The organism is [Clostridium] saccharolyticum WM1 (assembly GCF_000144625.1).
GTDB classification, from domain to species: Bacteria; Bacillota; Clostridia; order Lachnospirales; family Lachnospiraceae; genus Lacrimispora; species Lacrimispora saccharolytica.
Genome location: NC_014376.1, coordinates 230,686 through 692,058, shown reverse-complemented (window position 1 = coordinate 692,058; position 461,373 = coordinate 230,686). Strand labels below are relative to the sequence as shown.

At 45.0% G+C, this 461,373-nt stretch carries 397 protein-coding genes, 3 rRNA genes, 5 pseudogenes and 2 other annotated features (2 of these 407 cut by a window edge); of the genes and pseudogenes, 105 read left to right on the top strand and 300 right to left on the bottom strand.

What is annotated here, in order from left to right; genetic code table 11:
* The 4 genes from CLOSA_RS03165 to secA all read right to left on the bottom strand — a co-directional run.
* A protein-coding gene (locus CLOSA_RS03165; protein ID WP_013271340.1) for a homoserine dehydrogenase crosses the window boundary here: on the bottom strand, nucleotides 1–751 show its 5' portion. Its footprint begins 473 nt before the window's first position; the window shows 751 of its 1,224 coding nt (coding positions 1–751); it begins with the start codon at nucleotides 749–751; its stop codon lies beyond the left edge, outside the window.
* Between the two features lie 39 nt (nucleotides 752–790).
* Nucleotides 791–1,234 carry an ACT domain-containing protein gene (locus CLOSA_RS03160; RefSeq protein ID WP_013271339.1) on the bottom strand — a complete coding sequence of 148 codons (444 nt, stop codon included), beginning with the start codon at nucleotides 1,232–1,234 and terminating at the stop codon, nucleotides 791–793.
* A 139-nt stretch (nucleotides 1,235–1,373) separates the two neighbouring features.
* A protein-coding gene (prfB, locus tag CLOSA_RS03155; protein WP_013271338.1) for a peptide chain release factor 2 occupies nucleotides 1,374–2,508 on the bottom strand; the annotation gives its coding sequence in 2 pieces (ribosomal slippage) (nucleotides 1,374–2,432 and nucleotides 2,434–2,508; 1,134 coding nt in all).
* An 88-nt stretch (nucleotides 2,509–2,596) separates the two neighbouring features.
* The gene (gene secA, locus CLOSA_RS03150) at nucleotides 2,597–5,167 is read right to left on the bottom strand and encodes a preprotein translocase subunit SecA (protein WP_013271337.1); all 2,571 of its coding nucleotides are present in this window, start codon (nucleotides 5,165–5,167) and stop codon (nucleotides 2,597–2,599) included.
* A 614-nt stretch (nucleotides 5,168–5,781) separates the two neighbouring features.
* Between secA and hpf the strand changes: the two genes are divergently transcribed.
* On the top strand, nucleotides 5,782–6,309 hold the full coding sequence (gene hpf, locus CLOSA_RS03145) for a ribosome hibernation-promoting factor, HPF/YfiA family (RefSeq protein ID WP_013271336.1): 528 nt from the start codon (nucleotides 5,782–5,784) through the stop codon (nucleotides 6,307–6,309).
* A 141-nt stretch (nucleotides 6,310–6,450) separates the two neighbouring features.
* Here hpf and trxB read toward each other — a convergent pair whose 3' ends face one another.
* Complete coding sequence (trxB, locus tag CLOSA_RS03140) at nucleotides 6,451–7,368, bottom strand: thioredoxin-disulfide reductase (RefSeq protein WP_013271335.1); 918 nt, start codon at nucleotides 7,366–7,368, stop codon at nucleotides 6,451–6,453.
* A gap of 196 nt (nucleotides 7,369–7,564) precedes the next feature.
* Here trxB and ymfI point away from each other — a divergent pair, with 196 nt between their 5' ends.
* Nucleotides 7,565–8,296 (top strand): elongation factor P 5-aminopentanone reductase, encoded by a 732-nt coding sequence (gene ymfI / locus CLOSA_RS03135; protein WP_013271334.1) that lies wholly within the window; start codon nucleotides 7,565–7,567, stop codon nucleotides 8,294–8,296.
* A gap of 257 nt (nucleotides 8,297–8,553) precedes the next feature.
* On the opposite strand, the gene CLOSA_RS03130 is transcribed toward ymfI, so the two are convergent.
* The 12 genes from CLOSA_RS03130 to scfA form a co-directional block, all read right to left on the bottom strand.
* Entirely contained in the window at nucleotides 8,554–9,246 is a 693-nt protein-coding gene (locus CLOSA_RS03130) for a D-lyxose/D-mannose family sugar isomerase (protein ID WP_013271333.1), read from the bottom strand.
* Between the two features lie 50 nt (nucleotides 9,247–9,296).
* Nucleotides 9,297–10,136, bottom strand: coding sequence for a MurR/RpiR family transcriptional regulator (locus tag CLOSA_RS03125; protein ID WP_330362178.1), 840 nt, complete (start codon nucleotides 10,134–10,136; stop codon nucleotides 9,297–9,299).
* A 56-nt stretch (nucleotides 10,137–10,192) separates the two neighbouring features.
* Nucleotides 10,193–11,551 carry an ADP-dependent glucokinase/phosphofructokinase gene (locus CLOSA_RS03120; protein ID WP_013271331.1) on the bottom strand — a complete coding sequence of 453 codons (1,359 nt, stop codon included), beginning with the start codon at nucleotides 11,549–11,551 and terminating at the stop codon, nucleotides 10,193–10,195.
* Between the two features lie 147 nt (nucleotides 11,552–11,698).
* Nucleotides 11,699–12,556 carry a ketose-bisphosphate aldolase gene (locus CLOSA_RS03115; RefSeq protein WP_013271330.1) on the bottom strand — a complete coding sequence of 286 codons (858 nt, stop codon included), beginning with the start codon at nucleotides 12,554–12,556 and terminating at the stop codon, nucleotides 11,699–11,701.
* A gap of 54 nt (nucleotides 12,557–12,610) precedes the next feature.
* Nucleotides 12,611–13,447 (bottom strand): carbohydrate ABC transporter permease, encoded by an 837-nt coding sequence (locus tag CLOSA_RS03110; RefSeq protein ID WP_013271329.1) that lies wholly within the window; start codon nucleotides 13,445–13,447, stop codon nucleotides 12,611–12,613.
* Nucleotides 13,448–13,449: 2 nt separating this feature from the next.
* Nucleotides 13,450–14,385, bottom strand: a complete 936-nt coding sequence (locus tag CLOSA_RS03105; protein ID WP_081442999.1) for a carbohydrate ABC transporter permease — start codon at nucleotides 14,383–14,385, stop codon at nucleotides 13,450–13,452.
* Between the two features lie 54 nt (nucleotides 14,386–14,439).
* Nucleotides 14,440–15,786: an ABC transporter substrate-binding protein gene (locus CLOSA_RS03100; RefSeq protein WP_013271327.1), complete on the bottom strand. Its 1,347-nt coding sequence runs from the start codon at nucleotides 15,784–15,786 to the stop codon at nucleotides 14,440–14,442.
* Nucleotides 15,787–16,253: 467 nt separating this feature from the next.
* Nucleotides 16,254–16,550: a preprotein translocase subunit YajC gene (gene yajC / locus CLOSA_RS03095; RefSeq protein WP_013271326.1), complete on the bottom strand. Its 297-nt coding sequence runs from the start codon at nucleotides 16,548–16,550 to the stop codon at nucleotides 16,254–16,256.
* A gap of 49 nt (nucleotides 16,551–16,599) precedes the next feature.
* Complete coding sequence (gene tgt / locus CLOSA_RS03090) at nucleotides 16,600–17,739, bottom strand: tRNA guanosine(34) transglycosylase Tgt (protein ID WP_041708839.1); 1,140 nt, start codon at nucleotides 17,737–17,739, stop codon at nucleotides 16,600–16,602.
* Nucleotides 17,740–17,802: 63 nt separating this feature from the next.
* Complete coding sequence (locus CLOSA_RS03085) at nucleotides 17,803–19,959, bottom strand: protein translocase subunit SecDF (RefSeq protein WP_041708837.1); 2,157 nt, start codon at nucleotides 19,957–19,959, stop codon at nucleotides 17,803–17,805.
* Between the two features lie 110 nt (nucleotides 19,960–20,069).
* On the bottom strand, nucleotides 20,070–21,464 hold the full coding sequence (gene scfB, locus CLOSA_RS03080; RefSeq protein WP_013271323.1) for a thioether cross-link-forming SCIFF peptide maturase: 1,395 nt from the start codon (nucleotides 21,462–21,464) through the stop codon (nucleotides 20,070–20,072).
* Nucleotides 21,465–21,596: 132 nt separating this feature from the next.
* Nucleotides 21,597–21,743: a six-cysteine ranthipeptide SCIFF gene (gene scfA / locus CLOSA_RS03075; protein WP_002601553.1), complete on the bottom strand. Its 147-nt coding sequence runs from the start codon at nucleotides 21,741–21,743 to the stop codon at nucleotides 21,597–21,599.
* 181 nt (nucleotides 21,744–21,924) lie between these two features.
* Here scfA and CLOSA_RS03070 point away from each other — a divergent pair, with 181 nt between their 5' ends.
* Entirely contained in the window at nucleotides 21,925–22,284 is a 360-nt protein-coding gene (locus tag CLOSA_RS03070; RefSeq protein ID WP_013271322.1) for a TIGR04086 family membrane protein, read from the top strand.
* Nucleotides 22,285–22,391: 107 nt separating this feature from the next.
* On the opposite strand, the gene CLOSA_RS03065 is transcribed toward CLOSA_RS03070, so the two are convergent.
* From CLOSA_RS03065 to CLOSA_RS02990, 15 genes are all read right to left on the bottom strand, one after another.
* Complete coding sequence (locus CLOSA_RS03065) at nucleotides 22,392–23,642, bottom strand: HlyC/CorC family transporter (RefSeq protein ID WP_013271321.1); 1,251 nt, start codon at nucleotides 23,640–23,642, stop codon at nucleotides 22,392–22,394.
* A 186-nt stretch (nucleotides 23,643–23,828) separates the two neighbouring features.
* Nucleotides 23,829–24,296: a signal peptidase II gene (locus CLOSA_RS03060; protein WP_013271320.1), complete on the bottom strand. Its 468-nt coding sequence runs from the start codon at nucleotides 24,294–24,296 to the stop codon at nucleotides 23,829–23,831.
* Nucleotides 24,297–24,371: 75 nt separating this feature from the next.
* Nucleotides 24,372–25,775, bottom strand: coding sequence for an ATP-dependent Clp protease ATP-binding subunit ClpX (gene clpX, locus CLOSA_RS03055; RefSeq protein ID WP_408643005.1), 1,404 nt, complete (start codon nucleotides 25,773–25,775; stop codon nucleotides 24,372–24,374).
* 268 nt (nucleotides 25,776–26,043) lie between these two features.
* Complete coding sequence (locus CLOSA_RS03050) at nucleotides 26,044–26,469, bottom strand: flavodoxin (RefSeq protein WP_013271318.1); 426 nt, start codon at nucleotides 26,467–26,469, stop codon at nucleotides 26,044–26,046.
* Between the two features lie 37 nt (nucleotides 26,470–26,506).
* Nucleotides 26,507–27,058 (bottom strand): DUF3793 family protein, encoded by a 552-nt coding sequence (locus tag CLOSA_RS03045; protein ID WP_013271317.1) that lies wholly within the window; start codon nucleotides 27,056–27,058, stop codon nucleotides 26,507–26,509.
* Between the two features lie 11 nt (nucleotides 27,059–27,069).
* Nucleotides 27,070–27,351: a DUF2325 domain-containing protein gene (locus tag CLOSA_RS03040; RefSeq protein ID WP_013271316.1), complete on the bottom strand. Its 282-nt coding sequence runs from the start codon at nucleotides 27,349–27,351 to the stop codon at nucleotides 27,070–27,072.
* 193 nt (nucleotides 27,352–27,544) lie between these two features.
* Nucleotides 27,545–28,516 (bottom strand): helix-turn-helix transcriptional regulator, encoded by a 972-nt coding sequence (locus CLOSA_RS03035; protein WP_013271315.1) that lies wholly within the window; start codon nucleotides 28,514–28,516, stop codon nucleotides 27,545–27,547.
* 319 nt (nucleotides 28,517–28,835) lie between these two features.
* The gene (locus CLOSA_RS03025) at nucleotides 28,836–30,539 is read right to left on the bottom strand and encodes an alpha-amylase family protein (protein ID WP_013271313.1); all 1,704 of its coding nucleotides are present in this window, start codon (nucleotides 30,537–30,539) and stop codon (nucleotides 28,836–28,838) included.
* A complete protein-coding gene (locus CLOSA_RS03020) occupies nucleotides 30,529–31,503 on the bottom strand; it encodes a nucleoside/nucleotide kinase family protein (RefSeq protein ID WP_013271312.1) in 975 nt (324 codons plus the stop codon). The genes CLOSA_RS03025 and CLOSA_RS03020 overlap by 11 nt, the downstream gene beginning before the upstream one ends.
* Nucleotides 31,504–31,539: 36 nt before the next feature.
* Nucleotides 31,540–32,241 (bottom strand): tyrosine-protein phosphatase, encoded by a 702-nt coding sequence (locus tag CLOSA_RS03015; protein ID WP_013271311.1) that lies wholly within the window; start codon nucleotides 32,239–32,241, stop codon nucleotides 31,540–31,542.
* Between the two features lie 23 nt (nucleotides 32,242–32,264).
* Nucleotides 32,265–33,035: a metallophosphoesterase family protein gene (locus CLOSA_RS03010; protein WP_013271310.1), complete on the bottom strand. Its 771-nt coding sequence runs from the start codon at nucleotides 33,033–33,035 to the stop codon at nucleotides 32,265–32,267.
* Nucleotides 33,036–33,048: 13 nt separating this feature from the next.
* The gene (locus tag CLOSA_RS03005; protein ID WP_013271309.1) at nucleotides 33,049–33,894 is read right to left on the bottom strand and encodes an MBL fold metallo-hydrolase; all 846 of its coding nucleotides are present in this window, start codon (nucleotides 33,892–33,894) and stop codon (nucleotides 33,049–33,051) included.
* 9 nt (nucleotides 33,895–33,903) lie between these two features.
* Nucleotides 33,904–34,758 carry a carbohydrate ABC transporter permease gene (locus tag CLOSA_RS03000; RefSeq protein ID WP_013271308.1) on the bottom strand — a complete coding sequence of 285 codons (855 nt, stop codon included), beginning with the start codon at nucleotides 34,756–34,758 and terminating at the stop codon, nucleotides 33,904–33,906.
* Complete coding sequence (locus CLOSA_RS02995; RefSeq protein WP_013271307.1) at nucleotides 34,758–35,669, bottom strand: carbohydrate ABC transporter permease; 912 nt, start codon at nucleotides 35,667–35,669, stop codon at nucleotides 34,758–34,760. Before CLOSA_RS02995 ends, CLOSA_RS03000 begins: the two co-directional genes overlap by 1 nt.
* 146 nt (nucleotides 35,670–35,815) lie before the next feature.
* Nucleotides 35,816–37,171, bottom strand: a complete 1,356-nt coding sequence (locus tag CLOSA_RS02990) for a sugar ABC transporter substrate-binding protein (protein WP_013271306.1) — start codon at nucleotides 37,169–37,171, stop codon at nucleotides 35,816–35,818.
* A 315-nt stretch (nucleotides 37,172–37,486) separates the two neighbouring features.
* On the opposite strand from CLOSA_RS02990, the gene CLOSA_RS02985 reads away from it, so the two are divergent.
* On the top strand, nucleotides 37,487–38,470 hold the full coding sequence (locus CLOSA_RS02985; protein ID WP_013271305.1) for a LacI family DNA-binding transcriptional regulator: 984 nt from the start codon (nucleotides 37,487–37,489) through the stop codon (nucleotides 38,468–38,470).
* A gap of 49 nt (nucleotides 38,471–38,519) precedes the next feature.
* Here the strand turns inward: CLOSA_RS02985 and CLOSA_RS02980 are convergent, their stop codons facing one another.
* From CLOSA_RS02980 to CLOSA_RS02935, 10 genes are all read right to left on the bottom strand, one after another.
* Complete coding sequence (locus tag CLOSA_RS02980; protein WP_013271304.1) at nucleotides 38,520–39,992, bottom strand: S1C family serine protease; 1,473 nt, start codon at nucleotides 39,990–39,992, stop codon at nucleotides 38,520–38,522.
* A gap of 178 nt (nucleotides 39,993–40,170) precedes the next feature.
* Nucleotides 40,171–42,597: an LCP family glycopolymer transferase gene (locus tag CLOSA_RS21630; protein ID WP_013271303.1), complete on the bottom strand. Its 2,427-nt coding sequence runs from the start codon at nucleotides 42,595–42,597 to the stop codon at nucleotides 40,171–40,173.
* A gap of 36 nt (nucleotides 42,598–42,633) precedes the next feature.
* Nucleotides 42,634–44,052, bottom strand: coding sequence for an undecaprenyl-phosphate glucose phosphotransferase (locus CLOSA_RS02970; protein WP_013271302.1), 1,419 nt, complete (start codon nucleotides 44,050–44,052; stop codon nucleotides 42,634–42,636).
* A gap of 98 nt (nucleotides 44,053–44,150) precedes the next feature.
* Nucleotides 44,151–45,140 (bottom strand): glycosyltransferase family 2 protein, encoded by a 990-nt coding sequence (locus tag CLOSA_RS02965; protein ID WP_013271301.1) that lies wholly within the window; start codon nucleotides 45,138–45,140, stop codon nucleotides 44,151–44,153.
* Between the two features lies 1 nt (nucleotide 45,141).
* Nucleotides 45,142–47,334: a glycosyltransferase family 2 protein gene (locus CLOSA_RS02960; RefSeq protein ID WP_013271300.1), complete on the bottom strand. Its 2,193-nt coding sequence runs from the start codon at nucleotides 47,332–47,334 to the stop codon at nucleotides 45,142–45,144.
* Nucleotides 47,331–48,338 (bottom strand): glycosyltransferase family 2 protein, encoded by a 1,008-nt coding sequence (locus CLOSA_RS02955; RefSeq protein ID WP_013271299.1) that lies wholly within the window; start codon nucleotides 48,336–48,338, stop codon nucleotides 47,331–47,333. Before CLOSA_RS02955 ends, CLOSA_RS02960 begins: the two co-directional genes overlap by 4 nt.
* Before the next feature lie 4 nt (nucleotides 48,339–48,342).
* A complete protein-coding gene (locus CLOSA_RS02950; protein WP_013271298.1) occupies nucleotides 48,343–49,410 on the bottom strand; it encodes a zinc-binding dehydrogenase in 1,068 nt (355 codons plus the stop codon).
* Nucleotides 49,411–49,419: 9 nt separating this feature from the next.
* A complete protein-coding gene (locus tag CLOSA_RS02945; RefSeq protein WP_013271297.1) occupies nucleotides 49,420–50,613 on the bottom strand; it encodes a class I SAM-dependent methyltransferase in 1,194 nt (397 codons plus the stop codon).
* A 63-nt stretch (nucleotides 50,614–50,676) separates the two neighbouring features.
* Nucleotides 50,677–51,615: an NAD-dependent epimerase/dehydratase family protein gene (locus tag CLOSA_RS02940; protein WP_013271296.1), complete on the bottom strand. Its 939-nt coding sequence runs from the start codon at nucleotides 51,613–51,615 to the stop codon at nucleotides 50,677–50,679.
* A 28-nt stretch (nucleotides 51,616–51,643) separates the two neighbouring features.
* A complete protein-coding gene (locus CLOSA_RS02935; protein WP_013271295.1) occupies nucleotides 51,644–53,578 on the bottom strand; it encodes a thiamine pyrophosphate-binding protein in 1,935 nt (644 codons plus the stop codon).
* Between the two features lie 133 nt (nucleotides 53,579–53,711).
* Here CLOSA_RS02935 and CLOSA_RS02930 point away from each other — a divergent pair, with 133 nt between their 5' ends.
* The 4 genes from CLOSA_RS02930 (at nucleotide 53,712) to CLOSA_RS02915 (ending at nucleotide 56,923) form a co-directional block, all read left to right on the top strand.
* Nucleotides 53,712–53,930 (top strand): hypothetical protein, encoded by a 219-nt coding sequence (locus CLOSA_RS02930; RefSeq protein ID WP_041708420.1) that lies wholly within the window; start codon nucleotides 53,712–53,714, stop codon nucleotides 53,928–53,930.
* A gap of 154 nt (nucleotides 53,931–54,084) precedes the next feature.
* A complete protein-coding gene (locus CLOSA_RS02925) occupies nucleotides 54,085–54,573 on the top strand; it encodes a hypothetical protein (protein WP_041708418.1) in 489 nt (162 codons plus the stop codon).
* A 367-nt stretch (nucleotides 54,574–54,940) separates the two neighbouring features.
* Nucleotides 54,941–56,281 (top strand): N-acetylmuramoyl-L-alanine amidase family protein, encoded by a 1,341-nt coding sequence (locus CLOSA_RS02920; protein WP_013271294.1) that lies wholly within the window; start codon nucleotides 54,941–54,943, stop codon nucleotides 56,279–56,281.
* Between the two features lie 234 nt (nucleotides 56,282–56,515).
* Entirely contained in the window at nucleotides 56,516–56,923 is a 408-nt protein-coding gene (locus tag CLOSA_RS02915; protein ID WP_013271293.1) for a hypothetical protein, read from the top strand.
* 46 nt (nucleotides 56,924–56,969) lie between these two features.
* Here the strand turns inward: CLOSA_RS02915 and CLOSA_RS22820 are convergent, their stop codons facing one another.
* From CLOSA_RS22820 to tnpA (CLOSA_RS21625), 6 genes are all read right to left on the bottom strand, one after another.
* Complete coding sequence (locus CLOSA_RS22820) at nucleotides 56,970–57,119, bottom strand: hypothetical protein (RefSeq protein WP_166431294.1); 150 nt, start codon at nucleotides 57,117–57,119, stop codon at nucleotides 56,970–56,972.
* 1,326 nt (nucleotides 57,120–58,445) lie between these two features.
* Nucleotides 58,446–59,018, bottom strand: a complete 573-nt coding sequence (locus CLOSA_RS02910; protein WP_013271292.1) for a nitroreductase family protein — start codon at nucleotides 59,016–59,018, stop codon at nucleotides 58,446–58,448.
* 32 nt (nucleotides 59,019–59,050) lie between these two features.
* On the bottom strand, nucleotides 59,051–59,899 hold the full coding sequence (locus CLOSA_RS02905; protein ID WP_013271291.1) for a pirin family protein: 849 nt from the start codon (nucleotides 59,897–59,899) through the stop codon (nucleotides 59,051–59,053).
* The gene (locus CLOSA_RS02900) at nucleotides 59,883–60,317 is read right to left on the bottom strand and encodes a MarR family winged helix-turn-helix transcriptional regulator (RefSeq protein ID WP_013271290.1); all 435 of its coding nucleotides are present in this window, start codon (nucleotides 60,315–60,317) and stop codon (nucleotides 59,883–59,885) included. Before CLOSA_RS02900 ends, CLOSA_RS02905 begins: the two co-directional genes overlap by 17 nt.
* A gap of 546 nt (nucleotides 60,318–60,863) precedes the next feature.
* On the bottom strand, nucleotides 60,864–61,220 hold the full coding sequence (tnpB, locus tag CLOSA_RS02890; protein ID WP_013271285.1) for an IS66 family insertion sequence element accessory protein TnpB: 357 nt from the start codon (nucleotides 61,218–61,220) through the stop codon (nucleotides 60,864–60,866).
* The gene (gene tnpA / locus CLOSA_RS21625) at nucleotides 61,213–61,557 is read right to left on the bottom strand and encodes an IS66 family insertion sequence element accessory protein TnpA (protein WP_013271286.1); all 345 of its coding nucleotides are present in this window, start codon (nucleotides 61,555–61,557) and stop codon (nucleotides 61,213–61,215) included. Before tnpA (CLOSA_RS21625) ends, tnpB (CLOSA_RS02890) begins: the two co-directional genes overlap by 8 nt.
* A 210-nt stretch (nucleotides 61,558–61,767) precedes the next feature.
* On the opposite strand from tnpA (CLOSA_RS21625), the gene tnpA (CLOSA_RS02880) reads away from it, so the two are divergent.
* From tnpA (CLOSA_RS02880) to CLOSA_RS23375, 7 genes are all read left to right on the top strand, one after another.
* Nucleotides 61,768–62,127: an IS66 family insertion sequence element accessory protein TnpA gene (tnpA, locus tag CLOSA_RS02880; protein WP_013271289.1), complete on the top strand. Its 360-nt coding sequence runs from the start codon at nucleotides 61,768–61,770 to the stop codon at nucleotides 62,125–62,127.
* Complete coding sequence (gene tnpB, locus CLOSA_RS02875; RefSeq protein ID WP_013271288.1) at nucleotides 62,121–62,477, top strand: IS66 family insertion sequence element accessory protein TnpB; 357 nt, start codon at nucleotides 62,121–62,123, stop codon at nucleotides 62,475–62,477. Before tnpA (CLOSA_RS02880) ends, tnpB (CLOSA_RS02875) begins: the two co-directional genes overlap by 7 nt.
* 91 nt (nucleotides 62,478–62,568) lie before the next feature.
* Nucleotides 62,569–64,110 carry an IS66 family transposase gene (tnpC, locus tag CLOSA_RS02870; protein ID WP_013271287.1) on the top strand — a complete coding sequence of 514 codons (1,542 nt, stop codon included), beginning with the start codon at nucleotides 62,569–62,571 and terminating at the stop codon, nucleotides 64,108–64,110.
* Nucleotides 64,111–64,301: 191 nt separating this feature from the next.
* Nucleotides 64,302–64,646: an IS66 family insertion sequence element accessory protein TnpA gene (gene tnpA, locus CLOSA_RS21620; RefSeq protein WP_013271286.1), complete on the top strand. Its 345-nt coding sequence runs from the start codon at nucleotides 64,302–64,304 to the stop codon at nucleotides 64,644–64,646.
* Entirely contained in the window at nucleotides 64,639–64,995 is a 357-nt protein-coding gene (gene tnpB, locus CLOSA_RS02860; protein ID WP_013271285.1) for an IS66 family insertion sequence element accessory protein TnpB, read from the top strand. The genes tnpA (CLOSA_RS21620) and tnpB (CLOSA_RS02860) overlap by 8 nt, the downstream gene beginning before the upstream one ends.
* Nucleotides 64,996–65,098: 103 nt before the next feature.
* Nucleotides 65,099–66,289 carry an IS66 family transposase gene (gene tnpC, locus CLOSA_RS02855; RefSeq protein ID WP_278145467.1) on the top strand — a complete coding sequence of 397 codons (1,191 nt, stop codon included), beginning with the start codon at nucleotides 65,099–65,101 and terminating at the stop codon, nucleotides 66,287–66,289.
* Nucleotides 66,282–66,767: an IS66 family transposase gene (locus CLOSA_RS23375; RefSeq protein ID WP_278145464.1), complete on the top strand. Its 486-nt coding sequence runs from the start codon at nucleotides 66,282–66,284 to the stop codon at nucleotides 66,765–66,767. Before tnpC (CLOSA_RS02855) ends, CLOSA_RS23375 begins: the two co-directional genes overlap by 8 nt.
* Nucleotides 66,768–66,893: 126 nt before the next feature.
* Here CLOSA_RS23375 and CLOSA_RS02850 read toward each other — a convergent pair whose 3' ends face one another.
* From CLOSA_RS02850 to CLOSA_RS02760, 18 genes and pseudogenes are all read right to left on the bottom strand, one after another.
* Entirely contained in the window at nucleotides 66,894–67,382 is a 489-nt protein-coding gene (locus tag CLOSA_RS02850; RefSeq protein WP_013271284.1) for a GtrA family protein, read from the bottom strand.
* On the bottom strand, nucleotides 67,379–68,482 hold the full coding sequence (locus CLOSA_RS02845) for a DegT/DnrJ/EryC1/StrS family aminotransferase (protein ID WP_013271283.1): 1,104 nt from the start codon (nucleotides 68,480–68,482) through the stop codon (nucleotides 67,379–67,381). Before CLOSA_RS02845 ends, CLOSA_RS02850 begins: the two co-directional genes overlap by 4 nt.
* Before the next feature lie 34 nt (nucleotides 68,483–68,516).
* Nucleotides 68,517–69,056, bottom strand: coding sequence for a GNAT family N-acetyltransferase (locus tag CLOSA_RS02840; protein WP_013271282.1), 540 nt, complete (start codon nucleotides 69,054–69,056; stop codon nucleotides 68,517–68,519).
* Between the two features lie 13 nt (nucleotides 69,057–69,069).
* Nucleotides 69,070–69,996 carry a glycosyltransferase family 2 protein gene (locus CLOSA_RS02835; protein ID WP_013271281.1) on the bottom strand — a complete coding sequence of 309 codons (927 nt, stop codon included), beginning with the start codon at nucleotides 69,994–69,996 and terminating at the stop codon, nucleotides 69,070–69,072.
* Nucleotides 69,993–70,415, bottom strand: coding sequence for a sugar 3,4-ketoisomerase (locus tag CLOSA_RS02830; protein WP_013271280.1), 423 nt, complete (start codon nucleotides 70,413–70,415; stop codon nucleotides 69,993–69,995). The genes CLOSA_RS02835 and CLOSA_RS02830 overlap by 4 nt, the downstream gene beginning before the upstream one ends.
* Before the next feature lie 21 nt (nucleotides 70,416–70,436).
* Nucleotides 70,437–71,861: a hypothetical protein gene (locus CLOSA_RS02825; RefSeq protein ID WP_013271279.1), complete on the bottom strand. Its 1,425-nt coding sequence runs from the start codon at nucleotides 71,859–71,861 to the stop codon at nucleotides 70,437–70,439.
* Between the two features lie 32 nt (nucleotides 71,862–71,893).
* Entirely contained in the window at nucleotides 71,894–74,869 is a 2,976-nt protein-coding gene (locus tag CLOSA_RS02820) for a hypothetical protein (RefSeq protein ID WP_013271278.1), read from the bottom strand.
* 301 nt (nucleotides 74,870–75,170) lie between these two features.
* Entirely contained in the window at nucleotides 75,171–75,422 is a 252-nt protein-coding gene (locus tag CLOSA_RS23650; RefSeq protein WP_408643004.1) for a class I SAM-dependent methyltransferase, read from the bottom strand.
* Nucleotides 75,423–76,027: 605 nt separating this feature from the next.
* A complete protein-coding gene (locus CLOSA_RS02810) occupies nucleotides 76,028–78,367 on the bottom strand; it encodes a glycosyltransferase (RefSeq protein ID WP_013271276.1) in 2,340 nt (779 codons plus the stop codon).
* Nucleotides 78,368–78,465: 98 nt separating this feature from the next.
* The gene (locus CLOSA_RS02805) at nucleotides 78,466–79,635 is read right to left on the bottom strand and encodes a glycosyltransferase (RefSeq protein ID WP_013271275.1); all 1,170 of its coding nucleotides are present in this window, start codon (nucleotides 79,633–79,635) and stop codon (nucleotides 78,466–78,468) included.
* Nucleotides 79,636–79,639: 4 nt separating this feature from the next.
* A complete protein-coding gene (locus CLOSA_RS02800) occupies nucleotides 79,640–80,776 on the bottom strand; it encodes a glycosyltransferase (RefSeq protein WP_013271274.1) in 1,137 nt (378 codons plus the stop codon).
* 14 nt (nucleotides 80,777–80,790) lie between these two features.
* Complete coding sequence (locus CLOSA_RS02795) at nucleotides 80,791–81,513, bottom strand: ABC transporter ATP-binding protein (protein ID WP_041708413.1); 723 nt, start codon at nucleotides 81,511–81,513, stop codon at nucleotides 80,791–80,793.
* Between the two features lie 21 nt (nucleotides 81,514–81,534).
* The gene (locus CLOSA_RS02790) at nucleotides 81,535–82,323 is read right to left on the bottom strand and encodes an ABC transporter permease (protein ID WP_013271272.1); all 789 of its coding nucleotides are present in this window, start codon (nucleotides 82,321–82,323) and stop codon (nucleotides 81,535–81,537) included.
* A complete protein-coding gene (locus CLOSA_RS02785; RefSeq protein WP_013271271.1) occupies nucleotides 82,317–83,459 on the bottom strand; it encodes a glycosyltransferase family 4 protein in 1,143 nt (380 codons plus the stop codon). The genes CLOSA_RS02790 and CLOSA_RS02785 overlap by 7 nt, the downstream gene beginning before the upstream one ends.
* Nucleotides 83,456–84,796: a sugar transferase gene (locus CLOSA_RS02780; protein WP_013271270.1), complete on the bottom strand. Its 1,341-nt coding sequence runs from the start codon at nucleotides 84,794–84,796 to the stop codon at nucleotides 83,456–83,458. The genes CLOSA_RS02785 and CLOSA_RS02780 overlap by 4 nt, the downstream gene beginning before the upstream one ends.
* Nucleotides 84,797–85,659: 863 nt before the next feature.
* Nucleotides 85,660–87,204: an O-antigen ligase family protein gene (locus tag CLOSA_RS02770; protein WP_013271269.1), complete on the bottom strand. Its 1,545-nt coding sequence runs from the start codon at nucleotides 87,202–87,204 to the stop codon at nucleotides 85,660–85,662.
* 856 nt (nucleotides 87,205–88,060) lie between these two features.
* Nucleotides 88,061–88,534: pseudogene (gene tnpA / locus CLOSA_RS02765) on the bottom strand (IS200/IS605 family transposase).
* A gap of 193 nt (nucleotides 88,535–88,727) precedes the next feature.
* Entirely contained in the window at nucleotides 88,728–90,440 is a 1,713-nt protein-coding gene (locus CLOSA_RS02760; RefSeq protein WP_013271268.1) for a cell wall-binding protein, read from the bottom strand.
* Nucleotides 90,441–90,669: 229 nt separating this feature from the next.
* Here CLOSA_RS02760 and CLOSA_RS02755 point away from each other — a divergent pair, with 229 nt between their 5' ends.
* The 3 genes from CLOSA_RS02755 (at nucleotide 90,670) to CLOSA_RS02745 (ending at nucleotide 93,676) form a co-directional block, all read left to right on the top strand.
* The gene (locus CLOSA_RS02755) at nucleotides 90,670–91,530 is read left to right on the top strand and encodes a tyrosine-type recombinase/integrase (protein ID WP_013271267.1); all 861 of its coding nucleotides are present in this window, start codon (nucleotides 90,670–90,672) and stop codon (nucleotides 91,528–91,530) included.
* Between the two features lie 6 nt (nucleotides 91,531–91,536).
* On the top strand, nucleotides 91,537–92,382 hold the full coding sequence (locus CLOSA_RS02750; protein WP_013271266.1) for a tyrosine-type recombinase/integrase: 846 nt from the start codon (nucleotides 91,537–91,539) through the stop codon (nucleotides 92,380–92,382).
* Nucleotides 92,383–92,455: 73 nt separating this feature from the next.
* On the top strand, nucleotides 92,456–93,676 hold the full coding sequence (locus CLOSA_RS02745) for an AAA family ATPase (protein WP_013271265.1): 1,221 nt from the start codon (nucleotides 92,456–92,458) through the stop codon (nucleotides 93,674–93,676).
* Between the two features lie 42 nt (nucleotides 93,677–93,718).
* Here CLOSA_RS02745 and CLOSA_RS02740 read toward each other — a convergent pair whose 3' ends face one another.
* The 3 genes from CLOSA_RS02740 to CLOSA_RS02730 form a co-directional block, all read right to left on the bottom strand.
* Nucleotides 93,719–94,165 carry a DUF1934 domain-containing protein gene (locus CLOSA_RS02740; protein ID WP_013271264.1) on the bottom strand — a complete coding sequence of 149 codons (447 nt, stop codon included), beginning with the start codon at nucleotides 94,163–94,165 and terminating at the stop codon, nucleotides 93,719–93,721.
* 13 nt (nucleotides 94,166–94,178) lie between these two features.
* Nucleotides 94,179–94,997, bottom strand: a complete 819-nt coding sequence (gene murI, locus CLOSA_RS02735; RefSeq protein ID WP_013271263.1) for a glutamate racemase — start codon at nucleotides 94,995–94,997, stop codon at nucleotides 94,179–94,181.
* A 125-nt stretch (nucleotides 94,998–95,122) separates the two neighbouring features.
* Complete coding sequence (locus CLOSA_RS02730; protein ID WP_013271262.1) at nucleotides 95,123–96,187, bottom strand: D-alanine--D-alanine ligase family protein; 1,065 nt, start codon at nucleotides 96,185–96,187, stop codon at nucleotides 95,123–95,125.
* A 97-nt stretch (nucleotides 96,188–96,284) separates the two neighbouring features.
* Here CLOSA_RS02730 and spoIIR point away from each other — a divergent pair, with 97 nt between their 5' ends.
* Nucleotides 96,285–96,932 carry a stage II sporulation protein R gene (gene spoIIR / locus CLOSA_RS02725; RefSeq protein WP_013271261.1) on the top strand — a complete coding sequence of 216 codons (648 nt, stop codon included), beginning with the start codon at nucleotides 96,285–96,287 and terminating at the stop codon, nucleotides 96,930–96,932.
* On the opposite strand, the gene CLOSA_RS21610 is transcribed toward spoIIR, so the two are convergent.
* The 8 genes from CLOSA_RS21610 to ispE form a co-directional block, all read right to left on the bottom strand.
* Nucleotides 96,913–98,109: a TolC family protein gene (locus tag CLOSA_RS21610; protein ID WP_013271260.1), complete on the bottom strand. Its 1,197-nt coding sequence runs from the start codon at nucleotides 98,107–98,109 to the stop codon at nucleotides 96,913–96,915. The genes spoIIR and CLOSA_RS21610 overlap by 20 nt on opposite strands.
* Before the next feature lie 3 nt (nucleotides 98,110–98,112).
* Nucleotides 98,113–99,264: a TolC family protein gene (locus CLOSA_RS02715; RefSeq protein ID WP_013271259.1), complete on the bottom strand. Its 1,152-nt coding sequence runs from the start codon at nucleotides 99,262–99,264 to the stop codon at nucleotides 98,113–98,115.
* Between the two features lie 133 nt (nucleotides 99,265–99,397).
* Nucleotides 99,398–102,457 carry an efflux RND transporter permease subunit gene (locus CLOSA_RS02710; protein WP_013271258.1) on the bottom strand — a complete coding sequence of 1,020 codons (3,060 nt, stop codon included), beginning with the start codon at nucleotides 102,455–102,457 and terminating at the stop codon, nucleotides 99,398–99,400.
* Between the two features lie 12 nt (nucleotides 102,458–102,469).
* Entirely contained in the window at nucleotides 102,470–103,612 is a 1,143-nt protein-coding gene (locus CLOSA_RS02705; protein WP_013271257.1) for an efflux RND transporter periplasmic adaptor subunit, read from the bottom strand.
* Nucleotides 103,613–103,635: 23 nt separating this feature from the next.
* Entirely contained in the window at nucleotides 103,636–104,259 is a 624-nt protein-coding gene (locus CLOSA_RS02700; RefSeq protein WP_013271256.1) for a TetR/AcrR family transcriptional regulator, read from the bottom strand.
* A 162-nt stretch (nucleotides 104,260–104,421) separates the two neighbouring features.
* On the bottom strand, nucleotides 104,422–104,637 hold the full coding sequence (locus CLOSA_RS02695) for a hypothetical protein (protein WP_013271255.1): 216 nt from the start codon (nucleotides 104,635–104,637) through the stop codon (nucleotides 104,422–104,424).
* Between the two features lie 16 nt (nucleotides 104,638–104,653).
* The gene (locus CLOSA_RS02690; protein ID WP_013271254.1) at nucleotides 104,654–105,328 is read right to left on the bottom strand and encodes a GntR family transcriptional regulator; all 675 of its coding nucleotides are present in this window, start codon (nucleotides 105,326–105,328) and stop codon (nucleotides 104,654–104,656) included.
* On the bottom strand, nucleotides 105,318–106,223 hold the full coding sequence (ispE, locus tag CLOSA_RS02685; protein WP_013271253.1) for a 4-(cytidine 5'-diphospho)-2-C-methyl-D-erythritol kinase: 906 nt from the start codon (nucleotides 106,221–106,223) through the stop codon (nucleotides 105,318–105,320). The genes CLOSA_RS02690 and ispE overlap by 11 nt, the downstream gene beginning before the upstream one ends.
* Nucleotides 106,224–106,503: 280 nt before the next feature.
* Here ispE and CLOSA_RS02680 point away from each other — a divergent pair, with 280 nt between their 5' ends.
* Nucleotides 106,504–106,842 (top strand): P-II family nitrogen regulator, encoded by a 339-nt coding sequence (locus CLOSA_RS02680; RefSeq protein WP_013271252.1) that lies wholly within the window; start codon nucleotides 106,504–106,506, stop codon nucleotides 106,840–106,842.
* 236 nt (nucleotides 106,843–107,078) lie between these two features.
* Nucleotides 107,079–108,290 carry an ammonium transporter gene (locus CLOSA_RS02675; RefSeq protein WP_013271251.1) on the top strand — a complete coding sequence of 404 codons (1,212 nt, stop codon included), beginning with the start codon at nucleotides 107,079–107,081 and terminating at the stop codon, nucleotides 108,288–108,290.
* A gap of 120 nt (nucleotides 108,291–108,410) precedes the next feature.
* Here the strand turns inward: CLOSA_RS02675 and CLOSA_RS02670 are convergent, their stop codons facing one another.
* Together CLOSA_RS02670 and CLOSA_RS02665 are read right to left on the bottom strand one after the other, a co-directional pair.
* Nucleotides 108,411–108,989 (bottom strand): GTP pyrophosphokinase, encoded by a 579-nt coding sequence (locus CLOSA_RS02670; protein ID WP_013271250.1) that lies wholly within the window; start codon nucleotides 108,987–108,989, stop codon nucleotides 108,411–108,413.
* Between the two features lie 162 nt (nucleotides 108,990–109,151).
* A complete protein-coding gene (locus tag CLOSA_RS02665) occupies nucleotides 109,152–109,934 on the bottom strand; it encodes a YesL family protein (protein ID WP_013271249.1) in 783 nt (260 codons plus the stop codon).
* Between the two features lie 249 nt (nucleotides 109,935–110,183).
* Here CLOSA_RS02665 and CLOSA_RS02660 point away from each other — a divergent pair, with 249 nt between their 5' ends.
* Nucleotides 110,184–110,885, top strand: coding sequence for a hypothetical protein (locus CLOSA_RS02660; protein ID WP_013271248.1), 702 nt, complete (start codon nucleotides 110,184–110,186; stop codon nucleotides 110,883–110,885).
* On the opposite strand, the gene CLOSA_RS02655 is transcribed toward CLOSA_RS02660, so the two are convergent.
* Both CLOSA_RS02655 and CLOSA_RS02650 read right to left on the bottom strand, forming a co-directional pair.
* The gene (locus tag CLOSA_RS02655; RefSeq protein WP_242647776.1) at nucleotides 110,821–111,609 is read right to left on the bottom strand and encodes a GNAT family N-acetyltransferase; all 789 of its coding nucleotides are present in this window, start codon (nucleotides 111,607–111,609) and stop codon (nucleotides 110,821–110,823) included. The genes CLOSA_RS02660 and CLOSA_RS02655 overlap by 65 nt on opposite strands.
* Nucleotides 111,575–112,093 (bottom strand): peptidylprolyl isomerase, encoded by a 519-nt coding sequence (locus tag CLOSA_RS02650; protein WP_013271246.1) that lies wholly within the window; start codon nucleotides 112,091–112,093, stop codon nucleotides 111,575–111,577. Before CLOSA_RS02650 ends, CLOSA_RS02655 begins: the two co-directional genes overlap by 35 nt.
* A 278-nt stretch (nucleotides 112,094–112,371) precedes the next feature.
* Here CLOSA_RS02650 and CLOSA_RS02645 point away from each other — a divergent pair, with 278 nt between their 5' ends.
* Nucleotides 112,372–113,685, top strand: a complete 1,314-nt coding sequence (locus CLOSA_RS02645) for an IS30 family transposase (RefSeq protein ID WP_013271245.1) — start codon at nucleotides 112,372–112,374, stop codon at nucleotides 113,683–113,685.
* A gap of 543 nt (nucleotides 113,686–114,228) precedes the next feature.
* Here the strand turns inward: CLOSA_RS02645 and CLOSA_RS02640 are convergent.
* The 7 genes and pseudogenes from CLOSA_RS02640 to CLOSA_RS02610 all read right to left on the bottom strand — a co-directional run bounded on the left by CLOSA_RS02640 (nucleotide 114,229) and on the right by CLOSA_RS02610 (nucleotide 120,945).
* Nucleotides 114,229–115,194, bottom strand: coding sequence for a linear amide C-N hydrolase (locus CLOSA_RS02640; protein ID WP_013271244.1), 966 nt, complete (start codon nucleotides 115,192–115,194; stop codon nucleotides 114,229–114,231).
* Between the two features lie 187 nt (nucleotides 115,195–115,381).
* Nucleotides 115,382–117,445: pseudogene (locus tag CLOSA_RS02635) on the bottom strand (thioredoxin domain-containing protein).
* A 257-nt stretch (nucleotides 117,446–117,702) separates the two neighbouring features.
* Nucleotides 117,703–118,863: an MFS transporter gene (locus CLOSA_RS02630; protein ID WP_013271243.1), complete on the bottom strand. Its 1,161-nt coding sequence runs from the start codon at nucleotides 118,861–118,863 to the stop codon at nucleotides 117,703–117,705.
* 50 nt (nucleotides 118,864–118,913) lie between these two features.
* Nucleotides 118,914–119,369 (bottom strand): peptide deformylase, encoded by a 456-nt coding sequence (gene def / locus CLOSA_RS02625; RefSeq protein ID WP_013271242.1) that lies wholly within the window; start codon nucleotides 119,367–119,369, stop codon nucleotides 118,914–118,916.
* Nucleotides 119,341–119,604, bottom strand: a complete 264-nt coding sequence (locus tag CLOSA_RS02620) for a helix-turn-helix transcriptional regulator (RefSeq protein WP_013271241.1) — start codon at nucleotides 119,602–119,604, stop codon at nucleotides 119,341–119,343. The genes def and CLOSA_RS02620 overlap by 29 nt, the downstream gene beginning before the upstream one ends.
* Nucleotides 119,605–119,942: 338 nt before the next feature.
* A complete protein-coding gene (locus CLOSA_RS02615) occupies nucleotides 119,943–120,536 on the bottom strand; it encodes an ATP-dependent Clp protease proteolytic subunit (RefSeq protein WP_013271240.1) in 594 nt (197 codons plus the stop codon).
* A 19-nt stretch (nucleotides 120,537–120,555) separates the two neighbouring features.
* The gene (locus tag CLOSA_RS02610; protein WP_013271239.1) at nucleotides 120,556–120,945 is read right to left on the bottom strand and encodes a helix-turn-helix transcriptional regulator; all 390 of its coding nucleotides are present in this window, start codon (nucleotides 120,943–120,945) and stop codon (nucleotides 120,556–120,558) included.
* Nucleotides 120,946–121,148: 203 nt separating this feature from the next.
* Here CLOSA_RS02610 and CLOSA_RS02605 point away from each other — a divergent pair, with 203 nt between their 5' ends.
* A complete protein-coding gene (locus CLOSA_RS02605; RefSeq protein WP_013271238.1) occupies nucleotides 121,149–122,060 on the top strand; it encodes an AraC family transcriptional regulator in 912 nt (303 codons plus the stop codon).
* A 132-nt stretch (nucleotides 122,061–122,192) separates the two neighbouring features.
* On the top strand, nucleotides 122,193–122,432 hold the full coding sequence (locus CLOSA_RS02600) for a hypothetical protein (RefSeq protein WP_013271237.1): 240 nt from the start codon (nucleotides 122,193–122,195) through the stop codon (nucleotides 122,430–122,432).
* Nucleotides 122,433–122,499: 67 nt separating this feature from the next.
* Here CLOSA_RS02600 and CLOSA_RS02595 read toward each other — a convergent pair whose 3' ends face one another.
* Complete coding sequence (locus CLOSA_RS02595; protein WP_013271236.1) at nucleotides 122,500–123,885, bottom strand: alanine/glycine:cation symporter family protein; 1,386 nt, start codon at nucleotides 123,883–123,885, stop codon at nucleotides 122,500–122,502.
* A 284-nt stretch (nucleotides 123,886–124,169) separates the two neighbouring features.
* Here CLOSA_RS02595 and CLOSA_RS02590 point away from each other — a divergent pair, with 284 nt between their 5' ends.
* Entirely contained in the window at nucleotides 124,170–125,150 is a 981-nt protein-coding gene (locus CLOSA_RS02590; RefSeq protein ID WP_013271235.1) for a zinc dependent phospholipase C family protein, read from the top strand.
* 87 nt (nucleotides 125,151–125,237) lie between these two features.
* Here the strand turns inward: CLOSA_RS02590 and CLOSA_RS02585 are convergent, their stop codons facing one another.
* Complete coding sequence (locus CLOSA_RS02585; protein ID WP_013271234.1) at nucleotides 125,238–125,813, bottom strand: hypothetical protein; 576 nt, start codon at nucleotides 125,811–125,813, stop codon at nucleotides 125,238–125,240.
* Between the two features lie 272 nt (nucleotides 125,814–126,085).
* On the opposite strand from CLOSA_RS02585, the gene CLOSA_RS02580 reads away from it, so the two are divergent.
* Nucleotides 126,086–127,621 (top strand): BCCT family transporter, encoded by a 1,536-nt coding sequence (locus CLOSA_RS02580; RefSeq protein WP_013271233.1) that lies wholly within the window; start codon nucleotides 126,086–126,088, stop codon nucleotides 127,619–127,621.
* Between the two features lie 105 nt (nucleotides 127,622–127,726).
* Here CLOSA_RS02580 and CLOSA_RS02575 read toward each other — a convergent pair whose 3' ends face one another.
* The 14 genes from CLOSA_RS02575 to CLOSA_RS02510 form a co-directional block, all read right to left on the bottom strand.
* Nucleotides 127,727–128,566, bottom strand: coding sequence for a LicD family protein (locus tag CLOSA_RS02575; protein WP_013271232.1), 840 nt, complete (start codon nucleotides 128,564–128,566; stop codon nucleotides 127,727–127,729).
* Nucleotides 128,567–128,593: 27 nt separating this feature from the next.
* Nucleotides 128,594–129,934: a lipopolysaccharide biosynthesis protein RfbH gene (gene rfbH / locus CLOSA_RS02570; protein WP_013271231.1), complete on the bottom strand. Its 1,341-nt coding sequence runs from the start codon at nucleotides 129,932–129,934 to the stop codon at nucleotides 128,594–128,596.
* 76 nt (nucleotides 129,935–130,010) lie between these two features.
* Entirely contained in the window at nucleotides 130,011–131,087 is a 1,077-nt protein-coding gene (gene rfbG / locus CLOSA_RS02565; protein WP_013271230.1) for a CDP-glucose 4,6-dehydratase, read from the bottom strand.
* A gap of 1 nt (nucleotide 131,088) precedes the next feature.
* Entirely contained in the window at nucleotides 131,089–131,865 is a 777-nt protein-coding gene (gene rfbF, locus CLOSA_RS02560; RefSeq protein WP_013271229.1) for a glucose-1-phosphate cytidylyltransferase, read from the bottom strand.
* Nucleotides 131,866–131,889: 24 nt separating this feature from the next.
* Nucleotides 131,890–132,672 carry a glycosyltransferase family A protein gene (locus CLOSA_RS02555; protein WP_013271228.1) on the bottom strand — a complete coding sequence of 261 codons (783 nt, stop codon included), beginning with the start codon at nucleotides 132,670–132,672 and terminating at the stop codon, nucleotides 131,890–131,892.
* A 322-nt stretch (nucleotides 132,673–132,994) separates the two neighbouring features.
* Nucleotides 132,995–133,939, bottom strand: a complete 945-nt coding sequence (locus CLOSA_RS02550; protein WP_013271227.1) for a nucleoside hydrolase — start codon at nucleotides 133,937–133,939, stop codon at nucleotides 132,995–132,997.
* Nucleotides 133,940–134,018: 79 nt separating this feature from the next.
* Entirely contained in the window at nucleotides 134,019–134,798 is a 780-nt protein-coding gene (locus CLOSA_RS02545; protein WP_013271226.1) for a nucleoside phosphorylase, read from the bottom strand.
* A 78-nt stretch (nucleotides 134,799–134,876) separates the two neighbouring features.
* Nucleotides 134,877–135,647 carry a nucleoside phosphorylase gene (locus CLOSA_RS02540; RefSeq protein WP_013271225.1) on the bottom strand — a complete coding sequence of 257 codons (771 nt, stop codon included), beginning with the start codon at nucleotides 135,645–135,647 and terminating at the stop codon, nucleotides 134,877–134,879.
* Nucleotides 135,634–136,572, bottom strand: a complete 939-nt coding sequence (locus CLOSA_RS02535) for an ABC transporter permease (protein ID WP_013271224.1) — start codon at nucleotides 136,570–136,572, stop codon at nucleotides 135,634–135,636. Before CLOSA_RS02535 ends, CLOSA_RS02540 begins: the two co-directional genes overlap by 14 nt.
* Entirely contained in the window at nucleotides 136,569–137,651 is a 1,083-nt protein-coding gene (locus CLOSA_RS02530; protein WP_013271223.1) for an ABC transporter permease, read from the bottom strand. The genes CLOSA_RS02535 and CLOSA_RS02530 overlap by 4 nt, the downstream gene beginning before the upstream one ends.
* On the bottom strand, nucleotides 137,641–139,203 hold the full coding sequence (locus CLOSA_RS02525) for an ABC transporter ATP-binding protein (RefSeq protein ID WP_013271222.1): 1,563 nt from the start codon (nucleotides 139,201–139,203) through the stop codon (nucleotides 137,641–137,643). Before CLOSA_RS02525 ends, CLOSA_RS02530 begins: the two co-directional genes overlap by 11 nt.
* 92 nt (nucleotides 139,204–139,295) lie before the next feature.
* Entirely contained in the window at nucleotides 139,296–140,459 is a 1,164-nt protein-coding gene (locus CLOSA_RS02520; RefSeq protein ID WP_013271221.1) for a BMP family ABC transporter substrate-binding protein, read from the bottom strand.
* Between the two features lie 97 nt (nucleotides 140,460–140,556).
* The gene (locus CLOSA_RS21605; RefSeq protein ID WP_013271220.1) at nucleotides 140,557–141,324 is read right to left on the bottom strand and encodes a GntR family transcriptional regulator; all 768 of its coding nucleotides are present in this window, start codon (nucleotides 141,322–141,324) and stop codon (nucleotides 140,557–140,559) included.
* Between the two features lie 5 nt (nucleotides 141,325–141,329).
* Nucleotides 141,330–142,094, bottom strand: a complete 765-nt coding sequence (locus CLOSA_RS02510) for a nucleoside phosphorylase (RefSeq protein ID WP_013271219.1) — start codon at nucleotides 142,092–142,094, stop codon at nucleotides 141,330–141,332.
* 546 nt (nucleotides 142,095–142,640) lie between these two features.
* Between CLOSA_RS02510 and CLOSA_RS02505 the strand changes: the two genes are divergently transcribed.
* On the top strand, nucleotides 142,641–143,519 hold the full coding sequence (locus tag CLOSA_RS02505; RefSeq protein WP_013271218.1) for a Cof-type HAD-IIB family hydrolase: 879 nt from the start codon (nucleotides 142,641–142,643) through the stop codon (nucleotides 143,517–143,519).
* 60 nt (nucleotides 143,520–143,579) lie between these two features.
* Here the strand turns inward: CLOSA_RS02505 and CLOSA_RS02500 are convergent, their stop codons facing one another.
* The 16 genes from CLOSA_RS02500 to CLOSA_RS02430 form a co-directional block, all read right to left on the bottom strand.
* Complete coding sequence (locus CLOSA_RS02500; protein ID WP_013271217.1) at nucleotides 143,580–144,674, bottom strand: DUF871 domain-containing protein; 1,095 nt, start codon at nucleotides 144,672–144,674, stop codon at nucleotides 143,580–143,582.
* A 120-nt stretch (nucleotides 144,675–144,794) separates the two neighbouring features.
* Nucleotides 144,795–145,532: an amino acid ABC transporter ATP-binding protein gene (locus tag CLOSA_RS02495; RefSeq protein WP_013271216.1), complete on the bottom strand. Its 738-nt coding sequence runs from the start codon at nucleotides 145,530–145,532 to the stop codon at nucleotides 144,795–144,797.
* Nucleotides 145,533–145,554: 22 nt separating this feature from the next.
* On the bottom strand, nucleotides 145,555–146,427 hold the full coding sequence (locus tag CLOSA_RS02490; protein WP_013271215.1) for a transporter substrate-binding domain-containing protein: 873 nt from the start codon (nucleotides 146,425–146,427) through the stop codon (nucleotides 145,555–145,557).
* Between the two features lie 28 nt (nucleotides 146,428–146,455).
* Nucleotides 146,456–147,118, bottom strand: coding sequence for an amino acid ABC transporter permease (locus CLOSA_RS02485; RefSeq protein WP_013271214.1), 663 nt, complete (start codon nucleotides 147,116–147,118; stop codon nucleotides 146,456–146,458).
* A gap of 262 nt (nucleotides 147,119–147,380) precedes the next feature.
* Nucleotides 147,381–148,136: an acyl-CoA dehydratase activase gene (locus CLOSA_RS02480; RefSeq protein ID WP_013271213.1), complete on the bottom strand. Its 756-nt coding sequence runs from the start codon at nucleotides 148,134–148,136 to the stop codon at nucleotides 147,381–147,383.
* A 1-nt stretch (nucleotide 148,137) separates the two neighbouring features.
* On the bottom strand, nucleotides 148,138–149,295 hold the full coding sequence (locus tag CLOSA_RS02475) for a double-cubane-cluster-containing anaerobic reductase (RefSeq protein WP_041708402.1): 1,158 nt from the start codon (nucleotides 149,293–149,295) through the stop codon (nucleotides 148,138–148,140).
* Between the two features lie 201 nt (nucleotides 149,296–149,496).
* Nucleotides 149,497–150,189, bottom strand: coding sequence for a GntR family transcriptional regulator (locus tag CLOSA_RS02470; protein ID WP_242647775.1), 693 nt, complete (start codon nucleotides 150,187–150,189; stop codon nucleotides 149,497–149,499).
* A gap of 2 nt (nucleotides 150,190–150,191) precedes the next feature.
* Complete coding sequence (locus tag CLOSA_RS02465) at nucleotides 150,192–150,695, bottom strand: DUF3284 domain-containing protein (protein WP_013271210.1); 504 nt, start codon at nucleotides 150,693–150,695, stop codon at nucleotides 150,192–150,194.
* A gap of 9 nt (nucleotides 150,696–150,704) precedes the next feature.
* Entirely contained in the window at nucleotides 150,705–152,096 is a 1,392-nt protein-coding gene (locus CLOSA_RS02460) for a glycoside hydrolase family 1 protein (RefSeq protein ID WP_330362176.1), read from the bottom strand.
* Between the two features lie 11 nt (nucleotides 152,097–152,107).
* Nucleotides 152,108–152,254, bottom strand: a complete 147-nt coding sequence (locus tag CLOSA_RS22520; RefSeq protein ID WP_157668984.1) for an LPXTG cell wall anchor domain-containing protein — start codon at nucleotides 152,252–152,254, stop codon at nucleotides 152,108–152,110.
* Nucleotides 152,255–152,358: 104 nt separating this feature from the next.
* Nucleotides 152,359–153,747, bottom strand: coding sequence for a PTS sugar transporter subunit IIC (locus CLOSA_RS02455; protein ID WP_013271208.1), 1,389 nt, complete (start codon nucleotides 153,745–153,747; stop codon nucleotides 152,359–152,361).
* Between the two features lie 60 nt (nucleotides 153,748–153,807).
* Nucleotides 153,808–154,113, bottom strand: a complete 306-nt coding sequence (locus tag CLOSA_RS02450) for a PTS sugar transporter subunit IIB (RefSeq protein ID WP_013271207.1) — start codon at nucleotides 154,111–154,113, stop codon at nucleotides 153,808–153,810.
* 206 nt (nucleotides 154,114–154,319) lie between these two features.
* Nucleotides 154,320–155,654, bottom strand: a complete 1,335-nt coding sequence (locus CLOSA_RS02445; RefSeq protein ID WP_013271206.1) for a 6-phospho-beta-glucosidase — start codon at nucleotides 155,652–155,654, stop codon at nucleotides 154,320–154,322.
* 90 nt (nucleotides 155,655–155,744) lie between these two features.
* Nucleotides 155,745–156,077: a PTS lactose/cellobiose transporter subunit IIA gene (locus tag CLOSA_RS02440; protein ID WP_013271205.1), complete on the bottom strand. Its 333-nt coding sequence runs from the start codon at nucleotides 156,075–156,077 to the stop codon at nucleotides 155,745–155,747.
* Nucleotides 156,078–156,173: 96 nt separating this feature from the next.
* Complete coding sequence (locus CLOSA_RS02435) at nucleotides 156,174–157,211, bottom strand: M42 family metallopeptidase (protein ID WP_013271204.1); 1,038 nt, start codon at nucleotides 157,209–157,211, stop codon at nucleotides 156,174–156,176.
* 109 nt (nucleotides 157,212–157,320) lie between these two features.
* Nucleotides 157,321–158,211, bottom strand: coding sequence for an AraC family transcriptional regulator (locus CLOSA_RS02430; protein ID WP_013271203.1), 891 nt, complete (start codon nucleotides 158,209–158,211; stop codon nucleotides 157,321–157,323).
* A gap of 231 nt (nucleotides 158,212–158,442) precedes the next feature.
* Between CLOSA_RS02430 and CLOSA_RS02425 the strand changes: the two genes are divergently transcribed.
* The gene (locus CLOSA_RS02425; RefSeq protein WP_013271202.1) at nucleotides 158,443–159,228 is read left to right on the top strand and encodes a histidinol-phosphatase HisJ family protein; all 786 of its coding nucleotides are present in this window, start codon (nucleotides 158,443–158,445) and stop codon (nucleotides 159,226–159,228) included.
* 53 nt (nucleotides 159,229–159,281) lie between these two features.
* On the opposite strand, the gene CLOSA_RS02420 is transcribed toward CLOSA_RS02425, so the two are convergent.
* Nucleotides 159,282–161,399, bottom strand: coding sequence for a glutamine synthetase III family protein (locus CLOSA_RS02420; RefSeq protein ID WP_013271201.1), 2,118 nt, complete (start codon nucleotides 161,397–161,399; stop codon nucleotides 159,282–159,284).
* A gap of 176 nt (nucleotides 161,400–161,575) precedes the next feature.
* Nucleotides 161,576–162,439 (bottom strand): class II fructose-1,6-bisphosphate aldolase, encoded by an 864-nt coding sequence (gene fba, locus CLOSA_RS02415; protein ID WP_013271200.1) that lies wholly within the window; start codon nucleotides 162,437–162,439, stop codon nucleotides 161,576–161,578.
* 179 nt (nucleotides 162,440–162,618) lie between these two features.
* Here fba and CLOSA_RS02410 point away from each other — a divergent pair, with 179 nt between their 5' ends.
* On the top strand, nucleotides 162,619–164,028 hold the full coding sequence (locus CLOSA_RS02410) for an MATE family efflux transporter (protein ID WP_013271199.1): 1,410 nt from the start codon (nucleotides 162,619–162,621) through the stop codon (nucleotides 164,026–164,028).
* Here CLOSA_RS02410 and thrC read toward each other — a convergent pair.
* On the bottom strand, nucleotides 164,025–165,509 hold the full coding sequence (gene thrC / locus CLOSA_RS02405) for a threonine synthase (protein ID WP_013271198.1): 1,485 nt from the start codon (nucleotides 165,507–165,509) through the stop codon (nucleotides 164,025–164,027). The two genes, CLOSA_RS02410 and thrC, sit on opposite strands and share 4 nt — an antisense overlap.
* A 331-nt stretch (nucleotides 165,510–165,840) precedes the next feature.
* On the opposite strand from thrC, the gene CLOSA_RS02400 reads away from it, so the two are divergent.
* Nucleotides 165,841–166,641 carry a DNA/RNA nuclease SfsA gene (locus tag CLOSA_RS02400; protein ID WP_013271197.1) on the top strand — a complete coding sequence of 267 codons (801 nt, stop codon included), beginning with the start codon at nucleotides 165,841–165,843 and terminating at the stop codon, nucleotides 166,639–166,641.
* A 91-nt stretch (nucleotides 166,642–166,732) separates the two neighbouring features.
* On the opposite strand, the gene CLOSA_RS02395 is transcribed toward CLOSA_RS02400, so the two are convergent.
* The 17 genes from CLOSA_RS02395 to CLOSA_RS02315 form a co-directional block, all read right to left on the bottom strand.
* Complete coding sequence (locus CLOSA_RS02395) at nucleotides 166,733–167,644, bottom strand: TPM domain-containing protein (protein ID WP_013271196.1); 912 nt, start codon at nucleotides 167,642–167,644, stop codon at nucleotides 166,733–166,735.
* On the bottom strand, nucleotides 167,641–168,711 hold the full coding sequence (locus CLOSA_RS02390; RefSeq protein ID WP_013271195.1) for a hypothetical protein: 1,071 nt from the start codon (nucleotides 168,709–168,711) through the stop codon (nucleotides 167,641–167,643). Before CLOSA_RS02390 ends, CLOSA_RS02395 begins: the two co-directional genes overlap by 4 nt.
* On the bottom strand, nucleotides 168,708–169,922 hold the full coding sequence (locus tag CLOSA_RS02385) for an SPFH domain-containing protein (RefSeq protein ID WP_013271194.1): 1,215 nt from the start codon (nucleotides 169,920–169,922) through the stop codon (nucleotides 168,708–168,710). The genes CLOSA_RS02390 and CLOSA_RS02385 overlap by 4 nt, the downstream gene beginning before the upstream one ends.
* Nucleotides 169,923–170,108: 186 nt before the next feature.
* A complete protein-coding gene (locus CLOSA_RS02380; RefSeq protein WP_013271193.1) occupies nucleotides 170,109–170,933 on the bottom strand; it encodes a deoxyribonuclease IV in 825 nt (274 codons plus the stop codon).
* A 17-nt stretch (nucleotides 170,934–170,950) separates the two neighbouring features.
* Complete coding sequence (locus CLOSA_RS02375; RefSeq protein WP_013271192.1) at nucleotides 170,951–171,859, bottom strand: ABC transporter permease; 909 nt, start codon at nucleotides 171,857–171,859, stop codon at nucleotides 170,951–170,953.
* A complete protein-coding gene (locus CLOSA_RS02370; RefSeq protein WP_013271191.1) occupies nucleotides 171,837–172,799 on the bottom strand; it encodes an ABC transporter ATP-binding protein in 963 nt (320 codons plus the stop codon). Before CLOSA_RS02370 ends, CLOSA_RS02375 begins: the two co-directional genes overlap by 23 nt.
* A complete protein-coding gene (locus CLOSA_RS02365; protein ID WP_013271190.1) occupies nucleotides 172,799–175,288 on the bottom strand; it encodes a hypothetical protein in 2,490 nt (829 codons plus the stop codon). Before CLOSA_RS02365 ends, CLOSA_RS02370 begins: the two co-directional genes overlap by 1 nt.
* 6 nt (nucleotides 175,289–175,294) lie before the next feature.
* Nucleotides 175,295–176,431 (bottom strand): sensor histidine kinase, encoded by a 1,137-nt coding sequence (locus CLOSA_RS02360; protein WP_013271189.1) that lies wholly within the window; start codon nucleotides 176,429–176,431, stop codon nucleotides 175,295–175,297.
* Nucleotides 176,421–177,128 carry a response regulator transcription factor gene (locus CLOSA_RS02355; protein ID WP_013271188.1) on the bottom strand — a complete coding sequence of 236 codons (708 nt, stop codon included), beginning with the start codon at nucleotides 177,126–177,128 and terminating at the stop codon, nucleotides 176,421–176,423. Before CLOSA_RS02355 ends, CLOSA_RS02360 begins: the two co-directional genes overlap by 11 nt.
* 246 nt (nucleotides 177,129–177,374) lie before the next feature.
* Nucleotides 177,375–179,537, bottom strand: a complete 2,163-nt coding sequence (locus CLOSA_RS02350) for an RNA degradosome polyphosphate kinase (protein ID WP_013271187.1) — start codon at nucleotides 179,535–179,537, stop codon at nucleotides 177,375–177,377.
* Nucleotides 179,537–181,105, bottom strand: a complete 1,569-nt coding sequence (locus tag CLOSA_RS02345) for a Ppx/GppA phosphatase family protein (RefSeq protein WP_013271186.1) — start codon at nucleotides 181,103–181,105, stop codon at nucleotides 179,537–179,539. The genes CLOSA_RS02350 and CLOSA_RS02345 overlap by 1 nt, the downstream gene beginning before the upstream one ends.
* A gap of 36 nt (nucleotides 181,106–181,141) precedes the next feature.
* Entirely contained in the window at nucleotides 181,142–182,449 is a 1,308-nt protein-coding gene (locus tag CLOSA_RS02340; RefSeq protein ID WP_013271185.1) for an ATP-binding protein, read from the bottom strand.
* Between the two features lie 69 nt (nucleotides 182,450–182,518).
* On the bottom strand, nucleotides 182,519–183,655 hold the full coding sequence (gene pheA / locus CLOSA_RS02335; protein ID WP_013271184.1) for a prephenate dehydratase: 1,137 nt from the start codon (nucleotides 183,653–183,655) through the stop codon (nucleotides 182,519–182,521).
* Nucleotides 183,656–183,692: 37 nt separating this feature from the next.
* Nucleotides 183,693–184,454: a lysophospholipid acyltransferase family protein gene (locus CLOSA_RS02330; protein ID WP_013271183.1), complete on the bottom strand. Its 762-nt coding sequence runs from the start codon at nucleotides 184,452–184,454 to the stop codon at nucleotides 183,693–183,695.
* Between the two features lie 54 nt (nucleotides 184,455–184,508).
* Nucleotides 184,509–184,979: a putative ABC transporter permease gene (locus CLOSA_RS02325; protein WP_013271182.1), complete on the bottom strand. Its 471-nt coding sequence runs from the start codon at nucleotides 184,977–184,979 to the stop codon at nucleotides 184,509–184,511.
* 81 nt (nucleotides 184,980–185,060) lie between these two features.
* A complete protein-coding gene (gene cls / locus CLOSA_RS02320) occupies nucleotides 185,061–186,572 on the bottom strand; it encodes a cardiolipin synthase (protein ID WP_013271181.1) in 1,512 nt (503 codons plus the stop codon).
* Between the two features lie 111 nt (nucleotides 186,573–186,683).
* Nucleotides 186,684–186,863 carry a DUF4250 domain-containing protein gene (locus CLOSA_RS02315; RefSeq protein ID WP_013271180.1) on the bottom strand — a complete coding sequence of 60 codons (180 nt, stop codon included), beginning with the start codon at nucleotides 186,861–186,863 and terminating at the stop codon, nucleotides 186,684–186,686.
* 230 nt (nucleotides 186,864–187,093) lie between these two features.
* On the opposite strand from CLOSA_RS02315, the gene CLOSA_RS02310 reads away from it, so the two are divergent.
* Nucleotides 187,094–188,098, top strand: coding sequence for an asparaginase (locus CLOSA_RS02310; RefSeq protein WP_013271179.1), 1,005 nt, complete (start codon nucleotides 187,094–187,096; stop codon nucleotides 188,096–188,098).
* Between the two features lie 74 nt (nucleotides 188,099–188,172).
* Here CLOSA_RS02310 and clpB read toward each other — a convergent pair whose 3' ends face one another.
* Complete coding sequence (gene clpB / locus CLOSA_RS02305) at nucleotides 188,173–190,761, bottom strand: ATP-dependent chaperone ClpB (protein ID WP_013271178.1); 2,589 nt, start codon at nucleotides 190,759–190,761, stop codon at nucleotides 188,173–188,175.
* Nucleotides 190,762–190,981: 220 nt separating this feature from the next.
* Here clpB and CLOSA_RS02300 point away from each other — a divergent pair, with 220 nt between their 5' ends.
* Nucleotides 190,982–191,518 carry a glucan-binding protein gene (locus tag CLOSA_RS02300; protein WP_013271177.1) on the top strand — a complete coding sequence of 179 codons (537 nt, stop codon included), beginning with the start codon at nucleotides 190,982–190,984 and terminating at the stop codon, nucleotides 191,516–191,518.
* Nucleotides 191,519–191,641: 123 nt separating this feature from the next.
* Here CLOSA_RS02300 and CLOSA_RS02295 read toward each other — a convergent pair whose 3' ends face one another.
* Nucleotides 191,642–192,622: a Gfo/Idh/MocA family protein gene (locus tag CLOSA_RS02295; protein WP_013271176.1), complete on the bottom strand. Its 981-nt coding sequence runs from the start codon at nucleotides 192,620–192,622 to the stop codon at nucleotides 191,642–191,644.
* 94 nt (nucleotides 192,623–192,716) lie between these two features.
* The gene (locus tag CLOSA_RS02290; RefSeq protein WP_013271175.1) at nucleotides 192,717–193,610 is read right to left on the bottom strand and encodes a LysR family transcriptional regulator; all 894 of its coding nucleotides are present in this window, start codon (nucleotides 193,608–193,610) and stop codon (nucleotides 192,717–192,719) included.
* 172 nt (nucleotides 193,611–193,782) lie between these two features.
* Between CLOSA_RS02290 and CLOSA_RS02285 the strand changes: the two genes are divergently transcribed.
* Nucleotides 193,783–195,054, top strand: a complete 1,272-nt coding sequence (locus CLOSA_RS02285) for an L-cysteine desulfidase family protein (RefSeq protein WP_013271174.1) — start codon at nucleotides 193,783–193,785, stop codon at nucleotides 195,052–195,054.
* A gap of 95 nt (nucleotides 195,055–195,149) precedes the next feature.
* Here CLOSA_RS02285 and CLOSA_RS02280 read toward each other — a convergent pair whose 3' ends face one another.
* From CLOSA_RS02280 to CLOSA_RS22815, 18 genes are all read right to left on the bottom strand, one after another.
* Nucleotides 195,150–195,986 carry a chitosanase gene (locus CLOSA_RS02280; protein ID WP_013271173.1) on the bottom strand — a complete coding sequence of 279 codons (837 nt, stop codon included), beginning with the start codon at nucleotides 195,984–195,986 and terminating at the stop codon, nucleotides 195,150–195,152.
* Nucleotides 195,987–196,027: 41 nt separating this feature from the next.
* Nucleotides 196,028–197,347 (bottom strand): 6-phospho-beta-glucosidase, encoded by a 1,320-nt coding sequence (locus CLOSA_RS02275; RefSeq protein WP_013271172.1) that lies wholly within the window; start codon nucleotides 197,345–197,347, stop codon nucleotides 196,028–196,030.
* A 17-nt stretch (nucleotides 197,348–197,364) separates the two neighbouring features.
* Nucleotides 197,365–198,639, bottom strand: a complete 1,275-nt coding sequence (locus CLOSA_RS02270; protein ID WP_013271171.1) for a PTS sugar transporter subunit IIC — start codon at nucleotides 198,637–198,639, stop codon at nucleotides 197,365–197,367.
* A gap of 30 nt (nucleotides 198,640–198,669) precedes the next feature.
* Nucleotides 198,670–198,972: a PTS sugar transporter subunit IIB gene (locus CLOSA_RS02265; protein ID WP_013271170.1), complete on the bottom strand. Its 303-nt coding sequence runs from the start codon at nucleotides 198,970–198,972 to the stop codon at nucleotides 198,670–198,672.
* 14 nt (nucleotides 198,973–198,986) lie between these two features.
* Nucleotides 198,987–199,298 (bottom strand): PTS lactose/cellobiose transporter subunit IIA, encoded by a 312-nt coding sequence (locus CLOSA_RS02260; RefSeq protein WP_013271169.1) that lies wholly within the window; start codon nucleotides 199,296–199,298, stop codon nucleotides 198,987–198,989.
* A gap of 431 nt (nucleotides 199,299–199,729) precedes the next feature.
* Nucleotides 199,730–201,643 carry a BglG family transcription antiterminator gene (locus tag CLOSA_RS02250; RefSeq protein WP_013271168.1) on the bottom strand — a complete coding sequence of 638 codons (1,914 nt, stop codon included), beginning with the start codon at nucleotides 201,641–201,643 and terminating at the stop codon, nucleotides 199,730–199,732.
* A 427-nt stretch (nucleotides 201,644–202,070) separates the two neighbouring features.
* Entirely contained in the window at nucleotides 202,071–203,147 is a 1,077-nt protein-coding gene (gene prfA / locus CLOSA_RS02245; RefSeq protein WP_013271167.1) for a peptide chain release factor 1, read from the bottom strand.
* Nucleotides 203,148–203,209: 62 nt separating this feature from the next.
* Complete coding sequence (prmC, locus tag CLOSA_RS02240) at nucleotides 203,210–204,076, bottom strand: peptide chain release factor N(5)-glutamine methyltransferase (RefSeq protein ID WP_013271166.1); 867 nt, start codon at nucleotides 204,074–204,076, stop codon at nucleotides 203,210–203,212.
* Entirely contained in the window at nucleotides 204,073–205,017 is a 945-nt protein-coding gene (locus CLOSA_RS02235) for a DUF1385 domain-containing protein (protein ID WP_013271165.1), read from the bottom strand. The genes prmC and CLOSA_RS02235 overlap by 4 nt, the downstream gene beginning before the upstream one ends.
* 199 nt (nucleotides 205,018–205,216) lie before the next feature.
* Nucleotides 205,217–205,426: a 50S ribosomal protein L31 gene (gene rpmE / locus CLOSA_RS02230; protein ID WP_013271164.1), complete on the bottom strand. Its 210-nt coding sequence runs from the start codon at nucleotides 205,424–205,426 to the stop codon at nucleotides 205,217–205,219.
* Nucleotides 205,427–205,561: 135 nt separating this feature from the next.
* On the bottom strand, nucleotides 205,562–207,178 hold the full coding sequence (gene rho, locus CLOSA_RS02225) for a transcription termination factor Rho (RefSeq protein ID WP_013271163.1): 1,617 nt from the start codon (nucleotides 207,176–207,178) through the stop codon (nucleotides 205,562–205,564).
* 164 nt (nucleotides 207,179–207,342) lie between these two features.
* Nucleotides 207,343–208,662 carry a replication-associated recombination protein A gene (locus CLOSA_RS02220; RefSeq protein ID WP_013271162.1) on the bottom strand — a complete coding sequence of 440 codons (1,320 nt, stop codon included), beginning with the start codon at nucleotides 208,660–208,662 and terminating at the stop codon, nucleotides 207,343–207,345.
* A gap of 146 nt (nucleotides 208,663–208,808) precedes the next feature.
* Nucleotides 208,809–209,783, bottom strand: a complete 975-nt coding sequence (locus CLOSA_RS02215) for a Gfo/Idh/MocA family protein (protein WP_013271161.1) — start codon at nucleotides 209,781–209,783, stop codon at nucleotides 208,809–208,811.
* A 294-nt stretch (nucleotides 209,784–210,077) separates the two neighbouring features.
* Nucleotides 210,078–211,163 carry a hypothetical protein gene (locus CLOSA_RS02210; protein WP_013271160.1) on the bottom strand — a complete coding sequence of 362 codons (1,086 nt, stop codon included), beginning with the start codon at nucleotides 211,161–211,163 and terminating at the stop codon, nucleotides 210,078–210,080.
* On the bottom strand, nucleotides 211,153–225,255 hold the full coding sequence (locus CLOSA_RS02205; protein ID WP_013271159.1) for a SpaA isopeptide-forming pilin-related protein: 14,103 nt from the start codon (nucleotides 225,253–225,255) through the stop codon (nucleotides 211,153–211,155). Before CLOSA_RS02205 ends, CLOSA_RS02210 begins: the two co-directional genes overlap by 11 nt.
* 101 nt (nucleotides 225,256–225,356) lie before the next feature.
* Nucleotides 225,357–226,190, bottom strand: a complete 834-nt coding sequence (locus CLOSA_RS02200; protein WP_013271158.1) for a transglutaminase-like domain-containing protein — start codon at nucleotides 226,188–226,190, stop codon at nucleotides 225,357–225,359.
* A gap of 109 nt (nucleotides 226,191–226,299) precedes the next feature.
* A complete protein-coding gene (locus tag CLOSA_RS02195) occupies nucleotides 226,300–226,482 on the bottom strand; it encodes a hypothetical protein (RefSeq protein WP_013271157.1) in 183 nt (60 codons plus the stop codon).
* A gap of 90 nt (nucleotides 226,483–226,572) precedes the next feature.
* Nucleotides 226,573–226,746: a hypothetical protein gene (locus CLOSA_RS22815; protein ID WP_013271156.1), complete on the bottom strand. Its 174-nt coding sequence runs from the start codon at nucleotides 226,744–226,746 to the stop codon at nucleotides 226,573–226,575.
* 108 nt (nucleotides 226,747–226,854) lie between these two features.
* Between CLOSA_RS22815 and CLOSA_RS02190 the strand changes: the two genes are divergently transcribed.
* On the top strand, nucleotides 226,855–227,043 hold the full coding sequence (locus CLOSA_RS02190; protein WP_013271155.1) for a hypothetical protein: 189 nt from the start codon (nucleotides 226,855–226,857) through the stop codon (nucleotides 227,041–227,043).
* A gap of 87 nt (nucleotides 227,044–227,130) precedes the next feature.
* Here CLOSA_RS02190 and CLOSA_RS02185 read toward each other — a convergent pair whose 3' ends face one another.
* From CLOSA_RS02185 to CLOSA_RS02060, 27 genes are all read right to left on the bottom strand, one after another.
* Nucleotides 227,131–231,372: a hypothetical protein gene (locus CLOSA_RS02185; RefSeq protein WP_013271154.1), complete on the bottom strand. Its 4,242-nt coding sequence runs from the start codon at nucleotides 231,370–231,372 to the stop codon at nucleotides 227,131–227,133.
* A gap of 12 nt (nucleotides 231,373–231,384) precedes the next feature.
* A complete protein-coding gene (locus CLOSA_RS02180) occupies nucleotides 231,385–237,711 on the bottom strand; it encodes an InlB B-repeat-containing protein (protein WP_013271153.1) in 6,327 nt (2,108 codons plus the stop codon).
* Nucleotides 237,712–237,764: 53 nt separating this feature from the next.
* On the bottom strand, nucleotides 237,765–237,887 hold the full coding sequence (locus tag CLOSA_RS23370) for a hypothetical protein (RefSeq protein WP_013271152.1): 123 nt from the start codon (nucleotides 237,885–237,887) through the stop codon (nucleotides 237,765–237,767).
* 9 nt (nucleotides 237,888–237,896) lie between these two features.
* A complete protein-coding gene (locus CLOSA_RS02175) occupies nucleotides 237,897–240,188 on the bottom strand; it encodes a DUF6273 domain-containing protein (RefSeq protein WP_013271151.1) in 2,292 nt (763 codons plus the stop codon).
* 1,327 nt (nucleotides 240,189–241,515) lie between these two features.
* Nucleotides 241,516–242,235 carry a polysaccharide deacetylase family protein gene (locus tag CLOSA_RS02170; RefSeq protein WP_013271150.1) on the bottom strand — a complete coding sequence of 240 codons (720 nt, stop codon included), beginning with the start codon at nucleotides 242,233–242,235 and terminating at the stop codon, nucleotides 241,516–241,518.
* A gap of 320 nt (nucleotides 242,236–242,555) precedes the next feature.
* Complete coding sequence (locus tag CLOSA_RS02165) at nucleotides 242,556–242,759, bottom strand: cold-shock protein (RefSeq protein ID WP_013271149.1); 204 nt, start codon at nucleotides 242,757–242,759, stop codon at nucleotides 242,556–242,558.
* A 257-nt stretch (nucleotides 242,760–243,016) separates the two neighbouring features.
* A complete protein-coding gene (rplL, locus tag CLOSA_RS02160) occupies nucleotides 243,017–243,388 on the bottom strand; it encodes a 50S ribosomal protein L7/L12 (protein ID WP_013271148.1) in 372 nt (123 codons plus the stop codon).
* A gap of 118 nt (nucleotides 243,389–243,506) precedes the next feature.
* The gene (gene rplJ, locus CLOSA_RS02155) at nucleotides 243,507–244,010 is read right to left on the bottom strand and encodes a 50S ribosomal protein L10 (protein ID WP_013271147.1); all 504 of its coding nucleotides are present in this window, start codon (nucleotides 244,008–244,010) and stop codon (nucleotides 243,507–243,509) included.
* 60 nt (nucleotides 244,011–244,070) lie between these two features.
* Nucleotides 244,071–244,214, bottom strand: a sequence feature (ribosomal protein L10 leader region).
* A gap of 40 nt (nucleotides 244,215–244,254) precedes the next feature.
* Entirely contained in the window at nucleotides 244,255–244,950 is a 696-nt protein-coding gene (gene rplA / locus CLOSA_RS02150) for a 50S ribosomal protein L1 (protein ID WP_013271146.1), read from the bottom strand.
* A gap of 159 nt (nucleotides 244,951–245,109) precedes the next feature.
* Nucleotides 245,110–245,538, bottom strand: coding sequence for a 50S ribosomal protein L11 (rplK, locus tag CLOSA_RS02145; protein WP_013271145.1), 429 nt, complete (start codon nucleotides 245,536–245,538; stop codon nucleotides 245,110–245,112).
* Nucleotides 245,539–245,622: 84 nt separating this feature from the next.
* Nucleotides 245,623–246,138: a transcription termination/antitermination protein NusG gene (gene nusG / locus CLOSA_RS02140; RefSeq protein ID WP_013271144.1), complete on the bottom strand. Its 516-nt coding sequence runs from the start codon at nucleotides 246,136–246,138 to the stop codon at nucleotides 245,623–245,625.
* 23 nt (nucleotides 246,139–246,161) lie between these two features.
* Nucleotides 246,162–246,365: a preprotein translocase subunit SecE gene (gene secE, locus CLOSA_RS02135; RefSeq protein ID WP_013271143.1), complete on the bottom strand. Its 204-nt coding sequence runs from the start codon at nucleotides 246,363–246,365 to the stop codon at nucleotides 246,162–246,164.
* A gap of 108 nt (nucleotides 246,366–246,473) precedes the next feature.
* Nucleotides 246,474–246,623, bottom strand: a complete 150-nt coding sequence (gene rpmG / locus CLOSA_RS02130; RefSeq protein ID WP_013271142.1) for a 50S ribosomal protein L33 — start codon at nucleotides 246,621–246,623, stop codon at nucleotides 246,474–246,476.
* A 290-nt stretch (nucleotides 246,624–246,913) separates the two neighbouring features.
* On the bottom strand, nucleotides 246,914–248,128 hold the full coding sequence (locus CLOSA_RS02125; protein ID WP_013271141.1) for an enolase C-terminal domain-like protein: 1,215 nt from the start codon (nucleotides 248,126–248,128) through the stop codon (nucleotides 246,914–246,916).
* Nucleotides 248,129–248,162: 34 nt separating this feature from the next.
* Nucleotides 248,163–249,002, bottom strand: coding sequence for a carbohydrate ABC transporter permease (locus tag CLOSA_RS02120; RefSeq protein WP_013271140.1), 840 nt, complete (start codon nucleotides 249,000–249,002; stop codon nucleotides 248,163–248,165).
* Complete coding sequence (locus CLOSA_RS02115) at nucleotides 248,995–249,885, bottom strand: carbohydrate ABC transporter permease (protein WP_408643003.1); 891 nt, start codon at nucleotides 249,883–249,885, stop codon at nucleotides 248,995–248,997. Before CLOSA_RS02115 ends, CLOSA_RS02120 begins: the two co-directional genes overlap by 8 nt.
* Before the next feature lie 62 nt (nucleotides 249,886–249,947).
* Complete coding sequence (locus CLOSA_RS02110; protein WP_013271138.1) at nucleotides 249,948–251,309, bottom strand: ABC transporter substrate-binding protein; 1,362 nt, start codon at nucleotides 251,307–251,309, stop codon at nucleotides 249,948–249,950.
* 249 nt (nucleotides 251,310–251,558) lie between these two features.
* Nucleotides 251,559–252,464, bottom strand: coding sequence for an AraC family transcriptional regulator (locus CLOSA_RS02105; protein WP_013271137.1), 906 nt, complete (start codon nucleotides 252,462–252,464; stop codon nucleotides 251,559–251,561).
* 15 nt (nucleotides 252,465–252,479) lie between these two features.
* Nucleotides 252,480–253,328 (bottom strand): dTDP-4-dehydrorhamnose reductase, encoded by an 849-nt coding sequence (rfbD, locus tag CLOSA_RS02100; protein ID WP_013271136.1) that lies wholly within the window; start codon nucleotides 253,326–253,328, stop codon nucleotides 252,480–252,482.
* A 111-nt stretch (nucleotides 253,329–253,439) separates the two neighbouring features.
* Nucleotides 253,440–254,462, bottom strand: a complete 1,023-nt coding sequence (gene rfbB, locus CLOSA_RS02095; RefSeq protein WP_013271135.1) for a dTDP-glucose 4,6-dehydratase — start codon at nucleotides 254,460–254,462, stop codon at nucleotides 253,440–253,442.
* A gap of 61 nt (nucleotides 254,463–254,523) precedes the next feature.
* Nucleotides 254,524–255,414 carry a glucose-1-phosphate thymidylyltransferase RfbA gene (rfbA, locus tag CLOSA_RS02090; RefSeq protein WP_013271134.1) on the bottom strand — a complete coding sequence of 297 codons (891 nt, stop codon included), beginning with the start codon at nucleotides 255,412–255,414 and terminating at the stop codon, nucleotides 254,524–254,526.
* 84 nt (nucleotides 255,415–255,498) lie between these two features.
* Entirely contained in the window at nucleotides 255,499–256,686 is a 1,188-nt protein-coding gene (locus tag CLOSA_RS02085; protein WP_041708396.1) for a MerR family transcriptional regulator, read from the bottom strand.
* A 193-nt stretch (nucleotides 256,687–256,879) separates the two neighbouring features.
* Entirely contained in the window at nucleotides 256,880–257,371 is a 492-nt protein-coding gene (locus CLOSA_RS02080) for a GNAT family N-acetyltransferase (RefSeq protein WP_013271132.1), read from the bottom strand.
* Nucleotides 257,372–257,422: 51 nt separating this feature from the next.
* Nucleotides 257,423–258,133, bottom strand: a complete 711-nt coding sequence (locus CLOSA_RS02075) for a ComF family protein (protein WP_013271131.1) — start codon at nucleotides 258,131–258,133, stop codon at nucleotides 257,423–257,425.
* Nucleotides 258,134–258,309: 176 nt separating this feature from the next.
* A complete protein-coding gene (gene recD2, locus CLOSA_RS02070) occupies nucleotides 258,310–260,535 on the bottom strand; it encodes an SF1B family DNA helicase RecD2 (RefSeq protein WP_013271130.1) in 2,226 nt (741 codons plus the stop codon).
* A gap of 226 nt (nucleotides 260,536–260,761) precedes the next feature.
* Complete coding sequence (mreB, locus tag CLOSA_RS02065) at nucleotides 260,762–261,766, bottom strand: rod shape-determining protein (protein ID WP_013271129.1); 1,005 nt, start codon at nucleotides 261,764–261,766, stop codon at nucleotides 260,762–260,764.
* A 532-nt stretch (nucleotides 261,767–262,298) separates the two neighbouring features.
* Nucleotides 262,299–263,855: an ABC-F family ATP-binding cassette domain-containing protein gene (locus CLOSA_RS02060; protein WP_013271128.1), complete on the bottom strand. Its 1,557-nt coding sequence runs from the start codon at nucleotides 263,853–263,855 to the stop codon at nucleotides 262,299–262,301.
* Nucleotides 263,856–264,057: 202 nt separating this feature from the next.
* On the opposite strand from CLOSA_RS02060, the gene CLOSA_RS02055 reads away from it, so the two are divergent.
* Nucleotides 264,058–264,978, top strand: a complete 921-nt coding sequence (locus tag CLOSA_RS02055; protein ID WP_013271127.1) for a putative ABC transporter permease — start codon at nucleotides 264,058–264,060, stop codon at nucleotides 264,976–264,978.
* Nucleotides 264,979–265,037: 59 nt separating this feature from the next.
* On the opposite strand, the gene CLOSA_RS02050 is transcribed toward CLOSA_RS02055, so the two are convergent.
* From CLOSA_RS02050 to CLOSA_RS02020, 7 genes are all read right to left on the bottom strand, one after another.
* A complete protein-coding gene (locus CLOSA_RS02050; RefSeq protein ID WP_041708807.1) occupies nucleotides 265,038–266,774 on the bottom strand; it encodes a phospho-sugar mutase in 1,737 nt (578 codons plus the stop codon).
* 116 nt (nucleotides 266,775–266,890) lie between these two features.
* Entirely contained in the window at nucleotides 266,891–267,871 is a 981-nt protein-coding gene (locus CLOSA_RS02045) for a protein kinase family protein (protein WP_013271125.1), read from the bottom strand.
* Nucleotides 267,872–267,964: 93 nt separating this feature from the next.
* The gene (locus tag CLOSA_RS02040; protein ID WP_041708806.1) at nucleotides 267,965–269,182 is read right to left on the bottom strand and encodes a CCA tRNA nucleotidyltransferase; all 1,218 of its coding nucleotides are present in this window, start codon (nucleotides 269,180–269,182) and stop codon (nucleotides 267,965–267,967) included.
* 36 nt (nucleotides 269,183–269,218) lie between these two features.
* Nucleotides 269,219–270,652 carry a proline--tRNA ligase gene (gene proS / locus CLOSA_RS02035; RefSeq protein WP_013271123.1) on the bottom strand — a complete coding sequence of 478 codons (1,434 nt, stop codon included), beginning with the start codon at nucleotides 270,650–270,652 and terminating at the stop codon, nucleotides 269,219–269,221.
* 138 nt (nucleotides 270,653–270,790) lie between these two features.
* Nucleotides 270,791–270,995 (bottom strand) — a binding site (T-box leader).
* 101 nt (nucleotides 270,996–271,096) lie between these two features.
* Complete coding sequence (locus CLOSA_RS02030; protein WP_013271122.1) at nucleotides 271,097–272,200, bottom strand: AI-2E family transporter; 1,104 nt, start codon at nucleotides 272,198–272,200, stop codon at nucleotides 271,097–271,099.
* Between the two features lie 100 nt (nucleotides 272,201–272,300).
* Complete coding sequence (locus CLOSA_RS02025) at nucleotides 272,301–273,029, bottom strand: RluA family pseudouridine synthase (protein WP_013271121.1); 729 nt, start codon at nucleotides 273,027–273,029, stop codon at nucleotides 272,301–272,303.
* On the bottom strand, nucleotides 273,011–273,748 hold the full coding sequence (locus CLOSA_RS02020; protein WP_013271120.1) for a nitroreductase family protein: 738 nt from the start codon (nucleotides 273,746–273,748) through the stop codon (nucleotides 273,011–273,013). The genes CLOSA_RS02025 and CLOSA_RS02020 overlap by 19 nt, the downstream gene beginning before the upstream one ends.
* A gap of 204 nt (nucleotides 273,749–273,952) precedes the next feature.
* Between CLOSA_RS02020 and trhA the strand changes: the two genes are divergently transcribed.
* On the top strand, nucleotides 273,953–274,600 hold the full coding sequence (trhA, locus tag CLOSA_RS02015) for a PAQR family membrane homeostasis protein TrhA (protein ID WP_013271119.1): 648 nt from the start codon (nucleotides 273,953–273,955) through the stop codon (nucleotides 274,598–274,600).
* A gap of 49 nt (nucleotides 274,601–274,649) precedes the next feature.
* On the opposite strand, the gene CLOSA_RS02010 is transcribed toward trhA, so the two are convergent.
* The 11 genes from CLOSA_RS02010 to spoIIID all read right to left on the bottom strand — a co-directional run bounded on the left by CLOSA_RS02010 (nucleotide 274,650) and on the right by spoIIID (nucleotide 285,854).
* Complete coding sequence (locus CLOSA_RS02010; protein WP_013271118.1) at nucleotides 274,650–274,895, bottom strand: GIY-YIG nuclease family protein; 246 nt, start codon at nucleotides 274,893–274,895, stop codon at nucleotides 274,650–274,652.
* A 285-nt stretch (nucleotides 274,896–275,180) separates the two neighbouring features.
* Entirely contained in the window at nucleotides 275,181–276,752 is a 1,572-nt protein-coding gene (locus CLOSA_RS02005; protein WP_013271117.1) for a DUF3794 and LysM peptidoglycan-binding domain-containing protein, read from the bottom strand.
* Nucleotides 276,753–276,872: 120 nt separating this feature from the next.
* The gene (gene cysE, locus CLOSA_RS02000; protein ID WP_013271116.1) at nucleotides 276,873–277,586 is read right to left on the bottom strand and encodes a serine O-acetyltransferase; all 714 of its coding nucleotides are present in this window, start codon (nucleotides 277,584–277,586) and stop codon (nucleotides 276,873–276,875) included.
* A gap of 171 nt (nucleotides 277,587–277,757) precedes the next feature.
* Nucleotides 277,758–278,189, bottom strand: a complete 432-nt coding sequence (locus tag CLOSA_RS01995; protein WP_013271115.1) for a protease complex subunit PrcB family protein — start codon at nucleotides 278,187–278,189, stop codon at nucleotides 277,758–277,760.
* A 66-nt stretch (nucleotides 278,190–278,255) separates the two neighbouring features.
* Entirely contained in the window at nucleotides 278,256–279,137 is an 882-nt protein-coding gene (gene aguB, locus CLOSA_RS01990; protein ID WP_013271114.1) for an N-carbamoylputrescine amidase, read from the bottom strand.
* 55 nt (nucleotides 279,138–279,192) lie between these two features.
* On the bottom strand, nucleotides 279,193–280,287 hold the full coding sequence (aguA, locus tag CLOSA_RS01985; protein ID WP_013271113.1) for an agmatine deiminase: 1,095 nt from the start codon (nucleotides 280,285–280,287) through the stop codon (nucleotides 279,193–279,195).
* A 29-nt stretch (nucleotides 280,288–280,316) separates the two neighbouring features.
* Nucleotides 280,317–281,438, bottom strand: coding sequence for a carboxynorspermidine decarboxylase (nspC, locus tag CLOSA_RS01980; protein ID WP_013271112.1), 1,122 nt, complete (start codon nucleotides 281,436–281,438; stop codon nucleotides 280,317–280,319).
* A 7-nt stretch (nucleotides 281,439–281,445) separates the two neighbouring features.
* On the bottom strand, nucleotides 281,446–282,714 hold the full coding sequence (locus CLOSA_RS01975) for a saccharopine dehydrogenase family protein (RefSeq protein ID WP_013271111.1): 1,269 nt from the start codon (nucleotides 282,712–282,714) through the stop codon (nucleotides 281,446–281,448).
* A complete protein-coding gene (gene speE / locus CLOSA_RS01970; RefSeq protein WP_013271110.1) occupies nucleotides 282,711–283,568 on the bottom strand; it encodes a polyamine aminopropyltransferase in 858 nt (285 codons plus the stop codon). The genes CLOSA_RS01975 and speE overlap by 4 nt, the downstream gene beginning before the upstream one ends.
* A 6-nt stretch (nucleotides 283,569–283,574) precedes the next feature.
* Nucleotides 283,575–285,047 carry an aminotransferase class I/II-fold pyridoxal phosphate-dependent enzyme gene (locus CLOSA_RS01965; RefSeq protein ID WP_013271109.1) on the bottom strand — a complete coding sequence of 491 codons (1,473 nt, stop codon included), beginning with the start codon at nucleotides 285,045–285,047 and terminating at the stop codon, nucleotides 283,575–283,577.
* A gap of 534 nt (nucleotides 285,048–285,581) precedes the next feature.
* On the bottom strand, nucleotides 285,582–285,854 hold the full coding sequence (spoIIID, locus tag CLOSA_RS01960) for a sporulation transcriptional regulator SpoIIID (protein WP_013271108.1): 273 nt from the start codon (nucleotides 285,852–285,854) through the stop codon (nucleotides 285,582–285,584).
* Between the two features lie 446 nt (nucleotides 285,855–286,300).
* Between spoIIID and CLOSA_RS01955 the strand changes: the two genes are divergently transcribed.
* On the top strand, nucleotides 286,301–287,338 hold the full coding sequence (locus tag CLOSA_RS01955) for an HD-GYP domain-containing protein (protein WP_166431293.1): 1,038 nt from the start codon (nucleotides 286,301–286,303) through the stop codon (nucleotides 287,336–287,338).
* A gap of 69 nt (nucleotides 287,339–287,407) precedes the next feature.
* On the opposite strand, the gene CLOSA_RS01950 is transcribed toward CLOSA_RS01955, so the two are convergent.
* The 6 genes from CLOSA_RS01950 to CLOSA_RS01925 all read right to left on the bottom strand — a co-directional run bounded on the left by CLOSA_RS01950 (nucleotide 287,408) and on the right by CLOSA_RS01925 (nucleotide 296,941).
* Nucleotides 287,408–288,478 (bottom strand): Gfo/Idh/MocA family protein, encoded by a 1,071-nt coding sequence (locus tag CLOSA_RS01950; RefSeq protein ID WP_013271106.1) that lies wholly within the window; start codon nucleotides 288,476–288,478, stop codon nucleotides 287,408–287,410.
* Nucleotides 288,479–288,498: 20 nt separating this feature from the next.
* Nucleotides 288,499–288,987: a low molecular weight protein-tyrosine-phosphatase gene (locus tag CLOSA_RS01945; protein ID WP_013271105.1), complete on the bottom strand. Its 489-nt coding sequence runs from the start codon at nucleotides 288,985–288,987 to the stop codon at nucleotides 288,499–288,501.
* A 284-nt stretch (nucleotides 288,988–289,271) separates the two neighbouring features.
* Nucleotides 289,272–292,162, bottom strand: a 23S ribosomal RNA gene (locus CLOSA_RS01940).
* Between the two features lie 478 nt (nucleotides 292,163–292,640).
* A 5S ribosomal RNA gene (rrf, locus tag CLOSA_RS01935) occupies nucleotides 292,641–292,758 on the bottom strand.
* Nucleotides 292,759–292,986: 228 nt separating this feature from the next.
* A 16S ribosomal RNA gene (locus tag CLOSA_RS01930) occupies nucleotides 292,987–294,517 on the bottom strand.
* The 16S, 23S and 5S rRNA genes sit together here, the layout of an rRNA operon.
* Before the next feature lie 855 nt (nucleotides 294,518–295,372).
* Nucleotides 295,373–296,941, bottom strand: a complete 1,569-nt coding sequence (locus tag CLOSA_RS01925; RefSeq protein WP_013271104.1) for a plasmid pRiA4b ORF-3 family protein — start codon at nucleotides 296,939–296,941, stop codon at nucleotides 295,373–295,375.
* Nucleotides 296,942–297,328: 387 nt separating this feature from the next.
* Here CLOSA_RS01925 and CLOSA_RS01920 point away from each other — a divergent pair, with 387 nt between their 5' ends.
* The 5 genes from CLOSA_RS01920 to phoU all read left to right on the top strand — a co-directional run bounded on the left by CLOSA_RS01920 (nucleotide 297,329) and on the right by phoU (nucleotide 301,647).
* Nucleotides 297,329–298,252, top strand: coding sequence for a phosphate ABC transporter substrate-binding protein (locus CLOSA_RS01920; RefSeq protein ID WP_013271103.1), 924 nt, complete (start codon nucleotides 297,329–297,331; stop codon nucleotides 298,250–298,252).
* A gap of 97 nt (nucleotides 298,253–298,349) precedes the next feature.
* On the top strand, nucleotides 298,350–299,288 hold the full coding sequence (gene pstC / locus CLOSA_RS01915; protein ID WP_013271102.1) for a phosphate ABC transporter permease subunit PstC: 939 nt from the start codon (nucleotides 298,350–298,352) through the stop codon (nucleotides 299,286–299,288).
* Entirely contained in the window at nucleotides 299,278–300,186 is a 909-nt protein-coding gene (pstA, locus tag CLOSA_RS01910; protein WP_013271101.1) for a phosphate ABC transporter permease PstA, read from the top strand. Before pstC ends, pstA begins: the two co-directional genes overlap by 11 nt.
* Entirely contained in the window at nucleotides 300,183–300,947 is a 765-nt protein-coding gene (gene pstB, locus CLOSA_RS01905; protein ID WP_013271100.1) for a phosphate ABC transporter ATP-binding protein PstB, read from the top strand. Before pstA ends, pstB begins: the two co-directional genes overlap by 4 nt.
* A 37-nt stretch (nucleotides 300,948–300,984) precedes the next feature.
* The gene (gene phoU, locus CLOSA_RS01900) at nucleotides 300,985–301,647 is read left to right on the top strand and encodes a phosphate signaling complex protein PhoU (RefSeq protein WP_013271099.1); all 663 of its coding nucleotides are present in this window, start codon (nucleotides 300,985–300,987) and stop codon (nucleotides 301,645–301,647) included.
* 144 nt (nucleotides 301,648–301,791) lie between these two features.
* Here the strand turns inward: phoU and nagA are convergent, their stop codons facing one another.
* The 5 genes from nagA to CLOSA_RS01875 all read right to left on the bottom strand — a co-directional run bounded on the left by nagA (nucleotide 301,792) and on the right by CLOSA_RS01875 (nucleotide 308,692).
* Nucleotides 301,792–302,931, bottom strand: a complete 1,140-nt coding sequence (gene nagA, locus CLOSA_RS01895; protein WP_013271098.1) for an N-acetylglucosamine-6-phosphate deacetylase — start codon at nucleotides 302,929–302,931, stop codon at nucleotides 301,792–301,794.
* Nucleotides 302,932–303,144: 213 nt separating this feature from the next.
* Nucleotides 303,145–305,409: a sensor histidine kinase gene (locus CLOSA_RS01890; protein WP_013271097.1), complete on the bottom strand. Its 2,265-nt coding sequence runs from the start codon at nucleotides 305,407–305,409 to the stop codon at nucleotides 303,145–303,147.
* On the bottom strand, nucleotides 305,381–306,094 hold the full coding sequence (locus CLOSA_RS01885; RefSeq protein WP_013271096.1) for a response regulator transcription factor: 714 nt from the start codon (nucleotides 306,092–306,094) through the stop codon (nucleotides 305,381–305,383). Before CLOSA_RS01885 ends, CLOSA_RS01890 begins: the two co-directional genes overlap by 29 nt.
* Before the next feature lie 282 nt (nucleotides 306,095–306,376).
* On the bottom strand, nucleotides 306,377–307,321 hold the full coding sequence (locus CLOSA_RS01880) for a 3'-5' exoribonuclease YhaM family protein (protein WP_013271095.1): 945 nt from the start codon (nucleotides 307,319–307,321) through the stop codon (nucleotides 306,377–306,379).
* A 60-nt stretch (nucleotides 307,322–307,381) separates the two neighbouring features.
* The gene (locus tag CLOSA_RS01875; protein ID WP_013271094.1) at nucleotides 307,382–308,692 is read right to left on the bottom strand and encodes a S1C family serine protease; all 1,311 of its coding nucleotides are present in this window, start codon (nucleotides 308,690–308,692) and stop codon (nucleotides 307,382–307,384) included.
* Nucleotides 308,693–309,144: 452 nt separating this feature from the next.
* Between CLOSA_RS01875 and CLOSA_RS01870 the strand changes: the two genes are divergently transcribed.
* The 3 genes from CLOSA_RS01870 to CLOSA_RS01860 all read left to right on the top strand — a co-directional run bounded on the left by CLOSA_RS01870 (nucleotide 309,145) and on the right by CLOSA_RS01860 (nucleotide 313,769).
* Nucleotides 309,145–311,535: an endonuclease MutS2 gene (locus CLOSA_RS01870; RefSeq protein WP_013271093.1), complete on the top strand. Its 2,391-nt coding sequence runs from the start codon at nucleotides 309,145–309,147 to the stop codon at nucleotides 311,533–311,535.
* A 116-nt stretch (nucleotides 311,536–311,651) separates the two neighbouring features.
* Nucleotides 311,652–312,362 carry a response regulator transcription factor gene (locus CLOSA_RS01865; protein ID WP_013271092.1) on the top strand — a complete coding sequence of 237 codons (711 nt, stop codon included), beginning with the start codon at nucleotides 311,652–311,654 and terminating at the stop codon, nucleotides 312,360–312,362.
* A complete protein-coding gene (locus tag CLOSA_RS01860; protein ID WP_013271091.1) occupies nucleotides 312,363–313,769 on the top strand; it encodes a HAMP domain-containing sensor histidine kinase in 1,407 nt (468 codons plus the stop codon). It begins immediately after the preceding gene.
* Between the two features lie 97 nt (nucleotides 313,770–313,866).
* Here the strand turns inward: CLOSA_RS01860 and CLOSA_RS01855 are convergent, their stop codons facing one another.
* From CLOSA_RS01855 to CLOSA_RS01805, 11 genes are all read right to left on the bottom strand, one after another.
* The gene (locus CLOSA_RS01855; protein WP_013271090.1) at nucleotides 313,867–314,361 is read right to left on the bottom strand and encodes a tRNA (cytidine(34)-2'-O)-methyltransferase; all 495 of its coding nucleotides are present in this window, start codon (nucleotides 314,359–314,361) and stop codon (nucleotides 313,867–313,869) included.
* Nucleotides 314,362–314,365: 4 nt separating this feature from the next.
* Nucleotides 314,366–315,535, bottom strand: coding sequence for an aminotransferase class I/II-fold pyridoxal phosphate-dependent enzyme (locus tag CLOSA_RS01850; RefSeq protein WP_013271089.1), 1,170 nt, complete (start codon nucleotides 315,533–315,535; stop codon nucleotides 314,366–314,368).
* Complete coding sequence (locus CLOSA_RS01845; RefSeq protein ID WP_013271088.1) at nucleotides 315,532–316,014, bottom strand: Lrp/AsnC family transcriptional regulator; 483 nt, start codon at nucleotides 316,012–316,014, stop codon at nucleotides 315,532–315,534. The genes CLOSA_RS01850 and CLOSA_RS01845 overlap by 4 nt, the downstream gene beginning before the upstream one ends.
* A gap of 167 nt (nucleotides 316,015–316,181) precedes the next feature.
* Nucleotides 316,182–316,760, bottom strand: a complete 579-nt coding sequence (locus CLOSA_RS01840) for an AIR synthase-related protein (RefSeq protein ID WP_013271087.1) — start codon at nucleotides 316,758–316,760, stop codon at nucleotides 316,182–316,184.
* A gap of 12 nt (nucleotides 316,761–316,772) precedes the next feature.
* A complete protein-coding gene (locus tag CLOSA_RS01835) occupies nucleotides 316,773–318,269 on the bottom strand; it encodes a VanW family protein (RefSeq protein WP_013271086.1) in 1,497 nt (498 codons plus the stop codon).
* Between the two features lie 59 nt (nucleotides 318,270–318,328).
* Complete coding sequence (locus CLOSA_RS23545; RefSeq protein WP_013271085.1) at nucleotides 318,329–318,442, bottom strand: hypothetical protein; 114 nt, start codon at nucleotides 318,440–318,442, stop codon at nucleotides 318,329–318,331.
* Between the two features lie 15 nt (nucleotides 318,443–318,457).
* Nucleotides 318,458–319,165: a 3'-5' exonuclease gene (locus tag CLOSA_RS01825; RefSeq protein WP_013271084.1), complete on the bottom strand. Its 708-nt coding sequence runs from the start codon at nucleotides 319,163–319,165 to the stop codon at nucleotides 318,458–318,460.
* A gap of 1 nt (nucleotide 319,166) precedes the next feature.
* Complete coding sequence (gene nth / locus CLOSA_RS01820) at nucleotides 319,167–319,844, bottom strand: endonuclease III (protein WP_013271083.1); 678 nt, start codon at nucleotides 319,842–319,844, stop codon at nucleotides 319,167–319,169.
* Entirely contained in the window at nucleotides 319,844–321,604 is a 1,761-nt protein-coding gene (locus CLOSA_RS01815) for a B12-binding domain-containing radical SAM protein (protein WP_013271082.1), read from the bottom strand. Before CLOSA_RS01815 ends, nth begins: the two co-directional genes overlap by 1 nt.
* A 1-nt stretch (nucleotide 321,605) precedes the next feature.
* Nucleotides 321,606–322,100 (bottom strand): deoxycytidylate deaminase, encoded by a 495-nt coding sequence (locus tag CLOSA_RS01810; RefSeq protein ID WP_013271081.1) that lies wholly within the window; start codon nucleotides 322,098–322,100, stop codon nucleotides 321,606–321,608.
* Between the two features lie 120 nt (nucleotides 322,101–322,220).
* Nucleotides 322,221–323,282 (bottom strand): L-threonylcarbamoyladenylate synthase, encoded by a 1,062-nt coding sequence (locus CLOSA_RS01805; RefSeq protein WP_013271080.1) that lies wholly within the window; start codon nucleotides 323,280–323,282, stop codon nucleotides 322,221–322,223.
* Nucleotides 323,283–323,456: 174 nt separating this feature from the next.
* On the opposite strand from CLOSA_RS01805, the gene asnA reads away from it, so the two are divergent.
* Nucleotides 323,457–324,464, top strand: coding sequence for an aspartate--ammonia ligase (gene asnA, locus CLOSA_RS01800; RefSeq protein ID WP_013271079.1), 1,008 nt, complete (start codon nucleotides 323,457–323,459; stop codon nucleotides 324,462–324,464).
* Between the two features lie 129 nt (nucleotides 324,465–324,593).
* Here asnA and CLOSA_RS01795 read toward each other — a convergent pair whose 3' ends face one another.
* The 3 genes from CLOSA_RS01795 to CLOSA_RS01785 form a co-directional block, all read right to left on the bottom strand.
* The gene (locus CLOSA_RS01795; RefSeq protein ID WP_013271078.1) at nucleotides 324,594–325,895 is read right to left on the bottom strand and encodes a methyl-accepting chemotaxis protein; all 1,302 of its coding nucleotides are present in this window, start codon (nucleotides 325,893–325,895) and stop codon (nucleotides 324,594–324,596) included.
* A 180-nt stretch (nucleotides 325,896–326,075) separates the two neighbouring features.
* Complete coding sequence (locus CLOSA_RS01790) at nucleotides 326,076–327,173, bottom strand: Gfo/Idh/MocA family protein (RefSeq protein ID WP_013271077.1); 1,098 nt, start codon at nucleotides 327,171–327,173, stop codon at nucleotides 326,076–326,078.
* Nucleotides 327,174–327,208: 35 nt separating this feature from the next.
* Nucleotides 327,209–328,405, bottom strand: coding sequence for an ROK family transcriptional regulator (locus CLOSA_RS01785; RefSeq protein ID WP_013271076.1), 1,197 nt, complete (start codon nucleotides 328,403–328,405; stop codon nucleotides 327,209–327,211).
* A 595-nt stretch (nucleotides 328,406–329,000) separates the two neighbouring features.
* On the opposite strand from CLOSA_RS01785, the gene CLOSA_RS01780 reads away from it, so the two are divergent.
* From CLOSA_RS01780 to CLOSA_RS01760, 5 genes are read left to right on the top strand one after another with little or no spacing between them, the layout of a single operon-like run.
* Nucleotides 329,001–330,032 (top strand): Gfo/Idh/MocA family protein, encoded by a 1,032-nt coding sequence (locus CLOSA_RS01780; protein WP_013271075.1) that lies wholly within the window; start codon nucleotides 329,001–329,003, stop codon nucleotides 330,030–330,032.
* Nucleotides 330,033–330,059: 27 nt separating this feature from the next.
* Nucleotides 330,060–331,328 (top strand): ABC transporter substrate-binding protein, encoded by a 1,269-nt coding sequence (locus CLOSA_RS01775; protein ID WP_013271074.1) that lies wholly within the window; start codon nucleotides 330,060–330,062, stop codon nucleotides 331,326–331,328.
* A 53-nt stretch (nucleotides 331,329–331,381) separates the two neighbouring features.
* Entirely contained in the window at nucleotides 331,382–332,266 is an 885-nt protein-coding gene (locus tag CLOSA_RS01770; RefSeq protein WP_013271073.1) for a carbohydrate ABC transporter permease, read from the top strand.
* On the top strand, nucleotides 332,266–333,093 hold the full coding sequence (locus CLOSA_RS01765; RefSeq protein WP_013271072.1) for a carbohydrate ABC transporter permease: 828 nt from the start codon (nucleotides 332,266–332,268) through the stop codon (nucleotides 333,091–333,093). The genes CLOSA_RS01770 and CLOSA_RS01765 overlap by 1 nt, the downstream gene beginning before the upstream one ends.
* Before the next feature lie 25 nt (nucleotides 333,094–333,118).
* Nucleotides 333,119–333,958: a sugar phosphate isomerase/epimerase family protein gene (locus tag CLOSA_RS01760; RefSeq protein ID WP_013271071.1), complete on the top strand. Its 840-nt coding sequence runs from the start codon at nucleotides 333,119–333,121 to the stop codon at nucleotides 333,956–333,958.
* Between the two features lie 176 nt (nucleotides 333,959–334,134).
* Here the strand turns inward: CLOSA_RS01760 and CLOSA_RS01755 are convergent, their stop codons facing one another.
* The 6 genes from CLOSA_RS01755 to CLOSA_RS01730 form a co-directional block, all read right to left on the bottom strand.
* A complete protein-coding gene (locus CLOSA_RS01755) occupies nucleotides 334,135–334,830 on the bottom strand; it encodes an N-acetylmuramoyl-L-alanine amidase (protein WP_041708792.1) in 696 nt (231 codons plus the stop codon).
* 79 nt (nucleotides 334,831–334,909) lie between these two features.
* Nucleotides 334,910–336,337 (bottom strand): metallophosphoesterase, encoded by a 1,428-nt coding sequence (locus CLOSA_RS01750; RefSeq protein WP_013271069.1) that lies wholly within the window; start codon nucleotides 336,335–336,337, stop codon nucleotides 334,910–334,912.
* A gap of 33 nt (nucleotides 336,338–336,370) precedes the next feature.
* Nucleotides 336,371–338,032 (bottom strand): glycosyl hydrolase family 18 protein, encoded by a 1,662-nt coding sequence (locus CLOSA_RS01745; protein ID WP_013271068.1) that lies wholly within the window; start codon nucleotides 338,030–338,032, stop codon nucleotides 336,371–336,373.
* Nucleotides 338,033–338,295: 263 nt separating this feature from the next.
* Nucleotides 338,296–338,541, bottom strand: a complete 246-nt coding sequence (locus CLOSA_RS01740; RefSeq protein ID WP_013271067.1) for a hypothetical protein — start codon at nucleotides 338,539–338,541, stop codon at nucleotides 338,296–338,298.
* 91 nt (nucleotides 338,542–338,632) lie between these two features.
* A complete protein-coding gene (locus tag CLOSA_RS01735) occupies nucleotides 338,633–339,250 on the bottom strand; it encodes a hypothetical protein (protein WP_013271066.1) in 618 nt (205 codons plus the stop codon).
* A 7-nt stretch (nucleotides 339,251–339,257) separates the two neighbouring features.
* Nucleotides 339,258–340,733: a serine/threonine protein kinase gene (locus CLOSA_RS01730; RefSeq protein ID WP_243429445.1), complete on the bottom strand. Its 1,476-nt coding sequence runs from the start codon at nucleotides 340,731–340,733 to the stop codon at nucleotides 339,258–339,260.
* A gap of 183 nt (nucleotides 340,734–340,916) precedes the next feature.
* On the opposite strand from CLOSA_RS01730, the gene CLOSA_RS01725 reads away from it, so the two are divergent.
* Both CLOSA_RS01725 and CLOSA_RS01720 read left to right on the top strand, forming a co-directional pair.
* Nucleotides 340,917–341,396, top strand: a complete 480-nt coding sequence (locus CLOSA_RS01725; RefSeq protein ID WP_013271064.1) for a GNAT family N-acetyltransferase — start codon at nucleotides 340,917–340,919, stop codon at nucleotides 341,394–341,396.
* Nucleotides 341,397–341,788: 392 nt separating this feature from the next.
* The gene (locus CLOSA_RS01720; protein ID WP_013271063.1) at nucleotides 341,789–342,508 is read left to right on the top strand and encodes an adaptor protein MecA; all 720 of its coding nucleotides are present in this window, start codon (nucleotides 341,789–341,791) and stop codon (nucleotides 342,506–342,508) included.
* A gap of 75 nt (nucleotides 342,509–342,583) precedes the next feature.
* Here the strand turns inward: CLOSA_RS01720 and CLOSA_RS01715 are convergent, their stop codons facing one another.
* The 8 genes from CLOSA_RS01715 to CLOSA_RS01680 form a co-directional block, all read right to left on the bottom strand.
* Nucleotides 342,584–343,474 (bottom strand): alpha/beta hydrolase fold domain-containing protein, encoded by an 891-nt coding sequence (locus CLOSA_RS01715; RefSeq protein WP_013271062.1) that lies wholly within the window; start codon nucleotides 343,472–343,474, stop codon nucleotides 342,584–342,586.
* 69 nt (nucleotides 343,475–343,543) lie between these two features.
* Nucleotides 343,544–344,932 carry an MATE family efflux transporter gene (locus CLOSA_RS01710; protein WP_013271061.1) on the bottom strand — a complete coding sequence of 463 codons (1,389 nt, stop codon included), beginning with the start codon at nucleotides 344,930–344,932 and terminating at the stop codon, nucleotides 343,544–343,546.
* Nucleotides 344,933–344,940: 8 nt separating this feature from the next.
* On the bottom strand, nucleotides 344,941–345,390 hold the full coding sequence (locus tag CLOSA_RS01705; protein ID WP_013271060.1) for a MarR family winged helix-turn-helix transcriptional regulator: 450 nt from the start codon (nucleotides 345,388–345,390) through the stop codon (nucleotides 344,941–344,943).
* Between the two features lie 148 nt (nucleotides 345,391–345,538).
* Nucleotides 345,539–346,417 (bottom strand): L-serine ammonia-lyase, iron-sulfur-dependent, subunit alpha, encoded by an 879-nt coding sequence (gene sdaAA, locus CLOSA_RS01700; RefSeq protein ID WP_013271059.1) that lies wholly within the window; start codon nucleotides 346,415–346,417, stop codon nucleotides 345,539–345,541.
* A 9-nt stretch (nucleotides 346,418–346,426) separates the two neighbouring features.
* Nucleotides 346,427–347,095 carry an L-serine ammonia-lyase, iron-sulfur-dependent subunit beta gene (gene sdaAB, locus CLOSA_RS01695; protein WP_013271058.1) on the bottom strand — a complete coding sequence of 223 codons (669 nt, stop codon included), beginning with the start codon at nucleotides 347,093–347,095 and terminating at the stop codon, nucleotides 346,427–346,429.
* 27 nt (nucleotides 347,096–347,122) lie between these two features.
* Entirely contained in the window at nucleotides 347,123–348,337 is a 1,215-nt protein-coding gene (locus CLOSA_RS01690; protein WP_013271057.1) for a dicarboxylate/amino acid:cation symporter, read from the bottom strand.
* A 201-nt stretch (nucleotides 348,338–348,538) separates the two neighbouring features.
* Nucleotides 348,539–349,117, bottom strand: a complete 579-nt coding sequence (locus CLOSA_RS23540) for a helix-turn-helix transcriptional regulator (protein WP_334290386.1) — start codon at nucleotides 349,115–349,117, stop codon at nucleotides 348,539–348,541.
* A 379-nt stretch (nucleotides 349,118–349,496) separates the two neighbouring features.
* Nucleotides 349,497–350,294 (bottom strand): AraC family transcriptional regulator, encoded by a 798-nt coding sequence (locus CLOSA_RS01680; protein ID WP_013271056.1) that lies wholly within the window; start codon nucleotides 350,292–350,294, stop codon nucleotides 349,497–349,499.
* Nucleotides 350,295–350,411: 117 nt separating this feature from the next.
* Between CLOSA_RS01680 and melA the strand changes: the two genes are divergently transcribed.
* On the top strand, nucleotides 350,412–351,734 hold the full coding sequence (gene melA / locus CLOSA_RS01675) for an alpha-glucosidase/alpha-galactosidase (protein WP_013271055.1): 1,323 nt from the start codon (nucleotides 350,412–350,414) through the stop codon (nucleotides 351,732–351,734).
* A 212-nt stretch (nucleotides 351,735–351,946) separates the two neighbouring features.
* On the opposite strand, the gene CLOSA_RS01665 is transcribed toward melA, so the two are convergent.
* On the bottom strand, nucleotides 351,947–352,147 hold the full coding sequence (locus CLOSA_RS01665; RefSeq protein WP_013271054.1) for a DUF1858 domain-containing protein: 201 nt from the start codon (nucleotides 352,145–352,147) through the stop codon (nucleotides 351,947–351,949).
* 252 nt (nucleotides 352,148–352,399) lie between these two features.
* Between CLOSA_RS01665 and pflB the strand changes: the two genes are divergently transcribed.
* From pflB to CLOSA_RS01635, 6 genes are all read left to right on the top strand, one after another.
* On the top strand, nucleotides 352,400–354,460 hold the full coding sequence (gene pflB / locus CLOSA_RS01660) for a formate C-acetyltransferase (protein WP_013271053.1): 2,061 nt from the start codon (nucleotides 352,400–352,402) through the stop codon (nucleotides 354,458–354,460).
* A 58-nt stretch (nucleotides 354,461–354,518) separates the two neighbouring features.
* Complete coding sequence (locus tag CLOSA_RS01655) at nucleotides 354,519–354,788, top strand: hypothetical protein (RefSeq protein WP_013271052.1); 270 nt, start codon at nucleotides 354,519–354,521, stop codon at nucleotides 354,786–354,788.
* 28 nt (nucleotides 354,789–354,816) lie between these two features.
* Nucleotides 354,817–355,062 carry an autonomous glycyl radical cofactor GrcA3 gene (grcA3, locus tag CLOSA_RS01650; protein WP_013271051.1) on the top strand — a complete coding sequence of 82 codons (246 nt, stop codon included), beginning with the start codon at nucleotides 354,817–354,819 and terminating at the stop codon, nucleotides 355,060–355,062.
* A gap of 23 nt (nucleotides 355,063–355,085) precedes the next feature.
* Entirely contained in the window at nucleotides 355,086–355,859 is a 774-nt protein-coding gene (pflA, locus tag CLOSA_RS01645; RefSeq protein ID WP_013271050.1) for a pyruvate formate-lyase-activating protein, read from the top strand.
* Nucleotides 355,860–355,948: 89 nt separating this feature from the next.
* Nucleotides 355,949–356,119 (top strand): DUF362 domain-containing protein, encoded by a 171-nt coding sequence (locus tag CLOSA_RS01640; RefSeq protein WP_013271049.1) that lies wholly within the window; start codon nucleotides 355,949–355,951, stop codon nucleotides 356,117–356,119.
* Nucleotides 356,120–356,296: 177 nt separating this feature from the next.
* Nucleotides 356,297–357,010, top strand: coding sequence for a gamma-glutamyl-gamma-aminobutyrate hydrolase family protein (locus CLOSA_RS01635; protein WP_013271048.1), 714 nt, complete (start codon nucleotides 356,297–356,299; stop codon nucleotides 357,008–357,010).
* Between the two features lie 102 nt (nucleotides 357,011–357,112).
* Here the strand turns inward: CLOSA_RS01635 and CLOSA_RS01630 are convergent, their stop codons facing one another.
* The 5 genes from CLOSA_RS01630 to CLOSA_RS01610 form a co-directional block, all read right to left on the bottom strand.
* Nucleotides 357,113–357,772 (bottom strand): helix-turn-helix domain-containing protein, encoded by a 660-nt coding sequence (locus tag CLOSA_RS01630; protein ID WP_013271047.1) that lies wholly within the window; start codon nucleotides 357,770–357,772, stop codon nucleotides 357,113–357,115.
* A gap of 338 nt (nucleotides 357,773–358,110) precedes the next feature.
* Nucleotides 358,111–359,445 carry a replicative DNA helicase gene (dnaB, locus tag CLOSA_RS01625; RefSeq protein WP_013271046.1) on the bottom strand — a complete coding sequence of 445 codons (1,335 nt, stop codon included), beginning with the start codon at nucleotides 359,443–359,445 and terminating at the stop codon, nucleotides 358,111–358,113.
* A gap of 11 nt (nucleotides 359,446–359,456) precedes the next feature.
* Nucleotides 359,457–359,903, bottom strand: a complete 447-nt coding sequence (rplI, locus tag CLOSA_RS01620) for a 50S ribosomal protein L9 (RefSeq protein WP_013271045.1) — start codon at nucleotides 359,901–359,903, stop codon at nucleotides 359,457–359,459.
* On the bottom strand, nucleotides 359,903–361,963 hold the full coding sequence (locus CLOSA_RS01615) for a DHH family phosphoesterase (RefSeq protein WP_013271044.1): 2,061 nt from the start codon (nucleotides 361,961–361,963) through the stop codon (nucleotides 359,903–359,905). Before CLOSA_RS01615 ends, rplI begins: the two co-directional genes overlap by 1 nt.
* Before the next feature lie 228 nt (nucleotides 361,964–362,191).
* A complete protein-coding gene (locus tag CLOSA_RS01610) occupies nucleotides 362,192–362,569 on the bottom strand; it encodes a LytR/AlgR family response regulator transcription factor (RefSeq protein ID WP_013271042.1) in 378 nt (125 codons plus the stop codon).
* A gap of 413 nt (nucleotides 362,570–362,982) precedes the next feature.
* Here CLOSA_RS01610 and CLOSA_RS01605 point away from each other — a divergent pair, with 413 nt between their 5' ends.
* On the top strand, nucleotides 362,983–364,134 hold the full coding sequence (locus CLOSA_RS01605) for a collagen-like domain-containing protein (protein ID WP_013271041.1): 1,152 nt from the start codon (nucleotides 362,983–362,985) through the stop codon (nucleotides 364,132–364,134).
* 179 nt (nucleotides 364,135–364,313) lie between these two features.
* Here the strand turns inward: CLOSA_RS01605 and CLOSA_RS01600 are convergent, their stop codons facing one another.
* Nucleotides 364,314–366,590: an ATP-binding protein gene (locus CLOSA_RS01600; protein WP_013271040.1), complete on the bottom strand. Its 2,277-nt coding sequence runs from the start codon at nucleotides 366,588–366,590 to the stop codon at nucleotides 364,314–364,316.
* A 1-nt stretch (nucleotide 366,591) separates the two neighbouring features.
* Complete coding sequence (locus CLOSA_RS01595) at nucleotides 366,592–367,854, bottom strand: DNA adenine methylase (RefSeq protein WP_013271039.1); 1,263 nt, start codon at nucleotides 367,852–367,854, stop codon at nucleotides 366,592–366,594.
* A 314-nt stretch (nucleotides 367,855–368,168) separates the two neighbouring features.
* Here CLOSA_RS01595 and CLOSA_RS01590 point away from each other — a divergent pair, with 314 nt between their 5' ends.
* The 8 genes and pseudogenes from CLOSA_RS01590 to CLOSA_RS01555 all read left to right on the top strand — a co-directional run bounded on the left by CLOSA_RS01590 (nucleotide 368,169) and on the right by CLOSA_RS01555 (nucleotide 375,257).
* On the top strand, nucleotides 368,169–369,650 hold the full coding sequence (locus CLOSA_RS01590; protein ID WP_013271038.1) for a ParB/RepB/Spo0J family partition protein: 1,482 nt from the start codon (nucleotides 368,169–368,171) through the stop codon (nucleotides 369,648–369,650).
* A 302-nt stretch (nucleotides 369,651–369,952) separates the two neighbouring features.
* On the top strand, nucleotides 369,953–370,336 hold the full coding sequence (locus CLOSA_RS01585) for a DUF7768 domain-containing protein (protein ID WP_013271037.1): 384 nt from the start codon (nucleotides 369,953–369,955) through the stop codon (nucleotides 370,334–370,336).
* 59 nt (nucleotides 370,337–370,395) lie between these two features.
* The gene (locus tag CLOSA_RS01580) at nucleotides 370,396–371,193 is read left to right on the top strand and encodes a DUF6674 family protein (RefSeq protein WP_013271036.1); all 798 of its coding nucleotides are present in this window, start codon (nucleotides 370,396–370,398) and stop codon (nucleotides 371,191–371,193) included.
* Between the two features lie 75 nt (nucleotides 371,194–371,268).
* On the top strand, nucleotides 371,269–371,742 hold the full coding sequence (locus tag CLOSA_RS01575) for a PcfB family protein (protein ID WP_013271035.1): 474 nt from the start codon (nucleotides 371,269–371,271) through the stop codon (nucleotides 371,740–371,742).
* Nucleotides 371,732–373,564, top strand: a pseudogene (locus tag CLOSA_RS01570) (VirD4-like conjugal transfer protein, CD1115 family). The gene CLOSA_RS01575 and the pseudogene CLOSA_RS01570 overlap by 11 nt, the downstream one beginning before the upstream one ends.
* Nucleotides 373,565–373,656: 92 nt before the next feature.
* Nucleotides 373,657–373,869, top strand: coding sequence for a Maff2 family mobile element protein (locus CLOSA_RS01565; protein ID WP_011988858.1), 213 nt, complete (start codon nucleotides 373,657–373,659; stop codon nucleotides 373,867–373,869).
* A gap of 11 nt (nucleotides 373,870–373,880) precedes the next feature.
* Nucleotides 373,881–374,747 (top strand): VirB6/TrbL-like conjugal transfer protein, CD1112 family, encoded by an 867-nt coding sequence (locus tag CLOSA_RS01560; protein ID WP_013271034.1) that lies wholly within the window; start codon nucleotides 373,881–373,883, stop codon nucleotides 374,745–374,747.
* Between the two features lie 48 nt (nucleotides 374,748–374,795).
* Nucleotides 374,796–375,257, top strand: a complete 462-nt coding sequence (locus CLOSA_RS01555; protein WP_013271033.1) for a SpoVG family protein — start codon at nucleotides 374,796–374,798, stop codon at nucleotides 375,255–375,257.
* Nucleotides 375,258–375,294: 37 nt separating this feature from the next.
* Here CLOSA_RS01555 and CLOSA_RS23535 read toward each other — a convergent pair.
* Nucleotides 375,295–375,713 (bottom strand): annotated as a pseudogene (locus tag CLOSA_RS23535) (YjdF family protein).
* Nucleotides 375,714–375,890: 177 nt separating this feature from the next.
* Here CLOSA_RS23535 and CLOSA_RS01550 point away from each other — a divergent pair.
* The 10 genes and pseudogenes from CLOSA_RS01550 (at nucleotide 375,891) to CLOSA_RS01500 (ending at nucleotide 383,693) form a co-directional block, all read left to right on the top strand.
* Nucleotides 375,891–376,289 (top strand): DUF7007 domain-containing protein, encoded by a 399-nt coding sequence (locus CLOSA_RS01550; protein ID WP_013271032.1) that lies wholly within the window; start codon nucleotides 375,891–375,893, stop codon nucleotides 376,287–376,289.
* A gap of 47 nt (nucleotides 376,290–376,336) precedes the next feature.
* Entirely contained in the window at nucleotides 376,337–376,732 is a 396-nt protein-coding gene (locus tag CLOSA_RS01545) for a PrgI family protein (RefSeq protein ID WP_013271031.1), read from the top strand.
* Nucleotides 376,680–379,043 (top strand): VirB4-like conjugal transfer ATPase, CD1110 family, encoded by a 2,364-nt coding sequence (locus CLOSA_RS01540; protein ID WP_013271030.1) that lies wholly within the window; start codon nucleotides 376,680–376,682, stop codon nucleotides 379,041–379,043. Before CLOSA_RS01545 ends, CLOSA_RS01540 begins: the two co-directional genes overlap by 53 nt.
* Nucleotides 379,036–380,847 (top strand): C40 family peptidase, encoded by a 1,812-nt coding sequence (locus CLOSA_RS01535; RefSeq protein ID WP_013271029.1) that lies wholly within the window; start codon nucleotides 379,036–379,038, stop codon nucleotides 380,845–380,847. Before CLOSA_RS01540 ends, CLOSA_RS01535 begins: the two co-directional genes overlap by 8 nt.
* Nucleotides 380,848–380,864: 17 nt before the next feature.
* Nucleotides 380,865–381,134 carry a DUF4315 family protein gene (locus CLOSA_RS01530; RefSeq protein ID WP_013271028.1) on the top strand — a complete coding sequence of 90 codons (270 nt, stop codon included), beginning with the start codon at nucleotides 380,865–380,867 and terminating at the stop codon, nucleotides 381,132–381,134.
* Nucleotides 381,131–381,808, top strand: coding sequence for a DUF4366 domain-containing protein (locus tag CLOSA_RS01525; RefSeq protein WP_013271027.1), 678 nt, complete (start codon nucleotides 381,131–381,133; stop codon nucleotides 381,806–381,808). The genes CLOSA_RS01530 and CLOSA_RS01525 overlap by 4 nt, the downstream gene beginning before the upstream one ends.
* Nucleotides 381,809–382,013: 205 nt before the next feature.
* Nucleotides 382,014–382,385: pseudogene (locus CLOSA_RS01515) on the top strand (cysteine-rich VLP protein); the annotation flags it as partial.
* 143 nt (nucleotides 382,386–382,528) lie between these two features.
* On the top strand, nucleotides 382,529–383,116 hold the full coding sequence (locus CLOSA_RS01510; RefSeq protein ID WP_013271024.1) for a defense against restriction DarA-related protein: 588 nt from the start codon (nucleotides 382,529–382,531) through the stop codon (nucleotides 383,114–383,116).
* Between the two features lie 50 nt (nucleotides 383,117–383,166).
* The gene (locus CLOSA_RS01505) at nucleotides 383,167–383,349 is read left to right on the top strand and encodes a DUF4316 domain-containing protein (RefSeq protein WP_013271023.1); all 183 of its coding nucleotides are present in this window, start codon (nucleotides 383,167–383,169) and stop codon (nucleotides 383,347–383,349) included.
* A complete protein-coding gene (locus CLOSA_RS01500) occupies nucleotides 383,346–383,693 on the top strand; it encodes a plasmid mobilization protein (protein WP_013271022.1) in 348 nt (115 codons plus the stop codon). The genes CLOSA_RS01505 and CLOSA_RS01500 overlap by 4 nt, the downstream gene beginning before the upstream one ends.
* Before the next feature lie 57 nt (nucleotides 383,694–383,750).
* Here CLOSA_RS01500 and CLOSA_RS01495 read toward each other — a convergent pair whose 3' ends face one another.
* A complete protein-coding gene (locus CLOSA_RS01495; protein WP_013271021.1) occupies nucleotides 383,751–383,969 on the bottom strand; it encodes a hypothetical protein in 219 nt (72 codons plus the stop codon).
* A 131-nt stretch (nucleotides 383,970–384,100) separates the two neighbouring features.
* Between CLOSA_RS01495 and CLOSA_RS01490 the strand changes: the two genes are divergently transcribed.
* From CLOSA_RS01490 to CLOSA_RS01480, 3 genes are all read left to right on the top strand, one after another.
* Nucleotides 384,101–384,328, top strand: coding sequence for a helix-turn-helix domain-containing protein (locus CLOSA_RS01490; RefSeq protein WP_013271020.1), 228 nt, complete (start codon nucleotides 384,101–384,103; stop codon nucleotides 384,326–384,328).
* 192 nt (nucleotides 384,329–384,520) lie between these two features.
* Complete coding sequence (locus CLOSA_RS01485) at nucleotides 384,521–384,820, top strand: CD1845 family protein (RefSeq protein ID WP_013271019.1); 300 nt, start codon at nucleotides 384,521–384,523, stop codon at nucleotides 384,818–384,820.
* A gap of 80 nt (nucleotides 384,821–384,900) precedes the next feature.
* Nucleotides 384,901–386,301 (top strand): relaxase/mobilization nuclease domain-containing protein, encoded by a 1,401-nt coding sequence (locus CLOSA_RS01480; protein WP_013271018.1) that lies wholly within the window; start codon nucleotides 384,901–384,903, stop codon nucleotides 386,299–386,301.
* A gap of 133 nt (nucleotides 386,302–386,434) precedes the next feature.
* On the opposite strand, the gene CLOSA_RS01475 is transcribed toward CLOSA_RS01480, so the two are convergent.
* Entirely contained in the window at nucleotides 386,435–387,274 is an 840-nt protein-coding gene (locus CLOSA_RS01475; protein WP_013271017.1) for a LysR family transcriptional regulator, read from the bottom strand.
* Nucleotides 387,275–387,388: 114 nt separating this feature from the next.
* Here CLOSA_RS01475 and CLOSA_RS01470 point away from each other — a divergent pair, with 114 nt between their 5' ends.
* The 9 genes from CLOSA_RS01470 (at nucleotide 387,389) to CLOSA_RS22510 (ending at nucleotide 395,941) form a co-directional block, all read left to right on the top strand.
* The gene (locus tag CLOSA_RS01470) at nucleotides 387,389–388,132 is read left to right on the top strand and encodes an SDR family NAD(P)-dependent oxidoreductase (protein WP_013271016.1); all 744 of its coding nucleotides are present in this window, start codon (nucleotides 387,389–387,391) and stop codon (nucleotides 388,130–388,132) included.
* Between the two features lie 458 nt (nucleotides 388,133–388,590).
* The gene (locus CLOSA_RS01465) at nucleotides 388,591–389,163 is read left to right on the top strand and encodes a TetR/AcrR family transcriptional regulator (protein WP_013271015.1); all 573 of its coding nucleotides are present in this window, start codon (nucleotides 388,591–388,593) and stop codon (nucleotides 389,161–389,163) included.
* A 77-nt stretch (nucleotides 389,164–389,240) separates the two neighbouring features.
* Nucleotides 389,241–389,966 carry a class I SAM-dependent methyltransferase gene (locus CLOSA_RS01460; RefSeq protein ID WP_013271014.1) on the top strand — a complete coding sequence of 242 codons (726 nt, stop codon included), beginning with the start codon at nucleotides 389,241–389,243 and terminating at the stop codon, nucleotides 389,964–389,966.
* Nucleotides 389,967–389,995: 29 nt separating this feature from the next.
* The gene (locus tag CLOSA_RS01455; RefSeq protein ID WP_013271013.1) at nucleotides 389,996–390,184 is read left to right on the top strand and encodes a cysteine-rich KTR domain-containing protein; all 189 of its coding nucleotides are present in this window, start codon (nucleotides 389,996–389,998) and stop codon (nucleotides 390,182–390,184) included.
* Between the two features lie 489 nt (nucleotides 390,185–390,673).
* Nucleotides 390,674–391,093 carry an RNA polymerase sigma factor gene (locus CLOSA_RS01450; protein WP_013271012.1) on the top strand — a complete coding sequence of 140 codons (420 nt, stop codon included), beginning with the start codon at nucleotides 390,674–390,676 and terminating at the stop codon, nucleotides 391,091–391,093.
* Nucleotides 391,094–391,544: 451 nt separating this feature from the next.
* The gene (locus CLOSA_RS01445; RefSeq protein ID WP_013271011.1) at nucleotides 391,545–391,739 is read left to right on the top strand and encodes a hypothetical protein; all 195 of its coding nucleotides are present in this window, start codon (nucleotides 391,545–391,547) and stop codon (nucleotides 391,737–391,739) included.
* A 137-nt stretch (nucleotides 391,740–391,876) separates the two neighbouring features.
* Nucleotides 391,877–392,140 (top strand): DUF6870 family protein, encoded by a 264-nt coding sequence (locus CLOSA_RS01440; protein ID WP_010723032.1) that lies wholly within the window; start codon nucleotides 391,877–391,879, stop codon nucleotides 392,138–392,140.
* Nucleotides 392,141–392,224: 84 nt separating this feature from the next.
* Nucleotides 392,225–393,904 carry a recombinase family protein gene (locus tag CLOSA_RS01435; RefSeq protein WP_013271010.1) on the top strand — a complete coding sequence of 560 codons (1,680 nt, stop codon included), beginning with the start codon at nucleotides 392,225–392,227 and terminating at the stop codon, nucleotides 393,902–393,904.
* 1,695 nt (nucleotides 393,905–395,599) lie between these two features.
* Nucleotides 395,600–395,941: a hypothetical protein gene (locus CLOSA_RS22510; RefSeq protein WP_013271008.1), complete on the top strand. Its 342-nt coding sequence runs from the start codon at nucleotides 395,600–395,602 to the stop codon at nucleotides 395,939–395,941.
* A 172-nt stretch (nucleotides 395,942–396,113) separates the two neighbouring features.
* Here the strand turns inward: CLOSA_RS22510 and CLOSA_RS01420 are convergent, their stop codons facing one another.
* The 17 genes from CLOSA_RS01420 to CLOSA_RS01340 form a co-directional block, all read right to left on the bottom strand.
* The gene (locus CLOSA_RS01420; RefSeq protein ID WP_013271007.1) at nucleotides 396,114–397,832 is read right to left on the bottom strand and encodes a carbon starvation CstA family protein; all 1,719 of its coding nucleotides are present in this window, start codon (nucleotides 397,830–397,832) and stop codon (nucleotides 396,114–396,116) included.
* Nucleotides 397,833–398,255: 423 nt separating this feature from the next.
* Nucleotides 398,256–399,824: a bifunctional metallophosphatase/5'-nucleotidase gene (locus CLOSA_RS01415; RefSeq protein WP_013271006.1), complete on the bottom strand. Its 1,569-nt coding sequence runs from the start codon at nucleotides 399,822–399,824 to the stop codon at nucleotides 398,256–398,258.
* A 4-nt stretch (nucleotides 399,825–399,828) separates the two neighbouring features.
* Entirely contained in the window at nucleotides 399,829–400,638 is an 810-nt protein-coding gene (gene phnE, locus CLOSA_RS01410; RefSeq protein ID WP_013271005.1) for a phosphonate ABC transporter, permease protein PhnE, read from the bottom strand.
* Nucleotides 400,639–400,650: 12 nt separating this feature from the next.
* Entirely contained in the window at nucleotides 400,651–401,472 is an 822-nt protein-coding gene (gene phnE / locus CLOSA_RS01405) for a phosphonate ABC transporter, permease protein PhnE (protein ID WP_013271004.1), read from the bottom strand.
* Entirely contained in the window at nucleotides 401,469–402,224 is a 756-nt protein-coding gene (gene phnC / locus CLOSA_RS01400) for a phosphonate ABC transporter ATP-binding protein (RefSeq protein WP_041708783.1), read from the bottom strand. The genes phnE (CLOSA_RS01405) and phnC overlap by 4 nt, the downstream gene beginning before the upstream one ends.
* An 82-nt stretch (nucleotides 402,225–402,306) precedes the next feature.
* Nucleotides 402,307–403,413 (bottom strand): phosphate/phosphite/phosphonate ABC transporter substrate-binding protein, encoded by a 1,107-nt coding sequence (locus CLOSA_RS01395; RefSeq protein ID WP_013271002.1) that lies wholly within the window; start codon nucleotides 403,411–403,413, stop codon nucleotides 402,307–402,309.
* Between the two features lie 48 nt (nucleotides 403,414–403,461).
* The gene (locus CLOSA_RS01390) at nucleotides 403,462–404,436 is read right to left on the bottom strand and encodes a LacI family DNA-binding transcriptional regulator (protein WP_013271001.1); all 975 of its coding nucleotides are present in this window, start codon (nucleotides 404,434–404,436) and stop codon (nucleotides 403,462–403,464) included.
* A gap of 216 nt (nucleotides 404,437–404,652) precedes the next feature.
* Complete coding sequence (locus CLOSA_RS01385; protein WP_013271000.1) at nucleotides 404,653–406,857, bottom strand: DNA topoisomerase III; 2,205 nt, start codon at nucleotides 406,855–406,857, stop codon at nucleotides 404,653–404,655.
* Between the two features lie 229 nt (nucleotides 406,858–407,086).
* Nucleotides 407,087–408,463: an MATE family efflux transporter gene (locus tag CLOSA_RS01380; RefSeq protein WP_013270999.1), complete on the bottom strand. Its 1,377-nt coding sequence runs from the start codon at nucleotides 408,461–408,463 to the stop codon at nucleotides 407,087–407,089.
* Nucleotides 408,464–408,747: 284 nt separating this feature from the next.
* Complete coding sequence (locus CLOSA_RS01375) at nucleotides 408,748–409,761, bottom strand: ABC transporter permease subunit (RefSeq protein ID WP_013270998.1); 1,014 nt, start codon at nucleotides 409,759–409,761, stop codon at nucleotides 408,748–408,750.
* Nucleotides 409,762–410,817: an ABC transporter permease gene (locus tag CLOSA_RS01370; protein ID WP_013270997.1), complete on the bottom strand. Its 1,056-nt coding sequence runs from the start codon at nucleotides 410,815–410,817 to the stop codon at nucleotides 409,762–409,764.
* Nucleotides 410,810–412,330, bottom strand: a complete 1,521-nt coding sequence (locus tag CLOSA_RS01365) for a sugar ABC transporter ATP-binding protein (RefSeq protein WP_013270996.1) — start codon at nucleotides 412,328–412,330, stop codon at nucleotides 410,810–410,812. The genes CLOSA_RS01370 and CLOSA_RS01365 overlap by 8 nt, the downstream gene beginning before the upstream one ends.
* Nucleotides 412,331–412,483: 153 nt before the next feature.
* Entirely contained in the window at nucleotides 412,484–413,563 is a 1,080-nt protein-coding gene (locus CLOSA_RS01360) for an ABC transporter substrate-binding protein (protein WP_013270995.1), read from the bottom strand.
* 169 nt (nucleotides 413,564–413,732) lie between these two features.
* A complete protein-coding gene (locus CLOSA_RS01355) occupies nucleotides 413,733–415,172 on the bottom strand; it encodes a sensor histidine kinase (protein WP_013270994.1) in 1,440 nt (479 codons plus the stop codon).
* A complete protein-coding gene (locus CLOSA_RS01350) occupies nucleotides 415,156–416,784 on the bottom strand; it encodes a response regulator transcription factor (RefSeq protein ID WP_013270993.1) in 1,629 nt (542 codons plus the stop codon). Before CLOSA_RS01350 ends, CLOSA_RS01355 begins: the two co-directional genes overlap by 17 nt.
* Before the next feature lie 254 nt (nucleotides 416,785–417,038).
* The gene (locus CLOSA_RS01345; RefSeq protein ID WP_013270992.1) at nucleotides 417,039–418,445 is read right to left on the bottom strand and encodes a tyrosine phenol-lyase; all 1,407 of its coding nucleotides are present in this window, start codon (nucleotides 418,443–418,445) and stop codon (nucleotides 417,039–417,041) included.
* Between the two features lie 2 nt (nucleotides 418,446–418,447).
* A complete protein-coding gene (locus tag CLOSA_RS01340; RefSeq protein WP_013270991.1) occupies nucleotides 418,448–419,977 on the bottom strand; it encodes an alanine/glycine:cation symporter family protein in 1,530 nt (509 codons plus the stop codon).
* Nucleotides 419,978–420,247: 270 nt separating this feature from the next.
* Between CLOSA_RS01340 and CLOSA_RS01335 the strand changes: the two genes are divergently transcribed.
* Nucleotides 420,248–420,892 carry a GntR family transcriptional regulator gene (locus CLOSA_RS01335; RefSeq protein WP_013270990.1) on the top strand — a complete coding sequence of 215 codons (645 nt, stop codon included), beginning with the start codon at nucleotides 420,248–420,250 and terminating at the stop codon, nucleotides 420,890–420,892.
* A gap of 215 nt (nucleotides 420,893–421,107) precedes the next feature.
* Here CLOSA_RS01335 and CLOSA_RS01330 read toward each other — a convergent pair whose 3' ends face one another.
* Entirely contained in the window at nucleotides 421,108–422,565 is a 1,458-nt protein-coding gene (locus CLOSA_RS01330) for a sodium:solute symporter family protein (RefSeq protein ID WP_013270989.1), read from the bottom strand.
* A 179-nt stretch (nucleotides 422,566–422,744) separates the two neighbouring features.
* On the opposite strand from CLOSA_RS01330, the gene CLOSA_RS01325 reads away from it, so the two are divergent.
* Both CLOSA_RS01325 and CLOSA_RS01320 read left to right on the top strand, forming a co-directional pair.
* Nucleotides 422,745–423,452, top strand: a complete 708-nt coding sequence (locus CLOSA_RS01325) for a LytR/AlgR family response regulator transcription factor (protein ID WP_013270988.1) — start codon at nucleotides 422,745–422,747, stop codon at nucleotides 423,450–423,452.
* A gap of 7 nt (nucleotides 423,453–423,459) precedes the next feature.
* The gene (locus tag CLOSA_RS01320; protein WP_013270987.1) at nucleotides 423,460–424,764 is read left to right on the top strand and encodes a GHKL domain-containing protein; all 1,305 of its coding nucleotides are present in this window, start codon (nucleotides 423,460–423,462) and stop codon (nucleotides 424,762–424,764) included.
* Nucleotides 424,765–425,009: 245 nt separating this feature from the next.
* Here CLOSA_RS01320 and CLOSA_RS01315 read toward each other — a convergent pair whose 3' ends face one another.
* The 10 genes from CLOSA_RS01315 to CLOSA_RS01270 all read right to left on the bottom strand — a co-directional run bounded on the left by CLOSA_RS01315 (nucleotide 425,010) and on the right by CLOSA_RS01270 (nucleotide 435,926).
* A complete protein-coding gene (locus CLOSA_RS01315; RefSeq protein WP_013270986.1) occupies nucleotides 425,010–425,270 on the bottom strand; it encodes a GlsB/YeaQ/YmgE family stress response membrane protein in 261 nt (86 codons plus the stop codon).
* A 144-nt stretch (nucleotides 425,271–425,414) separates the two neighbouring features.
* A complete protein-coding gene (locus CLOSA_RS01310) occupies nucleotides 425,415–426,773 on the bottom strand; it encodes an anti-sigma-I factor RsgI family protein (RefSeq protein ID WP_013270985.1) in 1,359 nt (452 codons plus the stop codon).
* Entirely contained in the window at nucleotides 426,770–427,465 is a 696-nt protein-coding gene (sigI, locus tag CLOSA_RS01305; protein WP_278146304.1) for an RNA polymerase sigma-I factor, read from the bottom strand. Before sigI ends, CLOSA_RS01310 begins: the two co-directional genes overlap by 4 nt.
* A gap of 369 nt (nucleotides 427,466–427,834) precedes the next feature.
* Nucleotides 427,835–428,611, bottom strand: a complete 777-nt coding sequence (locus CLOSA_RS01300; RefSeq protein ID WP_013270983.1) for a hypothetical protein — start codon at nucleotides 428,609–428,611, stop codon at nucleotides 427,835–427,837.
* A 71-nt stretch (nucleotides 428,612–428,682) separates the two neighbouring features.
* On the bottom strand, nucleotides 428,683–429,231 hold the full coding sequence (locus tag CLOSA_RS01295; protein WP_013270982.1) for a hypothetical protein: 549 nt from the start codon (nucleotides 429,229–429,231) through the stop codon (nucleotides 428,683–428,685).
* Complete coding sequence (locus CLOSA_RS01290) at nucleotides 429,215–430,633, bottom strand: sensor histidine kinase (RefSeq protein WP_013270981.1); 1,419 nt, start codon at nucleotides 430,631–430,633, stop codon at nucleotides 429,215–429,217. The genes CLOSA_RS01295 and CLOSA_RS01290 overlap by 17 nt, the downstream gene beginning before the upstream one ends.
* Nucleotides 430,634–431,287: a response regulator transcription factor gene (locus tag CLOSA_RS01285; protein ID WP_041708779.1), complete on the bottom strand. Its 654-nt coding sequence runs from the start codon at nucleotides 431,285–431,287 to the stop codon at nucleotides 430,634–430,636. It lies immediately after the preceding gene.
* 191 nt (nucleotides 431,288–431,478) lie between these two features.
* Nucleotides 431,479–432,255: a sugar phosphate isomerase/epimerase family protein gene (locus tag CLOSA_RS01280; protein ID WP_013270979.1), complete on the bottom strand. Its 777-nt coding sequence runs from the start codon at nucleotides 432,253–432,255 to the stop codon at nucleotides 431,479–431,481.
* 192 nt (nucleotides 432,256–432,447) lie between these two features.
* A complete protein-coding gene (locus CLOSA_RS01275) occupies nucleotides 432,448–434,202 on the bottom strand; it encodes an ABC transporter ATP-binding protein (RefSeq protein WP_013270978.1) in 1,755 nt (584 codons plus the stop codon).
* A complete protein-coding gene (locus CLOSA_RS01270) occupies nucleotides 434,199–435,926 on the bottom strand; it encodes an ABC transporter ATP-binding protein (RefSeq protein WP_013270977.1) in 1,728 nt (575 codons plus the stop codon). Before CLOSA_RS01270 ends, CLOSA_RS01275 begins: the two co-directional genes overlap by 4 nt.
* A 202-nt stretch (nucleotides 435,927–436,128) precedes the next feature.
* Here CLOSA_RS01270 and CLOSA_RS01265 point away from each other — a divergent pair, with 202 nt between their 5' ends.
* Nucleotides 436,129–436,971: a MerR family transcriptional regulator gene (locus tag CLOSA_RS01265; RefSeq protein ID WP_013270976.1), complete on the top strand. Its 843-nt coding sequence runs from the start codon at nucleotides 436,129–436,131 to the stop codon at nucleotides 436,969–436,971.
* A gap of 149 nt (nucleotides 436,972–437,120) precedes the next feature.
* Here CLOSA_RS01265 and CLOSA_RS01260 read toward each other — a convergent pair whose 3' ends face one another.
* Nucleotides 437,121–437,774, bottom strand: a complete 654-nt coding sequence (locus CLOSA_RS01260) for a Crp/Fnr family transcriptional regulator (RefSeq protein WP_013270975.1) — start codon at nucleotides 437,772–437,774, stop codon at nucleotides 437,121–437,123.
* A 440-nt stretch (nucleotides 437,775–438,214) separates the two neighbouring features.
* Between CLOSA_RS01260 and CLOSA_RS01255 the strand changes: the two genes are divergently transcribed.
* On the top strand, nucleotides 438,215–440,284 hold the full coding sequence (locus CLOSA_RS01255; RefSeq protein ID WP_013270974.1) for a methyl-accepting chemotaxis protein: 2,070 nt from the start codon (nucleotides 438,215–438,217) through the stop codon (nucleotides 440,282–440,284).
* A 309-nt stretch (nucleotides 440,285–440,593) separates the two neighbouring features.
* On the opposite strand, the gene rpsR is transcribed toward CLOSA_RS01255, so the two are convergent.
* The 9 genes from rpsR to CLOSA_RS01210 form a co-directional block, all read right to left on the bottom strand.
* Entirely contained in the window at nucleotides 440,594–440,860 is a 267-nt protein-coding gene (gene rpsR / locus CLOSA_RS01250) for a 30S ribosomal protein S18 (RefSeq protein ID WP_013270973.1), read from the bottom strand.
* 21 nt (nucleotides 440,861–440,881) lie between these two features.
* Nucleotides 440,882–441,334: a single-stranded DNA-binding protein gene (locus tag CLOSA_RS01245; RefSeq protein ID WP_013270972.1), complete on the bottom strand. Its 453-nt coding sequence runs from the start codon at nucleotides 441,332–441,334 to the stop codon at nucleotides 440,882–440,884.
* Between the two features lie 22 nt (nucleotides 441,335–441,356).
* Nucleotides 441,357–441,644 carry a 30S ribosomal protein S6 gene (gene rpsF / locus CLOSA_RS01240; RefSeq protein ID WP_013270971.1) on the bottom strand — a complete coding sequence of 96 codons (288 nt, stop codon included), beginning with the start codon at nucleotides 441,642–441,644 and terminating at the stop codon, nucleotides 441,357–441,359.
* 151 nt (nucleotides 441,645–441,795) lie between these two features.
* Complete coding sequence (locus tag CLOSA_RS01235) at nucleotides 441,796–441,993, bottom strand: DUF951 domain-containing protein (protein WP_013270970.1); 198 nt, start codon at nucleotides 441,991–441,993, stop codon at nucleotides 441,796–441,798.
* 49 nt (nucleotides 441,994–442,042) lie between these two features.
* Nucleotides 442,043–443,032, bottom strand: a complete 990-nt coding sequence (locus tag CLOSA_RS01230) for an aldo/keto reductase (protein ID WP_013270969.1) — start codon at nucleotides 443,030–443,032, stop codon at nucleotides 442,043–442,045.
* 151 nt (nucleotides 443,033–443,183) lie between these two features.
* Nucleotides 443,184–444,233: a GNAT family N-acetyltransferase gene (locus tag CLOSA_RS01225; protein ID WP_013270968.1), complete on the bottom strand. Its 1,050-nt coding sequence runs from the start codon at nucleotides 444,231–444,233 to the stop codon at nucleotides 443,184–443,186.
* The gene (locus tag CLOSA_RS01220) at nucleotides 444,230–445,156 is read right to left on the bottom strand and encodes a DUF2156 domain-containing protein (protein WP_013270967.1); all 927 of its coding nucleotides are present in this window, start codon (nucleotides 445,154–445,156) and stop codon (nucleotides 444,230–444,232) included. The genes CLOSA_RS01225 and CLOSA_RS01220 overlap by 4 nt, the downstream gene beginning before the upstream one ends.
* Nucleotides 445,157–445,179: 23 nt before the next feature.
* Nucleotides 445,180–445,584, bottom strand: a complete 405-nt coding sequence (locus CLOSA_RS01215) for a hypothetical protein (protein WP_013270966.1) — start codon at nucleotides 445,582–445,584, stop codon at nucleotides 445,180–445,182.
* Between the two features lie 97 nt (nucleotides 445,585–445,681).
* Entirely contained in the window at nucleotides 445,682–446,650 is a 969-nt protein-coding gene (locus CLOSA_RS01210) for a helix-turn-helix domain-containing protein (RefSeq protein WP_013270965.1), read from the bottom strand.
* A 180-nt stretch (nucleotides 446,651–446,830) separates the two neighbouring features.
* Between CLOSA_RS01210 and CLOSA_RS01205 the strand changes: the two genes are divergently transcribed.
* Entirely contained in the window at nucleotides 446,831–447,073 is a 243-nt protein-coding gene (locus CLOSA_RS01205) for an HPr family phosphocarrier protein (RefSeq protein WP_013270964.1), read from the top strand.
* 71 nt (nucleotides 447,074–447,144) lie between these two features.
* On the opposite strand, the gene CLOSA_RS01200 is transcribed toward CLOSA_RS01205, so the two are convergent.
* Together CLOSA_RS01200 and dapA are read right to left on the bottom strand one after the other, a co-directional pair.
* Nucleotides 447,145–449,160 carry a methyl-accepting chemotaxis protein gene (locus CLOSA_RS01200; protein ID WP_013270963.1) on the bottom strand — a complete coding sequence of 672 codons (2,016 nt, stop codon included), beginning with the start codon at nucleotides 449,158–449,160 and terminating at the stop codon, nucleotides 447,145–447,147.
* Between the two features lie 78 nt (nucleotides 449,161–449,238).
* Nucleotides 449,239–450,153: a 4-hydroxy-tetrahydrodipicolinate synthase gene (gene dapA / locus CLOSA_RS01195; protein WP_013270962.1), complete on the bottom strand. Its 915-nt coding sequence runs from the start codon at nucleotides 450,151–450,153 to the stop codon at nucleotides 449,239–449,241.
* Between the two features lie 120 nt (nucleotides 450,154–450,273).
* Here dapA and dpsA point away from each other — a divergent pair, with 120 nt between their 5' ends.
* Together dpsA and CLOSA_RS01185 are read left to right on the top strand one after the other, a co-directional pair.
* Complete coding sequence (gene dpsA, locus CLOSA_RS01190) at nucleotides 450,274–451,107, top strand: dipicolinate synthase subunit DpsA (protein ID WP_013270961.1); 834 nt, start codon at nucleotides 450,274–450,276, stop codon at nucleotides 451,105–451,107.
* Between the two features lie 11 nt (nucleotides 451,108–451,118).
* Nucleotides 451,119–451,697 carry a dipicolinate synthase subunit B gene (locus CLOSA_RS01185; protein ID WP_013270960.1) on the top strand — a complete coding sequence of 193 codons (579 nt, stop codon included), beginning with the start codon at nucleotides 451,119–451,121 and terminating at the stop codon, nucleotides 451,695–451,697.
* Nucleotides 451,698–451,839: 142 nt separating this feature from the next.
* Here the strand turns inward: CLOSA_RS01185 and CLOSA_RS01180 are convergent, their stop codons facing one another.
* Nucleotides 451,840–452,553: a hypothetical protein gene (locus CLOSA_RS01180; RefSeq protein ID WP_157668980.1), complete on the bottom strand. Its 714-nt coding sequence runs from the start codon at nucleotides 452,551–452,553 to the stop codon at nucleotides 451,840–451,842.
* A 132-nt stretch (nucleotides 452,554–452,685) separates the two neighbouring features.
* Here CLOSA_RS01180 and CLOSA_RS21600 point away from each other — a divergent pair, with 132 nt between their 5' ends.
* Together CLOSA_RS21600 and CLOSA_RS01170 are read left to right on the top strand one after the other, a co-directional pair.
* Nucleotides 452,686–453,981, top strand: a complete 1,296-nt coding sequence (locus CLOSA_RS21600; protein ID WP_013270958.1) for a LysM peptidoglycan-binding domain-containing protein — start codon at nucleotides 452,686–452,688, stop codon at nucleotides 453,979–453,981.
* A gap of 343 nt (nucleotides 453,982–454,324) precedes the next feature.
* Nucleotides 454,325–455,428: a glycerol dehydrogenase gene (locus CLOSA_RS01170; protein ID WP_013270957.1), complete on the top strand. Its 1,104-nt coding sequence runs from the start codon at nucleotides 454,325–454,327 to the stop codon at nucleotides 455,426–455,428.
* A gap of 206 nt (nucleotides 455,429–455,634) precedes the next feature.
* Here the strand turns inward: CLOSA_RS01170 and CLOSA_RS01165 are convergent, their stop codons facing one another.
* From CLOSA_RS01165 to CLOSA_RS01155, 3 genes are all read right to left on the bottom strand, one after another.
* A complete protein-coding gene (locus tag CLOSA_RS01165; RefSeq protein ID WP_013270956.1) occupies nucleotides 455,635–456,237 on the bottom strand; it encodes an HD-GYP domain-containing protein in 603 nt (200 codons plus the stop codon).
* A 109-nt stretch (nucleotides 456,238–456,346) separates the two neighbouring features.
* Nucleotides 456,347–458,095, bottom strand: coding sequence for a methyl-accepting chemotaxis protein (locus CLOSA_RS01160; RefSeq protein WP_013270955.1), 1,749 nt, complete (start codon nucleotides 458,093–458,095; stop codon nucleotides 456,347–456,349).
* A 172-nt stretch (nucleotides 458,096–458,267) separates the two neighbouring features.
* Complete coding sequence (locus tag CLOSA_RS01155; RefSeq protein ID WP_013270954.1) at nucleotides 458,268–459,428, bottom strand: tyrosine-type recombinase/integrase; 1,161 nt, start codon at nucleotides 459,426–459,428, stop codon at nucleotides 458,268–458,270.
* A gap of 716 nt (nucleotides 459,429–460,144) precedes the next feature.
* On the opposite strand from CLOSA_RS01155, the gene CLOSA_RS22805 reads away from it, so the two are divergent.
* The 3 genes from CLOSA_RS22805 to CLOSA_RS01145 form a co-directional block, all read left to right on the top strand.
* Complete coding sequence (locus CLOSA_RS22805; protein WP_166431292.1) at nucleotides 460,145–460,306, top strand: hypothetical protein; 162 nt, start codon at nucleotides 460,145–460,147, stop codon at nucleotides 460,304–460,306.
* Nucleotides 460,307–460,761: 455 nt separating this feature from the next.
* On the top strand, nucleotides 460,762–461,094 hold the full coding sequence (locus CLOSA_RS01150; protein WP_013270953.1) for a PadR family transcriptional regulator: 333 nt from the start codon (nucleotides 460,762–460,764) through the stop codon (nucleotides 461,092–461,094).
* Nucleotides 461,087–461,373, top strand: partial view of a permease prefix domain 1-containing protein gene (locus tag CLOSA_RS01145; protein ID WP_013270952.1) — the beginning only. It continues 1,237 nt past the right edge of the window; only the first 287 of its 1,524 coding nucleotides appear in the window; its start codon is at nucleotides 461,087–461,089; its stop codon lies off the right edge, out of view. The genes CLOSA_RS01150 and CLOSA_RS01145 overlap by 8 nt, the downstream gene beginning before the upstream one ends.

The following is a 461,373-nucleotide window of genomic DNA, read 5'->3' as shown; positions in this document are numbered from 1 at the left end:
CCTGGATCCGGCTTGATCCAAACAGCTTTACAGAGGTTCCCATGGCTTCGGCATAGCGGAAATCCACATCCGTTATTCTTGTAATCCCTTCTGTATAAATATGCTCATAACTGACCTCGTGTCCCGTTGCCATGGCCGTCAGGATGGCAATTTTCCGACAGGTATCGTGTCCCTCCACATCGGCTTCCGGATTCCTCTCTGCATATCCTAGGGCCTGTGCCTCTCTTAAGGCCGACTCAAAGGACTCTCCTGCTTTTGCCATTTTTGTCAAGATAAAGTTAGTAGTCCCATTTAAAATACCGGTGATCTCTTCGATCTCCTCACCAGCAAGGGAAGTGTAGATCGGACGTATAATGGGAATGCCTCCCCCTACGCTGGCTTCGAAAAAGAAATTCACATGGTGTTCTCTGGCAATTTCTAACAGCTCGGTGCCATATGCCGCAACCAGTGCCTTGTTGGAGGTAGCCACATGTTTTCCTGCCTTCAGACTTGCCTTTACAAAGGGATAAGCCGGATTTAAGCCTCCCATGGTCTCAATCACCATGGAGACCTCAGGATCTTTCTCAATGATGGAAAAATCATGAACAATCTTATCCTCCATGGGATCTCCTGGAAATTCCCTTAAATCCAGAACATACTTTACACCAACCATGTCGCCTGCTTTTTTTGCAATCACCTCTTTGTTTCTTTCCAATACCTCTGCCACACCTGATCCAATGGTACCATAGCCCATAATTGCAATATTTTTCATAATTTGTCTCCTATTTCCTTTGTAAAGAAAATCATAACTCTACTCCCTGGCTAAAATTTTAACGTAGTGGACCCCATTTTTTTCTTCCATATCTTCAACCATTTTTGAAACATTACCGGTGGTCTCAAGGACTTCCACACTTAATGTCAGGGTTGCCACTCCGTTGACCGGAATGCTCTGGTGAATGGTAAGAATATTGGCGCGGTACACAGCTACCACATGAAGCAGGTCAGACAACAGCCCGGGTTCATCATCCATCTGCATCACAAGCGTAATGGTTTTCCCTTTCGTATTATCATAAAAAGGAAAGATATCATCCTTATACTTATAAAAAGAACTGCGGCTGATCCCCACCCGGTCAGTCGCCTCCTGAACTGTGATGACACGCTCCGATTCCAACAGCTTCTTTGCCTCAACTACTTTCAGCAATACTTCAGGTACAGCCTTTTGCTTTACCACAAAATATTTACTTTTTTCTTCCATAAAAAAATATCTTCCCTTCTGTGTCCGCAACCGAAATACATCTGTGCTCATAGGGAAGATATTATCATATTTGTGCAGGGTATGCAACTATTTTTCTATTTATTTTCTTCAGTTTTAAAAAAAATACAGGGAAAAGACCTTATTCCCCGCTGTTGTCACCGGCCTTTGCCCCGGTGCTTATCCAGCGTAAATAGGCGTACATGAACTGATCCAGGGAACCATCCAGAACGCTTCCTACATTGCCTGTTTCCGCATTGGTCCTGTGATCCTTGACCATGGTATATGGCTGTAGGACATAAGAACGGATCTGGTTTCCCCAGCCGATCTCTGTCACATCACCCCTGATTCCGGACAGCTTTTCCGCATTTTCCTGCTGCTTCAGCATATAAAGCTTTGCCTTTAACATCTGCATGGCCTTGTCCTTGTTCTGGAACTGGGAGCGTTCATTCTGGCACTGAACCACAATTCCCGTAGGAAGGTGGGTAATGCGGATGGCGGATGAAGTCTTGTTGATATGCTGGCCGCCGGCACCGCTGGAACGGTAGGTATCAATACGAAGGTCCTCTTCGTTGATCTCCACATCCAAGTCCTCTTCAATGTCCGGCATAACATCGCAGGATACAAAGGAGGTCTGGCGTTTGCCTGCAGCGTTAAAGGGAGAGATGCGCACCAGACGGTGAACGCCCTTTTCCGACTTTAAATATCCATAGGCATTGGGACCGTTGATCTGCACCGTAACGGACTTGATGCCCGCTTCTTCCCCATCAAGATAATCCAGGACCTCCAGCGAAAAGCCCTTTTTCTCCGCCCACCGGCAGAACATGCGGTAAAGCATGCCGCACCAGTCACAGGACTCGGTTCCTCCTGCTCCGGCATTAAGCCTTAATATGGCATTGTCACTGTCATACTCTCCTGACAGAAGGGTATTGATTCGCATGGATTCCAGACTTTCCTTGAATTCCCTCAGCATCTCTTCCACTTCCGGCACCAGGGAAGGATCATTTTCTTCATTCCCCATTTCAATCATCACACCGATGTCTTCATACTGCCGCTCCAGCTCCTGATAGCTCTGGACGGTATCCTTTAAATTTTTCGCAAGCTGTACGATCTTGGCCGACTTTTCAGGATCCTCCCAAAAGCCCGGCTCTTCCATAGACTTGTCCAGCTCATCGATCCTCTTTAACTTATTATCTAAGTCAAAGTGAATCCCTCACTTCCACTAATGGTTTTTCAAACGTAGATAATTCGTATTTGTACTGGTCTAACTCTACCACTGTGTCACCTGCTTTCTGATTATAATTTATCAATACAAAATTGGAGTTCCATCCTTAAAAGGGTGCGAACTCCAATTTTATAAAAATACTATACTAATTTACGTCCGCAGCACTGCTTATATTTCTTACCGGAACCGCATGGACACGGATCATTGGGGTAAACCTTGGATTCCACCTTTTTCACCGGCGCCTTCGGAGCGCTTTCATCCTTATTGGTTCCTGTTACCTTGGCAGCCGGTTCTCTCTCCACCTTCTGCTCCACACGGATGTGGAACAGGATCCTTACGGTATCCTCCCGGATGGCCGCTGCCATCTCATCAAACATCTGATAGCCGCTCATCTTGTATTCCACCAGCGGATCTCTCTGTCCGTAAGCCTGCAGTCCGATGCCCTGGCGAAGCTGATCCATGTCGTCAATATGGGACATCCATTTATTATCAATCACCTTTAAGAGAATGACACGCTCGATCTCACGGATCTGTTCTCCCTCCGGAAATTCTGCTTCCTTTGATTCATAAAGCTTAATGGCTTCTTCCTTCAGCATATGCTTCAGTTCATTCTTCCTGATCTTCTTATCCTCGGGAAGAGTGACGGGCTGCAGGGGAATGATGGGAAGAAGGAGATTGTTAAGCTCGGTTAAATCCCAATCCTCCGGTGCCTGGTCGTCGCTGACGGAAAGATCCACTGCGTTTTCCACAATGTCGGTCACCATCTTTAAGATGAAATCCCTCATATTGTCTCCATCCAGAACCTTTCTTCTCTCCCCATAGATCACTTCACGCTGTTCGTTCATGACCTCATCATATTTCAGAAGATTTTCACGGATGCCGTAGTTGTTTGTCTCAATCTTCATCTGAGCCTTTTCAATGGCATTGGAAAGCATCTTGTGTTCGATCTGCTCTCCTTCCGGCACGCCCAGGGCATTGAACATGCCTACCAGACGCTCGGAACCAAACAAACGCATGAGATCATCTTCAAGGGAGATATAAAATCTGGATTCTCCCGGGTCACCCTGACGGCCGGAACGGCCCCGCAGCTGGTTATCAATACGGCGTGATTCATGGCGCTCCGTACCGATGATCTTTAAACCGCCTGCTGCCTTTGACTCGTCGTCAAGCTTAATATCCGTACCACGGCCTGCCATGTTGGTGGCAATGGTCACCGCCTTATGGACTCCTGCATCTGCCACGATTTCAGCTTCCAGCTCATGATATTTCGCATTGAGTACCTTATGGGGAATGCCCCTACGGCGTAACATACTGCTTAACATTTCAGAAGTTTCAATGGTAATGGTACCTACCAGGACAGGCTGTCCCTTCTCGTAAGCCATTTCCACCTCATTGCACACCGCTTCAAATTTTTCCTTTTTGGTTTTATAAACAGCATCCTCCTGATCAATACGGGCAATGGCACGGTTGGTTGGAATCGAAATGGCATCCATGCCGTAGGTGTTACGGAATTCTTTTTCCTCTGTAAGAGCAGTTCCGGTCATACCTGCCTTCTTATTGTACTTATTAAAAAAGTTCTGGAAGGTGATGGTGGCAAGGGTCTTGCTCTCTCTTCGCACATTCACGTGCTCCTTGGCCTCAATGGCCTGATGGAGTCCATCAGAATAACGTCTGCCCGGCATAATACGACCCGTAAACTCATCAACGATCAGGACCTCGTCATCCTTTACCACGTAATCCTTATCCCGGAACATGAGATAATTGGCACGAAGAGCCAGGATGATGTTATGCTGGATCTCTAAGTTCTGGGGATCGGATAAGTTCTCAATGTGGAAGAACTGCTCCACCTTTTCCACACCCTGTTCCGTCAGGTTGACAACTTTGTCCTTTTCATCCACCACAAAATCACCGGTTTCCGTGATTTCCTCTCCCATAATGGCGGCCATCTTGGAGAACTCGGCAGAGGCCTCACCACGTTCCAGCTGACGGGCCAGAATGTCACAGACCTCATACAGCTTTGTTGATTTTCCGCTTTGTCCGGAAATAATAAGAGGTGTTCTTGCCTCATCGATCAATACAGAGTCCACCTCATCAATAATACAAAAATCTAAATTTCTTAAAACCATCTGTTCTTTATAGATGGCCATGTTATCCCTCAGATAATCGAAACCAAGCTCATTGTTGGTCACATAGGTAATATCACAGTTGTATGCGGCACGTCTTTCGTCAGAATTCATGGAGTTAAGGACGACTCCAACGGTCATACCCAGAAACTCATGGACTCTGCCCATCCACTCCGCATCCCGCTTTGCCAGGTAATCGTTAACCGTTACGATCTGGACTCCATTGCCTGCAAGTGCATTCAGATAAGCAGGGCAGGTAGATACCAGAGTCTTGCCTTCACCTGTCTTCATTTCAGCGATACGCCCCTGGTGAAGTACGATTCCTCCGATGAGCTGTACACGGAAATGCTCCATATTAAGAACTCTTCGTGCAGCCTCTCTCACCGATGCAAATGCTTCCGGTAATATATCATCAAGAGTCTCACCGGCGGAAAGTCTTTCTTTAAAAAGCTTTGTATTGTTTCTCAGCTCCTCATCCGTAAGTGCTACCATGGACGGGCGCAAAGCTTCTATCTTATCCACAATGGGCTCTATTAATTTTAATTCTCTTTCACTATGAGTTCCAAATATTTTTTGAACGAGGTTCATGATTCATTCTCCTACTCTTCTTAACGATATACACGGTACAATCTCGTATATTGTAGCACTAACTCCTCTTTAATTCAACGAATTCATAAAAAATTAACATTCTGGTAATAATCCGGCTTCATTTTTGCCAGGACTTTCCTTTTTCCACAGCAAACAACGGCAAAACCGGAAAAAATTATGTCGATCTGACAGATTGCACAAAAAACATGTTCGATTCTCCGCTTTTCCACATTATCCACATCCCATTGTGTATTTTTCCCCCAGTTTTATCCCCACTATGAAATCCCATAATTTGGCGGAAAAACAGTTATACACCGAGTTATCCACATTATCCACATTTTTTCTCCACATATTCCCATATTTCCCATCCTGGCACCAGGCTCTCCGCTTTTTGTATATATGTCATAAACTTTCCTTTTTCGACGAAAATTTCTCTTTTTCCCTTGACTTTTTATCAAGCCTATCTATAGTTTTTCAATAATCCGAATAAAATATAAGTAGAGACATTTTACAAAAAATTACCAGTAATTATCTTATAATTTTACAATGTAATTGAACTGTTCTCAAAAATATGCTATACTATAACCATCTCAAGAAAAAGGAGCTGATGACTTATGCGTTTTACAATTACAGGGAGAAATATTGAGGTAACACCAGGATTACGCGAGGCAGTCGAGGACAAGCTTGGAAAGCTGGACCGTTTCTTTGCTCCTGCCACAGAAGCAACAGTAAGACTCAGCGTGCAGAAAGAAATGCAAAAAATTGAAGTGACTATTCCAGTGAAAGGACATATAATCAGAGCAGAAGAATCCAGTACAGATATGTACGTTTCCATTGATCTTGTAGAAGAGATCCTGGAACGCCAGTTGAAAAAATATAAGAACAAATTAATCGATAAAAAACTGAATACCCCTTCCTTCTCCGCAGCCTTTATAGAAGAAGAAACCCAGACCGACGATTATATAGAGATCGTTAAGACAAAGAAATTTGCGGTAAAGCCCATGGACCCGGAAGAAGCCTGTGTCCAGATGGAGCTTCTCGGTCACAGTTTCTACGTATTCTTAAATGCCGATACGGACGAGGTCAATGTGGTTTATAAAAGAAAGGGCGGTTCCTACGGCCTTATTGAACCGGAATTCTAAACCTGCAAAAAGCAGCCTGGACAATTGTCCGGCTGCTTTTTTTATGCAGGCTGCCGGCCGGGCGAACATGCAGTCATGTTCGCCCGGCCGGCTGCAGCGGTAACCATAAGAATCTCGAATCGCCTGTTCCTTATCCTGTCGTTAAATCCGAGTTAAATACCGCTCTACGCTGGTAATGGCATTGGCGCCATCGGATACTGCTGTAGAAACCTGACGCAGCTGCTTGGTACGGACATCTCCTGCGGCAAAAATCCCGGGAACATTGGTTTCACAGTCTTCGGCGGCTTTAATATAGCCATGATCCATTTCCACCAGATTGTTGAAGGCTTCACTTTGGGGATTGATTCCTACAGCAATAAATACTCCATCCACTGCAAGCTTCTGGGTTTCTTCGGTTTTGGAATTCTTTATGGTCAAGGATTCCACCTGGTCTCCGCCTTCTATCTCCTCTACCACAGTATCCCAGATGACTTCTACATTTTTCTGGTGAAAGAGCTGGGTCTGCAGGGTCTTTGCCCCCCTCAGCTTGTTCCTCCTATGAATTAAGTATACCTTTTTGCACATTCTTGCCAGGAATATGGCATCCTCAATGGCAACGTCGCCGCCGCCCACAACTGCCGCCACCTTATTACGGAAAAAAGCCCCGTCACAAGTCGCGCAGTAGGAAACTCCCATGCCCGTAAGCTCCTCCTCACCAATTACGCTCAGCTTCCGGTGCTGTGCTCCGGTAGCAATGATAACGGTCTTTGTCGCATAGGTCTTCTCTTCTCCAACCACGGTAAACTCTCCGTTAGACGCTTCGATCCGAAGCACTTCATCTGTCGAAAACTCTGCTCCCAGCTTTTCCGCATGTTCCCGGAACTTCATTCCAAGGTCATAGCCGTTGATTCCGGGCAGTCCCGGATAGTTATCTACTTCATAGGTATTAAGGACCTGCCCGCCGCTGGCCATTTCCTTTTCTATGACAACCATCTTAAGCTCAGCTCTTTTACCATAAACTGCGGCCGAAAGCCCTGCCGGCCCCGACCCGATGATCACCACATCATAAATCTCATTCATATTTATCTACCTGCTTTCTCTATTCTATCTGATATTCAATTATCTTTCTTCATTATATCTCACCAGCCCTTAAGTATGCAATGCCTGGTCCGTAACAAAATCACAAATTATCAACAGCCCCTATCCGTCCACGTTGCATTCTGCCTGATGATTTGATAAAATATAAGTATCATAAACTGACAGAAAGGGTGATTTTATGGCTAAAAAAACAGTACTCATAACCGGAGCTTCCCGGGGAATCGGAAAAGCCGTTGCCGTTAAGTTTGCAAAAAAGGGTTACAACGTGGTCATCAACTGTCTTCACAGCGAAGACCGTCTTTTGCAGGTAAAAAAGGAGCTGGAAAGCTATCAGGTATCCTGTCTTTCCTGCATGGGGGACATGGGAGACATGTACCAGTGCCAGGCACTCTTTGAACAGGTGCGCAGACAGTTCGGAACACTGGATGTCCTAGTCAATAACGCAGGCATCTCCTACATTGGCCTGCTGCAGGATATGAGTCAAGATGCCTGGGACCGGATGATCCGCACCAACCTAACCTCCGTATTCAACTGCTGCAAGCTGTCCATTCCAGGAATGGTGGAAAAAAAACAAGGAAAAATCATTAATATCTCTTCTGTATGGGGAATATCCGGTGCCTCCTGCGAAGTCGCTTATTCCGCCACAAAAGGCGGTATCAACGCTTTTACAAAAGCATTGGCTAAGGAGCTGGCTCCAAGCAATATCCAGGTCAACGCCGTTGCCTGCGGCGCCATTGATACGGAAATGAATCAGTTTCTGGAGGAGGATGAATTAATCGCTCTCATCGACGAGATTCCTGCCGGACGTTTGGGAAAGGCAGAGGAAGTCGCCGACCTGGTATACCACCTGGGCTACAAAAATTCCTATTTAACCGGACAGGTTATCGGTCTTGACGGAGGCTGGATTTAAGATATAATACCCCTTACTAAATCATATGTTGAAAACCCCATGGTGTATACTGACGCCGGAATACAGGCCGGAGAGAGCCTCCACGTACGTACTGTTCGGTACACGGCGCTTTCAATAGTTGATGTGCACGGGCGGATTCGGGACTTGCACCCGTTGGAACTTGCGTCCGCCGGGCGCACTCAAGAAGTCCTTATCAGTATTTCAGCACTGATAAGGACTTCTAATATATTTACGATTCTGTTTTTGATCATTCCTTCTTAATACGTTTGCCCTGCTTCCGGATATTCATTGCAAAGCAGGCGGTACGGCGGCTCGTCTTCTTCTATTTCCGGGAACCTTCCTACCGCTGCATCATAAAACCGGTTGTCATTGTCATCATCATTGCACATGGAGACCTCTCCCAGCAGTACGCTTCCGCCTGTATCCGGGACCGCAAAATCGTGGTACATATAGGGAGTAATGGTTATACTTTCTCCCGGAGATAATTTTACTTTTGTTCCGGCAGAGACGATGCTCAGCTTCCCATCCATGCGGACAGTCACATCCGTATCCAGAATCCTTCCATCTTCCGATCCGTTATACACAGTGATATACACATCATTCCCGCCTCTGTTAATAATATCTTCCATCTTATTCCAGTGAAAATGCATGGCAGCTGTTTGCCCTTCATAAAGCATCAGCAGCTTCTCTGCATAGGTTTTTTTATATTGATCCATGTTTAAATTGCCATTGCGGATGGTGAGCAGGGAAAAACCGGTCTGGCTGAATTTTCCCAGACCAAAGTCCGTAATATCCCAGCCCAGCTTATTATCCCTGATTTCATCATATTCATGTCCCTTATCTGACCATTCCCCGGCAGTCCATTTTGTAAAAGGGGGGATTTCAAATTTGTGTTCCATGATAAGCTGCTCCATATCTTTTATTCCCTTATTAATTTCTGACCGTTTCATCAGACCGCTCCTTTCCTGTGCAGCGCCAGACTCTCCCGGGTCCATACGGGTCAATATTTATATTCAGATAAAATGACCTCAGGCTTATCTGCGTCCGTTTCCTCAATTTTTTTCCAGTTTGTCAGCAATTCCAACAATGCATCAATTAATGCCGTTTCTTTTAAGTGAGCGTAATTTTTATAATAATCAAAGGATTCCTTTCTTCCATTGGAGATCAATACGTAATCAGCCAGCTCCGATACCGGTGACTGCCTGTATCCGGTGATGGCCATCATCTTAAGACCTTTTTCCCTGGCTAATTCCATGCCTTGTATAATCTGTCTGGAACTTCCGGATTGGGAAATGGCTATAATAATATCTTCTTTATCAGCAAGATTTACATGATTCAAAAAATATTCCGGCGAGATGCCATAGGTGCATTTCACTCCCAGTCTTCCTAATCTGAAACCCATATAAAGTGCCAGAGGCATTGTATTTCCTACCGCTAAAACATGAGCCTGCCTGCATTCCTTTATCAAATTCACACAGGACCGCATATCTTCTTCATCAATGCATTCCGCTATGGCTGTTAATGAATTCACATACTTTTGGAAAATCTTCATGACAGGATTGGGGGTGTTCTGCAATTCTTCAATTTCTTCTCCCTCTTCTCTTCCCACATCCTTTGCCAGCATCAGCCGGAATTGATAATATCCCTTATATCCCAGATGATGGCACATGCGCACAACCGTTGCATCACTCACACCGCTGGCCTTTGCCAATTCAGAAACATTGGCATCCACCGCTTCCTGTGGATGTTCCAAAACAAAATCCGCTACTTTCTTCTCCGCTGAGAATATTTTTGCATAATTATCCTTGATCACTTCCAATACGGGTTTGTCTAACATCATGTCCCTCCCTTCATACCTTATTATATTGCCGTAAATCACGCCCTTTTTCAAGCTTTTTATTCAAAACACAGCTGCACGCCGGCTACAAAGGAATCTCCTAATCCAATGGTATACCTTGGTTTGTCAATGTATTTCGACGGCACGAAAACCACCTCCCAGGGAAAATGCTCTTTTGCTGTCAATTCCCTGTTTCTCATTCCTTTTTCACTTAAGGGCAGCTTTATGACTTCACGGATCTGTTCTTTTGTACCATACCACCCATTGACCGCCTTTGCAGTGGCCAGCATATTGCCCAGCATTAATCCTTTTTCAATATCCCCGCTTAATGTTTCTCCAAGATACATGGAATAATCCTTGGTGTGTACAATGATTCCTTTTTTTACAGAAAACCGTTCTTTGATATAGTCTGCTCCCTTTATGCAGGAATGGATATCATTGATTTCTATGGGGAAATCATACATGCTGAGGGTGTACTCTAATTCTTCTTCATTTAAACTCAAAATATCAACATAGGGATAAAGCGTCTCCAGGCATACCTGCCGGATTTCCTTATTATGATAATGTGCATCTTCAAAATATACGATGCCAGCCTCATTGTTTGCCTTATATTTTTTGATATGTTCCTTTACATAAGCCAGCCTTTGTTCCAAGATCCCTTTATCCTGAATGGCATTAAAGCTGGAAAGGACATTGCTCTTAATATTTGCGGCATGAGTTTCTACGTAGGTGAAGAAGGAATCCGAGAAAGGAAGCGCTTCATTGACTGTAATTTTGGTTATGATCAGTCTGTTTGAGGCTGGAATTGTGATCTTCTGGCTGCCAAGGCAAATCACATCTCCCTTTTTAAACTGAATGATATAATGTATTTCCTGCTCTGCTGTTTGTGTAATCTGATCTGTATGGATTAATTCTCCTTTGTTGGAAACCGTATAAATATATGGTGAATTTAAAATATCGCATACTTCTTTGGAATCATCTGTCAAATGAATGATGGAAGGGCATGTGACTGCTGCCAAAGCCATAGCCCCCTGGGTCGCAGTCCCGCCCATGCCTTTTTTTACTTCAAACGTATCCCTGATTATACCGAAATCCGAGATATCAACTTCTCCGCCGATTCCATGGGTGCAGAAATACACAATGGTTTCCAAAAACCCCTCCATATCCGTGATCTCTTTTGAGGCTTTCATTCCGGCTAGATCCCCATTGGGAAGAGATCTGCTTAAAAGCTCATTGAATACTTCTATTTGAAAATCACACAATACATCCAGATTACTGGTGTAACCCAGTGCCGTGAAAGCATTCTTTTCAATTCTTCTTCTGATCAATGGTTCTATTTGTTCAAATGTTTCAATATATTTTTCCTCTGCCTTCATTCTATCCGCCCGCCCTCTCATGCTATATATGCCATTTCCCATAAAAAGATCTGCTCCAGTCTGCACGTCTCACTTTGGGGCATATTTGCTCCAAATTTGGTTGGCCTAATCCGCTGTGCACCTTCAGCCGGAACAAATCTCCTACAAAGTGTAACGCACATCTTGGAACATGCAGTCTTCAGCCACACCCTAGTAACGTGCAGCCTTTCCGTCCGCCTTAAAAAGCCGGATCTTGTGATATGCCACTTCCTTCATGGCTTCTATGCACGGCGGTTCAATCATATTGGGTTCCCGAAGGCTGCCGTCTTTTAAAACCTCTCTCATTTTCATGTAATATGCCGCTTTAATATCGCTGGAAATATTGATCTTATTGACCCCTAATGCTACTGATTCCCCGATCTCTTTATCCGGATTATTGGATCCTCCATGGAGTACCAGGGGAATGGATACTTTGGATTTGATCTCTTTTAATAAATCCAGCTTTAATTCCGGCTTCATTCCGGCAGGGTATAATCCGTGGCAGGTTCCGATCGCGATTGCCAGTGTATCAACCCCTGTCTCCTCTACAAATTTAGCGGCATCATCCGGTTTTGTATAAATAATCACCTGATTTTCTGTTTCTGCGGAATCGGTGGTTCCGATTGTGCCCAGTTCGCCCTCTACCGATACATCTGCCCCATGTGCCGCTTCACATACCTTTTTGCAAACAGCAATATTTTCTTCAAAAGGAAGGCTGGAGCCGTCTATCATAACAGAGGTATATCCTGCCTGAATGGCAATCATGATCTGTTCAAAGGATGAGCCATGATCCAGATGGATGCATACCGGTATCTTTGTTTTATAAGCCCTCTGCCTGATTGCCTGAATGATATCTGTTCCAATATGGCTCAATTCATCGGGATGGATCGAAATAATAACCGGTGCATGTTCCTCTTCTGAGGCCTCCATAATTCCATTGAACATCGCATAGGAGCTGATGTTAAATGCAGGCACAGCAAAATTGTTTTCATTTGCAGCCGCCAGCAGTTCTTTCATGTTTAATAGCATAGTTTTTTCCTCCAACTTTTTTATTAGATTTCCGTTTCCGGATAATCATACGTATTAATTTTTTACAGCTCCTGCTGTCATTCCGGCAATAAAGTACCGCTGGAAAAACAAAAAGAGCATCAATACCGGCAAGGAGCCCAAAACGCTCATGGACATCATTTGATTCCACTCATACGCATGCTGCCCCATGAGTAAACTGATGCCCACCGGTACCGTCCGCATTTCATTTGTTTTGGTCAATGCCAATGCAAACAAATATTCATTCCATGCCTGCATGAAGGTATACATTCCCACGGAAACCAGTCCGGGAACTGATACCGGGACCAGCACAGTCCAAAGAGCCACAAACCTGGAACCGCCGTCAATCATTACCGCTTCATCTAAATCCTTTGGCAGAGTATTCATGTATCCCGTAATCATCAAAATGGCATAGGGCAATGTAAACAGCATATACGTAAGGATCAGCGCTCCAAAAGTATTATATAATTTCAAGCTGACAATCAGGCTTAAATATGGGATCAGAAGGGTGATGGGAGGTACTGCCTGCACGCTGACGATGAGGGTATTGATAACGCTTTTTCCCGGAAAATTAAAACGGCTGAAACTGTACGATGCAAGTATCCCAATAATCAGGGTCAAAATTACCACAAGCATTGCAATGCAATAGCTGTTGATAAAAAATCTCACCTTTTCAGGATTGTGAAAGATGGAACTATATGCTTTCAAACTGAAATTCTCTGATATCCATATAGGCGGCCATGCAAAGATTTCCCCATTGGGTTTCAAGGAGCTGAGGAGCATCCATAATATGGGGAACCCCGAAAACAGCGCTCCGGCTCCCAGAAGGATCATAATCAATAGTTTTATGTACCACTTTTTCTTTCCTACCATAATCAGTCCCTCTCTCTCTGATGCCGCACATAAAAAACTGCTATGACGGAACAAACAACCAGTAAGATCACTGCCGATGCAGAGGCCTGGGAATATTGATACTTACTGAATCCCCTTTTATAAATAAATGTACTTATCATTTCTGTGGCATTGATCGGTCCCCCGCCTGTGGTCATCCAGATCAGGGCAAACTGCTGTATGGTCCACACAAAATCCAGCATGAACAAGCTGATAATAATGGGCTTTAACTGGGGAATGGTAATGCGGATAAACTGCTGTACTGCATTGGCCCCGTCAATGGCCGATGCCTCATAAAGATCCGTGGGTATCCCCTGAAGTCCTGCCAGGATGCTGACCATATAAAATGGATATCCAGCCCATATATTGATCAGCGTTACTGAAAATAATGCGAAATTCCGGGAACCCAGCCATTCGATATGGGAAGATGTGAGATTCGTGATTTGCAGTAAGTAGTTTATAATTCCATTGGGATTCATCATCATTTTCCATAAGATGGCGATAACTGATGCCGTAAACATCCAGGGCAATACATAAATCACCCGGAAAAATGCTTTCAAATTTATTCCTATATACCTTGTATTGAGAAGTATGGCAAACAGCATTCCTAAAAACATATGAACAATTACGCTGGCCCCCACAAAAAACAAGGTGTTTTTCACTGCAACAAAAAAAGTTTTGTCTGACAGGATCATGGCATAGTTCTTTAGCCCGGCAAATACAGGATCTTTCTTGACAATTACATTATCAAAAAACGAATACCGGACCACCATGCAGATGGGGATAATCAGCAATAAAAGCATCAGCACAATCGTTGGAAGGAGATAAAGGTAAGGTTCACGCTTTCTTTTCATTGCCTGTAACGTCTTACCGCTGCTTTCCTTTTTCGTTGTTTCTCTTTCCTTAGCCAACTCACTCATTCCCTCCTTTTTAAGATCAGGCTGCACTTTTCTATCATGCAGCCTGACTGGTTGTTATTGGAATGCTCCCTGCCAAATTTCCTGTGTTGCGGACAGCATATCAGCGGTTGAAGCCGTATCCCCGTCAATGGATAACTGTAATTGCTCATCAAACTGTCTCATTAATTCTTCTGATGTGGGAAGCCCGGTAAATTCATTGATTGCGTAGCACTGCTGGTATAATTCATATGCTTTTACAAATAACTCATCCGCTTTGGAATAGTCTGGTTTGGCATTTATATTTCCAGGGAAGGCATTTGCATACACTGCAAGCCTGGCATTTACTTCAGGACTCATTAGGTATTCCACAAACTTCATGGCTTCTGCTTTATGCTCGCAGTTTTCTGCAATCCCAATGCCCCAGTTGGCCACATCCATCCCGCTCTTTCCTGTATAACCTTCTTTTACCGGAACAGGCATGAATTCAAATTTTAAGTCAGGCGCTTCTTTCTTGATCGTTGTCAAATGGGCAAGTGAATCCGTCATAAATGCAACGCGGCCGTTTGTAAACTCCTCCACCATATCTGCTTCTTTCATGGAATAAGCACCCGGTGCAACCACACCTGCATCGAATAAACCTTTTACAAAATCAACGGTATCTGCCATAAGCGGATTATCTGTCAAAGCCGGTTTCCCATCCTTTAGCATGATTCCGCCTGAAGCCCATAACCAGCTCATGAAATTGTTCTGGATCCCGCTGGGTGATTCTGTTGATAAGGGAATGGCCCAGCCTGCAGCTCCTTTATTTGCTGCTGAAACTTTTTTACAGGCTTCCGTAAATTCCCCCCATGTCTTGGGAATTTCTGAAATACCCGCTGATTCTAACAGCGTTTTATTGACATACATGGGATAAGCAAAGTTGACCACCGGGATCATATATGTTTTTCCCTCTACTTTTATCTGATCAGATAATTGTCCGTCATCATAACCATCTGCTGACATCAGCTCCGTCATATTGGTAATGGAACCCTGTTTTGCAAAATCATAAACCCATGATCCGTCAAGACCTACTACATCTGCCATGGTTCCTGCCGCCGCTCCGGCTGCAATCTGTGTCTTGGTATCTGCATACGGATTGCTTAATAATTCGATTTTCACCCCTGATTGTTCTGTGAATCCATCGCAGATTTCCTTAAGGACACCATCTGGTAATTCTACCCCCCACCATTGCTGAAATTCCAGTGTGACCTCTCCTCCGCTTGTTTCGCTTCCTGCTGACGACCCTTGCGCAGTTGTCGTTTGCTGCGCTGTTTCTGTCTGTGCAGATTCTGTTGTCTGGCCTCCGCATCCCATCAGACTGACCGTCATACCTGCTGCCAGCAAAGCAGCCAGACTTTTTTCCATAAACATGCTCATTTTCATCTATGTAGCCCTCCAATACATGATTCGTATTCATTGCTGAATACGGTTTGTGTTTACATCTCGAATTGTAAATGAATTTTTATTTCATGTCAATATCATAATGTAATAATATTTCTTTTCGGAATTATTGCTAATTATTACTGTAAAATCTGGTTTTTGGCTCATACTTTTTGTGGTAATTATATATAATTCTTTGTGAATGCCTTATCATATATTTTTTCTAAGAAATTTCATTTCATCATAGCCAAAAAAGATCCCATGCTGACGGGAGAATCTGGAGCGCTTACGTATGAAGAGCAGGAAGTCTGCTTTTGTAGAATCTCCCGCCGGAGGACTTTTAAATTACAAGACACACGTTTCTATGATATAAAAAAATCCGCCACTACCGTGACGGTTAAAAACAATCGGCCCCCCCAAAAAAAAAGCACCCGGAAAAAGTAAACCTCTTTCCGGGTACCCTGTTTTTTTTAAGCCTGTGCCTTTTCAACTTGTACAATCGCAGTCTTCTGCATAGGAATCCTGCAGTTCTTATTATTGCCAAATTCTACGATCACTGTATCATCGGTCATATCAATGATGACACCATAAAAACCACTTGAAGTCAAAACACTGTCGCCGATTGCAATGTTTGCAAACATCTCCTGCTGTTTCTTTTTTTCTCTCTTCTGCGGTCTGATTGCGATAAAATACATGAAACCAAAGATTACTGCGATGTAAATAACCCAGAAACCAATGCCCATAGTACCGCCCGTTGCTGATAACATAACCATTTCCTCCTTATATAACGATCCGCCGCCTGCTTGTCCCCCCTTTTCAGGAAGTCTGCCCCGCCATCATGCGGTCAAGCTTCTGTTCCTTGTACTCCCCATAACGGTGATTCTCGATTGCGTCGCGGATCTCTTCCATCATTGTATTATAAAAATACAAATTATGCAAGACACATAATCTCATGCCAAGCATTTCTTTTGCCTTTAGAAGATGCCTGATATAGGCTCTGCTGTAGGAACGGCAGGCCGGACATCCGCAGCCTTCTTCAATGGGCTTATGATCCAGTTCATATTTGATATTGAATAAATTCATTTTTCCATGATTGGTGTACACATGACCGTGACGTCCGTTTCTTGACGGATAAACGCAGTCGAAAAAGTCCACTCCCCTGTCCACAGACTCTAAAATGTTGGCAGGGGTTCCCACACCCATCAGATAGGTGGGCTTATTCTCCGGGAGATACGGAACCGTCTCCTCTAAGATCCGGTACATTTCCTCATGACTTTCTCCCACAGCAAGGCCGCCTAAGGCATAACCGTCTAAGTCCATGGCAGAAATGGTTTTGGCATGGGCGATCCGGATGTCCTCAAAGGTTCCGCCCTGATTAATGCCGAACAGAAGCTGCTCCTTATTTAAGGTATCCGGCAGTGAATTGAGCCTTGCCATCTCGTTCCGGCACCGTTCCAGCCATCTGGTGGTACGGTCTACACTGTTCTGCATATATTCCCTGGTGGCCGGATGAGGAGGGCATTCGTCAAAGGCCATGGCTATGGTAGATGCCAGATTGGACTGGATCTGCATACTCTCCTCCGGACCCATGAAGATTCTGTGCCCGTCAATATGGGACTGGAAGTAAACCCCTTCCTCCTTTATTTTCCGTAAGCCGGTCAGGGAAAACACCTGAAATCCTCCGGAGTCAGTGAGAATGGGGCGGTCCCAATTCATAAACCGGTGGAGACCGCCAAATTCCTTAATTAATTTATCGCCGGTTCGGACATGAAGATGATAGGTGTTTGACAGCTCCACCTGGGTTTTGATCTCACGAAGGTCATCCGTAGAAACAGCCCCCTTAATGGCTCCCACCGTACCCACATTCATGAACACCGGGGTCTGGACCGTACCGTGGACGGTGGTCACCGATCCCCGTTTTGCACGTCCATCCCTTGCAATAATCTTATAATTCATTTGCATTTCCTTTTCCTGCCCAGGTCTTCCGGGCATGAGGGATACCCCCAGGGCGTCCCTTTCTTAAGATTTCTTTCCGTGGTTAGCAGTTACTTTTGCCGTTTCCTTTTTCCCCTTTTTTTGAACCGTCATCACATACCACAGAGAACCTGTTATGCATACGGAAGAATACGTACCGCATACGATACCAACCATCAGCGGCAAAGCAAATTCACGTATGGAGGACACTCCCAGGATATACAGAACAAACACCATGATAAAGGTCGTCAGGGAGGTATTGATGCTTCTTGTAAGGGTCTGGCTGATACTTAAGTTCACAACTTCTTCCAGCCCAAGCTTTACCTGGGTCTTTAAATACTCCCGGATACGGTCAAAGATCACAATGGTGGCATTGATGGAATAACCTACAATGGTCAGCATGCATGCAATAAAGGTAGAGCCAACGGACCACTTTAACAGGGCATAAAAGGTCAGCACGATGAGAACGTCATGCACCAGGGCAAGGACAGCGCTTCCAGCAAACCGGATATCCTTGAAGCGGAACCAGATATAAAGAAGCATGCAGATGGTAGCGATGATTACGGCAATCATGGCATCCCGCTTCATTTCCTGGCTGATGGCTCCGGATATGCTTTCCGCAGTGATCTTTTCCGACTCTACGCCGAAATGATCCACCATGGCCTTATTCAGGGCTTCACGCTCATCCACGGTCAAGGTTCTGGTCTTAATGATCACTTCATTGGTACCTGCAACCTTCTGGGTCTGAACATCCGCATCCTTTGTTATGCCTTCTACTACAGGCACTACTTCCGATGATATCTTTTCCAGGGACATGTCCTCATTAAAGGTCACGTTGGTGGAAGTACCGCCCTTAAACTCCATGCTGTAATTTAAAATGCTTCCTGTCTGGGATTTATTGACTCCCAAAAATGCAAGACCTACAACTATCACAAGCAGAGAACCCGCAAACCACAGCTTCTTTTTGGAGAGGAAACGGATCACCTTTCCTGCTTTCTTGATTCCATAATACTTGGGATCCTCAAAGCCTAAGTGGAACAGCATGTTTAAAACGAATTTCGTAATAAAGAGAGCCGTTATCATGGATAAAACAATACCGATCGCCAGGGTGGAGGCAAAGCCCTTTACCGTACCGGAGCCTCTCCAGAACAGAACGCCTGCCGCGATCAGGGTGGTTACGTTTCCGTCAATGATTGCGGACAGCGCTTTATTGAATCCTGCCTGAATGGCAGACTTAACCGTCTTGCCATAACCGATTTCTTCTTTGATACGTGTGAAAATAATAACATTTGCATCCACCGCCATCCCCACAGATAGAATAATACCTGCGACACCCGGAAGGGTCAGAGTCACTTCAAATGCAGACAGAAGGACTAAAATAATACCCACATAAATGGATAATGCAATCACGGAAGCAATTCCTGGGATTAAATATACCACTACCATAAATACTGCCAGAATGGCAAAACCAATGGCGCCAGCCTTTAAACTGGTGGTAATGGCCTCCTGTCCCAGCTTGGCTCCTACTACATTGGAGCGAAGCTCTTCCAGTTCCAGAGAAAGGGAACCGATGCGGATGGTGGAAGCCAGTGTTTCCGCTTCCTCATAAGAGGTCATGCCGCTGATCTGGCATTGTCCCTGGGTAATGGCCTCTCTGACCACAGGATTGGAATACATTTTGCCGTCATAGATAATGGCAATCCGTTTTCCCACATTCTTGGTGGTAACATCTGCGAATAGATTCTTTCCTTCCTCTGTAAAGGTCAGATCCACCATATATTCCTTGATGCCGTTATTCTCGGTGATTACCGGCTTTGCCGTTGCCACCTGATTTCCGTTTAATATGGTTTTACCGGTTTCATCTGCAAAAATCAGAGAACCTGGCTTTCCAAGCTCTTCCAATATTGTATTGGCATCTGAGACACCTGGAATATCAACATTAATCCGGTTGTTTCCTTCCTGGTAGACCTCAGCCTCTGTGCTGTAATTCTGAACCCTTTGCTGCAGCTTATAAATGGTATCTTTCATATCTTCAGCGCTGGGATTTTCTTCTTTTGCCTGGTAAGTAATGCTGACCCCCCCTGCCAGATCCAGACCTAGCTTAATGTCGCTCATCGTGGTATAGCCAAAATAAGCAAATAATCCAACCAATGCCAGTGAAACAATCAGCCCTAACAGGCCCTTGCCTTTGTTACTTTTCATCACTCTTCTCCTTTCCTGTTCCTTGCCATGCTTTTGGGTCATGAAGAAGAATACCCGCCGGATAGTTCCCCTTCCTTGCCCATGGCTTTTGGCCATAATGCGGCTCCTTCTTACTCTTTGGCCAAAGCTGCCTTGATCATAATGGCGCATTCAATCCGTTTCTTCTGCATTTCACAACCGATTTCATAAACATCCGTGATGCTTCCATGAAAGTTATTGGAATTGGCCGCACAGCCTCCGCTGCAGTAAAATCTTGCAAAGCAATCCCTGCACTTCTCCTTGGCATAGACATTGCAAAGCTTAAACTCATCACGGATCTGTAAATTTGTCACACCTGTATCTACATTGCCGAGAAGGAATTTTTCCTCACCGACAAACTGGTGGCATGGATAAAGATCTCCCCAGGGAGTTACTGCCAGATACTCCGTCCCCGAACCGCAGCCGGACAGGCGCTTTGCCACGCAGGGCCCCTGATTCAAATCAATATTAAAATGGAAGAAATGAAACCCTTTTCCTTCCTTTTGCCTGCTGATGTATTCCACTGCAAGCTTATCATATTCCTCTAGGATCTGAGGAAGATCTTCTTCCCTGATGGCATATTCCTCTGACGGCTGGGCTACCACAGGCTCTATGGACATGCTTGAAAAGCCAAGATCCGCAAATTCCAGGACATCCTTTGCAAAATCCATATTCTGGCGGGTAAAAGTGCCCCTGATATAATAATCCTTAGTCCCTCTAAGCTGAGCAAACTTCTGGAATTTGGGAACGATCAGGTCATAGCTGCCCTTTCCGCTGCGGAAAGGACGCATCCTGTCATTGACCTCTTTACGGCCATCAAGACTTAAGACCACATTGCTCATTTCCCGGTTACAGAATTCCATGATCTCATCGTTTAACAGAACGCCGTTGGTGGTCATGGTAAAGCGGAAGTTCTTATTATATTCTTTCTCTTTTTTCCGGCCGTATTCAACAAGCTGTTTTACTACATCCCAGTTCATCAGCGGCTCGCCGCCAAAGAAATCCACTTCCAGATTCCTTCGGTTGCCGGAATTGGCAATGAGAAAGTCCAGGGCCTTTTTCCCCACTTCAAAGGACATCAGCGCCCTCCGGCCATGGTATTCCCCCTCTTCCGCAAAGCAATATTTGCAGGCCAGGTTGCAGTCATGAGCAATATGTAAGCAAAGTGCTTTTACCACTGTGCTCCGCTTTTTAAAATCGACTACGTAATCGTGATACAGATCCTTTGTAAACAGCTCTCCCCTGTCGATAAGATACTGGATTTCCTCCAGGGCTTCCTTTACCTCTGTTTCTCCGTATGGTTCAGAAAGACGGCGGATGACTTCTTGTCCAACCTCTTCTCCCAGGTTCTGAGGCTCTTCCATCTCCGGCACCATGCCTGCTGCAATCTTCACCGCGTCATACATGACCGGATCCACCGAATGAACGGAACCGCTGTTGACATCCATAATAATATGGAAGCCGTTGTTAATATATTGATGAATCACTTGTATTCTCCTTAATTGAATAAATTAACCTATAATCGGTTTTGGGCAGACAAGCGAAGGAACCCCTACCGTCGTAACGACCGTAGGGGCATCTGCTTATCTGCCTTATGGCTGTTCTATACAGTTAAAAAATTAACGGTTGCTGTTCTCGCAGCTCTGGTTTCCTACTGTACAGGATGTTTTGCAGGCTGACTGGCAGGAAGTCTGGCACTCGCCGCAGCCGCCTTTTTTCATGGACTCTTTTAATGTACTGGAATTTAATGTCTTCACGTGTTTCATATACTTACACCTCCTGTATTTGCCTAATTCTTTGAGATTATACCACATGTTTTCAGTGAGTGCAAGATGATTTACCCCAGGGAGAACGGGCCGAAAGGATTTTATTATGGGGACATCCAAGAATATCCGCCATACCCATAGAATATACTGAACCATAAGACAAGACATAAGGAGTAGTCAAATGGAAAAATCAAAGCTTCAGGTCACACTGAGAAACCTTCTTATCACCTACATACTGACCGGAATCCTGCTGGTGGTCCTGGCCTTAGCACTTTATAAATTCCGGCTGAAAGAAGGACAGATACGCCTGGGTGTCAATGCGGTTTATATTATCGCATGTCTCTTTGGGGGAGTCTTAATGGGAAAAAGCATACGGAACAGAAGATTCTTCTGGGGCCTTTTGCTGGGGCTTCTATATTTCCTGGTGCTGTTAGCCGTATCCTTTTTCTTAAACAAAGGATTAAACGGCTCCTTGAACCAGCTCCTCACCACCATGGCCATTTGCGCAGTCAGCGGAACTGCAGGGGGGATGCTCAGTTAACGGGCGGGGCTTTAAAAAGAGCAATAGGGAGAGAAAAGCCATATGCTTTTCTCTCCCTATCTTCCCGCCTTCCGTTTAAGGAGCGGAAGGCGCCGCCGGGAAAAGGCCTAGTGCGGCAAATACATCCGCACCTTATCAATCCTGTTCTTGTCCAGCTCATCTACAACAAGACGGATTCCGCAATAGACAACCTCCTCCCCCTGTTCCGGGAGCCGGTCAAGCTGTCCGATGATCAGGCCGCCGATGGAATCATAATCCTCGGATTCCAGCTCCAGCTCCAGCCGGTCATTTAAGTCATCAAGCTTCATAGAGCCCTCCACCAGATATTCATAGGGCGCCACCTCAATCAGCTCATTTTCTTCATCCTCATCATACTCATCCCTGATCTCTCCAACGATTTCTTCCAGTAAGTCCTCCAGGGTAATCATTCCTGCTGTTGCTCCGTATTCATCCAGAACAATGACAACATTATTACAGGTCTGGCGCATCTCCAACATAAGCTCCGCAGTCTTTTTATACTCGTATGTATAGAGAGGCTCTCTTAAAAAATTCCTGATGTGAAAGTCATCGCTCCTGTCAACCAGAAGCAGATCCTTCATGTTAATAATGCCGATTACATTGTCATTGGTTTCCTCATATACCGGAATCCTGGTGTACATTTCCTGCCGGAAAATATCGATCAGTTCATCATAAGCGGCATTAACCTCCACCAGGGTCATGTCAATGCGGGGGATCATAATGTCCCGTGCCACGGAATCACCAAAGTCAAACACGTTGTTGATGATTTTTCTTTCTTCCGACTCAATCACGCCTTCCTCATGGCTTACATCCACGATTGTCCGCAGTTCATCCTCTGTGATCGCATCCAGCTTCCGGTTAGGATTCACATGGACAAAGCGCAAAAAGCCTGAAGAAAGTATCTGAATCAGATAAATGACCGGCGTCATGACGGTCATAAAACCATAAATTACTTTCGCATATTTTAAAGATATTGATTCGGAATACAAAGTAGAGATGGTTTTCGGGGAAATCTCGCCGAACACCAGAATGACCAGAGTAAGGATACCGGTTCCAATGCCTATGGCCTTACTGCCCCAAATGCTCATGACCAGGGTGGTGGACATGGAAGAAGCAGTTAAGTTTACCACATTGTTACCGACCAGAATCGCACTGAGCATCTTACCCTGGTTTTCTAAAATCTTAATCAGCGTTGCTGCATTCTTATTGCCTGCTTCCGCTAAATTCCTGATTCTGATCTTGTTCACCGTAGTAAGGGCAGTCTCAGCCGATGAGAAAAATGCCGACACTCCAACTAAAAAAATCAACGTAAGCAACTGTATATAGTCACTCGAATCCAAAAATATCAACTCCTGTTTTTTAAATTTTTTATATCTGTGATCCTAGGGCATCCGCCTGCATATCCCCATGCCCGGTGAAGCAGGGCACGATGTTCACAAATCCAAGGCTGAACGATGCTTCAACTTTGTCATTGATTCTACAATAGAAAAGCGGCCATGTCAAGAAGACAGCCGCTTTTTTCCGTGTCACTGTTCTTTAAAAGCCTTAATTATTTCTATAATAAGCATAATTCCGGCTCCCAGAAAGATAAACATATCTCCCAGATTGAATACTACCTTTTTAAGTCTTCCATACTGAATGCTGAAATAATCCACCACATAATGGCGGACCAGCCTGTCATATAAATTGCTGACCGCGCCTCCCAGGGCAACGGACAAGGCCAGTTTTTCCCAGACGTTCCCCTTTTTTTGAAGAAGGCATGCCAGCATTCCGCCGATAAAGGACGCCACCGCAAGGGGAATCATCTGTACCAGGGACCGGTGATCCTTAAAGCAGCCAAAGGAAAAACCGGCATTATGATTCTTTTGCAGCAAGATCTTTCCGCCGCTTCCCTCCAGTTCCTTTGGAAAGCCGGCTTCATCCTGATCCTCAATGGCACTTTTTATGAGAAGATCCAGGGAAGCCAGTAATACGATGATACTGATAAATACCATGACCCACACTCCTTCCGTCCTTATTATCTCCACTTCTTTGAGTTTTTTATCCTTTGTCCGGGAATTCCCGCATCATCAGCACCTCATCTGGATGAGGGGGCCGCCGTTTTTATCCAGGTAAGCTCTTGTAATGACAACGGATCCGATGTTGGGATCCTTGGGAACCTCATACATAATATCGAGCATGAAATTTTCTATGATGGCTCTTAGCGCTCTTGCTCCGGTCTTTTTCTTCAGAGCTTCTTCTGCGATCCATTCCAATGCCTCATCTTCAAAGACAAGATTCACCTCATCAAGCTCCAGAAGCCTTTTATATTGCTTTAATATAGCGTTCTTAGGTTCTTTCAGCACCCGGACCAGCAGGTCCTTATCCAGGGATTCCAGGGTTACCGTAATAGGCAGACGTCCTAAAAATTCCGGTATCATGCCAAATTTGCGCAGATCTTCATTTGTTACATGAGACAGGATATTAGGATCCTTCTCATAACGATCCTTTAATTCTGCGGAAAAACCAATGGACGATTTTTCCTTCAGCCGTTCCTTGATTATATCCTCCAGATCAGGAAACGCTCCGCCGCAGATAAAAAGAATGTTCTCAGTGCTGACTGCAGTCATTGGGGTAAGTGCATTTTTCTGGTTGGAGCCTACCGGTACTTCCACCGTACTTCCCTCTAAAAGCTTCAAAAGCTCCTGCTGTACAGACTCCCCGCTTACATCCCTGCTGCTTGTGCTCTTCTTTTTTGCAATTTTATCGATCTCATCAATGAAAATAATACCACGTTCCGCCTTGTCCACATCATTGTCAGCCGCCGTCAGCAGCTTAGAAACCACACTTTCTATGTCATCGCCGATATATCCGGCTTCTGTAAGAGAGGTGGCGTCGGCAATAGCCAGCGGAACATCAAGAAGCCTTGCCAGTGTTTTTACCAGGTAAGTCTTTCCGCTTCCCGTAGGTCCGATCATTAATATGTTGGACTTTTCGATCTGCACATTTTCTTCTTCATCCTTTTTCCTGGAATCCGTTAAGTATACTCTTTTGTAATGATTATAAACGGCTACGGAAATCACCTTTTTGGCCTGTTCCTGACCGATTACATAATCATCCAGCTTCCTTCTGATGACATGAGGCGCCGGAATATCCTTTCGTTTCAGTTCCTGTCCAGGCTCTTTTTCGGATCGTTTTTTCACCCTCTGCTTATTGGGTATCTCCAGATCCTTTTTATTTATACTGCCAAGATCACTTAAATTCAGGTTCATATAAGGCATATTCTGAATCTTTGTTATATCAAATCCGCCCTGAGATACAGAATCAAATGCCTTCTGCATACAGTCATGGCATAGATTCATTCCGCCCGGCATGGAAACCATAGGCCCGGTTACATTCTCCGGCCTGCGGCACACATAGCAGATTTTTTCATACTCATCTTCTTCCTTTTTCTTGTTGCCGGCCAGAGAGCTGCCGGCAGCTGTATCTTCCATCTTTTCTTCCGGAAAATCCTTCTCGTTCAAGCTGTAATCTCCTTCTATCTGTAATTATGCACCGATACCAGATTATTATAAAGCATTTAAAAGGCTCTTACAAGTGCGGACCTGCAATTTAGTTTTTTTTAATTCTTTCTTTTAATACCAGTCAGCGACCGCAAAACCATGCACGAAAAAACAGCATGGAAAATTGAATAGATAAATTTTCCATGCTGTCAGATCATATCTCCCTTATTTCACAATCAAGGAACCGGAATCTGTTTTGCTATTCTGCCAGAGCTGCCCCAAGTGCTTTGCAGGCTGCAGCCGCCTCATGGTCTGGTGCTTCATTGCAGATCACGCTGTCACAAACAAGCTCCACACCTGCTTCTTTGCAGGTCTCTTCCCAGGAACGCATCCATTCACCATCTCCCCAGCCATAGGATCCGAACAGTGCCGCCTTTTTCCCGGTAAGCTTTGACAGGCAGGCAGAGAACATGGGTTCAAATTCACTTTCCTCCAAAACCTCTGCACCCATGGCAGGACAGCCAAAAGCAATGGCATCCAGGGCTTCCATCATAGAAGCATCAAATTCAGAAGGGGTGAAAATTTCGGCATCTGCGCCCCTTTCCTTTGCACCTTCCAGGACGGCTGCTGCCATTGCCTCGGTATTTCCGGTTCCGCTCCAATAAACTACTGCAATTTTACTCATAATGTATAACCAACCTTTCCTGCTCAATCATTCTATATCAAACGGCTACGGTAAGCCGTTCAACAGCTATTCCCTTTGACCACTGGTCAAAATAAACCTCTGTACACTTTTTATACCGGTTAAAGGTCTGCCTTGCCTTTTCTTCATTGCCGTAAACTTTCCAGCATCCAATGCATTTGCAGTGGCAGGCCCTGTTTTCGATGAAGCCCTGAACATCCTCCGGCGGATAGCCAAGAAACAAGCCAATCTCGTGAGGAAATCCGGGGCAGGTGCGCAGCCTGTGAACTAACTGGACCACACAGCGCTGAGGGTTTTCTAAAGAATACCCATATTGTTTCAGCAAATCAGAGGCATATCCGTCAGCCAGATCCCGGCTTAAGCTGCTTGGACGATAAAGATAGATCAAAGCCCTCTGCTTAAAGTAGCGCAACGGTAAAACCCTGACCCCTTTCGGTGCAAGAACGCGGTTCAGCCGTCTTACCTCATCATGGATCTCTTCTCTGGACCGGTAGGGACAGGAAAACATATTTCCGGTTTTAATTCCGGCCAATGTGGGAGCACAGTGCCGGATCAGCATTTCTTCTGACATATTGTTTCCTCCTATACGGCATGTTCTCTCAGGATATTTTTCAGGGCGGACATGGAACTGGAGTGAGACCGGGCAATTACGGTATCCAGCCCTTTTGTTTCACTCAAAGCGCAGCGCACCATTTTATGGGACATGGTGCTGGTAAAAAGCACCAGCAAATCCGGTTTGCCGATTTTATTTTTCAGCCCGCCCTTTATCTCCGTAAAGACTTTTGCACAGCAGCTATATTCCTGGCACAGCTCTTTGTATTGCCGAACCATGCATTCATTACCTCCAACGATCACTACGCTCATGGGATTACCTCCAATCCTTAAGTTAGTTTTAGCTAACTAAATATTAAAGTATATGCGCCTCCGAGGCGCTGTTAATGATTGTTTTATATTTTACCCAAAAAGCCAGGTCCTTTCCACTCCAAAAAGAAAGAAGAAGGCTCCAAACGGACATATTCCCCCAACGGGTCACTGCCTTTTGCCCATTCCCGGACAGTCATGCTTCTTGTATCTCTTTTTTTGTATTTCTATATTCATTGGGCGTCACGCCCATGACATTGCGGAATGCTCCTGCAAATTTACTGCCGTTGTCATAGCCGCACATCCCTGCGATTTCCAGTACGGACCGGTCTGTCCGGCGCAGCATCAGGGCTGCTGCCTGCATTTTCTGTTCCCTGATGTAAGAGTAAACAGATACGCCATACACTCCCTTAAAACTGTTCTTAAGGGCCGTCTGGGAAACGTGAAAACTATCCGCCAGTTCAGAAATCGTCACCCGGCGGTCCATGCGCTCTGTAAGATACTGGCACACGTCCTTGGCAAGGCCGACCTGGGATTTTGTAAAGCAGCGCTGTTCCATCTGGTCATCCCTTAGATCCATGCCGCTTAAAAACAACAGAAGTTCCAGTATCTTGACTTTATAGTAGCCCTTTTTTATGCTGTCAGGCACGGCATAAAGCTCTGAAAAAATGTGTTCAAGGCAGGGTTTTGACCGTGCGACAAAGCATTTGTCATTGCTGCAGAATTTTTCCATAAGGGCGCAGGGGCGCACGTTTACATCATCCAGAAAGCAGGACATGCACCCAGGTACCCTGTCCATTTCAATGACAATGGCAATCCCATCATAGTGGTTGAGAGGAAAACAGGAGTCGTGACCTGCGGCACCCTTTTTGCTGACTGCTAGATCGCCCTGGGTGAGATAAAAAAATTCATCCCGGTATCCGCACTCTATGCGCCCTTCCCGGCAATGATTGATCTCCATCACATTTCCGAGAACCCCATAGTCTATGGAACATTTTCCCATATGTACATCGTAATAGACCAACTGGATTCCGGGGAACACGAAATAACTGGTGATCATCATATCTCCGCTTCCATCGGCAATACGGTAAACGACGCAGCCGTCTGAACGGGAAACAATCTGTACCTGTTCGCCGTATATCTCTTTTTCCTGCTTTGTAGCGCTCATAATACCATCTCCCGGGACATACTTCCTTTTTTAATATTGCCTTCCATTTTCATTTGGGTATGCCTTGGATTCAATTTTGCAGGAAATCGGACATTAAGTATCCCACAATTTACATACCAATGGCAGGAAGGAATCAACTGGCCAAAGCGTATAGTTAGCACAAACTAACTCAATGTTACAATACCTGTCATTCCCATGTTTGTCAAGTACTTTTTTTAACATATAAAGCCTGATGAAACCCACAGCGTCTGTGTTGGTTTCATCAGGCTTTATAAATCCAAGGGTGTCAAAAAAGCCTGATTGATCCGTAACGAAATAATTAAAGCGGATAAACAAATCCATTCTGCCCATATCCGGTTATTTCATATTCGCAGGTCTTTAAATCTGCCTTTAGCCTGGCTTCATACCCTTCTTTCTTCCATGTAATATCAATTTCAGAGCCAACGGCCTGAATATCCATATCAGAATCAAAACCAAATGCAGGAAAGTTATTTCGGAACCGCAGCATCTCAATCTGCTTTTTGACCACATCAAGTCCCATTTTCTCTTCTATCTGCACCAGAGACAGATTGGTACGGTTCACCTCCTTATGTCCTGCTGCCCCTGCCTTTTTCACAGCCTCATAATCATTTTTACCTGCAAAAAGATCCAGATACCAAACCTGGGGTTTTCCAGGCATAAAAAGCTGCAGAGCTCTTGACAGCAGCATCTTTTTATCATCTTCCCCAAGAGCGCTGTAGTATGTGGCGTTTACCTGGTAATAAACATTTTTCTGTCCATGGAGATTTTTGACAAACCCGCCCCGTCCCACAATGGTCTTAATTAATCCTTCAATTTCTTCATCAGGGATCAGTCCCTTTAAGTCTAAAAGGGGAATTCCATCATGACATCCCAGCATATTTACCACTTTGATCTTTTTTACCTTCAGTTCCTTTGCCCAGCCCGTCAGATATTCCCCGCTGCCGCTTTCCAATGCGTGGATAATAAGGCCCGGAAGGAAAAAGTCATAGGTCATATAGCCTTTTCCAGCCAACAGCTCATAGGTTTTTTCTCCGTAGCCGGAATGTATTTCCGGCAGCAGCTGCAAATGATATTGATCCGCCAGGTCCTGCACCTTCTGCAGCAGATCCCAGGTTCCCGGATCATTTAAAAAATTCCTTTCTCCCGGAGCCTTGGGGGCATAGGCAAATGCATCCAGGCGAACGATTTTGGCACCGTATTCAGAAAGGGTTTTTAACGTATTGTCATAATATTCCCAGACCAGCGGGGAACGGATATTCAAGTCCATTTGTCCCAAATACCTCCGTCCTGATTCCAGCAGTTCCACCACACAGTCCCTGTATTTTTCGTAACTTTCAAACTCTATCTCAGAAGGTTTTTTCCCCTCCTGTAATTCCTGGTTTACGATACGGGCCAGATCCTCTGCCGCTGCATACTGTATTTCTGCTGCCTGCATCAGATCCCATTGATCCAACCTTTTGTACTGTACTTCCTGATAAAAAGTATTCCAGTAAGGTACATTTTTTCCATCAGGCAGGCGCACCATTAAAATCGGAAGACCCGGCTTCCGAAAAAACATATCTTTAATAAGTGCTTCATCCGGCTGAATATAGCCTTCCTCTGTCATGGTTCCATAACCTTCCCAAAACTTGTTCCAGTCAATAAAGAAATCCCTGTACCTGGATTTCTCTCCGTTTTTTAAAATATCCTGGAACTCTTTGGATAACACAGAAGAATGGTTCAGAATAAAATCCAGCTTTAAGTCAATCCCCAGGTCTTTGAACGCTTCAAGATCCTTTCTGTCCGCCATCCGTTCATTTAACCCATAATCAATTACTGAAAATCCCCGGTCCAGATCGGTGTTGAAAATACTTGGCAAAATATAAAACGAACGAAATACCTCCGCTAATTCAGGCCTTTTTAAAAAATCCGTAATTTGAGACAAAGTACCGCCCATGCTGTCAGGATAGGCATTGAGCATCACTCCATAATCAACAGAAAATTTGTCTTCCTTACTGTTCATGGCCGCCTCCTCTGCTCTCTTCCATCTGCCTGCAATACTGTTCATAAGTTAATATTTCTCCGCTTTTCGAAAGGATGATCCGGGCTTTTGGGGCCTGAGCCTCCAGCATTTCCTGTTCCAGTTCAAGAACCATAGCCGTAAAGGGGCTGTCAGTGGCTCCATCCCGGTTTCTTGCTCTTCGATGGGCCAAAGTCTCCTGCGGGGTGCTGTTAAGAAGAATGGGAATGTCTACTCCCTGATAATTATCACTGTTTCCATGGGTCCATTCAATGATCATAACATGGATCCCGGAAAAATCCACCTTACCATACCAAAGTTCTGTATCATCTCTGCCCATGCGCTTTAACCAGATCTCTTCTTTTCCATTCTTAAACTGGGTAAGAATCTCCTCAATCTCACCGAAAGCAATTTCTTTTTCTGTTCCAAGGTAATTCTTTAAACCTTCCCTTCCTCCAAGAAGATAAGATTTATACCATGAGTATTTCTTTGTATGTACAGCATTTGCATCATCCTGAACCTGCTGAAGCCGGTGAATTATTTTAAATCGCTCCTCGTTAAATGTCCCGTCTTTTACCATGGCTTTGATTGCTGATTCCCGGAATATATGAAGGCGTTCCCCATCGTTGTACTTTGGGATTCTGTGAGGATAATTGTCTCCGGATAGGGTATAGCTTCCGATTCCCAGGTGATTAAAATAATAGGACAGCAAAGAAGCGATCTCTGATTTACCAACGCCGGAACCACCGCATACTGTCACAACAACTTTCTCAGATTCACATTCCTTTAAAACCTCTGACAACTTGAAAAGCAGTTGCGGAAAAATGATATTTGCCTTTTTTCTATGTACTTCCCCGATTTCAACCTTATCCCCAGGCATGTCTCCGTGGGGAATCCCATCCGGTATTTCAGGTGCTTCCCATATCCCGTCTTTGATTATACGTTCAACCTTATGTTTCAATTCCATATTTCACAGCCTCGCTTTCCATTTAAACCTTTTCATTTACCCATTAAATTCACAGGGCATTACAAACTTTTCAATCAGGAGAGACAGCTCATCCATGGAAATCCCGCATTCCATCAAAAATCCGGCAACAGATCCCCATTGTTCAGAAATTTCATTAAGCAGCTTATACATATTGCTGCCATGGGAACCGGAGATATCAGAAGTAAAGCTTCTGATATAATGGTGGCTTATTTCATAATCAGCAATGATGTCCTCCTGACTTACTCCCACTGCCCCCAATAGCAGCATGGCTAAAATTCCAGTTCTGTCTTTTCCGGCTGCACAATGAAACAGGGCAGGACCTTTGGCATCGATCATGGCCTTGACCGAATCCCTTATTTCAGTTCTGGAACTGGCAATGATCTGGCGATACATGTTAATCAGGGTCCTGGTATCCTCCTCTTTATCATTGACCTGAAGTTTCTCAACAGGTATGGTACCCAGCAAAGAAATCCCCAGCCATTCGGCCCCCTTAACCGGTACGTCCGGCATTTCTTTCCTTTCCTGGGGATAGCGCAGATCTAATATTCTGGATATACCCACCTGTTCCATGATTGCCAAATCCTCTTTCACCGCTTTGTGAAGGCTGGTACTGCGGAAAAACACCCCCCATTTTGTCACACCGCCTTTGCAAAAATATCCCCCTAAGTCTCTGAAATTAGCAATTCCCTTCATAGGATAACGCCGGCAAGCCATCATATGCTTTTCCTCTTTTCTAAATTTTATTTCTCTGGTTCCAATGGCAGCGGATCTCTGGATGTTTCGGCGTCTCCAAAAAAGAAAAAGAAATCCTGAAGCTCAGTTTTCATCATTCCATGAACCTGATTCAGCTTTATCGCCTCCTCCAGACAGTGGCTTCTGTCATAAGAAACCCTGCGTAATTGTATTTCCCCGTTTTCGACCACTGCATAATGTGCGGTCTTATCCGGATCATCAGGTCTCCGGTAAGAAGCGCTTCCAGGATTAAGCCATAACATATCCTGATCCAGAACATGAATGCACTGGCGGTGGGTATGGCCGAAAATCATACGCCTTTTTTTGCTGTTTTTGTATTCCGGTTCCGCATGCTGTTTCCAGAATTCATCAAATTGATGCCTGCTTTCAACCAAACCATAAGCATTGTCAAATTGATGCTGTATCATATAAACATATCCGTCTGCTTCAAAGGTTACGCGGAGGGGGAGCTGTTCCAGATAATGGATCCTGTCTTCATCAAGCCTCTGGCAGTTATGATGCACCCACTTGAATTTTTCAGGAACTACATCCCGGTACTGGTCCTGCTTCCAGATCTCCACTGCGTGCAGGTCATGATTTCCCTGAACCAACACGTTAGAAGAATACTGTCTCATGCAATCCACCACTTGTCCAGGAGCCGTCCCATAGTCCACCAGATCCCCGGCACAGCATAATAAATCAAAGTTCTTCTCCGTATCTAAAATTTTATCCAATGCCCAGATATTGCTGTGTATATCGGATATTACCAGTAATTTCATATCATATTCTCCCTCAGCCAATCAAAACCGCCATACCATCATATGCCACGGTAAAGCCTTCTGCTCTCATCATCCTTTGAAGATCATCATGAATCACTCCGCTCATATGGGACAAATGATTCAGATAATACCGGGTGTTTGGACCGGTACACCCCATTTGCTCCAAACACTTCTTTAAATCAAGGTTTTCCTTTATCCCCATATGCCCATCCCCCGGCAGGGTTCCTCTTGCACAATCCATACTGACCACATCAAAAACAAGGCCCAGGCTGCCAACCATATCCAGGGTTTCTTCTGAAAGAGCCCCTGTATCATTGGCATAAAGCAGACTGCCGGATCCGTCTGTCACAGCGTAAATATGACAGAGCTCATCCTTTTTATGATTGGCCTTCAGAGGACAGAATTTTAATCTTCCCGCCTGAAACCATATCCCTGTTTCCACCGGAATAAACCGGATCCTGGAATCATTGGAATAAGATTCCTCCTCCAATGCCCTGTGAACTGCTGTTTCCACAAAGCTGCTTCCATATACGGACAGGTAATTTTCTTCCTCCATTATCTTTGGCAGCTTGGTCGCCCCATCCCTTGCCCTCAGTCCCAGGAAAAAGGAATCCAGATGGTCCTTATGAGTATGGGTCACAACCAGGTCTTTCACTTTTCCGAGCTCCAGCCCCAGAAGCAGGGACTGGACATAGAGATCGGGAGATAAATCAATCAATACCTGATCATCTATAATTGCACAGCTTCTGGTTTTCAAATTATGTCCGCCGGCCTTTCTGGCCCTCTCACAGGCTTCACACTGGCAGAACATCCCCGGAAATCCCTCTGCTGCGCCGGTGCCGATATACTGCAGCTTCATTAGCTTCTCCTATCCTTTGATTCCTGACATTGTCAAGGATTGAATGAACTGTTTCTGAAACATGAGAAATATAAGAAAAACAGGAATGGTCATTAGCGTGGCAAATGCAAAAATCTGTCCCCAGAAAATATATACATCTGTAGAAAGAGCACGCAGAGCCAAAGGCAGGGTCCGGTATGTCTCATCTCTGGTTACCAGTGTCGGCCACAGCAAATCCCCCCACGAACGGATAAACGCCATAATTGTAACAGTGGCACAAATGGGTTTTGACAGGGGAAGCATTATCCGCCAGAAAATCCCGGCATATGATTCCCCATCCACAATAGCCGCTTCCATCAGCTCCTTTGGCATCCCTTTAAAGTGATTGTAATACAGGAAGATATACATAGGATAGCCAATGGTAGGCAGGGCCAGTCCTATATAGCTGTTCAGCATCCGAAGCTGGTTTGCAACCATGAACCGGTTGATCACTACAGCTTCCGTAGGAATGATGGATAAAGCAATGATCAGGGAAATCATGAAGTTTTTCCCTCTAAAGTCCAGAAGTCCCAAAGCATATCCGATCATGGCATTCACAATTACCACCAGGGAAACGTTGATGACCGCAACTACCGCCGAATTTTTAAAGAATTTCATAAAATCAACACGTTCTATCACCTTGGTAAAATTGTCAAAGGAAAGGGTTCCTACCGGAAGAAAAGCCTTAATTGTGGACATATCCGCCACGATCTGGGTATCTGTCTTCAGGGAAGAAACCGTCATATATACAATGGGAGCCACAAACACGAATGCAACCAGCAGATATGCTGCGTACATCAAAAACAAATACATCATTTTCTTTTGTTTTGACATTGCTGATCTCATCAGTTATCCCTCCCTAAAATCCGATTCTGTATCAAGGATATTAAAAGGACAATCAGGAAAAACACAACAGCGATTGCAGAAGAATATCCTAACTGGTTATTTACGAAACCAGATTTGTAAAGCAGGTAAATTACCGATGTGGTGGAACCTTTGGGGCCTCCGTTAGTCAATACATATACCTGAGTAAATAATTTCAATGTATTAATGGTGGTTGATATCAGAACATACACCAGGGTGTTTTTCAGCATGGGAACCGTTATATACCAGAATCTCTGAAAAGAACTGCAGCCATCCATTCGCCCGGCCTCATATAAATCTTCTGAAATAAACTGAAGACCCCCCAGAATAATTAGCATCTCCATACCAAGAGACTGCCAGATATACATTACTGCAATACAAAACAAAGCCCACCTGGAATCCTGGAGCCAGGCCTGAGGCTGCACACCCAGCAGTCTTAATGCTGAGTTCATAAGCCCATCCGGTCCTGGAGAAAAAATAAAGGACCATACAATCGCCACAACAGTCATGGTTATGATCTGAGGGCTGAAATAAATGGTCCGGAATAATTTTACACCTTTTAGGGAATTATTTACCAGAACTGCCAGCATGATTCCCAGAACCACAATAACAGGAACTACAAGCAAAGCGTAAACCGCCGTATTAAGAAAAGCCTGCTGGGCCGTTCCGTTCGTAAACAGCTTGAGAAAGTTCTTCAAGCCAACAAATTCAACTGTCTTTCCGGCTTTCTGCACCAGCATTCTGTTTGTAAACGAATAAATGATGGACATGCAGAAAGGCAATATGATAAACAGGGTAATGGGAACCAGTGCCGGAGTGCAGAACATCCAGGCTGTCCGTGTCTGCCCGCCTCGTAGTCCTCCTTTGGTTCCTGTTTTCAACTGTACTTTCATCTATTTTTCCTCCTATTTGATAAAGCTTACAAATGGCGGCCTTTTGTTACTTCCATTCAGAAAACCGCCTCCGCCTGGATTAAAGCTGCCGGCGGAGGGGATTGTCTGTCCCTGGATTCTTTGGCGTTTGATAAAAATTCAGGGTATTATTTCAGATTCCATTCATTCTCAACGATAATCTCATCAATGGATTTTGACGCTTCTTTCAGTGTCTCTGCGGCATCAGCACCGCCGATGATATCAGAAGTGGCAGCTTCCATTGCACTGTATATAGTCATATGAGCGGGAGTTAAAGGCCTAAGTACAGAAATTCCTGCTTCCAGCTGTTCCCGATATAAGTACATGCGTCCGCCTTTTTTTAACTCTTCCTTACTGTCCAGTATCGACTTTCTGGAAGGAATCGCTCCGTTAAAGTCTGTCATCTGATTGATATAATCCGGCTGAAGCGATGCTTCCATTACAGACCATACAGCATCGGCAGTTCCATTTTCCTTTGCAGCGGTTGTCATAGCCCAGACAACAGAACCGGAGCAGGTAAATACTCCCTTGCCAAAATCAGGAACAGGTACAAGAATGGCATCATCCCCAAGGTTGGTTACGTGATCTGTGTACTTCCAGTGTCCCAGCAAAGCAAGGGCACTTTCTTTTCTCCCGTAAAATGCATCTTCATAATCACAGGCACCATTGATGTAGCCCTGATTCACCAGCCAGGTGATGTAGGAATAGGCGGCTATGGTTTCTTCGCTGTCCAAGGCTCCCTCTGTCAACATGGTTTCCCGGTTCACATAATCTCCCCCAAAGCTTGCAAGTACCGGCATAAAGGTAAAGTACAAGGATGAAGGCTTATTCTGGCGGATATAAAGAGGATATTCCACTCCGCTTGCTTTTAATTTGGCAAGGGCATCTTCAAATTCAGCCTTGTCCCATGCCTCCTTATAGCTGACCGGAATACGCACACCCGCCGCCTCAAGCATGGACTTGTTGGCCCACAGAGCCATTCCCGCATCAAACTGGGCCGTTGTGACTAAGTGCCCGTTATAAGTGGACTCATCTATAATAGACTGAAGCAGATCCTCTTTTATATTGGATGTCATACGGTCATCCAGATTTTCAATCATACCTGCTTCATAATAAGACGGGATCTGCAGATAATCGGCAATAATCATATCAGGAGCATCCCCAACCACAGGGGCTACCTGCATCTTACTGTCCAGCTCATCTTTTGGATAATACTCATCATTGATATCCAAATTCAGTTCCGTCTCCATCTTCTTAAACATATCCCGGTATATATCGTCCTCAGCACCTGAGCTTACCCAAACTTTAATGCTTCCCGCGCCTTTTGCACCTTCCGCCTGACTCTGGTTTTCAGCCCCACTCTCAGCGGCTGTCGTAACAGCCGTTGTAGCAGTGTCCGTTACTTTCTCTCCACAGCCCGCTGCTGTCACCGCAAATGCAAGTACCGATATGGCAACCGCCGCTTTTTTCCATAATTGTTTCATAGTCTCTATCCACGACAGCTTTCCCGCTGTCGTGTTTCCTCCTCCTTATTTGATAGGCTCATTATATATCCCCTTGCAAAATATGTCAAGCGGTTGATATAAATTTTGTCTAAGTGATTATTGAATTTCTCTTATTTTTAATGCGTTTTTCACAGACTATTATTAGAATTCTTTTTATATTTTTTTACTTTAGAAACTTTTAATTGAATTTTTTATTATTTTTGTTCTTAGTTTGCACATCTTAGTCCTTTGTGGTATACTACTTATAAGTTAAGTGATTAACATGTTATGGATATAGGCGTTCAGGAGGAAATTATGTCAACACTAAAAGATGTGGCTGAAATGGCCGGAGTTACCGTCACCACAGTATCTCGTGTAATCAATAACCGAGGCTATCTCAGTGAAGAGACAAAACAAAAAGTAAAACAGGCCATGAGGGAACTTCATTACCAGCCTAACGAGCTGGCCCGCTCTCTTTCCAAGCAGGTTACCAACACCATAGGGATTATAACCCCTCATATTACCCATCCTTATTTTGCCCAGCTAATCAGCCAGTTAGAGAATGCAGCTTCTAAACGAGGATTCAAAATCCTTCTTTGCAACTCCAAGGAAGACCTTTCCCGGGAGGCAGAATACATTGACTTGTGCAAAAGCAACCGGGTGACAGGGATTATTTTCTGCGGGATGATTCTGGCTTCTGAACAATATACCCAACAGGGAATCCCTTTTGTAGCCATCGAATGCAATAGCCCGTTGTGCGCTACCACCATTTTATGTGACAACTATGTGGGGGGCCGCCTGGCCGCGGAACATCTGATCGCCTGCGGCTGTAAAAACCTGATTCATTTCAGCGGTATTATTGATCAGGAAATGCCTGGAGACAGCCGTGCACAGGCATTTAAGGAGGTCTGCCTGAAACACCAGGTTGCTTTTGAAAGTATATGGACAAAGGACAATACTTATTATTCTATGGATTACCACGATTCTATCAGGCAGACACTGGCCAAGTACCCGGATACCGACGGAATCTTTGCCAGCAGTGATTTGATTGCTGCCCAGGTGATCCAGGTTTGTACGGAGATGGGAAAGCGGATTCCCAATGATATAAAGCTAGTGGGCTTTGATGACGTTGCCCTCTCCACTCTGACCACCCCTCAGATATCAACCATACATCAGCCAACAAAGGAAATGGCCGAAATGGCCGTAGACTCATTAATCAAAAACAGCGGCAAGGAAACAGCACCCAGTAAAATCGTTCTGCCTGTATCTCTCATCAAGCGGCAGTCTACCGGCCAGTAAAAATGATATTCACGCAAAAAAACACCCCGGATCCGGGGTGTTTTTTCATTTAACCCTTCTGAGCGGCATCTGCCGGCTTCTTGCCAAGGGTAATATCTACATTTCTTTCCACGTACTGTCCGTTTTCAAGAGACTGGACCGTAAGTGTTACGGTGGTTCCTCCTTCATAATATTTAAGCATGTTGGTCAGATCATCATAGGTCTTAATGCCCTGGCCGTCGAACTTGGTGATAATATCTTTTTCCCGCAAATCAGACTTGGAAGCAGCTCCGCCTTCCACAATCTTATAGATAAAAACGCCCTGAGGCATACCAAGCTGCTGGCTTGTAACTCCATCAATGTTCTTGCACTGGATCCCCAAATATCCCTGGTTTTCATCGGTCACCTGGGTTCTGGTCTTTCTGGTCATCAGGGTATCAATGATATTCTGAGCCTTGGAAATCGGAATGGCATAACCCATGCCCTCTACCTCTGTGGAAGAATACTTGGCGGAATTAATGCCCACCACCTCGCCTCGCATATTTAACAAAGCGCCGCCGCTGTTGCCTGGGTTGATGGCCGCATCGGTCTGTAGAAGATCACGGCTGGTTCCATCCTCCGTCTGGACGGAGCGGTCAAGAGCACTGACATAACCAACGGTAACAGACTGTCCATAGCCAAGAGCATTTCCTATGGCAACCACTCCCTGGCCAACCTTCAGACTATCGGAATTTCCAAGGGAAGCAATGGCAATTTTTGATAAAGTATCGGAGGAAATATTCTTTAAGGGAACTGCAATCACTGCTAAGTCGCTGTCCGCATCCGTCCCCTTAATGGAGGCATCTACGGCTGCCTGATCGATGAATGTAACCTTCAGTTCCTCCGCCCCCTGTACTACATGGTTATTGGTCACAATCAAAAGTTCATCGTCGTTTTTTCCCACAACGATACCGGAACCGCTTCCCACTCCTTCCCTTTGCATGGGGCCGAACCAGGTCTGGCTTTCATATATCACCTTACTGGTAATGGCGACTACGGAGGGCATGGCTCTGTCCACAATGGTCGAAACATCGTTGGAGGTGGTAATGTTAGATGTGTTGGCCGCCTGAACCCCTTCTGCGTTGGCAGAAGAAGGAATGGTTTCCGCCTTGCTGATCTCCAGGTTGTTGTTGTTGTTTCCGTAAGCTCCCGCCGCCCAGTTGATTCCAACCATGGTGCTTCCGGCAACCACTCCAAAGACAAGGGCGGCTCCTACAAGGCCGGCTGCCTTTTTTACAAAGCCTCCTTTCTTCTTAGTCTTTGGTTCTTCCTGGAACATGCTTTGCTCTGCTGCCCTATGATACTGATATTCCTGGTAATGGGGAATATTCTGCTGCTCTTCATAAGTGTGGTAAGTCTGGGGCCGGATATTTCTTTCAGAATCCCGGGGTCCGGGTTTTTCTGAATCAGGATCCCTCATAATAAAATTTGTTGTTACAGCTTCTTCTTTATGCTCTTCAGGATTCATACGGCCTGTGTCTTTGTTTTCATTCTCGTCATACATAAGATCTATCTCCTTTCAGGTATCTTACTATTTCTTTTGATAATCAGAGTCTATCAATGAAATGTGACCATTTTGTGATAAAATTATATTGAATATGTGAAAAGAAAAAAATACCCGCAGACAGGGCCTTTTGATAAAAAAGGCTGCTGCTGCGGGTATTTATGATTCCTGTCACGAATTAATTGCCGGTTGGCGGCGCAGAAACCACCGGCACTTCTGTGCCTGGGCTGGCCCCTCCATTGGAAGGCTGGGATGAGGCTGTCTCTCCCGGGCCGCCTGGGCCTGCCGAGGTGGTCTGGGGAGCGGTTGTCTCCTCAGCCGCCGTTGTCTGTCCGGTTCCAGGCCCATGGGAGCCTGTAGTCGTCTCCGCCGCACTGGTGGTATGCGAAGGCTTGGTTTCCCCTGGCTTAGTTGACCCGGACGTTGATTCTGAAGGTCTGGTCTCTCCCGGCCTGGTTTCCTTTGTCTCGCCCGTACTGCCGTCCGGGGAATCCGTAGGCTTTCCTGGCTTTCCGTTTTCATCCGTAGCACCTGTTGCACCATCCTGAGAGGAAGATTCCACTGCTCCTGTGGTTTTGTCCGGTTTCGTTTCCTCTGTAGTCTTCTTGGTATCATCTTCATCGTCTTTGGATGCCTTGCCGCCGCCAGACCCCTGTTTATACATGCCGGAATCTGCAGCTATTTTAGCGCTTATTTTTTTAACCATGGCTGAAGGTTCATAGTCTTCCTTATCGAAAAGGAGCTTATGGAGCTGGGAGACATTGGTTTCCAGAGTCTGAGGAATTACGCAGTCCCCCCGTTTCCCGATTGTCATATCACCGCGTGTAAATGGAAAGCCCCCTGTCTGGCCAATATGGTACTTGCTGATATCAAGAAGCAGCTCTGTAAAATCACTAAAGGTCAGGTTTGATCCGATCTGATCCACTTCCATCAATAAGATTCTGTTAAGCAATCCAAGGTCCGCTTTCTTTGCTTTTTCAAAGGTTTTTTGAATCACAAGACGCTGACGCTCTGTTCTTGCAAAGTCGGTATCCATTTTTCTCAGTCTGGCATAAGCTACCGCCTGTACACCATCCAGATGATTCATGCCGGAAGATTTTAAATGAACAGACGGCACTCCTGTTTTTTCCACTGTTTCTGTAATAAAAGAGTTAATGTAACGGAATTCCGCTTTGGTGACATCAATATCCACTCCACCCAGCATATTAATTCCGTCAGCAACCGATTTCCAGTTAAAGGTAACGTATTCACTGATATCCAGATCCAGATTCTTATTAAGGGCAGCCAGAGCCTGGGCGGCTCCTCCGGTAGCATAGGCTGCGTTTATTTTGTTGTAGGCATTTCCATTTCCCGTATTTAAATATGTATCACGGAACACGGATACCAGTCTGATTTCACCGGTGTCCCTGTTAATATTACAGATCATAATAACATCTGCATTGGTTCCCTTGTTCACATTGCCATCCCGGCTGTCAACACCGAAAATGGCTATGTTACGGTAACCAGTCATATGCTTTTTCTGTTCCGGAGACATGATCTCATTGCGTACCTGGTTCTCATTAAAATCATCCGGTCTTTGTATGGAACCCATGAGCCTGGCCACATAAGCATAGGCAAAAATGCCTGCCAGTGTAAAGAGTTCCAAAATTACCATAATCACGATGCGGCGGACTTTTCTTTTCTTTTCCGCCTGGGCAGCAGACCGGCTGGCGGCCACACTTTTTTCCGGCCCCGGCATTCTCTGCTGCTGCCTGATGCCTCCGTCACCTATGACAATCTGGCCTTTTGAAGTGCCCTGGCGGCTGCTGTTTCCTGCGGCACTGCGGCTTCCCGGTATTCCCTGGCCATTGCTGTTTCCTGCGGCACTGCGGCTTCCTGTTGCTCCCTGGCCATTGCTGTTTCCTGCGGCACTGCGACCTCCCAGAGTTCCCTGGCCATTGCTGTTTCCTGCGGCACTGCGGCTTCCTGTTGCTCCCTGGCCATTGCTGTTTCCTGCGGCACTGCGGCTTCCCGGTATTCCCTGGCCATTGCTGCTTCCTGCGGCACTGCGGCCTCCCAGAGTTCCCTGGCCATTGCTGTTTCCTGCGGCACTGCGGCTTCCTGTTGCTCCCTGGCTGCTGCTGTTTCCTGAAGTACTGCGGCTTCCTGTTGGTCCCTGGCTGCTGCTGTTTCCTGAAGCACTGCGGCTTCCTGATGTTCTCTGGCTATTGCTGTTTCCTGAAGTACTGCGGCTTCCCGCATTCCCCTGGCTATCTCCTGAACCAGATCGTCCAGCGGCTGTTCCCCGACTGTTATTTGGACCAACTCCCGATGAGGTCTGACCCTTAAAAGCGATGTGGCTGCTTCCGGATGCAGTTTGGGGACGGTCAGTGCTTCTGGCCCTTTCTCCGCTCCTGCTTTGCCCTCCGGCCGTATCACCAGCCTTTTTTATGGTATCATTCCGGATTTCCGTTTGATTTGTTCTGCTGTATTGCCTTTCCTGATAATCATCATAATCATCATCCAGGTAGTAATCATCATCAGACGGATCTGGTTCTGATTCGAAACCGCGCTTTCTTATTCTAATATCCTCGCGGCCTGCTTCGTCGTCAAATTCATTTCTCATTTAATTAACCTCATCCTAATCGTGTCGTATCCAAAATCAGTACGCATTTTTATTAATAAACCCTTTAAACATGGTAAGGAACAAGATCTTAAAATCAAATCCCAGGGTCCAGTTTTCGATGTAATACAAATCGTGTTCAATTCTTTTCGTAATGGAAGTGTCACCCCGGTATCCGTTCACCTGGGCCCAGCCGGTGATTCCGGGACGGACCTGGTGCTTGATCATATAGCGGGGAATCTCTTCTTTAAATTTCTCAACAAAGAGAGGCCTTTCCGGCCTTGGCCCCACCAGACTCATGTCTCCCCGAAGGACATTGACAAACTGAGGCATTTCATCAATGCTTGTTTTTCTGATAAATCGCCCTACAGGCGTTACACGGGAATCATGAGGAGTCGTCCATTTTGTCTTTTCCTCAGAGGCTGTCTGAACCACCATGGAACGGAATTTATACATAGGAAACGGCCTGTTATGAAGGCCCACCCTCTCCTGCTTGTAAATAAGCGGTCCCGGAGCCGTCAGCTTGATAAGAACTGCAGTTATGAGCATGACAGGGGAAAATAAAATCAGAGCAACGGAGGCTCCTAAAATATCCACCAGCCGTTTTACCAGAGCATTCACCGTATCCGTAAGAGGAACACGTCGGATGTTGACTACCGGCAGGCCCTGGAGATCCTCGATAAAGGGTCTTGTTGGAATCATATTATTATAGTCAGGAATAAACTTGGTGTGGACACCGGATTTTTCACAGGAAGCCACGATTCCTTCCAGGTTCGCATATTCGTTGATACTTAAGGTAATAGCAATTTCATCAAGGGAATTTAACCCGAGAATCTCATCTAAGTCATGAATCTTACCGATGACATTGATCCCCTTGTATCCGGTTCCCCATTCTTTTGTGTCATCAAGGATCCCCTTAACCTGATAGCCCCATTCAGGATTCAACCGAACCCTGTCAATAAAGCCTTCCGCCGCACGGCTGTAACCGATCAGAAGAATGTGCTTCTGATTGTAGCCCTTGGAGCGCATGGAGCGGAGGATCGAACGGAGCATATTCCGAACGGCCGCCTCCAGGGTAATGTTGATAGCGCAAAAATAAAATACCAACCTTCTAGAGAACTCATTAAAATAAGGGTTCTTTTTAGCCAGAAGCAGGATCAGAGCAAAAAGCAGAACTCCCAGGAGATTGGCCTTGCAGATATTGGCAAACTCATACCGCCTCTCCTGGACTCTCTTTGGGGCATACAAATGGAAGATGCCATAAAGCAGCAGATAGACCGGCAATATAATAAGAAGTGCCGCAAAATAGTACTGTGGCCTTAAAACCTGTTTATAAGGGCTGAACAACCGGTTTCCCAGTAAAAGAAGCAACCAGGCAATTACATAGGATAATACAATGACCAGTCCATCCAGTACTACATGAAACCCATTTAATTTTTTCTGATTATCCTTAATCATAGCAGTAAAACCTTCCATCCGTGCATTGCACCATACTTCTCCACCATAATTCCCGTATATTATACATGATATGTCAATATGATGCCATTAAAATATTCTTAATATGACCTGAAAATTTTTAACTTTCTTCGTAAAAATTCCCATATATAGAGGAACGTGCCAAGAATCAGCTCCCCTTCAATGCGAAAATAATTGCCAAGATGGGCCATCCGGAACCGAACCTTCCTGGTCTTCTTCGCCGTCCTAAGCCCCTCTTTCAGCCCCTCGGCATAATCGGAAGCAAAACCGATCTTCCGGAAAAACAGGTATTTTACAAAGATTCCTGCTAAAATGGGAAGGAAATTCACCAGAAGCTGAAAAACGGGCATATTCTTATAATTTAAATAAATATTATTCCTGGCTGCCAGACGGACCTTAAAGGAATTGTACTTTGAGCCGCTGGTTCCGCTGCCCACGTGATAAACAACAGCCGCCGGGCAGTACAGGTTTTCATATCCATAGATCTTTGCCCTGTATCCCACATCAATATCTTCCAGATAAGCGAAATGGGCCTCATCAAACCCGCCGATCTCTTCAAATACTTCCCGCCGGTATATAGCAGCACCTGCACAGGCCGCAAATACCCTGCGGGCTTTTCCATAGCCCTTGCTGCTTTGACCCACGCCCCTTTGATATGCCCAGCCTAAAATGCTGTACATATCTCCTGCGTCATCCATAAGCTCCTTATGGTATCGCTGGATCATTTTGCTGCTGGCGGAAAATATCTTCGGGGACCGGTCCATGGCACGAACCAGCTCCTTTACGTAATCAGGCTCCGGCTCCGTATCATTGTTTAGTAAAATGACGTAAGGCGTTTTTGCCTGGCGGATCCCCACATTTACCGCCCCGGAAAATCCTGTGTTCTCTCCCAGAAAGACAGAAGGAATGTTTTTCTCCTTCAGCCATTCCACGCTTCCGTCTGTGGAGCCGTTATCCACCACAAGAAGCTCAAAGTTCTTATCACTTTGAGCTTCCAGGGCCTTAAAACAAGGTTCCATAAATTTCAATCCGTTATAATTCGGAATAACAACCGTTACTTTTTTCTCCATTTCACACCTCAAGCTCATAGGGTTCCCCGATTTTTTCCTTTCTAAGGTCCCGCAAGGCAAAATTGGATTTGCGCAGGGTTAGGTTGGGGTTGTAATAAGGGTCCCCATCTCTTAGGATTTCCGGCCACTTCTGGGAGAATTTTTTGATTTCCTGGTTAAAACGGGCCACTTTTTCCGGCGTATCCTCAAGCCCTCTTGATTTTGATTCGTAATGATAGAACAGGGCATAGGGAGCGTAAACCACCAGCTTATTTAAGGAACGTATTTTCATGCAGTAATCAATATCGTTAAAGGCAACGGCAAGATCTTCAGAAAAGCCTCCTGCCTTTTCAAACAGGGACTTTTTGCTCATCATACAAGCAGCCGTTACAGCACTGTAATTCCGGGCGCACATGGCCTGGTTAAAATAACTGCTCTCAGCCTTGTGAAGTCCGATAAAGGTATGTCCGGCAATGCCGCCGAAGCCGACTACCACGCCGGCATGCTGAATGGTATCATCGGAATATAAAAGCCTTACCCCCACGATTCCCACATCATCCCTCTGGCAGAAGCCTAACATCTCATGGATGCTTTCCGGATTTATTATTTCCGTATCATTATTTAAAAACAGGAGATATTCTCCCTTTGCATGAGCAACACCAAAATTATTGATGGCGGAATAGTTGAATTCCCGTTCCCACTTAACTACGCGGATAAAGCCGAACTCGTTCTGGATCCTCTCATAATACCCGAAGGTTTCCGGGTCTGTGCTGTTATTTTCCACCACAACAAATTCCAGGTTTTTATAGGTGGACTTCTCTATGATGGAGCGAATGCAAAGATCCAAATCAGCGCTGTGGTCCTTGTTGGGGATGATAATGGATACCAAAGGCTCTCCGTTTATTTTAAAAATGGTATGATAGATACCGTAATCGATGCCCTTTTCCACGGACAGGGCTTCCATGCCCATCCGTTCATAATGGGCCTTTATCGCCCTTGCCCCTGCCTCAAAGGCATATAATTTACTTTCCGGATTGCTTGCGGTGGAATTCTGATGGCAGCGCCAGTGGTACAGGGCCTTGGGAATATGGTATATCCTTCTGGCCTTTTCCGTACAGCGGAAAATGAAGTCATAATCCTGGGCCCCGTCGTATTCCTCCCGGAAGCCCCCTACCTCTGTAAGCAACTCCTGGTTCACAACAAACAAATGGCAGATATAATTAACACTTGTTAAAAGATCCGGGTTAAAGTCCGGCTTAAAATGAGGTTCAAATAATTCTCCCCCGTCAATATCAAGCTTGTCCTCATCAGTATAAACCACATCAATTTCCGGGTCAGAATTAATCACTTTCACACACTCAAACAAAGCGTCGGGGGCAAGGGTGTCATCGTGATCCGCCAGTACAATAAAATCCCCCTTAGCCATTTCCATGGCAGCGTTGGTATTACCTGCGATTCCTTTATTTTCTCCCAGGATCACATAACGGATCCGTTCATCCTTTATGGCATAGCGCTTTAATACCCGCTCCACGCCCTCTCCCTTTGGGCTTCCGTCTGCAATGCATACTTCCCAGTTTCCATAGGTCTGGGCCAGAAGGGAATCCAGCATGGCTGACAGATAGCGCTCAGGGGTTTTATAAGCAGGGATTACCACAGACATTTTGGGCATATAGTCAAATGCAGTTTTTCTCTGGACATCCAGTTCTTCATCGGTGGTTTTTGTAAGTGCGTACCACTCCGGATAATCATAATCACTGTCAATTCCCTGAAGCTTGTGCCGGGATTTTAATACAAAAGCCTTAAATCCGTTTTCCCTCCAGAAATCAACGGCTGACTGGAAAGTCTGAACATTCATCATGCTTTTCAGCTTCGCGCTTTTCTTATGGGCAGAGCTGTTCTGTTTTTCTATGATCCGGGCGTTTAGCTTTACTCTGGCTGTTTTCCCGTCACACCGGATCACCAGGATTCTGTCCTCATTTTTTTCCCGGATATATGGGATCCGGATGTCAAATCCCAGATCCCGGTCAGCCGCCTTTTTAAAGTATATCTGGCAAACATCATCTCTGCGGACCGGAACATACTTGAATTCCACACTTTTTTCCTGTCCGTCCAAAACCTGGAACTCGGCTTCCGACTGGAGGCTTTTTCCAATGACCCAGCCATTTAATACGATTGAATTTTCACGGATTCTTGCTACGTCTATCTTATATTTCATCTCTGATCCCCAGCCTCCATGGATGCCGTCATTAAAAGTATCCCTTCTTCTGATTTGTTGTCTGTCTTTTCCGTAAAATTGATTCTCTCTTCCTCAATCACAAGAGGGCGTTTCATGACACGTGCATTAATGGAGAGAACATATTCTCCCACAAGACCAATAAAAAAGATCTGTACGGACCCCAGAAAGCACATGCCGATCAAAAGGGGAGCCATGCCGGCCGGAAAGCGGTCCCAGTATACCAGCTTCATCACCAGGTAGATCAGGGCCACCATCATGCTGGCAAAGGAACAGATGCTCCCGAATATGGTGGCAAGCCGAAGTCCTACCTTCGTATAAGAAGTAACACTTAACATGGCGGCATCATACAGGCGGTAAAAATTATTGCTGGTCTTCCCTGCCCGTCTTTTCGGCTGCTCATAGGGGATCTCCCTGCGCCTAAAGCCAAGCTCTGCCACTATTCCCCGAAGGAAAGGCGTCGGATCGTCCAACTCCCTAAGAACCTTAATAAACGTTTCATCATACAGGCCAAAACCGGTAAAATGCTCAATCTGCTCCACATCGGAAAGCTTTTTAATGGTCTTATAATAGCAGGTTCTCAGCCAGTACATGAGCTTATTCTCTTTGCTGGATTTCTTGATTCCAATGACGATCTTATAGCCCTTTTCCCATTCCTTCACATATTTCGGTATCATTTCCACCGGGTCCTGGAAATCCGCAGCCATGAGAATGGTGCAGTCTCCCCCAGACTGGAGCATGCCATAATATGGAGAATTAAACTGACCAAAATTCTTGGCGTTAAAAATTCCTTTTACCTTCTTATCCTGAGAGCATAAGCTCCGGACAATTTCCCTGGTCCGGTCCCTGGAATCATTATCAATAAAAATCAATTCATAGCTGTAATCTGGCAAATCACTTTTAAATATACGGTCGATCGCCTGGTACATGGCATTGACATTCTCTTCCTCATTGTAACAGGGGATCACGATGCTAATTGTTTTCATATGTTCACTTCCAATCTATCCGAACCATTACTTTAATTAAATCTTCCGGCTTTTCTTTCATAAGCTGCAGGGCTGTCTCCACCTGATCCAGACCATAAAGACAGTGAGTCACCAGCTTTTCAGGATTAATCCTTCCATACTGGACCATTTTTAATAAGCGCTCCATTCTCACTCTGCCGCCCTTTGCCAGCTCTGTGTGGATGGTCTTTCCCGCCATGCCGCGGCCCCCGGAAAACTTGGGGAAGGGCAGGCTACCGGTACCGCCATAGTAATTCACATTGGATATGGTTCCGATCCCATATCTTGCCATATCTACTGCCTGGGCAAAGACCTCATCCCCGCCTCCGCAGATGATGACGCCGTCAGCCCCTAAGCCGCCTGTCCGTTCCATGACCTGGTCCGTCACATTTCCATCCTTATAGCTTAAGACTTCTGTCGCTCCGAATTCCCTGGCAAGCTTTACACAGACAGGCCTGCTGCCAACTGCAAGGATCCTTGCCGCCCCTAAATGGCGGGCTCCTTCCACAGCCATAAGCCCTATGGGTCCTATTCCTAAGACCACTAAGGTATCTCCGATTTTAATATCCGCAGATTCCGCTCCGGTAAAGCCAGTGGTAACTACATCCACACACATAAGGGCCTGCTCTAAGGTGATCCCTTCAGGGATTTTTGCCAAAGTAGTGTCTGCATCCGGAATTAAAAATTTCTCTGCAAACACTCCCGGCACCGATCTTCCCAGCTGATGGCCGGAAAAAGGAGCGGATGCATGCTTAAAATTCCCCTCCTGAATACCTAAGGCTCTCCAGTCCGGGGTTATGGCAGGAACCACTACCAGATCCCCGGGCGCAAAGTCGCAGACCAGCTCTCCGGTCTCCAGGACCTCTGCCACGCATTCATGCCCAAGAATCAGGTTAGGGGCCTTCCGCGAGCCTCCGCCATATACCGTATGGACATCGGAAGAACAGGGGGTCACCGCGATTGGACGGAGTATGGCCCCGTAAGGAGTTACGGTCGGTTCCGGTGCATCATACCAGCCGGCCTTACCAGGTTCGATCAACACAAAAGCTTTCATAGGTTTTTCTTATATCCTTTCCAAATGATTGGATTTTAACGCCAGAATTTCCACATTCCGGCCAAATTTTTCCTTTATGATACCCGCAATCTCATCCGTATAGCCGGGAGCCACAATTAAAATGGCATCCACCGGATCCGCAGGAAAATGATCCGGGGAGACTATGGGAAGATGAGAAGACGGTGCGAATTTGCCCTGCTTAAAGGGAGCAGAATCTATTATATACCTTGCGAACCGGCCTATGGCCGTGGTAGACGCCAGGGTAAAGCCCTGATGGCTGGCTCCCCATATGGCCAGTTTTTTCCCCCGGCCGTGAAGTTCCTCTGCCAGCTCCTCCATCTCCCGGCCAATGGTATCCAGGCTTTCTTTAAGGCCGGATATATCAACGGCTGTCTGCGGACCGGCAGCTTTCGCCGGCCGGCTGGTTTGCTTTCTTTTCCTGACAATGACTGAAAGGGTATCCCGGTTTACCATTTCCTTTTCCAGTACCTCAAAGCCGGCCTTTTCCACCGCATAACCAAGGGTATCAAAGGTATAATAGGCAAGATGGTCCCGGATCAGTTCATAATACCCATCATACTGAAGGATATATTCCAGGCTAGGTACCGTAATTAAGCCCACGCCATCCACTGATAAATTATCCGCAATACACCGGAGCATTCCCACCGGATCCGGTTGGTGCTCCAAAAAATTAAAGGACAAAAATCCGTCATAGGGTCCGCTTGCACTGCCGTCATCCGGTGCCAGGACTTCTCCTTCTTTTGCAAACTGCTTCCAGACCGTAAGGCCCTTTTCCCTGGCAAGCCGGACCAGGCTTTCTCTGTTTTCAATTCCGTATGCTTTAACCGGAAATTCTGACAGCACGGAAAGAAACTCTCCCTGGCCGCATCCGGCTTCGATCAGCTTCTTCCCCTCCAGATGATATGTTTCAATAAAATGCCGATACTGGCCTCTTCTTAAATTTACCATGGTGGTGGTAAATCCGCCGGACCGGATCACATCCTTGTAGTATGCCACAGGTTCACAGTCAAACTGCACCAGGCCGCAAGACTTACACTGATGGAGAGAAAGGGTGATTCCATGCTCCTCCTCCAGCTCATCCCTGACCGGGATATCCTGTGCCGAAGCAGGCATATCCCCAAGAAACATCAACGGTTTCTCCCCAAGAGGCCGGCCGCACACAATACAAATCTTATCTCTCATACCACAAAAATTCCTCCAAGTCAATAATTTTGAATGCTAATGAATCAGTAGATATATCTTCCTTCAACCTTCTGCCTCATAAGTCTTCCGGATCCCCTCCTGAAAACTCACAAAGGGCTGCCATCCGGTTGTCTTTTCCAGTTTTTTTATGTCAGGAATAAGATTTGCCGGTCCCTCTGCATTAGGCTTCCTTCTGCCGAAGCTGTAGCTTCCGTGAGAACCTAAAACCTCATACATGGTCCGGATATAATCCTTTAACGGACGGTTCTCCCCTTCCGGAGCTGCCACATTATAAACTCCGGAAACTGATCCTTTCTCCTGTTCCATCAAAAGAATCAGCGCCCGGATGCAGTCATCGAGATATAAAAAATTCCATATTTGCGTACACTCTCCCAGGGAAATATACTCACCAGCACCAAATGCCTTAAGGCAGCTTTCCACCAGAGACCAGGGATGATCTCCTGGCCCGTATATGCTGAATATCCTGGAATGAATGTATTCCATCTCTGATATGCCTGTTTTTCTCCAGCTCTCTGTCATTGACCTTGCTCTTTCTAAAAAATCCAGCTTTGCCCTGCCATATTCGGAAACAGGCCTGCACTCAGATCCTTCTGTCATGGCTTCTTTATGAATTCCGTATTCCGCCTGAGATCCGCTGAAAAGAAATCGCCGGCAGCCAAGGCGTCTGGCGCCTTCCAAAGCCTTTAAGGAATCCTCCACGTTCTTTTGCTGCACCTCTCGCTTCATCCGGTTCTCACTCCCCGAGCCATCCCAGCCAAAATGATAAAATGACTGACATGGCTCATGGATCACCTGGACAAGCTCATGAAGATCTTCTAAATTCCGCTCAATCCGTATAAGACCCGGCCGCTTAAGCCCAAGGCTTTCCACATTCCTGGATCCGGGCCGTACCACGGCAAATACCTGATGTTTCTCCTTTAAAAGCCGGTCTACCAATGCTCTCCCAAGAAAGCTGGTGGCCCCTGTTACAACAACATTCAACGTTTTTCTCTCCTCGTTGGTTTTTATGTTACTCCCTGATCCGGGAGATGATCATGTTCCGGTCCATTTCTTCATCGGAAAGGAAGGGAGACAGATCCTCTAAAGGCGGAGAAATAAGAGTTCCGTCAGGCAGGCGCTTTGCAGAAGATTTTGGTTCAAAATTCTGGTCCCTGCTTACAAAAATTTCACAGATCACAGGCCCTTTTTCTTTCAGAGCTGACTCAATGGCATTTTCCAGCTGGCTGTTATGATGGGCACAGACATAGGGATACCCGTAAGCGGCAGAAAGCTTTTCCATATCCGGGAAGCTTAGATCCCGGCTGTCCTCCCCGATTCCCACCAAAGGCTCTCCGAAGAAATTCTTCTGTGTCTGGCGGATGGAATGATATCCGCCGTTATTGATCAGGAAAATCTTCACAGGCATACGGTGATGTATGATCGTCTGCAGCTCCTGTAAATTCATCTGGATGCTGCCGTCACCTGTAACCAGGATGATATCTTCTCCCTGGGCTGCCATGCAGGCTCCTATGGCCGCCGGAAGATCATAGCCCATGGAAGCGACTGCGGAATTGGACAGGAACCGCTGTCCCTTCTTAATGATATAAGCATGACCTCCAACCACACAGGCAGAGCCATTTCCCACCACAGTGATCCTGTTTTCAGGAAGCCGCCTGCTTAACTCCTTGACCAAGGCATAAACATTGGCTTGCCCATCTTCTCCATCGTTATAATGCTTTGGAAGAACGACCGGATAGGTTTCTTTCCACATCCGGCAGGTCTCGTTCCAGGTCATGGAATCAAGGCCCTTTCCGCGGTCAAACAAGGGAGCATCTGCAGTGGCCTTGTATTCTGAATCCAGAAGCGCCTCCAAAGCCGTCAGCAGATCCTTTACATGGGCATGAACCCGCATATCTGCATGAATGGAGGGCTTTTTTAACTCCTCCGGGTCAATATCATTGACGATCACATAGGCCTCCCTGGCCCATGTGGTATAATTGTATCCCACCTGGCGGATGCTTAAGCGGCTGCCAAGGGAAAGGACCAAATCGCTGTTTTGAATGGCAAAATTTCCTGCACGGTCTCCCATTCCGCCGCCCCGTCCTGTGTAAAGAGGATGCTCATCGGGAATGCAGTCCTGGCTGTTCCAGCCGGTGACAACGGGAATCCCCAGCTTGTCCACTATCCGCAGGAACACCTCATGAGCCTGTCCGATCCGGATCCCATTGCCTGCATTGATTACCGGTCGGGAAGAAGATTTTATTTTTTCCAAAATGGCTCTGGCAGTTTCCGCCGTCACCTTTTCCGGAAGAATCTGGCGTTTTTCTCCATAGCCCGCCTTATCCTCTTTTATTTTTGCTTCATGATCACCGGCCCATCCGTCTCCGCCCTTTTCATAGTCTTCTGCCGAAAAACCGGCCAATTCTTCCGTCTCTATATAAGCTCCCTGGACATCTAAGGGAATGTCCAGCCAAGCAGGACCTGGACGGCCGGAAAAAGCGAGGTAAATGGCTTTTTCCAATGTGTAGCGGATCCTCATGGGATCAACTACCATTTCGCTGTATTTTGTCATACAGTCAACAGCCTTTGTGATATCAAACTCCTGGTCTCCCATGGCTCTGATTCCCACTCCCGACCATCTTGCTGTTGTGTCATAGCGCACCTGACCGGATAAAATCAGCATGGGAATGGAATCAAGATAACCTCCAAGCACTCCTGTAATGGCATTGGTCCCTCCGGGGCCTGTGGTCACGCAGACGGCGGCTATGCGGCCCTGGATTCTGGCATAGGCTTCCGCAGCAATGGCACAGGCCTGCTCGTGATGGTTATACAAGCAATGCATTCCCTCCTGATGCCCCAGGGCATCGTTTAAATGCATGGCTCCTCCGCCTGTAACGGTAAACACCTGGGTAATCCCGGAATCCACCAGTTTCTGGGAGATATAGTTGGATACTTTCATTCTCATGGATCTTCTTCTCCTTTCCTCTTCCTTGCCCATGTTTGCTGGACATAAAGGGATACCTGCAGGGATTTTCTACTAGCAGGACCATGTTTGGGATCATAATGGTATCCCTGTATAGTTTTTTGAGGATTTTTTATTGTTTGCATTGATGCTTGTGTGGGCTGCGGAGCCTGCGGCTTCTGGTACGCTGTGCAGATTGTATGTCACGTTGTTTCTGCTCCGCAGTGCAGCCTGCAAATCCTGCGGCTTTAATACGCTGTATGGCTGCAGGGACCGCGGCTTCTGGTACGCTGTGCAGATTGTATGTCACGTTGTTTCTGCTCCGCAGTGCAGCCTGCAAATCCTGCGGCTTTAATACGCTGTATGGCTGCAGGGACCGCGGCTTCTGGTACGCTGTGCAGATTGTATGTCACGTTGTTTCTGCTCCGCAGTGCAGCCTGCAAATCCTGCGGCTTTAATACGCTGTATGGCTGCAGGGACCGCGGCTTCTGGTACGCTGTGCAGATTGTATGTCACGTTGTTTCTGCTCCGCAGTGCAGCCTGCAAATCCTGCGGCTTTAATACGCTGTATGGCTGCAGGGACCGCGGCTTCTGGTACGCTGTGCAGATTGTATGTCACGTTGTTTCTGCTCCGCAGTGCAGCCTGCAAATCCTACGGCTTTAATACGCTGTATGGCTGCAGGGACCGCGGCTTCTGGTACGCTTTGCAGATTGTATGTCACGTTGTTTCTGCTCCGCAGTGCAGCCTGCAAATCCTGCGGCTTTGGTACGCTGTATGGCTGCAGGGACCGCGGCTTCTGGTACGCTGTGCAGATTGTATGTCACATTGTTTCTGCTCCGCAGTGCAGCCTGCAAATCCTACGGCTTTAATACGCTGTATGGCTGTAGGGACCGCGGCTTCTGGTACGCTGTGCAGATTGTATGTCACGTTGTTTCTGCTCCGCAGTGCAGCCTGCAAATCCTGCGGCTTTGCAGGCTCACAGGCATTCGCCTTATGAATTAGAACACAAAAAAATTTTCTTACGTGCAAGGCACGACAAAAATTTTTCCGCGTCCTAATTCGCACTGCTCATTGCTTTTGTGAAGATTATACCACACCGTCTCTTATTTTCCTATTAAAGTTTTCTTACTTTCTAAAAGCTTCCATTTTTCGTCAGCAATTCCTTGTTAAGGAAGATTTCTCCTGGGTTTATGGGGGGACCCCTGGCTTTTCTCATCTTTTTTCTTGTTATGTTAGCTCCTTCCATATCTGCCAGCAAACCACACTATTAAAGTACCTTCTAAGTACGTTATAATCGCAGAGTAATGCAACTATGGATTTTCGGCCACGATAAAACTTATTGCAAAAAAGGAGAGAACATATTTATGAAAAAGCATTTAAAATTGATGGCTGTATTATCCGCTGCCGGTGTATTAACCGTTGCAGCTCCAGAGCTGGGCTTAATTAGTACAGCAGCAACCGCCTATGCAAAGGTAGTCGGCTGGGTTGAGGAAAACGGAAGCTGGAAATTTTATGATGATAATGACAGTTACGTAACCGATGCCTGGAAAAAGCGCGGGGAAGACTGGTACTACTTAAACGAAGATGGCGAAGTCGCCACCAATGCACAGATCGATGAATATTATGTAGACGAAAGTGGGAAAAGGGTTTCTGACAAATGGATTTCCATGGCAAACGAAGAATTCTGGGACTCTGCTGATGCCCCTGAAACTTTATGGCATTACTATGGAAAAAACGGTAAAGAAGTTATTTCCAAGTGGCAGAAAATCAACGATAATCTGTATTACTTCAATGACCAGGGTGAAATGATGACCGGAAAAGTTGAGATTGAAGGAAGTACTTATTATTTGGGAGAAGTGAATGACGGTGTCATGAAAACAGGCTGGATCAAGCTTGAGAATGATTCTGAAGATCTTGATGAAACCCACTCCTGGTACTATTTTGATAAGAGCGGCCATATGGTAAACAATCAGGTCGACAAAAAAATCGATGGTAACTATTATACCTTTGTAAACGGAATCATGCAGACCGGTTGGTACAAGCTTCCTGAAACCGCCACTGCTTCCGAAGCAGCTTCTGATACTCAGACCGCAGCCGGATACCAGTATTATGATCTGGAAAGCGGTGCACGGGTTGAGGGTTGGAAGGAAATCGAAGGTATTGCCGGACTCAGCGAGGAAGGCGAGATCAATACCTTCTATTTCAAGAACGGCGCTCCTTACTCCGCAACAAAGGGTCTTGAATTATTTACCATTGATTCTAAAAAATATGCATTCAATACTAAGGGAGAAATGCAGACCGGACTGGAAGTCGTTAATCTGGAAGGCGGCGGAATTGCCAACTTCTACTTCGGAACAGACGGCGCTATGGTTACCGGAAAGCAGACAATTTACGATGAAGATCTTGGTGAGGACCAGGTATGGTTCTTCCAGACAGAAGGTACAAACAAAGGCCAGGGTGTTCACGGTGTGCGTGACAACGTCCTGTACGAATATGGCTTAAGAAAAGAAGCTGATGCCGATTTAAAGGTTGCTCCTATTTCCTTTGAAGGCAAGCAGTACCTTGTAAATGCCAGCGGTTCCCTCCAGAAAGCTACTTCCTCTTCCAAATCAGCTACAAAGCCGGAGCTGGGAGCAGGATATAAGGATTATAAGGATTCCAATGACAAAGTATGGATTGTCGATGTAAACGGCATTATCCAGTAAAACAATAACAAATTACAAAAGAATCATCCGTTCAAATAGAAAGAGGTCCACACGTTAATAGCGTGGGGATCTCTTTTATGCATTCTGCACGAATAGTACAGGGGTTTTTGTGTAGCTTCCATAAATTTGGAATTTTTTTATATATTTTGTATCTTTTTGCGTTATAAATTGAAATATTTTACGTTATATATTATAGAGGTAGATTGTTTTCAATCTAAAAAAAGGAGGAGACCGATGAGAGAACTGTCCGTGTACTATTGTCCTAAATGCGGCTACTATGGATATTATCAGCTTCAGCGGAACGCAGTTTGCCCCAAGTGCAGGGAGGATATGGTGACCTTATCCATCAGTTATCAGGATTTTATGGATCTCTCCTGCGAAGCAAGGGACGAATTGCTATCCGCCCATATAATAGCAGCTGCTTCTCCCTATGTCCGGCGCCTTTTGGCGCCACACAAGACCAATAACAACCGGGAGATCATCGCCCGCATGGGGGATCGCATTACCGAATTAGAAATAGAAAATGAAAAGCTGAATAAAACTATTGAATGGATGCACCAGACCATCTGGGAACTGATGCGCAAAACCAAAGGGTTAGATCCCGGCAACAAAGAAAGTTCTGAAACCGGGATTGATCCCTGACAGGGATTTTCCCGGGAGTGCCCCCGCACTCCCCGGCCATCCCTGGTCAGGCAACTCCGTCAACACTTATGTAACGACCAATCAATCTGTTAATCGTTTGATTTAACCTTTTAATCACTTTATGGAGTTTCTCATTTTCTTCCATAAGCCTCTCATTCTCCATCTCTATAATCCTTAGCCTCTCAGCGTCTGTCATATAGAAAACCCTCCTTTTTTCGCTTTTCTTGTAATCACTATAAGCCGTTTCCAACTGTTTGAAAAGCGAAACAAATCGCAATATTCGACAATATTTTGTCATTCATTAATAATTAAGCCATATTTTTTTCTAAAAAGAGACCAAAATACTACATCTATTTATCCTAATGGAATAAGGTACAATATGTGCCATGGTATATTGTCGATAAAATTGACACAAAAATTAATACTTTTATATATTTTTAAAGGGATTCGGGAAAGAATTTATCATATTTATTCATTATCATGGACGTTGGAATTGGCAGGGAAGGCAGCTGATTGGATTTATTCGGAGGATGTATACCCTTTGTTTAGCGTTTGTTTTTATCATTGTGAGTCATTGATTAACAGAATAAATTGCAGGATGAATGACTGAATGATTTGGTTCTATCGATATGGTTCTGTGGCTATTTTGATATGAACGGGTTGATATGGACGGGTTCATGCTGCCGGATTGATATTGCTGTGGCGAGAATGTTGGATTGATATAGCTGAGGGCATAATGCTGGGGCTATAATGCTGGTTTGATATAGCTGGGGGCATAATGCTGGATTGATATGGCTGGGGGCATAATACTGGATTGATATGGCTGGGGGCATAATGCTGGATTGATATGGCTGGGGGCATAATGCTGGATTGATATGGCTGGGGGCATAATGCTGGATTGATATGGCTGGGGGCATAATGCTGGATTGATATGGCTGGGGGCATAATGCTGGATTGATATGGCTGGGGGCATAATGCTGGATTGATATGGCTGGGATCACATCTGACGAGTCGTAATTCTTGGTCATAATACCAGAGTCATAATACTGAGGTCATAATATTATGTTCATTTTACCAGCCTTATGGTGCAATTATTGCTCATATTCATACAATCATTTTTATTTCTATTACCATATCGCTGACTGCACATATTAATACTTCATATACAATCAACGGGCCCGTGAGTATCTTTCAAGTATACAACTCATATATCAAATTATAAAACGATTTTTTACTTAAAAATATGTAACTTATCCGTCTTTGTTCCACGATAACATCCTACAGTTCTTTAATAAGAATATCTTTATTTTCTGGATCTCTAAGCTTTCTGCACATATAATTGAAGGATCCCAGGATACCCCCAGAGCCTGATGTTCTTGCTATCGCTATATGCAGTATAAAAATGACGGCAGGAACTATTAACATTCAAGACCATTTTTTCCATGTCTGATTATCGCAATAAGAAAAGCAAGCGTATGAATCCTTCCTACCGTACGCTTACTTTTCCTTAAATTGTTTTAATTTATCTTTCGATCCTGACCCGTTTGGAAATGTCTTCTTTCTCTTTTGGATCAGGTTCATTTCCAATGCCACCGAAAGGCATTTGAGCGATCAATAAATAGCTCTCCGGCAAATCAAACAATTCACGTACTTTTTGGTCTATTACCGGGTTATAGTGTTGTAAGGAAGCACCAATCCCTAATTCCCGAAGCCCGCTCCAAATGCTGATCTGAAGCATTGCACTGGATTGCATCGCCCAGGCTGGAAAGTTATCCGCATACAGAGGAAATTGCTTTTGAAGTCCTTTTACTACCTCCTGGTCGTAGAAGTAAAGAATCGTCCCTGCTCCGGCTTTAAAGCTGTCGATTTTTTCTCTTGGAACCTGGCCTCCAAAAACGTCATAAATGGAGTCCCATAACACTTCCTGCTTATCTTCCAACGCCACCAAAATACGGGAGCTTTTCATATTAAATGCATCAGGCACCAGTTCCGTTAATTTCTCAATCTGCTGAATGACCTGACTAATCTCTACAGGCAGTTCCTTGTTAATGTTGTAATAGCTTCTTCTTTTTTCTAATGATTGAATAATGCTCATTTTATACCTCCTAGTTTCATTTAAAAACACTTTTATTTGTTATCATATGACATTTCTTTTTGTAAAAAAGTTCCTTTGTCTAGATCTGCAAAAGCTTTTTGCAACTCAGCTTTTGTATTCATTACAATTGGCCCTCCCCAGGCTATAGGCTCTCCTAACGGCGTTGAACTTATAAATAGTACCTGGGCATTTTTTTCATTACATTTTATCTCAACTCTGTCGCCGGAAGTAAGCTTTGCTGCTGTCTTTTCTTTCACCAGTTCGCCATCAATAGAAACCTCTCCTGTCAGGGTGAAAATCATAACTAAGCGATCTGGATCCGTATCTAAAAGAACAGAAGAATTGGAATCAAGATGGATATCGTAATAGTCCAGAGGAAGATATTTACTCCTGTATCCCTTTTTGTCTTTGTATTGGCCGGCAAGCAACCTCAGCATTCCATTCCCAAGGTCAATCTCTTCAATCTCAGCATTTTTTATGCTGTGGTAGGATGGGGCGGTCATTTTATCTTTTGCCGGTAAATTCAGCCATAGCTGCACTCCCAGCATTCGTTCCGATGCCGGCAGCTTCTCTTCATGCAAGATGCCAGAACCAGCCGTCATCCACTGGACCTCACCGTCAGAAATCGAATCTTCATTGCCTAAACTGTCCCTGTGTATCATCTGCCCGCGGTATACATAACTGATAGTTTCAATGCCTCTATGGGGGTGCATGGGAAAACCATCTGTGTAATCATCTGGATTTGTGCTGTCAAAGGAATCCAGCATCAAAATGGGATCATATTCTTCCATTGTTTCATACCCTAATACCCTGACCAGCTTCACTCCTGCCCCATCCTGAGTTCCGAAACCTCTGACCTGTCTTTTAACCTTTCTCTCCATTGATCTCATCTCCAAACTTTTTTAATAAGATAGCCAGCTGATCTTTTTCTTCATCAGTCCAAAGGGACATTAACTCAATGATTCTGGCTTCATTTCTTGGGTAGACCTGGCCAATCAGCTCCTGTCCCTGGGCAGTGATATGCAGAATGCAACGCCTCTTATCCTTGGTATCTGTTTCCCTTATAAGATAACCTCTTTTTTCAAGATTATTTATAATTAGTGGCATGGTCCCACTGGAGCTTAGTATTTTTTCCTGGACCTGGCCAATGGTCATGTCACCTTTGTGATACAAAGCTTCCAATACAGCAAATTGTCCCAGGGTAAGTTGGTAATCTGAAAATATCTTCGTTGACTGGCGGTCAATATAGTTTACGGCCCGATGGAGGCCGATTAGGATTTTTAACTCTGTTTTTGCCATTGCTTCTCCTATATTATCTCTATGTAGTTATATATTACTCTATGTAGAGATAATTTGCAAGAGGATTTTAAAATTATAATTGGGAGAATTCGATTCTTTTTGAGTAAGTGTCAAATAAGTTGGTGTATAGAAAAACAGACAGCCTCTGTTTATAATTGGAGGTTGTCTGTTAACGGCAAAGTTATTGAATCATCGGATCCCATGGCACATCCTTCTGTCGGCAGAGTCTTCTCAGATTTCCTGCCAAACCGATTCTGTGTAAGAATAGAGATTTGTTCCTTTAGACTTTCAACTTGATGGAGCATCTGCTCATTCTGCTTTTGAATGGTAGTATTCTGCTCCGAAATAAGCTGGAAACTTTCATGCAGCTGCAAGTAAAGCATAACAATCATATCTTTAGAGAGATTATTCAGTTCATCCTTAGTAATAGTAGTCTTTTCCATAGGATCATTATACCATGAAAAGCTCTGAAATTCATCGTATTTCTGGTGTTTTTTAGCTTTAGGATAAAGGATTTAACTGTCAAGGTACTTATGTAATTCGCAGTTAATAGAGTTCCGGTTTTACCTTGGATATGATTCTTTTTTGTTCGATGGAAAGACCCTCCATCAGCCATCGGAATTGCTGTTCGGTAATTGATTGTGCTTCCTGCCTACTGCGTGGCCACTTTAGATGACCGCTAGTCAGCCTCTTATATAAAAGTAGCCAGCCATCGCCCTCATACAAAAGTGCTTTTAACCGGTCTGTTTTTCTTCCACAAAACAGATAAATACTTCCGGGTTCCGTTGGATCGAGCCCAAAAGAGCCACTGATAATAGCTACCAGTCCATCCACTCCTCGGCGCAGATCCACATATCCAGTACAGATATAAATGTGCTTAAAGCCGACAGCATCATTAAGCATTACGAACCACCTCCAGCACTTTGGAGAGAAGTTCCATTGGAGTTGATTCGCTAACTCCCAATATAGTATTTCCAATAGCAATAGTCATTTGATAAGTAAAAAGATTTTCACTTGTTGTTGCAGGAACAGTTTTTTCCGGGAGAGCCGGCAGTTCAACAAAGCTGTTATGAATCAGAGCAGCTTCTTTCACTTTTCTTAGCCAGTAGTAATAGGCGTGGCGTGATAACTGGTGTCGTTCACAGTATTCATCGACCTTTATACCACTTTGACAACGGTCTTTAATGATCCTGGTCCACTCACTGAGTCGGATCTGGTTGGTTGCAAGTCGTGTGTTCATGTGGAGTTTCTCCTTGAGTTCTGAGCGAAAAGTTTGTTAGAAACTTTTTCAACTTTACACCATTATCTCAATTTTGCGAGGAACCGTAAGCGCTTAATAAAACAGTGCCTTATATAATGATTAAGATCCATGTCATAATTAATTCCATATAATTGAGCTTTTTGAGTTATAGTTTTTCAAGTTTTTCAAGCTCTAGGAATGGAGGCATTTATGGATCAAGTTACTCAAACAAAAGTTTTATTCCGCAGAGAACAATGGAAAAAGATCATTGCGGAATGCCAAGCTAGTGGCCTTCCCGTTAAGACCTGGTGTGACCAGAATGGTTTCAAAGAACAGTCCTATTATTATTACCTTAAGAAGATTCGTGAACAGGAAATCGAAAAGATTTCTGTAGCATTACCTGATCCAATGGAGAAACCGGTTCTATTTAAAAAGTTGGAGGTTCAGACACCTATTCATACACAAGCTGCTGTAATCATACATCTTCCGGTTGCAACACTTGAAATAAACAATGGTGCCACGCAGCAGACCATTGAAATGGTGCTCCTTGCACTGAACTGCTTATGTTAGGAGATATTACCATTGCAAAGGACATTTACATTGCCTGCGGTTATACCGATATGCGTAAGTCGATTGACGGACTTGCCGCTGTCGTACAGGAGCAGTTTAACCTCAATCCGTTTACCCCATCACTTTACCTATTTTGTGGAAAACGCCGTGACAGGATCAAATGCCTGCTGTGGGAAGGAGATGGATTCTGCCTTTTATACAAGCGTCTGGAGAATGGAAGCTTCCGCTGGCCGCACTCAGAGGAAGACGTAAAGCCTATCACATGGCAACAGTTCCGCTGGTTGATGGAAGGTCTTGAACTGGAACAGAAAACGGTTATTCTGCCAGCAAAACCGGCTTCGTTCTGTTAGCATTCAGTGCCAGAAAAGCCCGTATTTACTGGTTTTTTAGCCATTTTTATGGTATAATTATCTTATCAAAAATATAAGGAATGAAACCATAATGGACAATAAAGATGCTTATATCATGCACCTTGAAAACACAATACAAGACCTACAGAATCAGATAAGCAACTTAAATGAAATAGTCCTGCTTCTCCGTAAAGAGAAGTTTGGTTCTTCCAGTGAAAAAACTACAAAGGAAGAAATCGATGGTCAGCTTTCTTTATTCAACGAAGCGGAAATGGAAGCAGATGCTTCTCTTCCTGAGCCTATAGTAAAGGACGTCAAAGGTTATAAACGTAAAAATACAAAAACCAAACGCGAAGAACTGATCAAAGATCTTCCTATAAGAGAAGTTCCATGTACACTACCAGAAGATGAGCAGTTCTGTGATCAGTGCGGTACACCATTAAAAGTACTTGGTACACAGGTTGTACGTGAAGAGCTGGAATACATTCCGGCAAAACTTCGGATCGTTAAGTACATAAAGACTGTTTATGAATGTTCGAAATGTAAGCACTCTGAGCATCCATATATTGTGAAGGCAGAAACTCCAACATCACTTATGAATCATTCCCTTGCATCTGCGAGTTCCGTGGCAAATGTCATGTACCAAAAGTATGTCAATAGCATCCCTCTTTACCGACAGGAAAAGGATTGGGAACAGCTGGGGATTGCTCTAAGCAGAGCAACTATGGCGAACTGGATTATTCGATGCTCGGATGACTACTTTAAACCAATCATCGACCACCTTCAGCAAAAGCTGTTGGAACGCGATGTTCTCCATTGCGACGAAACGCCTGTCCAAGTCCTTAAGGAGGAGGGTAAGAAACCACAGACGAAATCTTATATGTGGTTATACTGTACCGGTAATGATGGAAAAGAACCAATTATTCTTTATGATTACCAGCCTTCCCGAAATGGGGACAATGCAGTAAATTTCCTGAAGAACTTCAAAGGGTATGTCCATTCAGATGGATACTCCGGATACAACAAACTTTCCGGAATAACCCGTTGCGGCTGTTGGGCTCACCTACGAAGAAAATTTGTAGAAGCCATCCCCACAAAGAAAGCCGAGGGTGCTTCATTGACTCAAGCAGAAATTGGAAGGGATTACTGCAATCAGCTTTTTAAAATTGAAGAAGGATTAAAAGATCTTTCCTCAGAAGAACGATTAAGCAAGCGTCATGAACTAGAAAAACCAGTTCTTGAGGTCTTTTGGTGCTGGCTTAATAACCTTAATTATCTCAAAGGCTCGGCCCTTGGAAAGGCAGTTGTCTATGCAAAGAACCAGAAGCCTTACATGGAGAATTATCTTCTTGATGGGAGATGTTCTATTTCAAACAATGCCGCTGAAAATGCCATTCGTCCATTTACCGTGGGGCGGAAAAACTGGCTGTTCGCAGACACTCCAAAAGGAGCAAATGCGTCTGCTACTGTATACAGCATCGTCGAGACCGCAAAAGCAAATGGTCTTAATGTATATACCTACTTAGAGTATTTATTACTTTACATGCCTGACACTGATTGGAGAAACCATCCAGAATTACTTGATGATCTGATGCCGTGGTCAGCGGATGTACAAAGTGAATGTAAGAGGTAAGGCTCAGGATTGGTTATTATAACTGATCCTGTTTTTAATTTTAAAGGCACTCTTTTATTAAGCGCTTACAAACAATCGTAAATGGTAAATAACGCGTCTACTTTCTGGTTCCTCGCAAAATTGAGATAATGGTGTAAAGTTGAAAAAGTTTCTAACAAACTTTTCGCTCAGAACTCAAGGAGAAACTCCACATGAACACACGACTTGCAACCAACCAGATCCGACTCAGTGAGTGGACCAGGATCATTAAAGACCGTTGTCAAAGTGGTATAAAGGTCGATGAATACTGTGAACGACACCAGTTATCACGCCACGCCTATTACTACTGGCTAAGAAAAGTGAAAGAAGCTGCTCTGATTCATAACAGCTTTGTTGAACTGCCGGCTCTCCCGGAAAAAACTGTTCCTGCAACAACAAGTGAAAATCTTTTTACTTATCAAATGACTATTGCTATTGGAAATACTATATTGGGAGTTAGCGAATCAACTCCAATGGAACTTCTCTCCAAAGTGCTGGAGGTGGTTCGTAATGCTTAATGATGCTGTCGGCTTTAAGCACATTTATATCTGTACTGGATATGTGGATCTGCGCCGAGGAGTGGATGGACTGGTAGCTATTATCAGTGGCTCTTTTGGGCTCGATCCAACGGAACCCGGAAGTATTTATCTGTTTTGTGGAAGAAAAACAGACCGGTTAAAAGCACTTTTGTATGAGGGCGATGGCTGGCTACTTTTATATAAGAGGCTGACTAGCGGTCATCTAAAGTGGCCACGCAGTAGGCAGGAAGCACAATCAATTACCGAACAGCAATTCCGATGGCTGATGGAGGGTCTTTCCATCGAACAAAAAAGAATCATATCCAAGGTAAAACCGGAACTCTATTAACTGCGAATTACATAAGTACCTTGACAGTTAAATCCTTTATCCTAAAGCTAAAAAACACCAGAAATACGATGAATTTCAGAGCTTTTCATGGTATAATGATCCTATGGAAAAGACTACTATTACTAAGGATGAACTGAATAATCTCTCTAAAGATATGATTGTTATGCTTTACTTGCAGCTGCATGAAAGTTTCCAGCTTATTTCGGAGCAGAATACTACCATTCAAAAGCAGAATGAGCAGATGCTCCATCAAGTTGAAAGTCTAAAGGAACAAATCTCTATTCTTACACAGAATCGGTTTGGCAGGAAATCTGAGAAGACTCTGCCGACAGAAGGACAATTATCTTTCGATCTTGAAAACCTGTGTATCCTCAATGAGGCTGAGTCACTGACTGAGAATGGAATTCCCGAAGAACTAGATATGGAAACAGTCCTTGTTCGTAAGCGCAAGCCTCGTTCCAAGGGAAAGCGTGATATCAACCTGAAGGATATCGAGACCATCGTCGTATCGCATGAACGTACTGAAAAAGAGCTCTCAGAACACTTCCCAAAGGGCTGGCATTATCTGCCGGATGAAATATACAAAGAGCTAAAGTATGTACCGGCTCACTTCGAAGTACTGGAGCATCACATCAAAGTATATGCCGGAAATCATGATACCGGTGGGATTCTTCGCGCAGAGGTTCCTCTGCGTCTATTAAGTCACAGCATCCTTACCCCGGAACTGGCAGGAGCCATCATTAACGCCAAGTATGTCAATGCGGTACCATTAAACCGGCTTTCTGAAGAGTTTTTAAGGAATGACGTTAACATTCCAAGACAGGATATGGCAGGGTGGATGATCCGTATTCACCAATACTATCTTGGCCCGATACATGACATGATGAAGGCAGAGATTATGAAAAGCCATCATATACACTGTGACGAAACCCCTTTTGTAATGCCAGAAAAAAGTAAGCAGTACATGTGGGTCTACCATTCACCTGGCAGTTCGGAAAAACCACCGGTCTTCCTTTACGAGTATCCAGGAACGAGAGGGACTGCCGCCCCAAGAGAATTCCTAAAAGGATACAAAGGGACTCTTGTGACAGATGGTTATCAGGTATATCACACCCTGGCGAAGGGACGGTCTGATGATCTGAAGGTTGCTGGCTGCTGGTCTCATGCCAGAAGACGGTTCGCTGAGATTGTAAAAGCCAGTGGAAAAAACGGTCCTTCCACACCTGGACAGAAAATAGCAGCTGAAGCAGTAAAAAGGAATCGCTGCTATCTATCATGTGGATCATATGTATGAAAAATCATCCGATGAAGAAAGACTGGATCATAGAAAAAACTCAGTCAAACCTCTGATGGATGCCTATTTTGAGTGGATAAAAGAGAATGCAGGTAAAACGGGACTGGATAAAAGTTCAAAACTGGCAGGTGCTCTTGATTATTCCATTCATCAGGAACAGTTTTTAAGAGTATTTCTTGAAGATCCGAAAATACCTCTTGATAACAATGATGCAGAAAGAAGTATCCGTTCATTCTGTGTTGGTAAACACAGCTGGCACATCATCGATTCGAAGAACGGTGCAGAGGCTAGCGCTGCCTTATATAGCATTGCTGAAACAGCAAAAGCGAATGATCTTAAGCCGTATGAGTACTTCTCTTATCTGCTTGAGCAGTTAATGCATTATCCAAGAAATAATGTTCCGGATGATGAACTGGTAAAACTAATGCCGTGGTCAGAGGAATTGCCAGATCGTTGTAGAAAACTAAAAACACGGTAAATATACCGCCGCCCCAATCGGGCGGCGAACTTGTTGGCCGGGACTGGTTATTTACCATTTACCATCCGGAAGCTAAACCTATATGCAGATACCAGTTTGAGGTAAATACTATAGCTCAACACCAAATCACTTCACCTTATAAGCCCAAAACTTATTAATCACAAAGTTCAAAGGTATTGTTATTAAAAGATTGGCTATCGGTGCAATCAATTGATTTATCCCTAAGGTGCCAACTTCTATGTGCAAAAGAACACTATTTAGCAATATTCCTGTTAATCCATAAGAGATATAAGTTTTTAAAAAAGTTAACAGCCAAAAACGTTTACTTTCTCCATTATCCTTAAATACATATCTATTATTCCAATAAAAAGAATTTGCCACACCGATCGTAAATCCTATAAAATTAGCAAGCATGTATTGGATCCCTAACAGGAGGCATACCAGATAAATAAAGTAGTGAAGCATTGTATTAGAAATTCCTACAAAGCAAAATCGTATGAACTGCATAATATTAACTAATTTCTTTTCATCAAGCGACATACGAAAAACCTTCTTAAAAAAAAATCTTACTAGAGTTGCCAGAATTCTCTCTATTTTATGCATCAATCTATTCATGTCTCATTTCCATAAGCATTAATATTTTGTATGACATACTCCTGTTCCTCTGTAGTCATCCCATTATACAATGGAATGGATAATACCTCTTCAGCATATGCTTCAGTTATAGGTAACGTCCCCTTTTGTTGCCCTAAATAAGAATATGCTTCCGACAGATGTGGTGGAATAGGATAGTGAATAATCGTACCTATCCCTCTCTCATTCAAATAATCAATGAGCTTCTGCCTATTACGACAACGTATCACGAACTGATGCCATACTGTTGTAGCACCCTTACGAATAGTGGGCAAAACGATATTATCATTACAAAGAGAAGTCAAATATGTGTTACATAACCTGACTCTTTCTTCCGTTAATTCATTCATATGTTGTAGTCGCACTCTTAATAACCCTGCCTGTATTTCATCTAACCTAGAATTGGCACCAACCACCTTATTATAATACCTTTTTTCGCTTCCATAATTTCTAAACACTCTGAATTCATCTGCCAGCTTATCATCATTAGTTATAATTGCCCCTGCATCCCCGAATGCACCCAGATTTTTGGAGGGATAGAAAGAAAAACACCCTATATCTCCAAACGTTCCTGTCATTTTTCCATCGAAACATGCTCCATGGGATTGAGCACAATCCTCCACAAGACGAAGATCATATTTTTTAACTAACCGCATAATTGGTTCCATATTAGATGCTTGTCCATAAAGATGAACTACAAGAATTGCTTTTGTTTTTGTAGTAATTCTCTCTTCAATTTTAGATGCGTCTATGTTATTATACTCGTCCGGCTCCACAAAAATAGGGGTAGCACCATTTATGGTAATTCCCATTACACTTGCTATATATGTATTTCCCTGTACAATTACTTCATCTCCAACACCAATTCCAAGGATTCGAAATGCAATCCAGAGAGCATCCAATCCATTAGCAAGACCTACGCAATGTTTTACCCCTGCATACTTAGCAAACTCTTCTTCAAACTTCTTTACCTCGTTTCCAAGTACATACCAGCCCGAACGTAAAACCTCCAGTACTTTTTGTTCAAATTCTTCCTTGTATACCTCAAATCCTCTGTCTAAACGATTTGGCATTATCTTCATAACTTCTTGTCTCCTTACTTTGCAATTTATGCTTCTAAATATTAAAGCCATTCTTACAAAGGGCTTGATACTCACAGCTTAATATAGAGTACCATTTTAATGATCTATACTCATCTTCTACCAACAAATGGTTTCTAAATTCACCCTCAAATGTAAAACCACATTTTTCATATAATTTAATCGCTCTGAAATTATTAGAAAAAACATTTAAATATATTCTTTCAAATTTAAATTCTTCAAATGCAAGTCTAAGTATTTCCTTTGTCGCTTTAGATGCAATTCCTTTTCCTTGCGCTTTCTTTCGAAGACTTATAGCATATTCCGCATTTTTATTAACAGTGCTTACCTCTTTCAAGCTAATTGTTCCAAGATACTCATCACTCTCTTTATCAGCAATGGCATAATGAACACTATTTCCTTCTATTGGCATTATCTCTGCATTCTCAATAAACTGCAAAATTTTTTTTTCATCTAACCTATCCGTACCAAAACGAAAATTCTGACGAATATCAGAATCGCTCATCCACTCAAGCATACCCTCCATATCTTCTTTTTGAAGCTTTCGTAACTTCACTATCCTTCCCCCCTTACTCGATTTCATTCTCTTCTTCTACAATGAAAGGCGGCCTATTTCGAGAAGCATCAAAAGTTCTCCACAAATAACTGCCTAAAATTGCCAAAGTCAACATTATTATTCCAAAACTGAATAAATTAAATATAAACAAAGTTGTCCAGCCACTGACTTCTATTAATCCAAGTATCTTAAAAATCAATACCAATACAGCCCAGACCAAAGCCCCAGTAAAAGATAAAGTTCCAATTCCTGCTACCAATGTAATTGGCAATGTTGAAAAGCTAAATAAAGAATCAGAAACCAACTTCAACTTTTTTTTAAGTGTCCATCGGCTTGTTCCGATCTCTCTTGCTAAACGGGTATAATAAACTTTGCCAGTTCTAAAACCACTCCATAATATCTGCCCTGTCAAAGCACTGTTTTTTTCATCCAATTCCATTAAAACATCTATTACCTTTCGATCAAGTAAATAAACATCAAATCCACCCTTCGGCATAGAGGGCAGTGCTGCCTTACGCACTAAGGCATAATATAAATTGGCAAATAACGACTGACTCAGTTTTTCATCTCGCCCATTTCTTACTGCAAGAACCACATTATTTCCCTGTTTCCAAGATTCTGTCATTTCAAGAATTAATTCTGTTGGTTCTTGTAAATCCGCAGCTTTAACAACAGCACAGTCACCTGTACATCTAGAAAGCCCACATAAAATAGCGGAATGAGAACCAAAGTTTCTGGATAAACTAATGATTTTGATATGAGAATCCCTTTCTGATAGACTCTTCATCACCTCATAACTTTTATCTTTTGAACCATCATTTACAAGGACAATCTCATAATCATAATTAATTACATCAATCACTTTTTTCTTGATATCATCATACAACGGATACAGGTTATTTTCATTATAATATACCGGTATCACTATGGACAGTTTCATTCTACAAAACCTCCATTTACAATCTCTTCGAATTCATCATAATTCCTTATGTATTCCTCCGTATCATAATGCTCACTAGCAAGGCAAAGCAATACTGAATCTTCACTAAATTCATACATATCCTTCCATACCATCTTTGGTAGATAAATACCTGTATGTGGACGATTCAAAACAAAAATTGCCTCATTCCCTTTTCCATCTTTTACCCTTACCTTACTTTGTCCAGAAACATTTATTAATATAAACTCAGTCTTTTTATTTGCATGTTGTCCCCTAACCACCTCAGCATCTGAACCATATATGTAAAATATTCGTTTAATATCAAAGGGAATGTCTACACCTCCCTCTACAACAACCAGATGTCCTCTTGCATCTCCGTTTTGCGGAAACTCTAACATTTGCACAGTTTGTTCTTTCATTGTATTCTCCTCATAAGTAATTTAATTCCCTATTAGTATTGTAGCATTTTCAAGCATTAAGTTCGTGTTAGCCGATAAAGTAAAGCATAGCACTATAAACACAATAAATGATATCCACTCCAGTAATGTACTCTTTTTCAATCTATTCAATACATCACTGATATTCAGTGTATAGCAATTGGCAGCATAACACAATATAAAAATAGGAATAAAAAATCTAGGTTCAATTGCACCCATTATAGACAACAACGCAGGTAGCACTATTATAATATAAGTTATGCCTTTAACTAAATGCCCTGATTCAATCTTTTTTACTTTTTTCACCTTTGCCAAAAAGAAAAACCAAAGAGTGTAATTTACCATAGAGAATATAATTCTATTTTCATATGCATTTTCTACATAAGGCGTATTATAATTAATATCAATTCCATTAAAAATATGTCTGAAATAAATACAAATAAAGTCTACGGGGTACTTGAACAGTAACTTAATATATTGCCCTATTGAACTTATAGTTGAAATATTTTCTTTTTGTAAAATACCTTGCCCCTGAAAATCAATATATCTCATCGCTGGTTCAAGTCCATTTCCGATATAAGTCTCATATTTTTGCATGAATATGCCCCATTCAATTTGTTGTATAAGCAAACTTTTTCCATAAGAAGATAAGGAGGTCTGAATAAAGGGGCTCAAAACCTGAAAATTAAAGTAATTGATATAAATTTGTGGAATGAAACAAATTAATAACCCTACCACAGTGCAGATAATATATACTGCAGCAGTTTTCCTGCTAACCCTTTTATAAAAACAAATAAATAATAGGAAAAAAAACGGAATTATTATAATTTGATACGAAGGTCTTATATTCACTGAAGCAGCAATACAAACACCTGCCAATATATATTTAATAGCTTGTGTTATCTGTACTCTCTCTATTCGTTTATAATAGTTTTGTAACACTATATATATTCCTGCCAGTAAAGCAAATAATGCCGGAAAATCTGATAAAGGATACAAAAAATATCCTCTCCAAAAAATAGTAGTTATTACACAAAACGCAAGGTTCTGAAAAGCAGTTATCTCTTTATTAAGTATCAAAGAAAATAACTTTGGTATCAATACAGCTATTAAAAACGCAACGATAACTGCATTCACGCTCCTAAATAAAAATATTTCATTTAGATGCAATGCCTGCGCCAAAAGGTAGAACATTGAATTAATTAATGGATACAAATATCCCCTCAATGCTTCTTTATAATTGAGTATATTAAACCTCCCTTGTCCAAAAAATGTTTTCCCTAATTCCCAATATCCTGATGCATCGTAGTAAAAACTCAAATGACTACTATGTAGATTAGATAATAAAATTATTAAAAATACGATTAAAAAGCACATAAGATATTTATACTTCTTATACTTTTCATATAAATAATAAATCTGTTCCATAGTTTTCAATCCCTCTTATAATAAAATACAATCTAAACTCTAACCTGCTTTTTACTCTTATGCTTCCTTTCAAAAACCATATTTGTTTGTTCATCAGCCTCATCGGGCATAACTGCAAATAATATAGCAATCAACAGATAGGGTACAATGTTATGAGTAAAGCGATAACTTTGCTCCACAAGAGCGATGAATAGCGTAAGAAAGTTAATAATCATTGGTAAAAATATAATGTTTCGCGTCCACCTTTTTTGCGTAAAATTGAAATAAATCACCCATGCAGCGACACAAATCATAACTCCATTTCGCCATAAAAAACTATCCCAAAAGGGGTTTTGCCAGGAGGTGGCAGATAAAAATTTATCCAGCAAAGTCTTTAGCGTCGTGTCCTTATGTGCAAAGCCGAAATCATTTTCATAAATATCTTTCTGATATCGCGAATTTAGTGATCCCTGTGCCTCAGACTGATTGATAAAAAGGTTAGTATCATTCATTGCCATACGTTCATAAAATATGATGTCGGGATTGCGCAAAAACAGACGCAAAATGATGCCAATTTGTTCAGCGCTACTTTTGCCCGCATAAATACTTGATAGGTTATGTTCCCCATTATAAATATAGTCAAACGCAAGGAACGGTGCAAACTGAGCTTTCCAAAAATCTACAGTAGCAGTCTGTGTGGCCTCTTCCAAAATATCTTCCGGAATCTCTCCATCGTAATAAATTGTATAACCAACGCAGTCTGTTACTGTTCCAGCTAAGCCAATTCCGTAATGCTTCACATTTAGCGCTTTATAAATCGGTCCGTTGAATAGAAAAACAAAAGTCGCTGCCAATATTATACTGACAACACTATAAAACAAACGCTTTTTTAATGCTACAATGAGTAGAATCAAACCACAAATCAGTGCTATCAAAAAACCATTGTGCCTTAGCAACGACACTCCACTCAATGCGATAACCAATGCAATATTCTCTAAAGCCCCAATTTTTTTGTCCATAAAAATCTTTTGCATGAGGTAAGCCAAAACTAAAAGAGCTAACAGGAATACCACATCTTTCCATTGCGTCACCACATAAATAGATGAGTTGGGAAGAAGAGCAACTGCACAACCAAGTACTAACAGTACTTTTTTGTTAAAGTTCCATAAGGAAAAGTAATTAAGAATATAAGCCAATATAACTGCAGTTGAAATTATTTGTACTAATATCACCATTGCAGGTGATTGCCACAGGAGACTGCACATACGAATCCATAGCGTAGAAAAAATTGGATGAGCATCAAGCAGCGGACTTACCCCTATTGCCTGCCCCCATTGATCCACACTATCTGGACTCATATTGGCTGGATAATATGCAACTAACCAAATAAGCCAATATAAAATCATAAAAATCAGTAATATCGGAAACACTTTCAGTTCGTTTTTTTGAATTCGAATAGTTCTTGTCGTTATCCATTTTTTAGATATTTTGTTTTTAAACAGTTGTAAAAGTGTCAATATACTGATGCCAAAAGCTGCAGCATACACCATAGATATACCCAAGAAACCAATAATGGATATACCTCCCTGTATTTTGTTCGGGGAAAGTACAATTTTATTATAACTCCACAAGAATACAGTGAAGAAAGTAATGCATACAAAGAAAAGGATTTTTACTCTGCTAACTGCTTTCTCAATTTTACTATATTTAAAATCGAACTTTTGACGCAATACATATATTGCAAAAAATAGGATAAAAAACAAAAACGATGTTACCAAAAAAAGTGATCCTGTTGTCCAACTCCTCAGCCAACCACTAAGAGGTAAAACAATACTTAGAAGAAAAGGTGGAACCATTACGCCTAAAAGACTTGATGGCATAATATGAAATGAAAGGTATAAGGTTAATGTACATAACGAAAACAATAGGGAGGACTGTAAATAAAAAATCGCTGTAAATGTAGGATGAAATTCTAAATTGTAAAGATTATTTACTAATAGGAACACAACAAATACTGATAATATGATTGCGATAACAAAGGCTCGCATATTGTATCGCTGTACATTATGTTCTTTTAGAACAGCAAAATATGCTACACCCGTTAATATTAATAAAACGGAAAATGCACCGCATAAGAGAGCAAAATATGCCTTTGAATATAGTTCTATACTTGTATGTCGGAAAATAAGGAAAGCTATTCCCATACATACTGCCAATATATAAAGCAACTGATAATTACGGGGGGGACTCAGAGAAGACGTGGAACTATTTTCCGTCTTAATTGATTTACGCCATATCAAAAAACAGATAGCAGTATTGATAATATCTAGTAAAAGTATAAAACAGCCTATTCTAGCTATCCAATCCCAAATGAAAGAGACTCCCCTTTCTCCTGGCAGAGAGAATGTAACATTACTGCTTTCTTTATCTTCCGTACGATACAAATCAATCTTTTGATTTTTTTGATTGCTCTTTACAAGTACTTCACCACTCCATGGATGCGACAAAAAATCAATTTCTGTATTTCGTGCGCCTGGCAGTTCAAAAGCTATAGTTGAAGGTTGGTTTTGATAAGAAAGAAGATTAGCATTATCTCGATATTCCCATTCGGGTGCAAGTGGTACTTTTGATAGATCATACTTCTGACCATCTATTTTAATCTCGGTAATCCAAACCTCGGTACCCTTCTGTCCTACATGAATTTCTCCAGTTTTCCCCAACGCTGTAATGGATATACTTATTGGATCATATCGCCATCCAACAAAAGCATCAAAACCAACCGTTACAAAAACTACTGTTATTAAGATTGACACCAGATTTTTCGCAACTTTTTCTTGAATAGTAATTGGGGGCAGCTTCAGATACCGATGCCTTAACAACCAAAAAAAAAGAAGAATAAGTAAAAAGTAAATGAACACAAATATTTTTTGAAACCAGGTATCTAAAGTGATTTCGTCAATGCGCCATGTCAAATAGTAAGAACCTAAAATGCAAAGAAGGCCCATCCTAATATAGTTTAATGTTTTCAAATGTACTACCTCCCTCGTATAATAGAGCTAAGCTACAAAACTACTTTTTCTGTCCAACCTTTGAACTGGGCAAGTAGCATCATATTTCTCTATTAACTTTTTCAAAAATATAAAAATCTGATGCTGATGTGCTTTCCTCTAACCCTATAGCATAGGGATATTTGTTCGGTATGAAGGACACTAGTTTCCACCCACTAATATGCTCTTGAAAGTACTTCATAAATTTTCTATGCCTATATTCAGGCCAAATCGTATACTCCTCGTGGTTAGATGAATATATGATTATATATCTACTTGATAATTAAAACAAACCTTCCATATATTTCTCGAAAACAGACTCTTCAAGTAAATGAAAAATGACATCCATAGAAATAGCTAGTTCATATCTGTTGTCTATATATAATGCCCTTTCCGTTAATGCACAAAAGAGTTGCTTAGAATTATCATCTTTAAACTTAACTCTATTCTGTTCAATAATAGTTTGAGAAACATCCACTCCTACGTACCGCTTGTATTTAATCTGCGAAAGTTGATTTCCATCTCCACACCCTATTTCAATCGCAGAGCATATGTGTTTATTGCTTAAAACTCATTTACAATATCAGCCAAAACTCTGCTAATTTATTATAGGATCCTGTCCCAGAATTCCCTCCCTCCGAATAATTATTGTCCCAAAATTCAGAAGAATCATTTATCTGATGCATATAATTTTGTACAGAAAGTTCTTTTTTAAAATATCATTTAAATGCTGTAATTCTTGCCTCTCCGAGTATGAAGCTTCTTTTTGTTCTTCCAAATATTTCAATCGATATGCCATCTCATCTAAATTAGATTTGAAATCGCTTACTTTGGTTAATGCATCTTGTAGTTTCTCCCTCTCTACTCTTATTTCATCAGATCTTCGCTAAAGTAACGCATTTAAATTCTGCAACTCTGTTTTTAATTCTAATACTCTTGACTTCTCATTTTCTAATTCATCTAATCTTTTTATAGTAGTCTCTAAGCCATGTAACCTCGGAATATAAATAATCTAGTCTTGATATAAATTTACTGAAAGGCCAAATATACGAAAGTATAGTTCGAATCAAACTTCTCATTTCCATATTATGCTCCTAGATAATTCCTTTCTTTTCACCAAATGTACTTAACAGAACATAATTATATATGGAATATTTTTTTGTTAATCTCAATAACTTTATCATTATCATATATATATGACTTTAGATTTTCTTTTAATGCATCTATCCTCTCTTGATTCATCAGAATAGTTTCCAGCATACTCTCAATCTTTCTTTCATTGTTTTCTACAAGCCATCCATTTTCTCCATCGGTTATCTGCGTTGAAATACCTCCTACATTTGTAGCTAGGACAGGTACCCCTAAAACCAATGCTTCATAAATAGTATTCGGTAACCCTTCATAGTCAGATAATAATGCAAACACATCTGATTCCTTTAATATGCGGAAAGGGTTAGATAATGGCCCAGTCATAGTAACCTCATCTTGTAAACCAGATGTTGAGATAAGAAGTTTTACACGTTCAAAATCTTCTCCTCCACCAACTATTGTCCAAGTAAAAAGATATCCTTCCCCTTTTAATCGCGATAAAATCTTAATTAGCCTAGGATATGATTTCTCAAAACTTATCCTTCCTATAGTTACAAAATGTACTGGTTTTCTGTTTTTAGGGCTGAGTGGTTTTGATTTTTCTTTAATTTCATCAACAGGTATTAAGTTTTTATTCACAATTATTTTAGACTCCAAATGCGGATACAATTTCACAAACTTCGCCTTGATATTGTCTGTCAAAACTACGATAGTGGTAAACTTTTGATATAGCTTTGCATCATTTAATGTGATTTTTTTTGTCCAATCATTTTTATCTTTCCATTCGCAATAGTCTGTATGAATCCACTGAATTTTAATTTCACAATTAGATTCTGCTATAGCCTTTCTATATAAGGAGGCTTCAGATATTACACAAATCGTTGGATATTTTGAAAACAGAATTGTTATTTTTGGTAATACCATCTCATTATAATTGAATTTTTTTAAATAAGAACTAACTGTATATCTCAACTTTCTCATTCTCTCCTCTTTCGTCAATTTAGGACTAAAAAGGCAATAAGTAAGACGAGAGGTGAATATAGTATTTTCCTTAAAATTCTTTAACCCCAAAAAATTTACCCCTAGCAATTTTTCACGTATTTCTAAATTGGGAACATTGGAGGAATAGATTGCAACTTTTTTTCCAATTTTTACAAATTCCCTTATTTGTAATTCAGTTGCTATATGAGCACCGCCCATATAGTTAATATCATCTATGACATAAAGAATATCTACATTCTCTTTGCTTGAAACTCCCTCACAGATAAGTTCATCAAAGGAATCTATAATTTCTTTGGTGTTATCAAAACCATTGATATTATTTTTGATTTGCTCTCTAACTTTTTCATTATTAAGCAGAGCTTCTAAACAATCCGTAATATCACTTACACTAAAGTCTGTTAAAATCCCCGTTCTCTTATCTTCAATTTGTTCAACAGCACCGGAGGTCTTAGTTGCGATGATTGGTTTACCTAAAATCTTAGCTTCTGTGATGACCATTGACCAAGACTCATAATCCGAGAGTACAGCTACTATATCAGCTTGTTTCATATAACTGTATGGATTTTCTTTCGGACCAAAAATCAGGAATTGATCTGTTAATTGATTTTCATCGCGAATTTCCTTTACTCTTGAAACCAGTCCCTCGTCAGAAGTGGCACCTATATTCACCCACACAAATTCAACACCTCTTTTTTTCAATTCAACCATAACCTCTATCTGACGTAAGTGATTCTTCTGTGGTCGAAAATTTGCGCATGTGAGAACCATTAGCTTATTATTTTCTATTTTATAATCACTCTGCTCTTCTGCTCTTTTTCTAATATAATCAATGTCATTAATATTATAAATAGTGACCGCTTTCTTTTTCAAAAATGGAAATGCGGCTACACTTGAATCAAGGGAGTGTTTCGACACAAAGATAAAGTAATCAAACATATCCGCAAAATAAAAATAATGCTCCGCATCAAAATATTCTGCCTCAGATAAATCATTATGCATCCAAGCCGCTTTAATATTAGCTTCTACCTCATATGCAACAAAAGAGGGAGAACACCATTCTCCCACAAAAAATGCCCAGTCGTAATATTTATCCTTTATAAAATCAAGAGCAGTGAAGTAATAAGCACCTTTTTGTTCTATTGTATATAATGCTTTTGCTCGTATACGATCAAATATAGTTATTTTTTGATATTCCATATACGCATCACAAACCGTTACACTCTTATTAATACGATTAATTAATGACACGGCATCCTTTACTGGACACTGATTTAAGATTAGTAATTCAACAGAATACTTAGAATAGTCCAGATGATTAAGTAAATTGACTAATGAGGTTTCGGCTCCCCCTTTATATAACTGGTTAATCACAAACAGCAATTTTTTCATATTGTCCTCTCCCATATTCATTATCTTTGACGTAAAACCTAAACATTCTCTAGATTTTATCACAAAATCACTTTCTTGACCAGTGTTTTGTCTGAAATTTATCCTTCAACGATTTTGATCATCTTCTCAAAAATTGTCCTATTAATTATATCTATTGATACCACTTTTTTTTCATCAATACCATCAATAGCCAGAGTAAACTCCTTATATAAATTTCTCGTTCCTTCCAATAACTTACCACAACCATACCGCCTCAACTGTTCTGGAATTCCTCCTACAGGTGTTGATATTACAGGCAAATCTAACACAACCGCCTCATCAATAGTAACAGGAGTTCCTTCATAATCTGACAACAGAACAAAAATATCACATTGTTTCATCACGGGATATGGATTTTCTAAACGTCCCAATAAAATAACATTCTCCTGCAAATCCAATCTTTTGATCTGTTTCTGTATAGATTCTCTTAATGGTCCATCTCCAATCACGTACCATGTATAATCAATCTTATCAGCGGATAAGCATTTACAAATATCAAGTATTCTACCAAAATTCTTCTCTTTGTCTAATCTCCCAACTGTAACAAAATTATATGCTTTATCGGTTATGAATACTTCCGCTTCCTCCAACGATTTTCTCTGTATATCTGTAATATTTACCATATTAGGAATTACAACAATTTTTTCACTTAATTGGGGTATTCTTCTGATCATTCCCTGTCGGCACGATTCTGAAAGAACAACAATACAATCATACTTTTTATAAAGGCACGAATCATTTTTTGTAACAGCCCTTGTCCATTCAGAATACTGACACCAACGTTCATAATCCGTATGAATCCATTGGACTTTACGGGGTTTGGCCAAACCTCCAACCACATTTCTTAACTTTGAGGCCTCACTTACGACGACTACAACATCAAACTTTTCCAATTCTTCTATAAGTTTCTTATATAAAAAAAAGGTTAGAAACAGCTCTCCTATTCCCAGTCGCATTGATATGGCATAGAATATTCTTCCAGCTTTTTCCGAAAAGCCCTTATTACTTATGAGCATTTCCTTAAAGCTTTTCGTATAAGCATCTGCCTTTTCCCACAACGTTTCTTGCCTTATGATTGTTGCTGTAATCTCCAATTCTTCATCAGGCTTGCTAAGTGACATAGCATATACGTCATATTTATCTGATAAACACTGCATCTGATAAAAAGCTGCTTTTTGAGCACCGCTCTGATAATTAATATCATCAAAAACATATACAATTTTTTTCAAATTCTCAATCCTCTAAAATTGCTAAAAATTCTTCTAAAGTTTTTTGCTGCGTGGAAAATCCTCCTAGATTTATGCGAATCTTTTCCTGGATTTCTTGGTTTTCTAGTAGTTCTTTTACAGAATTTGCTATGTCTTTTGGCTCAAAAGAAACCAAAATCCCACTTTCCCTGTCCTGGATCTGTTCCAAAGCACCAGAGGTCTTGGTTGCAACCACAGGAATTCCTAAAAGCTTCGCTTCAGTAATCACCAATGACCACGACTCAAAATCTGACAATACAAGAACCGCCTTACTCCTGCTCATATATTTATATGGATTTTCGCAAGCACCAAGCAAAATAAATCTGTCCTCTAGTTGATACTGGGCCAGCAAAGATTTTACCTTATTCAGGATAAATACATTTGCTGTGGAACCAATACACAACCATCTTGCTTCAACTCCCATGTCACATAAACATTTCATGGTTTCTATCATGCGGGGATAATTTTTCTCTTCTCGTAGATTCGCTACGCTAAGAAGGTATGAATCAAAGGCTTCATCGTCAACGCTTAACGGTTCTTTGGCAAGACGATAAATTTCTTGATCATCACACATGTTATGTACCACAGAACATTTGCCTTTTAAAAATAAAAAAGCCTGTTCCGCTGCCTTACGTGACTGTTCTGATACAAAAAGATAACGGTCATAAGCCCTGTCATAACCAAATAATATTCTTTCGTCAACATAAGCCGCTTTATCAATATCTGCATGAATCCAGACCATCTTTTTTTTAGCTTTTACTTTCTGGGCTACAAATTCCGGTGACATCCATTCCCCATAAGAAAACGCCGCATCATACTCTTTTCCTTTTATAAAATTATATGCCCGTTTTCGATAAAGTTGGTGTTTAGTAACCCTGCGATAAATTTTAAACCATATTTTCTTAACAACTGCCAAATGCCCCTCTGGTTCAGCAGCATTGCATACATTCACCCATTCCGGAATTTGAGGAATCAAAGACGTGGCTTCCTTTAATATCATCTGATCAAATATTAAAAAGTCAATTTCATATTCCTCTGGCGAAAGACGGTGAAACAGATTTAACAGGGCTACCTCTGCTCCCCCCTTATAAAACTGAGTGATAACAAATAACAGCTTTTTCATAAAATCCCTTTCGTTTATACCATGTTTTCATAAGCAGTACAAACCTTATCGGCAGTGTCATACATTTTCACTGTTCCATTATCCAACCATAATGCTTTATTGCATACCTTACGCACCTGAGAAACGGAATGGGATACAAATAGAACGGTTGCTCCTGAATTTAATATCTTTTGAGTTCGTTCAAAACTTTTCTCCTGGAATTTATAGTCTCCAACAGATAAGACTTCATCTAAAATCAAAATATCTGGCACATTCATGGTAGCCACAGCAAATCCCAGACGTGCCTTCATACCAGAAGAATAGTTTTTCAAAGGAACTTGCGTAAAGTTTTTTAATTCCGCAAAGTCAATGATTTCTTCATAGCGTTCTTTCATGTAATTTCTGGAATATCCAAGAATCGCGCCGTTCAAATAAATATTTTCTTCCGCCGACAAGTCCTCATCAAATCCTGCGCCTAACTCTATCAATGGAGCTATGCTGCCAATAGTATAGACTGTTCCTTCTGTCGGCTTCATAACTCCTGCAATCAGCTTTAGCAAAGTACTCTTTCCGGCTCCATTCAGTCCTACAACTCCAAGGGAGTCTCCCTTCTCCAGTTCAAACGATATGTTTTTTAACGCCCAAAACTGTTGAAACATCAATTCTTTCTTTACCAGACGTATCACATATTCTTTGATATTATCAATTCTCTCATTGCTCATATTAAACATCATTGATACATTATCCAAGCGTATCATCGTACCCAAACCAACAACCTCCTAAATAAATAGTACAAAGCGATCTTGCTTTTTATAAAAAACAACCACACCGATAACTAGAGACACAACTCCAAACATAAAGCAGACTAAATTCTCTTTCAGTCCAGGAAACCGCCCAAATAAAATCAGGTCTCGCATATAGTTAACATAATGATACATTGGATTCCAATATATCAACTTCATGGCGGCAGCAGGCAAAATGCTTACTGGAAAAAATATCGGCGTGAAATATGTCCATGCCATTACAAACACACCGTAAAAATTTGCTACATCTCTGAAAAAAACAGTAATCGCTGCCAAAAATAAACCTGAACCTACCGAAAATAAAAACACGTAAAAAATAGGAATTGGAAGTAATAGTAAAGTAGGGCGAAATTCTACACCCAAGATAATCATCACAATAAACATAGCAATCATGGAAAATCCAAGATTAACCAATCCGGATACAGTCTTGGAAACTGGAAAAAGGTATTTGGGAATGTAGACCTTTTTCATCAATGGTGCATTTCCGATAATTGAGTAAAGCGCATTGCTAGTGGTTTCAGAGTTAAAAGAAAATACCAGCGTTCCTGCAAGGTAGTAAATTGGAAAATGCTCAATATTCTGCTTAAATAACGTTGAGAACACAACAGTAATAACCGTCATCATCAAAAGCGGGTTAAGTACGGTCCATAACATACCTAAAACAGAGCGACGATAACGTACCTTTATATCCCTAGCTACTAACTCACGAAGTAAATTTTTATATTTTAAAAAAACATCTATTCTTATCTTTGTCTTTTCTAACATAAATCCTCCTGAAGCATATTGCAATAAATATCACGCATTGCAAGAGCTACCATCTTCTTATCATAATTTTGTATTTTATTAAAATTATATTTCCCCATAGAATATATATCTGCATTTTCAATCTGTATCATTCTTTCAGCCATAGTTTCCACATCATTCGAAGGAATAAGCCAACCTCCTTTTCCTTCATCAATCAATTCATTGTTTCCACGTATGTCGGTTGCAATAATCGGCAAGCCTGTAGCCATTGCTTCCTGAAGCGCTACTGACAAGCCTTCCCGAAAAGATGGCATAATAAATACATCTGCTTGTCTCAAAACTGATTTCACATCCTTCTTATAACCAATGAGACGAACCTGTCTTTCTAAATTGTATTTTTTCACCAGCTTTTTTAAATTTTGTTTCTCACTTCCTTCTCCACATATGATATAAAGAGCTTTTTCAAAGGTACTCTTATGCAACGCTTCTATAACCAATCTGTGATTTTTATTAGAATTTAGTTCCCCCACTGATAAGAAAGTGATTTTTTTATCTGAACCAAAATCACGACTTAAATATCTTTGTTCAAAAATATCCTTAAATTTATCTACTTCAATTCCGACGCCGTTGATTTTTTTAACTTCTCCATGCCTCTTTAATTTGAAACCGCAAGCCAGTTTATAGTCTTCATCGTTAATAGTTATAAGTATGTCCGTTAATCTTGCCAAAATCCTCTCAATGGGATAGTAAATCAACCAATTTCTAAGAGGGGACCCATGAAAAAAATGAAAACCGTGAACTGTATAAATTACTTTCATTTCTTTATTTTTACATTTCGTTGAAGCAAGTCTGGCTATCGCACCTCCAACTGGTGTATGACAATGCAATATGGAATATTTCTCCTCATTCAAAAGACGGCGCATCTGCTTATAAGCTTTCATATTCTGTATCACTCGAAAAGGAGACCGCGCAAAATCAATTTGGTGACACAGCACATCACTATTCTTTAATCTGCTATTATCATTGCCATATTGTGGATTTTTAAAATTTGCCGCATAATGAACTTCATATCCTAACCCCTGTAGAATTTTCACATTTTCCATTTCAAATTGAGGCAAAAAACCACTTACGTGTGATACTATCAAAACCTTTTTCAACGTTTCACACCTTCTGAGCTTTCTTTCATAAATAAGACTTTTGGTGTCATAATGATCAGTTTAAAGTCTAATAAGAGTGAATACCCCCGGATATATGTTAGGTCCAATTTCAACTTATCATAAGAAGTTGTATTATACTTACCATAAACCTGAGCGTATCCTGTCAAACCAGCCTTTACCTTTAAACGATATTCAAATTCTGGGATTTCTTTTATAATTTGTTCTGCTAACTCCGGGCGTTCTGGTCTAGGTCCAACTACAGACATATCGCCTTTTATAATATTAAAAAGTTGGGGAAGTTCATCCATACGTGTAGCTCTTAGGAATGCCCCCAGTGGGAAAATTCTATCGTCCTCTTCTTTTGCAAGTCTCGGCCCACTTAAAGCTTCAGCATCTTGGATCATTGTACGAAACTTATAAATTTTAAACTTATTCCCATTTAAAGTTAGTCTCGTTTGTGTGTAGAATACCGGACCTCGATCCGAAATTTTTATTCCTAATGCAATAAACAAAAAAATAGGACTACAAAGAATAATTCCAACCAGTGCTATACTAATATCAAGGCAGCGTTTTAAAAACTGCTGTTCAATTGTCAATCCAAAATTTCTTGATAAAAGCAGAGGGGAATCAAAAAGGTTCATTTCATCCGAGCTTCTTAATAAAATGTCTGATATTTTCGGAACACTATATGAGCGAATTGCCTCTTGAAAACAATATTTTAATATCCAGTTTCTATCATTAGAAGGCATGTCACCAATGATAACTCCATCGTATTTTACGATCTCAGCCTGTATTTTTTCAACTCCTTCACGGTAATTAATTAATTTACATATTTGATATTTATCATCCCTTGCGTTCATTTTCTCTAGCAAATGGTAATCAGATTTATCTCCTGATATGAGTAACATCTTCCTTGGCGGAAATATACTCTTATAAAATGCATGAAATAATATTGTCCAAGTAATCATAAATGCTATATCGCATACTGTCATTATAAACATATAAGCAGGATTCACAAATCTCTTATCTATCAATGCTATTTGAAAATATGTAAATACATTGGCAAAAATAGTGGATAAAATTTGAGAATATAACAAATTACCAAATCTCAATTGTCCTACCTTAAACCCACCATATGTATTAAAAAAGAACATTAGCAATATACAATAAAGCAATACAATCATCCAATTACCGCGTCGGTAAAATCCCAGTTGAATCACGTGTTTATTATAATATTCAATCCAGACATATGCATATATACTACCTAATCCCATTACCATAACAGTAGAAAAAAGAAGCTTTATAATACGTTTATATTTTTCTTTAGATTCTTTCAATATAACCTACTCCCTATTTATAAAATATGCATTTTACATTTTATGTTTTATAGAAATATTCAAGTATACTTCCATAGTATAGCATCTTGAATAAAATACCGCAACTCCTTCGGCTATTATAAGATAATAATATTTCTTTACATTTTTTCTAATATTTTCATATATTACTTAATATTTACTTAATGACTTGCTTCATTAATATTAGCAATGGAGAGGCTGCCAAAAGCTTCCTTTCCATTAATATTATAATTCTTCTATAGATTTTGCACTTCCCTTTCCCAATAACAACCAGAAAATTGGTGTAACTATAGGAAAGTTAAAATTTACAAATGCTTGAACACTATAACAAATTATACCAAAGGCTTAAGCTATCATAAGCGGATTTTCAACTTTATGTCTAATACAATTTTTTATGCAAGCCAATATAAATGCTACATAGGAAATAAGACCAGCAATTCCAATAGTAAGCAGATATTGCGAATATTCATTATGTGCGCTATCAAATATCTCGTTATAAATATTGCCCTTTGTTTGATGCATCAATAAAATTCCAAATGTTTCCTGACCAAATCCTACCAACTTTTTCCACAGTGGAAATCCAGAAAAACATACCATAGCATTTCTCCATATATAACCTATGTGGGTACCCCATTCATCATTAAAAAAATAGCTCTAAGCAAAGAATGGAGCGAGATTCAAACGAATCCCACCCCAACTATTGACAAAGAGCCTTAATAAATAAGCTCTAAATGCAAGAGCGGAGCGAGATTCAGATGAATCTCACCCCAACTGTTGACAAAGAGCCAAAAAACTCCCAAAAGTTATAATCATCAGAATCTTAAGTTTTTATTTTTATCTCACCATTACTCTTCCATTGATTTTACAGCTCCCATACCTAACAGAAGCCAGAATATAGGCGTAACAATCGGAAGGTTGAGATTTACAAACGCTTGAACACTATAACAAATAACACCAAACATAATAGCCACAATATACGGTGTTCTATTTATATAATGAAGGCATCTCCTTATATATCCAAATATAAAAACAAAATAAGCTGTCAATCCCGCGAATCCAACCGTAGTTAGCAAATGAAGATATTCGTTGTGTGCACTATCATACAATTGGTTATATGGATTATTTACAGTTTTTTGCATTACTAAAATTCCAAAAGTTTCAGGCCCAAATCCGACGATTTTTTTCCACAAAGGCAAACTCTGATAACATTCCATACCTTTTCTCCAGATATATCCTCTGCTAGTTCCCCAATCATCATTAAAGAGAAAATATGAGCTTAAATTTCCATATCTATTCGCATTGCCAGATACATTGCAATCATAAAGTACATATAATACTGACAATATAATAAGTAAAAGAATTGCAATCCAAAGGTATCTGAATATTTTTCCAAGCTTATCAGAATCAAGTTTGCTCTTATATGCAATTATATGAGATAATATGGCAATTCCCCATAATAACATTACTAAATATAATAATCCACGAAATCTTATAAACACATCAAATGCGCTTTGGATTCCAAGAACACTTTCTCCAAAATAATTATTTATCCAATCAATGCATTGAATTACTGAAAAGAAAGTTGCTAATATAATGATATATCTTTGAATACCTTTTACATTTTTAAATAAATATAATGGTAAAAATCCAAATAATACACCTAGAGAAAGATATGCATTGTCACTCACTCCCATAATAATTGCAAAAAAACTGATCACCATACAGAAATAGTGCCACATCATGTTTTTAATTTTTCTATCTGTCGCAAACAATACTGTGGAAATAGCTACCAGTATCCCAACATATGCGGTATAGGTATTAATGTTTCCAATCGTTGATGTAAAAATTGACCTCTGTTCTTCAATCATAGCAATTTTAAAATGAAAAATGTCTAATTTAAAATAATCGGTAATCCCAAACAGACAAACAAGCATTCCTGCCGCTAGAATAACATCAATATACCAATTTTTAAACTTCCAATATCTGCTTACACAAAAATAACTAATCACATACCATATTGTTAAAAATAGGCCTGTATATCTTCCCTCGTTACCCCAGAATGACTCATATAGATAGTCTGATGAAAAAGTCGATATAATAGCAACCAATAGATATATTAATACAGCATAATCCGCGATAGTACAACTTTTTAGACTATTCAAAAAAAAACTTTTAATATTGAATATTCTCTGCCTCGCACCCGTCACGATAAAATGCCCCGCTACCAATATTGTCATCAATATCGTACAAGCACAATAAAAGTAATACTTAACTATAAGTATATCAAAATACCTATCCCTAACAACAATAGGAATCCCAACACCTATTAATAAGACATATATACTAATAACCAATGATAAAAAAGGGCTTTTTCCTTCTTGTTTCTCCATCCTTATTCTCCCTTTCAAATTAATTCTTTTTTTAGTATATCATTTAATTCTTGTATCTGCAAGATAGTATTATCCTAGGATTCTCCTAGGATTGTAGGATTACAATACAAGAGTACAACTGAATAATCAAAAAACAGAAATACCATTTCTGTGTTATATACTAATCGCGGTCCCAAAAGAACAAACTGAAAGAGATATTTCCACAAGGTCAGTATACACAGGATATGATGCATCGTCTATACTTTTAAATATGCCCAAAATACGGGGTCTTTAAGGCTGTCATCAAGTCCAAAACCAATTGAGACTGTTCAATTGGGTCTCTGAGTGGTACAGGCAAGCTCTTCACCCTCCCAATCAACATTCCTCTGAGGATATCAAGCAATTCTGGATATTCGTAAGTGCAATCCTCATACTGGCCCCATAGTATTCTGGGTGAGTTTTATGCAGTTGGGATATTCACGCTTCCAGGCTTATACTGATTTCTTAAAAAGAAAGGGATTATGTCTGTTAAGCCTCCTTAGCCTAAATATATCCCAAAGCTGTACAATCAATAATTATCCCAGCCAGAGGATAAGTAGATGTAAATTTGACCCTCTTCAATTTTAAAAACAGCCAGAGAGACATTTTTCAGTATATTATCATAGTTAACAAAACAGTTACAAATGCATGAATGAGGTAGAATTCAAATAAATTCCACTCCGAACATTGAAATTGAATCCATAAGTCAAGACCACCGGCTTAGCCGGTGGCTTGCTCTACCCCTATAAGGGGTTATTACCGACATTGGAGCCTAAAGGCTCATCGAAAAAGTTCTACAGCCGCACAAACTTTTTTCTACAGAGCCCTTAAGGGCTCACTATTTCTTGTTTTGTTTTACCGGCTCACCCGTGAACGGGTCTATATATTCTTTTAATGTCATTTGATCATATTCTAAATCCTCTTTTAATTGATTTTGAATATACTCTTGTATTTTCTTTGCATTCTTCCCTACTGTATCAACATAATATCCACGACACCAAAAATGTCTGTTTCCATACTTGTTTTTTAAATTTGCATGTCGTTCGAAAATCATTAGCGTACTTTTTCCTTTTAGATACCCCATAAAGCTTGAAACACTAATATTCGGTGGTATTCTCACTTACATATGCACATGATCTGGACATATTTCTGCTTCTATTATTTCTACACCTTTTCTCTTACACAGCATACTCAAAATATTTGCAATATCTTGTTTTAATTCTCCGTATACTACTTTTCTTCGGTATTTTGGCGCAAATACAATATGGTACTTACATTCCCATTTCGAATGTGATAAACTATTCATATCCATTTGGATAACCTCCTTTGATTAATTTGTGCGGTTGCGAACCCACACTTATTATATCACTGGAGGTTTTTTACTTGAAGTTGAAGCCGACTGTGGTCACACCTGCATAGCAGGTGGTTTATTAAAAGACCGCCATACAATAATGGAGCGGGATTAATAATAATCCCGCTCCGTATATTAGCATAAGTCTAATTTATTAGTTTTCTACGAAAACTCTTACGATGTTACCATTGCTTGCTACTTCATAGCAACGATCATTACCATCTTTGGCTTTGCTCTTGCTCTTCTGAACAGTACCAGAAGTATTAACTACTCTGTATTCAACAGTAGCACTGTCTGTTACTGCAGCCGGAATAGTATATTCTTCAGAATACTTGTTAGTATCTGTTACAACAGATACTACATTAAAGTTATCTTCCATGTCTTTTAAGAACTCATCAGTTGTCATGATCTGAACATAGTTAACATTTGAACCAGTCTTGTTAACTTTAACAACAGCATACTTGTCATCTTTGTCGGCTGCCATTAACATACCAGACTGATAATATTTCTTATTGTCGATACCAGTCTTACCAGCACCCTTGAAGCTTCCGGACTTGTTGAATAAGAAGCTGTGAGAATCGCCATCGATGTCTACATTCTGCTTATTGATCTTCATAGAACCGTCATCGCCAGATCCGAAGTAATAAAGCTTGTAGTCAGAAGCTTCCCAAGAAGAAGCATGCTTCTTAAAGCCGTCGGTTGTATCAAACTTGTAGTCACTATCAGATACTAACTTAACTGTAGGTTCGTCTTTAGTATCCTTATTTGCAATAGCGGAAATAGTTTTATTATCAGAAGCAAGTTTAATGAATCTAAATCCATCAAGCATAACGCCGCTGTTATTAAAAGCATACTTCTTGCCGTTGATTGTCTTCATTTCACCAGCAACTAATTTACCATCTTTGTCAGAATAGTACCAGTTCTCAGAATCGTCATTATAGTCGTCTTCACTTAAGTATGAATCCGGCACTACCTGGAACCAACCTTTGGTTACTCTTGCGCCATCTTCTGGACTTCCATAATATCTGAAACCTTTCGTGTATGCAGCAGTGCCCTGTGTTGCAGTAGCTGTTGTTGGAGTTGCATCCCAGTTAACCCACTCAGCATTCATACGGCCATCTTCATCAAAGCTGTACTTTTTGCCATTAATGGTCTCACCTTTTTTGTCAACCATTTTCTTACCATTACCCTTGAAGTAGAACCAACGATCCTGTTCTTCATCATCAAAAGTATTTTTGCTAGAAACGCCTATGTCCTCAGTGGATTCCCACTGATTATCAGTGATGTGAAGGAATACCCATCCATTTGCCTGAGCACCATCGTTCTCATCGCCACAGTAATATAAGCTATTATCTGTTCTCCAAGCATCATCACCAGTTTCTCTCTGTCCAGACTCATTAATCCAGCCATATAACATCTTAGCTTCATCATCAAAGATATATTTCTTGCCGTTAATTGTCTTAAAAGAAGCTGTGTTGCTGCTGCTGGAGCTCTTATAAGCCTTACCATTAGCTCCGAAATAGTACCAGTGATTTACCGGCTCATTATCATCATCGCCATCATAATTGTCATTTTCAATGGAAACCCACTTATTAGCTACCATGGAACCGTTCTCATCAACATAGTAGTAATTGTCATTGTACTCAACAAGAGCATCGGTAGCCATCTCGCCATCTTCGTTAAGGTAGAACCAGTTATCACCGGATTTTGCCCATTTCTCTGTTACTGTGTCGCCGTTCTTGTCATAGTACACCCATGTACCATTTTCTTCCTGCCAGCCAGTTGCTGCGAAAGAGGACATGGAAGCGCCTAATGCAAGCAGTGCTGCTGTAGATAAAACAGCAACTAATTTTGTCTGCTTTCTCATAATTAATGCACTCTCCTTTTTTCTTTTTGAAATACTTTTCGAAATTCCTAATTGCATTACGAGGTAATTATACTTCCTATAATGGAAATTATCGAAAGCAGAAGGTATTTTATATGTGTTTAACCAATATTTTTTACTATTTTTTCGAAATTTTCTTGATTTATTTGCACTTTACTTATATACTTGTGGTAAACTATTTTTGCATCATGATACAAGGAGGAGAAATAATATGACAACAAACGCTGTAACTTGTTCAGAAGCAGAGAATAAAAGCCCCGTAGAACAGAGCCTCGATGATTTCCATGACTACCTGGAATTTAACAACATGTCCTCCAACACCATTCACGTGTATCTATACGCAGTAAAACAATTTCTCGGATTATATCATGTGATCAGCCATGATAACCTGATGCTTTATAAATGTTACCTTATGGAGCATTATAAGCCCCAAACCGTTAACTTAAGAATCAGAGCTCTCAACTGCTATATGGAGTCATTAAAGCTGTCATCTTCTAAAATGCTGATGATACGGATCCAGCAGAAGACCTTCCTGGAAAACGTCATCAGTCAGGCAGATTACGAATATTTAAAAAAATGTCTCATACGGTCCGGAAACATGCTGTATTACTTTGTCATACGCTTTATGGCCGCCACCGGCGTCCGTGTCAGTGAACTGGTACAGATCAAGGTAGAGCATGTGAAATGCGGCCATATGGATATTTACTCCAAGGATAATAAAATAAGAAGGATTTACATCCCAAAAAGCCTTCGTGTGGATGCATTGAAATGGCTGAACCAGATTGACCGGGTAAGCGGTTACGTATTTCTAAACCGTTATGGGGATCCTATTACGCCTGCCGGGATCCGCGGGCAGCTGAAAAAATTTACCGTTCTCTATGACCTGGATCCCAACGTGGTTTACCCCCATTCCTTCCGCCACCGTTTTGCAAAAAACTTTATTGAAAACTGCGGGGACATATCCATGCTTTCTGATATTTTAGGGCATGAAAGCATCGAAACCACAAGAATCTATCTTCACCGCAGCAGCACAGAACAAAAACAGATTGTAAATCAGATTGTAAATTGGTAGAAAACTATGGAAAATGAAGAATTACTTAATGATTATAAGAAATTTCTGAAGAAAAAGAATTTGTCTAACAATACGATTACCGCCTACGAGGGCAGTGTCCGCCTTTTTTTCAGCCTGAATAAGGAAATTACACCGGAAAGCCTCCAGCGGTACAAGAACTACTTAATCAGCCACTATCGTCCGGCAACCGTCAATCAGCGGATCCATGCCATGAACCATTATTCACGGTTTCTGACCGAAACCAGCGGAGAAGAATACACATTCATTGCCTCATACCATTTGCCTTCCGTGAAAGTCCAGCAAAAAACCTTTATGGACTCCGTTATTTCAAATGAAGACTATGAGCTATTAAAAGGAAAGTTAAAAGAAGAAAAAAATTACTTCTGGTATTTTATCGTCCGATTTCTGGCAGCGACCGGCGCAAGGGTCAGTGTGCTGGTGCAGATCAAGGTGGAACATTTAAACCTGGGGTATCTGGACCTCTATTCCAAAGGCGGAAAGGTGCGACGCATTTATTTTCCGGATTCTTTATGCCAGGAAGCCCTGGAATGGTGCCATGATAAGGACAAGCGAAGCGGCTTTCTCTTTCTAAATAAAGACGGACGTCTGATCACTCCCAGAGGCATTAATTCTCAGCTAAAGCATCTGGCGAAGCGGTATGGGATCGATCCTGACACGGTTTACCCCCATTCCTTCCGTCACCGTTTTGCAAAAAACTTTTTAGCCTGTTTTAATGATATCTCTCTTTTAGCCGATTTAATGGGGCATGAAAGCATTGAGACTACAAGAATCTATCTTACCCGTTCCAGCCAGGAACAACAGCAGCTTCTTGACGAAATTATCACATGGTAATCAACTTTTTTTGCATTCTTGTTTATTTTTACATAATTTTACAGTATAATTTCGAAAAGGAGGATAATATACCATGATAATTTCTTTTCGCTTTAAAAACTTCCGTTCCTTTCTGGATGAAACTTATATTGATATGAAGGCGGTTAATTACAAGGAACACCCAGACCATCTGGTAAAGGCAGGCAATAAAAAACTGATTAAAACACTAGCCGTATATGGGGCTAACTCCAGCGGGAAAACCAATCTTTTTCTCGCCTTTACCAGCTTCCATTCGTTTATTTTCTGGCAGCTTTTTTCAATGGAAGACATTCCTAGAAAACATTTTATGTCCCTCCTTCAGATCAGTTCTTTGGACAAGATCCTTCCGTTCCTGGATGAGGAAACCAATACTCAGCCCACGGAAATGGAACTTTCCTTTATCAGCGGACAGCGGGTCTATGAATACGGCTTTTCTGTCCTCAACAGGAAAATTCTCACGGAAAATATGGCTGTGGACAATCATGTGGTATTTACGCGGAATGAGGATGAGATTACCATTGGACGACAATATGAAAAGGTCCTGCGCCAGAAGGCAGGGATCCACCCTCATCAGGACCGTTTATTCTGTTCGATCTTATCTTGCCTTGATATTCCTGAAATCACGGCCTTTATGGAACCTTTTGAAACCTTTTTTTCCAAGCAGATCGCTTATTACTGCGATTTCCTTGAACCATTTCAGCTTGCAGGTCATTTGATTATGGATGGAAGGGTATACAAGGCCCTTGAAAATCCGGACGCCCTTAATTATGCATTGGCCCAGCTAAGAAAACTGGGAATCCCCGCAGAAGAATTTATTGTTGATAAGGGGGTCCCGAAACTTGGATACCTGGTGAAATCCCGGGACACCGGCCAGTACCGGATGCAGTATATGGATTATACAAAAGTGTCCCTGGGCACAATGAAATATCTTCAATTATTCATACAGGTATACCATCTGTCCCAAAGGGGAGGCGTTCTGATCATTGATAATATATCAAACGAATTCCATCCAGCTGTAATAAAATTTTTTATTGACACCTTTCAGCAGGATAAAAATATAAACATACAGATCCTGTTTACAACCTATGATATTTCCATATTAAATAACCAGCAGTTCCGCCGTGATGAAGTCGCTTTCGTAGATATGAATGAGTATCATGAATCCAGACTCTACACCCTGGCAGACATAAAGGTCCGGTCTGACGCCAGTTTTTCCAAGGACTATCTTTTAGGAAAATACGGAGCGATCCCTTTACTAAAAGAATGCTTTCCCTAAAGGATTAAAAAAGGCATAATGCCAAAATGGCATATGTCTTTTTTAGTTCAGAAGTCGGAAATCCGCTGTGGCCTTGGAGTGAATATCCAGCACAATGTTGCATTCCGACACATGCTGGTAATTTATATCAAGAGAATAGGCCACCCTTACCTTTAAACGGTCTTCTTCTTCATCAATCAGAATATCCTTTGTGCTGATCCCGATCATCAGCTCACCAAAGGGGGTTGCATAACAGGACATATTTTTTTTATCTTTTTCAAAGGTCATATGAACGCTGGAGGTACCGCGTTTTATAATGTCAAGCCCAGATTGGCGGATTTTAATGGTGTTCCTTGTCACTCCCCCTGTATCTTCCTGGATCTCGTCATACAGGATGTAGTGATTGCCGTTTTTCAGGAAATAATCACCGGCCGTTATCATCTCAACGGAATTGCTGTCATCCTCTGCGATCTGCATTCCGCTGATGCTGATGAGAACATCTCTTGTCATAGTCAAAACTCCTTTAGTACTCCTCAATGTTTATTTGCTTTGTCTCTTTTACCTGTCCCGGAAGAATGGAAGCGGCAAAGCTGGTGAATTTCTCTGCCAGGTCGCTGACATAAAAGTGGTATTTTTCCACATCATTGCTTTCCTGCCCGCACAGAAGGTCTTTTCCTTCTAGAATCTGTTTTAATTCCAGGGCAGTTTCATAGGCAGGGTTCACCAAAGTCACCTCTGGCCCCATAAGCCTTCCAACCGTAGAACGCAGCAGGGGATAATGGGTGCAGCCCAATACCAGTGTGTCTATATATTTTCCCTTTAATTCACTTAAATATCTGGAAGCGATTTCATCCGTAACGGAATCATGCAAAAGCCCTTCCTCCACCAGGGGAACCAAAAGAGGACACGGCTTTCCTGTCACATCGATATCCTCTCTCATTTCTTTCATTACTCTGGTGTAGACCCCGCTCCGTATGGTCCCTTCCGTTCCAATGATGCCGATCTTCCCGTTTTTTGTGGAGTCTACGGCGGTCCTTGCCCCTGCATGGATTACACCAACAATGGGAATTTCCACTTCTTTTTCCACCGCTTCCAAAGCGCAGGCGGTAGCGGTATTGCAGGCGATCACAATCGCCTTTACATCCTGGGTCAGCAAAAAACGGATGATCTGCCTGGTAAAGCGGATCACTGTGCTGCAGGATTTGCTGCCATAGGGTACTCTTGCCGTATCTCCGAAATATACAATCCTTTCATCCGGCATCTGCCGCATAATCTCCCTGGCGACCGTAAGGCCGCCTACACCGGAATCAAACACCCCTATGGGCGAATTTCTGTCTGCCATTCCATTTCCTCTTTTCCGCCCTGCTTGTTAGGCATAAAGGTATGCCGCAGGCATTTCTCTTTTCCGCCCTGCTTCTGGGCATAAAGGTATGCCGCAGGCCGGTCCTTTCCCGCATATAAAATATCTTATAACCGGTAACGGTCCATCGCATGCTCCATAAGACGGCCCACCAACTCATCCTTATTCATTCCGGCCGCTTCCCAAAGCATGGGATACATGCTGATGGCCGTAAATCCGGGCATGGTATTGATCTCGTTGAATACCACACTGCCGTCCTCTTTTACAAAAAAGTCCACTCTGGCCAGGCCGTAACCATCCACTGCCTGGAAAATCGCCTTGGCAGCTTCTTTCACCCGTTCTGCAGCCCCCTCAGGCAGCACCGGGTCCACTACTGTTCTGGAATCAGAGTTGTAATATTTGGCATCAAAGTCATAAAATTCCGCTGCAGCAAGGATCTCTCCTACCCCGGAAGCTTCCGCCGGCAGATTTCCCCCTCCAAACACAGCGCATTCGATCTCCCGGCCTACGATCATCTCTTCCACCAGAATCTTGCGGTCGTGGACCGCTGCCTCCGTCAAGGCTTCCATAAGCTCTTTCCGATCCTCTGCCCGGCTCACACCCTTTGATGAGCCTGCATTGGAGGGCTTTACAAACACAGGGTAAGAGAACCTTTCCTCCACCTTACCTACCACCAAATCCATATCCTTTAAGTCATGGCGCATCACCGGTACATAGGCCGCCTGAGTGACTCCCAGGTCATCTACAATAATCTTCGTATATAGTTTATCCATGGAAACAGCAGAAGACAGTACTCCGCAGCCCACATAAGGAATTCTTGCCAGTTCTAAAAGCCCCTGTACGGTTCCATCCTCTCCCAGAAGTCCATGAAGCACAGGGAATACCACATCAGCCTTAAGTACTTCTGTTTTTTCCCCATCCAGTAAGATTATGCCTCCCATAGTGGCATCAGGAGAAATGACAGCAGAAACGGTCCCGTTTTTCCATGTGCCCGTTTCAATATCTTCTACAGAATCTGTCTTGATCCACCGGCCCTCTTCTGTGATTCCAATCAAAGCAACCTCATACTTTTCTCTATCTATATGGTTAATCACATTGACTACCGACATGCAGGATACAATATGCTCTGATGACTGGCCGCCAAATAATACAACCGCAGTTTTTCTACCCATTTTGATCTCCTTACAAATTTCTCAATTTTACAGTGTTTATATTATAGCACATATGGTAACAATTACAAATAGATTCCAGAAAAAAGGAGGAACACCAATGAAACAGAAACGTGATTTATGCTTATGTATTACCTGTTTTCTGATTGCATTTTTACTGACCCTGTCAGGGGGAAGGCGGGAAGAGGAAGCCCTGGCCGCAAGGATCGCTCCGGAAATCCTGCGCTTTCACGTATTGGCAAACAGCGACCGTTCTGATGACCAGAACCTGAAATTAAAAGTGCGCACCATGCTGCTCAATTCAATTTATGAGGAACTGGGAGAAAAAGCATCCCTGGAGGAAACAAAAAGCTATGTCCTTTCCCACAAGGACAGCCTGGAAAAAAAGGCAGAACACTACATGAAAAAACTGGGATATGATTATCCTGCACATATGGAACTGACCAATTGTTATTTTCCTACCAAAACCTATGGTGACATGGTATTTCCCTGCGGTAATTATGAGGCTGTCCGTGTAAAAATAGGCGAAGGAAAAGGACGCAACTGGTGGTGCGTCCTTTATCCTCCTCTTTGTTTTACAGATTCTTCCTATGCAGTTGTACCGGATACTTCCAAAGAAATCTTAAGAAGCTCCATGGATGAATCTGATTATAAGAGGATCAGCCGGGAAAGCCCGAAGATCCATATCCGTTTTAAGCTGGCGGAGCTGCTTTCCAGCAAGCCAAAGCCTACTGTTCCGAAGAATTAATGATCCCCTCCACCGCCCAGCGGTACGTATCATAGGCCTGATACAGGGTGTTATAAGCGCTCTCCTTTGCACCCTCGGCCTGTAAAAATGCCATCTGGGACTGGAGATAGCCCAACTTGCTCACCATGCCCAGCCGATAGGAACGGTCTGCCTTATTCTTTTCCAGGACCGCTTTCTCATAAGAGGTACAGGCAGCATCATAAGCGGACTTCGCCTGAAGGATTCCCTGGTAATAGGACTGCATGGCAACCGTAACATTCTGCTCTTCCTCAGAAAGACTGGCTTCCTTGTTTTTCACGCCTGTGGTCGTCCGGCCGGACCCTCCGTGGCGCTTCTCAATCAAAGTGTAATTATTTCCCAGAGCCATTGCCGTGTCCGCCTCCAGGTTCAGGGAAGAAATATGGGAAAGATCCAGCTGAGGAATCCCTCCGATCTGAATCTCTGCATCTGCCGGATATCCGGTCATCAGGCACAGGGAACGTTTCAGGCCGTCAATGGTGTTATCAAGCTGTTCCAGTGAGGCCTGCGCCGCCAGCACTCCTTTATTGGCTTCCAGGACATCTGCTTCCGTGGCCATGCCCTGCTGAAAGCTTAAGGTCTGGGCTTCATAGCCTGCCTTGCTGACGTCCAGCACCTTCTGGACCATTGCCCGGTTAGCCAGGGCGCTGTTATAGCCTATCATGATCTGGCCTACGGCAGAAGAGAAGGTTTTGGAATAGCGGTCTACGTTTTTATTGACCCCTTTATCAATCCGTTTGATCACTTTGTCCAGAGTCTCAGCACCGTTATTCAGTTTCTTAACCGCATCTTTTAAAGCCTGATATGCCTGCTTTCCGGCGTCGGTATCTGCGGCACCTGAATCTTTCAGGGATTTGGCATTGTCATTGAGATCCCGGATATATATTTTCATCTCGTCATAGACGTACTGCTGGTTGCTCTTCTCATTTCCTGCGGAATCAACAATGTTCTGTAAGTCTGGGTTAAAATACCTTACCCTGTCTGAGAGCTCTTCAAATTCTATGGTCTGATCCTGGAGTTTGTTCCATTGTTCCTCCGTCATCCCGGCTGGAATGGATATTACCGTCTGTCCGGGTCCTGCTGCCCCATAAACCGGCAAAGCGGAGGAGAGAGCAAGGGTCACTGCCATACAGGCAGGTAAATAGCCTTTCTTTCTCATCTTTTATAAACCTCCTGCCGAAGCCAGTCCGTTTACTGCATTATCATAATTCTGAACCGCCTGGAACAAAGTAAGCTCTGCTGTCTTCATGGCAATGTTCTTTGTATCATAGGCATTTTTCTGCTTTACATAATCCAGTCTGCTCAAAGAGCCCAAGTCGAATTTCCTCTGTGCTGTATCCATATTTTTAGTTTCCAGGGCAAGTTCTGCTCCTGCCTGGTCGTAAGCCGCCTTTGCCTGAAGAACAGCCCGGTAACATTTTGTCACATCGGAACCGATATTCTGTTCATTGCTGGCAATGGTCCTGTTCAAGGTCTGCTTCGTCACATCCCCCACGGCATTTTCCAGCTTTCTTTTATTGATCTTTAAGGTATAGTTGTTGCTTAAAGCAGCTTCCTTATCTGTGTCGGGATTCATGGCCGCAATGCGTTCCATGTTCACAGCAGGTATTTCCCTGATCTCCGGCATATCGTTGTATTTCCAGCCCAGCATGACGCAAAGCTTCTGTCTGGTCTCTTCGATAGAGGAAGTCAGCTTGTCGATGGAAGTCTGAGTACTCTGAACACTCTCCAGGGCCCCCAGCACATCCGCCTGGGTAGCCATGCCCGCACTCTGTCTTACCAGCGTAGACTGGTACACAGCCGCCAAAAGCTCCAGGCTGCTTTTTGTACTCTCCAGCTCATACTTCTGCTGAAAATATGTGACCATCGCGGATTGAGCCGATGCCACTAGATTGGCTTCCTCCTGGTCATAGGTAAGCTGGTATACCTTTATATCCTCCACATTGGAATCTGCCGCAGCTTCCGCCCGGTTGGCATTTGCCGCATTGCTTGCATCGCTGTAGGGATCTTCTCCTGAGATGTTGCTTCTGTAATCATAGGCCGCATCCCGGTAATACTGGGCATTCTGATCACTGGTGATCCGGTCATCCTTTTTCTTGTCATTCATATCCAACTGGTTTTTCTGGACTGACACATTATATTCACGGATCAGGCCAGCCAGTTCTTCGTATTCCATCACATTATCCCTGAGCCTTGCCCATTCTTCAGGAGTTCTTGCAAACTCCGGGCTTCCGGCCCAGGCTGTGGATGCCGGGCCCATGACAGCAAGCACTGCCGCAAGACAACATGCACCTATCTGTTTCCATTTTCTCATCCTTAATCCTCCTTAACTGGGATTTTTATGCTGTATTCCTGCCAATATATTAACATATCATGCTTAGAAGATGAAATCCACTTTCTTCCAGCAGGGAACCGGATTTATAAAAGACCCGGTTCCCTGCAGCCTTTTAATCCGGCAATAAGTTCTTATCCGTTTTACCGCTCATAAGGGAATAATAAATCGGAAGCATGAGCAGCGACAGTATGGTGGAAGCTGTCAAACCGCCTACGTTTACCAGAGCAAGACCCTGCATGGTTTCCCCGTTCTTTCCGATGGCCATAGCCATAGGAATCATGGCTACCACTGTGGTAAGGGTCGTCATAAGGATGGGGCGGAGTCTGGTTGCCCCTGCTTCGATCAGAGCGGTCCGCTTATCCATGGTAGCCCGGTACTGGTTCACCGTATCCACATATAGGATACCGGAGTTTACCACCGTACCGATGAGCATCAGAAATCCAAGGAGAGACGGCATGCTGATGGCAACTCCCGCAGCCGCCAGAAATCCAAAGGAACCAATTAAGCTGAAAGGTATGGTCGTCATAACCATCAGAGAGAATTTGGGCGATTCAAACTGTGCTGCCATTACGATGAAGATCAGGAATATGGCAGTCGCAATTGCCTTAAACAGACTGGAAAATTCCTCCTGCATGGATTCATCCTCACTGTTTTTTGCCCTTGTAACCATGTCATTTAAATACTTATTAACAATCGTTTCATCAATATTCTTTTTTGCTGCCTCTTTATCCTTTGCTGTTTTGACCACATCGGTAAAGGATCCTGTTATGGTAACCAGATATTGTTTGTTCTTTCTGTTGATAGCGGTAGGACTGTCTTCATAACCGATATCTGCTATGTCCGTAAGTGCCACAGACCCTCCTGAGCTGTTGGGAATCATGATTCCCTCTACTTTATCAAGAGTATCATAGGAATCCTCCGGATATTCCACTTTAATATCAACTTCCTGACCTGCCACATCCATGGTGGAGGCCTTGGTACCGCTCAGCATACCGTTTAACAAACTGCCTATGCTGGAAGGGGCAATGCCTTCAGCCGCCGCTTTTATGGGGTCAACACGTACCTTGACAACAGGTGCCGCATTTTCCAAGTCCGAATGAACCTTGATCAGCTGGGGGTTTTGAGTCAGTTCATCCACCATCTGCTTTGAAACGCTTTTCAGTTTATCCAGCTGGGAGCTTTGAAGGATTACCTCAAAATCCTTCTTACTGCTCATTCTGCTCATTCTGCTCATTCTGCTCATACTGGAAGTGGACTCCACAGTGACGTTGCAGTCGGGCAGCTGGTTCATTGCCTTTTTCCACTTATTGACCATCTGGTTTGTGGACAGCTTCCGGTCGCTTTTTAAGTATGCCGTCAGGGTTCCATTTTTTGCACCGCTGAAGCTTAGGCCGCTTCCGCCATAGCTGACCATATAGGATTTTAAATCTTCTTCGCTGGTTACGATGTCTTCCAGCTTCTTTAAGATTTTATCTGCTTCTTCCACTTTAAGTCCCGGCTTGATTTCCGCAGTAACGGTGATCGTTCCCTGATCCACCTCCGGCATCAGCTCAAAGCCCAGCCTGGTAGCCAGGACAAAAGAGGAGATCAAAAGCAGAACCGACACGATCATAACCGCAGCCCGCCTGTTTAACAGCTTATCCACGATCCTTCGGTACCCGTTTTGCAAAGCCTTTACAAGTCCGCCCATTGGAGAATTCTGTTTTTCAACAGGGCGGAACCGGCTGTAGCACAGCGGTACAATGGTGATGGCTGAAAGCAGGGACGCCAGCATACAGAATACAATGGTATAGCCTAAGGGCTTAAACATCTGACCTGTCAGACCCTCCAGGAGGGCAAGAGGAATGAATACGACACAGGTCGTAATGGTTCCTCCAAGAATAGACTGCAGTACAACTCCAGTGCCCTCCAGTGCTGCCTGCATATATTCCCGGAATCCGGTGCCCTTTTGGGAACGGAAACAGCTCTCCATCACAACGATGGAGTTATCCACCATCATTCCCACACCAAGAACAATACTGCTCATGGTGATAACGTTCAGGGAAAATCCCATGGCCGCCATTAAGATCAGAGACACCAGAATGGATACTGGAATGGAACTTCCTACAATGAGAGAGGCCTTTATATCTCCAAAGAACAGGAAAATAATGATCATGGATATGACAACAGCCATGACCATGGTATTCTTAACACTGTTTAGTGCGGAAGTGATCTGATCGCTGGTATCGTCAATAACTACAATATCCAGGTTCGGGAACTCCCTTTTTAAGGTTTCAATGGTCCTGGTCACAGATTTTGACACATCCACCGCACTGTTCTTCTGCTGCTTATTGATGGATAAGGTAATGGTATCTTCCCCATTATACCGTCCGATTGCTTCCTGGCTTTCAGAGGTTGACGTAATATCGGCAATATCCTCCATATAAATGGTTTTTCCGTCACCAGCTACTACCGGAACCTTTTTTAGACTCTCAACGCTTCCTACCTCGACTCCCGTGCTGACTGACAGATCTCTTTTACCTACTCCCGTATTTCCTGCCGGATAAGTAAAATCAGCCGCCTTGATTGCCTGGCTGATGGAGTTCATGGTAAGATGATACTGGTTCATCTTTTCCGGGATCAGGCGGACGCTCACATAGCCCTTCTGTCCTCCGCTCATGCCTACGCTGGCAACGGAAGAAATCTTCTCAAATTCCGGTACGATCTTATCGTTTACATAATTGTATAGATTGTTCTGGGATGGATCCTTTACTGCCAGAGTCACCACAGGCATTTCATTGATGTTGAATTCCATAACGCTGGGCGTTTCCACGTCATCGGGCAAATCAAGGTTATCCATTTTCTTTTTTAAATCCGAATATGCTTTATTCATATCCGAACCATACTCATACTCTAACACCACAATGGAAACATTTTCCTGGGAACTGGACTGTACATTCTTAATTCCGGAAAGGGTTCCCACCGCCTCTTCCACCGGTCTGGTAACCAGGTCATTCACGTCCTCAGGATTGGCTCCCGGATAAACGCTGCTGATCAGCAGCATTGGAAAATTCATTTCCGGCGTCAGCTCCATTTTCGAGGATAAAACAGAGGATAAACCGAATACAAACAAGCATAATACCACTAAGATGGTGGTTACGGGCCTCTTTAAAACGCCTTTGGTAATTCCCATAATACCGCCCCCTTACTGTGCAGGACCGGAAGCTTCCGTCTCGGTTCCTTCTGCTTCTGCCGTGCCTTCTGCTGCCTCTGGTTTATTTCCGCTATTTTCAACAAGGGTTACCTTGGAACCATCATACAACTCACTGGTCCATGTGGTCACTACCTGATCATCCGCGGAGATGCCGCTTTGGACTTCTATGAACTCATTGTCTGATAATCCTACGGTCACTGCATTTTTCTTTAGAACTCCATCAGCATATGTATAGATGAAGGGATTGCCGCCCTCATAATAAACGCTGTCAACCGGAACCGTCAGGACACTTTCCGCCCTTTGGGAAACAACGTATAGCTTCACGGAAGTTCCCGTTGCCAGAGAATCTCCGTTGGGAATGGATGCCTTTACCTTGAATAAACCGCTTGCCGGGTCAATCATAGTGCTCACTTCCGTAATGGACGCTTCATGATTGGTTCCGTTCTTTTCTACTTTGATGGTATCTCCAGCCTTCAATCCTCCTACGATTCGTTCTGAAACATAGAAGGTCAGGGATTTCCCCCCTTCTCCTGATATGACGCAAAGGGTGGTCTGGGGAGACACCATATCATGTACGCTGATATTAAAGCTTTCCACCCGTCCAGATATAGGAGCCGTTACCTGACTGCTATCCGTCTGAATCTTATACGCAATTTTGGCATTCTCATATTGGAGCCTTGCCATTTCCACCTTATCAACCAGAGACTGATAATCCGCCTCCGCCACATCTCCGGCTGCGTGTAAAACCGTCATCCGGTCTAAATTCTTTTTCGCGTCTTCATAGGTGATTCTGGTGGTCTCCATGGTAATTCCGGAGCTTTCCACCTGCTTTGTGTCGATGACACAGAGAAGCTGGCCCGCAGATACCAAATCGCCGGTTTTCACCCCAACACTTGTGACCTCACCGGCCCCAAGGGGCATAACATGGACAATGCTGTCCGGCTCTATGGTCCCGACCAGCTCACTGCTTAATTCAATGGTCCTGACCTGAGGTTTTTCAGCGGTCACGGCAGGCGGAACCTCTGCCACAAGCTCTTTCTTTTTTCCTTCCATCAGCTTTGGAAAAGTCAGTCCTGCCACTGCCGCCACAATGACAACTGCCCCTGCAATAATGAATGTTTTCTTCTTTATCATGTTGAACTCCTTATTTAGCCATATTAAGATTGTAACGGTTGTTTACGAATTCCATATTGCAGAATTTCTAATTTTTCCCGGAAAAGTTTCTTAATTTTTTCTTCATCTTCCGGATGATGATAGTACCAGCCCATGCAATGGGCAAGTTCAAAGAAAATCATGGTTACCAGCTTTCCAAAGGTTTCTATGCTTTGGTCTTTAAAATCAGATGTATCGATGGAATGATACATCATCTCCTGCATTTCCTTCTGGCCCTGGGTGTTTTCCTTACATAAGCGGTTGGTCACGCCGAACATCTTTTCACTGTCAACAATGTTCTTAACCAGCTGCAGTACATTTTCCTCCGTATGAACTATGCTGTAATACAAAAATGATTCCGCCGTCTTCCAAAGATCGCCGCCGTTTCTTTCTGCGCAGCGCACCCAGCCATTCTGAAATTTTTCAGCGGCATCTTCAAAAATGTAACCAAGGACATCACGCTTATCTTCAAAATAAGTATAAAAGCTCCCTCTAGATATTCCTGCGGCCTGGATTATCTTATTGATAGAAGCCTTTTCAAACGGCACCCGTGTGAACTCTCCCAACGCGGCGTCGCGGATTGTTTTCTTTTTTGCTGCCGGAAGATGATAAAACCGCTCCGTTGGCATTTTTTCACCTCTCCTTTCCGTTACTTCATGTGAATCCTTAGAATCACATCAAGGTGACAATATGCCACTTATTATAATGATACGTTGTCACCTTGTCAAGAAAGGTTATATTTATTTTATAATTTTTCCAATTCTGTTTATGTTTTCCTATTACAACCCAAGTTATCCGGGCATAGAAGTATGACCCTGGGCCTTCCTGTCTATAAGCTCCTTTAAGGCTTCATCACTTTCCTCAATCCATACATCCTCTTCCTCTTCATTAAGGCCGAGAAACCGGGCAAGGGTTTCAGGGGTGCTGCCGTTATTCCATTCTTCAATAAAATCATCAATCGCTTCAAATTCTATCTCACCGGCCAGATACTTCTCCTTAAATGACATAAGATACCTCTCCTTCTTATTCCTGTTCCTTGATATTCTTTGATACGGTAATCTCCTGATTATCAATATGCTCCCGCATGGCTTCCTTTGCTTCCTGGACCTTCCGCTGTCTGACCGCCTTTAATATGTTGTCGTGCTCCAGAAGAAGAATCTGGCGCTTGTCCTCATCCTTAATGTATTCCAAACGGTAACGGTACATCTGCTCCCTTAAATTATTGATCATCTGCACCAGACGGTCATTGCAGGTCCCTTTATATATCACATCATGATAGGCCTCATCTGTCTCTGCAATTTCCATAGCATTTCCGTTTTCAACGGCGTTCTTAAACTCCTCCTGCTTCTTTTCAAGCTCATCCACTGCCTCCCGGTTCATGCGCTGGCAGGCCAGTTCTATGGCCAGCTCCTCTAAGGATCTGCGGACCTCCAAAACATCCCTTAAGCTTTTTTCTGAGATCTTAGCGACTTCCGCTCCCTTCCTTGGTACCATTAGCACCAGACCTTCCAGTTCCAGCTTTCTGATGGCTTCCCGGATGGGGGTGCGGCTGACTCCAAGGCGTTCCGCAAGCTGGATCTCCATAAGCCGCTCTCCCGGCGCCAGCTCTCCTTTTAAAATCGCCTGCCGCAGTGTGTTAAAAACCACGTCCCGAAGCGGCAGATATTCATTCATATTAACCTTTAAATCATTGCTCATTGGTAACCTCCCTGGTATTGTAAAAATTCGTCAGATAAACCTGCTTTGCCAGGTTTTTTGCTTCGCCGTATCTCAATTCCTCATAAGCCTGCTGTGCGGCCCTGGGGCTGGTAAATATGCCAAATACTGTGGGACCGCTTCCGCTCATCATGGCATTCACCGCTCCCAATTCTTTTATTTTATCCTTAATCCGGGCGATCACCGGATATTCCGGAATAGTAACCGTCTCAAGCACATTTCCAAGGCGTTCCGATACCTGGTAAATGTTATGATTCCCAATCGCCTGGATCATGCCGTCAATGTCCGGATGGTCCTCTTTCCTTAAGACAGATAAATCCAGATGTTCATAGACAAACTTTGTTGATACGCTGATCCCTGGCTTTGCTATGAGGATCTGGCACTGGGGCATATCCGGCAAAGGGGTCAGGATTTCTCCGATTCCTTCACTAAGGGCAGTCCCTCTCATGAGACAGTAGGGCACATCTGCCCCGATTTTTACCCCCCGTTCCATCAATTCTTCTCTTGTCAGGCCAAGCTGAAACATCTTGTTGACTCCAAACAGAACGGCTGCCGCATCGCTGCTCCCCCCGGCCATGCCGGCAGAAACCGGAATAAATTTATTTAAGTGAATGCGGACACCGTGAAGGACATGAAATTCATCCATAAGCAGCCGGGCCGCTTTATAAACCAGATTATTTTCATTCACCGGCAGATAATATAGGTTTGTAACCACCTCGATTCCCGGTGTCTCTTTTAAATAAATATCAATTTTATCATAAAGGCCTACGGTCTGCATGATCATCCGTACCTCATGGTATCCGTCTTCCCGTTTTCTTAAAACATCAAGCCCCAGATTCACCTTTCCGTATGCTTTTAATCCCAGATGTCTTATCATAGGCAAACGTCCCTCACTTTAATTCCTTCAGATTGTACTTTTTTATTTTTTTGTATACAGTATATAGTATATATCAAAACGCCAAAAAGTACAAGTCCTTTATTCCCACATGTATTTTTTATTCTTGTGAATTTTTTACAAAATTTTCGTTTAAGCCTTTCAAAAAATGTATTTGACAGGAGACATCAGTCGTGTATAATGTTGGTATACCGAACAAGGGCGTTCCATCACTGGAACCGCCCTTTTTTTCTGTAAACAAATATAGAGGAGGATGCGCTGTATGAAAAAGCTGGAAATTATCATCAGATCAGAAAAGCTTGAAAGCCTGAAGGCTATTCTGGAAGGCTGCAAGGTCAATGGACTTATGATCAGCAACGTAATGGGGTATGGCAATCAAAAAGGTTACACCCAGATGTACCGCGGTACCAAGTATCATGTGAACCTGCTGCCTAAGGTCAAAGTGGAAACCGTTGTACCAAAGGAACTGGCCGACCCGATCATTGATGCCGTGGTAGAGGAAATCAACACGGGCAGCTACGGAGACGGTAAGATTTTCGTTTACGATGTGGAGGATGCGGTGCGGATCCGGACCGGGGAACATGGCCGGGAGGCACTGTAGTTTTCGAAAAGAGCACGATTTTAATTTCATACAGAATGGACATAAACTATCAACGGGGATAATTGCTTTTTAAGCGGTTATCCCTGATTTTTATTCCCGGTAAGGAAATGAAGCACAGCCAGGCCCGGTTGACTTAGTCTCTGCCCTCGGGATCGGGTATTCCCAGGCTGATGCGGGTGATGTGATTTATGATTCTGTAATGATACCATTAAAAAATTATTGGAGGAGCTAAAATTATGGAAAATACAACCTTGTTACTGAATATCATATGGACCATGCTGGCTGCAATTCTGGTCTATTTTATGCAGGCCGGCTTTGCCCTGGTGGAAACCGGTTTTACTAGGGCAAAAAATGCGGGAAACATCTGCATGAAGAATATGATGGACTTTGTTCTTGGTTCTCTCTTTTATTTTATACTGGGCTTCCCTCTCATGTTCGGGTACAATGTAGCAGGGCTTTTCGGCGGTTCCGGATTCTTTGATCCTTATTCTCTGGCCGACGCAAACGGCTTGTTCAATGGCCTTCCCATAGCCGTATACATGATATTCCAAACCGTATTCTGTGCCACTTCCGCCACCATCGTCTCCGGAGCTATGGCAGAGCGCACAAAATTTTCCACTTACTTAATCTACTCAGCCGCCATAAGCGTAGTCATTTATCCCATAACCGGACACTGGATCTGGGGAGGCGGCTGGCTGGCGGACATGGGCTTTCATGATTTTGCAGGCTCTGCTGCAGTCCATATGGTGGGCGGTGTCTGTGCCCTGGTAGGAGCTAAAATTGTGGGGCCCCGTATTGGAAAATACAATGAAGACGGAACTGCAAATGCCATACCCGGCCACAACATTCCCCTTGGCGTTCTGGGTGTCTTCATTCTCTGGTTCTGCTGGTTTGGATTCAACTGCGGCTCTACAACTGCCGCTACAGCCACACTGGGCGATATAGCCATGACCACCAACCTGGCAGCGGCGGCTTCTACTCTTGTCACACTTTTGTTTACCTGGGTGCGTTACGGCAAGCCCGACGTATCCATGACATTGAATGGCTCCCTGGCCGGTCTGGTGGCAATTACTGCCGGCTGTGATGTGGTAACTCCTTATGAATCCATTATCATAGGGGCGATTGCAGGTTTTGTGGTGGTTCTTGCTATCGAATTCATTGATAAAACCGCCAGAATTGATGACCCGGTTGGCGCTGTGGGAGTCCACGGCTGCTGCGGACTTTTGGGTACCCTGCTGGCAGGGATCTTTGGAGAGGGATGCAATTTTCTGACACAGCTTCTGGGCGTTGCTTCTGTTCTTGTTTATACAGCCATTGCTGCCTTTATTATCTTTACCCTTCTTAAAAAAACCATTGGCTTAAGAGTCTCCGATCAGGAACAGACAGACGGCCTGGATCTGCACGAACATGGCATGACCGCCTATTCAGGCTTCCGGATGGATAGATAATCTGCTTTCCCCATAAAGCTAACCCATGCGAAAGCCTGTATGCAGCATTATAAAAGCACGCTCCAAAGCCATGGATCCTACATCTCATGGCTTTGGAGCGTGCCTTTTCTTAATATAATCTCAGAGAAACTTCTCCATTTCCTCTTCCATCTTCCTTAAGGCTAAGGCATATTCCTTCAATTCCTCTGCTGCCGGTTCCTTTTGTTCCCCCTTATAACAGATGCGGTGCTCCATGCTGGCCCATAAGTCCATGGACATGGTACGAAGCTGAATTTCCACCGGATAATATTCCATGCCGTCGGTATGATAGACCGGAACCCCAAAAACCAGGTGATAGCTTCGGTATCCATTTGGCTTTGGTTCGGCAATATAATCGCTTTCCTTTATGATCACAATATCTGACTGCTTCTTTAACAGGCCCACAATGGCATAGATATCCCTTACAAAATAGCAGATGACCCGGATTCCGGCTATATCCGTCAGATAGTTTCTGGCTGAATCCATGCTGGCATCATATCCGTTCTCCTCCAGCTTATTCTCAATGCTTTCCTTTTGCTTGATTCTGTGCTGGACATAATGGATGGGGTAATTCTGATACTTCCTTCTGTAATCGTTATTCAGTACCTCCACTCTGACACGGATGTTTTTAAGCGCATCCTCATAGGGCTGAATAAAACAGAGATACTCTTCTTCAGTCATATTCCACCTCCCAGGCATTTCCTTGTCCAGTTATCAAGTATATCTTTTTTTTGTGAACATATGGTGTCCATACTATAAAATCCCCATAAAATACCAGATGCCGGAGAACTAAAAAGCAGCCGGACAGGGGCCACAGGCGCCCCTGCCGGCTGCCGGCAGAAATTATTCCTGTTCGTCTTGTGTTTTTTTAAGTTCAGTTCCTTCGTTCCCGGATGGATCTTCCCCATGTTCGTCGCCTTTTGCCATCAAAATGCTGCTTACAGGTTCATCCTCATCTGCAAACAGAGGTCTAAGCTCGTCGCTTTTCTCTTCTTCCTTCGGCATGTACAGGTGAAACACAGGAGACAGGATATAGGAATTGATGAATGCCAGCAAAGGAAAGCCAAACAGCATGAATATCATCAGCACAGGCGGCACCATGAATACAAATGCAGCCGCCACCAGGGCCGCGTCAATGGCAATCATTCCAATGGTACGGAATAAATGGCGCAGGGACATGAAGAATGCATTGAAAAAGGTACGTTTTACTGAATTGAAAAATCTGGCCTGAAGTGGGAAAATATAAGTAAAAACAGCCGCATAAATAAGAACCATTGCCAGGAATACCGTAAGCATCACCGTCCGGAAGGACCCGGAGCCTGTAAACAATCTGGTAAAGAAGAATACATCCACCCCAAGGATCACTCCCACAGCCAGAAGAATGAGCCAAATCACTGTGGACTGCTTAAAGTTTTCTTTGAACGATTTAAAAAAAGAGCGGATGGTATATCCGTCATCGTCTCTTGCAAGCTTCAGGGTTACATAATATACAGCAGTGGTAGAAGCCCCTATGGTAATAACCGGGATACTGCATACCAGCCACAGAATATTTAAAATAATCAGATCTCCAAATTTACCGATAAACCGCCATACCGGATTATCATAATTAAAAAAACCAGAAAACATACGTTTTTCCCCTTCTCATAATGGCATTAAAGGATATTATAGCGGATTTGCATTTAAAAAGCAAACGTTCTTTCTTATTTCACCAAAATTCTATAAATATTATAATGAAATTCCTTCGTTGTGTGATATAATGAGCGCAAGAAGCAAAATGAGCTGGTTATCATCGCAAACTGCGAATATTTATCATGGACTCCAGATTCATGATAGAATGGAAAATTACCTGCAATAAAAAAGAAAGAGGCAGAAATCATGACCCCATACGAAGACAAAACCTTAAAGGACACCCTGCATGAGGAAGGTCAAAAGCTTAGAAACATGAGCGCAACAGACAGGCTTTGGTACATCTGGGAATATTACAGGATTCCAATCATCATTGTCATTGTAGCCGCAGTTCTAATCTCTTCCATCGGTTCCGCCGTCTACAACAACCGGTTTGAAACCGCACTTTCCTGCGTCATACTAAACAGCAGTCCCACCGGTGAAACCGATAACGTAGATGCTTACTTTAACCAGGGCTTCCGCCAGTACATTGAACTGAAAGAGGATGCAAAAATTGATGTGGACTATTCCATGTCTCCCACCTTTGACGAATCCTCCATGAATGAGTTTACCTATGCTCAGCTTGCCAAAATAACAGCCATGATATCCAGCAAAGGACTGGACGTTATGATCGGAAAGCCGGATACCATAGACCATTTTGGGGAAATGGGCGGATTCATCGACTTAAAGGTACTTCTTCCTGCCGATCTTTATGAAAGCTGGAAGGACAGCCTCTATTTTGTAACCAATCAGGAAACCGGTGAAAAAATAGCCTGCGGCCTTCTCATAAGCAGCACAGATTTCAGCCGAAAAACCGGCCTGGTCATAGACGAACCGGTTCTCGCCGTTATGAGCAATTCCACTCATACAGACACAGCCCTGGAGCTGATCCGCTATGTGTTCGGGCAATAAGCCGGAATCCCAGTCCCTCTGCCAGCTTTCTTGACCCGGAATTTCCCTCATGAATCCTTGCATAAATCCTCTCTGAGACAGCGGAGGCGGCATAGGACAGGATGGCACTGCAGGCCTCCTTCCCATACCCGTTCCGCCTGTATGGAGAAAAGATATGATATCCCAGTTCCACCGGGGTATCATTATTTTTTATTGCATGGAAAAGCTCATCCTGCCCCTCAAGGTCCAGATTGGAGATTCCCGCCTTTCCAACAAGCTTCCCAGACCCCCGTTCGATCAAAGCCCAGATTCCGTATTCATAAAACCTGTATTGATGACGGATATATTCCTTTAAGGATTCTTCCTTTAAAAATATGTCTCCAGACGCCCCTGCCTCAGGCTCATGAGGCAGGAAGGCAAAATCCCCGGGCACGAACTCCCGGATCGTCAGACGCTGTGTTCTGGCAATATTCCATGGAAGTCCCTCATTTCTCCTTACCACCCGCTCCAGAAATTCATCGTTTAAGTCCCCGAGGGATTCCACCACATAGGCTGCAGGAGCAAGATTCTGATTGGTCCGCCCACGGTCCCATAAACCAACAACAGCCCTGCCTTCCGCAAAAGCAGAACGCAGGGCCTCATGATCATCAGATATGGTAACCTGGAAGACGTTTCCTTCGATTGTGAGTTCTTGTTCCCAGGTCATAGCCTTAGCAGGTCTCTGGTTCCGGATATTCTTCTCCAAAGGTTTCCACAGTCATGGTCTGGATCTTCTGCTCTTTCATGGGGCGGTCATTGTAATCCGTCTTCACATCGGCAATTTTGTTTACAATATCCATTCCCTCGGAAATTTTCCCGAATGCCGCATAGGAACCATCCAAATGGGGAGCTGCCTTATGCATAATGAAAAACTGGGAACCGGCGGAATCGGGGTGCATGGCTCTTGCCATGGAAAGGACTCCCTCCGTATGCTTGAATGCGTTGGTAACCCCGTTCTGGCTGAATTCCCCTTTAATAGAATAGCCAGGGCCGCCCATTCCGCTGCCTTCCGGACATCCGCCCTGGATCATAAAACCATGGATGACCCTGTGGAAGATCAGTCCGTCATAATAACCTTTTTTTACCAGACTGATAAAATTATTGACAGTGTTTGGAGCTATTTCCGGATAAAGTTCTGCTTTCATTACATCACCGTTATCCATTGTAATCGTTACAACCGGATTTTTCATATTTTTTTCCTTTCCTCTCTATTGCCCATGAGTTCTGGGCATAAAGGTATGCCTGTTTTGGCACTGCCTGCGTCATATTCCGCATATGGCTATATTTTATCAAATACTCCTGTTTTTGTACAGCCCCATTTGAAATAGATCCTGGGTTTGAAAATTGAAAAAGTAAATTCCACTACCATTTACCCAGGTAGAGTTTACCTCTGCACAGTTTATATTTACTCTTTCATACATACATGGTATCTTTATAACTCCTTCTGACAGCAGTAGAAGGAGATTTTATGAGTAAATATATTCCTGGTAACCAGAAGCATCTCACTCTGAAGGATCGTGTTTTTATTGAAAACTCTTTAAATCAAAATCATACTTTTAAAGATATTGCAAAATACCTGTGCAAAGATCCAACCACCATCTCTAAGGAAGTGAAGGCCAGGCGTTCCTCTGACTGGTATCATAAAGGCACCTTTTACAATACCAAGAACTTCTGCATTTACAGGTTTAGCTGTCGAAAAGTAAATGTCTGCAAAAAGATTCTTGTCTGCGGGATCAAATGTGCTTCCTGTCCGACCTGTAATCAAACCTGCCGGGATTTTGTGAAGGAACGCTGCTCCCGACTGGATAAAGCTCCCTACGTTTGCAATGGCTGCGACAAAAAGATCTCTCACTGCACCATTGCTCACAAATACACATACAATGCACGGTTTGCTGACCGCAAATATCATGAGTTACTCACCAATTCCAGAAACGGTATCTGCATGACAAAGCACGAACTGCATCAAAAAGATATGATTGTTACTCCTCTAATTGAGCAGGGGCAGTCTCCCTATCAGATCTCCATAAATCATCCGGAACTGGATATGTCTGTCCGCACAATCTATACCTACATTGACAAGGGTCTGTTTTCCGCCAGAAATGTAGATTTAAAGCGTAAACCTAAGTTCAAACCGCGAAAATGCCACAAGACACAGATTACGGATCGCTCTGTTTTTGTCAACAGAACCTATCTTGATTTTCAGTCTTTGGATCTTGAATACTTTGCAGAAATGGACACGGTTCATTCTTCCCGTGAATCTAAAAAGACTCTGCTGACGTTCTACTTTACAAAGGAAAAACTTTTTCTTGCATTCCTGATGAACCGATGTACCAAAGGCGCCGTACGACTTGTATTTGATCAGCTTGAGAAACGACTGGGAACCTATGAATTCGTTTCCTTATTCCAATACGTATTAACTGACCGTGGCTCCGAATTTGGCGATCCTATAGGCCTGGAGACTGGGATCAATGAAATTCAGCGCTGTAATCTTTACTACTGTGATCCAATGCGTAGCGGTCAGAAGGGGGGCGTTGAAAATGTTCATACCATGCTTCGCATGGTGCTTCCAAAAGGAACCAGCTTTGAATTTCTAACTCAATGGGACGTGAATCTGATTGTTAATCATATCAATTCCACACCACGGGAGAGTCTGGGTGGTGAAACGCCATATAATCTGGCTCTAGAATCATTTGGCGAAGACACCTTAAAAGGACTTCAGCTTAGGCGCATTGTCCCTGACGAGGTCAATCTGACACCTAAGCTGATTCGCTACAACCGTTAACTAACTTACTTAAATCTGCTGTCGGACTGGAAGTTAACTTTTCACATTTTTTGAATGTGGCCGGTGGAATTTAGTCTCGCACACGAAACTCCAGTGGCCTGTTTTCTCTGCCCTAAAACATGATTTTTGGTAAGAAGTTAGCTTAATTATATCAGAAATCTTAGAACAGTGCGCAAAAACCTCTACCATTTATGACAACTTTTAAAGGGCGGTGGAATTTAGTCCTGCACTGGAATTTACTTTTTCAAGTCAGCTAGATCCTGGGTTGGAATCTATGAATTTTTGCAGAAAGTTACTGTAATGGCAATGTTTGTATGCCCGTTCATACTTTGTTTAAATTTCATTCAAAAACCTTTTACACAAACAACATGATTTCTTCATGATTCATGGATATACTTAAAACATAAAAACAAATTGCTTATAAGATTTTTTTCATAATACTCGAGCTGGTAATTTATTATCAGCTCTCCTCCCTTTTGCAATAACTTTTTCATGGCGTGTTCCATGACCGGCTCCCAAGGCCGGCCATGGAATGCGCCGTTCTTATAATCCCCCCAGACTCACAAGATCCTGGAATTGAATGTAGTCCTCAAAAAGGCTTGCTGTTTCTACCTGGATGTTATCATAGGTCTTAAAAAAATATTCACAGGTAGCCGTATTGATAAAAGCTGTATACTTGGTATAATCGTACGCATTCCGCTTCGTTATGACTGCACCCTTTGGTATGGTAACACTCTCCATCACGTGAAAGCAGGAAACCACTGCTTCGGTGCGGTCCTCTGGTGTGGGTATAAATGATTTTAAGTAAGCGGCCCTGACAAAACGCTCCGGTGAAGTAAATCCCCCCGGTAAAAGCTGTGTGCCTCCCGCCTGTCCAAATGGAGTCAGGCGGACATTTCCCCAGCAGGCCTCTTCCGGCTGATAAGGAGATGCCCCCATGTAATTTCTCAGATTTGTCATATGCCACGGAAAATCAGGACTGTTTGCCATAACGCCTATGGGATTTGATATTACTTCCATACCTCTTTCTGTCAGTTCTATAACAACGCATTCTCCGCTTCGGTCAACTGCCATCCAGTGCAATGGTGCCACGGTCTGGGTCACAGGATCCTCAAAGCCCACGATGGACAGATTCTTCATCAACTGCCGAAGCTCATGGATATCTGCACATCTTCCTAAAATATAATGAAGAAAGTCATAGGATACGATCTGTTTCCCAGGCTTCTGTGTCGGCATGGTATCATATTTGGCACAGCCGGCAAAATAAAGAGCGGCTGCCGCAAATCCCATTTCATTTACTCCGTCAAAAAATGCAAGGATTCCATCCAGTTCCTGTCCAATGCCGATAAAGCGGTAGGTATTACGGATTTTTTCCTTACTAACGGCATGATCCCACTCATAATTGGGGGGAACAACGTAAAGATGGGGATCAATATCGTATGAGAAATCCATATTTCTTCCAAAAAAAGTCTCCCCCTGCCGGGACGTTAAGGTGATTGCCGTGCACATACAAACTACCTCCCATTTTGAAAATTGCTTACTTATTTATATGGGAGCCTGAGGTTTTTATGTGTACAAAGTAAAATCCGGCAAAAGGAGGAGGGCACAACTGCCCCGCTTAAAATAAGATACAAAAAATGAGCCTTGATATCGCCGGTCAGTATCAAAGCTCATTTCTTCTGAAGTCTCCTGCAGACTACAGAGACTGAAGGATTCTTTTTAATTCTTCCACGCCTTCCACAGGCTTCCTGCATGCGCCATTGCGGCATACATAATAGCTGCTTCCCTTGGATGGAATGGGATAATCCTCCGTAAAGGGAGCGGCCTCTGACAAGGCCTCCCCGTTCAAAGGCGTTTTTAAAATCACGCTGACATCGGGCATGCGGCTTCTTTGTAAATCCTGTATTTCCTTTAATAGAGAATCTTCAGCGAAAGCACATACGATTTCTGTAGACGGATAAAGGATATTCTGAAATGCCAGCATGGAAAAACAGTAGTTTGCAGGGCTTTTCTCCACTTCCTGCATCATATAAGAAACCTGCTTTTCAAGGACTCTCTGCCATTTGATTTTCCCGGTCATGTGATAGAGCCTGCCCAGCACAAAGGCGGCCACAGAGTTTCCCGAAGGAAGTGCTCCGTCGTAAAGCTCCTTTGGACGGCTGATCAGTTTATCCCTGTCGTGGGCATACATATAAAAGCCGCCCTGGGCTTCATGGAAAAACAGTTCAAGCATCTTTTCCGAAATTTCAGAGGCAATCGTAAGATACCTGATATCAAAGGAAGCTTCATAAAGCTCCAGCAGACCAAATGCATAGAACGCGTAATCGTCAAGCTTTCCATCATGAACTGCCTGTCCATCCCTGTATCGGATATAAAGCCTTCCTTTATCAGAAGTCAGATTCTTCTCAATAAATTCTTGAGCTTTCATGGCCCCGATAAGGCACCATTCATCTCCCAGGATCTGATAGGTCCTTGCAAGGGCCCCTATCATAAGTCCATTCCAGGATGTCAGAATCTTATCATCCGTATGGAGTGTTGTCCTTGCTATCCGGTAATCAGAAAGCCTTTGGTTTAAGTCTTTGAATTTTTCCATGCTTACAGGGTAATTCTCATTTTCAATGAGGTTTGGAATGTTTTTCCCTTCAAAATTTCCCTTTTCCGAGATTCCGAACCATTTGCAGAACTCCTCTCCATGATCCTGAAGGACCTGGTGAATTTCGTCTTTCCAAAAAGTATAAAACTTTCCTTCTACCCCTTCACTGTCCGCATCCTGTCCGCAGTAGAATCCGCCCTGTTCATCCGTGAGTACGTCCCGGACGTACCCAATAATCCCCCTGGATACATCCGCATAAAGGCTGTCCCCTGTTATGGCATAGGCCTCCGTATAAGCGTAAAGCAAAAGCGCATTGTCATAAAGCATTTTTTCAAAATGAGGCACCAGCCATTTCTCATCGGTGGAATAGCGGGAAAAACCTCCACCAATGTGATCATAAATGCCGCCCCGGTACATTTGCCTTAAGGTCTTTTCCGCAGCCAGCAAAGCATCCTGATCCTTTTCAAAAAAATAATGCCTTAAAAGAAAGATCAGGTTATGGGGCATGGGAAATTTAGGAGCTCCTCCAAACCCTCCCCACCGATCATCAAAGGACCGTTTTAACTGGCCGGCAGCGGAGAGAAGCAAATCCTTTGAAGGTTCTTTTCCCCCGCTTTTTAAAGATTCCTCTTCCCTGATTAAATATCCGGTTATCTCATCCCCTGCTTCCAGAAGCTTACTTCTCTCATTCTCCCAAAGAGTCCGTATGGAAGACAAAACATCCAAAAGACCGGCAGATCCCCATCTTGAATGTTTGGGCAGATAAGTCCCGGCGTAAAATGGTTTTTGTTCCGGTGTCATAATAATGGTAAGGGGCCACCCCCCGGAACCGGTAAGAGCCTGGCAGACCGACATATATACGGAATCAATATCCGGCCGCTCCTCCCGGTCTACTTTTATTGCCACGTAATAGCGGTTAAGAACCTCCGCTGCCTCCTGGTCTTCAAAGGACTCATGAGCCATTACATGGCACCAATGACATGTACTCATATGCATCCGAAGTTAGCTGTACCCAATAGATAAAAAAATCGGCTTATCTTCCGCTTTTGCTTTGGAAAAAGCCTCATCTCCCCAGGGAAACCAGTTCACCGGGTTGTATGCATGCTGAAGCAGATACGGGGATTTCTCTTGAATTAATCCATTGGGCACTCTATCAACGTTTGACATATGGCATCACCTCCTTTATCCTGCCAGCAGTTTTATGGTTTTTGGTTAAAATTAGTTACAAGGCATACAATGTGCCATGACTTTGGCAGCCCTTTCCTCATATAATCTGGCAGCTTATAAAAAAATAGGGTCATTTCCATGGAGCACTGCGTTTTACCATATATTTAGGTTATACTTAAAGTTGATTTTTATACCAGCAAACATCCTTTCTGTTCAAGCAAACACTTGTTTCTGTCATTATCCAATGATGATATTTTTTATTTGTTTTTCAAACGGTTTACCCGTTCAACCAAAAAAATCATAGCCAATGCAAATCCCATAAGGTAGAAGGGATATAACCGGATGGTCAGGTGTTCTGCGATCAAACCCATAAAAAGAGGCATAAAAGCAGCACCCATGTATGCACACGCCATCTGTATGCCCATAATCGCCTGTGATAGCTCCTTGCCGAAATTCTTCGGAGTCTCATGCAGCAGGCAGGGATAAACAGGTGCGCAGCCCATTCCGATCATAAGGAACCCCGCACACAAAAACCGGCTGCCCTGCGCCAGCAGGACCACCAGGATTCCAAGAATAATAATCCCCTGTCCGATACGGATCATTTCTTTATTGGATAATTTCATGGCAGCAAATCCATTTAAGAACCTTCCAATCGTGATACCAAGAAAAAATAATGAAGCCCATTTTGCTGCTGCATCCGGGGAAATGCCCTTTTCCATCACCATGTAGCTGCTGCACCACAGCCCTGTGGTGGCTTCCAGGGCACAATAACAGAAAAAAGCGGCAAGCACAGGCTTTGCACCCTTAAGCTGAAGTAATTCTTTTATGGTTACATGGCGGCTTTCCCTGGCTTCTTCTTCCACTTCTCCATGGCTTATCTTCCAGAGAGGCAGAGATAATATGAGAATACCGGTCAGCACCATCTGAATGAAAGAAATGGAGCGGTATCCCAAGGACCACGACATGCCTCCGGTCAGAAAATATCCCATGATATACGGACCTGCGGTTGCTCCCACACCCCGAAAGCAATGAAGCCAGCTCATATGCCTTGCCTTGTAATGAAGGGCTACAAAATTATTCAGCGCTGCGTCCACAGAGCCTGCCCCTAATCCATAGGGAACTGCCCACAGACACAGGACAGGAAAAGAGGGAGAAACGGAAAAACCCCACAAAGCCGCAGCCGTCATTCCCACACTGGCGGCCGTTACTTTGCCCGTGCCGAACCTCTTAATAAGGCGGTCGCTGTTTAGGCTTGAGAGGATGGTGCCCCCTATGATAATCGTTGAGATCATGCCGGCATAGGATAAAGGAACATTCAGCTGACGGTACATGGTCGGCCATGCAGACCCCAGCAGGGAATCCGGCAATCCCAGACTGATAAAGGATATGTAAATTATGACAAGTAATAAGGACAGCATGTGTTTTCCTCCTGATAAAATAGGAATCCGAACCCCATTTTTTCTATTAATTATATTTCGTACATTTCTTCTGCTATATCTGTAAATACAATCCCATCCAGGTGGTCGATTTCATGACAAAGGCATTTTGCCATAAAATCAGATGCTTTTATTTTTCTTTCACAGCCATTCTCATCAAGGGCTTTTACAACAACTGATTTCGGGCGGCGGACTTTACCCCATAAGCCGGGAAAGCTTAAACAGGCCTCAGGTTCAAATTGTTCGCCTTCTGACCATAGGATCACAGGATTAATAAGCTTTCTTACGCCGTCTCCAAGATCGATTACCACCAGTCTTTTCAGGATTCCCACCTGATTCGCTGCTAATGCTCCTCCATTGGGAGTATTGTGTAAGGTTTCTGCCATATCATCAAGAATCATCCGAATCCGGTCATTAACCTGTTCCACAGGCTTGCTTTTAAGCCTTAATTCATTATCATCAAAGGTCCTTATCTCTCTCAACGCCATTTTTTACACCTCTGCTTAAGTCTGAACGGGATTTCCTTTCACTGTCTTCAAATAAAAACACATGTTCAATGGGCTCTTTAAATACCTGTGCGATATCATAAGCAAGCCAGATAGAAGGTTCATTTTTTTCTGTTTCCAATGCATGGATCGCCTGGCGGGAAGCACCCACAAGCTGACCTAATTGTTCCTGGGTAATGCCAAGCTTTTCCCGCAGCTCTTTCATTCTATTTTTCATGAATATCCCTTTCTATGTAATGTTTACTTTACATTCAGTGTATCATATTATGGAAAGCATGTCAAGTTCCCCTTACATATCATACCGCAGAATTTGAAACCCACATTACAGGTATTCCATATCCAGCGCCAAGGCACTGGGAACTGACAGGAAGGGATGAAAAGGCAATCAATCATCGGCGCACAATGGCAGGCCGCAACGAATCCCCATATCAGCGTGTAAAGGAAACAGAGGACGGCAGCCGTTTTGCGGCTGCGTCCCCTGTTTTGTATCCGTCCTGTTATCCCGTTTTCCCATTGCCCATATGCAGACGCCCTGACTGCGCCAGTGCTCCGGCACTACTTCTGGCGATTTAGTATTTCATCGATTAAGCCATAATCCTTTGCTTCCTCTGCCGTCAAATAATGATCCCGTTCCATATCCTCCTGGATTCGATTAAGCGGCTGGCCGGTAAGCCGGCTATATATCTCATGAAGCTTTTCCTTTGTTCTTTCAAGCCATTCACTGTGGATCCTGATATCTGTAGCCTGTCCCTGGAGTCCGCCGGATATGGAAGGCTGATGGATCAATATTTCACTGTTTTTTAACGCAAAACGCTTTCCCTTTTTCCCCGATGCCAGAAGCAGGGAAGCCGCACTTCCCGACTGTCCGATGCTGATGGTAGAGACATCGCATTTGATGTAGTTCATGGTATCCATAATCGCAAACCCGTCTGTAACGGAACCGCCGGGACTATTGATATAAAGGTTGATATCCTTGGTGCAGTCTGCAGATTCCAAAAACAGCATCTGTGCCATAATCAGACTTGCCGTTTCATTGGTCACCGTACCGTTAAGCATGATAATGCGGTCATTCAGCAGCCTGGAAAAAATATCATAAGAGCGCTCCCCCCGGGTTGTCTGTTCAATGACCATAGGGATAAGATTGTTCATATTCACCTCCACAAGCCTGTTATGCGGCTAAATTCGTAATTTTATTGATGCGGTTGCTAAGATTGATTCCTGGATTGGAGCTGCCGCCATTTCTTCTTCGGTATTTCCCCGGCGTCAGTCCATAAATCTTTAAAAATGCCCTTGAAAAAGATTCCTGGGATGCATACTGATATTCCAGGGCGATATCAATGATTGGCTTATTGGTTCGGGCAAGCTCTTCCGCGGCCTTCTCCATCCGCCTTCTGGTGATATATCTGGTCACGGATTCCCCTGACACTTTGTGAAAAATTCTATGATAATGATATTTCGAAAGATATGCTTTTTTTGCAAGATCGTCAAGATCAATTCTTTTGTTTAAATGTTCCTCAATATACTTTAAGGAATCCCGCACCTTTAAATGATAATCCATAGACCTGCTCCTTTCCGAACCATAGGATCATTATATACCCTATTGAAGATTAATTCTTGATAATTTTTGCTTTCATCCGGTCTCTTCTATCCCTGTCCGATCCGGTGTGTTTCAATCCATGCCACCATAAGAGCAGTGGAATTTTGCTCGGGTATATGATATGATTATAACTTCTATATTAAAATGGGAAAGGGGGAAAACCCTTGAAAAACGTTTATCGAATAGAATTTCATTCAGGAAGCAAAGAGGAATTATTCCCTGACTTTACGCCGGATTTTCCGTACACTGCATCCTGTTCCCAGTTGGATCAGTTTATGGGACGCTTTGTACCATGGCACTGGCATAAAACCGTGGAGCTTTTTTACATGGAAAGCGGCAGAATGGAATATTGCACACCAAAAGGTACCATGATATTTCCTGCTGGTTCCGGTGGTATGGTCAATTCCAATGTGCTGCATATGACAAGGCCCCAGGCGGAATCGGAAAAAAACATTCAACTCCTGCATATTTTTGACCCTTCATTCATCGCCGGGCACCACGGTAGCAGGATCGAGCAAAAATACGTCACTCCCATAACTGCAGCCCCACAGGTGGAGATCATCCCTTTATCTCCTGAGGACCCGGTGCAGGCGAATATTTTAGATGACATCCGTGAATCGTTTCATCTTTCTGAAAATGATTTTGGATATGAAGTAAAACTAAGGGAGACGTTGTCAGATATATGGATCCGGCTTCTTGCCATATCACGGCCCTTGCTGGAGGAAAAGGGGGACCACAGCAAAGCAAATGATAAAATAAAAACCATGATGGTATATGTCCATGAGCATTTTGGGGAAAAAATTTCGATTTCAGAAATTGCTGCTGCCGCTTTTTCCAGTGAACGAGAGTGCTTCCGGGCATTCCATGATTGCCTGCACATGACTCCGGTGGAATACATCAATAACTACCGGTTACAAATGGCCTGTCACCTGCTGGCTAATGGCAGGGAACCGATCACTTCCATAAGCCATGCCTGCGGACTGGGCAGCAGCAGCTATTTTGGAAAAGTATTTCGGGAATATATGGGCTGTACTCCCTTAGAATACCGCCGCAAATGGCAGGATAGTGATATTTAAGGGCAGAAATAAGATATTTATTTTAATAAGATTGCACTATAATGATATCTGTAACGGTGATAGGGCAATCCTTTTATTAGGAAATCATTGCTTTCACCATAGGATCACTGTCTTTTCAATGGAGGTATTGTAATGATAAAACTGAATATCTTGAATATGAGGAGTTTTTTACAGACGGTAAATGAGTGCAATCACCCGGTCCATATGCTTTATCCGGATGGACGAAAGGAAAACATCAACAAACAGTACGAAATCCAGGACCAGCTTCTTAAAAAGTACAGGGAAAACAGAAATTGCCTTCATCTTTCATTGGATATTCCGTCTCCAGAGGATTACATGAGCATAGTCTCATACTACACTGGGGATTGTTAACAAACTGCTTGCAAGTAATTCATCATAAAGGGGGTCTGACGGATATTCCGTCAGGCCCCCACCCTATTTACAGACGGGAACCTTTCTGTGCCCGTTTTTCTGTTTTCCCCGGGACAGTTACCTCTCTCATAAGGAAAATCAGGGCAATGATATTGGGAAGTGCCATCAGTCCGTTCCAGATATCGGAAAATTCCCACACCGTTTCCAGCTTTGCCATACATCCTAGAAATACAGCCCCCAGATAAAGCAGGGTATACACCTTTCCCCTTAAAATACGCTGCAAAAAGTAAAGGGAGCCCCGCTGTTTCAAACTCTCCGCCAGGTATACGGCTGCCTGACGTCCCAGATAATACCAAGCAATGATCGTTGCAAAGGCAAATACCAGCATGGCGCCTGACACCACATATTCCCCAATGGGCCCCAAACGTTTCGAAAAACAGAAGGCAGTCAAGGCCGCTCCGTCATAGCCGGAACCTGCCGCATCCCCTTCTGTCATACACAGGATCACAAAAGCTGTCATGGTACAGATCAAAATAGTATCAAAAAATACCTCAAACATAGCCCACATTCCCTGTTGTTCCGGTGTGGTATCCTCTGCCGCTCCGTGAAGAACCGCCATGCTTCCAAGCCCTGCCTCATTGGAAAATACTCCTCTGGATACGCCGTATTGCAGGCTTTTGCTGATCTGATAGCCTGCGGCACCGGAAAAAACCGATACAGGACGGAAGGCATCCTGAAAAATACACTGAACTATGTATGGGATCCTGTCGTAGCAGGACATGATCACTACCATGGAAAACAGCATGTAGGCACCGGCAGAGATGGGAATGAGCCGTTCAGACACAAAGGCGATCCTTGCAATTCCTCCCAATACCACCATGAATACGATCCCGGTAAGCAGAATCCCTACGGGAACCGGAGAAATGCCAAAGGAGTATTCCAGAGTTTCCGCAATGGAATTGGACTGCACCATGCTTCCCATTCCAAGGGAAACCATGATGCAGAGAAAGCTGTATATCATACCAAGCACCGGGAGCTTAAGCCCCCGTTCCAAATAAACCATAGGCCCGCAAATCCAGGCACCGTTTCGGTCCCTGTAGCGGTAGCGGATCCCAAGCATTGTCTCCGCATAGCCGGTCATCATACCGATTGCTGCAGAAACCCACATCCAGAATAAGGCTCCTGGTCCGCCGGCTGTTAAGGCGGTGGCAACACCGGCTATGTTTCCCGTTCCAATGGTAGCCGCCAGAGCCGTACAGGCTGTCTGGAATTTTGTCACATCCCCTTTGTCCTCTGCTTCCTCCTCCTGTATGCTGCCAATGGTCTGTTTCCACCAAAAGGGGAATTTCCGGATCTGGAAAAACCCGGATTTTACTGTAAAAAAGACTCCGGTTCCCAGAAACAAAACCAAAAGCCACGGTCCCCACACCAGTTCATGTATGCCATGTATCATAGGATCAGCTCCTGAACGCTTTCCTTAACACTTATTCATTCCGGCCGGGTAGTATGAAAATTTCCAATGATTTTTATACAAATTTAAATTTCCTATGGTATAATCAAATTATATGGTTACGGTATTGCCATGCCGTTTTAAATAAGGCAGCATGAATTTATATCCAAAAGAAACTAGGGCATCAGACAAATAATTCAGAAAGTTAAAATGGTCATTGGCTCATCAAAAGCTGTTTCATCAGGTGAAACTGTAACAAATTGTATTTTTAACGCGAGGTGAACAATATGCCGGGTTTTACCACTCACTATCTGCTGGGAGTCAGGGTTTATAATGACATGCCAGGCAGCGCTTTAAAGCGTATAATCTCCAAATACCGCTGGCTTTATCAGCTTGGCCTTCAGGGACCGGATATATTCTTTTACAATATACCGATTCTCCGCCACAGGGATTACAGAAACGTTGGTTCTTATATGCACGAAAATCACGTGCATGATTTTTTTGTTTCCTGTTTAAACCACTTGTCCCAAATTGAATCCCGGCAGCAAAGAGAGCAGGCCATATCTTATATGAGTGGTTACTTCTGCCATTACATCGGAGACTCCATCTGCCACCCTTACGTATACGGCAGGATCGATTATGACGTGAAAAATTCAGGCAATTTTCACCACGGCCTTCATGCCATGCTGGAAAATGACATTGATGCACTGCTTTTGATGAAGTACAAGAAGAAAAAGCCATCCCAGTTCAATCAGGCGGCCACCATTTGCTTAAACGGCCAGGAGCTGCAGTTTATCTCCGGATTTTTGTCTGCATGCATTAATGAGGCCTATTACCCATTGAATTACAGGAATAATTTCCGGGTAACTTCCCCTATGGTATCCCGCTCCATACTGGCCATGCGCTTAGGCTGCCGGACGCTTGCAGATCCTTCCAGCCGCAAGAAAAACAGCATTGAATTTATGGAATCTCTTTTTCTCCGTACGCCTCTTGCTTCCCGGAAGCTGGTAACAGACATTCCTCCTGATCCTGTGGTTACCATGAATTTAAACCATGAAACCTGGTGCAATCCCTGGAACCGCCGCCTGGCATCCCAGGCCTCCTTTCCGGAGCTTTTCCATCAGTCCATGGCAAAATGCAGTGACGTGTTCTATCTGCTCAATGAGGAGCTGTCCTCCACGGTTCCCTTAAACAATCTGGACCACAATAAGCTTTTAAAGGAGCTTGGCAATTATTCCTTCCACAGCGGACTATCGGTTGAGCCTTAACACAAGGGAGTCCATGCAGAAAAACAGGGCTGAGAATTGGTTATTGAACCAGTTCCTCAGCCCTGTTTTTTTGAACTATGTAATCATTTATTGGTCTGACTCGGAGCTTTCCGTATCCTCTTCCTGATCCGCAGCCGTGGTTTCCATAACAACTGCCCCTTCCTTTGGTACGATTTTTTCATCAGATCCCTTGGGGATGTCCATATCCACCAGCCAGTACTTCTTATCTTTCATCGTATAGTCCGGCATTACGATAAGATGCAAATCATAAATCTTAAAAAATCCGCCGTAAGAGGTATTGCTTGACTTTTCATAGGAAAAATCCTGCATTGATGCCTCATCATTTAAGAACCGAACCGCTACATCAGCAAATGTAACCGCCTCTTCGGGAGTGGTTCCTTCTTTTACAATCAACGTCAAATCAATGCTTTTATTCTCATTATCCACACTGTAATTGACACTTAACGCCATAGGATATTCCTCGTTGTCCACAAACTCATCGTCCATATCATTACCAATCTGAGTCCAATCCAAAACAATCCCCTGCTGAGTCTCAAAAACAGGTTCCGCTGGACCTCCGGAAGCTAAAATATGGCTTTCCGTACAACCGGTCAGCAGCATTGCCGACATCGCACATATTATTAGAGCTTTGTTCTTCATCATAATTTCCTCCTTAATTGAACACCTAACATTATATCGGATGTATTCCTTTTTTTGTAGTGGTTTATGTAAAATGTCAGAAAATCTTCACAAATGCGTCAGACTTTTTATTGGCAGGAATGCCTAGTTATGCCTTATTTACCAAGTGTGTTATCAAACAGCCGTTCTTAAGAAAATTATTCCCATTTATTTCTTGCATTTTCTGGTTATCCATGGTATTATGTTCAATATCTAAATTAATTATATTTTTTTGAACACTCTAGGAGGCTACGTACATGGATCACAATGAGAAAAAAGCTTTGTTAAAAAAGCTGGATTGGATAACAACCCTGATTCCTTTTATCTGCATCATCCTTTTATGCTTAGTTTTTACCTTAAATCCTACCGGGTCTGCGGATACTTTGGCTGCTATCCGGTCATTTTTAGGGAATGAACTGGGAAGCTACTATCTAATCATCGGACTCTTCACTTTCCTCTGCTCCCTGTACATCGCTTTTTCCAAATACGGTACCATAAAGCTTGGGAACCTGGAAAAACCTCAGTATTCTAATTTTAAATGGGGCACTATGATGTTTACTGCCGGTCTGGCAGCGGATATCCTGTTCTACTCCCTTTGTGAATGGATTCTCTATGCAGGGGAGCCTCATATCACGGAACTGGGTGCTATGCAGGACTGGGCCTCCACCTACCCGTTATTTCACTGGGGCCCGATCCCATGGAGCTTTTATATGATACTTGCCGCTGCTTTCGGCTTTATGCTTCATGTTAAAAAGCGGTCAAAGCAAAAATACTCAGAGGCCTGCCGTCCCCTTCTGGGAAAACATGTGGATGGACCATTTGGAAAGCTCATTGATTTAATTGCCGTATTTGCTTTACTGGCCGGTACAGCAACTACGTTTTCTCTGGCAACTCCCCTCCTTTCCATGGCATTCAGCAGGGTGACCGGTCTTCCGGAATCCAGATTTCTGACCATTGCAATCCTGGTTATTATATGCATTGTTTATACCATAACGGTTTATTTTGGAATGAAGGGCATTGCAAAGCTGGCAGCTTCCTGTACATACCTGTTCTTTGGCCTGCTTCTCTATGTGCTCATCGGCGGAAAAGAAGCCAGGTATACCATTGAAACCGGGATTACAGCCATAGGAACCTTAACCCAGAACTTTATCAGCCTGTCCACCTGGACCGATGCTCTGCGGACCTCTTCCTTCCCCCAGAACTGGACCATTTTTTACTGGGCTTACTGGATGGTATGGTGCGTGGCCACTCCTTTCTTTATCGGCTCCATCAGCAAAGGACGCACCATTAAGCAGACCATCCTTGGAGGATATGTCTTTGGAATCTCCGGAACTTTTACTTCCTTTATTATTTTGGGCAATTACAGCCTTGCCCTTCAGACCAAGGGAGTGCTGGATGTCATGGGGATTTACGCCTCTACAGGCAACTTATATCAGACGATCATTGCCATATTGGAGACCCTGCCAATCGCTAAGCTGGGGCTGGTCCTTTTAGCCATTACTATGATCGCTTTTTATGCAACCAGCTTTGATGCCCTGGCCCTGGTTGCTTCCACTTATTCCTATAAGGAGCTTCCGGAGGATGCGGAACCGGATAAACATGTGAAGCTGTTCTGGTCCGTGCTATTAATGCTGTTTCCCATTGCACTTATATTTTCCGAAAATTCCATGACCAATCTGCAAACGGTCTCCATCATTGCAGCATTTCCTATAGGAATTATCATACTCCTGATTGTATTCAGTTTCTTTAAAGATGCGAAGGAATATTTAAACCAGAAACAGGAACAACGTTGACCGGCTGAAACCGGAAACCGCGTACCAAAACATAAAAATCCGCATTGACAGGGCTATTTGCAAGCCCCTTCCATGCGGATTTTCTATCAATATTATTGATGCATGTTAGTGAAAAATTTTAATTTTTGTACTGGAATGGGTTGGTACCTGTTTTTCTTCCGGAGGAAGCTTCTTGTAATCGCCATAGATCCAGGTTAGGACCTCATGCCAGCCCTTTGGTGCCATCAGCCTGGTATCTTCAAATTCTAAGTCCACGGTTTCATCACACCATTCCTTTTTAAGCGTCACATAAAGGTAATCAGGCTGATAATTGCTGTAATACCTAAGACTGCTTTTCCCTTTCTGATCCTTGACGGCAGCCATATGCTGAAGTTTTCTCAAGATCCTCATGGGGATCATTTTCCCGAAAGAAGCCAGCACACCGATAACGATTTTATTTATCAGGCTGTGCTTCTTAAAATCCACGCGGTAGCGGTGCCCCATAGCCATACCATAAATCACCGTATGAAGCAGACGGGTAAAGGCAGAAGCAGCTTTTCCTTCAGGAAGCTCATCAATGACGAATAAATCCACCCACAGGTGGTTCAGCTTTCCTTCATAAAATCTCATCTCATCGGAGTCTTCATGGGTCTGGCTGTTCTTATAGATGATCCTGGCTGCAAAATCATAAAAAGCGGTTCCGCCTCTCAAATCCTTTGGTTCAAGAAGCTCCATTCCTTCCGGAAGTTCCCGGCGTACCACTTTTAAAAAGGCATCGTAATTGGAACGGGTAAATGCCACATCCGCATCGTCATCCCAGGGAATAAAGCCCTTGTGCCTTACTGCGCCCAAAAGCGTACCGGCATCCAGAAGATATTTAATTCTGTATTTCCGGCAGATACGGTCAATTTCCTTTAAAACAGCCAGGTTTGCCTGATGTACCTCCGTCAAATCATATTCTCTCATGTTTCCTCTTTCCTGCCCACTGATCTTCTACAGGCTTACTGCCTCTTTCATGGTTTTTGCCATAAAATCGATCATTTCATCAGTCATTCCCGGATATAATCCAACCCAGAAGGTGTCCTTCATGATCCGGTCGGTGTTAGTCAGCGCTCCAACGATCCGGTATCCTTCTCCAGACGTTCGCATCTGATCAAAACAGGGGTGCTTTGTTAAATTTCCGGCAAACAGCATCCTTGTCTGGATTCCTTTGGATTCCACATACTGCACCACCTGATTCCGGCTTATCCCTTCCCTGCAGGTTATTAAAAATCCGAACCAGCTTGGCTTGGAGCCCGGACATGGTTCCGGCAGGATAAGTTTATCAGATGCCTCCTCAAGTCCCTTATATAGGCGGTCAAAATTATGACGTCTCCGTGCCACAAAGGAGGGGAACTTGTCAAGCTGGGCACAGCCGATCGCAGCCTGCATGTCCGTTGCTTTCAAATTGTAGCCGAAATGGGAATACACATATTTATGGTCATAGCCCACAGGAAGCTCTCCGTATTGCCGGTCAAACCGGTGTCCGCATAAGTTATCACGTCCGGATGGGCAGACACAGTCCCTGCCCCAGTCCCGGAAAGAACGGATAATTTTATTTAACAGAGGGTTGTCCGTATATACCGCGCCTCCCTCTCCCATGGTCATATGGTGGGGCGGATAAAAGCTGGAGGTCCCGATATCACCGATGGTGCCGGAAAAACGCTCTTCTCCATCAATGGTATAGGTTGTGCCAAGGGCATCGCAGTTATCCTCCACAAGCCATAAATGATGTTTGTCACAAAATGCTTTAACGGCAGAAAGATCAAAGGGATTTCCCAGGGTGTGGGCAATCATGACTGCTTTGGTCTTTTCTGAACGTGCAGCCTCAAGCATATCTGCTTGAATGTTATACTGCGGAATCGTAACATCCACAAATACGGGAACGGCTCCATACTGGATCATAGGGGTTACCGTAGTGGGGAATCCGGCCGCTACCGTAATCACTTCATCGCCGCGCTTAATCTGACGCTCTTTTAAAAGCGGGGATGTAAGGGTCATAAATGCCACAAGATTTGCTGAGGAACCGGAATTAACAAGAGAGCAGAACCTGACATTTAAATACTTTGCCAGTTTTTTTTCAAATTCATCGGTATACCGCCCGGATGTCAGCCAGAACTCCAGAGAGCTGTCCACCAGGTTCACCATCTCCTGATGATCGTACACACGGGAAGCATAAGGGATTCGGTCTCCTTCCTTAAACGGATCTTTCTGATTGTGATAGGTGCTGCAGTACTCCTCCACCAGGGAAAGGATCTTCTCCCGCGCCTCTTTTTCTGTTTTATTCTCAAACATTCTATTTTACCTCTTTTCTGACCATGTTTTGTGCATAGAGGGATTCCCATGGGCGGGGCTTCCTCTCATGCTTTTATTATTTAAAAAAGTCTTCTATCTGGAGGTCCATAAATGCAGCCATATCTGCCCCTTCCAAATAGGCCTTGGTCCATTCCACGGTCTTTTCCACCGCTTCCTTTACCCCATACCTGGGACACCAGCCAAATACCTTTTTGATTTTGGAACAGTCCAGCTTTAAGAAATTGGCCTCATGAGGGCCGCCTTCAAACTTGTCCAGCCACCGTATTCCCTGGCCCCAGGTCTCACAGAATAAGTCTGCCAGCACTCCGGTGGTCACACAATCCTTATCATCAGGACCTACGTTGTAATATCCCTGGAACCGCAGCTCTTCATACTGCTTCATGGCAATGGTCATGTAAATTGCCAATGGTTCCAGTACATGCTGATACGGCCTTGTTGAATGGGGATTTCTGACGATAATATCCTGTCCTGCTGCCGCTGCCCGGATGCAGTCGGGTATGATCCTGTCATTGGCAAAATCTCCTCCTCCGATTACGTTACCAGCCCGGGAGGTGGAAACAGCCACACGTCCGTCGGAAAAAAAGGATTTTGCATAGCTGTGAGTCACCAGCTCGGAACAGGATTTGCTGTTGGAATAGGGATCATATCCATCCAGCGGGTCTGTTTCCCGGTATCCGTACTCCCATTCCCTGTTTTCATATACCTTATCCGTTGTTACATTTAAAAAGGATCTGACAGAAGGGGTAAGCCGTATCCCTTCCAGCACGTTGACCGTTCCCATGACATTGGTCTCATAAGTGGAAACAGGATCCTTATACGAGTCCCGTACGATGGGCTGGGCTGCCAGGTGGAACACGATTTCCGGCTCCTCCTGGGAAAATACCCTTTTTAAATGCTCCAAATCCCGGACATCTCCGATGATGGAATTAACATTCCCGGCCCCCCCTGCCGCTTCAAATAAGTTCGGGTCAGTGGAAGGGGTGAGGGAATATCCCGTTACCGATGCCCCGGCCTTAACAAGGAGATGGCTGAGCCAGGTCCCTTTAAAGCCTGTATGCCCTGTAACCAGAACCTTTTTCCCTTTATAAAAATCACAAAATCCGCTCCATTGTATACTAGCCCAACTTGTCATGTCATTTCTCCCAAATCTTCCATGGCGCCTGTCCGGACTGCCACAAGTCTTCCAGCTTCTTCATTTCCCGCTGGGTATCCATACACTGCCAAAAACCATTGTGATGGAAGCTCATTAGCTGCCCCTTTGCTGCCAGGCTCTGCAACGGTTCCTTTTCAAATACGGTGGAATCATCCTTTAAATAGGAAAAGATCTCCGGATTCAGTACCATAAAGCCTCCGTTGATCAGGCTGTTGTCTGCCTCATCCTTTTCCCGGAAGGAACGGACCACATCCCCATCATCAATATCCAGAACGCCCTTTAGCTGAGCGATATTCACGGTGGTCATGGTAGCGGTCTTACCATGGCTCTGATGGAATTTCAGCAAAGCCTTTAAATCCACATCACAGACTCCGTCTCCATAGGTCATCATAAAGGGCTCATCGCCGATATAAGGCTGAATGCGCTTTATACGGCCGCCGGTCATGGTATTTAACCCCGTATCCACCAGAGTCACCTTCCATGGTTCCGAATAATTGTTATGTACCTCCATCTCATTATTGGCAAGATCAAAGGTCACATCGGATGTATGAAGAAAATAATCTGCAAAAAATTCCTTTACTACATACTGCTTATATCCAAGGCAAATGACAAAATCATGAAAGCCATACTGGGAATAATACTTCATAATATGCCACAAAATAGGCTTTTCCCCGATTTCAATCATTGGTTTCGGCTTTAAATGGCTCTGTTCGCTGATTCTGGTACCAAAGCCTCCCGCTAATAATACTACCTTCATTGGTTCATCCTCCAAATTTCTATTTTATTCGTACTCCTTATAAGCCTTCCGGTAAAAATGCATCAGTACCTTTACCACCGGTTCCGGCCACATCTTTGAAAACATATCAGCTTCCTCCTTAAAACGGCTGTTGTCCGCAATACAGGCCTTGGTTGTGGCCTCTCCGTGGACCCTGTAATACAGGATGGGCCTTTCTGAGCATATAAAACGGCCCGGCAGCCCGGACATCTGATAAAGGGTATCCCAATCCAGGGCAAACCGATAAGGAGAGGTGAAAAGCGACTCTCCTAATTGTTCCTTATTATATGCGCATGCAGGACAGCAAATGGAGTTTCCAAACAGCAGAACGCTTTTTTTGACCCAGGACAGGTGGCTGATGGACCGGAGCCGAAGCGGAAGCCTTAACAACCGCTTAATAAACTCCACCTTTTCAAATACAGCCGGGCGGTCCCCCCTGATTACGGTATATCCTCCCGTAAACAGCGTCATATCCGGATATTTCTTATAACATTCCAGAAGCTTTTTCACATAGTCCTTCTGGTATAGATCATCCTGATGGGCAATGGTAACAAAACGGGCCTCAGCCATGTCATAGGCAAAGTTCCAGTCTTCCCGTATATTGCTTTTTCCTTGCCGGACAAGCAATGGGATCTGATACTTGTCCGCTATTTTTTCTATAAAAGGACTGGGCGTTGATGTGCATAATATGATGTCCGACCGGACGCTTTGCTTCAGAAGAGACCGGATGCAGGCTTCAAGATAAGGTGAGTCCTTATATGCACAGACCGCAAATGCATGTGGTTTCATATTTCTCCTTAAATGGTCTTGTTTTTATCTGGATATGATTATACCATAAATACCCCGGAACATTCCACAACATTCATTATTTTGAAAGAAATCCAAAATGAAACTTAAAATCTACTTCATATGCCTCTGGTAGAATAAAATTCGGTATAAGCCTCCTAAGCCTTCGTCGGCTGGATGAATCTGTTTCACAATGAAAGAACGGCCCACAGCTGATATCAGTTCGCTGTGCACCGTTTATTCTTCTCACCTGCAGGGCCTGTTTTTTCCCGCTAAAGGACTCGGGGCAGGCGGAGGTGACTCCATAAAGTTTCTTTTTATAGCCTTAAAAGACTGACAGAAGCCTCCTGACCGCCAGATCAGAATTCACCCGGATGCAGTAAAGGATTTCATCATGATCATAGACCGGGATAAAGCCTTCATCTCTTTTGATCATGCCCCGGAACTCTTTATTTTCATATTCCACGGCAGCCCTTACCATCCGGTATTCCCCAATGGAAGGATCCTCAGCAATCACCATTGCCAGCGGATCATGAACAACGGAGTTGTCCAGGCATCCCATGGATTCATAGCTGAACTGGAAATAATACTCCAGGGCAGACTGTATATACTGAACTACCTCCCGGTTTTCTTCCCTGCAGTACTTGCAAAGGAGGGTGATATCCCGGGCTGATAGGAAGGTCTCCATGGTAACATCAAGACCGACCACTGTCATTGGAAAACCCGCCCGGAATACTATATCAGAAGCTTTTGCATCACCGTAGATATTTGCTTCCGCATAGGGACTGATATTGCCCGGTTTATGAAAGGCACCTCCCATGACAACCATATGCTTTATTTTATAGGGAAGCCTTGGATCCTTTTCTAAAGCTGCTGCTATATTGGTCAGCCTCCCCAGGGCAACAATGGTTAAATCCCCTTTTAATTCCTCTGCCTTCTTTATTATAAAGTCCGCTGCATCCTCATTTAATGGTTTTTGCTCTGATTCCGGCAATTCCACGTTACCGATGCCGTTGTCTCCATGAATATGGACCGGATAAGGCTCTGCGTCTCCGGTCATGCTCTCATTTGCACCTACAAGGACCGGTATATCATAGCCGCACTTTGCCAGCTTGATCAGCCGCAGTGTATTTTCTGCCGCCTGCATGGAAGAGGTATTTCCGTACACAGTGGTAAAGCCCTCCACATGAAGTTTATTACTTTTTAAAGCATATAGAATGGCAATTGAATCATCAATGCCCGTATCGCAATCCACAATAATATGTTTCATTCATTCTTTTCCCTTTCCACTGGCTCATAAAACCATTTAATATTTGTTCCGTCTATTTCAACAGGTTCTAACAGGCCGTTTATGCGCCGTAGGAACGTTTTTTCCTATCCGTCTTAATGATCTGTGTCATTGCTTCGATTCCTACCTGGATGGCCCGGTCCTCCCATTCTCTTGGATAGTCCTTATGGTCATTGGTATAGCTCTTGTAATTAGTCGCACTGATCATAACGGAAGACATTCTGATGCCCAGAGAGGCCGCTACCAGGAACAAGGTGGCACACTCCATGCTGGAATTGGTGGCTCCGCCTTTTTCGTAAGCCTCCCATTTGCTTTTCAGTTCTTGATACACCGGCTTTGTCTCAGGGGAAACCTCTGTATAAAAGGAATCCTTTGAAATTGTAATTCCAATATTATAAGGAATATTTAATTTTCTTGCCGCTGCTTCCAGTTCCTTCAACATCTCATAATCCGGTATTGCCGGGAATTCTTCAGGCAGATAATGAAGCCCGGTTCCCTCCATCCTTACCGCTCCGTTAGGAATTATCACATCCCCAACCTTGACCTTTGGGGATGTGGATGCACAGGAACCTATTCTCATCATGGTATGAGCACCGCATTCAAACAATTCTTCCACCGCAATGGCAGAAGAAGGTCCCCCGATCCCAGTACTTGTAACAGAAACGGGAACGCCTGCCAGGGTTCCCGTATAAGTAAGGTATTCCCTGTGATGGGCTATTTTCACCGGATTGTCAAAATAAGCCGCTATTTTGGCCGCCCGTTCTACGCTTCCCGGCAAGAATACATATTCGCCTATCTGATCCTTGGTAATGCTTAAATGCATCATCTTTTTTTCCTGCATCTCCTGTCTCCTTTTTTACTTCTTTTATTCTGTCATACTTTGGGGGCATACAGGGATGCCCCCAGGGCGTTACCACTTTTAAAATTTCTCTTTCTCAAAACGGTAGATAGCCTCCAGCACCACCCGGATCTCATCATCCCAGCCGGCTGCCAGTCCTCTGTTTTCCATTTCATAGATCACATCACCTGTGACAATATTACCGGATACGGCACTGATCATGGCCCCCCTCACCTTCCGGCGGTGGCATACCGTATACAGGGCGGAGCTTTCCATCTCAACGTTCAGGCAGCCAAGCTTGGATAATTTCTCGATCCACTCCTGGGTTTCTCCGTAAAACGCATCATCACTGGCATTGATTCCATAATAGAGGCTGCCTGAAATCTCATCCTTCATATCCTTTGCCGTATCGATCAGCACTCTTGTCAGATCAAAATCCGGTACCGCAGGGAAACAGTCCGGCACGTAAAACCTTGACGTTCCTTCGTTTTTCATAGAAGCGGTGGAAATCATTAAGTCACCGATTTTGATTCCCTCTTGAAGTGCTGCGCTGCTGCCGATCCGGATAAGGCATTTAGCACCGATATTAATCAGCTCTTCTGCTGCAATGGCTGCCGACGGACAGCCCATTCCCGTTGAGGTGACGGAAACCTTTACTCCTTTATAAGATCCTGTAAAGGTGCGGTGTTCCCGGTTATCAGCCACCAGCCTGGCATCTTCCAGATATTTTGCCACCCTGTCTGAACGGGCTGGATCGCCTGGAAGAAGAACGTAATCGCCAATGTCTCCCGGGCTTAAATGAATGTGGTACTGTCTTTTTCCAATGGTTTTTTCATCTTTATTTAATGGCATTTGGGGTTATCTCCTTATACTTTTTAATTTTCTGCCGCTGCTTTTGAACAGAATAGATGGTCAGACCGAAAATGGTTGCCCCATAAGGCAGCATCTGAACAAACTCAGACGGGATCTGTAAAAGCTGCAGGATATTGGAAAGCCCGTCAAAGAAAGAAAAGACCATAGAGGAAATTAAGGCTCCCATAGGATTCGCATGTCCCATAGCACAGGCCGCAAGTGCGATAAAGCCCCGTCCGGCCACCATATCCCTGGTAAACATGGATAAATAACCCATAGACAAATACATTCCTCCCATTCCTGCCATCACTCCACATAATAAAATAGCAAGAAACCGGATCTTAACAACATTCTGCCCAACACTGGAAGCTGCACTGGGATTTTCCCCTACGGCTCTCATCCGAAGTCCCATGGGAGTACGGTATAAAAAGACCGAGATGACAAGCACCATGAGAAAGGCAAAATAGGTGATCACATTGTGGCCGGATAATATATCTCCCAGCACAGGAATGTCCTTAATAATGGGAATCCTGACTGCAGGAAAGCTGAAGCTTTTTAAGGATGAACTGGAGCCTTTTTCCCCTGTTGCAAGCTGGAGAACGAAGACCGTAAGTCCTCCGGCAATGGTGTTGACCGCTGTTCCGCATAAAACGGCATTTGCCTTTAACATCAGATGGAAATATGCGAAAACCCCGCTTACAATCAAAGCCGCTCCGATGCCTGCTACAAGCCCCCAAAACAGGCTTCCACCCCAAGCACTTCCCAGAACCCCGAACAGGGCCGAAATGAGCATGATTCCATCTAATCCAAGATTAACCACACCTGTTCTTTCGCAGATCACTGCACCCAGGGAGGTGAGTAAAATAGGAGTTGCCACACGGATCCACATAAAAAGAAAATCCACCATAAAGGAATACTCAATCATTTTGCCGCCCCCTTCATACCCGTTTCCGCCTTTGCAGCCTCCACAATCATTCTCTGCTTCCATTTTTTTAGCAAAGCTTCGGCTGCAATCATAAGTATCATGACACCCTGGATGATTTTTACCACCTCGCTGCTGACATCGCTGTTTCTTGCCATAATGTTTGCCCCCACGTTAAGATATCCCATAAAAAGTGCTGCCAGGGGTACCAGAAGTGGATTATTTCTGGCAAGCAGAGCCACGGCAATGCCAGTCCAGCCGTATCCCGGGCTTGAGGTCCATTTGAAGCGGTTATACATGCCCAAAAGTTCCGCACCGCCGCCTGCTCCTGCCAAAGCTCCTGCAATCACCTGAGAGACCACCATGATTTGGGTGACTTTTATTCCTGAATAATTCGCAAACCTCGGATTATTTCCCACGATCCTCAGCTTCATTCCAAAGGTGGTATGGAAAAGCAGGAAATAAGTGAACAGGCAGAGAACAATCCCCAATAGGATCCCCCCATGGATCCTGGTCCCGCCTATGATCACCGGCAGCAGGGAGGTGTCCAGAAATGCAATGGAAGCAAGGCTTGAGCTGCTTATTTCACGGAAATAATAGCTAACCATATAAATGGCAAAAAACTGAATAATATAGTTTAGCATCAGGGAGGTTACTACTTCTGATACCTGCCATTTCATCTTTAACAGGGCCGGAATCAAGGCTGCGGCCGCGCCCATGGCTGCCGCTACCAGCAAAGCCACTGCTGAATGGATTCCTGTAGGAAGTGGAACCGAGGTTGCAACCATCATTGCGCCAAGAGTACCGATAAAAAAAGCGCCTTCTGCGATCATGGAAAACTGTCCGGCTCCAAAGATCAGGATAACGGCCAGGGCCGTAAACATTAAGGGGGCAGCGGCCTCCACAATATTCCCGATACGGCGGAAGGAAGTAAAAGGGCCGATAAAAAAGCTGAAAAAAGCATTCATGGGTTCAGTACTGGTTCCTAATACAATGGCCGTAACCAGGCCGCAGGACACCAGAATAGTTATCATCAGTTTTGCTATATCCACAATCAGGTGAATTCGTTTGTTACTGTCCATGACAAACCTCCTTTATCTCTTCATCAGACTGCTTCTCAATACCTAGCATATATTTGCCCAGCTCCACCTCACTGATCTTCCCTGCATCAGGAAAATAAGCCACAATCTGACCTTCATGCATGACCATGATGCTGTCGGATAATCCAAGTACTTCATTTAAGTCCGAGCTGATGAGCAGTACTGACTTTTTGTTATCTCTCATTTTGATCAGCCTTTTACGGATGAATTCCGTGGCTCCCACATCTACGCCCCTGGTCGGCTGGTTGGCAATGATGATCTTGGGATCACTTGACAATTCCCGGGCCAGTACCGCCTTCTGAATATTCCCCCCGGAGAGACTGTCGATCCTGACATCAGGATTTTTGCACAGTACCTGATATTCCCTTGCCATATCAAGCCCGTATTGCTTAATTCTGCGCTTGCCAATGATCCCATGTTTTGAAAACTGTTTGGAGGAAATCTTATCAGAAAGGGCATTCTCCGTAATGGACAGAGCAGGCGCCACGCCTGTCGTCATACGGTCCTCCGGTATATGGGAAACAGAAAGCTTCCGGATCTCCCCAATGTTTAAGCCGGAAATCTCCTTTCCGCACAGCTCAACGCATCCGGAGTCATACTTTCTAAGACCTGTCAATGCTTCCGCCAGTTCTGACTGGCCGTTGCCTTCCACGCCTGCAATCCCAAGGATTTCCCCTTCTCTTAAAAGAAAGGACAATTTATTTACATAAGTCTTTCCACTTTCACCGGTTATGCATAAATCCTTTACGTGAATGGTGGGAGCCCCCAGCTTAGGCGGATTTTTCTCAATGTTCAGAATAACATCTCTTCCCACCATAAGGTTGGAAATATCCTGTTCTGTTACTTCCTTCATACCATACAGGCCCATGGACCTTCCCTGGCGTATGATGGAAATCCTGTCGCACAGTTCTTTGACTTCGTTCAGCTTATGGGAAATGAAAATTATGGTATAACCGTTGTTTTTAAGTCTTTTCAGCTCCTCAAACAGTTCCGTCGTTTCCTGAGGTGTCAATACTGCAGTAGGCTCATCCAGAATGAGTATTTTCGCTCCCCGGAACAGGGCCTTTAGAATCTCTACCTTTTGCTTTTGACCCACGGTCAGCTCCTGGATCCTTGCCCTGGGGTTAATCTGCATATTGAATTTTTCAGCCATTTCCGCTACCTGCTTGTGTGCATTTTTACGGTTGATCAGAAAGCCTTTTTTAGGCTCTACCCCTAGGATGACATTTTCTGTAACCGTTAGAGATGGTACCAGCATGAAATGCTGGTGTACCATTCCGATTCCCAGGCTGATGGCTAATTGGGGGGAAGTAATGATGGTTTTAACACCATTGACGTAGATATCCCCTGAGGTCGGCTGTTCTTCGCCAAAAATGATTTTCATTAAAGTGGATTTACCTGCCCCGTTTTCCCCGGACAAAGCATGGATCTCTCCGGCACGAACTGAAAAATTAATCCCCTTATTCGCCATGACGCCATTGGAGTAAACCTTAACGATATTTTCCACCCGCAATGCTTCTTTTCTCTCTTCCATCCTTTTACTCCTTAAAAATCCTTCTGGAAAGGGCAGCAGCAAAGTCAAGTCGACCATATTGTTTGCTGCTGCCCCAGGTTATAATAACAGGCCTATTTCATGCTGTCACGTAAGGCGGAGACTTCTTCCGTAGTCATCTCCATGGCACTTCCTACGGTAATTTCACCCTTGATGATCTTATTCTTTACCGTATCAAGATTCGTCTTGATGTCCTCAGGAACGATGGTGTTAAAGTTATCATTTTCAGCCAGGCCTACGGCGCCGCTGTCAAGGCCCAGGGCATATGTCTTGTCACAGGTCATGGAGCCGTCCATTAAGCCCTTGGCTGCCGTTACCAGGGAATCCCCTACGTTTTTTAAGGTAGAAGTGAGAATGTTCTTAGCGATTTCAGGGTTAGTATCCTTTAACTGGGTATATAAATCCTGGTCACAGGCAATCAGGTATTTATCAACATTGCTGGCTGCGGTTGCCGCGCCCAGAATACTTTGGGAGGCCGGTGCATATACGATCTGGGCCCCCTGATTGTATAGCTGGGTGGTCATTTCCAGACACTTTGGGACATCCTCAAAGGAACCTACATAGGAGGGAATTACCCGGATGGTGGGATCTACGTATTTCACACCTTCCAGATATCCCACCAGAAAATCATTGATGTTTGCCACATCCATGGATCCGATAAAGCCTAATGTCCTCTGGGAAGCATCGACTTTTTTATCTCCGGAGTCAAGCATCCGGGCAGACAGTACACCTGCCAGGAAGGAGCCCTGGTTGGAATTGTATGTAATGCCCATCATATTTCCTTCAGTTACCACATCCCGGTCCACATCACTGTCAAAGAAAATATATTTTTTATCAGGATACTGTGCGGCTGTATTTTGGGCTACTTCCTTCACCGACCAGGTGCCAGCGATGACTACATCCCAATCCTGCTCGGACACATCGGTGAAATGTCCTTCATAGCTGGTCTCGTCACGGCCCATTTCAACCACCTTTATTTCAGCCCCAAGTTCATCTCTCATTCGATAAAGACCGCTGGCGGCAGAGTCATAAAAGCCTTTGTCCCCTAAGTTTCCATTTACCAGATACACTGCCTTTAACGGCTTTGCTGATGTCTTCTCTCCATCAGCGGTATCCGCTCCTTTTGTTTGCTCCAGTGCTCCATCAGTACTTTTGGCACTGTCATTTGTCTTGCCGCATGCGGTGAGCATGGTACAGACAAGTACTCCTGCCATAATCAGACTTAACGTTTTTTTCATTCCCTTTCTCCTTTCCGTTGCTGAACTGCTTTTTTGCTTATTTTTAAAAGAGTTTCTTGTACCGTCCGTGATCCTTTCGCCGGTGTTTCTCTTTTAATTACAAATGGGACTTGCGCTCCATCGAAAAACGGTATTTACTTCCCAAAAGCTGGTGCTTGGCATAGCTAAGCTGCCTGTCCCCCTCATCCACCAGGATTTCTTCCACGATGATGACCGGTTCATTTTTATTAACGCCTGTAATATAAGAATCCGCATCTGCATTTAAAACATTGAATACAGTCTTAGCCCGCTTTGCCAGCCGGTACAGTCCATAGGTGCTGAATTCCTTCATTTTTTCCGTATCCTTCATATCTAACTGGAATTTTTCAATATGTTCCGCATCAAAGATGGTGACTGTATTTGCCATGTGGCGTCCATTGGAAAAATAATCCGTGCTGGTAAAAACCATTAAATCTCCCGGCTTTTTATATCCCAGTTCATGGGCGACGTAAACGCCGCAGGGCTGGTACTGGACTGATATCCTGATTTCATCAATAGCATCCACACAATTTTCAATGCAAGGATTAAACAGCCACTGGAAACCATCCTTGTATTGCAGTGCATGTGTTGCAACCACTGCCTGTTTTCCCTGGGTTTTATTTATGTACCCATCCTCTTCCAGCTTTCTCATGGCCATTCTGACTGTGCCGCGGCTGACCTTCCAGTAATCAGCCAGCTTATTTTCACTGGGAACAACATCTCCTGCTTTGATAACGCCTTCTACGATCAAATTGAAAATAATATCATAAATTTTTACATAGTTTGGCATCACCAGATTCTCTGATATGTCCTCTCCTAAAAGCGGCAGCCTGTTGAAGTCCATCATACCATTCACCCCTCCAAATCTTTTTTTATGATAGCTCTCATCGCCTCTATACCAACCAGGATCACCCGGTTCTCCAATTCCGTAAGGGGTACCCTGTCCTCTTGCGAAGTATTTTTATAATCGGTGGCACTTACCAAAACAGAGGCCGCCCGGATACCTAAGCTGGCCGCAACCAGAAACAAGGTGGAGCATTCCATGCTGGTAGAGGTGGCTCCGCCTGCCTCGTATGCGCTCCACTTATGAAGGAGCTCATCCTTTACCGGTTTTTTCTCTGGCTGTGTCTGACTGTAAAAGGAGGCCTTTGTAATGGTAACTCCCACATTGTATGGCATGTTCAGTCTTTTAGAAGCTTCCTCCAGCTCTTTGATCATGAAAAAATCCGGAACAGCAGGAAATTCCACCGGCAGGTAATGGTTCCCCACGCCTTCCATTCTTATGGCTCCGTTGGGAATTACAATATCTCCTGTCTTCACCTTTGGTGAGGTGGAAGCCCCAGAACCGACACGCAGCATGGTATCCCCGCCACATTGGGTAAGCTCTTCCATGGCTATTGCGGCGGAAGGTCCTCCGATACCCGTGCTGGTAACAGCCACCCTTATACCGTCCAATTCTCCTACAAAGGTCCTGAACTCACGATTGTATGCAATTTCCTTTGGGTGATCAAAATATGAAGCGATCTTTTCCGCCCGCTCCGGACTTCCCGGCAGAAAAATATACCGCCCCACATCGCCTTTGGAAATCCCGATATGCATCATCTTTACCTTTTCCATCTTCTCCTCCTGATGCTGTATTTTAATTGTTTTTAACTTGGCAGCCAAGTTGTTGGCATTAGAATATCACTTGGCTGCCAAGTTGTCAATGGGTTTTCTTCTAAAATTCGTTTTTTTAAGTGCAAAATATATAAAATAAGATAAGATTTTTTGATTTAAATAGATACTATTTAGATTTATTATTTTTTTCCTCTATAAAGAATTGTGCAAATTATTGTATTCAAGAAACTGCGCTGCCGGCAAAAGCCTGAAAAACAGCTTATGAAATCCTTCCTGTAAGTCCGGTATGGCCGGAAAAAACAGGCGCCGCCAAACGGAGGCAGATGCCAAGCACAGGAAATAAGCTGCCTGAAGCCGGCGGAAAATCCAGTATGGGAGAATCAGATATGTGGGGTTTGTAAAAAAGAAAAGTAAAAACCATTGTCTGGATATGCAATCTGATGAAAAGAGGTCTATCCGGCCCCTCTCCATTGACGAACCGGTGAATATAAGATAAGCTTAGTATAAGCATACGAATATATTAACAGAAAAAGGAGATTACCTGACATGAGCATCCGACTGATCGCCTCCGATATGGACGGCACCCTTTTAGACCCTCAGACCAAAATTTCTAAAGCCAATGCAGATGCAATCCGCAGGCTTAAAAGCGCCGGAATAGAATTTTTAATCTGCAGCGGACGTGATTATGAAGATGCCAGAACAGCTATGGAGACCTGTGATATCTCATGCAGCTACATCTGCTTAAGCGGAGCTGCCGTATACAGTCAGGATGGCGAAACTCTCAATGAGATCCCTCTTTCCTCCCAGAATCTGGTGGATATTGAACGGATCCTTAATTCACAGCAGGCAGATATGGATATCCTCACCTCCCACGGGCGGTATACCAATGCCACGGAAGGCCGGAGACTTAAGGAATTGTACTCCTTTTTAAGCGGTAAGCCGGGGTCCTCTGACGTCATTTCCCAGGAGATTGAAGAAGCGGTGCAAAAACGGATGGAAACAACTACATTTCTTTCTTCTCTTAAAGATCTGCCCGATGATGTCACGGTATTTAAAATATGCAGCAACGCGCTTCCTGTGGAAAAGGTTGCAAAACTAAAGGATATTTTTGCGGGCTATCCGGATCTGGCTGCTGCCTCCTCCTTTCCTAACAACATAGAGCTGACCAACCAGGCCGCCCAGAAAGGGCCGGCCCTGAAAGCTTATGCAGAGAGCAAGGGCATTTCCCTAAAGGATGTAATGGTCCTGGGAGACAGCGATAATGATCTATCCATGTTTACACCAGAATTTGGCTGGACCGTTGCTATGGAAAATGCCATGCCATGCATCCGGGATGCTGCAAAATACCATACAAAATCCAACTCAGAAGACGGAGTTGCCTGGGCCATACATAGGCTCGTGTTCCGGGAAGATATGCAGGCTTAACGGAAAAAAGCCGGTAGAGACAATAGGTTTTCCTCTGTCTCTACCGGCTTTTACAGCATATTACACTTCAATAAACCCAAATATTTTCCATGGTGCAATATAATTTAACAGCACCATTTCATAATCCGGAATATGGCCGATCACATTCTTTCGCCCGTCATTTGGCATATCCTTTAAAACAACGTGAAGCTCCCCTTTGTAACGGGAATACCCGTCATTTAATATTACAACATCCCCGCGCTTTAGATCCCGGGTATTGGCCGGAGGAACGGATTTGTCCGCAAATGATACTCTCGGCCAGGTGGACCGTATCATGTATTCGCTGATATCCCCCCTGATCACGTGCTGACGGTCAAAGTAGAGGATCTCCCTCTCTATTTCCGTCAGCTCCTTTTCCAGGCAAAGGCCAAACATCAGCTTTCCGGGCGTCACGGAGGCACAGGCTTTTAGTTCCTTCTCCGATGCATAGGCATTGGCAATGATCACGTCATCCACCATGCGGGTAGCCAGCATATGCCGCACCTGGGCATCAATAGGCAGGCCTCTGTGCATCTCCAGAGTGCAGAGCCCCTCATTCACAGGCCATGGGCCAAAGGTGCCCTCATTGTTGCTGGATACAAAGGCCGCCACTTTCAGGCCGTGCTTCTTCATTTCCTTGTTGCAGAAATCAAAATGCTCCAGGCTGATCCCCGTATATTTCTGGGGATAAAAGTTGTGGCAGGTAATGATCCGTTCCGGCACCGGATGATGGTTCATGATATTTGCCACATAGCTTGGATCGGTGCTGGCGTTCAGCTCGATCTTCAGCCCTTCCTGGTTATAGCTCATGGCAGCTTCCTTCATGCCGTCAAAGCCCACATCCAGCCGGATCCCATCCGCATGCATTTCCTGAAAGGGCGCCAGATTATCATAGGAAGCCCCCAGGGCATCAAAGACAGGAGGAGCCACATCCAGGATCACCTCCATCCCGGACTCATGTGCCGTATCGATCATATCCCGAAACTCATTGATGATTTCTTCTTTATCCTTATTTCCTACGCTCAGCAGGCAGGTAAAAATCCGCTGAAACCCGTATTTGCCTGCCAGCCTGATATATTCCTTATCCCGTTCCGGAGTGGAATGCTCCGGATACAGGGAAATCCCAAGTCTTCCCATCATAAATCCTATAGGATCATAACCGAAAGCATATGATCCTACTTTCCTTTCTTTTATATTTTGACTATCATTGATTCAAATGCTATGGATTTTAAATCTTTTATCGTATTCCGTATATCCCTACTTCAGGCAATGGCTTAAGAAACGCTGAAGCCTGGCATCCTGGGGAAAATCCAATATCTCCTCCGGGGTTCCGTCCGCAATGATGGTCCCCTCATCCATAAACAAAATCCTGGTAGCCACCTGCCTGGCAAACCGGATCTCATGGGTGACAAGAAGCATGGTGACTCCTTCTTCCGCAACCGCCCGTATGGTGTTCAAAACCTCTCCCACCAGTTCCGGATCCAGAGCAGAAGTAGGTTCGTCAAACAGGAGCACGTCGGGGTTCACTGCCAAAGCTCTGGCAATGCCTACTCTTTGCTGCTGCCCTCCGGAAAGCTTTGACGGAAAATAATCTCCCCGATCAGCCATACCCACCTTTTTAAGAAGATTTAAGGCGATCTCCTGGGCCTTGGTTTTATCCATCTTAGCCACCGTGATCAGGGCTTCCATGATATTTTGCTTTGCCGTCTTATTTTTAAACAGGTTATAATTCTGGAATACCATAGAGGAGTGGCTTCGAAGCTCTGCGATTTCCTTTTTGGTATGCCGTCTGGCATCCACCTTGGCCGAGCCGATTCTTATGATTCCTTCCGTAGGCTCTGTCAGATAATTCATGCACCTTAACAGGGTAGATTTCCCGGTTCCGGAAGGACCCAGAACCGCCACCACTTCTCCCTTTTTAATGGTTAAATGAATGTCCTTTAATATGGCGGTCTTTCCGTCAAAGGACTTGGTTAAATGGTTTATTTCAATCACGGAAAGCCCCTCCTTTGGCCGGTTATTCCTGGATCAGCTTCGTCATGTCGGAATACATCCATTTGGTAATGATTTTAGAGGTGGTTCCATCCTCCATCATCTGATCCAGTACCTTATCCACTTCATCGCAGAGGGCCTGTCCCTCGTCGTTTTTCTGGAAAAAGTAAGCGACGTTATTGGACATAAGGCGCTCATCCAAGATATGAAATTTCATATTCTGAAGGTTTTCATATTTATAAACAAGGCTGTCTGTGGTTGCCATGGCATCGATTCTCTTTAAATAAAGGTCCTGGTATCCGGTATCACTTGTCTCATAAACGGTAACCTTCCAATCATAGGTTTCCGCCATGGCTTCCACCGATACCTGAGAGGCCTGGCCCTGAGCCACACCGATGGTCAGGCCCTTTAACTGGTCAAAGGAATTTACATCGGCCTTATCTTCATTAACAATGATGCACTGGGCATCTCCATAGTAGGGATGGGACGTGATGTATTTCTCCATACGAGCGGGCGTTGTTGCAAAGCAGTTTGCTGCCACATTCACACGCCCTGTATCCAGCTCACCAAAAAGGGCGGAAAACTCCACCTGCTTTGGTTCTACCTCCCAGCCGGTACGCCTGGCAATCTCACTCCACATCTCCGCATCAATGCCGGTCCACGTCTTGCCGTCTTCGCCAAGAAGGCTATAAGGCTCTCCGGAACCGCCGGTGGCAACGATGACCTTGCGGGTCTGGTCCATTTCACTAGTACTTGCGTTATCTGCCGCGGCCGTAGTAACCGCCGCTGCTTCCGTGGATTCCGCCGCTGAGGATGCATTGGCCGGTGCAGGGTTGCTGTTGCAGCCTGCCAGAAGAACAGCAGTCATGGTAAGTAAAATAGGTAACATTTTTTTCATTTGAATTTCCTCCCTTTATGGTAAAAGATTAATACATCTGTGTGCATTTCCAGTCAAGAACCTTGTGGATCCTGGTAAGAGCCAGAACCAGCAGCCAGTAAATCAGCATAACCGCCAGATAAATCTCAAAATAGCGGAAAGACTGGGCGCCTTCGCTCTTTGCCTGTCCCATGACATCCCGTATGCCCAGCATGAATGCCAGAGATGTTGCCTTCAGCAGGTTGATTAAGTCATTGAACAGGGACGGCAGAGCCACACGGAAAGCCTGGGGCAGAACGATCCGCAGGATTGTCTGAAGCTCCGTCATCCCCAGCATGGCCGCTGCCTCCTTTTGTCCCGGCTCAACAGAAAACAAAGCCCCGCGGATGCTCTCGGACATAAAGGCCCCCGTGTTCAGACTCAGGACCAGCGCAACAGCCGTCATCGGCTCCATATTCAGCACAATTTCACTGAGGCGGGCCAGACCATAGTAAAAGAAATACAACTGGGCCACCAGAGGCGTTCCCCGCAGCACGGATAAGTAGAAACGGGTCAACGGATATAAAACCTTAATTCTGTAATAACCGATGACAGCAATGACAATTCCGATCACCAGCGAAAAAACAGCCGCCGTAAAAGTCAGGCTGAGAGTCACCTGCAGCTTTGACAAGATTTTAGGAAATACTTCAAGAAAATAAGAGAAATCAAACATCTCTGTATTCTCCTTTCATATGTATTGAAAGACTGTTTTTCATTGTACCATTCTTCTCAGGCAGGGACTAATAGAAAAAAACTATATCGGTATTGGGTTTTTCTATATGTCTCCTCAGACTGTACGAAAGGTTTCAAAACTCCATCTCTTCCAATCTCCTCGTATATAGGGATACAAGAAAGTGCCGGTCATCAGGCATACATCTTCCGTCTCCCAGCACTTTCATAAATTCATTTTCATATTTCCTATGATATGCCTGTCTTCAGCCCCTTAAGGCTGCTCCTATAGCCCCTGCATAACGGGACAGGGCGGAAGTCTCCACCGGGTAACCCACCTGCCTCTCCAAAACGGCCGGAAGCCCGTAAAGCTCTGCCAGCCCCCCGGTTAAAAGCACCGGAGGTTCAAGATCCATACGGCCTGCTAATGCCACGACACGGGTGGCTACGGATTGAAGGATCCCCCCGGCAATTTCCTCCCGGCTTTTTCCTGCTGCCAAAAGGGATACGATTTCTGAATCGGCAAACACGGCACACATGCTGCTGAGTGAACAGCATTTACCAGGTTTCAGCAGATCCGATAGCTCCGATAAATCAATACCCAAACGGTGGGAGGACATCTCCAGAAAACGGCCCGTACCGGCCGCGCATTTGTCATTCATCTGAAAGGATACCACCTTTCCCTGTTCCACCGATATGACCTTGGAATCCTGACCGCCGATGTCAATGACCGTCCGGACCCCCGGCATAAGGTACTCAGCCCCCAGGGCATGACAGGTGATTTCCGTCACTGCTTTGTCTGCAAAATCGATTCCCACCCTGCCGTACCCGGTGGCAATGATCCCCATCTCCTGGCGGACCGCCCCCGCTTCCTCCATCAGTTCCTCAAGAACCGCTCTTGCCGTCTCTTTCGGACTCCATCCCGTGGGCTTCACACACATGGCCGCAATGGTTTTATCCTTCATCAGAACTCCCTTACAGGTGGCTGAGCCGCAATCAATTCCTGCTGTTATGCCCCCCATGCTACAGCATCTCCACAAATGCGCCGGCACGGGTGGAAAGCTGGCCGATGTCTGAGGTTCCATAATCCGTTTCCAGATGGAGGTAAGGAATATTCCTTTCCTTTAAAAATGTTTTCACCGTATAAGATTCCACCGCATAAGTATGGCAGGCCTGTAAGGTCATCTCCACCACACCGTCTACTTGAAACTGGTCACACAGACGGTAAAGCAGCTCAAACCGGTTCGGGTTGGGGGTCATGACGGAACAGCCTATATTCAAATAATGGTCCGCTATGTTGGTGATGGGATCTCCCTCCTCCCGGCACTGGCGGTCCATCTGCTTGGCGCCGGTGCAGTTCTCAAAGGCAACCACAACAGCACCTGCATCTTCAATCACCTTAACCACCTTTTCCGTTACCCCGCCCATGGGACAGCCGGTGATCAGAATCCGGGGAGCTTTTTCCGCAATGGGCCGTTCCCCATTTTCATAAGCCTCCTTTATGCTGTCAATGGCATTCTGTATTTCTTCCACTTTTTCCTGCCAGTCAAACTTAAACTGGGCACCAAAGAGAATCTGGAGCTGCCGCAGACCGCTGATGGGAGGCGGGCACATGGTACTGAGCTCATACACTTCTTTCAGAAGCCTGCGCTCCATATTGCGCTTACGTATTGCTTCTTTGAGCATTTCATCCGTAATTGCAACACCGAAATCCTTTTCCACACGCTCAATCAGCCTTACTATTTCTGCCCGCCAAAGGGCCTTGGCTTCGGGAGTGGTCTGACGGTGGGGAAGTTCCAGGACGTGGACATTCTTGGTCTGTCCAAGGAGCTCATACATCTTCACCTTGCCGTCGCAAGTTGTCTCCCCCACCACCAGATCGGAAAAATACATATAGGGACATTTGTCCGTGATCGCAAAGCCGTAGCTGGATTTGATGAGGGGACATAAGTTGGCAGGCAGCACCTTTTCTGCCTCCGGTATGGTCTCGTCACTGGTAGAGCAAAGGCTTACGCTCACCAAATCCGCGGCCATAAAAATCTCCAGGGGAGTATAAGTACAGAACTGTCCCACCACCCCCTTGCCGGAATCCTTAAGTTTCTTCATGGCGAGAAACCCATTTTTTCTTGCTTCTGCAAAACTGTCAAATACCAAGGGTAATTCCGTATTCTTCTGAACCATAGCTATCTTGTATGATATATCCGGAAACAGATAACCATACTTTCCTTTCTTTTTAAATTTAATATATCATACATTCAGATGCTGTGGACTCTATTGTCTTTCTGTAATTCAACTGCTTAATGTGTATATTGTCACTGCTTTCTCTGAATTGTAAACGATTTGGATGGGCTGGTGCCGTCTGGTCCTGATCAGCCGCTCTTGTTAAGTTGTTATCTCAATGATCTTTTCAAAGGGGTTATTAAACTCCCTGATATACACCACCGGAGTGCCGTTTTTGCTTACAATGATGCTTTCGACCATAATGATAGGAGTATTCAGCTTTACATGAAGCAAGTTAATGTACTTTACGGGAACCGTAATGGGCAGGAACTTCTGTGTGACCGATCCTTCGTCAATATATCCTTTCAGATCCAAAAGTTTATTCAAGTTGTTGTAATCACTGTCATTGATCAGGCTTTGGATCAAGTAGATTTCTTCAACGCTTGATGGCTTTCCGTTCTTCCTGTTTAAGCGGACAATCCGGATCATCCGGTCCTCAGGCCCGATCTCAAGAATCGATGCCACCGTTTCGTCGGAAAAGCAGGAACTGAAATAGATCACATTGTAATCATAAGTGTCATCAATGGGCTTGTTCAGCGTTTCGGCTGAAGTGTTTTTCTTCATCAGCCTTTGGTCTGCAACAAAAGTTCCTTTATTTTTATCTCTGTACAATACTCCCTCTTCCACCAGTTCATTTAAAGCGTTGCGCACGGTCATCCGGCTGGCTTTATACCGGCTGGCAAGCTCCCGCTCTGAGGCAATAGGGGTATTGACAGACGCGTCCTTAATTTCTTCCATAAGGTCCTGTTTTATTTTCTGATATTTCGGAGCCCCCATTGTATCACCTCTAATCACAATTAATTCTCTTTTGCCTCCTGCGGGCAGCCGTTACATGGATATTCAGATAAATCCCCCTGGCTCTCTGCCTTCGTGCGAATAAAGCTTTCCATGGAAGACAGCATCCTGGAAATCCTCTTTTTTGAAGATTTTTGATAAAACCAGGAAACAATTTTATAGTTTAAAGAGTAGGAAGTACTCCCCCCCTCAAATTTCTCTCTGTAGTGTACCATAATGTTTCCGTCTTTGCTATCTTCGATCTCATAAAGTATAAAATTTGTCCCATGGGAGGTACGAAAACTTGCCTCATAGCAGCTGGGAGAGACAAACTGCTTGATCACCACATCTACATTGCTCTCCTGTCCCATCCTGCTTTTCATTTTCTTTTTATAACCGTAGCCGGAATATATCTGGTCTGGATTTACCTTTTTCCCTGTGGCCTGGCTGATATCATAGGCAACCGAGGCCGCCAGGGCATTAAAGAATTCCTTTGCCTCTACGTTCAGTTTTTGATTTACTTCCATATGTCTCTCCTATTTGCCAGATTCAAAACCGTTGTTTTTAAGCAGCTCCTGATACCAATAGCCCGACTTTTTTATGGTCCGTTTCTGGGTTTCCAAATCCAGCTCCACAAGCCCGTAACGGTTCTTATAAGCATTGAGCCATGACCAGCAGTCCACAAAGGTCCACACATGATATCCAATGCAATGGCTGCCCTCTTCCATCCCCTTATGAAGCCAGGTCAAATGCTCTTTATAGAAATCAATGCGGTAATCATCCTGTATTATGCCGTCTGTCTTAAAACGACCCTCATTTTCCACGCCCATGCCATTTTCCGTAACCATCCATTCAATGTTCCCATAGTTATCACGAATATTGAGGGCAATGTCATACAAACCTCTGGGATAAATTTCCCAGCCTCTGTATGGATTCATCCGTTTGCCAGGCATGTCATAGTTATCAAAATAATATCCCGGCGTAAACGGAGCTGCCGGATTGGGAAGGCTGGCCTTTGCGCAGACACGGAAGGGATGGTAGTAGTTTACTCCCAGAAAATCCACTGTATTTTGACGGATGACCTCCAGATCCTCTGAAACAGCCTCAGGAAGCAGCCCATGCTTTTCTATGAGCGTAACCAGTTCCGGATCATAAGCCCCCTTTACGGCAGGATCCAGAAAACTCTTATTCTGGAACAGTTCGGCAATCTTTGCCGCCTTCTGATCCTCCGGATGGGAACTTCTGGGATAAGCCGGGGTCAGGTTTAAGACAATCCCGATCTTTCCTCCCTGCTTCATGCTGTGATATTCCTTCACCGCTAAAGCGCTGGCCAGGGCCGTATGATAAGCCACTAAAACCGCCGCTTTGGGATCCACCTTGCAGGGATAGTGATAGCATTGCAGATATCCGCATTCCACATGGACGATGGGTTCATTAAAGGTAAACCAGTGTTTAACCAGATCACCAAATAAGTGAAAGCAGGTCCAGGCATATTCCTTATAATAATCCACAACCTTTCTGTTTTCCCATCCCCCCATCTCCTGGAGTTTCACCGGCATATCAAAATGGTACAGATTCACAAACGGCTCAATCCCCTGTTCCTTTAATTCCAGAAACAGGCTGCGGTAAAATTCTGCGGCCTTATCATTGACTTCTCCATAGCCCTGGGGAAACAAACGGGACCAGCTAATGGAAGTCCGAAAAGAATTATGGCCTGTCTGCTTCATTAGCTGAATATCCTCTTTATAATTCTGGTAAAAGGAAGAGGTAATGCCCGGGCCAATGGCTCCATGAAATTTATAGCTTTCCTCTTCATACCACAAATCCCAGATATTCTTTCCTCTTCCGTCATTTTCTGTGCCCCCCTCGCACTGGGTAGCGCTGGTGGCACTGCCAAAATAAAACCCTTCCGGAAACTTGATCATCATGCCATACCCCCTTATTTTTTTCTCTTTATCAGCATAACTGCGCCCAGCAACACGAATATCAGACCGACGGCCATATACAGGGCAGAGGATGGAAGCTGAGGTGATACGGTGATGAACAGGCAGCCTATGGCGATTAAAAATACAGTCCAGCTTTTCATGAAAAATTCCACCCTTTCTCGTTTTACTGGGAAAAGCCGCCAAATCAGTTCTGTCAGGACAACCCCTGCGAACTGGTCTGGCAGCTCCTTTTTATACGATTCTGTTATTCATTTTTCATCTTATTTGCCATTATTACAAAAGGTGCCCAGATGACAAAGGATATAAACAGGTTGAACAGCGATACCAGCGCAGCCATAAAGTTTCCGCCGGTTGCAAGGAAGGCGTAGATGCCTGCAGGCATTACCCAGGGTACAGATACGAATACCGGCGGGATCAGGCCTATGGCAGTTGCCCCGTATGCGATGGCCGCACATACCGGAGGAACGATCAGCCATGGAATCAAATATACCGGGTTTAATACGATAGGCATACCGAAGATGATCGGCTCATTGATATTAAATACACCCATGGGCCAGGACAGTTTGGCAATGGCCCTCTGGTCATCTCTCTTGGAAAACAGGAAGATGGCGATGATCAGGCCTAAGGTAATTCCGGAACCACCCATCTGGCAGTAGGCATCAAAGGAACCACGGGTCCATAAGTACGGAAGACTTGCAGTACTCTGGCTGGCTGTAAATGCCTCGATGTTCTGGTTCAATGCTGTTAAATAAATACCATCCATAATGGGAGCCAGTACGTTGTGTCCATGTAAGCCAAAAAACCATAACAACTGAATTAAGAATACCATGAGGATTACGCTGAAGAAGCCCTGTGACAAGCTGAGGAGCGGCCTCTGGATATATCTGAGCACCATTTCATTAATGGTGGAGCCAGTAGCAGTAATGCAGATCTGGGTTAAGATACCCGCCACATAAATGGCGATCACACCAGGAATAATTGCCGCAAATGCTTTGCTTACTGCCGGCGGTACGGAATCCGGAAGTTTGATGGTTACCTTCTTCTGCATCAGCTTTATGTAAATCATGGTACAGATAAAGCCCATAATCAATGCGGTAAACAGACCGCCGGAACCGGTGTATCCGGAACCTAAGTATCCATAGCCGCTGACTCCGTTTAATGTAACACCGCCGCCTGCTGTGGCAGCCACATCAAGTCCTAGGCCTTTTAACTGATCAGCAGCAGACGCTGCAACGCCTGGAAGCTCATAGTCGAAGATTGCGCTTTGTCCCATACAGGTAACCAAGCTTGCAAATGCGATGACTCCGCCTGCAATGGCGTTAACATCATAAGTTTTTGAAAGGTTGTAACCCAGGGCAAACACAAATACCAAAGCAAGGATTACAATAGAACCAAAATATACGTTACCGTTAACACTGATAATCGGACCCATGGCACTGACAAAACCTGTCATTCCTGCCTGATTTGGAAGATCTCTTAAAAATACATTGAGCAAAACCGCAATGGATCCCACCATGGTAATGGGCATGATGGCGATAAATGCATCACGAATGGCCACCAAATGTTTCTGGGAACCAATTCTCGCTGCGATTGGCATAAATTTTGCTTCCATGAATGAATTAAATGCACCCATAACTTTTCTCCCTCTTTTATTATCCCCTGAACCATTGGAAGGGGAATTTCTTTTTCATACCTACCCGTTTAATTTCCCCAGTGCCTGATCCAGGACCTTGGCACCGTTCATCGTGCCGTAAGCCATCATATCGATGACAAGCACCGGCTTTTCATTCTTGACTCTCTCATTCATTTTTTTCTCCAGGTAACGAACCTGAGGCCCTAACAAAATGATATCTGCCTTTTTCACTTCCTCAACGGATTCAGCATCTCCAACCGCCCAAATGGTGGCCTCCACGCCCTTTTCTGATGCTGCATCCTGCATTTTTTTTACAAGCATGCTTGTAGACATTCCTGCAGAGCAAACTAATAAAATATGATACATCTCGCACCCCTTTCTGTGGTCTAGACCACTTCTTCTTGCCCTTATCATACTATATCCTATGCAAAAAAACAAGTAAATTCTAAAATTAAAATAAACTTTTTATTTAATTCTTAAAAACTCCCCCTTATTCCAGGCAATTTCTCCGTTATAATGTCAAAAAAAATGCTGTGAAAATGGCTTTTTCAGTCATTTTCACAGCATTTATCTTATTCCTGTTGTTCCTTCCTGAAAAACTGCGGAAGGTATTTTCTGTGGGCTTCCAGTAAATCCCGGACCACGGCATTGGCATCGTGATCACTGGTGCACAGCGGGTTCATGTTGAGAGCCGTCACAGCCAGATCCCGGTTTCCGGTGACAGCCGCTTCACAGACCAGGCGCTCAAAGGTCTTGATGGTCTGTATGGTTCCGTTGATCTGGGGTTTCAGCTCTCCCACTGCAATGGGCTTTGGTCCGCCGCCGGTGATTATACAGGCAGCTTCCACCGCACTGTCTGCCGGAAGGTTCGTGATGGTTCCGTTATTTCGCACGTCCACATACTGGATATCCCCGGTATTGTTATACAGCGAGCAGATTAAATTGCAGGCGGCATCGCTGTACCTGGCTCCGCCTCTCATCTCCAGCTGCTTTGGCTTGACATCCAGATGTTCATCCTTATACAGCTCAAACAAGTCCTCTTCCACCCTTTTCACAACTTCGCCCCGGACCCGGCCTTCCTGGTATTCCTTCCATTCCTCCTCCAGCTGCTCTCTGGTAAAGAAATAATAGTTGTGATAGGGACAGGGAATGCAGTGAAGCCCCCGGATAAATTCCGGAGAAAATGGAAGGGTAGAAAAATTCTTCATGGAAATAGCATCCTCAGGGCTGATGTGCTCATAGATTTCCAGGATTTCTTCCAGCCTTGACTGCCCATCCACAAATACATCTGTGGCAAAAATATGGTGGTTTAAGCCGGACAGCTCCATGGTCACCCGCTCAGGCTCTACGTTTAGCAGCCTGGCAAAGCCATTGACCATATTCACCGGCACATTGCAAAGGCCGATCACCTTTTTAAAATCCGTATATCTTAACACTGCCTCTGTGATCATTCCCGCCGGATTGGTAAAGTTTATCATCCATGCCTCCGGACAAAGCTCCTTTATGTCCTTTACAATATCCAGAATCACCGGAATGGTCCGGAAGGCCTTGAACATGCCAGCCGCTCCGTTGGTTTCCTGTCCGATCATGCCGTGGCTTAAGGTGATCCGTTCATCCTTGATCCTGGCATCCAAAAGCCCCACTCTTATCTGCGTTGTCACATAATCCGCATCCTTTAAAGCCTCCCGCCTGTCATAAGACAGGATCACCTCCATGGGAAGCCCCGCCTTTTTCACCATGCGTTTGGCCAGGGCACCTACGGTCTCCAGCTTTTCCCTTCCCTCTTCAATATCCACCAGCCAAAGCTCCCTTACCGGAAGCTTATCATAACGTTTGATAAACCCTTCTACTAACTCCGGCGTATAAGAGGATCCGCCTCCAATGGTTACGATTTTGATCCCTTCCATAATGTCCTCCTTTTTTCTGGATTGCAACAAACCTTCTTGCTCCTGAAATACGTTCAGTGTGCAAGAAGGCTGTTTTCGGCAAGCTCTTATTTATTTTTCTATCTGATCCTTTAGATCCTTGATCATCCGGTAAAGGTTCAAGATCTCTACCGCCTGGTCTTTTGCCATCATCGCCATGGTCAAATGGTCCTGGGCATGTACCAGAATGATGTTTACATCCACAGGATTCCCCTGAGCCTCCTGCTGGATTAAATCGATTTGGGACTGATGGGCGGACCTCATCTCCACTTCCGCTTCTTTTAAGTATTTTTCCGCTTCCTCAAAGTTAAATTCCCTGGCTGATTCCATAGCCATCATGGACAGCGATTTTGAATTTCCAGCGTTCATAATGAGCTGAAACGCAACTGCATAATTCTCATCCATATCTAATTCCCCCCTGTGCTTAAATTTGCCTATATACTAGCACAAGAAACTTTCTTTTGCAAGAAAAAGGTAAAAAGAGTAAAGGATGCCCTAAGATCAGCCTTCAGCGGGAAGACCGATAAACCCTTCAATCAGCTTTAATGTCTGTTCCAGTCCTTTCTCATGAGTCCGCTCCGTTCCATGGGAGGCATGGACTCCCGGTCCGATCAAGGCTCCCCTGATATCATGCCCGCCCCTGATAGCGCTTCCCACATCGGAGCCGTAGTGGGGGAACACATCCACCGCATAGTCCAGGCCTCTCTCCTTCGCAACGCCGATGAGGCGGTTTGTCATTTCATAGTCGTAAGGCCCGGTGGAATCCTGAGCGCAGATGGACACCTTTCTTTCATTGCCCGTTAAATCATCCCCAAGTGCTCCCATATCCACAGCAAGAAACTCCTGGATGTCTTCCGGGATCCAGCTTGCCCCAAATCCAACCTCTTCATAATTGCTGATCAGGATCTTAAGGGTCTTTTCCGGCTTGAGTCCTGATTCAGACAGATCCTTTAACACTCCCAGGAGGATTGCCACGGAAGCCTTGTCATCCAGATGGCGGGATTTTATGAAACCGCTTTTGGTATGGACGAACATAGGATCAAAGCTGATGTAATCCCCGGAGGATATTTCAAGATCTTTTATGTCATCGGCACTATCGGCCAACTCATCCAGGCGTATCTCCATATTTTTCGCCTTTCTCTCCAGCGATTTGGCATTGTCAAAGGTGTGTACCGATGGCTCCTTCGTAAGGATGGTTCCTGTATAAGTCTTTCCGGTCCTGGTATGTATTTTGCAGTACATCCCTTCAATGGTTTCCATCATGTAGCCTCCTACCGGCATCAGGGTAAGCATCCCTTCCGGCGTGATGGAGCGGACCATGGCTCCCAAGGTGTCCCCGTGGGCGGATAATCCGAGAACCTCCTGTGTCTGTCCGGGAACTTCGATGATCAAGCCTCCTTTTCTGTTGTAAGCGGAATGAAAACCAAATCCTGAGGCTTCTTCCTCTATCGCCTTCATGACCTCCCTGGTGTAGCCGCTGGGACTTGGGATATTTACGATTTTTTCTAAAATTGATATGACATATGACATGGTTTCCATGGTGATCTACCTTCTTCTTTCTTTTTAGTATAGGAATCATGTGGACAGCAGGCATATCCTGTTGATTCACAGACGCAAGGGGTAAGGATGTGAGCTTTCTTTGTACAATTTACAAAGAATGCAAACTTCTGTACTCCCTGGGCGTACAGCCATAGCTTCTTAAAAACAGCTTGGAATAATAGCTGAGATGGTTAAATCCGCAGGCAAGGGCAACCTGGGTTATGCTGGCGGCCGGGTCCTTTAATAGGCTCCGGCTGACCTCCAGCCGGTATGCATTCAGAAACTCAATGGGCGACTGCTGCAGATAGCGTTTAAATATCATGCAGCATTTGCTCCGGCATATGCTGCCAGCCCCAGCAATATCCGATAAGGACAGCTTTTCCGCATAATGCTGGTAAATAAAGGATACCATATCCTTCTGGGCCGAAAGATCCGAGCCTGTCTGTCCTGCTGTATCCGGAGATATGACCTCACATCGTTCATAAAGCCGTTTCCATAAGGTGAGTATGAACCCAATGACCTCTATTTCATATGCATCATTTGCCTGCTCTTTTGAGAAATAGATCTGGTCAAGGAGGGCCGCTGTTTCCTTCCCTTCCCTGCTGAAACCATCAAAGTAAATGTATTCCATACGCTGATTTTCCATAATGGGAGATATGTATTTCTGGTAAAGCAGTTTATTTCCGGTAAACAGCTGGGGATGGAACAGGATGCAGATGAAATCGCAGTCCTTGCGGTTAAAGGAATAACCATAATGCATCTGTCTGGCATTAACCATGATGCAGTCATCCTTTTTCAGCAGAACCCGTTTCCCGTTGATATGGTAATTCATCTGGCCCTCTAAAATCCGGATAAATTCCATGTCCTCATGCCAATGACAAAGAGCCTTCCAATCCGGATAATCTGACAGTTTATCTCTCTGGATATAAAGAGGGATCCCCATCTGATCGTAGGTGACGATTTCAGAAGCATCCTGCATGACAATGGTATCCGTCATCATACCTCCCTCACATTCTATAAATACGATTGTTATAATAACTGAAAAAAATAGTGATAGAAAATTCAGTCTCAGAGCATTATCATTATATCGAAACCTGCGGTTCTCGATCAGCATTCATCGTTGGTGCCCATGAGCAGGCTCATCTTTCTTGTGCTCATTATATCATACAAATAAGAAATGAGCAAAAAAGTTAAAAGAAAATAATACAAAATGAGAATGGAGGAAGGTCACATGCTGTCAGACTATCATGTGCATACTTATTACAGTGATGATTCGGAGTGTTCCATGGAAGAAATCATCCAAAGGGCAATTCTGCTTGGATTCCATGAAATTGCCGTTACGGATCATGTGGATTATGGGGTAAAAACAGATTTAAACTGCAATTATAAAAGTTATTTTAAAGAAATTGAAGAAATGAAGGAAAAATACAAGGGGAAATTATCCATAAAAGCAGGAATCGAATTCGGTGTCCAGACCCACACCATTCCCTTTTTCCAAAGGGATTTTGAAGCATATCCCTTTGAATTCATCATTTTAAGCAACCATCAGGTGAATGATAAGGAGTTCTGGAATTACCAGTTTCAGGAGGGAAAGAGCCAGGAAGAATTTCAGACCGCTTATTATGAGGCTATTTATGAAGTAGTAAAAAACTATAAAAATTATTCCGTTCTTGGACATCTGGACATGATCAAGCGGTACGACACGTACGGAGAATATCCGGACGAAAGAATTATGGATATGGCAGACAAAATACTCCGTCAGGTAATTGCCGACGGAAAAGGGATTGAGGTTAATACCTCCTGCTTCCGGTATGGTTTAAAGGACTTGACCCCATCCAGAGAGATTCTGAAAAGATACCTTCAATTAGGCGGGCGAATCCTTACCATTGGTTCTGACACCCATGAACCGGAACATCTGGGAGCTTACATACCGGAAGTAAAAGGAATGCTGAAAGAACTTGGATTCCAGCAGTTTTGTACCTTTGAGAACATGCAGCCCCTATACTGGGATCTATAAAAAAGATGCTGTCCGGTAAACAGGACAGCATCTTTTTAACTTGTATCCGGCCATTACACTTCGAAGATTAAATCTCCATAGCTTGGCATTGGCCATAATTCTTTATCCACCATCATTTCCAGCTTATCCGCAGGCGCCCGGAGGGCTGCCATAGCAGGTACCACCTCATCATGGTAAGCCGTCGCCTGCTCCTTGTTGCCTTCGATTGCCGCACATTTCTCAGCAGCATCCGTCAGACCGGCCAGTGCTACCTTCATGTCGGATAAATGGGCGCTCACCTCGATGAGAAGCTCCTCCTGGACACTGGTATCAGCTGCAGGACAAGCTGCCTTTACCTTTCCCAGGGAATCAGCCAGCAGGGAGGCATATTTCACGGCAGACGGGATGATCTGCTTTCCGGCCATATCGATCATGGTCTTTGCCTCAATGTTAATGGCCTTGCTGTAAGCCTCATATTCGATCTCAACCCTGGATTCCAGTTCCGCCTTTGTAAATACCTTAAATTCCTCAAACATTTTTACCGAAGCATCTGATGTCAGGGCAGGAATGGCTTCCACCATTGATTTAAGGTTGGGAAGGCCTCTTCTTTCCGCCTCTTCCACCCAGGCCTCGGAATAGCCGTTACCGTTAAATATAATCCTTCTGTGGGCGCAAAGCTGTTCCTTGATCATGTCATGGACAGCCGTATCAAAGTCATCTGCCTTTTCAAGAATATCGGCGGCTTCCTTTAATGCTTCCGCGGCAATGGTATTTAAAACCACATTGGGAGAAGAAATGGAATCAGAGGAACCTACCATGCGGAACTCGAATTTATTGCCGGTAAAAGCAAATGGGGAGGTCCTGTTTCTGTCGGTTGCATCCTTGAATAAATCAGGAAGTGTTCTCACGCCTGTCTTTAAGGTGCCGCCTGCCTTGGAGCGGGTGGCTTCTCCTGTGCTGCAAAGCTGATCCACCACATCTTCTAACTGTTCTCCGATGAAAACAGAGATAATGGCCGGCGGTGCTTCATTTGCTCCAAGCCTGTGGTCGTTTCCTACATCTGCTGCAGATTCCCGGAGCAGATCCGCATGATTGTCAACCGCCTTTAAGATACAGGACAGCACCAGCAGAAACTGGATGTTTTCATGAGGGGTCTCTCCCGGATTTAACAAGTTGATCCCGTCATCCGTGGTTAAGGACCAGTTGTTATGCTTTCCGGAGCCATTGACTCCTGCAAAGGGCTTTTCATGAAGCAGGCAGTTTAATCCATGGCGTCCTGCCACCTTCTTTAAGGTCTCCATTACCAGCTGGTTATGATCAACTGCCACGTTTGCCTGTTCGAAAATAGGCGCCAGCTCATGCTGGGCAGGCGCAACTTCATTGTGCTGGGTCTTTGCCGGTACTCCCAGCTTCCAAAGCTCCTCGTTTACTTCCTTCATATATGCCGCGATCCTCTCACGGATAGAACCGAAGTAGTGGTCCTCCAGCTCCTGTCCCTTTGGAGGCATTGCTCCAAACAGGGTGCGTCCGGCGTAGATCAAATCTTTTCTCTGTAAATACTTGTCATGGTCAACCAGGAAATATTCCTGCTCGGCTCCTACGGAGGGAGTGACCCTCTTGGAGGTGGTATTTCCGAATAATTTTAAGATTCTTAATGCCTGTTCATCAACAGCCTCCATGGATCGTAAGAGAGGTGTCTTTTTGTCAAGGGCTTCTCCCGTATAAGAGCAGAAAGCGGTTGGGATGCAGAGAGTGACTCCAATGGCATCTTCCCTTAAAAATGCCGGTGAAGTGCAGTCCCAGGCGGTATAGCCTCTTGCCTCAAAGGTTGCTCTTAAGCCGCCGGAAGGGAAAGAAGAGGCATCCGGCTCGCCTTTTACCAGCTCTTTACCGGAAAACTCCATGATCACCTTTCCATCCGCTGCAGGCGCAGAAATGAAGGAGTCATGCTTTTCAGCGGTAATGCCGGTAAGGGGCTGAAACCAGTGGGTATAGTGGGTCGCTCCTCTCTCAATGGCCCAATCCTTCATGGCATGTGCTACCACATCAGCGATTGATGGATCCAGCTCAGCGCCGTCTTCAATCGTTTTCTTTAATTTTTTGAAAACAGATTTTGGTAAGCGCTCTCTCATTACGGTTTCATTAAATACATTCCTGCCGAACAGCTCGGCAACATTTATAACTTCGCTCATAAATTTTCCATCCTCCCATAGTTCCATATGTCAACTGCCTGATTGGTCTCCTCACGATCTGAATATGCGCATAAATCAGAAAAGGCGCCCTCCCGGTATTAGGAGAACGCCATCGTTCTTAAATTAAATTAAACCATTTCTCTTAAAAAATCAAGTACTTTTTTAAAAAAGTTTCTTTAAGCTTTTCCTACAGATCCAAATAATTCCATCTTTTCTTTTACAGTGGCTTTAATTGCTTCTGTTCCGGGAGCCAGAAGCTTACGGGGATCAAAGCCCTTTCCTTCTAAATCTTTGCCTGCCTCAATATACTTACGGGTTGCGTCTGCAAAGGACAGCTGGCACTCCGTATTCACATTGATCTTTGCAACGCCAAGGCTGATGGCCTTTTTGATCTGATCTTCCGGAATGCCTGTCCCGCCGTGAAGTACCAGAGGCATATCACCTACCTGATCCTTTATGGCAGCCAGGGTATCAAAGCTTAAACCAGCCCAGTTTTCCGGATATTTTCCGTGGATGTTGCCGATTCCCGCTGCCAGCATGGTTACTCCTAAGTCAGCAACCTGCTTGCACTCGCCGGGATCTGCGCATTCGCCCATACCAACAACACCATCTTCCTCACCGCCGATGGAGCCTACCTCTGCTTCAATGGAAAGGCCTTTTTCCCCACAGACCTTTACAAGCTCTGTGGTCTTTTCCACGTTCTCAGCAATGGGATAATGGGAACCATCGAACATAATGGAGGAGAATCCGGCTTCCATGCACTTATAGCAGCCGTCATAGGAACCATGGTCTAAGTGAAGTGCCACCGGAACAGTAATTTTTAATTCTTCGATCATGGCCTTCACCATAGCAGCTACGGTCTTATAGCCTGTCATGTATTTGCCAGCGCCTTCGGAAACACCCAGAATCACCGGGGATTTCAACTCTTCGGCCGTCTGTAAAACAGCTTTCGTCCACTCAAGGTTGTTGATGTTGAACTGTCCAACTGCATACTTTCCGTCTCTTGCCTTTTCAAGCATATCTTTTGCTGAAACTAACATATCGCAAACCTCCATTATAATTTTTTCTCTTATATCTTTTTTATTATATACCATCTTACCCTATTTGGAAAGAATAATTTTTCCAGATTGTCATTTTTATAACGAAGTTACATTTTGCTTTCATCCGTACTTTGCTTTATAATGGATCTAAGTTACAAATACATGATAGGAGATTTTTTATGATACGAAAGATGAGAGAGGGCATTTTCCAACGCCTGAGCTCTGAAACCACAGAAATGAAGGAACATCAGGAAACGCCGGAAATGTTTTCCGGCAAGCAGCTTCGCCAGTTGATTTTTCCCCTGGTGGTTGAACAGATACTGGCGGTTTTTATGGGAATGGCTGATACCATTATGGTGGCCTCCTGCGGGGAAGAAGCCGTATCAGGCATATCCATCGTGGATACTATTAACGTCCTGCTCATCGGCTTGTTCGGGGCAATGGCCGCCGGAGGCTCCGTGGTGACCGCCCAGTACATGGGCAGAAGGGATGAGAAAAGTGTTGCCAGGGCCTCAGGCCAGTTATTCCTGGCCATTGGGGGCCTTTCTATTTTCCTTATGGCTGTGACCCTTCTTTTTAACCAGCAGCTTTTAAGGCTCATTTATGGAAATATCAGTCCGGAAGTTATGAATAACGGGCGGACTTATTTCTACATATCCTCCCTATCCTACCCGTTTCTGGCATTTTACAACAGCAGTGCAGCTCTTTTCAGGACCTCCGGAAACTCCAAGGTCTCCATGCAGGTCTCTCTGGCTGCCAATCTCTGCAATATCGCAGGAAACGCCCTGCTGATCTACGGGCTACGCATGGGTGTGGCAGGCGCCGGACTTTCCACCTTATTCTCCAGGATTTTATCTGCAGTGGTCATGGTGGTCCTTCTCCGGAAGCAGAGCTATTTCCCTGTTGAATTCCGTCTTCGGGTTGACAAGGCCATGCTGCGCCAGATCCTCTATATCGGTGTGCCAAACGGTCTGGAAAACAGCATTTTCCAGCTTGGAAAGCTTTTGCTGTCCAGCCTGACCGCCAGCTTCGGCACCATGGCCATTGCAGCAAATGCGGTAGCCAGTACCATCTGCGGCCTGGAGACCATTCCGGCCAACGCCATAGGAATTGCCCTGGTTACCGTGGTGGGACAATGCATCGGGGCCGGAGAACTGAAACAGGCCCGAAGATATATGGGGAAGCTTTTAAAAACAGCATATATCTGGCTGCTTGTATTAAACCTTTCCATCATACCATTTTTAAAACCAATATCCGGCCTGTTTCATTTATCCGGGGAAACAAGTGCCCTGGCCGTTAAACTCATGCTTTACCACAGCATCTGCTGCATGATGTTCCATCCATTGTCCTTTTGCCTTACCAACGGCCTGCGCGCTGCCAACGACGTCCGTTTCACCATGACAGTATCCATCTGCTCCATGTGGATCTGCCGGATCGTCCTGGCCTACGTACTGAGTCTGTATTTCGGCCTGGGCCTAATGGGAATCTGGATCGCCATGACCATTGACTGGCTGGTGCGGGCAATTTTCTTCTCCACCCGTGTCCTAAGCGGAAAATGGTGCCAGTACGCCAACAGAAACCTCCGTTAGCTTAAAAAGCCTTCCACCGCTTCCTTCAGCTTATCGACATCGCATTCCGTATTATGGCGTACCGGTGCAGTGCGGATTTCTTCCACTGCCTGGGGAACAGGAACCCTGGAGACCTCTGCCAGATGGTCAATGACCCGGAATTCATCCGGCTCTTCCTGTTTCCCTTCCATGGCTTCCAGAACGCTTCTTGAGAATTTATAGGGACTTGCCGTGGAAGCGATAACATTCTTTGTGTGATCCTTTGTCTTTGTCCTGTACCTGTCGTACACACAGGCGGCCACACCTGTATGGGGATCCATCAGATATCCCGTATCATCAAATACCTTCTTAATGGCTGCCCTGGTCTCCTCTTCTCCTGCAAAGCCTCCCTTAAAATCATCCATGAATCCCCTCATAAAATCGGTTACCGTATAGGCTCCGTTTTCACTTAAGTCCTTCATGAAAGCGGCATTTGCATCCGCATCACATCCGGCGCTTAAATAAATCAGGCGCTCTAAGTTGCTGGAAATCAGAATATCCATGGACGGAGAGCTGGTAAGTATGAAATCACGGTTCCGGTCATAGGTTCCGGTCTGAAAGAAATCATAAAGAACTTTATTTTCATTGGAGGCACAGATCAGGGTTTTAATGGGAACTCCCATTTGTTTTGCTAAGTAAGCTGCCAGAATGTTCCCGAAGTTTCCTGTGGGTACGGTCACATTGATCACTTCTCCATCTGCGATCTCCCCGCTGGAAAGCAGCTTTGCATAAGCATAGACATAGTAGACAACCTGGGGAACCAGCCTTCCGATGTTGATGGAGTTGGCAGAGGAAAGCTGAAAGCCCTTTTCAGCCAGTTTACGTGCAAATTCCTTATCACCGAAAATCTTCTTCACCCCTGTCTGGGCATCGTCAAAGTTTCCATGAATGGCAGCCACATGGGTGTTTTCTCCCTTCTGGGTCACCATCTGAAGCTCCTGGACCCGGCTTACCCCATCCTTTGGGTAAAATACAATGATTTCCGTCCCTTCCACATCGGCAAAGCCTGCCATGGCAGCTTTTCCTGTATCTCCGGAGGTAGCCGTGAGGATCACAATTTTATTTTTTACCTCATTCTTTTTTGCGGCAACGGTCATGAGATGAGGGAGAATGGAAAGAGCCATATCCTTAAATGCAATGGTACTACCATGATATAATTCCAGATAATAGGAGCCGCCGGCCTTTGCTAAGGGAGCAATCTCCTCTGTATCGAATTTGCTGTCATAAGCCCGTTCAATGCAGGTTTTTAACTCCCCCTCTGAATAATCCGTAAGGTACAGCTTCATGACCTCATAGGCCGTTTCCTGATATGTCATTGCCGACAGTTCCTTCATGGATTTGTCAAGCTTTGGGATAAAACACGGCATAAACAGGCCCCCGTCTTCTGCCAGTCCCTTTAAGATTGCCTGGGAAGCCGTTACACCGGCTTCACCGCCCCTGGTGCTTTGATAGGATAATTCCATGGTATGTTATTCCTTTCCTGCGCTTATATTCTGCCGAAAGCAAAGAACACTTTCGATCATCGGATGGACGGGCGAAAAAACAGCCCTTTTATTGAAACCTGCTTTGCAAGTTCCCATAAATAAATGATGTTACAGTTTATTGGATCAAAAAACCTTGCCAGCATTGTAGCACAATTTCCTCCGGGGTGCAAGAAAAAAGGCCAAAAAAGTTTCCATCAAACGGACAAGTGTGTTCACTATAAAGACAAACCAGTGAAAAGATATTTTTACTTTTAACCTCATTCTTCTTATGGTAAGATACACCTATGGATTCTGAAAGGAGAAAACTTCATTGAAATACGAACACATGATGACAGGAACCTTTATAAGCCGTCCCAACCGTTTTATTGCCCATGTCCTGATTACAAGGGAGGGGAACAGGGAAGAGACGGTGGTCTGCCACGTTAAAAATACAGGGCGCTGCAGAGAGCTTCTCATCCCCGGCGTAAAGGTACTGGTGCAGTATCATCCGGAGGCAGCTGCCCTGGGGAGAAAAACGGAATACTCCCTGATCGGTGTATGGAAAAGGCGGGAAAAAGGCGGTCCTCTCCTCATCAACATGGATTCCCAGGCCCCTAATCAGGCGGCCTATGAGTGGCTGAAAGCCAAAAGGGAAAATCCGGTTCTGCCTTTTCATCAAACAGGGGAGCAGCCTTTCCCATATAAGCCAACCATGGAAGGCTTACGGCGGGAGGTTTCCTATGACCAGTCACGGTTTGACCTTGCCTTTTTGACAGTGTTTCCGGAAATAAAAGGGGAACAGCAGAAGGTGATCCCTGCATTCATGGAAGTTAAGGGAGTCACCCTGGAAGAAAACGGCCTTGCCATGTTTCCCGATGCACCTACGCTGCGGGGCGTAAAGCATGTCCAGGAGCTTATAAATGCCTGCAAAGAGGGTTACGAGACTTACATCCTGTTTGTCATTCAGATGAAGGGAATGTATGGATTTACGCCAAATATAAAAACCCATCCGGAATTTGGAGAAGCGTTAAAAAGAGCAGAAGAAGCCGGGGTCCATATTCTGGCCTATGACTGCAAGGTTACGGAAGACTCCCTTTCCATAGACAGGGAGGTCCCGGTATATCTTTCATAGCTGAGGAAAGGGCTTTACACCATAAAACCTGCCGGCAAATCCCTTGGGTTTTGTCAGCAGGTTTATATTATTTCCATGAGAAAACATTTGATCAAAACTTCCTTCCTCCGCCTCCCATGGTTCTTCCAGAGGATGTATGGGTGGTGCTTCTGCCACCGGAAGACATGCCTCCGCCGCTTCCGCCCCCGTTCCCCTGATTCCGGGGTATCATGGCATAGGTTACAGTTTTGTTGACAAGATGATCGGTCTGGTCTGAATACCGGAACTGGCTATCCCCACGATAGGCCATAAGGGAATTCCTGGCCCAGTCTCTTTCCTTTTTCATCGAATACCGGCTGGTCACTCCCCCGCAGGCGATACCGGCGGCCACGAGCCCTGCCAGGGCTGCCAGGGCTGCCTCATACCAGCGGATGCTGCGGTAAACGCTTACCTTTCCGGTCTCTTTATCGTAATTGTACTGTCCTCCGGGAATACCTGCCCGGTAGTATTTTGTCACACCATCCAGAAAGCTTTGTGCACAGGCTCCGTATTTCTGGCTGCTGACCTGGTCATAGGCCTCATCCAGGATGGAATTCCAACGTTTATCTGTTAAAAACCGGTTCATGGTCCCCACGGGAAGGATATACAGCTCCCGGTTATCCATATCAATGAGGAACAGGACTCCGTTGTAATCCTTGCCAACACCAAAGGAACCCCTGATATAGAAATCTTCCGCATATTCTCCGGCACTCTTGCCGCCGGCCTGGTCTGTGGTAAGGATCACCACATCCATGTTCATCTCTTTTCTCATGGCCTGGATCTGAGTCTCAAATGTTTCTGTTTCCTCTTGAGAAAAAAGTCCGGCATCATCATAGACCCGCTTCTCACGGGAAGCGTCCCGATCACCATTCTTTTGGGCAAAGGCCTTCAATCCTCCCGGAAGGAAGGAAAGAACCAGAAGGAATGCAGACAGAAAAACAGCTCCCCGGATTATGGGAAGGAACAGTCTTTTCATTTTCATCATATCAGATACCCCACAATCAACAAGGCAAGAAATACAGGCAGGAATATTTCCACAAACAAAAGCATCCGTTTATTCCGGTCCACAGGAAGCTTACCGCATACCTTTCCGGTCTGCCCGTTCACCGTAAAATAATACATCTGGTCCTTTGCTCCGTCATGGTATGTAAGGGTCCAGACAGGCAAAAGGGCATACTCCCATGTTTCGTCTTCCAGGCGGATGGTCTGATCCTGGACTCTCACAGAATCGTAGGAGGTAATGCTGTTCTTTAGGGAGTCCTGGGCAAACTGACGCACCTCAGACTTAACATCCTCAGCAAATTCCCGTTCTCCCATATCCCGTTTCTCCGCCACAAAACCGGAAAGATATCCCATGGAAAATGGCTTCATCTTCTCTGTTTCATAGGGCAGCACCCCTTCCACCAGCTCCCGGTTGGATTTTTTCAGTGCATTGCGGGGCACAAATTTTACAGGCATGGAGCCTTCCCTGCGCACCTCATAGGTCTGGGTTTCCGTATAGCGGCGGTCCCCGCTCACCCATACCCGCAGGCGGTCTGCTCTGGCATCCAGGCTTCCCTCTGCCCGGCAGCTATAGAGCATATAGGGAAAATATACACCTGAGATCTTTTGGATCTGCTCCTCACTGTAAAAGGCTTTGGGGACAAACCGCTTCTTTTTCATCCAAAGCGTAAAGATCTCTGCCGCCTGTTTCTTTTCCATGGCAAAGGGAATCACATAATCGGGATGGAACTCTCCGGAAAGCCTGCCGGATAATATTACCGGATTATGGCAGTAGTAGCAGAAGGTTGCTGCAGTGGTCTCATCTGTAACGATCTCTGCTCCGCAGCTGGGGCAGGAATAAAGCACAGGCTCTCCTTCTATTTTTTCTGCCTTCGTCCCTTCCGGCAAATTGTTACTCTTTTCTGTTTTAAGTTCTTTCGGGTCTCCGCCTTCCATTTCCTTCTGGGCAAATTCTGATAAACAGTATTCACAGGCATACTTTTGCTTTTTCGGATCAAAGATTAGGGGCCCCCCGCAATTTGGACATTTATAACTTATGATCTCACTCATGGTCTTGGTTTTCCACACTCCGAACAAAATCTGCCATTGTTTACCGTGTTACATTCACAGGTCCAGGTTCCTGCCGGCTTTGGACTGCCGCATTCCGGACAGAATTTTCCCTTATTCACACTTCCGCAGGTACAGGTCCATGGGGTCTCCAAAGAGCTTTCCGGTTTACGTTCTTCCCCTGCTGCCATCTGTTCCCCTGGGTTTCCCTGCTGGGTACGGTTCATCTGCATCTGCTGCATGTTAGTGCCTGAAGCTGCTCCCATAAAGCCTCCGGCCGTGTTCATCCCCATGCCCATGCCCATAAATCCTGTCATGGAGCCGTTAGAGTTGCTACCCGCCGCTTCTAAGCCTCTGGCTACAGATCCCTGCACATAGCCTTCCCGAATGCCCGGATCGCTTAACATGGCGCCCTGGTTGCGCATATGGATCAATTCCTTTGACTCTTCATCATAGGAAATGCTGGCAATACCAACGGACTGGATTTCCATTCCTCTCTGGTCCTTCCATTGGCCGTCAAGGACATCCGCCATATACTGCCCCAATTCTCTTCCTTTGGAAGCCACATAGGAGATCCGTATGCCGTCGGCGGACATCTGGCTGATGGAAGACTGGAGCGCTTCTAAAAATTCTGATAAATACTGGGCGTTGATATCATCAACCTCAACACGGGAGGCATTTTTCGGTATGACCTCCCCATAGAACAGCAGAGGGTCCGTCACCTTGATGGAATACGTTCCGTGAGCCCGTAAAAACAATTCCGCTTGATAAAACTGGTCAAAATAATTAATGGGATTGGGAGTACCGAACTTGATTCCTTTAATCTCCTGCAGGTTGATGAAATATACCTTTTGGGCAGTGGGCGTCTGACCACCGAAACGAATCCGGTCAAAGGATTCTTTTATGGCCTCATCAAACTGGCCGTTAAAAAGGGAGGGGAGGGAAGAGTTTTTTACGGTAAAATAGCCTGGTTCCCCTGTGTAGTCGACCACTTTTCCCCCATCCACCAGAATCATGAACTGGTTGGGGTAAACATGAATGACAGAACCATCGGAAATGGTATAATCCGTACTCTTTGTATTGGATCCTTTTCGTATCTTCACTCCGCTGGCAAATACGGTCTGATCACCCATGCTGCCTGCTTCTATCACTTCAAGCCACTGGTCTGCCAGTGAGCCTCCTACTGCGGTAGTAAGCGCCTTAACAATTCCCATGCTGCTGCCTCCTCAACAAATTTATTTTCCCCATTATACTACACAATTCACTGGTTGGCTATACTGTTTCTCTCCTTCGCCCACGCTGGTCTTAAAATGTAATTAAATTGTAAATGAGTGGACTGCCAAAGAATCACAAAAATTTACTCTGATGATCCCTCCAAATATATACTATCCGCTTTTCATTTATATAGCACGCAGCATGGCAATTTCTTTGGCATACCCCGAAAGATCATTGGGCGTCTCCAAATAAAAGGGAAGGCTCTTTAAAGCCGGGTGAACCGTCAGCCTCTTCAGAGCCTCAAATCCGATAAAGCCTTCTCCGATCTTTGCGTGGCGGTCCTTGCGGGCTCCCAGGGGATTCTGACTGTCATTGAAATGGATGGCCTTTAATTTGTCCAGTCCGATGATCCGGTCAAACCGGTTTAAAACTCCGTCCAGATCACCGGCAATATCATAGCCTGCATCCCATACATGGCACGTATCCAGGCAGACTCCCATATGGTCCTTTAGTACTACCCGGTCCAGGATCTCCCGTAACTCTTCAAATTCCCGTCCTATTTCGCTGCCCTTGCCGGACATGGTTTCTAAAAGCACTGTGGTACGGTGTTCCGGTGTCAGGATCTGATTCAGCATATCCGAAATAAAACGGATCCCTGCTTCCGTTCCCTGCCCCACATGGCTTCCCGGGTGAAAATTATAACAGTTTCCGGGAGTGTATTCCATCCGTTCCAAATCGTCCTTCATGGTTTCTGCGGTAAGGGCCCTTAAGCCTTCATTGGGGGAGCAGGCATTGAAAGTGTAGGGCGCATGGGCCAGAATCTGGTCTATCCCATGTTCCCGTGCAAAGTCCAGATATCGGTTGACATCTTCAGGGTTCATGGCCTTTGCCCTGGTCCCCCTGGGATTTCTTGTAAAAAACTGAAAGGTGTTGGCTTTTATCTTCACTGCCTCCTTTCCCATGGCATAATAGCCTTTTGAGGAAGACAGATGGCATCCGATCGTAAGCATAGAATCCTCCTGTTATATTATTTTTTTATCTTTTTCCCTTTGGATGGGCTGATGGCCTTTACAGCGATAAACATGAATAAAACCGCCAGGGCAAGCTGGATGAAAATGCTCAAGACCACCCAATGTTCCATGACAAAGTTATCCGGATGGGGACCGAACCAGCTGTTTAGGCTTCTCACCACCTGATTATCTCCTGTCTGGCCGTTGATCATTGCATAGAAGGTGGCTGCCGGGTTTAAAAGGAGCAGATAGAGGAATGCACCGGAATTGGTCTGGTCCGCAACGCCTCCCACGGACATGGCATAGGCGCTGCTCATGTTCATCCGGGAAATGGACAGGGCAAATGCATTGATCGCATAGGTCCCTGCAGCAATAAGGATCAGGACTCCATAGCTTACCACGGTGGCAATGGTAGACCGTTTGAACAGGGAAGAAAAGCACACCCCCATGCTTCCGCAGAGAAGGGCCACTGCCAAATAACACAAGAGCAAAAGAAGCACGTCATAAACCATGACTCCCCCGTATACAAAGGAGACCGCCAGAAGGGGAAAGCTGGACATAATCAGGAGAAACATGGTGCCAAAGGACGAGGTCAGCTTCCCCCATATGATCTGCCATGGCTTTAAGGTGGTGGTGAGAAGAAGATCAAGGGTCTGGCGTTCCCTTTCTCCGCTGATGCTGCCTGCCGTTAAGGCAGGCATAATGAACATCAGCAGCACAAATTCCACTGCAGCCACAAATACGTACAGATTGGTAAAGGAAGAATACTGGATCTCTGCCGTCAGCTTAACCCTCTCCACCACGGAATACATGTTAAGCAGGACCACAAGAGCCAGGATGGTATTAAAAAGAGCCAGGATCAGGGCCAGACGGAAGCTTCTGGAACTGACCATTGTCTCCCTTTTATAAACCGGATTCAATTTCATGTACAAGCACCGCCTTTTCTTTATCATGATCCGTGATCTGCATAAATAAGGATTCCAGACTTCCCTGCTCTCTGTAGAAGCCATGCACCAGCACATCGGCATCCACTAACTGCTGCAAAAGGAGCGCCTCATCCTGCTCGTCACCGTAAAAGTTCACCCGAATGTCCTCGTCCTTTACCGCTATGGTCTGGACGCAGGGCTGGCTCTTTAAAATGGTCAGCGCCTTTTCCTTATTCCCCAACACAGAAATAATCAGGGGATTGGAAGCGTTGACCCTGCGCAGGATCTCCTCCATGCTTCCGCTTAAGATCATTTTTCCCTGGTCAATGATCCCAATGTCCGTACACAGCTCAGAAAGCTCGGAAAGTACATGGGAGCTGATCAATATGGTCTTTCCCTGTTCCTTTAATTCCTTCAAGATTTCTTTAAACTCAAACCTGGTTCGTGGATCCAGCCCAGAGGCAGGTTCATCAAGCACCAGCAAAAGAGGGTCGTGGATCAAAGCCCTTGCCAGGCAGAGCCGCTGCTTCATTCCCCTTGACAAGCTGTCCACGTAAAAGTTCACCTTATCCTCCAGGCCCACCTGCTCCAAAAGGGTCATATACCGGGTCCTTGCCTTTAAGCCGTCGCTCCCGTAGCAGGAGGCAAAGAATTCCATGTATTCATTGACCTTTAAATTGTCATAAACGCCGAAAAAATCCGGCACATAGCCGATCTTCAGCTTTAATTCATTTAGGCCTCTGGACACATCCGCCCCGTCGATCATTACCTGGCCGCTGTCAGCGTAGAGAAGCCCTGTCATGATTTTAATGGTGGTGGTTTTACCGGCGCCGTTAGGTCCAACGAACCCGTAAAGAGATCCTTTTGGAATATGAAGGTCCAGTCCGTTCAGCGCATGGAATTTACCAAATTTTTTCCGTAAATCTTTAATTTCTAACATTATTTATCCCTTCCTGTCACAGTCAGCATGGGCAGAGTCACATACCAGTTATTCTCGGCCGTATTGTCACATACATATTTTACGGTCAGCGTGTTTCCAGGAGACAGATAAGGGGTGAGTTCCCAGGCTTTATAAGCCGTTTTACCAGGATCCATGGCATCGTAATTTCCCGTATCGTGATTATAAAGATAAAGGCTTCCCTTAAATATGGTGGTGTAATAAAAGCTTTCGCTGTTTAAAAACTCATCCGAGGGATTTTCAAAAGTCAGGGTCTCCACCTCCAAGTCATTTCCAAGGAAATACTCCAGGGCTACCGGGTCTACGCCGTAAATTGCATTGGAATCCGCATAATACTGCCCGCTTACCACCGTAGGCGTTTTCATAAGGGCAGAACGGGAGGTCTCATTGCCTTTCTTTGTCTTTACGTCAATGGTAGAGGTGAACATGGACATGCCGTAAGTTTCATAATTTCCCCTGGCAAGGAACTGGCTGTCCGACTGGTCTTTGCTGAAGGCCACGATCCTGGCCTCCGGATTATAAAAGGAAGAATATTTATCCAGGTAAAAGCTTAAAATATTGGTCCTTGAAAGGGCCAGCATATAAGCCGGATCCTCAATATCCGCTTTTTGATACTGGTAGCTCCCCGTCACCCGGGCGGACACCAGAAAAGAATTATTAATGGGATAATTGATCACCGGAAGCCCCTCAAGGTTCATGGTTTCGCCTGGCTCCAGCTTTTCAATGGCCACCATTTTCCCGTACATCAGGATTCCGACTTTTTCTACCTGGAAGGGGTATTCATTGGTTACGGTGCCGTACACCTTTCCTTCAAACAGGGTGATATCCCCTGTAAGACCCTTATGGTCCGTATTAGGCGTCCTTTTTTTCAGGGAATAGTATTTGGGGGTAAAGGCTGCCGCATTCTGGGCAGAAACCCTGGTTTCATCTTTTCCATAGGATATCTTTACCTTGAAGTCCTCATTTCCCACGAATCTAGGAACCGGCTTCATCTCATAGGAGCTGCTCCTGGTAATAGGAAGCAGGTCATAGGTCGGATCCAGGGCAATGGTATATGCCTTGTTGTAAGGGGTCCTCATGTTGAGATAGGTGTATTCGTCCACATAGTCCGACCTGGTATCCAGAATGGTGGCATAGGTAAAGAAGGTATCCTTAAACCTGGTCCCCATCCCCATTAAGTATACCACTGCCGCAAACAGCAGGGAAATTGCCGCCACTCCTGTCCGGTACAGTTTTCTCTGCTCCCGCTTTTTTAAGTACAGGTAAAGCCCCGGTCCCACTAACAGAATATACCCCAGGATCACTGCTGCATAAAGGATCAGATCAGGCAGCTTATCCACGTCTCCGGTATTCAGCATATTCTGCACTGACCAGTACTGGGCGGAATTGCCGCTGTAAAGGTAGGAGGATAAGTTGTTTAACTTGGCTTCTCCCAAAAGTGCCGTAAAGAGCTTATCCACATAAGAGCGCTGGACCTGGCAGAAGGAAGCGATATCCACAAAATCGTAGGCTGCCACTCCAATCTTTCCTTTTCCCTTTGACACGGAGGTAAGAACCGGAAATTCATCATTGGACAGCACTCCGGTTCCTCCCTTTAAGGAAACGTCTGCGCAAATCAGATTCATAAAGGAATCCCCGGGGCCGTTGACGGAATACTCCACTCCCATATCCACGGACTTCTCCGAGGGAGGAGCATAGTCCTCCTGCAGGATATCAGACCGGAAGGCATATAGGGTATCATCCGCCCGGGCACCGGTTCCAAGAAGAAGGGTGCCTCCCTCCTTTACCCATTCCCATATGGCAGATACCTGGTCTGCTGACAGCCTTTTTGTATCGTAATCCGTAATGACAAGCACATCCAAAAGATCCAGCCCGATCACATTGTCAGGCATTTTGGCCCCGTCCATTTCAAAGGTCTTGATCCTGACAGAGCTGTAATTCACTCCCACGCCCTCCATATAGGACAGGGTTTCCGGTTCATCGGACAGCACTCCCACAAACAGCTCTGCAATGTCCGCTGAAACATTCATTTTTAAGCGTTTGCGGATCAGCTCTCTTCCCTGAGAGTCCAGCAGCTTCACAAAGAGGACATCTGCCCTTCCTACGGGAATATCCAGAGATTCCTCCGCCACTTCAAAGGCATCTAAGGAAACCGGATACTCATATTGGTATATGTCGTAATCGGATTCCATGGCTATGGCCTGGACCGTTCCCAAAAAGGCAGAATCCAGCTGGCTGTTTAACGTTATATTTACCGGCACGTAACGTCCGCTTTTTGCATTCCCCTCATAGCCGTAGGAAACATCCATGGAAACACCGGAATTTGTAGCCGCATAATTTCCATCCATAGGGGAATCCCCCGCCTCCATCCCTACTGATGTTTCATATGCCATACCAAAAGCAGGCAGCACAACGCTGCCTGCTATGGTGACCGCCATGGCACAAATCAGGGATATCTGTCTGAATTTCATTGTCTGTCACCCTATCTTTCCAAAGTTCTCTTTATTAATATCAAAATCCACTAAAAGTTTTACCGTAAATACCGTACCGGATAAGTCGCTGGACACTTCAATGGTGCCGCCGTGCATATCCACAATATTCTTTGCAATGGCAAGCCCCAGCCCCGTTCCTCCGGTATTGGTGGAACGGGAGTGCTCCACACGGTAAAATTTGTTGAAAATAAGGGGAAGCTCCTCCTCGGGGATCACGTAGCCGTAATTGATCACCTGGACAGTGACCAGTTCCTCGCTTCCGTGAACCTTTACCAGGATGCGCTTTCCATCCGCTCCATATTTGATGGCATTGTTGATCAGATTGTCAAACAGACGGGCTAAAAGGTTTCCATCCGCCGAGATGGTCTGGACGGGGACATTGCTTTGAAGCTCATAAGAAAGGTTTTTATCCACAAAGCTGGGATAAAATTCTTCCAGAAGCTGACTGATGAGCTTCACCACATCCACTTTTGATACGTGCATGGAGATCTTTCCATAATTCAGCTTTGTAAATCCAAATAAGTCCTCAATCAGCTTTTCCAGCCGCTTTGTCTTCACGTATGCAATTCCTATGTATTTTTTCTGAACCTCCGGGTCAAGCTTGGTTTCTCCGGACAAAAGCTCCAGATATCCGATAATGGAGGTCAGGGGAGTCCTTAAATCGTGGGCAATATTGGTAATCAGCTCGTTCTTGGTACGTTCTGCCTCCCGTTCCTTATCCATGAGACCTCTTAAGTCTTCCACCATCTTATTTAAGCTGGCAGCCATGACAGAAAACTCATCGTCTCCCTCAATGTCTACCGTGATGTTTAGATCTCCATGGGAAATGCTCTGCATGGCATCAGAGATCCGGCTGATGTAACGCATGGACTTTTCCTGGAGAAGAAGGAAGGTGACCGTGAATATCCCGATTCCGAAAACTACATAAATCAGGATCACCACCACGTCAAAGGATGTAAGCATTTCCACAAATGCATTGTCCCTCTGCGTGTTTCTCATATAGGCTGCTACCAAAGAAACGTTTGTCACCAGAAATATCTCGATCAGGACCGTGACCACTGCACTGTAAAATATGTTGGCAATGACCCTGGTATGGAAACGGCGATTGATATCATTTTTCAATTTTGTATCCTACCCCCCACACCGTGGTGATGATCTTGTTCTGTCTGGTATCTTCCTTCATCTTGCCCCGCAGGCGTCTGATATGTACCATTACCGTGTTATTGGCCTCATAGACCTTTTCATTCCAAACCTTTTCAAAAATCTCATCCGTACTGAACACTCTTCCAGGATTGGAGGCCAGTAAATAAAGGATATCAAACTCAATGGGAGTGAGCTTGATCTCTTCTCCATAAACAGTCACCTTATGGTTATCCTTGTTAATGGTCAGCCCTCTGATTGCGATTTCATTCTTAACTGCCTCGTTCACCGCACTGTTGGGATTTAACTGGGTATAACGGCGTAGCTGGGATTTTACCCGGGCCGTCAGCTCCAGTGGGTTAAAAGGCTTTGTCACGTAATCATCCGCCCCGGTTCCAAGTCCCAGTATTTTGTCCAGATCCGTGGACTTGGCGCTTAGCATGATGATTGGGATGTTATTTGTCTCCCGTATTTTCTTGCACATTTGCAGGCCGTCCATTCCAGGCATCATGATGTCTAAAAGCACCAGATGGATCTGGTTCTTTTCCAGAACTCCCAGTCCTTCTTCCGCATTATTTGCTTTATATACTTTATATCCATCACTGACCAAATAGATTTCCACCAGGTCTGCAATCTCTTTCTCATCATCCACAACCAGAATGCTTATTGTTTCGGACATGAAAAATACCTCCCTTGTCGTATGTATATATGAGGTTCCCAGGTGCATTCATCTTTTGGCCGGCGCCAAATGATGATGACGGGCGTTCCGCCCTATAGAAACACTTGCACAATTTGTGCATCGTGAGCAAGCTCCCACGCACAAACCGTGCAAATGCTTCTGCACCGCTTAGACTCTTAACCATTTTACCACAAGAAAGGGTTCTTTGCCTTACTATTTTCTTACAAAAAAGCTATAATTCGGTAATTATAAGGAGTCCTCCTCCTCCCCCTGACTCTCCGTAGGAATAAATACCCGGCTGCCTATGGGGTTTAATTTCCCAAGCTCCTCCTTCACGTTTCTGACCGCCTCCTGGCAGAACTGTTCCTGGCTGTTGACCAGGACCTTGCCCCTTTTATCAGGCTTTTCATAGGTTCCGGAAGGCTGGAGGATATGGGCCTTTACGTTATCCTGAAACTGCACCTTAAGGACATGGAGGATCTGCTCCACCAGGGTCTCATCCTCCACCGGAAACATAATCTCCACCCTTCGGTCTAAGTTTCTCGGCATCCAGTCAGCGCTTCCCATATAAAGCTCCGGGCTGTTGTCATTCTCAAAATAAAAAATCCGGGCGTGCTCCAAAAAATTTCCAACAATGGAATGAACGGTAATATGTTCGCTCAGACCAGGAATCCCTGCCTTTAAACTGCATATTCCCCTGACGATCAGCTGGATCTTCACGCCTGCACAGGAGGCCTCATATAGAGCCGCTATGATCTCCTTGTCGCAGAGGGAATTCATCTTGGCCATGATATGAGCCGTCTTTCCGTTCTCCGCATTCCTGGCTTCCCTGCGGATCAGCCTCAAGAACCTGGCCCGCAGCCAGATGGGGGCTAAAACCAGTTTATTCCAGTGAAGAGGCTCGGAATAGCCTGAAAGCATGTTGAACACGGCAGTGGCATCTTCTCCGATCTGAGGATTGCAGGTCATAAGGCCAAAATCCGTGTAAAGCTTTGCTGTGGAATCGTTGTAGTTTCCTGTGCCTAAATGGACATAGCGGCGGATCCCATCCTCTTCCCTGCGCACCACCAGGGTGATCTTGCTGTGGGTCTTTAGGCCAACCAGCCCGTAGATCACATGGCACCCGGCCTTTTCCAGCTTTTTCGCCCAGTTAATATTGTTTTCCTCGTCAAATCGGGCCTTTAATTCCACCAGCACCGATACCTGTTTCCCGTTGTCCGCTGCCTCTGCCAGGGCTGCTATAATAGGAGAATTCCCGCTGACCCTGTAAAGGGTCTGTTTGATTGCCAGGACTTCCGGATCCTTTGCTGCCGTTTTCACGAAATCTACCACCGGATCAAAGGTTTCATAGGGATGGTGAAGGAGAATGTCTCCTCCTCTGATGTTGGTGAAAATATCCTCCTCATTCATAAGCCTTGGAACCTGCTGGGGAATATAGGGAACGGCTTTTAAGTGTTCAAAGCCTCCCAGTCCATACATTTTCATGAGAAAGGTCAGATCCAGAGGGCCTGCGATTTCAAAAATATCGGCAGAGCTGATGTTCAGTTCCCGTTTGAGTATCTTTAACAGGCGCTTATCCATCTTTTCTTCCACTTCCAGGCGGATAGCCTCGCCCCACTGCCGTTTTTTAAGCTGTTTCTGGATCTCTTCCAAAAGGTCCTCCGCCTCCTCTTCATCAATGGTTAAGTCCGCATTTCTCATGATGCGGAAGGGATGGGCCGTGATCACGTGATAATTCAAAAACAGGCTGCCAATGTTCCGTTCCATGATCTGTTCCAGCAAAATAACCGTACGTTCTTCCTGTTTCCCGGAAGGCAGCTCTACGATTCTTGGCAGTACGCTGGGCACCTGGACCATGGCAAATTCCAGTTCCTCCTCTCCGCTTTTTTTCTGCAGGAGAGCTGCGATGTTTAAGGATTTGTTGCGGATTAAGGGGAAGGGCCGGGAGGAATCCACAGCCATGGGCGTCAGCACCGGGTATACATTTCTCTCAAAATAGCTGTCCGCATACCTTCCCTCCTCCTCACTTAAATCCTCATGCCACTGGATCACCCGAAGCCCGTTCTGCTTTAAGGCAGAAAGAAGGGAACGATTATAGGTGGAATACTGCAGGGCTACCAGTTCATGGGTCCGCTCACTGATTTTTTCAAGCTGCTCCGAAGGCTTTAAGCCCGCAATATCCGGCTTGGTATATTTGGCGTGGACCATATCCTTTAACGAAGCCACCCGGACCATATAAAATTCATCCAAGTTGGAAGCAGTGATGCTTAAAAACTTCAGCCGTTCGAAAAGAGGAAGGCTTTTATCTCTTGCTTCGCTGAGCACCCGGTTATTGAATTCGATCCAGCTCAGCTCACGGTTTACATAATTTTCAGGATTGTTATAGATTGCTTCATTGACAACCGCCATCAGGATAACCTCCTCTTCTGCTTCAAAATGGGCCTGATTCCAAATATCTCTTCAAAGAAATCTGCTTTCTGGTGAAATGCCACCGCTTCTAAGGTAATGTCATCTTCATAGGGAACGGTTACCACTAATTGGCCGTTTTTCACGCTCATATGGCTTTCAGAAAGCTTCTGCTTGTGGCTGCGGTCCATGGAATTTGCCAGCCTTAGGATGGCGGTCAGCTTTCCTACAAGAATAAGGCTGTCCTCATGAGGAAATTCGCCCTTTGTGTTACGGAATCCATCCTCATTTAAGCGGATCCGGTTATAATCAAATTCCACTCCGTTGTAACGGACCGCATTGGCAATGATCTCTCTCTCCATATGGGACAGTCCGATGATCTCTGTTGACATGATAATATGGTAAGCGGACTCGCTTGGGTTTCTCATGCTGATGAATTTGCCGCAGGCGTGAAGAATGGCCGCGATCTGCAATAACAGCCTTTCCCGCTTTCCCATTCCGTGGTATTTTTTCATGGTGTCAAAAATGTCAAGTACGTATTTTTCCATATTTACCGTATGAGGGCCATGACATTTGTAACGCTTTGCCATGTTGCGGGAGGCCGCAAGTATATCCTCGGAAAAATCATGATTGAATTTTACCGCCTTTGTCTCTTCCGCAAATTCCGCAGCAATACTGTCGCACAAACGGATTCCTGGGATCCAGAACAGCTCCGCCCTGGTCAGCTCCAGAACACGTTTAAAGATAATGGCAGCCGGAACCAGCAGAGACGCATATTCTGCATTGACTCCAAACCGTTCCTGGATCTGGTCCAGGGACATTCCCACGATCTTTTCATAAAAAAATGCAAATTCCTCAGCCGTGACCCGTTCCACAGGCTTTCCACCCCGGCTGCCCCGGGATAAGTAAAGGATGCTCTCTCCGATTCCGATGAGATTTTTAATCTCCCTGTCCTTTAAATAGACCTTTCGGAAGGTGTACAGCTCATTGTCCACCAGTTCTTCGATCAGGGTATTCTGGATCCGGTTGTCAACCTGGACATTTCCCATCATTTCACGGATCCTTAAGACCCCCAGCATCAGGTTATGGGTGGAGACCAGGGCATCCCTGTCAAACAGAGAAACCTGCATGCTCCCGAAGCCAACATCAACGATGGCAGTTCCCTTTTGTATGACCTTATGAAATTCCGCATCCTTTGAAGCAATGGCCTTATAGCTGATAAAGCGCTGCTCCGAGTTGCTGATGACTCTTACTTCGATCCCGGTCCTCACCCGGATCTGATCTAAGACGATCTTACTGTTTTTTGCCTCCCGCAAAGCGCTGGTGCCGTATGCCCGGTATCCGATCACCTTATAGGACTGCATAATGGCGGAGAAATCCTTGATGACCTGACACATTTCCTCCATCAGCTCATAACTGATCTTACCATCTTTATAGGTATCCCTTCCAAGCCCGATGACATGGCGGACATGGTCCACCCTCCGGATCCCGGCTTTCTGGGAAATCTCATAGATACCAAGTTCCAGTTCAAACGACCCAACATCAATGGCAGCAAATAATCTTATTGCCATAATTATCCTCCTTACTGCCCATGAACCTGGCAGCTTCTAACTATTCCGCTCTGTCTTTTCACCTGTAGTTCCCAAAAGGTGGGTGATAAACTGGCTTGCCGTTCTGCCGGATAAGCCTCCGTGGTTTAATTCCCATATATTGGCCTTTGCATACAATTCTTCCAGGGGCATGTTGATATCGCTGCGGGCTGCCAGTCCCTTAACAATCTCCTGGAACTCCTTTTTATCCGGCGATCCAAAGTATATGGTCACGCCGAAACGGGCCACCAGGGAAAGTTTTTCCTGGACGGTGTCATTATTATGTAAGTCATCATCCAGTTCCCTTTTATCACTGAATTTTTCCCGTATGAGATGACGGCGGTTGGAAGTGGCATAGATCAGCACATTACCCGGCTTCTTCCCTAGCCCCCCTTCAATGATGGCTTTTAAATACTTATACTCCAGTTCTGTATCCTCAAAGGATAAGTCATCCATGTAAATGATGAATTTATAATTCCGGTCCTTTACCTGCTCCTGAACCTTTGAAAGAGACTGAAACTGATGCTTATAGACCTCGATGATCCGAAGGCCCCTGTCATAATATTCATTGAGAACTGCCTTGATGCTGGAGGATTTTCCGGTTCCGCTGTCTCCGAACAGCAGGACGTTGTTGGCTGCCCGCCCGTTTAAGAAAGCTTCCGTGTTCTCGATCAGCTTCTGTTTTTGACGCTGGTAACCGATGATGTCATCCAGGCGGACATGCTCCATGCTGGTAATGGGCAGAATCAGCGGTTCGGTTCCTGTATTCTCAATCCGGAAAGCCTTATTCAGACCGAATTTCCCCACTCCGAATCTGCGGTAAAATTCTGTAACCCGTAAAGCAAAGACCGTTTCATTTTCAGCCTGTTCCAAAGCTACGGCCAGGGCCACGATCTGGTCCCTAATCCTCTTATTATAAACCTTGCTGCTGCCGTCTGCTGCCCGGTAATCAGCCAGGGCGGTCCATATTCCTTTCCCATGGAGAAAGCTGTCCAGGGTTCGGATGTCATAGTCAAACAACTCCTTGATAACCCGGAAATCATGGGCTGCCAGCTCATTTAACGTCCCTTCCACAGGGCCTACGATCTCACAGGAGGTGCTGTAGGCATTTTCATCATTTGCCAGGCAAAATGCTAAAAAACAATGCCATAGATTTCCCTCAAAGCCATAGGAAGCCGCCAGCTCTATGAGCTGACCGGCACAGGCATAGGAATCCGGCATTGTTTCTGTTCTCTCTCCCGCTTCCAGGCTTAATAGCCCGGAGATTTTGTCAAAAAGTTCACGATAGTTCATGTTGCGGTATAATATCAATTCCTGGGATTTCATAATCTTTCAGCCTTCCTTCTTGTGTAAATCCAGGTCCGGTCCTATCATCAGGCCGGACCCTGCAAGCCTTTAATAATTTCCTAAAACCCTCATGTTGCTCCCCTCTTCGGATATTCCCTTTAAAGCATTCTGTATGGAGGCATCACTTAAATTCCCCTCAATATCTATGAAAAACCGGTATTCCCAGTTTCTCCCCAATATGGGCCTTGACTCGATCATCCTCATATTGACCCCATTGTAGATAAAATTACTCAGCATATTATAAAGAGAGCCGCTCTTATGAGGGAGTTCAAAGCTGATGCTAATCTTTCCCGCATCTTCCCGGTATACCGGATCCTTTGACAGGATAATGAACCGGGTAGCATTGTTTTTATTATGGTTAATGGATGTTCTTAAAACCTTCAGGCCATAAATCTTCCCCGCAATCTCGCTGGCCACTGCCGCCTGGGACGGATCTCCATCCTCTAAGACCTTTTTGGCAGCTACGGCGGTATTCTCCACACTGACCTGCTTCCATTCTCTGTTGGCATTTAAGAATTCGGAGCACTGCATCAGTGCCTGGGGATGGGAAAACACCGTCTGAATGTCTTCCTCATTTGCCTCCGAAAGCCCAAGAAGGGCATGATCCACGGAAAGAAAGGTTTCCGCCACAATGTAATTTCGGTATTTAATAAGCAGATCATAATTGTGAGTGACTGCTCCTGCTGAGGAATTTTCAATGGGAAGCACCGCGTAATCCGCAGTTCCTGCCGCTACCTCTTTCATGGCATCCTCCCAGGAGTCCACATGGCGGATATTTCCGTCTTCCCCGAAGTATTTCAGGGCAGCCTCATGGCTGTAGGCACCTTCCACCCCCTGATACACCACCCGGGCCTGCTTTATGGGAAGGCTTTGTACCGGACGGAAATCATGCTCTGCCTTAAGCCCGTGTTCCGCCATACGCTTATACTGGAAATGGCGGCTGATGGTCATTACCTGGGTATACAGCTCTCTTACCGCCTGTTTGTGGAACTCATCTTCCACCATGCCTGTCACAGCCCGGATCTTCTCCTGCTCTCTCTCCTTATCATAAACCTGCTTGCCTGTTTCAATCTTATATTCCGCAACCTGTCCGCTAAGCTTCATCCGCTTTTCAAATAAGGATACGATTTCATGGTCGATCCCGTCAAGCTGCTTTCTGATCTCCTGCAAATCCAATGTTTTCATGGGTCTTATCATTCCTTTGTCTTATCTGTCTGTATTCTTATGCCCTGCCGGAAAGCTTTCCCTGGCTGATTAACTCCGCTTCCAGCATGGCTTTTATCTGACTCTCCACATAGGCACCGGGGAATTTCCTGAATTCCGGCTCCAGCTCCTTTGTGTAAATGGGCGTTCCAAATTCAATGGTTACCTGTGAGGGACGGATGAAAGGAAAATGGCTTTCAAACACCTCTGCGGTTCCTGTCATAGCCACCGGCACCACCGGGCAGCCGCTTTTTTCCGCAATTTTTATGCTTCCTTCCTTAAAAGGCAGTAAATCCAGGGGGTTTTCCTCCCGGTTTCTGGTACCCTCCGGGAAAATCCAGACGGAAACCCCGCGTTTTACCTGTTCGATCCCAGTAAGAATGGTTTTTAACCCTTCCTTTAAGTTCTGCCTGTCTAGAAACAGGCAGTTTACATTCTTCATCCAGGCAGAGAGGAGAGGGATCTTCTCCATTTCCTTTTTTGCCACAAATCCCATGAGGCCGGGAACTGACACATAGCCCACCAGAATATCAAAATAGCTTCTGTGATTTCCCACATACAAAACGGCCCGGTCTGCGGGAATATTCTCTCTTCCCTTGACCGTAATAGACACACCGGCCATTCCAAGGAGGATCCGGAAAATCCACTGGACCACTGCCAGACTCTGAACCTCCCGCAGGTGACGGTCTTTTCTTCCGATCAGCCACTGAACCACCAGAACCGGAATGCTTAAAATCAAAAAGATAATGACTGTTGCTGCTACAAGAATAAAACGTATCATTGGTCTCGTCCTCCATTTCATCTATTATATAAAATGGCGACTTTAATTACAATACTACCCGCCTTTCTTTTTTGTAATTTGTTCAAACAACAGTCCTGTGGCAAACCACAGCGGCGCAAAATCCAGACGGATCAGTCCGTCAATATTGGTGCTTCGTCCCGTATAATCCCAGGGACACATCCCCCCGCCCCGCAAAAGGGAGCCGGCAAAATATTCCGCCACAAAAATGAGGACCATGTAAAGAAATCCGTGGCGGATAGCCAGCTCCGTCTTCCTGGCTACGAGTCCGGAACCAGGGGTCACCCAGCGGTCGATGATCGTTCCAATAGGGCCTAGAAGAGCTCCGCAGCCATAGATGGGGAACATTAAAAGAGAGGTCTGCCCCATGAGCCGCCAGTCATGGCGTAAAATGGATTCCGTGGAGGTAAAGATAACTTCCAGGCACCAGCCCGTCACCCCGCATTTGAAGAAATTAAATGGTAACTGTTTTAAGTTTAGTTGTGTTAGTGTCTTCATACCTTTCATTATGCGTCGGTTGGCTGGATATTATGAACATAAAAAGATAATTTCTACAACCGTCAAACAGGTGATGTTTAAGAAAAGGGTCTATAAAAGAGGAGATAACAGCCTGCTTCCCTGTTCCTTGATCCGGATGAAAAGGTTTCTCTCCTCGTACACCTCTCTGGTGATCTCCTTGCACCTCTCTAAATCCCGAAGGAACAGTTCCTCCAGCCTGCGGGTAGTTTCTTCGTCATATATTACTGCATTTACTTCAAAATTAAGTTCAAAGCTCCTGATATCCATATTGGCAGTCCCATAAGAGCTGACTTTCCCGTCGGTCATAACCCCCTTGGAATGGAGAAACCCGTTTTCATAGGTATAGCATCTGGCTCCGGCAGAGATTAAATCCCCAACGTAGGAATAGGATGCCCAGTAAACAAAGGGATGATCCGGCTTACAGGGGATCATGAGTCTTACGTCCACACCAGAACGGGCAGCTACCTGCAAAGTGGTCAGTACGGCGTCATCGGGCACAAAATAAGGGGTCTGTATATAGATGTGGTCCCTGGCCTTTGAAAACAGGCGGATATAATTGTCCCGGATCTGACGGCTCCTGGCATCAGGACCGCTTGCAATGATCTGGATTCCAAGATGCTTTCTCTCATCACTCATATCAACCACTCCCATGGAATCCAGGCATCTTCCGTCTTCATCCTCGCAGAAATATTTCATATTCCGAAACAGGTTTTCTCCTGCTGCATAGTTCCAGTCCAGGGCAAAACGAATCTGAAGGCTCAACACGGAGCCTCCCATAAGCTTGAGATGAGTGTCTCTCCAGTAACCGAATCTGGTATCCTTTGAAATGTATTCCCTGCCGATGTTAAAGCCGCCCACATACCCCACCCGGTTGTCAATGACCACGATCTTTCTGTGATTTCTGTAATTCACCCGAAGCTGGAGCCTGCCCAGGTAAGGCGGGAAAAAGATTCCTACCTTTACCCCGTTATCCTTCAGCCTGTTCCATTTATCCTTTGGCATGAAGCGCCCTCCCATGCCGTCGCATAGAATGCGCACCTCCACCCCGGCCCTCGCCCGCTCTATGAGAATAGGGATTATGGAATCAAACAGCTCATCATCTTTAATAATATAATACTGCATATGAATGAAGCGGACGGCTGCTGAAAGCTCCGCTCTTAGATCTTTGAATTTTTTCTCTCCGTCCGTAAATATATCCACGGTGTTGTCAACGGTCAGCACAGCCCCGGAAGTCTCCAGATTGTATACCACCAGATCCGAATAGTCACGGGACAGGGAAGATACCAGGCTGATGTCATGGCTTTTTAAAAATTCCTCCTGGTTTTTTGCAGAATAACGCACCCGGTCCTCAACTTCCTTGACCCGGAACATCTTGCCCTTTCGCATATCCTGGCCCAAAAGCAGGTAAAAAAGAATGCCGAATACGGGAATGAAATACAGGGCCAGAAGCCAGGTCCAGACCGCTTTGGGGTCACGCCTCTGGAAAAACACGATAATAATTGACAGGATCAGGTTGATGTAAATCAGATGATCCATCAACCAGTTCCATATTCCAACCGTCTGTATCCAAGCTGCTTCCATAATAGATCCCTCCTGTCTCAGCGGACATCTGATCCGCCTGATTCCCACAGGCAATGAGCAAGGATTCATTGCCCGCGCAAAAAGAGCCACCGCAACGGCGATGACCCCCTTTTATACAAACTGATTTCTTCCCCTGTCGTAATAATAATTAATTGCAGCCAGAGAAAGGGTCAGATCCTCTTCCTGGATCCCAAGACTATGGCAGCATTCCTCCAGAGAAGGATAATAGTCTCTTAACTGAGTATTGATATAGCTTAACAGCATTGCCGGATCTTTAGGTATGTTAAACATTTTTCCCTCCTCCTATTCTGTTCCTATGTATATTTTATCATAAATTTTCATTGTTGTGAATCTCCCAAAACAAGAATCACGGATTCCAGCCAGAAGAGGAAGAATTTAAGCTGTCCACTTGATTTCGGCGTCAAAATCTCCTTAAAGGAGACTTCGAGAAAAGTAGCACTGTACGAATGGGGAAATCAGTGTTACAATCAGATATTGAAATCCCTCAGGAGGTAATCCATATGAAAAAAATACTAATGCTTGGTACAGGAGGCACCATTGCCTGTAAACGGAGCGACAGCGGCTTAAAACCTCTCCTCACCTCAGACGAGATCCTTTCCTATGTTCCAGAGACATCAATATTCTGCAAGGCAGACAGCCTACAAATCCTTAATATAGACAGCACCAACATGCAGCCTCATCATTGGCTTTCCATGGCTAAAGCCATTGAGGCTCATTATGAGGACTATGACGGCTTTGTAATCTGCCACGGCACGGACACCATGGCTTACACGGCATCCGCCCTTTCCTATCTGGTCCAGAATTCGGGAAAGCCCATTGTCATCACCGGAGCTCAAAGGCCCATTGATATGGAAAATACCGATGCCCGTACCAATTTATCTGACAGTCTCCGTTTTGCAAGCGAGCCTAAGGCCCATGGTGTTACCATTGTTTTTGACGGAAAGGCCATTGCAGGCACAAGGGGAAAAAAAGAGCGTACCAAAAGCTACAATGCCTTCTCCAGCATTAATTTCCCTTATATTGCCACAATCCAGGATGGGCATGTACTGTTTTATGTAGATGACAAGGCCTCCTGCCCGAGACAGGCACAGTTTTTCCATGAAATAAATCCCCATGTGGCATTGATGAAGCTCATCCCTTCCATGGGAGCGGATGTCCTGGATTATATGGCGGCGCATTATGACGCGGTGATCATAGAATCCTTTGGCGTAGGCGGTCTTCCCTCTTATGACACAGGAGATTTTTATAAGGCAGTGAAAAAATGGATCGCCCTTGGAAAAACCGTAGTCATGACCACCCAGGTGACCAATGAGGGCAGCAACATGTCCGTATACGAGGTAGGCCACTCCATTAAAAAGGAACTTGGACTTTTGGAAGCCTATGATATGACCCTGGAGGCCACAGTGACAAAGCTCATGTGGATCCTGGGACAGAGCAGGGATAAAAAAGAGATCCGGGAATTGTTTTACCGCACCATTAACAGAGATATTCTGTGGCAGGCATAAGAAAAAAGGCGCTGCAAAGGGAGGATTACCTTTCCTTTGCAGTGCCTTTTTTCAAATGCAGCAACTCTTTCCTTTTACTCCAGATAGGCGATCAGCTTCTGGCCGTCTTCCGATACATCAATGACGATCACATTTCCTGCCCGAACCTCATCCCCAAGGATGATCCTGGCTGCTAAGGTTTCCACATGCTTTTGCAAGTAACGTTTCAGGGGACGGGCTCCGTAAACCGGATCATATCCCTGTTCCACCACAAATTCCTTGGCCTGGTCAGTCAGTTCAATCTTTAATTCCTGATTTTCCACCCGTTTATTTAAATCTGCAAGGAGCAGATCTATGATACCTGCAATATTTTCCTTGTCAAGAGGCTTAAAGAGGATCATTTCGTCCAGACGGTTTAAGAACTCGGGACGGAAATGGTTCCTTAAGTCGTTCATTACCATTGCCTGTGCATCTTCCTTAATATATCCTTCTTCATCAATGCCTGCCAGCAGATACTGGGAGCCGATATTGGAGGTCATGATGATGATGGTGTTTTTAAAGTCAACGGTTTTTCCGGTGGAATCTGTGATCCGGCCATCATCAAGAACCTGAAGCAATACGTTAAATACGTCTGGATGGGCCTTTTCCACCTCATCAAAAAGCACTACGGAATAGGGCTTTCTCCTGACTGCCTCTGTCAGCTGGCCACCTTCGTCATAGCCCACATAGCCTGGAGGCGCTCCGATCAGTCTGGATACGGAATGCTTTTCCATATATTCGCTCATATCGATCCTGACAATGTTATTTTCGTCATCAAACAGGCTTTCTGCCAGGGCCTTGGCAAGCTCCGTCTTGCCAACACCGGTAGGTCCTAAAAACAGGAAGGAGCCAATGGGCTTTGTGGGATCCTTGATTCCTGCTTTGGAGCGGATGATGGCCTCCGTAACCTTTGATACTGCCTCATCCTGGCCGATGACTCTCTTATGAAGCTCTTGATCCAGGTGAAGGGTTTTATTTCTCTCCCCTTCCGTCAGCCTGGATACGGGGATTCCCGTCCATTTGGACACAATCCTGGAGATCTCCTCCTCTGTGACGCTTTCATGGACAAGGCTCAAATCCTGGTTTCTCACCCGTTCCTCTTCCGCCTCCAGCTCCTTTTGAAGCTGTGGAAGCTTTCCATACTGCAGCTCCGCCGCCCGGTTTAAATCATACTTTTGCTGTGCCGCCTGAATCTCCCTGTTTATGGTTTCGATTTCTTCCCTTAAGGAGGACAACCGGTCAACAGAAGCTTTTTCATTTTCCCATTGGGCCTTTTGAGAAGTAAACTCGTCATGAAGCTCTGCCAGCTCCTTCTGAAGCTCTGCCAGGCGGTCCTGGCTCAAACGGTCGGTTTCCTTCTTTAAGGCAGCTTCTTCAATCTCCATCTGCATGATGCGTCTTGACAGCTCATCCAGCTCTGCCGGCATGGAATCCAATTCTGTTTTTATCATGGCACAGGCTTCATCCACCAGGTCAATGGCCTTATCCGGAAGAAAACGCTCGCTGATGTAGCGGTCAGATAATGCTGCCGCCGATACCAGGGCTGAGTCCGTGATCTTTACCCCATGATAGACCTCATACCGCTCTTTTAGCCCTCTTAATATGGATATGGTATCTTCCACACTGGGTTCATTCACCATGACCGGCTGGAACCGCCGTTCCAGGGCCTGATCCTTTTCAATATACTGGCGGTATTCGTCAAGAGTTGTGGCGCCGATGCAGTGCAGCTCTCCTCTGGCAAGCATTGGCTTTAGCATATTGCCTGCGTCCATGGAACCTTCTGTTTTCCCAGCGCCTACAATGGTGTGAAGTTCATCAATGAACAGGATGATCTGTCCGTCACTTTTCTTCACCTCGTCAAGAACTGCCTTTAAACGTTCCTCAAATTCCCCCCGGTATTTGGCACCTGCCAGCAGTGCTCCCATATCAAGGGCAAACAGCCTTTTATCCTTTAAGCCCTCAGGCACATCGCCACGGACGATCCGCTGGGCCAGGCCTTCCACCACTGCCGTCTTACCTACTCCCGGTTCCCCGATGAGAACCGGGTTGTTCTTGGTCTTTCTGGAAAGAATCCGGATAACATTGCGGATCTCACTGTCCCGTCCGATGACCGGATCCAGCTTCTGGTCCCTGGCCCGTTCTACCATATCAAAGCCGTATTTGGTAAGGGTATCATAGGTAGCTTCCGGATTGTCATTGACCACCCGCTGGTTTCCTCTTACGGTGGAAAGGGCCTGTAAAAACGTTTCTCTGGTTATGCCGTAGTTCCGGAACAGTTCCTTTACGGATTTTGACGGCGTCTTTAACATGGCAAGAAACAGATGTTCTACGGAAACGTATTCATCCCCCATGACCTTTGCCTCATCCTCGGCGCTTATTAAGACCTTATTTAAATCATTGCTGATGTATAGCTGCCCGCCCCTGACCTTAGGAAGCTTTTCCATTGCCTGAGCCGTTTCATTGATAAACTGCTCTTTCTGTATATTCATCTTTGTTATTAATTTTAAAATCAGGCTGTCTTCCATGGTAAGAAGGCTGTAAAGCATATGTTCCTGCTCTATTTGCTGATTTCCGTATTCATAGGCAAGCTTTTCGCAATTCTGGACGGCTTCCATCGACTTTTGGGTAAATTTATTAATATTCATAATTGCTCCTCCTTTTTCTCCGTTTATGTAAAAACATTGCTTTATTTGTTCTATATGTAATATAACAAATAGTGTTCCTGGTGTCAAGATCGTTTTCCCGTATTCAGACAGAATTCAAACAAAAATCTTACGTTTTTCTTCCCTGGATTGTTTTTTCCAAGACCTTCGCCTATAATCAAAGCAGTTATTTTAATCCTTGCATTCAGGAGGTGACGGTTTTATGAAACATCTTTCCCGCTGGAAGCTTATTCGCCGGGCAGCGGCAGTTTTCGCAGCTTCCCTGTTTCTGTCAGCAGGCATCCGTCCGTTGGACAGCTTCGCCCACACAAAGGATGAGTCCATATACCTGGCTGGTACCTGGATAAAGGATGAGGTGGGCTGGCGGTTTTTCAACCAGTGGAATTCCACCTTTCCTTCCGGGAAATGGGCGGAATACCAGGGGCATTCCTATTATTTTATGGACAACAGCTACATGGCAACGGGATGGCGTCTTTTAAACAACCGGTGGTATTATTTCAATCCCCATGAGGGAAAGGATGAAGGCTCCATGGTCACCGGCTGGGTTCATGATCCGGATTATGGCGGCTGGTTTTATACAAACCAGATCGGAATCATGGTCACCGGCTGGCATAAGATCGATGGCTTCTGGTACTATTTTAACCCGAATTCCGACGGCCTACTCGGACGAATGGCCGTAAATCAGGTAATTGACGGCTCCTATGTCGATGCCGGCGGCCGCATGAATGAAGTCCGGTAATTATGAAAAACACGCTTTTGGTTTTTCTTGATCCGGCTCAATGTCTGCGCAAAAGAGCAGTGCCGCTTATATCAGGCACTGCTCTTTTTATAATTTCCCGGAAAATCCGGCGAAAATACGTTATCATATCTCAAACGGATAGCGGATTCCCCACTGTCTTCTTAACTCGTCCATAACCTTCATAATGGCCAGAATGGTCTTATGGGGCATCTGGGGACACTGGGTCCAGCCATTTCTGATGGCTTCCCTGCTGGCCTCGATCTGGTACTCATAACCGGATATCTGCTCCGGCTGGAGATGAGTTTCCACCAGCTGCCGTTTGGCATCATAGACCCGGATAGCTTCAAAATTATTGACATTTTCAACCACCAGATATCCCTTGGTCCCGTAAATGATCCCCAGTCGGTCGGACAGCACCCGCAGGGAGCTGTTTAAGATCGCCATTTTTCCTCCCGGATAGCACAGGGTCATGCTGTTCTGGGCATCCACTCCGCTTTCCGTTTTGATCACGCTGGACTGGATATCTGATATTTCATCGCCAAAAACGAGAGAAGCGAAATTAAGAGTATAGACCCCCACATCCAGAAGGGCTCCACCGGCAAGCTCCGGCTTTATCAGACGGGGCCTGTCAGAAATCAGATAGCAGAGATTAGCGGTAAGGGTCATGGGCTCTCCGATGATGCCGGAATGTAAAATCTCTTTCAGAGTCTTTGCCATGGGCATATAGCGCACCCACATGGCTTCCGTTATCAAGAGCTTTTTTTCCCTGGCCAGATCAGTCATCTCTTTTGCCTGGGCATAGTTGGCTGCAAAGGCCTTTTCGCAGAGAACATGCTTTCCATTCTCCAGGCACAGCTTTGCATTGCTGTAATGCTCGGAATGGGGCGTGGCAATATAGATCAACTGGATATCCGGATCTTTAACAAGCTCTTCATAGGAACCGTACGCCCTTTCTAAGGAAAAACGCGCCGCAAATTCCTCCGCTTTTTCCAGACTTCTGGACCCGGCTCCCATCAGAGCCACCTGCGGCATCTGAAGCATTGTTTCTGCCAGTATTGATGCGATCCCACCGGTGCCCATGATTCCGATTTTTAACGCTTCCATCTCTTAAACCTCCGTGCACTTTTCTTTTATCTGTCAAGTATAGCACATGAAAACTGCCTGTACAATCACTCTTTTGGCAGCTCCCCAGGCGGTTTTATTCACTCCCCTGCTCCATCCTTTGGACCAGTTCTATAAATGCCTTCATCTCTCTGCTGATCCATTTATCCCTGTGATAGACCATCTGCCTCCAGGTCTCTAAGTGAAAATCCTTCATTTTAAGGGAAGTTAAGATCCCTTCCTCTATATCCCTGGATATGGTAAACTCCGGCAGAAAGGAGATTCCTGCATTGCTTCGAAGGAGCTTGATGATGAATTCCGTATTGCCGATCTCCAGAAAGGGATGGACCTTTTTTCCGCAGGAAGCCAAATGCTGCTCCAGCATAAACCGGTAGCTGGCATCCTTTTCCGTCAGCAGCATCGGCTGAGAAATGACCTGATCCATGGTAAGGCCAGCTTCCATTGCATAGGGATGGTTTTTTGACGCGGCAAAAATAATGCTTTCAGGCTTCTCCATTACCTTCACCCATTTTTCATCGTACATAAGCTCATCAAGAAAATATACCAGGTCAATGGTATTGTGATTCATCATGTCAAGAAGGACGCCGGGTGAATCCACCACAATGCTTACGTTGACCAGGGGATAAAGGCGGTGGAACTCCCGGATCAAAGGCGGAAACAAGGTGGAGCAGATGGACTCTATGGTTCCAATGACCAGCCTTCCCGAAAGCTCCGAGGATTGGGATAAAATATTTTTTACATGAGTTAAATTCCTTACCACCTCAGCGGCGTACCCGTAAAAGGTTTCTCCTTCATGAGTCAGGGTTGTCTGCTTTCCCAGCCGGTCAAACAGATGAACATTTAATTCCTTTTCCAGCTGCTTGATCTGTACGGTAACGGCAGCCTGGGAATACCCCAGCTTTTCAGCCGCTCTGCAAAAGCTTTTCCTGTTTGCCACTTCTAAAAATGTCTTAATTTCGCGCAGCTCCATCTTACCATCCCTTTCTTTCTTGATTTAAATATTTTAAATATAATCTTAAAAACATTAAATTTTACTTCCATTTCTTTTTATGTTACATTATAACCAGCAAGAAATCAATGCTTATTCACATTGTCTTTATAAAACAAATCAATGATACTATCAGAAAGGAATTAATGTTCATATGGAAAAGGCAGATAGTAAATACCGCGCTTATGTACAGATATTAAAGGAGGAGCTGCTTCCTGCCATGGGGTGTACCGAGCCCATTGCTCTGGCCTATGCCGCCGCAGTGGCAAGAAAAGTATTGGGAGAAATGCCTGACAGGGTGACGGCGGCCGTCAGCGGAAGCATTATTAAGAACGTGAAATCCGTGATTGTTCCCAACACCGGCCATTTAAAGGGCATCCCTGCGGCAGTCACGGCAGGAATCGTGGCAGGAGATCCGGATAAGGGGCTGGAGGTGCTTGCAGGGGCCACGCCGGAGCAGATTATGGCAATGAGAACCTTTTTGGACGAAAGGACGGTCACGGTGGAACATTTAGACAGCGGCATCAGTTTTGACATCCTGATGACTCTGTATAAAGGCGATTCCTACAGCAGGGTGCGCATTGCCGGTTATCACACAAACATTGTTCACATTGAAAAAGACGGAACCATAATCCAGCAGATGGATGCTTTAAACGAAGAGACTCCCACCGACCGGAGCCTGCTGAATATGGAGGATATCTGGGACTTCATCAACACCGTGGACATCGACCACATCCGGGAGATCCTGGACCGCCAGATCCGTTATAACTGGGCCATTGCCGAAGAAGGGCTTAAGGAAAGCTATGGGGCCAATATTGGCAAGGTGCTCTTAAAAAATTCCGGGAATGATCTGTCCATAAAGGCGAGGGCCATGGCAGCGGCTGGCTCTGACGCCAGAATGAACGGATGCAGCCTGCCTGTAGTTATCAATTCAGGAAGCGGAAATCAGGGGATTACCGTTTCCGTGCCTGTCATCGTATATGCAAAAGCCTTACAAGTCAGCGATGAAAAAATGTACCGGGCCTTAGCCTTATCCAACCTGGCCGCCATTCACCAGAAAACCCCCATCGGCAGATTATCCGCCTACTGCGGAGCAGTCAATGCAGGGGCCGGTGCAGGCGCCGGGATCGCCTATCTTTGCGGAGGGGGATATGAAGAAGTCATCCATACCATTGTCAATGCCCTTGCGATTGTATCCGGCATTGTCTGCGATGGTGCCAAATCCTCCTGTGCGGCAAAAATCGCCTCATCCATAGAAGCCGGTATACTGGGCTATAACATGTACGTTCAGGGACAACAATTTATGGACGGAGACGGAATCGTTACAAAAGGAGTGGAAGCCACCATTCGAAACGTAGGCAGATTGGGGAAAGAAGGGATGAGGGAAACCAATAAGGAGATCATCCGGATCATGATAGGGCAATAGAACAGGATCCGTTTCCATAGAAAAGACAGCAGCTCCAGATTATCTAAAAGCTGCTGCCTTTCTATGAATAGGTGTTTTATGCTGCGGGTACCATCTTATTTATCGATTCTGAAGGGATCTCCATACATTTCCCACTCAAGAGGTTTTGTTAATGAGAAATTCTTTTCTTTTAAAAATTTCCGCTGAGCAATCGTTCTGCTTAAGTCTTCATGAGCATCTTCCAGTCCCATCACCTTATCTCTTTCATCAAGAAACGCCGTCAGATACTCTGTTTCATCTCCTCCAGCCGCCGGAGGCTTCGCTTTCTTTCCTGCGGCCTCCCTTATGCCCGGAAAGCTTTCTTCATAAGGGACAGATCCATCTCCGGGGCCATGCATTACTATGGCATCATAGTAAATAAACTGGCCTAAAACGGATAATCCATCGTTCAGTGCCTGGTCCACAGACGGATTAAAATACATATCATCCCGGATTTTATTCTGGGCATTTTGAAATCCCATATCTTCACTGGCCGCCTTCCAGTCATTTTCAAAAGCTTCCCCTAATCCTTCATGGGAATCCGTGCCGTTTACCTTTTCAAGAGCCTCTATGTATTTCCCTAACAGATTCTCTGGTTCGGCTTCTGTATAGTCCCTTACTAATTGCAGCATATCTCCGGTCCCGGAACAAAAACCGATGATTCCGGCGGTATACCCCCGCCCATCATGAATATCTTCTATATAGCTGTATTGGGCTTTCCAATCCAGAGATGAATTTTCCGCACTGGAGACCAGTTCCATGGCTGTTTCTTTCTTTTCCGGGTCTTTCAAAGAAATACTGCTTTCCATCTCTTTTTTAGATTGACAGTTGGCCTGGTTTACCGTACAGCCTGACAAAAACAATGCCCCTATGAGCAGTACAATGATTGTCCCTTTCCCTGTTTTGTTAATCAAGAAGATTTATCCCCCTTCCTCAAATAAAAGAATGCTTTCACCTATTGAAAGAAATTTGGAAGATATTTTTTATGTGCTTCCAATAATTCCTCCATTACCTGTTTTGCTACATCTCCGCTGGTAATCAGAGGGTTCATCATAAAGGCCTGCAGCAATGTGCCCCGATCCCCTGTAACAGCCGCTTCAATGGTCAATTCCTCCATGGATTTCATTAATTGCAGCAATCCTCTTTCCTGAGGCTTAAAGCTTCCGAAATGATAAGGAACCGGTCCTTTTCCTGTTAAAGTACAAGTAACTTCAACCGCACAATCATCAGGCAAATCCGTAATCGTACCGTTATTTCTGGTACTGACGGCCATGGTAGTCCTTTTATCATTATAGATCGAAGTAATTGTTTCACAAGCAGCATCACTGTATCTGGCTCCGCCCCGTTTTTCTAACTGTTTAGGCTTATCATTTAAATCCGGATCTTTATATAATTCATACAATTCCGCTTCAATTCCTTTAACCTTTTCCCCACGGGTTCCATTGTTTTTAAAATCTTCCAATTCCTCCGCAAGCATTTTATCCGTATAGTAATAATAATTATGATAGGGGCATGGAACCATATGCAGATTCTCTACCTGCTCAAAAATCAACCGGTTATCCTTGATATTTGCAACAATGGAATTTGTTTCTCCGCTTCCATACATCTTTTTAATGAGTTCATCGGTCCGGTCAACCCCTTTTTTATCAAATACAGTGTGCCAGTGGAGATGGTTAATACCCGCAAACTGGAAGAACAGGTCCGATGGATCTTCATCAAGAATTGCAGCTTCTTCATAAACAGCATTAACCGGAATGTTACATAAACCAACCACCTTGTTCCAATTTCCATATCTTAAAACAGCCTCAGTAATCATACCGGAAGGATTTGTAAAGTTGATCAGCCAGGCATTGGGACACAGTTCTTTCATTTCATCGACAATGTTCAAAATTACCGGAATGGTTCGCAATGCTTTAAAAATACCTCCTGCACCGTTGGTTTCCTGACCAATTAACCCATGGCTTAATGGAATGCGTTCATCCAGAATGCGTGCATCCAATAATCCAACCCGCAGCTGAGTGGTTACAAAATCCGCGTCTTTTAAGGCTTCCCGCCGGTCCAAAGTTAAGTATACCTGGCAATCAATTCCTGCTGCCTTTACCATGCGTTTCGCCAATGCTCCCACAATCTCTAACTTGTGTCTGCCCTCTTCGATATCCACTAACCATAATTCATTAATGGGAAATTCATGGTATCTTTTTATAAATCCCTCCACTAATTCCGGTGTATAGCTGGATCCCCCGCCAATTGTTACAACTTTCAGTTTTTTTGACATAACAAATTCCTCCCTCCTTAATCTTCAACCGCTGCCGCCACTTCATTTTCCACTGTTTCAAAGGATTGATTTTCTTTCTCCAGCATTTGTTTCTCAGCAATTTTGAAAAATGGCATATAAATGGCGATAGCAATGACGATTTCAATAGCAGACCAGATTGCGGCTCTTATATCCCAGCCGGTGGCCATTAAAGGTCCAATGATCGGGGGCATCGTCCAGGGTACCATCATCATGGGTCTACCCACTAATCCGACAGACATCAGGAAATAACTGCTGGAAGCCAATACCAGTGGGATCAGGATAAAAGGAATCATCATCAAAGGATTCATGATAATTGGAAACCCGAAAATAACCGGTTCATTAATTTCAAAAATGGAACCTGGCAATGCCACTTTTCCTAATTCCTTATACGTTTTTGATCTTGAGAAAATCATCAGGAGGACCAGCGTTAAGGTAGCTCCCGTCCCGCCTACATTGACAAATAAGCTGGAAAAACCAGAAGCTGTGATATAAGGAAGTGCTTCTCCTTTTGCATAAGCGGATGCATTTGCTGCAACGAAAGCTAAAAATATGGGATCTGCAACCCCCTCCAGGGTCATATCCCCATGAATGCCTGCACACCACAGCAAACTCACCAAAAATGTGTAAAGCAATATTCCTGGTAAACTGTTTAATGCATGCAGCAAAGGCGAAAATACACTGGCAATAAATGTAGTAATATCAAAATTCAGCGGTACACGAACGGTCCAGAACAACAGTAAAATCAGCATAGCAGGTATCAAAGAAACAAAGGAATTGCTTACTGCAGGCGGTACGCCCTCCGGCAGCTTAAAGACCCAGTTCTTTTTAATACAGAAATTATAAATTTCAGTAGTAACAATCCCCGCAATAATTGCCGTAAACAACCCGGTAGAATCAAAGCCCGCAGGATCAATGACAAAACCATCGGAAAGCTGTGTGGTGACAAAAGCCATTACCGATAAGGCTGCACCTGATACTGCATCAAGCTCATAACTTTTACTTAGCTCATAACCAATTCCAATTGCGGCTAAAAGGGAAATAATCCCAAAGGAAACTCCCACAGCAGCATTGATCATATTTTCATAAGGTGCTAAAAAATTAGTCCAGCTTTCTATTGGGATATTTCCGATAATCAGAAATATACTTCCGCTTATGATGGCAGGTAACGTTAAGGTCAAACCATTACGCACTGCTACCAGATGCCTTTGACTTCCTAATTTTGTCAGCGGCGGTATAATTGTGTCTTGCAACCAATTCATCAATTTATCCATCTTTACTTCCCCCTTAAATTTGTGCCGGCCCTAATCACCCAAAGCCTTTTTTACCTGGGCGATGACCTTGGCCCCGTTCATAGTGCCGTAGACCTGCATATCGATGCATTCAATGATTTTGCCCGGGCAATCCTTCTCTACCTTATCCTTGCTGAAGCGAACCTGTGGCCCTAACAGAATCATATCTGCCTCCGGTCCTTTGTCCTTGGTGCTTGCAAGCGCATAGGCACTGATTTTGCAGTCATAATTTTCTTTGGCTGCAGCCTCTTTCATCTTATGGACCAAGAGACTGGTAGACATTCCTGCCGCACAAAACAAAACAATGTTTCTCATAAACAGCTTCCTTTCTATCGTGAATTATTTTTTTTTAAAATATCAATCATTTCCTTACATAAATCCATGACCGTCATGGCATTCATCAGATGATCCTGAGCATGAACCATTAAAAGTCCTACTTCTACCTTTTCTCCGTTTAACTCATTCTGGATCATTTCCGTCTGGACCTCATGGGCTTCCTGAATCGTCTTTTCCGCATCCTCCATCCGTTCGTCTGCATGTTTAAAATCGCCGTTTTTTGCCGAACGCAGTGCTTCAATAGCACTGCTTCTGGCATTCCCTCCGCAGACCACAAGCTTCATAACAATCATTTCAATATCCATTCCCACACTGCCTCTCTTTTAACCTGTGATTATGTGTTTCATAAAGGCAATTACGTAGATGCAGATATCATGGTCCCATCCAAATCGGGCAATGACTTTTTGACTTCCATGCTTTTTAGTTCTTTATCTCTTAATTGCCTCATGTAGAAGTATTATCTGTAATATACCGGTTCTTCTGTCCCCCTCTCCCGGCGGAACATGAAATCAGGAAAAAATGAACAACGCTTACTTCTTGCACATTCCCATACTATCATACTTTTTTCCACAACTCCACGCTGCCTTTTTCCATTTTCATAATGGCACCCCTTTCCTATCTTTTTCCTCAAATAGTGCTGCTCACAAATGAGGTCAGGGGCCATAACCAAGAAAAAGAACAAGACGCGGGCAAAATGGTTATGGTTTTGCACACGTCTTGTTCTTTCTTACATCCCCTATACTTCCTTGGGAATCTGGGCTTCTATACTGCTCATGGCTTCTATGAACGCATCATAATCCTGTCTCTTGACCAGGTCCTGGATTTGTTTCTGGCTTAAAAGGAAGGCCGCCGTCATCTGATAGAAACGCTGCAGTTCATCACTGGTATGATCCTTATTGGCTATGGAAACCAGGAAAACAGCACGTACTTTTTGCCCTTCCCAGTCCACCGGTTCATCGAGGATCCCCACACATACAAACGTCTCCTCGCTGATGGCCTTGTAAACGTGAGGCATTGCCACCATGTTTCCAAAAGACGTCCTGGCTAACCTTTCCCTCTTCCACACTGATTCATAAAATTCTTTTGGAAGATTCTTCTTTTCCATAACAAACTGGCACATACACTGAAGAACCTCTTCCTTTGTCCGCAGCTTCAGATGAGGCAGAAACAGTTCCCGTTCATAGTAATTCTCCACGGAAGAGGTCTTCTCGGAAGTGAGAACCCTTTTTACGTTCTTAATGTCTTTGTCATCAAGAAAATACTGCACCTCCAAAATGGGAAGAGGTACGGAAACCGTAATGGGGACGGTTGTAAAGATATAATCATATTTTGAAAAATCCACTTTATAAATGCTTCCCACATCACAGGCTGTGATTTCGTTGATATATTCCTTAAAGGAATTCTGGTATTTATACTGAAGAAGCTTTGCACTTCCCCGCCCGGAGGAGCATACCAGAAGTATATTTTTCTTCTCTATCTCCGTCTTCTTCCGCTCAAGGGCAAACGCGAATGCAAAAGCAAAGTACGCAATCTCATCTTCTGATAAAAGAATATGAAAGTGCTCATTTATCACGGTGACCGCATTGCAGGCCATGGTATAGGGAAGGAAGAACTTTTCCTTTACATCCCGAAGAAGAGGATTCTTTAAATCCATATCATATTTGATCCTGACACTTAAGGGCACCAGGTGCTGGCACAGCAGCATGCGAAGCTCCAGATCATTGCGGAAATCAAATTTGAACAGATCATACACCCGTTCCAGCATAACAGTAACCAGATCACTGATTTCCTGGGTGATGATGATATTCTGATCTGTTTCATCGGCATGATATATCATCTTCTTCCCCGCCAGGTGTATGGCAATGTAAACAATCTCTGTTTCAGGAAATGAAATGCGGAATGTTATTTCTATCTGCTCAGCAATTTCTTTTGCGATCTGATACTCATAACGGCCATTCATATTCTTTAAAGGTTCCTCAGGCATGGGCACATAATGGCATTCCATGATTCGGCTGATGGCGATGTAGAGATGGACAACAAGGTTCTGATAAGCCGTTCCTGGAATCATAAAATCATTCTTTTTAAGAACTTCCGATACACAGGCCGCAATCTCATCCATACTCTCATTGCCCTTATGAAGCCGTTTTCCGGAAAAAGAGGCGATACAGAGCCTGGACTCAAACTCTCCGCCTTCCAGTCTGATTCCGTAATTTGGTTTTCGTACCACCTTTATGTTAAACTTATTAAGATACTGTTCAACCTCCTTTAGATCCGCGGTCAGTGTTCTCTTGGATATATACAGACTGTCACTCAATTCATCCAACTTCACATAGGAAGGGCTGTTAAACAAATATTCCAGCAGGTATTGTATTCGTTCCTCCGACGAATCTGGCAGATATTGATCAGAAAGATGGGTGCAGAATTCCTGGATAAACGCATTGTACATTTCCTTATCCCATATGTTCAGATAATATCCTACCCCGTATTTCGAAAGAATCGAAGCCCCATGGTGCTCCATTTCCTGATTTATTTCTTTCAGAAGATTGCGAATGGTCTTGGTTCCGACACGGATCCGCCCTGCAAGAGCTTCTGCCGTATAGTATTCATTGTCTGATAAAATATCCAGGATCTGCCGCTTTCGCCTGTCCATATATCCTCACTCCTAATGATTCATGCCAGCCTTCATTTATTTATGATATTGCTAAACAGAATTTTAATAATCAAAATATTTTATCTGTACTGGTCAATGGTTTTTGTTTGTTATCTGTTCTTTCATAATTTAACCGCATTTTTTAATGCATATTTAATAATAACACGGTTTACATGGGAACTAAATGATTCTTTTTTCCAATTTTAAAGTGGTAATCTCTTCTTACAGGTAACTGTGGCTTTTCGTGATCCACTGTTAGAAGAACAGCAATTCCGAAGAAGTTATACTCCGGTAAAACAGAAAATCCATAACACAGATAAGCGGAATGAACCTATAAAAAAACCCCGTTCCGCCACGGAACAGGGTAATAATACTTAACTGTTTTTTTATTCCGCATCAGACCAGTGATACCGTTAATCCGGTATTGTTACATCTCTTCATTTAATTTGCTTAAGCGCACAGCCTGATCTGCAGCAATAAGGGAATCCAGTAGCTCCTGAATATCCCCGTTCATTATGGAATCAATTTTATAAAGGGTCAGCTTGATCCTGTGATCCGTTACACGTCCCTGAGGGAAATTATAAGTACGGATCTTTTCAGATCGGTCTCCGGTGCCGATCTGGCTTCTTCTTTCCTCGGCTTCTGAATTCTGCCTTTTCTCCAGCTCAATGTCATAAAGCTTGGAACGCAGCAGACGAAAGGCCTTTTCTTTATTCTGAAGCTGTGATTTTTCCGTCTGGCTGTAAATTACGATACCAGTGGGCATATGGGTCAGACGAACGGCTGAGTCGGTGGTGTTTACACACTGTCCGCCGTTTCCGGAGGCACGCATCACATCGATCCTTACGTCTTTATCCTCGATTACTACGTCGAACTCTTCTGCCTCAGGCATGACGGCTACCGTAGCCGTGGAGGTGTGGATCCTTCCTCCGCTTTCAGTCTCCGGCACACGCTGAACCCGGTGAACGCCGCTTTCATATTTCATCTTGGAATAGGCGCCCTTGCCGGTAATCATGGCAACCACTTCCTTAAAGCCGCCGATTCCATTTTCATTGACGCTGATCAGTTCCACCTTCCAGTGGTGGCCCTCCGCATAGTTTACATACATACGGTACAGCTCGGAAGCAAACAGGGCTGCTTCGTCCCCGCCTGCACCGGCACGGATCTCCAGGATAATATTCTTATCATCATTGGGATCCTTCGGTAAAAGCAAGATCTTAAGCTCCTGCTCCAGCGCTTCAATCTGCTTCTTGGCTTCGGATAATTCTTCCTTTGCCATCTCCCGCATCTCCTCGTCGCTTTCTTCCTCCAGAAGCGCCAGACTGTCCTCTACCGTCTGCTTTGCTTTCTTATACTGGGTATAAGTCTCCACCAGATCCGCCAGATCCGCCTGCTCCTTCATCAGCTTCCGAAACCGGTTCTGATCCTCCGTTACGGAAGGATTGTTAAGCTCCTGCATCAATTCTTCATAATGAATTAATATATCATCTAATTTATCAAACATTGGTAACCTCCTGAATTTCCCACAAAGGACTGTTGTTCACATGAATAAGTCCGCAATACAGCTCATTGCTTTCGTGCACATACCACTCGGTCCAGCCCTGCCGCATCCGGAACCACCCGGATCTGTCCAAAGCCGGCATCCTTTAATAAGCCGCTGACCGCCTCTCCCTGGTCATAGCCGATTTCAAAATAAACCGCTCCTCCTAAAACCATATGGGAACGGCTTTCCAAAGCAAGGATTCTGTAAAAATACAGTCCGTCTTCCTTTCCGTCAAGGGCCAGCATGGGTTCGTGATCCCTGACTTCCGGCTGAAGGCCTTCTATTATTTTCGTTGGAATATATGGAGGATTGGATACGATCACGTCAAACGTTCTCTGGTTCTTAAAAGCTTCAAATAAATCGCTTTTCACCAGCGTAATCCTTCCCTCTCCCAAATGCTTCCCTGCGTTCCGTTCTGCCACCAAAAGGGCTTCTTCGGAAATATCCGCGGCGGTCACACGGTCAAACCCGCCAAGCTTTGCAAGGCTGATTGCAATACAGCCGCTTCCGGTGCACAGATCAAGGATCTTTGGCATTTTCCCCTTATAATCCTTTAACACCAGTTCTACCAGAGTTTCCGTATCCTGCCTGGGGATCAGCACATGCTCATTGACTTCAAAGTCAAGTCCCATAAACTCCCGGCTTCCTGTGATCTGATGAAGGGGAATCCTTAAGGATCGTTTTCCGATCATGGACCTGTACACGGATAGGGACTCTAAAATAGAGTCCTCTTCCGGAAGCCTCTTGTTTCTATCCAGGAGAAAATGGGTCATATCCGTGTGAAATGCTTCTAAAAGCAGGTATCTGGAATCAAGAGAGGCCTCTTCCACCCCTGCCTTTAACAACGCTTGTGTTCCTTCCTCCATCAGAAGCTGTAATGTCAGATTCATGCCTTTCTCTCCGGAAAATTCCTGTTGAGAAACGCCTTCCAGTCAAAAACAGCTTCCACAGAAGCGATTCCCACCTGGATCATGTCATCGTCCGGCTCCTTGGTGGTCATTCCCTGCATCCACATACCCGGGCGGCTCAACAAATCCACCAGCCTTGAATCACTGCGCCCTGCCAGACGCAAAAATTCATAGGATACTCCGGCTATGACAGGGATCAGCAGAATCCTGCTGAGGATTCTAAGAGGCAATGTATCCACTCTCACCACCATAAAAAACAGGATGCTGATGATCATGACGATCAAAAGAAAGCTTGTTCCGCAGCGCTTATGTTCCTTGGAGCTGTTTCTGACATTATCCACAGTAAGCGGGAGACCATGTTCCAGACAGTTGATGCACTTGTGCTCCGCTCCATGATACATGAAGGTCCTGCGTATGTCCTCCATGCGGGAAACCAGACCGATGTAAGCGATAAAGATCCCGATACGGATCACACCTTCTAAAACAGCCATAACCGTCTGGGACTTTATAAAATGTTGAAATATATTGGCAAGAAACATGGGGAATACCATGAAAATCAGAATGGCCATTACTACAGAAAAGGCCATCACCACGCTCATCAGCACCTTTTCCATCTTTTCCCCAAACAACCGTTCCAGCAGCTTTTCAAAACCGGAAGGCTCGGATGCCTCTTCATCATCTTCAAAAAAACTGGCAGAAAAGGTCAGGGCTCTCATGCCCAATACCATAGAGTCCACAAAACTGAATATCCCTCTGATAAAAGGCAGGGAAAATAGCTTTACCCGTTCTCCCATGCCCACATAAGTATCCTTTTTCACTTCAATGGTTCCGTCCGGCTTGCGGACCGCTGTGGCATACTCATCCCCGTTTTTCATCATAACGCCTTCAATCACGGCCTGACCGCCGATTCCTGAATACTTCATACGCCAAACCACCTCTCTGTTTAAAATGGAAGCTTTTCACTTGTTCTAATCCCAAAAAAGGCTGAGCTAAAGTGTTTCCACCAAACTCAACCTTTTCTTTGCCCCTGATATAATAAGGAAGTTCGATACGCCATGAGGGCGTACAGAACGGCTGATTTCCCAAATTCCTGCTGTGCTTCGACTGCATTCATTGAAGAAATTATGCCTCAGCCTTAACGCCATATTTACGATTGAATTTATCAATACGTCCACGAGCGGAAGCAGCCTTCTGCTGACCGGTGTAGAATGAATGGCATTTAGAACAAACTTCTACGTGGATATCTTCCTTTGTAGAACCAGTTACAAATTCATTACCGCAGTTGCAAACAACTTTGGCCTGATAGTAATTTGGATGGATTCCCTCTTTCATGATTTTCACCTCGCATACTCTGATTTCTATTAAATCGCAGTCCGTAAACCGACTTTGTCTAATAAACAGCTTACACAGTATAACATAAAAAAATTTCTAATGCAAGCATTTATTTCTACAAAAACCTCCCACTCCCTAGAAAAAGCGCATTTTTTTGGAGGTTTCCACGAATTCCCTGTTGTTTCTTGTCCTTGAAAATAAGTCCAGTATTTTTTCCACTGCATCTTCCGGTTTCAGGGTATTGGTAGCCTTCCGGACGATATCAACGGCCTCCGCCTCTTCTCTGGTGAGCAGCAGGTCATCTCTTCTGGTACCGGATTTCAGGATATCAATGGCAGGGAAAATCCTCTTCTCTGACAGCTTCCGGTCAAGAACCAGTTCCATATTACCGGTGCCTTTAAATTCCTCATATATAACATCATCCATACGGCTGCCCGTATCCACAAGAGCCGTGGCAAGAACGGTAAGGCTGCCTCCCTCCCTCATATTTCTTGCTGCTCCGAAAAACCGTTTCGGCATATGAAGAGCTGCCGGGTCCAGACCTCCGGATAAAGTTCGGCCGCTTGGAGCCACTGTTAAGTTATAGGCTCTCGCCAGACGGGTAATGCTGTCCAGCAGGATCACTACATCCCTGCCATGCTCGACAAGGCGCTTGGCCCGCTCGATCACCATTTCTGACACTCTCTTATGGCGCTCCGGAAGCTCGTCAAAGGTGGAATAAAGCACCTCCACATTATCTCCGTAAATGGATTCCTTAATATCGGTAACCTCCTCAGGGCGCTCATCGATCAGCAGGATCATGAGATGGATCTCAGGATGGTTTACGGTTATGGCCTTTGCCACGTCCTTAAGCAGGGTGGTTTTTCCTGCCTTTGGCGGGGACACGATCATTCCTCTCTGGCCCTTTCCAATGGGAGCCAAAAGATCCAGAACCCGCATGGCCGTAGTGTTTTTGCCCCCCTGAGTCTCCATATGAAGTCTTTCATCCGGGAATATGGGAATCATATTTTCAAAGTTCGGACGGCGTTCCGCCATACTGGTGGGATACCCGTTAATTTTCTTTACGTACAGCAGGGCTGCAAATTTTTCAGCAGCCGTCTTCACCCTTCGGCTTCCGTGAATGATGTCACCGGTCTTCATATTGAACCGCCGGATCTGGGAAGGAGCCACGTAGACGTCATTTTCACCTGGAAGATAGTTTTCACAGCGGATAAAGCCAAAGCCATCGGGCATGACCTCTAAAATTCCATGAGCTTCAATGCCGCTGTCCAGCTCCTGGAGCTCAGGGCTTGGCTGGAAATCTCCTTTAGGTTCCTCGGGAATAAATTCCGTTCTTGCCTCATTCCTGGGAGAAGGCTCTGCATTGTTTCCCTGGGCAGGCCGGTATGCGGCAGGCCTTTGCTGCCCTTCCGGACGGTAGGACCGGACAACGGTCTTTCTTTGGTTATTTCCCTGGGACAAGGTCTGCTGATCCATATTCATCTGAGCCTGTTGGTTTGTTACTTCTGACTGAGGCTGTGCCTGAGCGGCCGGCTGAGCTGCGGCTGCCTTAGTGATCTGTTTGTTTGCTTCCTCTGCCTTTTCTACCGGTACACTCCCTGTCGAAACAGAAATAGGAGAAGCTCCCTCTTCCTTTTGGCAAAGCAAATCTATGATTTCAGCTTTTCGCATGGAACTGCAGCCCTTGATCCCCTGGGCTTTGGCAAGCTCCTTTAGTTCCGCTAACGGCAATGTCTGTAATTTTTCACGCATATTATTCTCCTTCATGATTCCTTATAACAGTTGTTTCATAATCTTGGGAATGCTTCACGATAGAATATCGCAACAGATGGCCGGAAGTTTCATTCCGGCCTAAATCATGTTCAATCAGGTCGTACGATACGCCTATTATATACCTTTATATAGAAAAAGAAAAGTTATTTTTTCAGTTCCCTTAATCGCTCTTTAATTTTACGTTCATAGCCATTATCTGTGGGATGATAAAACTCAGTGCCTTCCATCCCATCCGGCAGATACTGCTGTTTCACGTAATTGCCGGGATAATCGTGGGCATAAAGATAGCCCTGCCCATGGCCCAGCTTTGATGCTCCCTTATAATGGGAGTCCTGTAAATGGGCAGGTACCGGCATGGTTTTCTGGTTCCGCACCGAATCCAGAGCCTCAAACACTGCCATACAGGCTGCGTTGCTTTTAGGTGCCGAAGCTACATAGGTTACCGCCTCCGACAGAACGATCTGGGCTTCCGGAAGCCCGATCCTCTCGGCGGCCTGGGCTGCCGCCACCGCCACAACAAGAGCCTGAGGATCCGCATTTCCCACATCCTCTGCAGCGCAGATCATAATCCTTCTGGCAATGAATTTAATATCCTCTCCCGCATAAAGCATCCTAGCCAAATAGTAAACGGCTGCATCCGGATCCGACCCCCGCATGCTCTTTATAAAGGCTGAAATGGTATCGTAATGATTATCTCCGGTCTTGTCATAGCGCACCACTCGCTTCTGGATGCATTCCTGGGCAACCGTAAGATTGATATGGATTTTTCCGTCGGATTGATCCCGGTCCGTGGTCATCACTCCAAGCTCCACCGCATTTAAGGCAGCTCTTGCATCCCCGTTGGAAACATCCGCCAGAAATTCTTCCGCATCTTCGTCAATCACTGCGTGATAGGAACCCATACCCTTGTCCCTGTCATAAACTGCCCGTCGGATCAGTTCTCTGATGTCCTCCTTCTCCAGTGGCTTTAGCTCAAATACCCTGGACCTGGAAAGAAGGGCACCGTTTACCTCAAAAAAAGGATTTTCCGTGGTAGCGCCTATGAGGATCAGCGTTCCATCCTCCACAAACGGAAGAAGATAATCCTGCTGCCCTTTGTTGAAACGATGAATCTCATCTACGAATAATATGGTCTTTTTCCCATACATTCCAAGAGAATCCTTTGCTTCCTTTACGATCTCCTCCATATCCTTTTTCCCGGCCACCGTGGCATTGATCTGCTTAAAATCTGCACTAGTGGTATTGGCGATCACCCTTGCCAGAGTGGTCTTCCCGGTTCCTGGCGGGCCGTAGAAAATTACGGATCCCAGTTTGTCCGCCTTTATGGCCCGGTAAAGCAGTTTATCCCTGCCAATGATATGCTGCTGCCCCACCACCTCATCAAGAGACGCCGGACGAAGCCTTGATGCAAGTGGGGACTCATTTTTCATGGTGTTTTCCCTCATATAATCAAACAAATCCATTGTTATTCTCCCGTATCCTGAAATTCCATTTAAAAGGACTTCTGCCGGTTAACCCGGTAAAAGCCTTCCGGTTGTAACAAGAGTATATCCCTGCTTTCATTAAGTGTCAACAGCATCCCAACTTCCTGTAATCGCCCGAGAGCATTCTAGGATTCTTCGGGATATTTCATATTCCAGTCATTCCGTATCCTTGTCATCATGTTCATGACATCTGATGTATATTCCAGGTGCATTTCATTGCATCCCCCGGAAACCGCCTTCTCCATATCCAATATTTCATACAGCAGCGCATCGTCCGTGTTTCCGGCTTCGATCACCTCCTGGCGGTTGTCTTCCGTATAGGTGATCACTGCCTTGTCTGCTCTGGGATATTCATATATTTCAATATGACCTTTATCAAAAGCCACTGTACCGCGCTTTGGCTGCTTTGCATGCAGGGACAAAGAAATGGAGGCCATTTCCTGCTGTTTGTTCATTAACAGGATTCCAGCCTGTTCATCGACACCGCTGGGAGCAAATTTTACCTGTGACAGGATCTGGTCCGGTGTTTCTGTCATAAACCATCTTGCAAAGGAGAGGGCATATACCCCGATGTCCAGCAGTGCTCCGCCTGCAAGATTCCGGCTGAAAAACCTGTTTTCCATATTGTAGTCCTTGTAGCTTCCAAAATTCAACTGCACAAAACGCAAAGGCCCCAGCTGACCGCTTGTTATAATTTCTTTTAATTTCTTGTAAAGGGGCATATGATAAACGGTCATAGCCTCGGCAAGCACCAGATTGTTTTGATCTGCAAGACCAGCGGCCTCAGAAAGCTCATGGGAATTCAATGTAATGGACTTTTCACAAAGCACATGCTTTCCGCTGTTTAATGCCTCGATTAGATACTTGATGTGGGTATTGTGAGGTGTTGATAAGTAGATAATGTCCACCTTATCATCACGAAACATATCCTGGACATGATCATAGACCTTTTCCACTCCGTATGTTTCCGCAAACTTAACTGCATTTTCATAGCTTCTGTTTCCCACCCCATATAGGGTTTTCCCCCATTTTTTCATGTTCTCTGCCAACTGCCTGGCTATTTCTCCACAGCCTAAAGCAGCCCAACAATACTCTTTCATCCCTCAGTCCTCCTAAAATTAGTTTCAATGATGCAGCTTAAAACTGCCTATATAGGATTATTATGGTCAGTAAGCGCCGCTTTGTCAAGCGCAGCTGCCAATGCTGCAGACGGGGATCTAAGGGAGTTTCATGATTACATAGGCCCCATTTGCTTCAGCTGATAGGCTGCCTGCAAATAGGGGCTTAATCCTGAATTATTCTGGTTGTCAATCATTCCTTTCTCGTTTATATAGACAATATTCTCATTGTAAGCATCTTAGCGGAATCATCCCTTCAGCAAGTCCGGCCCTTTCTTAAGGAATGTTTTTCTTTTCCTCCCTGTTTTTCCATATTTCCTTTCTTTTCCTTCCTAATCTGTCAGCAGTCAGGATAATAAGAATGGTAAGAAGCAGGAGCTTTAGGATAGCTAAGGTAAGAGAGTTTGTCCGCAGCCATTTTAAGAAATTCCAAAATCCCATTCTCCCGTTCTGTTCGTAGACTCCCGTAGCCTGTATCCTGTAAACTGGCCGGCCTGTCTGGTTCTCTGGGTCTCCTTCCACATAAACTCCGTGATAAACATTGGCTTCTATGGAAGGGAAAACCACATCCCCTCCATAGATTCCCCTGATATCCTTTACCAGCTTCCGGCCATAGGCAGTAGCTTTTCGTGTCATCTCTCCTTCCTCTCCCACAGGTTTCCCATCCCACTGAATTCTGGTGATTTTGTAATATTGAGTGGGAAGATTTAAATAATCCAGGAATTGATCCCCATGGTCTATTAAAGGTGTATTCTTAGATATTTCCAACTGACCCAACATGTATGAATCCGCATCATAACCGGTTACGGTAATGGGAAATGTAAAATGATAATCCCAGTAAGTGCCCTCTTCCTCATAATTCACCGCAGGAAGCCTGACCTTTTGTTCCTGCTTGGAATCCTCATTAACCACTTTGACCTCCGCATCTCCCGGGAGATTATCTATGTATTCCACCCCTTTATATAATATGGAGGCCTCTGTATATTTTATTGTTTCTTCTGTCATTACTTTTTTAAGTTCACCGGATTTTAAATGGTACCTCTTCCCTTCCTTTACAACCGATTCTTTTGGTGCATATTCCGCCGGATCTCCAACAAAGGGATCGGAGTCATATGTGATTATGTTTCCTGGATAGACTTGTTCCACATAATTTATCTGGACAGCTTTTAACCGATAGAGGATTCCGTCTTTTTCATATACTTCCTTAAACTGCGTCCTTCCATCATCCTCTTTTATGGATGTCTCATATTCCTTTTTAATTTCAATCCGCGTTTCCTCCGCATGTACTATTCCAGCGTACCCATATACATTGAGTACGGCAATAAATATAGCAACAAAATTTTTAATAAGCTTAATTTTCATACTTCTTATCTCTTCTTCTCCTTGCGATGGCAATTCCAATCACAATTCCAGCCGTCCCGAAACATAAGAACAATCCCCAGCCCAGGCCTGCGTCACCTGTCTTAGGTATACTGTTCAGCCAGCCCCAGAATCCTTTTCCTTTCGAACGGATAATTCCAAGTCCATGTAGGTTCGATTGATATTTTGCAGTAATATATCCTTTCTTCTTACCGATCTCCGGACGGTTGAACATCGTGAATTCTCCTGTTACGGTTCCGTCATCCGTTACATATATCGTTAGGCAGGAATTAGTCCTTCTATATCCTTTCGGAGCTTTTATTTCATGTACCGTATAGGTTCCGGTGCGTAACGGGTAGAATGGAATCACACCGTTGTCATCTGTTATTCCTTTGAATACCGGCTCTCCAGCTTCATTTCTGATCTCCAGCTCAGCTCCAGCTAATCTTTCCATTGTTTCAGCATCTGCTTTTTGAATTATCACTTCCGGAGAAAGGTAATTAACAACTGATATTGTACTGTTTTCTGATACCTCACCGTTTTGAATGGTAAAGGAGTAGGTATGATCTGTTGCAAGGTAGCCGGGAGCTGCTTTTGTTTCTTTGTAGGTATAGGTTCCGTTTTCAGGCATATGAAATTTTGCATATCCACCCTCTCCAGTATTCACAGTCAGGTATAAGCTTCCGTCATGGCGGTAAATAGAAAATTCCACTCCTTTCATCCCTTGTCCTGTTGTGGCATCTGTTTTATAGAGATACATTTTATCGGAGCCAGGGCTTTGCTGCTTGGGATCGGTCATAGTGACTTCCAATAGTTCAGAGCCTTTTGGCACTGTAAATGCGATATCAGAGGAAAGGAGATATCCGGATGGGGCTTTCACCTCATGAAGGTAATAGGTTTTTCCCGCCTCTAATCTTCCAGTGATATCTATAGCCTCACCTGTTGTCTCAAAATCTGGAATAACCACATTTTTCTGATGATCCAACACCTGTAAAATAGCTCCCTTTAGAAATGCACCGGTTGAATTTACTTTGTTAAGTCGAACCGCAGTAACTTCGTTTTTCATTTCAACCATGTCAACCGTTCCATTTTTACTTACAATAAAAGAAACATCTTCCGCATACGAGTATCCATCGACTGGACGGATTTCATGGAGCCAGTACCGTTCTCCCGCTTTTAATTTTGCAATGAGTTCATGAGGCTGCTCTCCAGATATCCACTCTTCTACAATTTTTCCGTCTTTGTCTTTTACGCTCATATGATTTCCTGGCAGCTCCTCGCTGCCTGTGATAGCTTTTTTAGACAGAATCACATGGGTTGGATCGTCGATCATAACAATCACATCCTCATCACCATTAATACTGACGGTAAATGGGAGATCTTCTGCATAGGCATATCCATCTGCCGGGCGGATTTCATGGAGCCAGTAATCTTTTCCGGCCTCCAGCTGGCCCTTGAATTTCTCAAACTGCTGACTCGTAGTAAAGATAAGATCATCCCCGGCCTTAAAACCGTTTCCATCACGGATTGCCCTTGCTGGGGTTTTATCTTCATTTAAGATCTGAAGCGTACTTCCCGGTAACTGGCTGGCCGCTTCCGATGGTGTTCCAATAAGAAGGGACCCTTTCAATTTTTTTATTAAAACATCTGTTTTTTTGTCCTTCATGACAACAGTGATCAGACCTGGTTCTTCTGGAACTGCAAAGATAACACTTTCGCTATAGGCATATCCAGCCGGTGGTTCTTCTTCTGAAAGTTCATAAGTTTTTCCAGCAATCAGAAGTCCTGTTAATACTATTGGCCCCCCATTCGCAGTGAATTCCTTAATCAATGTTCCAGTATCCATTTCCCGGATATAGAAGCGGCCACCTGTTAGCATATCTCCAGTCTCTGCATCTACTTTTAAAATCTCAACCTCTGTTTTTTTATCCTGCATGATGATGGTTGACCGTATGCCGCTTTCCTCTGCCATGAAGCGGATCTCTTTTTCATAAGAGTATCCCGCTGGTGGCTGTTCTTCCAAGATGATATATTCTTTCCCAGGAGTAATCAGATCTGCTGGAATAAGTACCTCCTTTCCTTCTTCTTTCGTAAATTCATATATGATACTTCCCGTTTCTGCATCAATCAGGTTATAGCGGCCTCCCGTAAGTTCCTCTCCTGTTTCCGCATCCACTTTCGTGAAATATAAGTGTACCGGTCGATCTTCCATATCCACATTATCAACCATTCCTGAAGTATTTAGCTGAAAGCGGTAAACTCCGCTTATCAGGCTGCTTCCGTCACTGTAAGTTGTGGTTTCAGTGAGGCGGTAGTTTCCTCCTGCAGTTAAGATTTCCCGGATGGTTTCATTGTTCCGGTTGTTTTTAAATACTGCGCTCTGTATGGCCTTAGTGACCTCTCCTGTAATCGTTCCTCCATCTGTTTGCCCCGTAGGGCTTAGTATATTGTCATATCCATCTTTTGGCTCCTGTGTGATTTCATATCTTGTTCCGTAGGGCAGTCCTGAAAAGGTAAAATATCCGTCGCCGGTTATCGGGATAGTTCCTTCTCCTTTGATCCGTCCATCCACCGATCCGCTGTATGCCTGGTACCCGGTTAAGGTTTTATCAGCAGAGTCCAAAAGTTTTACATGGAAGTTAAACTCATCTGCCTGATCCTCAGCGTGCCCCGTACTACCGGGCATTCCGGTTCCAGTCAGTTTATTTATGATGGTAATGGAACCATCCGGAGCAATAGGATTTGTAAGAGTAGTACGCTTCGTAACTGAGTCCGCCTTTGTTTCAAAGTACACATTTGCCTGCGTTCCCGTTTCACCACTGACTACGGCCACCAGGTCCACCGTACCACTATCATGGGCAGCGATATCCGTGAGATTCCAGTTTATAATTCCGTTTTGCTCTGCACCATAGTCGGTAGATCTTAAATAATCAAGCCCATCTTTAAGGACTGCATTAATACGGATATCTACCGGATGATTGTAAGGATTGCTATAGGTAACCGTGTATTTTATGACACTTCCGGTTCTTATTGCACTGTGATCCGCTCCTATGCCGCTTGTTACTTGTGCAATAGGGATTTCCCTGGTTACTGGATTTTTGATTGTATAATCATGGTTATTCTCATTAACAGTCCAGCTTGCAAGGACCTTTCCTTCTGCATCGGCCAGCTCCTGCCTGGTATCCAGATATGTCCTGGAAGGAATAGTGTAAGATCCGTCTTTGTCAATATAAATCCTTTTGATTTCTTTCGATGATTTCTCTGTCCTACCATCAGAAAACTTGGTATACTCAGTGATTTCATATGTATGACCGTTTATGATACCATTTTCTGCCGTTACAGCCTGGCCGCTTCCCGTTCCAATCAAGGGAGGAAGTTCATTTCCTGCGTCTAAATCTTTTAATACGGTATATACCTTTGCCGGAACCCTTCCAGTTACAGTCAGATTTTCTATAGCACCGCTATCATTGGCCAGCTTTAAAATACTAAAATCATTTGATACATTTTTGATTCCCGTTCCCGCTTTATTTAAGGTAAAGATCACCGGCTTTGAAAGAGTATATCCGGCTGGAGCTTTACGTTCTTCCATGATATAGACCCGGTTTGCTGATAACTTCTTTTTTAAAGTAAAGCCGTCCGGTCCAGAAACAAAAGTCTCAATGGCATTTCCAGCCTTTTGGTACTCCCCATCCATGACCACCGCCTCATATACGGCTATCTCAGCCCCTTCTACCGCCATCCCGGTATCAAAGTTTGTCTTTTTGAATTGAATCTCTGTAGGATCATTCAAAACTTCATAAGTATATAGGACTTCTCTTCCGCTTTCGGTTCCATCAAACTGGAACTTCCTAATTCCAGGGGTGATCCGGTATAAATCTGGTGGAGAAATTTCTTCTATGATATAGTTATAGGGTTTTATGCTTCCGTCTTTCTGAACTATGCCCACTGAAAGACTGGTTATTTCTGCCTTTCCATCTGTACCGGTTGTCATATACCAGACCACCCCGGTATCCTTGTTTGTCACCTTAAACCGGGCGTTTTCCAGTCCCTTTCCGGTATCGGAAGCTTTCTTTTTAATTTCCAGCTTTCCAACAATTGGAGTATTGAACACCCGATAAACAGGGATTTTTTCTGCCCCTACAAGGATCTTTACCGGCTCTATCTTCTGCATGTAGGCTGGAGCCGTTAGCTCTGCTATATAAAAGGTTCCATAGGGGATTTTATCAATCCGGTGAGGCTTCAAATCTCCTACGGAAAACCCCTCCGGGATGTCACCATTAAATCTATCGTTTTCCGTATATCTTCCATCTGATCCGGATAGCCAGGTTTGTATTAGGTGGGCTTTATCTTCTACAAAATTCCCGGCTTCATCGGCCCGGTAAAGGGCCAGTTCTGCGCCCTCTGCGGCATACTCATTGGTTCCGTCCGTTACTACTTTGAGGACGTTAATATACTTTTCCTCGTTTTCCAGGCTGAATCTCTGTACAGCCCCGGTTTCAGTCAAGGTAATAGCCTTGGGGTCGGCTGTTTCAAATCCATCCGGCGTCTTTTCTTCCACCAGGACGTAATTTCCTACCTTCTTCCCATCTTTCTCTGCATGGAAGGGCAAATAATCAATCCTGTGCATTCCTTCTATGGTGTCATAGCTTTTTACTCCGTTTTCCTCTTTATAATTGAACTGATACTCAAAGTTCAGAGGAAGCTTTCCATCTGGATCAAGGGAACCATTTTTCACATTCCGATAGATAGTGATCCGGATTGTCTTTCCGGCATCAGTGGTCCAAGTCTGGACGGTTCCATCTCCTTTTCCAGTCTGAATGCTTTCGATCCGCTCGGCCGTCCGCTCCCCATCTTTTGTGTACCAGGTGAGAGTAGTAAGGCTTTCCCCTATCTCCCTGTAAGAAGCTTCAAAGTCCGTAATAAAACTGGACTGATTTTCTGACAGACCAAGAAGATCCTTAATGCGATCCTTTATGCCAGTACTTTTTTCTGTTTTTTCTGTATACTCACTCAGATCATCGGTCAGCCATCCTGTTATTTTCTCTTCCTCTTCATAAGCCGGCTTTCCTTCCGCCATTACAATAGATCCACTACCGTCTGTCTTTGCTTTATAGAGGGCCAGACCAGCAGCATGATCATTGGGAAGCTGCACCTTGTTCTTTTTGCTGTCCTTATAGTACTTATAAATTTCCAACTTAGTATGATCGTTCTTTAGGTTTACAGTCTGTACCTCTCCAGTCGCTTTTACCGTAAGTTCCATGGAGCTACGGACATAGCCGCCAGCTGCTTCTATCTCTTCCAGGATATAGTCTCCTGTAGGAATTCCCTCAAAATATTTCGGGGTTCCATCTGTGATCCAGTCGGCCACGGTTCGCACCGGTGCATTATCAGCGGTATTTTCTACTGTCCATTCTGCCGGTGTACTTTCTGCCTTTACATAATAATATCCTTTTGGATATGTTTCGCTGTCTGTAGTATAGACCCGCTTCGCCTTGTAAAGTACCAAATGCGCTCCGGAGACCTGTTCGTAACTGTAAGCTCCTTTCGGTTCTGTGACAGCAAGACCTTCCTGGTAATCACTGATTACATCGATCCGGTACTGATCCGGTGCATCGGTTTTCACAATTTCTATCTTGATTTTTTCATCTTCCATACCGGCCTTCTGGATTTCCGTCGTTTCAGTAACTGTAATCCCTTCAGGAAAGCCCTTTGTGTAGCCGGCTGGAGCTTTGACCTCCTCCATAATGTAGGTTCCTGGGATTACTCTTTTCAGCATGTCGGCTTGTCCCACAGTCGCATCCGCTTGAAACGGATCATTTGGATACTTTTCTCCGGTGATCCAGGTGTTTTCCATGATCCAGGCTTCGCCCTGGCGGTGGTAGAGCTTCTTATCGTCTGTGGTATCCTCCGCCTCCCCGATATCTTCCACGCCGGTTTTATCATTAATTTTGTAGGCAGCATCATTATAAGCGGAAAGAAGATCATCGTATCTGTAGCGAACGTAATCCCCGTCTATATCATAAATGGGATCCCCTTTTTTATAGGTTTCGACCGACCTTTGGTAATACTCCGGGAGGCCATGGCCATTCAGAACCGGATTCACGCTTTTAGCCAGATTGTTTCCGTCATAAGTCCCTGTAACATATTCCTGATCCGTATCGGCATTGACAGAAGCAATTCTCCAGGTTTTGATTTTTTCCCTGGCAATGACCACCCCGTTTTCTGTCCGGGAGATCTTTACCGGCCATACCAGGAGCTTTTGCCCTTCCCTCGTAAAGGCCATCCCTGTTGTTGGATTGACATATGCATCCCTGTTTCCGTCACTGTCCAAATGGTACATGACAGTCCCGGAGCTTAAGGAAAAGGTTTTATCCGCTGCTGAATACTTCACCGCAGTTAAATCCCCTCCGGTCAGCTCAAAGACCGGCTGACCGGCTTTCAGCACATAGATGGATTCCTGATTTTTTACCTGTACCTTATTTCCTTCCCGGTCATAGCCATACAGTTTCCCATCGGTCCCAATTTCTCTTACCTTCAAGTTTCCAAGGGAGTAAAACAGGATATCCGTATCTTCCCGGTCTATGGTTTTATAGGTCCAGGTTCCCTCTCCGGTTTCTCCTGCAAGGCTTCCCTCCGGATCCTCTTCCCGGATAAACTCTACAGTGCTTCCGGCTTGGCCTTTCAATACTTTTATGGACTGGAAATTGTTGTTCCGGTCCCGGTTAACTTCTACGCCGTCATATCCATAATCTCCGCTGTCCCCGTTCTCCTTGATCTCTATGGCATCGTAAAGAGTCATCTGTGCCCCGGCCACGTAGCGGTTGTTATCGTCTACGGTATCTAAGGGCCTGGATATCAGGCCATAACCGGCAAATACGCCATCTACATAAACCGGCTCTGCATCTTCCCCTGTGGCCTTTCTGGATTCTAAATATTCCAGGGTACCTTTGTACCAGGCATAACCTAAGAAAGTCCCGTTCTTGTAGGCAAATTCCAGGTTTTCGGATCCATACTTCTGTTTTAATTCCAGCTCTGTTCCTTCCAGTCTGGTGTTGGTTTTGTAAGTGACAGTGTTTTCCGTATCCTTGATTTTGGATACTTCCAGGCGGACCGGAGTGTTTCCTATGTAAATCCTTGCAGTGTTTGTAATCTCCTCCGGGCCTTCTCCTGTCTTATCTTCGTAAATAGCCGCTGCTACCCGGTTATCCCTGTTTCCTTCCAGGTAATAGGTGGTCTGATCAGAGTAAATTTCTATGGCTACCGGCTTTGTCCTTACGTAACCAGCTGGGGGCTTCACCTCACAAAGCACATAGGTTCCTGCCCCAAGGGGCTGGGGGGTCGTAAGGTAGCCAACATTCTGATCCTGGTATGATAGGCTTACAGGATTTTCTTTCTGAGCTTGAAGGCCGTCCCTGGTGATCGTAAAGGCTTCAAACTGTCCTGTCCTTCTCCCTTCTTGATCGGTAAGGATCACCTGTTCCGATTCCTTGCAGATGGGGGTTCCTGCCTGAACAGTTCCCTTCCAGGCATTCCCTTCCAGGGCAATATTTCTGGCTCCCATGGCCACTAAGAATTCCTTCGATCCTTCGATCCGGGTATCTGTTTCAAAAAACTTTACCAGGCCGTCCGTATTCTCCCCGTCCTCCCTGGACGCTGCATAAAGGGCAAACAAGGCTCCGTCATGAAGAAGGTTTTCCCCTGTTTCTGAATCCAGTTTTTCGATTCTCAGCTTTGCTTTATAAAAACTGTTTCGAAACTTCGTATACCCAAAGCCTTTGTATGAACTCTCACCATTTGCGGAAAGGGCGCTGTCCGCTACCTCTGTAACTGAATTGTCAGAGGCTACGATCGTCCACGGCACAAGCATAGGGGCATATTTTCCATCATAAGCAGTCTGTACGCCCTGCATGGCCGTTACGTTGTCTTTGTACTGGATTCCAGCTTCATTCCCCTCCGTAACAGTTCCCCCTGGGAATGGGACATCATTTGCGATGCCTTTGTTTTCTGCTACAGAGCTGTAACGGTAGTATTTTGCTACTGCTTCTCTACCACTCATGCCCTCTGACAGATAATAAGGAACATTTCCACTCATCCTGTCATCCTGCTCATTGTAGTAGTTTTTATATGGCTTGAATTCGTTCTGGCTCAGTGCAAAATAATCACCTGATCCAGTTCCAGTCATGCCATTTCTGATGTTGTCTATGTCCATGCCGTACTTGTAAACTTCAAAGTCGCCATCCGCATTTCTGCCCTTGATTACGTTCACACTCTCCTCATTGAAACGGATCTTATATTTTCTCTCCATCTCAGGCTGTGTTATGCCGGCAGAATAATTGTAATAATTATTTGTTACCTCCGGTGTAGCCTGGGAGCCATCATAATCCGTATATACAGACGGGAGAGAGACTTCTCTTGGCTTATCAATTTGGTAATGCTTGTTCTTTAAATCCCCCAGGTTACTGAATTTCGGCTGCTGTTCTGCCACTACATAGGTTCCGTATGGCAGATATTTCGATGTGGCGAAATAATAACCATCGCTACTTTCGGAAACGTCTCCGTACAGCGTATCCGCTGAAAGTGTTGTGATATCTTTATCTGCCCCGCCTTCCTGTGCACTGTCCCATTCAATGGAATAAATCCGGTCAAGGTCATATGAAAAGAACGGTTTTAAATAGTTTTCTGCCTTTTTTATTGCTTCTGAAAGGGCTTTGTCATAAACTTCATCGGAATACACACTCTTCCCTGCAGCGCTTTGCGTTTCCTCAGACGAATTCTTTTTCACCAGCTTCGCAACTTCGTCTTCCAGATACCAGGCAATCGCAAACTGGCGGACGTTGTCTGAGCGCAGGGCATTATCTGCAGCTATATCTGAGGTGTTGATTTTATTCTTAATCTCTGCATTGTTATGACCCGCTGGATATTGATTTTCTGCCCCTCCAGTTCCAAACAGGAACTTCTTTATTAGAGCAAAAGGCTTAAAGGCTGTGCTGCTGTTTTCTGTATGATCCCATTTATCCGCATTGGCCACATTTATGGCATCAAAAAACTTATCGTAATTATAAACACTTGCTTCGCTACCGTTATCTGCCTTTACAGATATGGTTTCCAGTACGGAAGTATAGCCGTTATTCTGGCTCTCATTTATGAGACCATCTGAATAGCTGTATAAGGAATCGTTGCTTACAACTGCATCTTCTGAATTCTTATATAAAGGAGAGGTAATGTGCTGGACTTTCGTATAAACCTTATTTACCAGGGCTGGAAATCTCTCATTTTGGTCAGTCACATTTATTTCATTTCCTAACCGGTCCTGCCATATGACATTACCATCGTTGTCCCGGTGCAAGCGTTCCAGGTTTGATTTTAAGTACACTTTAAACCGGAAGTTGTCCATCTTCCTGGCCACCGTATTCCTTCCAAAATGCCCGCCAAATGTCCTGGTGAACCAGTCCTCATGAGCTGTGCCATAGGTGTTGGTATTTTCGTATGAATTTTCATCAATGGTCTTAGTGACTTTAATTTGTTGCCCAATAATACGCTCCTGGATCGGAGTCGGTATGTCTCTTGTGTTTCCGTCCTCATTCAAGTCGTGATACCCATTGCTGATCAATCGCTGATTCTTTATGAAAGTTTTGTTGTTATCAAAGTCTGCGGAAGTAAATGCCCCAGCTCCGGCACCGGAAACTCGAATAACATATTCTGCATTGGATATGCTGGATCCAGCTGCGTAACCCCATACATTATTGGAGCCGATCCTGTTTATATCTTCATTGGTTACTTCACGTTTTCCATTATTAAGCGCTATTGTAAAGTTCCCTGATTTTACACCTCTAAGATCCATATCGTTTGAGCCAACATGAATGGTATACTGCTTTGCCACCTGATCATAGTAGTAATAAGTGCTGCCAGTCTGGTCTGTCACTTCTTCCATGGAGCCAACCTTGGGAATCTTTGAGGAACTTACATTTTCCTCATATACAACAACTTCCTTGTAATTTGGCTCCCAGACTTTTCTGGTTACAGGAGCATGGCCAACATACGTATCACCATTTAAGTACCAGTAATCGTAAAGGGTTTCACCTGCAGCGTAATGAAGGTACCTCTCACTATCCGTTGGATATATAGTTTTGTCTATTGGAATCCCATCGTCACCGACTTCAAAATCTGGCGTTACATTGATTATGTATTTGCCTGTATCCTCCACTTTTGCAGCATTTAACTCATCTCCTGTGTATTTTCTTATGACATATCTTCCATAGGTTGTATTCAGTTTTGTTAAGTATGCGGCTACCACATCACCACTGGAATTTTTCTGATACAGTAAAGTCCTGGCCGGAGTCATGCCTGCCACAATCGTCACAATTGCTTTTCCACCAATGTATTCTATTTTTTGAAGCCCCCCATAAGTAAATACCTTTTCGTTGATGTAATAATTTAAAATGGCTTCGATAACGGATTTATTGGTTGTGACATTTTCAATTTCAAGAACGATTTCCGGCTTTCCGTAGACGGTTTTTCCATTCACCGTCCTCTTTTCATCATAAACCGGAGTATTGATTGTGGAATAATCACCATCTTTCGGAGTTTCCATCTGCAATGAATCACGCATCATCTGCTCCAGTTCGGCTTTCACATACTTTACGTTGCTTTCTGAATTGGTAAATGCACCGGCAAACCTTGCCTGATCACTGGCAACCGCAGTACTTTCTGTCGGAAGTTTATCTGCTTCAATTCCAGCTGCTTCATAAGGAACTTTTACAGTCGCAGATACTCCTGGCTTTTCAATCATATTTCCATTGATATCACGCTTATAAACAGATTGAGATTCTGTCGTCTGATAATAAGGAGATTCTTTTGCATCAACCCACTTTCCTCCATCCACCTGCTGGATTACTACCGGCTTTAATGTGACGTTATTTATGTAGATATCTGCACCCTCCGGGATTCCATCAAGCACTACATTATAACCATTGGTAGCATCCTTTGATTTTGTTTCAAGAAGAAGTAAGTTTTCTTTATTTCCATATGCGGCATTTCCCTCTGGAAAGGTAACTGCATGATAAAGCTGCTTTGTGATCCAGGCGGATCCCACCGGAGCTGTTCTTGAATCAGCGGTCTCACCATAGGTCTCACGGGTACCTGGTACAGCATTTGTAACCTCCCTATCTTTTCCTGTGATAGAAAGTTCGTATCCTTCGGAACGGGTAAGTTCTTTAATATAATAGTTGCCAAGGATTAAAGGTCTTCCGATCCAGCTGTCTCCATTCATGGACTTATTATCTTTATAGATCCGCCCCCTCTCTTCTTGTGGCTGCGCCTTTTCATAACCATCTTTCACATACAGATTTTCCGGATAGCTCTTTCCGGTGTATTCAATTTTTCCGGTCTTATAATTGTAAAAGCTGTGAGGTTTTTCTGTTATTGTTAAGAAGGAACCGTCTCCATTTTTATCTGTAGTTGCCACGGCAACAAGATCATTTGCATCAAATACCACTCCAATTCCGGAGGAGACATTTCCATTCTCATCTCTTTGGGTGTCTGGACCGTAAATATCATCGGCTGCAAACAAACCGTATACAGCGCCTTCTAATGTGGCATCCCCTTGGGTATCTCCAAAGGAATCATAGTTTTCGGATTCTCCTGCCTTTAGCTCCATATCTCTTTTATTAAAATGAACCTGCCCAGGTACACGATGATCGTACACTTTAAAGGTATGAGCCGTATGATTACCTGGTCCTTTATCCACTTCTGGCTGACTGTCTACCTCTCCTCCTTCAAAATCACCACTAAGAGTCTTTAAACTAAGTGCTGTTGTCATAACTGGTTCTTCATCTGTGTCTTCAGCCGCAAATAAACTGATTTGCCTTGTGGCTCTTTTTTCTTCAGATTTAGACGCTATCGAATTAGTTGCCAGGCTAGATCTCAATGAATAATTGATAAAGTTCTTTTTCGCCTGTGAGGGGGTTGATTCATCATCATCTATAGATTCATCCAGAAATTCATCATCCTCTTCAAATTCGTATTCCTCAAACTCATCATCTAATAGCTCTTCATCATCTTTTGCAACCAGCTTTACGGTTATTTCCTTCTCTTCCGCAAAAGCAGTAGGAAGCCCGATAAATTTAAGTAATTTATTAATAATTCTTTCTCCCAGCGGAAGATCATAGGTTTCTTTCAGGATTAAATCTCCGCTTTGATCCGGATCTTCAAAACTTTCGGAAGGACTTGCTAAAAGATTGTCACTGTCAGAAAGTAACATTTTGTTTTCACTGATAAGATCATAATCCTCTGATTCAAGATCTGCCCTGTTTGCTAAACTCTGTACAGCAAATCCTTGGAGATCTTCATTATCCGAACTATCTTTTGTCATGTTGCGCACATATCCTGTAACTCTAATATCTGCATTACTGGAACTTTTCCATTTTGCAGATCTTTCGGCTTCAGAAGCCGCTGTTGTGATAATTTCTATGGGAACATCATCTGGATGGCCCGGATCATGAATGATATAACCATCTCTTGGCTTTGTTTCCCTAAAGGTATAATCATATTCAAGATTGATGAAAGTTTCATATGCTGCGTCTCTAGCTGCCTTACATCCTGACGCTTCAAAAGCCTCTTCTTCAGATGGTTCTTCCTCGTTTCCGCATTCCCAATGATGAAAGGTTCCGCCACTGGCTGCAGCACGGGCTTCACAATCATCTACCCCTGCCTGCCATTCCTCCATCAGTCTTTCATACTCTTCTGCAGCTTCGTCCGCTTCATCGCTTCCTTCCCCCTCTTCGCCTTCTTCAGATTCATCAATTTCCGGTTCCGGAGGAATCGGATGACCATTGCAATAAGCATGTCCAAAGTCATAATAGCGGGTATCTTTATGTGAAATACGTCCACTGGCATCTGTAACCAGATCATCATCAAACACCATCCAGTCTTGCCACGTTGTGGGTTCTTCTCTCATGTTATCTTCAATGATTCCACCATCAGTTTCATCATCGCTTAATTGACTATCATCAAATTGCTCCAATACCTGCCATGTGGAACCCGGTAAAGGATTACCCGTTTCATAATCCATTTTTTCCAGTCCAACGTTGTAATTGGATTCAAAGGTTTCATTGTGCTGATATACTTTTAATGACACTTCTTCATCTCCCAGAGTCGGGGTTGGAGCATTTGCACTATATTTTGTAGTGAGGTAAAACTCACAAGTCAATTCTTTCAGTCTTCCTTTCGCCCGATATAACTGCTGGGAGCCTGGTACATTACACTGGAAATACTCCAGGCTACCTGTGACTTCCAATACTCTAAAAGCAGTTGGATCATAACTGATCTTCATCACTGCTTCCGTTGGTTTCTGACCAGCCGGGGCATTGGGGAAACTCCATGAAAGATTCTGACCTTCTGTATTAATGACCATTCCAGAGGTTACTTCTGTAATCTTGCAATACCTTTTAAAGGTTTCCCAATCTTTAAGCCCCGTTAATTCATAAAGTTTTTTCGTATCTATTTGACCGGGACCACTTCTTAGATCATTAATATACATAGCCTGTCCAGAGGTATTGTGTTTACTAATAAGGTCAAGGATTTCCTTTGGGCTTTTACAGCCTTCCGGTACGTTCTCCAATGACATAAATCCATCATTGGCCATGTTTTCAATCCAGGCTGATCCACCATTGCTTTTCCCTTTAGACCATGCAACTTCTCTCGCTTCTTCTCTTGAAATCTTCCCAAATCGATCAAGCTGAGGGTTTCCATCGTGACTCCCAAATGCTCCAATATAAGCCCAAAACATCCGTTTCTGCTCAATGGTTCCATTATTATAATCAATGTTTGCATTAACTTTGGAATAGTCATAATTGCTATGAGCAGAAGCACCTTTGTTCATACAAAAGAAGTAGGTCTCTTCTTTATCACCAGGTGCCTTCCCCATCAGATATGGATGTCCTGCCTGACCGGAACTGACAAACTTTAGTCCAAACCCCCAGGAATCAAACATACTAGGTGGTAAGTAGGTAAATACAGGTGTTAGTAATAAAACCGCTACAAGCATTGCTGCAATTCTTTGATTTAGTTTTGTACCTTTCTTCCAGTATCTAATCATTGATTCTCCTTATTTCTATCTATTACACTTGATTTTGAATACAAAAAAGCTACCGATTATATTTAACCGATAGCTTTTCTTTATGATGTAAGATTCAATATTTAATTAAACTTTATAAATGGTGCTTGTTTTCCATAAATAATACCATAGGAAATGTTGGGGAACTTTCCTTCTACACTCTCTGGAATTTGATAGCCAGTTACTTTACAGTATTCTCCTAACGGAGTTAAATGAGGTTCTCCTGCCAGATAATATACAGGGGTATAAACCTCTGCAATATTAAAGTAATTATCCTTACTTGTTGGTTCATAAGACAACCATACACCATCTACTAAAAACACTGGGTAAGCGTGGCTTACAGAGCCAAGACTATCATTAGGTAACCCAACACAAGCTGCCAGTAAATTCGCTGCCCAAGTATAGCCATTGCAGTTAGCCTTTCCTTCCACCAAGCAACTATAGGGATACTGTGTTCCTTCCTGATCCAGATAATCTGCTTTCGTAATTCTCTTTGCAATCTGAACTGCTTTCTCATAATCTGAAGCATTTCTCCAATCAAAGCTGTTTAAAAAGTTTCGCACCTCTGTTGCCAGACGATCAACATTCCCCTGATCTGGACTTAAACCAGTAGTTTGATAATTGGCTAACTCTGCAATAGAAGCCAACTCTTCTCCTCTGAAATAATTTAGGGAAAGTGGATCTCTGTTTTTAACTGCAAGATCAAATGCATATTGTCTATGATTATTAGACAAATAAATAAAGTTATTTGGATCACTCTTCCAAGCTGTTTCTCCAGTCACTGGGCTATTTATAAGCCATGGTTCAATATAGCCTTTTAATGGATATTGCGGATCATACGTATCCGCAAAGGATGTTATTGCTGTTCCAATCAATAACATAGCTGACATCGCTGCCACTAATAAATTCTTTTTCATACATCGCCCTCCTATCACTTACTATGATGATAACATATATTAATCCACTTATCAAGGCGCTGGGAAATGCCCTAATATATGCTATCATCTATTTAAGACTATTAAAATCTCACTTTTTTAACTTGCGGATTCTTCTAACCGCAGTCGCTGGAGCATCTATGTATTCTCCTGTATTTAACAGTATCCCAACAATATCATTACTTGTGCCTATGACAACACCGTACCTCTCTTTACTTTCTGAAATCACCATAACCGGTATATCTCTGCTCTTTTCTCTCATTATAAGTTTCATCTTATCTCCCCTTCTCAAATTGTGTTTATTCTTAGCCTGGAATTAAACAATGCTCATTCCATTCTTTCTTTATAATTCTATTAATGAATACTATTCTACAAGGGTAAGTCCATCTACTGCATAGCCACCCCGATATTCTTCCAACAACACGCACTCTGTACCGCACAGATCCCATGGCTCACTGCGAACTACAAAGACCTTTCCCTTGTTACCTTCAGATACTCTGTAATTATCATTCATGACAACTCTATCTCCAATTTTCATAAATCCACCTTCCTCCCTGTACGCCGGGAAATAATAATTTTTATAATATAACTATAATATATACGTACGTTTATAATTATGTGATATAATCTGATCAGAGGTGATTATATGTCTGCGTCTGAAAGTCAAATTAAAGCAACAATTAAATATGCCAAGGAAAAGTTGAAGCGTGTTCCTCTTGACCTCAAAAAAGCAGAGTATGAAAAATACAAATCTTTTTCTGAATCAAGAGGCATGAGTATGAGAGGTTTTATCATTGCTGCAATGGAAGAAAAAATGCAAAGAGATTCTGAATAAGAATCTCTTTTATTTCATTCATCACATATTTTTTCTATCGGTTCATATTCAGTTATCAAGGTGCTGTGATATTGGCCACACGGGTGGCTACTGCAATGCAGTAACCACTTTCCCGCCCTGTACCCACTGGCCTTTCTCATTCACTTCATACTTTCCATCAATGACCGTACCGGTCATCAACTTTCCTCTTGTTCCATCAGAAACCAGATTAAAATAATACCAGGCTCCCTCTGCAGCATCCCCCACTTCACCGGGTAAGTACTGCCAGCCGGTAAGCATCTGTCCCTGGGTTCCATCGGAGGCAGCTTTTAAATAATACGTGTTCCCCTCTGCATCCGTGTGCCAGCCGGTCATCATGAAGCCGTCCTTATTAAATAGGAACCAGGAAGCTTTTTCCTGACTTCCCGTTGCATATGGGTTACTGATATATGCCCATTCATTGGTGTACGTCCGGTTTGATGCAAAGATCCATTTCCCATTTGCCGTCTGCGTCCAGGTTCCCGTCACGGCTTCAGTTGAAGCTGCCGGTCCCTGGGTGCTTCCTGCGGTTGTCACTCCCACAGACCGCCCAACGCCGCCTCCGCCGCCTGAAGAACCGCCACCGCCTCCTCCTCCCGAAGAATTGCTGGAGGTCGTGTTATCTATCACTTTAAAATTAAGGGTTACAGTAATCGGATCCGATTGCTTTCCGTCACCTGTGGCCGCATAAATTGTGGCCGTCACGGTTCCGGTATACGGGGACCTCGCCATAGCCTCCTTGATCCAGCTGGCCATGACCTCCTGTTTCTCATTTAAGACCACCGGAGTCACATTCCCATTGTCTGCTGTGAGAATCCCCGCATCAGAGGATCGCCATGTAACACTCTTTTTACCCTGGCTTCCGGAAGAGTCCGCCCCACTCCACCGGGCGTAAACGGAAGCACTGAATTTCTTACTTTCAAGCCCAGTCCAGGTAAGAACCGGATTGCTTCGTCTCCCGGTTTTTGTAAGCACTAGGTTAAAACTTTCACTTTCCCGGTCCGCCTCAATGCATTCTGCCTGGAAGGTTAAGGATACCATACAGGAAGCGGCTTTCTGGCCGTCCTTTGTGACGGCTGTGATCTCCACGTTCTTTTCTGCCCGGTAAGGTGCCTTTGCAAGAGCTTCCTTTATCCAGTCTGCTCCGTCAACCGGGGTAACATTTCCTTCCGGATCCACCGTTACCGCTTCCGGATCGGAAGAGTTCCATGTAACGGTCTGATCATATGGCTTATGTTCCTCTGTTTCTTCCACATCCGGAAGAACAGCTGCCGAAAGCTTCTTTGTCTCAAATCCGGTTTTCATCACCACCTGAGACTGAATATCTCCTGTCATCTGATAGCCAAGGTTATAGGAAATTGCTGTCTGATCTAAGGTAATTCCTTCCGGAACGATTCTGGTCCGGTCATCGGTTACGAAATTCACCGTTACCTGGCAGACCGCCGCTGCCTGATTTCCCAGCTTATCCCTGCCGTTTACGGTAACAGTCACTTTCCGGCTTCCTGCCCCGGATATCTTAGCGTACTTATCGTTCTCCCGGATTCCGTTATCCGTTGCCATGATATTCCTGATCCAAGCGGAATCCTTTAAAGCTGAAACTGATGCCTCTCGGTAAGCTTGGTTATCCTGAGATACTGAGATCACCGCCGTGTCCGAACTTGTCCAGGTCACTTCATCTCTGGAGAAAAAGTCCGGTGTAAAAGTTGCGGTTAATGACTGAGGAGCCGTTACAATAACCGTTTCTTGCGGATTAGAACGGTCCCCGGTTAAGGTTCTTGTTACGGTATAGGTAAGAGCTCGTTTATCAAGGGCGGCTCCCTCCGTTGCTACTAAGGTATTATCCAGGATCTGGAATGTAACATTGATCCGGCTGTTTGCCGTACAGGGCTTACCTTCAAAGGAAGCGGAGGGCCTGGTTTGTGCTGTAAGGACCGCAATGCCGCCGTTCTGATGGCCAGCTCCATAAATCGTATTGGGGATCTTATACTGGTAATTCCCTTCTACCTGGATTCTCTCTGCCTCCTCAATAATGCTTGTAAAAAAGGAGGAGGAAAGATTTACGGAAAGACTGGCAGATTTGGCAGAATAGCCATCAGTTCCCTCATCATCGTTTTTTGCCAGGCTGATAAGCTGGGGATCATCAATACTCCATTTCACCCGGCCATCGACCACATCATTATTGGCATCAATGGTAGCTTTAATGTTCACCGGCTGTACTTCGGTTCCCTGCTCTAACACCCCGTTAATAAAACGTGCAAGGAGCTTCCCTTCTTTGTCCCGAATCTCCTTAATCTTTACCGGATTTTTCCGGTCTCCGTTTCTGGTCTGTGTTACTGCAAAGGTATAGTTTTCCGGCTCTACCTTGATGGATACAGCCACCTTTTTATAGACCGCTGATACGGTTATATCTTCCTGCGGCATGGTAAAGGTGTAGGCATGGCTCCCGTCTGAATAAGTGGTACTTTTCTTTACCCCTTTTCCGTTGGTATAGATTGGTGTTCCTTCCATCTGGAACTTTTCTGTATCCGTATTTTTCGGGGCCGTTGCCACGCTGACCGTTGTCCCGGCTGCAATAGCTCCCCGGTGTTCTTTATCAAGGGGCCTGGAGTACTGGGAGTTTCCCCTTACCTCCAGAGTTGCGATATCATAATAGCTCTGGCCATTTGCCACCGTGTCGATCTGGTTTACGTTTAACAAATATCCTCTCACGGGTCGGCCCAGGGAATTGGGGGCAAAATGATCCAGGGTATAATCCCCGCTTTCTTTGTCAGTGACGGTCAAGATGCCGTTCTCTAATTCCTCGTAGAAGTACCGATCTGAGATGGTCTTTTTTGCTCCGCCCTGCACCAGGGTGTAGTACAGGTCTCCCGTATGCCAGTATCCTACATGGGCAGCATAGGTGTAATCATTATCATCACTGATCTCTGATCCGCATACATTGGCGCTGATCTTGCTCTCGGAATCAGCAAACAGATAGGCCACATCTTCTACGTAATTAAAGTTTGTTGCAGCTCCCTGTCTGGTTCCAATGAAGGTCCCCTCTCTTGCCAAGGACCCAAGCTGGGAGTTTCCGATAGTCCCCTCAAACCGTGCCACTTTTATCTTTCCGGCAGCATATCTTCCGGTAATTCCTCCGATGGCCGTTGAATGATAGCCGCCGATGGTTCCGCTGACACGGGTATTGTAAATATAAGCTGCGTTCTGGTATCCAACGATCCCACCAATGTAGCCTGTTCCCTGGATCCTGGCCGTGGTACCGTCCCCGGTAGAAACATTTGAGTCTACGATATAAGAATTCGATGCAATCCCGGCAATTCCTCCGGCATAAATCACATCTGTCCCGCCTGTGGCATCAATCATCACCTTTTCACAGGTAACATTTTCAATAACAGTACCGCTGATCTCTCCTGCGATTCCCCCGGCAATGCCAGAGGAACGAATATAGGCATTTTTCACGGTCACGTTCCGGATCTGGGAATCCTCTGCATATCCGGCCACAGCTCCGGTCCTATCTTTTCCTTTAATCTCGCTACTGTCCGGTATGATAGTAAAGTCATGGATTCTTGCATCCTTGACTGCTCCGAACAGCCCGACATTGTTATAGCTGGCAAAGGAGGTAAGCTTTAAGTTCTTGATGGTATAGCCTTTTCCATCAAACTCACCGCTAAAGGGATAAGGGACCGCACTGGAGTTTTCTGAGGAATCCCGGTAAAAGCCAATGGGTATCCAGTCCACTCCCTGTAAATCAATGTTTCCTCCAAGGGCAAAATAGCATCCGGAATAATCTCCGGCATATTTCGCTCCCTCGGCATCCGGGACCATCATTCCCATGGCGGTCAGCTCCGAAAGACCCATGAGCTGTTCCCGGTTTTTGATGAGATAGGGTTTTTCCTCCGTTCCCTCTCCCTGGTTTCCGCTTAAAAATTCAAAGCTGGTTTTTCCTGCCCAGGCATCCCAGATATCCCCCAGGGAACTGGAAGCTCCAGTCGTTACTGCCATTTTAGCGGGGAGGACTGTTACCGGAAGTTCTTTTGGTCGCTCTTCTGCTTCAGAAGGAGTGGCTTCTCTTATGTCCTCTTCCTCTCTTTCCTCTGTTTCTAAACCAGATTCCGGTTCCCCGCTGGTTTCTTTCTCTTCCTCTACCGCCTCATTGTCTCCTGTATCCCGGTCCGCCTCGGAGGGGGTAGCTGTATGTATCGTTTTTTCAATGGTTTGTCCATTTTCTGCATATACCGCCCAGGGCGGAACTGCTGTTATTGCCAGGGCGGCACACATGATGTATGCCAGCCCCCTTACTAATCTTTTTCTCATTCTTCCTCCTGCTTAATTGACCCAAACACCATTTTCATCTACCAGATACCCATCTGGAGTCATCTCATTCCGGTACATGGAACCATATGGTTTTCCGGGTTTCGTTGGATCATAGTGCCAACCGGAGCGGTTACTTCCGTAATAAGTCTGGGCCTCATTCTGTTTGGTGAAGTAATACCATTTGTTATCAATTTTCTGCCAGCCTGTAAGCATCTCTGTTGTGGACGGGGCAAAGAAATACCTCTTATCATCCATTGACTCGTAATTCCAGCCGATCAAAGCAGCTCCAAACTTATCTCCCGGTTCCCTATTAAGCTTATACCAGGTCTTTTCCCCTTCCAGGTACCAGTCATAACTTAACTTTCCGTCTTCATCAACATGATACCAGTCCATACCGTCACCAACCCACTCATCCCTTGCTGCCGTACCGTCTGGTTTGGTGTAGGTAACGTCATATAAATTGTCCGGATTTACGATAAAATTACCACCAGTATCCGGTACATTTGGCTTAGCTTTGCTGTCAATGCTTGGTGGGGCAGGGACGGCTATGATCTCTTCCTTACCCCTGCTCTCTGGCTTTGATGGTTGCGGTTCCGTGGGTTTAGGTTCCGTAGGCTTCTGCACGATATCCCAATGTGCGTAATAGGTGGTCTCGCCAAGTGGTGCTGGCGTTGTTTCTATTGCCTTTTCCCCTCCGGTTGGATCTGTGTGCCAGCCTAAGAAGGTATATCCCTCTGCATTTATGACTGGTAGATCTCCTACCACCTCACCATAAGTGACGATCTTATCCTCTGGATTTTTTTCGATCGCACTCAGGTTCTTATCAAAATGAATGAAACACTGCAATATTTTCCAGTTTCCATAGTAGGTCAAATCCTGCGTTCCGGTTTTGGTGTTTTCTGTTATTCTCTCTCCGGTCCCATTTCTTCCTGTCCACCAGCCAAGGAATTCCCATCCGTAGATTTCAGGTGCAGGAAGGCTTCCAAGTTCTGTGCCAAAAGTGTATATTCTCTGGATTAAACCTCCTTTCCATTTTTCATGGTCAGGATCAAAGTTTACTGTGTAAGATTTCTCTTTCCAGTGTGCATATACGGTGATATCTGATGCCGGCATCTGGTTTCCACTATAGGTGTATTTATCCCCTCCGGTTGGAGAAGTATACCAGCCGTCAAAGGTGTATCCCGGCAGACTGACTTCCTTTTTTCCATCGGTAAGGATCTGGTCGAATGAATCCTTATAGGTTACGGTCCATTCCTTCCCCTTGCTTCCTTCCATACTGCCCCCGTTTCCATCTAAGGTCAGCTTGTAACTGTTTTTACTATACTGAGCTGTAATCGTTGTATTAGCCTGGATATTAGTAGACTCCTTATCCCAACCGGTAAAGGTATATCCCGGTCTGGCCGGATCTGTCGGGGGTATTGCATTTCTTCCGATCGCTACATCCTGACGTTTGATGATTGTTCCATCCCAGTCCTTATAGATAACCTCGTTGGAACTTCGGGTCCAGTGGGCATACACCGTAACATTTGATGCCGGCATGGTATTTCCACTTCCAGGGTATTTGCTTCCCCCGGCCTTTTCGGTATACCATCCGTCAAAGGTATAGTATTTCCATCTTACCTTTCCTGCCCAGTCTGTAAGGATCTGGTCAATGGAATCTCCGTAGAAAAGCGTCTGCTCTCTGGTATCTTCTCCCTCCAGACTTCCACCGTTTCCATCCAGGATCAGCTGATAACTGTTTTTACTGTACTGAGCCGTGATGGTTGTATGGGTCTGGATATTGGTGGAGGGTTTGTCCCATCCGGAAAAAGTATATCCCGGTCTGGCCGGATCTGCCGGTGGCGCTGCATTTCCTCCAATCGCCACCTCCTGACGCTTAATAATCGTTCCATCCCAATCCTGATAAATAACCTCGTTGGAAGTGCGGGTCCAGTGGGCATACACCGTAACATTTGATGCTGGCATGGTGTTTCCACTTCCAGGGTATTTGCTTCCCCCGGTCTTGTCGGTATACCAGCCGGCAAAGGTATAATACTTCTGGCTCGCTTCAGTTCCTCCTTCTGTAAGGATCTGGTCAAATGAATCTCCATAGACAAGCTGGTGTTCCCTGGTATCCTTCCCGTTCAGGGTCCCTCCGTTTCCGTCCAGAGTCAGCTTATAACTGTTTTTACTGTACTCAGCCGTAATCGTTGTGTCAGCCTGGATATTGGTGGAGGGTTTGTCCCATCCGGTAAAGGTATATCCCGGTCTGGCCGGATCTGCCGGTGATGTTGCATTCCCTCCAATCGCCACCTCCTGACGATCAATGATCGTTCCATCCCAATCCTTATAAACCACTTCGTTGGAACTTCGGGTCCAGCGGGCATATACCGTTACATTTGATGCCGGCATGGTGTTTCCACTTCCAGGATATTTGCTTCCCCCTGTCTTGTCGGTATACCACCCGGCAAAGGTATAATACTTCTGGCTCGCTTCAGTTCCTCCTTCTGTAAGGATCTGGTCAAATGAATCTCCATAGGCAAGCTGCTGTTCCCTGGTATCCTTCCCGTTCAGGGTCCCTCCGTTTCCGTCCAAAGTCAGCTTATAACTGTTTTTACTGTACTCAGCCGTAATCGTTGTGTCAGCCTGGATATTGGTGGAGGGTTTGTCCCAGCCGGTGAAAGTATATCCCGGTCTTGCCGGATCTGAAGGAGGTGTTGCATTTCCTCCAACCGCTACATCCTGACGTTTGATAATCGTTCCATCCCAGTCCTTATAGATAACCTCGTTGGAAGTGCGGGTCCAGTGGGCATACACCGTAACATTTGATGCTGGCATGGTGTTTCCACTTCCAGGGTATTTGCTTCCCCTGGTCTTGTCGGTATACCACCCGGCAAAGGTATAATACTTCTGGCTCGCTTCAGCTCCTCCTTCTGTAAGGATCTGGTCAAAAGAATCTCCATAAGCAAGCTGCTGTTCCCTGGTATCCTTTCCGTTCAGGGTTCCTCCGTTTCCGTCCAGAGTCAGCTTATAACTGTTTTTACTGTACTCAGCCGTAATCGTTGTGTCAGCCTGGATATTGGTAGACTCCTTATCCCAGCCAGTGAAGGTATACCCCGTCCTGTTAGGATTTACTGGCGGCGTTGCATTTCCTCCAACCGCTACCTCCTGACAGTCAATGATCGTTCCATCCCAGTCTTTATAAATGACTTCGCTGACTGCTCTGTCCCACTGAGCGTAGAGTGTCCGATCTTCAGCCAGCCGATCTATGGCATCTATCTTGATTCCGCCTACAGGTAACGTATACCACCCCTTAAAGATATGAAATTGATTCTCTAATTGGCCTTTTGCTGTATTCATAGCAGCATTGACAGATCCATCCGCTTCCATATTCGCTGGAAAATCAAAAATCTTTACGGTATCTCCGCTATCTTTGTACGTTCCACCATTTGATTGTAAAGTCAGACTATAAATTTCTGTTTCGTATTGAGCCGTTATAACGGTATCAGCCAATACATTGCTTACTGCACCTAAATCCTTATCCCAGCCTTTAAATTGATAACCGGCCGGCGGTATGACTGCTGGATAAGGGATAGGATCTCCATACTTAACCTTTGGAGAGGCCAGTACGGTTCCATCTGCGTCCTTGAAAGTTATGGTACTTTGTTGATTTGCATACTGGGCATAAGCATATATGATTATCGAATTGGAGTTTCCATCATCGTAAGGGGATAATGGCTGAGTAAAATCTATATGTTCCCCACTGCCATCCCGAATCGTTGACCAATAAGCAAAAACCTTTCCTGTGGGTGCGTATGATGTTGCATTTGGTATATTTTTCATCGTCTGGCCATAACTATCCATACCATGATTTTGAAATACCATTGCATCAGTAGGGGTTCTATTCAAATAAGCATTTACGTATACACTTTTAGGCACCCACTTAATAAATACTGGTATTTCCTCTTTATCCGCCCACCAAGCGGTGGAATCCACGGAAGTAAGATCATATTCATACCAGCCGACATTATAATACCCAGGCTTTTTGAATGATTTCATTACATCCGCTGTTTTGGGATATTGAGGCAATTTACCTACCTTATCCCCGCTTAAGCTAGAGTTGAATGATAGCTCCTTTGTCCAGCCATCTGAAGGAAAATCTTCATAATCAAATAAAAGCTTGCTGTCAAAATATCCCCATTGGGCATATGCTTTTATGGAAGCTTCTCCCATGAGAGTGGCACTTGCGATGTCTTCTCCTGCTCCATTGGCAGAAGTATTCCATCTTACCACCTTCTTTCCTTTTTGAGGGGCCAGGTACAGAACTTCACCTAATGGTTCTCCATAGCCAACTGTATTCGTAGTATACGATGTATCAGTGCCATCAAGATTACGGTACATAAACAGCGTATATAGGTTCTGCTTCCATTGAGCATAAAGTTCTAAATCACTGCTTGGAATGCTATATCCTGTATAAGCTGTTCCCTTACCATCTGGATCAGTATTCCATCCGGTAAGTGTGTAACCGGTTTTTATCACACTGCTTTCAAAAGATGTCCAGTCACTCCATGTCCCAAGCTGTTTTTCTCCGGATAGAACAGCATGATAAGATGGCTGTCCATAAATGCTTCCAGTGTTTCCATGAAAGGTGATATTAAATACCTTTTCATATGTTGCAGTTACAACTAAACTTGAAGTTATCTTATCAAAGGCATTATCCCAGCCGGTAAACCGATACCCTTCTCTTGGCAGCACTTCCGGAGCCGCTGCGGAACTTCCGGATGGCACTGTTTGCTCACTCAGTACAGTTCCATCCCAGTCTTTGAAGGTAACCGTGTTACTGTTAGGCGCCCAGCATGGATATAATCTGTTTTCTCCGGGGCCAAAGGTGAAATCATCAGCTGCCCCATACTTTGTACCATTATCATCAATCCATCCGTCAAACTGATAACCGTCTTTGCTTAAATTTCTTGAATAATACTCCAAATTCAGTTTTTCACCAGCGTTTCTGACTACAATATGCCTCATCCATATCGTATCTTCCTGGAATAATGCATATACCCGCTCCTGATACCCATTTTTGTATGAGTATCCGTATGAGCCAACATCATCGATCTTATCTACAAATATAAGATAGGAGTAACCGTTGGGTATCCATAAACCGGAAAGGGATAAGTCGGTAAACGAATTGTAAGTACCAGATGTTCCGGGCCTTATGAATCTTCCTCCATAAGAGTAATATTCATATTTTTGTGGATTGCTATAGGCATCAAAACCTATGTAATTTCCATGGCTGCTTGTACCATAGTACTGTGTAGAATCCCCCCATCCCAGGAATGTGTACCCTCCGTAACTATTCGATTTTACCGTGTAAACTTTATTATTTTGATCAGATTCCCATGCACCCTGTTCATTGTAATTCTGCTTTGAATCCACAAAATATTCATCATAAGTCTTTCCATCTGGCGGCTGCGGATTATTAGGGTATGTGTTCCGATAGGATACCGTAATTTGTGTAAAGGTGGAGTATAAGCTCATTCTAAACTGCCTGATTTTGCTTAATACGTTTCCGTCCGTGTCTGCACGATACCACTCTGCTCCAGTTTCGTTTCTACTTTGGTTTTTAATCCTGCCATAAAAATAATAGCCGGTTTCCCCTGTCTCTGTTTCTTCAATCATCCAGATATCGTAATTGCTGAGATCCCAGTTTTTAAAACTGTGAGATTTCTTCCCATACTTTAATATCGTCTTTGTATCATTCCATACCTGGAAAGATAGATTGGACCAGTTTGAATCGGTCGGAGGAATGCTCTCATAAATATATGGAGCCAAATCATAAAATTCCTCGTCAAGATTTATGGAAACAGAATGTACTTCTACCATTCCCTTAGAATCTGACTCATACCAGAGAGGAAATTCCGCCTCTCCCTGGACAAAACCATAATTCCTGTATTGTTCGTTTCCATAACGGTCCTCAAACTTCCAGAAGTATTTGCCCGATTGAGATGTTTTATTGTAATATTCCGGGATTTCCTCCGGCTCTACTCTTACAAATTTCTTTTCTGCCTCAGAAGGTGCTTCCTTTTCTTCCGACGGTACTGCCCCTGATGGCGTGGCCTTATTATCCCGCCGCACAGCCCCTGATGGCGTGGCCTTATTATCAGGCCGCACAGCCTCTGATGACGTGGCCTTATTATCAGGCCGCACAGCCTCTGATGGCGTAGCTATGCTTGCATCCTCCTCAAGTTCTATGTAGGGCATATACTGGGCTCCCACCGCTGGCGGTCCATATCCTATGGATGTTGCTATAATCGCAACTGCAAGAAATAAGCTTATAATTCTCTTTGCTTTCATTCTCATATTCCTTTCTCCTGCCTTTTAATCCCCGTAAACGTTGTATCCTGGTAATCACTTTATTCCTTCTGCTCTATATCATTCCATTCCTTATGTTCTGGATTTACCAAAAGTACACGGTGAAAGAAGAAAACCAATAATGCCAATAGGGTAACTCCAAACATAAAAATGATGATTCCCATATATTTCTCCTAACCCTGGGGAATTGCCATGGCTGGCCGGATACCATAGCTTGTCTCTTTCACACTTACTGGTTGGATATTCCCGTCTACCAGGCTGACTGCATAAATCCCATCTCCATACCAGAAATCATCCACCCCTCCATCCTGTGGAGTCCGGAGATAATATCCTTTTGAATAAGCGGAAACCTCTGATCCCGGATTGTTGATTTCACTACCGGAAAACTTCCAAAGAACATCCCGGTATTTAAGTGCTTCCTCTACTGATAAAATAAATACCCTGTCCTGTAAAAGCTGAAATATCTCTTTCATCGCCATCAGACGGTTGTCATTCATCTGTTCATACATTCCCTTCCACGTTGCTCCTATGTATGACCTGGTGGTCCCAATATAGGTTTCATGGACAAAATCATCAGACGCTTGATCCTGAAGCCATTCCCGGATATCTGAATATTTGTAATTGTTGTTATATCCAAACCTCAGTTTATTTGCTGCTCCATCAATATCAGACCGAATCACACTGTCGCAAAGGAATAGTGCCGTCCGCTGGATGTTTCCCATAGCATCCTCATAATCCTCATCGATGCAGCGGAATAGATAAACCTTGTTTCCTATAATACGGGCCTGTACATCTCCAATGCTGTAATGTACGGCTTCCGGTGTTTCATTGGCTGGTCTATCGCAGATTTCACAGATTCCGTCATGATCCGCATCCACATGGCCGGCTGCCGGCAATATTACAGTTTCATCCTTTCCGCATTTCCGGCACCGTACCGTTTCATGGCCGTTCCCCATACATGTGGCATTGACTTTATCCGTAATCTTATAATTGTGGCTGCAGGTGCTTTCATCATAGGTTTTCTCAAATCCTACTTTCACAACCGTGTATTTCTCATAGGCTATCGTGAATTCATCCATGACCAATTCAGATAAGTTCTTAATAGTTTGAAAGGTCTGACTTACGATCACCGTATTGGGCACATGCCGTTTTGCAATAAGATAAATTTCCTCTCGCTCTGTACCATCCGCCATTGATACCAGATTAAGCAGCCTTTCATTACTTCCTTCTATACTCGTAGTAATGAGCTGCTGGTATGATGGCTCCAGACCGCTTAGCCTAATATCAGCTGCCTTTGAAACATCCAGCCATTTTTCCAACTTGTCTTTAGCTTCCTGATCCGGATCAGGCTCTTCAGGTAGGCGATCCCCTTTCTCATACTCGATGTAATATTTCTGAACCCCATTGCCATTTACGAAGACTTTCCAAGGACTTGATACAAGAGAATAATAATAATACCGGTCTGTCCCAAGGATTGTATCCGGAAAATCAATGACAAGGGGTGTCCCCTCATCGGTCTGCCCCTGCTGGGGTTTTAATATCTCGTTGCTGTGATTCCCCCTTTCCACAAAATAGAGACTCCAGTCAACCCTCCGGGCTTGCGAAGGGGAGGCCAGGTTTTCCTTCTCATAATAAATATTTAGAATCATGGAGTCATTGATCAGCTTAAAGCTTTCCTTCTGTCCCCTGCATATCTTATAGCCGTCAATAACCGGTTGTATGATACCAATCGTTCTTCCCTCCTCTCCCACTCCTGCCGTCATATAAAGAATTGACTTATCATGAATATTCAGATACTGTACCATATACCTGTACTGCTTTTCTTTTGCATCTGTTTCCTTAACCTCCTCCTTCGATTCCTCCGGTATAGAAATTTCTGGCTTAGCCTCTGGCTCCTGTTCATCAGGCTCAGGACTTTTTAATCCTCTCTCGGGCCTGGAACCGCCTCCACGCACTCCGGATCCACCTCCTTTCCCTGACAATTTACCCGCCGATGATATCTTTTCAGCAATGAATGAACGGATCCCTTTACCAGCCATGTAATGTGCGGATCCGTTTTCATCAATCCATGCTCCATAAGAATCTACCAAATATCCATCCGGAGTCCTTTCACTTTTGTACATGACTCCTTTAGGATATTTATTTCCTGACTGATCCGCAAAATAATAACAATATCCGTCAATCCATTGCCAGCCGGTGAGCATTTTCCCTTTTGATCCATCGGAAATGGTATTAAGGAAATACCATTTGTCTCCGATCATCTGCCAACCGGTAGCCATAAAGCCGGTATCATCAAAGTAATACCAGGCCCCGTCAATCAGCTTCCAGATATTCTTCTCAAAGATCCCCTTCGATTCATACAGCCAGTGACCTTCCTTTTGTACCCATGCACCGTAGCTTGGCGTAGAAATACTTAATGCCCCTATGACTGCGCTCATTAAAACAAAACATCTTCTTTTTTTCATTACGAACCTTCATCACTCCTTCTATAATTGTTCTTTCTCCCGTCAAACCAATTTTTTTATTAAAACTTGCAAGTAAACACTTAACCGTTTCTGACCGACGGGAATCCCCAAATTTAACGGTGCAGAACCAATGCAGCAAGCTCTGCCGGCTGTCAGTACAAGAAAAGGAATATTGACTTGATGAAATTTTAAAACGGTCTTCTGGAGAAAAGTTTTATGACAATTTTATTTCAAATTAACAGACGTAACGGAAACAAACGATGAAGTAAATATTAGATCTTACTTCACAGACTGGCAGATTAATGCGCCATAGGGCATCAAATAAAACAATAGGCTAACAGCAGAATATGGAATGGGAAGATATAATTAAGAAATCAGAATTCCAGATCAGAAGATAATACATGATGCAATCACATAAAACTTAACAAAGCCAATGGCACCATAAAACTTATCGGCAACTTTCAGGAATTTCAATTCATCGCTATTTTTAGGACTATTCCGCAAATAGCCTTGCATCACATTACCGGCGGCCTTCCGTTAATTCTTCCAGCCATGGACGCATTTCACTATGATAATACCAGAGGCAGTCTTAATGATATTCCAAAAAAACTTCCTGAAACAGAAAAAATCCTGGGATTAAAAGAGTTTTATTTAGAAAATACCTAGGGATTGAGAATATACAATAAGTAATTGTCAGAATCATATCAATAGAGATATGACGTAGAAAAATAATTTGTCTATAATAAAATAAAAAATAGGTCTCATACGCCTTATGAACATATGGACTTAAAACCTTTAGAAATGGATAATTGGCCGATGATGACCTGAAAAATTAATTCATAACTAGAAATGTACTTAACGAATTCCATTTAGATCATTTAACTTGAAGATAAAAAAAGAACTGACCGCCTTTTTTTCAATAAACATGATTCCTTACTCTAGATGACAGAACAATTATCTCCGATTCCCTAATCGGGCCGATTCCTGTCCTGTAAAAAATACTCCTTTTCCATTAAGCGGCTCTTGGAAAGAAAAAACTCCCTGCAATGCAAGGAGCCTTCTAACCGTACGCTTATCACATCAAACGGTAAAAGGGATCACCCGGATTGCTTATCTTTTGCACCTGCTTCAAATGTCTCAAAGAAAATTCCAGCTTACCGTAACAGTATACAACAAACCTGGGAGAAAATCAACAGACTCATTGGGAATATGTACCAGATACATAATAGGAACAACAGACTTTTTGCGCAGCAAAATTCCAATCCCCGGGTTGAATATGCAATGGAAACAATTTATCACATATTATTGGTATGATATCCGATTCCAATCAATCGATCAGCAGCTCATCTACCGTAACAAAGGTATACCCCTGCTTTGTTAAAGTATCGATTACCTCCAATGCTGCTTCCACCGATGACGGATATACATCGTGAAGAAGAATGATATCTCCGGGTTCTACATGCTTTACAATATAGCGCGCTACTTTTTTGGTATTCTTTGATTTCCAGTCGAGAGGATCTAAGTTCCAAAGCACAACCGTCATGTTGGTCGTACACTCCAATTCCTCATTCCAGGAACCATAAGGCGGGCGCAGATACTGAGGTCTCACTCCGGTAATCTCCTCAATCTTCCGGTTATTTTGTTCAATCTGCTGGCAGGCGGTTCCTACCAGTTCTTTGCTCATCTGAACATGGGAGTATCCGTGGTTCCCAATTAAATGTCCATCCTCATCCATCTGTTTCACGATGGCCTCTTTCCCCTCCACATTTTCACCAAGTAAAAAAAAAGTGGCATGAACCCCTCTTTTACGAAGCCCGTCTAGAAGCCTTGGGGTATAAACGGAATGAGGACCATCATCAAAAGTCAGGGCAATCTGCTTATCTCCGGAAAACTGACGCCTGACCTCATCGACTGCTTCCTCATCCGCACCTGCAGGAAGAAACAAAGAATTTTTTACATCCATATATGATAGATACATGGTTTTTGCAAAAATGATATCCAAAATAAAAACAACCAGGAAACAGGCCGTCTTCCATCTTATTTTCATAATCCCATAAGCTCAGCTTTCTGTCATCATTATTAATAAATCTATGGAGTATTACAGTAAAATAATACCAAAACATTTCTGGCTTTTTCTATCTTTTCTCTTAAATGCCCCTATACCAGGATATAACTGTACTAAAAAAATATACACGATCTAATATTGCTCTGATGCAGCAGACCATAGCCCCTTATGAAAAACTGCGGTCATCTCTTAAGATAAATCAATGGACCGTGATACAATTATTCTACCAACAGGAAAGAAAAGGGCTGCTCCCATTCGAAATGAGAACAGCCCTTAAGCCTACCTATAAGCGGAAGTTTTACTTAAGCCATGCAAACGTTAACTGCCTGCAGACCACGGTTTCCTTCTGTTGTTTCATAAGTTACTTTCTGGCCTTCTTCCAGAGTCTTGTAACCATCAGCAACGATGCCGGAGAAATGTACGAAAACTTCCTCGCCTGTTGCGTCATTTACGATGAAACCATATCCCTTAGCACCATTAAACCATTTTACTGTACCGTTGTTCATAACGTGTACCTCCTATAAAATAAAAAATATTTGATATATCGCCTGAAACAAAAAATCACATATTTTTGTAAATCATCATCCGAAAATAATGACTTACAAAAATATGTGAAATCATAACTCCATTCGATAATACAGATACATTCTACCCCGAATTTGCAAAATTGTCAAGACTATTGTGTTATTTTACATGAGAAAGGACAGGGTCCTGTCCCTGTTGAAAGGAGACAATCCCTGTCCAAAACAACCATAAAATATAATTACTTTAAGGTTACTTTTGCGCCTTCAGCCTCTAAGGAAGCCTTGATCTGCTCAGCCTCTTCCTTGGAAGCGCCAGCCTTTAATACCTTAGGAGCGCCGTCAACTACGTCTTTTGCTTCCTTTAAGCCTAAGCCGGTAGCTTCACGAACAACCTTGATAACCTTAACCTTGTTAGGGCCAACTTCTGTTAATTCTACGTCGAATTCAGTCTTCTCTTCCTCAGCTGCTGCTGGGCCTGCTGCTGCAACTACCACGCCTGCTGCTGCAGATACACCAAATTCTTCCTCACATGCCTTTACTAATTCGTTTAATTCTAATACAGATAATTCTTTGATCGCTTCGATAAATTCAGCTGTTGTTAACTTTGCCATGATAATATACCTCCGTATTTAATATGTTTATTTTTTAGGAAGTTCGATTCGCCTTTGGCTTCTCGAACGGCTGATTTTCTAATCTTAAGCAGCTCTCAGCATGCTTTTATTAAGAAAATTAAGCCTCTGCCGCTTCTCCGCCCTGAGCATCTGCAATCTGCTTGAGAACGCGGGCAATGTTTGCGATAGGAGACTGCATGCTTCCAAGCAGCTTTCCAAGAAGGATCTCTCTGGAAGGAATGCCGGAGATCTTCTCCATACCCTTTGCATCGTAGTAATTGCCTTCTACAACGCCGCCCTTGATTTCAAGAGCCGGAGCTGTCTTAGCAAATTCAGCCAGGATTCTAGCCGGAGCGGTTGCATCTGTCTTGGATACAGCGATTGCTGTAGGTCCTTCCAGATTTGGATCCAGTGCTTCAAATGCTGTACCCTTAGCTGCAAAACGGATCATAGTATTCTTATATACTTTGTAGGAAACACCGGCCTCTCTTAATTTCTTACGAAGCGCTGTATCCTGAGCAACTGTGATACCACGGTAATCTACAACTACCGCTGACTCAGCGCCGTCGAGTAATTCCTTGATCTCGCTTACAACTGGCTGTTTTAATTCAACTTTTGCCATTATGGTTTACCTCCTGTTTAGTCTGAACCTTCCGGTTGCCCGAAAAGGTCCGCTCGTATAAACCGCAAAGAAAAACCTCTCCGCCATATGGACAGAGAGGTCTACAATTCATTTATAAAAAATGATTCTTGTACATTCCTCGGCAGGCGTTTGCACCTTATGCCTTACGGCACCTGCTGTCTTCGGCAGTTAATACTGAAATATTATAACATTATTTATAATTAATGTCAACCACAAAACAAAATTAGCTCATTAACTTTGCTACGTTCAGCTTTACGCCGGGTCCCATAGTGGAAGCCAGTGTAACACTCTTTAAGTAAGCACCTTTAACTGTACTTGGTCTTGCTTTGATGATTGCATCAACAAGCGTCTGGAAGTTGTCCGCTAACTGTTCTTCTGCGAAAGAAGCTTTTCCAACTGGCACGTGGATAATATTTGTCTTATCAAGTCTGTACTCAACCTTACCAGCTTTGATATCGTTGATTGCTTTTGTTACATCCATGGTAACTGTACCAGCTTTTGGGTTCGGCATTAAGCCCTTTGGTCCCAGGACACGTCCCAGACGTCCAACAACACCCATCATATCTGGTGTAGCAACAACTACATCAAAATCCAGCCAGCCTTCGTTCTGGATCTTCGGAATCAGTTCCTCAGCTCCAACGTAATCTGCGCCTGCAGCCTGTGCTTCATCAGCTTTCGGGCCTTTAGCGAAAACTAAAATACGAACGGTCTTACCTGTACCGTGGGGAAGTACAACTGCGCCACGGATCTGCTGGTCTGCGTGACGTCCGTCACAACCGGTTCTGATATGAGCTTCAATGGTTTCATCAAATTTAGCACTTGCATTCTGCTTAACTAAAGAGATTGCTGCCGGTGCATCGTAGAGAACAGAACGATCTACTGTTTTAGCTGCCTCTGCGTATCTTTTTCCTCTTTTCATTCTAAATAACCTCCTAGTGGTATTGTCGGGGATTTTCCCTCCCACGTTCTTAAAACATCATCACTGCTATATTATAAGGAAGTCCGATTGGCCTTACGGCTCTTCGAACGGCTGTTTTCTAAATTCAAGCTGCGCTTGCGCCCGCTTTTAATAAGAAAATTATGCCTCTACTACCGTGATACCCATACTTCTTGCGGTACCGGCGATCATGCTCATAGCTGTCTCAACGGATGCAGCATTTAAGTCTGGCATCTTCAGCTCAGCAATCTTCTGTAATTCAGCCTTGGTAATTGTAGCTACCTTTGTCTTATTGGGAACCGCAGATCCGGATTTGATCTTGCAGGCCTTCTTCAATAATACAGCAGCAGGCGGAGTCTTGGTTATGAAGCTAAAGCTTCTGTCAGCATAAACAGTGATAACAACCGGAATGATTAAGTCTCCCTGATCAGCCGTTCTAGCGTTAAATTCCTTTGTAAACTGTACAATGTTTACACCATGCTGTCCAAGTGCCGGACCTACAGGAGGAGCTGGTGTAGCCTTTCCTGCTGGAATCTGCAATTTGATATATCCCGTTACTTTCTTTGCCATAATTAGGCACCTCCTAATAAATGTGGTATTGTCGGGGATTTCCCTCCCACGAGCCTATACACCGGTATAAGCCGCTTTTACTTGTTACATCTTTTTTACTTCGCTGAAATTTAATTCCACCGGAGTTTCCCGGCCGAACATCTCAACGCTCATGGTGATGGTTTTCTTACCTTCATTGATGGACTTGATAGCACCAACGGTATCTTTCCATGCACCGGAAGTTACCACAACAGTATCTCCCTCTTCAAAGCCAACGATAATCTCTTCGTTCTTGAACCCAAGTTTCTCCATCTCTTCTTCTGTCAGAGGAACCGGTTTTGATCCAGGACCTACAAAGCCTGTCACTCCACGGGTGTTACGCACCACATACCATGTGTCGTCATTCATGACCATGTGAATCAGTACGTAGCCGGGAAACATCTTTTTATCGGCCTTCTTCTCAACGCCATTTTTCAGTTCAATGACGGATTCCAACGGAACCGATACTTCCAGAATCTGATCCTGCAAGTTTCTGTTTTCGATTGTTTTCTCAATGTCAACTTTTACTTTGTTCTCATAACCTGAATAGGTATGGACTACATACCAATGTGCTTCTGACATAAACTCACCTTAACCCTTACGAATTATAAGACAAAACTGAGACCAAACTTGATGATCAGATCAATAATCGCAATAATCAATCCTAAAGCAATCGCTGATGACATAACAGCGATCGTCTGTTTCGTTACGGTTTCTTTGTCAGGCCAAACGATTTTCGCAAACTCAGCTTTCAGACCCTTAAAAAAGTTCCTCTTCTGTGCACCCTCGTTGTTCACTGTATCTCCCATAATTTGCCTCCTAATGAAGGAAACGGATATGCTTGCATATCCAGTCACTTCACAAATTCAAGGTTGGAAGACGTCTTTCTTTCAACCTTCACGTCCTTTACAAACTGATTACTTTGTTTCCTTGTGCATCGTATGGCTCTTACAGAATCTGCAGTACTTCTTGGTTTCCATTCTGTCAGGATGAGTCTTCTTATCCTTGGTCATGTTGTAATTACGCTGTTTGCATTCAGTACATGCCAGTGTGATTTTTGTGCGCACGACTTCCACCTCCACTTAAATTTTCGTTGTTGTGTTTCAGTCTCTTCATCTGCTGCAAGTAATTTTGAGCATAAAAAAAAGACCTAAGCTCTTCCATTCGCCCAATTACTATAACATATGAGGCAGGATTCGTCAATCTTTTTTTATGAAAAACAATGGTATTTACGGTATTTGGTCATTATATCACGTATGGAGAGAAATTGCAAGTCCGGCCGGGAGGATCAAAGAAACTAATTGACCATTCCCTGCCGGAAGTGCTTCCTCTGTCGTATGTAATCCGTACTTTATTATTAAGGCCGGACCGGTGTTCCATCAGGAAGCCTGGAAAACAGCCAGCCGTGATCCATATCCACTTCCGGATATTTCCTTGCCGCATTTTCGTCAAATCCCACTCCGATTCCCGGATTATCATTTACATAGGCATACCCTTCCCTGATCACCGGGCAGCCTGGAAATACCTCCTGCTCTTCATTGCTGAAGCCGGAAAATTCCTGTATGCCGAAATTATGGCTGTTTAAATCCAGATGCATCTGTACCGCCATTCCAATAGGAGATAAGTCATTTGGTCCGTGCCATGCAGTCCGTACCCCATAGGCCTCACAAAAATGAGCCAGCTTTCTGGCAGGGGTCAATCCTCCGATATCACTTAAATGTACTCTCATATAATCAATCCATTGATTTTGTACGATGGACTTCCATTCATTGGGATTGGTAAACAGCTCTCCCATGGCCAGAGGAAGGATGGTATGGTGCCGCAGGGTCTTAAAGAACTCCACGTGCTCCGGGGAGAGAGAATCCTCTAAGAAGAACAGCTTGTACTGCTCCATTTCCCGGGCAAACTCCAGGGTTTCGGCAAAGCTTAAGCGCTCGTGGACATCATGCATAAGCTCTATATCCCAGCCAATGTCCCTCCGGACCCGGTCAAACAGCTTATAAACACTGTTCATGTACATTCTGGGATGGAAATATGCTCCTTCCGGGGCATTGGCTGGCTTTACAATTCTTTGGATCTTTCCGTCAAAGTTTCCGCCATAGGTACCCATATGGCATCTGATGTAACGGTATCCTTCTTCCATGTAGCCACGGATGCACTCTTCCACCTCTTCCATAGAGCTTCCGTCCGCATGACGGTAAACCGCAATTCCTTCCCGGCATTTTCCGCCAAGCAGGCTATGAAGGGGCATACCCGCCCGTTTTGCCTTAATGTCCCACAAGGCCTCGTCCACACCGGAGATGGCATTATTTAAGACCGGCCCGTTTCTCCAGTAGGAGCTACCCATCATCGTCTGCCAGATTCCTTCGATGTCGTCAGCAGGCTTTCCCTTGAGCATTGGCCGAAGGTATTCTTCAATGGCTGTGACCACCGCCTTATGCCTCCATGTAAAGGTGGCACAGCCATATCCGTATAGCTCCGGCTCTGTTGTTTCTACCTTTACCACAACCAGGTTGATTTTTCTTGGAGCTGTTACAAAAACTTTAATGTCATGGATTTTTATATGATCCATTTTGATTACCTCCGTAAGTCATATTCTCTGCAAATCAGCTCTTTACAGCCCCTCCGGTCATTCCAGCGATAAAATACTTCTGAAAGCTTACAAACAGAATTACCAAAGGAAGACTGGATATGCTGGATGCTGCCATTAAGTCATTCCATTTAATTTGATATTGGGAATTTAAGGAAATGATCCCAACGGTGAGCGTCTTTAATTCATCCTTGGATACCAGAACAGAAGAAAACATATATTCATTCCAACCGTTAAACAGCACAAACATGGCTACCGCTGCTATTCCGGGAACGATCAGGGGAAGGATAATATTCCAGAAGATGCGGAAGCTGGATGCTCCATCCACCCGTGCCGCCTCATCAAGCTCCAGGGGAATGGTCTTAAAATAGGAAACGATCATCCATGTGCTGAAGGCGATATTTGTGGCCGCATATACAATGACCAGTCCAAGAAGGGAGTTGACAAGATGATACTTGGAGAGCACTGCGTAAAACGGCACCACCAGCATAACTCCCGGAAACATCTGTGTAATAAGAAGAAAGCTCATCAGCTGTTTTCTTCCCTTAAACCGGAATCTGGTCACTCCGTATCCGGCAAGGCAGGCACAGGCCACGCAGATGATCATGGCAGATAGGCAGACCACCAGACTGTTTAGGGTCATGCGCCCAAAGTTATAAGTATTGAAAAATTTCCGGAAGGAATCCAGGGAAAACGGATCCGGAATCCACTTTGGCTGAGGATAATACGTCTGTGGTTCGGTCTTAAAAGCGGTGGATATCATCCATAAAACCGGGACCACAATAAAAGAAGCCATGAAAACCAATATGGCATAAGTTGAAAACAAGCTGTTTCTTTTCTTTTTTGATCTACTCATTCTCCTTAGTCACCACCTTACTTACCAGACTGATCAAATAGCATATGAAAAACACCAGAATTCCCCAGGCAGAAGCTTTTCCGAATCTTAAATCATGAAAGGCCGTTCCATAGATGCTTAAGCTGATTAAATTCGTTGCAGTTCCCGGTCCGCCTGCTGTCATGGTATAAACCAGGGTATACTGCTTAAACCACCAGACGCAGTCCAGGATCAGAACCGTTGTCAGAATGGGCCTTAAGGATGGAACGGTAATATACCGGAATTGATTCCATTTGCTGGCGCCGTCGATTTCCGCCGCCTCATAATAGTCCCTGGATATACTCTGTAAGCCTGCCAGGATCATGGTCATGACCAGGGGAAATCCCTTCCAGATGCAGACAAATACCACTGCCGGAAAAGCCAGCTCCTTACTTCCCAGCCAGGAGATATTGGTGGATATGAGCCCGAGTCCTTTTAAAGCACTGTTTAGGATCCCATACATAGGGTTCATGATCCAGGTAAATAAAAGGGCCACCACAGCCTCTGGGAAAAACCAGGGAAGCATGAAAATGACCCGGAAAACGGTTCTCCCTTTAAATTCCCGGTTAAGCAGCGATGCCAGAATAAATCCCAGAATAAAATGTCCTCCCACGACCAGGACCATAAACATGGTGGTCAGCAGAACCGACTGGTAAAAGGCTGCTTCTTTGAATGCTGCTGCATAATATTTCAAGCCTACAAAATTCCATTTGGTCACCAGGTTTGTGTTGAAAAAGCTGATATAGAACCCATAAACCATAGGATAAATGATAAGGGCAGCCAACATGACGGCAATCGGCAGAGTAAAGTAGTAGCCTTGCCTCTGGGACTTCACTGTTATTCCGGCAGTTCCATTTTTGTTCATGAAATTCATCTTACTCCCTTCTCAATTTATTGAGGGAGGATGATTCCTCCCTCGTTTTATGATCAGTTATAATCTTCTAACAGTTCATCAATATCACTTACCAGGGATTGAACAGCTTCCTGGTTCGTCTTTTCATTGGAGAATACAGAAGCATAGGCATTTCCCAAAGCGCTCTTTAAGCCGCTGACACCTGCAAACTTAACGGTAGGGCGGCAGCCGTCTGCAATCTGCTGTAAAAATCCCGCATAATCTTCTCCGGATATATATTCTGCCTTCTGTCCTTCTGCTGTTGCCGGAATCTTTCCGCTGCTTTGCCAGAACTGCATGTCCTTGTCATGCTCTACAAAAAACTTCAGGTAATCAATGGCGGCTGCCTTCTCCGCATCGGTTGCATAGGCGCTGATGGCATACCCTTCGGTTCCAAGCATGGTTCCCGGATAATCTCCAGGCATCTTAAAGGATCCAAGATTTCCCTTTAAGTCAGGGTTATTGGCATAGGCCACACCAAGAGCATTGGGTCCGGTAAGGAACATGCTGGTATACCCCATGGCAAAATAATTGGCGGCAGTAGGATAATCCACTTCTGTGATTCCCGTTGGAACGATTCCGTCTGCATTCATGTTGGTCCATCTAGAAAATGCATCCATTAATTTCTGGTCTTCAGAAATATCAGTGATCCACTTGCCGTTTTCTTCTTTTACGCAGTCAATTCCGTTGGACCATAAATACGCCATGAAACGGCTCTGTCCGGAGGAGTTATTGGAACCAACCATATCAAATCCCCACTGATCCATCTGCCCGTCATTGTTGGTATCCTTTGTAAGGACCTTTGCGGCTGCTGCAAACTCATCCCATGTCTTTGGAACCTCTAAACCAGCTTCCTTAAACCTGTCTGTACGGTAAATTACTGCCAGCGGCTGAACGGCAACCGGGAAATAGGACATCTCATCTCCCAGCATACAGGAATCCACAACTCCATTGGCAAATTTGGCTTTTACGTCTTCCGGCACAAGTCCGCTTATATCCGCTGTCAGCCCCAGATCACGAAGGGTGGCAACTGCATCTGCTGATGTGAAGAAAATGGTCGGCACATCTTTTGGGGTGGCAGCCATAGCTGAAAGCTTTGTGTAAATGTCATTGGTGCTGACGGCCTGTACATCGATGACCACATTGGGGTTCTTGGCCATATACTCTTCCGCATACTGATAAATAAACGTTCCATGAGGATCCTCTCCTGCATAGCCGTCAAAAATGGTAAGCAGTACCTTCTCACCTTCTGTTTCTTTTCCTGCAGCACTTGTTTGTACTTTTTCAGTCTCTTTTTCTGCCGCCGTAGTTTCATTCTGGCTGTTTCCGCCGCAGCCTGTCATCAGCGACATTGCCATAACAGCAGAAAAGAATAATGCAAGAACTCTTTTTCTCATAGTAAACTCCTCCATTGGTAATGATTCATTGGTTTCTTTTAACTGCTATTATCATATCTTATTCCTTTTGTTTATTCTGTATAGATTTTAGTCAATAATCACCATTTTTTAATTACACTTTCAAAGCTTTTCCGTCCCTGTTATCTTTCAAAAACAAAAATCCTGTAAAACAGGCGCTAAGACCATAGGAAGATTGTTTCCAATTTCTATGACGGAATCTCCCATAAATGAAAAAAAGACCGTAATTTCTTACGGCCTTTGGACTTCTTCCTTATTCCTTTTAAACAGCTCTTTGATGGCTTTCCGGTACTGCAGGGGAGTTGTTTCCATTACTGCTTTAAACTGTCTTAAAAATGTGTTCACGCTGTCATAGCCGCATTTTGCAGCGATAGCGGTAACGCTCTCATTGGTGTTTTCCAGGAGTTTTGCAGCCTCACACACCCGGACGATGTTGATATACTTTATCAGCGTTTTTCCAAAATATTTGTTAAACTCCTTACTGATGGTAGCTGGATGGAGGTAAAAAAGTTCACTTAGCATCTTTAAGTCCAGATTTTCCTGATAATGAAGGTCAATATATTCCTTGATCCCTATCATTCTTAAGTTCATCTCAGACAATTCGCTTTCCGTCCGCACCAATCCGAATGCCCGGAACAGCAACACGGTAATCTCCGTGATGATGGACCGCTCCATCATGGACCGGAACGGCTTATGAATCTCCTGCTCTTCATACAATTCCTTTATCAGACCGGTCACACGGCGGAATACCTGTTCATCCACATGCTTATAATGCTGCTGAAATGCCTGCTGGGTAGGTGTGGAAAAAACCTTTTTTAAGTCTTCCCCAAGGTTTAAGCTCTCATAATAGGAGGGGCGGACGGAAAGTCCGTACCGAAGGAACGGAAGTCCCAAAAGTCTTCGCTGATGGTGCTCCTGCCCTCCGATCACCATGATATCACCTTTTTCCAAAAGATACTTCTTTCCGACTACATAATATTCCGCAGAACCTTCTTCTACAAACAAAAGCTCACTGGCAGTATGAATATGATGCATCCCGTTTTTTTCGTACTCACAGGATCTTGAGACATTATAATTGTCTTCGCTTAAGGCGCGGAAATGATCCGGTTCCCAGTAATCATTGATTTTGATTTCCATATCCCCTCCTGCTGCTTAACCTGGAAAAACGACCTCCAGATACCGTTTTAAGGCATCCTGCCAGGAAGGCAGACGGAGAAAACCGTTTTCCTCCAGCTTATCCTTGTTCATGCGGCTGTTGGCAGGCCGTTTCGCTTTTGCCGGATACTGGTCGGAGCTGACAGGCTCCACTTTTACATCCATTCCGGCCTGTTTAAAGATTTCGCAGGCAAATTCATGCCAGGTGCACATGCCTTCGTTTGTAGCATGGTAACGCCCGTATTTCTCAGTTTCTATCATGTCCACCAGAAGACGGGCAAGATCAAAGGTATAGGTAGGAGAACCTGTCTGGTCAGCCACCACCGTTAATTTATCATGGGTCTTTCCAAGATTCAGCATGGTCTTTATGAAGTTCTTTCCATTCACGCCAAATACCCAGGCAATTCTGACGATGAAATATTTGGTGAGGTTTTCTTCCACTGCCAGTTCTCCCTCATATTTGGTCTGACCATAAACATTTAACGGCTCCCTTGGATCATCAGGCTCCCATGGGCGGGTTCCCTGTCCATTGAACACATAGTCTGTGCTGATGTACATCATCGGGATATCCAGCTCCCGGCATACCTTCGCAATGGACTCTGTTCCTTTTGCATTCACATTCCGGCACACTTCCTCATTCTCTTCCGCCGCATCCACAGCCGTATAAGCGGCACAGTGGATGACTGCATCGGGAGCTGCCGCCTGAATGACCAGGTTCACACTGTCTCTGTCGGTGATGTCCATTTCATCAATGTCTACTCCAACCGCTTCATGTCCCCGCTTTTTCAGTTCATTTACCACATCAAATCCAAGCTGGCCTTTCACGCCAGTAACAAATACTTTCATAGATACCTCTTTTCTTAAGAAAGTTTCATTCGCCTTTGGCTCCTTAAAAGGCAGATTTCCTGAATACAGGCAGTGCAAACAGCCTTCATAAAGGAAATCATGCCGGAAAAATTATAAGCGGTTGCCGTACATATTGTCAAAATAATTCTGGTATTCCCCGTTGATGATGTGCTTCCACCAATCCTCATTATCCAGATACCACTGAATGGTCTGACGGATCCCGGTGTCAAAGTTATATTTCGGTTTCCAGCCAAGCTCGGTTTCCAGCTTCTTCGGATCAATGGCATAGCGTCTGTCATGGCCCGGACGGTCCGTAACGAATTTGATCAGGCTCTCCGGCTTATCAAGGGCCTTTAAAATAGTCTTAACCACTTCTAGGTTGGTGCGCTCATTATGTCCGCCCACATTATACACTTCACCGGCTATTCCCTTGTGTATGATCAGGTCAATGGCCTCACAGTGATCGGATACATGGAGCCAGTCTCTTACATTTTCTCCTGTTCCGTAAACCGGAAGTTCTTCATCTGCCAGGGCGCGGCTGATAATAAGAGGAATCAGCTTCTCCGGGAAATGATACGGCCCGTAGTTATTGGAGCATCTGGAAATGGTCACCGGAAGTCCAAATGTCCTCTGGTATGCCAGTACGAAAAGGTCTGCACTGGCCTTGGACGAGGAATAGGGACTCGAGGTATGAAGGGGTGTTTCTTCTGTAAAGAACAGATCCGGGCGGTCCAAAGGCAGGTCGCCGTATACTTCATCCGTAGAAACCTGATGATAACGCTTGATGCCGTACGTGCGGCACGCATCAAGGAGAGTTGTAGTCCCCATCACATTTGTTCTTACAAAAGCCTCAGGATCCGTAATGGAACGGTCCACATGACTCTCTGCCGCAAAGTTTACCACCACATCAGGTTTTTCCTTTTCAAAGAGGTCAAAGACAAAGCTCCTGTCCGCAATATCCCCTTTAACAAATTTATAATTAGGCTTATCCTCCACAGGCTTTAATGTCTCTAAGTTTCCTGCATAGGTCAGAAGATCAAGGTTGATGATCTGATAATCCGGGTACTTATTTACCATATGATGAACAAAATTTCCACCGATAAAACCGGCTCCTCCGGTAACAATAATTTTCATTTATATATTCCTCCTGCTTTTTATTGACATGATTTTCTTAATGAAAGCAAACCCCGACCCGTTAACCATGTAATTTGTCAATGTATTTCCCTGCAAGGACATCCATCAGATATTGTCCATACTGGTTCTTTTTCAAAGGCTCAATGCTCGTCAAAAGCTGATCTTTTGTGATCCAGTGGTTCAAATAAGCGATTTCCTCCAGACAGGCGATCTTCCTGTGCTGGTGTGTCTCCATCGTCCGGACAAAATTGGTGGCATCTACCAGCGATTCGTGGGTTCCCGTATCAAGCCAGGTAAAACCCTGTCCCAAAAGCTCCACATCAAGCTTTCCGTCTTCCAGATAAATGCGGTTTAAATCTGTGATCTCCAGCTCGCCCCTGGCAGACGGCTTTAATTTTTTGGCGTATTCCACTACCTTGTTATCATAGAAATAAAGGCCTGTCACGCAGTAATTGCTCTTTGGCTTCTCTGGTTTTTCTTCAATGGATACTGCTTTCCCGTCGGAATCAAATTCCACAATGCCAAAACGCTCCGGATCATCGACATAATAGCCGAATACAGTGGCCCCATCCTTTTTATTGGCCGCATGCAGCAGGCGCTTATTCAGTCCGTGACCGGCAAAAATATTATCTCCAAGGATCATAGCCACACTGTCGTCTCCGATGAATTCCTCTCCAATGATAAATGCCTGGGCAAGGCCATCGGGGGAAGGCTGAACCGCATAGGACAGGCTCATCCCGAATTGGCTTCCGTCTCCTAAAAGTGCTTCAAACCTGGGTGTATCATCAGGTGTTGAAATAATCAGGATATCCCGGATCCCCGCATTCATTAAAACAGACAGGGGATAATAAATCATCGGCTTATCATAAATAGGCAGTAACTGTTTGGAAGTTACCATGGTCAGCGGATATAGTCTGGTGCCGGAGCCTCCGGCAAGTATAATTCCCTTCATTCGTTTTTCCTCCGTATTAATTTGTGATATCATCATACAGGGTGACGTAAGGTCACTGTCAAGTCCTTTTCCATTAATATTTCATTACTTTCTGCAGATAAATGCTCCGGCCCGCTTCGTAATATGGATAAACCCCTTCTTTTCCATCTTTTTCTTTAAAAATTCCCGGAACTCCTCATAACGGTCGCTTAAATACTCCTGCTGGTTTCCATGGCAGGAAAGAATGTACTCCATAAGCGCTCCCGGGTCGCTGACTTCCAGGTAATCCTTATACTCTTTCTTCTCAACGGAATGAAAATGGCTTTTTAAAATTTCCTCTCCGTTTTCAAGACCAAACACATCGTATAAATTTACTTCGGAAAGGGCAATTCTGGAATCAAATTCCTTTACCAGCTGGCTGATTTCCTTCATGTGGTCCGAGCCATAGGTGCTGCAGTAAAAAACGCCCCCCGGCTTTAAAACCCTTTGTACCTGATCCAGCGCCCCATCCAGATTCGTTAAATAAAACAGGACATGATTGGCTGCCACAACATGGAAGCTTTCCTCAGGCTTTGGAATCTGCCGGCAGTCAAACACTTCAAAGCAAAAGGCGCCGGTAACATTTTTCAGGCCTTCTTCCACATCCCGGATCATCCCTTCGGATACATCAGACAGGCAGATGTTTGCATCCGCGGGCAGCCTGTCTTTGTTTGCACGCCACAGTTCCCCGTTGCCGCAGCCCAGTTCCAGGATGCTTTTTCCATCCATAGGCTCCATAAGACCGTACAGCCACTGGAACCATCCCATGGGATTCTTTGTATATTTTTTGTGAAGTCCGATGCGGATGCTGATATTGGCTGCATCCTTATACTGCTCCACAAGAGACCGTTCCATATTGGTAATATGGATTAAGTGTAGGATTTTATTCCAATCCACAGACTGGTTTTCCGTCACCAGCTTTGACGTTTCCGTAAGAGTCTGCTCCACCAGCTTTAAGTGCTCAATTCTCTTTCTGATAAGATTTAACTGAAGCCGGAGAGACCCTTCCACGTAATCATTGTCTTTGTCATTAATGGTAATAGAACGGATCTCATCCAAGGAAAAGCCCAGATATTTTAAAGAAAGAATTTTCTGAAGCTTTGCAAAATCGGAATCCGTATAAAGCCGGTATCCTCCCTCACTCATTCCCGAGGGTTTTAACAATCCCTGTTTGTCGTAATACCGGACGGTGCGAATGGAAACATTGGCCTTTTTGGCAAACTGTCCCGAGGTATAGTATTGGTTCACCGGCATCACCTCCTTTTTTCCTGAGTTCTCATGTATGTATTATAAAGGGTGACGTATGGTCATGGTCAAGCGGATTTTAAAAGTTCCTAGAAAACAGGTTCTGTTTAAATAAAAAAAGCCCGCAAAATGACTGGCTTCCGTCATGGAGCAAGGCTCTTTTCTAACATTTTATCAAATGGTTCAAGCCATAAAACCTGTTCTAAACCATCATCTGATAATTCTCAATATCCAGCATCTTCCCGAATTTCTCTCCCACTTCCCTTATGGTTCCGCAATGAATAAATCCAAGCCTTTCATGGAGCCGGATGCTGGCCTCATTTTCTCCGGTAATAACAGAAATTACCGTATGAATATCATCCCGTTCCTTAGCAATTTTAAGAATTGCAGAAGTTAAGTCCCCGGCCACCCCTCTGCGGCGGTAATCCTTATGAATGTATACGGACAGTTCCACGGTAGCTGCATAAGCCTCTTTGGGACGGTAAGAGGAAAGGCTCGCATAGCCCACTGCTTTTCCGTCTTCCTCTGCCACAATCAAGGGATGATTTCCCACGTTATGTTCCCGGAACCAGGCCAGCCGCTGCTCCATGGTTTTAGGATTTAAATCAAACGTGGCCAGCCCATGCTCTACTTCATAATTATAAATATCCAAAAGCTCCGGCATATCCTTTTCTTCTGCGGTTCTGATCACCATATTATTTCCTCCTAGGCATGATTGCTATAATAATTGATATCATACATCAATCTACTGTCCCCGTCCAATACAAATCGCAAGAAAATATACCCTTTTTATTCCCGCCTTTTTCAGCGCCCGTGTACAGGCCTCAATGGTGCTTCCCGTGGTATAAATGTCATCCACGAGAATCACCCCTTCCACCCTATTTTTAACGTTTCCCGCAGCAAATGCCTCCTCCAGATTCTTAAGTCTTCCAGCCGGATCAAGTCCTTTCTGGGGCATGGTTTTTTTATTTCTGGCCAGCATTTCAGGGCAGACAGGGATTTTCATGTAATCGCCGATCCTGTGGGCTAAAAGCTCTGCCTGGTTAAACCCTCTTTCCCTCCTCCTGGAAGGATGGATCGGAACGGGAACAAGGATGTCTGCCTCCATACGCCGGATCACGTTCTCATACCGCACGCAAATTGCCTCCCCATAAAAATCCAGGTATTCCCGCTTATTCTTATATTTAATCCTTGCTATGGAATTTCCGGCTTTATCATCATAATTCATAAGAGCCCTGCCATACTCAAAGGTGCGCTTATGCCTGATACAGTCAAGGCAATACTCCATATGCGGACTAATAATCTCCTTTCCGCATTTTTTGCACACAGGATCCCTGACAAATGACAGCTTTGCCACGCATGGCGGGCAGATCAGCCCGCCCTTTGGCATAACAATCCCGTCACAGACCGGGCAGCGTCTGGGAAATAGGAAATCAATAAAAAAAGATGGGTACATAGAACGATTCTCCTTAAAAAGAACGAATAGAAGCAAAAGAAAGTAGATGGGCAGACGATACCTAGACTGTCTGCCCAGAGAATTTACGAAAGTGACGAACCAAACCAATTTGCAGGCATGTTCACGCAGCAGATGCTGCAATAATGGAAGGAACACACAATGTGTGCTTCTCCCTTTTAAGATATCCGGGTGATTTCACAGATCCGTTCTTTTAAGCCGGAATATCTGCGCTGTTCCATTTCATTGTTTACCATATCCCCGAAGACCTCCGGCATTCCTACAAGACAAACGCAGGATTTTGCACGGGTCACCGCGGTATAAATCAGATTTCTGGTCATAAGCATCCTAGGTCCGGAAAAGACAGGGATGACAACTGCCGGATATTCGCTCCCCTGGGATTTATGAATGGTAATGGCATAGGCAAGCTCCAGCTCCTCCAGTTGTTTAAAGCTGTAATCCACCATGCGGCCTTCGTCGAATTCCACCGTCACCAGCTCGGCAAAGGAATTGATCTCCCGGACAATTCCCATATCTCCGTTGTAAATGCCCGTTCCCTTGTCCACAGGAATGCCGTATCCATTGCGGACCTCCCACTCAATGTTATAATTGTTCTTGATCTGCATGACCTTATCCCCTACCCGGTAAATGACCCCTGCAGCTTCCTTTTCCGCCTTCCCATCCCCGGGAGGATTTAAATATTCCTGTAATATGGCATTAAGCCGTTCCACGCCAATAGCCCCTTTTCTCATGGGCGTCATAATCTGGATATCATAGGTCTTTGCATGGACATAACCCGGCAGCTTGTCCTGAACCAGAGTGATCATGGCATTAATGATGGCATTGGGATCCTCTCGCTTGATAAACAGAAAATCATTGCTCTTCTTTCCCAAAGGCACCTGTTCCCCCCGGTTGATCTTATGGGCATTGACCACGATGTCGCTTTGGGTGGCCTGCCGGAAAATCTTGGTCAGCATGACAACATTAAAGCCTTGGGAATCGATCATGTCCCGGAGCACGTTTCCTGGTCCAACACTGGGAAGCTGGTTCACATCTCCCACCAGGATAAGCCTTGTACCCGGATTAATGGCCTTTAACAGAGACTGCATCAAATGAATATCAACCATGGATGTCTCATCAATGATTACTGCATCGGCGTCCAGGGGATTTTCCTCATTCCGCTCAAAATGCATTCCAATGGAGCGGTCGTCTCCCGGAACTCCGGTCAGCTCTAAAAGCCGGTGAATGGTCCTGGCTTCATAACCGGTGGCTTCTGTCATCCTCTTTGCCGCTCTGCCGGTGGGAGCTGCCAGCAGAATCTCCATTTCCTGACTTTCAAAGAATCGTATGATGGTATTGATCGTGGTAGTCTTACCGGTGCCAGGCCCTCCGGTGATGATGAGAAGCCCGCTGTTGACCGCTTCCACCACCGCCTGGATCTGCTTTTCATCCAACTCGATCTGCTCTTCGTTTTGAATCTTAAAAAGCTGGTGCCGGATTTCCTCTTCCGGCATTTGACCTCTGATATTTAAATCATGAAGCATCTTTGCCACATTCAGTTCCATGTAATAGTACTGAGCGGCGTAAACAATGCGTTTTCCTTCTGATTCGCGGATGACAAGGCGCTTATCCAGCTGCATGTCCATCAAATGCTTCTCTATATAGGACACTTCTATACGAAGAAGCTCCGAAGCCTGGGAAAGAAGCTCTTCCTCCGGCAGATACGTATGGCCGTTTGCCGTCGCCTGCAGCAGGGTGTACTGCACCCCGCATTTGATACGGAAATCCGAATCCGTGAAAATGCCGGCTTTTCTGGCAATCTCATCTGCCATTTTAAATCCTACCCCCGGAATATCATCCGCCATCTGGTAAGGGTTCTCCTTTAATACGCCGTAAAGCCTGGGCCCATATTCCTGATAAATCTTTACCGCCAGATTCATGGTAATCCCATATTCCTGAAGGAACATCATGGCCTGGCGCATTTCCTTTTTGTCCTCTACCTGCTGGGAAATGGACATTGCCATCTTTTCACTAACTCCCTTTACTTCGGAAAGCCGCTCCGGCTCTTCCTCCATGATGCGGAAGGTATCCGCTTTAAAGCGGCGGACGATTCTGGCTGCCAAAGCCGCCCCGATCCCTTTGATGGCCCCTGACCCCAGGTACCGTTCCATGGCCGCAGTGTCCTCCGGAGCCTTGATCTCATAGCTTTCAACGGTCATCTGCTCTCCATAAACCGGGTGCTCAGTCATAGAACCTACCGCTTCGATCATTTCTCCCTCGCTTATGTAGTGAAAACTCCCCACAAGGGTATATTCTTCTCCAGCGTCAACAAGGCTTAAGACGGTATAACCGTTGTCTTCGTTCCTGTATTTAATTTTTTCTACAAATCCGCAGACTGTTGCCATGGTTCCTCCCGTCAATCATAAGAAACACATTTTGTACGTTACCTATGATTCTTGCAGCAGCCGCCATAGGAAGTTCCAGGCATATCCCACGGCTCGCCGCACACATAAATACAAGTGGACTGCTTTGGAACAGCCCCGCCGGAATCCTAAGATGCCGCCAGGGTCGTTCCAAAGCAGTCCTGTCAACCATTCACAGGACTGATATTTCTATCAGCCCTGTGAATGGTTAAAATTCTGTTTTATTATCTCCGCCATGGGAGAATTCAATGAATTTCCCTGTTCCAATGGCTACCGCAGTCAACGGATCCTCTGCGATCATGGTGGTGATACCCGTCTTTTCTTCGATCAGGGAATCCAGACCGCTTAAGAGAGAGCCGCCTCCGGTAAGCACAATTCCCCGGTCAAAAATATCTGCAGCCAGCTCCGGCGGAGTGCGCTCCAGCACATTATGAACTGCATCTACAATCTGCATGGCCGGTTCTTTTAATGCATCCAAGGTTTCGTCAGAAGTAACAACAATGGTCTTTGGAAGACCCGTAACCAGATTACGTCCCCGGACCTCCATGGTCAGGACTTCCGGCCTTCTGTATGCTGCACCGATGTTGATCTTAATTTCCTCAGCCGTTCTCTCTCCAATCAAAAGATTATGCTTCTTTCGCATGTAGCGGACGAGAGCTTCATCAAAATCATCTCCTGCAACCTTTATGGAGGTGCTTACTACCGTACCCCCAAGGGAAATAACGGCAATATCAGAAGTTCCTCCTCCAATATCAACAATCATATTACCGCAGGCCTTTGAAATGTCGATTCCTGCGCCGATAGCTGCTGCAACCGGTTCCTCAATAATCGAAACCTCTCTGGCTCCTGCCTGATAAGTCGCATCCTCTACCGCTTTTTTCTCCACTTCAGTCGCACCGCTGGGAATGCAGACACTGATCCGTGGCTTTCTTAAGGTCTTCTTTCCAACCGCCTTGTTAATAAAATACTTCAGCATTTTTTCCGTTACGGTATAATCAGAAATAACGCCCTGGCGAAGAGGCCTTACTGCCACAATGTTGCCCGGTGTTCTGCCGATCATCAGTCTGGCTTCCTCTCCAATGGCTTTGATTTTATTGGTGTCACGGTCGATGGCTACAACGGATGGCTCCTTTAATACAACTCCCTTTCCCTTAATATAGACCAGTATGCTTGCTGTACCTAAATCAATTCCAATATCATTGGACATCATCATCTTGTTTCCTCCTGTTCGCTGTATCCTGTTCCCAGGGTTTCCTTTATCTTCAAAATTATATATAATTCGTCATTGAAGTCACAGTTCCTATTTATTATATACAATAACCATGGGAATTCAAAGGCTTTTTTTAATTTTTATTATGTTTATTTTTTTTTAATATGTGGTACACATTTTAGTCACAATTTCTTCGTATACTAATAATACGTTATCCGGAAGGATAACGGGCCTTTTGTTTCAAGTAACTTACTTGAAATCACAAAGCTTTTTCATACTCATACCGGACGGCGCGAGCCGTCCGGCCCCCCTAAAAGAACATTTTCTTATTTTTATATACTTGTTATTCCCAATCGCAGCATGTTAATTGGGGTTTGGTTCCTTAAGGAATCAGACCCCATTTTTTATTTGCACCAGCATTGAACCGAATGAATATACAATCATATCCATTCGGCGAATGCCGCATCATCCAAGAAAAGTTCCAAAAGCGTTTTTTCTTAGTTATTTTTTGGATTCTTTCCCAGTATCCTATCTTTTATGATAATCGGAGCGCCCATTCCCTGCAGTCCAGCACCCTGGTGGCAATCCCCTCATAAAATTCAGGTTCATGGCAAATCAAAAGAATGCTTCCCTTATACTCCTTTAAGGCTCTCTTTAATTCTTCCTTTGCCTCCACATCCAGATGGTTGGTAGGCTCGTCCAGAAGCAGGACATTGGTTTCCCGGTTAAGGAGCTTACATAAACGGACCTTTGCCTGTTCTCCTCCGCTGAGCACCCGCACCTGGCTTTCAATATGCTTGGTGGTCAGTCCGCATTTGGCAAGAGCAGAACGGACCTGGTACTGGGTATAGGAAGGAAACTCCTTCCAGATCTCTTCAATGCAGGTGGTAGTATTTCCAGGAGCCATCTCCTGTTCAAAGTATCCGATGGAAAGGTAATCTCCAAGCTCCACATTCCCCTCTAAGGATGGCACAAGCCCCAGGATGCTCTTTAAAAGGGTGGTCTTGCCGATGCCGTTTGCGCCTACTAAAACCACCTTTTCGCCGCGCTCCATGGAAAGATTCAAAGGCCTTGACAAAGGTTCCTCATAGCCGATGACCATATCCGTGGTTTCAAAAATGTATTTTCCGGCTGTTCGGGCTTCCATAAAATGAAATTCCGGCTTTGGCTTATCCTTTGACAGCTCAATGACCTCCATCTTATCCAGCTTCTTCTGCCTGGACATGGCCATGTTCCTGGTGGAAACTCTTGCCTTGTTCCTGGCCACAAAATCCTCCAGCTCCGCGATCTCCTGCTGCTGCCGCTTATAAGCCGCTTCCAGCTGCGCCCTTTTCACCGCATATACCTCTTGGAACTTTTCATAGTCCCCTACATAACGGTCCAGATTCTGATTTTCCATGTGGTATATGATATTGACCACGCTGTTTAAGAAAGGAATATCATGGGAAATCAGAATAAACGCATTTTCATATTCCTGAAGATAACGCTTCAGCCACTCAATATGCTGTTCATCCAGATAATTGGTCGGCTCATCAAGAAGAAGGATATCCGGCTTTTCCAATAAAAGCTTGCCTAAAAGAATCTTAGTCCTCTGACCTCCGCTTAGTTCCGTTACATCCTTATCCAAACCCATGTCGGTTAAACCCAAGGCTCTGGCCACTTCCTCTACCTTGGAATCAATAATGTAAAAATCATGAGCCATAAGAAGATCCTGAATGGTTCCCAGCTCCTCCATCATGGCGGTCATAGTTTCCTCATCGGCTTCTCCCATATGGTCACAGATCTCATTCATCTGCTCTTCCATCTGATACAGGAAGGCAAAGGCGCTTTTTAATACGTCCCTGATCGTCATCCCCTTTTCCAGTACGGTATGCTGGTCCAAATAACCTACGCGGACCCGTTTGGCCCACTCCACCTTTCCTTCATCCGGCTGCAATGTTCCGGTTATGATATTCATAAATGTGGATTTACCTTCCCCGTTGGCTCCGATCATGCCGATGTGCTCTCCCTTTAAAAGGCGGAAGGATACATCCTGAAAGATCGCACGGTCCCCAAATCCATGGGTCAGATGTTCTACGTTTAATATACTCATTGAAAAACTCCTTTATAAATGCGGTTTGATTTCTTTTTACCCTGCTGCAGCCCATGGCCTTTCCCAGACCTTTTATGTTCTGAATATGAAACATCATAATTCTACATGACAGACGCGATTAAAGCAAGCAAAGGTTGCAAAAAACGACAAAAGCGTTTATGATAATCCCAACAGGAATATATCAAAGAGAGGATGATATCTTATGTATTTATATACTTGGTATCAATGGCTGCTGTTTTTTTTCATATACTGCTTTATCGGCTGGATCATAGAATCCACCTATGTTTCCGTAAGAAGCCTTCATTTTGTAAACCGGGGGTTTCTAAGACTTCCCCTTTTACCCTTGTACGGAAGCGGAGCCATAATCATGCTGTGGCTGTCCCTGCCTGTCCAGGGCAACATTTTCCTGGTATTTCTCTTTGGCATGGCTGGCGCCTCCGCCCTGGAATATGCCACCGGTTACGTTATGGAGCGCTTGTTTAAAATGAAATACTGGGATTACAGCAACAATCCATTTAATATAAACGGATATATCTGCCTTGGTACCTCTCTTGCATGGGGGTTCCTCACCCTGCTGCTGACGGAAATTATTCACCGCCCCCTGGAATGGCTTGTCCTTCGCCTGAACGGGACTGTATGCATCGTCCTGGTGGTGGTGATCGGGATTCTTTTTGTCACCGATGCTGTACACTCCACCAAGGAAGCTTTGGATCTTGGCAGAATCCTGGAATCTATGACAAAACTAAAGTCAGAGCTGGAGGAAGTACAGGTACAGATTTCCTTATTAAAAGCGGAAACTGCCCAAAAAATGTCTGACATAAAAGCAGAAACCGCCCAAAAGGTGTCAGACATAAAAACTGAAACCATTCAAAAGGCCGCCAGTTTAAAGGATGAAACCATAGTAAAAATCTCTTCCTTTAAGGCTGAAACAGCCAGCGCCTTAAAAGAATCGGCGTTGGCAGAGCGCCTTCAGTCTCTTACCGAAACGAAAGACAAGCTGACCGGACGTTTGACCTTTTACCGAAAAGGAATCCTGCGCAGAAACCCTACGGCTTCATCCCGGATGTTTGGGGAGGCTTTAAGGGAATTAAAGGAATATACCAAAAAGTATAAAAAATCATAGCTGAAAAATGCAATAACGGAGCCAGGTCAAAAGCCTGGCTCCGTCTTATTTTTAAGTCCTTACATCATCTTATCCACCATAGCCATGACCGCATCTCCCAGCTTTGCAGATCTTTCATCCGCATCCGCCATGGAAGCACCCTTAACACCATAGTAAAATTTGATCTTTGGTTCCGTTCCCGATGGCCTTACACACAGCCACCCATCCTCTGTCAGTTCATAGTAAAGCACGTCAGACTGGGGAAGTCCCGTAGGACTCACTTCTCCCGTGCCCATATCCTTCACTGTATCAAGCTTGTAGTCTCTGGCAGAAAGGACTTGATAACCTCCAACTTCCGCCGGAGTTTCCTTTCTCATGGCTTCCATGATGGCCTTGATCTTTTCCTGTCCTTCCAAGCCCTTTAAGCTTATGGACGTTACCGCATCCTTATAATACCCGTATTTCTCATAGAGAGCAGTCATGGCATCCCACAGAGTCATACCCTTTGTCTTATAATAGGCTGCAGCCTCGCACAAAGCCACGGTTGCAGAGATGGCATCCTTATCACGGGCATAGGTTCCGATAAGACAGCCGTAGCTTTCCTCCAGGCCAAACATATAGGTTCCGCAGCCGGTGGCTTCTTCCTTTAAGATCTGCTGTCCAATGTATTTAAAGCCGGTTAAAACCTCAATCAGCTCACAGCCGTAGGCTTTGGCCACTGCATCCACCAGATTGGTGGTAACAATGGATTTGACTACCTGTCCGTCTGGGGGGATCGCTCCTCTTTCCTTTTTCTGACTCAGCACATACTCACACAGAAGAGAACCGGACATGTTACCGGTCAAGGGGATATATTCTCCGGATTTCTCATCCTTTACATACACCCCAAGACGGTCCGCATCCGGGTCCGTTGCCAGAACCAGGTCCGCATCCTTTTCCTTTGCAAGAGCAAGGCCCAGTTCAAAAGCCTCTTCAGCCTCGGGATTGGGATAGCTGACTGTTGGGAAGTCGCCATCCGGCAGCTCCTGCTGCGGTACCACATATACGTGAGTAAATCCGATTTCCTTTAACGCTCTTCTTGCAGGAAGATTTCCTGTACCATGGAGGGGAGTATAGACAATTTTAATATCCTTCTGCATCTGATTGATGGCATCCTGATTCACAACCTGAGCCTTTACATGTGCGATATATTTATCATCCAGATCAGCTCCGATGATTTCATACATTCCTTTTTCCCTTGCAGCTTCCTCAGTGGTGGTTTTTACTGTGGAAATATCTGTGATATTTAAAACTTCTGCAGTTACCCCTTTGTCATGAGGCGGAGTAAACTGGGCACCATCCTCCCAATATACCTTGTATCCGTTGTATTCCGGAGGATTATGGCTGGCCGTAATATTAATCCCGGCAATACAGCCTAATTCCCTTACAGCAAAAGAAAGCTCCGGCGTGGGACGCAGAGATTCAAATTTATATGCCTTAATCCCATTCGCAGCCAGTGTAAGGGCTGCCTCCTGTGCAAATTCCGGGGACATATGCCTGGAATCATACGCAATGGCTACACCTTTATCTGCTCCGCCCTGGCTTTTAATATAATTTGCAAGCCCCTGGGTCGCTTTTCTGACTACATAAATATTCATCCGGTTGGTACCGGCACCAATGATGCCTCTTAAGCCGGCGGTGCCAAATTCCAGATCCTGATAAAAACGCTCTTTGATCTCGTTTTCATCATCTGCTATACTCCGAAGCTCATCCTTTGTTGCCTCATCAAAATATGGATTTAATAGCCATTCCTCATATATACTTCTGTAATCTTTCATAAGCATAATACCCCTTTCTTTCCATTTCCGTTATGGCTATTATAAAGCATAACAGGTTAAAAGAAAAGCGTATTTCCATTATTTTGTATCCTGATGAAATCAGGCGGATCCTTCTCTCAATCCTTGATTCTTGACAGGAAAAGATTCCGCATGGGCTGCTGAATCTCTAAATCCTTAAGCTTTTCAATATTCCGTGCGGGAATCCAGGCCTTGTTGGCATTATAATAAAAATTGATCTGCTTCCAGTACTTTTCCGGATATAAGAACAAATAGTAAAGGCATATCCTATCTGCATCCGAAAGAGGAAGAACCTTTGTATAGGTTTCCAGCATGGCCATTCCCAGCTTTAAATTCCAGTCATGTTTTTCCATGGCCTTCCTCATAAAGTGGTATAAATCCTCCATTTGCAGCCCCTTGTGCATGCGGTTGAATTCCACGATGGCCACATCATGAAAGCACATGAGGATGTGGTGCTGGTTTAAGTCCCCGTGGCACAGATACTCCTCACTGTTCTCTCTATTTTCGTAAAAGCCTGCCATCCCTTTACAGGCTTCCATGGCCTGTTCGAAAAATATGTCATAATTACCCATTACGCACAGTTCAAACTCAGACTTTTTCCGTTTATTCCGGATGAACGTGCGCGCACGCACCAGCTCCCGGTTGTGCCGTTCCATTTCCTCAGCCGGCTGCTGTACCAGAATGGATCCCAGATTCCATTCCTCTTTAAACTCGATCCGCCGCAGCATTTTATGTAAAGAAGCAATTTGTTCGATGGCACATAATACCTCTTTGCTATCCTTCAAATTACATTCCCGGTCCGCATACCAGTCTTTGACGATCCACCGGGTTCCATCCTCGGCACTGGAGAGGAGTTCACCATCTTTATTCCTGACGTAGCGGTCTACGTTTAAATGACAGACTTCTTTCATCTGTGAAAATACCTGATCCTCAAATTCCAGGCGCTTTAAGGTTCCTTTATATTCCCGAAGCAGTTTGAGCCCTTGATTCGTTTCACACAGCCAGGCGCCCCGGCCGCGTTTCACATCAAGAATTTCAAGCTCATACTGCGAAAGCACCTCTGTGTATTTCTCGTTCACAACCACCCCTCCAACTCTTAGCTCATCAGCTACTTCTAGGGTATGAAGAGGTGGAAAAAAATATGCAAAATACGGCGGAAAGTTATACGTGCCTTAAGCCTGTTCCTCTAAAAAATGTTCTGCTGATTTCATCAGATATTCCCTGTTATTGCATTCCGGCCGGTTAAGAACTATCTGGAATAAGCGGTTTAAAACTGCCCCCATTTCAGGTCCCGGCTTCATGCCTGCATCCATCAGTTCTCTTCCGGTAACGGCCATGTCCTTTAAACGGATACAATCCCCTGCTCTTAAGATTTCCTCTGAAAATTGCTCTACCACCGTTAACTGGGCCTGATAAGGGTTGGGACAGAATACTTTCTGAAAACACAGAAGATCCTCAAAAAGTTCTTGGGATAATCCGCTCATGACATGACGGATGGCCGGCTTATCCGCCGGGATCTCCATTTTCCAAAAACTGACAAGAGTTTTTGTCTGATGAATGGTATCATTGTCCAGCTTCAGCTCCTTAAGGATACGGACCGCATCCTGAGGCTCTTCCTGCCTTAAAAAACCGGACCAGCGCATATGTTTTTTAAGCGGCAGGTTTCCGATTTTTTCGGTTTCTTTAAGACGTCTTCCTGCTTCCTTAAAATGCGGGGAAATATATGGGGCTATTCCATTATCATACACGGCCTTGATCCTCTCCGGATGACCGGAAAGGAGGAGCTTTGTAAGCTCCACCTGGATCCGTTCCTTACTGACCTTTCCCATATTGGGAGCCATAAGGGAAATTGCCGCCCTGGTATCCTCTTCCAGGGTAAAGTCAAGCTGGGCAGAAAAACGAATGGCTCTTAAGATCCTTAAAGCGTCCTCAGTAAACCGGTCCAAAGAATTTCCAACGCAGCGGATAGTCCGGCGCTCAAGATCCATTTCCCCGCCAAAGGCATCTACCAGCCCTTCCCGGTCACTGTAAGCCATGGCATTGATGGTAAAATCCCGGCGTTTTAAATCCTCAAGTAAGCTTCCGGTAAATTCCACAGATTTGGGATGGCGTCCATCCTCATATTCCCCGTCTATGCGGTAAGTGGTGACCTCATATCCTTCATGGTCAATCAATACGGTAACCGTGCCGTGCTGGATTCCTGTATCCACTGTTCTTTTAAAGATTTCCTTAACCTGTTCCGGCTTTGCCGAGGTGGTGATATCCCAGTCTTCCGGCATCCGGCCTAAGAGGCTGTCTCTCACACAGCCTCCCACCACATATGCCTCAAAACCGTTGGTATTCAGTTGTTCGATGATTCTCTTTGCCGCATCTGGAACCTGAATCTTTATCACTTTTTTACCTCCTGGTTTTCCTGTCTGCCGGGATTAATATGCCCTGCCCCAGTAAACCATTTTTACTGCTGGCTTACCGCAGCATACACAGGCATCGGCCAGTTTCTCCTGCTTAAAGGGCATACAGCGGGACGTAGCCCCGGTGATCTCCTTGATCTGATCCTCGCATTCCTGGCAGCCGCACCACATGGCCTTTACAAAGCCTGGCTTTTCCTCTACGGTCTTAACAAAGGTATCCATGTCCGTTGCCTCATAGGTATGGGCATCCCGGTGGGCTCTGGCCCGTTCCAGCATATCCTTCTGAATGGTATCCAAAAGCTCGCCTACCTTGGCATTTAACTGGTCTATGGATACAGTGATCTTCTCATGGGTGTCACGGCGTACCAAAACCGCCTGATTTTCTAATATGTCTCTGGGCCCGATCTCTACACGGACCGGAATCCCCCGCATTTCTGATTCGCTGAACTTCCAGCCAGGGCTCTTATCCGAATCGTCAACTTTTACTTTATAATTGGAAAGAACCTGCTTTAATTCAAAGGCCTTTTCAAGAACGCCCTCCTTTTGCTGCTGGACTGGAACAACGATCACCTGGGTGGGAGCGATTCTTGGAGGAAGTACAAGGCCGTTGTCATCGCCATGAACCATGATAATGGCCCCTATGAGCCTGGTGGTCATTCCCCAGGAAGTCTGGTGGACATACTGAAGCTTGTTTTCCTTATCGGAATACTGGATCTCAAAGGCCTTAGCAAATCCGCTTCCAAAGTTATGGCTGGTTCCTGACTGAAGAGCCTTGCCGTCATGCATCAAAGCCTCAATGGTATAGGTCGCCTCTGCTCCTGCAAATTTCTCCTTATCGGTTTTCTGGCCCCGGACAACAGGCATTGCAAGAACTTCCTCACAAAAATCCGCATATAAATGAAGCATCTGCTCTGTCCTTGCCTCCGCTTCTTCCGCCGTGGCATGAGCCGTATGGCCTTCCTGCCATAAGAACTCTCTGGAACGTAAAAACGGTCTGGTGGTTTTTTCCCAGCGCACCACGGAACACCACTGGTTATAAAGCTTTGGCAAATCCCGGTAGGACTGGATCTCTCTGGAATAAAAATCACAGAACAAGGTTTCAGAGGTAGGCCTGACACAAAGTCTTTCCTGCAGCGGCTCCAAACCTCCATGAGTCACCCAGGCCACTTCAGGAGCAAATCCCTCTACATGGTCCTTTTCCTTTTGAAGGAGGCTCTCCGGAATAAACATGGGCATGTAGACATTTTCCACCCCTACTTCTTTAAATCTTCTGTCAAGCTCGCTCTGGATATTTTCCCAGATGGCATAACCGGCCGGCTTAATGGCCATGCAGCCTTTTACACTGGAATAATCGATTAATTCCGCTTTCTTTACTACATCTGTGTACCACTGAGCGAAATCCACATCCATGGATGTGATCGCTTCTACTAATTTCTTGTCCTTAGCCATAACTAATTCTCCTCTCCTATTTTCTGCCCAACTTCCGGGACATAATGACATTCTATTTTCCTGTCCGCAATATTGGCGAATCATGAGATTCCTGCAGACAGACACTTTGATAAAGCAAAAAGAGCCGTTCGTTCCCACGAAAGGGACCGAACAGCTCGGCGGTGCCACCCAATTTAGCCATAGAATGCCATGACTCACTTTATCTCCCATAACGCAGGACTGCGCCGCAGTTTGCTGCGGGACTCCGAGGGAGGTTGGGTCATGAGAGGTATAAAGGCCTTCCACCATCCGGCCTTCTCTCTGGAATACATCATCACTTACTGATCCTCTTCAACGTCTTGTTTCTTCATTATAAAAAAGATTGTATGGTTGATTTTACGTTATTTGCAAATGTTTGTCAAGTAGGTCAACGCTTGCCTGCACAGGACGGAACAAATTTTTGTATCACTCCTCCGGATCAGCTCCCTTTTTTCCGTCATGACAATATGAAACCTCATATACTTCCACAATATCTTCCACAATCAATAAGCCAATGGGACCAAGGATAAATCCAAGAAGTCCGAAGAGCTGCAGTCCAACGTACATGGAAGCCAGGGTTTCCAAGGGCGTAAGTCCTACCTTGCCTCCCATGATCTTTGCTTCCATAATTTCCCTTAAAAAATAACAGATAACATAAATGAGAATCAGCCCGGTTCCATATTTCCAGTTTTTATTGATCATGGAAAAAAGAGCCCAGGGAATGAATACGGTCCCTGTGCCAAAGATGGGAAGGGCATCCAAAAGTCCGATCCCGATTCCGAAAAGGATAAAATAGGGGTTTCCCAATAGAAACAGCCCGATGGAACATACCACCATGGTAAACAGCATAATGGCTCCCTGTGTTTTAAGCCAGGCACTTCCCACCGTGGTCAGTCTTCTCCCAAGCATGGCATATTCAAAGCAGAATATGGAATTATCCCGCCTTTCCCGTATCTCATCCATTTCCTGAAGGGAAAGGACTGTGGCAATCAGCAATATAATGAGGATCACTGTTGCCTGAACCATCCATTTCATTATGGTCATGGAATTCACCATGAGAAACGGCATGATTCTGCCTTTTATGGCAACCTGGCCTCCTGAGATAATATCTCTTACCACCTCTACCATATATCCGTCAGGCAGTTTTAAAAACCGCTCCGCAAAAGAACAGTTATCCATAAGCCACCGGTCGATTTCTCCCAGGATTACCGGAAGATTCTGAAGCAGAAGCCTGGCTTCCATGAATATCTTTCTTCCTCCTACGTAAAGGATAATTCCAAAGACGATCATGAAAAGGATGATCTCAATCCCTCCGATCATTGCAAGGGGAACGGAAATCTCCCGCCCCTTTATGGCAAAACGGGTCTTTCTCTCAATCCAAAGAGCCGAAGGCCGAAGAGAGAGGGCAAATACATAGGCAATCAAAAAGGGAATCACAAGGGGCAGCAGATATCGAAAACTGAAATACACTGCCCCTGTAACTCCCAATATTAATAATGTTTTCTTCAGTTTCCTGCTCGGTTTCACCATGGACTCACCTGTTTCTGATTTGTACTTCTTTTGTACAATCACTATTATGAGCCGTAGGGAATGAAAATATGCGAAATCTCTTTAGTAAAAAATTCCTTCTTTATGCCATTTCCGGCAATAAGAACGTTTCAAAAATATCTCCCTTTGGTTTTACGGAAAAAGTCATCCGTTTCTTCGTAACCGGATGGGTAAAGGTAAGGCTGTAAGCAAACAAAGCCACATTACCGCTGCGGTATCCCTTCTGAAAAAGAGGATTATACTTTTGGTCTCCCCAAAGGGGTGTTCCATGGCCAGCCATCTGCACCCGGATCTGATGATGGCGGCCGGTTTTTAAAATGATCTTAGCCAGGCTGCATACCTCATTCCCTATGCTCCGTTCATCCACAATCTGGTAGGATAGTTCTGCAAGCTTTGCACCTTTTATCCCCTTATCCACAATTTTTGAACAATTATTTTTTCCGTCCTTCCACAAATAATCCACGTATGCTCCAAAGTTTTCCACAGGTTTTCCACAAACCACTGCATAATAGATTTTCTCCATCTGATGCATGGAAACCTGCCTGCTTAAAGACTCTGCAGCGTCTTTTGTTTTAGCATAAACCATGACGCCCCCCACCGGTTTGTCCAGCCTGTGGATAACTCCCACATATGGCTCCCCTTGCTTTGGGGATAATCTGTTGATATGTTTCTTTACCTCGCTGACCATATCCGGCTCAAAGGATCTGGCTGATTGGGATTCCATTCCCACCGGCTTTTCCGCCACCAGTATCTCTTCATCCTCGTATAATATGTTTAGCTCCATGGCTTCCTTTACTCCTCTTTCTTCCATGACTCTATCATGGCCTCCATTGACCGGCTCATTTCAGTGCTGAAATCAGAATTCCATTTGCGTTTGCAAAATGCCTTTACCCAGTGTTCAAAATCCTCTTCCCTGCCCTGAATACGCTTAAGTTCCCGGGTGAATTCCTCAGGATCTAAACGGCGGTAGGAATTTTCAAACACCACAGCCTCAGGCCTAAGCCGTTCCGGCTTCTTCCTCTCCGCCTGCTGCTTTGTAGGGTATCCAAAGACTACCATTGCAGCCGGAACTGCATACTTAGGAAGGCCGAACAAATCTCTGTGTGTCTCATACTGCTCCATAATATCCCCGATGTAGCAGGAGCCTATGCCCAGGGATTCTGCTGCCACAACCGCATTCTGTGCGGCGATCAGTGCATCATCACAGGCCAGCATAAGATCTCCCAGGCCAGGTTTTCTGACCACATCCTCATAATGGCAGAACAACTCGTACCACCTATGATAATCGGCCACAAAAACAAGCACCAAAGGCGCTTTTGCAATAAATGGCTGGTTGTCACAGGTTATTGATAAGGTTTCCTTCCGCTTCTGGTCCGTCACGTCAATGATGGAATACAAGGTCATGTTCCCGGCAGTGGGGGCCTGTAACGCCGCTTCCAAAATAGCCGCCTTTTTCTCCGGTTCAATGACCCGTTCCTCATATACACGGACGGATTTTCTTTCCATAAGTTCTTTAATCGTCTGATTCATAGGGCGGTCATACCTTCCTTTCCCTTTCTTCCCTTCCTCTATTCATTATATTTTATTGTTTCAATTCTGGCAAACCCCTTTTTGAACTTTATACCGTAAAAAACAGTTGCATTTTTTTAGCTAAAAGAGTATAGTGAATAAAGATGTGATACATAGTATTAATTACTACATCATAGGTTATCATTTTCTACAAGGAGGTTTGTTATGGAATTTAAAATCAAAGATCCGGTCAGTGCCATCACTCATTTCATCGCCATGATACTGGCACTCGTTGCCGCAACCCCGCTGCTTATTAAGGCTTCATCCGACGGAAGGCTACATCTGGCCGCATTAACGGTCTTTTGCATCAGCATGGTCTTTCTTTATGCAGCCAGCACCATCTATCATACCCTTGATATCTCTCCCAAGATAAACCGTCTGTTAAAAAAAATAGATCACATGATGATCTTCATCCTGATTGCAGGAACCTACACACCGGTTTGCCTGATCGTTCTGGGAGATGAGACCGGCTGGGGCCTGCTGGCTCTTGTATGGGGAATCGCTGTTACAGGGATTCTGATTAAAGCCTGCTTTATCATGTGCCCCAAATGGTTTTCTTCCAGTCTTTACATTGCCATGGGCTGGGTGTGTGTTCTGGCATTTACAAAGATCATAGATGCTCTTTCTCCTGCCGGGTTCCTCTGGCTGCTGGCCGGAGGCATCATCTACACCCTGGGCGGTATCATTTATGCCCTGAAGCTTCCTGTTTTCAACGCCAAACACAAAAGCTTCGGCTCCCACGAGATTTTTCACCTCTTTGTCATGGGAGGAAGCCTGTGCCATTATATCCTGATGTACCATTTTGTTGCCTAGAACGGGTAAAACCGTCAGTCCCCTGCTTTTGCGGTCCTGACGGTTTTTCTCATCCAATTTCCCCCATGAGCTTTAGCTTGTCCCTCCTGGAAAGCTTTTTTATTGCAGCCTCACGGCGCATAGCCTCTTCCTTCGTGGAAAATTCTTCCCAATAGGCTAAAACCACAGGCCTGCGCGCTTTTGTGTATTTTGCTCCTTTTCCCTGGTTGTGGGCGGACAGGCGTTTCTCCAAATGGTTTGTCCAGCCGCAGTACAGAGTATCATCCGCACATTTTAAAATATAGGTGTAATTCATGATCTTCATTCTCCGGTATCGGTAATTCAGGATATGTAAACGGTAATAACGCCTTGCAATCACGTCACTACCGTCCAGGGTAACCTGTCATCTATCTAAAGCACCAGCTGGATGCGTTTTGGCGCCATCGATGGTTGAAGCTATAGCTTAGCTATAGTATATTATATAACAGGGCAAGCTGATATGTGAATAGCAATCTTTATCTTACCCTTTTTTAAAAAAATCATTCAAAGTCTAAACCAAATATGCCAGGCAAAAGTGAATCCTTCTGCCTGGCATTCCATTTTAAGACAATTCTTTTACAAGAATCAGACGATCCCCCGGTTTTACGGATTTATCTGTCAAACCATTGGTGGCTATGATGGTATCTATGGTGGTATGGAATTTTTTTGCAATTTTCCAAAGAGAATCTTCTGGCTGTACGATGTATCCCACAATTCCAGGAAGTTTCTGCAAGCTGTTTAAATCCATGGGAGCTTCCGACGCATTGGTAATGATTTGCTGGCAAACCGGCTGGAGAGCCAGTAAGTCAAGGGAAATCGTCGACTTCACTTCAATGGTTCCTCCGCCCATCATAACAGCGCTTAGCTGCTCTAAGCCCGGATTTAACTGACAGATGGTCTTATCATTGATCCCCGGTGCCTCAATGAGGTAATGGAAGGGGATATCCTCCACCGCCGACTGGATAGGCTGGCTGTCGTCAGAGGTCATATAAAGAATCCGCACCTCTATCACACCTTCCACATGAAGTCCGTCCTCCTTGATCTCCGTATCATCAATTTTGACCGCTCCCTCACTGTGGCAGATCTGAAGAATCCGGTCCGCCTGATCCAGGCTGATTTTCTCCACGATCTTGCACTTGCTCATGTTCTTCGTCAGGATCTTATCAAAACAGGCTTCCCCTGTCTGCAGCGTCAGCTCCCGGTTGGTGGAATATAAATCATTAAGCAGCTCCATATTCTCTTCCCTGTAAAGCTTCATATCCAATTCAAGAACCGCGTCTGCATCCATTTCCCGCATCTCGCCGTCAGAATCCGGCTTTGCTTCTATGTCCTTATGGATCAAATGTACCGTCACCACGGGAACCATATCCTCAGTCATATCCGGCACATCCAGTTCTCCTGAAAACGGAATACTTTCCTCAATCCACTGGATGGGGGCTCCTTCCCCTTCTCCCTGGTAAATAACAAAAACCAGCAGTTCCCCGTCAAGCATCATTTTTCCATCCATGGGCCTGGTGGCTACGCTTCTCAGCTTCATCTCGGTCCACAGAATATGATCAATGTTTGGCTTGTTTCCTGACAAGGTAGTGGTATCCTTGATCCGGAATGTATCTTTGTGGCGGAGCGCTACGGAAACCACATCCAGATTGCGGCGGAGAGTTTCCACCATAGGCACATCGGAGGAAGCGCTTCCCGTGTCCACATCTACGGCAGCGTTTACGTCGCAGGAGGTTTCTACCTTCACGGTAAGCGTTACGATTGCCTTTACACTCAGCTTCCTGGAATTAATGATCCCTGCGTTCAAATCCTCAAGCTCCCATGCCAGCTGGACGATATCCCTTTCCTCCAGTCCGGGCACATTGATGGGTTCCTCAAAGTTAATGCTTCCTGAAAGGGTCTGAAGCCCTCCTTCCGCTCCCCGGTAGAGGATCATAAAGTCCAGCTTTCCCCGGACCACCACACGCTCTGTCTGGTTTTTAACAGAATCAATGGTAATTTCACCGGAACTTAAAATCATCTGATCCACGTCATCCATACTGTCAGGGACGATGAAATCATCGTCAAGAGTAATCTGAGACGTAGCATATCCTTTCCAGCGATTCATATGTATGTTTTTCTTCACCAGCTCCAACATAAAAAAGCACCTGCCTTACCTTCTTTATTCCTTTAAGAAAGTTTATGCAGGTGCATGTTTCATTATACTTTTTTTGTTCCCATTCCACTACTTCAGGAAAAACATAGGCTTCAAAAGCTTCTATTCCCTGTTTCCTTCTTCCTCAGACCGTTCTTCAGGAGAAGCCTCCGTCTGGATCGCCCCTTCCTTTTCCCTGTACGATGAAAGCTCTTTCTGAAGCTTTAAAAGCGTTTCTTCCATATCCCTGACCCGCTCCTCCATCTTGCAGTAATGGTCCATTGTCACCAGATTGCTCTCCTTCTTTGGAAGAGGGACGCCGTCTATCTTCACCGCACGGGCGGGGATTCCCACCGCTGTCACATTGCTCTCCAAAGGCTTTAAAAGCACAGCATTGGCCGCTATGGTACAATTATCTCCCACCTCAAAGGATCCTAAGATCTTTGCCCCTGCGCCTACGGTTACATTATTCCCAAGGGTGGGATGACGTTTTCCCTTGTTAAGTCCTACCCCTCCCAAGGTTACACCCTGGTAAATGGTACAGTTATCTCCAACCACCGTGGTCTCTCCGATGACCACTCCGCAGCCATGGTCAATTAAAATCCCGTGTCCCATCTGAGCTCCGGGATGGATCTCGATCAGTGTAAAGAATCTAGCCAGCTGGGAAATAAACCTGGCAATAAAAAACATCCTGTGCTGGTAAAACCAATGGGCAAAGCGATGCCAAATCAGCGCATGGACTCCCTGATACAGCAAAAGCACCTCCAGCTTGCTTCTGGCCGCCGGATCCCGCTCCTTTACTGCTGACACATCAAGCCATATATCCTTTAATATCATATGATCTTCCTCTTTTCCTTACTGCCTATTCCTGTTTGAAGTAGTATATCATATGACAGCCTAAGAAAAAAGGGGAATTTACAGTTTTCCACGGTAGGAATCCATATTATCCCCGCAAAAACAGCCGTCCCGCATTTGCCATCTGCGGAACGGCTGTTTTCTCCTTATTTCCTACTGGAACACCACCGGAAGCTCCGACATCTCTGTTTGAATGACGATGAATGGATAGGAGGGTTCTGTCCCCGTATTTTCCCCCTTTTCCGGTCCGATCAGCTCCGTGTCCAGGACAATGGAATTATCCGTCAAATACAGTTCATTTACTGCGATGCTGTAACCTCCGCTGGCCTGTTTTCCATAACCAACTACTATGTATAGATTCTTATCATCGCTGTAGGTCAGCTTAAAAGGCGACTGCTGCTTCTCCGCAATGATCTGTCTAAGTTCCTGCGGAATATCCGCGTCAGCTACCACGGTAAGTTCCATATCCCGTACTTTATCCCCATTATCCCCGTTAAAAGTGCACCCGCTTAAAGTACGTACAACCAATACCCACATGGCCAGGCCGAAAAAAATCATCCATTTTCTGCTTAACAGTCTCTTCATAGCACACTCCCCAACTTATTGATTATTACTATATATATGGGGAGAGTGCCGGTTTTATGAATAAATTTACGCCTTTTTGCTGATATCCCCATACATCCCTGGCCTGCGGTCCCGGAAAAGTCCCCAGTTTCTCCGGTCGGCCGCCAACTGGTCAAGGTCAAAGGAAGCGCATATAACGCCTTCCTCCTCCCTGTCCATAGATGCTACCAGAGCCCCGGTATGGTCCGTGATAAAGGAGGAACCATAAAATTTCAGAGAGGAACATTGATTCCCATTTTCCATGCATGGAATCACGGATTCTACTCCTACCCGGTTTGCTGCAAGAACCGGGATGATATTGGAAGCAGAATGCCCCTGCATGCAGCGCCTCCAGTGCTCCATACTGTCACATTCCAGAATAGGCTCGCTCCCAATCGCCGTAGGATATAAAATCAGCTCCGCTCCCTGTAAGGCCAGGCATCTTGCAGTCTCAGGAAACCATTGGTCCCAGCAGATTCCTATGCCTATTTTCCCGTATCTGGTATCAAACACCCGGAAGCCCGTATCTCCGGGAGTGAAATAAAATTTTTCCTGGTAATAATGGTCATCCGGGATGTGGGTTTTCCGGTATACCCCAAGATTTGTCCCATCCCCGTCAAGGACTGCCACCGAGTTAAACATGGTATTTCCAGACTGTTCATAAAAACTGATGGGCAGGACCACTTGAAGCTCAGCGGCAATTCCTGCAAAATGCTTTACCGCCTGGTTCTCCTCTGCCGGTTTTGCATAATCATAAAAGTCATACCGCCGTTCCTGACAAAAATACGGCCGTTCAAACAGCTCCGGAAGAAGAATCACATTGGCACCTTCCTCCGCTGCCTGCCTTACCAGCCTTTCCCCATGCTCTATATTTTTTTTAACGTCATCGCAGCATTTCATCTGAACTGCTGCCGCTGTTATCATTCTCATGAAACCCTCCTTCCGGTATCTGCGTTACAGATCACGATACAAAGACATCGCTGAACTACAACGGAATTTGTTGTGTGATGCAGTGAATATTACCGCCTCCCACAATGATATCTCTTGCATACACCGGATAGATCTTTCTCTCCGGGAAGCACTCCCCTAAGATACGAACCGCCTCTGAATCGTGATCATCACCAAACTGGGGTACTACCACCCCGCCGTTGGATATATAAAAATTCACATAACTGGCGGCCAGACGCTCACCAGCCTCCCTTTCATCCTCTCCAGGCTCAAAGGACAGGCCGGTAAGCTCCTCCTCTGTTATGCAGACCGGCTTTTTCGGTATTGGGAGCTTGTGAATCTTAAAATGTCTTCCTGCTGCATCTGTTTCTTTCTCAAGAATCCTTAAATCGGCCAGGGACATTTCATACTGAGGGTCATGTTGATCATCTGTCCAGGCTAAGACCACTTCTCCCGGCCGGACAAAAGCGCAGACATTATCCACGTGCTCGTTGGTTTCATCCTGATAGATGCCCGCTTTCAGCCAGATGACTTTCACGGCTCCCAGATAACATTTTAACTGCTCCTGGATCTGAAGCTTTGTAAGAGAAGGATTCCGGCCCGGGCTTAATAAACAGCTTTCCGTCACCAAAAGCGTGCCCTCTCCGTCAGAATGAATAGAGCCCCCTTCCAGGACAAAATGCCCCGCATCATAGACCGGATATCCAAATCGCTCGCAAAAACGCCCTGCAAGCAGGTCATCCTTCTTCCAGTCCGGATACAGCCCGTCAAAGGTTCCGCCCCAGGCATTGAATTGCCAGTCGATCCCCCTTACCCTGCGGTCCTTATTCACAACAAAGGTAGGCCCCACATCCCTTGCCCATGCATCATCGGACTCCATGACAGCAATCTGAATCCTGCCGGAAAGCATCTCTCTTGCATTTTCCGCTACATCTTCCTCTGCCAGCATAATCACCTGCTCGCTGTCTGCTATGGCCTCTGCGATCCTTGCAAAGGCCTTCCTTGCTTTTCCGGCCCCGAAGGGCCAGGAGCCGGGCCGTTTGGGCCAGATCATGATACAGCCCCAATGGGGCTCAAATTCTCCAGGCATGTAAAACCCGTCTTTTGCCGGGAGGCTTTTTAATTTCTCCATAGTTTGTCTCCTAATGAACAAGCGGGCAGTCAGGCCAGCCGGTTCTTAAAATCCTCATAGCCGAACCTTTTTATAACATGGCAGTCCCCTTCCTTATCCATAATGGCTATGGCAGGAAGGGGCATTCCGTTAAAGGTGTTGTTCTTAACCATGGAATAAATGGCCATATCCATAAAATACAGCTTATCCCCCGGCTTTAATTCCCTGTCAAAGGAATAATCCCCGATCACATCTCCTGCCAGACAGGTGCAGGAGGAAAGCCGGTAGGTAAAAGCTTTTTCTCCCGGCTTTCCGCTGTCCTTTAAAGGGGGCCGATACGGCATTTCCAGAACATCAGGCATATGACAGGCTGCGGAAGCGTCAAGGATCAGAGTCTTTATCCCGTTATCCACCACATCCATGACCTCTGTCACCAGATATCCTGCATTGAGAGCAACCGCCTCTCCCGGTTCCAGATAAACCTGCAGGCCGTATTTTTCCTTTATCCTCTTTATACAGGTCTCCAGCAGTCCGATGTCGTAATCCTCTCTGGTAATGTGATGTCCTCCGCCCATGTTCAGCCAGGACAGTCCGGATAAATACTTTCCGAACTTTTCCTCCACCGCATCCAAAGTCTTTTTTAAATCATCGGAGTTCTGTTCACACAAGGTGTGAAAATGGAACCCGGAAAGCCAGGGAAGCCACTCCTCCTTAAAATGATCAAGGGGAACACCAAGTCTTGAACCGGGAGCACAGGGATCATAAATTTCATGACCTTCCTGGGTAGAGCACTGGGGGTTGATCCGGATGCCGGCCTTCACCCCGCCCAAAGAATTATGATACTTTTCAAGCTGGGAAAAGGAGTTGAATACAATATGATCGCAGATTTCCGTCAGCTCCTTAAAGTCCTCCTCCTTATATGCCGGAGCGAAAACATGAGTTTCAAGTCCCATCTCCTCCCGTCCCAGCCTGGCCTCGTAAAGTCCGCTGGCAGTCGTTCCGTCAAGGTATCTGCCTATGAGAGGATACTCTGCAAAGCAGGAAAATGCCTTCTGGGCCAGAAGAATCCGGCATCCGGTACTTTCCTTTACCTTCTTTAAAATATCCAGGTTCTTTTCCAGCCTTCCCTCATCAATCACATAGCAGGGAGTCTTTAAATCCTCAATCCTCATTCTTTTTCTATCTCCATACCGTAACGGTTTCCGGGTCCTCGCATACTACCCAGGGAAGTCCCCATTTGTTTAAAGCTTCCATGTAGGGATCCGGATCAAACTCTTCTACATTGAATACGCCCGGATTCTTCCACTGGCCGGTTACCACCATCATGGCCCCGATCATGGCCGGAACCCCGGTGGTATAAGAAATGGCCTGGGACTCCACCTCTTTGTAGCATTCCTCATGGTCGCATACGTTGTAGATGTAAATGGTCTTTTCCTTCCCATCCTTTACTCCCGTGAAGATGCAGCCGATGTTGGTCTTTCCCTTGGTCCTTGGGCCAAGAGATGCCGGATCAGGGAGCAGGGCCTTTAAAAACTGAATGGGCACGATCTCCTGCCCGTTAAACATCACAGGAGAGGTAGAAAGCATACCTACGTTTTCCAGACATTTCATATGGGTCAAGTAGCTTTGTCCAAAGGTCATGAAGAAACGGATCCTCTTTACTCCAGGAATGTTCTTTGCCAGGGATTCGATCTCCTCGTGGTGAAGCAGGTACATATCCTTTTCCCCTACTTGAGGGAAATGATATCTGGATTTAATCTCCATAGGCTCTGTCTCAATCCAGCGGCCCTCCTCCCAATAAGAACCATTGGAAGACACTTCTCTTAAGTTGATTTCCGGATTGAAGTTGGTGGCAAAGGGATATCCATGATCCCCTCCGTTGCAGTCCAGAATATCGATGGTATGGATCTCATCAAAATAATGCTTTAAGGCATAGGCGGAAAAAACACTGGTAACCCCCGGATCGAATCCGGTTCCAAGGAGGGCGGTGATATTGGCCTTTTCAAAACGCTCCTTATAATCCCACTGCCAGGAATAATCAAAAAGGGCGGTAAACCCAAGCTCCTTGCAGCGCTTCTCATAGATCGCCTTCCATTCCGGATCATCGGTATTCTCAGGCTCAAAATTAGCGGTATCAATATAATCCACCCCTGTTGCCAGACATGCATCCATGATGGTTAAATCCTGATAGGGAAGTGCCACGTTTAACACTGCATCCGGCTTATAATCCTTTATGAGGGCAATGACCTCATCCACATGATCCGCATCCACTTTCGCCGTCTCGATCCTGGTTTTTGTTGTTCCTGCAAGCTTATCCTTTAAGGCATCACATTTTTCCTTTGTCCTGCTTGCGATACAGATGTCCGTAAACACCTCACTGTTCTGACAGCATTTGTGGATTGCTACTGAAGCAACCCCGCCGCACCCGATAACTAATAATCTGCTCATTCTTTTTCCTCCTCTTCCAGTAAATCTTCCACATATTTAGGCAGCATGAAAGCGCCCGTATGAAGATTGGTTGTATAGTACCATGTTTCAATTTTTAACTGATTCCATGCTGCTGGCTTAAAGTCATTGACGGGATGATATTTTTTTGATGCGAACCCAAACAGCCAGTAGCCTGACGGGCAGGTAGGAATATGGGCCTGATAAACACGGCTGATGGGGAAGGATCGGTATACCTTCCGGTGCATACTCCTGCAGGCTGCCTCATCCTCATCATAAAACGGACTTCCATGCTGATAAACCATGATGCCGTCGCTTCGCAGCGCCTTATAGCAGCTGCCGTAGAACTCCTTGGTAAACAGCCCTTCCGTATGTCCGAAGGGGTCCGTGGAGTCATTGATGATCAGATCATACGCTTCTTTCTTGTTTCTTAAGAAACGGAGCCCGTCATCGTAATAGACCTTGACCCGGGGGTCAGAAAGGCCGCAGGATACCTCCGGAAAAATATCCCTGCAAACATCCACAAACAGCTTATCCGTCTCAACCACATCAATAGACCGGATCAGGGGATACTGCAGAAGCTCCTTTGCCACCCCTCCGTCGCCGCCTCCGATGATCAGCACATCTCTTACATTGGGATGAACTGCCATAGGTACATGAGTAACCATTTCATCGTAAATAAATTCATCCTTTTCAGAAAAAACAATATCTCCATCTAATGATACAAACTTCCCAAATTCCTGGGATTCAAACACGTCGATCCTCTGGTACTCACTTTCACCGGAAAAAAGCTGTTTGTCGATCCGCACGGAAAGCTTTACATTGGAGGTGTGAAATTTCGAAAACCATATCTCCATTTGTTCCTACCTCTCCCCTTCCCTGATCTGCTCCTTTAATACCATCAGCCGTTCCACAGCCGGGTCTTCGGTTCCCTGCATGGAGCATCCCACTTCCCTGGCATAAATGATGTACTCCACGATCTCTTCTGTAATCATCTCCCCCGGTGCCAGAATCGGAATTCCGGGAGGATAGCACATGACAAACTCCCCGCTGATCCTTCCTGCGGATTCCCTTACGGGAACGGATATTTTTTGTGAATAAAAGGCCTTTTGGGGGGATACTGCCACTTTGGGAGCAATGTATTCTCCCGACAGCATTCCTGCTCTGTCTTTCTTATAAAGGCGTTCAATATCCGCCAGGGCCCCCACCAGGCGTTCTATATCCTGGATCCTGTCACCGATGGAGATATAGGCAAGGAGATTGCAGATATCTCCGAATTCGATCTGAATATCATATTCATCCCGAAGGAGATCATAAACCTCAATACCAGCCAGTCCATTCCCCAGGGTATAGACGGATAGCTTTGTTACATCATAATCAAAAATACTGGTCCCATTGATCAAGTCCCTTCCATAGGCATAGTACCCGCCGATGGAATTGATCTCTCCTCTGGCGTACTCCGCCATTTCCACTACCTTTGCAAAGGACTCTTCTCCCCGCAGAGCCAGATTCCTTCTGGATATATCAAGGCTTGACAAAAGCAGGTAAGAGGCGCTGGTGGTCTGGGTCAAATTTATGATCTGGCGTACATAATCTCCATTCACCCCTTTGTTTAACAGGAGCAGGGAGCTTTGTGTTAAGCTTCCTCCTGACTTATGCATGGATACCGCCGCCATATCGGCCCCTGCTTCCATAGCGGAAACCGGAAGGCCTTTTCCGAAATAAAGATGAGTCCCATGAGCTTCGTCCGCAAGGACCTTCATCCCATGGGCATGAGCCACCCGGACAATGGAACGAATATCAGAGCAAATACCGTAATAGGTAGGATTGTTGACAAATACTGCCGCTGCGTCAGGATTTTCCTGGATCGCCTTTTCCACCTGACCGATCTCCATGCCAAGGGAGATGCCCAGCATGCTGTTCACTTCCGGATTTACATAAATCGGAACCGCTCCGCATAATACCAGGGCATTTAAGGCACTTCTGTGGACATTTCTTGGCAGGATGATCTTATCTCCCGCCTTGCATACGGACAGGATCATGCTCTGAACCGCCGATGTGGTCCCTCCCACCATTAAGAATGCATCTGCTGCCCCAAAAGCCTCCGCTGTCAGCCGTTCCGCTTCCCGGATCACGGAAACAGGATGGCATAAATTATCAAGGGGTTTCATGGAATTTACATCAAGTCCCACACACCGCTCCCCCAAAAGCCTGGCAAGCTCTGGATTTCCTCTTCCCCTTTTATGGCCCGGCACGTCAAAAGGAACCACCCTTTTTTTTTGGAATGTTTCAAGAGCTTCATAAATAGGCGCCCTCATCTGATCTTTTTTATTCATATGGACTTTACCTTTCCTTGTCACGGGAATAACACTCCCTCTTTTGTCACTGAAGCCAAAGCGGCGCCTGATGGGCGCATGTTTTTTCACAGCAAAAAGGCAGGTGATCTGCCATCACCTGCCTGTAATTTCATGAACCGTATTTCCAATAAGAGCATTCTGCCCTTTTTATTCATGATAATTATCGTTTTCGAGTCTACATAGCAAATATGTTGTCCCTGCTATTATTGATCGTTTCACAAGTGATGTGCTATTGCACGGATTATAAAGTAATCAACTTATAAAATTTGAGCTTTTAACTCAATCAATAATGTGGTTTCCCACGCTCGGCACCTGACCCGCCTGTCCGTCTGGGCTTAACTTCTACGAAGTGGTCAATATTTGCATGAAAACGATAATGTCTCTTCATACCGGGGTAAAGAATAACACATTTTTAGGCTTCATGTCAACTAAAATTTTTTCCAGTTCAAAAACAGCTTCTGATGGGAATCTGATTCCAGTCCCGTCAGAAGCTGTTTTCACTCCTTTGTTATGCTAATTCTTTTTGCTGCACATCTGAAGACGGTGCTGGTATTTTTCTTTGGTTGCCAGGCCGCCCCGTATATGGCGCTCGGATTTGTTAATGTCCAGGATCACCCTGGCCCGGGCTGCCAGGGACGGATTGATGTGCTCCAGTCGGTCCGTCACATCTTTATGTACCGTAGATTTGGATATCCCAAACTTCTTCGCGGTCTGCCTCACGGTCGCATGATAGTCTATGATGTAGTTGGCGATCGCAACCGCGCGTTCTTCAATATATTCCTTCAAGAAAATCCCCCTGCTAGGACGTTTTTACATACTTATGCAGGAGGAGCAGCAAGTATGAATGGTTATCCCCACAGTTTTTTTTTGGTAGAATTATTTCAATCATAAGATTCCCCTTCTTTGATCTTCTGCTTTAAAACTACCCTATGACCCTGACTGAGTCAACTCAAATTTTAATGGATATAAAAGATATAATGAGTATTTTGCACGAAATTTCCCCAGATTTTTCTCTGCCATATGAGTGTCTAAAATGTAAATTTCCATTGACGCATTTGTTAATTCCAACTATAATTTAATGTGTCATTGTGTATATATTTCCAACTTTAACATAAAAAGGAATTTACGGACAGCATAAAAAGGAAATTGAGGAACAGAAAGAAGAGACTGCGTTTTGGTCTGTTGAGGTGAAAGAATTGATTTATCTTCCTATTGAGAAATTGACTGAAGGTATGGAATTAGCCCGAAACATCCCGGGAATAAACCCAATGCTTCCTTTTGCAGTTACCGGCTGCAAATTAAGCGAACGTATGATCAACCGCATGAAAACAATCGGAATTCAAGGAGCTTATATCTGCACAGCGCTTACGGAAGGCATTGAGCCCGAAGATTTTGTGGAGCCGGAATTAAAGGCCAAAATGCTCACAAGCATCCGCGATGTCTTTGACCAAAGCTTAAAAAAATTTACTTTTCAGTCCAGCAGACAGGTGTATGCAGAAATTGCCAAAGTGGCCGAATCCGTTGTTATGAACGTCCTGAATAAGGACAAGTATCTCTTTCAGATGATTGATATCAGGGATTATGACGGTTATACTTATTCCCACAGCCTTTATGTAGGCATTTTAAGCGTTCTATTGGGGAAATATATTGGACTTTCCATTTCCAATTTAAATGACCTGGCACTTTGTGGTCTTCTTCATGACATCGGAAAAACGGATATACCGATTGATATTACCAATAAACCGGGCCCCTTAACCAGCGGTGAATTTGAAATCATGAAGCAGCACCCAAGTCTCTCCTATAAAAAGCTGGGTGAGCACTTGGTGATTTCACAGGCGGTTTTACAGGGAGTCCAAACCCATCATGAAAAATTTGACGGAACCGGATATCCTTTTGGCCTTTCAGGTAAGGATATTCCTCTTTATGCCCGGATCCTGGCCATTGCAGACGTATATGACGCTCTCAATTCCACCAGACCGTACCGGAAAGCATGGTCTCCCAGACGAATTTTTGATTATCTCACCAGCTGCTCCAACACCCATTTTGACCCGGAGCTGCTGACTGCCTTCCTGAATTGTGTTTCGGCCTATCCCATCGGTACCATTGTTCATCTCAGTGACGGAAGCTCAGCGGTTGTCAAAGATAACACACCGGGATTTTCTCTCCGTCCCATCATCCGCTTTATCAGCCCTCATCAGAAGGCGGGCAGGGATGTTGACTTATCCTGTGAATCCTTTAATCTTACGATTATTGACGATGATGATATATGAAAGTTCTTTTTTGAAAGCAGAAAGGAGCGGGCTTTTTTAACCTTATGGAAAAAGCCTGCTCCTTTTCTTTCATCCCCAAACCTGTGTTTTCGATTCTACTGTCTGTCCACTTTTAAGTGCCTGCTCCATTAGGATCCTTACATAGGCATCCTGCAATCCCTCTGCCAAAGGATAAACCTCCACGCCTTCTTCAATAAACCGCCGCATCCCAAGCATAAGAGTTCCAATAGCCGTTTCATCCTGAGGAAGCCCATTGGCTTTTCCCAGATCAATAAACGGGTTTCGGTAAAGCAGTTCCTGCCCCATAGTGATTTGCTTAATTCCATTTCCTGTTTCAAAAGGTTCTTTTATGATCTGAAACTCCCTGGACCGGTTGTCTTTTCCTGCATAACGCAGCGTCCAGTCATCCAGCTCCCCTCTGGCTCCCTGAACATTTAAATGCCGGCTTCTGATCCTGGAATGGTATTGAATGCCGTTAAAATCGTAAAAAGCGGTTTTTCCTCCTTCAAATTCAAACGTCATCCTGACCCGTTCTCTCTCACTTATTCTGCCGTCTTCCACAAGTCCATATCTGGAATCCGTTTCCACCACAGGATACAGAAATTTCTTTCCATATAGTTTCATGTTCTCAAAGCCGGTTCCCAAAAACTGCCTGATCAGGCTGGCTCCATGGTAATCATGAACAGCCGACAGATTGACCATATAGGGTTCTCCAAGATATCCCCGCTTTACAACCTCAATGGCCGCAGAAAAGACCGGATACTTAAAATACTGCTCTGCAACCTGGATTCTTGCACCTTCCTGGGTATGAATGCGCCAAAGTTCCTGCAGATCTTCCAATTTCATGGCCGCCGGAGTCTCGCAAAGCACAGGATATCCCTTCCGTGCCCATTCCCCTGTCACCTGAAAGATAGAATCTTTATTTACAGCCACAACAATGAAATCCGGTTTCTCTGACAGACACTCCTCTGGGCTTGTTACCGCCTTGATTCCGGTTTCCTTTTGGATCTGTACGGCCTTTTCTTCTGTCCGGCAAAGAAATGCCGTCAGGTTAAAACTATCCGGATAGGCTTTGGCGATCCTGGCATAAAACAGGGATCTCCATCCTGAGCCTACTACCATAAAATTAAGCGGTTTCATATAAGATCCTCCTGCTATCTTTAATTTTTTATCGATTCCTTCTTCAGAATGTACGCCAGAAGCGCCTGGCAGCCTTCATAAATATCATCATAGGTACGGTCAAAGTCCCCTGTGTACCATGGATCCGCAATATCTCTTGGAGCAACGGAAAAATCCATCAGCCGTCTGACCTTTTCTTCCGGGTCCCCACCCAGGATCTTAAGCATATTTGTCACATTCCTCTGTTCCATGCCAATGAGATAATCATATTTATCATAATCCTTCCTGGATAACTGTACTGCATATTTACCCTCAGTGGTAATTCCATGTTCCTTAAGCTTTTCTCTTGTCCCACGATGCACCGGATTCCCGATCTCCTCCGTGCTAGTAGCCGCTGATGCAACAAAAAAGCGATTGCTTAAGTGCTTCTTTTCTATTATATCCTTCATGACAAATTCCGCCATGGGAGATCTGCATATATTGCCAAGGCAGACCATGAGTATCCGAATAACATTCTGCTCTCTCTTCATTCCAAACATCTCCTAAATTCTTTCATAGTTTACTTTCCTGCATTTATTCTGAAGCTCTGTAAAAATTATTAATTCTCTCTCTTCATTTACCTTAAAATGCTTTTCAAAGCAATGGAGTCCTCACATATAAGAAGCTTTTATATATATGAAAAAAGCGCAAACCCATATCTGGATTTACGCATTAAAATTCTGTGTTATGCATAATAGTTTACTGCATATACCCTCAAAACCACACATTGTTACATATCTGTTTTCATCCGTTCTTTCCTCTTACCTAAACCAACCTGGTTAAGCCCTCGACCTATTAGTGACAGTCAGCTCCACATGTTGCCATGCTTCCACCTCTGCCCTATCTACCTCGTCGTCTTCAAGGGGTCTTACTCTTGCGATGGGATATCTCATCTTGAGGGGGGCTTCACGCTTAGATGCCTTCAGCGTTTATCCCTTCCCGACTTGGCTACTCTGCCATGGTGTTGATCACCAACAGATACACCAGAGGTCAGTCCATCCCGGTCCTCTCGTACTAAGGACAGCTCCTCTCAAATATCCTACGCCCACGCCGGATAGGGACCGAACTGTCTCACGACGTTCTGAACCCAGCTCGCGTACCGCTTTAATGGGCGAACAGCCCAACCCTTGGGACCTACTACAGCCCCAGGATGCGATGAGCCGACATCGAGGTGCCAAACCACTCCGTCGATGTGAACTCTTGGGAGTGATAAGCCTGTTATCCCCAGGGTAGCTTTTATCCGTTGAGCGATGGCAATCCCACTTTATACCACCGGATCACTAAGTCCTAGTTTCCTACCTGCTCCACCCGTCGGTGTCGCAGTCAAGCTCCCTTATGCCTTTGCACTCTTCGAATGGTTTCCGTCCATTCTGAGGGAACCTTTGAGCGCCTCCGATACCCTTTCGGAGGCGACCGCCCCAGTCAAACTCCCCGCCTGACATTGTCCCCCAGCCAGGTCATGGCTGCAGGTTAGAAACCCAATACCGCAAGGGTGGTATCCCAACATCGGCTCCGCAAAGACTGGCGTCCTTGCTTCTATGCCTCCCACCTATCCTGTACATGCAGTACCGAATCCCAGTATCAAGCTGGAGTAAAGCTCCATGGGGTCTTTCCGTCCTGGCGCAGGTAACCAGCATCTTCACTGGTACTTCAATTTCACCGGGTGCATTGTCGAGACAGCGCTCAAATCATTACGCCTTTCGTGCGGGTCGGAACTTACCCGACAAGGAATTTCGCTACCTTAGGACCGTTATAGTTACGGCCGCCGTTTACTGGGGCTTAAATTCAGAGCTTCGCGTTTCCGCTAACCCCTCCTCGTAACCTTCCAGCACCGGGCAGGCGTCAGCCCATATACCTCACCTTTCGGTTTTGCATAGACCTGTGTTTTTGCTAAACAGTTGCTTGAGCCTATTCTCTGCGGCCTGATTTCTCAGGCACCCCTTATCCCGAAGTTACGGGGTCATTTTGCCGAGTTCCTTAACAATGCTTCTCCCGCCGGCCTTAGGATTCTCTCCTCATCCACCTGTGTCGGTTTACGGTACGGGCACATATCACACAATAGCGGCTTTTCTTGACAGCCCCTACGAAGACTTCCCTACTTGTGTTCGGTACGCGTCACACCTTCCTGTTGCCAGATGGATTTTCCATTCTGGCCAGTAAAATGCTTGCCCCGGTCTTTTCATTCCCGGGTTCTTCCTCGGTTCTGTGTCCCCACAGTTCTGATGATATGCGGTACAGGAATTTCAACCTGTTGTCCATCGACTACGTCTTTCGACCTCGCCTTAGGCCCCGACTTACCCAGAGCAGATCAGCTTTACTCTGGAAACCTTAGATATTCGGCCTGGAGGATTCTCACCTCCATCTCGCTACTCATTCCGGCATTCTCTCTTCTTAACACTCCACATCTCCTTACGGTAATGCTTCTGTGCGTTAAGAATGCTCCTCTACCAATGTATTTACATACATTCCACAGCTTCGGTGTCGTGTTTTAGCCCCGGACATTTTCGGCGCAGGACCTCTCGACTAGTGAGCTATTACGCACTCTTTGAATGTGTGGCTGCTTCTAAGCCAACATCCTAGTTGTCTCTGAAATCCCACATCCTTTTCCACTTAACACGCACTTTGGGACCTTAGCTGGTGGTCTGGGCTCTTTCCCTTTTGACTGCCCAACTTATCTCGTGCAGTCTGACTCCCGTACATCATCTGACCGGCATTCGGAGTTTGATATTCTTTGGTAAGCTTTGACGCCCCCTAGGAAATTCAGTGCTCTACCTCCGGCAGACTAATACGAGGCTAGCCCTAAAGCTATTTCGAGGAGAACCAGCTATCTCCGGGTTCGATTGGAATTTCTCCCCTACCCACACCTCATCGCCACCCTTTTCAACGGATGTGCGTTCGGTCCTCCATTTCCTTTTACGGAAACTTCAACCTGGACATGGGTAGATCACCCGGTTTCGGGTCTACCTTTACTGACTCATTCGCCCTATTAAGACTTGGTTTCCCTTCGGCTCCGCACCTTCAGTGCTTAACCTTGCCAGTAACGGTAACTCGCCGGACCGTTCTACAAAAAGTACGCGGTTCCACTTAAAATGTGGTTCCACAGCTTGTAAACACAGGGTTTCAGGTTCTCTTTCACTCCCCTCCCGGGGTCCTTTTCACCTTTCCTTCACAGTACTATGCGCTATCGGTCACTAAGTAGTATTTAGCCTTGGGGGGTGGTCCCCCCGAATTCCCACAAGGTTTCTCGTGTCTCGTGGTACTTTGGATCCTGCTCGCTGACTATTGCTTTCCCATACAAGGCTTTCACTTTCTATGGCCGGTCTTTCCAGGACCGTTCTGGTAACAAATCGTCTCACTTCTTGCAGTCCATAACCCCAGTATGCACGCATACTGGTTTAGGCTCCTTCCATTTCGCTCGCCGCTACTTTGGAAATCGAGTTTTCTTTCTTTTCCTCCGGGTACTTAGATGTTTCAGTTCCCCGGGTTCCCGACGTATGGCTATGGATTCACCATACGACAGCTGAGGTTTGCTCAGCTGGGTTTCCCCATTCAGACATCTCCGGATCAAAGGATATTTGCTCCTCCCCGAAGCTTTTCGCAGCTTATCACGTCTTTCATCGGCTCTTAGTGCCAAGGCATCCACCCTGCGCTCTTATTAGCTTAACCAATTCGATGTTCACCTGCGGGTGCGGGTTACTAATCTAAGATACATAGCGTTGTATCTCTGGTCTTAGGTTTGTTATTTCACCGTACGTTACGGTTATTTTAACGAGTTTTGTTTGGTTACATCGTTAGATGTAACACCTCGGATGTCTTGATTTTGTTTTTATACTTTAACATATAAAAACTAATCTAGATATATTTCAATATGTGGTTTTCAAGGTACATGCGCGATGCAATCAGAAGTCTTCGCTTTTCGAAGTGCTCCTTCGTAACCGTACCGCTATGACTGAAGTTTATCAGTCATTCGAAAGCTCGATCAACTCAAACTCACGAATCACTGGTAAAAACCAGCTATATAAAACAGCACTGCCCTGCTGAATCAGGTTAACACATTCTTTAACACAGGCTTCGCTTTTCCCTCCGCCCATTGGAACGTGTCCGTTCTATATAAAACACTCCTTCGAGTGATTTTTTTTATGTAATCTGGCACCCACCTGCTCTCCCATGCCGTCTCCAGCATAGTACCATCGGCCGCTTAAGTCTTAACCATCGTGTTCGGGATGGGAACGGGTGTCTCCCCTAAGCGCATCGGCACCAGAAATTTCGTGTCTCACTAGTAATGCGTGCACAATTAAGCGGAAAACTGTGTTGAAAGCTTGCTTTCATAAGCAGTTTTTTGATTCATTGTATAAGCGGCGCAGCCGCGACCGAGCGAATTATTCGCGAGGTTCCACATTACGGTTCTCTTGGTGTTTCTTTATTCTTTTTACTTCCTTTGAAAACCAAAGACTCAACAGTATCTAAAACCCTTACTTCTTCTTCCTTAGAAAGGAGGTGATCCAGCCGCACCTTCCGATACGGCTACCTTGTTACGACTTCACCCCAGTTATCAGTCCCGCCTTCGGCAGCTCCCTCCTTACGGTTGGGTCACTGACTTCGGGCGTTACCAACTCCCATGGTGTGACGGGCGGTGTGTACAAGACCCGGGAACGTATTCACCGCGGCATTCTGATCCGCGATTACTAGCGATTCCAGCTTCATGTAGTCGAGTTGCAGACTACAATCCGAACTGAGACGTTATTTTTGGGGTTTGCTCCAGATCGCTCCTTTGCTTCCCTTTGTTTACGCCATTGTAGCACGTGTGTAGCCCAAATCATAAGGGGCATGATGATTTGACGTCATCCCCACCTTCCTCCAGGTTATCCCTGGCAGTCTCCCCAGAGTGCCCAGCCGAACTGCTGGCTACTAAGGATAAGGGTTGCGCTCGTTGCGGGACTTAACCCAACATCTCACGACACGAGCTGACGACAACCATGCACCACCTGTCTGGAATGCCCCGAAGGGAAGGCCCCGTTACGGACCGGTCATTCCGATGTCAAGACTTGGTAAGGTTCTTCGCGTTGCTTCGAATTAAACCACATGCTCCACCGCTTGTGCGGGTCCCCGTCAATTCCTTTGAGTTTCATTCTTGCGAACGTACTCCCCAGGTGGAATACTTATTGCGTTAGCGGCGGCACCGAAGAGCTTTGCTCCCCAACACCTAGTATTCATCGTTTACGGCGTGGACTACCAGGGTATCTAATCCTGTTTGCTCCCCACGCTTTCGAGCCTCAACGTCAGTTACAGTCCAGTAAGCCGCCTTCGCCACTGGTGTTCCTCCTAATATCTACGCATTTCACCGCTACACTAGGAATTCCACTTACCTCTCCTGCACTCCAGCACCACAGTTTCCAAAGCAGTCCCGGGGTTGAGCCCCGGGCTTTCACTCCAGACTTGCAGTGCCGTCTACGCTCCCTTTACACCCAGTAAATCCGGATAACGCTTGCCCCCTACGTATTACCGCGGCTGCTGGCACGTAGTTAGCCGGGGCTTCTTAGTCAGGTACCGTCATTTTCTTCCCTGCTGATAGAGCTTTACATACCGAAATACTTCTTCACTCACGCGGCGTCGCTGGATCAGGGTTTCCCCCATTGTCCAATATTCCCCACTGCTGCCTCCCGTAGGAGTTTGGGCCGTGTCTCAGTCCCAATGTGGCCGGTCACCCTCTCAGGTCGGCTACTGATCGTCGGCTTGGTGGGCCGTTACCTCACCAACTACCTAATCAGACGCGGGTCCATCTCATACCACCGGAGTTTTTCACACCGTGCCATGCAGCACTGTGCGCTTATGCGGTATTAGCAGCCGTTTCCAACTGTTATCCCCCTGTATGAGGCAGGTTACCCACGCGTTACTCACCCGTCCGCCGCTCAGTCACTTTTAATTCCATCCGAAAACTTCCTTAAAAGTGCTTCGCTCGACTTGCATGTGTTAAGCACGCCGCCAGCGTTCATCCTGAGCCAGGATCGAACTCTCAAATTTAAGCAGATAGTCTTTAAAAGCGGTCAGAGATTGGTAGAAAAGTCTGTTGAAAGCTTGCTTTCATAAGGACTTTTTTTGCAAATCTATGAACATTTGCGAAGCAAATGGTAGCGAATGAAGCAAAGCTTCATGAGCCTACCGCCCGGACTAGCCATCCAGTTCAATCCACGGTCAAAATCAACTAACTAGCTAATTTATTTCCCGTTTTACTTGTTGTTTGGTTCGTATACAATTACTTGTATTCGTTCTGAAATTTTCTCATTCAAAGCCATCAAACATGGCTTGTTTTATTAGAATTTTCAGGGTTTTACATACTGTTCAATCTTCTGTTTTCAAAGTGCTGATTTTGCTTTGCTGTCTCAGCAGCAACTTTTAAAGTTTATCATATCTGATTGTTTTTGTCAACCATTTTTTTATTTTTCTTCAAAACTTTTTCATCGGTTATTGATGTGTTTTGGAAGAAGTTCTGCCGCCGTTTTCAGCGGCGAGTTACATCATACCAAAGCCTTCGACAAATGTCAACCATTTTTTCTATTTTTTTCGAAAAGAAAAAAATAGCCATAGAATTCTCTTTGTTTCAGCCAGGTTATTGCATCATAACCGCTCTTTTCCTCATCAAAGATGAAAGTGTTCATTTTTCCTCTTTTTATTACCGCAATCAAAAAAGATACCGTTATCTCCTGAATTTTGAACCGACCCCCAAAAGTTAGACCAAAAATCTAACGATTGGGAGGTTGGTTTTTGCATGGGATAATTGTACCTTTTTCTTAATGATGGATATTTATTTTAATCATAATTCATATCATTAACTTGGATTCTGCCCTTTGAAAAGAGCGGAAAACCAGGTTCACTAATCTAGCTTTTTTTCCCGCAGCATTTCTTATATTTTTTTCCGCTGCCACAGGAACAAGGATCATTTGGATAGATCTTTGGAGGATTTTTTCGCTGAACGGAAACTGTTTCTAACCCTTTCATCACCATTTCATACGGCTTGTGTCCTCTGTTCAACACCATCCTGGTATGGTTCCATACATCTGTGATAATACTTGTGAACCGTTCCATATGCTCTTCCGATTCAAAAATGATACCGGCCGCCTCTATGCCATCTACAATTTCAGGGAGCTGGCCGCCCATGCTGATCTCCGCCTGCACCTGACGCAGAATATAGGTGATCTTTTCATCGGAAACCTTCATTTCATCCCTTAAGAATGTGCTCAGCAAACCTAATTCCTGAGTCATTAAAAAGCCCCCATGGTCCGCCAGAAAACGGATCTCCTGCTGGGCAGGGATATAATAAGGAACTTTTTTCTGCATCCGAAGTAATTCTTCCATGCCATTCTGTTCTGCCAGAGCCCCATCCACAAATTTCCCATCCGTGTACACAGCCACCGGACGGAAGGACTGAAGAAGCTCATGGGCCTGAAGAAGCTCTTCTGCAGTAAGCTTCTTATCTTCGTATTTATTAAAGGTTTCCAGAAGTACCTGGATCGGAGTGACGGCATACAGGGAATTGGCTGCCCGGAAATAATCCCCGATCTTGCTGAGGCGTTCACGCTCTTCTTTAAATTCCGGAGTATTCACCTCTTTATATGCCTTTATTACCTCTTTTGCAACCATAAATTGATTGTTAAGTCCTGCAGTTACATAGCCTCCTGCGTAAAGAAAATCCATTTCCTCTAATTCAGTAGAGGGAACTAGAAAATCACCCTCTGCCAACTGCTCGAACAGCTTGATTTCTGAATCACGGGCACAGAGGAAATATCGGCTCATGACCTTCTGATCCAGGATATGGGCAATGGTCCGTTCAGCCAGCTCTTCCTTTTTTAATTTAGAAAGCCCGCTCATGCCGTGTCTTTTTGCAATCTCAAGAATACTGTTCTTATCATAACAGTTATAAATGTCTTCCATACGGACCTCTTCCGAAGCAGACTTCCCCCCCTGGCTTAAGCGACGGTTGACTTCAGTAATATTATATTCTTCGGATCCTTTGGAACCTGATTCTAATAGTTCATAATACCCGGCAATGCTTCCGCAGGTTTCAGGAACTTCAGCCCCTTTGAATTTAACCACCTGACCACAGCTTTCTTTATAATCCACAACCATATCTTCTACTTGGATTGAAAGCTCCCAATTCTTATCAGCACCATATGTATAGGTAAACTTGCTGTTACTGGACACCAGTCTGCTGATGGTTTCATCACTGAAAAGATATTGAAATTTGGGAGACCAGTTCTCCTTATTGGGAACTACCCTTACTCCTTCAGAACGGAATTCAAATTCATACAGGTATCCATCGGACCAGCAGAATGCTGTCTGAATCATTTGGTGAAGCTTCCCAAAGGTTATCCCTTCCGGTACCAGAACCCTTCTCCAAATAGGCGGCTTGCTGCCTTTGATCGTGATTTTCAGTTGATATGCTCCCATGAAAACGCCCTCCTGTCTTGTATCCTTTGTATCCGTCCTTTATTTACGGAATGTATTTTTATATTTCTACTATAAAATAAGCGCACGTTACAATTTACCATATTTCTTCCTATTCTGTCCAGTCCATCCCGTTAATTTTTCTACGAAAAAAGCTGTTTTTTATAATTATGCCAGTCTTTTCTCCTCTCCCATTGCCTCATGGCAGATGTAAAGGAATTTCATTTTCCCATTCTGCAAATACTAACAGAAGAAAAAAGGGTGCAGTCAGGCTTTACACAACCTTTACATTTTCTATACCAAAACATGATATCAGAAATATTTTCAGGCTGATATACTCCATAATGTAAGCGAAAGCAATTAAAAAAAGAAAAGAGGAGAAAGTAATTTATGAAAAAAAATATAGGAAAAGCACTTGCATTAGCTGGATTGGCAGTTCTTACCATGGGAACCTTAGCAGGCTGCGGCAGCAATAATGCAGAGACACCGGCTCCTAATACAACCACTGCGGCTGGCGCTTCCACTGAAACAACCTCTGCCGGATCCACCACCGCCAAGGAGGAGGCATCTGCCGATTTAAAAGGCTCTGTCAGCATGGTTGGTTCTACCTCTATGGAGAAGTTCGCAACCGCTTTAAGTGAAATCTTTATGGAAAAATATCCGAATGTTACCGTACAGGCTGAATTCGTAGGCTCCGGTGCAGGAATTGAAGCAGTCTCCAATGGTTCTGCCGATATCGGTAATTCTTCCCGTAATTTAAAAGAGGAAGAAAAGGCAAAGGGCGTTTCTGAAAATATCGTTGCAATCGACGGCATCGCTGTTGTGTCAGACCCCTCCAATACCGTTGAAAATTTAACAAAGGATCAGCTGATCAGCATTTATAATGGTACAATCACCAACTGGAAGGATTTCGGCGGAGCTGACCAGCCGATCGTTGTCATCGGCCGCGAGTCCGGCTCTGGTACAAGAAGCGCTTTTGAAGAGCTGTTAAAGCTGGAAGACGCCTGTAAGTACAGCAATGAACTGGACAGCACCGGTGCTGTCATGGCAAAGGTCGCTTCCACCCCAGGTTCTATCGGTTATGTTTCCCTGGATGTTCTTGACGATACCGTTAAGACCATGAAGCTGGAAAACACAGAGCCTACTCCGGAAAACATCAAGGCCGGCTCCTATTTCTTAAGCCGTCCATTCGTTATGGCTACCAAGGGAGAGATTTCCGAGCAGAACGAGCTGGTGAAAGCTTTGTTTGATTATATCCATTCTGCGGAAGGAACAGAATTGGTAAAATCCGTTGGTTTAATCCCGGCAAACTAATCAAAAAGGATCTCTTCTCATACTGCATAAAGATAATTTTTAAAGGGGACGCGGCCAGAGATTATGCTACGTCCCCGTTTTTGAAAGGAGCTGTTGTATGCGACCAAAGTCTTATTCCATATTTAGCGGCCATGGTAGTAAATCAGGGGTTGAACATGCTGCAGAGGTTATTTTTACCGTCTGCGGCTTCTTTGCCGTTCTGGCCGTTGCTTCTATCAGCCTGTACATGATCATAAGCGGAACTCCTGCCCTTTTTAAGGTAGGGATCCTGGACATTCTCTTTGGAACTATCTGGAAGCCGGAAGCCGCTTCTCCAAGCTTTGGCATTCTCTATGTCATTCTGACCTCCATCGTTGGAACGGCAATGGCTATATTGATCGGTGTTCCCATTGGAGTTATGACCGCCGTTTTTCTGGCTGAGGTAGCGCCTGCCAGGCTCACTAAAATTGTACGTCCGGCTGTGGAGCTGTTAGCCGGCATTCCTTCTGTTATTTATGGTTTGCTAGGAATCCTGATTTTAAATCCCATGATGTATAAACTGGAACTATCAATATTTGAAGGTTCCACTACTCACCAGTTTACCGGAGGCGCTAATTTAATCTCAGCCGTTTTGGTGCTGGCCTTAATGATTCTTCCTACGGTTATCAATATCAGTGAAACCGCACTCCGGGCAGTGCCCCAGCATTTGCGGAGCGCTTCCCTGGCCCTTGGAGCCACCAAGATCCAGACCATTTTCAATGCGGTCCTGCCGGCAGCGAAATCCGGTATCATCACTGCCATCGTCCTAGGAACAGGGCGGGCCATCGGTGAGGCAATGGCCATCAGCCTGGTGTCCGGAAGCTCCGTAAACTTTCCTTTCCCCTTCCGCTCGGTCCGTTTTCTGACCACTGCCATTGTTTCAGAAATGTCTTATTCCGCCGGACTCCACAAACAGGTGCTCTTTACCATTGGCCTTGTCCTGTTTGCTTTTATTATGATCATTAACATTACACTTAATAACCTGTTAAAGAAAGGAGAGGAACGTCATGACAAATGATATGGTCATTCCTGTTCATAATCATTCTGCTGTAGCCCGAAGCATTTATAACCGGAAAAACCGGATTTCAGATTCCGTATTAATGGTGCTCATTTACTTATGCGCTTCCATCTCCATTCTGGTTCTGATCGGAATTATGGGTTATGTCTTTGTCCGCGGCATTCCGGAAATCAGTTTGGAATTTCTGACCACTGTGCCAAGCACCATCAAAGGAACCTTCGGTATCTTAGGGAATGTTGTAAACACCTTATACGTTGTGATCATTACCCTGCTGATTGCCACTCCTTTCGGCATCGGGGCCGCCATCTATCTGAATGAATACGCAAAAGGCGGAAAAGTGGTCCGCATGATCGAATTCACCACAGAAACATTATCAGGCATCCCTTCCATTATTTTCGGCCTTTTCGGCTATGTTTTTTTCGGAATCACCCTTGGCCTTGGCTATTCCATACTCACCGGTGCCTTGACTTTATCCATTATGGTACTTCCCCTCATTACCAGGACCACCCAGGAAGCCTTAAAAACCGTTCCGGAAAGCTACCGCTCCGGGGCGCTGGGCATTGGTGCCACCAAATGGTATATGATCCGGACTATCCTTCTACCCAGTGCTATGCCGGGCATTGTAACAGGAATCATCCTGGCCATCGGACGTATCGTGGGAGAGTCCGCTGCCCTTCTTTTTACAGCGGGAAGCGGCTACCTGCTCCCCAAAGACTTTTTCGGAAAGATCTTTGAATCAGGCGGTACCTTGACCATTCAGCTCTACTTATGCATGCAAAAGGCAAAATACGGCCAGGCCTTCGCGATTGCCGTTGTCCTTCTGGTCATCGTTTTGGCAATAAACGGACTTGCAAAATTTCTGTCACATAAATTCAATACGGAGGTTAAAGAATCGTGAATACCAACACAGTAAAAATTTCTACCAGCCAATTAAATCTATATTATGGGACGAACCACGCATTAAAGGATGTAAACCTAAATTTATACACAAATAAAATTACGGCCTTTATCGGACCTTCCGGATGCGGAAAATCCACCTTTTTAAAAACCTTAAACCGAATGAACGACCTGATCCCTAGTGTAAAGATTGAGGGAGAGGTTCTTTTAGACGGAGAAAATATTTACGATCCCCGGGTAGATACCACTTTGCTGCGCAAAAAAATCGGCATGGTATTTCAGCAGCCCAATCCATTTCCAATGAGTATCTATGACAATGTGGCCTACGGTCCAAGGATCCATGGAATAAAGAATAAATCCGAACTAGATGCTATTGTGGAAAAAAGTCTGAAGGGGGCGGCCCTTTGGGATGAAGTGTCAAGCCGTTTAAAGAAATCTGCCCTTGGCCTTTCCGGCGGCCAGCAGCAGCGTCTCTGCATCGCCCGTGCCCTGGCGGTTGAGCCGGAGGTACTGCTTATGGATGAACCAACCTCTGCTCTGGACCCGATCTCCACCTTAAAGATCGAGGACCTGATGGATGAACTAAAGGAAAAATACACGGTTGCCATTGTCACCCACAACATGCAGCAGGCAACCCGAATCGCTGATTATACTGCCTTTTTCCTTGTAGGAGAGGTAGTGGAATATGCTTCCACAACTGAGCTGTTTACAGTTCCCAAGGACAAAAGAACCGAAGACTATATTACAGGCCGCTTCGGCTGATCCATGATATTTATAGAAGAAAGAAGGAGAACAGAATATGACAACGAGAGTTAATTACGAACATGAATTAAACCTCTTAAATTATGACATAAAGGAAATGGGGCGTATGGTTGAAACCTCCATCGAACAGTGCTTTGTGGCATTTGAAGATCAGGATTTTGAAAAAGCAGAGGATATCATAAAGGGAGACCGTACCATCAACGACTTGGAACGCTCCATTGAAGCACGCTGCCTCTCTATCATCCTCCGCCAGCAGCCCGTTGCCGGAGACTTACGGGTAGTTTCCAGCGCCCTGAAGGTGGTTACTGACTTAGAGCGCATCGGGGACCACGCTTCCGACATTGCCGAGCTCATCCTGCGCATTAAAGGCGAGCACGTCTACCACGTAGTCCGCCACATCCCTTCCATGGCATCCGCTGCCCGAGAAATGGTACGCAGCTCGATTGAAGCCTTCATCAATCAGGATGTAGAGACAGCTAAGAAAATAGAAAAGCAGGATGATGTGGTAGATGAATTATTTGATAAGGTGAAAAATGATGTGGTGGATTTATTAAAACTCTCCAACGAGCATATTGATCAGTGCATAGATTTATTGATGGTTGCAAAGTATTTGGAACGAATTGGCGACCATGCAGTAAACGTATGTGAGTGGACCGAGTTCTCCAAAACAGGGGCTTTGAAAAATGTACGGATCTTGTAAAGCTGAGAACAGTGCATCCACAGAATCAAAAGTGGTCATAAGAATGTTTCCATTCTTATAACCACTTTTGGTTTTATGGACATCGGCTGCCGGCCGTTAAGTAAGTAAAAGCGGATCCCAATCCGTTCTCTTCCATCTCCCACTCTAGAGCATAGCCACACCTCTGCAGTAAGTCTGAACCACCTCATAATCATCCCGGAGAACCACAAAATCCGCATCACATCCAGCAACCAGCCTTCCTTTCCTGTCATCCACACCAAGACACCTTGCCGGATTAATCGTACAGGAATTCAGTGCCGAATCAAAAGGTACCATAGCCTCTTCCACCAAAATCTTCAGACCCTTATTCGACTTCAGCGTACTTCCGGATATCGTATCTGTCCCCTTCAGATAGGCCAGGCCGTTCTCCCTGATCTCAATGCTGTGACCGCCCAACTGATAATCATTTCCCACAGGGCAATGCTTTGCACAAAGAGAATCCGTGATCATGATGGCATGATCCCTGCCCTTTATGGCGTAATAATTATTAAGTGCTGCCAAGTGAGAATGGCATCCGTCACAAATGATCTCACCGTATATATCCCTTACCCTGAATGCAGTTCCTACCAGCCCGGGATTCCGGTGATGATAAGCTGTCATACCGTTATATACATGGGTCATAGAAGTAGCTCCGTTTGCAATCCCCATAAGCGCCTGCTCATAGGTGGCAGATGAATGCCCCATGCTTACCACCACGCCGGTATCCTTACAATACCGGGTAAGAGCAAAATTCTCATCATGCTCCGGTGCCAGGGTAATATATTTGATCATGCCCTTCGCTGCTTCCTGATACTCCTGAAACTGTGCTATGGAAGCAGTCGCTATTGCCTCCGGCGGCTGGGCCCCCTTATACTTCATATCCAGATAAGGCCCTTCAAAATGGATCCCCAGGATCTCTGCCCCCTGGTATCCGCTTTCTGCCACAGCCGCTACGTTGGCAACCGCTTTCGTCAATACATCCGGCATCTGTGTAACGGTAGTTGGAAGAATGGAGGTAACTCCCTCTTCCGGGATCCGTCTCATCCATTCCCGCAGTCCTTCCGGTTCTCCGTCATTGGTATCATATCCATAGGCTCCGTGGGTATGGATATCAATAAACCCCGGTACGATTCTGTCATCACCATAATCCTGGTCTGCGGCCATCTCCCCGTAGTCAAGAACCTTCTTGATCCTTCCATCTTCCACCTGTAGCTGTGCCGGGATAAACTGCCCTGCAATCCAGACCCGCCTGCTCTGTATTATCATATCCGTAACCTCTCTTTCCTGATAATCTGCCCACACTCCGGGGACATAGTCCCTCCCCTTTACCGGCCGAAAGGGACATCAAAGGGTACTTCTTCCCATTCTTAAACCAGTTTGCACATGGGCCTGCGCTTATCTATAGTATAATCAGTTCCACCCCCGTTTTCAAGAAGTTTTAAGCCAGTTTCCATTCTTTTAATCCATTATACATCAAACTTAAGAAATCGGCCACCGGATGATCACCCGGAACAGATCAGCCTCTACTTCGATTTGAAGCTTTCCATTTTGCAGCTCCACAAAGCTCTTTGCAATAGCCATTCCAAGGCCGGAGCCTTCCGTATTCCGTGACTGGTCTCCTCTGACAAACCGTTCGGTTATTTCATCCGGATTAAAAGTAAGCTCTGCGGCAGAAACATTTTTCAAGGTAGTGACTACATACTCCCCTTCCTTCTTCATATCAATGTAGGCCCTGGTGTTAGGCATGGCGTACTTTATAATATTAGACAGCAGATTATCAAATATGCGGTAGGTTTTCTGGCTGTCCAGAGGAAGAACGATTTTTTCGTCCGGCAGATTCCACCGGAAATCTATGGTGGATTCCTCTATTTTATCACTCAGCTCCAGACTGACCTCCTTTAACAGGCTGACAATGTCTACATCCTCCAGATTCAGGGTCACATTGTTGCTGTTTGCCTTGCTGATCTCAAATAAGTCCTCAATGAGTGACTTCAAACGCATGGATTTCTGTTCCAGTATGTCAATATAAGCCTTCCTCTGCTCCGGCGTCGCATGGTCATCCCTTAGTAAGTTTACATAAGTTATAATCGCCGTCAATGGGGTTTTTAAATCGTGGGACATGTTGCTGATTAAGTCAGTCTTAAGCTTCTGGCTTTTCACTTCCTCCACGACCGCCACTTTAAATCCCTTCTGGATCTTTTGTATCGACTTTTTAAATGGTTCAAATACGCTTAAATCCTCTTCTATGGAAACCTCTAAATTTCCCTCTGCGATCTGGTTTGTTGCTCTTAAAAGGATGCTGTATTTATCACTTAAATCCCTGTAGTATTTCCTCATCACGATAAACAAGGCAATGGAATAAAGGATCAGGGCACCGATCCCAAAAAACCACAGGCTGCAAAGAATGGCGAGAATGATGAAGTTCACTCCCACGATCCGGAATATGGTCCGGTCCGACCGCTCCTGCAGGTTGATGTTTCCTACAAAGGTATAAACCCTGTGGCAAAGGTTTTTCACCCATTGCCAGAACCAGCCGCATAAGGTCCGCTCATGAAGATAACGCTTCAGTCCGATGCGGAAGACATCACGGCTGCATATGACCGCCCAATAGACAATGGCAAAGGGAATGGACCACCACATTAAGTTCCAGAACTTCACCATGATCCTGGCCGCCAGGGGCAGGAAATTTGCCCGCATAAGAGCATCATATAAATCTCCCCTGTTTGTCACCACCACAAGATTTGTAAGCCCTGTTCCGAAAAATACAGCACCACAGGCCACCCCTGCAACGACCTCCAAAGGTGTTCTTAAAAGCCTGCTGATATCCGGAAGCCCCGGGTCCAGACAGGAGAAGAAAAAGGCTGCGATCACAACGGCACAGATCAGGCCCATAAATATCCTGGAAACGCTTCCTGAGTAGTTATACGCATTCCAGACAGTTTCTCTCTCCTCTTCAAAAGCGGCGATCTGCTGGGACCTCATCCCATAAGCAAAGGTAACATTTCTTGGGTTTTTCAGTTTCAGATCTGTCTCGTAACGATACTGGTCCCAATAGTAATCACTCATAGGATCTCTGCCGCCTAAGGTCCCCAGAGAATTGAAAAGCCTGCTTCCATTTACTCCGCTTACCTCTCCGGTCTCCATGCGTCCCAGATCGTCATACCGAAGCACTGCCTTGAACGTATATTCATCACTTCCTGCAATGGACCGGCCTCCCGCATGATCCGTCAAGACTTTCCCGCTTGCATCAAGGATTTGATAATCCAGGAAATTTCTCATACCTCCAAAATACCGGTTCCAGGATTCATATTCCCTGACACAGCTTTGGCGCAGTTCTTTTAAATACTCCCGGCGCTCTTCCTGTGCGTCCATTATAAACACTTCTTCATCTGCATCTGCATCTTCAGCCGCATCCCCGCCAGCTCCGGCCTCCGTTTCACTTACTTCTGATGCCGCCTCAACTGCCATGGCATTCCTTAATTCTTCTTCCGCCAGGGGGAAATAGAACTGGAACGGAGAGATGACACTGCCCTGTTCATACTGGGCTTGTTCCAGATAAAGCACGTAATTGCCAAGAACCAGATGCTTGAGGAATTCATCCTGCCCATAAACTGGCTCCTCATATCTGGCTGATTCATTCTTAAAAAATGGGTAAAGCCCCACCATAACCGAGGCTGCCAGCAAAACCACAATCATTGCCAGGATAATGCTGATCCTATGCCTGTTTCTCAATTTTATATCCAACGCCCCACACCACCTTTAAATATTTCGGCTCTTTTGGGTTGATCTCGATCTTTTCCCGGATCTTCCTTACATGAACCATGATCGTATCCGTGTTAATGGCCCGCTCATTCCAGACCCTCTCATAAATCTCCTCCGCAGAAAACACCCGTCCGGGATTTTTAATGAGAAGAGCCAGTATTTTAAATTCAATGGGCGTCAGCTTCACCGGCTTTTCATCCACCGTCACTTCCACCGTATCCTCGTTAAGCTCCAGGCCGCCGATGGAATAAACATTGCTTTTCTCCTTTTGTTCCTTCTCTTCCAGCATATCCATGTATTTTTTATATCGCCTAAGCTGGGAGTTCACCCTGGCCAGCAGCTCCATCGGGGTAAACGGCTTAGATACATAATCATCAGCACCGATATTAAGTCCCATGATCTTATCCACTTCCTCAGACTTTGCAGACAGGATGATCACAGGAAAATCATAGGCTTCCCTTAATTTCACGGTCATGGTGATGCCATCCATCCGGGGCATCATTACATCAACAATGGCAAGATGGATCTCTTCCCGCTGTAAAACCTTAAGGCCTTCCACACCATCCGCCGCCTGAAATACCTCGTAGCCCTGGCTCCTTAAATATATTTCGATCCCTTCCCGGATCTCTTTATCATCCTCTACTAATAAGATGTGGTTTGCTTCCATGTTCTCTCTCCTTTCCCCATTCCTGCCCGGCCTTTGGGGCTTAAAGGGATACCCATAGGGTATTTCCTTATCTGTGAATGGGCTGCTGCCTGTAGCATCCCATTTATGATACCACACTTTCACTTTTTTTACTTCATTTTAAGGATACGAAAGCATTCTTAAATGGAATGCCAGAGAAAACGAAAGAAATTCTAAAATTTACTTGAGTTTTCTAAAAGACATTGCCAAAAAAACGAAAAAAGCGCACCAGGAGATATAAAATCCCGATGCGCCCTGTCTTCTCTATTCCGATGTTTTCCGTATATTGCTCTCCATCAGCCGGTTAAATCCCAGCCAGCCGTTATTGTCTCCCGCACCCTTTAGCACCTCGATCATAGTCTCCATCTTGGCATCCGTGTTATCCGCAAAATTTAAGGCCAGGGCTTCGATCAAAGCAGGCTTTTTAGGAGATCCGTATTCCAGTTCCCCATGATGGGCCAGAATGCAGTGCTTCAGCTCGGAAGCCGTCTTTTCCGGAAAGCCTGGGATGGTCCGGATCCGTTCTCCCACCATCTCCGTTCCAATGATGATGTGGCCCAAAAGCTGACCGTCATCGGTATAATCATTTTCCGGAAATGTGGAAAGCTCCCGGGTCTTGCCGATGTCATGGAACATGGCGGCTGTTATAAGCAGATCCCGGTTAATGAGAGGATAATAACCGGCATAATAATCACACAGCTTAACCACGCTTAAGGTATGCTCCAAAAGTCCGCCCACAAAACCGTGGTGAACGCTTTTTGCTGCAGAATGGAACTGAAAAGCCTTGGCAAAGGCGGCATCCTCTGCAAAAAAGCTTTCCAAAAGCTTTCTTAAGTAAGGGTTCTTAACCGTCCGGATAAATCCTAAAAATTCCTCATACATCAGTCCTATATTCTTCCCGGAAACAGGAAGGTAATCGCCGGGGACATATTCCCCTTCTTCTGCCTTTCGGACCCGCTTAATATTCAACTGGTTGGAATTCTGGAAAACAGTCACATCTGCATCTATGTATACATAATCCAGAGTTTCAAAATTCCCGATTCCCGGAGATCCAAGATCCCAAATCTTGGCATCCACGGTCCCTGTCTTATCCTGAAGAATCAGGCTTCCATATTCTTTCCCTGACTTTGTAAGGGCAATCTGCTTATTTTTGCATAAATACACATCTGAAACATGCATTCCTTCACGGAATGATTCTACATACCTCATTGTTTTCCTCCACATACTTTCTTTCAGCCTTAGCCTCAGGCAATAAGGAAGCCAGGAAGATTACCTGGCTCCAATGGTTACCTGATACTGTATCTCTTTATATTCTTCCCTTCCATTGCGGGAAACACTCACAGGAATCACATCCCCGGGGGTAGAATTTTCAAGCACCGCCTGGAAGTCCTTCATCGTAACGATGGTTTCCTCTCCCATAGTCTTTATAATATCTCCGCACTGGATCCCGGCATTGTAGGCAGGGCTGTCTGCGTTCACATCAACCACATATACTCCCAGAGGCATGCCATTGCTGTTCATAACGGCGCTTACTTCTTGTCCAATGATCCCAAAGTACGGAAAGGACCCGCCATTGCTCATCTTTTCCAGAATGCTCTTATAGTCGGATATGGCCATAGCTGCCGTCATATCCTTACTACCGTCATTCTTATGCTCATCCGTCACCCAGCCGATGATCTGTCCGGATGTGTTTATGAGGAAGGTGCCTGTCTGGGCATTTCCCTTCACATCAGAATACAGAATACGGGTTATCCCATCCGTAACCTGTACGTTTTTCGTTATATAGGATATAAATCCATATCCAACAGAATGGACCATGCCGGCCGGGCCGCCGATGGCCACGACCAGATCCCCCTGTCTTACAGAATAGGAATTTCCCAGCGGGGTTGCCTTAATCTCCTCCAGCAAGGCTCTTCCCAGATCCGCGGTGGATACACTCACAATGGCCATTCCGGAAAGCTTATCCGTCTGCTTAATGGTCCCCTGGACCTCCGTTCCGTCAGAAAACACCACGCGGATAGCCTCAGCATCCTCCACAGCCCCATCCGGGGTAAGCACCAAAAGCTCCTGATTTGCGGAGGCAATGATCACTCCGGCAAAAAGACCGGAGTTTTCCACAGGGTTGTTAAACCAGTCTGTCTGGGTCTTAACGGAATGGACCGTCACGATCCCTTTGTCTACTTTTTGGACCAGAGACCTCAGGCTTCCATACAGGGTATTTAAATCATCTACTGAAAATGGATATTTCTCCATGGCTGACTTTAAAATATCTTCAATGGGTTCCGTCTCAGCCGCCGAAGTCATGGTCTCAGTCTCGGAAGGCGCCGTTTCCGGATCATCCTTTGGTATGGTTACGGGAACGCTTTCGCTGGTGGATCCTTTCGCAAAAAATCTTTCAGCTACAGGCCGGGATACGGCAAATGTAACCGCTGCAACGATTCCGAAGATAACTGCAGTCGCAAAAAGGCCCAAAGCCCTTTTTAGCATTTCCCTTTTTGACAAGGGCTGTCTCACTATCTTTTCATTGATAAACTGACGAGGCTCCGATTTTTTATCATCTGGCCCGTTATTTTCCGGCATACAACCCCTCCTTTGCAGAAGACCTAAATACTATTATAAGGTCCTTCGCCCCTTAATGCAAGAAAAACATGTGAACTTTGTCCCCTCTGCCCTGGGATCTTTCAAGTTTATTGTATGATTGGCCTTCTGTATATAAAAAAAGTGCTTATGTATGGATTGGTGCACCTATACATAAAATACTGCCTGATGTAATACTGAATTTACAATAATAAATTCCTATCCCAAATGAATCAAACTATAGAAAACAAGGCAGTCATTCCGTCATTGATTCATTTAATAACTCCCGGATAATCCATTGCGGCTGATTGATCATATTGGATCCTCTTTCACCGGATCTGTCAGGAAAAATAACCTGAGGATTGCAGTTTTCATCCCAAATATGCTATACTGTAACAGATACTATCATCATCGGACCACAGTGGAAAGAAAGCAGAATAAATAAGGTATAATCTATGAATCAGAAAGCATTAAAAACTTTAGAATATCATAAAATCATCACACAGCTTGCCCAGTACGCCTCCAGCGACTCCGGCAAGGAGCTGTGCAGAAACTTAATCCCTTCCACGGACTATCATGAGATCGTAAGGGCCCAGCAGGAAACCACCGACGCCGCCACAAGAGTGCGTCAGAAAGGCAGTATCTCCTTTGGGGGCGTGAGGGACATCCGCCCTTCCTTAAAGCGCCTGGATGTAGGAAGCGCCCTGGGAATGGCGGAGATTCTCTCCATCAGCTCCCTGCTTACTGTCTCAGCCAGAGTGAAAGCCTATGGACGCCATGAGGACTCGGAGCTGCCGGAGGACTCTCTGGAGGAATCCTTCCGGATGCTGGAACCCCTGACCCCTGTCAACACGGAAATCAAACGCTGTATCCTTTCCGAAGAGGAGGTAAGCGATGATGCCAGCCCGGGGCTTCATCATGTCCGGCGCTCCATGCGTTCCATCAACGACAAGATCCACACCCAGTTAAACTCTATATTGAATTCCAACCGGACCTACCTTCAGGATGCGGTGATCACCATGAGAGACGGGCGTTACTGCCTCCCGGTGAAATCCGAGCATAAATCCCAGGTATCCGGCATGGTCCACGACCAGTCTTCCACCGGCTCCACTCTTTTTATCGAGCCAATGGCAATCGTAAAGCTTAACAACGATCTCAGGGCTTTAGAAATCCAGGAGCAGAAAGAGATCGAAATGGTTCTTGCCGATTTAAGCAACCAGCTGGCCCCTTACCTTAATGAGTTGGAAACTGACTTTGAAATCCTGACGAAGCTGGATTTTATCTTTGCAAAGGCGGCCTTATCCAAGCATTACAATGCCAGTGAACCAATATTTAACACAAAAAGGATCATTAACATCAAGGATGGCCGTCATCCCCTTTTAGATCCTTCCAAGGTAGTCCCCATCACCATACATCTTGGGCGGGACTTTGACCTGCTAATTGTGACCGGGCCAAATACAGGAGGAAAGACGGTTTCTTTAAAGACCGTGGGATTATTCACCCTCATGGGACAGTCCGGCCTTCATATCCCGGCATTTGACGGTTCAGAACTGGCGGTGTTTGACGAGGTATTTGCAGATATCGGAGATGAGCAGAGCATAGAACAGAGCTTAAGTACATTTTCCGCCCATATGACAAATATTGTCCATATTCTGGGACAGGCAGACAGCAATTCCCTCTGCCTGTTTGACGAGCTTGGAGCAGGTACCGATCCTACGGAAGGGGCAGCCCTTGCCATTTCCATCCTGTCATTCCTTCACAACATGAAATGCCGCACCATGGCAACAACCCATTACAGCGAGTTAAAGGTGTTTGCCCTTACAACTCCCGGCGTGGAAAATGCCTGCTGCGAATTTAACGTGGAGACTCTTAAACCTACCTACCGCCTTTTAATCGGCGTGCCTGGAAAAAGCAATGCCTTTGCCATCTCCCAAAAGCTGGGACTTCCGGATTATATCATCGACGATGCAAAGACCCATCTGGAGGCAAAGGATGAAACCTTTGAGGACCTTTTAACCCACCTGGAGGAAAACCGGGTTACCATTGAAAAGGAACGGATCCAGATCGCCTCCTATAAGCTGGAGGTGGAACAGCTGAAGACCCGTCTGACCCAGAAGGAAGAGAGGCTTGATGAACGGCGGGATCATATGATACGGGAAGCCAAGGAGGAAGCCCAAAGGATCCTCCGGGACGCCAAGGAGACCGCAGACCAAACCATACGCAGCATCAACAAGCTGGCTGCAGACTCCGGGGTTGCCAAGGAGCTGGAAGCCCAGCGGAGCAAATTAAGGAACAAGCTGCAGGATGTGGATTCCTCCCTGTCTTTGAAAAATGAAAAAAAACAACCGGGAAAACAGATTGACCCCCGAAAGCTGAAGCTGGGAGACGGAGTAAAGGTTTTAAGCATGAATCTAAACGGAACTGTAAGCTCCCTTCCCAATGCCAAGGGAGATTTATATGTGCAGATGGGGATCCTACGTTCCTTAGTGAATCTTTCGGATCTGGAACTGCTTCATGAAGAATCGGTTTCCACACCTGCCGGAATTGGCTCCAGGAAAAGCGGCAGCGGAAGCAGCTCTACCCGTATGTCCAAATCCTTTTCCATTTCCCCGGAGATCAATCTGATTGGAATGACTACTGATGAAGCCATACCCCAACTGGACAAATACTTAGACGATGCCTATCTGGCCCACCTTCCTCAGGTACGAGTGGTTCACGGGCGTGGAACGGGTGCTTTAAAGAATGCTGTGCACAAGCACTTGAAGAAGTTAAAATATGTAAAAGATTTCCGCCTGGGTGCCTTCGGGGAAGGAGATTCCGGTGTGACCATTGTTACATTTAAGTAAAATACCCATTGCAGTCTGCAAGGTACTTTACCCCACAGGCAATGGCCGCATGGATATGCAGCCATATCCATGCGGCTCGCTGCCTTTGGTTGAATCATTTGAGAAAGGGGGCCATTATGGCAGAAAAACAGCGGATATTGATCGTAGACGATGACAGCAACATCGCGGAATTAATTTCCCTCTACTTATTAAAAGAATGCTACGAAACAGAAATCGTAGGCGACGGAGAGGAGGCACTCCGGGTATTTCCGGAATTCCGGCCTCACCTGGTACTTTTGGACCTGATGCTTCCCGGCATGGATGGCTATCAGGTCTGCCGGGAGATGCGCTCCGCCTCCCAGGTTCCCATTATTATGCTTTCTGCAAAGGGAGAAGTTTTTGACAAGGTCCTTGGCCTGGAGCTGGGGGCTGATGACTATATGATCAAACCCTTTGATTCCAAGGAGCTGGTGGCCCGTGTAAAGGCTGTTTTAAGGCGCTACCAGACGTCCCCTGTACCTGCCGCCCTTCATACGGATCACCAGGGAGAATATGTGGAATATCCGGACCTTATTGTAAACCTTACCAATTATTCTGTCATCTATATGGGGCATTCCATTGAGATGCCGCCAAAGGAACTGGAGCTTCTTTACTTCCTGGCCTCCTCTCCAAACCAGGTATTTACCAGAGAGCAGCTTTTGGACCACATCTGGGGATATGAATACATCGGTGATACCAGAACCGTTGATGTCCACATCAAGCGGCTACGGGAAAAGATCAAGGACCATGCTGGCTGGGCTCTCACAACGGTTTGGGGGATCGGCTACAAATTTGAGGTGAAGCGTTAGATGACACACTCTCTCTATTATAAATTCATCCTGGGCTATCTGCTGTTCGGCCTCCTGGGATTTGTGACCATTGCCACATTTTCCTCTGAGATCACGGACCAGTATCTCCTTGGCCGCCGTTCCGAATCCCTTTATGACGAGGCCACTCAGATCGCCTCCTCCTACAGCGGCATGTACAACGGCAGGGATATGAGCCTGTCTTCCTCTTATCCGGAGCTTGTGAAGGAGGCCAATTATCTTCATGCCCAGATATGGATCGTAGACCGGCAGGGCAAGGTGGTGTCTGACAGCGCTCAGTCTGACAAGCAGGGACAGGTCATTGAAAACTTTGATCCTACTTTCATGGGCAATAAGTCCTATATTATCGGAAACTACTATCATCAGTTTTCCTATGATGTCTTAAGTGTACATGCGCCAATTACAGGAAACTACACCACACACGGCTACGTGGTGATCCACCTGCCTTTATCCTATTTAAGAACGGAGCGGGATGGGATCTTAAACATCGTCTACGTCACATCGGCAGCGGTGTTCGGTCTTTCCTTAATTATCCTTCTGGTCTTTACAAAAAATGTATATTTTCCGTTAAAAAAAATCACGGCCGGAGCAAATGAATACGCTCAGGGTAATTTAATGCATCACATTGAGGTGCATACGAGAGATGAAATGGGCTATCTTGCCGCAACCCTTAACTATATGTCTGCTGAGCTGGGCAAGATGGAGGATTACCAGAAAACCTTTATCGCCAATGTATCCCATGACTTTCGTTCTCCCCTGACTTCCATTAAGGGCTATCTGGAAGCCATTCTTGACGGTACCATACCGCCGGAGATGCATGAGAAATATTTAAACAGGGTCATTTCAGAAACTGACCGCTTAAATAAGCTGACGCAGGGACTTCTGACCCTTAATTCCCTTGACAGCAAAGGGTATCTGAACCGTACCAGCTTTGATATCAACCGGGTCATTAAAGATACGGCAGCATCCTTTGAAGGAACCTGCAATGGAAAAAATATCACCTTTGATTTGACCTTTTCCGAAAGTATTCAGATGGTTTATGCGGACCTTGGAAAGATACAGCAGGTCCTCTATAATCTCATAGACAATGCCATAAAATTCAGCCATGCAGATTCTACCATCTACATACAGGCTTCGGGAAAGTATGAAAAGATTTTTATTTCCATTAAGGACACGGGAATCGGCATCCCAAAGGAAAGCTTAAAAAAGATCTGGGAGCGATTTTATAAAACAGACTCATCCAGGGGAAAGGATAAGAAAGGGACAGGACTTGGCCTGGCCATTGTCAGGGAGATCATCCAGTCTCACGGAGAAAATATTGATGTGGTCAGCACGGAAGGAGTCGGATCGGAATTCATCTTCAGCCTTCCAAAGGCCGGAACCCCTTAACTGGCGGGGGGCTCCGTACTCCTGTATATTTAATCTAAAATTAAAATCCGGGCAGTCTTTTCTTATGATCTAACAAGAAAAACTGCCCGGAAAATTTTTATTTCTTCCACTGTAGGTGGTGAAGCTCCCCCTTCATGGTCATACGTTCAAAGCCATTCTGCCTTAAAGCCTCATACAGCACAATGGAAACAGAATTTGATAAATTTAAGGACCTGATATCCCCCCACATGGGGATCCTGACACAGCAGTCCTGATTTTCCAGGAGAATCTCTTCCGGTATTCCGGCACTCTCCTTTCCAAACATCAGGAAACAGTCCGGATCATATTCCACATCGGAATACACGTGAAGCCCTTTTGTTGTGGCCATATAGATCCTGGCTCCCGGATTCCGGTCCAGAAAGTCCTGATAATCGCTGTACACATTCACATCAAGCTTATCCCAGTAGTCCAGCCCGGCTCGCTTGATCAGCTTGTCATTGAGCTTAAAGCCCAAAGGCTCAATCAAATGCAGCTTTGTGCCTGTTGCCACACAGGTCCTTCCGATATTTCCTGTATTGGCTGGCATCTCCGGTTCCAATAATACAATATTCATACCTTTACGCTTTTTCCTCCAGTCTTTTGATAAATCGGTCCATACGGCTTAATGCCTCCTTCAGATTCTCCAGAGAGTATGCATAAGAAATACGCAGGTATCCTTCTCCGCAGTCTCCAAAGGCAGTCCCAGGCACCACCGCTACCTTTTCTTCCCGCAGAAGCCTGGTGGCAAATTCATCGGAAGTCATACCAAACCGTTTGATGGATGGAAAGGTATAAAATGCCCCATGAGGCTCAAAACAATCCAGCTCCATTTCCTGAAAGGCATGGATCAGATAACGGCGTCTCTGGTCATAGGATTCCCGCATCATCTGAACATCCTTATCACCTTCACGGAGGGCAGCTACTGCAGCATACTGGCTGGTGGTAGGTGCACACATGATGGCAAACTGGTGGATTTTTAACATCTGCTCCAGAATCACCCTGGGAGCAGCGGCATAACCAAGGCGCCAGCCGGTCATGGCGTAGGATTTTGAAAAGCCGTTTATGAGCACAGTTCTGTCCCTCATGCCGGGAAAAGCGGCAATGGTCGTGTGATCGCTTCCGTAAGTAAGCTCTGAATAGATTTCATCCGATATAACAAATAAATCCTTCTCTATTACGATTTTAACGATCTCTTCCAGCTCCTCGGCCTTCATAACAGCTCCCGTAGGGTTGTTGGGGAACGGAAGCACCAGCACCTTGGTCTTTGGAGTGATCTTCTCCAGAAGCTTTTCACCAGTCAGCTTAAACTGGTCCTTTGCTTCTAAGTCAATAATGACAGGAACACCGTTTGCAAGAATGGTGCAGGGAACGTAAGAAACGTAGCTGGGCTGGGGAATCAGCACCTCATCCCCTGGATTTAACATGGCCCGGAGGGCGATATCAATGGCCTCGCTGCCGCCCACCGTTACCATGACTTCATGGTCAGGATCATATGTAGCAGCAAAACGGCGGCTTAAATAGTTGCATATTTCTATCTTTAATTCTTTTAATCCTGCATTTGAGGTATAAAACGTTCTGCCTTTTTCCAGGGAATAAATACCCTCTTCCCGAATATGCCAGGGCGTGTCAAAATCAGGTTCCCCCACACCCAGGGAAATGGCATCCTTCATTTCGCTGACAATATCAAAAAACTTGCGGATCCCGGAAGGCGGGATCTCTACGATTCGGTCTGACAATGGATTTCTCACGGCGTAATCAACATCCTTTCATCGGTTGTTCCTTCAGCAAGAACGGTTCCATGGTCTTTGTACTTCTTTAAGACAAAATGAGTGGCAGTGCTGAGAACCGACTCCATGGGCGACAGCTTATCTGATACAAACTGGGCCACCTGTCTCATGGTCTTTCCCTCTATGAATACGGTAAAGTCAAAAGCGCCGGACATAAGATATACGGCGTTTACCTCGCTGTATTGGTAAATGCGCTCAGCGATCTTATCAAACCCCATCCCTCGCTGAGGAGTGACCTTAACTTCAATTAATGCCATAACCTTTTCATCGCTGGTATTATCCCAGTTAATCAGGGTGTGGTATCCGCATATGATATGTTCTTTTTCCATTTCGGCGATTTCATTGGCAATGGCGGTCTCACTTTCCCCCAAAAGAATCGCCAGGTCCTTTAAATCAATCCTGCTGTTTTTTTCTATAATTGCCAATATTTTTTCTCTCATATCCTGCCTCCTGATTTCCTTATAATTGTCCATGTTCTTTGGACATAGAGGTATGCCCATGAGGGCGTTCCTTATGATTGTCCATGTTCTTTAGACATAGAGGTATGCCCTTGAGGGCGTTCCTTATGATTGTCCGGGCCTGTGGGTTATAACGGTATGTCCCCAGCTCATCCCTGTTTATTTGGTAAGACCTTATATAGTTCATCCTCTGAGGGCCGGTCAAGATAACCGGTGCTGTCCCCGTGGTCGATGATCCGTTTGATGCCTCCCGTCACTTTCCCAATCACCGCAGCGTGGATTCCCTGCTTTTTTAAAGCCTTTACCAGATCTCCTCCGTTATCCGCCGAGAAAAGCAGACAGCCGGTTGAGAAAAGGCGGTACGGGTTTAAATCGTACCGCTCACAAATCTCAATGGTTTCCTGTTTCACCGGTATGCTGTGGAGAGAAAACCGGATTCCTGTCATGTAGGCCCCGGACAGGTCCCATAGAGCTTTTAAAATCCCGCCCTCACCAGCCGGTTCACATTCTGCCGCTCCAAACTTTTTCCATTTTTCCAAACCGCCTTCCGGTACCATACTTTCTTGTTCCGAAATCCGTTCAATATAGCCCCTGGAAAACCATTGATATAATTCTTCTTTTTTATACTTTACAGTTTCTACCGTTCCCCAAAGGCCGGCATATCCCGCAACAACGAGATCCTGCCCTGGCCGTAGGGTTCCGGCATTTTCCCTTTCAATCCGTCTCATATGCTTACCTGCCTATACTCCCGGCCCTGCCTCAGGCGGGATCTCTCCAGGCATTTCAACCGCTCCCGGCCCTGGATCCGCCGTCACTGCCGGAGTTGTTTCAGGCGGAGGTGCCGCCGGTGATGTTTCTATGGGAACTCCGGGAGTCTCGGCCGGGACGGCTACCGCAGGAGCTGCAGGGCCGACTTTTATGATGGCCTTTGAAGGGTTATAAGTATCCGTATGGAGGATCTCTCTGCTCTGCTCCACGCCATCCACATATATCACCTTCCACAGTCTGGACTTCATTCCCCTGTGTGCGGACTGTACCTGCTTTCTGCTTCCCGGAGGCATGGCAGGATCCACCACTTCCTTGGGAGCACCGGGATCCGTTACGCTTAAGGTCTCGGAAACAAACTCAAAGGTCCTGTTTGCAGGCCTGGTTTCCTTTCCGTAAATGGTAAAAGTAAGGGTTTTCCCGGAAGTATAGCCCTCAATATAAATGGGAGTGCTGTAATTGTTGGAAAATTTTATGTCCTTGTACGTACCTGCAATGGCCGCATCCTCCGAAGGCTTTACGTAGCCTACCACCATGGAATGGTTCTGTCTCTGGTCGACTGCAAGCTCTGCCCGAAGTACGGCATTATAAAGGGTGGTAGCGATCTGGCATACGCCTCCGCCTACACTGTCCACCACCTGGCCGTTCTCATAAGCGGACGCTGTAGCATATCCATTGGCCAGAGTAAAGGGATGCATGCATTCATAACCGGACAGGATTTCTCCAGGCATGAGCACACGGCCGTTGATCTTGCTTGCACCTACTTGCAGATTTTTAGATCTGGAAGCGCCGCTGGAAGAAAAGCTGGTGGAAAAGGTTCCAAGCACATCATTTATCGTAGATAAATCTTCCGTGGTGATCCCGGGCTTCACCTCTGATACCACTGCAGTGGCCGTTACCGGCTCCTTGAGCCCGTTGGCAAGAGCTGCGTCAAGGGCTTGCTTGGTGGCAGCCACATCCACGTTCTTTCCAATGGAAGAGGGAGTCACGATAAATGCCCCTTTGTCGCGTACAATGGTGGCGTTCTTAGGCTCCACCATCGCCTGTGAGCATTTCTCAGCAACAAAGGCGGCCACTTTCCCATCGTCAAGAGCCGTTTCCAAAGGAATGATCACATGGTTCTTCTCAATATCCTTTTTATTTAAATATCGTTTGATTAAGTTGCCTCCCTGCCAGGAAGATGCGGCCTGGGCCACAGCCTCAGGGTTGCTCCAGTGAAAGCCCAGCTCTTTTGCCACGGTTTCCACCGGCTGTCCATCAACGATTAACGTTACCTTCTGATTCTCCATTTCATTAACCAGGCTCTGGATCTTTTGGCTGGCTTCTTCTTCCGTCATACCTCCCAGATTATATTCTCCCACATAGATCCCATCCGGAAGGGTATCAGCCATGACATAGGTGGGAGAGAGAAATCCAATTCCCGCAGCTATGATAACCGCCGCCAGGCTCATGGATAAAGTTTTCTTTTTCATATTCATTCCTCATGCTCTGCTGCTGTGCCTGTATGCTGCCAATACACATCCCTGACCGTTTACATAAACTGAAGCATCATAGGAAGCACCATGGCGGCAATCAGTAAAATGACTACCAGGATCAAGACTACTGATAAAAATTTTCTGTTGTTTTTATTGTTAAAATTAATCATAACGTATCACCTCGCTTATATTCTTCCATACTGTGCTATAATTTTATCCGTGATTCTTGATATTTCATTTCTGGACATATGTTCCGTTTGCACAGATAAAACTATTTTATGATATTTTAATAAATCCTGCAAGTGTTCTTTTTGCCTTTTTGAGGCCGGCTGTTCCTTTTTTGCCTTATAGATCAAAGCCTGGGAATCAAAAATCTCCGGCGCTTCTTTTCCGTACCGTTTTGCCATTTCCTGATACAGTCCGTGGGCCGCACTTGCATCTGCAAGCGCCCGGTGGCTCATGGTTTGTTCAATCCCGAAATATCCGCACGCTGCCCCTAAATTTTTCTTCTCTTCGGGAGGCATGAACCTTCTGGCCAGCTTAAGGGTATCTATCCCCCGTCTCTCAAAACTATAACCTTCATTGATTGCTGCACGCTTTAAAAAGCTGTAATCAAAAATCACATGATGTCCCAGAACCGGCAGTCCCTCTGCAAATTCCAGGAATTCCCCGATCACCTCTCCGATCCCCGGAGAAGCTTCCAGCTGACGGTCGCTGATGCCCGTAAGAATGATCACCCGGGATTCCAGCTTCCTGAAGGGGTTGATAAAGGTTTGAAAGTGCTCTGTCATCTGCCCTTTCACAACCTTCACTGCACCGATTTCAATGATTTTATCCAGCTTGGGGTCAAGGCCGGTAGTTTCTAAATCAACGGCAATATAGGATGATTCCAAATTAAGCCTCCTTCTTCTTACTTAACTGCGCCTGAGCACTGGGACAGAGGGTTTGCAGAAAACACTGGCAGCACTTGGGGTTTCTCGCAACACAAATGGATCTGCCGAGAGTGATAATCTGGATATTCCATAAGATCCAATGATCCTTTGGAAGTACCTTCATCAGCTCAAACTCGATTTTCTCAGGATCCTCTTCCCTTGCAAAGCCAAGCTTTCTGGAAATCCGCTTTACATGGGTATCCACCACTATGCTGGGTTCGTTGTAGATATTACCCCGGATTACGTTTGCTGTTTTTCGCCCTACTCCTGCAAGGGAGGTCAGCTCTTCCATTGTCCGAGGAACCTCACCTCCGTATTTTTCCACCAGATCCTGACAGCAGGATATGATGTTTTTTGCTTTCATATGATAAAAACCTAGAGAATGGATATCCTTTTCCAATTCCTTTAAATCTGCCTGGGCAAATTTCTTTGGGGAATCATACTTCCGGAACAAATCCGGTGTTACCATGTTCACTCTGGCATCGGTGCACTGGGCGCTTAAAATGACCGCTATCAATAGCTGCCATGGATTTTCATGGTTTAAATAGCATACATAGGACCTTCCATACTCCCGGTCAAGGGCCTCAAGCACTTTTATTACACGAGCCTGCCGCTCTGCTTTTGTCTCTTTCTTTGCCATTACTTCCTCCAAATGCCAATCTCATAAGCCGCTGCATTATGGGACAGGGCATCCCTCTTTTTATAATCAAAAAGTACTGCCCTTCCATCCCGGAACACCTCCACATGGGCCATCTTTATAAGCTGTCTGGCCTCATAACCTTCATACCCTTCCTTTAAATACCCAAAGGAAGCTGCTTCTCCCTCAAAAAATGCCCGCACCTGGTCCTTAAAAGGTTCCTGGTCCGCGGCAAAAGGAGGCCGGCTCTTTAAATTTTCCCTCAGGTAAAGATCATATACCAGAAGATCCCGGTACAGGGAACGTTTATCCGGTACCTGACTGAGGATGAATCTTTCCAGAATCTCATACCGTGCCATCCGGCTGTGGCTGATGCCTGACAGCTCCTGTTTATCATAATATTCAGCCAATGCCTCAAACATATCAAAAGGTGTTTCAAACTCTTTATAAAGTTCTTGTAAGGTGGTCCGGAACTGTCCGCTGTTTCCGTATACCTCCAGCATTTCCTCCAACCCCTTCAGCTTCAGGATCCCGCCATAATCCAGCCACCTGGTGGACAGCACCTCGTAGGGCGGCTTCCGCTTAAACTTAAGTCCGTATTCCTCAGCCTTTTCTGACAGGAAGGAGCCTTTTAATACCTTTAAAAAACCAAGTTGAAGCTGCTCCGGCTTCATCTCGTAAACTTCATTAAAGGAATTCCGGAAGCTTTGGTAATCCTCCCAGGGAAGTCCTGCAATCAGGTCCAGGTGCTGATGGATATTTCCAAAGCGGTTGATCCTTCCAACGGTTTCTTTTAAGCGATTTAAATCCATAGTTCTGCGGATCTCCCTGATGGTATCCGGGTTGGTACTCTGGACCCCGATCTCCAGCTGGATGAGTCCCTTCCTCATGCGGGACATGATCTCCAGCTCCTCCTCATTTAGAAGATCAGCGGAAATCTCAAAATGAAAATTGGTGACTCCATTGTCATGTTCGATGATGTGCCGCCAGATCGCCATAGTATGTTTTCTGTTGCAGTTAAAGGTCCTGTCCACAAATTTCACCTGGGGGACCCGGTTGTTAAGAAAAACGTCCAGCTCCTTTAACACCAGCGCTGTATCCCGCAGCCGAACGGACTTATCCAGGGAAGAAAGGCAGTAGCTGCAGGAAAAGGGACATCCTCGGCTGCTTTCGTAATATATAATGCGGTTCTCAAACTCTTTTAAGTCCTGATACAGGAATGGGATGGAGCTCATGTCAACTGTCGTCTTTGGGGCTATCTCCACTACATTTCCATCCTCGCTTCTTACAGCCGTACCTTCAACGGCTTCAAAAGAAGAGCTTCTGCTTTCTTGGTTTTCTCTGCCCCGCTTTAAATAACAGCGTACAACCTTTGAAAAGGTTTCTTCCCCTTCTCCCATCATAATCCCATAAACCTGCGGTTCCCGGCAAAGGATCCGGGATGCGTCATAAGACACCTCGGGACCTCCCAGCCAGATCTCCACATGAGGGAGAATCTTCGGAAGGTCCCGGACCAGCTCCAAGACATAAGAAATATTCCAGATGTAACAGGAAAATCCCACGGCATCCGGCTTTCTTAAGTAAATATCCTTTAAGATCTCATCGGGCTGATTGTTAATGGTATATTCCTGGGTTTCGATCCGGAACCTTCCATCCTTCAGTTCCGGCTCTTTTACATGGGCTTCAGCATAAGCCTTTAAGCTGTAAACGGCAGGATTGGAATGGATGTATTTGGCGTTAAGCGCCACCAGTAAAAATTTCATGTCAAACCTCAATCTCTATCTTTCTCCCGGTAGGCTGATACTGGTAATACCTTACCCCGGCTGCATTGAGCATACGCTTGGATGCATTGACGGCAGGCGTGCCCTCGTACTTATCCGAGCCGTATACAATGGTCTTTATTCCAGCCTGTATGATGGCCTTGGCGCACTCATTGCAAGGGAACAGGGTCACATAAAGCTTGCTGCCTTCCAGGCTTCCTCCCCTGTAATTCAGGATAGCATTTAATTCGCTGTGAGTGGAATAGAAATATTTGGCATTATAAGGATCTTCCTGCTCATTTTCCCTGTCCCAGGGAAATTCATCGTCTGAACAGCCCATGGGAAAACCGTTGTAGCCCATGGATAAAATTTTGTTGTCCTGGCTCACGATACAGGCTCCCACCTGAGTGCTGGGATCCTTGGAGCGTTTGGAAGAAAGGGCCGCCACTCCCATAAAATATTCATCCCATGTAATATAATCTTCTCTTTTTCCCGCCATTTGTTTCCCTCCTTCTTGCCCATGCTTTTGGGGCTTATCGTATGCCCCAGGGTGTTTCCGCCTTCCTCCCCATGCTTTTGGGGCATAGCAGGATCCCCCCGGGTCTTTACACTTTCGTTCTTATACTTTTATCACATGATATCCGGCTGCCTTGGTAAGGCGGTTCATAATGGCCTGTCCAAGGTGATTTCTGGAAAAGCTTTCAGAAAATATAACATCCGCTTCCAGATCATCAAATTCCCGCAGCACCCCATATAGGTTGTGGGCTATGGTCTCCTCCCTGGTACGGATCCCCATGCTTCTCACCACTCCCGCATGATACGCTTCCTTTGTTTCCTCCGTACAGATGATCCCCACCCGTAACCCCTGGGTAAGCTTTTCTTCTGCCAGCCGGTTTATGGTCTCTATAACAGCTTCTGCATCCCCCTCCACCAGGGTCAGCTCCGCCTTGGGTGCATAATGCTTATATTTCATACCTGGGGCTTTTGGCCTTACATCCGCCTTCAATGGCCCGGATACAATGGCAGGGTCAAGAGGTACCTCTATTCCAAGAACAGCAGAAGCCATTTCCTGAGTAATGGCTCCGGGTCTTAAGATTACTGGCCCGTCACCTGATACATCAATGATGGTGGATTCCACACCGATCCCAACTGCCCCGCCGTCAACAATCATATCAATCTTTCCGTTCATGTCCTGCCACACATGGTCTGCCGTCGTAGGGCTGGGACGCCCGGAGGTATTGGCACTGGGTGCAGCCACCGGTACACCTGCCAGGCGAATGAGGGCCCTTGCCACCGGATCCACAGGCATGCGTACCGCCACCGTATCAAGCCCTCCCGTAGTTCCATAGGGTACCAGGCCGCTTTTGGGGAAGATCAGGGTCAAAGGCCCTGGCCAGAATGCTTTCATCAGCTTTTTTCCTGCTTCAGGAATTGCTGAAACCAGAGGAGGCAGATCGTCAAAATCTCCGATATGGGCGATTAAGGGGTTGTCCGAGGGCCTTCCCTTTGCCGCATATATTTTTCCTGCTGCCTCTTCATTTAATGCATTGCCCCCCAGCCCGTATACGGTTTCTGTTGGAAACGCCACCAGGCCTCCCTTTCTTATAATATCCGCAGGCTTTATTAACAGCTCTGCCTCCGGATTTTCAGTATCTTCTATAATAATTCGTTCCGTTTTCATATCACTCTGCTCTTTTCTTTTAACTTCCATTTATCATATCACAGCCCCAGTCTCCATGCAACTTTTTTGCAGGCAGGCAAACGGGTTCCTGCGCATTTGAAAGAAAACAATGGTTGCACGTTTTTCATATTAGTGATACCATAATAAAAACATTTTATTTGGGAGGAATACCACATGGAACTCATCATACCGGAAAACTATGACCCCAGGCTTTCCGTCCGGGAGACCCAGGAAGCCATTAAATACATCAGGGATACGTTTCAAAAAGAGCTTGGAAAGGAAATGAATCTGGAACGGATCTCAGCCCCCTTATTTGTGGAGCACAGCAGCGGTTTAAATGATGATTTAAACGGTGTGGAGCGTCCGGTGCAGTTTGACATTGCCGGAATTCCCGGAGAAACCATTGAAGTCGTCCATTCTCTGGCCAAGTGGAAGCGTATGGCGCTTCATGAATACGGTTTTCTGCCGGGAGAAGGCCTTTATACCAATATGAATGCCATCCGGAGAGATGAGGACCTGGACAACCTTCACTCCTGCTATGTGGACCAGTGGGACTGGGAAAAGGTCATTACCAGGGAGGAGCGGAAGGAAGAGACTTTAAAAGATACCGTCCGCACCATCTTTAAGATCATCAAGCACATGCAGCATGAGGTCTGGTACAAATATCCCCAGGCTGTAAAGCACCTTCCAAAAGACATTACATTTATCACTTCCCAGGAGCTGGAGGACCGTTACCCTGACAAAACGCCAAAGGAACGGGAAAATCTGATCACAAAGGAACACGGCTGTGTCTTCCTCATGAAGATCGGGGACAAGCTGGGCAGCGGAATGCCTCATGACGGAAGAGCTCCGGACTACGATGACTGGCAGTTAAACGGGGATATCCTGTTCTGGTTTGAGAATTTAAACTGCGCCCTGGAAATTTCCAGCATGGGAATTAGAGTCGATGAGGAATCCCTGGCAAAGCAGTTGGAGAAAGCAGGCTGTGAAGACCGGAAAAATCTTCCTTACCACAGGATGCTTTTAAACGGAGAGCTGCCCTGCACCATCGGAGGCGGCATCGGGCAGTCCCGTCTCTGCATGCTTCTGCTGGACAGAGCCCATGTGGGAGAAGTTCAGGCCAGTATCTGGCCAAAGGAAATGCGGGAGGAATGCAGAAAGCATAACATCATCCTTTTGTAGGCTGAGTGACCCTTTCCCGGCGATATCGGTTAAATAAAAAGGGGTGCTGCAAAATAGCAATCTATGGCTATCTTGCAGCACCCCTGTTTTATACTGTAAATCTGGAAAGGCACTGTGCTTTTAGAATTCCTAGTGGGTTATTCTAAAAGCTTCATCTCTTTCGCAGGGCTTTTTCAGCTTGAAGGTCTGTACCATTTCCTTCAGTGTTTCCGCCTGCTTGTACAGCTGGGCCGTTGCAGCGGTACTTTCCTCGGACGCTGCCGAATTTGCCTGCACCACGGTAGATACCTGACTGATTTCGTCATTTATTCTGGCTATACCGGAAGCCTGCTCTGACGATGCGCCGGCAATTTTTTCCGCCAAACCGGCAACCTTCTCGATTCCCCCAACTATTTTATTAAAAGCATCTGCGGTAGTCTGTGCGATCTTCATTCCATGTTCAGCTCTCTGTATAGAGCTTTCAATCATATCTGCAGTTTCCTTTGCTGCCTCTGCGGACCGGGCCGCCAGGCTTCGCACCTCATCCGCCACAACCGCAAAGCCCTTTCCGTACTGACCGGCTCTTGCAGCCTCTACCGAGGCATTTAATGACAGTAAATTTGTCTGAAAAGCAATGTCTTCGATGGCCTTTATAACCTTTGAGATATTTGATGAGGATAAGTTGATTTCATCCATGGCTTTGAGCATTTCCTCCATGTGCCTGTTGCCCTCCTCGGCTCCATGCCTCACATCATTTGCACACGCCCTTGCCAGTTCCGCATGATCTGCACTTAAGGTGATCTGGTTTTTTACCTCCGTAACGGCCGCTGCCAGTTCCTGAAGGGAGCCTGCCTGACGGCTCGCCCCTTCTGAAAGGCGTATACTTGCTTCCGATATCTGTCCGGCTCCGTTTAAAACCTGCCCCGACGTGTCACATATCTGAGACAGAATGTGGTTGTTCTTCTCTACGATGCTGCTTAAGGCAATGCCCAGAACATCCTTATCCGAACTTATTTTTACAGGGACGGTTAAATCCCCCCCTGCTATTGCTTCTGCTGTCTGTGCCTGGCCCCTTGTATTTTCCACCATCGCCTTGAAGGATTTCATCACTTCTCCCACCTCATCCTTTGTGAGCACCCGGACGTTTGCGCTTGCATCTCCCACCGACAGCTGCTGCGCAATATTGTTGAGAATTTTAAGAGGACGCACAATGCTTCGGTTTAAGGCCCTGCATATGATGAAGCTTGCAACAGCGGATACGGCAGTCAACAGCAGTATTGCGGCCGTATAAAGCGCAAAAAGTCTTGCTGATGCACTGCCTGCGGAATATAATCCGTAAATAGTAAAAAGGCTTATCAAAGAAATTAAAACTGTTAAAATGTTCACAACCCCGAATCCCATTGCCATTCTTTGATTTAGGGCAATGGAATTCTGCTTTTCCTGTTTTTTCATAGTAACTGCACCCCTCAATTTGTTTTTATATATGTATATCGACCGTTTTTGTGATTATTTTAGCAAATAGGGAATTTTATCCACTTAATAGAAAGAAAACCTTCTGCACACCTACAATCCATGAAAAAAAGGGCACAGCAAAAAACAGTTGGAGAAGTATTCCTTCTCCAACTGCCGGCATCATTGACGTAAATACAAGCCGGAAACGCTTTCTGTGTCCCGTTCCATTTGAGTATTCAGATCTTTATAATACACATCCTCAAACGGCAAATAAATACGCCGTTTTTCCAAAGAGGACAAATAGATTCCTTTCACCATTTCCAATGTCTTTCTGCCCTCCAGTCCGTCTATCATCACAGGCCTGTCATGGAGAATTGATTCATAAAAATCCCTGATCTGGAGATGATGGCTGCTGCCCCAGTAATCCGGTCCAACGTTCGTGGATTCATACGTATTTCTGATTTCCGTATAGCATCCATCCGCTTCGTAAAACCCCATATCCTGTATGAGGCCGCAGCGTCCTTTCTCCCCCTGGAATTCTATGGTTATAGGCGCATCGGATGCATAGGAATTGCAGGCGTAAAGATGGTACATACAGCCGTCTTGAAACCGTATGGCAGCCTCCGCGGTATCCTCCACATCCACCATTTCATGGCAATGGTTGTGTACGCTTCCTTCGATCCAGTCAATGTCACTGCCCAGCATATACCGGACCCGGTCCATGCTGTGAATGGCCTGGTCAATCAGGACACCTCCGCCCTCTTTATCCCAGGTTCCCTTCCAGCCGCTCCCCGCATAATAAGAGCCGGGCCGGTCCCAGGTAAGATAAGAACGGACAGATAATATCTTTCCAAAATATCCCTCTCCAATCAGCTGCTTTAATTTTTCCACACTCTTTGTATATCTGGTCTGGAAAATGACCCCCAGCTTTTTTCCTGTCAGCTTCTGCACCTCCATCATCCGGTCAGCATCCTGCAGAGAAATGGCAATAGGCTTTTCCGTCAGTACATGAACCCCTGCCTTCATGGCTTTTATGGCAATGACGGGGTGAAGATAGTGGGGAAGACACAGATGGATCACATCAATCCGGTATTGCAGTGCAGTTTCCAGATCCGTACAGTAATGGCAGTGAAATGTTTCCCCAAAGGCTTTTGCTTTGTCCAGGTCAATGTCGATGGCACACACTAATTCCACATAATCCGAAAGCCTGCGAAAGGCGTCTTCATAGCAGGCAGAGATCCTTCCGCAGCCCATAATTGCTGCTCTTAACTTTTCCATTGGCATACCTCCGTTTCATAAGAAAACAATATGGATCAGCCGATAAAAAAGCTTCCGGCCATATCCTGAGTAAACTTGTAATGAATATCAAAAAAATATTTCATTGCGCCATTATATAAGGCACTGGAATCTAAAAGGCTGTACCGGATGCTGACAGAGCTTACCATGCGACGGAATCCCATGGTGCGCAGACATTCCTGGATCTCCTGAAGAAATAAAGGCCCAAGGTCTTTTCCCTTGCCTCCGATAATGATCAGCTTTGGGTGGACCATGCAAATTAAATTGCACAAGGCGATGGAAAATTCATCGGCAATATCCCGTACCACCTTACAGGATACCACATCCCCATAGACACTGGCCTGACCCAGATTCCCATAAGTAACGGCCGGCGATTTTCTGAACGCAGGGCTTCCACCTGCCCTGGCAATACGCCCTTTTAAGGAAGCTTCCCCGATCATCAGCTCCAGACATCCACGGTTCCCGCAGGAGCAAAGCTCTCCCTCAGGGTCAATGGAATAATGGCCGAACTGGGTATAGGAAGCACTGGCACGTCCCAGCATCTCATTGCGGATAAAAAGAGTGGCGCCGATCCCTTTCCCGAAGTTGATAAAGGCAAAATCCTTTTCCATGATCTGAGTGTAAACCTTTTCCGCATAGGCAAAGCAGGCCGTATCATTTAAAAGAGCTACCGGAAAACCATTGAAAGCATGCTGAAGCTCTCCTACAAAATCTTTTTCCGGAAGGTTCAGGGTCGTGGCAAATATCTCCCGACGGTCCGGGTCGATCATAGCCGGAACAACCACACAGATGCCCAGAAACTGCTCCTTTTGAATCTGCTGCAGCACAATCTGATGAATGTATTCCTGGCATAAGGGGATGTAATCATCAGGGGAAGGCACTTCCATTTGCTGATTAAAGGAAGCAGAACCTGTGATGTCCACCAGGGCAGCGTTCAGCCCCTTCTCCTCCAGACAGAATACGGCTACATAATACTGTTCCGCCCGCAGCAGCAGGCTGTTGGGCTTGCGCCCCACATTGGTACTTCCGCTGGCGCCGGAATCGTATACAAATTTGCGCGCAATCAATTCATCCACCAGGGAAGAAACTGCGGTTTTGCTTAGCCGGGAATCCTTGGAAAGCTGCGCTCTTGAGATCCCTGGATTCCGGTATATGGAATTATATAACTGCTTCAGATTTGTATCTTTAATTAACTGTTGGTTAACAAGTTTCATAATATCCTTCTGTCCTTTGCTTGTTTTAATAAAATACCGGTTCAACTGCATCTTCCTTGCCATCTCCAAACGGATGAACACAGATGTTTTCCCTTGCTCTTTTCATGATCTCATGATGACGAATCGCCTCAAGCACACCCCCTTATACTTCATTTGTAAAGTCACATTATTAAATATATGTTATCACAAACCAGGATCAGTTGCAATAATCCTGAAAAAAATCCAGAAAAAACAGCATTATTAAAAAATCCCATAAACATTACCGGTAAATGATATTTTCAAATGATATAATTCTAAGTAAATAAACAAAATTAGATGATATAATTGTAAACGCAAATGATTAATATTTTAATTTTATGTATATTATATAATTTTTATAACTATATATCGTTATAATTCACATATTATCCATTAAAAATAACGGTATTCAAAAAATATATTGACATATATGTTACTTAATGCTATTGTAAAGCCAAGAATCAAATCCGTTTTATACAAAACAAAAGCCGATATTTTGCATTTTAATTTCAAAGGCTTTTAATTTTTCAATCTATTAGTAAGGTCACTGTACAAACTAAGGAAAGAGGTTAAAGAAATGAAAGTAGGACTGATCGGATGCGGAGGAATGGGCACGACTCATAACCTGTCGTTAAAAGCACTGTCAGAAAAAATGAATGTAGAAGTAACGGCTCTGGCAGACTGCAGGACCGAATACCTTGAAAAAGCGGCCCTTCAATGGCCAAAAGCAAGACTGTATCAAACCGGCATGGAACTTTTGGAGTCGGAAACCTTAGACAGCGTACATATCTGCCTTCCCAGCTATCTCCATACAGAACACGCGCTGGCTGCCATGGACAAAGGGATCCATGTGTTTGTGGAAAAACCTGTATGTCTCACAGAGGAAGAAGCCCAAAAGCTTATACAAGCAAAGAAAAAAAACAAAGTCCAGGTTATGGTAGGGCAGGTGGTACGATCTTTTGACGAATACCGCTATCTGAAAGAGTGCTGCGAAACCGGCAGGTTTGGGGAACTAAAATCCATCACAATGCAAAGAGTCAGCGGAGACGCCGCCTGGGGATATGAGGACTGGTTCCACCAGGAAGGAAAAAGCGGTTCCGTGGTTTTAGACCTCCATGTCCATGACCTGGATTTCCTCAGATATATGCTTGGAGAGCCGGATTCCTTTGATGTAAGGGCAACAGCCTTTTCCAGCGGCATGATCAACCAGATCTTCACTGCTTACGAATTTGGCAAGATCTTTGCCATAACGGAAGGCATATGGGATGTAAGCTCCGCACTTCCTTTTGAAGCCAGCTTCCACGCATGCTTTGAAGAAGCCAGCGTTGTATTTAAGGGAAGGGAAAAACCTTCCCTGACCGTCTATGGAAATGACGGCAGGATCCAGCATCCCAAGCTTCACCGGGAGTATGACGTGAACGATGATTCGGCAGGGATCAACATCTCCAATCTTGGGCCCTATTATACGGAAATAAAATATTTTATCCAGTGTCTCCAGGAAGGGAAGCCTGTGGAAATCGCTCCGCTTGAAGAAGGCATCCAGTCAGTGAGTCAGGCCATAAAAGAGTGGAAGCTGGCTAAGGAGTATGTAAATAAAAGGTATCTTTAAAAAATTTCATATTTTAGGAGGAAAATTATGATGAAAAAAGCAAGAGCACTGGCAATCCTGACGGCAACCGCATTAACGGTCCCAGGCCTGACGGCATGCAGCGGAAGTGTTTCCAAGAATCCGGCAAAAACAGCAGAGGAAATCACCTTAAAGGTATTTGACGCCCACGCCTACGGCCTGGAAGAATATGGGGAAATGGCCAGGAAATTTGAAGAAGCCCACCCAGGTGTGAAAATCGAAGTACAGCATGCAGCCAATGACAGCAGCACTTTGCTTCAGTCCCGCGTTAATTCAGGAGACATCCCTGATGTATTCGATGTGGAGTCAGGCACGGCAGCCCAGAAATATTACGAATATGCCTATAACTGGTCAGAGGACAAAGAGGTATTGGGAAAATTCAAAGATGCCGCCCTGGAAACCGGAAAGGACGGGGCCGGAAACATTATGTCCCTGCCATGGACCTATGAAAATTTAGGTCTGATTTATAATAAGGATCTGTTTGAAAAAGCCGGCATCACGGAGCTGCCAGATACCATGGATGAGCTTGAAGCAGCCTGCGAGAAGCTGTCGGCGGCCGGAATCACGGCATTTGCCCTTGCAGGAAAGGAAACTTGGGTCCTTCATCACCTTTCCACCCATTTCATGATGGATAAGTCTCTGGATGCCAAGGGAGTTGTGGACAAATTAAACAGCGGTGATTTAAAATTTGCCGATATGAAGAATTTCCAGAACCTCTTCCGCTTCCTGGATCTGGCTGTAAAATACGGTCCTGACAAACCTCTGGAAGTGGATTGGGAAACAAGTGAAAATATGCTGGCAAACGGGCAGGCTGCCATGATCCACATGGGAGACTGGTGCCAATCCACTCTGGATTCCTTTAACCCCAATGCCCGCCTGGCATTCCTCCCCTGTCCTGTCAGCGATAATCCGGAAGATGCCACCCTTCTCTCTTCCTGTAACTGGACCTATATTGTGAACAAGGATTCCAAGCATTTAGACCTGGCTAAGGAGTATCTGGAATACATCCTTACTTCAGACGAAGGACAGAAATGGATGTGCGACGGGGTAGGAGGCGTACCTGGGGCCAAGACAACCATGGAAGTAAAGGGCGCTCTGGCCAACGATGCGGCTGCATACGTAGAAGCCGGCAAAACCAATGGATGGATCCACACCATTGCACCTAACGGATATTCTGACATTGTAGGCCCTGCCATACAGGCATACATGATTGGTGACATGACCGCGCAGCAGGTGACAGAAGAATTCCAGAACGGCTGGCCGGTCCAGAAAAACTAATCTCTGGCTGAAACGGCCGTATCTTTAGGAAAGGGAAATTGGGAGGCGTGAAAGTGATAGAGAAAGGGAAAGCAAAAGATTTCTTAATATTTGCATTGTTTGTATTTCCGGCGTTAGGTTTTGTGCTTTTTTCCACTGATGTGCCATTTCTGATGAACCTGTACTACTCTGTCTTTGAATGGAACGGGATCAGCAGGGACATGAGGTTTGTAGGGCTTCAGAACTTTGTACATATATTCTCAAATGATGCTTTGTTTTGGAAAGGCGCCGCATTTACACTTAAGTTCTCAGTATTTTATGTGGTAGCGGTGAATCTCCTGTCCCTGACCGTGGCTCTAGTCATGGCAGAGGAGAAAAAAAGCTCAAGTGTGGGGCGGGCATTTTATTACATCCCATATATCATCAGCCTGACAGCCATCAGCCTGATCTGGAAATTCATTCTTGGCCCGGGCTTCGAGGCCCTGTACCGGACCACCGGCTGGGAGGTCTTTCACTGGAGCTGGCTCGGCACAGCAAAGCTGGCATTCTTTGTAGTGGTGCTCATGACTGTGTGGCAGAATCTTGGATTCTATATGGTAAACTACATTGCCGGTATCATTTCCGTGCCAAGAGAACTGACCGAGGCTGCAAAAATCGATGGGGCCAACCGGTTCCAGGTGCTGAGAAGGGTGACCATTCCACTGATCATGCCCGCAGTTTCCATCTGTATGCTTACCTCCCTGACATTCTCCTTCAAGCTGTTTGATGTTATTATGGTATTTACCAAGGGCGGGCCTGCAAATTCCACTGTATCCGTGGCCTACAATATCTATAAGGAAGCATTTTTCAGCAACCGGTATGGCATGGCCACTGCAAAGTCCCTGGTTTTTGTCGTATTCGTGCTCATAGTCACAGCGATACAGCTTAAGGTTACCAAGGGTAAGGAGATAGAGGCGTAATGAAAAAAGTTAAAAAAGTAAGCGTGCTTTCTGCTATTGTGTTTGTCTGTTCCGTGTTCTGGCTGATGCCCCTGCTTCTGATTTTTATCAATTCCTTTAAGCCTTACAACGATATGCTTCAAAGGTTTCTGTCCCTGCCAAAGAGCTGGAGCTTAACCATGTACTTGGAAACATGGACGAAATTCCGTTTTCCCCTGCTCATCAGCAATACCCTGCTTTATACGGCATGTACCGTGCTGGTGATCACCCTGCTGGCTCCTATGGCCGCCTATCAGCTGGCCAGGACAAAGGGACGGCTGTCCGCAGTATGCTTTATACTCATTATCATGCCCATGATGGTGCCCTTCCAGTCCTACATGATCACTCTCACTAGGCTGGTGGCCAGTGTGGGCATGACCGGGCATAAATCGGGATATATTTTGGTTAATACAGGACTTTGCATGCCCTTAGCGGTTTATATGATCCACGGTTTTGTAAAAAATGTCCCAATTGAGCTGGAGGAATGTGCATGCATTGACGGTGCATCAAAAGTAAGGACCTATTTTGCCATTGTTCTTCCCCTGCTAAAGCCCATCCTGACCACAGTGGTGGTTCTGGATACTCTTGCCATATGGAATGACATCATCACCAACCAGCTGATTGTCGGAGGCAATGCCAAAGCCATGAACATTCAAAATGCTCTTTATATGCAGTTTTCTGCACAGACAGCGGACTGGGAACACGCCCTTCCCGGAATCGTCATGTCCATGGTTCCAAGCCTGGTATTCTTTGTTATCATGCAAAAGCACATAGTAGGCGGTATAACAGCAGGGGCCGTCAAGGGTTAATAAAAAGAAAGAGAGGGATTGTTCCATGAGAATCGGAGTTATGGTTGAACTTTTCCGGGATACGGATGTGGATGAAAGATTTAGGGAGCTGCGGTCCATGGGGATGGAAAGCTGCCAGCTGGTATGCTGGGATCAGGACCTGATGAGTCAATGCACGGCAGATCAGGTAAATGCTGCCGCAAGCCGCCACAACGTGGATATTACAGCTTTCTGGTGCGGCTGGGAAGGCCCCAAGGTGTGGGATTTCTATGACGGGCAGCTTACACTGGGCCTGGTACCGGAAGCCTTCCGTTTTGAGCGGATGAAGACACTTCAAAAGGGGATTGATTTCGCAGCCATGATCCAGGTGCGGGATGTAGCGACCCATGTGGGATACATGCCGGAAAACCCCTATGATCCCAATTATCCGGCTGTCCTGGCCTGCTTGAAAGCTTTGGTAAAACAGTGTAAAAAGAATCAGCAGAACTTTCTTTTTGAAACAGGGCAGGAAACTCCTGTTACGTTAAAAAGAGCCATTCAGGACATAGAAAAGGAAACAGGAAAAGGCAATGTGGGGATCAATTTAGATCCTGCCAATTTAATAATGTATGGAAAGGCGAATCCAATAGACGCCCTGGAAGTATTTGGGGAATATGTCATGGGGATTCATGGAAAGGACGGAAACTATCCCACTGACGGACATAAGCTGGGCCAGGAGGTGCCCCTTGGGAAAGGGAAGGTCAATTATCCCGCCTTTGTGGCAAAGCTGAAAGATATTGGATATACCGGTGATATCACCATTGAACGGGAAATATCCGGCGAGGAACAAAAGAAGGATATTCTTATGGCCAAAAATCTTTTGGAGCAGTTGATAAACGAAAACTAAGAAGACGAATTGCCGAATGCAGCCGTTGCTGCGCCAAATCCCTGGGGAAGAAATGGGAAAGCTGTGCCGCCCCCAAACGGCGCTGACCCTGACCGCAGCAAAAAACGCCTTGATTGGTCTGAAAAGACCATATTCAAGGCGTTCCTTTATGTAATTGATACGTTTTCCTATTCACTTCACCTACCATTTAGATACTCCATGATTCCCATGTGAATCGTCCAGGCCAGCCGGTCCTGGTAATCCGGAGAATTCAAAAGGGCGGATTCCTTCCAATTGGTCAAAAAACCGCATTCCACAATTACGATAGGAGTCTTTACATGCAAAAGCAGATAGTAATTATCATTGGGCTTTGCCAGTCTGGTGTTTTTTTCACCCAGCACATAGTCAAACCGGTCTTGCAGGATTTCCGCCAGTTTTTTTCCGTTATCAGACCTTTTATAGTAAAATACCTGTCCTCCGGAAACGTCCTCCTGATGATAGCTGTTCTGGTGAATGCTGACAGTGAGTGCCGGACTTACATCATTGATAATCTCACAGCGCTTGCTCATATCCGCCATCTTTTTTCTGCTGTCTCTCTCTGAATACAGTCCGTTGTCATCTTCTCTGGTCAGGACCACTTCCACATCGGAAGCTTCCAGATATTTCTTCAACCGTTTTGCAACCTGCAGATTTATATCCTTTTCCAGGCTTCCGTCAATGCCGATTTTTCCCGGATCATTTCCTCCATGTCCCGCATCGATGACAACCACAGGTTTTTTTCTCCCGGGCTTTGCGTTGACTCCTGCCGCCATTTTTCCGGCCTGGGTTGATATCACATATACCAGCACCAGCAATATCAGTGCCATAAAGGGTTCCCATTTCTTTAATTTCACATTTCCTACCTGATTCATCTTCTTAATGAATTATATCTTTCTGCGAAATAAAAAAGAACTGCTCCCTGCGACTTTCCTGTCATTCTGAGCTCAATGTATTATAGTCCTTTGTCCCATCGGAAGTGATCCACTCCAGATATTGGGCCAGAATGCTGGGATACCCTTCCTCTTCCCACATCTTGTAGCCGGCCTTTGCTTTGGCCTTATCCCGGATATCCACTACCTTTCCTGCATAGCAGGCGGTGTTAAGCTCTGAATAGACCTTTGCCATCTGTTCCTTCTGATATTTGGTCAGTCCCTTAAAAGTATCAAGTCTCTTGAATTCATCCTGTGCCTGATTATAAAATACTCTGCTTAAAAACTTTTTCCCAAATTCATCAAAGCTTAAAAGATTCTTATCAGTGCTTCCCGTGTTTTTTGCCCAACCCTTCATATCCAGAGATTTCGTATGATACCGGAAGTTGCCGTCGTTACCATAATACAAAACCCCATACTGACAGGGTGGGGTGGACAGGGAACTGGTGACAATCTCGTAAATCCCGGAATCGCTGCCTGATCTCATATAATGCTGCACATGAAGGTGTCCGCTTAAAAACAAGGGCACTTCCCAACTTTCCAACTGGTCAATAAGCTGTTCACCGTGTTCAATGGTGCAGTCCTGTAAGTATACCTCACTTTCTTCAAGAAGATTATGGTGGCCTACGGGAATCACGTTCATACCCAGATTCCAGGCCTCCTCCATCTGATCCTCGATCCAGTCATAGGTATCATCCTTTATCATTCCCCCCACCAGATTTTTAGGTTCGTACTGACAGGTATCAAGCATTAAGGCCCTGGTATAGTCATTTACCTGATAAACATAGCTTAAGGAAGAAGGATCCCGGCTGACTGCCTCATTGTATCCGAAATCCTGGTAAATCTCCTCAAATTCATCCGAAGTGATATTTTCCGCCCCTAAAAAGGTATCTCCGACAAACTGGGCTGCCAGAGGATTATTAATATCATGGTTTCCCGGAATAACAATCACGGGTATTCCGGCATCTTCGATCTCCCCTAGTTTTTCAGCAAAGTTCTTATGGCTTTCTTTCTCTCCGTTATAGGTTAGGTCACCGCTTAGGATCACCAGATCCGGGTGCTCCGCCTTTACTTCTTCCACAAAGGCATCTGTAATTTCCCATATGTACTGCATCACCTTGCCGTCGCCATGGTCTATACTATACTGAAAGCCCTTCTGAAAATCCGTCAGATCCCTGGCCAAATAATGGATATCCGTCGCTACAAGGATCTTGCAGCCGTCTTTAAAGGATTCCTCTGCAGGCTCTTGAGCCGGGCTTTCCGAAGTCTGGGGAACTTCCTCTATGGTGGGCGGTTCCGCATTTGTTGTTTCTGTCTCCTGGGGCGAAGCGCTCTCTGCGCTGGTACTTTCCGGCACGGTTCCCTTAAAAGAACAACCTGCCAGCATGCATACCACAGCCAGCAATGCTGCCAATACGATCCTGTTTCTCATAACCTGACCTTTCTGTCTATTCCCTGTTATCTTTTAATTTTTATCAAGCCGGATTTTATCCCACAAATCTGCCGGTTCAAAGCCCAGCTTCCAGCAGGCCACCCCTGCCAGGCCATACTGTCTGATCAAGTCCATCTTAAGTCCTATGGAGCGCTCCTCCTCCAGCCACAACTGCTTAAGGCCTTCCTCTGTCTGCAATTCACCATAATACTGTCCCAAATCATCCTGCCAGTACAATTCAACCTTATTTTGGCTGACCCATTCCTTGGCACGGGCTATGCCCATTGAGGATGAGTTGGTCTTTCCATCTGCCCCCTGAATCCAAACCCGTGTATAAAGAGGAATCCCATTGATCACTTTTTCCTTTGGCACCTGGGCCAGGGTATCTTTGATTCCGTTTTCCACATACCTGATAGAAGCTACGGAACCGGCCTCCCCGCCAGCATAGTGCTCATCGTATCCCATGACAATCACATAATCCGCCACGATTCCCTGTTCCTTCCTGTTATAAAACTGATTGCCGGGAGCCGGAACATAATTATCCACGGACAGGACAATCCCCTTTTTGCGGCAGGGTATGGAAAGCTCCCGAATGAACTGGATATAATGGACTCCGGCCTCTTCCTTGATTCCCTCAAAATCCAGGTTGATTCCATCAAGGCTATACCGTTCCACCTCCGCCATAAGGGCATCGATCAGCTTCCGCCTGGTGGAAGTCTTTGACATGAGGATCTCCGTATTGACGTCAGGGCTGAAATTATTGATGAGAGCCCAGACCTTCAGTCCCTTGTCATGAGCTTTTTTAACATAGTCCTCCTGAGCCAGGGACCGGAAGTTTCCCTCATTGTCCGTAAGTTCAAACCAGGTAGGAGAAATGACATTGACCCCTTTTGTATTGGCGATCAGGCTGTCAAAAGAAGCGTTTCCTTCCGGATTTGTCATCTGGTGCCATGCAAGGATAACCGGTTCTTCCATGGAAATGCTTGTATAAACCGGCTTTACAAAGGTGCTGACAGGAACCTCACTGGTAACCTCTCCCAGCCGTTTGCGTTCCACATAGCCCACAAATCCGTCCTGAGTCCGGACCTTGTCCCATTTTTCCATGGATTCCAGAACCGTCAGCTGGCTGCCCGGGGAGATCCATGTGACAATAGGGCTTTTTACTCCGCCTTTGACCCTGACGTTGCCTTTTTGGGAAACCACGGCTTTTTTCTGGGCATCCCAGTTATTATTTATGAAGACCCTCTTGTATTCAGCGCTGTCAAAGGCTGTGATGCGGATATCCGTATAGTTTGCCACCAGGCCCATGGAAAGATAGACCCCGTTTTCATTCACCCATATAAGGGGTTTTCCTGAACTTCCCATAGTAGAATGATCCGCATAGACAATGGAGTCCGGCAGGGCATACACCAGAAGCTTTTCGTTGCTGTCCCAGTAAAACCGCTGGTTCAGCATATCATTTACCCACTGAATGGGGAGGTAGGTTTGACCCTCCAGAAAAAGCCCCTTTGCTTCCTGCAGATCCTCATTAAGATAAAGGGCCACTTCATCTCCCTGTACTCCCAGAAGCTCGGTCATATCTGCCTGTTCCTTGGACGGGATATACCGTTCCAGAAACCGGGCCCCGAAAAATCCCGCAGTCACTATCAATATCATTCCTAGCGCCGCAAGAACCGGCACTGCTTTTTTCTTCATCTGCTCTCCTCCTGGATCGTGTCTTCTTTTGCTATCACTGTCGTCAATGATATCATGAATCGGCAGTTCATGTTCGGCATACGCCGTTCTTCAAATACGCAGGCGCATTTTTCTCTTTCGCTCATTATATCACAATTCTGCATTTTTGAAATTTACATTTTCATTACGTTCCAAATCCCCTGATCCCTCCCTGACGCGCTCCTATGGCAAGCTTTCGGCTGAAGATGGCATCCGGCCGCGTCCCCTTTGGAACATTCTGACATTTATCGGTTATACACCCGGTCAAATCTTATTTCCTGCAGCTTTCCGGTCTTTTTATCAGGAATATAATCGGCCATATAAAAGCTATCATCCTCCCTCACTTCAAATATTTTGTTCCAGTCTTTTTCCGGCAGCTCTTCTCCGTCTATCAGAATGGCGATTCCCTGATCCCGGTATTTTTTAAGCCCTGCCAGATAATCACCTTCTTTTGTGCGCTCGTTCCTTTCTCTGGCATCCTCTGTTTTCATCCGCATCTCCCCCGTATAATTTCATTCGTGCCTGATCAGCCCGGGAGAAGACCACAAGGGTATTGCCGTGACACAATCTCTCCCCCCGGCCTTAAAAAAACTGTTGGTAAAAGCCTATGATCTCACTGGTGACAGCAAAAACGTCTACTGAAACCGGAATTCGGAAGATGGGTATTTTAAGCCTCTTTTCCGCACTTTTTCTGGCTTCCTCGCTGCCAAATGACACGAGCGTCTTCCAGCCTTTTTCCGCTTTTTTCCCCTTTCCCTCAAACTCCAGAAACGCTTCCATCTGCCACTCGCTTAGGCTGCCGAGAACAAACTGCCTGTCACATCTTAGAAATTCATCCAGATTTCCTTCCTTTACAGTTCCGTAATCCACAATCACTGCCTGGTATCCGGACTTTTTACACAATAACAGGGTATCAATCCCCGCCCGTTCATAATAATCTGCTTCCAGTATCTGAAAATATCCGGCCTGTGCCTTTTCCTTCCCGCACATCTTTCTCATGTTCTTAAAATCTTCGCGGCTGTTCCATTCCAGAACTGCACATTTTTTTCTTAAAACTCCGCCCAGATATCCTGCCGTCAAAACCGTAAAATGGGTCACTCCCACGCCTCTGCCGGTTCCGATGATCCCTATGACCTCCTGGCTCACCGGTCTTTTACCGGTGTGCAAAAGCTTCCATACCTTTATAATTGTTCCATTCATGAAGCATTTACCTTTTCCCTGGGGTACGGCCTTTGCCCGGGATCATTCCGGTCAGCCGCTCTATGATCCAGCTTTTCAGTCCGCTTATCCCTCTTCTTCTGATTTTAATTTCTAAAACTTCTTCCAGAAGAGCCTTATAAAAACCTTCCGCTTCTGCTCCCGGCTCAAAAGGATCCGGATAATATGGAGCCTTTAAGCACTTAGAAGGGACCGCCCCGTCAGGCAGAGTTATCCTGGTTTTACCAGCTGCGTGGTTGTAAATGATCCCGTAGGATATACGGCCCTTCACCACCTGCTCCGCAGACAAAAAGGTGCTGTTTCTGCCCCAGTCGCTGCCGTCGCATACCAGTATCACCCTGTGGGAGCCTCCCGTCAGAGCCAGGTTAATATTTTTTCCATAATCCAGGATGCGAATTTGAAAAGGCGGCTCTCTCAGCTTCACTCCCGGTCCGTAATAAGGTTTCCAAAGAAAGCCCCGGTACCTCATCAGGCCATACTGGTCCCGTTTCGCTGACCATACGCCACCAAGCCCGGCACTCATGCCGGAATCATTTTTTTCTTCAAATAAATTGGGATATCCATGATTTCTAAGATAGACAGACAGGCCGATCCCTATATGAGTCGTTCCGGCCCCTGATTTGCTCCCTGCAAGAGCAATGATAAGAGATGATGATTGTAGACGTTCCTTTGCAGCCGTTCCCATGCGCTCAAGCTGTCTGAGCCTTTCCCCCAGCTCCTGTGCTGATGAAAACCGTTCTTCCTTTTCCAATTTTATGCACCGTTTTATAACGGCTGCCAGATCGGCATCCATGGATGCAGCCGGTTTATAAGGCAGCTTTGGAAATACTCCTGTAAATAGATAATGAATGATAGTACCAATGGCATAAATATCTGTTCTCTCATCCAGTGCTCCATCCTTTGAATACTGCTCCGGCGCCGCACATCCCACGGTTCCGTACCGCTCTTTGGGCATATTTGCATCACCCAAGGACGCGGCAAGGCCAAAGTCAATCAATTTTATGGTGTCATGGCACAATAACAGGTTTTTCGGCTGTAAATCTAAATGTAATATGGGGTTTGGTCCTGCGAGATGCAGGTAACTGATGATGCTGGTCAACTGAACTCCATATGAAATGGCCAGTTCCCGCGATAGATGGCCCTGTCTTTTTACAAGGTCATATAATGATTCTCCTTCCAGATACTCTTCGATCAGATAACTATAAGATTCGTCTTCTTCTACGTCATAAATAATGGGAATTCCAGGATGGCGCAGTTCCTTAAGAACCAGTGCTTCACGCCTTAGATCTTCAAATTTCAGAAAGCTTTTGGGTACCCGCTTGATCGCCCGGTATTCCTCAAGCCCAAGATGAACCGCCAGAAAAACTGTTCCTGCCCGGCCGGTTCCCAAGATGCCGTATAGCTGATATTTTCCAAACAGAACGGCGCTAACAAAAACCACCTCCTTTTGTCTGTCCAATATCATCTCTTGGGGTATATTCTAATATATTCCTCCTGTTTTTTCAACCATTTTTTAAAAATAAAAAAATAAAGCCAAAAGCCATACACCCATCAGAACGATTTTACTCATCCTCTTCTTTCCTGAATGGTGTTTACCTGCTATAATAAAAATCAGAAATAAAATACCTATTTGTGAGGCGGTAGGAAGATGAATGAGAATTATCGTATTGCCCGGTTGAACATTGACTCCATAAAAAAATATGGAGCTTTGGACTTGGTTTGGAAAATTTTTGAAGAATTTGAAGCCCCGGATTATCCGGATGAAGGCATTGAGGAATTTCGGAAGTTTTTAGATTTTGAAACGATAAAACAAAAAATCTCCAGAAATGAAATGTTTTTCTGGGGATGCTTTTCCGGGGATGCCATTGTGGGGGTGATCGCTGCCAGACAGCCCTGCCATATTTCGCTTTTATTTGTGAATAAAGAACATCATCGGCGAGGTATCGGACGGGAATTGTTCCATACTGTAACATCCTTTTACGCAGCTGCGGGCATTCACCAGGAAATAACCGTTCATTCATCGCCTTATGCGGTCGAGGTATATCATAAACTAGGATTTGTGGATACCGATACCGAGCAGCTTTTAAATGGAATACGGTTTACTCCAATGAAATATATTCTACGCTGATTCTCCCTGACATCTGAAGACAAATGAGAAGTTTCTGGTTTTCTTTATGGTTCCATCGTACTCATAACTTAAAGGTTTTATTCTTGCCTTATAACAATATGAATCAGTTATATATTCACGAATCGAATTAAGTTTTTAGTACGTTTTTCCAGATTATACAGAAAGACTTAAAAGAGATTACAAGAAACAGGTGCAGTTTCCCATCCTGTCCAATAAAAAAACCGGAAAATCCAATAATCAAATAGGATTCCCGGTTTTTAGCATACAATCCTTAAAAATATATAAATTTTTTCACATAGTAATTGCTTTTTCGCTATATTATATAGTATAGTTATGTTGAGGAAGTATGTAAACATTCATTCACCATTTTAAAAAGAACAGGAAGTGATCCTATGAAGATAGAACGTATTAATGAAAATCAAATTCGCTGTACGCTTACCAGCTTTGATTTAAGCGTCCGAAACTTAAATTTAGGCGAGCTTGCCTATGGCAGTGAAAAAGCCCGCAACCTGTTCCGCGAGATGATTCAAAAAGCCTCTAACGAAGTGGGATTCGAAGCAGAAGACATTCCTCTCATGGTAGAAGCAATTCCGTTGTCCAATGAAAGCGTCATGCTGGTGATCACAAAAATCGAGGACCCGGAAGAATTAGATACAAGGTTTGCTAAATTTTCTCCAGCAGCCGACGAGGACTTGGATTCCATGCCAGGAGATCTGGCAAGCGAACTTTTGGAAGGCGCCGACGGACTATTAAACTTGTTAGGAATTGACAAAAAAGAAGAACCGGAGGCAGAGCAGCCAAAAGAACCATCGGGTGCTTCCTCGATACGAATTTATAGTTTTCAAAGCCTGGATCAGATATCTGATGCTGCAAGGACCATCGGACAGGTTTACGATGGCGAGAATACATTGTATAAAAAACCTGATACCAGACAGTATTATCTGGTGATCAGAAACACCCCTGATAAGTCTCTGGATTTCAGCCGTGTCTGCAACCTGCTTGCAGAGTATGGTTCCAAGATTCATCAGGACTACGCCTCTGAAGCGTACTACAAGGAACATTACGAGGTGCTGATTGAAGGCCATGCCCTTCAATCTCTTGCAAAACTTTAATCCGTTCCTTTGTTCATAGTACTTCATCACAAATTAAAAATGAGGTTCGGCCCTGAAACAGGACCGAACCTCATTTTAAAATCCCAAAGCTTCTTCTAAAAAAAATGCAAAAATCAAATCCAAAGTGGCATCGGTTTCTTTACAGGGGATCAATATCCAGTCATGGATCATTCTGGCCCCTTTTCTGTATATGATTTCCGTTCCCTGCAGCTTCCCTGCCATCTCCGCCAAAAGCTCACAATCCGGCGTAAGGATCTCTTCTGTCCCGGAAAATACCAGGATCTGTCCCAGATGATCCCAATTCCCATAGAGGGGAGAAACAAAGGGATGATCCGGCTCCAGAGGCCCCCGGTAACGAACGCCGGCCTCTTTCAGCGCTTCCACGGGAAGGATCGGGTCTGATTTTTTCACGATCTTTATTTTTGGATTGCTGAGAGCGATATCTAGCCAAGGTGAAACTACGGCAGTTCTCACCGGCATAGGCAGGTTCCCCGTGTCCCGCAGCTCTTGTAATAATGACAGAGCCAGGCCGCCGCCGGAAAAGTCCCCAAACAAGAAAAACTCATCCTCCGGATACTCTGCAGCAAGAAAGCTGTAAACCCTTACCAGATAACGGTGGGCATCTAAGGCCGTATATTCCGGAGCCAGAGGACATAGAGGTATGGTCACCCTCACCTGTTTCTCTATGGCAAAATGCTCCGCCATTTCTCTGTAACGTCCTGACGGCTCCAGGGTATAGGCCCCGCCCGGAAGCATAAGGACATGGGCCGCCTTCGTATAGCTTCCATTGATGGTGAAAGCAGGAAAGCCATCCACGTTCCAGGCTTTCACACGCACCCTTTTTGTAAATCGTTCCTGGTCCAAAGCTGCTGTTCCCCTGGCGGGGTGCTCCAGTTCAAGAGCCATTTTTCTGTCCGATTTATTAAGTCCGGCGAAAATCCTTGCCATCTCCGTTTTCATGCTCATGGTTTCCATTTCTCCTTTCCCTGTATTTACAGGATACAGCCTGGCCTTAGCCCTGCTGTATCATTCAAATTATGTATCTTTGCAAAAACGGTTTAATTTTCTCATTTCATACAATACAAACTGGCTGACAATGATCATTGAGGTGATATCCGCCGCAGGCCCTGCATACAGGATTCCTTCCAGACCAAAGGTCAAAGGAAGAGTAAGAATCAGAGGAATCAATAACAATAGCTGGCGCAGCATGGACAAAACGGAAGCCTTTAGGGGCTGTCCCGTGGACTGGAAATAGCTGGTGGTCACAACCTGGAAGCCTGCAGAAAAGATTCCCAGCATATAAATCTTTAAACAGCGGATGGCAAACTGGGTAAACAATACATCCTTAGTCCCAAATAAACTAAGAATCTGTCCCGGGAATATCTGACAGGCAAGCCAGCCTGTAATTGAAACTGCTGTTGCCGCCCCGGCCGCCAAAAGAAATGTCCTTCTCATACGTTTTGGCTGGTTTGCCCCCTTGTTAAACCCTAGTATGGGCTGAGATCCAATACCGATCCCAATGCAGATGGAAATAAGGATCATACCTATTTTATTTACAACGCCCATGGCACTTAAGGCCACATCGCCGCCAATATCAGTCTGGTTTCCATAGTACACCAGAGAATTGTTCATGACAACCTGTAATATAGTAGAAGCTACCTGGGTGATACCGCTGGATATTCCAAGTGGCAGTGCCAAACGGCAGATCTTCCCATCAATGGATAATCCTTTTCTATGAAGGCGCATATGTTTTCCTTTAAATATAAAATAATGCACCAGCACCACTGCGGAAATGATCTGAGAGGTGATGGTGGCAATGGCTGCCCCGGTCACACCCCAGTGAAATACAAAGATATAAACAGGATCAAGAATGGTATTTAAAACAGCACCCACCAAAATGGCGTACATGGATAAGGACGGATTCCCGTCGGTTCTGGCCATATTGCTTAAGACCACAGAAAGCATGTTAAAGGGAGTGCCCATCAGTATGACGGAAGTGTACTGCCTGGCATATCCCATGGTATTTTCCGTGGCTCCAAAGACCTTTAACATGGGGGTCATAAGCGGAAAAGCCACTGCCATAACCACAACACTGGCTGCCAGGGTCACCGCGAATACGGTTCCAAGGGTCTTGTCCGCCTCCTTCTCATTCTTTTCCCCCAGCTTAATGGCCGCATAGGCGCTTCCGCCGGCTCCCAGCAGGGTGGATATGGCCAAAATGATGGTGACGATGGGGAATGCAATGGTGGTAGCCGCATTTCCCAGATATCCGATCCCCTGTCCGATAAAAATCTGGTCAACAATGTTGTAAATCGAATTTACCAGCATGGCGATAATTGCCGGAAGTGCAAACTGCAGCAGCAAATGTCCCACTGGCTTATATCCCAGGGGATTCTCCCCCTGTTTCATCTTGTTTTGTTCCATATAAGGTTCTATTCCTTTCCTTTCTGTTCCATAATGTGATGGCTGGCATTGTATGCCATGCGGATGAGCATTTGCTCCGCTGCATCACGTTCCTCCTTGGTAAATCCCTTCAATATAATATCCGCCCATTCAGCCACACTCTCCAATGTCTTCTCCACAACAGCCGCCGCCTTATCCGTAACGTAAATTCTTCGAAGGCGCTTGTCCTCTTTTGCCATCTCAGTCAGAACATACCCCTCTTCTTCCAGCTTCTTCACCGCCCTGGTGGCAGTCGCTTTATCGTAATGGCCAAAAGAAGCCAGCTCATGAAGGCTCATGCCCGGATTTTTATAAATCTGCAATAAAAAAAACTGTTGTCCACAGCCTATCTGATAAAAGGATAATTGATTTGCAAAGTACATATTGTTCAGTCTTTGGAGAATCGAGATATACTTCCCGATTTCCCTGTGCTCGTTCATGCGTTTTACCTCCAAGCCGTATGGTCGAATTACACTTTTTCGGGTGATAATCAGCATATCACAAAATGGTTGCACTCGCAACTATTTTTTTCAAACAATGAAAAGCAGCACCGGTTTCCATAAACCGGCGCTGCCTTTCACAATTAATTTACTTTGATTGAAATATCTCACAGGCCCTTCCGCAGGCAGCTTCAGTAATCGCACAGCCGCCAAGGGAAGTTTCCCTTAATTCAAACGGAATAGACCGCCCCACCGCCATCATGGTGTCCAGCATCTGGTCAAAGGGTATAAACTGTTTGACTCCTGATAATGCCATTTCTGCACATACCAGTGCATTGGCAGCACCTAAAACATTGCGGTTCTGGCAGGGATATTCCACCAGGCCGGCTACCGGGTCGCAGACCAGACCTAAAAGATTTACCAAGGCAGAAGAAGCTGCGTCCATGCACTGCTGCGGCGTTCCGCCCATAATTTCCGTCGCAGCTGCCGCTGCCATTGCGGAAGCAGCACCGACTTCTGCCTGACATCCGGCCTGCGCTCCGGCAACGGTAGCATTCCTCATAAACAGATAACCAACCGCACTTGCCGTAAAAAGACCATCTATGATCTGGTCACTACCCAGGGAAAATTCTTCTTCCAGGGCAAGGAGCAGCCCGGGCAGCACTCCGGAGCTTCCGGCCGTAGGCGCCGCCACAATCAGTCCCATGGAAGCATTCACCTCCAAAACAGCCAGCGAATAGGTAATCGCCTTGGACAGCATGCTTCCGCATATGGATTTTCCTGATCTCCTTCTGTCCCGTACCTTTGCAGATTCACCCCCGATCAGTCCGCCAATGGATACCACAGGTTCATCTAAAGGCTTATGGCAGGATTCTTTCATAATCCGGTAAGCTTCCTTCATCCGGCTGATGGTCTCTTGGGAACTGGCGCCGAACTCACTGGCTTCACGTTCCCTCATCACTTCTGAGATCCGGCATTGATTTTCCTCACATAATTTCAGCAATTCATTTCCTGATATAAAATCCATAAAAGCCTCCTAGACCTGAATAAGCATAACATCTTCTACTTTCGGATGTTCCCGCAGCTTTTCCAGCAATTCCTGGGGAATCTCCTCATCAGATTCTACCACTGAGTAAGCGGTCGCCCCTTTCCGTTCCCGGAACAAACGCATGAACGCGATATTGACATTTCGCTCACTTAAACTGGTGGCAATATAGGCTACCATGCCCGGATAGTCCAAGTGGCGGATGACCAGTGTGGAATATTCTCCCGTAAAGTCTACATCAATGCCGTTGATCCTGATGATTTTCACTTTACCGCCACCTAATGAAACGCCGCGGACCGACATGGTACCAGCATTTTCTCCAGTCACATGGATCTCGACCGTATTTGGATGTACCTCTGTTTCTTTTTCATCCACGCAGAAGGAATACATCAGTCCGCATTCATCCGCCAGCTGAAAGGAATTTTTTATTCTTAAGTCATAAGTCTCAAAACCCAGGATGCCGCCAAGAAGCGCCCGGTCGGTACCATGACCTTTATAGGTTTTTGCAAAAGAGCCATACAATACAAATTCTACCTTTTTGATCGGCCCGTTGAACATTTTTTTAACCAGAAGAGCTATTGCCACAGCACCCGCGGTATGGGAACTGGATGGCCCCACCATATTGGGACCGATTACATCAAAAATACTGATAGACGGCATAGACGGTCTTCTCCTTTCCCAGTCACCTTAACCTAGATTGTCCTTTTTAATATATTTGTGGTAGTACATATCAACCAGTGCACTGATGGCATTATCTCCCGATACGTTGCAAGCGGTTCCAAAGCTGTCCTGGGCTATATACATTGCCTGAAGAAGGCTGGCAATATCTCCTACTGCCGGTATCCCTACAATCGGGAAGAAAGGAGTCGCCGTAAAGATGGAGCCACCCGGAGCTCCCGGAGACGCAACCAGGGCGATTCCCAATACACAGATAAACGGAAACAGGGTAAGGAAGCCATGAGACATACCGTAAATAAGAAGGGTTGCAGTCACACAGCAGGTAATGGTGATCATAGAACCGGCCATATGAATGTTCGCGCACAGCGGAATAACGAAATTACGGATTTCTTCTGAAATGCCATTGCTTTCCGCACATTTGATATTAACCGGAATGGTAGCTGCGGAAGACTGGGTGCCGATTGCAGTTAAGTAGCCGGGCACCTGGTTCTTCAGCATGGTGACTGGATTCCGTTTGGTCAATATACCTGCAAGACCAAAAGCAGCAAGCAGATAGATTAAATGAAGCAGTATAACAATCAGAAATACCTTCCAAAGCACGGACATAATCGCAAAAGTAGTACCCTGATAGGTCATCTTGGCAAACGTTCCGCAGATATACAAAGGAAGAAGCGGAATAATCACACGTCCCAGCACCTTTGTAATAATTTCGGCAAACTCTTTGATCACATTGTACAGGGCATCTCCGATCTCTTTGCCCCGCATGGTGCTGATGCATACGCCCAGAACAAAGGCCAGCGCAACCGCTGCAGTCGTTTCAAGGAGCGGTGTGATGGTCAGAGAAAAATATCCGCTGATGGCCTTATCACTTGCAGATGCAACCTTTGCAACTACCTCTTCATTTACAAAAGACGGAAAGAACGTACTGGCAACTGCATAAGCAGCACTTCCTGCCAAAAGTGTGGATGCATAGGAAACCGCTGCGGTAAATGCCAGCAGCTTTCCGGCTCCCTGAGATAAGTCCGCAATTCCCATGGTAACAAAAGCTACGACCATAAGAGGGATGATAAACATTAAAAACTGTTTAAACAAATCCGATGCGGTAATCAATATTGAAGTTACAAAGCTGGGACAGTACTTTCCAATCAAAATACCAATGATAATTGCAATAATCAGTCTTGGTACCAATCCCAGTCCTTTCTTACTCTTTTTACTTTCCTCCATATCAATACCTTCCTTTCGTTGAATGAAATAAATTTTATCTAAATAATTTATTTGATGTAATTTATTTTATCATAAAGTAATACAGAATGCAATGTCATTATATTTTTCTAATAGTCAAACAAAAATCCCGCAGTTTCTTTGTAATATTGCACAAAAAGCTGCAGGATTTTTCTTAGCCAACAAGTTCTACTGTATTAATGTTTATTCATTCTTCTTTTCTGTATTTACTCCCGCATTCCGAATGTGCATATATACGGTATTTTTAGAAATCCCCAGATAATCAGCTACCTTTACCACCGCATCTTTCAGGGTAAAAACCCCCTGTTGGTGCAGGGAATTAATAATTTCCTTATTTTTAAGAGACGGAAGTATCCCGTCATCTTCCATTACCGCATTCCGAACCTCTTGGACTTTGCCGAAAATCAGTTCATCCAGATTATTTGCAAAAGTTTCAGTTTTAACCAGGGAATGAGTGGATATTTGAGGAATATAGCTGTTCAGGATCTGGGCAAAACCTGTATTCAAATAAAAATTGATACATAAAAGTCCGATGATCCTTCGTTCCTCCCCCCGTACCACAATGGTGGAGGATTTTAATGGCTCTTCTTTTTTGTTCTTGGTAAAATAGGAAATGTAGCTCTTTTCACCATCTTTTTCAATTTCTTCCAGCATCTGAAGAGCCAGGTCCGTAATCGGCATTCCTTCCGTACGTCCTGTGTGGTGTCCGTTAATGATCTTAATGACGGAATGTTCCGTATCTTCCAGACTGTGAAGTACCATCTCATAGCCTCCCCCAGGTAATCCGCCAGCCCTTCCATCATGATCTTATAGGAATCCAAGATAATTCTGTCAATCAGTGTTAAGTGCACATTATAATCCTTCATTTAATCATCCCCTATGCTCAGTTTTTGAGGAATAATGCATTATTTTTAGGAATTATAACATGCTGTAAAATTTTTTTCAATAAAAATGAAAGGTTCCTGAAAGATAATGTAATTTATTACATTAAAATAGTCCAGTCAATGCCTGACCGGACTATTTTTCTTATTCCTGTTTAATATCCTCACAAAAGCCCTGGAGCCTCAGCCTGAGCCAACCGGCATTGACCGGATTCAGGACCTGATAATTGTCCCGGTAGGTACATGGTATTTTGTTATATTTACCGAATCTCTTTCCGTATCTTTTTCCGATACTGGAGAGGGGATTCCCCCTCGGTCTTTAGAAAACTTTTGCAGAATACCGAAGCATCATGAAAACCGCAGGATAAACCGGCTTCCGTGATACTCAGCCCTGTTTCCTCCAGCAAACGCTTTGCCTCCATGATCCGGTAGGCCGTCAGATACTGCTTGGGGGAGATGCTTTTGTATTTCATAAAAAGCCTGTACAAATAGGTCCGGTCAATGCCCACATAGTTTGCAACATCTCCGATCTGAATGGGGTAACTGTAATTATGGCGGATATACCCCTCTGCACGGGACAAATAGCTTTTTTCGTATTCTCCCCCTTCCCTGTCCTGCATGGGAAACCGGGAAAACAATAGATAAAGGTATCCCGCCATTTCATCCATATTGTGTCCCCCCCTCTGGAAGGCATCTGCCAGCTGAACGATAGAAGTACGCCATTCCTCTCCGTGAGAAAAATGGTATACATACCCGTTTTCATCCTGGCGGTAATCGGATAAAAGCCGCTCTGCTTCCGTGCCGGCAAAAGCCGCCCAGGCATATTCCCATGGCTCGTCCTTATCCGCCTGATAATAAGTAACCTCCTGGGGCTTTATTAAAAATGCATCTCCTTCCTTTAACGCATATTCCATGCCCCCTGCCCGGTAGAGGCCTTTCCCCCCAAGTACCACATGCATCAGATAATGTTTCCGGATTGCAGGTCCGAAAAAATGCCCGGATGCACACTGCTCACGGCCGCAGTAATAAATGGTCAATCCTCTTGCCGATTGATTCATAATACTCCCTCCATACAACAAAACGACAAATTCATGAAACAAACATCCTATCTTTTTTCCTGCTGCAATTATACAATATCCTCATAAGACAGACAAGGAAAACAAGGAGGAAGAAACATGGTAAAAATAACTTTTATGGGCGCTGGAAGCACGATATTTGCCAGAAATGTACTGGGCGACTGCATGTGCACACCGGTACTTTCTGATGCTCAGATCGCCCTATACGACATTGACCCGGTCCGGCTTGCTGATTCAGAGCTGATTCTTAATGCAATCAACAAAAATGTGAATCAGGGGCGGGCTGACATAAAAACTTATCTGGGAGTGGAAAACCGGAAAAAGGCACTGTCCGGCGCCACCTTTGTCGTGAACGCCATCCAGGTAGGCGGATATGATCCCTGTACCATCATTGACTTTGAGATCCCTAAAAAGTATGGCTTAAGGCAGACCATCGCGGATACCCTTGGGATCGGCGGCATCATGAGGGGATTAAGGACCATTCCTGTTATGGAGGATTTTGCCAGAGACATGGAAGAAGTTTGTCCTGATGCATATTTCTTAAATTATACCAATCCCATGGCAATCTTAACCGGCTACATGCAGCGCTATACGTCCATTAAAACCATTGGCTTATGCCACAGCGTTCAGGTATGCTCAGAAACTCTATTAAAGGAGCTTGACATGGAGGATAAGCTGGAGGGTAGGACCGAGCTGATTGCAGGAATCAACCATATGGCCTGGCTCTTAAAGCTTCATGACAAGGCGGGTAATGACCTCTACCCTATGATCCGCCAGAAGGCCCTTGAGAAAAATCAGATGGAAAAGCATAAAGATATGGTCCGTTTGGAGTACATCAGCCATTTGGGCTATTATTGTACGGAATCCAGTGAACATAATGCGGAATACAATCCATTGTTTATAAAATCCGGATATCCGGATATGATCGATGAATTCCAGATCCCTCTGGATGAGTATCCCAGACGCTGCATCAAGCAGATCAACGAATGGGAAGCGGAAAAAAACTCTATATTAAATCATGGGGAGATCACCCATACCCGCTCCCGTGAATACGCCTCCTACATTATGGAAGCCATCCTGACCAACAAGCCATACAAGATCGGCGCAAGTGTATTAAACCAAGGTCTGATCCATAATCTTCCTGCCGATGCCTGTGTGGAAGTCCCCTGTCTTGTTGATGGAAGCGGGATCACCCCCTGCCATGTAGGCCGTATCCCTACCCAGCTGGCAGCCATGAATATGACCAACATCAATCCCCAGCTTCTCACCATAGAAGCAGCCCATACCAGAGACAGAAAAACCATATACCAGGCTGCCATGCTGGATCCACATACTGCTGCCGAGCTTAGTTTAAAGGATATCCGTTCCATGGTGGACGAACTCATAGAAGCCCACGGCGATTACATGAAAATGTACCGTTAATTGATCTAACCTTTTCAAAAATCTTCAAGCAGGAATTCGGCGTCAGCCCCATGCATTACAGAGAGGATAAGCGGCAGCCATAAGAAACCCGCTCCCCGATTTCTTATGGCTATCGCTGCAGTCGCAGAGGAACCTGCAGCCATGTCCGCCCGGCTCGTTGCCCCCAAAAAAACAGGAGGCTGGTCCTTAAGGACTGCCTCCTGTAACATATTCTATCTGTCTGCCAACACTTCGTTAATCTGGGAAACCAGAACATCACAGTCTATTCCATGAACCTGGCAGGCTTCCTCCAGGGACTCACCCTGAGATGCCGGGCAGCCGAGGCAATGCATACCTGCGCGCATTAACATAGGTGCAATGTTCTCGTCCATCTCAAGCAGTGCGCCTATTAACATATCCTTCTGGATCTGCATCTTGTGTTCCTCCTTAAAAATTGTACTTACTGTCTTTCTAATATAATACTTTTCCATGTGATTAGCAAGAACTAAATTCCTTTTTTTCGTTCCGGCGTCTTATAAATGAATTTTTCTCATGAATGCATCTTGACATTGTATACAGTATTCATATATAATGTATTCATACAAAGATTGTAGGAATTATAATCTTTGCCGGCACTCATTTATAATTCACGCTTATACATGAAGATATTACGGAGGTACAATACTATGAGAACAGAATGGAGAGCTTTCACGGGCGGTGTTTGGGAACGGGAAATCAACGTCAGGGACTTTATACAGAAAAATTACACTCCTTATGACGGCGATGATTCTTTCCTGGCCGGGCCGACCACAGCGACAAACGAACTTTGGGCGCAGGTCATGGACTTATCCCGACAGGAACGGGAAGCCGGAGGCGTGCTGGATATGGATACAAAGATCATTTCCACCATCGTATCCCACGGCCCGGGATATTTAAATAAAGACAAAGAGACTATTGTAGGTTTTCAGACCGATAAGCCATTTAAGCGTTCCTTGCAGCCTTACGGCGGCATCCGCATGGCGGAAAAAGCCTGTGCGGATAATGGCTACACCATTGATCCTGAAGTCAGGGAATTTTTTACGATTCACAGAAAGACACACAATGCCGGTGTTTTTGACGCTTATACCCAGGAAATGCGGGACTGCCGTTCCAACCACATCATCACAGGCCTTCCCGACGCTTATGGCCGTGGACGAATCATCGGAGATTACCGCCGAGTGGCCCTTTACGGCATCGACCGCCTGATTGAGGACAAGGAGGAGCAGAAGGCAACCACCCGCACCATCATGTACTCTGATGTAATCCGGGAAAGGGAGGAGCTTTCTGAACAGATCCGTGCCCTTAAGGAACTGAAAAAACTGGGAAGCCTCTATGGCTTTGATCTTTCCAAACCGGCTGCCAATGCAAAGGAAGCCATCCAGTGGATGTATTTCGCCTATCTTGCCGCGGTTAAGGAGCAGAACGGAGCTGCCATGTCCCTGGGCCGCACCTCCACCTTCATAGATGTTTACGCACAAAGAGATTTAGAGGAAGGGACCTTTACTGAGGAAGACATCCAGGAGTTCGTGGACCACTTTATCATGAAGCTCCGCCTGGTCAAATTCGCCCGCACACCAGAATACAATGAGCTGTTCTCCGGCGATCCTACCTGGGTGACAGAATCCATCGGAGGAGTTGGTATTGACGGACGCCATCTGGTGACAAAAACCTCCTTCCGCTACCTTCATACCCTTAAAAACCTGGGAACTGCTCCGGAACCAAACCTGACTGTTCTCTGGTCCACAAAGCTGCCGGCAAACTTTAAACGATTCTGCGCCAAAACCTCCATTGAGTCTTCTTCCATTCAATATGAAAACGATGACTTAATGAGAGTAACCCACGGAGATGATTATGCCATCGCCTGCTGCGTATCTTCCATGAGGGTGGGAAAGGAAATGCAGTTCTTTGGCGCAAGGGCCAATCTGGCAAAATGTCTGTTATACGCCATTAACGGTGGCATTGACGAGGTCACCAAAAAGCAGGTAGGCCCCAAATACCGCCCCATCACCTCTGAATACCTGAATTATGAGGAAGTGATGGACGCCTATAAGGACATGATGAAGTGGCTTGCAAGGGTTTATGTAAACACATTGAACATTATCCACTATATGCATGACAAATACAGCTATGAGCGCATTCAGATGGCACTTCACGATAAAAAGGTGATCCGCTGGTTCGCCACCGGAATCGCAGGACTATCCGTAGTTGCCGATTCTTTATCAGCCATCAAGTATGCCAAGGTAAAAACCGTTCGGGATGAAAACGGAATCGTGACCGATTACATCGTGGAGGGGGATTTCCCAAAATACGGCAATAATGATGACCGGGTAGACCAGATTGCAAATGAACTGGTTCACACCTTCATGAATTATGTAAAAGGGAACCACACCTACCGCGGAGGAATCCCTACCACCTCCATCTTGACAATTACCTCCAATGTGGTTTATGGTAAAAATACGGGAGCAACTCCTGACGGACGTAAAAAAGGAGAAGCATTTGCACCAGGTGCAAACCCCATGCATCACCGGGACACCCATGGTGCGGTTGCTTCCCTGGCTTCGGTGGCAAAGCTTCCTTTCAGGGATGCCCAGGATGGTATCTCCAATACCTTCTCCATCGTTCCAGGTGCCTTAGGAAAAGAAGACCAGATCTTTACAGGAGACTTAGAGGTGGATTTAGAGCTGGCTCTTAACGAAGATCAGGTTTAAAAGAACTACCCAATCATGACCGCATCATCCGGCGGTATTTTAATAAGGAGTGGCTGTTATGGCAGACCCAAAGGAAAAGCAAATTGAGGATATCGTATCCATGCTGGATCAGTTTATGGCCGGTAACGGGGGTCACATGAACATCCGGGTATCGGAAGACGGTATTGTAAGTACGGATAAAACAATGGCAAAATCAGTAACCACCATGAATTCCACGGATTGCTCAGACGGAAATTCTGCCTGCAGAGTCCCCACCCTGTTTGAGGCAATGGACACGGAAGAGGAAGATCCGGAAAGCAACCGGCTGTTTATGGAAGACACTTTTTAGCACTTAAGCACAAAAGGAGGTTTATATTATGGCAAATATCAGCGAATCCCAAATCAATAACCTTGTAAATTTATTGGATGGCTATGTGGAGGAAGGCGGACACCACCTAAATGTCAATGTATTCACCCGCGATACTCTAATAGATGCCCAGAAGCATCCGGAGAATTACCCCCAGCTTACCGTACGGGTATCCGGATATGCGGTGAATTTTATCAAATTGACAAAGGAACAGCAGGATGAAGTAATATCCCGTACATTCCATAACAATATGTAATAACAGCAAAGAAGGCGATCTATATGACAGGATATATCCATTCCATTGAAAGCTTCGGCACTGTTGACGGGCCAGGCGTACGTATGGTGATTTTTTTGCAGGGCTGCCCCATGCGCTGCCAGTACTGCCACAATCCAGACACCTGGAAAATGGCAGGAGGCACGCCAATGACTGCGGAGGAACTGTTAAAGCAGTTTGAGTCGTCCCGGAATTTCTACCGGGGCGGCGGCATAACGGCCACCGGTGGGGAACCCCTTATGCAGCTTGATTTTGTGACCGAGCTTTTTGAAGCTGCAAAAAAGAAAGACATCCATACCTGTCTGGATACTTCAGGCGTCATGTTCCACAGGAATGGTCCGGATTATCTGAATAAAATAGACCGGCTTCTGGAACATACGGATCTTGTCATGCTGGACATCAAGCATATGGATGACCCAAAGCATAAAGTCCTAACCGGTCAGTCCAATGAAAACATTCTGGACTTTGCCCGGTATTTAAGCCAGAAAGAAATCCCGGTATGGATCCGCCATGTGGTGGTGCCCCAGATCACAGACCAGACCCCTGATTTATACAGGCTTGGGCGCTTTATCGGAGAGCTTAAGAATGTAAAGGCCCTGGATGTCCTGCCCTATCACGACATGGGAAAGGTGAAATATGAAAGCCTTGGCATGGACTATCCCTTAAAGGATACTCCTCCAATGTCAAAAGAAGGAGCTATCGCTGCCAAGAAGATCATCTTAAGCGGAATCAGGGATGTCCGCACAGGAGTTCCCGACCGGTATTGCTCCCAATTTTAAACAAGAATTGTATCATTTACTACTTGAATATTTCCTATTAATAGTATAAAATATAGAAAAATCTATAAATTATAAGGAGGTAATTTGTCATGGCACGTGTTATTAGTGACGCTTGCGTTAGCTGCGGAAGCTGTGAAGCTGAGTGCCCAGTAAGCGCTATTAGCCAGGGTGATTCTCAGTTTGTTATTGATGCTGATACCTGTATCGATTGTGGTGCTTGCGAAGGTGTCTGTCCAACAGGAGCTATTTCTGAAGCATAATTATGGATACATAAATGCCTCTTCCCTAAGGAAGAGGCATTTTGTTCTATCATCACGTTCTCTATACCTGCATACGAATAAATCAAACGGATATGCAGGCATATCCCGTTGATTCGTAACCTAAAGGTGGAAGGATAGGCTTCTTTCAACCTTTAACCAGGAAAGGACATTTCTAATATGAAAAAACCACTGATTGGCCTGACCCCCGCCCATGATACGGAGAACGGGGATATTAAGACACGTCCTACTTACGTACGGGCATTAAAAGCAGCGGGAGCAATCCCGGTCGTAATGCCCTTAGATGCCTCAGAAGAAGATTTAAAGCAGCTTTCCCAGGATCTGGATGGGTTTTTGTTCACAGGCGGTCCCGATGTTCACCCCTTTCTTTTTGGAGAAGAAACACAGGCACACTGCGGCAATGTATCTCCTGCCAGGGATCAGATGGAGATCACCCTGCTTCCTATGATCATGGAACTTAAGAAGCCTGTACTTGGAATCTGCCGGGGGATCCAGGTTTTAAATATCGCTTTAGGAGGAAACATCTGGCAGGATATCCCCTCCCAGGTGACACGGGAATTTCCTCTTGCCCATACCCAGCCCTTTCATTACGACATGCCATGCCATACGGTCTCTTTAACAAAGGGCAGCCTTCTTGCCCAGATATCAGGGAGCTCCTCGATAAAGGTCAACAGCATGCATCATCAGGCAGTCAAGGATGTGGCTGAGGGACTGATTGCATCTGCTTATTCTCCGGATCACTTGATTGAGGCCGTGGAAATGCCAGGCTATCCCTTTTTCATCGGGGTCCAATGGCATCCGGAATATTTGTGGGAAAAGAATGAAGAAGCGTTTCGACTGTTTCAGACGTTTGTAAATGCTTGTAAAGAGTGACTTGTTTGATAAAAAATCCGCAGCTCCCACTTCCAGCGGCAACTGCGGATTTCCTTGCCTGAGCCTGCTTGACAGCCCTGATTATCTGAAAGTAGTGTGGTTCTATAACTTTTTTCCATTTCGCCCAAACTTCTTTTTACGGTTAAAAAACGGGATTCTGGAAGCAGCCGCTTCCGCACGCCCTTTGTTATCTTTTTGATACGAACGCATAAGCTCGTCCAACTGCTTAAACCGCTCCTCTTCCTTTTCTTCTTTTAAATTCATTAAATATTCCATTTCCTTAATGACCTTGTCATTGACCAGACTGCTTACATCCTGGCTTAACTGCTCATTATTCACTTCTAAGGCACGTCCAATGATATGGTTCATGATCTCCTGAAACTGCTCCATCTTTTCCTGTGCAATGGAAATCGGTGCCGTGTTATGTACCTCCAGGCCTGCCCCGTCCTCTGTACCAGATATTGCACTGTCCTTTAATTCCTGAGCTACCTGTCCCTCTAATAATTCATCTGGTATGACAGGATCCCTGCCGTCCTCAATCACCTTATCAAGCGCAGTCTTAATGGCTTTTAACTGATATCCCTTTTCCTTTAAGTCTTTGATCTGCTTGAACAAACGGATGTGTGCTTCAGTGTAATACCGGTGCCCCATCTCATTTCTGGGAATTTTCAACTCCAGCTCGTCCTCCCAGTATCTAAGGACATGAGACTCCACATCGACCTTCCTCGATGCATCCGATATTAAGTAATGTATCTCAGCCATAGCTATATCCTCTCCTTTGGTTCGTTAAGTTTTCATAACCTTACTATTTATATCATATGCTGGATTCGAAGGGATTATGAATGGGAATTGGAAAATTTTTGAAGGGAATTGAGAAATTTTTTTAATGGGGAAAAGAAATGGAGGATGGGAGGTGGGGCATACTCTTGATTGGTTTGCTTTTTTCTGGTACGCTGGGCCATCTGGGAGAATGGATACGCAAAGAATCCATTCTCCCAGATGGGGGGCATTCGCCCCATAGAAACAGAGGGCCCCCTTGCCCGGGATAAGCAAATGAATTTGTTTTTCCCGGGCAAGGGGGCCCTCTGTTTCTATTCTGCTCATTGCTTGGCCATGTTTGCAAACTTCGTATACTCTGGCCTCCAGACCAGATTTACTGTTCCGATAGGGCCATTTCTCTGTTTAGCAATAATAACTTCCGCAATATTCGGCATATCTGTATCCTTATTATAATAATCATCACGATACAAGAACATAACTACGTCAGCATCCTGCTCAATCGCTCCGGATTCTCGTAAATCGGAAAGCATAGGGCGGTGGTCTTGTCTTGTTTCGCAGGCGCGGCTTAACTGGGATAAGGCAATTACAGGAGCGTTCAGTTCTCTTGCAAGACCTTTTAAGGATCTGGAAATCTCTGAAATCTCCTGCTGGCGGTTATCGCCGCTTTTTCCGCTTCCGCTCATCAACTGAAGGTAGTCGATAATGACTACGCTAAGACCGTATTCCAGCTTCATCTTACGGCATTTGGAACGCAGCTCTCCGATGGAAATTCCTGGAGTATCGTCGATTATAAGCTTAGAGTTTCCAATAACTCCGATTCCCTCTACCACAGCATCCCAGTCGGAATCGGATAAGGTTCCGGTTCTGAGTTTCTGGGAATCCACATTGGATTCCATGGCCAGCATACGGTTTACCAGCTGTTCCTTTGACATCTCAAGGCTGAATACCATGGCGGGCAAACCTTTTTTTACTGCAATATGGTCTACCAGATTCAGTACGAAAGCTGTCTTTCCCATGGAAGGCCGGGCAGCAATAAGAATAAAATCGGAAGGCTGCAAACCAGAGGTCTTATAATCCAGGTCAATAAAGCCTGTAGGAATTCCTGTCACGGTTCCCTGGTTTTTGGAGGCCTCTTCAATCTTCTCCAGAACGTTCATGGCAACCTGGCGGATGGGGACGAAATCTCCGGAGTTTCGGTTCTGAAGCAAATCAAATATTGTCTTTTCCGTAACAGCCAGAATGGTTTCCAACGGTTCTTTTCCTGCGTAACAGGTATTGGCTATTTCTTCATTAGCCTTAATAAGCCGTCTTAGAACCGCCTTGTTCCGTACAATATTAGCATAAGATTTTATATTGGCGGATGTCGGTACTGTAGTGATAATATCCCTGACAAATTCCAGGCTGGAAACCTCCGGAGGGACATCCTTTTCCTTTAACCGGTTCTGAAGAGTAACCAGATCCACCGGTAAATTCTCATTAAAAAGCTCCAGCATAGCCTCAAACATGATGCCATACTGGTGCTGGTAAAAATCTCCTGCTGTAACGATCTCGGAAGCCGTGATGATTGCATCCCGGTCCATCAGCATGGAACCGATGACGGATTGCTCTGCCTCAATGCTGTGAGGGAGTACCCGTTTGATCAGGGCATCATCCATATCCGTGCCTCCTAGCTTTCTACTACCTTAACAATTATTTTCGCAGTTACATCCTTATGAAGCTTCACCGGAACCTCATGGGAACCAAAGGTCTTAAGGGGTTCTGAAAGAATCAGCTTCTTTTTATCAATATCATATCCCAACTGGTTCTTAATGGCAATGGAGATCTCCTTTCCAGATACCGAACCAAAGGCTCTTCCGCCCTCTCCCGCACGCATGGAGAGTGTGACAGATCCTTCTGAAAGCTGGGCCCCCAGCGCCTTAGCAGCCTCCAGCTGTTCTTCCGCAAGCCTGGCTTCATTGGCCTTTTGAAGCTTTAAATCATTTAAATTTTTAGCGGTTGCCTCAATCCCAAGTTTTTTCGGGAGAATGAAATTTCTTGCATATCCATCGTTTACCTTAACGATCTGTCCCTTCTTGCCTAATGCCTTTACGTCTTCTAATAACACAACTTCCATTATGATATGTCTCCCTTCTCTAACATCTCTTTAATAACCGCTTTTACGCGGATTTTGGCTTCTTCAATGCTGACCTCTGCCAGCTGTGCACCTGCTATGGTACGGTGCCCGCCGCCTCCCAGCTTTTCCATCATAACCTGTACATTTACTTCATCAATGGAGCGGGCACTAATATAAACGGTATGATTGTAATCTGTTATTACAATGGATGCCTTGATCCCGGCTATGTCAAGCAGCTCATTGGCTGCCTGGGCACCTATGACCGTAGGGCTTCCGATTCCTTCTGAGGAACATACGCTGATGGCAAAGCAGCCCTCAAAAATCTCCGCATCCCGAATGGCTTCCGCTTTTGCTTTGTAGTCATCCAGGTTATCCCGGAACATCTTCCGTACCCGGACCACATCTGCTCCGTTTCTTCTCAGAAAGGCAGCCGCTTCAAAGGTCCTGACACCTGTCTGATTGGTAAAATTATTGGTATCAATAACGATTCCCGCATACAGGGCATCCGCTTCCGGCGACTTGATCTTAATTCCATCTGCAATGTATTGCAGTACCTCTGCTACCATCTCGCAGGAGGATGAGGCATAGGGCTCTACATATGAAAGAACCGCATTATCAATGATCTCACTGCTTTGTCTGTGATGATCCAGAACCACAATCGTCTTTATAAGACGCAAAAGCTCCGGTGCATCGGTAATGCTGGGACGGTTTACATCTACCACCACCAAAAGGGTGTTGGCATCTGCCAGCTCCGCCGCCTTGGCTCCGGTCAGGAATAAATCATCCGGGTAATCCGGATTTCCCACAAAACGGTCCAGCATAGGGCGGACCGAGGTCGTCACCTCATTAATAATAATATGTGCCTTTTTATCCATAGCCGTTGCAATACGGTAAATTCCAACTGCTGCACCAAAGGCATCAATATCCGTTAAACGGTGTCCCATGATCATCAGCCGGTCCTTCGTTTCCATCAGTTCCCTGAGGGCGTGAGCCTTTACACGGGCCTTTACACGGGTGGTCTTTTCTACCTGCTGGGCCTTGCCTCCGAAATACTGGATCCGTTCTCCATCCTTGATCACCGCCTGGTCACCGCCCCGTCCAAGAGCCATATCAATGGCAATTCTTGCGAAATCGTAATTCCGGTAATAGCTTTCTCCGTTCATACCTAGACCAATGCTAAGGGTAACTGCCATCTCATTGCCGATATTGACGGTTTTCACTTCTTCCAGAATGGAAAAACGGTTCTCCTTAAGCTCTGTGATATAGGACTGTTTAATGGCAATAAAATATTTATCCTTTTCCAGCTTCTTAACGATTCCGTTCATGTTGGTAATGTACTTGGTGATTTTACGGTCAATGAGGGCAGTTAGCAGAGATCGGCGTACCTCCTCCACACTTTCCAGCGCCTCATCATAGTTATCAAGATATATAAGACCGGCCACCATTTTCTGATCATCCACCATCTGCTTATAGGTGAGGATTTCCGTTTCATCAAAAAGATAAACTGCCACAAGCATCTGCCCGGCAGCCTCTGCACCTATGGATGAGACAATGACTTCCGGCGAATCCTTCATCTTGACAGCCTTTAAGCGAATCCGGTACATCCTTCCATTGCGTGCCACATGAACAACAGCCGTGCCTTCATTTAGCTTTAGCACCTCCTTGGTTATCTCCGGAAAAAAGGCCATAATGTTCTTTCTTGAAGTCTTCAGAGGCTTTTCTTCCCCCAAAACTTCTGAAAACGCCGTATTCCCCCAGAGAATTCTTCCGTTCTCATCCGCCATTCCATATGGCAATTCCAGATCGGTAAGGAGCTGCTTCTGCATCCAGGAATATTCCGCAGAAAATTCCACAAGGCCGCCCATCAGAAGTCTCCTTCTGTAAGTATAAAGCCAGACTGCTATGCCAATATACAGAAGTGTAAAAGCCGCCATGATGATGCCTGCCTTTGTACTGGCTGCACCGATCACCGTATTGGCGGCAATCAGCAATGCACTCAGGTAAAGCGGCCACTGCATATACATCCTTAGCTGTCCCTTTATTTTGAACTTTTCTTTCATTTCTTTCTCCTTATGGAAAAAAGGGTTCTCTTTTTCACTATCTTAATATTATATCATAGTCATCTGGGTTCGTCCATTAAAATACAAAAACTAAGGAAATACAAGGCTTTCCGTAGTTTTGAAACAAATTTTAAAGGGCTTTTGCACGGAAAAAACGCAAAAACCCCTTTTGGTAAAAACCTGTATCGTTATTGCTGTAAATGCTGCCGTAAGCTGTCTTTCTCTGCATTAAACCACTCTGTTTTTTTCCATTATATATTGATCAATCATTTTAACGATCTGCATTTTTGTATAGGGTTTTATAATAAAACCAAAGGCCCGGATCTTCCATGCCTCCAGCGAAAAACCGGGTATTCCGGAAAGCAGCACCACCTCCGGCGGATCCGGATGCTCATACAGCTTTGCTGCAAGAGTAATTCCGCTGATGTCCGGCATGACTACATCCGAAAATACCAAATCAACAGGATTTTCTCTCACATATTGCATGGCTGTTATGGCTTCATGAAAGCTGCCGCAAAGCTCAACTCCATCTATTTCCTTTAATATTCGAGTCAGTTTTATTAATAATTCCTCCGAGTTGTCCACTGCTATGACCCTGATGTTCATAATGCCTCCCTGGTTCCTTTTACTTTTTTCATTAAGTGTAATGAAACTATTATACTTAAAAATGCATATTGTTTCAACGGGGGACATCAATAAACCATGATTAATCGATTCATCGCAACTACAAAATAATCATCAGATTAACTGACCTCCGGTTAAAAGTTTTCTTCATTTGTTTTTCTTTCTTAGGAACAAATTTATTCATATCCTGTTTCCATCCATCTTATTCCATTTCCTTTTAATATTTTGACTTGCTCTTATTAATTGCCTGGAAAAATGGAAATTTGGGAATAAGTTCTGTAAATGCATGAAAAGCACGAACAGTTTCCTAAACCTTGTCTACCGCATAAAATATATAACAGGCATGTTTGTGCACTGTAGTTTTTTGATTTAGAAAAGTATGGGGAGGAAATACAATGAGCAATTCCGCACTACAAATAGACCTAAATACATCTGTATCAATTGGACCCGGATCAAATGTCCTCTTCGATTCAATCGTATATCTTTCAGGAAACATCGGTTATGATCCATCCACCGGTAATATCCTTATTCTTGAAGCCGGAAGATATATTATCCACTGGTGGTTAGCCACACAGTCTTCATCATCTACAAATGGGTCTGCTTTTGCTATATCTTCATCACAGGGAGATTTTATAATAGGCAATTCTCCAATAAAAACAGGTGAGGTATATGGAGTTGGAATTATTGAAGTAACGGATCCACCGGTTACCTTTTCACTTGTGAATATCAGTACATCAACTATATATTTTTCTCAGAATGTTCCGCTGAAAGGGACTCTGGTTGTTTTAGAAAATGCTGAAAACGGAGCCATCGGACCTACCGGACCTACTGGGCCTATCGGTCCTGCCGGACCTACTGGACCGACCGGGGCAGCCGGTGTTACAGGGCCCACTGGGCCTTCCGGTACTACAGGGCCTACTGGTGACACGGGGCCTATCGGACCTACTGGCCCCACCGGTGCTACAGGACCTTCCGGTACCACTGGGCCCACTGGGCCGACAGGTGCTGCTGGGCCTACTGGGCCTACCGGTGCCACTGGGCCTACTGGTGCTACGGGTCCTATGGGTTCTACTGGACCTACTGGGGCCATAGGGCCGACTGGGCCGACTGGACCTACCGGGCCTATCGGACCCACCGGGCCGACTGGGCCGACCGGAATTACCGGTGATACCGGGCCGACCGGACCGACTGGACCCATCGGAATAACTGGTGATACCGGGCCGACCGGACCGACTGGACCTATCGGAATTACCGGTGATACCGGACCTACCGGACCTATCGGGCTTACCGGTGATACTGGGCCGACCGGACCTACTGGACCCATCGGACTTACCGGTGATACCGGCCCTACCGGGCCTATCGGTCTTACCGGTGATACCGGACCTACCGGACCTATCGGGCTTACCGGTGATACTGGGCCTACCGGACCTACCGGTCTTACCGGTGATACCGGGCCGACCGGACCTACCGGACTTACTGGCGATACTGGACCGACCGGACCGACCGGTGATACCGGGCCGACTGGACCTACAGGACCCGTGATTTAAGGAAAACTGCAAAAAACCTTATTCTATGCGGGATAAGGGAATACCAAAATAAAATATGAGCTATCACATTACACAGGATACTGCCTAATTGGACAAGATGGGCGGTATTTTTGTATATAGAGATATAACTTCGAGCCAAGTTGGCCCGAAGTTATATCTAAAATACATTTTATTTATAGTTATGAAAGATCGAGCAATAAAACTTCAAAAATATAATTCAACAAAGGGGCAAATATTTGCATAGACCTATATACCGTTGTGTCAGTTGCAACAATTGATGGATTGTGTACAAACATGTCAAGATCTATTTCTTTAAGGTGAGCGTTTATGTTTGTTTTTACATCTTTAGATAAGAGAAGCTGGTATTCAGTGGATATACGCTGATATTCCTCAATGAATCTTGGGCTTTGCGTACTAATATATTTTATATAATCTGGACTTTTAGGATGGCAATCGCGAATATTCAATATCCTATTAACCAAACTCGGAAAACTATCAATTACCTCTTCATCTACAAGATGTTCAAAAAATTCTTTAGCAGATGATTCAATTAATATCCGAATTGCCGCCATACAAAGGGTTGGTGCTTGTACATAATAAGATGATATAGCATCGACTAATTCAGGTAGTTTAAATGAATGTGCTCGTAAATCATCAAGCTTTGGAAATAAAATATCTATTCTAGGAGATTTTGCACCAGCACCAGGTTGACGTTCTATTTCTTTAACAGTAATTGACAATGTACGCTGAAAATCCTCATAGCGATAAAATACAATATGTTGACCAACTGAATTATTCTTGTCGAATACATCATTTTTTATAATCGTATCTTTACCCTGCGACTGTATATCTATGCTGTTAGGAGTAACATCCTTACAACTTGAGGCCACAATGAAATCTCTTAGGTTTACTGAGTTACCTTTATATATCGTAATCATGTTTTTTTGTAAATCAAATTCAGGAATTACATTTTTATAATGAATTGTGAATGTGTGTGATTTACTATCAAAATTTAATTTAATATTATAAGAGCCAGCTCGATCAGTTGAAACCATCCAATCTTCGGTTATAGAGATTTGAGACTCATCGAAATCCAAATCAATATCATCCAGTCCGATGTTATTACAAATAACTGCATTTGCTAAATTAAATGGTTCTCCAACTTTCACTGTTACATTATTATATCTTAGATTAATTGATTGAATAGGTGGGTTTTTAACTGCTATATCAATCCTTGAAAAAATTCCCACAATAACGTCACGCATAATATGTATGAATTTTCTTTGAGCCATTGAATCTACGAAATCATTTCGTTCCTTGGATATTTTTAATTCATGGTTATGTTCATTGTAATTAGTTAAATCTAAATACCCATATGTGTTTTTTAATTTGTAGTTAGTAGCTTTAACATTTTGGCTTACTTCTGAAAGGGTGAGCCAATCATTTTCTTTATCTAGATACCTATATAAGCTATAGTTGTTAATGTATATCCTGACACCTACCGGCCATTGTTCAAGGTCATCATTTTTTCTATGTCTCCATGTATATAAAACTCCTGAAAAAGCAGGCAGGTCAATCGGCAAATACTGTTCACTAAAGACTTCTGATTCACAAATGCTTTTAATAGGTGCTACTCCGCTTTCAGGAGCACGAATATCACTTACAAAACTATCAACAGTACGCTTATCTCTAAGGTCAATGCTCTTTTCATTAAAAGTATAGAAATTTGATATATTATCTTCATATGATAAAGTAATCTGATTATTTACATAACTAAAACTAGCTTTTGCAATGAAACCACTATTATCACGTTTGTTTCTGTTATAGTAACTCTCAAGCGGTTCTGCAGGGTAATAAGATTCTTCCATACCGTCAACAACCAGCTTAATACGTGGCAGATTTTCGCTATCTGTAAAGAATCTTATTGAAGCCATAAAAAGTTTAACTTTCTCTTCTGGTAAGAGAATCATTTGAAGTTTAGCGGGTTCAATATTCTTTAAGGTAATAGTGGTTCCTTGAAATTCACTCTTTGCTTCAACATATGTATATTTTTGCTCTCCCTTTTTCCAAACGAGATAGTACGATTTTTTATCTAATATTGAATATGTTTCAATTTCTAAGGTATCAGCAATAAAGAAAGCTGTAAGAAGGCCAAGACCCTTACTACCTGACAATGGGTTATCAATTGGAGATTGGATATTATTGCCGATCATTTTAGAAGAATAACCAGCTTCCCCTAAGTGCTCTAGTTCATTTTTTGATAAACCCTCTCCAGAATCAGTAATCGTAATTACTTTGTTTTGTGTATTAATGTTAATAATTATTGGGTCATGCTTATTAAGGCAGGAATCTGAAGCATTTTTAACTAACTCTGTTAATGCAATTACTGGGCTTTGTACTGCTGCTAAAACATCTTCATATTTTCCAGCTTGAATATTTGCTTGAATCTCCGGCATTTTAGTGTTCTCCCTTCCTAAACAATAGTACCGTCTCTTTTGACATTGAATCAACAGGTTTACCATCTGATAATCTTGAAACGCGAATTGGCATTCTTTTTTTCATTATATTTCGGTTAATAACGTGTATCAATTCCAATCCATAATATTGCGCAATTTCTTTATTTACGTCAATAAAGGGAAATTCCAAACGATCAACCATTCTATTTCCTAGAGTTAAAAGCATGCTTCCTTTTGGTTTTAACAGACGAGTCATTAACCGAAATGCATTTTCGTAATCAGTGTAAAAACGCTTTATCTTTGTTTGTTTATGAAGAGATAATTGAGAGATATATGACGAAATAATGGGTGAATAATAAAATGCATTATTCGCCGAATGTGCACCCCCTAAACTCATTGAATCGATTTTAGAAAAATTATCTACGCAATTGGAATCATATTGAAAATCGTTATTATCAATCCAAAGCAACTGTAATATAGAAAATTGACCATACGTTACTGTAGTTGCATTGTCTCCATAAGGAGGTGATGTGCATATTATGTCGAAAGAATTTGGTTTATAAGTCTTCATTATTTCTATAGAATCACCACAAGTCAAATGGAATGGTCCTAATTTGGGGTAGCCAATTAGTTTATATGTTTCCTTTATTTTATTAAAAAAATCTTCTAAAACATTGTTTTGCATTTCAGAAATTTTTTCAGATTCTTTAACATGCAGTTTGAAAGTAGAAGTCCTCGTATTACTATACCGCTTAACTATTTCTCCAAAACAAAGCCAATAGTATCTGCGAGTTTTTAAGTTAGATTCCATGGTTATCGCTGTTCGAATAATACGAAGATCATCAATGACGTCATCACGGAACCACTTTTGAATATTGTCAAAAGAATGATGAATTGCAAGATTACTTTTTTTTAAGTTTTCTATTCGCTGTATTATTTGGTGATTTGCAGGCTCGATTATTTTAGGATCGTACTTTTCAAGCTTTGCGAGTGAAATAATATGTGCATATGGGTTAATATCCATTCCCCAAACTTCGAGCCCTAAAGATTGTCCCTCGACTAAGGTTACCCCTGAACCATGAAATGGATCAAGCATTTTCTGATAACCTTGATTCTCTCTTAAAAGAAGATTTAATAGTTCATGTTGCATGGGAGCAACCATAGGAGCTGGATAGTTTGCAATACTATGTATACCATCATTCTTTGCATCTTTGAAATCCCAATATTCATCGCTATATGAATTTAATACGTTGGCTAAGTTCATGTTATCCCCCGATTCAAGCTACTTTATATGTAATTTAGCACAGATATTATTTCTCAAATATATTTTATCACTATTTGGCAATTTTGTGAAGAAATATGTAGATAACAGATGAAGAATTTTCCGTTTAGTTGCAAATATGAAATATGGATGCTGTCCAAAAGAGACTATGGATAACACTTATATTTAGATAATAACCACTTCGGGCCAACTTGTCCCGAAGTCGAAAGGAGGGATTGCAAAAATCCCGTTGGGGCTTGACCTAAAAAATCAGGCCCCTTTTTTCATGCCATAAAACAGACAAGGAGGAAAAACGCATGGCAAAAAATGAGCCAAACAAGCCAGAAGAAGTAAAAACCGCCCCCGCACAGGAAACAACAACAGAAGAAAAAAGCACTCTCGCACCCATGCCGGAGATTAGCGGCGAAGCTCCTGCCCCGGAAAAGACTGCCGAAGAAACAGCGGCACTTCCCCATGAGGACGGAGCCGCCCTGCATGAATCTGATAAGAACAGGCCGGAAGTACCTACCTCCATTGACATTCCTGCCCCCGGTGATGTGGTGGTTTCCTTTGACAAAATCAATGAGATTGTTTCCGGGAAACAGGCGGCGGTAAAGGAAGCGGAGCAGACTGCCCCCGAAAAGCAGGAAGTGGAAAAATCAGCCCCTACTGAAAAAACGGCAAAGCCGGAGAAAACAAGCCCGAATAAGAAAAATGATAGCAAGTCCAAAACTGCCGAAAAAGCCGATAAAAAGCCCTCACGTCCTGCCAAACAGGAAAAAGCCCCAAAGGCTGTAAAACCGGAAAAGCCGGATAAACCGAAACAAGCCGCAGAAATTGGCGGTAGAGCCTCTGCTTTCCCACAAGCTACGGAACAGGCACAGCAGGAAACGCCGCCCCCTACTCCAGAACTGCCGCCCGAACCGAGGGAAGCACCCCGCCCCGGTGAACAGGAACAGATTGTTTACCTCAATCTTTCCGAGCTTTACGCTTTCAAAGACCACCCGTTTCAAGTCCGAAATGATGAAGAAATGGCGGCTATGGTGGAAAGCGTTAAAGACAAGGGTGTTACCCAGCCTGCCATTGTACGTCCCCGCGAAGATGGTGGGTATGAAATCGTATCCGGACACCGCCGCCAGAAAGCCAGCGAATTAGCCGGATTTACGGATATGCCTTGTATTATCCGCAACATGACGGACGAACAGGCCATCACACAGATGGTAGAGGACAATACCAACCAGCGTGAAAATATCCTGCCCAGTGAACGGGCCAAAGCTCTGCAAATGCAATTAGAAGCCATTAAGAAGCAGGGCGCACGAACTGGCAACGGGCAACGCTCCAATGAGGTAGTAGCCGAGCGCAACAAAATGACGGTCAAGCAGGTTCAGCGGTATATCAAGCTCAATGAGCTGGTTCCTGACCTTATGAAAATGGTGGACGAAAAGAAAATCGCGTTCACTCCCGCCGTGGAGCTTGCGTTCATTGCACCCAAAAATCAGCGGTATATTGCTATCGCCATTGAGGGTCAGCAGTCGGCTCCCTCACTCTCACAGGCACAGCGTATGCGTGACCTTGACCAAAAGAAGCTGTTAAACCCCGATGTGATTGACGGAATTATGTTAGAAGAAAAAAAGGAGGCAGACAAAGTGATTATTTCAAGTCAGGAATTAAGCCAGTATTTCAGCAAGGAGAAAACACCCCGCGAAATGAAGGATACCATTATGAAGCTGCTTGAGGAAAACAAAGATAAGCTGAAAGAGGTTTCGGTTCCCCAAAAGAAAGCCGAACAGGAAAAATAAGCACTTCGGGTCAAGTTGGCCCGAAGTCGGTGTATGCGGGGCTTTGCCCCGCACCCCAAAGCTCTAAGGATATAATATATTCCCCGTCGCCATATACCAGGTAGCACAGCCGGGAAAATCAGTCAAGAGTGCGAAGCACCGCCAACGGCGGCTATGCTCTTGACAGATTTCTCCCGGCTATGCTTTAAGGCAGTCAAGCGACGGGGATATATATTCCTTTGAGCTGCCCCCTTTCCATGAATGGAAAGGGCGGGGGGATAGGTTGACACATTCAGCGCAACAAGAACGGAGGTGCTTAAATAATGAAACGACCTTTAGCATACATTACCGCCGCATGGAGCGGCGACCATGCCGCAGATACCAAACAGGCGGCGCAATATTGTCGGGCAGTCTATGAAGCCGGATTTTCACCCATCTGCCCTTGCCTGTATCTCCCACTGTTTCTGAACGGTGCAATCCCAGAGGAACATAAAAGTGGAATTGATATGAGTCGGGATCTCCTGCGCCGCGCCCATGTGGTGGTTGTCTGCGGTGATGGCATGAATGAGGATATGAAAAACGATATTACCATAGCTGGGCGGCTGAACATTACGGCAACTACGCTGAACGGGATTTTGACGGTAAAAACACAGGGGCAGGAAAAAGACCATGCTTCCCCAAAAGAGCCACACCGCACCGACCTATGAGGAACGGTAAAGCCACTTCGGGCCAACTTGTCCTGAAGTGCGAAAGGAGGTTAAAGCCTATGGCAAAAACGAAAACTACCGTTGAACCACTTTTGGATAATGAGCATGTGAAAGAGCTTTTGGCGATATTGCGGGATAACAACTCCCCATCCACAAAGGATTTTCTTGCGGTTCTGAATCAGGTGGGCGCAATGGAAAAACAGCTTGACACCGCTGTAAAGGAACTTACCGCCATGCGGCAGGAATTGAAAACAGCGCAGGAACAGAACCACCCGGTCAAGGCCACTTTGCAAAAAGCGGTCATTGTCATGCAGGGGCAGGTGCTTGACTTGAGGGAACGGCTTGCAAATCTAAAGCAGAACGTCATAGACGGCTGTAAAAACGCCGTTGCCGCTTTTAAGGAAAACAGCATTTCTGCGCTGGATAACGTGGTCCGGTTCTTCAAAATCAGACCCAATCTGGAAAACATGCGGGATACTCTCGCGAAGAATATCCAGTATGATGACAAAGCCATAGCCAAAATCGAAGCAATCAGCACCGAATACCATCAAGCCGGGCGGCATTTGAAAAACATGGGCCGTACCATGCTTGGCAGAGAAGCGGCACAGGAAGTAAAACAGCCCGGCAAGCTGGCGGCGGTCATATCCGCTCCATTCCGTGCGGAGCGTTCCCATTTTTCCAGTATAAAAGGCCATGTAGAAAATTCTTTGATTACGCTGGCACGGTTGGAGGAACGGGCGGCAGAGAAAAAGCCCTCTATCCGGGAAGCTCTTGCCACTCACAATGAAAAAATTGCGCAGGCACAAAAGGACGCTCCCAACCCAGAGCGTCCCCGCCCTGCCAATGCGGAAAGGTAGGCAACTTCGGGCCAAGTTGGCCCGAAGTCCTCCCGCCTATACGATTGTTCTATCTGGCAGGAAAGGAGGAATTTCATGCAGGAAGATATTGAACGCCGGACGGTTGCCCTATCCGTCAATGCCACAAAGCTGACGGGCCGGACGCTGGCAAAGGTGTTGGCGGTAGCACTCCGGCAGATACAAAAGAGCCATCAGAAACGGCAGACACCACAAGGCAGACAGAGCGTAAAAAAGCTGATGAATCATGGCGTTTCGACCAACAGCCTTGATTTATCCGGGGATACGAAGCTGTTTGACCGTGTGGCCCGGAAATACAATGTAGATTATGCTTTTCACAAAACCGGGCCGAACAAATATTTGTTATTCTTCAAAGCCGGGCAGGCAGACGCGATAACCGCCTGTTTTGGCGAATACACAAAGCTGGTGCTGAACCGGAGCATGAGTCGCCGCCCCTCTATTCTGAAACAGTTAAAAGCCTTTGCCGACAGGGAGCGCACCAAAACGCGCCAAAAGGAACGAAAACCGGAGGTGGTGCGGAATGAACGATAAAATCCGTAAATATATGATTCCCAATGTTCCCTATCTGTTCGTGCTGTGGTTCTTTCTAAAGCTCGGCACAGCCTACCACCTTGCGGCAGGTGCAGACTTCGGAAATAAGCTGGTTGGCATGATAAAAACCATAAGCCCGGCGTTTGCTTCATTTGCGCCGGGCTTTGTGCTGTCCGATTGGCTCATTGGCCTTGCCGGGGCGGTCATACTCCGGCTGGTGGTATGGTATAAGGTAAAAAACGCAAAAAAGTTTCGGAGGGATGTGGAATATGGCTCGGCTCGGTGGGGAACAGCAAAGGACATCAAGCCCTTTATCGACCCCAAATTCACCAACAACGTAATACTCACAGGCACAGAGCTTCTTACCATGAACACGCGCCCCGCCAATCCCGCCAACGCCCGAAACCTTAACTGCTGTATCATAGGCTCCAGCGGAAGCGGGAAAACTCGCTTTTGGCTGACCCCACAGCTTTTACAGGCTCATTCGTCCTATGTGGTGGTTGACCCAAAGGGCGGCATTTTAGAGCAAGTCGGCTCTTTTCTGAAAAAGCAGGGCTACAAAATCAAGGTATTCAATTCCATTGATTTTGCCCGGTCAATGCACTATAACCCGCTGGCCTACTTAAAAACGGAAAGCGATATTTTGAAGTTTGTAAATGCCCTGATTGAGAACACGAAAGGCGACGGTAAAGAGGGCGACCCATTTTGGACGAAAGCGGAAACGCTTTTGTATTGCGCTTTAATCGGCTATATCGTCTTTGAGGGGCCGGAGGAAGAACGTCACATCAATACCCTTGTGGATATGCTGAACAGTATGGAAACACGGGAAGATGATGAAAATTTCAAGAACGCCGTGGACTATATGTTCCTTGGCTTGGAAAAGCGCAATCCTAACCATTTTTAGGTGCGCCAGTATAAAAAATTCAAGCTCGCCAGCGGGAAAACCTCGAAAAGTATCCTGATTTCCTGCGGAGCCAGACTTGCCCCATTTGATATTGGACAGCTCCGGGAGATTATGAGCTATGATGAAATGGAACTTGACCGCATGGGCGATAAGAAAACCGCCACCTTTTTCATCATTAGCGACACCAATACGACCTACAACTTTATTGTTGCCCTTGCTTTTTCGCAGATGTTTAACCTTTTATGCGAACGGGCCGACAGCAAGTATGGCGGCAGGCTTCCCCATCATGTAAGGGTATTATGGGACGAAGCCGCCAATACGGGACAGGTTCCGCAACTAGAAAAATTGGTTGCCGTTATCCGTTCCCGCGAAATATCCTTATGCCTGTTTTTACAGGCGCAAAGCCAGCTCAAAGCCTTATATAAAGACCACGCTGAAACCATTATGGGAAATATGGACAGCGTGATTTTTCTTGGTGGTCGGGAACATTCCACCATCAAGGAACTTTCGGAGGTTTTGGGGAAAGAAACCATTTCCATGCAGACGGAAAGCCGGACGCGGGGCCAGTCGGAAAGCTACGGACAGAACTTGCAACGGCTCGGCAAGGAGCTTATGACAATGGACGAATTGACCACCATGCCGGGCAACAAGTGTATTTTACAGCTTCGCGGCCTGCGTCCTTTCCTTTCCCCGAAATACGATTTGAAACAGCACCCTAATTACAGGTATACCGCCGAAGCCGACAAGCGCAACGCTTTTGACACTTCAAAGCTGGTAAACCGCCGCATGAAAAAGCTCAATCCTAATGAGCAGTACACCGTTTATGAAGTAAGTGCCGACGATGAAACCACCGCCATAGACGAGAACGAGGACATTCTCAACTATGATGATGTGGACGACCCGGAAGCATTTGCATAACTTCGGGCCAACTTGGCCCGAAGTGACAGCCGCCGAAAATGGCGGTTTTTTTGTACCCGAAAACAATATGAAAACATGGAGGTAATTAGATTATGGGATTTTTTACGAGTGCAGTTAGTACCTTACAGACCCTTGTTGTGGCTCTTGGCGCGGGTCTTGCCGTGTGGGGCGTTATCAACCTTTTGGAAGGTTACGGGTCGGACAATCCGGGCGCGAAATCGCAAGGGATTAAACAGCTCATGGCCGGGGGCGGTGTTATCCTGCTGGGAACAACGCTTGTACCTATGCTTTCCAGCTTGTTTTAAGGTAGGCCGGTATGGATTTTCTCACCGACTGGATTAATGAATGGATAAAGGGCCTGCTGGTAGATGGTATCATGGGCAATTTAAGCGGCCTTTTTAAGAACGTGAACGACCAGATCGGAGAGATTGCAACACAGGTGGGAACCACGCCGGGGAATTGGAACCCCGGCGTATTCTCCCTCATACGCAGCCTATCCGAAACGGTTGTCTTGCCGATTGCCGGACTGGTGCTTACCTTTGTCATGTGCTATGAGCTGATTCAAATGCTCATTGACCGGAACAACCTGCACGACATTGACACATGGATTTTCTTCAAGTGGATATTCAAAACCTTTGTCGCGGTACTGCTTCTTTCCAACACGTTCAATATCGTGATGGCGGTATTTGATGTTTCCCAAAGCGTCATTAACAGCGCAGGGGGCGTGATTGCAGGAAACACGGCGGTAAGCCCCAATATGCTGGACAGCTTGAAAGCCCAGCTCATGACAATGGAAATCGGCCCTCTGCTTGGTCTGTGGATGCAATCCTTTCTGATTAAGATTATTGTCGTAGCAATCAACATTGTTGTGTTTGTCATTGTGTACGGCAGAATGATTGAAATTTACCTACTCACCAGTTTAGCACCTGTGCCGATGGCAACCTTGGTCAACAGGGAAATCGGAGGCATGGGCCAGAACTATCTGAAATCCCTGTGCGCCGTGGGCTTTCAAGGCTTGCTGATTTTGGTATGTGTGGGAATCTACGCAAAGCTGGTGCAGAGTATCGCCGTAGGCGGCGACCCCATTGGAGCCATATGGACAGTAATCGGCTATACGGTTCTATTGTGCTTCACCATGTTCAAGACGGGAAGCCTTGCGAAATCTATTTTTGGAGCGCACTGACAACTTCGGGCCAATTTGTCCCGAAGTGAGAAAGGAGAAATTTTTATTATGAACAACGAAAAAACAACGGTTCCGCAGGAAACGGAACAGGCGGCAACGCCGCTGAAACTGGATGTTACCGCCCGGCTCATTGAGCCAAAGGGCAACCTTGTAGGCTTTGCCAGTCTGAAGCTGAACGACTGCTTTGTGATTGATGATTTTAAGATTTTGCAGAGTGATAAGGGCACTTTTGTTGGTATGCCGAGCAAGCCGGATAAGACCAGCAAGACCGGCTACCGGGATACGGCCCGCCCCATTACAAAGGAGTTTCGCGCGGAACTGACCGAAGCCGTGACAGCGGCCTACCATGCAGAGCTTGAAAAGTTGCAGACCCGCGCCGCTGCCATTGCTTCCCCCGAAAAGCAGTCTATCCCGAAACAGCTTGCGGAGGGCGCGAAACAGGCGGCACAGGAAAACGCCGCCCGGCCTGCTCCGGCAAAGGCTGAAAAGGTAAAAAATGCAGAAAGGTAACTTTGAGAATTGGAAAAGCATGAAACACAGGGGGGAATTATCTACCCCTGTGTTTCTCTTTACGCTTTTGTTGCCGCAACTCAAACTGACGTTGTTTTTCGTCCTCTTTTTGCTTGCGGCTTTTTTCTCTACGAGTAATCTTAGTTCTTCTTGTTGGAGTTTTAAGGCTTGTTGTGATTTGGTTCCGATCCCCTGTACTTCAAGTTGCTTTTTTATAGAGCGTTGCATACGCTTAGGATTAATTTTTATATCCTGTTTGCTATCTGCTTTTACAGGAGGGCTAAACCGCAGCTTATTCCAATTTTTAAGAAGAAAGTCATATACTTCATAATCTTTAGGCTCCGCGCCAAACGTTATTTTGCAGACTTCCAATTTTCCGTCTGTAAAACGTTCACAGACCCCGACCCAAAATGGGTCATCAAAAAACACCGTCAGTTTACTTTCGATTTTTTGCATAACAAATGCCCCTCGTTTCTACGGCAAAGAATGGACAACCGAGGAGGCAGGTTACTGACAGGTGTTTCTGCGCCCGGACTACCAGCCGGGACTGTGTTTTTATCTTTGCGCTTATTAATTTATATCTTTATTTTACACTAAATATTGTTATTTCACAACTACGAAAGGAGGTTTTTTATGCTCTACCAACAGCCGGAACAATCGCCGTGGGGCAAGGTGCAGACCTGTGATGTGCTCTGCCCCGGCGTGTTTCTTGTGAGTACCGCTAGTCATGGCGGCACAATGGTTGCAAAGGATATGGCGGCGGTGCTTTCTCCTGCCGCTATCAAGTGCGGCTTTCGTCATAGCGGTTTTCTCTGCTTTGAGGAAGATACGCAGGAAGATGTTGCCCTGCGGGAGCTTTTGGATAAAAAGCTGTGGACGGTTCCTGACCGCATTAAGGATAAGTCCGCTTTTGAGGAAAACATCAACAGGTCACTCCGGGAAAATAACCCGGACTATTGGCGTATACGGCAGGCCGGACTGGAAAAGACCCCGGCCCGACAGGCTGTTCCTGCTCACAGCGCAGAACGATAATGAACTTCGGGTCAACTTGGCCCGAAGTCGGAAAGGAGGATTTTTCATTGGCCTATGTAAGCGTACCAAACGATTTATCAAAAATAAAAACCAAAGTGGCGTTTAATCTCACCAAACGCCAGCTTTTATGCTTTGGAGCGGCAGCGGTAGTCGGGATTCCGACGTATCTGTTTACCCGTACCGCCATTGGCAATACCGGGGCTATGCTCTTAATGATTGCCCTCATGCTTCCTTGCTTTCTCATTGCCATGTATGAGCGTGACGGACAGCCTCTGGAAAAGGTGGTGCGAAATATTGTCCGTTCCAAATTCCTATGGCCTCGCACACGCCCCTACCTGACACAGAATTTCTATGCGTATCTAAGCAAACCCGGAAAGGAGGTTTCACCCAATGGCACAAAAAATAAAACGCCCGCCAGTTCCCGTAAAAAGCGGAAAGTCTAAAAAACGTGGGCCGCAATCGGCACAGCAGACCATTCCCTACAAGGAAATGCTAAAAGACGGTATCTGCAAGGTGCGGGAGGGCTACTATACAAAGACCCTTTCCTATGAGGATATTAACTACGCCGTGGCTTCCAGTGAGGACCAAAGCACTATTTTTGACGGGTACTGCGGCTTCCTCAATTACTTTGACAGTGCCTTGCCCTTTCAGCTTTCCTTTATCAATCACCGCTCCCGCCCGGAGAACCGTTACAGCGTGAACATTTCTCCGCAGGACGACGATTTTAACAGTATCCGGGGCGAATTTACCGCCATGCTGGAAAACCAAATTGCCAAAAGCAACAACGGCATTGTCCGCTCCAAATACATCACATTCGGGATTCATGCGGACGGAATCGCGGCGGCTCGACCCCGCTTGGAACGTATCGAAGCGGATATTATAGGGAACTTCAAGAAGCTGGGCGTACAGTCGGCAACCCTTTCCGGGCGGGAACGCTTGGAAGTGCTGCACAGCCAGCTACACCCCGGAGGAAAGGAAAAATTTATTTTCTCTTGGGATATGATACCCAAAACAGGCATCGGGACAAAAGATTTTATTGCTCCCACGTCCTTTGACTTTCGCCAAAGCCGCGCCTTTCGTGTAGGGACTACATGGGGCGCGGCTCTGTATATGCAGATTATGGCTTCCGAGCTTTCCGACAAGCTGTTAGCGGAGCTTTTGGAAGTGGACGCGGAAATGACCATTACCCTGCATATCCAGACGGTAGACCAGACCAAAGCGGTGAAAACGGTCAAGGCCAAACTGACCGACATAGACCGGATGAAAATGGACGAGCAGAAAAAAGCCGCCCGGGCCGGGTATGACATTGATATTCTTCCCCCGGATTTGCTCACATACAGCAAGGACGCGGCGGCACTCTTAGCAGATTTACAAAGCCGCAACGAGCGAATGTTTTTACTTACGTTCCTTGTGGTGAATACGGCCCCCACCCGCCAGCAGTTGGAAAATGACATTTTCACGGTGTCGGGCATTACACAGAAATACAACTGCTTTCTCAAACGGCTGGACTTTCAGCAGGAACAGGGCTTTATGAGCAGTCTGCCCCTTGGCTGGAATGGCATTGAAATACAGCGGGGCATGACAACAAGCTCCACGGCGATTTTCGTTCCCTTTATGACGCAGGAGCTTCGCATGGACGGGCAGGCATTGTACTACGGAATGAACGCTCTTTCCCACAATGTTATCATGGCAGACCGCAAAAAGCTGAAATCCGCCAACGGTTTATATCTTGGCTCCACCGGTTCCGGCAAGAGCTTTGCCGCAAAGCGTGAGCTAATCAATGTGTTTCTTGCTACCAAAGACCGGATTATCGTGGTAGACCCAATGGGCGAATATGCCCCGTTAGTCCGGCGGCTTGGCGGGGAGGTCATAGAAATATCGCCCAACAGCCCCCATCACATCAACCCAATGGACTTAAAACTGAATTTAGCCGGAGAGGACAGCCCGCTTTCGATGAAAGCGGATTTTTTATTGTCATTATGTGAGCTGATTATCGGCGGCAAGGAGGGGTTACAGCCCATTGAAAAAACGGTCATTGACCGTTGTGTGCGGCTGGTATACCGGGAGCTTGCTCTTGGTATCGGGGACGGGAAAATGCCGCTTCTGCAAAACCTGTATGAAACCTTATGCCAGCAGCCCGAACCGGAAGCCAGACGGATTGCAACCGCCTTGGAGCTTTACTGCACCGGTTCCCTTAATATGTTCAACCACCCTACCAACGTACAGACCGACAGCCGTATTACCTGTATCGTGCTGAAAAGCATGGGTGAAAACCTGCGCAAAATTGCCATGCACATCACAAACGAGCTGGTGACACAGGCGGTAGACGAGAACTTTTCCAGAAGTCTTGCGACTTGGTGTTACTATGACGAATTTCATATTTTGTTGCAGGACGCACTTTCTGCCAGCTACTTTGTCCGTGTATGGAAAATGCTTCGTAAAAAGGGCTGTGTACCGAGTGCCCTCACGCAGAATGTAAAAGATCTTTTAGCCAGCCGTGAGATTGAAAATATCTTGGAAAACAGTGACTTTATGATATTGCTGTCACAGGCGCAGGGCGACCGGGCAATTCTCGCCAAACAGCTTGGCATATCGGAACATCAGCTTTCGTATATCGCTCACAGCAATTCCGGCGAAGGGCTTTTGTTCTTCGGCAATACTACCATTCCCTTTGTAGACCGTTTCCCCCGTGGTGAAATCTACAATCTGCTAACGACCCGCCCGGAGGACATAAGGGAGGCCCAAAATGCGTGATACGGGCAGGCCGGGCCGCTTGCAGTTTACGCCAAAGGGACAGGCGGTAACTTCGGGCCAACTTGGCCCGAAGTCGGGAAAGCTCCGGCAGGACAGCAAAAAGCCCAGCCCCTCGGAACGTCTGCGGCATGACGGAGAGCCGCCGCCCGGTAATGAAAAAACGGACACCCCGCTTGACGGTGAAACTGCTGGAGCTGATTCACATTCTGGCTCTACTGGCAAAAAGGCGGCGCAAAACGGCAAGCGTATGGAGAAATCAAAGCTCCGTATGGAAAAAAGCGGCGAAAAGCTGAATACCGCCCGTGAAAAGTTGGCGAATCAGAAGCCGCAAAAAAGACCCGGCCCCATTAAAACCATCAATCGTGCTGCCCGGTATCAGTCATGGCAGTATGTGCATGGAAAAATCCATCAGGTGGAGAATGAAAATGCAGGCACGGAAGCCGCCCACAAAACGGAGCTTGCCGGGGAACACCTTGTCCGGGGCGGTACACGCTTTATCAAGCACCGTATCCGCACCCGTCCTGCCCGGCAGGTTCGCAAATGGGAAAACAGGCATATCAGCGCAAGAGCCGATTATGCCTACCGCCAGCTTGTGCAGGACAATCCGGGCTTGCAAAGTAACCCGGTTTCCCGGTTCTGGCAGAAGCAACAGTTAAAAAAGCAGTATCGAAAGCAAGCAAAGGAAGCGGCAAAGCAGGGCAAAAAAGCGGTGCGGTTCACAGAAAAAGTAACCCGAACGGTTGCGGCCTTTGTAAAGCGCAATCCAAAGATTTTATTGCTTGGGCTGGTGCTGTTCCTGTTGATTGTGGTTCTACAATCCTGCATGGCGGGAATCACCACCATCGGCAACGGCCTGATTAGCGTGGTGGGCGGCACTTCCTACGGTTCGTCGGACAGTGATATTGAAGCCGTGGACGAAAGCTATACCGCACTGGAAAAGGATTTGCGGGAACGGCTCTCCCGGATAGAAAGCGATTATCCCGGCTATGACGAGTACCGCTATTCCGTGGACGAAATCGGGCATGACCCCTTTGAGCTGGCTTCTTATCTGACCGCAAAATACGGCGGCTACACTCTGGCGCAGGCGCAGGCAGAACTGCAAGCCCTGTTCGGGCAACAGTATATCCTGACCATCACAGAAACCGTGGAGGTACGCTATCGCACGGAAACCGACACTTGGACGGACGAGAACGGCGAAACCCATACCGACACCTACGAGGTTCCCTATGATTACTATATCCTCAATGTGTCTTTGAAGAATAAGTCATTGGGAGCCGTGGCTCTTTCCAATCTCGACCCGGAGCAGACGGAACGCTATGCCATTTACCAAAAGACCAAAGGCAACCGCCCTTATCTGTTCGAGGGCAATATTTACGCCCATGCCGGGGAATACACCGATTACGACATACCGCCACAAGCTCTGGCCGACCCGGAATTTGCCGCCATGATTACGGAAGCGGAGAAATATTTAGGCTACCCCTATGTTTGGGGCGGTTCTTCTCCCTCCACTTCCTTTGATTGTTCGGGCTTTGTGTGCTGGGTCATCAATCAGTCGGGTGTGGGAAGCGTGGGGCGAACCACCGCAACGGGGCTTTTTAATTCCTGTTCCCATATCCCACCGGGTGAAGCACAACCCGGCGACCTGATTTTCTTTCAAGGCACCTACGACACTTCCGGCGCAAGCCATGTGGGAATTTACGTTGGAAACGGTATGATGATCCATTGCGGTTCTCCCATACAGTACACTTCGATCAATACAAACTACTGGCAAAATCATTTTTTAGGCTATGGGCGTTTGCCATAACGAAAAGGAGGTAACTTTTGAACGTAAAAATTGAACGTGTTAGCAAGGACATACAGAAAACTAAGGATAAAATCAATGAGTTTCAAACGAAGCTCCGAGAACTGGAAAAGCAGAAAACCGAGCTGGAAAATCTGGAAATCGTGGACGCGGTGCGCGGCATGGATATTTCCCTGACCGACCTTGCCGACCTGCTGAAAGCAGCAAAGGCAGGCGGCGCCACTTCGGGCCAACTTGGCCCGAAGTCCGCAGTACCCGCCCAAACTGAAAAGGAGGAAATCGAAGAATGAAGAAATTTCGTATGATGGCGGTGCTATGCGCCGCTTTTTTAATGGCATTTTCCTTTAGCACTGTGGCCTATGCCAGCGGCGGTGAGGAAACCCCGGAAGTAACGGAATCTCCGGCGACTTCTGAAACAACCAGCGACCCCAATCCCTTTACCCCAGCCGGAACGGGAACCGTAGTCAATACCGCCACGGACGAGGATGGCAAGCAGTTTTACACCATCACCACCCCGGACGAAAATGTATTCTATCTTGTCATTGACCTTCAGCGGGAAACGGACAATGTATATTTTCTGAACGCCGTGACGGAAAAAGACCTGCTGGCCCTTGCGGAGAAATCCGAGGATACCGAGGAAAATGAAACCGCCGTTGTATCCACTCCCGAACCGGAAAGCGATTCTGAAACGGATATAAGCTCTGAAACTTCTTTAGAAACCTCTACGGAGCCGGAGCAAAAAAGCAATACTACAATGCTCCTGTTTGTGCTGACGGTTGTAGTGATTGGCGGCGGGGCCGGATATTACTTTAAGATTTACCGCCCGAAGCAGGAACAGACCGCTTTGACCGAGGACGAATTTGACGAATACGAAGCCGACCCCTACGACGAGCAGGAGGACGATACCCCGCCGTGGGAAGTAGACGGGGAGGCTTCGGATACTGGGGAGGACGAGGACGTATGAATTTCACCAACAGCCCCTATGAAAAAATGATGAAAGAAAAGCCCTGCCCCTGCCGCCCGGCTCCAGCGCACAAGCCGCCGAAAGGCTCTCCCTGCCGGGATTGTAGTTATTGGAACGGCTCTGTCTGCGTGGGCGTTTGCTACCGAGATTTGATTTTGCCGCAAAGGGAGGGAACTTCGGGCCAACTTGGCCCGAAGTCGGACAAATGAGTACCGATTCCCGCGAACTGACCCGCCGGGAACGTGCCGCAATCCGCAGACTGGTAACGGGAATGTGCGCCAACTATGACCCGGAATATGGCTGTCTGCCGCTGGATTGTGAGTGCTATATGCTCAATAAATGGTGGACGGGCGCAGACTGCAAGTATTTTCAAAAGGCCGTACTTCCACTTGACCCGGTACTGGAAGCCGATTTAGCCGGAACCCCTGCGGTGCTTTCCCGTAAGACCTGCCCGGTCTGCGGTGCGGTCTATCTTCCTGTCACCAGTCAGGTCTATTGCTCCGAAGCCTGCCGCCGGAAAGGAAAACGCGAAGCAGACCGCCGCCGCCAACAGCGGCACAGGCGCAAAACAGGGGGTAAGGTGTCACGAAGTTTGCTTGAAAAAGCCTTGATTTCCGGGGCTTTCCGGCTCCGGTTTCAAGGAAAAGGGATCTATGCTTCCTGCCCCCACTTTTTGAGGGTAACAGCGTGACATTTCCATGTATGAGAACGGAGGGAAAAATGAGCGATAACGTAAAAGGATATGAAATCAAACGGGCCATTGCCTTTGAGAATGACCGGGGTTTTACTCTTGGGGAAAATCCGCAGGCGGTACAGCCCTTTGCCACATGGCAGTTTACCGAGGACGCAAGCGGCAGGCGCGATTATTATTGGGGGCACTATACCACCGATAAAGCCGCCGCCACAAGGGATTATGAGAACCGTGTTTCCGAATATCAGCATGACTACCGCATATCCGAAAAATCGGCTTACCGGTATTATTCTACACAAAGGCCGGTGGATATTGGCACATTCCCCAAAACGGAGAACGGCCCGTTATACTTTGTGAACTTTGATAAGCGGGACAGTGTGGAACAGGGCCGCTTTCTGGCATGGGGCTATCTTGTATATGACGCACCTCTGACAGAAAAGCAGATGGCCGATTATGAGCTTCGGGCGGCTCCCGGCAATCCCGACAGAAAAGCCCCCTTGCGGGAACCGGGAGAAAGCAAATCCATTGCCGCACGGCTAGCAGAGGGGACAAAACAGGCCGCACGGGACAACGCCACCCGTCCCGCTTCCGAAAGAAGCATAGAGAAAGACAGGTAATCACTTCGGGCCAACTTGGCCCGAAGTCACAAAAAGGAGGTTTTTTGAGAATGGAAAAGGATAACTATTTGAAAAATGCGGAGCTTTCCACGGAACAGAATTATAACATGATTGATGGGATTCCGAATAATGCCCCTCTGCCTGTTGTGCAGGCCATGCCGGAGGAAAGGCCGAAAGACCGGGTAAAGGAGCCGCCGGCAAAGCGCAGAAGCCGGGAACGGGAAGAACGGTGAGCCGCCCCAAACGCAGGCGGGGCGTTCCCCTTTATGTTTGGGTCAGTGATGACGAATACGCCGCCATTCAGGAGCGTATGGCGCAGGCCGGAACACAGAATTTAAGCGCCTATATCCGCAAAATGGCCCTCAATGGATATGTGCTGAACGTTGACCTTGCCCCTGTCCGGGAGCTGGTTTCCCTGCAACGCAGATGTGCCAACAATCTGAATCAGGTTGCCATTCATGCCAACACCTACGGTGTTTATCCGTCCGAAATTGCCGCCCTGCAAAAAGATTATACCGAGCTATGGGGCCGGGTTTCAGAGGTACTCAAACAGCTTACGGCGATAGTGGAGCTATAAGGAAAGCGGGGAGCGTTGGCACAATGCCGCCGCTCCCCGCTTTTGCTCTATCCTCAATTATTCCTTTACCATATCCGCTATGTAGGTAATGACTTCTTCTGGCGTTGGCTGTTCTCCTTTGTGGGGAATGGACTTCCAGAACGCCTGCGCCTGTGGGTCAGGACTTTTCATTGCTTCCTGTATCGCAATTTCAATTTCCTGGCGTACAGCCCTCTCGCTGATTCCCTTTTGCTTGGCAAGTTTTTTCAGTGCCTTTTTTGCTTTTGCAGTATCCATTTTGTTCTCTCCTTTTTCGTAGTATGTGCAAGATGTCTAATTAGATTACTTAGAGCTTACATCTTAATTCTACTTAGTACATACTATATATGTCAATGATGTGGAGTGTTACACAGGAAGGAGGGGCTTTCATGGAGTATGGAACCATTCGCATAAAGCTGGACGAACTGATTGAACAGCAGGGTATCAGCAAAAATAAATTGAGCCACAAAGCGGAAATGCAGCGCACCCAAATCAACAATTACTGCAACAATAATATCACCCGACTGGATATTGATGTTCTGGCCCGGATATGTACGGTGCTGGATTGTGAGATTGGCGACCTGCTGGAATTTGTACCGCCGGACAATAAAAAATAAGAGAAAAAGAACGCAGACGCGACAGTCCCTGACAGGCTGTCGCGTCTTTTACATAATCCACTTCGGGCCAACTTGTCCCGAAGTCCCGGGACAAGATCGGTGCGGCCTCGACAACATTGTTGCACCCTGCCCGAAATGGTAAAATATAGGTAGGATACAACAAGAAAGCAACTCAATGAAAGGAGCATTTTTATGAAGTTTATCAAGCTGATATTTAAGATTATCGCCGCGCCGTTTGTGGTTTTGCTGACGATAGTAACACCCATGATTGAATTTGTGTTCTGCTATGCCGCCGCTTTCTTACAGGTAGTTTCCGGGATAGGCGTTCTTATCAGCATTGCCCTGCTGATAAGCGGCGAGAAGCTGGGCTTCGGCGTGTTCCTGTTCCTGTCATTTTTAATTTCTCCCCTTGGGATTCCCGGCATTGCGGAATACCTCATTGACGGATTGCACAGCCTGAACAATTCGCTCCGTTTTTTTATTGTAAGCTAATAGTAGAATAACAGAACTGTCGGGCAACTTCGGGTCAACTTGGCCCGAAGTTGTTTTTTCGAGGAAAGGAGGAACCGGACATGGCAACCACCCGCCTTATGACCCGTCACACTGGAAGCGGCATGACCATTATGGAAACCCTAAAGGACGGTTTTGACTACGGGAAAAATCCAGATAAGACCCGCAACGGCGATTTAATTCTTGCCTATGAATGTGACCCCGCCACGGCTGACGCAGAATTTTTACTATCCAAAGCAAAGTACAAAGCTATTACAGGGCGGGAGCAAAAACGGGAGAATGATGTGCTATATTACCAAATCCGGCAGTCGTTCCCGCCCGGTGAAACAGACCCGGAAACCGCTCTTAAAATCAGCTATGACCTTGCCATGCGCTGGACGAAAGGCCGACACGCCTTTTTCGTGGTTTCCCATGCTGACCGTCCCCACCCTCATTGCCATATTTACTACAATTCTACCTCGCTGGACTGCACCCGGAAATTCCGGGATTTTATCGGTTCAGCCCGTGCGGTGCGGCGGCTCTCCGACCGGATATGCCTTGAAAACGGATTGTCTGTTATCACCAATCCGAAACGCCACAGCAAGGGAAAATTCAAGCACTACGGGGAATGGCTGGGCGGTCATAAGCCGCCTACCTTTCAAGAGAAATTAAAGGTGCAGATTGATATTTGCCTTGCAACCAAGCCGCCGGATATGGAAACCTTTTTACAGGCAATGGCGGCGGCTGGCTATGAAATCAAGCAGGGGCGCGGCGGCACAATCAGCTTTCGGGCAGAGGGGCAGGAACGCTTTACCCGGCTCCGTGCTTCTACGCTTGGCAAGGGCTACGGGCAGGAGGATATACAAGCGGCGATTGATGGAAAAGCCGCTCCGCAGGAACGGCGCAAGGTCAATCTGATTGTGGATATTCAATCCCGTATGAAAGCCGGAAAAGGCCCGGCCTATGAACGCTGGGCAAAGGTATTCAACCTCAAGCAGATGGCGGCAGCCTTACAGTATTTGCAGGAAAATGGTTTGCTGGAATATGCGGATTTAGAGCAAAAGACCGCAGAGCTTACCGACCGTTTCCATACACTTTCAGACAGCATAAAAACCACCGAGGCCGCTCTACATATCAATGCAGAGCTAAAGGCGGCGGTGGTAGATTATGCGAAAGCCAGGCCTGTGTTTGAGGGATACAAGGCGGCGAAGTATAGCCGGAAATATCTTGCGGAGCATGAAGCCGATATTGCCGCCTACCGGGCGGCGCAGGACACGTTCCGGCGTTTGCTGTCCGGGGCGAAGCTCCCCAAAATGGATACGCTGAAAGCAGAATTTCAGCGGTTGTCGGCTGACAAGAAAAAGGCTTATCGGGAGTACCGGGAAACCAAAAAGGCCATGCAGGAAATTGTAACAATGAAAAGCAATATTGACCATCTGCTCGGCCTGACGGACGCGCAGAAAAATAAGGAAATGGAGCGATAGCGACATGACGTAACATGAGGTGCGAAGCAATCACCTCGGGCCAACTTGGCCCGATTGCGCAGTATCCATAAGAAAGTAACTCACCCAACATAAAAACAATGAGATAGACAGCCAACAGACTACAAATGTATATTTAATAATCAGAGTGGTTTTGAATCATATCTATGAAGGAGTTCACAGTGGGATTATTCAAATTTTTAGACGTTAAAAGCTGAACATTTAGGCTGCCAATATCCTTTGCTGGAAATGTTTGAATACCGCTTGCCTCTGGTAATACGTTTTGGGGCAACAAAGAGATTCCCATTCCTAACGATACAGCTTTAATGATTCCTTCAACCGTATCGTATTGAATGATATCTGGTTGTCGGTTAGTGTTTCTTATTACCCAAGTTTCAAGCAAATTGCGATAGGGACAGCCGCAGATATTTGTAACAACAATCGGCTGATATGGGATATCACCAACTTTCATATTTTGTGGAGTAATAAACACAAGTTCCTCCTGAAATGAAAATACAGATTCCAACCTAGGGTGATTAAATTCTGAATTTACAAAGGCACAATCTAAATCACCGTCTGCCACGGACTGTATTAGATTGATTTGTGTATCTGTGAAAACAGATAAGTTCACTTGCGGATATTGTTTTTTAAAAACAGACAACCATAAAGGCAATCTGTGTGCGGAGAGTGTTTGTGTTGCCCCGATTCGTAGTGTCGGCAAACTTTTTATAAAGCTATTTTTAGCATTATCCAATAAGCTGATAACTTGATCTGCATAGGATAATAATTGTTTTCCATCATCAGTAAGGGAAACCCCTTTACTATGACGAATAAACAATTCTGTTCCTAACTCTTCTTCAAGATTATGAATATGGGCTGTTACATTCGATTGAACATATCCCATTTTTTCTGCGGCTCTTGAAACAGATTTTTCATAAGCCACTTCTCTAAAAATGCGTAACTCTAAGCTTTCCATTTTGATTCCTCTCATCATTCATACAGATAGGTCGTATCATTACTAACTATTATACATTATTTTGTTCAAAAGGTATAATGAACCTATAAACATACGGAAAGGAAGAATGAATTTATGGATATTTATAATAAAGTGATTATAGTAACGGGAGGTGGCACAGGTATAGGGAAAGCTGCCTGCAAGAAACTTGCTGAAAAAGGTGCCAAAATCGTTTTGAATTATAACCATTCAAAGCAAGAGGCGATTGATACAGCAAATGAGCTTAAAACTATTGGTGCTGAAGTTTTGCTTCTTCAAGCAAACGTATCCCAAGATAATGAGGTTCGTGAAATGGTGCAAAAGACGTTATCTCATTTTGGAAATATTCATTTTTTAATTAACAATGCGAGCATAACGAAACAGATTGAATTGTCAAACTTAGAAGCAGTAACCGATGATATTTGGAGCAATCTACTTGATGTAAATTTAAAAGGGATGTTTTATTGCGCACGCGCAGTTGCTCCTATCATAAAACAAAACAAAGTAGGCTCTATTTTGAATATGGGAAGTATTGCCGGAATTACCGGCTCTGGTTCTTCTCTTCCATATGCCGTATCAAAGGCGGCTGTTCACGGCTTGACGAAATCGTTGGCACATGCTCTTGCTCCAGAAATACGTGTTAATTGCGTGGCACCTGCCGCGGTATCTACCCGCTGGTGGACAGGAGAAGAAGAAAAAATGAAAAGATTAAGCGGACACCTCCCGTTGCAACGTATATCCACCCCCGAAGATATTGCGGATTTAATCTGTGCCATACTCACACAGGATTCAATGACTGGGCAAATTATTAGTCCAAATAATGGCATGATCATAGTGTAAATATCAGTATAACTTCTATACCTATAAAAAATAGCAGATACAAAAAGCTATCGGCCAATAGTTAATTTCTCTACTGCTATGAGGTGCGAAGCAGCCACTTCGGGCCAAATTGGCCCGAAGTTAAACAAGGAATGAGCGACAGCGAATGACGCAACTTTAACCGGGTTTGGGGTGGCTACCCCAACAAGCAATTTTTTAGTTTTCCCGTCAGGGAAAATCTCAAAAATGTGCAAGTGTCAATACACTTGCACTGCTTGCCGGTTAGCATAACCTCCGTTAATGAGAGCTACACAAGGAACTGCTTAATCAGTTTTGTTAAGCTTGTTAGGCCAACTCCTTGACATTTTGTGTGGTTCTGATATAATAGTAACAGATGTTGCGCAACATCTGTTTCCGTTCATATTCATTATTAAAAAGCAATTTTTTCAATGATAAATATTCATTTAGGAGGACTTTATATGCCGCCAAAGCCATTAACTAATAAGGAAGCAATTTTGAGGGCTGCTATTTCTATAGTACGCGAACAGGGCATGGAGGGGATAAACGCAAGAAGTATTGCTTCCGTATTGAACTGCTCAACCAAACCTTTATTCCGCGTTTATGAAAATATGGAAGCACTAAAACAAGATGTCATTACTCAACTCAATATATATTATAACACTTTCATGGAAGCCCGAATGAGTAATGATAACCGCCTCCTAATGCAAGGAATTGCTTACATTGAATTTGCCAGACAAGAAAAAAATATATTTAATACCCTTTTTATGAACAAAGCTTGTGCGGGGAAAAGTATTAAAGATATTCTTGATGCTGATTGGAACCAACTTTCAATTCTAAATGCAAAGGAAATAACGGGCCTTAGTCTGGAAAACGCACGAAATTTATTTAGGGATGTGTGGCTTTATTCACATGGTATTGCAACTCAAATTGTATCAGACGATATTGACTTGCCATATGAGGAAGTAATTACGCTTATTAAAAATGCTTTTCACCGATTTGCTTTAGTAATAGAGGACAAAGAACATAAGTGATACTCCTATTATCTAACCCAACGCAAATCAAATAATCAATTCATTATTAACAGCTTTTATGAAAGGACAAAATCGTTATGCTAAAAAGTAAAATCCGAACTCAAGAGGAAACCAAAAAATATTTAAGCGAATTAAAAGATTGGCTTGATGGGGTAAAGAATGTTCCTGTGGAAGAAATGGCGAATTTTTTCGCTAATAGGATTAGTGAATATAATAATGTTCATTTAAAAAACTGGGGCGAGGAATACGCTCATATTGCAGATTTCTTTGATGATGGTTTGAAAACATTACTTGATATTGGTTGTGGCACAGGTTTGGAGCTTGAATCAATGTATAAGAGATTTCCCGAAGTCAGGGTTACAGGTATTGATTTGTCTGAATCTATGCTTGACAAGTTGCGAGAAAACTATGGTGATAAAAACATTGAAATAATCAATGCGGACTATTTTGAATACCCGTTTGAGGAAAACAAGTTTGACGCTGCTATGTCTTTTGAAACACTTCATCATTTTAAATATGAAAAAAAGCAACTGATTTATAATAAACTTTATCAGACGATAAAAGCTGGTGGATATTATATAGAATGTGACTATATTGCCTGTTGCGATGAAGAGGAAGCGCTTTGTCTTGAGGGATACGAATATAGGCGCAAGCAAAATAATATACCCGAAGATATGTTTATACATATTGATATTCCACTGACATTGGAACATCAATTTGAGCTTATGAAAAATGCCGGTTTTAAAACTGTTGAGGTTTTGTATCAAAATTGTGGAACGGTAATTATTAGAGCAGAAAAATAGTAACTGATGAAATGATGTAGGGGGTGATAATGATTGAAGTTCAATGGTTACTATGTCCTATATGTGGTAATAAAACAAGACTGAAAATTAGAGAAGATACGAAACTCGAAAACTTCCCCCTATACTGTCCCAAATGCAAACAAGAATCTCTAATCAATGTGCGACAACTGAATATGTCAGTTATCAAAGAGCCAGACGCAAAGACGCAGAGCCGATAATCAATGAGTACACATCTCTTGATTATCGGCTCTTTTCATACAACAATTTTCTGCTATACGATTGCTGACAAATTTAACAGACATACAAAGCCGTCATTTTCCGTTTTAAATACCGGAAAGAGTATATCTGTAATTCTTCTTAATCTGGCGGCTTTGGGATAAGGAGGTTTTTATGTGCCCCAAAGCGTTTTTTTCTCTGAGAGAAACGCCGCCATATTGTGACGGTTTAATATAGCAGAAAAAATTCATTTACATAGTTTTAAAATATTATATCAACTAATGGGCGGCTATTGCGCCCATTTTTTGTTCGACACCTTTCGCGCTAATTTGCGTAAAGGTGTTTTTTTGTACCCTTTTTTCACTGACAACGTATGGGACAAGCTTTGTCACTTCGGGCCAACTTGGCCCGAAGTCCGACCCCGCTGTCGTTCCCCTCCCGCTCCGTTTCGATTCACTATTCCCTAAAAAATCGAAATGGAGGAACGCCCTATGGCTAAAATCAATCTGCGGGATTTTTACCCGTTTTATAATTCCGACTTCTTTGTTGAAATACCCGATGTAATCAAGGACGCTTTGCTGGAAGCGGAACGTTTGGAGAAAAACTACATTCGCCGCCGCTTCTATAACAAAGCCCACTATTCGCTGGACGCTGGCGACGGAATCGAAAAGGATATTCTTTTCGTATCCCTTTCTCCCTGTGAGATTTACGAACGCAAAATCACAGCCGAACAGTTACACTCCGCGATCGCTTCCCTGCCGGACAAGCAAGGAAAACGGATTTACGCTCATTACATACTCGGCATGAGTAAATCCGATATTGCACGAGCAGAGGGTGTAAATGAAAAAGCAGTCCGGGTTGCTATTGAGAAAGGATTGAAAAGCATGGAGGAATTTTTGAAAAAATCTTGATTTCCAGTTCCGAATTTGTCCTCTAAATCACATGGCTATTAGAAGGAATTTTTCTCCCTCTGCTGTTCTTTGACAACTGAATACCGATAACCCGGATACGTTCAATCAAGAGGGAGCCAGGCCGCAGGGTACGCCAAGACCGCCCGTTGAAAGGGGGAAAACCCAAACGGAGCGTGAGCGATTCCTACTAACTGTGACAAGGCAGATGTGGCAATCTGCCCGGCGAAAATCTTTTGATTGATACAATGATACTTACGGTTTGAACGCTTCACAGCATTGACCGTCGCGCCATCAGCATGGGGCGGGGTGAAATTCCCATGAGGGCGGTTGCCGCCGCCCGTCCGGATTATCGTTTTTTATATAAAGGGAGTGCCACGCCGCTTTTTCTGTCTTACGACAAGCCGACTTATAACGGCGCGGCATACTCCCGATTGATGAATGGAGTTTTACTATGGATAAGGAATTACAGTCATTGCTATATCAGCAATGGAGCAACGGCGCTTGCCGTGGCTATGTCATTCGGGCTATGGAAAACTGTGATTTCAGCCCGGACGATATAAAGCGTGTGGTTTCAGAGCTTCACTATGTTTTCGATACTTGCGGCATAGAGGAAGCGGAAACCCACTATCAGAACAGCCCTTATTGACTTCGGGCCAACTTGGCCCGAAGTATGAGGCAAGATTAACAGCCATCACTTTTGCTGATAAAAATGGTGGCTGTTTGTGTTTTCTCATAGGACAATCAGAGCATTTCATATACATGGAAAGGAGGGGGCGATTGTGATTGAAGAAACGTATCCCAATTTCAGAGTTGGCAAGCGTGGACATAGAAGCAGTAAACAAAGAGGATTTAGTTGATGTGAGCGGCTTCACCTTTGATACGACTGTACCGCAGGAACAACGTGCGGCGAAAGTCATAGCGGCGGTTAAAAATCCCTATTGTTTTCGTGTGGGCGATATGGGCGTAAAACTGGAATTTCCAGAGAACGCTCCACCCTTACAAGATGTGTTTGCCGACTTCCTCAAACGTAAGAAAAGCGGCCTGTAAACTGGCTTTACAGGCCGTGACAACATTGTTTGCATTACGCTGAAATGGTATAATATAAGTGTAATGTGATAGGAAGGAGGACACATGGCACGAACAAAAAACAGGGGCTTTGAGGAAAAAATATCCGCTCCTCAAAATATCCGCTGGAAACTTGGCCAATATATCCGCTTATCCAAAGAGGACATAAACCGTGGAAAGGATAAAGACGACAGCAACAGCGTTACCAATCAAAAGGCTTTGCTTGATGATTACTATAGGCAGAACATAGACGAGTTTGAAAGCGTTCAGCCGCCTTATGTGGACGACGGGTACACCGGAACAGACACCAACCGGGACAGCTTTCAAAAACTGCTTTCCGACATATACGCCAAAAAGGTAAACTGTGTTATCGTCAAAGACCTCTCCCGCCTATCCCGTAACTATACGGACGCAGGGAGCTTGATTGAAAATCTGTTTGTACAGATGAATGTACGGTTTATCAGCTTGGCAGAGGGTATTGACAGTTATTTGAACCCGGACAGTATTTCTAATCTCATTGTGCCGATTACCAATGTTATCAACGACAACTTCTGCTATCAGACTTCAAAGAAGATACGGCAGGTTTTTGATATGAAGCGGCGCAATGGTGAGTTTATCGGCGGCTTTGCGGCTTATGGCTATACGAAAAACCCAAAGGACAAAAACGCTTTAATTGTTGACGAAGAAGCCGCTGAGATTGTAAAAAACATTTATGAGTGGTTTCTGGACGGTATGAGTAAAAATGCTATTGTACACAATCTCAATGACCGTGGCATTTTGTGTCCGTCCGAATACAAAAAAAGCAAGGGCTTAAACTATCAAAATCCGAGCGGTTCGGAAAGACCCTTATGGAGTTCAAAAACCGTAAGCGACATTTTGAAAAACCGCCTTTATGTAGGGGACATGGTACAAGGCCGCCAGCGTGTGAAAAGCTATAAGATACATACGCAGGAACAGGTTCCCGAAAATGAATGGTACATTGTGGAGAATACCCATGAGCCAATCATAGAACGGCCTATCTTTGAAAAAGTGCAGGAGTTGCTAAAGCGTGACACCCGCACCGCACCGCAGAAAAAGAAACTCTATCTGTTCAGTGGCTTTCTCCGTTGTGCCGATTGTGGTAAGGCTATGAGCCGCAGTCAAGTAAAAGGCACGGTGTACTATTTCTGCCGCACCTACAAAGACCAGTCAAAAACAGCCTGCACCAAACATTCCGTGAAGCATAACCGGCTGGAAGCGGCTGTCCTGTATGCCATTCAGCAACAGGTATATCTTGCAGTACACTATGCAAATACTTTAGAATACATCAGCACCGCACCGCTTCAAAAAAGCCAGTCCATACGGATTGAAGCATTGATAGACGCAAAAAAAAAGGAATGCTCCAAAATCATGCGTTACAAGCAATCCATTTATCAGGATTGGAAAGACGGAGAAATTACCCACAGCGACTATCGCCATATGAGCGAAGATTACGAACGGCAAATAGCCGCTTTAGGCGAAGTTTTGAAGAACCTCCATGCAGAGCGTGAGGAATTGCAAAACGGTATTACCGCTGAAAGCCCTTGCTTAGTAGTTTTCAAGAAGTTTGAAAATATCGACAAACTGACAAGAGAGGTTTTAGTTGAGCTTGTAGACCATATCAAGGTACATGAGAACGGTAACATCAGTGTGAAGTTTAAATTCGCTGACGAACTACGCCGGATAATGGAATACATAGAAATCAACACTCAATCCGAAGCGGTTTAACAGACCGCTAATAAAAAGGCAGTTTGTTTTCCTAATATTACCGGGTCAACTGGGCCTACCGGACCTATCGGAATTACCGGTGATACTGGGCCGACCGGACCTATCGGGCTTACTGGCGATACCGGGCCGACCGGACCCACCGGGCCTATCGGGCTTACCGGTGATACCGGCCCTACCGGCCCTACCGGACCTACCGGTGATACCGGGCCGACTGGACCTACTGGGCCGACCGGACCCACCGGGCTTACTGGTGATACCGGACCGACTGGACCTATCGGACTTACCGGTGATACTGGGCCGACCGGACCCATCGGACTTACCGGCGATACCGGACCTACTGGACCTATCGGGCTTACTGGCGATACCGGACCGACCGGACCGACTGGACCTATCGGACTTACCGGTGATACCGGGCCGACCGGACCGACTGGACCTATCGGTCTTACCGGCGATACCGGCCCTACCGGGCCTATCGGGCTTACCGGTGATACCGGGCCGACCGGACCTACCGGTCTTACCGGTGATACTGGGCCGACTGGGCCTATCGGACTTACCGGTGATACTGGGCCGACCGGACCGACTGGACCTACCGGACTTACTGGTGATACTGGACCGACCGGACCTACCGGTGATACCGGGCCGACTGGACCTACTGGGCCGACCGGGCTTACTGGCGATACCGGGCCGACCGGACCCACCGGGCCTATCGGGCTTACCGGTGATACCGGCCCTACCGGACCTACCGGTGATACCGGGCCGACTGGACCTACTGGGCCGACCGGACCCATCGGACTTACCGGCGTTACCGGACCGACTGGACCTATCGGGCTTACTGGTGATACCGGACCGACCGGACCTACTGGACCTATCGGACTTACCGGTGATACTGGGCCGACCGGACCCATCGGACTTACCGGCGATACCGGACCGACTGGACCTATCGGACTTACCGGCGATACTGGACCGACCGGGCCTATCGGGCTTACCGGTGATACTGGACCGACCGGACCTATCGGACTTACCGGTGATACTGGACCGACCGGACCTATCGGACTTACCGGTGATACTGGGCCGACCGGACTTACCGGTGATACCGGGCCGACCGGACCTATCGGACTTACTGGCGATACCGGACCCACCGGACCTATCGGACTTACCGGCGATACCGGACCCACCGGGCCTATCGGGCTTACCGGTGATACTGGGCCCACCGGACCCATCGGACTTACCGGTGATACCGGGCCTACCGGACCTATCGGACTTACTGGCGATACCGGACCCACCGGACCTATCGGACTTACCGGTGATACCGGACCTACCGGGCCTATCGGGCTTACCGGTGATACCGGGCCGACCGGACCTATCGGGCTTACTGGTGATACCGGACCGACTGGCCCTATCGGACTTACCGGCGATACCGGACCTACTGGGCCGACCGGGCCGACTGGGCCGACCGGACCGGCCGGACTTATCGGACTTACCGGCGATACCGGACCGACCGGACCGGCTGGCCTTGCATCAGGATATATCATTCCGTTTGCGACAGGTAATGCAAATGCAACTCCTGCCACAAACTCTTCTGGTGCATCATCCGCTATTTCTTTAACCGGTTATGGTGAAAGTGCAACAACGTTAACCCTGACATCTGATACCACCTTTTCCATTAATACAGCGGATGGATGGTATACCTTTACAATGCCAACCGATGGAACACTTCAGACTATTTATGCAAATTTTGCTACAGTTGCTGCATTTACGCCAACTACTAATATAACATTATATGTAGCAATAGCAACCGCCCCATCCAACAGCGCTGATTATACAATTATTACCAGTACCCTTACGCCGGCAACTCAGGCCTATACGCAGGGTACTCCCTATGATGCTTATGTAACCAGGGAAGGCTCGTCCACCGGACTGAATATACCGCTTACAGCAGGTACTCAGGTTGCAATTGTGTTAGGATTTACTACCAGCGGCGGTACGCAGGCACAAAGTTTGCCTTTCTTCTATTCAGGAGGTCTGTTTATACAATAAAAACAGGCAGATAAAAAGATTCTATTCTTTTAGAATGCTATAATATAAATTAAGCAATGGGAGTGTTGCGAAATGATATGAAATCTTTATGATTTCATATCAGGAGCAATACTCCCATTTTAAAGGGTATATCAAACAGTCTTGGCTTCTTTTTACACTTTTACACAAGTTCCTACTGAGCCAGTACCTTTTTCCCGGCCTTGGTCTTGGCCATGTCCTCATCTTCTTTTCCAATGAGCTTTTTCATTCCTTCAAAAGCAACAATCACACCGAGGATAAGAAGGAGAACGGCAAACACAAGCTGCAGCGCATTTCCAAATACAAACTGTCCGGAAAGTGCTGTGATCAATTCCTTAATCTTTAATCCAAGTGCTGTAAAGGTCACTCCCAGCATAATGACCATTGGCCCCCATAGCATAAATCCCTGACGGTTGGTTTTCTTTAAGTATACGGCACAGGCTATCAAAGCCAGTGCAGACAACAGCTGGTTGGCTGAACCAAATAGCGGCCAGATGCTGGCATATCCGGCCCTGGACAAGGCATAACAGAGCAGCAGGGTAAGGATGGTAGAAACATATTTATTTGTCAGAAACTTGTTTAATGAACTTATTTTCTCCGGTTCCAAGGAATCATCCGTAAAGAATTCCTGAAATGCAATACGTCCCACACGGGCCACAGAATCCAGACTGGTCAGGGCAAACGCAGATATGGACAGGGTAATGAGCGTATAACACACTGATTCCGGCAAACCCAGGCTTGTTAAGAAAACGGCAATGGCCCTGGCAAAGAGCTGGGGCGGTGTGCCTGCCGGAAGCCCTTCCTTGGTTGCTATAAATCCGGCTGCAATCAGCGCTGTAATTGCCAGCAGACTTTCCAGCAGCATGGCACCGAAGGAAACCGGCAAAATGTTTTTCTCATTTTTGATCTGCTTTGATGCGGTTCCTGAGGCTACCAGAGAATGAAACCCGGATACGGCTCCGCAGGCAATGGTAACAAACAGGGTCGGAAACAGATATGATACGCTGCCATTGGTACCAGTCCGTTGAAACCCGGTAAAAGATGGCAGATTCATAGAAGGATTGTATACCAGGATCCCCAAAACAGCACCCACGATCATAGCGATGAGCAGATAACTGTTCAGATAATCGCGAGGCTGTAAAAGTGCCCATACCGGCGTAACGCAGGCAACCAACACATATAAGAATACAAAAATCAGCCAGGTATTCTGAGGTACATAAACCGGAAAGGCAAGACCAAGTCCAACAGCTAACATAAGAAATACTATGGCAGTTAGCGTATTTACTGTTTTTCCGAATTTTGTGTATTTTAGAAAATATCCCAAAGCCACGGCAAATGCAATGAACAGCAGGGAAGTCGTGGCAACGGCTCCGTTTGCCGGGATCGCTGAACCATCGGCAGAAAATCCGTTAAAAGTTCCAGCCACAATGTCAGCAAATGCAGCGACTACCAGAATGGAAAACAGCCAGGTAAACAAGAGGAATAACTGCTTTCCCAGTTTTCCTATGTAAAGTTCAATGATGTATCCAATGGATCGCCCTTTGTTCTTTACCGAAGCATACATGGAGGAAAAATCCTGTACCGCTCCAAAGAAAACACCGCCTAGGAGGATCCAGAGCATAACCGGCAGCCATCCAAACATAGCAGCCTGTATAGGACCGTTGATAGGGCCTGCACCTGCAATCGATGCAAACTGATGTCCGAAAACAACATTGGTATCAGCAGGAACATAATCCACGCCATCCTCCATTTCAAAAGCAGGAGTCTTCGCTTTCGGATCGATCCCCCATGTCCTGGCAAGATATCTGCCATAAATTAAATAGGCGCCGCCTAATACCGCAACGGCCAGCAGCATCATTGTTAAACCATTCATACTCTCTCTCCTTCTTCAATTTCATTGGAATTTCCATTCCCCAAACAATCGGTAAATCGAAAAAACGCCCCTGCATCATAAGATGCAGAGACGAATCAATCAATCCGCGTTACCACTCTGTTTGCTGCGAAGACGCAGCCACTTCAATCTGCCGCCTGTCGGGCCGCAGCTCTTCGTTAACGGAAAGATCCCGTCCTTACCTAATCGTATTTCCTGTCGGGAAAACTTTCAGTTCGGAACTCCTGGGGGAGATCACGCTCTTTCCTCTGCGCCCATTCCACCAACCGGGCTGCTCTCTGTAAAGGAATGTGGGATGAAGCCATGATATGTCCCAATCATCATTTTTTCGATATAACTCTTGTTGAAGAGCAGTGTATCACTTTACTTATTGAAAATCAAGAAATTTTAACGTTTTCTTTATACCTAATATCCATGGCTTTCATAACCTGAGGTTATACAAAAGGCGTTCCGGTTTGAAACTGTTATAATACCCCCATGTTTCTCTATTTTTACTACCGGGTGCTTCCTGAAATAATCCAAAGCGAGCTGGGGAACCTCCTTACCAATGCGCTTTAAGACCCGGCATTCCTTGTATACCTCATAGCCTCCGGTACCGCTGGCCCGGTAATCGCTCATGCAAAGGCTTAGGGTGCGGCCTGCAAGAGGCTCTCCCTGATACAGAATCCTTTTCACCCGGTTTCCCACAGGTTCCTTTAAGTCCATTTCATAGGTAATACCGGAAAAATAGTCATAATTATAATGTTCCACCTTTGGCTTTAAAAATGCGTCTGATATCGTTATCTCCCCATCCCTTAGGGCAAAATATTCGGCGCACCGCTCCAAAGCCTTCTTAAGGGATTTCTCATTGACTTCAAGGACCACAAGAGTATTGGAAAACGGGTATACCCGTACCAGATCCCGCATGGTCACATGATCCGGCAGGCTGATGGGCGAGTTTCCCAGGCCAACACAGGAGATATCAGCTCCTGAATATTCCAGCTGGACCTGATTGAAAAAATCTGCTATGGCAGACCCGTTAAGAGCCATCTCAACCTTATTTTTTTCCGGAACCGGCTCTATTAAGCGGCCGATGTCCACATCCAGCCATTCCTGTACGGCCTCCTCCAAAGGAAGCAGGGATTCATACGGTTCCTTCCCATGGACCCCCCCGGCCGGACAGATGGCAGACTTCACTGAAACCCTTCCGTCTTCCACCTTTATATCCACACAGGCATACTGCAGGGCATTGGGAGCAAGCTGCAGAGTATGAGTTCCAAAAAGCTCTTTTCCGGGAACAGACATGTGCTGATGGGCAGTTAAAAGGATGTCATAATCCAGTTCTCTTAAAATGCGGCAGCCCACATTTTCCCCTGTTGTACTTAAAACCGCTCCGTTGTCAAGATCACACTCATAGCCGCCGTGATAGATGCATACAGTAACATCCGCCTGGCTCTTTAACTGCAGCAGTTCCTCCGAAGCTGCTTCAAACGCATCGGTGATCCGGATTTTTTCTAAGTGCTCCGGCTGTTCCCAAACGTTTACATAATCCGTCACTATTCCTGTCACTCCCAGACGGAGCCCATTTTCAAGGACAAAAATGTGGCTCCTTGATATCCGGGCCTTCCCTTCCAAGTCCCTGGCATTGGCACAGAGGCATACCCCCTGAAGGGCCTGAAAGTACTCTGCAAGGCGGTTATAGCCGAAGTTAAAATCATGGTTGCCCGGCACAACGGCATCGTAGCCTGCGGCGTTGTATACCTTTGCTATGGGATCCATATCCGGGACAGCTTCTTTCCGGGAAGCCATGTAGGTTGCCAGTGGAGCGCCCTGAAGGGAATCTCCTCCGTCAAAAACAAGGGTATTTCCATCCTTTTTAAAGTTGGAGATACAATTTAAAAGGCCCATGGGCCGCTCTTCCCTGTCCCCGTAAGAGGTAGGAAATAAGTAACCGTGTACATCTGAGGTGTAATAAATTTTTGCCTGTTTCTCCAACTGATCACCCCCTGGCCAGCTTTACGCGGATTTTTGTGGATATGTATTCCACCGCAAGAACCAGAACTACCAGACCTACTAAAATCGCTCCCGCCTCGTTCCAGCGGTAGGAATTCATAGCAAAAATCAGGGGTGCACCGATGCCTCCGGCTCCCACCAGTCCCAGAACTGTTGCGTCTCTTAAATTAATATCAAACCGGTAGATCACCGTTGATGCGAAGTTTGGAATCAGCTGAGGCAGGATCCCATACCGTATCTTCAGAAATGTATTGCAGCCGCAGGCATCTAAGGATTCCAAAATCCTGGTATCCAAGTCTTCTATTGCTTCAATATACATTTTTGATACCATGCCAATGGAGCAGACAGACATGGTCAAAAGGCCGGTAAATGCGCCGGGCCCGCTGACCCGGATAAACATCAGGCCATAGACAAAGGCCGGAATGGTCCTCACTGCCATAATTACCAGGCGGCTTATATAGGCAATGGGAGCAGGCATTAAATTGGAAGCCGATAAAAAAGACAAGGGAATGGCAAGAAATGCCCCCACAAGGGTTCCTAAAAACGCAATACAGACTGTTTCCAAAAGAAGGTATGGAACTCCCTGTACGGTAAAGTTAAACAGCAGCTTCGTGTCGGGATGAAAGATCCCGTATAAAATATTCCCGGCGATTTTAAGCCCGCCAAGGCCGCCTCCTGAAAAATCCACGGCAGAACCGGACCATAAAACAAGAGCCAGTACGATGATAGTGGCAGTGATTCGGTAAACCGTGCTTCTTGGGCGCTCTTCATATGCTTTTTCAATCTGTTTATTCATCTGTCAGCCCTCCTAAACCAGCTTCCGGCGGCAGTAACGGCTCACCGATTCGATCAAAAACACGGCAGCAAACAGCATGATAAGGATCATGCCCACACTGGGGTATTCCCGCCAGCCCAGTTTCTCATTCAGGATCAGTCCCAGGCCTCCAGCACCTACATAACCTAAGATGGCTGCATAACGGACATTTCCCTCAAAGCAGAACAATCCATTGGAAATATAGGAAGGAAGCACCTGGGGAATGATGGCGCTTACAAAGGCACGAACCTTGGTGGCTCCAATGGCTTCCATGGCTTCAAAGGCTCCCATATCGGCAGTTTCGATCTCTTCATATAAAATCTTACCCATATAGGCAAAGGTAAAAACCCCTATGGCTGTAGTTCCTGCCAGAGTGCCCAGGCCAAACACATAAGTGGCAATGAGAGCAGTCACCAAAGTCGGAAGGGTTCTTACAACACTTAAGAACAGCCTCATCACGCTGACCACTGCAGGGCTTTTTATAATATTGGTGGAAGCAGCCATTGCAAAAGGAATGACCAGCACCGCCCCTGTTACCGTCCCCAGAAGAGACATTTTAATGGTGTCAAACAGGGGCTTCCATACCTGAGAGCTATAGGAAATGGCCGGAGGAACCATCATACCCAGAATAACAAAGAACTGGTCCCCTCTTTCCCCTAAGACCCTCATATCAAAGCCGGTGATTTTCACGGACAGCACGGTTAAGAACACCAGGATCAAAGCCGCCAGAGGAAGCCTGGATGCCGGCCGGAACACGGTCTTTCCCCCGGACAATACCATTTTCCTGGGGGGAAATATCTTGTCATAGAAACTCATCCTGCCGCCTCCTCTTCTTTTCCTTTGTATATTTCATCTAAAATATCCTGGGTAACGTCCGAAGCCGGGCCGTCGTACACGATCTGGCCTGCCCGTATGCCTACAACCCGGCTGGCATATTGGAGTGCTAAATCTACATGGTGGATGTTTAACAGGATGGTGATATTCATTTCCTTGTTGATCCTTAAAAAATCTCCCATGACCTGCTTTGCAGTGACCGGGTCTAAGGAGGCCACCGGCTCATCTGCCAGAATGATCTGTGGATTCTGGGCCAGAGTTCTTGCAAGGGCAACTCTCTGCTGCTGGCCTCCGGATAACTGATCCGCACGGACAAAAGCCTTATCAAGAATTCCCACCTTGTCAAGTGCCTCCAAAGCCTCCAGCTTATCCTCCTTTGGGTAAATGCCCAGTAGCGCCTTTAAAAACGGCAGCTCAGGTACCTTTGACATAAGAACATTGTTAATGACCAGAGTCCTGGTCACCAGGTTAAAGGACTGGAAGATCATGCCGATCCTGCGGCGGAAGCGCCTTAACTCCTTTCCCTTTAACTGCATCACATCGGTCCCATCCACGGTTAAGGTTCCTTCCGTAATGTCATGCATACGGTTGATGGTCCGAAGAAGCGTGGATTTTCCTGCACCTGAAAGGCCGATAATCGCCACAAATTCCCCCTGTTCAATTTTCAGGTTCATATCTTTTAAGGCCTGAAAGCCATTGGGATATTTTTTACCCACCTGATTGAATTCAATCATATTTTCCTCATTTCCCAGGATAAAGAGCGGAGGCGCCGCAAATGTTTTCCGTTTACGACGCCTCCGCAGCCTGTGTGTATTATTATTTTGCATTTAATTCCTTGATCATTTTCTGTGCGGCCCGTTCATTGTCATAATCAGAACTCTGTGCAGGCTCATATCCCTTATGGCTGTAGATAGCGATGACTTCCTTACCCTTTTCCGTATTGCCGATGTTGATAAACGCGTTCTGAACTGCCTTTTTAAAACCATCATCCATAATTTTAGAGGTTTTACTTACGCTGACCGTATCATTGAAGATCGGAGGAGTCACACCGATAACCCCTGTTTCTTCCCAGATAGAACCGGTTCTGCCGTATTCGGATTTCCACTTTTCCTCATAATCCCTGCGGGCATCTGCATAGGTACAGAGAACATCCACCTGGCCGGAAGCAAGTCTTGCAAATGCACTTCCATAGGAATCAGACTGTACTGCATGGGTAAGGTTTAATATGTTCTTCTGGAAATTATCCTGAAGCCATAAGGAGGGGTAAATGTATCCTGCTGGGGAGGAGGATGACATAACGCTCCAGTTTGCTCCGTCTAAATCCTCAAAGGCCAGTGCTTCGCCTTTGTTTACCTTTTCAGCCAATGCTTTTCCCTTTTCGGAAGGACCTGCAAGGATAAGAGCCCGGTAGGAAGTAGCCTGTTCCGAAGTGCCCTCGGTGGCCTTCCCGTCATTCCAGTCCTTTGCGGAATCGGAGTTTTTACTCAGTGCATCTCTGGTAGCCGTAAGAATTACTTCTGCCCCGTCATCGTAAAGAACATAAGTGCCACCAGGAATCAGGCCGATATCCGCAGTTCCTGCGGAAAGTGCTTCTCCAACCGCTTCGTAGCTGGTTCCCACCGTGATCACTACTTCGCCTATGTCATAGCCTTCTTTTCCCAACTCCGACTTCAGCATGTCTTTTAAAGGCTCTGTGGCGGTTACAATCTCTTCCGGCTCTCTGGAAGGAACAAAGTATACATTCAGTTTGTCAATCTTCTTATTCTCCGCTTTTGCCTCCGCCTTTGTGGTCTCTCCATCTGCAGTGGATGCTTCTTCTGTCCCTGCTGCGGTTGTGGCTCCTGTTTGGCTGCCGCCAGAACATCCGCCGATCATTGCTGCACAAAGTGCTGCTGCCATTAATACAGAAACTGTTTTTTTCATACTGCTCTCCTTTTTGTGTGATTCATCGGTTCTTGGGATCATGAGTCATCATGCACTGTCTCCGACTTCCAGCTTTGTTGGGAGATAAATTGTCATATTGTCCTTGCGGCCTTCCTGGATCTGCTCCAGCAGAAGCTTGATCGCCGTCTGCCATACGATATCAGGAAACATCCGTACCTTGGTGTAAGTGGGCCATTGGGACTCCAGCGTTTCAATGTCCTTATAGATGACAACCGCCACATCCTTTGGCACACGAAGCCCGGCATCCTGAAACGCCTCCAAAGCACCTTCCGCCACTTCTTCGCTCCCCAGAAGCACCGCTTCCGGAAGACGGCCTGATTCCACTGCCCGCTTTGCCTGCTGATAGCCGCTTTCCCTGCTGATATCGCCTATGTAAAAATTCTCTTCCTCATAAAAGCCTCTCTGCTTAAAAGCTGCCTGGATTCCTTCCAGTCTCCTGTAGCCGATCTTCACCTGGCCTTCTTCGTAAAGGCCTCCGATGTAGCCGACACTGCAGTATTTTTTCCGGTCCATGAGATAATCCAGCATTTCATGGATTCCTTTATTAAAGTCCATGACAATGCTGTCGTATTCATAATCCTTTGGGTCCGAATTAATGAATACGATGGCATAGCTCTGCATGCGGAGAAACTCCATCTCTTCCTCCGAAAAGACACCGAAAGCCATAATGCCGTCGTACTGTCCCGGCTGATTTTTATCCATCCGTTCAAACCGCACATCATTTTTCCCTGACATGGACTTCACGATCAGATCCAGGGAGGAAAGCCTGATGTTGGTTCTGTTCTTCCGGATAATATGCCAGTCAGCCACACCTATGACAATTCCTTTTTGTTTTTGCGCATGACGCATCCTGGGTGGGACATATTTTAGCTGGTGGGCAATTCTGAATATCCTTTTTTTCACTTCCGGACTCACTGCAATGGTTTCGTCCTGATTCAGCACTCTTGATACCGTTGCAATGGATACATCCGCAAGCTGCGAAATTTCTTTTATTGTAGCCATAATCTATATCCTCACCTTTCAATTTTCATTATAATTGCAGTTTCTGTTACCGTCAATAAGTAAAGTAAAATTTTACTAAATTTTTACCAAACCATAACAAAGCAGGTAAAAAAAGGATGTCCCAACCGTATATTTAAAAGCACAAACATACTTGGGACATCCTCTCTATGGCCTCCCGCTGTCAGGCAGGGATAAGGGATATTCTTTCGGAATAGGTTACTTCCCATTATCTCCAAGGTTCAGCTTTGCAAACGCATCTGCAAATGCCGAATTCATGGGTTGATTCCCTTCCTTCTTCTGTTCACTCATATACTTTGCCACATCCCTTTTGGAAACTCCGGCCCCTTCCTTGGCACGACGCTCTTTAAAGGAAGAAAGCTTTTCCTTATATCCGCATTTGCAGACAAAAATCTGTGAATCCCCTTTTCCTTTCAGCTCCAGCTTCTTATGGCAGACCGGGCATCTTGCATTGCTGGTCCTGGAAACCACTTCACGGTGCCCGCACTCCCTGTCCTGGCACACCAGCATCTCGTTATTTTTCCCCTTCACTGCCAGCATCCGCTTACCGCAGACCGGACATTTATGGCTGGTTAAGTTGTCATGGTGAAAGCTTCCTTCTCCCGTCTTGATCTGTCGGATCAATTCCCCGGAATACTGCCTGATGTCCTTCATGAATGCGGCCCGTTTTAATTTTCCCCCTGCAATTTCAGACAGCTTCATTTCCCATTCTGCCGTAAGCTCCGGTTTCTTTAGATCCTCTGGCACAAGAGTAAGGAGCTGCCTGGCCTTGGAGGTAAGGAAAATATCCTTTCCCCTTTTTTCTAACAGAAAGCCGGAGAATAATTTTTCAATGATATCCGCCCTTGTTGCCACAGTCCCAAGTCCCCCGGTTTCTCCCAGGGTCTTAGCCATGTCCTTATCCTTTGTTTCCATATAGGAAACCGGATTTTCCATGGCAGAAAGAAGGGTGGATTCCTGAAACGGGGCCGGAGGCTTTGTCTTTCCTTCCGTCATGGTCACGGTCAGCCCATTGATCATGTCCCCTTTTTTCATGACAGGAAGATTCTGTTCCTTTAATTCCTGCTCTTCCTCTTCCTCATCCTGATTTTCATAAACTTCCTTCCAGCCCTGGGCTTTCACGGTCTTTCCCCTGGCCGCAAGTGTCTCTCCCCCTAAATCCAGGGTAATTTCCGTCTGTTCATATTCAAAAGGCGGATACAGCACTGCTAAAAATCTTCGGACCACCAGGTCGTAGATCTTCCGTTCCTCAATGGTCATATGGTCCAGCTGGACAAACTGCTCTGTTGGGATGATGGCATGGTGATCCGTCACCTTCTTATCGTTTACAAAGGAAGGAGCTGTCTTGATTTTTTGGTTTGCCAGCCTTCCTGCCAGCTTCCGGTACGGCCCGACGCCGCAGGCCTCAAGCCTTTCCTTTATAGAAGGAACAATATCCGAGCTTAAATACCTGGAATCCGTTCTGGGGTAAGTCAGGACTTTGTGGTTTTCATAGAGCCTCTGCATGATGTTTAAGGTCTCTTTTGCAGAATAGTTAAACCGGCGGTTGGCTTCCCTTTGTAGCTCTGTCAGATCATAAAGCTGAGGCGGTTCCGTTTTCTTTGGAACGCTTTTCACCTCAGTAATCACACCTTCGCCGATTGCCTTCCTATGATTAAAAAGGGCTTCCACCCGGTCCCTGTCAAAGGAACGGAAGCTCTTTGATTTCTCATCCCGCCAGGTAAAGGAAAGGGCCGGATCAGCACATTTGGCAGAAATTCCATAGTAGGGCTTTGGAACAAAATTTTTGATTTCCTCTTCTCTCCTTGCAATGATTGCCAGAGTAGGAGTCTGCACCCGTCCGCAGCTTAAGCTGGCATTGTACTTGCAGGTCAGTGCCCTGGTAGCGTTGATGCCCACCAGCCAGTCCGCTTCGGCACGGCACATAGCTGCATCGTACAGGTTATCATACTCATGGCCGTTTTTTATTTTTGCAAATCCTTCTTTAATGGCCTTATCCGTGACAGAGGAAATCCACAGCCTTTTTATTGGCTTTTTGTTTCCTGCCTTTTCCAGGATCAGCCTGGCTACAAGCTCTCCCTCCCGTCCGGCATCGGTTGCAATGATAATTTCCCCCACATCAGACCGGTGGATCTGGGCTTTTACCACCCGGTACTGCTTTCCGGTCTGTTTGATGACTTCCAGCCGGAACTGGTCCGGCATCATGGGAAGATCTTCCATTTTCCATTCCTTGTATTTGGGATCGTAATCTTCCGGGTCAGCTAATGTGACCAGATGGCCCAGCCCCCAGGTTACCACATAGGCTTCCCCTTCTATCACTCCGTCATGGTTTTTTGTACAATGAAGCACCCGGGCAATGTCCCTGGCAACCGAGGGCTTTTCTGCTATAATCAAAGATTTCATATCATTCCTCCAAGCTTATCTCTCACCCAATTATAGCGTATTGTCCTGTTTATTACAACTTTTACATGGCATCCGTATTTTTATTTCCCTGATGGGAGGCCGTAAGAAGCGAAGATGTACAAGACGCAGTCGTGAAGCTATATCAAAAAAGCCGGCCCTGTCATGCGGGAACAGGAACGGCTTTTTTGCAGGAGTCTTAATCCTTCACGGGACAAATTCCATCTCCCTTTCACGTTACAATATTATGTATCCAAACACCTTTTTTTACCAGCACAAATCCAACAATGCATTTGATGATCTCCACCATCTGGCACATAAAATACAGGGGCACAATGGGGATGGAGGTATACCGGCTTAAGGTATAGGCAACCGGTATGCTGACCACCCACATGAATACGCTGTCAAACAAAAAGGTGATCACTGTTTTTCCGCCGGAACGGAGGGTGAAGTAGGCCACATTCATGAACGCATTCATGGGCATGCACAACGCCAGTATGCGGATAAACCAGACGGCCAGGCTCCTGACCTCATCCGAAGTGTTATAGATCATGGGGAACAATGGGGCAGTGATTGCCAGAAGTCCTCCCATGATCACACAGGAGCCAACGGAAAAGGCAATGAGCTTTGTATCCGTATCTTTGGCTTCTTCCATTTTTCCGGCTCCCAAAAGCTGTCCCACAATAATGGAGACCGCACTTCCAAGGGCCAGATATACCACGTTGAACACGTTTCCTATGGTGGAGGATATATTAAGGCCAGCCACTGCAGTCAATCCTCTTACAGAATAACACTGCATTAAGGTAGCCACTCCGGCTGCCCAGAGGGCTTCATTTACAATAAGAGGCGTTCCTTTCACCAGAATCTTCCCAACAAGACCTGACGGGATATAAAAGCTTTGATAGGCTCCAGATATAAACGGATGCTTCCTCTCATTTCTATGGGTCCATATAACGATGATCGCCGCTTCCACACACCTGGCCATAACGGTGGCAACTCCTGCTCCCACCACTCCCAGTGCCGGGGCACCCAGCTTTCCAAAGATCAGGATATAATTAAACACAAGGTTTACCAGAACCGCCACGATTCCGGCTTTCATGGGTACAACTGTTTCTCCGCACTCCCTTAAGGTACTGACATATGCCTGTTCCAGTGCAAAGGGTATGGTTCCCACGATCATGACCAGCATATACTGCCTCCCATGATGCAGTGCCGTAGCAAGCTCCGCATCATTGCCGTCTCCATGAAGATACATGGCGATCATGTCCTCCCCGAAGAAGAAAAACACAGCAACTGCAGCCAAAGTCAAAAGACCGCAGAAGATAATCTTAAAACGGAACGTATGCCGGACTCCGTCATGCTTTCCGCAGCCGTAAAATTGGGCGCCGAAAATACCTGCTCCTGAAATGATCCCAAAAACGCTGATGTTAAAGACAAACATCAACTGGTTCACGATCGCTACGCCGGACATCTGCTCCGTTCCTACCATGCCCACCATAATATTGTCCAGCAGGCTGACAAAGTTCGTGATCCCGTTTTGGACCATAATGGGAATGGCGATTGTCAGCACCATCCTGTAAAATGCTTTATTACCAATAAGTTTTTTCATAAATTCTTCCAGCAAAAGCGTACTTTTCTGTTATACCTCCGTGATGTAATTTTCTGTTGATTCAGCCTAATTATTTCCGTATCATAACTTTATATGGAATGAAGGCCTATGTCAACAAAATCCTTCCATTTTATCTGGTTTTTCGGTTCTGTTACCATAGACAGGACATTATCAACGGAGATAGTCTCAGATTGTTTGCAACCTTTATTCATAAAAGATTACAAAAAGCATTCAAAAGGAGCTGGGCACCAGCTCAGCCCCTAAAATTTTCACTTTATCGCCTGCTACTTTTCCTTTGCCTTGGCAAACAGGCTCTGAAGAATGATAAAGAATGCCAGCAGTGCGGCAATGGTGATTTTCGTCCACCAGGAAGAAAGGGTTCCCTGGAAGGTGATGAACGTCTCTATGGTTCCCTTAATCAAGACACCGAACAGGCTTCCGAAAACATTTCCCACCCCTCCGGTTAATAAGGTTCCCCCGATCACTGCCGAAGCAATGGCTTCCATTTCAAAGCCCTTTGCCTGCTCTACAAAGCCAGCACAAGTATTGAGACAGAACAAAAAACCACCCAAGGCGCATAAAAAACCATTGATAACATACACCAAAAGCTTGGTGCGCTTTACATTCAGACCCATCATCAGCGCGGACTGTTCATTTCCTCCCACTGCATAAATCGTCCTTCCGAATTTCGTATACCTTAGCACTACAAAAACCAGAACCAGGACCACCAGCGCGATGATCACACTTGAATAAATAAAGGGATAGTTGACCACACCCTTTTTGTTTACCGTTCCCCCAAGAAAAGTCAGATTGATCTTACTCTTTGCCCATTTTAAGAACAGCTCATTCTTCACACTGATCATTTCCTGACTGATCATGGCCGTCATTCCTCTGGCAAAGAACATACCGGCCAGGGTAACAATAAAGGGCTGGATCTTTAGGTAAGCAATCAGAAACCCCTGTGCCAGTCCAAAGAGGGTTCCCATGACCAGTACCGTCAAAAGAGCAGGAACGGCACCGGTTCCTTTTATTTCCATCATCCATGCCAGCATCATACAGGTAAGTGCAACAACAGAACCTACGGAAATATCAATGCCACCGGTTATCATGACCATTGTCATACCGGCCGCTATGACAATCAGGCCGGCGTTTGAAATAAAAAGGTTTAAAAATACCTGGGGCTTTGCAAAGCCTTTGCTTTTGAAAATAACGATTCCGGCTATGTACATTCCCATAAAAAGGACAATCGTAATCAAAAGCAGGAATATCTTTCCATCGATTTTTCCTTTATTCTTCATTTACGCCACCTTCTTTCCAGCTTTATATCCTGTTTGAAACTTCTTTGCCATTTTCTTTAGTTCCGTTGACTGAAGGGCTACGATAATTACTACAACCACAGCCTTATAAACCGGAATCTGGTCCGGAGAAACACCCATGGCATATAAGGTGGTACTGAGGGCCTGAATGGTGTAGGCACCGATTACACTTCCAAGCAGGGAGAATTTACCGCCGCCCAGGCTGTTGCCGCCCAGGGCTACCGCAAGGATGGCATCCAGCTCCAGGTTAAGCCCGATGTTATTGGCGTCTGCCGAATAGATTCTTGACGATGCAACCAATCCGGATACACCGGCGCAGAGGCCGCAGAAAGCATAGGAAAGAAAGATGATCATGGTGGACTTGATCCCCATGAGCCTGGAAGCTCTGGAGTTGATCCCCACAGTCTGGACATAAAGCCCAAGGGTGGTTTTTTTAAGCAGTACATAGGTAAGTACCACCACCAGAAGAGCCACGAACACAGGAGTCGGGACAGGGATTCCAGGAATGCTGGCACCCAGCATTTTATAGGATTCCACCCGGATATAGGTGATCTGCCCTCTGGTGATCAGCTGGGCAATGCCCCGCCCTGCCGTAAACAGGATGAGGGTTGCCACCATAGGCTGGATCTTCATTTTTGCCACCAGATACCCGTTAAAGCAGCCACACAGAATCCCTGCAAGGACTGCTGCCGCCACGCCTAATAGATAAGGATTCTGAAACTCATTCACCGTCTGCTGGCCGCCTGCTAGAATGTAGCAGCATACGGCTCCTGCCACGGACATAACCGCCCCCACGGAAATATCCGTCCCTCCGGAAGCCGCCACCACCATGGTCATCCCCACTGCCAGGATCACCAGATCACTGGCCCGGTTGATTACATCAATAATGTACCCGTACAAAACGCCGTTTTTTATAGTCACCTGAAAAAAGGTGGGCGTTTTAATGAGGTTTGAAAGCAGCACCAGAACCAGACAAAACAGGGGCAGGAACAAACGGGTTCCTGTCAGCTTTTTCACAAACACCGTCATCCTATTCATCTTCCGTACCTCCTGCAATCGCCTTCATAATGTTGTTCTGGTCCAGTTCCTCTTCCTCCAGCTCTCCCACCTTCTGCCCATCCCTGAGCACAGCCATGCGGTTGCAGGTACGCAGCATTTCCTCTATTTCCGAGGAAATGAACATCACGGATTTCCCCTCCTCTGAAAGCTTTACCACCAGCTTCTGAATCTCTGTCTTGGTCCCTACATCGATCCCTCTGGTGGGTTCATCCAAAATAAGGAAATCCGGGTCCGTAAGTAACCATCTTCCTAAGACCGCCTTCTGCTGGTTTCCTCCGCTTAAGCTCTTTATGGGGGTCTCTCTGCTGGCTGTCTTGATCTGTAAAAGCTCAATATATTTATCTGCAAGCTCCTCCTGCTCTTTTCTTCCAATGGGATGAAGCATGCCCTTCTTTGCCTGAATCGCCAGAATAAGGTTCTCCCTCACAGTTAAATCCGCTACGATTCCTTCTTCTTTCCTGTTTTCCGGAAGATAAGCCATCCCAGCCATCATGGCATCATGAGGAGCAGTCACTGAAACCGGACGGCCTTTTACCTTCAGCTCTCCGCTGTCCGGCTTATCCGCTCCGTAAAGACTTCTGGCCAGCTCCGAGCGGCCGGAGCCTAAAAGCCCCGTAAGACCGATCACTTCCCCCTTCCGTATGGTAAGGTCATAAGGCTTAATGCTTCCCTGCTTTCCGATCTCCTTTGCATGGATCACCACTTCCTCTGATCTTTCCCTGGAATCTCCCCGTTTCTTTATGGCAGCCAAATCGTCAAAATCCTTTCCCATCATCTTAGCCACCAACTGCACTCTGGGCAGTTTTTCCGTTTCATACGCTCCTACTAAAGCCCCGTTTCTAAGAACCGTAATCCTGTCGCATACCTCATACACCTGCTCTAAGAAATGAGTGACAAAAATGATGCCGACCCCTTCCGACTTCAGTCGCTTCATCAGCTTAAACAGCTTCTCCACCTCATGGTCATCCAGGGAAGAGGTGGGTTCGTCAAGGATCAAAACCTTTGCGGACATATCCACTGCCCTGGCAATGGCAAACATCTGCTGCAGGGCGATGGAGTAATTTTCCAGGGCCCTGGTCACATCTATGTGGATATCCAGACCTTCCAGAAGGTCTTTTGCCCGTTTATTCATGGTTTTCCAGTCGATCAAGCCTGCCCGTTTCGGCTCTCTGCCGATAAATAAGTTTTCTGCTACAGATAAGTTGGGACAGAGATTGACCTCCTGATAGACCGTGCTGATCCCATGAGCCTGGGCCTCCTGGGGAGAATGGTTGATCCTGTTCCCCGGAAACCCGTCAATGGTGATTTCTCCTGATTCAAACTCTTCCACTCCTGTCAAAACCTTGATAAGAGTGGATTTTCCGGCTCCGTTTTCTCCCATCAGGGCATGGACCTCCCCCCTTCTTAAGGTAAAATCCACATGATCAAGGGCCTTCACGCCTGGAAATGTTTTTGATATGCTCCGCATGGCTAATACGATATCATTGGGCATAGAAACCCTTCCTTTCCTCCCCTGTCCTGCTTAAACCGCAGATCCGGGGATCAAAAAAGGTGGGGAGGGGAGGATTTTATCCGACATCCTCCATTCCCCCCACACCTGTTTATTTTGACTCGCTCCTATTTACGGCTCCATGTCCCCTGGGGATCAATATGCCCGTTTGGGTTTTTCCTGTTCCGCCGTATCAGCCGGATACACGCCTTCCTGTACATAAGCGATCTTATCTACGCTTTCGCCCTTTTCCAGTTTCTGAATGATTTCAGCCACACGGGGACCGTGAAGAGGATTGCACTCTACAGATACGTTCATATCTCCGGCGATCATGGAATCAAATGCAGCTGCAACTGCGTCAAAGGAAATGATGATAATATCGCCCTTTGGTCCGCAGGTCTTTCCAGCCGCCTTAATGGCGTCAATAGCCCCAAAGGCCATGTTGTCATTTTCAGCAATCACAACATCAATGTCATCATAGGTCTTTAAGAAGGACTCCATAACCTCCTGCCCCTTTGCCTGAGTAAATTCTCCTGTCTGCCGCTCTAACATCTTCCACTTGGGATGATCCTTCATCTTTTCTTCCACGCCGTCCGTACGACCGATCTGGGCAGAAGAACCGATGGTTCCCTGGAGAGTGACAATATTGATGTCATCGTCTGCACGGTTGTTTTTCTTTAAATATTCATCAAGCCACGCTACCGCATCATAACCTTCCTGAAGGAAATTGGATCCGACCCATGCGGTATAGAGGGAATCGTCGGAAACATCGATCATACGGTCAACGATGATAACCGGAATCCCCGCATCCTTTGCTTCCTGCAAAACCGTATCCCAGCCTGTTTCCGTGACCGGAGCGATCACAATATAGTCCACATCCTGCTGAATAAAGTTGCGGACAGCCTTTAACTGGTTCTCCTGCTTCTGCTGCGCATCATCAAAAATCAGCTTATAACCATTTGCCTCCGTAAATGTGGATTTCATGGACTCGGTGTTGGCCGTTCTCCAGTCAGACTCCGCACCTACCTGGGAAAAACCTACCACAAGCTGATCCTTTTTTTCCTCTGCCTTAGCAGCTTCTGTCTTTGCCGCCTCTGTCTTTGTTTCAGCAGCAGCCTCTGTTTTTGTTTCCCCGCCGGCCGTTGTTGCTGCAGTCTGAGATCCGCTGCAGCCGGATAAAACCATGGCTGCGGTCATGGCCGCCGCCGTCATCATGCCCAGTAATCTTTTCTTCATATCCGTTCCCTCCAAAATGATATATGGTGTTTGCATTGCAACTACCTGTATCATAGCCATTATAAACCCTTTTCTCAATGGAAAATCTTTTGCAAAGGGTTGAGTTTTTTACGTCTTTTCCACACATTCCAAAACAAAGTTGGTTTTTTTCGGAAAAAGGTTGGTTTTTTTATCTGTTCCCCTTTAAAGAAGCCGGTATCCTGACAGTCACAGAGGTGCCTGCCCCATACTCACTTTCAATAAGAAGCCCATACGCTTCCCCGAAATTCAGCCGGATCCGCTCCGCCACATTGGCAATTCCAAAGCCTTCCCGCAGGCCCACATCCTCACCGCCCCTTCGTACCAGCTTCTGCATTTTTTCAAGTTCTTCCGGCTTCATTCCAATGCCGTTATCCTCCACCCTCAGCAGGATGTCCCCTTCCTCCTGCCAGCCGGTGATCTTTAGAAATCCCTTTTTTCTGCAATTTTTGATCCCATGATAAAGGGCATTCTCCACAATGGGCTGCAGGGTCAGCTTTAAGATGGAGTAATCCATGATCTGCTCCTGAAAGTGAATCTCATAATCAAGAATGTCCTCATAACGGAAATGCTGGATCTGAAGGTAACTGTTTACATGCTCCGCTTCTCCCCGGACGGTAATAAAATCCCGTCCGTTATTTAAGCCCATGCGCAGAAAGGAAGAAAGTGCTGTGATCATTTCCACCACCTCCTGATGGCGTTTTCCCTCTGCCAGCCAGACAATGGTATCCAGAGTATTGTAGAGAAAATGAGGGTTGATCTGAGCCTGAAGAAGCTTTAATTCCGTCTTTCTCTTTAGCTCCTGTTCCTCTTTGATATGGTTGATCAGTTCTCCGATTCGTACCACCATGTGATCATACCGGTCGCTTAGCATCTGGATCTCCCGGATGTTGCTTCTGGGAGCATTGACCTTTAAGCTGCCGTTTGCCAGTACCATGGTATATTCACACAGTTCCTCTATGGGCTTTGTGATCTTCTTGCCAAAGGAAGAAAAGGACGCCATTAAAAAGACGATGATATAAGCCGAAACCATAATGCATAAGGCAATGACCCGCTTGGTCTGGGAATCCAGCTTTTGCCGCACGGATTCCAGGGTCTTTGTTTCATTATAGATATAATCCGACATGGTCTCCTCAATTAAGTCTGTGATAACGTAAATGTCCTTATCCAGGCGCTCCATGTTCCGGTCATAATCTCCGATGATATTGCTGGTTTGGATGTCCTTAATCCTTTTTTCCAGAATGCCTATGAGGATGATGATCCCATCCAGCCCCTTTTTGCTGTTTTCCTGAGGAGTGGAATTCTTAAGCTGCTCAAAAAGTCTTCGGGAATTCTCCAGCTCCTCATAGGGACTTAAGGTGTCAAAGGTGTCTGCTCCAATGACAATGCGGTACATCTTATAATCAATGTTTGATTTAAAATCAAAATTAAACTCGGTTGCCATGGTTAAGTTTCTGATGCTCTGCCGGTACTGCTTATTCTGCCATGCCATCATATACAGCAATATCCCAATCATAATAATGACCGGGATAAATACGATTGCCTGCATGGACTGTATTTTCGCTTTGATCGAATCACGTTCGTGCTTCATTTCTGCCTCCTGCCCGGAATGCTTTGGGCGTAATTCCATGCGTCTTTTTAAAGATATAGCTGAAGTAATGAGGATCCTTGTATCCCACCTGATATCCGATCTCCGAGGCCCGAAGGTCCGTTTTAAGAAGCAGCTCCTTTGCAGCCTCCATGCGCACCTTTGTTAAATATTCTACAAAAGTGATCCCCATTTCCTGGCTGAATATGGTGCTGAAATGATTGGGACTTATATTCACGGTGGAAGCCACCACATTTAAGGAAATATCCTCGTCCAGATAATGGCTTCCAATATAATCCCTGGCCCTATCAAGGACCAGGCGGTACTTCTTCTGGGAACAGGTGGTGCGGAATGTGATAGCCTTTGTGAGGATCTCCCTGGCATATTTAACTGCCGCTTCTTCCGATCCCACCCAGGGCTTTATGGTCTCTGCATCTCCGAATTCCTTTAGCACCTGCTCCGGCTCAAAGCCCAGCTGGGTGACAAAGCTTACCACAGCGAGATACATGTCCATGATCAGATACTGCCGGAAAATCAGGGATTTCAAATTATTTCCGCATGCCTCTAAATATTCTTCCAGAAAATATTTTACCTCAGGGACTGAACCGTTTTTAAGAAAATTAGGGACAATGTCCCTGCTCAGCTTGGTCATATCCATTCCTTCCAGGCTGATGCTTCCAGAATCATCGTGAAGGCGGACAGCCGCCTCTGCCGTAAGAAACTGGTTATATTCCAGCATATAACGGCAGGCATAAGCTCTGCTGGCCGCTTGAAAGCAGGATTTAAGCTCACTGAGTCTGCGGACCGGTACACCGGTTCCGCCGAAATACTCCATGCCCGGACAAGACTCCACCAGGCGGATCAAAAGCCCGGAACAGGCAGCCGATTTTTTCTCTAAGTCTTTAAAGTCATTTCCCATGATCAGGAAAGCATACCCCTCTGTCAGGCGGTTGAAGGGGATGACCTCTGTCCGCCCCTCCAACTGCTCCTTTAGCATCTCATCAAAAAGAACCTCCTGGTCTGTATACTGTTCCTGGTTATGGGAAGCTCTTGCCTGAAACAGAATCAGGTTATAAGCGGGTGCGCTGAGAGACAGGCTGTGCTCCCGCCCCTTTAACAGGATTTCCTGGAGGCTTAAATTTCCTGAAACAATGGTATCAAACAGCCGGTCCCGCTCCATCCGTTTTCTCTCCTCCTGCTGCTTTAAAAACTCCAGCTTATAACCCTTCTCGCTTCTTTCCTGGATGATGGCTTCACTCATCCGCTCCAACGCCTCCAAAAGCTGGCTGCTGCTTACAGGCTTAAGAAGGTAGTCCGCCGCGCCGATTCTTATGGCACGCTTTGCATACTCAAAATCATCGTACCCGCTGAAAAACATGATGCGGATCCCCGGCAGCTCCTTTTTCACCATCTCAGCCAGTTCAAGCCCATCCATAAAGGGCATGCGGATGTCTGTCAGCAGAATATCCGGCTTAGATTTTAAAATCAGAGGATAGGCCAGTTCCCCATCCGGCGCCTCCCCGGCGAATTCGAATCCGTATTTTTCCCATGGAATGCCGTTTTTGATTCCCTCACGGACTATTTTTTCATCCTCTGCCAGAAATATTTTCACCATATCCAATCCCCCCTGTCTGACCAAACTCATAAGTAAATTATATAAAATCCACAATAGAAATATAAGGGAATAATTTCCGCCCCTGGTTTTTCATTCGTAAAAAAATATACTTAATAATACCACAAAAAAATGCTGTTTCCAGCCCAGTCCAGGCTAAAAACAGCATTTTTTCTTATTTCACAACACTTTATTTTATTTTTTGATCCTATTTCTCCGGTGCACTTTGGTTCCAGCAGTCTGTTTCATTCCAAGGTTTAAAACCCCTTAATCAGTTCTCCATTCTTAGGTTCAAAGCGTCCGGTAAAGAAACGCAGAACGGCTGGCTCATATACCCATTTAAGACCGCTGATGTCACGTCTCATCTGATATAGCTGGATGATTGCATCAGCAACATAGTCAAGATGTGCATAGGTATAAACCCTTCTTGGAATGGTCAGACGGATTGTCTCCAGCTTCGGCACATGGTCCTCTCCTGTCTTAATGTCTCTTCCTGCGGAGATAATGCCGCGCTCCATGGTTCTGACGCCGGAGAACTCGTAAACAGCGGCTGCCAGAGCCTGTGCGGGGAAGTCCGTTTTCTGATCCAAATGGTCTAGGAATGCACGGGCATCTACGAAAATTGCATGACCGCCGCTGGGCTTAACCATAGGAACTCCTGCAGCATCCAGCTTCTCGCCAAGATAACGGATCTGATTGACGCGGTGACTGATGTAGTTGTATTCCATTGATTCTCTAAGGCCGATTGCCATTGCCTCCATATCTCTTCCTGCCATTCCGCCATAGGTAGGCATACCTTCATATTGAACCACCATCCCAGTTGCACGGATATATAAATCTTTGTCATTCATACATAAGAACCCGCCGATATTGGTCAGGCAGTCTTTTTTTCCGGACATGGTGCAGCCATCGCCGTAGGAGAACAATTCGTGAACAATCTCCTTGATGCTCTTATCCTCATAGCCTTTTTCTCTTGTCTTGATGAAATATGCGTTCTCCACGCATCTGGTGGCATCGAACATTACCTTAATGCCATGCTTATGGGCCAGCTCGGACACAGCCTTGACGTTAGCCATGGAAACAGGCTGCCCGCCTGCCAGGTTAACAGTCACTGCAAGGCAGATATATGGGATCCTTTCTGCTCCGACTTCGTCAATGAGAGCCTGGAACTTATTTAAGTCTATATTGCCCTTAAAGTCCAGGATTGCATTTGGATCATGTGCTTCGTCGATAACCACATCCCGGAAAGTAGCTCCATTGTGTTCCTGATGAAACCGGGTTGTGGTAAAGTACATGTTGCCTGGTACATAGTCTCCTGGCTTAATGGTAAGAGAAGACAGAATGTTCTCTGCACCGCGTCCCTGATGAGTAGGAACTACATATTTGAACCCAAACAGTTCGCGCACGGTCTCTTCTAGATGATAAAAGTTCCTGGAGCCGCCGTAAGCTTCGTCACCCAACATCAATCCTGCCCACTGCCTGTCGCTCATTGCATTTGTACCGGAATCTGTCAGAAGATCAATAAAGCATTCCTCTGATTTTAACAGGAACGTATTATATCCTGCTGTCCTGATGGCATCTTTTCTCTCTTCTTTGTTTAAGTTGCCCATAGGCTCTACCATCTTAATTTTGAAAGGCTCTGGTGCAAATTTCATCATATCCATTTTTATTCCTCCTTTAAAATGTTTTTATTTTTAATTAAAAAATTCTTTTCATAATCCTTAAGCGATGCAATGGCCTGGCCTGACAACGGAATGATTGCCAGCATATTGAAAATGGTCATCAGCCCTACTCCGAGATCCCCTAAATCCCACACAAAGCTGTATGCAGCGATTCCGCCGATAAATAGCATCACCAGTGCAAAAATCTTGTATCCCGTCTGGGCTGCCCATGTATCCTTAAAGATATAAGCCACATTACTGCGTGCATAGTATAGAATGCCAATAAATGTAGAAAAGCTGAACAGGAACAGGATAACTGCGATAAAAATAACTCCGAAACTACCCAAGTGATAGTTCATCGCTCCCTGCAGAAGATCCATTCCCTCTAATCCTTCGGTAACCTCAGCCGGTGCCAAAAGCATCAGGAATGCGGAACAGCTGCAGATTGCCAGGGTATCGATAAAAACACCAAGAGACTGAATCAATCCCTGCGTTACCGGGTGATCCACCTCGGCAGCCGCTGCTGCACAGGGGGCGGAGCCGCTTCCGGCTTCATTCGAAAAAAGTCCACGCTTTACACCATTCATCACAACAGCTCCCAACCCTCCGCCTATCATAGGCTCAAGTCCAAACGCCTGGGAAAAGATGGTTCCAAACATAGCCGGAAGATGAACAATGTTCCTGACAATGATGAAAAGCGTAATAGCGAAATAGGTACATGCCATCATCGGCACAACCTTGTCGAGCACCTTCACTGTGGCATTCTTGCGGAGCACGATGCATGCGGAAACTGCAACCAGAACCACTGTCGTAGTTATTTGCGGAATACCAAATGCATTTTTAAAAGCAGTTGAAACTGAATTTCCGATTACCTGACTGATACCGGCCCAGCAAAGCAGACCGGAAAGCGCAAATGCAATTCCAAGGATTTTGCACTTGCAGCCCTTTATGTAATAGGTGTTGCCGTCCATTGCCACATACTCTGCTTCCTTTTGTACATCCTTTACAAAGATATCTTCACGCTTCACCTTTGTAATAAACCGGATCCGATTCATAAAGTAGGCTGGCCCGCCTCTGTATCCTCCATAGAGCGGATCCTTTTCCTTGTAAATCTGCGCAAGCGTTGATTCAATGAACGAAGTAGACGAGCCTATGATAGCAGTCACCCACATCCAGAATACTGCACCTGCCCCACCAAAGGAAATAGCTGCTACCACCCCTGCCAGGTTCCCCATACCCACGCGGGTGGCTGTAGCGATAATCAGTGCCTGAAGACCGGAAATGGAATTCTGATCCTCTCCAGTTTTTTTCCTCAAAGTCGCCCGAATCATTTCAGGAAAAAGCCGGAATGGCAGGAATCTCGTTTTAACAGTGAAATATAGTCCTGCTGGAATCAACAGGATTACCAGCAATGATATGCCAAACTTGGTTTCACCATTTGAAAATTCCAAAATGAACATGTCGCCCCACAACAGGTTATTGAGTGCCATTACAATCTTCACGATGTAATGCACCAGCCATTCAAATAGTTGCATTTCCCCATCCTCCTTCTCATATTTAATTTTTTCAATTCAACCTTCAAGTCCGTCCTGTGATGCATGATGTATGATGCATCATATTCGTTAGTTATATTATACAATAGAAAGGCATTTTGTCAATATTTTTTTTAATATTTTTATATTTGTGTAAATCGGGGAATTATATAGGAAAGTCCTATTGGCCATTGTCCATTTTATTGCATTTAAAAGTAATTTATAGTAAAATGTAAAATACTAGCAATTAAGACAAGCAGGAAGGAGAGGAAAATGAAGAGTACTCTTGTGAAAATGACCTTAAGTGAACAGATATACAACATCCTGAAAAATGAAATCATGAGCGGAACCATTCCTCTGGGAAGTAAAATAACAAACAGAGAATTGCAGGAACGCTTTTTAGTTTCCTCCACACCGGTGCGAGATACCATCAACAAACTTTATCAGGACGGCCTCGTAAAAGAAGTTACAAAAACAGGTGCCCAGGTAATCAGCTTTGACTATGGATATGCGGCAGAGATCAATGAATTCATTGCTGCGATCTCCGGTGTAGCGCTCCATATGACCATCGCCAAGGGTGCCGACAAGGAAGTGACAAAGCATTTGAAGGAATATCTGGAAAAGCAGACAAGTGCTCCGGATGACGATGCCTATTTTGACGCAGATTTCCATTTTCATAAGTCGTTCTATGACTTCTGCGGCAATCAGTTCTTGAAAGAGACCTACAAAAGATACAATCTTATCCGGTTCCTTCTGATTAAGTTTGCTATCCGCACCGCTGAGGACCGGTCCTGTTCCACCAAGCAGCACAGGGATATCGTCAATGCCTACAGCTCCGGCCAATTTGACCTTGCCTCCAGGCTTCTTGAGCAGCACTATATCCACGGCCTTTCACTGATTAAAGGATACAATCCATAGAAAAATCAACAGGCTAACGTCTGTTGGTCCTGGCTAAACTCTTTCCGCTGCCGGGTGGATTTCAGGACCTTCGTCTTATAGAACCTACAACATTGAACGCAAAAAAGAAGCTGCACACTAATTACTTAGTGTGACAGCCCCCTCTTTCCCTGCTGAATTATCTTAAGCTTTTCCCCCAATCCCCTAATATAACAGCCGGTTGCCTCACAAGGTGATCAGTCATCTTCCTCCGGTGCCAGTTCCGTTGTCTCAATCCTGGGCGGCATAGCAAAGGAAAAGATGATAAAACAGATGAATGCTGCAACCAGTCCTGGTATGATGGGCTGGCTGAACTTGATCCCAAACAGAATGCCTTTGGAAACATGCTCCAGATATACAACCACAATGGTACCTGCTATAAGGGAAGCAATCGTTCCTGCCGGTGATGCCTTCTTCCAGTAATGTCCCATGACATAAGGGAAGAAAGAACCCGCTGCCCGGAGAGTAAAACAGAACATGAGAATGGATACGATGCTCTGTGTATTAAACAGTGCAATAAGCATGGAGGCCACTCCCACCAAACACATGACGATCTTTGTAACTCTCATGACAGACTGGCTGGATGCATCCGGCTTCAATACTGCCTTGTAAATATCGTTGGAAAAGATCGAACCTGCTCCCAGTAAGTCTGAATCCGAACTGGACATAGTGGCGGAAATAATACCGGCAAACAGAAATCCGCAGACGATGGCCGGCATGGTATTGATCGCCAGAATCGGAAGGGCGTAACGGGCTCCTACCTTTGCAAACTGATCTGTACTGAATTTACCCATATTGATTAATGCCAGTGTAATTATTCCAAGAATTGTAGGAACAAATGCATATATGAAATTTATGAGCGCGGCCAGCCAAGCACCGCCTTTTGCCGCCTTCTCATCCCTGGCCGCATAAAAGCGGGATACCGCCTCTTGTCCCACAGAGAACGTGGCAGTATACATGATAACAAGGGAAATGATTCCAAACAAATCATAGCCTTGGAACATGTTTAATGTTCCCGCCGGAATATTAGTCGTCACATTGTCCCAGCCCCCTGCATAACGGAGCGCAAATGGAACAGCAATGATCATGCCGATCACGATGAGAAACACCTGGACAAAATCCGTCAGGGTAACACTCCATAAACCACCCATAATGGAGTATACCGTTACTACCACTGCCACAATGATTACCGCCACCTGATAATCAATGCCAAGCATGGTGGATAAAATGACCGCAGAGGCAATAAACTGCCCAGCCGTAAGACCGACCAAAGGCAAAAGCATGATAACAGCCGTAATAATACCGCAGGATTTGCCGTAACGCCTCCGGAAATATTCCGGCACTGTTTTAACCGTCGCTGCACGGAACCGGGGTGCAATAAAACTTAATATGACAAAAGCAATCCCCATGGTAATGATGTACCAGGCAGCACTGAGGCCAAAACCCGACATACCGTTCTGCACCACTCCCAGTGAACTTCCACCCCCGATTTCCGTGGCGGCAAGTGTACCGGCCATTAAAAGCGGGCCAAGACGGCGTCCGGCTACCAGAAAATCCGTATTGGTGGAAATCTTGGTGGATGAATACCAGCCGATCCACAGCATGAGCAGCAGATAAATGATAACAATCGCAGTTACAATAACATTTGCTCCCATAAAAAACCCCTCCTGACTTTTTTTATGAATACTCTTTTGTAAATTCAGTTTAACACAATTATAATTCCAATAACACAACCGAATCTGCCGATTTCCCACCAAATATGCAGATTCTTTCTCCCTGCTTGACTTCTGTGAAAAATCTCAATACAATGGAATGAGATCGGAGGTACTTTTCTATGCTGCGTATAGCCATCTGTGACGACAGCAGAGAGGACAGGAAGAGGATTCTTGACTTTGTGCGCGACTATTATAAAACCCATGATATGGATGTTCAGATTGATGATTTTGAATCTGCGGGGAAATTACTTTCCGCAGAAGATACCTATGATATCTATCTTCTGGATGTTATCATGCCAGACATGACCGGAATAGAAACTGCCAAAAAACTGCTTAAAAAGAAAGAAGCTCCTGTGATCATCTTCATCACTTCCTCTCTGGAGTCCGCTGTAGACGGTTACCGGGTCAACGCCTCAGGCTTTGTCCTGAAACCACTGGTGGAAAGAGATTTTGAGGAAACCTTAAAGCGGGTCATGGAACAAAATTTTAAATCACGGGAAGCCTCCATCTCCATCGTTCATAACCGGGTCCCTATGGAGCTGAAACTAAGCCGGATCCTGTATTTTGAAAACAGGCTGCACCGGGTCTATATTGTCCTTAAAAGCGGAGAAGTCCTTTCCGTCCATCAGAAGCTCAATGAGATTCAGGAAGAATTAAAGGCCCAGACTTACTTTATCCGCTGCCACCAAAGCTATATCGTGAACTTAAACCATGTGGAAGCTCTGGAAAACGCGGGCTTTGTGATGACCAACGGAGACTTGGTGCCTGTTTCCCGCAATTTTTATAAAGAATGCAAACATGTATTCTACCATTTTCAATTGAAATGAGGCCGATATGAACGAAGCAGCATGTAATGTCATATTAAATCTGATCAATCTGGCGGTCCGCATGATGCCTATTTTCGTCTGCCTGGAACCCAAAAAGAAGAACCGGGAGAACATTGCGGCCGTATCGGTATATCTCTGGGTCATTATGGTCTCCCTCCAGTCCCTGTTTCACATCAGGGAACCGGTGTTTCTCTTTGTCCAGGGAATCTTTTCCTGTCTCTTTTTTTTGCTGCTCCTTATATTTTTTAATGGAGAGCTGTTAAAAAAGGTGTTTCTTTATATATCCGCCTGGCTTTTTGCAGTCCTGTCCATGTCATTAAATGAATTTGCCGCCACGGTATTGGGGAAATCCATATTTCTTTCCTATAGCCAGATCTGCGTCATCGTCTCCTTCCTTTCTGCCTGCGGCTTTTATATTTTTGTCCGTTACTGGTTAAGGACCATGACCGGCCAGCTTTTTATCCAGCTGTCCAGACGCTCCCATCTGCTCCTTGCATCCTATCCGGCCATTTCCCTGGCCATTTCTCTGTTTGGCACCTCCACCATATTTTCCAGGGAATCCCTGGAAAGAAGAGGCTTTGAGGATGTGGTATTTTATCTGGCGTTCTGTACCATGATCCTGGTGCTGTATGTCATGATCCTGGATGGTACCCTGGAGGCTGTAACCAGGAAAAAGACGGAGGAAGAGCTTATATTCGCAAGGCAGCTCATCGGGAAGCAGAGAGATCATTACAATCAGTTGCTGGAACATGGGGAGGAGCTACGTATCATACGCCATGATTTCAGGCATCACATCCATGCCCTTCTCCATATGGATAAGGACCAGCAGAGAAAATACCTCCTTGATTTAAACAAAGAGCTGGATACCTCAAAGGAACAAAACTACTGCGAAAATCCCGCCGTCAATCAGGTCCTTCAGGAATACGGCGCCCGTTGCCAGGAAAACCATATTGAATTTGTGGCAAGCCTTGATATATCCGCCCATATCCCCATTGATGACCTGACCCTTTGCATCGTCATGGGAAACCTGCTGGAAAATTCCATGGAAGCCTGCTTAAAGCTTAAGGAGAACCGTTTTATTCATCTTCAGGCAAGATGGATGCAGGATCATTTGATGATGCTGGCGGAAAATTCCTATAATGGCCAGGTCAAAGAAAGCGGAGGAAGACTTTTATCCAGCAAACAGGATGGCGGTCTGGGGCTTATAAGCGTCCGCAGGATCCTGAACCGCCCTGGAGATGATTTTGACGTATGCTTCAATGATACCACCTTTACAGCCATGGTAACCATCATGGACCGCTCCAGCATTTAAAAAACCATGGCTTTCGTACAAAGGGAAACCATCCGGTTTTATAAACCTATCCCCGCAGATAAGTTCTCCTAAGCAGCAGACAGGATTAAATAAACCATTAACATCATGGAAGACTATAAAAAAGAGGGGTTACACAGAAAACAAGCATGAAAAGTTACCGGGAACACCGGCATTTTCCATGCTTGTTTTTTCTTGATCTTATTGTGTCATGTAACTTTATATAAGGCAACAACCGCCAAACCAACTTATTCTCTCTGCCTTTTCATTGCATTGATGACTGATAATAAAATAACTGAACCAATAACAGAGACGATCAGGCTCCATATATTGAAGCCGGTGATACCGGTTCCTCCCAGGAGGCTCATTATGAACCCGCCGATCAGACCGCCCACGATTCCAACTAAAATATTGGCACCAGCCCCCATACTTTTATTGTTACCGGTAAACATACTGGCAATCCAACCGGCAAGAGCACCAATAATAATCCAGCTTATTATTCCCATCATTTATTACCTCTCTTTCCATTCATTTATAATAAATTTTTCAATCACCCTGGCAATGTCCCAAGGGATACCACATATAAATTTCTATCCATAGTTATATTGTACCAAAAATGTATCAAATATACATGGAATATAAAAAGAGACTGATTAATGCTTTTTTGAATTACCCGGATCTGATTTTTTAACTGATGTTTCCTGCTTTTCTTTTCCGGCATTGGAATTGCCTTTATTATTTTCAGTTTTATCATTGCTCTCTGTTCCGCTTTCGGTACTTTTTATCGTTTCTTGAATCCCATGCTCCTCTTTATTCTCATTCCTGGGCAGTTCTTTTTCTTCTGCTTTTTCAGCCTTGGATTCTGCTTTTTCCAATGCCTTTTCTTCCTTGTTCTGTACTTTTATCTCTGAATCAGTCTGCTTTCCTGTTGGTTCTTTCTTATCCCCGGAAGCGTTCCCGTTGGTTTGATCTGCATTGACGGATTTTGCCTGTTCTTTATCCGTTGCTTTTTCCTTTTTTGTTTTTCCTGTGCTTTCGTCATTTTTACCGGAGGGGATGTTGATGTCAGCCGGTCTATTGCTTTTTGCAGAAGAATCGGTTGCTTTGTCATATGGTGCTTCAGAGCGATCCTCATTGGCAGCTTTTCTATTATTTTTTATTTCTTTCATAACATCTTTGACAGGTTTATTCAGCCATTCCTCAATTACTATGCTGTCCGGATCACTGGCACTTGCCCTCAGCTTCTCAACTAAATTCAGCTTTCCAGGCGTTACTCCCAGCTCCCTTGCCTCTTTGACCCGCTCTAGCCCTACCCTTGAAACCTCGACCTCCACATTATCATCTACAAATTCTCTGACCGCATTGCGTATTTCAAGGACAAATTCATCGTCCAATTTTGCATTAGCGCTGGAAACTGTGATAACAATGCCTCCATCGATATATTTCGCAGAACCGGTTACCGATCCTTCACCTGTATGACTGCCTTCCGCAGCTTCCCTTGCTTTGGCAGTAACCGAACCAGCCTGACTGTCTGTGAAATAACCCTCTTTTGAAATCTGCTGCACCGTTGCCATGATTGCATCTTCGATAGATTTATGATTGAAATCCCCAAGGTTGATTTCATTTAATATGTCTTGTCCGTCATCGTTTACTGCATGAACCCTGATTACCCTTTTAAAACGGTTCAGTGTGTATTCAATCGAAGGATTCACATCCAGACTGACATAGGAATATGGAGCTGCATAGGCCCATATCCCTGCACCGGAACATAATAACATGACCGCCACACATGCTGTACATAATACTGACTTTTTCGTAAGTAAGCTATTCAATTTCATCCCATCCTTTTTTTGTCGTATGTGTATGCCAGGTCTCTTATTGGAAAAGGTATTTTCTATTATTTGAACCTCCTGACCTACCGCATAATCTTTATTTTTAATTTTTTTCATGCTGCCATCATCAGACAGTACTGCTGCAAATCGCCCTTTTATTTCGACTACAACTGATTTCATTGTCTTCTCTCCTCTCTGATGTTACGCAGATACTCTGCTAGCCCTGGATACTCTCCGGATAGTATCACTACGGCTGCTATTATATATTTTCGATGGCGCTCTATGATTTTTCGGGGTGTATTTGTGTTTTTTTCAAGAATTTTTACTGGTAATAATTTCGTGATTTTTAAAACATTTGCAGCCACAGGATCCTCTATGCAATAGGCAATGACTTTCCCACAGGCTGATTTTGTTTTTGCTGCTTTTGGTGAACATTTTATTAAATCATAAAAGGTAAAACCAAAATCCTTAAAAACTTCGTTCACTGTATGGATCTCAATCGAAAGGCTTTCCTGTTTTTGAGACTCCATTGATCTTTGGGTAACTGCAAATTGGATATGGCGGTTCTCATCCTCATCAAAATCTGAGTCAAATACAACCGGATTCACACTGATCTCCTGTTGGTATTTAACCTGCTGTCTGATATAATCAATCAACCGTCTTTTTACAACTAATTTTGCAAATTTTAAAAAACTGCCCTTTTTTAAATCATAATCCTTAACAGCCTGTACAAAAGCACTTAAAGCTATAGACCACTCATCATCGCTTTTTGTTATGTAATGACCTGTAACCTTTGATGCTGTATTCAAAATGACCGTTTCATGCTTTTCAATAAAACCGTTTAATATTTTTTCATTCTGGGCTGCTTCCAGAGCCAGATAATCCAGTTCTCTCAGGACAATCCCCCCTTATCCGATTTTTTTATATCATTAATTTTACTTATTTTTTTTATTCTATATATGATTATTCGGCAAATACATTTTATTTTTTGGGGTACCTGTTGTAATTCACAATGAATTATTTTTTCGAATTTTAGAGCATTTCAATTATTGAAGGCTGGTTCCGTTCATTGTAGAAGCCGGAATTCTATGATATCATAAAAAAAGGAACCTCACAATCCAATGTAAGGTTCCTTATATCTTCTCATCTTCTCAAGGTCATCCGCACAACCTGTTTCCATAATCCCTTTTTAATATCCACCAATCATACAGGATCAACTTCGCCATTGAAAGCTGCACCATTTATTTATCACTGAGACTGAGTCCCATGATTCCTGCCTGCACCTCATTAAGCAAGTCATTGGCTATGATTGCTTTCCCCGTGATTCCATCCAGACGATCTATCATCTCTCCATCCGGCACATTTATATATGCTCCATTGGTATACTTCAATACGGAATACTGAGTTTTGTGATTACCAAAATAAGGAATGATCAGATCATGATATCCATTTTCCGACTTATCACTTACAATGATTGGTTCATTTACTAATGTAAACTCCTGGGTAATGTGCAGTTTTCCTCCATTTTCCGATATCAGCAAGGCACTGCTTCCACCGGTACCGCTGGTGTATGGACCTGTAACCATAACAAATATTTCATTTTTTCCGTCATCATTTAAATCAATATAGTTATAGAAGTAATGGGTTGTATCGTAATAATCCTCCGGTACCTCCATATCCTCGATGATCAAATCCCTCAGCTCCTTCAAGGGCTTTGTCTCTGCTTTCATGCCTGATATGCCCTCCGGCAGCTTCACCATTGGTATCCCGTCTGCTCCAGGCTGTACGTTATCAGCAGTTGAAGTTGCAAGGGAAACCGAAGTTTCTTGTAAATCAGCTTGTTCAGAAACAGTACCTTCTTTCTCTGCCGGTTCTTCCCTGGTCGTTTCCTCAGAAACGTTTGCAGTACTGTGATCCTTTTTCACGTTTGATGTAGTATTTCCGCAGGCACTTATTGACAATGCGGCAGCAACCGCAAGGCTTCCTAACAGCAGCATTCTGTTATTTTTGTTTTTCATTTTAAAATCCTCCATTTGTTTTTATGTTATACTGTATTTTCACAAACAAATGTAACAAACTTGTATAATCTCTAGGGTTTCTTTAAATATTCTTTCCACTGGATGTTCAATGCAGCATCTTCTTTTCCAACCGGCTGAATAAGCAGAAGCTTACCGCTTTCTTCTTCCAAGGCCACCTGGTACTTCATATCCTTTATTGTAAGAAAGCCTTTCCAGATCAGCATAGAGCTTGACGGTGTCTCTGAGTCAAGGAACAGGTAAGGAGTTATATTGATCTCACTTAATATGGGACCATAGATACTGGCTTCTAAAACAGGTATCTTGCACAGTTCCCGGAAGCACTGCCTGCGTGCCTCATATAAGCTATACCGGTCTCCTGTCTTAAGCTCAATATGCATCAGTTCTGCATTGCTTTCCGTTATCATCATCAACTTTTCTTCCAGGGTGAAAGAATTGGTTTCTACTCTGTCCATGTGAAAAACATTCATTTCCAATTCACTGATCTCACTCAGCAGCTTCCGGTCCTGATATTGAAAATAAAAATATGGAAAGAACAGGATTCCAAAAGCAAAAACAGTGATCTTTGTTATATATAATCCATAATTAAACTTCCTGTCCATCTACAATTCCCTTCCATATCAATGTTACTGTAGTTCCTTTGCCGACTTCGCTTTCAAACAGCATCTCGCCCTTATGAATCTTCATAATATTAGAACAGATCGCTAATCCCAAGCCTGCTCCTCCTTCTGCCCTGGAGCGGGATTTATCCACCCGGTAAAAGGCTTCCCGGATTTTCGATAGTTCCTCTTTTGGCATGCCAATTCCGTTATCCCTTATGGATATCCATACTTTCCCTTCCTTGCAGCCAGTTTCAATGGTAATTTCACCATTCCTGCCAGCCGCTTTTCCGCCATTGTCCAATATATTTAATAATACATTCTTCATAAGCTCCATATCTGCCCTTACCGGAAAATCTGTAGATGACTTTTTTACAGTAATATTTCTTTTGACAAAAACCGGTTTCATTGCTTCCAGTGCGTCATCCAATAAATTTTGAACTGTACTGACGGTATCGCTGGGCATTGCGTTCTTATGGATCAAAAGCTGCATCATCCTGTTAGAAAGTGTCTCCAGCCTCTTTCCCTCAGAAATAATATAATCTACCGCATACAGGAAATCTTCTTCCTCCATTTTGCTTCTCTTTATCAGATCCGCATATCCTATCATGGCTGTAAGGGGCGTTCTGATCTCATGGGCCAGGCTTCCAGCCAGCTCCTCCTGCTTTTTTGCCGTTTCCTTCAGCAACCGGATTTTTTCTTCCAATTGCTCCGCCATACGATTAAAATCAGATGCAAGAATGCCCACCTCATCTTTTTCCTTATATTTCACTCTCTCCGTATAATCTCCTGACCTGATTTTTTTCACTGCATCAATCAGATTATGGATTGGCTTCGTTAATTTTATAACGTTAACCGCATTGATCAAAGCACTTAAAATACCTACTGCAATTACGGTTATCATGAATACTTTTTGCTGCTCTTCTTTCTCATCGAATATATGTGTCAAGTCTCTTTGAGTCTCAAGGACAACAGGTTCATCCAGCAGTTTTGCAAGAACCGTCATTTGTAAAAAATATTCATCCCCTTTTTTTTCCACGCCATATACAATCCTATAAGGAGACAGCCTGTCAGCCTTTATACCGGAAAACTCTGCATCATCGTTTTGAAAAATCACCTTTCCGCTTTTATCACTGATTCTGTAAGATTCCTCTTTCCAATTATCTTTTAAAACATCAACAGCTTCTTCCACGCTTTTCATGGGTTCCTTATACAACGTACTGCTGTCATTTGCAAGTACTGTAACCAATTCTCTATGAATATTCTCGATATTTTCCTTTTCTCTTTCAACTTCCAGTAAATATGTTTTGTGGAATGTCATTGACAGCAATACAACCCCTTCCAGAGTTAAGGAAAATAAAACCACAAGAAAGGTATTTGAAAATATTTTCCAGGAAAGCTTCATTTATTCCTCCAAACGGTATCCAATTTTAAACACAGATACCAACTGATCATATAAATCCAATTTTTTGCGCAGTCTTTGTATATGCATATCCACGGTCCTGCTGTCCCCGGTATATTCTCCTTCCCATACCTTCTCATAGATCTGCTCCCTGAACAGTGCCAGATTCTTATTGCTGATAAACAGCACCAGTAATTTAAATTCCTTTTCCGTAAGTGTGACCTCCTTTTCACCCTTTGTAACTCTGTGAGAGGACACATTTACGGAAATATTCCGATAAGTCAGAATTTCATCAGTTTTGTAGTATCGCCGAAGGACGTTTTCAATTCGGACTTGCAATTCCTCTATCTGAAATGGTTTGGTCAGGTAATCATCCGCCCCCAGCCGAAAGCCTTTCACTTTGTCCTGTACACTGCCTTTTGCAGTCAGAAATATTACCGGAATCTCCATGGGACGAATAAATTCCATTAATTCAAACCCATTGGCTTTGGGCAGCATAATATCCAGAAGAATCAGGGAAACCCTTCTTTCTAAAATTTTATTTGCGGCTTCTTCTCCGTCATAAGCCTGTTCACACCCATACCCCATAGCCCGCAAGCTTAGCTTGATGAAATCAGAAATAGGTTTTTCATCTTCAATAATTAAAATATGATGCATTTTCATTCCTCTCTGCAAAACTACCTGTTTTGGGCACAATTCCATATTGTACCTCTTACCTTATAAATTAACATATACATGTATCAATCTTGTAAAAAAACAAGACCTCACACTTATGTGAAGTCCGTGTTTATCAACAGCTCCTTTTTCCTGCCGTAAAAGCAACTGCAAAGGATTCATGGACATGGACGCTATCCACGGGCATTGACTCTTAAAGCTTCCAGACTTTTTGCCCGTTTAAACGCCTCCTGCAAAAATTCCTCTGCCGGCAAATGCTTATAATCCCAATTCATAGCTTCGATTGCAGTTGCACCTGAATAATCCGCTTCTGCAATTCTTTTCATGGCTGCAGACCAATTAATTGGGCCGTCAAATGGTAACTGGTGTTGGGCATAACTCCCCCCAATATCATGCAGATGCAGTGCCATCAGCCGGGAACCGTAACTGGATAAAAAATCATGGTCCGGATAGTAGCGGTAATGATGTCCGCAATCATAGCAAAATCCCAAACGCTGGGAATCCACTTCCTCCAGCACATAAGCCAGATTGGTAAGGTTTCTTAAGTTTTCAAACGCTACATTGATACCAAGCTGTTCTGCTTTTTCAGCGATTCTATTGATTCTGTTCAGACCTAAAATATTGTATGGATTATCTTCGTCCGGCAGGTGTACCACCATGGTAGGAATCTCAAATTCGGCGCAGTCTGCTGCACATTGCAAGTAACAATTCGTTAATGTCTCTCCGTCCAGATTGTCAAGCCAGAGGTCGTTTTGATTTTCCACCGGCGCATGGATATTCTCTATAAAAAGACCTGCCTCCCTTGCAATCATGGGTGCATTGCGGTAATAATTCCGGCCAAAGCCTTCACTCCACCATAATAAAACACCTTCAAATCCGACTCTTTTTATTAACTGATATCGTTCCCTTATTGGTAATTCATAGCCAAACCAATCATAAATTGCAATCATAAGCCGCCGCCTTTCTTATTATCATCATGCTTATAGAAATCTAAGTTCTTATCCCCAGCTTTGTATCCTATGGAATCTGCTGTTAATAATTATATATCAATTAGTTTATATTTACCAGATGTATATTCCCCGGTCTGAACAAGCATACGGATCATCTAATAAACATGCTGCTCTATGTGTGAGATAACATTTTCAGGCATGATTCTGGAACTGACTCATATACAGTTTTTCATAAAATCCTTTCCTTGCGATTAATTCATCATGGGTTCCCTGTTCAATAATCGTACCGTTCTTCATAACAAGGATTAAATCCGCACTTCTAATGGTCGAAAGGCGATGAGCAATTACAAAGCTAGTCCTGCCCTTCATAATATTTTTCATTGCTGTCTGAAGCATTAACTCAAGTCTGGTGTCCACGGAGCTTGTCGCCTCATCAAGAATTAAAATTGCAGGGTCTGCTAAGAACGCTCTGGCTATTGTTAAAAGCTGCTTTTCACCTGCTGATACGTTTGAAGATTCTTCATTTAATATCATATTGTATCCATCTGGCTGTGTTTTGATAAAGTGATTGACATTTGCAGTCGTTGCAGCATTTACAATCTCCTGCCGGACTGCATCCTCTTTCCCGTATTTTATATTATCCGCAATGGTTCCGTTAAATAACCAGGTATCCTGAAGCACCATGCCAAAAATTGAACGAAGATCATCCCGTTTCATATCCTGAATATTCACCCCGTCAACCTTGATTTCCCCTTCATTGATGTCATAAAAACGCATTAACAGGTTGATCAGCGTAGTTTTTCCTGCACCGGTAGGACCGACAATTGCTACCATCTGACCGCTTTTCACCGTAAGATCCAAATGCTCTATCAGCATCTTATCTTTGCTGTAACCAAACGATACATCTTCAAAGGTAACATTACCCTTTAAATTTTCTATTTTTACCGGGTCGGATGCTTCTGCAACCTCTTCTGTTTCTGAAAGAAATTCAAATACTCTTCCTGATGCTGCTATGGCAGATTGAATGGAGGCCGATAATTGTGCCGCCTGCTCCAGAGGCTCATTTAGCTGCCACATATACCGGATAAATGCCTGGAGCTGTCCAACCGTTATAGAACCTGTAATTGCAAAGGCGGCACCTAATATGCAGACAGCTACAATTCCAATATAAGTGATGAATGAAATTAACGGCGACATCAGGCCGGAGATAAACTGTGCCATAAAGCCGTTTTCGCATAGATTATTATTAATTTCCTTAAACTGCTCAATGGAATCTTCCTGCTTTCCGTATAGTTTGATTTCCGTTAACCCGGTATATCTTTCCTGAATGTATCCATTTAAGTCGCCAAGTGCAACCTGCTGTTTATCAAACAAAACAGAAGAACGTTTCATGATGATTTTCATAATCAAAGCACTTCCCGGAATCAGAATAACTGCAACAGCACCCATAACCGGATTAATATAAAACATTAATACTGCTGCCAATAAAATGGATAAGAAAGCACTCAATATCCTTGATAAACTTTGCTGCAGCGCATTTGACATGGTATCAATATCATTAGAGATGATACTGAGAATGTCTCCCACGGTACGTGTGTCAAAATAACTGATTGGCAGCTTGGAAATCTTTTTCTGCACATCGTTTCTTAAATCACGCATTGTATTTTGTATGCCGTTTGTTAAAAAGTATTGTGAACCGAAATTGCTAAGTACATTTCCAATATAAATGATAAGTAAGAGCTTTAAGATTTTAATGATATAGGAAAAACTGATCGAAGCCCCGGGGACGTTGTTTGCAATATCTGCAATATCATCTTTTAATCTGGTTGTGATGAAACCTTCCACCATTGGTGCCGCGGATAAGAAGCCGGAGTATCCTATGGTCAGAAGAACCGCCGCTATAAAATATTTTAAATATGGCTTTATATATGGATATAATTTTCTCATCGCTCCAGTTCCTCCTTTGTTAATTGTGAATCTGCAATTTCATAATATACATTGCATGACTTTAACAGCTCTTTATGAGTTCCCATACCAACCACTTCGCCCTCATTCAGTACTATTATTTTGTCTGAATTCATGATTGTACTGATTCTTTGTGCAACTATGAATACAACAGATTCCCTCGTTTCTTCCTTCAGTGCAATACGCAAAGCAGCATCTGTTTTATAATCCAGTGCAGAAAAGCTATCATCAAAAATATAGATTTCAGGTCTTCTGACCAATGCTCTGGCAATGGAAATCCTCTGCTTTTGACCTCCCGAAATATTTTTTGCACCTTCACTGATTTGCTCCTGTAATTTATTGGGCTTATTCTGTATAAAGTCCTTAGCCTGTGCTGTTTCAACTGCATGATCGATTTCTTCCGGAGTGGCATTAGGATTGCCGAATTTAATATTTTCCTCTATGGTTCCTTTAAATAAAAATGCTTTTTGAGGAATAAAACCAATCTTTTGGCGGAGTTCCTTTAAGTCATAATTACGTGTGTCCACTCCGTCAATTTTAATAGAACCCCTTGTTGCATCATAAAATCTTGGAATTAAATTGATTAATGTACTCTTTCCGCTCCCTGTACTTCCGATAAATGCTACCGTTTCTCCTTTGTTCGCAATAAAGGAAATATCCTTTATCACCGGGAGCTCCCCATCGGGATACTGAAACGTAACATGGTCAAATTCTACCATACCTTTATTTTCGGCGGTAATACCCTGGGAAGGATTATTCACCAAGGGGACTTCATCGAATAACTCCTGTATGCGGTTTGCTGATACCCGGGCTCTGGGGTACATTACAAATACCATGGAAAACAGCATAATTGAGAACATTGCATGAAACTGATACTCTAAGAAAGCAACGAACTGTCCAACCTGCAAGCTGCCCTTCTCAATCATAACACTTGAAATCCAAAACACTGCCATCATTGCAAGGTGCAATAAGAAGAAGAAGGCCGGCTGAGTAAATGACATGATCTTATATAGTTTTCTGGAATCAGCCGTATAGTCTTCATTGGTTCTTGCAAAACGCTCTGCCTCATATTCACTTTTCCGAAAGGCCCTGATCACACGGACCCCAGTTAAACTCTCTCTTGAAATTCGATTCATCCGGTCCATACCCTTTTGCTGCTTCTCAGAAAGTGGATTGGTCAATTTGGCAATGATTATGACGCCCGCTACTATCAATGGGAGACTTCCTCCGATTACCAGAGAAAGAGTCATACTGGTTCTGATGGTCATAAAAACACTGATAAAAATCATTACAGGCGCCAAAAGTGCCGTTCGGAACAACAGATTAGAGAACAGCATTAACTGAAACGCATCATTCGTTGTTCGTGTAATCATAGAAGATACCCCAAATTTATTGTATTCTGTATGGGAGAAGTTCTGAGACTGGACAAAAACATCATTCCTGATATCACGAATCATATAAGTTGAAATTCTTGATGAGGCATAGGTTAATAAAATGGTCCCTGCTCCTCCAAGGATACAGACCATCAGCATGATTCCTCCCATGCTTTTTATATAAGCGATATCACCATTCCCTATTCCGTTATCAATCATCCATGCCATGACCGTGGGAATTCCCAGCTGTACTGCTGCGAAACTAAAGATCCCTATGATGTTTAACAGAATTAGTAAGGGATATCTTTTTAAATATTTTAACATTAATTTCATAACATAACTCCTTTGCTTAACGATATAGAAACATAAATAATTCAGCCATCATCCTTGACAGGAAAAGGCTGTTTGACTATTATAAACTATAAGGTTGTCTTATAGTCAAGAAGAAAACATCACACGGAAGTAAATGATACATAAACACAGATGCAGCAAGCATGAAATTGGCAGGATGCAGCATAGAAACCGAGGTATTTTTATGTCTGAAAACAAAAATGAGTACTTAACAACAGGTGAATTTGCAAAAATCTGCGGAATCCCCAAGCATATATTATTTTATTACGATCAGATTGAACTTTTTCAGCCCGAGATTACAAAAGAAAATGGCTACCGTTATTACTCCTTCCGGCAGTTCGATACTTTTTCTATTATTTCTGCGCTTAAAAAGCTGGGAATGCCATTAAAAGAAATTAAGAAGTACATGGATGAAAGAAATCCCGCAAATTTAATAAGCTTACTGGATCAAAAGTCAAAGGAAGTAGCAAAGGAAATTATAAAATTAAAAAACACGAAAAAAGGGATTGATTTTCTAAAAGATTTAACAGAGAAAGCCTTAACCGTTGAGTTTAATCGCATTCAGCCGGCTTATCATAAAAGCATGAAGGCTCTATGCAGTACCTATTTGGATAATGGGAAAGATGATTCTTACGCAGGCTTTTTAACAGAATTGATTGCATTCCGCAATGACAGCAATGCAAGTATGATTGATTTTCTGGGAGGATCACTGACCATTGATAATATTCGTGAAAAAAAATTTGACAGCTTTTCCTATTTGTATACGAAAGCTAACAGCGCTGATAAAAAAAACAACACTCTGGTACGAAAGGAGGGCTGGTATCTGCAGGTCTACTATAAAGGGAGCTATCGTAATATTGATGAAATATATACAAAGATCCTGCAGTACGCAGATGAACAGCAGATTAAACTAGGGAAAAATGCCTATGAGGAATATTTGATATTTGAGATAGGTACAAAAAACAGAGAGGATTATGTTACCTTAATATTGGTTGAAATTGAGGACGGCCATCTCAACCATGCTTAGATTCAATTAGTTTTCTTATCTCCCTCATTTAATATATTATCAAATTGATAGGTGCTGTATTTCACCTCTTGCGTACAGTTTTTGTACCGTTACCCTGCTTTTGATAAAATGGCAAAAAAGACTCCAGAAGAAAGATAAATTGCAGCACTTTATAGTCTATTTAATATTTCAATCGCTTTATTATTTAATTTTATTAATCCATCCCTTTCCATTCTGGAAAATTCCCTTGACACAGAGGTTCGTTGTACTCCAAATCTATTAGCAAGCTCTGTTTTTGAAATAGGTAAAGTAATGATAGAGGAACCCTGAAATAAACTTTGTGAATACAAATATTCCATAATATTATTCCTTAATGACTTTCGCTTGGCAAGCCTGATTTTACCGCCCAGACTTATAGCACGATCGGAAATAAGAATTAAAAACTGTTTAAGTACCTTGGGCCTTTTTATAAAAAGATCAAACAAAAACAACTTATTAACTTGCAATAAGGTGCCTTCTGTTTCAGAAAAAAAGGACAAGGGATACTTTGGTAAAGTTCCAAACAGGATATTACCGGCAATTATTTCATAGCTTTCAAAAGTATTTATCACTAATTCTGTCCCATATTCATCAATTTGCATGCTAACAATACTGCCAACCAGCAGAATTTCCAGGTTAATACATTTCTCACCCTCCAAATGTAAAAATTGCCCTTTATAGAAATGCTTAATTATCAAATCAGAATTCTTGCGAGCCATCCTTATTTCATCATCTGTCAATTGACATCCAATAAAAGTATTTTTTATCAAATCTACATATTTCATCAAAATTCGCCTCAAAATCGTAGCATGTGACACGGTGGGTTATCTAATTATATGCTAAAATTAATTAACTGTAAAGTCTCGTTATTAGCAATTAAACCACAAAACAGGAGGTTTCCACTTGTTAAATGTTATGCCTTTTATAATATGACAAATCGATCAATGAGGCTTTAATCAAAGGAGGGATTTCATACATGAAAAAAATCCATAGAAAAATTGCTAAAGAATATGGTGTTACTGTGTCAGAATTAAAAAAGGAAATGCATAAGGCCATTTGATCATGCCTGCAGAGGCTCTGCCGAAATCTTTGTAGAAAAAGAAAAATAATAAAGTATTCCTTGCAAGGAAAAACACCTGCCACCAAAGAATTAATAAGTTGCATTATTCAATATTTAAAAATCAAAACATTTAAAATCACAAAATATTACCTGGAGGTTAAGACCATGAAATCAATTAAATACAAGCTTTTACTGATATTTACAGCAATTATTCTTATCTTAAATATAGGCATAGGGACCTTTACAACAACTGCCATTACCAACCAACTTGTCCGGGATGCCCATGACCATTTAATGGATATGGCAAAGCAAGAGGCAAGGTATGTACAGGCAAGAATTGACGGGCAACTGGCATATATCAGTTCTCTTGCCCAAAATCCTATTTTATTAGATGAAAAACTGACGTTTGATGAAAAAGTTGCCTTTTTTGAAGAAGAAGCCAAACGATCTGGTTATCTTGCTTTCGCCTTTGCTGATAAGGAAGGAAACGCAACCGTTTTCAACTCTAAACATGAAACCACAAATGTGGCTTCCCGCGAGTACTTTAAAACTGCCCTAAGTGGCCAGGCATCGGTATCAGACTTGATTATCAGCAGTGCTACCAGTGAACTTGTTACCATTTTTTCCGCACCTGTTTATGATCAGGGCGAGCTTGTAGGTGTCATCTATGGAAGAAGGGATGGCAATACACTAAGTGAAATTGTAAGCAGCGTAAGTTATAAGCAAACAGGCTACGCTTATATGATTAACAATCAAGGCGTAACAGTGGGTCACAAAAATACAGATTTGGTTTTTGCTCAGGATAATGACATCGAAAATATGAAAACTGATGAATCTTTACGAGAACTGGGAGAGCTTACCCAAAAAATGACTTCTCGCGAAATTGGCAGCGGGGAATATACATATCACAAAGTTACTAAAATCGCAGGCTACGCACCAATTCAGGATACTCCCTGGATTATCATATTCGGCGTTGAAAAAAATGATATTTTATCCAGTATTAACTTGCTGGTAAAAACCCTTGCGTTGATATCTATTGCGGCAATCCTCATAGGTGCATTAATAACGTATTTTGTCAGCAGCAGTATATCTATGCCTATTAAAACGGTCACTACTGCAGCACAGGAAATCGCTCAAGGCAAATTTGATGTTATGCTCTCTATAAAGTCCAAAGACGAAGTTGGCCAGCTTGCTGATGCGTTTAACCTTACCATTAAGCAGCTGGTAAATTATCAGGGATATATAGATGAAATATGCGATGCTTTACAAGATATGTCACATGGTAATTTAAGGATTGAGCTTCATAAGGAATATGCAGGCCAATTTAAAAAACTTAAAGATAATATGCAGGCATTACTTGAAAATTTAAATTCTACATTACTGCAAATCAATCAATCTGCAGAACAAGTGAATAGTGGCGCAGAGCAAGTTGCAAACAGTGCACAAGCCCTCTCCCAGGGAGCAACCGAACAAGCCAGCTCTATTGAGGAATTATCCGCTTCACTTGCAGAATTAACTGAACAAATTAGAAAAAGCGCTGAAAATGCAAAATCAGCACATGAGAAATCAGGATTTGCAGAAAAGGAATTACATGGCAGCATTGACCAGATGAAGGATATGATAACCGCAATGAATCAGATCACCTTAAAATCATCTGAAATATCTAAGATCATTAAAATTATTGATGACATTGCGTTCCAAACAAATATTCTCGCATTGAACGCTGCAGTTGAGGCCGCCCGTGCAGGTTCAGCCGGAAAGGGCTTTGCTGTTGTTGCAGATGAAGTCAGAAACCTTGCCGGGAAGTCAGCTGAGGCAGCAAAGAATACAACTGTTTTAATCGGTGAAACAATCAAAGCGGTTGAAAATGGATCCCGAATTTCCAGCAATACAGCAGCTTCTCTAGAGAAAAACGTAGAAGTGACAATGGAGGCAGTTGCATTAATAGACGAGATTGCACAAACTTCTCAAGAACAAGCTATGGCAATAGTTCAAATAAATCAGGGAATTGATCAAATTTCATCAGTGGTTCAGACAAACGCCGCTACCGCGGAAGAAAGTGCCGCAGCAAGTGAAGAACTATCTGGTCAATCCAATGTTCTAAAGGAGCTTATTTCTAAATTCAGCCTTACTGAAACCAATGATTTGTTATATTCAAAGAATGATAATGTGGACTCTGATGATTCCTTTTTGCTTAATAACAATATGGTAAGCGTTACTGATGGAAAGTATTAAAATAAACATTAATAAGATTTAATTATTGTTATTTCTGAGATATAAAGTATATGGCTCAAATAAATACAGCTGCAAATTCCAATATGGTATTTGCAGCTGCAGCAAGACTGTAATATTTGTTTTTTTACTTTCCTATGCTGACTTCAAACATTACGGCATTAGATTTTTAAATTTTTCCAGCTGGGCTTCGCATCATTTTGAGTAAAAAAAGACCCCGCACTTTCATGCAGAGTCTCCCTGTAAGCATCCAATTCTTCTGATGTTTATTTATAACTTGTTTAAACCAGGCCCAAGCGGCAATAAACCGCTTTATTCCATGGTGTAAGGCATCAGAGCGATATGTCTTGCTCTCTTAATTGCAACGGTAAGCGCTCTCTGATGTTTTGCGCAGTTACCTGTAATACGTCTTGGAAGAATTTTTCCTCTTTCAGACACATATCTTTTTAATTTATTAACATCTTTGTAATCAATAACGCCATTCTTCTCTCCGCAGAATACGCATACTTTTTTTCTTCTGCGCATGCCGCCTCTTCTGATCTTAGCGCCATCAGCTTTATCATTCTTGTTATATGCCATTGGTACTACCTCCTGTTAGATTTAGTTGAATGGAAGCCCTTCGTCTTCGACTCCATCCGGAATATTCATAAATCCATCACCGATTGCACTGGAAGGTGCCGGTCTGGAGACTGGCTGATAACCGCCGCCTTCTCCTGCTGCTCCGCCCTTGCTGTCAGCGAATTCCTGATCTTCTACAACGATATCCGTTGTATAAACCTTAATGCCGTCTTTATTCGTATAACTTCCAGTCTGGATCCTTCCGGAAATCAGTACTCTCATGCCCTGACGGAAATACTTCTCCGCAAACTCTCCTGCTCTGTCAAATGCAACGCAATTGATAAAATCGGCTGTCTGCTCATTACCGTCCTGATTCCTGCGGCTTCTGCGGTCTACCGCAAGGGTATACCTTGCAACCGCCATAGCACGCTCTCCCTGGGAATATCTTACTTCTGGATCACGGGTTAATCTGCCCATAAGGATTACTTTGTTCATACGATCACGCTTTCTTTATCTATTATGCCTCTTGTCTTACGCATAAGTATCTGATGACAGGTTCCATAATACGAACGTGTGCTTCCAACTCGTTGGGAGTTGTGGAATCGCCATCAAATTTGATGAAGTAGTAGAATCCTTCTTTCATTTTCTGAATCTCGTAAGCTAATCTCTTCTTACCCCATTCATCAACGTTGGTTACAGTGCCGCCGAAACGAGTAATATAACCTGTAACTTTTTCGATGGCTGCTGCTCTCTCTTCATCTTCGAGCTTTACGTTAAGAACAACGGCTAACTCATATTTGTTCATGCTTCTTTACCTCCTTGTGGTCTCTGGCCCCTGCTTTCAGTTTCAGGAGCAAGGAATCTATATGTCACGGATTAATATTATACAGGAAACATTTGATAAAAGCAAGTCCTTTTCCCATTTTCCCGAACTTTTTCCTTTGTTTTTCGTCATATTATGCCTTTGGCAGACCGTCATGCCCCTTTAATCCTCTGGTGTTCTTTTCCACCAGCTTCCTTGAAACCATGACCTGATGGCCGCAGCCCATGCATTTTAAACGAAAATCCGCTCCTACTCTTAAGATTTCCCACTCCTGGCTTCCGCAGGGATGCTGCTTTTTGAGTTTTACAATATCTCCAACCTCATAATTCATATCATTTACAAGCCCCTTCTGCCTATGAAAAAATATCCTTATTTTCTGCTTATTTTAAAATGGAATCTATTCTTTCCAATTCTTCTTGTGTAAATTTCAGATTCTCAAGACAGGATGTGCTGTCCTCCAGCTGCTTTACACTGCTGGCACCAATGAGAACAGAAGTTACAGCCTTTTCCCGAAGCACCCAGGAAAGAGCCATCCGTGCCAGTGTCTGTCCCCGCTCCAGAGCCAGTTCATTTAACTGCCTGATCTGATCCAGCTTTTCCTCTGATAAATAGCGGCCGCCTACGGTGGTACCCTGCCTTGCGGCTCTGGAGCCCTGTGGAATGCCTTTTAAATACTTGTCGGTCAGGGCTCCCTGTGCCAGAGGGCTGTAGCAGATGCAGCCCACGCCGTTTTCAAGGAGTGTATCAAACAGCCCTTCTTCCGCCCCTCTCTCAAACAGGTTATATCTTGGCTGTTCGATCAGGCAGGGAACTCCCATACGTTTTAACATGAGAACCGCTTCCCTGGCCTCTTGATCTCCATAATTGGAGATTCCCACATATAGAGCCTTCCCCTGTCTAACCATGTCGGCCAGGGCCCCCATGGTTTCCTCTAAGGGAGTCTCCGGATCCGGCCGGTGATGATAGAAGATATCCACATATTCCAGCCCCATTCGTTTTAAACTTTGGTTCAGGCTGGCCATTAAATATTTTCTGGAACCCCAGTTGCCATAAGGTCCCGGCCACATATCAAATCCGGCTTTGGTAGAGACCATCAGCTCATCCCGGTATTTTCCCAGATCACTTTTTAGTATCTCTCCGAAATTTTCCTCTGCTTTCCCTACTGCCGGGGAACCGTAATTGTTTGCCAGGTCAAAATGAGTGATACCCATATCAAATGCCTTTAAAAGAATCTCCCTCTGCTCCTGCAATGGCTTTTCCAGACCAAAATTCTGCCATAAGCCAAGGGATACCATGGGAAGCAGCACTCCGCTCCTTCCGCAGCGCCTGTATTCCATCTTCTTATATCTGTTTTCTGCAGCCTGATACATATCCTTTCTCTCCTATTCATTCTTTTATCATGGAAACATGACAATAGCTTCCCCAGCCGGGATTTATCAGGTTAAGAAAACCCCGGGTAAAATATAAGGCGGATTCAAACGAATCCGCCAAAGCTTCTGTGTTTCCATCCGGCGAAAGCTCCTAGGTGATCTCATCAAAGAACACTCCTTTTAAAGGCCGGATCCGTTCCACCATGGACCGTCTGTCCTCTGGCACGGTTGGAATCCCGTATCCAAAAAGCCAGGAAGTCATTTCACTGATCCCCAGGGATAAATGAGGCCTGATCTTCTCCCCAGCCCTTACAGGTACCAGAGAGGAGCCTTCCTGCCCCAGCCGCCACCGGAACACTCCGTCATTTGGGCGGATAAAATCATCCTTTACCTCAATGAGCAATTCCATCTCACTGACCGGGCATTCTTCCTTTAAGCGTATCACGGAAACGAACTGTTCCAGGTGAATGATCCTGCCCATGACAGCCGGCTTTAAGGGGCCTGTTTCCTTTACAAAATCAGGCAGGCAAATCAGCTCTCTCTGGTTTGCCGCCGTTTCACCGTAATAAGCCCATACTCCAGCCAGTCTTTCCCTTTCATCCCGGGTGAAAAGAAGAATTAAATCCCCTCTGTCACTTCTGACTTCCCTGCTTAAGTTCTGATAATACTCCTCATCTCTGAGCGTATAGACCTCATACCTTTTTTCCAACTGTTTTCCAACAAATCTGGCAGCCTCCCGGCATTCATCTGACCGCTCCACAAAAGCCCGGCGGCTTAAATGCATGCGTCCCTTTTCATTCAGGTCCGCTTCCGGCAGGTCGCAGATATAGGTGAAATCAAAAGGAAAATAAATGGCCGGATCCGCAGGCACCAAAAAGCAAAAGCCCATCCGTTCCATATACATATCGGAAAAACAGCGGCTTAAAAGCCGCCTCATGAGTCCCTGATGGCGGTAATCCGGGTCCGTGGCAACTCCCGCAATATAGTCCGCCTTCCACAAGCGGTCTTTGACCACTACCTCATAAGGATTGCGGTGCAGCATGGCAACCACATGATCCTCCTTCCAGGCAGTGAGAATCTTATTTTTCCGTACCCTGTCCGAATAATAATATTCTATAAAACTCTGGGAATCCTCTGCGAAAACCTTTTCCCACAGCGCCCGGCTCTCGCCTTTTTCTTCCTGCTTCAAGTACCTTATCATAGTGAAAAGTCCTTCTGAGCTACTCCGTATTTTCTTGCAAAATCAATGGGATAATAAGACATCTTCGCCTTTCGCAGGCCTTCCATGCCCACATCATCCTCCCGGTTGACAAGCACCGGTTTTTCCGGGAAAGCGTGAATCAGAAACTGCTGGTTGATAAACTGGTAAAGTCCCTTAACATTGGGATCCGCCTTTTCAATATGAATGACCGCCATGTTTTCAAGGGGATTGTAGGTGCCGATGGTAAAGGCCTTTAATGCGCCGTCAATAAAAACTCCTGCCATCCGCACGTTCAGCACGGAGCAGTTCTTTAATATATCGTGAATTCCCATTACCTCATAATCAAGCTGACGGACAAATTCTGCGGCTTCCACCTTATTTTCCCACCATTCATCCAGAAATCCCAGCACATCATCCCTATCGGAACAGCAAAGGGTACGGTATTCATATCTCCCCTCATATTCCCTTATAAATGAGTTTAAATGATTCTTTTTCTTATGAAGCTTTTTCCCAGCCAGCGTTCTCATGGCTTCCCCATCATAAAGATAATCCTTTAAGTCCTCTTCTTCCCGTACTTCAAATTTCTCCGGATCCAGCTTTAAATATTTAACTGCTGCTTCATCCGCAAGGAAAATGCGAAAAGGCTTTTTTAAAACCTGATTGAAATATTCCACCATTTCCTGAAAATAGTGAGGCAGGTCTTCTTCCTTGCACATTGGCATGGCAGAAAAAGGCTCTCCATCCTTTTCCATTAAAAACTGCAATGCCTTCCCGTCGCTGATGGCGTATTTCACATGGTAATAATTTCTCCAGATAAAACTGTCTAAATATACACTGTCACATGTCTTATTGGGCCGTAAGGCATAAAAAGGAGCTATTTTACTTATGTCCTCTGCCTCGACCGGCTTAAATTGTAAATTCATAATCGTTCCCTTCTATATTAATGCTAACTTTTTTTAATAAAATCATTGCCGCATTTGGGGCAGTGGATGCTGATTTTTCCTTTCCCCCTTGGAATCCTGATTTTCTGCCTGCAGCTTGGGCATTGATAAATATGAAATTCTCTGCTTTGCTGAAACCTAAAACGCCACTTCCGGATTGTTTCCGAGAAACGAAACCTGATGCGCTCAAATTTTTGATTTTCTTCGAAACGCTTCCCGATATTCCTTGAAAACATACGGAAATAGCACAAAATCAGGAGAACCAGCCCTGCTGTGTCCAGAAGCCTGCTTCGGGAGAAAAAACCCGCTGCAATAAATACCAGCGCAGCTGCGTTTAAAAACTGCCCGAACCTGTCCATGCCGTATCTTCCGATCATAAAACGGGCAAAGCGTTCCCTAAATCCATTCATCCCGTGTGTGCCGTCCCTTCTTCATTTTGCCTTAACTATAATAACCTGCGGGATGAAAGTCAATCTTCCTGGGAAATATTTCATAATCTTTTCAGAATTAGTCCTTTGATTTATCCCTGTACTGCTTAGGCGTCATACCATACCGTTCCTTAAACAGCCGATGAAAATAGCTGCTGTTTTCATAGCCGATCTCCGCAATGATCTCTTCCACCGGCTTTGATGTGGATGCAAGAAAATTTGCCGCCCGGATCATCCGAATAAGCTGCAAACACTCCGTAAACGTTAATTGAAAATGCCGTTTAAACAAACGGCTGATATAATAAGGCGGCTGCATGGAAAGAGCCGAAAATTCTTCCAGAGTTGCGGAAGGATAGTTGTTCTCTAAGTACTGATATGCAGTCATTGCGATTTTCTCCTCATATTGCGCCAGGTCATGCAATTCTGCCTTATCTCCATTGTGAAGCAGCTCCATAATCAGAATTCCCATGGTGGCCTGATTAATTTCCTGTCTGCCCTTTTTATCTCCGGTCATGGACCATATCATATTCTCCAAAAGGTTCCTTGCCGGCAGCATGTCCTGTAAATGAAAATGAAGGTAATCCGCTACGGAATGTCTTCCTGCGGCTGGTCCGGTAATAAAATGGCGGAGAACGCTCCCATCCTCTGCCATCAGCTCCGGATGGAAAAAAAATTCCGGCATTAAAAAGAAATGGACCGCAATGTCCTCTCCGTCTGCCGGTTCTGCAGCATGTATGGTTCCCTGCCTTAACAGCAAAAGGTCATTGGCCTCCAGCCGCAGGCTCATGTTTTCATTAATCACATAAACCGCAGACCCGCTGTACATATAGACCAGCTCCACATATTCATGGCTATGAGCAGGAATCGGGACCTTGTGAGGCTGGCAGCACATATCCATCAGCTTCCCCCGCCCCATTGCATTGTCCTTGTCAGCCCTTCTGCATCCCGGTTTCTCTGCACAGTGACACAGGACAGCCGCCGCTTCATTCCAGATACCGTTTTTTCCTTCCGATGCATGTCTTAAATATTCCAGAAGTTCCTCTTTCATGCTTTCCTCCAAACGGCAGATTCCCGCACTTTTCCCTGTCCATTATACCACCATCTCTTCATTATTTGCAAGAAAAGACGGTTTTTATGCAAATTTAGACATGGCTTATTTTATATGAAGATCATATAATCAGCTAGGAAATCCATTCCAACAACCATCTTTATCAATGAGGTGAGACATATGAAAAGATATCCCATCTGTTTAAACAGCATAGACGAAGTGACTGCATTCGTCAAGGCAGTCAGCCAGTATGACTGCGACATGGATTTATGCAAAGGAAGCGCTGTTATTGATGCGAAATCCTTTCTCGGCATTCTGACCATTTGCCCGGATAATGATCTGGAGCTAATCATTCATGACAATGACCATAAAGAGATCCTGGATTCCTTGTCCAGTTTTCTCCATGATCAAAAAACGGCATAACCAATACATACAAAATCTAAAAGATGTCCGGTAAACCATGATTTACCGGACATCTTTTCTCATTTAACCTGTTATTGTAATCTAAACTCGTTTACCAAATCCTTTAACAGCTCTGCCTGGTCAGAAAGCTCTTCGCTGGCTGCCGCTCCTTCCTCCGCAGTGGCGGAATTGGTCTGAACCACACCGGATATCTGATCGATCCCAACGGAAACCTGCCGGATCGCCTCAGACTGCTGAACCGAAGCCTCTGTCACTCTTTCTATCATTTCAGAAACTGTACGTGTGCTGTTCACTGCATTGGTCAGGGATTCAGCCGCTTCATCTGCAAGCCTGGAGCCATTTTCCACAGCCCGAATGGAACCTTCAATAAGATGGGTGGTGCTTTTAGCCGCTTCAGAACTTTTGGAAGCCAGATTCCTCACCTCATCGGCAACGACCGCAAATCCTTTTCCCGCCTCTCCCGCACGGGCTGCTTCCACCGCCGCATTTAAAGCCAGAATGTTGGTCTGGAAAGCAATGTCCTCAATGGCCTTAATGATCTTTCCGATTTCCCCGGAACTTTCATTGATCTCCGCCATAGCAGAAACCAGCTCATTCATGTGGCGGTTGCAGGTTCCCAGCTCCCTGGACGCAAGGACCGCCTGTTCATTGGCTCCGGCAGAATCCTTTGCATTCTGCTGGATCTTATGGGAAATATCACCAATGGTTGCCGCAAGCTCTTCCACGGAACTGGCCTGCTCTGTGGCGCCCTGTGCCATAGCCTGAGAGCTGGCAGAAATGCTCTGAGCGCCGTAAGCCACCTGATCAGAGGTCACGGTGATCCTTTCCATAGTGGCAGTAAGGGTGCTTCTGATCTTCAGCAGGGATCTTTTGATTTTCTCAAAATCACCTTTATAATCATACTGTAGCTGGAAAACAAGATCTTTTTCCGCTATCTGGTTTAGTACGGCAGCAATTTCATTTATGTAATTCACATAATTCTTTAACTGGCTCACTGTATTTCCCAGAGATGATGCCACCATACCGATCTCATCATTGCCGGATACATCCACGTGAAGATCAAGATCTCCCTCTGCGATCCGTTCAGCAATAACAGACAGCTTTCTAAGAGGCCTTGATATTCCTTTGGCCATGATGAAAATAACCAGGAAAAGAATAAAAGAGCCCAGGGTAAAGATGGTAGTTACAATACTGACCACCGCTTTTTTGGATGAAAGCACCTCTGACTGGTGGATGCTTGACAGCACAAGCCAGCCCGAATCACCTACCCGGTTGACGGAGCCGAAATAAGGCACCTTTTCCATGATATATTCGTAGTTTCCAACCGCCTGTCCGGCGAATGCATCCTTGATATTCTGGGAAATATCGATCTCTGAAACGGTATTCTGGATCAGATCGTTATTGGGATGGTACACGATCTGCCCGCCTTCTGTGGCCAGGATCACAGAGCCGGTCTCCCCGATCTTATAATTACCTAATACTGTAACCAACTGGGATAATTTTATATCAACTCCCACCACTCCTAAGGGTTCCCCTGTTTTGTTACTGAATACTCCGCAGACAGCGCTGACAATGGTCTGCCCTGTGCTGGCATCCACATAAGGCTCTGTCAGAATGGGATGATCCACCTCCATGGCCCGGTACCAGGGTCTTTTAGAAATATCCCAGCCATCTTCTGATGTAAAATTATCCGACTGGGTCACCTGGCTTACGTCAAGATCCGCAACCCATGCCGCAAGAATATTCTCCTGATCCGTTGCCTGGAGCTTATCAAGGGTCTTTTTTACCTCCGGATAGCCTTCACTGTTGGGCAGTCTTACCTTCCCGGAGGCATTCGTAAGATAAGTTTCTATCTGGCTGCTGGCAGCCGCACTCTTTACTTCCGCTAAATAAAATGTCAGGAATGAATTCACCTGGTTGGCAGCCGCAAGGGAAGCAGAGTCCAAGGTCTGTATTGACTGGGCCTGCATGCTCTTTCCTGCCTGTGTTGAGATGAAAACTCCTGACAGAACAAAAATAAATACCACTGGAATGGAGATACCGAACAGCAACTTTGTAAAAATGTGTGTTTTTCTTTTGTGCTTCATATACTTCCGTCCTCCTTTGTTTAGTTACACTAAATATAGCATGGAGATGGTTGGTCTGCAACCAAAAAAATTTATTTTTTAAGGTATTTCAACACTGTATTCCTGCAAATGTGGGAAATAAAATTTCATAGTCTTTTTTAACATTTCTTTGTCCTTATCCTGCATTGGGGTCAGAGGGAGCCTGTAGCTTTCTTCACACAGATCAAGGAGGGAGAGGGCCGCTTTCACCGGCACAGGATTCACATCCATAAACATGGCATTCATAATGTCAATCAGCTCTAACTGCATGTTTCTGCTCTTTACCATATCACCTTCAAAAAAGTACTGGCAAATCATATGCATCTCAAAGGGCATGATATTGGCCAAAACAGAGATCACTCCCTTGCCTCCCAGAGCGAGAATGGGAACTGTCTGATCATCATTTCCCGAATAAAGGTCAAGCCTGTCACCGCAAAGTGCCGCGACTTTGGCAATATGGGAGAGATTCCCCCCCGCCTCCTTAGCGGCCTTAATGTTTGGATGTTCCGAAAGCTTAGCATAGGTTTCCGGATAAATGTTCACCCCGGTGCGGGTGGGGACATTGTAGAGAATGATGGGAATATCCACACTGTCTGCCACTGCCGTAAAATGTTCCACCAACCCATGCTGGGAGGTCTTGTTATAGTAGGGGGTTACCTGCAGCAGTGCAGAGGCCCCTAAGGACTGGGCCTTTCGGGACAGACGGACGGCGTGTGACGTACAGTTGCTGCCGGTCCCCATGATGACAGGAACACGGTGATTTACATAATGTACCACAAATTCGATCAGTTCCAGTTTTTCCTTTTCTTCCAGAGTGGCGGATTCTCCTGTGGTCCCATTGACGACAATGGCATCCGTGCCGTTTTCCAACTGAAATTTCAGTAATTTTTCCATTGCCATAAAATCCAGGTTTCCATGGCTATCCATGGGTGTAACGATGGCTACCGCAGAGCCTTTAAAAATCGCATCTTTCATAGGCATTCATTCCCAAAATTAGAGGTTCATACTAACAAAAGTATGACAAACATCCCCTGTTGGTACCATACACAAATCATTTTTTTCATCATATAAACCATTATAAGGAGTGATGACCGTATGCATAATTTTCTTCTTTTAGGCGGCGATTCAAGGCAGCTTTATTTAAACAAAATGCTGAACCAGAACGGCTTTCAGACTACCCTTCACCAGAACGGGGAAGATCCATCGTTTTCCATGGAAGAAGCCATAAAAAACAACGATGTTATCCTATGTCCGATTCCTTTTACCAGGGACAAAATCAATCTGTTTTCCGACTACGGTTTGGATGACCTGGGAATCGGTAATTTTTTAAGTCTTCTGACATCTGACCATACCCTATTTGGCGGAAGCATTCCAGCCTATGTAAAGGAATATGCCAATGAAAACGGAATTGTATGTTTTGACTACATGGACATGGAGGATGTTACCGTAAAAAATACAATTGCAACTGCAGAGGGTGCTGTTGCCGAAGCCATCCGGCTTAGTCCCGGCTGCCTTCACAAAAGCAGGTGTCTGATAACCGGTACTGGCCGGTGCGCAAAGACTCTGGCGCTGAAACTAAAAGGCCTGGATGCAGACGTGACCATTGCAGGCCGGAATGGAACACAGCTTGTTGTGGCGGCTTCCATGGGACTTCATACCAGATTCCTTGGCGGGCTGTCTTCGGATATGGAAAAATATCAGTTTATCTTCAATACCATCCCCGCCCTTGTCCTGGGAAAAGAACTGATCGGTTCCATGAATCCGGACGTAACCATCATTGATATCGCCTCCGCTCCCGGCGGCGTTGATTTTGAATTGTGCAGACAGAGGAATATCCGCGCCAAACTTTGTCCGGGACTTCCTGGGATCTATGCTCCCCAGTCGTCTGCGGAGATTTTATTTGAAGCAATTATAAAATACCTGTCGTAAAGGAGTGTCCTATGAAGCTGGAAGGAATAAAAGTAGGCCTGGCAATCACCGGGTCCTTTTGTACTTTTGATAAAATCGAAAAGGAAATAAAGGTTTTGGTGGATAAGGGAGCCTTGATCTATCCCATTTTCTCCAACAATGTACAGACAACGGATTCCCGTTTTGGCGATACCGGGGAATACATGAATCGGATCTTTGCCATGACAGGCAATGCTCCCATCCTAAGCCTGGAGGAAGCAGAGCCCATAGGTCCCAAAGGCTATCTGGATATCCTGCTCATAGCCCCCTGTACCGGCAACACTCTTGCTAAGCTGGCCAACGGCATTACCGATACACCGGTGCTCATGGCATCCAAAGCTCATTTAAGAAATTCCAAGCCGCTGGTGATCTCTCTTTCCACCAATGATGCCCTTGGAATCAACTTTAAGAATGTGGGGGAATTATTTAATACAAAGAATATTTATTTTGTTCCCTTTGGCCAGGATGATCCGGTGAAAAAGCCAAATTCCATGATCGCACATACCGAGCGCATTGCCGATACCCTGGAATTTGCTTTGGATGGGAAACAGATTCAGCCTGTTATTTTTTAATCTCTTGGCAAAAAGGCCTTAAAAACCTGGAATCACCGGTTTTTGAGGCCTTTTTGCTGTCATAGAATCACCAGTACCCTATTCCGTCCACGGACCATATGCCATAAGACATACCATTCAGAAATCCAGTCCATTCTTCATGTTAGCTGCTGCAAATGCGGTCTACATAACTTCTGATATGATTCCTATGATCTATCTCATTTTCTTCGTTTGGATGAAAGCTCATGAAATAATGGGTTCTTGACTGGTCATAAATTTTAAATCCAAATTCCTTAAACATATCCTGTATTGGATCAGATTTGTAAAGAATCAAAAATACCGGCTTATCTGCCGCCTTGGATAGCGATGTAACATGACTTAAATAAAACGTTACCATTTCTTTGCTTTGTACTGATCCCATAAGGTGGAAAGATAGTTCAGCGATCTTGTCCGGCTGCTCATCATATGTGAAAAAACCGACAATGGTATCACATAGCAGTATTTTCTGAAAACACGAACAAGTTTGCATTTTATGAAAATTATTGGTAATTATGATCACTTGTATCTCATCCAGCCAGCCGCCATTGTATTCGTCTACGTATTTTTTGCAGCAAGCTCTTTTAATATTTATGTACGTTTCCAGATCATCATCGCTTACCGTTTGTAATGTGAATCCTTTTTGAATTAATCCATCTGTCAACACCATATGTCCTCCTGAAGCCAACGGCCATCTGCCAGTTAGTTGCTGCAGAATCGGATCATGACAGGAGATGGATAAGCCGGCTGTTTTTATTTTATTGCTTGTACTATCGTAATCCGATGAGTCCATTAATATTACTGATTTTATGAACATTTTAATATAATATTCAAAGCTCATAGGATAAACCAGTCCCCGCTTTGCAGTACCATCCTGCCGAAAATATTGAAAATAGTCCAAGAGTGACAGGTACTTATCAGGTTTTTATCACATAACATAAGACAAATTGTTTTATTGAAAGGTAGTAATATTATGGCTTCTTGCCCTTTAGGACAGATTCCTTATACCATTCGATCCGGTGATACGCTATGGCTGATCTCACAACGCTATTATACTTCTACCAGTGCGATCATGGCCGCAAATCCAGGCCTAAAACCAAATAATTTACAAGTGGGGCAGACCATTTGTATCCCCTCAAGAAGAGCGCCCCGCCCTCCGGTTCCCACTCCTCCTTCCGGCGGTGGTCCGAGCCGCTGTCCCGTAGGCCTTCGTACTTATACCATTCAGCGAAATGATACCTTATGGCAGATTGCCCAGCGCTACTGTACCACGGTCGACAGCATTATGACTTTAAACCCAGGGCTGAATCCCAATAATCTGAAGGTCGGACAGACGATCTGGATACCAGCCGGATACCGGCTTCCTAATCTTCCCATCTGGTTCCGTTCCCAGGCGGTCGTCCCGGAAGCATCAGACAACGGTGATGAGGTTCCTTTATGCCCGGGAAATACCGATACCTATGTCATAGAATCAGGTGATACCTTATGGACGCTTTCCCAGCGTTTTCAAACCACTCCTGAGGAGATCATGGCAATAAACCAAGGAATTAACCCCACAAACCTGTTTGTCGGGCAAGTGCTCTGCATTCCCAGAAGGCGGAATAACGTTCCTCAGCCTCCTATTCCGCAGCCAGCTCCTCAACCTATGCCTATGCCTCAGCCAATGCCCCAACCAGTACCGCTGCCAACTCCTATGCCTGAACCTGAGCCGCCTATTTTCCTCTGGGTAAGCAAGGAAGAGCAGAATTTAAACAATTACCTTCGTCTTTTATGGGCACAGCATGCTTATTGGGCCAGAATTGCAATGCAGGGCATGATCCTTGATTCCCCGGATGTACCATCAGACGCCAACCGTCTCATGCAGAATCCCAAAGACTTTGAAATAGCTTTACAGACGTTCTATGGAAATAATGTTGCAGCGAACTTTGCAGAGCTGCTCAACCAGCACATTGCTCTTACCAATGAATTCCTTATGGCAGCAAAGGAGGATCGTTCAGCAGCAGCGGCTGATGCTGAAAAACGATGGAATGAAAATGCGGATCAGATTGCAGACTTTCTTGGGAATATAAATCCTAATTGGTCAGCCGAAGAATGGAAGCAGCTGCTTTACGACCACATTGTCCTTCTAAAGAACGACATCTGCAATATGCTGTCCGGAAATTTTGATGACAGCATTGGTACATTTACCGATGTTGAAAGCGGTGTGCTTGAAATGGCGGATATTATGACTCTGGGAATCGTTAAACAGTATCCTCAATATTTCAGATAAGCAAACACGTATCACCCCCGTCCTATGATTAAAAATTATCCCAAAACCAAGTGTCCGGCTTTCCTGGAAAGCCGGACACTTGGTTCTATGTATTTCGTCAAACCTGCAAAAAAGAATGTTCCAAGTCCGGAACCATAACCCCTGCAAAACCAGAGCGCACTTATCCGGGATTAAAATGCAAGATGGCATTTGAAATGCAATTTCATAAATCTCCTGGACCTGATTTACTTTGGTAAAAAATTAACTATATTGGTTTATGTGGATTGACAATTCTGCAGAATAAAAATATAATGGCTTATATAGATAAAATTTTATCGATATAATGATCTAAGGAGGAATGAACATGGCTAATATAATTGGCAGTCCGGAACGTTATGTTCAAGGCAGAGGAATATTAAATGAGTTATGTAAACATTTGCAAAATTTAGGAAAGGCGCCCTTTATTTTAGTTAGTGAATCCGGGAAGGGTCGTATTAAAGAACCAATCGAAAAGAGCGCAGAAGAATATAACACAAATCTATTTTTTGAAATTTTTCAGGGTGAATGCTCACGGAAAGAAATTGACCGTTTAGTAAAAGCTTATCAGGCATCTGGTTGTGATGTTGTTGTTGGAATTGGAGGCGGAAAGATTCATGATACGGCAAAAGCTCTTGCTTATTACGCGGAAGCTCCTGTAGTAATCGTTCCTACGATTGCCGGAACAGATGCACCATGCAGCGCTTTATCGGTAATCTATTCAGAGGACGGCGCATTTGAAGATTATCTTTTTCTTCCTAAAAATCCAAATATGGTTTTAGTTGATACTGAAATAATCAGCCGCGCACCGGAACGTTTGCTAGTATCCGGTATGGGAGATGCATTGGCAACGTATTTTGAGGCCCGTGCATGTATGCAGTCAAACAGTCCTAACTTTATAGGCGGTTATTATACCATCACCTCTATGGCAATAGCCAGATTATGCTATGATACTTTACTTTCTGACGGTATGAAAGCTCTTGTTTCTGCACAAGCAAAAGTATGTACAAAGGCACTGGAAAATATTGTTGAAGCTAATACATATCTTTCAGGCATTGGTTTTGAAAGCTGCGGTATCGCAGCTGCCCATGCGATTCATAATGGATTTACAGCGATCCATGAAACCCATCAGTGTTACCATGGCGAGAAAGTGGCTTTTGGAACATTAACCCAGTTAGTACTTGAAAATGCTTCTCCTGAAGAATTTGAAGAAGTAATGAATTTTTGTTTGGATGTCGGATTGCCTACAACTTTGGAGGATCTTGGAATTCATGAGATTAAAATAGATGAATTAATGAAAGTAGCAGAATTAGCATGCAGCCCTAATGATACAATGGGAAATATGCCAATAACTGTAACACCTGAAATAGTTCGTGATGCAATCATTGCCACAGATAAACTGGGTCATTATTTTAAAGCAAAGCGGCTTTAATTAAAGAACATTGAGGGCGTCCCTCTGGGAGGCTCCTTCCTATCCAACACTTCTTAATCGATGTTGCTGAGATTGATAAACTATATAAAAAAACCTCAGATCCTCTTCATTTTCAAGGTATCTGAGGTTTTTGTAAGGATTGGCTGCCACAGATTTAAACAGGAGGCCGCTTTCATAACAGCACTTTAAGTAATCTGTGAGCCGTATCAGGTCTTATCTGAGAGAAAAACTTTTACGAGCTCAGGGTCAAATTGTGTTCCCGCACATTTTTTAAGTTCCTGGCAGGCATGCTCACAGGAATGGCTTTTTCGGTATATTCTCGTGCTTGTCATGGCATCAAACGCATCACAGATAGAGGTAATTCTTGCAATAAGGGGAATTTCATAATGTCTGATGCCGTAAGGATAGCCATTCCCATTCCACCACTCATGATGGTACATTGCTGAATCCATCGCCAGCTGATACAAATGTTCAGGAATCCCTGATATAAGACCCTGTCTTATCTGCCCAAATAGCTTATGGGCAAACACCGGATGATTGCAGATGATAAGCCTTTCCGGTTCTGTCAATCTATCTGGTTTTGTCAATATGCGATTGGGAATCCATGCTTTGCCGATGTCATGATAAAATGCGGCTTTCCCAAAAAATTCGTATCCTTCAAAGCATTCATTCAATAAGTCACATAATAGAAGCTTTTCTGTAAAGCGATCTACCAAAATGCCAACACGCTTCATATGTTGCATTTCTTCTGCCGGGAGAAGTTTAAGAATCTCCGTGACAGAACTCATTGGCTCCAAAGCATTTACCATCTCTCTCTCCCCCCAAGGAAACATTATGTAATCCATATCGTTAGGAATATTTTAAATTCTTCCTATGATGGACACATATATTATGAATAAATTAATTGGATCATCTTCTCTAGAATGCAACTGCATATTTTTCATCCTGCTCCGTTGGAATCTGGTTCTGTTCTGTAGATGCTTTTAACTCGTTAGTCAGTTTAAAATGTGCAACAAGCGCATTTAATGTCTCCGCCTGGGCAGAAAGCTCCTCGCTGGAAGCTGCACTTTCCTCGGCTGTCGCAGAATTTGTCTGTATTACGCTGGATATCTGATTGATTCCTAAATTGATTTGTTCAACAGAACTGGCCTGCGCTTCTGAAGCAGCCGAGATCTTTTTTATCAGTGTATTTACTGTTTTTGCTCTGCCTGCAATTTGATTTAGATGTTTTTCCGTCTCAATTACCATGTTATTTCCATTTTCAATGGCAATTAGGGTATTTTGAATAAGTTCCGTGGTGTCTTTCGCTGCTTCAGCACTTTTGCCTGCCAGATTACGTACTTCATCTGCCACCACGGCAAAGCCTCTGCCGGCTTCACCGGCTCTGGCGGCCTCCACTGCCGCATTAAGAGAAAGAATATTTGTCTGAAATGCAATATCTTCAATCGCCTTTATGATTTTTCCAATTTGACTGGAAGTATTTTCAATTCCATTCATGGCTTCCACAAGCTTTTTCATTTGTGCATCACCGCGATCGATTTCCACAGTCGTTTCATCCATATTTGCGCTTGCCTGCCGTGCATGATCCGCATTTTGTTTCACTTTTTCAGACACTTCGTTTATGGACGCCGCGAGTTCTTCTGCAGAGCTTGCCTGTTCGGTTGCGCCCTGGGAAAGTGCCTGTGCCCCGGCAGACATCTGTGCGGAACCAGCCGTCACCTGCTGTGAAGCGATGCTGATTTTTGAAAGAGTTCCGTTTAAAGAAGCAGTAATCTGCTCCAATGATTCTTTAATCGGTGCAAAATCGTTCTGATATTCAATGTCAACAGTGACCCCCATATTGCCGTTTGAAATCTCACTGGTAACGTATGCAATATTGTGAATGTATTCCTTAAGCTCGGCCACCATCATACGCACGCTTCCAGCCAGTTCACCAAATTCATCTTTCGAGGTATAGCCTACTTCCACATCCAGCACACCGCTGGAAAGCTTCTTCATGGCATGCTCAATCTCCTGAACCGGTTTCGTAATATTTCTGATCATATAAAGGCTCAGCAGGATTACACAGAAAAGAATAAAGATACTGAAAATGAGAATAATAAGATAAGCCTTGTTTTCAGCCTGTCTGGCATTTTTATAATACTGATCTGCTACAATCTTTGCAGAATCATTGATGGCACTGGAAAGATCACGTGACGATCCGGCTGCTGCTATAAAATCGGAAAAATACAGTTCTTTTGCTGCCTCTTTATTTCCGCTTTTGTATAAATCAAGCATTTTTTGGTTGAGCTCCTGCCCTGTTGCAGAGTCCTGGATTAACTCATTTAATTTATCCTTATTGGACTGCAGTGTCAGTTTATTTTGTAAAAATGTAATTTTCTCATTAACCTCCGTTCTTTTGCTGTTGAATTCTTTTTCATATTCCGCAGCTTTTTGTGCATCATCAGTCGTAATCATCATAAGCAGATACTTTTCCAAAGCATTCAAGGATTGATTTAATTGCTCAGTTGTGTATACTACCTGATATGCGCCGGAATAAAAGCCGCTAAAATAATGAGATACCGACCGCATGCCTATAGTCACCACACAGGCAAGAAGCGTTCCAAACAGCACCACAATCAGGGTAAAGCTGGTAGACAGTTTTTTGGCAACAGAAAAATTTTTCATTTTTAACCTCCATTTTAATATGTAAAACGGGGGGATACTTTTCTAGGATTTTTACATGGGCCATGAGCCATTGGCCACCATAACAGTAGAATGCCACCCAATGAAATTTCATTGGCGCAGTTTATCCTAAACCCCGAAAAATTCATGTAAATACACGTTGTTACAGCATTTTCTAAGCAACGGTGACTGAGTCTTTGACGGTTAATAAAGGTGTTTCCGTATGCATTACGTACATGGCATTTAGTTTTCCGATTGCTTTCTTTTTTTGTTCATACATGGAATGTGCATAAATATTTAGTGTAATGGATACGTTGGAATGACCCAGAATTTCGCTTAGTGTCTTAATATCTATCCCCAATTCCAAAGCCCTGGTGGCGAACGTATGACGTATGGCGTGGAATTTACGTTTTTTCACGCTGGCGTGTGTCAGAAGCTTTTGAAACAGCTTTTGATATTTTCGCGGATCCATTGGATATTCTGAATTGGTCAGAATAAAGTGATTATTATCAGAACGCTCCATCTTAAGCTCACGGGCCAATTCCAGCAAAAAATCCGGCAATGGAATTTTCCGGACGGAATGGATACTTTTTGGCTTTCCAATATAAAGTACAGTCTTTTTCTTTGTTTCATCAAAGTTTTTGATACGGGATACCGTTCTTGTAACAACCATGGTTCCCGCTTCAAAATCAATATCTTCCCATTTAAGACCACAAACTTCGCCAAGGCGGATTCCGGTATAAAAACAAAGGAGTATACCCAGACATCTTTTATCAGGCGATTGAATAATAGTTCTTTCTAACATTCTTTGTTCCTTCACGGAAAAAGCCTGTACCTCTGCGGAAATTTTCCGTGGCATTTGAATGGCATTTAAAATACTGTCACATTCCTTGTTCCTTTTCATAATCTCCCGCAGAGCTGTTTTATAAATCGTCAGTATTTTTCTTCTGTATGATACGGAAACCCCCTCATGATTATTAATTCGGCATGAAAAGTCAGAAGTTGTCTGAAGTGAAATTTGTTCATTCCCTTTTTCCTGATAAAAAGGAATGACATAACCAACGATACACCGATAGTAGCTTTCGTAGGTTGACGGCTTAACACGGCCTGTGAGATCCCCGTGGAGCCATGCTGTAAATTCTTTTGCGGCATCGCATCTGCTATGTGTGTTACTTGGAAGCTCTTTGGTTATACCCTCCTGCAGCAATTTCTTTTTTTCTTTTACCTCCTTGTAGGTTCTGGCATAGACATACTGATATCTCCCTGGGGATTTTAAGACCCGGCCTTCCCACCGGCCATCTTTTCGTTTGTATATGTTCTCTCCGCGTCTTGGCATAGATAGATTCTCCTTTCCTTTGATGTGACCACCTTTTTGACGGCGAATAGTTAGACTATATCAAAACAATCTTTATTTTCCAACAAAACATACGCTAAAACAGCAGAGCTACTGCTTCAGGAAACCAAATTTCCTTTCATTATCATAATAAATAAGGCGTATGTAACCTATTGACTGTTTTAATAAAGTCGAATATAATAGAAATATGTCGTATTATTAGTAACATTGAGGACGGGGTTTAGGATAAACCGCGTCCTTTTTTATTATTTAACTCATTCTTTTACGTTTTATCAATACATGTTTTGGGCCCGGATATAGTTGCATGCTGAAGGTCTGTCCTCTCTAAGCCTTATGACACTGCATCTGCAGATTATTGTTATAACAATGGGACTGTCACTGAATGAGATTTTCACATAAGATATTGAAATGGCCAACGGCCAGAAACTACCTCTTATAGAATTTTTCATAACTTGACAGTCCCACTGTTTTATTGAGCAAACTTTAAATCAATATCATTCCTTTCAATAAAAAAGATCTCATTCGGCCCTCCGTATTTCTTTCCTTGTCCTGGACAAGAAGAACCGGTAAACTCAGCTCATTTTGCAGTCTTTTGATGAATTTTTCAATTTATTACTCCTCTTTTTCATTATAATTCCAATATACTTGTTCCCATTTTTAGTGTAAGATATTTTTAAACGATCAGAAAGGTAGAAATTATGTCAGAAAATAATAATAATAAATCCTCCCACTCTGGATTAGCGATTGGTATGAGTTTAGGATTGATATTTGGACTACTGTTTAATAATCTTGCCCTTGGCCTATCATTGGGCCTGTTATTTGGCTATGGGAGCGACAAGAAATTAATGAAAAAGAAATAAGTAAGAGTAAATCATATTTGGAAATGGATATTTACCGCAAGCCGTTACAACGGTTAATTTTTATCCTTCAACTACATATAGCCCCTTCTAGCTACACCTCAGTCACAGTGCCAGCCTAGCTTCCTATAACGATGGAACCAGGCATCGGCTCGTATAGGAATAAGCAGATCTTATTACGCTGATGGCTATTACAAGAGGTCCTTTCAGGATATAATCCTGTTTTACTGCCCTTAGACGTTCCGCTAATAACCTTATTACATATCTTCTTACCTACTCAATTTATCCGTTCTCTGTTATTATCCGTTCATGATAAACTGCTGCTTTAAAAGTTCAATCTTAATGCAGCTCTATTGGCTTGACATACCTAGGTTATCTATGTATAATATCCAATATACCAAGTATATCTAGGTATATAAGCAAAAAGGAAACAGACACGGAAAAAAGGAGGAAATTCTATGGACAAACGGTACATGGCTCTGGGGACTTCCATGTTGGTTCTCAAACTTCTGAAACAGCAAAGCATGTATGGATATCAAATAATCCGCGAGCTGGAACAGCAAAGCCGAAATGTATTTCAGCTTCAGGAAGGTACACTCTATCCAATCCTGCACACCCTGGAGCAGCAAGGTGCAGTTACCAGTTACCAGCAGACCGCAGACAATGGACGCCTGCGCAAATATTACGCCATCACCTCTCACGGGCTGAAGCTGTTAGATGAAAAATTAGACGAGTGGAAGGTTTACCAGACTGCCATCAACCAGGTGATAGGAGGTGTTCTGTTTGAATAAAAAAATGCCTGATTCAGACGTTTCCCATTTTCTTAATGAGGTCACCGACCAGATTTCCTATCAGCCGCTGCGTCCTTCCATCCGCCAGGAACTGGAATCCCATATCCAGGACAGTATGGAGGAATTTAAATCCCAGGGGCTTTCCCCGGCCGATGCGGAACGTCAGGCTCTTCGTTGTATGGGAGATGCCGTTGCCATCGGTACTGAACTGAATGAAGCCCACAAGATCCAGAAATCCCCTCTGCTTACATTTTTTACGGCATTGTTCCTCCTCACAGG

Bases quoted from the DNA above. Each gene is read 5' to 3' on its own strand.
- CLOSA_RS03160 (WP_013271339.1), bottom strand. From the start codon at position 1,234: ATGGAAGAAAAAAGTAAATATTTTGTGGTAAAGCAAAAGGCTGTACCT.
- secA (WP_013271337.1), bottom strand. From the start codon at position 5,167: ATGAACCTCGTTCAAAAAATATTTGGAACTCATAGTGAAAGAGAATTA.
- hpf (WP_013271336.1), top strand. From the start codon at position 5,782: ATGCGTTTTACAATTACAGGGAGAAATATTGAGGTAACACCAGGATTA.
- trxB (WP_013271335.1), bottom strand. From the start codon at position 7,368: ATGAATGAGATTTATGATGTGGTGATCATCGGGTCGGGGCCGGCAGGG.
- ymfI (WP_013271334.1), top strand. From the start codon at position 7,565: ATGGCTAAAAAAACAGTACTCATAACCGGAGCTTCCCGGGGAATCGGA.
- CLOSA_RS03130 (WP_013271333.1), bottom strand. From the start codon at position 9,246: ATGAAACGGTCAGAAATTAATAAGGGAATAAAAGATATGGAGCAGCTT.
- CLOSA_RS03125 (WP_330362178.1), bottom strand. From the start codon at position 10,136: ATGATGTTAGACAAACCCGTATTGGAAGTGATCAAGGATAATTATGCA.
- CLOSA_RS03120 (WP_013271331.1), bottom strand. From the start codon at position 11,551: ATGGGAAATGGCATATATAGCATGAGAGGGCGGGCGGATAGAATGAAG.
- CLOSA_RS03115 (WP_013271330.1), bottom strand. From the start codon at position 12,556: ATGCTATTAAACATGAAAGAACTGCTGGCGGCTGCAAATGAAAACAAT.
- CLOSA_RS03110 (WP_013271329.1), bottom strand. From the start codon at position 13,447: ATGGTAGGAAAGAAAAAGTGGTACATAAAACTATTGATTATGATCCTT.
- CLOSA_RS03105 (WP_081442999.1), bottom strand. From the start codon at position 14,385: ATGAGTGAGTTGGCTAAGGAAAGAGAAACAACGAAAAAGGAAAGCAGC.
- CLOSA_RS03100 (WP_013271327.1), bottom strand. From the start codon at position 15,786: ATGAAAATGAGCATGTTTATGGAAAAAAGTCTGGCTGCTTTGCTGGCA.
- yajC (WP_013271326.1), bottom strand. From the start codon at position 16,550: ATGTTATCAGCAACGGGCGGTACTATGGGCATTGGTTTCTGGGTTATT.
- tgt (WP_041708839.1), bottom strand. From the start codon at position 17,739: ATGAATTATAAGATTATTGCAAGGGATGGACGTGCAAAACGGGGATCG.
- CLOSA_RS03085 (WP_041708837.1), bottom strand. From the start codon at position 19,959: ATGAAAAGTAACAAAGGCAAGGGCCTGTTAGGGCTGATTGTTTCACTG.
- scfA (WP_002601553.1), bottom strand. From the start codon at position 21,743: ATGAAACACGTGAAGACATTAAATTCCAGTACATTAAAAGAGTCCATG.
- CLOSA_RS03070 (WP_013271322.1), top strand. From the start codon at position 21,925: ATGGAAAAATCAAAGCTTCAGGTCACACTGAGAAACCTTCTTATCACC.
- CLOSA_RS03060 (WP_013271320.1), bottom strand. From the start codon at position 24,296: ATGGTATTTATCAGTATCATCGTATTACTGGCTTCCCTGGATCTTCTC.
- clpX (WP_408643005.1), bottom strand. From the start codon at position 25,775: ATGGAAGATACAGCTGCCGGCAGCTCTCTGGCCGGCAACAAGAAAAAG.
- CLOSA_RS03050 (WP_013271318.1), bottom strand. From the start codon at position 26,469: ATGAGTAAAATTGCAGTAGTTTATTGGAGCGGAACCGGAAATACCGAG.
- CLOSA_RS03045 (WP_013271317.1), bottom strand. From the start codon at position 27,058: ATGTCAGAAGAAATGCTGATCCGGCACTGTGCTCCCACATTGGCCGGA.
- CLOSA_RS03040 (WP_013271316.1), bottom strand. From the start codon at position 27,351: ATGAGCGTAGTGATCGTTGGAGGTAATGAATGCATGGTTCGGCAATAC.
- CLOSA_RS03035 (WP_013271315.1), bottom strand. From the start codon at position 28,516: ATGAGCGCTACAAAGCAGGAAAAAGAGATATACGGCGAACAGGTACAG.
- CLOSA_RS03025 (WP_013271313.1), bottom strand. From the start codon at position 30,539: ATGAACAGTAAGGAAGACAAATTTTCTGTTGATTATGGAGTGATGCTC.
- CLOSA_RS03020 (WP_013271312.1), bottom strand. From the start codon at position 31,503: ATGGAATTGAAACATAAGGTTGAACGTATAATCAAAGACGGGATATGG.
- CLOSA_RS03015 (WP_013271311.1), bottom strand. From the start codon at position 32,241: ATGATGGCTTGCCGGCGTTATCCTATGAAGGGAATTGCTAATTTCAGA.
- CLOSA_RS03010 (WP_013271310.1), bottom strand. From the start codon at position 33,035: ATGAAATTACTGGTAATATCCGATATACACAGCAATATCTGGGCATTG.
- CLOSA_RS03005 (WP_013271309.1), bottom strand. From the start codon at position 33,894: ATGAAGCTGCAGTATATCGGCACCGGCGCAGCAGAGGGATTTCCGGGG.
- CLOSA_RS03000 (WP_013271308.1), bottom strand. From the start codon at position 34,758: ATGAGATCAGCAATGTCAAAACAAAAGAAAATGATGTATTTGTTTTTG.
- CLOSA_RS02995 (WP_013271307.1), bottom strand. From the start codon at position 35,669: ATGAAAGTACAGTTGAAAACAGGAACCAAAGGAGGACTACGAGGCGGG.
- CLOSA_RS02990 (WP_013271306.1), bottom strand. From the start codon at position 37,171: ATGAAACAATTATGGAAAAAAGCGGCGGTTGCCATATCGGTACTTGCA.
- CLOSA_RS02985 (WP_013271305.1), top strand. From the start codon at position 37,487: ATGTCAACACTAAAAGATGTGGCTGAAATGGCCGGAGTTACCGTCACC.
- CLOSA_RS02980 (WP_013271304.1), bottom strand. From the start codon at position 39,992: ATGTATGACGAGAATGAAAACAAAGACACAGGCCGTATGAATCCTGAA.
- CLOSA_RS21630 (WP_013271303.1), bottom strand. From the start codon at position 42,597: ATGAGAAATGAATTTGACGACGAAGCAGGCCGCGAGGATATTAGAATA.
- CLOSA_RS02970 (WP_013271302.1), bottom strand. From the start codon at position 44,052: ATGATTAAGGATAATCAGAAAAAATTAAATGGGTTTCATGTAGTACTG.
- CLOSA_RS02965 (WP_013271301.1), bottom strand. From the start codon at position 45,140: ATGGAGAAAAAAGTAACGGTTGTTATTCCGAATTATAACGGATTGAAA.
- CLOSA_RS02960 (WP_013271300.1), bottom strand. From the start codon at position 47,334: ATGAAATATAAGATAGACGTAGCAAGAATCCGTGAAAATTCAATCGTA.
- CLOSA_RS02955 (WP_013271299.1), bottom strand. From the start codon at position 48,338: ATGAAAACAATTAGCATCGTGATCCCCTGTTACAATGAGGAAGAGAAT.
- CLOSA_RS02950 (WP_013271298.1), bottom strand. From the start codon at position 49,410: ATGAAAGCTTTTGTGTTGATCGAACCTGGTAAGGCCGGCTGGTATGAT.
- CLOSA_RS02945 (WP_013271297.1), bottom strand. From the start codon at position 50,613: ATGAGAGATAAGATTTGTATTGTGTGCGGCCGGCCTCTTGGGGAGAAA.
- CLOSA_RS02935 (WP_013271295.1), bottom strand. From the start codon at position 53,578: ATGAGAATGAAAGTATCCAACTATATCTCCCAGAAACTGGTGGATTCC.
- CLOSA_RS02925 (WP_041708418.1), top strand. From the start codon at position 54,085: ATGTCACGTTGTTTCTGCTCCGCAGTGCAGCCTGCAAATCCTGCGGCT.
- CLOSA_RS02920 (WP_013271294.1), top strand. From the start codon at position 54,941: ATGAAAAAGCATTTAAAATTGATGGCTGTATTATCCGCTGCCGGTGTA.
- CLOSA_RS02915 (WP_013271293.1), top strand. From the start codon at position 56,516: ATGAGAGAACTGTCCGTGTACTATTGTCCTAAATGCGGCTACTATGGA.
- CLOSA_RS22820 (WP_166431294.1), bottom strand. From the start codon at position 57,119: ATGACAGACGCTGAGAGGCTAAGGATTATAGAGATGGAGAATGAGAGG.
- CLOSA_RS02910 (WP_013271292.1), bottom strand. From the start codon at position 59,018: ATGAGCATTATTCAATCATTAGAAAAAAGAAGAAGCTATTACAACATT.
- CLOSA_RS02905 (WP_013271291.1), bottom strand. From the start codon at position 59,899: ATGGAGAGAAAGGTTAAAAGACAGGTCAGAGGTTTCGGAACTCAGGAT.
- CLOSA_RS02900 (WP_013271290.1), bottom strand. From the start codon at position 60,317: ATGGCAAAAACAGAGTTAAAAATCCTAATCGGCCTCCATCGGGCCGTA.
- tnpB (WP_013271285.1), bottom strand. From the start codon at position 61,220: ATGCTTAATGATGCTGTCGGCTTTAAGCACATTTATATCTGTACTGGA.
- tnpA (WP_013271286.1), bottom strand. From the start codon at position 61,557: ATGAACACACGACTTGCAACCAACCAGATCCGACTCAGTGAGTGGACC.
- tnpA (WP_013271289.1), top strand. From the start codon at position 61,768: ATGGATCAAGTTACTCAAACAAAAGTTTTATTCCGCAGAGAACAATGG.
- tnpB (WP_013271288.1), top strand. From the start codon at position 62,121: ATGTTAGGAGATATTACCATTGCAAAGGACATTTACATTGCCTGCGGT.
- tnpC (WP_013271287.1), top strand. From the start codon at position 62,569: ATGGACAATAAAGATGCTTATATCATGCACCTTGAAAACACAATACAA.
- tnpA (WP_013271286.1), top strand. From the start codon at position 64,302: ATGAACACACGACTTGCAACCAACCAGATCCGACTCAGTGAGTGGACC.
- tnpB (WP_013271285.1), top strand. From the start codon at position 64,639: ATGCTTAATGATGCTGTCGGCTTTAAGCACATTTATATCTGTACTGGA.
- tnpC (WP_278145467.1), top strand. From the start codon at position 65,099: ATGGAAAAGACTACTATTACTAAGGATGAACTGAATAATCTCTCTAAA.
- CLOSA_RS23375 (WP_278145464.1), top strand. From the start codon at position 66,282: ATGTATGAAAAATCATCCGATGAAGAAAGACTGGATCATAGAAAAAAC.
- CLOSA_RS02850 (WP_013271284.1), bottom strand. From the start codon at position 67,382: ATGAATAGATTGATGCATAAAATAGAGAGAATTCTGGCAACTCTAGTA.
- CLOSA_RS02845 (WP_013271283.1), bottom strand. From the start codon at position 68,482: ATGAAGATAATGCCAAATCGTTTAGACAGAGGATTTGAGGTATACAAG.
- CLOSA_RS02835 (WP_013271281.1), bottom strand. From the start codon at position 69,996: ATGAAACTGTCCATAGTGATACCGGTATATTATAATGAAAATAACCTG.
- CLOSA_RS02830 (WP_013271280.1), bottom strand. From the start codon at position 70,415: ATGAAAGAACAAACTGTGCAAATGTTAGAGTTTCCGCAAAACGGAGAT.
- CLOSA_RS02825 (WP_013271279.1), bottom strand. From the start codon at position 71,861: ATGGAACAGATTTATTATTTATATGAAAAGTATAAGAAGTATAAATAT.
- CLOSA_RS02810 (WP_013271276.1), bottom strand. From the start codon at position 78,367: ATGAAAAAATTGCTGTTTGTGATTAACCAGTTATATAAAGGGGGAGCC.
- CLOSA_RS02800 (WP_013271274.1), bottom strand. From the start codon at position 80,776: ATGAAAAAGCTGTTATTTGTTATCACTCAGTTTTATAAGGGGGGAGCA.
- CLOSA_RS02795 (WP_041708413.1), bottom strand. From the start codon at position 81,513: ATGATACGCTTGGATAATGTATCAATGATGTTTAATATGAGCAATGAG.
- CLOSA_RS02790 (WP_013271272.1), bottom strand. From the start codon at position 82,323: ATGTTAGAAAAGACAAAGATAAGAATAGATGTTTTTTTAAAATATAAA.
- CLOSA_RS02770 (WP_013271269.1), bottom strand. From the start codon at position 87,204: ATGGAGAAACAAGAAGGAAAAAGCCCTTTTTTATCATTGGTTATTAGT.
- CLOSA_RS02760 (WP_013271268.1), bottom strand. From the start codon at position 90,440: ATGAGAAAGCAGACAAAATTAGTTGCTGTTTTATCTACAGCAGCACTG.
- CLOSA_RS02755 (WP_013271267.1), top strand. From the start codon at position 90,670: ATGACAACAAACGCTGTAACTTGTTCAGAAGCAGAGAATAAAAGCCCC.
- CLOSA_RS02750 (WP_013271266.1), top strand. From the start codon at position 91,537: ATGGAAAATGAAGAATTACTTAATGATTATAAGAAATTTCTGAAGAAA.
- CLOSA_RS02745 (WP_013271265.1), top strand. From the start codon at position 92,456: ATGATAATTTCTTTTCGCTTTAAAAACTTCCGTTCCTTTCTGGATGAA.
- CLOSA_RS02740 (WP_013271264.1), bottom strand. From the start codon at position 94,165: ATGACAAGAGATGTTCTCATCAGCATCAGCGGAATGCAGATCGCAGAG.
- murI (WP_013271263.1), bottom strand. From the start codon at position 94,997: ATGGCAGACAGAAATTCGCCCATAGGGGTGTTTGATTCCGGTGTAGGC.
- CLOSA_RS02730 (WP_013271262.1), bottom strand. From the start codon at position 96,187: ATGGGTAGAAAAACTGCGGTTGTATTATTTGGCGGCCAGTCATCAGAG.
- spoIIR (WP_013271261.1), top strand. From the start codon at position 96,285: ATGAAACAGAAACGTGATTTATGCTTATGTATTACCTGTTTTCTGATT.
- CLOSA_RS21610 (WP_013271260.1), bottom strand. From the start codon at position 98,109: ATGAGAAAGAAAGGCTATTTACCTGCCTGTATGGCAGTGACCCTTGCT.
- CLOSA_RS02715 (WP_013271259.1), bottom strand. From the start codon at position 99,264: ATGAGAAAATGGAAACAGATAGGTGCATGTTGTCTTGCGGCAGTGCTT.
- CLOSA_RS02710 (WP_013271258.1), bottom strand. From the start codon at position 102,457: ATGGGAATTACCAAAGGCGTTTTAAAGAGGCCCGTAACCACCATCTTA.
- CLOSA_RS02705 (WP_013271257.1), bottom strand. From the start codon at position 103,612: ATGATAAAGAAGAAAACATTCATTATTGCAGGGGCAGTTGTCATTGTG.
- CLOSA_RS02700 (WP_013271256.1), bottom strand. From the start codon at position 104,259: ATGCCAACGGAGCGGTTTTATCATCTTCCGGCAGCAAAAAAGAAAACA.
- CLOSA_RS02695 (WP_013271255.1), bottom strand. From the start codon at position 104,637: ATGTCATTTAAGGAGAAGTATCTGGCCGGTGAGATAGAATTTGAAGCG.
- CLOSA_RS02690 (WP_013271254.1), bottom strand. From the start codon at position 105,328: ATGAGCAATGATTTAAAGGTTAATATGAATGAATATCTGCCGCTTCGG.
- ispE (WP_013271253.1), bottom strand. From the start codon at position 106,223: ATGATAAGACATCTGGGATTAAAAGCATACGGAAAGGTGAATCTGGGG.
- CLOSA_RS02680 (WP_013271252.1), top strand. From the start codon at position 106,504: ATGAAAAAGCTGGAAATTATCATCAGATCAGAAAAGCTTGAAAGCCTG.
- CLOSA_RS02675 (WP_013271251.1), top strand. From the start codon at position 107,079: ATGGAAAATACAACCTTGTTACTGAATATCATATGGACCATGCTGGCT.
- CLOSA_RS02670 (WP_013271250.1), bottom strand. From the start codon at position 108,989: ATGACTGAAGAAGAGTATCTCTGTTTTATTCAGCCCTATGAGGATGCG.
- CLOSA_RS02665 (WP_013271249.1), bottom strand. From the start codon at position 109,934: ATGTTTTCTGGTTTTTTTAATTATGATAATCCGGTATGGCGGTTTATC.
- CLOSA_RS02660 (WP_013271248.1), top strand. From the start codon at position 110,184: ATGACCCCATACGAAGACAAAACCTTAAAGGACACCCTGCATGAGGAA.
- CLOSA_RS02650 (WP_013271246.1), bottom strand. From the start codon at position 112,093: ATGAAAAATCCGGTTGTAACGATTACAATGGATAACGGTGATGTAATG.
- CLOSA_RS02645 (WP_013271245.1), top strand. From the start codon at position 112,372: ATGAGTAAATATATTCCTGGTAACCAGAAGCATCTCACTCTGAAGGAT.
- CLOSA_RS02640 (WP_013271244.1), bottom strand. From the start codon at position 115,194: ATGTGCACGGCAATCACCTTAACGTCCCGGCAGGGGGAGACTTTTTTT.
- CLOSA_RS02630 (WP_013271243.1), bottom strand. From the start codon at position 118,863: ATGCTGTCCTTATTACTTGTCATAATTTACATATCCTTTATCAGTCTG.
- def (WP_013271242.1), bottom strand. From the start codon at position 119,369: ATGGCGTTGAGAGAGATAAGGACCTTTGATGATAATGAATTAAGGCTT.
- CLOSA_RS02620 (WP_013271241.1), bottom strand. From the start codon at position 119,604: ATGAAAAATAGAATGAAAGAGCTGCGGGAAAAGCTTGGCATTACCCAG.
- CLOSA_RS02615 (WP_013271240.1), bottom strand. From the start codon at position 120,536: ATGAACAATCTTATCCCTATGGTCATTGAACAGACAACCCGGGGGGAG.
- CLOSA_RS02610 (WP_013271239.1), bottom strand. From the start codon at position 120,945: ATGGATTATCATTTAAAGGTGCGGGATTCCTTAAAGTATATTGAGGAA.
- CLOSA_RS02600 (WP_013271237.1), top strand. From the start codon at position 122,193: ATGATAAAACTGAATATCTTGAATATGAGGAGTTTTTTACAGACGGTA.
- CLOSA_RS02595 (WP_013271236.1), bottom strand. From the start codon at position 123,885: ATGATACATGGCATACATGAACTGGTGTGGGGACCGTGGCTTTTGGTT.
- CLOSA_RS02590 (WP_013271235.1), top strand. From the start codon at position 124,170: ATGCCGGGTTTTACCACTCACTATCTGCTGGGAGTCAGGGTTTATAAT.
- CLOSA_RS02585 (WP_013271234.1), bottom strand. From the start codon at position 125,813: ATGATGAAGAACAAAGCTCTAATAATATGTGCGATGTCGGCAATGCTG.
- CLOSA_RS02580 (WP_013271233.1), top strand. From the start codon at position 126,086: ATGGATCACAATGAGAAAAAAGCTTTGTTAAAAAAGCTGGATTGGATA.
- CLOSA_RS02575 (WP_013271232.1), bottom strand. From the start codon at position 128,566: ATGAGAGAATATGATTTGACGGAGGTACATCAGGCAAACCTGGCTGTT.
- rfbH (WP_013271231.1), bottom strand. From the start codon at position 129,934: ATGTTTGAGAATAAAACAGAAAAAGAGGCGCGGGAGAAGATCCTTTCC.
- rfbG (WP_013271230.1), bottom strand. From the start codon at position 131,087: ATGACAAGTTGGGCTAGTATACAATGGAGCGGATTTTGTGATTTTTAT.
- rfbF (WP_013271229.1), bottom strand. From the start codon at position 131,865: ATGAAGGTAGTATTATTAGCGGGAGGCTTTGGTACCAGAATCAGCGAA.
- CLOSA_RS02555 (WP_013271228.1), bottom strand. From the start codon at position 132,672: ATGAAACCACATGCATTTGCGGTCTGTGCATATAAGGACTCACCTTAT.
- CLOSA_RS02550 (WP_013271227.1), bottom strand. From the start codon at position 133,939: ATGAAACATATTATTGTGGATTGCGATACGGGCATTGATGATTCAATT.
- CLOSA_RS02545 (WP_013271226.1), bottom strand. From the start codon at position 134,798: ATGCAGGAAAAAAAGATGATGCATTTAAGCATTACCAAGGATCAGATA.
- CLOSA_RS02540 (WP_013271225.1), bottom strand. From the start codon at position 135,647: ATGCCATTAAATAAAGATGAAAAAACCATTGGAAAAAGACAGTACCAC.
- CLOSA_RS02535 (WP_013271224.1), bottom strand. From the start codon at position 136,572: ATGATTGAGTATTCCTTTATGGTGGATTTTCTTTTTATGTGGATCCGT.
- CLOSA_RS02530 (WP_013271223.1), bottom strand. From the start codon at position 137,651: ATGGACAGTAACAAACGAATTCACCTGATTGTGGATATAGCAAAACTG.
- CLOSA_RS02525 (WP_013271222.1), bottom strand. From the start codon at position 139,203: ATGGAAGAGAGAAAAGAAGCATTGCGGGTGGAAAATATCGTTAAGGTT.
- CLOSA_RS02520 (WP_013271221.1), bottom strand. From the start codon at position 140,459: ATGAAAAAAACGTTAAGTCTGATTATGGCAGGAGTACTTGTCTGTACC.
- CLOSA_RS21605 (WP_013271220.1), bottom strand. From the start codon at position 141,324: ATGATGGACTTCAACAGGCTGCCGCTTTTAGGAGAGGACATATCAGAG.
- CLOSA_RS02510 (WP_013271219.1), bottom strand. From the start codon at position 142,094: ATGGAAAAGGTAAAGATGATGCATATCGGGATTTCCAAAGGCGATGTG.
- CLOSA_RS02505 (WP_013271218.1), top strand. From the start codon at position 142,641: ATGAGCATCCGACTGATCGCCTCCGATATGGACGGCACCCTTTTAGAC.
- CLOSA_RS02500 (WP_013271217.1), bottom strand. From the start codon at position 144,674: ATGGGAAGACTTGGGATTTCCCTGTATCCGGAGCATTCCACTCCGGAA.
- CLOSA_RS02490 (WP_013271215.1), bottom strand. From the start codon at position 146,427: ATGAAAAAAATGTTACCTATTTTACTTACCATGACTGCTGTTCTTCTG.
- CLOSA_RS02485 (WP_013271214.1), bottom strand. From the start codon at position 147,118: ATGTTTGATTTCTCTTATTTTCTTGAAGTATTTCCTAAAATCTTGTCA.
- CLOSA_RS02480 (WP_013271213.1), bottom strand. From the start codon at position 148,136: ATGGGGGGCATAACAGCAGGAATTGATTGCGGCTCAGCCACCTGTAAG.
- CLOSA_RS02475 (WP_041708402.1), bottom strand. From the start codon at position 149,295: ATGGTTCAGAAGAATACGGAATTACCCTTGGTATTTGACAGTTTTGCA.
- CLOSA_RS02465 (WP_013271210.1), bottom strand. From the start codon at position 150,695: ATGGAAGTAAATCAAAAACTGAACGTAGAGGCAAAGGAATTCTTTAAT.
- CLOSA_RS02460 (WP_330362176.1), bottom strand. From the start codon at position 152,096: ATGATGATCAAGTTTCCGGAAGGGTTTTATTTTGGCAGTGCCACCAGC.
- CLOSA_RS22520 (WP_157668984.1), bottom strand. From the start codon at position 152,254: ATGAAAAGCTGGACTGTATTTTTAATCGCCATAGGCTGCCTGTTCATC.
- CLOSA_RS02455 (WP_013271208.1), bottom strand. From the start codon at position 153,747: ATGGGTGCATTTAATTCATTCATGGAAGCAAAATTTATGCCAATCGCA.
- CLOSA_RS02450 (WP_013271207.1), bottom strand. From the start codon at position 154,113: ATGTATCATATTTTATTAGTTTGCTCTGCAGGAATGTCTACAAGCATG.
- CLOSA_RS02445 (WP_013271206.1), bottom strand. From the start codon at position 155,654: ATGGAAGGGATCAAAATCGTAACCATTGGAGGCGGATCCTCTTATACG.
- CLOSA_RS02440 (WP_013271205.1), bottom strand. From the start codon at position 156,077: ATGGATGAGAATTATGCAGTTGCGTTTCAGCTCATTATGAACGCTGGA.
- CLOSA_RS02435 (WP_013271204.1), bottom strand. From the start codon at position 157,211: ATGGAAACCATGTCATATGTCATATCAATTTTAGAAAAAATCGTAAAT.
- CLOSA_RS02430 (WP_013271203.1), bottom strand. From the start codon at position 158,211: ATGATGACGGATACCATTGTCATGCAGGATGCTTCTGAAATCGTCACC.
- CLOSA_RS02425 (WP_013271202.1), top strand. From the start codon at position 158,443: ATGCTGTCAGACTATCATGTGCATACTTATTACAGTGATGATTCGGAG.
- CLOSA_RS02420 (WP_013271201.1), bottom strand. From the start codon at position 161,399: ATGAGCGAAGTTATAAATGTTGCCGAGCTGTTCGGCAGGAATGTATTT.
- fba (WP_013271200.1), bottom strand. From the start codon at position 162,439: ATGTTAGTTTCAGCAAAAGATATGCTTGAAAAGGCAAGAGACGGAAAG.
- CLOSA_RS02410 (WP_013271199.1), top strand. From the start codon at position 162,619: ATGATACGAAAGATGAGAGAGGGCATTTTCCAACGCCTGAGCTCTGAA.
- thrC (WP_013271198.1), bottom strand. From the start codon at position 165,509: ATGGAATTATCCTATCAAAGCACCAGGGGCGGTGAAGCCGGTGTAACG.
- CLOSA_RS02395 (WP_013271196.1), bottom strand. From the start codon at position 167,644: ATGATGAAAATGAAAAGACTGTTCCTTCCCATAATCCGGGGAGCTGTT.
- CLOSA_RS02390 (WP_013271195.1), bottom strand. From the start codon at position 168,711: ATGAGTGAGATCATAAGTTATAAATGTCCAAATTGCGGGGGGCCCCTA.
- CLOSA_RS02385 (WP_013271194.1), bottom strand. From the start codon at position 169,922: ATGGGAATTGTTAAGGCGCTTACTACCGCAGTAGGAGGCTCACTGGCA.
- CLOSA_RS02380 (WP_013271193.1), bottom strand. From the start codon at position 170,933: ATGCTTACGATCGGATGCCATCTGTCTTCCTCAAAAGGCTATTATGCC.
- CLOSA_RS02375 (WP_013271192.1), bottom strand. From the start codon at position 171,859: ATGAAATTGAATCCGGTTTATAAAAGGGAGACAATGGTCAGTTCCAGA.
- CLOSA_RS02370 (WP_013271191.1), bottom strand. From the start codon at position 172,799: ATGTTAGAAATTAAAGATTTACGGAAAAAATTTGGTAAATTCCATGCG.
- CLOSA_RS02365 (WP_013271190.1), bottom strand. From the start codon at position 175,288: ATGAAATTCAGACAGATATCCCTGATTTGTGCCATGGCGGTCACCATA.
- CLOSA_RS02355 (WP_013271188.1), bottom strand. From the start codon at position 177,128: ATGTCCGAAACAATAAGCATTCTGGTTGTGGATGATGAGAAAGAGATT.
- CLOSA_RS02350 (WP_013271187.1), bottom strand. From the start codon at position 179,537: ATGGCGGTTGTCAATGAAGCAATCTATAACAATCCTGAAAATTATGTA.
- CLOSA_RS02345 (WP_013271186.1), bottom strand. From the start codon at position 181,105: ATGGCAATAAGATTATTTGCTGCCATTGATGTTGGGTCGTTTGAACTG.
- CLOSA_RS02340 (WP_013271185.1), bottom strand. From the start codon at position 182,449: ATGAAATCCCAGGAATTGATATTATACCGCAACATGAACTATCGTGAA.
- pheA (WP_013271184.1), bottom strand. From the start codon at position 183,655: ATGAAAACATTGGATTTGCAGGAGATCAGAAAGCAGCTTGACGGGATC.
- CLOSA_RS02330 (WP_013271183.1), bottom strand. From the start codon at position 184,454: ATGATACGTTTTATTCTTGTAGCAGCAACAGTCATTATCTTTTTGATT.
- CLOSA_RS02325 (WP_013271182.1), bottom strand. From the start codon at position 184,979: ATGAAAGGTATGAAGACACTAACACAACTAAACTTAAAACAGTTACCA.
- cls (WP_013271181.1), bottom strand. From the start codon at position 186,572: ATGGAAGCAGCTTGGATACAGACGGTTGGAATATGGAACTGGTTGATG.
- CLOSA_RS02315 (WP_013271180.1), bottom strand. From the start codon at position 186,863: ATGTTTAACATACCTAAAGATCCGGCAATGCTGTTAAGCTATATCAAT.
- CLOSA_RS02310 (WP_013271179.1), top strand. From the start codon at position 187,094: ATGAAAAAAATACTAATGCTTGGTACAGGAGGCACCATTGCCTGTAAA.
- clpB (WP_013271178.1), bottom strand. From the start codon at position 190,761: ATGAATATTAATAAATTTACCCAAAAGTCGATGGAAGCCGTCCAGAAT.
- CLOSA_RS02300 (WP_013271177.1), top strand. From the start codon at position 190,982: ATGAAACATCTTTCCCGCTGGAAGCTTATTCGCCGGGCAGCGGCAGTT.
- CLOSA_RS02295 (WP_013271176.1), bottom strand. From the start codon at position 192,622: ATGGAAGCGTTAAAAATCGGAATCATGGGCACCGGTGGGATCGCATCA.
- CLOSA_RS02290 (WP_013271175.1), bottom strand. From the start codon at position 193,610: ATGGAGCTGCGCGAAATTAAGACATTTTTAGAAGTGGCAAACAGGAAA.
- CLOSA_RS02285 (WP_013271174.1), top strand. From the start codon at position 193,783: ATGGAAAAGGCAGATAGTAAATACCGCGCTTATGTACAGATATTAAAG.
- CLOSA_RS02275 (WP_013271172.1), bottom strand. From the start codon at position 197,347: ATGTCAAAAAAACTGAAAGTTGTAACAATTGGCGGGGGATCCAGCTAT.
- CLOSA_RS02270 (WP_013271171.1), bottom strand. From the start codon at position 198,639: ATGGATAAATTGATGAATTGGTTGCAAGACACAATTATACCGCCGCTG.
- CLOSA_RS02265 (WP_013271170.1), bottom strand. From the start codon at position 198,972: ATGAGAAACATTGTTTTGTTTTGTGCGGCAGGAATGTCTACCAGTCTC.
- CLOSA_RS02260 (WP_013271169.1), bottom strand. From the start codon at position 199,298: ATGGATATTGAAATGATTGTTATGAAGCTTGTGGTCTGCGGAGGGAAT.
- CLOSA_RS02250 (WP_013271168.1), bottom strand. From the start codon at position 201,643: ATGGACAGGCGAAAGCGGCAGATCCTGGATATTTTATCAGACAATGAA.
- prfA (WP_013271167.1), bottom strand. From the start codon at position 203,147: ATGTTTGATAAATTAGATGATATATTAATTCATTATGAAGAATTGATG.
- prmC (WP_013271166.1), bottom strand. From the start codon at position 204,076: ATGAATCTGACATTACAGCTTCTGATGGAGGAAGGAACACAAGCGTTG.
- CLOSA_RS02235 (WP_013271165.1), bottom strand. From the start codon at position 205,017: ATGAAGTATTCAGGAATCGGCGGTCAGGCCGTGATTGAAGGCGTTATG.
- rpmE (WP_013271164.1), bottom strand. From the start codon at position 205,426: ATGAAAGAGGGAATCCATCCAAATTACTATCAGGCCAAAGTTGTTTGC.
- rho (WP_013271163.1), bottom strand. From the start codon at position 207,178: ATGCGTGAAAAATTACAGACATTGCCGTTAGCGGAACTAAAGGAGCTT.
- CLOSA_RS02220 (WP_013271162.1), bottom strand. From the start codon at position 208,662: ATGGATTTGTTTGATTATATGAGGGAAAACACCATGAAAAATGAGTCC.
- CLOSA_RS02215 (WP_013271161.1), bottom strand. From the start codon at position 209,783: ATGAAAGAGTATTGTTGGGCTGCTTTAGGCTGTGGAGAAATAGCCAGG.
- CLOSA_RS02210 (WP_013271160.1), bottom strand. From the start codon at position 211,163: ATGAAAATTAAGCTTATTAAAAATTTTGTTGCTATATTTATTGCCGTA.
- CLOSA_RS02205 (WP_013271159.1), bottom strand. From the start codon at position 225,255: ATGATTAGATACTGGAAGAAAGGTACAAAACTAAATCAAAGAATTGCA.
- CLOSA_RS02200 (WP_013271158.1), bottom strand. From the start codon at position 226,190: ATGAAAAAGAATTTATTAGTGGCAGCGATGTCAGCTATGTTATTGATT.
- CLOSA_RS02195 (WP_013271157.1), bottom strand. From the start codon at position 226,482: ATGAAACTTATAATGAGAGAAAAGAGCAGAGATATACCGGTTATGGTG.
- CLOSA_RS22815 (WP_013271156.1), bottom strand. From the start codon at position 226,746: ATGAAAATTGGAGATAGAGTTGTCATGAATGATAATTACAGAGTATCT.
- CLOSA_RS02190 (WP_013271155.1), top strand. From the start codon at position 226,855: ATGTCTGCGTCTGAAAGTCAAATTAAAGCAACAATTAAATATGCCAAG.
- CLOSA_RS02185 (WP_013271154.1), bottom strand. From the start codon at position 231,372: ATGAGAAAAAGATTAGTAAGGGGGCTGGCATACATCATGTGTGCCGCC.
- CLOSA_RS02180 (WP_013271153.1), bottom strand. From the start codon at position 237,711: ATGAGAATGAAAGCAAAGAGAATTATAAGCTTATTTCTTGCAGTTGCG.
- CLOSA_RS23370 (WP_013271152.1), bottom strand. From the start codon at position 237,887: ATGGGAATCATCATTTTTATGTTTGGAGTTACCCTATTGGCATTATTG.
- CLOSA_RS02175 (WP_013271151.1), bottom strand. From the start codon at position 240,188: ATGAAAAAAAGAAGATGTTTTGTTTTAATGAGCGCAGTCATAGGGGCA.
- CLOSA_RS02170 (WP_013271150.1), bottom strand. From the start codon at position 242,235: ATGAAAATAAGATGGAAGACGGCCTGTTTCCTGGTTGTTTTTATTTTG.
- CLOSA_RS02165 (WP_013271149.1), bottom strand. From the start codon at position 242,759: ATGAACAACGGTACAGTAAAATGGTTTAATGGTGCTAAGGGATATGGT.
- rplL (WP_013271148.1), bottom strand. From the start codon at position 243,388: ATGGCAAAGTTAACAACAGCTGAATTTATCGAAGCGATCAAAGAATTA.
- rplJ (WP_013271147.1), bottom strand. From the start codon at position 244,010: ATGGCAAAAGTTGAATTAAAACAGCCAGTTGTAAGCGAGATCAAGGAA.
- rplA (WP_013271146.1), bottom strand. From the start codon at position 244,950: ATGAAAAGAGGAAAAAGATACGCAGAGGCAGCTAAAACAGTAGATCGT.
- rplK (WP_013271145.1), bottom strand. From the start codon at position 245,538: ATGGCAAAGAAAGTAACGGGATATATCAAATTGCAGATTCCAGCAGGA.
- nusG (WP_013271144.1), bottom strand. From the start codon at position 246,138: ATGTCAGAAGCACATTGGTATGTAGTCCATACCTATTCAGGTTATGAG.
- secE (WP_013271143.1), bottom strand. From the start codon at position 246,365: ATGGGAGATACAGTGAACAACGAGGGTGCACAGAAGAGGAACTTTTTT.
- CLOSA_RS02125 (WP_013271141.1), bottom strand. From the start codon at position 248,128: ATGGATCATATAAAAATCCATGACATTAAAGTTTTTGTAACAGCTCCA.
- CLOSA_RS02120 (WP_013271140.1), bottom strand. From the start codon at position 249,002: ATGAGTAGATCAAAAAAGAAAAGAAACAGCTTGTTTTCAACTTATGCC.
- CLOSA_RS02115 (WP_408643003.1), bottom strand. From the start codon at position 249,885: ATGAACAAAAATGGAACTGCCGGAATAACAGTGAAGTCCCAGAGGCAA.
- CLOSA_RS02110 (WP_013271138.1), bottom strand. From the start codon at position 251,309: ATGAGAAAAAGAGTTCTTGCATTATTCTTTTCTGCTGTTATGGCAATG.
- CLOSA_RS02105 (WP_013271137.1), bottom strand. From the start codon at position 252,464: ATGGAAATCAAAATCAATGATTACTGGGAACCGGATCATTTCCGCGCC.
- rfbD (WP_013271136.1), bottom strand. From the start codon at position 253,328: ATGAAAGTATTTGTTACTGGCGTGAAAGGCCAGCTTGGATTTGATGTG.
- rfbB (WP_013271135.1), bottom strand. From the start codon at position 254,462: ATGAAAATTATTGTTACCGGAGGAGCCGGTTTTATCGGTGGAAATTTT.
- rfbA (WP_013271134.1), bottom strand. From the start codon at position 255,414: ATGAAGGGAATTATACTTGCCGGAGGCTCCGGCACCAGACTATATCCG.
- CLOSA_RS02085 (WP_041708396.1), bottom strand. From the start codon at position 256,686: ATGCCGGTGAACCAATACTATACCTCGGGACAGTTTGCCAAAAAGGCC.
- CLOSA_RS02080 (WP_013271132.1), bottom strand. From the start codon at position 257,371: ATGGTGATCAGAACCGCAGAAGAAAAGGATATGCCGGAGCTTTTGGAT.
- CLOSA_RS02075 (WP_013271131.1), bottom strand. From the start codon at position 258,133: ATGTACCCATCTTTTTTTATTGATTTCCTATTTCCCAGACGCTGCCCG.
- recD2 (WP_013271130.1), bottom strand. From the start codon at position 260,535: ATGGCAACAGTCTGCGGATTTGTAGAAAAAATTAAATACAGGAACGAA.
- mreB (WP_013271129.1), bottom strand. From the start codon at position 261,766: ATGATGATGTCCAATGATATTGGAATTGATTTAGGTACAGCAAGCATA.
- CLOSA_RS02060 (WP_013271128.1), bottom strand. From the start codon at position 263,855: ATGAGTATATTAAACGTAGAACATCTGACCCATGGATTTGGGGACCGT.
- CLOSA_RS02055 (WP_013271127.1), top strand. From the start codon at position 264,058: ATGTATTTATATACTTGGTATCAATGGCTGCTGTTTTTTTTCATATAC.
- CLOSA_RS02050 (WP_041708807.1), bottom strand. From the start codon at position 266,774: ATGAAAGATTACAGAAGTATATATGAGGAATGGCTATTAAATCCATAT.
- proS (WP_013271123.1), bottom strand. From the start codon at position 270,652: ATGGCTAAGGACAAGAAATTAGTAGAAGCGATCACATCCATGGATGTG.
- CLOSA_RS02030 (WP_013271122.1), bottom strand. From the start codon at position 272,200: ATGGTGAAACCGAGCAGGAAACTGAAGAAAACATTATTAATATTGGGA.
- CLOSA_RS02025 (WP_013271121.1), bottom strand. From the start codon at position 273,029: ATGGAAGAAAGAGGAGTAAAGGAAGCCATGGAGCTAAACATATTATAC.
- CLOSA_RS02020 (WP_013271120.1), bottom strand. From the start codon at position 273,748: ATGAATCAGACGATTAAAGAACTTATGGAAAGAAAATCCGTCCGTGTA.
- trhA (WP_013271119.1), top strand. From the start codon at position 273,953: ATGGAATTTAAAATCAAAGATCCGGTCAGTGCCATCACTCATTTCATC.
- CLOSA_RS02010 (WP_013271118.1), bottom strand. From the start codon at position 274,895: ATGAATTACACCTATATTTTAAAATGTGCGGATGATACTCTGTACTGC.
- CLOSA_RS02005 (WP_013271117.1), bottom strand. From the start codon at position 276,752: ATGTTGGAGCTGGTGAAGAAAAACATACATATGAATCGCTGGAAAGGA.
- cysE (WP_013271116.1), bottom strand. From the start codon at position 277,586: ATGATATTAAAGGATATATGGCTTGATGTGTCAGCAGTAAAGGAGCGG.
- CLOSA_RS01995 (WP_013271115.1), bottom strand. From the start codon at position 278,189: ATGAAGAGACTGTTAAGCAGAAAATGGATGATTTTTTTCGGCCTGGCC.
- aguB (WP_013271114.1), bottom strand. From the start codon at position 279,137: ATGAGAATGATAACAGCGGCAGCAGTTCAGATGAAATGCTGCGATGAC.
- aguA (WP_013271113.1), bottom strand. From the start codon at position 280,287: ATGGAGAAATTAAAAAGCCTCCCGGCAAAAGACGGGTTTTACATGCCT.
- nspC (WP_013271112.1), bottom strand. From the start codon at position 281,438: ATGAGGATTGAGGATTTAAAGACTCCCTGCTATGTGATTGATGAGGGA.
- CLOSA_RS01975 (WP_013271111.1), bottom strand. From the start codon at position 282,714: ATGAGCAGATTATTAGTTATCGGGTGCGGCGGGGTTGCTTCAGTAGCA.
- speE (WP_013271110.1), bottom strand. From the start codon at position 283,568: ATGGAGATATGGTTTTCGAAATTTCACACCTCCAATGTAAAGCTTTCC.
- CLOSA_RS01965 (WP_013271109.1), bottom strand. From the start codon at position 285,047: ATGAATAAAAAAGATCAGATGAGGGCGCCTATTTATGAAGCTCTTGAA.
- CLOSA_RS01955 (WP_166431293.1), top strand. From the start codon at position 286,301: ATGGAATTAGCCCGAAACATCCCGGGAATAAACCCAATGCTTCCTTTT.
- CLOSA_RS01950 (WP_013271106.1), bottom strand. From the start codon at position 288,478: ATGAAACCGCTTAATTTTATGGTAGTAGGCTCAGGATGGAGATCCCTG.
- CLOSA_RS01945 (WP_013271105.1), bottom strand. From the start codon at position 288,987: ATGAAGAGAGAGCAGAATGTTATTCGGATACTCATGGTCTGCCTTGGC.
- CLOSA_RS01925 (WP_013271104.1), bottom strand. From the start codon at position 296,941: ATGGGAGCATATCAACTGAAAATCACGATCAAAGGCAGCAAGCCGCCT.
- CLOSA_RS01920 (WP_013271103.1), top strand. From the start codon at position 297,329: ATGAAAAAAAATATAGGAAAAGCACTTGCATTAGCTGGATTGGCAGTT.
- pstC (WP_013271102.1), top strand. From the start codon at position 298,350: ATGCGACCAAAGTCTTATTCCATATTTAGCGGCCATGGTAGTAAATCA.
- pstA (WP_013271101.1), top strand. From the start codon at position 299,278: ATGACAAATGATATGGTCATTCCTGTTCATAATCATTCTGCTGTAGCC.
- phoU (WP_013271099.1), top strand. From the start codon at position 300,985: ATGACAACGAGAGTTAATTACGAACATGAATTAAACCTCTTAAATTAT.
- nagA (WP_013271098.1), bottom strand. From the start codon at position 302,931: ATGATAATACAGAGCAGGCGGGTCTGGATTGCAGGGCAGTTTATCCCG.
- CLOSA_RS01885 (WP_013271096.1), bottom strand. From the start codon at position 306,094: ATGGAAGCAAACCACATCTTATTAGTAGAGGATGATAAAGAGATCCGG.
- CLOSA_RS01880 (WP_013271095.1), bottom strand. From the start codon at position 307,321: ATGAGGTATGTAGAATCATTCCGTGAAGGAATGCATGTTTCAGATGTG.
- CLOSA_RS01875 (WP_013271094.1), bottom strand. From the start codon at position 308,692: ATGCCGGAAAATAACGGGCCAGATGATAAAAAATCGGAGCCTCGTCAG.
- CLOSA_RS01870 (WP_013271093.1), top strand. From the start codon at position 309,145: ATGAATCAGAAAGCATTAAAAACTTTAGAATATCATAAAATCATCACA.
- CLOSA_RS01865 (WP_013271092.1), top strand. From the start codon at position 311,652: ATGGCAGAAAAACAGCGGATATTGATCGTAGACGATGACAGCAACATC.
- CLOSA_RS01860 (WP_013271091.1), top strand. From the start codon at position 312,363: ATGACACACTCTCTCTATTATAAATTCATCCTGGGCTATCTGCTGTTC.
- CLOSA_RS01855 (WP_013271090.1), bottom strand. From the start codon at position 314,361: ATGAATATTGTATTATTGGAACCGGAGATGCCAGCCAATACAGGAAAT.
- CLOSA_RS01845 (WP_013271088.1), bottom strand. From the start codon at position 316,014: ATGAGAGAAAAAATATTGGCAATTATAGAAAAAAACAGCAGGATTGAT.
- CLOSA_RS01840 (WP_013271087.1), bottom strand. From the start codon at position 316,760: ATGAGACGGATTGAAAGGGAAAATGCCGGAACCCTACGGCCAGGGCAG.
- CLOSA_RS01835 (WP_013271086.1), bottom strand. From the start codon at position 318,269: ATGAAAAAGAAAACTTTATCCATGAGCCTGGCGGCGGTTATCATAGCT.
- CLOSA_RS23545 (WP_013271085.1), bottom strand. From the start codon at position 318,442: ATGATTAATTTTAACAATAAAAACAACAGAAAATTTTTATCAGTAGTC.
- nth (WP_013271083.1), bottom strand. From the start codon at position 319,844: ATGGCAAAGAAAGAGACAAAAGCAGAGCGGCAGGCTCGTGTAATAAAA.
- CLOSA_RS01815 (WP_013271082.1), bottom strand. From the start codon at position 321,604: ATGAAATTTTTACTGGTGGCGCTTAACGCCAAATACATCCATTCCAAT.
- CLOSA_RS01810 (WP_013271081.1), bottom strand. From the start codon at position 322,100: ATGGCGGGAAAAAGAGAAGATTATATTACATGGGATGAATATTTTATG.
- CLOSA_RS01805 (WP_013271080.1), bottom strand. From the start codon at position 323,282: ATGAAAACGGAACGAATTATTATAGAAGATACTGAAAATCCGGAGGCA.
- asnA (WP_013271079.1), top strand. From the start codon at position 323,457: ATGGAACTCATCATACCGGAAAACTATGACCCCAGGCTTTCCGTCCGG.
- CLOSA_RS01795 (WP_013271078.1), bottom strand. From the start codon at position 325,895: ATGAAAAAACAGGAAAAGCAGAATTCCATTGCCCTAAATCAAAGAATG.
- CLOSA_RS01790 (WP_013271077.1), bottom strand. From the start codon at position 327,173: ATGGAAAAGTTAAGAGCAGCAATTATGGGCTGCGGAAGGATCTCTGCC.
- CLOSA_RS01785 (WP_013271076.1), bottom strand. From the start codon at position 328,405: ATGAAACTTGTTAACCAACAGTTAATTAAAGATACAAATCTGAAGCAG.
- CLOSA_RS01780 (WP_013271075.1), top strand. From the start codon at position 329,001: ATGAAAGTAGGACTGATCGGATGCGGAGGAATGGGCACGACTCATAAC.
- CLOSA_RS01775 (WP_013271074.1), top strand. From the start codon at position 330,060: ATGATGAAAAAAGCAAGAGCACTGGCAATCCTGACGGCAACCGCATTA.
- CLOSA_RS01765 (WP_013271072.1), top strand. From the start codon at position 332,266: ATGAAAAAAGTTAAAAAAGTAAGCGTGCTTTCTGCTATTGTGTTTGTC.
- CLOSA_RS01760 (WP_013271071.1), top strand. From the start codon at position 333,119: ATGAGAATCGGAGTTATGGTTGAACTTTTCCGGGATACGGATGTGGAT.
- CLOSA_RS01750 (WP_013271069.1), bottom strand. From the start codon at position 336,337: ATGAGAAACAGGATCGTATTGGCAGCATTGCTGGCTGTGGTATGCATG.
- CLOSA_RS01745 (WP_013271068.1), bottom strand. From the start codon at position 338,032: ATGAAGAAAAAAGCAGTGCCGGTTCTTGCGGCGCTAGGAATGATATTG.
- CLOSA_RS01740 (WP_013271067.1), bottom strand. From the start codon at position 338,541: ATGAAAACAGAGGATGCCAGAGAAAGGAACGAGCGCACAAAAGAAGGT.
- CLOSA_RS01735 (WP_013271066.1), bottom strand. From the start codon at position 339,250: ATGAATGGAACAATTATAAAGGTATGGAAGCTTTTGCACACCGGTAAA.
- CLOSA_RS01730 (WP_243429445.1), bottom strand. From the start codon at position 340,733: ATGATATTGGACAGACAAAAGGAGGTGGTTTTTGTTAGCGCCGTTCTG.
- CLOSA_RS01725 (WP_013271064.1), top strand. From the start codon at position 340,917: ATGAATGAGAATTATCGTATTGCCCGGTTGAACATTGACTCCATAAAA.
- CLOSA_RS01720 (WP_013271063.1), top strand. From the start codon at position 341,789: ATGAAGATAGAACGTATTAATGAAAATCAAATTCGCTGTACGCTTACC.
- CLOSA_RS01715 (WP_013271062.1), bottom strand. From the start codon at position 343,474: ATGAGCATGAAAACGGAGATGGCAAGGATTTTCGCCGGACTTAATAAA.
- CLOSA_RS01710 (WP_013271061.1), bottom strand. From the start codon at position 344,932: ATGGAACAAAACAAGATGAAACAGGGGGAGAATCCCCTGGGATATAAG.
- CLOSA_RS01705 (WP_013271060.1), bottom strand. From the start codon at position 345,390: ATGAACGAGCACAGGGAAATCGGGAAGTATATCTCGATTCTCCAAAGA.
- sdaAA (WP_013271059.1), bottom strand. From the start codon at position 346,417: ATGGATTTTATATCAGGAAATGAATTGCTGAAATTATGTGAGGAAAAT.
- sdaAB (WP_013271058.1), bottom strand. From the start codon at position 347,095: ATGCCGTCTATCAGTATTTTTGATGTAATCGGTCCCAATATGGTGGGG.
- CLOSA_RS01690 (WP_013271057.1), bottom strand. From the start codon at position 348,337: ATGGAGGAAAGTAAAAAGAGTAAGAAAGGACTGGGATTGGTACCAAGA.
- CLOSA_RS23540 (WP_334290386.1), bottom strand. From the start codon at position 349,117: ATGGTACTTCACAGTCTGGAAGATACGGAACATTCCGTCATTAAGATC.
- CLOSA_RS01680 (WP_013271056.1), bottom strand. From the start codon at position 350,294: ATGAATCAATCGGCAAGAGGATTGACCATTTATTACTGCGGCCGTGAG.
- melA (WP_013271055.1), top strand. From the start codon at position 350,412: ATGGTAAAAATAACTTTTATGGGCGCTGGAAGCACGATATTTGCCAGA.
- CLOSA_RS01665 (WP_013271054.1), bottom strand. From the start codon at position 352,147: ATGCAGATCCAGAAGGATATGTTAATAGGCGCACTGCTTGAGATGGAC.
- pflB (WP_013271053.1), top strand. From the start codon at position 352,400: ATGAGAACAGAATGGAGAGCTTTCACGGGCGGTGTTTGGGAACGGGAA.
- CLOSA_RS01655 (WP_013271052.1), top strand. From the start codon at position 354,519: ATGGCAGACCCAAAGGAAAAGCAAATTGAGGATATCGTATCCATGCTG.
- grcA3 (WP_013271051.1), top strand. From the start codon at position 354,817: ATGGCAAATATCAGCGAATCCCAAATCAATAACCTTGTAAATTTATTG.
- pflA (WP_013271050.1), top strand. From the start codon at position 355,086: ATGACAGGATATATCCATTCCATTGAAAGCTTCGGCACTGTTGACGGG.
- CLOSA_RS01640 (WP_013271049.1), top strand. From the start codon at position 355,949: ATGGCACGTGTTATTAGTGACGCTTGCGTTAGCTGCGGAAGCTGTGAA.
- CLOSA_RS01635 (WP_013271048.1), top strand. From the start codon at position 356,297: ATGAAAAAACCACTGATTGGCCTGACCCCCGCCCATGATACGGAGAAC.
- CLOSA_RS01630 (WP_013271047.1), bottom strand. From the start codon at position 357,772: ATGGCTGAGATACATTACTTAATATCGGATGCATCGAGGAAGGTCGAT.
- dnaB (WP_013271046.1), bottom strand. From the start codon at position 359,445: ATGGATGATGCCCTGATCAAACGGGTACTCCCTCACAGCATTGAGGCA.
- rplI (WP_013271045.1), bottom strand. From the start codon at position 359,903: ATGGAAGTTGTGTTATTAGAAGACGTAAAGGCATTAGGCAAGAAGGGA.
- CLOSA_RS01615 (WP_013271044.1), bottom strand. From the start codon at position 361,963: ATGAAAGAAAAGTTCAAAATAAAGGGACAGCTAAGGATGTATATGCAG.
- CLOSA_RS01610 (WP_013271042.1), bottom strand. From the start codon at position 362,569: ATGAACATCAGGGTCATAGCAGTGGACAACTCGGAGGAATTATTAATA.
- CLOSA_RS01605 (WP_013271041.1), top strand. From the start codon at position 362,983: ATGAGCAATTCCGCACTACAAATAGACCTAAATACATCTGTATCAATT.
- CLOSA_RS01600 (WP_013271040.1), bottom strand. From the start codon at position 366,590: ATGCCGGAGATTCAAGCAAATATTCAAGCTGGAAAATATGAAGATGTT.
- CLOSA_RS01595 (WP_013271039.1), bottom strand. From the start codon at position 367,854: ATGAACTTAGCCAACGTATTAAATTCATATAGCGATGAATATTGGGAT.
- CLOSA_RS01590 (WP_013271038.1), top strand. From the start codon at position 368,169: ATGGCAAAAAATGAGCCAAACAAGCCAGAAGAAGTAAAAACCGCCCCC.
- CLOSA_RS01585 (WP_013271037.1), top strand. From the start codon at position 369,953: ATGAAACGACCTTTAGCATACATTACCGCCGCATGGAGCGGCGACCAT.
- CLOSA_RS01580 (WP_013271036.1), top strand. From the start codon at position 370,396: ATGGCAAAAACGAAAACTACCGTTGAACCACTTTTGGATAATGAGCAT.
- CLOSA_RS01575 (WP_013271035.1), top strand. From the start codon at position 371,269: ATGCAGGAAGATATTGAACGCCGGACGGTTGCCCTATCCGTCAATGCC.
- CLOSA_RS01565 (WP_011988858.1), top strand. From the start codon at position 373,657: ATGGGATTTTTTACGAGTGCAGTTAGTACCTTACAGACCCTTGTTGTG.
- CLOSA_RS01560 (WP_013271034.1), top strand. From the start codon at position 373,881: ATGGATTTTCTCACCGACTGGATTAATGAATGGATAAAGGGCCTGCTG.
- CLOSA_RS01555 (WP_013271033.1), top strand. From the start codon at position 374,796: ATGAACAACGAAAAAACAACGGTTCCGCAGGAAACGGAACAGGCGGCA.
- CLOSA_RS01550 (WP_013271032.1), top strand. From the start codon at position 375,891: ATGCTCTACCAACAGCCGGAACAATCGCCGTGGGGCAAGGTGCAGACC.
- CLOSA_RS01540 (WP_013271030.1), top strand. From the start codon at position 376,680: ATGGCACAAAAAATAAAACGCCCGCCAGTTCCCGTAAAAAGCGGAAAG.
- CLOSA_RS01535 (WP_013271029.1), top strand. From the start codon at position 379,036: ATGCGTGATACGGGCAGGCCGGGCCGCTTGCAGTTTACGCCAAAGGGA.
- CLOSA_RS01525 (WP_013271027.1), top strand. From the start codon at position 381,131: ATGAAGAAATTTCGTATGATGGCGGTGCTATGCGCCGCTTTTTTAATG.
- CLOSA_RS01510 (WP_013271024.1), top strand. From the start codon at position 382,529: ATGAGCGATAACGTAAAAGGATATGAAATCAAACGGGCCATTGCCTTT.
- CLOSA_RS01505 (WP_013271023.1), top strand. From the start codon at position 383,167: ATGGAAAAGGATAACTATTTGAAAAATGCGGAGCTTTCCACGGAACAG.
- CLOSA_RS01495 (WP_013271021.1), bottom strand. From the start codon at position 383,969: ATGGATACTGCAAAAGCAAAAAAGGCACTGAAAAAACTTGCCAAGCAA.
- CLOSA_RS01490 (WP_013271020.1), top strand. From the start codon at position 384,101: ATGGAGTATGGAACCATTCGCATAAAGCTGGACGAACTGATTGAACAG.
- CLOSA_RS01485 (WP_013271019.1), top strand. From the start codon at position 384,521: ATGAAGTTTATCAAGCTGATATTTAAGATTATCGCCGCGCCGTTTGTG.
- CLOSA_RS01480 (WP_013271018.1), top strand. From the start codon at position 384,901: ATGGCAACCACCCGCCTTATGACCCGTCACACTGGAAGCGGCATGACC.
- CLOSA_RS01475 (WP_013271017.1), bottom strand. From the start codon at position 387,274: ATGGAAAGCTTAGAGTTACGCATTTTTAGAGAAGTGGCTTATGAAAAA.
- CLOSA_RS01470 (WP_013271016.1), top strand. From the start codon at position 387,389: ATGGATATTTATAATAAAGTGATTATAGTAACGGGAGGTGGCACAGGT.
- CLOSA_RS01465 (WP_013271015.1), top strand. From the start codon at position 388,591: ATGCCGCCAAAGCCATTAACTAATAAGGAAGCAATTTTGAGGGCTGCT.
- CLOSA_RS01460 (WP_013271014.1), top strand. From the start codon at position 389,241: ATGCTAAAAAGTAAAATCCGAACTCAAGAGGAAACCAAAAAATATTTA.
- CLOSA_RS01455 (WP_013271013.1), top strand. From the start codon at position 389,996: ATGATTGAAGTTCAATGGTTACTATGTCCTATATGTGGTAATAAAACA.
- CLOSA_RS01450 (WP_013271012.1), top strand. From the start codon at position 390,674: ATGGCTAAAATCAATCTGCGGGATTTTTACCCGTTTTATAATTCCGAC.
- CLOSA_RS01445 (WP_013271011.1), top strand. From the start codon at position 391,545: ATGGATAAGGAATTACAGTCATTGCTATATCAGCAATGGAGCAACGGC.
- CLOSA_RS01435 (WP_013271010.1), top strand. From the start codon at position 392,225: ATGGCACGAACAAAAAACAGGGGCTTTGAGGAAAAAATATCCGCTCCT.
- CLOSA_RS22510 (WP_013271008.1), top strand. From the start codon at position 395,600: ATGCCAACCGATGGAACACTTCAGACTATTTATGCAAATTTTGCTACA.
- CLOSA_RS01420 (WP_013271007.1), bottom strand. From the start codon at position 397,832: ATGAATGGTTTAACAATGATGCTGCTGGCCGTTGCGGTATTAGGCGGC.
- phnE (WP_013271005.1), bottom strand. From the start codon at position 400,638: ATGAATAAACAGATTGAAAAAGCATATGAAGAGCGCCCAAGAAGCACG.
- phnE (WP_013271004.1), bottom strand. From the start codon at position 401,472: ATGAGTTTCTATGACAAGATATTTCCCCCCAGGAAAATGGTATTGTCC.
- phnC (WP_041708783.1), bottom strand. From the start codon at position 402,224: ATGATTGAATTCAATCAGGTGGGTAAAAAATATCCCAATGGCTTTCAG.
- CLOSA_RS01395 (WP_013271002.1), bottom strand. From the start codon at position 403,413: ATGAAAAAAACAGTTTCTGTATTAATGGCAGCAGCACTTTGTGCAGCA.
- CLOSA_RS01390 (WP_013271001.1), bottom strand. From the start codon at position 404,436: ATGGCTACAATAAAAGAAATTTCGCAGCTTGCGGATGTATCCATTGCA.
- CLOSA_RS01385 (WP_013271000.1), bottom strand. From the start codon at position 406,857: ATGAAATCTTTGATTATAGCAGAAAAGCCCTCGGTTGCCAGGGACATT.
- CLOSA_RS01380 (WP_013270999.1), bottom strand. From the start codon at position 408,463: ATGAAAAAACTTATTGGTAATAAAGCATTTTACAGGATGGTGCTGACA.
- CLOSA_RS01375 (WP_013270998.1), bottom strand. From the start codon at position 409,761: ATGAAGAATAAAGGAAAAATCGATGGAAAGATATTCCTGCTTTTGATT.
- CLOSA_RS01370 (WP_013270997.1), bottom strand. From the start codon at position 410,817: ATGAATAGGATGACGGTGTTTGTGAAAAAGCTGACAGGAACCCGTTTG.
- CLOSA_RS01365 (WP_013270996.1), bottom strand. From the start codon at position 412,330: ATGCCCAATGATATCGTATTAGCCATGCGGAGCATATCAAAAACATTT.
- CLOSA_RS01360 (WP_013270995.1), bottom strand. From the start codon at position 413,563: ATGAAGAAAAGATTACTGGGCATGATGACGGCGGCGGCCATGACCGCA.
- CLOSA_RS01355 (WP_013270994.1), bottom strand. From the start codon at position 415,172: ATGAAGCACGAACGTGATTCGATCAAAGCGAAAATACAGTCCATGCAG.
- CLOSA_RS01350 (WP_013270993.1), bottom strand. From the start codon at position 416,784: ATGGTGAAAATATTTCTGGCAGAGGATGAAAAAATAGTCCGTGAGGGA.
- CLOSA_RS01345 (WP_013270992.1), bottom strand. From the start codon at position 418,445: ATGGATATGATGAAATTTGCACCAGAGCCTTTCAAAATTAAGATGGTA.
- CLOSA_RS01340 (WP_013270991.1), bottom strand. From the start codon at position 419,977: ATGCAACTATTTGAATGGCTGGTGCATTACATCGTGAAGATTGTAATG.
- CLOSA_RS01335 (WP_013270990.1), top strand. From the start codon at position 420,248: ATGAAGAGTACTCTTGTGAAAATGACCTTAAGTGAACAGATATACAAC.
- CLOSA_RS01330 (WP_013270989.1), bottom strand. From the start codon at position 422,565: ATGGGAGCAAATGTTATTGTAACTGCGATTGTTATCATTTATCTGCTG.
- CLOSA_RS01325 (WP_013270988.1), top strand. From the start codon at position 422,745: ATGCTGCGTATAGCCATCTGTGACGACAGCAGAGAGGACAGGAAGAGG.
- CLOSA_RS01320 (WP_013270987.1), top strand. From the start codon at position 423,460: ATGAACGAAGCAGCATGTAATGTCATATTAAATCTGATCAATCTGGCG.
- CLOSA_RS01315 (WP_013270986.1), bottom strand. From the start codon at position 425,270: ATGATGGGAATAATAAGCTGGATTATTATTGGTGCTCTTGCCGGTTGG.
- CLOSA_RS01310 (WP_013270985.1), bottom strand. From the start codon at position 426,773: ATGAAATCAGTTGTAGTCGAAATAAAAGGGCGATTTGCAGCAGTACTG.
- CLOSA_RS01300 (WP_013270983.1), bottom strand. From the start codon at position 428,611: ATGAAAAACAAAAATAACAGAATGCTGCTGTTAGGAAGCCTTGCGGTT.
- CLOSA_RS01295 (WP_013270982.1), bottom strand. From the start codon at position 429,231: ATGGACAGGAAGTTTAATTATGGATTATATATAACAAAGATCACTGTT.
- CLOSA_RS01290 (WP_013270981.1), bottom strand. From the start codon at position 430,633: ATGAAGCTTTCCTGGAAAATATTTTCAAATACCTTTCTTGTGGTTTTA.
- CLOSA_RS01285 (WP_041708779.1), bottom strand. From the start codon at position 431,287: ATGCATCATATTTTAATTATTGAAGATGAAAAACCTATTTCTGATTTC.
- CLOSA_RS01280 (WP_013270979.1), bottom strand. From the start codon at position 432,255: ATGATTGCAATTTATGATTGGTTTGGCTATGAATTACCAATAAGGGAA.
- CLOSA_RS01275 (WP_013270978.1), bottom strand. From the start codon at position 434,202: ATGAGAAAATTATATCCATATATAAAGCCATATTTAAAATATTTTATA.
- CLOSA_RS01270 (WP_013270977.1), bottom strand. From the start codon at position 435,926: ATGAAATTAATGTTAAAATATTTAAAAAGATATCCCTTACTAATTCTG.
- CLOSA_RS01265 (WP_013270976.1), top strand. From the start codon at position 436,129: ATGTCTGAAAACAAAAATGAGTACTTAACAACAGGTGAATTTGCAAAA.
- CLOSA_RS01260 (WP_013270975.1), bottom strand. From the start codon at position 437,774: ATGAAATATGTAGATTTGATAAAAAATACTTTTATTGGATGTCAATTG.
- CLOSA_RS01255 (WP_013270974.1), top strand. From the start codon at position 438,215: ATGAAATCAATTAAATACAAGCTTTTACTGATATTTACAGCAATTATT.
- rpsR (WP_013270973.1), bottom strand. From the start codon at position 440,860: ATGGCATATAACAAGAATGATAAAGCTGATGGCGCTAAGATCAGAAGA.
- CLOSA_RS01245 (WP_013270972.1), bottom strand. From the start codon at position 441,334: ATGAACAAAGTAATCCTTATGGGCAGATTAACCCGTGATCCAGAAGTA.
- rpsF (WP_013270971.1), bottom strand. From the start codon at position 441,644: ATGAACAAATATGAGTTAGCCGTTGTTCTTAACGTAAAGCTCGAAGAT.
- CLOSA_RS01235 (WP_013270970.1), bottom strand. From the start codon at position 441,993: ATGAATTATGAGGTTGGAGATATTGTAAAACTCAAAAAGCAGCATCCC.
- CLOSA_RS01230 (WP_013270969.1), bottom strand. From the start codon at position 443,032: ATGTATCAGGCTGCAGAAAACAGATATAAGAAGATGGAATACAGGCGC.
- CLOSA_RS01225 (WP_013270968.1), bottom strand. From the start codon at position 444,233: ATGATAAGGTACTTGAAGCAGGAAGAAAAAGGCGAGAGCCGGGCGCTG.
- CLOSA_RS01220 (WP_013270967.1), bottom strand. From the start codon at position 445,156: ATGAATTTACAATTTAAGCCGGTCGAGGCAGAGGACATAAGTAAAATA.
- CLOSA_RS01215 (WP_013270966.1), bottom strand. From the start codon at position 445,584: ATGAATGGATTTAGGGAACGCTTTGCCCGTTTTATGATCGGAAGATAC.
- CLOSA_RS01210 (WP_013270965.1), bottom strand. From the start codon at position 446,650: ATGAAAGAGGAACTTCTGGAATATTTAAGACATGCATCGGAAGGAAAA.
- CLOSA_RS01205 (WP_013270964.1), top strand. From the start codon at position 446,831: ATGAAAAGATATCCCATCTGTTTAAACAGCATAGACGAAGTGACTGCA.
- CLOSA_RS01200 (WP_013270963.1), bottom strand. From the start codon at position 449,160: ATGAAGCACAAAAGAAAAACACACATTTTTACAAAGTTGCTGTTCGGT.
- dapA (WP_013270962.1), bottom strand. From the start codon at position 450,153: ATGAAAGATGCGATTTTTAAAGGCTCTGCGGTAGCCATCGTTACACCC.
- dpsA (WP_013270961.1), top strand. From the start codon at position 450,274: ATGCATAATTTTCTTCTTTTAGGCGGCGATTCAAGGCAGCTTTATTTA.
- CLOSA_RS01185 (WP_013270960.1), top strand. From the start codon at position 451,119: ATGAAGCTGGAAGGAATAAAAGTAGGCCTGGCAATCACCGGGTCCTTT.
- CLOSA_RS01180 (WP_157668980.1), bottom strand. From the start codon at position 452,553: ATGAGCTTTGAATATTATATTAAAATGTTCATAAAATCAGTAATATTA.
- CLOSA_RS21600 (WP_013270958.1), top strand. From the start codon at position 452,686: ATGGCTTCTTGCCCTTTAGGACAGATTCCTTATACCATTCGATCCGGT.
- CLOSA_RS01170 (WP_013270957.1), top strand. From the start codon at position 454,325: ATGGCTAATATAATTGGCAGTCCGGAACGTTATGTTCAAGGCAGAGGA.
- CLOSA_RS01165 (WP_013270956.1), bottom strand. From the start codon at position 456,237: ATGGTAAATGCTTTGGAGCCAATGAGTTCTGTCACGGAGATTCTTAAA.
- CLOSA_RS01160 (WP_013270955.1), bottom strand. From the start codon at position 458,095: ATGAAAAATTTTTCTGTTGCCAAAAAACTGTCTACCAGCTTTACCCTG.
- CLOSA_RS01155 (WP_013270954.1), bottom strand. From the start codon at position 459,428: ATGCCAAGACGCGGAGAGAACATATACAAACGAAAAGATGGCCGGTGG.
- CLOSA_RS22805 (WP_166431292.1), top strand. From the start codon at position 460,145: ATGTCAGAAAATAATAATAATAAATCCTCCCACTCTGGATTAGCGATT.
- CLOSA_RS01150 (WP_013270953.1), top strand. From the start codon at position 460,762: ATGGACAAACGGTACATGGCTCTGGGGACTTCCATGTTGGTTCTCAAA.